The following is a 457,055-nucleotide window of genomic DNA, read 5'->3' as shown; positions in this document are numbered from 1 at the left end:
ACGTCGTCGCCATCATGGGCGTCACCTTCACCGGCGCGTACGAGCCCGTGAAGGAGATCTCGGCCGCCCTCGACCGGATCCAGGCGGCGCGCGGCTTGAATATTCCCGTGCACGTCGACGGCGCGTCCGGCGGCATGATCGCGCCGTTCCTCAACCGGGACCTCGAGTGGGACTTCCGCGTCGACCGGGTCGTCTCGATCAACACCTCCGGCCACAAGTACGGGCTCGTGTACCCCGGCCTCGGCTGGGTCGTATGGCGTGACGTCGACCTCGTGCCGCCCGAGCTGATCTTCCGGGTCAGCTACCTCGGCGGCGACATCCCGACACTCACCCTCAACTTCTCGCGCCCCGGCGCGCAGGTGCTGCTGCAGTACTACCAGTTCCTGCACCTGGGCTTCTCGGGGTACGAGCGCGTGCAGCGCGCGACGATGGACGTGGCGCAGTTCCTCGCGCAGGAGATCGACTCCATGGACGAGTTCACCCTCTTCAACACGCAGCTCGACATCCCCGTCTTCGCCTGGCAGCGCACCGACGCGGGTGGCGCATGGACTCTCGCCGATGTCTCCGACCGGCTGCGCATGACCGGCTGGCTCGTGCCCTCGTATCCGCTGCCAGACAATCTCTCCGACCGACTCGTCCAACGCATCGTGGTTCGCAACGGGCTCGGACGAGACCTCGCCGACGACCTCATGGAAGATCTCCGTAGCGCGGTCCGGGCTCTCGATTCGGGCGCCGCAGGCCGTTCCGACGGAGGGGACGGCAAGCGCGGGTTCACGCATTAGGGAGGTTCTTGCAGTGCTCCCTGTCGGCCGCACGCGCGCGGCGCGCGGCACCGTCAAGGCGCCTCCCGTGAGACGGGAATGGGCGGTTCGCTGCGTCGGATGAACATCACAAGGCGAGCACGATCTGCGGATCGCGTCATCCAGCAGACTCCCAGGCAGGTAGCGTTGCGCACACAATTCGGCTGAGGCGATCTGCGTCAGCCGACAGACCGGCAGACGCGGGGGCAGCCGGGTTCCGACAGGTTCCAACGCTGCTCCACGTTCTGCCCCGGCCGAGGAGCACGATGCGAACTTCGCTCACCTCACTCCTGCAACGAGTCGCAGACTCACGAAACCAAGTCCTGTCCGTCATCGCGGTCGCACTGCTGCTGCTGCTGACCGGCGGAGCCATCGCGGGAACCGCCCAAGCGGCCACGATCGGCAAGAGCTCGGTCGAGGGACAGACCTTCACGATCGCCACCGACACCACGTGGGCGCCGTTCGAGTTCGAGATCGACGGCGAGCTCCGCGGCATCGACATGGACCTCATCAACGCCATCGCGGATGATCAGGGCTTCACGGTCGACATCAAGTCGCTCGGGTTCGATGGCGCGTTGCAGGCAGTGCAGACCAATGCCGTCGACGGCATGATCGCCGGCATGTCGATCACCGATGAGCGGAAGGGCACGTTCGACTTCTCGAACCCCTACTTCGACTCAGGCATCCAGATGGCCGTCGCCAAGGACAACGGTGACGTCACCACGTACGAGGACCTCGCGGGAAAGACCGTCGCCGCCAAGAACGGCACCGAGGGGTTCACGTTCGCAGAGACCCTGGGCAAGGAGATCGGCTTCACCGTCACCGGCTTCCAGGATGCGTCCGACGCGTTCAACGACGTCACGAGCGGCAACTCCGTCGCGGTCTTCGACGACTTCCCGATCCTCCAGTACGGCATCGAGACCGGCGAGATCAACCTCAAGACGGTCACCGAGCCGGAGCGCGCATCCTCGTACGGCTTCGCGGTCAACAAGGGCCAGAACACGGAGCTCCGCGAGGCCTTCAACGAAGGCCTGAAGAACGTCGTCGAGAACGGCACCTACCAGGGCATCCTCGACGAGTACCTCGGCGACGGCGCGCCAGACGCGACCAAGATCTCCGGCGGAGTCGTCACGCTCGGCAACGAGGTCATCGAGGACGACGGTCCCGGCACACTGCCCAAGAACCCGCTCTTCCCGGTCGACACCCCGCAGGACAAGGGCTCGTTCGTCATCGCGACGGACAACACCTACGCGCCGTTCGAGTTCGAGCAGAACGGCGAGACGATCGGCATCGACATGGACCTGATGCGCGCGATCGCCGCGAACCAGGGCTTCACGGTCGACATCAAGCCGCTCGGCTTCGATGCCGCACTCCAGGCGGTCCAGTCCGGCCAGGCCGACGGCATCATCGCCGGCATGACCATCACGGATGAGCGCAAGGAGGTCTTCGACTTCTCGGAGCCGTACTTCACCTCCGGTGTGCAGATGGCCGTCGCCGATGGCGACACGAGCATCGCCGGCTACGAGGACCTGGCCGGCAAGAACGTCGCCGTCAAGACCGGAACCGTGGGCGCCACGACCGCCGAGGAGCTGTCGACCGAGTACGGCTTCACGATCCGCACGTTCTCCGACACCGCCGACATGATCGCGGAGGTGCAGACGGGCAACTCCGTCGCACTGTTCGAGGACTTCCCTGTGCTGCAGTACGGCATCCAGCAGGGCAACGGCCTCATGACCGTCGGAGACCCCATCGAGGGCGGCGAGTACGGCTTCGCGGTGCTCAAGGGACAGAACGCCGACCTGCTCGAGATGTTCGACGCCGGCCTCGCCAACGCCGAAGACACGGGGGTGCTCGACACGATCAACGACCGCTACCTGGGCAGCGAAGAGGAATCGGGTCAGCTGGGCTTCTTCGAGCTCGTCGTGGCGGCCTTCCCGTCGCTCATGGTCGGCCTCGGCTACACGCTGCTGGCCACCGCGCTGTCGCTCGTCTTCGCCATGATCCTCGGCCTCGCGTTCGGCTTCCTGAAGATCTCGAAGAACCTGCTGCTCCGTGGCATCGCGTCGACGTACGTGAACATCTTCCGAGGCACCCCGGTGCTGGTGCAGGCGTTCTTCTTCTACTTCGGTGTGCCAGCAGTGACGGGCATCTCGCTCGACGCGCTGACGGCCGGTGTGATCACGCTGAGCCTCAACGCCGGTGCGTACATCACAGAGACCGTGCGCTCGGGCATCCAGTCCGTCGACCCCGGCCAGATGGAAGCGGCTCGCTCGCTCGGCCTGACGCGTGGCAAGTCCATGCGCCGAGTCGTGCTGCCTCAGGCGTTCAAGATCATGACGCCCTCGCTCATCAACCAGTTCATCATCACGCTGAAGGACACCTCGCTGCTGTCCGTCCTCGGCTTCGCTGAGCTCACCTACCAGGGCCGCATCGTCATCGCCTCGACCTTCCGGTCGTTCGAGATCTGGCTCGTCGTCGGTGTGCTCTACTTCATCGTCATCTACCTGCTGACGGTCCTCTCCAACTACGTCGACAAGAGGTTCAACAAATGAGTGACGTGAACAACTCAGCGTCGGATGCGTCAGCCGTGGAGCAGACGCCATTCACTGGACGCTTCGACGCGGTCAACTCGGGCCAGCCGCGCGTGCGCGTCGTCGAGATGCACAAGTCGTTCGGCCCCGTCGAGGTGCTCAAGGGCATCGACCTCGAGATCGCCAACGGTGAGGTCATCGCCATCATCGGCCCGTCCGGTTCGGGCAAGTCGACGCTGCTGCGGTGCCTCAACCGCCTCGAAGAAGTCACCAAGGGCCACGTCTACATCGACGACGACGACATCACGGCGCCGAAGACGAACCTCGACAAGGTGCGCCAGCGCATCGGCATGGTGTTCCAGCACTTCAACCTCTTCCCGCACATGACCGTGCTGGAGAACGTGACGCTGGCACCCCGCGAGATCAAGGGCACGAGCAAGGAGGCGGCCAACACGCGCGGCGAGGAGCTGCTGCGCCGAGTCGGCCTCGACCACCTCATGGACCGCCGCCCCTCGCAGCTCTCCGGCGGACAGAAGCAGCGCGTGGCGATCGCCCGCGCGCTCGCCATGGACCCGGAGATCATGCTCTTCGACGAGGCCACCAGCGCCCTCGACCCCGAGATGGTGGGGGAGGTGCTGCAGGTCATCCGCGACCTCGCGAAGTCGGGCATGACGATGGCCCTGGTCACGCACGAGATGGGCTTCGCACGCGAAGTCGCCGACCGTGTCGTGTTCATGGCCGAAGGCAAGATCGTCGAGATGGGAACTCCGGACGAGCTGTTCGGCAACCCGAAGGAGTCGCGCACGCAGGACTTCCTCGGCAAGGTGCTCTAGCCGGTTCGCGAACCCGGGACCCAAGAACGCGGCACCCCTTGTCCGGTGGACAGGGGGTGCCGCGTTTCCACTAGCCTGTCGACGTGACGCTCAACGATGCACCCACCTCAGCCCAGTTCGCGAAGGACACCACCCCCGGATCCGAATGGTGGCGTTCGGCCGTCATCTATCAGGTCTACCCGCGTTCATTCGCGGATGGCACCGGCGACGGCATCGGCGATCTCGCCGGCGTGACCGCGCATATCCCGGACCTCGCCGACCTCGGCATCGACGCCATCTGGCTCTCCCCGTTCTACCCGTCGCCGCTCAACGACGCCGGCTACGACGTCGCCGACTACTGCGACGTCGACCCCGTCTTCGGCACGCTCGACGAGTTCGACCGGATGCTCGAAGCCGCTCACGAGCGGGGCATCCGCATCATCGTCGACATTGTCCCCAACCACTCCTCCTCGGAGCACGCCTGGTTCAAGGCGGCCGTGGCGGCTGGACCCGGCAGCCCGGAACGCGCCCGCTACCTGTTCCGCGAGGGCAAGGGCGAGCACGGCGAGCTGCCGCCGAACAACTGGCAGTCGCTGTTCGGCGGACCGGCCTGGACGCGCCTCACGGAGGCCGACGGGACGCCCGGCCAGTGGTACCTGCACCTCTTCGACTCCACGCAGCCCGACTTCGACTGGTCGAACCCGGTGGTGCACCAGGACTTCGAGGACATCCTCCGCTTCTGGCTCGACCGCGGCGTCGACGGCTTCCGCATCGACGTCGCCCACGGCCTCGCGAAGGAAGACGGGCTGCCCGACTACATCCCCGTCGAGAGCAACCTGCCCATCGTCGGCGACCCCCGCACCCCGTACCTCGGGCAGGAAGCCGTGCACGACATCTTCCGCGCCTGGCACCTCGTGGCGGCCGAGTACGACGGCGACCGCGTGCTCTGCGGTGAGGCGTGGCTCCCCAGCGTCGAGGAGATGGCCGAGTGGGTCCGCCCCGGCCAGCTGCACCAGACGTTCAACTTCGCGTACCTGCGCGCCCCGTGGGACGCGGACGGCCAGAAGGAGGTCGTGACGCGCTCGCTCGCCGCGTTCGCCGCATCCGGTGCCCCCAGTACGTGGGTGCTGTCGAACCACGACACGGTGCGCCACGCGACCCGCCTCGCGCTGACCGAGCCGAACGCGCACGGTGCCGGCGTCGGACCGAAGACCCCCGGCCAGCCCGACCCCACCGTGGGGGAGCGCCGCGCCCGCGCCGCGACCGCCCTCATGCTCGGCCTCCCTGGCTCCAGCTACCTGTACCAGGGCGAGGAGCTCGGCCTGCCCGACGTCATCGACCTCGCCGACGAGGCCAGGCAGGATCCGATCTTCATCCGCTCCGAGGGCGAGCTCTACGGCCGCGACGGCTGCCGCGTGCCCATCCCGTGGGAGGCCGAGGGCGACAGCTACGGCTTCAGCCCGACGGGGGAGTCGTGGCTTCCGCAGCCTGAGCTGTGGGCGAAGCTCGCCCGCAGCGAGCAGGTGCACGACCCCGCGTCGACGCTCAACCTCTACCGCTCGCTGCTCGCGCTCCGACGCGAGCACGACCTCGGGCTGGGGGATGCGCGCTTCGAATGGGTCGACGGCTTCGGCGACGAGGTGCTCGCCTACCGGAACGGCGAGGTCACCGTCATCACGAACTTCGGCCTCGAGCCGGTTGCGCTGCCGGACGGGCGTCGAGTGCTCGCCCGCAGCGAGGTGGTGCACGTGGACGCCGCCGGGCAGCTGGCGACCGACACCACGGTCTGGCTTGCCGCCGCCGAGTAGCACCGGCGGGCCTGGCGTGCCCGGCGTGCCTCGCGAGCCTGACGTGCCTCGCGTGGCTGACGTGCCCGGCGTGCCCGGCGAGCCTCGCGTGGCTGGCGCCTCCGGCGTGGAAGCACGCGGCAGCATCGGGGCGGCGGAGCTCATCACCGAGCTCTCCACCCCGGCGCTCCCGGTCGTCGTCATCTCCCTGCTCAGCGGCCTGTCGAGCGCAGCGGGCTGGCCGGGTCTCCTCTGGGGTGCGATTCCGGCATTGCTCTGCGGCGTCGTGCCGTACGCGGTGCTCGAGATCGCGTCGCGGCGCGGGCTGCTCACCGATCGCCACGTCACCCAGAAGCGGCAGCGGCCGTGGGCATACGGCGTCTGCCTCCTCTCGGTCGCCGTGAGCGTGCTGCTGCTGGTCCTGCTCGGAGCGCCGTCGATGATGCTCTGGGCGCTCGGGACGATGTTCGTGGGGCTCATCGCGGCGGGCGGCATCACGGTGGTCGGGCCGAAGGTGTCCGTGCACGCCTTCTGCTGGAGCGCGCTGTGCGTGTTCCTCGCCCTGCTGTTCTCCCCGTGGTGGCTGCTGCTCTTCGCTGCCCTGCCCGTGATCGTGTGGAGTCGGCTCCGTCTCGGGCACCACTCGTCGACCGAGGTTGCGCTCGGCTCGGGGCTCGGGGCGCTGATCACCGCAGTGGCCTGGTTCTTCCTGCCCGTGTGATCGGGCGGGCGGAGCTCGCATCCGGGAGCCGCATGCTGTTGCTGTTGCTGTTGCTGTTGCTGTTGCTGTTGCAGTTGCTGCTCCTGCGTTGCCGTTGCTCCTGCGTTGCCGTTGTCGCTGCGACGCCGGTCGCCCCGCGCCCCGGACACATCCGTCCGTTCGACGTGCGGACTTTCCCTGGACGATGGTGGGTTTTTTCCCATCACACTCGCAAAAACCCCGCACGGCCGTCTGCGAAACCCATCAGCGTCGACGGAACCCATCACGGCTGTGTGCAGCAGGCCCGGATAGCACGCCCGGAAACAGCGCCCGGAAAGCTCTCGCAGATACAGCTCACTCGGATCGTACGCCTCTTCGCTGACCCGGGACCCAGCCACTGGACGATGCTCGGGAGGACACTCGAAGCGACGGCCGGAGCCTACCGGCCCAGTTTCGGAAGGACTCAGCAGATGGCATTTCAGGAGAAGGTCGCGATCGTAACGGGCGGCGGGTCCGGGATCGGGGAGGCGATCGCCAAGGACCTCGCCGCGAACGGCGTCAAGGTCGTCGTCTCCGACATCAACCTCGAGGGCGCGAAGCGCGTCGTCGCCGAGATCGAGGCAGCCGGCGGCACGGCGTCGCCCTTCGAAGCGAACACGGCCGTCGCCGAGGACAGCGTCCGCACCGTCGAGCACGCCGTCGCGACCTACGGCAAGCTCAACTACGCCGTGAACAACGCGGGCATCGGCGGCAAGGCCGCGCCGGCGGCCGAGGTGGACGTCGACGACTGGGACCGCGTCATCAACATCAACCTCAACGGCGTGCTCTATGGTCTGCGCGCGCAGATCCCCGCCATTCTCGAGGCCGGTGCCGACGAGGGCTCGATCGTCAACATGGCATCGATCCATGGCACGGTCGCCGCGATCGGCAGCGGCGCGTACACGGCGGCCAAGCACGGCGTCGTCGGCCTCACCAAGAACGCGGCGGCAGAGTACGGACCCCAGGGGCTGCGCATCAACGCAGTCGGGCCTGCCTACATTCGCACCCCGCTGCTCGAGCAGCACCTCGACGCGGCCGGGTTCGCGGCCCTCGAGGCGAAGCACCCGCTCGGACGCCTCGGCCAGCCGCAGGAGGTCGCGAACCTCGCGACGTTCCTGCTCTCCGACAAGGCCAGCTTCATGACGGGCTCCTACGTGCTCGTCGACGGCGGCTACACGGCGGTCTAGCGGTCAGGAGCGTCAGCGCTGCCTGAGAAGCCACCCTCTCGTTCGCCTCGAGGGGTCGGGTTCTCAGGCAGCGATCCGCGGTAGCGATCCGTTGCGGCGCGCTACTTCTCGGCGAGGGCCTGGCGGATGCGCTTGAGCGAGACCGTCTCGGCAGTGCCGAGCTGCTGGGCGAAGAGGCTCACGCGGAACTCCTCGAGCATCCACCTCGCCTGCACGATGGACGCGGGCGCAGTGCGTGCGACGGGGAAGGGGCCCCCGGCCTCCGTGTACAGAGCCGTGGCCTGCTCGACCTGCATGAGCCCGGCGCGCTCGATGCTCGAGTGGCTGAGCACCCGTTCGAGGCGGTAGGTGAGCGCGCGCAGGTAGCGGGGCAGGTGCGCGAGCCGCGCGACGCCGGTCTTCGACACGAACCCCGGGTACACGAGGGCCTGCAGCTGCGACCTGGCGTCGGCGAGCGACGGCAGCACGGACATGTGGTTCGCCGACTTGAGCGCCTTGTTCGCCTCGCGGAAGCGGTCGAGTACCTCGGAGACGAGCTTGGTCTGCGCGAACATGCGGTCGACGAGGGTCGCGTTGAAGGCCTCCCGCAGCTCGTCGAAGGCTGCACGCGTGCGCACGGGCCCGCCGTGATCCGCGGAGTACGCGGCAACCGCGTCCTGGGCGAGCGCGGCCACGATGTCGTTGAAGAGCGCCGGCGTCGAGTGGTACGGGCTCGTGGCGAGGGCGAGCTTCTCCTTCGCCGTCAGGTGCTCCTGCACGTAGCTCGCGGGTGAGGGCACCGAGGCGGCGAGCAGGGCGGCGACGCCGACGGGATGCTCGCGCGCCTGGTCCTCTGGGGTCGTCACGAGGCGGAGGTCGATGCTGCCCTTCACGAGGGCCAGCGACGGGTAGGCGCGGATGACGCCGTGCTTGCGCTTGATGTCGATGAGCTCCGGGATCTCGTCGAGCGGCCATTCGGTGAGCCCGTGCTGGTCGTAGCGCAGCTCCGCCGTGGACGCGCTCTGCGCGGGCACCGAGCCGGCTTCGCGCACGCCGTTCCCTGGCCGGGCAGGTGCGGCGACCTGCTGGGTGGCGCGCAGGACCGAGGCCTCCGACGCTTTCTTGAGCTTCTCCTGCAGCGTCGTGAGGTCTTCGCCGGTGCCGAGCTCGCGCCCGCGGTCGTCGAGCACTCGGAAGCGCACCCGCAGGTGGGACGGAACGCGGGTCCAGTCGAACTCGGAGACGTCGAAGCGGATGCCCGCCTGCCGCTGCATGATCTGCCGCAGCGCGTCGTCGAAGTCGCCGGGAACCTCCTGCCCGAGGTCGGGCCTCGCCTCGCCGAGCTCGCCGAGCAGCTTGTCGGCCCAGTCGGCGGACGGCACGAAGTTGCGGCGGGTCGCCTTCGGCAGCGACTTGAGGAGCGCGATGACGAGTTCGCGGCGCATGCCGGGAACCTGCCAGTCGAAGCCGCGGTCGTCGAGGCGCGACAGCAGGGGGAGCGGGATGTTGACGGTCACGCCGTCGTCTGGCGCCCCCGGGTCGAAGCGGTACCTGAGGCGCAGGCGCTGATCGCCCTGCTTCCACTCGGTCGGGAACCCGGCACCCTGCTCGTCTGGGTCGGCGTGCTCCTCGCCGAGCACATCCGCCCGCGTCATCGTGAGCAGCTGTGGGGTCTGCTTCTGCGCGCCCTGCCACCACTTCTCGAATGTCGACTGCGAGACGACGTCGCGGGGGAGTCGCTCGTCGTAGAACTCGAAGACGGCGTCTTCGTCGTCGGAGTACGCGCCGCGCGACCTGGTGCGCTCCTCGAGGTCGGCGAGGCTCTTGCGCAGCGCCCGGTTCTTCGAGTCGAAGCTGTGGCGTCCGTTCCAGTCGCCTTCGACGAGGGCGTGACGGATGAACAGGTCGCGCGACCAGGCCGGGTCGATCTTCGAGAACTGCACCGTGCGCCCGCGGACGATGGGCACGCCGTAGAGGGTCACGCGTTCGATCGCGACGGCGGAGCCCTGCTTCTTCTCCCAGTGCGGGTCGGAGTGGTTGCGCTTCGCGAGGTCGCCGGCGAGCACCTCGGCCCAGGCCGGATCGATCTTGGCGACGGTGCGTGCGAAGAGGCGGCTCGTCTCGACGAGCTCGGCCGCCATGACGACGTCCGGCTGCTTCTTCGCCTTCGCGAGGCCCGAGCCGGGGAAGATCTGGAAGCGGGTGCCTCGGGCTCCCGCGTAGTCGCGCTTCAGCTCATCGCGGATGCCGATGTGGCTGAGGAGGCCGGCGAGCATGGAGCGGTGGATGGCGTCGGCGAGCGCGCCGGGCTCCTGCACCTGGCCAGCGGCGGGCCGCTGCACCTTGAGGCCGATGGGGCCGGCGAGCTGACGCAGCTGCCTGAACACGTCCTGCCATTCGCGGAAGCGGACGAAGTTGATGAACTCGTCGCGGCACTTGCGGCGGAACGCGCTCGAGCCGAGCTCGTGGCTCTGCTCCTCGAGGTAGTTCCAGAGGTTCACGAGGGTGAGGAAGTCGCTGGACGGGTCGCGGAATCTGGCGTGCAGCTCGTCGGCCTTCTGCCGGTGGTCGAGCGGCCGCTCGCGGATGTCCTGCACCGTCATGCCCGCCACGATGATGAGCACCTCGCGGCTCACGTCGTGCTGCTTCGACTCGATGACCATGCGCCCGAAGCGGGGGTCGATGGGCAGGCGTGCGAGGCTGCGGCCGATCTTCGTGAGCCGCAGCTGGCTGCTCTTGCCTTGGCTGGCCTTGCCGGGCTCGACGGCGCCGAGCTCGCTGAGCAGGTCGGTGCCGTCCTTGATGCCGCGCGCGTCCGGCGGCTGCAGGAACGGGAACTCGGAGAGCGCGCCGAGGCCGAGCTCGAGCATCTGCAGGAGCACGCTGGCGAGGTTCGTGCGGAGGATCTCGGGCTCGGTGAACTCGGGGCGGCGGTCGAAGTCGGCCTCCGAGTAGAGGCGGATGGCGACACCCGCCGAGGTGCGGCCGGCGCGGCCGGAGCGCTGCTTCGCGGAGGCCTGCGAGATGGCCTCAATGGGGAGTCGCTGCACCTTCGCGCGCGTCGAGTAGCGGGAGATGCGGGCGGTGCCCGTGTCGATGACGGCCACGATGCCCGGCACCGTGAGGCTCGTCTCGGCGACGTTCGTCGCGAGCACGACGCGGCGGCGCACGCCCGGCGGACGCTTCGACTCGAACACGCGGTGCTGCTCGGCCGAGGAGAGGCGCCCGAAGAGCGGGAGCACCTCGGTGGACTCGGGGCGGCGGTCGCGCGCGAGGTGCGCGCGGATCGCGTCCTGCGCATCCCGGATCTCCTGCTCGCCGGACAGGAACACGAGCACGTCGCCCGGCAGGTCGCGGTCGAGCTCGTCGAGCGCATCCACGATGCCCTCGAACATGTCGCGCTCCGGCGTCTGCGGTGCGGCGTCCTCGTCCTGTTCACCAGGGAGCGGTGCGTCGGCGACGAGCGGCCGGTAGCGCACGTCGACGGGGAAGGTGCGGCCGGAGACCTCGATCATCGGGGCGTCGTTGAAGTGCTTCGAGAACGACTCGGGGTCGATCGTCGCCGACGTGATGATGACCTTCAGGTCGGGGCGCTTCGGCAGGAGCGTCTTCAGGTAGCCGAGGAGGAAGTCGATGTTGAGGCTGCGCTCGTGCGCTTCGTCGATGATGATCGTGTCGTACTTGCGCAGCAGCCGGTCGCGGTGGATCTCGTTGAGGAGGATGCCGTCGGTCATGAGCTTCACGCGCGTCTCTGCGGACACCTCGTCGGTGAATCGCACCTGGTAGCCGACGAGGCCGCCGATGTCGCCGCCCAGCTCATCGGCGATGCGCTCCGCGATCGTGCGTGCGGCGATGCGTCGCGGCTGCGTGTGCCCGATCATGGTGCGGCCGAGCTCGAGGCAGATCTTCGGCAGCTGCGTCGTCTTGCCCGAGCCGGTCTCGCCCGCGACGATGACCACCTGGTTGGCGGCGATGGCGTCGCGGATCTCGTCCCGCATCTGGCTGACGGGCAGCTCCGGCGGGTAGGAGATCTCGAGGGGCGTCGTAGTCATGAGCAGTTCAGTCTATTGCCAGGTGGCTTGCGAATGTGCCCCGCACCGGCCACTCAGCGGTCGTGATCCGCGCTCGTTCGCTTCCAGCGTCGCTCGCCAACTCGCTTTAGTTGCACACGCTTGGTAAAACTGTGGGATGACCGCATTGCAGATCCCAAACGTATCCCTCAACGACGGCACCAGCATCCCCCAGCTCGGCTTCGGCGTCTTCAAGGTCGACCCGGCGGAGACCGAGCGCATCGTCTCCGATGCCCTCGAGGTCGGGTACCGCCACATCGACACCGCGAAGATCTACGGCAACGAGGAGGGCGTGGGCCGCGCCATCGCGAAGTCGGGCATCCCGCGCGAGGAGCTCTACATCACCACGAAGCTGTGGAACGACGAGCAGGGTCGCGACACGCCGCGAGCCGCGATCGACGCGAGCCTCGAGCGCCTCGGCCTCGAGAAGGCCGACCTGTACCTCATCCACTGGCCAACGCCCAAGCAGAACACGTACGTCGAGAGCTGGGAAGCCCTCGTCGAGCTGCAGCAGGCCGGCCTCACCACGTCGATCGGCGTGTGCAACTTCTTCGAGTCGCACCTGCGCGACATCATCTCCGCAACCGGCGTGAAGCCGGTCGTCAACCAGATCGAGCAGCACCCGATCTTCCAGCAGCCGGAGCTCGACGCGTACCTGCAGGCCGAGGACATCAAGACCGAAGCGTGGGGCCCGCTCGGCCAGGCCAAGTACCCCCTCTTCGAGCTCGAGCCCGTCACGGCCGCGGCGGATGCACACGGCAAGACGCCAGCACAGGTCGTCATCCGCTGGCACATCCAGAAGGGCAACATCGTCTTCCCGAAGACCACGTCGCGTGAGCGCATGGTCGAGAACGCCCAGGTCTTCGACTTCGAGCTGTCTGGTGCCGAGTACGACGCCATCACGGCGCTCGAGCGCGGCGAGGAGGGTCGCGTCGCGGCGCACCCCAACGAGGTGAACTAGCCTCCAGCAGGCAAGGCGACGGCCGGTGCTCCCTCAGGGGACGCCGGCCGTCTCGCGTGCGCCGCATCCACACGGTTCATGCGCGTCGGATCCACGCGGAGAATGCAGGCTCCTGGCGTCAGGAAGCGGCATCTCTCGTGTGGTTCCAGCGAGTCTGGGCGGCACGAAGCAGGGGGCCTGTCAAGCGACGTCGCCACCGAGTTCGTCGGCGATACCGTCGGGGCATGAGTTCCCCCGCACCTGCTCACGACACCATCGCACGCATCGAGCGCATCGCGCGGGAGCGGTTTGGGTGGGGGTCGCTCCTCCCCGGTCAGGGCGACGCGATCCGCTCGTCGGCCGCGGGGCGCGACACGCTGCTCGTGCTCGCGACCGGTGGTGGGAAGTCCGCGGTCTACCAGGTCGCGGGCGCTGCGCGCGGCGGCATCGTCCTCGTCGTCTCGCCGCTCATCGCCCTGCAGGCCGACCAGCGTGCGTCGATCGAGGCCGCGCCGGACGCCCCCGACGTCGTCGCGATCAACTCCTCGCGCGGTGCCGCAGCGGTCGCGCGTGCGTGGGAGCGGATCGACGAGGGCGGATCCCTGTACGTGCTGCTCGCGCCCGAGCAGCTCGCGGACGAGGACAACGTCGCCCGTCTCGCAGCGCAGGGCGTGTCACTGCTCGTCGTCGACGAGGCGCACTGCGTCTCCTCCTGGGGGCACGACTTCCGGCCCGACTACCTGAGGCTCGGCGACGTGCGCTCAGCACTTGGCGACCCGCCGGTGCTGGCGATGACCGCGACGGCGTCGAAGCCGGTGAGAGCGGACATCATCGAGCGGCTGCGGATGCAGGACCCGGACGTGCAGGTGCACGGCGTCGACCGCCCGGAGATCCGGCTCGTGGTGCAGCGCCACGAGAGCGAGGAAGAGAAGCGAGCCGCCATCATCCAGGAAGCCCGCAGCTGGACCGCACCCGGCCTCATCTACGTGGCCTCGCGCCGGGAGACGGAGGCATACGCGGCCGAGCTCGCCGCGGAAGACCGCCACGTTGCCGCGTACCACGCAGGGCTCAAGGTCTCGGAGCGTCGTGCTGTCCAGGACCGGTGGCGCGACGGCGACCTCGACGTGGTCGTCGCGACCTCCGCGTTCGGCATGGGCATCGACCGGGGTGACGTGCGCTTCGTGTTGCACGCCGCGACGACGGAGTCTCTCGACGCGTACTACCAGGAGGTGGGCCGTGCTGGCCGTGACGGCGAGCCGGCGACGGCCGTGCTGCACTACCGCGTCGAGGACCTCGCGTTGCGACGCTTCTTCGCGAAGCGCTCGGTCGACAGCGCCGGGTTGCGCAGCGTGTGGCACGCCATCAAGCGCAAGCCCGGTGCCAGCGTGCGGGAGCTCGCCGAGGCCGTCGACCGGCCCGCCAGGTCCGTCTCAAGGCTCCTCAACCAGTTGGTGGATGCGGGCCTCGTCGACACAGCCGGGGGAGTGCATCCACTGCGCAGGACCCGGGTGGATGTCGTCGTGCGGGCAGTCAAGGAAGCGTCCGCCGCTCGGGAACGCATCGCCGAGTCGCGGCTGGCCATGATGCGTGCCTACGCCGAGGAGTCGTTGTGTCGCCGCCGGGTGCTGCTCGACTACTTCGGGGTCGACGGGCCGGAGTGGTGCGGCAACTGTGACGGCTGCGAGCGACACGAGGCCGACGGAGACTCTCCAGAGGCTGCCGGCGCCGCAAGCGCCCGCGATTCGGGCACGGGCATCGACAGCGCCGCGGACGCTCCGCTTGCCGTCGATGAACCCGTCGAGCACCGCGAGTGGGGAGCTGGCACGGTCGTGAGCCTGCAGGAGGACCGGGCGACGATCTTCTTCGAGTCGGAGGGCTACAAGGTCGTCGCGCTCGCGGCACTCGACTCCGGCGTGCTGCGGCAGGTGGAGACCGCCTGAGGGACGCCACGGCGACGCATCGTCGAGGAGCGCTGCGTCTCGTTCCGCGAGTCTCCGGAAGCGGCGACCGTGGCGGTGTGCGGGCTGGGAGGCGCCTTGCGGTGGCTCGGGCTGTCTAGGGGAGCCGGCGAGCGATCGCCGCGAGCTCGGCGACCGATCCATCGGAGATGGCGCGCAGGTGCTCGGTGATCGCCTCGACCGGCCAGTCCCACCAGGCGGCGTCGAGGAGGGTTGCGACGTCGGCGTCATCGAATCGGCGTCGGATGAGCGTGGCCGGGTTGCCGCCGACGACGCCGTAGTCGGGCACATCCTTGGTGACGACCGAAGCCGTGGAGATGATCGCCCCGTGCCCGATGCGCACCCCTGGCATGATCGTGACGTCGCCGCCGATCCAGACATCGTTGCCGACGACGGTGTCGCCCCGGTTCGGCAGCTCGGTGACGAGGTCGCGGTGCTGCGCCCACGAACCGCCCATGATCGGGAACGGGTAGGTCGACGGTCCCGACATGCGGTGGTTGGCGCCGTTCATGATGAACCGGGCACCAGCCGCGAGCGCGCAGAATTTGCCGATGATGAGACGCTCCGGCCCGTAGTGGTGCAGCACGTTGCGCGTCTCGAACGCCGTCGGGTCGTCGGGGTCGTCGGAGTAGGTGAAGTCTCCGACGCTGATGAGCGGGCTCGTGATGAGCGGCTTGAGCAGGACAACGCGGTCCTGACCGTCGATGGGATGCAGCGTGTCGGGGTCGGGAGGAAGCGCGGGATCGGTCACGGGCCCAGCCTAGGTCTCCGCCTGTCTCGGCCGGGTGGTCCTGGAATATCGTCCCTCGCCGCCTCGTTGCACCCCTGATGACCTCGAACTCGAACGACACCATCGAAACGCAGCGGACGGCGCTCGTCGTCGGAGCCTCCGGGATCACCGGCTCGGCCCTCGTGGATCGCCTGACCGAGGACGGGTGGGAGGTGCTCGCGCTCTCTCGCAGCGCCGCGAGCACCGACAGGGTGCGCGGCATCGCCGCCGACCTGCGCGACCCTGAGAGCCTCAAGGCTGCGCTGGCTTCCGAGAACCCGACGCATGTCTTCTTCACCGCGTGGCAGCGCCAGGCGACGGAGGCGGAGAACATCGCCGTCAACGGCGCCATGGTCCGCGACCTCCTGGCCGGGCTGGCGCACGCGCCCGTGCAGCACGCGGCCCTGGTCACCGGACTCAAGCACTACCTTGGGCCATTCGAGGCGTACGCGGCTGGCGAGATGCCGGACACCCCGTTCCGTGAGGAGTCCGAGCGGCTCGACACCCCGAACTTCTACTACGCGCAGGAGGACGAGCTGTTCGCCGCGGCCGCCCGCCAGCGCTTCACCTGGTCGGTGCACCGCTCGCACACCGTCATCGGGCACGCCGTCGGCAACGCCATGAACATGGGCCTGACGATCGCCGTGCAGGCCGCGCTCACGACGCACCTCGGCGTGCCGTTCGCGTTCCCCGGCAGCGAGGCGCAGTGGAACGGCCTCACCGACATGACGGATGCGGGAGTCCTGGCCGAGCAGATGGTGTGGGCGTCGACCGCTCCCGCTGGCCGAAACGAGGCGTTCAACATCGTCAACGGCGATATCTTCCGCTGGCGGTGGATGTGGCCGCGCCTCGCCGAGAGGCTCGGAGTCCCCGTCGAGCAGGTCGTCGGGTTCGAGGGCGAGGCTCGCCCGCTGGAGGTGCAGATGAAGCAGCTCGAGCAGCACTGGCCGGCCGTCGTCGCCGAGCACGACCTCGTCGAGTCGGACATCTCACGGCTCGCCTCCTGGTGGCACACCGATGCCGATCTCGGCCGCGAGATGGAGGTCGTCACCGACATGGGCAAGAGCCGCGACGCGGGCTTCCTCAGCTTCCGCCGAACCGACCAGGCCTTCGCCGAGCTCTTCGAGCGGTACCGCGCCGACCGCCTCATCCCCTGATCTCATCCCGCTGCGCGCGTCCGCTGCTCACTTGAATAGGCCACCTTCGCCCCTTCAGCGGGCGCACACCGGGTCGAAAGTGACCCATGCTCGGCCAGGAGTCACCGCGCGAGCGCCGCACGCAACCGGTCGAGGAACGTCGCGGGGCTCGGGAACAGGTCGGCGTGCGTGATGCGGATGACACGCCACCCGGCGGCGATCAATGACTCGGTGCGCGTGATGTCACGTCGGAACTGCGCAGGGCTCAGATGCCCTTCGCCCTCGTACTCGACGACGACGCGCTGGTCTCGAAAGACCAGGTCGCCGCGCTCCAGGAAGCGTCCGCCTTCGTAGATGTCCGCGTTGACTGCGGGCTCCTCCATGCCGGCATCCACGATGATGCAGCGGAGCCAGCTCTCGGGCGGTGAGGCGACATGTTCCCGAAGGCGAGGCAGCGCCCTGTGCAGCACAGCTCCGCCCCGGAGCCTGCCCCAGCGCTCACCCATGTCGAACAGGCTCGACAGCCGCACAAGCGGACCGGGGGACATGCGCCCCGGGTAGCGGTCGAAGCTGCTGATCATCGCGTCGCCGACCGTGATCAGCTCTGTCTCGCTGGACGAACCCGCGAGGAGGGCGAAGAGCAGCGGGAGGGTGACCACCTGGACCCCCTCGATTCGGTCCGCCGCCCAGAGGTCATCTCGGATGCGCCGCGCGAGAACACCCTCCGCCCGTGGTCGTGACGCCGACTGCCTGACCAGCACATCCACGATCGCGGAGCGATGGCGTCTGGGAAGCGGTAGCCCGTAGACGAGCAGTGCAGAGCGGGCACTCAGTGCCTGGCCATCCCGAAGTCGCGGCCCGAAGCGGAGGACCTGCTCCCTGCTGTCATGCGCCGGCTCTGTCGCTCGCACACCGCGATACGGCCGAACGAGGCTCTGCCGCGCGAGCGCTTTCGTGCTGAGTCCGGCTGCGTTCCCCTCAGCGATCCCGAACGCTCGTCCCCGCAGCTCGTCTGGAATCGGTCTGCGATCGGCCATGCCGGGAACCTACGCACGTCGTGGACGTCGCGCTGAAGTTCTCCACAGCTTGACGCATCCACTCGCTTTCCCGGACGCAGCTGCACCGCGTGAAGAGGTCAGTTCGAGCCCAAGTCGGACGTCGTGGCGGGGCGGAAGTGACCTATCTGGGGGGCGAGGAGTGCAAGTGGGTGACGGATGCGGGGCACGCGCGGCAGCAGGGCCTGATCCGCGGCTAGCGCCAGCTGGGCAGCCAGTGCGTGAGCGACCAGTAGGAGGTCGAGATCATCTGGCCGGTCCACACGGGCCAGAACAGCACTGAGACGAGCGCCATGATCACGAGCAGCACCCCGACCGCGGAGACGCCGATCGTCCGAGACGTGCGCGGCGTGTCCCGGTCGCCGGCGATCGTCTGGATCACCACGAGCGACGCGAGGATCATGAACGGGAGGAACGCGATCGCGTAGAAGTGGAAGACGGCCTGGCGCTCGAGGTAGGCGAGCCACGGGAAGTAGCCGGCGCCGTACCCGACGAGGATCGCGAAGTACTGCCACTTGGGTCGCAGGAAGCACATGATGATCAGGAACAGGATCGACACGGTGCCGAACCAGAAGATGATCGGGTTCGAGATCGACGTGATCGCCTCGACGCACTGGTCGACGTCGCAGCCTGAGCCGTCGCCCTTGCCGCTGTAGATGTAGCTGAACGCGGTCGGGCGGATGAGGAACGGCCACTCCTGCGGCCCCGACTGGTATGGGTGCTCGGCGCTCAGCCCGCGATGGAAGTTGTACGCCTCCACCTGGTAGTGCCAGAGGCTCTGCAGAGGCAGCGGCACCCAGGACAGGAGCCCCGTCCAGGCGTTGCCCGCCTGCTCGGCCCAGTCACGGTAGAAGCCGCCGGTCGTCGTGAGCCAGCGGGTCCACGTGGCGAGGTAGGTGAGCACGGCAAGGGGCACGGTCAGGATGAACGAAACGGGGCCCTGCAGGAGGATCGCGGCCGACCCCCAGAACGTCACGCCGAGTCGCTTGCGCTCGATCATGTCGACGACGAGCGTGTAGACGCAGAACGCGGCGAGGAAGTAGAGGCCGGACCACTTCACGGCGGATGCGGCGCCGAGGGTGACGGCGGCGGCCATGAGCCAGGGGCGCCACCACAGGCGCGGCCCCCAGTCGGGGCCGACGGGCTTCACATCCGGGGCCCTCGAGGTGGTCGTGGCCTTCGTCGGAACGGGCTCGCCCTCGAGCCCCTCCTCGGCGCGCCACGCCATGATCTTGGTCCGCAGCTTGCGCCGCTGGTCGTCGCGGTCGAGCAGCACGAACAGGAAGGCCAGCAGGACGAAGAACATGAGGATGCCGTCGAGGATCCCCACCCGCGACATGACGATCGCGTGCCCGTCGATGGCCAGCATGCCGGCGCCGATGGTGGCGAGCACGGGCGAGCGGAACAGCTTCTTCGCGATGACCCACAGGAGCGGCACGGCGAGGGTGCCGACGAGGGCCACGCCGAAGCGCCAGCCGAAGGGGTTGTCGGCACCGAAGACGAGCATCCCGAGCCCGATGATGTACTTGCCGAGCGGCGGATGCACGACGTACGACGGGTCGGTCGTGTACCCGTTCGGGTCGCCCGCGTTGAACGCGTCGTTCGGGTTGTCAGGCCACTCGGCCTCGTAGCCCAGGTTGAGGAGCGTCCACGCGTCCTTCACGTAGAACGTCTCGTCGAAGATCAGGTAGTGCGCGCCGCCCAGGTTCCAGAACCGCAGGACGGCGGCGAGCAGCGTGACGACGCCGAGGAGGATCCACTCGGTGCGCACGCGCAGTCGGGGCGTGCTCGTGACGCGTGCCCACAGGTCGTCGAAGACCGAGCCGCGCTCGACCTGGGTCCGCGGGGCCGGCGCAGGTGCGGGCGGAGCGGAGTCGGCGGTCGCCGGAGCATCGACCTGAGCCGTCGCGGGGGCAGCCGACGCGGGTGACGTGGCCGCCTCGTCAGGGGTTCCGGTCTCTGCTTGCTCGCTCACGCAAGCAATCGTAGGGGGCCATGCACCCAGCGCGTGGGAGGATCGCAGCCATGATCATCCTCGCGGGCACCCCCATCGGGAACCTCGGCGACGCTTCGGCGCGTCTCATCGACACGTTCAAGAACGCGTCTCTCGTGGCGTGCGAGGACACCAGGTCGACGGCGAAGCTGCTCGGGATGCTCGGGGTCGAGAACCGTCCGAGGCTCGTGGCCCTGCACGAGCACAACGAGGACGAGCTGGCGAAGACGATCGTCGAGCAGGCCCGCGACTCGGACGTCGTGCTCGTGAGCGACGCCGGGATGCCCGGCATCTCCGACCCCGGGTACCCGATCGTCGCGCTCGCGGCGAAGGAGGGGGTGACCGTCACGAGCGTGCCCGGCCCGAGCGCCGTCATCACGGCGCTCGCGATCTCGGGGCTGCCGACCGACCGCTTCACCTTCGACGGCTTCCTGCCACGCAAGGCGGGGGAGCGGGAGACGTTCCTCAGATCCCTCGCGAACGAGCCGCGCACGGTCGTGCTGTTCGAGTCGCCGCACCGCCTGGCCAGGACGCTCGCAGACATGGCCGCGGTCTGGCCCGCGGACCGCCGCCTCGCCGTCTGCCGCGAGCTGACCAAGCTCTACGAGGAGGTCAAGCGCGGCACGGCGGCCGAGCTCCTGCCCTGGGCCGAGGAAGGCGTGCGCGGGGAGATCGTGATCGTCGTAGAGGGAGCAGCACCCGCGGTCGTCGACGCCGCCGGCGCGCAGGCGATGGTCGCCGACCTCGTGGCGGGCGGGATGCGCCTCAAGGAGGCGGCCGCGCAGGTCGCCACGGAGACGGGCATGAGCAAGCGCGATCTGTACCAAGGCCACCTCGCGTCGTAACAGTGCCCAGCCGACAATAGGATGATCCCCATGGCTTCCGGCGAATCGTTCTACATCACGACACCGATCTTCTACGTCAACGACGTTCCGCACATCGGTCACGCGTACACGGAGGTCGCCGTCGACGCGCTCGCCAGGTGGCACCGCCAGCGCGGCGACACGACGTGGCTGCTCACGGGAACCGACGAGCACGGCCAGAAGATCATGCGCTCGGCGCTCGCGAACAACGTCACGCCGCAGGCGTGGGCCGACAAGCTCGTCAGCGAGGCGTGGAAGCCCATGCTCGAGACCCTGAACATCTCGAACGACGACTTCATCCGCACCACCGACGAGCGTCACGAGACGCGCGTGCAGCGCTTCCTGCAGAAGCTCAACGACGCCGGCTTCATCTACGACGCCGAGTTCGAGGCGCTCTACTGCGTCGGCTGCGAGGAGTTCAAGCCCGAGTCGGAGATCGTCGCCGGCACGGGCCAGTACGAGGGCGAGAAGGTCTGCGCCATCCACTCGAAGCCCCTCGAGCTGCTGCAGGAGCAGAACTACTTCTTCAAGCTCAGCGACTTCCAGGAGCGCCTGCTCGCGCTCTACGAGGAGAACCCCGAGTTCATCCAGCCATCGTCGGCGCGCAACGAGGTCATCTCGTTCGTGCGCTCGGGCCTCCGCGACCTCTCCATCTCCCGGACGACGTTCGACTGGGGCGTGAAGGTGCCGTGGGACGAATCACACGTCGTCTACGTGTGGTTCGACGCGCTGCTCAACTACATCACCGCCATCGGCTACGGCGACGACGACTCTGAGCTCGAGAAGCGCTGGCCGGCGCACCACGTCGTGGGCAAGGACATCCTCCGCTTCCACGCCGTCATCTGGCCGGCCATGCTCATGGCCGCCGGACTCCAGGTTCCTGCCGGCATCTTCGCGCACGGCTGGCTGCTCGTCGGCGGCGAGAAGATGTCGAAGTCGAAGCTCACGGGCATCGCGCCGACCGAGATCACCGACGTCTTCGGCTCAGACGCGTTCCGCTACTACTTCCTGCGCGCCATCCACTTTGGCCAGGACGGCTCGTTCTCGTGGGAGGACCTCTCGGCCCGCTACCAGTCCGAGCTCGCGAACGGCTTCGGCAACCTGGCCTCGCGCGTCATCGCCATGGTCAACAAGTACTTCGACGGGGTCGTGCCGGAGCAGTCGACGCTGCTCGACTCCGAGCAGGTCATCATCGACCTCGCGACCGACGTGGCGGCGCAGGCTGACGAGGCGATGCTCGCCTTCGACATCGACGGTGCGCTCGCGCACATCTGGCGGCTCGTGGATGCGCTCAACGGCTACATCACGGAGCAGGAGCCGTGGGCGCTCTCGAAGCAGGGCGACGAGGGGCGCGCTCGCCTCGCCGCGGTGCTCGAGGTGACGACCCGCTGCCTCGGCCACCTCGCCGTGCTGCTCAACCCGTTCATCCCGATCGCCGCCGAGAAGCTGTGGTTCGCGATCGGCGGCGAAGGCGAGCTCGCCTCGACCCGCATCGCCAACGCCTACGCGCTGGTCGGCTCGCGACCGCTGAGCGAGCTGCCGCCGCTCTTCCCGCGCATCGAGCAGGAAGTCCAGCGCTGACGGTGCCCGAGTCGCAGCAGGGCCAGCGGGGTGAAGCTCAGCAGGGCGAGGCGGTGGGGTCGGCCGAGAAGCTGCGCCGTCGCTCGGCGACGAGCGAGTCGGGGCACACGCGCATCCTCGCCTACCCGCCGTACCCCGACGCGCTGGATGTGCCCTGCTACGACAACCACACGCACCTCGAGATCGAGGACGGCGAGGAGGATGAGCGCCTGTCGCTCGACGAGCACCTCGACGCCGCGGCCGCCGCAGGCGTAAAGGGTGTCGTGCAGGTCGGCAACGACGTGCCCTCGAGTCGCTGGTCGGCGCGCATCGCCGCGACGAACGAGCGAGTGCTCGCGGCGGTTGCCCTGCACCCGAACGTCGTGCCGGAGCTCGCCGCCGCCGGCACCCTCGACGAGGCGGTCGCCGAGATCGACCGCCTCGCCGCCGAACCGCGTGTGCGCGCCATCGGCGAGACGGGGCTCGACTACTTCCGCACGCCGGAGAAGGCCGACCAGCTGCTGCAGGTCGGCGCGTTCGAGCGGCACATCGAGCTCGCGAAGCGGCACGGCATCGCCATGCAGATCCACGACAGGGACGCGCACGACGACGTCATCTCGACGCTCAAGCGTGTCGCCGCCCCCGAGCGCACGGTCTTCCATTGCTTCTCCGGTGACGCCGACATGGCCCGCATCGCGGCCGACGAGGGCTGGTACCTCTCGTTTGCCGGGACGGTGACGTTCAAGAACGCCGCCTCGCTGCGGGAGGCGCTCTCGGTGACGCCGCTCGACCGCATCCTCGTGGAGACCGACGCGCCGTTCCTCACCCCTGTCCCGTTCCGTGGCCGCCCGAACGCGCCCTACCTCATTCCCGTGACGCTGCGCGCGATGGCCGAGCATCTCGACGTGCCGGTCGACGAGCTCAGCGCGAAGGTCGCCGCGAACACCGAGGCTGTCTACGGCAGCTGGGACCTGTCGGGCGCCGAGCCCGCCGCCGCATCCACTCAGAGAGATTCCGCATGAGCGTGAGCCTGCTTGGCGCCAACGAGATCCGCGAGCTCGCGGCCGAGCTCGACGTGACGCCCACGAAGAAGCTCGGTCAGAACTTCGTGCACGACCCCGGCACGGTGCGGCGCATCGTGCAGACCGCGAAGGTCCGCGCCGGCGAGCACATCCTCGAGGTCGGGCCCGGGCTTGGATCGCTGACGCTCGGCCTGCTCGAGGCGGTCGCGAGCGTCACAGCCATCGAGATCGACGAGCGCCTCGCCGCTCGCCTGCCGCAGACGGTCGCCGAGCACGCGCCCGGCGCGCAGCTCGACGTGATCGTCTCCGACGCTCTCCAGGTGCAGGATGTGCCCGGCGAGCCGGTCGCGCTCGTCGCGAACCTGCCGTACAACGTGTCCGTGCCCGTGCTGCTGCACCTCCTCGAGCGGCTGCCGTCGCTCGAACGCGGGGTGGTCATGGTGCAGGCCGAGGTGGGGGAGCGCATCGTCGCGGGCCCCGGCTCGAAGGTGTACGGATCGCCGAGCGTGAAGGCCGCCTGGTATGGCTCCTGGTCGAGCGCCGGGCTGGTAGGTCGCAAGGTGTTCTGGCCGGTGCCGAACGTCGACTCCATCCTCATCTCGTACACGGAGCGCGACGCGCCACGGGGCTCCGAGGAGCTGCGTCGCAAGGTGTTCCGCATCGTGGACGCCGCCTTCGGGCAGCGCCGCAAGATGCTGCGCCAGGCGCTCTCCCCGCTGCTCGGCGAGAACGCAGCGGCGACGTCGCTTGTGCTCGAGGCATCCGGCATCGACCCGACGGCCCGCGGCGAGACGGTCGGCATCGACGACTACGTGCGCCTCGCGGAGGCCTGGCAGCCTGAGGCCTGAGGCGTCACAGCTGCTGCGTGGGAACGCACCCGTTGCGTCACTCTGAACTCTGCTGCTGCCAGCTGATCTCCCGGCGACGCGTCGCATCGTGGAGCGGACTCGGGCAGACTACGCACCAGGCACCACAACGAGGTCGGTGCCCCGGAGCTTGGCGAGGGGATGGGCATGGGCGAGTCTGCCGCGGCCGACGCAGACGTTCCGCTGCCGTCCCGCCGCGCGCGCATGCTGACGATCGGCGCGATCGTCGTCGTGTTGGCGCTCGCCGCGGGCTGGGTTGTCCTCGCCTTCACCGGTGACGGTGACACCTCTTCCACGGACGTGGTCGGCGAGTCGACGCTCCCCGGCTACCCGACCCGTGGTGCAGAGGCGAAGCTCGACGAGCAGCGGCCACTGGTTGCTGCGGCAGCTGTCTGGCGGGAACACGCCGACAGCGACGCCCTCCGACTCCCGGAGGGCCAGGCCATCGAGCTCCTCTGGGCCGGGGACGTCGACTCGACGAAGGTCGGGACATCCGCCGTGCGCGCCTCGTTCTCCGCACGGCTCGTCATCCTCCGCTCCGACAATGCGGTCGCCGCGCTCGTCCGCCCGCTCGACGGCGCGGGCAGCGGCGACGACACGGCCTATTCGGTGCTCGGCACCTCCTCGATCGCGACGGCCCGCTACGAGCGCGGCTTCACCGTCGCGACCGGCGTGCTGCTCTTCAACGAGCGGATGCAGCGGGGCACGTCGCTCGAGACCGTCACCTTCGCTTCCGAGGCCGCTCCCGCGCTCGGCGAGACGTCCACCTCGGACGGGCTGCTTCTGCTCGCGACCCGGTCGCTGCTGCGCATCCCGGATGCGGGCGGTTCGGGGATCGACGTGGTCGAGGGCTTCGCCTACGTGCATCCCAGCTCGGGCCTCACGCTCCTGCAGACGGAGGACGCCGACGGGGACTGGGCCGCCGTCACGGACGCAGAGCGGGGGAACGCGAGGTTCGCTGCGCTCTCGCGGGGCATCATCACCGCTCGGGAGGAAGAGAAGGGCCGCCGCCTGCGCGCCTCGATCCTCGACGACCAGAGCATGCCGTCCGGCGCCCCGCTCTCGCTTGTTGAGGTGGCGCACCTCGAGAGCCAGGGGAGCGGGTCGGGTGTCCTCTGGGCGGTCGTCGTCGCGACGCGCGGCGACGACGATGCGACACTGCTCGGCGCGGGCCCAGTCGCGAGTCCCGTGAACGGGGCGCCGCAGCTGCCCGTCATCGCGGCGAGGTGGCTGCGTGATGACGGCGTCGACGTGCTTGTCGTCGCCGGGTCCAAGGGGATCAGCTCGTTCGAGGTGGTGGCGTCTGGTGGGACGACGAGCCGGAACGGGTCGAGCGGCATCGTCGAGCGGGCTGACCTCGCGCTCACCTGGGAAGACGATGCCCGGAACGACGTGACCCGCCCGGCCCTTGTGGTCGTCGGCAGGTCCGGGGCCGGTCCCGTCCAGCCGCTTGAGCCGGTCAGCTGAGCGCGCGCGGTTTGACTGGACGTGCCAGGCTGGCGTGCCCGACGAGGTCTGCTTGGATGGGAGCCATGAGCACACGCGACACGTCGGAGGTTCCCTGGAGCGATGGGCGTTGGACCACCGAGCCGGTTTCGACTGAGGTCGTCGACGGCGACCTCCTCGTCACGGCCGTCGAGGGCAGCGACGCCTGGCGCACAACCTCCTACGGGTTCGTCCACGACACGGAGCACGCCCTGCTGCGTGACTTCGAGCAGGATTCCGCCGTCGAGGTCGAGTTCCTCGTCGACTTCAGCGAGCAGTTCGACCAGGCTGGTCTCTTCCTGCGGAGCGACGAGACGACGTGGATGAAGGCTGGCGTCGAGCTCAGTGACGGCCAGGAGCAGCTGGGTGCGGTCGTGACCAGGGGTGAGTCGGACTGGTCGCTCGCACCGGTTCCGGACTGGGGTGACCGCCGCGTCACGGTGCGGGTAAGCCGCACCGGCAACGCGGTCACAATCCGGGCGCGAGTCGACGCGGAGCCGTGGCGGCTCGTTCGGGTGGCACCGCTGGCTGAGGATGCGCGAGTGCAGGCCGGGCCGTTCTGCTGCGCGCCGTCCCGCAGCGGATTGGTCGTCCGGTTCCTGGCCTGGCGGACGACGCCCGCCGACGCGTCGCTGCACCCGTGAGGGTTCGCCGCGATGGCGGCAGCGGCAGCTAGGGCCGGCTCCGGCCGGACCGCCGCTGGCCGCCCAACGTTTGACCCCGAGACGGGAGACCTGAGCTCTGAGCACCTAGCCCGCGAGCTCGAGGGACAGCGCGAAGATCTGCGTCCAGGCCTCTTCGCCGTGCTCGAGTTCTGGGCGGCGCTCGAAGCCGAGTTGCTCGAGGAGGCGCTGCATGGCGACGTTCTGCTCGGCGACGTACGTGTCGATGCCCGTCGCGAGGTGCAGGTCGGCCCAGGTGATGGCGGCCCGCGTCACTCGCGTGCCGATGCCGTTGCCGCGCAATTCTGGCGTGACCCAGAGCTCGTCGAACACTAGCTCGGCGCCGACTCCGTCGAGGTCGCCGGAGAGGACGGCGGTGGCGACGACTCGTGTGCCGTCGAAGGGAATGGCGTGGAACTCCACTCGGTTGGCGCTGGCTCGGGTGGTGGTCACACGGACGGCGTTGCCGATCGACGTGTGCAGCCCGAGGCTCATTGCGGCGCCAGCCTGCCCGTCTCGACGCGCTGCTGGCACATGAAGTTCAGGCCTGTCGTCGTGTGTGTCATCTTCATGCTCCTTCCACGGTCGGGGTCGTGCGGTCCGCTGCCCGGTGGGGCGGGCTTGTGCTCGTGGTGGGTACCGTACGCCTCACTTCGCGGGGCGCGCATCCAGTGTTGCGTCAGAAGTCCTCCGGGGGCGGCAGGTGAAGCGCCGGCCGTCACACAGTGATGCGCGGTTCCTAGTCTGCGAGGCATGACTCACGAGAACCCGCCGTTTGCCATCGCCGTCGAAGCGGGCAGCGAAGGCGTCAGCCCGATCCGCATCCGCGCGGCGATCGCCGCCCTCGAGCGCTTCGGCGTGACGATCGCGACGTTCGAGGACGCAGGCTTCCCTGAGCTCGGCGAGAGGGGTCCGCGACTGGATGCGGTGACGCAGGCCGCGTTCGCCGCCCCGCTCTCCGGCGCGACCGGGCTCGTCCCGCTCGTGCGCGTCACGGCGGTCGAGCCGTTCCACCTCGCGACGCAGCTCGCGACCCTCGACTACGCCTCGCAGGGCCGAGCCGGCTGGATCGGCGAGGTCGACGGCGGCGCGCTCGAGGCCGCGGCGTTCGACCGGGCGCCGCTCGACGGACCGGAATCGCGCCGCGCCGAACTCGACGACACCATCGAGGTGCTCGGTCGCCTGTGGGACTCGTGGGAGGACGACGCCGTCATCCGCGACACGGCGACGGGCCGGTACCTCGACCGCGACAAGCTGCACTATGCCGATTTCGAGGGCGCTCGCTTCAGCGTGAAGGGGCCGTCGATCATCCCGCGCCCGCACCAGGGGCTCCTGCCGACGTTCGCGGTCTCCGGCTCGGCCGCGCCTGAGCTCATCGACGTCGCGCTGATCCGCGAGCGCACGGTCCTCGAGGCGAGTGCCGCCGCCGGGCAGGCGGACACGCAGGGCATCAAGCGCGCGGTCGTCGAGGTCTCGTTCGCGCTCGATGCGCGGGGGAGCGCTGCGGTCGACCGTGCCGGGAGCCGGGCGTCTGAGACCGAAGCGGCGGGGCGCCTCCACTACTCGGGCGACTCCGCTGGCCTCGCTGAGCTCATCACCGAGGTGGCCTCGTTCGCGAACGGCGTGCGCCTGCTGCCGGCAGACTTCGGCGTCGACGTGCAGGAGCTGGGCCGTGCCGTGCTCCCGAGCCTGCGCCGCGCTGGTGTCTTCGCCTCGCCGCGGTCCGGCGAGCATCTGCGGGACGCGCTCGGGCTCGCGCACCCCGTCAACCGCTACGCCGCCACGGCACTCTGAACGCGAAGGATCACGACGATGACACAGCACAGCACCGGCGCGACTCGGCCATCGGTGAGCGCCGAGGGTGCCGGCCAGATCCAGTTCGGCGTCTTCTTCCAGGGCGTGAACTCGACGACCATCTGGTCGAGCGAGCAGAGCGGCTCACAGACCGATTTCGAGTCGTTCCGCCGCATCGCGCAGACGGCTGAGCGCGGCCTCTTCTCGGCGTTCTTCCTCGGCGAGGGTCTTCGCTTGCGCGAGCACCTCGGCAGGATCCACGACAACGACGTGGCCGGGCGACCGGATGGCATCACGCAGCTCGCCGCGCTCGCAGCCATCACCGAGAAGATCGGCCTCGTCGCGACGCAGAACACGACCTACAACGAGCCGGCCGATCTCGCGTACCGCCTCGCGAGCCTCGACCTCCTCAGCGAGGGGCGGGCGGCGTGGAACATCGTCACGACCGACAACGCGTGGACGGGCGCCAACTTCCGCCGCGGCGGGCACCTCGCGCACGAGCACCGGTACGACCGCGCTGCTGAGTTCGTTCGGGCGGCCAAGCAGCTCTGGGCGAACCGGGGCGGAGTCGACGTCGACGGCGAGTTCATCCGCTTCGTCTCGGAGCGTGTCCTCCCGCGGAGCCCGCAGTCGAGGCCCGTGCTGTTCCAGGCTGGCGACTCGAGCAAGGGGCGTGACTTCGGCGCCGAGCACGCCGACGTCATCTTCTCCGCCCACCCGGAGCTGGAAGGCGCCACGGCGTTTGCCGCCGACCTGCGCGAGCGGCTCACGAAGTTCGGCCGGGCCCGCAACGAGCTCGCGTTCTTCCCGGGCGCGACCATCGTCATCGGCGCGACACCGAAGGAGGCCGAGGAGAAGGCGCGCTGGGTGCGCGAGCATCAGATCTCACCCGCGACGTCGCTGCGCTACCTCGAGCAGTTCTGGGGCAAGGACCTCTCGCACCTCGACCCGAACGGTCCGCTGCCGTCCGAGGACCCGGTGGTCGCCGTCACCGACGGCACGCGCGGCAGCGCGTTCCAGAACGCGAAGGCGCTTGAGCTCGCCCAGCAGTGGCGGGAGAAGTCCGAGGCGCTCGGCCTGTCGATCCGCGACTTCGTCATCCACCTGTCCTCGCAGCGGGGCTTCGTCGGCAGTGTCGACGAAGTCGCCGACACGCTCACCGAGCTGGCGCGGAGCGGGGCGGTGACGGGGATCAACCTCACCCCGTACCTCGTGCCCTCCGGTCTCGACGACATCGTCGACGACCTCATCCCGGCGCTCCAGGAGCGCGGCTCGTATCGAACGGAGTACCCGGGAACCACGTTGCGCGAGAACCTCGGACTTCCTGTGGTCGTCGAGGACCTGGTGCCAGCCGGATCCTGAGCATCGCGCTCCCGCCGTCGCCGTCGCGCCACCACTCGGTCGAGTTCGGTGCGAAGCGCGCTCGGCGCAGTGCGCCGAGCGGCGCCGAACCTCCGACAGCGCGGTGCGTCGCGGGCGGCCCGTCCACGTGACCCCCTGCAACGCATGTGCACGCGGACCCGCCGCCTTTCGCCCAGGATGAGGGCATGACTTCGCTTCGCGACGAGACCGTGACCCTCCTGCAGCAGCTCATCCGCGCCGAGACCGTCAACGACGGTGCGCTCGCCTCCGGCGACGAATGGCGCGCGGCTGCGGTGCTCGAGGCGTTCTTCGCCGGCAGCGGCGTCGAGCTGACGCGCGTCGAGCCGTTCCCGGGACGCGTCTCGGTGGTCGCGCGTCTCGCGGGCGCCGACCCCGCGGCGGAGTCGCTGGCGCTCGTCGGCCACACCGACGTCGTGCCCGTGAAGGCGGCAGACTGGGTGCATCCGCCGCACTCGGGTGAGCTCATCGACGGCGAGGTGTGGGGCCGCGGCGCCGTGGACATGCTGTTCCTCAGCGCCTCCTACGCCGTCATCTTCAGGCGGCTCGCGACGAGCGGCTTCGCGCCGACGGGCGATCTGGTCTTCGCGGCCGTCGCCGACGAGGAGCAGGGCAGCAGGGCAGGCGTCGGCTGGTTTTCGGAGAATGACTGGGCGACGATCGCCGCAGACAACGTGCTCACCGAGTGGGGAGGTGCGCGCCTGGGAGGAGTCGGCAGCACCGCCATCACGGTGGGCGTCGGCGAGAAGGGCGCAGCCCCGCGGCGCATCGTCGTGCGCGGCGACGCGGCGCACGCGTCTGCTCCCTGGGGGCGCTCGAACGCCGCCGTGACGCTCGCCAAGGTCGTCGATCGCCTGCAGGCCGTGGCCCCTGCGCCGCGCATCAGCGAGCAGTGGCTTGAGACGCTCGCGGCGCTCGAGCTGCCCGCCGAGCTGAGCCGTCGCCTCGCGGACCAGGCCACGATCGACGACGCCATCGAGGAGCTGAGCGCGCATCCCGAGCTGGGTGAGCTCGCCCCGTTCGTGCACGCCTGGACCCACACGACCGTTGCGGTGACGATCCTCGAAGCGGGCTCGAAGGTCAACGTCATTCCGGACAGCGGGTCGATCTCCCTCGACATCCGCGTGCTGCCCGGCGTCACGGAGGAGGACGTCGCGGCGCACCTCGCGGCGGTCGCAGCCGAGTTCCCCGGCCTCGTGAGCGTGGAGGGGGAGTGGTTCTCGCCGGCCAACGAATCGGCGACCACCACGCGCCTCTACGCGCAGATCGAGCAGACCCTCGCCGAGTTCGTGCCAGGAGCGAAGCCCGCGCCGATACTCGGCGTCGGTGGCTCCGACGCGCGCTTCTACCGGCTGCACGGCGCCAACGCGTTCGGCTTCGGGATCCTCAGCCCAGAGCTGACCTTCTCCGTTGCGCGCAACCGCTTCCACTCCGCCAACGAGCGCCTCGATCTCGAGTCGATCGACCTCACGGTGCGCGGACTCGATCACGTCGTCAGGAACTTCCTCTCGGCGTGACGCTTGACCTTGACGCAACGTCAACTTCTAGGGTCGTTCTCGAGCGGTTCGCTTCCCCCGAAGAGCGGGGGAGCCGCTCGCACGATCTGGGAGAGGAAGCGGTCATGGAGTGGTCGATCGGCGAGGTCGCGAAGCGCTCCGGTGTGACGTCCCGCACGCTGCGCCACTACGAGAGCATCGGCCTGCTGCTGCCGAGCAGCACGGGCACGAACGGCTATCGCTACTACGACGACGCCGCGCTGGTGCGGTTGCAGCGCATCCTGCTGCTTCGCGAGCTTGGCGTCGGCCTCGCGGCCATCGCGGATGCGCTTGCCGGGCGGGGCGATGACGTCGCTGCGCTCGAGACGCACCTCGGCTGGCTGAACGACGAACGCAGCCGCCTCACGACGCAGATCGGATCGGTGCGCGCGACTCTCGCCGCACTCGGAGAGAAGGAGACGCTCATGCCTGAGCAGATGTTCGAAGGATTCGACCACACGCAGTACAAGGACGAGGTTGAGGAGCGCTGGGGCGCCAAGGCGTACGCCGACGGCGACACCTGGTGGCGTGGTCTCGGCGAGGAGGGCAAGCAGAGGTTCCTGGAGGAGCAGACGCGGATCCAGGATGCGTTCAGCGCGGCCCAGTCGGCCGGCCTCGGCCCAGACAGCGACGAGGCGCAGGCCGCGACGGCCCGACAGTTCGACTGGGTCAAGGCCGGTTGGAACGGGGAGGCCCCGAGCGCGGAGGCGTTCGCGGGTCTCGGCGAGCTGTATGTCGCAGACGAGCGGTTCGGCAAGAACTACACGCGCGTGCACGCCACGGGCGCCGAGTTCGTGCGCGACGCGATGCGCGTCTATTCCGAGCGCAATCTGGGGTAGCGCGGCGGCGCTCAGGCGAGCGTCGCCGCGTCCACCTGCGGGCCGCCCTCGTAGGTGACGGTGATGGCGAGCGGGCGCCCGCTCGCCACCGCTGGCAGTGCGAACTCGAACGACACGGGCGCGAGCATCAGGATGCAGATGGCGTTCGGGTCGACGATCGGGAAGCGGATGCGCAGCTCGGTCGGCGATTCGACGACCAGTTCGGGGTCTCCCGCGCCGCACAGGGGTCGGTTGTTGAGCAGGTCCATCCGAAACCGGGAGTCGCCGACCCAGGCGAAGCTCGGTGCGACGTCGTCGTTGGCGCCTGCGGAGAGGGGATCGTAGTCCTCGGGCGACGTGACGGACACTCCGATGATGGGGCGCATGCGGCCAGGCTACGCCTCGAGCACCTCGGACAGCTCGAGCCAGCGCTCCTCGAGGGCGTCGACCTCGGCCGCGAGCGCCTGGCGCTTCGCGGTTATGACGCCGAGCCCTTCGTAGTCGCCCTGGTCGTGGGCGGCGAGCTCCGCGTCGACCTTCTTCATCGACTGCTCGATCTTCTGGATCTTCCTCGTGATGCCCTGCACCTCCTTCTCTGCCGAGCGGCGGTCGGCGCCTCCCAGCGAGAGTCCGGACGAGGCGGACGCGGAGGACGACGACGAGCCGTTGGCAGCCGCATCCGTCGTGCTGGAGAGCGTCGCGGGCGCGGAGCCCTTGAGGCTGTTGGAGCGCAGCTCGAGGTACTGGTCGACGCCGCCGGGGAGGTGGCGGAGGCCGCCGTCCCACACCGCGTACTGCTGGTCGGTGACGCGCTCGAGCAGGTACCGGTCGTGCGAGACGACGAGGAGGGTGCCAGGCCACGTGTCGAGGAGGTCCTCCATGGCGGCGAGCATGTCGGTGTCGAGGTCGTTGGTGGGCTCGTCGAGGATGAGCACGTTCGGCTCGTCGAGGAGGATGAGGAGCAGCTGCAGGCGGCGGCGCTGGCCACCCGAGAGATCCTTGACGGGGGTCTGCAGCTGCGTGGTGGTGAAGCCGAGGCGTTCGAGCAGCTGCGACGGCGTCATCTCCTTGCCGCCGGACACGTAGCTCGACTTCTGCCGGGCGACGACCTCGCGGACGCGGTCGTTCTGGTGCTCGTCGAGCTCGGCGAGGCGCTGCGAGAGGGTCGCGATCTTGACGGTCTTGCCGCGCTTGACCTTGCCGCTCGTCGGCTCGAGGCTGCCGGCGACGAGGTTGAGCAGGGTCGACTTGCCGGCGCCGTTGACGCCGAGGATGCCGGTGCGCTCGCCCGGCGCGATGCGCCATTCGATGTCGCGCAGCACTTCCTTGTCGCCGAAGGTCACGCCCACGTCGAGGAGGTCGACGACGTCCTTGCCGAGGCGGGCCGTGGCGAGCTGGGACAGCTCGACGGGGTTGCGCGCGGGCGGCTCGTCCTCGATGAGCTGCGTGGCCGCCTCGATGCGGAACTTGGGCTTCGCCGTGCGGGCGGGGGCGCCGCGGCGCAGCCAGGCGAGCTCCTTGCGCATGAGGTTCTGGCGCTTCGACTCGATGGCGGCAGACTGGCGGTCGCGTTCGACGCGCTGCAGGATGTACGCCGCGTAGCCGCCCTCGAACGGGTCGAGCACGCGGTCGTGCACCTCCCACGTCGTCTGGCACACCGCATCCAGGAACCACCGGTCGTGGGTGACGACCACAAGCCCGCCCTGGTTCTTCGACCAGCGGGAGTTGAGGTGCCCCGCGAGCCACGCGATGCCCTCCACATCGAGGTGGTTGGTGGGCTCGTCGAGCATGATGATGTCGTCGTCGCCGATGAGCAGGGCGGCGAGGGCGACGCGCCGCTGCTGTCCGCCGGAGAGATCGCCGATCTTGTCGGTCCATTCGAGGTCGCCGGCGAGGCCGTTGACGACGTCGCGGATCTTCGCGTCTGAGGCCCAGTCGTGGTCGTCCATGTCGCCGACGATGGCCTGCTTGACGGTCAGCTCCGGGTCGAGGGTGTCGGCCTGGTCGAGCATCCCGACGCGCACGCCGCGGCGCCGCGTGACCTTGCCGCCGTCTGGCTGGATGCGGTCGGCGAGCAGCTTGAGGAGGGTCGACTTGCCGTCGCCGTTGCGTCCGACGATGCCGATGCGGTCGCCCTCTTGGATGCCGACGGAGACGCTGTCGAAGACGACTCGAGTCGGGAACTCGAGGTGGAGCGCTTCCGCGCCGAGAAGATGGGCCATCAGACCAGCTTAAGGCCGGGGCGACCCGGTGCCCTCCGAGGAAGGGCGGTCGGAGCTCAGTGCGCCGGGTCGTCCATCCGGAGGGAGAGGGTGCGGAGGGCTGTGGCCAGGTCGTCGCGGGTCTCGAGGTCGAGCTCGGCGAGCAGCTCGCGCTCGGCGGCGACGAGGCGAGTGAGGGCCTCGTCGACGAGGTCGCGCCCGTCGACGGTCATGGTGACGAGGATGCCGCGCCCGTCGTTGGGGTCGACCTCGCGGGTTACGAGGCCGCGGCCCACGAGGCGGTCGATGCGGTTCGTCATGGTGCCGCTCGAGACGAGGTTGGAGGCGAGCAGGTGCTTGGGGCTGAGGCGGTGCGGGGATCCGGCGCGGCGCAAGGCGGAGAGGACGTCGAACTCCCACAGCTCGAGGCCCGTCTCCGCGAAGGCCGCCTTGCGGAGGGCGTCGAGCTGCTTCGCGATGCGCTTCACTCGGGAGAAGATGCGCAGCGGGTCGACGTCCAGGTCGGGGCGCTCCCGGGACCAGTCGCGGACGATCGTGTCGACGGTGTCGACCGGATGCGCGGGGTGCACGGAGCGGCCGCCCGCGCTCAGCTCAACTGCATCGCGAGAGAAGTCGCGCTGCTGAGCTGCACGTCCGGGGGCATCCATACCCCCATTATGGCGAGTCCCGCGATCCCGGGGCGACGCGCCGACGGGAGCGCGGCCGCCACGGCGCGCTCGCGGGGTCTCGCGGCTACGAATTCGGGTGGTGGGCGTCCACTTCGCGTTTCGTCACGACGAGCCCGGTCTCGGCGTTGACGGGCGCCGATGTGTGCTCATGCGCGATGACCCACTCGCCCTTGTGCTGCACGAGCCCCCACGTGAGTCGGTTGTCCATCCATTCGAGCTCACCCTCCGGGCTGTGCCAGGAGTAGCGCACGAAGCTCTCCGCGACGATGACGTCGTGGTCGCCGTAAGCGCGGAGGTCGGTGAACGTCGCGGAGTGCGTGCCCGACTCGATGGAGTCGAACCACTCGCCGATAGAGTCTCCCCAGGTGTCGGCCCCCTCGTGGGACCAGGTGCTCCAGAGGTCGAAGACGCGAACGTCCGGTGCGTAGAGCGACATGATGGCGGTCTTGTCGCGCCCCGTGACGGCGGCCGAGTAGGTGTCGGTGAATCGCCTCGCGACGACGAGGGCTTCGGACATGACGCCTCCTTGGGTCTGGTGTCTCGCCAGTCTCGCGCACTCGCCTCCACGGCACCACCGTGGCAAGCGCGCGACCCTCCCGGTTCTGGCACAATTGGCGAGTGCGCGCGTGAGCGGGCACGTTCCTCCTTGGTGTAACGGCAGCACGACAGCCTTTGGAGCTGTTAGGTCCAGGTTCGAATCCTGGGGGAGGAGCGGCGCGGGGGTGCTGCATGCCACCGTGGACCGTGATGGCGTTCGCATCGCGGCGCCCACAACGAGGAGGATCTGTGACCGATCGAGAACTCGCAATCGTTATCCTGGCGGCTGGCCAGGGAACACGGATGCGCTCGAGCACCCCGAAGGTGCTGCACCGACTCGGAGGCATTCCCCTCGTCGGGCACGTGCTGCACACCGCCGCCGAGCTCGGTCCCGCGCATACCGTCACCGTGGTCCGCCACGATCGTGACCGCGTCGTCTCAGCCATCCAGGACCTGGCTCCGGACACGCAGTTCGCGGACCAGGACGACGTTCCCGGCACTGGTCGGGCACTCGAGGTGGGTCTCGAATCGCTGCCCGCGGACTTCGACGGGGTCGTCGTTGTCCTCTCCGGCGACGTGCCCCTCCTCGACTCCGGCACGATCGCGCGCATGGTCGAGCAGCACCGCCACGCGAAGAACCAGCTCACCCTCCTGAGCGCGTTCGTGAAGGAGCCAGCAGGCTTCGGGCGCATCGTCCGCTCGTCCGGCGGTGACTTCGACGAGATCGTCGAGCACAAGGACGCGAGTGAGGAGCTGCTGCGCATCTCGGAGATCAACGCCGGCGTGTACGCGTTCGACGCCCGCACGGTCCGACAGGTGCTGAGCCGTATCGACGACTCGAACTCGCAGCGAGAGAAGTACCTCACCGATGCCGCGAAGCTCATCAAGGCGGATGCGGGGCGCATCGAGGCGATCGCCGTCACCGACCCGGAGATCGTGCAGGGCATCAACGACCGCGTGCAGCTCGCGGAGGCGCAGCGCTACTACAACGCCCGCCAGATCCGCCACTGGCAGCTGGAGGGCGTCACCGTGCACGACCCGGCGACGACCGTCATCGAGGGCAACGTGTCGCTCGGACGCGACGTGGAGCTGCTCCCTGGCACGCAGCTGCGCGGCGCGACCTCGGTCGCCGACGGCGCCATCATCGGACCGGATACGACGCTCGTCGACTGCGAGGTCGGCGAGGGCGCCGTCGTGAAGCGCACCGACGCGACGCTCAGCGTCATCGGGGCCGGCGCATCCGTGGGGCCGTGGGCCTACCTGCGCCCCAACACGATCCTCGGTGCCGGTGGGAAGATCGGCACGTTCGTCGAGACGAAGAACGCGCAGATCGGCGACGGCTCGAAGGTGCCGCACCTCTCGTACGTCGGCGACGCTGAGGTGGGCGTCAACTCGAACGTCGGAGCCGGCACGATCACCGCGAACTACGACGGCGTGAGCAAGCATCGGACGACCGTCGGCGACAACGTGCGCTCCGGCTCGCACAACGTCTTCGTCGCCCCGGTTAGGATTGGCGACGGCGCTTACACCGGGGCTGGAACGGTGGTCCGCAAGGACGTTCCAGCGGGTGCACTCGCCATCAACGTCGCACCTCAGCGAAACGCCGAGGGGTGGGTGCTCAAGAACCGAGCAGGCACCGCCGCGGCCGAGGCCGCTGAGGCTGCCTCGTCGCGCGAATCAGAACCGAACGCGTAACAACAGAGCAAGCACAGGAAACGGGCGGTACAGCGTGTCTGGCATCATCACCTCCACTGAGAAACGACTTGTTCTCGTCTCCGGCAGGGCTCATCCCGAGCTGGCCGAAGCAGTCGCGGCAGAACTCGGCATCGAGCTCGGGGAGACCGAGTCGCGCACCTTCGCGAACGGCGAGATCTACGCTCGCTACGGGGAGAGCATGCGAGGGGCCGACGTGTTCGTGCTCCAGTCGCACTGCCCGCCGATCAACGAGTGGCTCATGGAGCAGCTCATCATGCTCGACGCGCTCAAGCGTGCGTCGGCGAAGCGCATCACCGTCGTGGCTCCCTTCTACCCGTACGCGCGCCAGGACAAGAAGGGTCGCGGCCGTGAGCCGATCTCGGCTCGCCTCGTCGCCGACCTCTTCAAGGCCGCCGGCGCTGACCGGATCATGTCGGTCGACCTGCACGCGCCGCAGGTTCAGGGCTTCTTCGACGGTCCCGTCGACCACCTGTTCGCGATGCCGGTGCTGCTCGAGCACTTCCGCAAGAAGCTCGACCCGGCCACGCTCACCGTCGTCTCGCCCGACATGGGGCGCGTCCGCGTCGCCGACGTCTGGAGCGACCAGCTGGATGCGCCGCTCGCGATCATCCACAAGCGTCGCGACCCGAAGGTCGCGAACCAGGTGAGCGTGCACGAGATCGTCGGTGACGTCGAGGGCCGCGTGTGCCTGCTGGTCGACGACCTCATCGACACGGGTGGAACGATCGTCAAGGCCGCGGAGGCGCTCAAGGCCGCCGGCGCGATCGGCGTCGTGGTCGCTGCGACGCACGCTGTCTTCTCGCACCCGGCCGTCGAGCGGCTCAGCTCCGACGCCATCGACGAGGTCGTCGTCACCGACACGCTGCCGTTGCCGCCCGAGAAGCGCTTCGACAAGCTCACGATCCTGCCCATCGCTCCCACGCTCGCTCGCGCGATCACCGAGGTCTTCACCGACGGTTCGGTCACGTCGATGTTCGACGGCGCCGCGTAAGCGGACGAGCCTCCAGAACGCAGAGACGCCCCGGCGGAACCACTCGGTTCGGCCGGGGCGTCTGGCGTTTGTGTGAACCGACGCTGCGGTCTGACTATCGGAGGCGTTCGAGCGGGTTCGCCGCGAGCTTGCGGAGCAGCCCGCCGTCGACGAGCCTGCGAGCTGAGGTCGTCGGCTTTCGCGACGCCTGGTCGGTGACGCACGCGCCGAACTCGGCGGCGAGGGTTCCGCGCGGATGCGCCGCGAGCACTTCCCGCAGGAACGCCTCGGGCAGCGCATCGGGCCTGCTGCCCGAGATGTCGAGCCCGGTGGCGCGCTCGAGCAGGTACCCTTCGAGGTCGAGTTCGGGGTCCACGCTCGGCCAGTTGTGCCGCACGATGACGTCGAGGACCCGGTGGCGGCGCTCGGCAGGCCAGCCGGCGCCGGCTGTCAGGGCGACGGCGACGTGCCCGCCGGCATGCTCGTACGAGACGGTGTGGTTGTCGTACTCGGTCACCGTTCCGAGGTCGTGCAGGACGGCGGCCACGTAGAGGAGTTCGTGGTCGACGCCGGTGCGGCCCTCGGCCGCCGCGATGCCCTCGGCCCACAGCCACGACCGCAGGGCATGCGCGGTGATGGCGGCGGATTGGTATTCGGTGGCCAGCTCAAGGGCACCGCGAGCGGCGACGGTGTCCGGCACGGGGAAGTCGACGATGAGCATGGCCAACTGTCGCACAGTGCGCGCGGTCGGAACAGGCGGGGCCCACCGAAGCGGTGTCGCTTCAGCGGGCCCCGCCGGCGGTGCTGGGTCCGAACAGCTCAGTCGTGCTGCAGGATGTGCGCTCCGCTCAGTGGTGCAGTGGGGAACACCTGCTCGGTCACGGTCTGCGCCCCCTCGCCGAGGAACACCTCGATGACGGTCGCATCGACGACGACCCTGATGTCGAGCGGCCGCGGGAGGTGCGGGGCAATCGGCACTCGATTCAGCGTCGCGAACTCTGTATTGAAGTCGGTGAAACCGCTCTCGCTGCGGTCGAAGAGCAGCTGGGGCGCGTCGCCACCTTCGAAGTGGATCTGGACCCGTTCGTCGTTCTTGCCCTCCGTGTCGAGCACGAGGGTGGTGCGCCGGCCGATTTCAAGGTCGATCACGTGCTCGCTCACGGTCATCTGGCTGGTCTGCTCGCCCAAGATAGGTGCCTGTCGCAGACGTCGGCGTCCTGCCGCGTCCTGGGTCAAGCTGATCTCGCGGACGAGTGACATCGTGGATCGCCACGGAGCGGTGGGTGTCTGGTTGGCGTAGTCCCAGTTGCTCGCCCACCCGATCATGAGGCGACGGCCGTCAGGGGTGTTGTTGAAGGAGACCGCTGCGTAGTAGTCGCGCCCATAGTCGAGCCAGTCGTACGAGTCGGGATCCTCGGATGTGCTGAGCCGTTCGGCGACGAACGTGGTGCCGTCGAAGTCGCCGACGAAGTACTGCGTGCCGGAGCCGCCCGCTCGTGCGCCCGGGTTCATGCTGACGACGAGCACCCAGCGTGTCTCGCCTGTGGACTCGACCTGGAGGGGGAACAGGTCGGGGCATTCCCAGACGCCGCCTGTCGCGTGCGCTGGGCCGAAGTCCGAGCTGAAGGTCCAGTCGATGAGGTTGGGCGAGGTGTAGAAGAGCACCTTGCGTGCGACCGCTTCGACGACCACCATGACCCAGTGGCCGTCGTCTCCTCCATGCCAGAAGACCTTCGGGTCGCGGAACTCGGAGGAGTCGATGTCGAGCACGGGGTTGCCGGAGTACCGAGTCCACGTTGTGCCCGCATCGACGCTGTAGGCGAGCGACTGAGCCTGCAGCCCAGGCACCTCGCCAACGGGCGGGCGGGCGCTCGTGTAGATCGCCACGAGCGCGGTCTCTCCGTCGGCTGCGAAGCCGGCGGTGTTCCGGCTGTCGACGACGGCGCTGCCGGAGAAGGCCATCTCCTGCTCGTTCGCCGGGATGGCGATGGGTTTCTCTTCCCACGAGATGAGGTCCGTGGAGGTGGCGTGACCCCACGAGATGTTGCCCCATGTGCTGCCGAAGGGATTCGTCTGGAAGAAGAGGTGGTAGAGCCCGTCGTGGTGGACGAGCCCGTTCGGGTCGTTGAGCCAGGACGTCTCGGCAGTGAAGTGAGCCGAGGGCCGGAGCGGGGTCACGGCCGTTGTCGTCTGGTGAGTCGTGGTCATTGAGCGTGGTCCTTTGCAGGGGTGAAAGCGGTTGACGGGTGCGTTCGTGTGGCGGGCCCGCGCGGGCCCGCCACACGGTGGCTACTCGCCGCCCTGTTGGAAGCGGTCGTAGGCCTGCTGGTAGATGTCGGTCACCTCGGCGACGCCGAGGCCGTCGAGCTGGCTCGTGTAGCTCTCCCATTCGGCGTCGATGTTGCCGTTCACCACCCAGCTGGCGAACTTCTCCTTCACGAGACTGTTGATATCCGTGAGGGCGAAGGCGGTCTGGTCGAGTTCCTCGTTCGAGAGGAGCACGGGCGGATAGGCCTCATTGGCGGCGTAGGGCGCGTAGTTCTCGGTGACGAGTTCCTGGCGCTCCTTCGCGCGGGGTTCGGGCGCGACGACGGTCTCGAAGTCCTGGGCTGTGGTGATTTTCGGGCCGCCAGGGGCGACCTTCTGGCGACGCTCTCCCTCGGATTCACCCTCGGGGGCCGGGATCTGCACGAGGAGACCTGAAGGATCCTCTTCCAACGTCACACCGATAGGGCCCCAGTTCGATTGCGCGGACATGAGGGGGTCGAAGAGTCGGTCGGCCCAGCGGATGGTCGCAGCGGGGTACTGGTTGGCGCGCGTGAGTGCCATCGCGCCGCGGTTGATCTCCTGGTTGTTGGAGACGCTGGCGAGGCGCTCGCCGTTGGCGCCCTCGAGAATGCCGACCAGCTCGTAGTCGGAGCTCTTCTCCTCGCCGACCATCTCCTCGAGCTCCCACCAGAAGAACGAGCCGAGGATGGGCGTCTCGGACTTGCCCTTTGAGAGGTAGGCGACGTCGTCTTGCGAGAACGACTCGGGGTCGATGATCCCATCCGCGTACCACTCGCCGAGCGCTTCGACGCCAGCGCGGTACTCGGGGGTGTTCGCAGTGAACTCGACGACGCCATCGCGGACGATGCGGTGGTCGTTGTTCTCCGGCTGGCCGCCGAGGGCGGTGACGAGGTCTGATGGGTTGGCTGCGAAGGAGTCGGTGCGGAATGAGAGTGGAATCTCGTCCGCCTTGCCGTTGCCGTTGGGGTCACCGGTCTTGAACGCCTCGAGCGCGGCCCGGTATTCGTCGATCGTGCTCGGCATCGGGAGCCCGAGTGTGTCGAGCCAGCTCTTGTTGATGTAGAGGAAGTTGGGGTGCTGCAGGATCCCCAGCTCTTCTACGGACGGCAGTGTGTAGATGTGCCCGTCGGACGCGGTCAGGGCGGCCTTGATGTCGGGCCGAGCGTCGAGGATGCCGGAGAGTGTCGGGGCGTGCTCGGCAATGAGGTCTTCCAAGGGCAGCAGCGTTCCGTTCGAGCCGTTCTGAACGATCTCGGAGTCGCTGAGGCCGGTGTTGAACAGGACATCGGGGAGCTCGTCGCCCGCCAGCATGAGGTTCTTCTTCTCTGCGTAGACCTGCTCCGGCAAATTGCGCCAGTCGATCAGGATGTTCGTGTCCGTGGCCCACTGCTGGACGAGCTCCATGGTGGCGTAGTCGGGCGCGAGTGGTGACTTGGTCCCGCCGAATGTGAGCGTCAGGGGCTCGGTGACGATGGGAAGGCCTTCGGCGTTGAAGCCGTAGTCGGCGGACAGGTCGGTGAGCTCTGCACTGCCGCCACCGCCAGAGCACCCTGTCAGCAGGAGGCCGCTGACGGTGACGAGGGCGATCGAGGTCGCGAAACGTCGCTGTTTCATAGTCGTTTACTTTCTGTCGTGGTGGAGATGAGACGGATATGCCGGTGGGAATGACAGGTAAGGGATCAGCTCTTGACGGCGCCGATCATTGCTCCCTTGGTGAAGTGCTTCTGCATGAACGGCAGAACGATAAGGAGGGGGAGGCTCGAGATGACGATCATGCCGTATTTCATGAGCTCACCGAGTCGCTGCGCCGCGGCATAGGAGTCGAGGGCGCCTGTGCCTCCCGCGGAATTCACCTCCGACTGGATCAGCACGTTCCTGAGCACAAGCTGCAGCGGATACTTGCTCTCGTCGTCGAGGTAGATGAGCGCATCGAAGAAGGCGTTCCAGTTCGCCACGAGGTGGATCATGATCATGAGGAAGATCAGAGGCTTCGAGAGAGGGAGCACGATCTGGAAGAAGAAGCGGAAGTCGTTGGCACCATCGAGCTGAGCGGCTTCCCGAAGTTCGCTTGGCACATTGTTCTCGAAGAACGCTCGCGCGATGATGAGGTTCCAGACGCCGACCGCACCCGGGAGGACGACGGCCCAGATGGTGTCGAGCATCCCGAGGTCTCGGACGACGAGGTACCTGGCGATCAGGCCTCCGTCGATGAACATCGTGAGGATGAAGATCAACATGAGGAATTTCCGGCCGTAGAGGTCCTTCCTCGACAGGGCGTAGGCGCCGCAGAGAATCGACACGACGCTGATGAGCGTGGCGACGCTCGTGTACAGAACCGAGTTCCCGAACCCCTGCCAGATCGCAGCGTCCGCGAAGATGCGTGCGTACCCTTCGAGCGTGAACCCCTGCGGCCAGAGCCAGACGTTGCCGTTCAGGATCTCGGACGGCTCGCTGACCGACGCGATGACGATGAAGTACAGGGGGTAGATGATGGCCGCGATGGCAAGCACCAGGGTTCCAACCGCGAATACGTTGAAGACCGGGTCGGCCATGCGTCTGCGCCAAGATTCCTTCCGGCGGCTGGCCGGGCGCCGGGATTCGGGGTGGTGCTCGGCGGGGATGTGGTGCTCGGTTGTCTTGTGCCGTGGCGCAGAAGTCGTAGAGGTCATGTTCGTCACCAGAGGGTCGACTGGCCTGCACGCTTCGCGACCCAGTTGAAGGTCAGGAGCAGCACCATGTTGATGAAGGAGTTGAAGAGGCCGATGGCGGCTGAGTAGCTGAACTGGGCCTGCTTGAGTCCGGCTTGGTAGACGTAGGTCTGAATGACCTCCGAGGTCGGCAGGTTCAGGTCTGTCTGCATGAGGAGGACCTTCTCGAAGCCGAGGTTGAACAGGTTCCCGATCGCAAGAATGAACAGGATCGTGATGACGGGCAGGATGCCCGGAATATCGATGTGACGGATTCTCTGCCACTTGTTCGCGCCGTCGACTCGGGCCGCCTCGTGCAGCGACGGATCGATGGCGGTCAGGGCGGCGAGGTAGACGATCATCGAGAATCCGGCATTTTGCCAAATGTCGGAGCCGATATACAGGGGCCTGAACCATTCCGCTGATCCCATGAAGAAGACCGGGTCGCCGCCGAACACGGTGATGGCGTTGTTGACGATTCCGGATCGCGGCGAGAAGAGCAGGTAGATCATTCCGACAACGACCACGACGGAGATGAACGAGGGTGAGTAGAGCACTGTCTGCGTGAACTTCTTGAAACGTTCGCTCTGCAGCTGGTTGACGATGAGGGCCAAAATGATAGGCACGGGGAATGCGATCAGCAGCCCGAGGGCGTTCAGTGTCAGCGTGTTGGCGATCAGGCGCTCGAACTGGAACGAGTTGACGAACCGTTCGAAGTGCTCGAGCCCAACCCACGGGCTTCCGGCGAATCCGTCAGCCGGGTTGTAGTTGCGGAAGGCGATCTGCGCGCCGTACATGGGCCAGTACTTGAAGACCAGAACAGAGACGAGGGCCGGAGTAAGTAATACGTATAACTGCCAGCTTCGCGAGGCGCGACGGAACTCCGTCTTGAGATTTCGCCGCGGGCGCCTCGTCAAGAAGGGGTGACGGGGTTGCTTCCCCGTTCGCGTGGGGGTGGTGGTCTTCATGGTCATGCCTTGGCCTTTGCTACAGACCCGCGAGTGACGACGGTGCACTCGAGTGGGATGTGAAGGGATGGGGAGGGTGTTGGGTTGAGAAGGAGATCGATGGCGGTCCTGGCCATCTGCTCGTAGGGGAGGGCGACGGTGGAGAGACCCGGGTCGAGGTGCGGCGCAAGCATCTCGTGGTTGTCGAATCCGATGATCGAGCAGTCGTCTGGCACGGTGAGGCCGCGCGCCTCGAGGGCTCGGTACGCACCCCAGGCCGTTCTGTCGTTGCCACAGAAGATCGCCGTCGGGCGGTCTTCGCCCTCCATGAGCTGTGCGGTCAGGCGCAGTCCGTCCTCGACGATTCCCGTGCCGGAGAGGATCCAGTCCGGGTATGCCGACAGCCCGGCCTCCGTCAGGGCTCTTCGGAACCCCGCGAGGCGGCCGATGCCTGCCGGCAGGTCGCTCACTTCGGGCTGAATGTTGATCATGGCGATCTTCGTGTGCCCCGCCTCGACGAGCTGACGTGTCGCGGCATATCCGCCCATCTCCTCGTCAGGGAAGACGCTTGGGACGAGGCCGGCACGGTCCTGGGCGTTGACGACGACGGTGGGTACTCCGCTCAGGGCCTCGGGTACATCGATGACGCGGTGGTACATGGAGGCGTACACGACGCCTCGCACCCGGTACGACTGCATCATCTCGACTGCTGCCTGCTCGAGGCCGGCGTCGTTGTAGGTGTCGACAGTGAGAATCACGTTGCCGTTCTCCCAGGCGAGGAGCTGGGCTCCCTTCAGGAGGCCGCCCGCGAATGGCGAGCTTGCCACTTCGTCCGAGATGAAGCCGATCATCTCCGACTCGCCGCTGCGCAGCGTCTTCGCGAACGCATTCGTTCGGTAGTCGAGGTCGCGGACGGCCTCGAGCACACGTTCCTTGGTGGCCTCGGCAACGCGCGACCCTGCGACGTTGTTCAGGACCAGCGACACCGTGGCCTGGGATACGCCTGCGTGCTCCGCCACCTGTGCCATCGTGGTTGTCTTGGGGCGCCTCGCCATTGCCCACCTCCTTGTGGATCGGTTAATCGTATAACGCATGGTAACACGGCGGGTGTGCCGCGCAAGGGCCGCAAGGGGATCGCGTCCGCGTCGCGTCCGCCTGGCACTGAATCTCAGGTGCCGGGCACGGAGTGCCGCATCGCCCGGAGGTGCGGAATGCCGCCCGCCAGAGGGTTCTGGCGGGCGGCATTCGCACTGTCTTCGCCTGGCGGGGCTACGCGGACAGTCGCGGGTAGTCGGTGTACCCGGTGGCGCCGGCCCCGTAGAAGGTCGCCGGGTTCGGCTCGTTCTCGGGGTGGCCGCCCAGCCAGCGCTCGACGAGGTCCGGGTTGGCGATGGCGAGGCGACCGACGGCGACGGCGTCCGCGTTGCCCTCCTTGACGAGGTTGACGGCTTCCTCGCGGGTCGTGACGCGACTGAAGCCGCTGTTCGCGATGAACGGCCCGCCGAAGCGCGCGCGCAGGTCCTGCACGAGCTCACCCTCTGGGTCGCTGTGCAGCACGCTCAGGTAGGCGAGGCCGAGGGGTGCGAGGCCGTCGGCGACGGCGTCGTAGGTCGCGCGCACGTCGGCGTCGTCGGTCTCGACGACGTCCTGGATGTTGTGGGCGGGCGAGAGGCGCAGGCCGACGCGGCCGGCCCCGATCGCTTCCGCGACGGCCGCGGTGACTTCGACCACGAAGCGAGCGCGTGCCTCGGGCGATCCGCCGTACTCGTCGGTGCGCTGGTTCGATACGGGAGAGAGGAACTCGTGCAGGAGGTAGCCGTTGGCGCCGTGGATCTCGACACCGTCGAGGCCCGCCTCGATGGCGCGGCGGGCCGCATCCACGAACTCCTCGCGAACATCGGCGAGCTCGGCCGTCGTGAGGGCGTGGGGGACCGGGTACGGCTGCTTGCCGTTGGGGGTGCGAACCTCACCGTCGATCGCGATGGCGCTCGGGGCGACGATGCGAGGCGTGCCCGTGATGTCGGGGTGCGAGACGCGCCCGCCGTTCATGATCTGCATGACGATGCGGCCACCCCGGGCGTGCACGGCTTCGGCGACTCGGCGCCAGCCTTCGGTCTGCTCGGGGGTGACGATGCCTGGCTGGCCGGGGTAGGAGCGAGACTCGGCGCTCGGGTACGTGCCCTCGGTGATGATGAGGCCCAGGCTGGCGCGCTGCGCGTAGTGCTCCGCCACAAGTTCACCCGGCACACCCTCCGCGCTCGCACGTGTGCGAGTCAGCGGCGCCATGACGACGCGGTTGGCGAGCTCGATGTCGCCGAGGGTCAAAGGAGAGAAGAGGTCCACTGATAGTGCCTTTCGGATCGGGGGCTGAGCGCTGGTGCGTTGCCCCACAGATCGAACAGCACGGTTGCTCGCCGCATTCCGCGTCGGTGTGTTGCCGGGCGGTGAGTATGTCGTCCTTTCACCTGGGCATGGTCAGGCTGCAGGATCCCAGGGGTGCCGGGCTACAGGTCGAGGATGCCGTCGCGCAGCGAGCGAAGCGCGTGCTGGACGGCGCCCACGGAGACGACGCCGGCTCCCAGCTCGGAGCGGACGAGCTCCGGCACCGGCAGGTGCAGGAGCGCCGGCAGTTCTTCGCGGGCCGCGGCGATGAGGCCGTCGGCTCCGGGTGCGACGCCACCGGCGATGATGACCCGTTCGGGATCGAACAGGCTGGCCACCAGTCCGACGATGCGCGCGAGGACGCCGCCGACTTCGGCGACGATGCGGAGGGCATCGATGTCGCCCTCGTTCGCAGCCTCGAGGACGAGCTTGCCGTTGATCTCGTGGCTTGGGACGCTCAGCAGGGCGCTGTTCGGCGATATCGCGTTCTGCTCGACGGCCGTCCGTGCGAGGCGTGCGGCGCGAAGGCCCAATCCGTCGACTCCCTCCGCTCCAGCGACGAGGTCGAGGCCGAGCATCTCGCCGACACCGCCGTGCGCGCCGCGCAGCAGGCGTCCGTCGACGACGATGCCCGCGCCGAACCGCTCGCCGCTGAGGAACGTCACGAAGTCGCTGCAGTCGACACCGCCTCCCACGCTGCCCTCGGCGACGGCCGCGAGCAGGGCGTCGTTCTCGACGCGGATGATCGGGACCTGGTCCTCGAAGACGGTGGCGAAGTCGGGGTTGGTGCGCTGCCAGAATCCCTCGACGTGCGCGGGGGAGGTCCCCCGGGCGTCCACGGGTGCCGGGACACCGACGCACAGGGCGGCCACCTGATCGATGGTGTGCCTGGTCGTCGACAGCTGGTCGGCGACGACCTTCCGGAGGAGCGCTCGCCGGGTCTCGGGGGAGTCAGCGCCCGGGTCGACCTCGACCTGGCCGGAGCTGATGGTGACGCCGCGGAGGTTCGACACGGTCGTGGTCAGGTGCTCGCGTCCCGCGTCGACGCCGACCACGATGCCAGCGTCGGCCGTGAACTCGAACCGCCTAGCCGGGCGCCCCTTCTGGTAGCTGCCGTCCTCGCGGGCATTTGGCAGCTCGGTGACGAGGCCGCACTCGGCGAGCTCGTCGAGCAGGTCGATGATCGTCGACCGAGTGAGACCGATGCTCAGCGCCTCGGTCGCCGTGAATGCTCCCGAATCCCACGCGTACTCGAGGAGCAGCTGCAGGTTTGCGCGCTTGAGTGGAGGTGTGGTGGCGGGGAGTCTGAACACGGTGTTGACCTTTCGCTGGCCGTCGGCTTACATTACCTCCAGCAGTAAATTTAGACACAAAATTTAGTGTTCGTTTCAATGTCTGGTGTGCCCCGAATCAGTCGATGGCGGCCAGCTCAGCCCAAGGGACAATGACGTGCCATCACCATCGAAACGCTTCCGGCCCCGCACCCTGCTCCGTGCCGTCGTGGCCGCGCTTGTGTTCGTGCTCGCCGGCTCAGGCCTCGTGGCCTGCAGCAGCACCGGCCCGACCGAGGTGCGCTTCTTCCTCAGCAAGCCAGAGGCCATCCCATACTTCCGCGAGCTCATCCAGGACTACAACGCCTCGCAGAGTGAGGTTCGCGTCGTGCTCGACACCTCCTCGAACCTGCAGGCCGGCTTCCTCCGGGGCAACCCGCCGGACCTCGGACTCCTCAACTACAACATGGAGATGGCTCGGTTCATGGAGCGCGGCGCGCTCTCCGACCTCTCCGACCTGCCGGAGGCCGAACGCATCCTGCCGGAGATCCAGGACCTCGTCGACCAGTACGCGAGCTACCCGGGGCGAACGAGCGTGCTGCCCTACTCGGTGATGGCCGCATCCGTCATCTACAACAAGGACATCTTCGAGGAGCAGGGCCTCGAGATCCCGGCGACCTACAGCGAGCTCATCGAGGTCTGCGACCAGCTCAAGGCGGCGGGCATCGACCCCTTCTACGCGACCTTCAAAGACCCGTGGACCGTGAGCCAGGGGTGGTTCGACTACACCGTCGGCGGGTCCATCGATGTCGCCGGCTTCTACGACGAGCTCAACGAGCTCGGCACCGATGTCGGCCCGGACTCACCCGTCTCGTTCGAGTCGACCATGACCGACTCCGTCACCCGCATGACGGAGCTCTCCAGCGAGTACACGAACGCGGACGCCGGCAGCCGCGGCTACGGCGACGGCAACGTGGCCTTCGCGGAAGGCAAGGCCGGCATGTACCTGCAGGGCCCGTGGGCGCTCGGCGAGATCGCCAAGACGAACCCGGATGCGAACCTCGGCATGTTCCCGCTGCCCATGACCGAGAACGCCGACGACCGCGAGGTGCGCGTCAACATCGACCTCGCCGCCTGGATCCCCGAAGCCTCGAAGCACAAGGAGGAGGCGCGCGAGTTCCTGCAGTACCTCTTCCAGCCGGACATCATCAACGCCTACAACGCCGCACAGCTCGGCTTCGGGACGACGGTCGACGCCGACCCGGTCACCGACCCGCGGCTCGTCGAGCTCCAGCCGTACTACGAGAGTGCCGCCTTCTACCAGGGCCCGTCAAAGGCGATTCCACTGACGATCCCCACCGAGAACTACATGCAGGGACTCGTCACCGGGGGAGCGAGCGTCGAGTCGACGCTCAGCACCCTCGACGCCGACTGGGCCCGCCTCGCGCTGCGCCAATAGATCCGCTCATGGCAACGGCCAGCACCACTCGATAACGAACCGGAATGGAGACAACAGTGTCGACCACCACCGAGGCGATCCGCACCGACGAAGCCCAGCGGGCAGGCAAGAAGCTCAGGCCGCGAAGCACACGTCGAGTCGACCGGGTCTTCTACCTCTTCCTCGTCCCGACGCTCGTGCTGTTCACGATCGCCATCACGATCCCCGCCGTCATCGGCATCTTCTTCAGCTTCACGAACTCCATCGGCTTCGGCGAGTGGAACTTCGTCGGCGTCACCAACTACATCGCCATGTTCGGCGACCCCGCCATCTGGCAGAGCTACGGCTTCACGATGGGCTTCGCGGCCGTCACCGTGATCCTCGTCAACGTGCTCGCGTTCCTCCTGGCGGTGGGGCTCGTGGCGCGCATCCGTCTCAAGGCCCCGCTGCGCACCGTGTTCGTGATCCCCATGGTCATCTCGGGAATCGTCATCGCGTTCGTGTTCAACTTCCTGTTCTCCAACGCGGTTCCGGCCCTGGGGCAGAGCCTCAACATCCCGTGGCTCTCGGAGAGCATCCTCGCGAACCCCAACCTCGCTTGGATCGGGATCGTCATCGTCACGGCCTGGCAGGCGATTCCCGGCACGCTGCTCATCTACATCGCGGGCCTCCTCGCGGTGCCTGGGGACGTGTACGAGGCCGCCGAGCTCGACGGTGCGTCGAAGTTGCAGCAGATGACGCAGATCACGCTGCCGCTCGTCGCGGGCTACGTCGTCATCAACGTCATCCTCGGGTTCAAGAACTTCCTCAACGCCTACGACATCATCGTCGGCCTCACCGACGGCGGCCCGGGCACGTCGACTCGAAGCATCGCTATGACGATCTTCACCGGCTTCAGCGGTGGCGACTACGCCTACCAGATGGCCAACGCGACGTTCTTCTTCGTGATCGTCGTCGTCATCTCCCTTCTCCAGCTCCGTCTCACCCAGGGAAAGAACCAACTCTGATGGCACTTCAGCAACCCATCGTCGGCCGCACCCGCGTGGCCCCGGCGAGCAAGAACTTCGGCGGGCGGAACCGATGGTCGACGACGATCATCCTGCTCCTGTGCGCCGTGACCGTGCTCATCCCGCTCTACGTGACCGTGGTGACGGCCTTCAAGACGACGTCGCAGGCCGTGAGCGGCAACGTCTTCGCGCTGCCGGCACCGTTCAGCGTCGACGGCTTCGTCGAGGCGTGGAACCTCACGAACTTCCCGCAGGCCTTCGGCGTCTCCGTGTTCATCACGGCGGGCACGGTGGCCGGCGTGATCCTGCTCGCGGCGCTCGCCTCGTACGCCATCACGCGCAACTGGAACCACCGGTTCTTCCGGGGGTCGTTCTACTACCTGCTCGCGGCGATGTTCCTGCCGTTCCCTGCTGTCGCGCTGCCGCAGATCCAGATGAGTGGACTCTTCGGCCTCGATAACCCGGTCGGCGTCATCATCCTGCACGTCATGTTCCAGCTGAGCTTCTCGATTCTGCTCTTCACCGCGTTCCTGCGGTCTATCCCGGGCGAGCTCGAAGAGAGCGCGCGCATCGACGGGGCCAGCACCTGGCAGACGTTCTGGCGGGTCATCTTCCCGCTGCTCGCCCCGATGAGCGCCACGGTCGGCATCTTCGCCTTCCTCGCGTCCTGGAACGACTTCATGATGCCGTCGCTCATCATCTCCGACCCGGCGATGCAGACGCTGCCCGTCGTGCAGAAGATCTTCCAGACCCAGTTCAGCAACAACTACAACGTCTCCTTCGCCTCCTACCTCATGGCCATGGCGCCCGCCCTGATCGCCTACCTGTTCACGCAGCGGTGGGTCATGGAGGGCGTCACGCAGGGCGCGGTCAAGGGCTGAACGCATCCCCGGCCAGCGCCTTCTCCCAAGCAACGCCTCTCTCGTCCCCAGACCACCGATAACCCCAAGGAATGCTTCCACTATGAGCTCGACCCTTTCGGCAGAGACCGACCTCCTCACCCGCGCCCACCCGCACGACGCCGACTGGTGGCGTCAGGCCGCCGTCTACCAGATCTACCCGCGCAGCTTCGCGGATGCGAACGGTGATGGACTGGGCGACCTGCCCGGCATCACCGCGAAGGTGCCGTACCTGCAGGGGCTCGGCATCGATGCCGTCTGGCTCAGCCCCTTCTATCCTTCGGAGCTCGCCGACGGCGGGTATGACGTCGCCGACTACCGGAACGTGGATGCGCGTCTCGGCACGCTGGACGACTTCGACGTCATGGTGTCGGCCCTGCACGGCGCCGGGATCCGCGTGATCGTGGACATCGTGCCGAACCACTCGTCGGACCAGCACGCGTGGTTCCAGGCTGCCCTCGCGGCGGGGCCGGGGTCGCCGGAGCGTGACCGCTACATCTTCCGTGACGGGAAGGGGCCGGATGGAGCCGAGGCGCCGACCGACTGGGAGTCGGTGTTCGGCGGACCGGCCTGGCACAGGGTCGAGGACGGCCAGTGGTACTTCCACAACTTCGCGGTCGAGCAGCCCGACTTCAACTGGGCGAACCGGGAGGTGCGCGACGACTTCCTGCACACGCTGCGCTTCTGGTCGGATCGTGGCGTCGATGGCTTCCGCATCGATGTCGCCCATATGCTGACGAAGGACCTGAGCGGGGAGCTGCCCTCGAAGGCTCAGCTCGACGCGCTGCCCTTCGATGGGAACCACCCGATCATCGATCGCGACGACGTGCACGAGGTGTACGCCGAGTGGCGCAAGGTGTTCGATTCGTATGACCCGCCGCGTACAGCGGTCGCCGAGGCGTGGGTCGAGCGTGACCGTCGGCCCCGATATGCGAGCCCGGAGGGACTCGGGCAAGCGTTCAACTTCGACCTCCTCGAGGCCGACTTCGAGGCGGCGCAGTTCTCGAGCATCGTCGCCGACAATCTCGAGCTGGCGGAGCGTTCCGGTTCGTCGACCACCTGGGTGCTGTCGAACCATGACGTGGTGCGGCACGCGACCCGGTACGGCCTCCCGCATGCGGAGCGGAACGAGAAGGGGCACCCGCTCGTGAAGCACGGCGCGGAGTGGCTGCTCTCGGGTGGTGAGCGTCCGGCGCTCGACGCTGAGGGCGGCCTGCGGCGTGCTCGCGCGGCGACGCTGTTCACACTCGGGCTGCCGGGTTCGGCGTACCTCTATCAGGGTGAGGAGCTCGGTCTTCACGAGGTCGCCGGGATCCCGGACGCTGACCGCCAGGATCCGACGTTCTTCCGCAACCCGGGGGTGGACATCGGTCGCGATGGCTGCCGTGTTCCCCTGCCCTGGGTTGCCGAGGGCCGGTCGTTCGGTTTCGGGGAAGCGGATGCGCACCTTCCTCAGCCCGCATGGTTCGGTGCGTCGGCCGTTGAAGTGCAGGATGGCGATGCGGGCTCTGTGCTCGCGCTGTACCGCCGCGCGCTTGCGCTCCGCCACGAGCTGCAGAGCGGGGAGCACCTCGAGTGGCTGTCGAGCGCGCGCGCGGATGTGCTTCGTTTCTCTCGCCCGAACGGGTGGGAAGTCGTCACGAACTTCGGCGCAGAACCCTTCGAGCTGGGTTCCGACGCCGAGGTTCTGCTGCGCAGCGACCTCGGGGATGGCGCGACGCTGGCGGGGGAGACGACCGCCTGGGTGCGCCGCCGCGGGTAGCCAGCCCAGACTGCCACTGCGATGCGCCCCCTCTCGACCAGGGAGGGGGCGCATCTCAGCGCAGTGCATCGTCGGGTCAGAACGGTGGTGTCATCGGCAGGTGTCCGGGCCTCGACGATGGGTCGTCGGATTGTCGCGGTCCTGGTTCGCGGTCCGGGTCCTTGCGAAGTCGTGGGAGCTCATCCGTCGGTCTGAAGAGCTGGTCGCTTGGTCTGAAGATCACGCCGTGTGGTTCGGGCCGGCTGATGTAGATCCTGCCGCTCGGTGTGGTCCATTCGAGGACGCCACCGCCGAGTTGTCGCACTTTCCAGGCGGTGTGGTGTTTGACGATGTGGTGGTTCTTGCAGAAGTCGCTGAGGTTCCAGACCGCGGTCGTGCCGCCGTGCTGGTAGGCCTGGGTGTGGTCGAGCTCGCAACGCACGGCGGGTTGTCGGCAGCCGATGAAGCGGCAGTGGACGTCACGGGCCTGCAGGAAGGCGCGCATCGCCGCGGTGGGCTTGTAGGAGTCGACGGCCTGCACGGCCCCGGTGATGGGGTGCGTGAGGACGCGGAGGAACGCTGGTGCGGTCGCGGCGAGGCGTTTCGCGTCCTCAATTGGCATGGGCGTCATCCCATCGAGCAGCGCCGGCGCCCGCCCCGGCTGGTCGCTGGCGGAGTCGCTGTCGGCGAGGACCGTCGTGATCGGGATCGAGAGCTGCACGTTCGCCTGAATGCCGGCCGCTGCGGAGTTGCCCATCGGATCGCTGGTCAGCAACATGTCCGCGACGACGTCCGACATGACCTCGTTCAGACTCCGCTCGTCCTGGGCATCGGGTGCGTCTGGCTCCCCGGTAACCTCGGCGCTCGCACGGGCATCGTCGACAACGGGTCCGAACGCGCTGCCAGTTCCGGGCGCGGCCGAGTTTGCTGCACCTGAAGCACCGTCGGCTGTCGCCCTCTGGCGCGCCTTGATGATCGCGAGCGCCTGCTTCCGCACCCGGTCCCGGATCGCGTGCGCGACGAACGTGTCAGTTGTGACCCGGATGATGCTCATCCCGTCGCCAAGGTCTTCGACGGTCGCTCGGCGCTGCCGCCTCGCCCGCGCGTGCCGCTGATCGATGGACTCCCCGGTCAGCTCCTCCGCGACCCGCTCGGCGGCCTTCCGCAGTGCCTGCGGCGGCAGAGGTTCCCGGCGCACCCGCTCGAGCATGACCTCAACGAAGAGCGCCCGCCGCTCCGCCTGCTCGATCGGGTCATCGTGGTTCACTGTGAACCCCACCTCGACCAGCTTGTGCACCTGCGCGGGCGTCACGACGTTCTCGTCCAACGCGACCGCCAGCGCCGGGAAATCCTGCTGGGCTTTCGACGCGAGCGCCAGCTGCCCTTGCGCCACCCCGGACGACACCTGCATGACCAGCGCGACCTCGTTCGCGATCGACCGCACGTGCATCGCCGACTCCGCGCACCCCTCAGTCATATCCAACGCGTGACCGAAGTCGTACGCGGCAGCGTGGGCCCGCAACTGCAAGGCAGCCCCTGCAGCGATCATCGCGGCCGCCTGCTCCTCCATCGCGAGGATCTCCGACCGACGCGCCGCAACAGACGCCGGATCCGAAGGGTCGAACCCCGGATCCGAAAGGTCGTGCTCGTGGTGCTGTTGCATGTCCCCAACGCTACGGACAACCACCGCCATTCTGCAGACTCGTCGATAACTTTTCTTGCGACTCGGGCTCCTAGGGAGGCGCGCCAGTGGTCGCTGCCCAGGAATCACGACGATGCGACGAGTCGACCGTCGCATCTGTAGACCCACCTCGTGCGCCACTCAGAACGCAACCGCATCCACTCCGTCTTCTTCCCCTTCGATACCCGAGCGCGTCGCGCCCTACCCGCGTGCCGGTTCCGCCAGCAGCTCCCGCAGCGCGGTCAGCATGCGCTGCGCCGCGAGGCGCCCGTTGTTCGGGTCGATCGCGTGGTGGGCGGCCATGCACGCTCCGTGCAGCCTGCCCTCGTCGACTCCCGGCGGCAGGCTGATCTCCCAGTCGACGCCGAAGGGCTGCTCGGGAACGCCCGCGTGAGCGAGGTATTCGGCGGTCATCTCATGGATGAGCGCGCGGATCTCATCCGTGGCGGGTTCCAGCGGGTGCCCGTCTCGGCTGCGGGTCGGGTACGTCGCGGGCCGCTGGAACACGTATTCGGGACCCGCCAGGTAGGCGATGAGCGCCGTCCACCCGTTCAAGTCGAGGTGCACACGCGTCCCTGCCCGTGTGCTCTCAATCGGGAAGTCGCTCCACCTTCAGGTTGGCAGCTCGGGCTCGGCGGGCCGGGACGCCTCATCGGCGAGGAGCGACTCGGAGAGCTCCCACAGTCGGTGGGCGGCAGCTTCGTCGAGCGCGTGGGGGACGACGCCGTGCACCCCGTCGACGATCTCGTCGACCACCTTCGCCGGGTGGCAGTCCTCGTAGTAAGCGGGCGTGCCGGGGCCAAGCGTCGCCCGCGTCGCGACGAACACCGACGTCGCGGCGCCCTGCTCCGGGGTCTTGGTCGGGAAGCGCCGCTTCATGTCGGCCAGCACCTCCGGATCCCAGTGCCGCTGCAGCTTCGTCCAGATCCCACCCGGCATGAGCGCCGCCGCCGCGATGCCGCGGTCTGCCCAGCGTCTGGTCGCCTCGAGCGCGAACAGCACGTTCGCGGTCTTCGACTGGCCGTAGGCGAGCCCGCGGTCGTACGCATCCTGCACGAAGAACGGGTCGTCGAAGCGGATACCGCTCGAGGCGTGGCCGCTGGAGCTCACGACCACGATGCGCGCGTCGCCAGCCTCGGTGAGCGCGGGAAGGAGGGCGTTGGCGAGCGCGAAGTGCCCGAGGTGGTTGACCGCGAACTGCATCTCCCAGCCGTCAGGGGTGCGCAGCTCCGGGGTGTGCATGATCCCCGCGTTGTTGATGAGCAGATCCAGGCGCCCCGACCATGCGGAGGCCAGCTCGCGCACCGTGGCGAGATCGGCGAGGTCGAGGTGCACCACGCGCACGTCGTCGTTGCCGGTGGATGCTCGCAGCTCGGCCGCGGTGCGCTCGCCCGCTGCCGTGTCTCGCACAGCGAGCGTCACGTGCGCTCCCGCCGCCGCGAGCGCACGCGCGGTCTCGACGCCGATGCCTGAGCTCGCTCCGGTGACGAGCGCCGTCTTGCCGCTGAGGTCCAGGCCCTCGACCACGTCGAGGGCGGTCGAGTCTGCGTCGAACGTTGGGGAGTCCGTTTCCGTCATTGTCCGTTCCTACCAGTTCAGCTTCGCCGATACCTGGCTGAGGACGTCAGGGCTGCCCATGACGAACGGCCACGACGCGGACGCCGCCCGAAGGCACTGGGTCGACGGACGCGACCGACTCGCCCGTCAGCAGGTCGTGCCCCGAGACCCCGGCCCCCGCATCATGGGCCCCGTGGTTGATCTGGAACACGTAGTCGACGCCGTCACCGCGGCGCACGACGCTCTCGACGCCGCCGAGGGGGGAGTAGCCGACCGCCGCGCCGTCGAGCACCCGGGTCACGAAGCCGTCGAGGTCGGCGCCGTCGAGCGCGGTGGCGAGGTACCAGGCCGCGCCGTCGCCGAAGCTGTGCGTGGTGACCGCGGGGCGGCCGACGCCCGGGCCATCGGCGAACTCGGCGACGGTCGTGGCGCCCCGCAGCTCGATGTCGTCGCTCCAGACGCGTCCGCGCGTGCCGTCGCTGAGCGTGACCTGCTCGCCGGCGCGCAGGGGCAGGAACTCCTCGATGCCCAGGCCGAGCACATCCCGGAGCTGACCCGGGTATGGGCCCGTCGGGACGTCGTCGTTCGTCGAGACGATGCCGGAGAAGTAGGAGAACGCCAGCGTGCCGCCATGCGCCGCGTACTCGCGCAGGTTCGCTGCCGCGTCGTCCTCGATGAGGTACAGGGCCGGGGCGAACACGACGTCGTACCCCGTGAGGTCGGCGGCGGGATGCACGAAGTCGACCGTGACCCCGCGGCGCCAGAGGGTCGCGTAGAACGCCTCGATGCGCTCCCGGTGGTCGAGGTCGACGGAGGGCCGCCAGTCGAGGTCCTGCGCCCAGAATGACTCCCAGTCCCAGGCGATCGCGACCCGCGCATCCACTCGCGAGCCGAGGACCGGGGCAAGGGCGGCGACGTCGGCGCCGAGCGCCACCGACTCCCGCCACTTGCGCGACGTCTCGCCGGCCTGCGGGATGAGCGCCGAGTGGAACTTCTCGGCCCCTTTCTGCCCTGCCCGCACCTGGAAGAAGAGCACCGCGTCGGCGCCGCGGGCGGCGTGGGCGAGGCTATTGCGTCGCATCTCGCCTGGTCGCTTCGCGATGTTGCGCGGCTGCCAGTTCACCGCCGACGTCGAGTGCTCCATGAGGATCCACGGCTTGCCCCGCGCGAGCGAGCGGGTGAGGTCGGCGGCTCGGGACAGCTGGATGTGGTTGTCCTGCTGCTCGGCGGAGAGGTAGTGGTCGTTGGCGACGATGTCGACCTCGTCGGCCCACCGCCAGAGGTCGACGCTCGGGCAGATGCCGGCCATGAAGTTCGTCGTGATCGGCTGTGAGGTGTGCTCACGGATCGCATCACGCTCGGCTTTGAAGCACTCGAGGAGTGCCGCGGAGCTGAAACGCGCGAAGTCGAGGCGGTGCGCGGGGTTGCTCGCGGAGCCAGAGGTGCGGGGCGCATCGATCTCCTCCCAGGCGCCGTAGCGCTGGCCCCAGAAGTTTGTCCCCCAGGCCGCGTTTAGGGTATCGAGCGTCGCGTAGCGCTCCTGCAGCCAGGCCTGGAACGCGGCGACGGAGGCGTCGTCATAGCTCTCCGTGATCGGGGCACCGTACTCGTTGTGCACGTGCCAGAGCACGACCGCCGGATGCTGGGCGTAGCGCTTGGCGAGTTTCGCTGCGATCGCCGTCGCGGCCCGTCGGTACTCTGGGGAGCTCGGGCTGACGATGCCGCGCGACCCGAACGCGAGGGGTATGCCGTCGCGTGTGACGGCTCTCGAGCGCGGGTACTTCCGGTAGAACCAGGCCGGCGGTGAGGCCGTCGGGGTGGCGAGGTCGACGTCGATGTCCGCGGCGTGCAGGCGGTCGATGATCTCGTCGAGCACCGCGAAGTCGTAGACGCCTTCCTCCGGCTCGAGGAGTGCCCACGAGAAGATGCCGATGCTGACGAGGTTCACGCCGGCGTCCTGCATGAGGCGGATGTCTTCATCCCACACCTCGCGGGGCCACTGCTCTGGGTTGTAGTCGCCGCCGAAGCGGACTGTCTGGCGGCCGGGCATCCACGTCGATGTCTTCACCCGAACGAGCTTACGTCATCGTAAACGAAGCACGCCATTGACTTACGAATGCGAAAGTGGCGCCCGACGTGGTTGGTGCAGGCGGGATCGTCTTCTCACCGATCGCCACCTTGACGGCGAAGTGTGGCCGTGCGCGGCCTCGAGGACCGGATGAAGGCGGAGCCTCGATCCTGAGCGTCCGCCGAGAGCCGCAAGAAGTTTGTGACGCTCCGCCGTCGGCCAACGTCTCCTCTGTAACGCCCCCGATCGGTGCACACGCACCAGGGCCCGAACCCAAGGAGACCCGCACATGTCGAACGTCACCCCCAACACGACTGCCACCCCGAGCGTCGTCGCTCCGTCCAAGGCGGGCACGGGGTCCACTGACAAGAGTGTCGTTCCCACCAGCCGCACCGGCTCGGAGGTCGCAACCGGCCACGGCACGACGACGGTCGTCGACAGCGTCGTCGCCCGCGTCGCCGGCATCGCCGCGCGCGAGGCGCACGGCGTCTACGATCTCGGCGGCGGCGCTGCCCGCGCGATCGGCGCCATCCGCAACGCCATCAACGCCACCGACCAGGGCCAGGGCGTGAGCGTCGAGGTCGGCGAGAAGCAGGTCGCCGTCGACGTGACCATCGTGGCCGAGTACCCGGTTGCGCTGCAGGATGTCGCCAACGGCGTGCGCGCCGACGTGATCCGCGCGATCGAGACGATCGTTGGCCTCGAGGTCACCGAGGTCAACGTCACGATCAACGACGTGCACCTGCCGAGCGACGAGCAGGACGAGCCGGCCGAAGCTCGCGTCCAGTAGCTCACACCGCCTCACCTCTTCAGCCGGCCTGGCCGCCGTTCGGTGGCCAGGCCGCGGCACTTAACCCCGCACGACCTCACCTCACCTCACCTCATCGAAAGCAGGCAACCATGTTCCTCCGCATCGTCACATTCGTGCTCGGAATCGTCGTCAAGAAGCAGAGCGCCAAGAAGAAGCGCGAGCAGCAGGCCGCGTCACGCGCCAAGCAGACGAAGCGCTCGAAGCACGGAACGTCCGTGCGCGCTCAGCGGGGCGGACGCTCGAAGCGCGCGTCGTCGAAGCGCAGCCGCCGCTGATCGTCGCCGAGGGGCCCTCTCGCCCGAGCGGCTACCCGTCCAAGAAGCTCTCGGGCCTGGTCGCCGCCTCGGAAGCGCGGAACTCGCATGAGAACCGGTGCGTTCCGGACGTGACCGGGATCGGGGCCGAGCCGTCCGGCAAGACGATCTCCGCTTCGGCTGACGGGGGCACGATGGCTTCGAGCGTGAAGGTTGTGCCGTCCAGTGTCCACGACACGGATGCGTACCCGTATGGCGTCTCGTGCGCCGCCCTCGCCCAGCTCAGGCGCGCATCCGGCAGCGGTGCGATCCGAAGACGTCGGTAGCCCGGGGCCGACGGGGCCAGGCCGGCCACTCGACGGTGCAGGAAGTCGGCGACCGCCCCGAAGGCGTAGTGGTTGAACGACGTCATGTCACCCGGGTTGATGGTGCCGTCCGGGAGCATCGAGTTCCACCGCTCCCAGATGGTCGTCGCCCCCATCGTCACGGCGTAGAGCCACGACGGACTCTCGGTCTGGAGCAGGAGCTCCCAGGCGGTCGCGGCGTGTCCGGTATCGGCCAGCGCGTCGCAGACGAGGGGAGTGCCGAGGAAGCCCGAGCCGATGCGGTATTCGTCGGCGGCCACCTGCGCCGCGAGCAGCTCACCCGCTCGCTGGATCTGAGACGGCAGTAGCAGGCCGAACGCGAGCCCCAGGGCGTAGGCCGTCTGCGACGGAAATGCGGCGCGACCGCTTGGGGTCACGTACTCGGTGCGGAACCGCTCGGCGGCACGGTCTGCCAATGTCGAGTACCTGTCGCGCGCATCCGGGTGGCCGAGAAGGTCGGCGGCATCGCGCGCGATCTGCGCCGAACGTGCCAGGTAGGCGGTGGATACGGCCTGCCAGGGGAGTCGTGCGGCCCACGGCTGGTCGTCGTGCGCGGCCGAGTCCAGCCAGTCGCCGAACGAGAAGCCACCGCTGGAGAAGTCGAGATGCTCACCGGCTCGCGTGGCGAACGCCTCGACCCACGCGCTCATCGAGGCCCACTGGCGTCGCAGGATGCCGAGGTCACCGGAGCGCTCGTACATCGTCCACGGCACCACCGTCGCCGCATCGCCCCAGCCGGCTTCCGCACCGAGCGGTGGCAGATTCGGGTCGACGTCGGCCCAGGGCACGTAGACGGGGACATTTCCGTTCTCGTGCTGGTCGGCAGTGAGATCAGCGAGCCACCCCGTGAGGATGCCTCCCGTGTCGTACAGGAAGCTGGCGGTGGGGGCGAAGACCTGCAGGTCTCCAGTCCAGCCCAGGCGCTCGTCACGTTGAGGGCAGTCGGTCGGGACGTCGAGGAAGTTCCCTCGCATACCCCAGACGACGTTCTCGTGCAGGCGATCGAGCTGTGGGTCGGAGCACTCGAACGTGCCGAGTCGTCGCATGTCCGTGTGCAGCACGACGGCCTCGATGCTGCTCGGCTCGAACTCGCCTGGCCACCCTTCGACCTCCGCATAGCGGAACCCGTGGAACGTGAACTCCGGCTCCCAGGTGTGAGCTCGGCCGTCGAGGATGATCTCGTCGGTCGCCTTCGCGGCGCGGAGCGGACGTGTCCCGAGCTCACCGTGCTCGAGCACCTCGGCGTGGCGGAAGCGGATGCGCTCCCCGGTGGGCCCAGCCGGAACCTGCACGCGGAGTCGCCCGACGAGGTTCTGCCCGAAGTCCAGCAGCATGTGGCCCGAGGGGGAGAGGAAGGTCTCGACGGGCTTCAACGACTCGATCCTGCGGACGGGTGGCCCGTCCGGGGCGACGAGCGTGCGCACGTCGAACTCGGAGACCGACACCGGGGTCCACTCGTGGTCGTCGAATCCGGGCTGGTCCCATCCATCGATCACGCGCCGGGCATCGAACGTCTCACCCTGGTACAGGTCCGCGCTCACGACCGGCGAGGGGGCCGACCGCCAGGAGCCGTCCGTTCCGGCCACGATGAGCGACCCGTCGGCGAGCGCCACCTCGAGCTGGACGAACGCGCCGGTGCGGTCGCCGTAGACCTCGCGCAGTCCGGCGAAGCCCAGGAATCCGCGGTACCAGCCGTCGGCGAGCTGAACGCCGATGGCGTTCGAGCCGGCACGGATGAGCGACGTGACGTCCCAGCTCCGATAGCGAAGGCGCTTGGCGTAGCTCGTCCATCCTGGGTGGAGCACGTCCTCGCCAACCGGTTCGCCGTTGACGCGGAGCGTCATGACGCCCCGGGCGGTCGCGCGGATCGTCGCACGCACCGCACCGGGCGGCACGTGCACTTCACCCCGCAGCAGCATCGCTGGGGCGCCCGCGGCTGTCGTGGGTGGAAGCTGGGGTTCGATCAGCGACGCCTCCCAGAGCTCGCCGTCCAGGAGCCCGGTCTCGAGTGCGGTCGGCTCGCTCCACGCAGAGGCTCGCTCCGCACCCTGGCCCCAGACGCGGACCCGAACGGAGCGTCGCTCACGGCTCCCCAGCGGTGCCGTCGGCCAGTCGACGAGCACCTGGTCGGTGGATGCCCGTCGGCCGGTCGCGAACGTCCGCGCGTCGGTGGGGTCTGCGGCTGGATCGCTGATCTCGATCTCGTAGCCCGCTTGTGCCCAGCCTGGCTCGGCCGCATCCGTCACCCAGGAGATCCGCGGCGATCGCTCGCCGATGCCGAACGGCTTGCGGTGGTGCTCGATGGAGACGGGGTGCACGATGACGCTCATCGGGGTCCTTCGCTTTCGAATGGGCACCCGGCGTTGGGTGCGGAGGTTTCGGATACGGCTGACATCGCCCCGGCGGAGACGAGGGGCGTTTGGGGTCGTGCTGCAGTCGGCTTGCGGGGTTGCCGGTCAGAGCGGGGTGGTGAGGATGCTGTTGATGCGTCGGCGCATGTCCTCGGCCATGTTGATGTCGAGTCCGTTGAGCCAGAGCAGCTCGAGGCCCTCGAGTGTGGCGACCAGTTCGATCGCGGCGCGGCGGGGGTCGACCCCGTCTGCGAGTCCGCCGGTCGCGCCGACTTCTTCGATGGCTGCGGCGACGGCATCCGTGATGCGGGTGAAGCGCTCGGTGAAGTAGTCGTGCGCGGGGTGGTCAGGGTCGGTGGCCTCTGCGGCGAGGATCGTGTAGAGCTGCACCGCGCCGCGCTGCGTCTCCTGGGTGCGGGAGATCTCTACCAGGCCGGCGAGGAATTCGCGGCCGTGCTGCTCGGCGAGGATGGTCTCCGCTCGTGCGTCTCGCCGCTCGAGGATCGCGCGGAGCAAGGCGACCTTGCCGCCCGCGAAGTGGTGCAGCAGGCCGGTCTGCGTCATTCCAACCGCGCGGGCGATCTCGTTCACCGAGCTCCCCGTGTATCCGCCTTTGGAGAAGATCGTGAAGGCGGCGTCGAGGATCTGCTCACGCCGCATCGCGCTCTTCTTGTATTCGCCTCTTGGTCCGGCCACAGCGTTACGGTACCAGCTATGAAACGAAAATATTGAGACCTTCATATTTTCGTGTTACGTTCCTCTCACTCTCGGCCGGAGGAACCTCGTTCACAGCAGAACCAGACGCCCCAGGCGCATCGTCAGGCAAGGAAGCCACATGACAACACCAACCACACCCCAGATCCCGACTGCATCGGCATCGGCGTCCATCGGAGCAGAACCTCTCATCGACACTGCAGTGCACGAGCCGACGCCCACGGAGGCGTTCCGAGCGCAGGCGAGCCCGCGCAGGGGCTTCGTCTTCTTCGTCGTGCTCGCCATGGTGGGGGCAGGCGCGGCCCAGATGTCGGCCGCGCTCCTCACGCTCACGCTCAAGGCGACCGAGCTCGACGCCGACGCGGCCACCACGATCATCTCGATCTCCAGCGGCATCGCTGGCCTCCTGACCCTCTTCGCGCTCCCCATCATCGGATCGCTGAGCGACCGCTCCCGCTCCCGCTTCGGGCGTCGCCGGCCGTTCCTCTTCGCGGGCGCGGCGTCGTTCACGCTCGGTGGCATCCTGCTCATCACAGCCCCCAACACGTGGATGTTCGTCGCCGCGCACCTCTTCATCACGATCGGCTTCGTCGCCACCGGCATCGTGACCATCGCGCTCATTGCCGACCAGCTGCCCCCGAACCGCCGCGGTGTCGCCTCGGCGTTCGTCAGCCTCGGCACGCCGATGGGGGCGCTCCTCGGCACGGCGATCGCCCTGCCCTTCGGAGCCGATCTCGTCCCGCTCGTCGGCATCCCGACCGCGCTCGCGGTCATCGCCCTCCTGGTCCTCGCCGTCGTCATCCGCGACCCGCAGTTCGAGGAGCGCCGCGCGAGCCGATCGCTCCGCGAGATGCTCGGCATCTTCTGGGTCAACCCGATCACGTTCCCCGACTTTGCCGCCGTCTTCACGAGCCGCATGCTCGTCTTCTCCGGCGTCGCGGCGCTCAACGGCTACCAGGCCATCTACCTGCTCATGAACATCGGCCTCCAGCCTGCCGAGCTCGGCGGCGCCATCCTCCTGACCGTCATCGTGAACACGGGCGTCTCGCTCGCCGTGGCACCCGCCATCGGCAGGCTCAGTGACCACCTCGGGGTGCGCAAGCCGTTCATCCTCGCGGCCGCCGTCATCCTCGGTGCAGGTCTCGTCTTCGCCGCCATGGCACCCGACTTCGGCGTGTACCTCATCGCATGCGGAGTGGTCGCCCTCGGACAGGGCGTGTACTTCGCGGTCGAGCTCGCCCTCGCGACCCGCGTCGTGCCGGACCCCGAGAACCCCGCCAAGGACCTCGCGATCATCAAGATCGCCGACAACCTCCCCGTCTCGATCGTCTCGGCGCTTGCCCCGGCGATCCTCGCGATCGGCGTCGGCGCCACCGGTGGGCAGAACTTCGCGGCGCTCTTCGTCATCGGCGCGGCATCGGCCGTGCTCGGCGGGTTCGCCATCCTCTTCGTCCGCTCGGCGCGCTGACTCGCCCCGCCGCCCGCTTCCCCGCACTCCCCGAAAGGCAACACATGACCACCTCATTCCCCACCGACTTCCTCTGGGGCGTGGCGCAGGCCGGCCACCAGAACGAGGGTGACAACCGCCACAGCGACATCTGGTTCCTCGAGCAGACGACGCCGTCGCTCTTCCGCGAGCGAAGCGGCGCGGCCTGCGATGGCTACGCCCGCTGGGAGTCCGACCTGGACCTGGTCGTGGGGCTCGGCTTGAACTCGTATCGCTTCTCGGTGGAGTGGGCCAGGGTCGAGCCGCAGCGCGGCGTCATCGACGAGTCGGTCCTCGACCACTACGAGGCGCTTGTCGATGGCTGCGTCGCCCGCGGGCTCGCGCCGATCGTCACGCTCAACCACTTCGCGGCGCCGCACTGGTTCTCGGCCGCGGGGTCGTGGCTGGCGGAGGACGCAGCGTCGCTCTTCGCGGCGCACAGCGCTCGGGTCCTGGCGAGATTCGGCGATCGCATCCGCGCCGTCGTCACGCTCAACGAGCCCAACCTTGAGCAGCTGCTGCAGGCGGGCGGGAAGCTGCCGCCGGAGCTCGAGGTGCTGAAGCTCGACATGCTCGCGGCGGCAGCTGAGGCTGCGGGCACGGAGCGCTATTTCGCCTCGAACGTGATCCCCGTGACGGCGCAGGTCGAGTTCCGCGATGCCTTCACTCTCGCGCACGTCGCTGCCCGGGCTGCGATCAAGGCTGTCTGCCCTGAGCTCCCGGTCGGCGTCTCGATCGCGATCAGCGACGACGTCGCCATTGCGGGCGGCGAGTCGAGCCGGGATGCGAAGCGCGCCGCGGTCTACGACCACTGGCTGCGGGTCGCTCAGGATGACGACTTCATCGGCGTGCAGAACTACGAGCGTGATCTGCACGGCCCGGACGGCAGCTTCGTCGGGGACGGGCCGAGGAACGGGATGGGCACCGTCATCGAGCCCGCCTCGCTCGCGGGTGCGGTGCGCTACGCGCACGAGGTGTCCGGCGTGCCGGTGCTCGTGACCGAGCACGGCATCCAGACGGACGACGACGCCCAGCGCGCAGAGTTCATCCCGGCAGCTCTCGAGTCGCTCGGGGAGCTGCTCGCCGAGGGCGTTCCTGTGCTCGGCTACCAGCATTGGACGCTCATGGACAACTTCGAGTGGATCTTCGGCTACGGCCCGAAGCTCGGCCTGTTCAGCGTCGACCGCACCACATTCGAGCGCACGGCGAAGCCGAGCGCGGCGGCATACGCGGCCGCGGTCGCAGCTGCGAGATCGGTGCGCGTGTAGCAGCGAGCTTCGAACCGAAGGACGGCATCTCACGCCTTCGGCCGATGCGCCTCCGTCTCGAGGACGAAAGGCTCTCCCCGTCGGCGTCCCCTGCGCCGACGGGGAGATGCACGTGAAGAAGGTCGTCAAGACGCTGGTAAGGAGCATCGCGGCCGGATTCGCGGTGGTCGCACTCGGTCTGCTGTCGACGACGGCCATGCATGCGGTCGCCTCGGTGATCGAGCGTGGTCGGATCGAGCCGTACGCCCAGAGGATCGACCTCGACGGCCGCCAGGTGAACGTCCTCGTGGCGGGCGACGCGGCCGCCGAGACGGTTGTGCTGCTCCCCGGATTCGGCACCGCAGCCCCGGTGCTGGACTTCCAGCCGCTCGTCGGCAGCAACCTCGAGAACGCGCTCGGCACGAGCTTCCCCGAGCAGCTGCCGCTCCTCCTCTTCGTGGAAGCCGACTGCGTCAACAACTCCGATTGGATCGGTTTGCACGAACGGCAGGCGGCAGAGGTCGGCGACGGCACTGTCGTCCTGATCAATGGCGCGCACTCCCTGCATCACACGCACGCCGCCGAGATAGAGGAGGACCTGCGCGAGTGGCAGCGGGTGCGTTCCCTCTGAGGGGTGCGCGCGCCCGGTGGGTCCCGAGGCGGCGGGTTCTCGACACGCGAAGAAGTAGTGTCAGTCGGCGGGGGAACACCGTGGTGGGCGCCTGAGCGCTCAGCTCCCGAGGAAGCCTCACCAACATCCGACGCGCTAGGAGGACAGCCCCATGGCCTTGATCGACAACGGGATCTACGTGAACGGGCGTCGGTGCTTCACTCCGGCGACGCTCGACGAGACGTTCGAGAAGCTCCGCGAGCATGCGGGGATGGCCTGGATCGGCCTCTTCCAGCCAAGCAACGAGGAGCTCGACGCCGTCGCCAAGGAGTTCGATCTGCATCCGCTCGCCGTCGAGGACGCGCGGGTCGGGCATCAGCGGCCGAAGATCGAACGCTACGGCAGCACCCTCTTCGTGGTGCTCCGGCCCGCTTGGTACGTCGACGCCACCGAGACGGTGCACTTCGGCGAGATCCACCTGTTCGTCGGCCCCGAGTTCGTGGTCACGGTCAGGCAGGCCGCGCGCCCGGAGCTGGGCGACGTTCGGCAGCGGATGGAGCAGAGCCCGGCGCTCCTGAGCTTTGGACCCGAGGCGGTCCTCTACTCGGTGCTCGACCAGGTCGTCGACGGATACGCGCCCGTGACGGCTGGCCTCGAGAACGACATCGACGAGATCGAGGACCAGCTGTTCGCGGGCGACGAGCGGGTCACACGCCGCATCTACGAGCTGCTCGGCGAGGTCATCAACTTCCAACGCGCGACGAGTCCGCTGCGGACCATCCTCGAAGCCCTCCTGCGGGGCGCCGAGAAGTACAACACCAGCGAGGAGATCCGCGCCCGCTACAGGGACGTCCTCGATCACGCGCTGCGCATCGCGGAGCGCGCCGACTCGTTCCGGGTGCTCCTCGAGAACGCGCTGACCGTGCACAGCACGCTGGTCACGCAGCAGCAGAATGAGGCGATGCGCGAGCTCTCGGAGGCGAGCCTCGCGCAGAGCGAGGAGACGAAGAAGCTGTCAGAGCAGAGCATCGCGCAGAACGAGGAGATCAAGAAGATCACCAGCTGGGCGGCGATCATCTTCGCCCCGAGCCTCGTCGGCACGGTCTACGGCATGAACTTCACGCACATGCCCGAGCTCGACTTCGAGTGGGGCTACCCGCTGTCGCTGTTCGCCATGCTGGGCGTCGCCGTCACGCTCTGGTCGGTCTTCAAGTGGAGGAAATGGCTGTAGTCGACGCGCCGACGCCACGGCTGCGCGGCCGCACGGCTGCGCGGCCGCATCGGACGGCCGGCGGCCGCCGCGTCGGTTCGGACTGTTCGGACCCCTACGTGGCCCTGACGCCCGCGCACGCGGCGGCCAGGCTGGTCAGACCGTCCGATTCGGTGTGGACCTGGTGCTCGAGCGTGCACCGGCAGTCCGGTCGGGAACGGCTGCGATGACGATCGCCGCGATGCCGACCACCAGGTGGAACCCGATGTCGAAGCCTGTGAAGCCTGTCGGCAGCAGCGTGAACATGGTCGGGTCGAAGAACGCCACGGCCCCCATCACGACGTACATGACGCCGACGATGGCGATGACGGTCCGCGCCGCCCGGGCGGATGCTCGCGTGAATCCGACGGCGAGGAGCGCGACGGCGAGCACGACGCGAATGAGATCGAGGGTGAGGTCCACATTCATGAGCCCCATCAGGTGCTCGCCTTCGACGAAGAATCCGACGATGGCGAGGAGCCCGACGAGAACCCCGAGGATGCGTGCGGTGAGCTTGTGCATGGGTACACCTCCGTGTGTGATCGAGAATGTTCCTTTAAGCGTGAGATCTGGCCGGATGTGCGGCAACGGGTTGCGCTTCGACCGTCGCTCGCCTAGGCGCGTGAGCGCCGGGCCCGGCCCACTCGCCCCGTTTCCCACTTCTCACACCCTCCCCGGATCCGTGTGCCAAGGAAGTTGCCTCGGGGAAACAGCAGCACGCACCCCGTGAAACATGCGGTTTCTACGCTCTGAGCATGTCAGCGACCGACCGTCGCCGTTCATCCACGGAGGAGCCAGCATGCGCACACCAACTCGAAGCGACCGGGACGAGCTGTGATGAGCACGAAACAATTGCCGCACGGTGACGAAACATCCCAGACCTACGCTCGCGACATGCTTCCCCCGGCACCGCGCTCCCGTCACGTCCTGGTGATCGGCGCGGGCATGGTCGCGCACCGCTTCGTCGAGTCGCTGCGCTCGCAGGACTCCGACGGGGTCTGGGCGATCACCGTCATCGGCGACGAGCCGTGGCGACCCTACGACCGGGTGCAGCTCACGAGCACGTTCTCCGGTGTCGCCCCGGCCGCCCTCGAGCTGGGCAGGCCCCTCATGTGGTCGCACCCGAACGTCACACTCCGCACCTCGGAGACGGTCACGAGCATCCAGCCGGAGACGCGCACGGTCGTGACGTCGCTCGGCGCGACCGAGCACTACGACGAGCTGGTCGTCGCCACCGGATCGTCCGCCGCGAAGCCGCCCATTGCCGGGGTGGATGCGCCCGGCGTGCACGTGTACCGCACCGTCCACGACGTGGTCGCGCTCAAATCTGAGGTTGCCGAGTTGTCACAGCGCCTCGGCCGCACGGTCCGCGGTGCGGTCGTCGGCGGCGGCCTGCTCGGCCTCGAAGCCGCGGGTGCCATGGTCGCCCTCGGCGCGGAGTGCACCGTCGTGCAGTCCTCCGGCCACCTCATGTCGGCCCAGCTCGACGCGGGCGGCGGCGAGTCGCTGCGCCTCCTCATCGAGCACCTCGGGGTGGATGTGCGCACCGGGTCCCGCGCCAGTGCGGTCGTGCTCGACGCCGACGGCCGCGCCGCCGGCCTCGACTTCCCGAACGGCGAGCCCGAGCTCGCCGACCTCGTCGTCTTCGCAGTCGGCATCACGCCTCGCGACGAGCTGGCTCGCGCCGCCGGGCTGGCGCTCGGCGCTCGCGGTGGCATCGAGGTCGACGAGGCGTGCCGCGCATCCGCCGCCAGCATCTGGGCGATCGGCGAGGTCGCCTCGATCGATGGCGCGTGCTTCGGCCTCGTCGCCCCCGGTTACTCGATGGCCGAGGTCGTCGCCAACCGCCTCACCGGGGGAGCGGCGACGTTCCCCGGCGTCGACCTCTCGACGAAGCTCAAGCTCACGGGGGTCGACGTCGCGAGCTTCGGGGACGCCTTCGCTGAGTCGCCGGGCGCGCTCGAGGTCACGTACGCCGACCCGGTCGGCGGCGTCTACAAGAAGCTCGTCATGTCGGACGACGGCAAGGTGCTGCTCGGCGGCATGCTCGTCGGGGACGCCTCGGCCTACACCTCGCTGCGCCCCATGGTCGGGCGCGAGCTCGGTGCCGACCCGGCCGCTTACCTGCTGCCCGCCGACGGCATGCCCGAGGTCGGCGGCGACCTGCCGGACGACGCCACGGTCTGCTCCTGCAACAACGTCTCCGTCGGCGCGGTGCGCGGCGCCGTCACCGACCACGCCTGCACCGACCTCGCCGGAGTCAAGGCCTGCACGAACGCGGGCACCGCCTGCGGCTCCTGCGTGCCGCTCGTGAAGAAGATCTTCTCGACCGAGCTCGCCAAGACGGGCGTCGAGGTCAGCAATGCGCTCTGCGAGCACTTCGCGCTCTCCCGGGCGGGGCTCTTCGACGCCGTGCGCGTCACGGGACTCTCGACCTTCACGAGCATCATCGAACGCCACGGCAACGGCGGCCGCGGCTGCGACATCTGCCGCCCCGTCGTCGCCTCGATCCTCGCCTCGCTCGGCAACGGGCACATCCTCAAGGGCGAGCAGGCGGCGCTGCAGGACACCAACGACCACGTCATGGCGAACATGCAGAAGGACGGCACCTACTCGGTCGTGCCGCGCATCCCCGGCGGCGAGGTCACCCCCGACGGGCTCATCGCGATCGGCGCCGTGGCCAAGGAGTACGGGCTCTACACGAAGATCACGGGCGGCCAGCGCATCGACCTCTTCGGCGCCCGCATCGAGCAGCTGCCCGAGATCTGGAAGAAGCTCATCGACGCGGGCTTCGAGTCGGGCCAGGCCTACGGCAAGGCCCTGCGCAACGTGAAGTCGTGCGTGGGCTCGACCTGGTGCCGGTACGGCGTGCAGGACTCCGTCGCCATGGCGATCTTCCTCGAGCTCCGCTTCCGCGGCCTCCGTTCGCCGCACAAGCTGAAGTTCGGCGTCTCCGGATGCGCGCGCGAGTGCGCCGAGGCGCGCGCCAAGGACGTCGGCGTGATTGCCACCGAGAAGGGCTGGAACCTCTACGTCGGCGGCAACGGCGGCTTCACGCCCCGCCACGCGGAACTGCTCGTGGAGGACCTCGACGACGAGCAGCTCATCACGGCCATCGACCGGTTCATCGGCTACTACATCCGCACCGCCGACCGGATGCAGCGCACCGCGCGCTGGATCGAGGACCTCGACGGCGGCATCGACACGCTTCGGGCGGTCCTGCTCGAGGACAGCCTCGGCATCGCGGCCGACCTGGACGCCATGGTCGCGAACCACGTCGACAACTACAAGGACGAATGGCAGGAGGCGCTGAACGATCCCGAGGTCATGCAGCGGTTCGTGTCGTTCGTGAACGCGCCGACCACACCGGACCCCTCGCTCGGCTACGTGCCGGAACGCGGGCAGCTCCGCCCGGCAAACGAAGCCGACCGCAGCGCCGGCACCGTAATCGCAGGAACAACCCTGGAGGTCCGACGATGACCATCGCACTCGACACCAGCAGCGGCATCCGCGAACACCCATCCGAGGATACCGACCAGCACTGGATCGCGGTCTGCCCTCTCCACGCCCTCCACCCCGAGCGTGGCGTCGCCGCAATCCTGGACGGCACCCAGATCGCGCTGTTCCGGCTTCGCGACGAGCAGGTCTTCGCCGTCCAGCAGGCCGACCCGTACTCGGGTTCGCAGGTGATGAGCCGCGGCCTCGTCGGCTCCAGGAGCGGACGCGTCACCGTCGCCTCCCCGATGTTCAAGCAGATCTTCGACCTTGCCACGGGCGAGTGCCTCGACACCGTCGGCAAGGATGCGCGCACCCTGACGACCTACCCGGTGCGCATCGACGGCGACGGCACGGTCCTCGTCGACCTGAGCCTGCGCCTCGAGGGAAGGCAGACGCGATGAGCACGCTCATGGCCCTCGACTTCACCGGCCGCGACGTCCTCATCGTCGGCGCAGGGGCCGTCTCCGCGAGACGCGCCCAAACATTCGTCACGGCTGGCGCATCCGTCACCGTCGTGGCCCCAGAACTTGGCGGCACACTCGGTGGGCTCGTCAGCGACGGGCTCGTGACGTGGCTGCAGGAGCCCGTGCAGGCACACCACCTCGACGGCGCCTGGTTCGTGCACACTGCGACGGGCGACAGGGCCACCGACCTCCTCGTCGCCGAGTGGGCGAACGAGCGCCGCGTGTGGTGCGTGAACGCGAGCGACGCCTCCGCCGGCAGCGCCAAGACCCCGGCGACCTCGGACGCCGGCGCCGTCGAGATCGGCGTCGTCTCCAAGGAGGGCGCCGACCCGCGCCGCAGCCGCCTCATCTGCGACCAGCTCGCCGAAGGACTCCGCGCCGGCCACGTCGACCTGCGCAGGCACCGACCAGGTGCCGGCAGGGTTGTGCTCGTCGGCGGGGGACCGGGGGACGCCGACCTCATGACCCTCCGCGGGCGGCGCGCACTCGCGGAAGCCGACGTCGTCGTGACGGACCGCCTCGGCCCCCGCTCCGTGCTCGCCGAGCTCCCCGCCGAGGTCGAGATCATCGACGTCGGCAAGCAGCCCAAGCACCACCCGGTGCCGCAGGAGGAGATCAACCGCATCCTCGTCGAGAAGGCCCAGCAGGGGCTCGTCGTCGTGCGGCTCAAGGGCGGCGACCCGTTCGTCTACGGGCGCGGCGGCGAGGAGGTGCTCGCGTGCAACGCGGCCGGCGTCGCCGTCGAGGTCGTGCCCGGCATCAGCAGCGCCATCTCAGTGCCCGCGGCCGCCGGCATCCCCGTCACGCACCGCGGCGTGGCCAACTCCTTCCAGGTCGTGACCGGGCATCAGTGCCTGGGCGCCGAGCTGCTGCGTTCCGTCAAAGCCGACACCTGCACGCTCGTCGTGCTCATGGGCGTCTCGGCGCTCGGCCGCATCTGCGCCGAGCTCGTGGATGCGGGAGTGCGCGACGACATGCCCGTCGCCATCGTCGAGAACGGCCACACCCCTCGCCAGCGCGTCACGAGGGGAAGCCTCCGCACGATCGACGACACAGCGCGCAGCGTCGGCGTCGCCAACCCCGCCATCATCGTCATCGGCGAGGTCGCCCAGTTCGGGCTCCTGCAGGCCACGCGGTCGCTCCAGGAACAGAACGCACTTTCAGCATGAGTCCCGAACCCGCGAGCGGGGTGCGCGGCCGCGCACCCCAGGAACAGCACCTGGCCGGCGTCGTCGTGGTCGTGACGAGCGACCGCCGCTCCGGTGAGCTCGCGACGGCACTTGAGCGACGAGGGGCGATCATCCGCCACTCCCCGTCGCTCAGCATGACCGCGGTCGAAGACGACGCCGATCTCCTCGACGCGACGAAGCGCGTCATCGCCGACCCGCCCGACATCGTCGTCGCGACCACGGGTGTCGGCTTCCGTGGCTGGATCGACGCTGCGGATGCACACGGGCTGGCCGAGGATCTGGTCGCGGTGCTCTCCCGCGCGCGGATCGTGGCGAGGGGCCCGAAGGCGCGCGGAGCGATCCAGGCAGCCGGACTCAACGCCGACTGGGTCGCCGAATCGGAGACCTCCGCGGAGCTCGCGCAGTTCCTCCTCGCAGAGGGCGTCGATGGTGCGCGCATCGCGCTTCAGCACCATGGCTCGGGAGTCGACGGCCTCGACGAGGAGTTCGCCGCAGCTGGTGCCGAGGTCGAGAGCCTCATCGTCTACAAGTGGGGCCCGCCCGCCGACCCCGCACTGCTCGCCCGCTGGGCGCTCAAGGCCGCAGACGGCGAGGTCGACGCCATCGTCTTCACCTCGGCTCCCGGGGTCTCCGCGTGGCTCGATTCCTTCTCGGACGCGTCCGGCCCTGCAGACGGCGACGACGCGTCCGGCACGGGCGCTTCCGGAGCCCTCGAGCGGCTCAAGGCGCGCTGCCGGGACGGCTCGCTCGTCACCGTCGCGGTCGGCCCCATCACAGCTGCACCCCTGCGCGCCGTCGGCATCGAGCCGATCGTCCCGAAGCGCGGCCGACTCGGTGCGCTCATCCGAGAGCTCATCGAGCACTACGCCCAGCGAGCGTCCGAGGGCATCGAGACCGATGCGGGCCGCCTCTTCCTCCGCTCGAGCTGCGCCGTCATCGGCGACGACGTCGTCGAGCTCTCACCCGGAGCGCTGCGCGTGCTGCGGCTGCTCGCCGGCAACCCGGGCGGTGTCGTGAGCCGCGAGCAGATCCTCGCCAGGCTGCCAGGCAACCCGACCACTAACCATGCGGCCGACGTCGCCGTCGCGCGCCTGCGCGAGTCGTTCGGCGACCGGGCCATCGTGCAGACCGTCGTGAAGCGCGGCTACCGGCTGCGCGTCCACGCGACGTGAGCGCGCAGCGCGATGCGCCCGCAGCCCGGACGATGTCACACCGCCGCGTGACCGCGCGCGCCGACAGGCGAGCATCAGCAACGAGCATCAGCACAGAGAGCGAGCACCGGATGAACGAGCAGCACCCTCGGCCGACGATCCTGGTGGGCGCCTCCCACGGCACCGACAACGTCGACGGTCAGGCCGTCGTCCGCGAGCTGCTGCGCCGCGCGCAGGCGATGCGGCCGAGCGTGCAGGTCGTCGAGGCGTTCGTCGACGTGCAGCAGCCGAGCCTCGTCGACGTCCTCGCGGGCCTACCCGCCGACGCCGAGGTCATCATCGTCCCCGTGCTCCTCACCGTCGGCTTCCACACGCAGGTCGACATCGCGGAAGCCGCGGCCGCTCGACCCGGCACCTCGGTCGCGGCGCCCCTCGGACCGGACCCCAGACTCTCGCAGCTGCTCTGGGACCGGTTCCTCGAAGCAGGCGGCAGCGCCGACGACGGGGTCGTCATCGCCGTCGCGGGTTCTACGGCCGCCGCAGCCGTGCCCCGCTTCCACGAGCTGCGCGAGCAGTTCAACGCCATCGGAGGTGCGGATGCGCTGCTCGGCTACGGAGCGGCCCTCGACCCGAGGGTGCCAGCGGCCGTGGAGCTCGCTCGAGGCGCGGCTGGCGCGCGCCACGCAGACGCCCAGGCGCGCCGGGTCAGCATCGCCAGCTACCTGCTCACCCCCGGCTTCTTCCACGACCGCGTCACCGAGGCGGGCGCCGACATCGTGGCCGCGCCCCTCGGCGTCGACGACCGCATCGCGCACATCATCCTCGAGCGCTTCGATGCCGTCGTCCCCGCCACGGCCCCCGTCTGATCGCACTTCTCACAGCCCCGCCGCGAGGGCGAGAGGGAAAAGAAACCAGAACGCACCGCACGAGCCACGGGGCCGAAACTGCACCCGAATAGCTTGTGGACATCGGGCCGAACATGGCCGCAGAGCATCGCCAGAGCGAAAGGGAACCCGTGTCCTACGTCAAGCCGAATGACCTCGTCACCACCATGATCGATGCCGGGGAGAGCAAGATCTTCCTGTCGACCCGCGACACCATCATCCGCTCGACCATGGGAGGCGCGTTCCTGACGATCGCGGCCGCCTTCGCCGTGACCGTCAGCGTCACGACCGGCGTCCCATTGCTCGGCGCCCTGCTCTTCCCCGTCGGCTTCATCATGCTGTACCTGCTCGGCTACGACCTGCTCACGGGGGTGTTCGTGCTCGGCCCGCTCGCCTGGCTCGACAAGCGGCCAGGCGTCACCCTCCGCGGCGTGCTCCGCAACTGGGGCCTCGTGTTCGTCGGCAACTTCCTCGGCGCCTTCACCATCGCAGTCCTCATGGCCATCGTCGTGACGAACGGCTTCGCGACACCGCCGAACGAGGTCGGCGAGGCCATCGGACACATCGGCGAGGGCCGGACCGTGGGCTACGCCGAGCATGGCGCCTCCGGCATGCTCACCCTCTTCGTCCGCGCCGTGCTCTGCAACGCCATGGTCGCGACGGGAGTGGCCCTCGCCATGATCTCCAAGAGCGTCTCCGGCAAGGTCATCGCCATGTGGATGCCCATCATGCTGTTCTTCTTCATGGGCTTCGAGCACTCCATCGTGAACATGTTCCTGTTCCCCTCCGGTCTGCTCCTCGGCGCCGACTTCACGCTCATGGACTACCTCATCTGGAACGAGATCCCCACGGTCGTCGGCAACCTCGTCGGCGGACTGCTCTTCGTCGGACTCCCGCTCTACTACACGCACGGTCGCACCCGAGCATCCCGTGCCGTCGCACCGAAGGTCGCAGCGAGCGACGCGAAGACCCCCGCCGCCGTCGTGTGACGGCCTCGCGCGGGCACGAGGCCGCGCACGACAAGGCCCCGTCCTCCCAGCTGATGCTGGGAGGACGGGGCCGTCTGCTGCTCGCCGAGCTGGCTACGCGCTGTGCTCGGTGCGGTCGCCGGACCAGTCGGTGTGGAAGACGCCGTCGCGGTCGACGCGCTTGTAGGTGTGGGCGCCGAAGAAGTCGCGCTGTCCCTGGATGAGGGCGGCGGGGAGGCGCTCGGCGCGCAGCCCGTCGTAGTACGACAGGCTGGAGGAGAACGCGGGGGCGGGGATGCCGGCCTGCGCTGCCTGCACGACGACGCGGCGCCACGCGGCCTGGGCCGTGTCGACGGCGTCGCGGAAGAAGGGCGCGGTGACGAGCGCGACGAGGTTCGGGTCCTCGGCGTACGCCTCGGTGATGCGGTTCAGGAAGCGGGCGCGGATGATGCAGCCTGCTCGCCAGATCGCGGCGATGTCGCCCTTCTTGATGTCCCAGCCGTACTGCTCGGCGCCCGCGATGATGGCGTCGAAACCCTGTGAGTAGGCGATGATCTTGGACGCGTAGAGCGCGAGGCGCACGTCCTCGACGAAGCCGTCGGCGTCCTCGACCTGGAAGCCGTCGGGGCCGGGGAGGGTGCGGGATGCGGCGCGCTGCTCGAGCTTGGAGGACACGGAGCGCGCGAACACGGCTTCGGCGATGCCGGAGACGGGCACGCCGAGGTCGAGGGCGGTCTGCACCGTCCACGCGCCGGTGCCCTTGGCGCCGGCGGCGTCGAGGATGACATCCACGAGCGGCAGCTGCGTGTCGGCGTCGACCTGGCGGAGCACCTCTGCGGTGATCTCGATGAGGTACGACTCGAGCTCGCCCTTGTTCCACTCGGCGAAGATCTCGGCGATCTCGGCGGGGGACTTGCCGGTGCCGCGGCGGATGAGGTCGTAGGCCTCGGCGATGAGCTGCATGTCGGCGTACTCGATGCCGTTGTGGATCATCTTCACGAAGTGGCCGGCGCCGTCGGTACCGACGTGGGTGACGCAGGGCTCGCCTTCAGCGACCGCGGCGATGCTGCGCAGGATGGGGCCGAGGGTCTCGTACGACTCGGCGGTGCCGCCCGGCATGAGGGAGGGGCCGTTGAGGGCGCCCTCTTCGCCGCCGGAGATGCCGCAGCCCACGAAGTGGATGCCCGTCTCGCGCACGGCTGCCTCGCGGCGGCGGGTGTCGGTGAAGAGGGCGTTGCCGCCATCCACGATGATGTCGCCCGGCTCGAACGCGTCGACGAGCTGGTTGATGACCGCGTCGGTGCCGGCGCCTGCCTGGACCATGATGATCGCGGTGCGGGGCTTCTGGAGTGACGCTGCGAAGCCGGCGATCGACTCGGACGGCACGAAGCCTGCTTCGGGGTGCTCGGCGACGAGCGTGCGGGTGCGCTCGGGGGAGCGGTTGTAGACCGCGACGGTGTTGCCCTCGCGGCTCGCGAGGTTCCTGGCGAGGTTGGAGCCCATGACGGCCATGCCGACAACGCCGATGTTCGCGCTGGGGGACGAGCCGGTTTCCGAGGAGATCGAGGGGGCAGCGTCAGTGGTCATAGATGCGTCTCTTTCAGAGTGGATGCTTGTCTCCCGTCAGGGCGATGCACGGGACACTCCACGGTATTGCACGACGGGCAGTCGTACGCTGACTTGTGGCACGAGCACGGCAACGATTTCCGAACATGACGAGACGTCGCCGAACTCGGCGCACGGCCAGGACCAGATCTGGCGGTGCGCGCGACCGCGAGCACCTAGACAGGGAGACACTCAGTGGCTGATCACGACGCCCGCACGAGAGCCTACGATTTCGGGCGCCCAGACGATGATGGCGACGCCATCACCGACGAGCAGCCGACGACGGCGATGCCGAGGACGCGTGCGACGCCGAGCGCTCCATCCGCTCGCTCGTCGTCGAGTCTCTACGCGGGCAGCGAGGAATCGACCCGCGTCATACCGCAGCAGGCACCACCGCCCGCGGCGGCACCCGTCGCTCCCACCCGCACGCCCAAGGAGGGCAGGCAGCAGCCACCCGCCGCGCAGCAGCCGGGGCAGACGGATGCGCGGGGGCAGGCGAACAAGTACGGCCGCGCCCGCGAGTCGGCCAGCCCCAGCGTCTGGGCGCGCATCGGCTCCGTCTTCCTCGCCGTACCCCTCTACGCCATCTGCGTGGTCGCCTTCAGCGCCATCCCCCTGCTCATCATCATCTCCGGCGTCTCGTCGTCAGCAGGCAGCTTCATCGGGGACGGTGGGGGAGTCTCACCCGTCTGGACGATGCTCGTCACCATGCTGGCGGCCGTCGGCTTCTTCCTCATGGCGCTCACGATGCGACTGTCCGGAACCGGGTCGGTCGTCGCGGGGGCGCTGTCCGTCCTGGCGGGGCTCGCCTCGTTCCTCTTCCACGCCCAGCTCACATCCGCCATCGCGGCCGCGCCGCTCTGGCAGGATCAGCTCGCCACGTTCGCACTGTTCGCTGGCCCTGCATCCGGAATGGCTGTCTCGCTGCTCGCCGCAGAGCTGGTGGTCTTCGGGTTCGCGATGCTGGGTGCCGGCGCCGCCGTGAGCAGCGCTCGCCGCCACGGCTGGCGCAAGGCCGTCGGCTTCTGACGGGGAGCTCAGGAGAGCTTTGCAAGAACGTGCCCACCCGCGCGCTCTATGACGTAAAGTGGGGGGCTGAACTTCGGCGAGGGGCCGTGAGGCCCGTGATCGACGCGGTGATGTGTCCTTGAATGGGCCTCCACACGCTTCCTCAGTCTGTCGAGAACCACCACCAAGGAGACAACATGGCAGAGACCAACAAGCTCAGCGTCGAACTGCGCAACCAGTTCGGCAAGGGTGCGGCACGCAAGATCCGCGCCGCAGGCAAGATCCCCGCGGTCCTCTACGGCCACGGCACCGAGCCCCGCCACCTGACCCTCCCGGGTCACGAGACGATGCTGCTCATCCGCAAGGCGAACGCGCTCATCGAGCTCGACATCGAAGGCGACAAGCAGCTTGCGCTCGTCCGCGACGTCCAGCGCGACCCGGTGCGCCAGATCATCGAGCACCTCGACCTCGCGGTCATCCGCAAGGGCGAGCGCGTCGAGGTCGACGTGCCGCTGCACCTCGTCGGCGACCCGTTCCCCGGCACGATCGCCGTGCAGGACGCGACGACGATCCTCGTCTCGGCCGACGCGACCACGATCCCGAGCTTCATCGAGGTCTCGGTCGAGGGCCTCGAGGATGGCACGCTCATCCACCGCGAAGACCTCAAGCTGCCCGAGGGCACCGAGCTCGTCGACCTCGCGGAAGACGCAGAAGAGGTTGCCCTCGTCTCGATCCAGACGCCTCGCGGCGAGGACGAGGATGAGGACGAAGAGTCCGAAGAAGCAGCCGCCGAGTAGTCTCGCGTCTGGCGTCGTCGATTCGACGCATCTTCGTCGAAAGGCGGGCGGCTCCGGCCGTCCGCCTTTCGCGTCCCAGAGATCCGACGGGTCGTCACCCAGCGCATCCCGTCACATGAAAGGCTTTGCAGCATGGCAGCAGACACCTGGCTCGTGGTCGGACTCGGCAATCCCGGCGAGAAGTACGCGAAGAACCGGCACAACGTCGGGCAGTTCGTCGTGGACGAGCTCGCGAAACGGCTCGGGGCCAGCTTCTCCAGGCACACCAAGGCCAACGCGCGTGTCGCAGAGGGGCGCACGGCCCCTGGTGGGCCGAAGCTCGTGCTCGCGAAGTCGAACGGCTACATGAACACCTCGGGCGGACCGGTCTCGCAGCTCGTCGACTACTACGGAGTCGACGTCGACCACGTGATCGTCGTGCACGACGAGCTCGATCTCCCGTTCGACACCCTCAAGCTGAAGGTCGGTGGCGGCCACGGCGGTCACAACGGCCTCCGCGACATCAGCGCGGCTCTCGGCGACCCGGGCTACCTGCGCGTGCGTGTCGGCATCGGGCGTCCTCCCGGCCGGCAGGACGCGGCCGACTTCGTCCTCAAGGACTTCGCGGGCAGCGAGCGCGAGGTCCTCCCCGTGCTCGTCGGTGACGCGGCGGACGCCGTCGAGCTGATCGCGAGCGACGGCATCCAGGCCGCTCAGCTACGCGTGCACACGGCAGCGGGCGCGTGAAGCTCGTCATCCAGCGCGTCACCGAGGCGAGCGTCACGGTCGAGGAGCGGACCGTCGGCCGCATCGACGAGCCGGGACTCCTGATCCTCGTCGGCGTCACGCACACCGATACCGACGCGGATGCGGCGAAGCTCGCCCGCAAAGTGCTCGGGCTGCGCATCCTGAACGACGAGAAGAGCGTGCTCGACACCGGCGCCCCGGTGCTGGTCGTCAGTCAGTTCACGCTCTACGGGGATGCGCGCAAGGGGCGACGGCCGTCGTGGTCGCTCGCGAGCGGGAGGGCCCACTCGGAGCCGCTTGTCGACGCCTTCGTCACGGCCCTCCGGGAGGGTGGAGCGCACGTCGAGACCGGCGAGTTCGGCGCCATGATGAAGGTCGCGAGCGTCAACGACGGTCCCTTCACCGTGCTCCTCGAGTCGGCGGACCTGGCGTAGATCGCTGGCAGCGAGGCAGCGAGCCGCCGCTGTAGGAAGTATCTTCGCCTCGGCGCGTACAATTCCCCGAGTGACTCTGCACGGCTTCGTACGCTCCATCCAGTCCACCCCTTCCTTCGAGCGCGCCATGGGGCGGGCCGGTCGTGACACCGACTTCTCGCTCGTCGACGGGGCGAGGGCCCCGCTCATCGCGAACCTCCTCGCTGCGCGCCAGGCCGAGCTCGGCGCGGCACCCATGCTCTTCGTGCTCACGGCGACGAGCCGCGAGACCGAGCAGTTCGGCACAGACCTGCAGACGTTCGTCCCGGACGCGCACATCGCCGAGTTCCCCGCCTGGGAGACGCTCCCGCACGAGCGCCTGAGCCCATCGGTCGAGACGACGGGCAAGCGACTGCGCGCGATGCGCGAGCTCACCGAGTGGAAGGCCAGCGAGCGGACGTCTCCGTTCGTGCTGCTCGCCTCCGTGCGCGCCGCCCTGCAGCCGCTCCTCCCCGGTCTCGACGCGGCCACGACCATCCGCCTCGAGCGCGGCTCCCGCGGCAACGACCTCTCGAGCCTCGCCCTGCAGCTCGTCGACCTCGCCTACTCTCGCGTCGACATGGTCACCCGCCGCGGCGAGTTCGCCGTGCGCGGCGGCATCCTGGACGTGTTCCCGCCAGACGCCTCGCACGCGCTGCGCATCGACTTCTTCGGCGACGAGGTCGACGAGATCCGAGTGTTCTCGGTCGCCGACCAGCGCTCGCTCGAGTCAGAGGTCACGGAGGCGCTCATCACGCCGGCGCGCGAGCTGCTGCTGACGGAGAGCGTTCGCCAGCGGGCTCGCGAGATGCAGCACGAGTTCCCGAACCTGCAGCAGATGCTCGCCAAGATCGCCGAGGGCATCCCGTCTGAGGGCATGGAGTCGCTCGCGCCGGCGCTCGTGAGCGAGCTGGTGCCCATCACCAGCTACCTACCGGAGGACGCCGCCATGGCGGTGCTCTCGCCCGAGCGAGTCGCAACGCGCGCCGTGCACCTCTCCGAGACCAACCATGAGTTCCTCGAGGCCGCCTGGAGCGCGGCGACGGCCGGCGCCGACGCGCCCATCGATCTCAGCTCCGGCGACTTCCTCACCGTCTCGGGGCTGCGGGATGCGCGCGGCGGCCGGCCGTGGTGGTCGCTGTCGCCGTTCCAGTCGCTGGAGATCCCGGAGGAGCAGCTCGACGCCAGCGAGATCCTCGCCGTCAAGATCGAGGGCGACGCGGTGCCGAGCTTCGCCGGGAACGCCGACGGCGCCATCGAGCACGTGTCGGCTCTCCTCAAGGACGGCTGGCGGGTCGTCGTCACGAGCCAGGGGCCCGGTCTCGTCGAACGCGCGAGCCAGCTGCTCTCCGAGCACGGCGACGGGGCGAGGCTCGTCGACGAGCTGCCGGACGAGCTCGAGACCGGCGTCGCCTACCTGACCCAGTCGCCGGTCTCCACCGGCGTGCAGGTCCCCGGGCAGAAACTCGCGCTGGTCACCGAGACCGACTTCTTCGGTCGCTCCGTCGGCTACGACTCCAGGCAGCCGAAAAAGCTCGCCAGGCGCCGCACGAACTCGGTCGTCGACCCGCTGCAGCTCAAGGCGGGCGACTTCGTCGTGCACGAGACGCACGGCATCGGCAAGTTCATCGAACTGCGTCAGCGCGAGGTGCAGGCAGGTGGCCGGAACGCCCCGAAGACCGTGCGCGAATACCTCCTCATCGAGTACGCGCCCTCAAAGCGGGGGCAGCCCGGAGACAAGCTCTACATCCCCACCGAGCAGCTTGACCAGCTCACGAAGTACGTCGGCGGCGAGGCACCAGCCCTGTCGAAGATGGGCGGCTCCGACTGGTCCGCCGCGAAGGGCAAGGCGCGCAAGGCGGTCCGCGACATCGCCGTGGAGCTCGTGAAGCTCTACAGCACGCGCATGGCGTCGAAGGGCCACGCCTTCGGTCCGGACACGCCATGGCAGCACGAGCTCGAGGAGGCGTTCCCGTTCGTGGAGACGCCCGACCAGCTGCAGACCGTCGACGAGATCAAGCGCGACATGGAGCGGCCCATCCCCATGGACCGCCTCGTCTCGGGAGACGTCGGCTTCGGCAAGACCGAGGTCGCCGTGCGCGCGGCGTTCAAGGCGGTGCAGGACGGCAAGCAGGTGGTCATCCTCGTGCCGACGACGCTGCTCGTGCGCCAGCACCACGAGACGTTCTCGGAGCGCATGGCCGGCTTCCCCGTCACCATCAAGCCGCTGAGCCGCTTCCAGTCGAAGAAGGAGTCCGAGGAGACCATCCGCGGGCTGGCCGACGGCTCCGTCGACATCGTCATCGGCACGCATCGCCTCCTCACCGACTCGATCGCGTACAAGGACGTCGGGCTCATCGTCATCGACGAGGAGCAGCGCTTCGGCGTCGAGCACAAGGACGCCCTCAAGAAGCTCAAGGCCAACGTCGACATCCTCGCGATGAGCGCGACGCCCATCCCGAGAACCCTCGAGATGGCCGTCACCGGCATCCGCGAGATGTCGACCCTCGCGACGCCGCCGGAAGACCGGCACCCGATCCTCACGTTCGTCGGCGCCAAGTCCGACCGCCAGGTAGCAGCCGCGATCCGCCGCGAGCTGCTGCGTGAGGGCCAGGTCTTCTACGTGCACAACCGCACCGCATCCATCAACCGCGTCGCGGCCGAGATCGCCGAGCTCGTGCCGGAGGCGCGTGTCGCGGTCGCCCACGGCAAGCTCAGCGAGGCACGCCTCGAGCAGATCATCGTCGACTTCTGGGAGCGCAAGTTCGACGTGCTCGTGTCGACGACGATCGTCGAGACGGGCCTCGACATCGCCAACGCGAACACGCTCATCATCGACGACGCGGAGCGGTACGGCCTCAGCCAGCTGCACCAGCTGCGCGGGCGCGTCGGCCGCGGCCGCGAGCGCGCCTACGCGTACCTGCTGTACGACGGAACGCGTCCGCTCACGGAGACCGCCACCGACCGCCTCGAGACGATCGCCGCGAACAACGAGCTCGGCTCCGGCATGCAGGTGGCGCTCAAGGACCTCGAGATCCGTGGCGCCGGAAACCTGCTCGGCGGCGAGCAGTCCGGACACATCGCAGGCGTCGGCTTCGACCTCTACCTGCGCATGATCGGCGAAGCCGTCAACACGTTCCGCGGCGAGGTCGCGGAAGGCCAGACCGAGCTGCGCCTCGAGATCCCCGTGGATGCCCGCGTGCCAGAGGACTACGTCGCGAGCGAGCGACTGCGCCTCGAGGCGTACCAGAAGCTGTCGAGCGCCTCGAGCCCGAACGCGAAGCCCGGCCAGATCGGGCTCGTCCTCGAGGAGCTCCAGGACCGCTACGGCGAACCGCCCATCGAGGTCCAGCGCCTCATCGAGGTCTCGAAGCTGCGTCGCCTCGCCGTGAAGGCCGGTCTCGGCGAGCTCGTCGTGTTCGGCAAGACGCTGCGCATCGGACCTGCCGAGCTGAGCGACTCGAAGCAGATGCGCCTGCGCCGCATGTACCCCGGGTCGAAGGTCGTCGACGCGACGCACTCGCTCGCCATCCCCGTGCTCGAAGGTCGGGACGGCAACCAGCCCAGCGACGAGGAGATGCTGATCTGGGTGCGCGGCATCCTCAAGGCGATCTTCGAGGTCGAGGATGAAGTCGCCGAGGTGCCGAGCGACACGGAGGCGAAGTAGCCGTGGCCGACGCGGGCGAGCGCTCGGGGCGCCGCGAGCATCCGGAGCTGCTCCGCCTGCTCGAAGTCGTCGAGGCCTTTCGCGGTGAGGGCGGATGCGCCTGGTATGAGGCGCAGACGCACGCGACGCTCGTGAAGTACCTCACGGAGGAGACCGCGGAGCTCGTCGAGGCGCTCGAGGACGACGACCCGACCGACATCCGCGAGGAGCTCGGCGACGTGCTCTTCCAGGTGCTCTTCCACTCCGACATCGCCTCCACGCGGGGGAGCGGCGCGTTCACGCTCGAGGACGTCGCCCGAGAGCAGGCGGACAAGCTCGTGCGCCGCAACCCGCACGTCTTCGGGCCGACGCCCACGCGCGACATCGACGAGATCATCCGCCTGTGGCAGGAGGCGAAAGCCGTCGAGAAGCGCGACCGTACGAGCGTCCTCGATGGCGTGCCGCGCGACATGTCGGCGCTTGCGCTCGCCCAGAAGCTCCTCGGCAAGGAGCGTCAGGTCGCCGCGGCGGTGTCGCCGGCCGTCGCCGCTGACACCGCGTCCGTCTCCACCACTCTCGATTCGGGATGGGGAAATCACTTCGGGATGGGAAACAAACCATCCGGAAGCGAGAAAGCCATCCCGAAACCTGGGGTGGAGGAGGCCGCCATCGATTCGGGGGTGACCTCGACCGCGCGCGACTCCGCCGACCTTGCGACCTCGACTCTCGATTCGGGATGGGGAAATCACCTCGGGATGGGAAACAAACCATCCGGAAGCGAGAAAGCCATCCCGAAACCTGGGGTGGAGTTCGGTGCGGCCGGAGCCGACTCGGTCAACGCGGTCAACGCGGTCGACTCGGTCAGCGAGGAACTGGAACTTGGGCGGACGCTGCTGGCGCTCGTGCGAGACGCGGATGCGCGGGGCCTCGACGCCGAACGCGCGATGCGGCTCGCGAACCGCGAGCTCGAGCAACGCATTCGCGCGGCCGAAACCCGACGCGGCTGATTCCCGTCACCGACGCCGCCTCACGAGGCCCCGTCCGGCCAGCCCTCCTCCCGGTGCTGCGGCCGCGCATCGCTGCCAGGCAACTGGCCGTTTCTGCCGGCCTCCCGCGAACTGCTGCCAGTCAAGTGGCCGCTTCGGCGCGGCCTAACGGGCTCATCGGCTGGCAGCGTTGGCTCGCGGCGCAGTTGGGCCAACGCAACGTCAGCGCGTCGTCGTCAGCGCGCCACGTCAGCGAGTCAGATCAGGTCGCGAGCGCGCTCGCCAGGTCGCGGGCGAGGGTGCCGCGGTCGGCCACGACGATGTCGTCGAGGTTCTGCCACGCCGCCGCCTCGCGCAGCAGCAGTGCCGTGCGTTCGGCGATGTCTGCGGGCGCATCCGCTTCGCTCCACGCCGATTGCACGCGCAGGACGCGCGACTGTCGGTCGTTCTTCAGGTCGACGCGGCCGACGACGGCGTCACCGAGGAGGATGGGCAATGAGTAGTAGCCGAACACGCGCTTGTGGGCGGGGGTGTAGATCTCGATGCGGTAGTGGAAGTCGTGCATCCGCTCCGCTCTCGGCCGGTACCAGACGACGGGGTCGAACGGTGAGAGGAGCGCGGCCGCGTCCATCGCGCGTGGGCGGCGGGCGTCCCGGTGCAGCCACGCGACGCCGGGCTGGCCGTCCTTGCCCCACTCGGCGACTCGCACGGGGAGGACCTCGCCAGAGTCGGAGAGCTCTTCGAGCGCGGTCTTCGTGAGCGCCATCGGCACGCGGAAGTAGTCGGCCAGGTCAGCCGTGGTGCCGATGCCGTGGGCGGCGGCGGCCATGGCGGTCAACTCGCGGACGGCGTCGCGCGCGCTCACCTCGGCGTCGAGCACCTCGGAAGGAAGCACCTGAGCGGGCAGGGCGTAACGACGCTCGAAGCCCTTGCGCGGGGCGGATGCGAGTTCGCCCCACCGGAAGAGGTACTCGAGCACGATCTTGACGTCGGACCACTCCCACCACGATCCGCGCCGCTTGTTCGCCTCGTGCTCGAACTCGCTGGCCGCGAGCGGTCCGCGCTCGAGGAGCTCGGCGCGCAGCCAGGCGATCGTCGCCGCGTGGCCCTCGAGGAACGCCGCGTTCTTGCGGCGGTCTCGTTCCGCTTTGTCGCGCATCCGCCACGCGAACAGCGGGAGTGACGAGACGGGAAGCAGCGCAGCTTCGTGGGCCCAGTATTCGGTGAGCCGCGGGGTGCGGCCCGACGCGAGCCGGTCGAGTACGGCTTTGTCGTAGCGGCCGAGGCGCGAGAAGACGGGCATGTAGTGGCTCCGCTCCCACACGTTGACGGAGTCGATCTGCAGCAGGTGGATGCGCGAGAGCAGCGAGCCGAGCTGCCTGGTGCCGACTTCGGTCGCGGCACTGCGGGTACCGAAGCCCTGGGCTGCGAGTGCGATGCGCCGGGCCTGGCCTGCACTGATGAGGGGGAGCTGGGCGGTCATGCCTCGTCGCGCCGTTCGAGCGTGATCTCGACGCGGCCGGTCACAGCGCGCCCCCGAATCCGTCGCGTGCGATCATCCTGCGAGAATAGTGCAATGGCTTCTCAGATCACTCCGCCTCGTGGCATGCGCGATTTCCTCCCGGCAGACAAGCGCAGGCGCGAGCGCATCCTCGGCACGATCCGCGAGGTGTACACGAGGCACGGCTTCGATGAGATCGAGACGCCCGTCGTGGAGGACACCGCCCGGTTGCACTCGGGGCTCGGTGGTGACAACGAGAAGCTCTCGTTCGCCGTCATGAAGCGGGCCCTCGACGCGGACGCGCTTGCGGCGGCCGCGGCGGCGGGGGACCCGCTCGCGCTCAGCGACCTCGGCCTGCGCTTCGACCTGACGGTGCCGCTCGCCCGATTCGTGGCGACGCACCGTGGAACGCTGCCCGGCGTCTTCCGCAGCCTGCAGATGGCGCCCGTCTGGCGCGCCGAGCGCCCGCAGAAGGGCCGATACCGGCAGTTCGTGCAGTGCGACATCGACATCGTCGGCGAGCCGGGGGCGCTCGCGGAGGTCGAGCTGCTCGTGGCCTCGTCGGCTGCGCTGGTGGCGCTCGGCCTGGACGACTGCACCATGCGAGTCAACGACCGACGCCTGCTGACCGCGCTGCTCGTGCACTGCGGGTTCGCGGATGCCGAGCACAGCGCCGCGCTCATCACCATCGACAAGCTCGACAAGATCGGACCGGAGGGGGTCGCCGCGGAGCTCGCGACGATCAACGCGACGGCGGCCCTGCAGCTCGCGGCGGCGCTCGCCACCTGGGCTCCGCTGCTCGAGTCGGGCATCCGCTTCGACCGCGAGACAATTCTCACGAGCCTGCCCGGCGCGCTCCGCGAGGACCCGGCCGTCGTGGAGGTCGTCGAGAGCATGGTCGAGATCGCGGATGCTGCTGCCGCTGCTGGCGCGTCGACGAGGCTCGTGTTCGACCCGAGCCTCGTGCGCGGGATGGGCTACTACACGGGCACGATCTTCGAGGCCGCCCACCCGGAGTCCGGTTCGTCGGTCGGTGGCGGTGGTCGGTACGACGGCATGATCGGCCGCTTCCTCGGCCAGGATGTTCCGGCTTGCGGCTTCTCGATCGGCTTCGAGCGCATCGTCGATCTGGCGCAGCTGCCGGAGACGGGGGAGGAACGGGCCATCGCTCTGCTCTTCGACAAGCGCGCATCCGTCGCCGACATCGCGAAGGTCAAGGGTGCGGTCGTGCGCTCGGGGGCCTCGCGAGTGCGGGTCGCGAAGAAGCCCAAGAACGTCCGCGGCCTCCTCGCCTCACTGGCCGAGCAGGGGTTCACGCACGTCGCCCACGTGCGGGATGAGCACGTCGAGGCGCCGGAGACGCTCAGCTTCGAAGCGCTCCAGGACTCGTAGTCTGGCACCTCCGAACGAGGGGGAGCTTTGGAATCGAGCGCCCGACGGGTGAAACCAGTCAGCAGAGTCCGAGGGCGTTGGCTCGCGTCCGCCGGCCTCGCGGTGGCAGCCGCAACGTCACTGAGCGGGTGCTCGCTGCTCGGCGAGTGGGACGACCCCTTCACCTACCAAGAGGTCGTCATCCCTGGATCCGTTGCCGAGCCCGGCAGCCGATTCGACTACCAGGAGACCGCGCTGCTCCCGCTCGAGGACGGTCGCGAGGTCGCCGTCACCTTCTCGGTGCTGTCGATCGGTGGTCCGGAGAACGCGGGCCTCGCGGAGATCGGCGACGAGTGGACGCACCCGGAATCGGTGAACGTCGAAGTCGGAATGCAGGGTGACGCGCACGATGGGACGTCGGCGCTCCCACCGGATCTGGTCGGCATCCTCGACGACGGTTCCGTGGCGTCGCGCGCCACCGTCGACGAAGCGCCCGAGGCGATCGTCTGCGAAGAAGCCCTGGGTGTCCCGAAGCAGGACGAAGCCGACTCGCAGCAGCTTCGCTGCGCTCTCTATCTCGTACCCTCCGGCAGGGCGCTCGTCGAATTGCAGTGGGGCCCTCCGGGCGCAGCTGCCGGATACGCGGAGGACCCGGTCGTGTGGCGAGTCCCGAGCATGGCAGAGCTGATGGCGGGGGAGACTGCCGGGTTGCCGTCACCCACCTCGTGAGCTCGTCGAGCCCCTCCTTCCTCCCGTTCCACCGACCCCGATACACTGACGAAGGACCGCGTCTCTGGCGGTCCGTACGCTACTGATTCGCAAGGAGCATCCTGTGGCCCTTATTGACGTCGTCCACGCCCGCGAGATCCTCGATTCCCGAGGCAACCCAACCGTCGAGGTCGAGGTTCTGCTCGATGACGGATCCACCGGCCGCGCGGCCGTGCCGTCCGGTGCATCCACCGGTGCCTTCGAAGCCTTCGAGCTGCGCGACGGCGACGCCGACCGCTACCTCGGCAAGGGCGTCCAGAAAGCCGTCGAGGCGGTCATCGACGAGATCGACCCCGCCATCGAGTTCTTCGACGCCAGCGACCAGCGTCTCGTCGACGAGGAGCTCAAGGAGCTCGACGGCACCCCGAACAAGAAGCGTCTCGGCGCGAACGCCATCCTCGGCGTGAGCCTCGCAGTGGCCAAGGCCGCAGCCGACTCGGCTGGCCTCCCGCTCTTCCGCTACGTCGGCGGCCCGAACGCCCACGTGCTGCCCGTGCCGATGATGAACATCATCAACGGCGGCGCGCACGCTGACAACGGCATCGACGTGCAGGAGTTCATGATCCTCCCCATCGGTGCAGAGACCTTCAGCGAGGCGCTTCGCTGGGGCACCGAGGTGTACCACCAGCTCAAGAAGACGCTGCACTCGAAGGGCTACGCGACGGGCCTTGGCGACGAGGGTGGCTTCGCTCCCGACCTGCCCAACACGCGTGCCGCTCTCGACCTCATCGTCGAGGCCATCGGCGCGACGAAGTACGAGCTGGGCACCGACATCGTGCTCGGCATGGACGTCGCCTCGAGCGAGTTCTTCAAGGACGGCAAGTACCACTTCGAGGGTGCTGAGGTCTCGGCCGAGGAGATGACGTCCTTCTACGAGAAGCTCGTCGCCGACTACCCGATCGTGACGATCGAGGACCCGCTGGACGAGGACGACTGGTCGGGCTACCAGGCCCTCACCGCCGCCATCGGCGACAAGGTGCAGATCGTCGGCGACGACCTGTTCGTCACCAACCCGGAGCGCCTCCAGCGCGGCATCACCGAGGGCGCAGCCAACTCGCTCCTCGTGAAGGTCAACCAGATCGGCACGCTCACGGAGACGCTCGACGCTGTCTCGCTCGCGCAGCGCGCCGGCTACACGGCGATCCTCTCGCACCGTTCGGGCGAGACCGAGGACGCGACGATCGCGCACCTCGCGGTCGCGACGAACTCGGGCCAGATCAAGACGGGTGCGCCTGCTCGCACCGACCGCGTCGCGAAGTACAACGAGCTCCTCCGCATCGAGGAAGAGCTCGGCGACGCCGCCGTCTACGCGGGACGCAGCGCCTTCCCCCGCCACAAGGCGTAGAGGCCTCGCCGCAAGGCGTGGGTACTGCGCCGCGCTGATCAGCGCGACACACGAACGGGTCGGGGCAAGTCCCCGGCCCGTTCGGCATGATGGAGGATCGACACGGAGAGGGGGATGAGCATGCCCAACTCAACAGGCAAGTCCGGCGCAGGCAGGAAGACGGGCGCAGCTGGGAAGCCGACCACGAGCGCGGCTTCGCGAGCTGGCTCGAAGTCCACTCCGAAGACGACGTCGAAAGTGCGGCCAGCTGCCGCCACGCCGCTCACATCGAGTGCGTCGTCCCAGTCGAACGCGAAGCCCAAGTCGAACGCCAAGCCCAAGTCGAACGCGAAGCCGAAGTCCAAGCCTCGCGCGAAGACGGCGTCCACCTCGCCCCGCACATCCCGGCAGGGCGCTTCCGGCTCGCGCAGCCGCATCCCGACTGTGCGCCCGAACGGCGCGACCGTGCTCGTCGCCCTCGTGGTGATCCTCGGCATCGCCGTGCTGGCGCCCACGGCCCAGCGCTACATCGCGCAGCGGCAGTACGTGGCGCAGCTGCAGGCCGAGCTCACCCAGACGCAGCAGAGCGTGGACGAGATCGCCACGGAACGCGACAGGTGGAGCGATCCCGCGTACATCCAGTCGCAGGCCCGCGGCCGGCTCCTCTTCGTCATGCCGGGGGACACGAGCTACCTCGTGCTCGACCCACCGGCGACCACCAAGCAGCAGCAGAGCAACATCAGCACCGACCTCCACGAGACGCAGTCGAGCTGGCTCGACAGTTTCGCCGAGTCGCTGGTGACCGCGGGCACGGCCCCGGCGCCCACGCCGACCGACTAGCAGCAGACGCACCACCACGATCAGTGGATGCGCGCGAACGCGCATCCGCCCGCACAGCCGAAAGCGACCAATGCTCGAGTACTCAGAAGCCACCGAACGCGACCTCGACGTCATGCGCGAGCAGCTCGGCCGCCCCATGCGGGGGGTCGTCGGCATCGGCGCGCGCTGCGTGTGCGGCAACCCGACCGTCGTCGTCACCCGCCCGCGCCTTCCCGACGGCACGCCGTTCCCCACGCTCTACTACCTCTCCCACCCGGCCGCGACCATCGCCATGTCGCAGATCGAGGCGGACCAGATCATGCCCGAGATGCAGCAGCGCCTCAGCGACCACGACGAGTTCCGGGACGCCTACCTCGCGGCGCACGAGCGCTACCTGGCGGAGCGCGAATCCCTCGAGGTCGTTGAGGAGATCGCGGGCGTCACCGCGGGGGGCATGCCGACACGCGTCAAGTGCCTGCACGCGCTCGCCGCCCATTCCCTCGTCGCGGGGCCCGGTGTGAACCCGGTCGGCGACTGGGCCCTCGAGCTGTCCACGTGGTCACCGCAGCGCTGCGTGTGCGCCAACCCCGGTGATGCACTCACCGGTGACGCGCAGGAGTAGACTTGACAAGGTTTTCCTCGCCCAACCATCGCATGCAGGGAGTACAAGTACGTGACTAAGATTCTCATCGTTGGCGGAGGTTACGCCGGCTTCTACACGGCATGGCAGCTCGAGAAGCAGCTGAACCCGGGCGAAGCCCAGGTCACGGTTGTCGACCCACTGCCGTACATGACGTACCAGCCGTTCCTTCCCGAGGTCATCAGCGGAAACATCGAGCCGCGTCACGCGGTCGTCTCGCTGCGACGTCACCTCAAGCGCTCGCGTGTCATCACGGCTGAGGTCACGAACATCGACCACGCCACGAAGACGGCGACCATCACGCCTGAGATCGGCGAGCCCTACACGGTCAACTACGACATCATCGTGGTCACCGCGGGCGCTGTATCGCGCACGTTCCCGATCCCGGGCATCGCCGACAACGCCATCGGCGTGAAGACGGTCGAAGAGGCCACGTGGATCCGCGACACGATGATCGACAACTTCAACAAGGCGTCGACGATGGCCCCCGGCCCGGAGCGCACGCGCCTCCTGACCTTCGTGGTCGTCGGCGGTGGCTTCGCCGGCATCGAGTCGTTCGCGGAGATGCGTTCGCTCGCGACCGCGCTGCTCGAGGACTACCCGTCGCTGCAGTTCGACGACGTGCACTTCCACCTCATCGAAGCCGCCGGGCGCATCATGCCCGAGGTCTCCGAGGACACGGCTCTCTGGGTCATCAAGAACCTCGCCGAGCGCGGCGCGACCGTGCACCTCAACACGCAGGTCACCTCTGCGCTTGACGGTGTCGTCGAGACGTCGGCTGGCGACAAGTTCCCCACGGACGTCATCGTCTGGACGGCTGGCGTCATGGCCGCTCCGATCATCAAGAGCAACAGCGACCTCCCCGTCGACGAGCGCGGACGCCTCCGCGCGCGCGCCGACCTCCGGGTCGAGGGCGACAACGGCATCGTGCAGGACGCCTGGGCAGCCGGCGACGTGTCCGCCGTTCCCGACCTCTCCGGTGGCGGAGTCGGCGGCTTCTGCGTGCCGAACGCGCAGCACGCCGTTCGCCAGGGCAAGCTCATGGCCTCGAACCTCGTCGCGACGCTTCGCGGCGGAACGCCGAAGGACTACTACCACGAGAACATGGGCGCGGTTGCCGGCCTTGGTATCGGCGTCGGCGCCTTCCAGTCGGGCACCTTCGCCCTGACCGGCGTGCTCGCCTGGCTCGCGCACCGCGGCTACCACGACCTCGCGATCCCGACCGTCGAGCGCAAGATCCGCGTGCTCACGGGCTGGATCAACAACTTCGTGCTCGGCCGCGACTTCGTGTCGCTCAGTGCCCGCGAGACGCCTCGCGCCGGCTTCGAGCGGTTCGCTTCGCGTCCCCGCCCGGCCGTCGCAGAGACGAAGAAGGACGCGCCTGAGAAGCTCCCCGCGTCGAGCGAGCACGGCGGCGGCAAGCCCGCAGCGCCGTCGGACAAGCCCGCCGCCGACACGAGCGGCAAGAGCACCGCCGAGAAGGTCACGGCTGAGGCAGGTGCGGCAGCTCCCAAGTCCGCCGCCCGCTCGGCGAAGGCTCCCGCTGGCGACAGCAAGTAGCAACGCTTGTCGGGGCCGCCTCATCTCCGGATGGGGCGGCCCCGACGTGTACGCCCCACTAGCCCAATTGGCAGAGGCAGAAGACTTAAAATCTTTCCAGGTCAGGGTTCGAGTCCCTGGTGGGGCACTTCGCTCGTTCACCGCGTGCTTCGAGGTCCGCGTGGCAAGGCGGGCTTGTTGCGCGCCATACTGGCGTCATGCCGATTCTGAACAAGGACATGACCCTCTGCATCTCGCTCGCCGCCCGGCCGTCAAATCTTGGGACGCGCTTCCACAATTTCCTCTATGACGAGCTCGGCCTGAACTTCATCTACAAGGCGTTCACCACGGAGGACATCGAGGGCGCCGTTCGCGGAGTTCGTGCACTCGGTATCCGCGGCTGCTCGGTGTCCATGCCGTTCAAGGAAGCCGTCATCCCGCTCGTCGATGAGCTCGACCCCTCGGCGCTGGCTATCGAGTCGGTCAACACGATCGTCAACGAGGGCGGAAAGCTGATCGCATCCAACACCGATTACGAGGCCATCGCCGAGCTCATCGAGGAGCACAAGATCAGGCCCTCACTCCCGGTCGTGGTGCGTGGGGCAGGCGGAATGGCCAAGGCGGTCGTGGCCGCGTTCCGAGATGCCGGCTTCGCGGACGTCACGGTCGTCGCGCGCAATCAGGCTGCGGGTTCGGCGCTCGCTGGGAAGTACGGGTACCGCTGGCAGGCAACAGATCCGGCGCCTGGCGCGTTTGCGCTTGTCAACGTGACCCCGCTCGGAATGACCGGGGCGGATGAGGACTCGCTGTCGTTCAGCGAGGAGCAGGTGGCCGCCGCCGAGCTCGTGTTCGACGTCGTCGCGTTCCCCGCCGAGACCCCGCTCATCCGTCTCGCACGTGCTCGTGGAGTCCCCGTGATCACGGGCGCGGCCGTGGCTGCGCTGCAGGCGGCGCGTCAGTTCGAGAAGTACACGGGCACGAGGATTACGCCGGATCAGGTGAACCGGGCAGCTGCATTCTCTCGAGAGGGCTCGCCGAGCTGAGTCTCAAGGCTGCTGCTCGGTGTTCGCCGGGCAGCAGCCTGCAGAACTCTGATCGTCTACGGGGTGATGGCGGCGCGGCGTCCCAGGCGTTCGGGACGCTGCGCGCCGAGCATGGCGTGCACGATCATGTCCTCATCGAGCAGATCGGACCGTCCTTCAAGAGCAGTGCGGCCGTTGGCGATCACAACAACTCGGTGGCTCCACTGCAGGAGCTCGGTCATGTCGGTGCCGAGGAACACCACCGAGGTGCCGGTTTCGGCGAGGCTGTGGAGGAACGCGAACACGGAACGTCGTGCGCCCACGTCGACGCCCTGCGTCGGGTGTGCAAGTACGAGGACGTTGCCGCCCCGCTCCACGGCGCGAATGAATTCGGCCTTCTGCTGGTCACCGCCGGACAGCTCGTCGAGCGCTGCGTTGATGTTGGTGGTGTTGATGCGCAGTCGGTGCACGAGATCGATCATCTTGCGTGCCCGTGAGATCTCAGCGCTGAGCGAGCTGTCGCTCTTGTCCACGCCCTGGATGAGGCTCCGATCTGCGTCGAATGACGGGACTGCGTCGGGCAGGAAGCTCACGCCGTGCGACTCAGCCGCGCCCTCTTCTGCGAGGTCGATGGGTTCTCCGAAGAGCTCGACGTGGCCTTCACGCGGGCGCTGCGCACCACCGAGGATCTCGATGAGCTGACGAACACCCGAGTCGTGCGTTCCGGTGATGCCGACTACCTCGCCGGGCCGGACGTGCAGGTCGACACCGTGCAGGTGGTCGCCGTCTCCGACGCCGAACGCTGCGAGTGCGGCGCGATGCGCGTCGTCCGCGGCGATAGCGAGCGTCGCGTCAGCTTCCGGGAGTTCTCCGATGAGCATGATCGTGAGCTCTTCCGAGCTGAGGCCCGAGATGGGCGTGTCGATGGCAATCTTGCCCTCGCGGAGGACGAGCACGCGGTCGACGATCGACTGAACCTCGTCCATGCGGTGTGTGATGTAGAGAATGCCGCGTCCCTGCGCTGCCAGTTGGCGCAGAACGCGGTGGAGGAGTGCGATCTCGTGATCCGCCAGAGTGACGGCCACTTCGTCGATGACGACGAGTTGCGCCTCCTCCGCGAGCATGCGCACGACCTCGACGAGCGCGCGGCGCCCGCGGTCGAGCTCGTTGACCATGGCCTCGAGATCGAGCTCTGCGCCGGTGAGCTCCAGAAGCTCTTGGGCACGCTCGAGCACGGCTTCGTGCGCCTCTCCCGCACGGTAGGTGTTTCGGAACAGGGCCTGCGCGACGGTCAGCCCGTTCGGGGGCTCGGCGTTCTGCGCGATCACACCGACTCCGCAGGCCTGCGCTTCTTCGAGTGAGGTTGGTGCGTACGGTTCGTCATCAAGAATCATGATTCCGGATTCCAGTTGGTGGCGCCCGACGAGGGTGCTGACGAGGGTGCTCTTTCCGGCTCCGTTGATGCCGATGAGGCCAACGATCTGGCCTCTGAACAAGGTGAGGTCTACCTCTCGCAGCACCTGCCGGTTGCCGTACGAAGCTGTTGCGCCGGTGATCTGCACAAGAGTGTCCATCGTTCCCCCTCGATAGCTCTGCGACGCGTGATTCTGGGATCGACGACGCGTCGTTTGTCCGCCCCCTCGCGACGAACCGCGAACTCGGACGAGCTAAATCTATACGACTCGCGCCGAGATCCGCGTCCTGATAGGCATCCGCTGTGAGTTATGGTCGAGTCGGCTGCCGTCGGCAGCCGACACCGACACGATCTTCGACGCGGCTGAGGTTGACGTGCAGACACCCGATTCACTGCCCAGGTGGCGGCGTCTCTTCGGGCTGGCTGGTGCGGAGGCTCGAGCGTCCGATGCGGTGCTGCAAGTTTCCGGCCTTGAATTTGGGGCCGTTCGCGGCAGCGACGTATCGGTTGGCGATCTGGTCGGCAAGGGGGAGTCGGGCGACGAATCGATTTCAGAATGGACGATAACTCAGGACGATCTTCTGGGGTACGTTCCGGTGGTCGATTCGCTGCCTACTCGACACGCAAAGGGGAAACATCAAATGAGTTCACTGGATGAAGCCATCAAGCAACTGCTGAGCATCGAGGGCGCGACTGGCGCCGCGATCGTCGACTACGCGAGCGGCATGGCGCTCGCTCAGGGCGGCAATCCGTCCTTCGACCTCGGGATCGCGGCTGCCGGCAACTCGAACGTCGTGCGGGCGAAGCTCAGCACGATGTCCGAGCTCGGCGTCACGGACGAGATCGACGACATCCTGATCACGCTCAGCTCCCAGTACCACCTGATCAATGTCCTCAACACTCCGGGCTCGAACGGCCTCTTCATCTACCTCGTGCTCAGTCGTACGAGCGCGAACCTGGCCCTGGCTCGGCACAAGCTGAAGACGGTCGCATCGCAGATCGCAGTCTGACGCGCGGCAGTCGTCACCGAGGGGGTGGTCGAAAGACCACCCTCTTCTCGGTCAGTAGCATTGTTGCACTGCGTACAACATATGCCAGACTGTGGCCATGATGGATGTACTCACACCGGGATTCGGCCCCGCCGCGGTCGACTACGCCGAGGCTCTCGCCCTCCAGCGAACGCTGCACTCCGAGCGGGTGTGCGGTGAGCGCGGCGACGCGCTTGTGCTGCTCGAGCACCAGAGCGTCTACACCGCGGGTCGTCTCACGCGGGCGAGTGATCGGCCCGTTGACGGCACTCCGGTGGTTGATGCAGATAGGGGCGGACGGTTGACCTGGCACGGGCCGGGTCAGCTCGTCGGCTACCCGATCGTGAGGTTGCCTGAACCCATCGACGTGGTCGCTCACGTGCGCCGGCTCGAGACCGCGCTCATTCAGCTTGTCTCGGAGTACGGGGTTGAAGGCAGGCAGGTGGCGGGGAGGTCGGGCGTCTGGGTGGGGCACGAGGATGCGCCGCGAAAGATCGCGGCGATCGGCGTCCGGGTGGTCCAGGGGTGCACGATGCACGGCTTCGCCTTGAACTGCTCGAATGCACTCGAGCCGTTCGCGCGCATCGTGCCGTGCGGCATCACCGACGCAGGCGTGACGTCGCTGAACGCTGAGCTGCAGCGAGTAGTCGTGACTCCCTCTCAGATCGCTCCGCGAGCGGCCCAGGTGCTCATCGAGCACTTGGATGTCAGCAGGGCGGTCGCAGCATGACGATCAAGCCGGAAGGGCGGAAGCTGCTCCGTGTCGAGGCGCGCAACGCGCAGACGCCGATCGAGCGCAAGCCGGAGTGGATCAAGACGAGAGCCAAGATGGGGCCCGAGTTCACGAGGGTCTCCGAGCTCGTGAAGGAGGGTGGTCTGCACACGGTCTGCCAGGAGGCAGGGTGCCCCAACATCTACGAGTGCTGGGAAGACAGGGAGGCCACGTTCCTCATCGGGGGATCGCAGTGCACGCGCCGGTGCGACTTCTGCCAGATCGACACGGGCAAGCCAGCGGAGTACGACACCGACGAACCGCGGAGGGTCGCCGAGTCGGTGACCTCGATGGGGCTCCGCTACGCGACGGTGACGGGTGTCGCTCGAGACGACCTGCCGGACGAGGGCGCATGGCTGCACGCGGAGACGGTGCGACGCATCCACGCCGACAACCCCGCAACAGGGGTTGAGATCCTTGCGACCGACTTCTCCGGAAACCCGGAGCTGCTCGCAGAGGTCTTCTCGTCCCGGCCGGAGGTGTTCGCACACAACGTCGAGACCGTGCCTCGCATCTTCAAGCGCATCCGCCCCGCGTTCCGGTATGAGCGGTCCCTCGGCGTCATCACCCAGGCGAGGAACGCGGGCCTCGTCACGAAGTCCAATCTGATCCTCGGAATGGGGGAGGAGCGGCGCGAGATCGAGCAGGCGCTCACCGACCTTCACGAGGCAGGCTGCGACATCATCACGCTCACGCAGTACCTGCGTCCCAGTCCACGGCACCTACCGGTCGACCGTTGGGTGAAGCCGCAGGAGTTCGTCGAGCTGAAGTCGGTCGCCGAGGAGATCGGCTTCCTCGCCGTCCTGGCCGGCCCGCTCGTCCGATCGTCGTACCGAGCGGGGCGCCTGTGGGCGCAGGCAGCTCGCCGCCGCGGGATGCCCATCCCAGACCACCTCCGGCACCTCGCGGAGTCCGCGTCCAGTGAATTCGCTCAAGCGGTGAGCTGACCCCGCCGCCTCGCAGTCGATGCGGGTTACCATTCCGGCATGCTCGAAGTCTGGATCGCCGTCGGAGCCGTGCTCCTCATCGTCATTGCCATCGCCGTGTACGCGGTCGCCACGAGCCGCTCGTTGAAGCGGCTGCAGGCACGCGTGGATGCAGCCTGGACTGACATCACCGCGCAGCTCGTCGCGCGCGAGGAACTCCTTCCGCAGCTCGAGAGCAGCGTGCGAACCTTCGCAACACACGAGGACAAGGCCTTCGCCGCATTCGACCAGGCGCGCCAGGCCAGCTCCCAGGCGGAGACACCTGAAGAGGTGAGCGCTGCCGAGAACCGCGTGCAGGGCGCGCTCCGCGGTCTCTTCGCCGCCGCAGAGGCCTACCCGCAGCTGCAGGCGAGTCGGGAGTTCCTGCAGCTGCAGTCCGACCTCGTCGACGTGGAGAACCGCATCCAGGCATCGCGCCGCTTCTACAACGGAGGCGTGCGCGAGTACAACACCAAGGTCAAGGTGTTCCCGAACAATCTCGTCGCGGGCCCGCTCCACTACGAGCAGCGGTCGTTCTTCGAAGTGGCCGACCGGGCCGCCATATCGCAGCCCCCGCGGGTGCAGTTCTAGTGGCACCGACGCGCCCGCGGGCGCTCCTAGTATTGAGCCTATGACCGAACGAGACCTCGACGAGACGACCGCCACGGCGGCTTCGACGAGAACCGGCTCCACACTGGCGCAGAATCCCTCGCCGGCGCTGCGCAATGAGAGCGAAGACGAGCTCGTCCCACGAGGCCTTCGCATCGGCGCTGCCTGGGCCTGGCGCAGCGTGGCGATCCTGCTCGCCCTCATCCCGCTCGGCTGGCTCGTCACCCAGGCGTCGCTCCTCGTGATCCCCCTGCTCGTGGCCGCACTGCTCGCATCGCTGCTGGCCCCGCTCATGAAGTGGCTGGTGGGGAGCGGGCTGCCGCGCTGGGCCGCGCTCATCCTGTCGCTCATCGTGCTGCTGGTCGCCATAGGCACCCTCATCACGCTCGTGATCAGCCAGTTCGCGCAGGGGTTCAACCTCGACCTCGGGAAGCTCGAGGCGCAGTACCAGCTGGCCCTGCAGTTCCTCAGGGACTCCCCGCTGCACGTCACCGAGGAACAGGTCGACGCCGGTCTGAGCGAGATCGTCGACTGGGTGCAGTCGAACGTCAACTCCATCGCATCGCAGGCTGTCTCGGTCGGGTCCAACGTCGCCGCGTTCCTCGCCGGGACGCTCGTCACCGCGTTCGCGCTGATCTTCTACCTGCTCGACGGCCGCAGCATCTGGCTCTTCATCGTGTCGATCTTCCCCAAGAAGGCGCGCGCCGCCATCGACGGAGCCGGGCAGCGCGGGTGGATCTCCGTGGGCCACTACGTGCGGGTGCAGGTGCTGGTCGCCCTCATCGATGCTGTCGGCATCTACCTCGGTGCCGTCATCCTCCAGGTGCCGTTCGCGCTGCCGATCGGCGTCATCGTGTTCCTCGCCTCGTTCGTGCCCTACATCGGAGCGATCTCGGCCGGCACGATCGCCGTCGCCGTCGCACTGGCGTACAACGGCTTCCTCAACGCCCTCATCATGCTCATCGTCGTCGTGGCCGTCATGCAGATCGAGTCGCACATCCTCCAGCCGCTGATCATGGGCAGCGCCGTCAAGCTGCATCCGCTCGCCGTGCTGCTGTCGGTGAGTGCCGGAACCATCTTCGGCGGCATCGCCGGAGCCGTCTTCGCGGTCCCGCTCGTCGCCGCGGGCAAGGTCATGGTCCAGTACATCTCACGGGGCTCCTGGCGGGACGAACCCGACCCGACCAAGATCACGAAGCCCCCGACACCCCAGCGCGAGAAGTCGCAGCGCGAACAGAAGGCAAGCACGGTATGACCGCTCCCACCATCACGCTGGACCAGATCGTCGCGGCACGCGAAATCGTGCGGCAGGTCATCTCGCAGACGCCCATCGACTCGGCGCGGTTCCTCTCGGAGAAGCTCGGCTCGCCCGTGCTGCTCAAGTGCGAGAACATGCAGCGCACCGGGTCGTACAAGATTCGCGGCGCGACGTACCGCCTCTCGCAGCTGAGCGAAGAGCAGCGGTCTCGCGGCGTCGTCGCCGCCTCGGCAGGAAACCATGCGCAGGGCGTCGCGTTCGCTGCGCGAGAGCTCGGCATCAAGGCGACGATCTTCATGCCCGTCGGCGTTCCGCTTCCCAAGCTGCAGGCCACGCGTGGCTACGGCGCCGACGTGGTCCTCACCGGTGTCAACGTCGCCGACGCTCTGGTCGCGGCGAAGCAGTTCGCGGTCGACACGGGGGCGGAGTTCATCCACCCGTACGACCACGCCGACATCATCACGGGGCAGGCCACGCTCGCGCTCGACATCCTCGAGCAGGCACCCGACGTCGACACGATCATCGTGCCCATCGGCGGCGGCGGCCTCATCTCGGGCGTCAGCGTCGCGGCGTCGCTCCTCGGAGAGCAGCGTGGCCGACCGATCCGCATCATCGGAGTACAGGCCGCGAACTCCGCGCCCTTCCCGGTCTCACTCGAGGCGGGCTACCCGGTGAAGATCCAGGCGCGGCCGACGATCGCCGACGGCATCGCCGTCGACGTGCCAGGGGACATCACGTTCGAGGTCGTGCGCAACCTCGTTGATGAGGTGGTCACGGTCTCCGAGGACGACATCTCGCGGGCGATCCTGCTGCTCGTCGAGCGCGCCAAGCTCGTCGCCGAACCAGCCGGGGCGACTGCCGTCGCGGCGATCCTCGCCGGCAAGATCAAGGACGCGGGCACGACCGTTGCGATCCTCTCCGGCGGCAACATCGACCCGCTCATGCTCGAGAAGGTGCTGAGCCGCGGGCTCGCCGCATCCGATCGCTACCTGAAGCTCGTCATCGAGCTGCAGGACGTGCCGGGACAGCTCGCGCTCATCGCGAAGACCATCAGCGAGGTCAACGCGAACGTGGTCGAAGTCCTGCACACGCGCCACAACAAGGGCCTGCAGGTGAGCCACGTCGAGCTCGAGGTCTCGGTCGAGACGCGCGGCACCGAGCACTCGCATCAGGTGATGGATGCGCTTCGCGCGCTCGGCTACCAGCCGCGCACCAGCCGCGACGCGGCCCCGATGCCATGACCCGAGCATCCGGCCAGCCCTGACACAGAAGAGGACCTCCAGCGGGAGGTCCTCTTCTGCTGCACCGCGTGAGCGCTGCGGCGGATGTCTACGGGTGGAAGGTCTCGACCTCGACGATCTCGACGTCGATGGAGTTGCCGTTCGGCGCCTCGTAGCTGGTGGATGCGCCGACCGCGAGGCCCAGGATCGAAGCCCCGAGCGGGCTCTCGCCCGAGTACACACGCAACTGCGTCTGCGAGGCCATCTCGCGGCTGCCGAGGAGGAACTTCTGCTCCTTGCCGCCGATCTTGGCCGTCACGACCGTCCCCGTCTCGACGATGCCGGACGCCTCTGGCGCCTCGCGGACCTCGGAGTTCTTCAGCATCGTCTCGAGCTGATTGATGCGGGCCTCGATCTTGCCCTGCTCGTCCTTCGCCGCGTGATAGCCGGCGTTCTCCTTGAGGTCGCCGTCTTCGCGCGCCTCTTCGATGCGCTTGGCGATCTCTTCACGACCGTTCACGGCGAGCTCGTCGAGCTCCGCCTTGAGGCGGTCATACGTCTCCTGGGTGAGCCAGGTCACCGATGGGTTAGCCATGCTGGAACTCCTTGTGCAGCCGGATACGACCAAAGCCCTGACGCGAGTCAGGGCCTCAAGCGCCATTCTACGGCAACCAGCATTCCTTCACCAAAGCTGTCGTGCCCGCCTTCGTCGTCCGGACCTGGGCATTCAGCACCTGGGACGCCTCATCGGTGGGCGGGACGTCCACGACATCCCAGCCGACGACTGCCTGCTGCTCGTCGCGGATCTCGATAGCGCACGTCACCTCGGTGCCCGCCGGGGCCGTGATGCGGTAGTCGAAGCTCACGTTCGCGTCGTCCAGGATCGAGAACCGGACGGTGTCGGCACGGATCGCCGACGAGGAGACCGGGCCGACGGTCGTCGTCGCCCAGAACGCGACGACCGCGATGACGAAGATCCCGACCACCATCCAGATCCAGCGCTCCGGCTTCTTCTCGGAGCGGGGGGCGCGCGCGCCATATCGATCGACGAGATCAGCCCGATCGACGAGATCAGCGCGGTCGGCGAGGTCAGCTGCGGGGGTGCTCGCGGCGACGGTTTCGCGTTCAGCTGACACTGGGGGTTCCTCTCGGCGGGAGGGTGTGCACGGCCAGAAACTGGCGGCCGCGCGAGATAGGCTCTGTACCTAGGTTAACGTTCCACGAGGAGACCAGTGACACTTCGACTGATGGCGGTCCATGCCCATCCCGATGACGAGTCCAGCAAGGGCGCGGCGACCTACGCTGCGTACCGTGCGAGGGGTGCCGAGGTCATGGTGGTCAGCTGCACCGGTGGCGAGGCTGGCGACATCCTCAACCCGGGGCTCGAGTCCGTCTTCCACGCGCAGCGTGACCTCGCGGGCCTCCGCCGCGTCGAGATGGCCGCAGCGCAGGAGTTCCTCGGCGTCGAGCACCGGTGGCTCGGGTACGTCGACTCCGGTATGGCGTCGGAAGACGGCTCGCTGCCCGTCAACTCGTTCGCGAGCATCCCACTCGACATCTCCGCGCGGCCGCTGCTGCGCCTCGTGCGCGAGTTCCGCCCGCACGTGCTCGTCACGTACGACGAGAATGGCGGCTACCCGCACCCGGACCACATCCGCACGCACGACGTCTCCATGCGCGTCTGGCGCGAGTCCGGACTCGCGTCGCACCCCGAGCTCGGCGCGCCCTGGCGCATCTCGAAGCTTTACTACGACCGCACGATGAACGGGAAGCGGGCGGACAGCCTCCTGCAGCACATCAAGGGGCTCGACCCGGAGTCCCCGCTCCTCGAGCGCCTCGAGCAGATGCTCGCCTGGATGCGCGACAAGCCGAGCAACGTCACGACCCAGATCCAGATCGACCAGTTCTTCGACGCCCGCGACTCGGCCCTCCGTTCGCACGCGAGCCAGGTGGCGCCCGACAGCGGCTTCTTCGCGATTCCGCGCGACATCGAGGCGGCGGCCTACCCCTACGACGACTTCGAGCTGGTGGACTCACGCGTTGATGCGCCGACGCCGGAGACCGACCTGTTCAGCGGTGTGGACGAGCGCAACGACGACAAGCAGCGCGCCCAGGGGGCTTCCGAGTGATGATCGTCGCACAGGCCCAGACCTGGCTGCTTGCACTCGCCGCGACCGCGCCGACGCCGGGGGAGGAGCTGCCCTTCAACCCGGATGACGTGACTCCGGGCCCGCTCGGCTTCTTCGTCTTCATCTTCGTCGCGGTCGCGACCGGACTGCTCGTGATGGACCTGATCCGCCGGACGAGCCGCGTCCAGGCGCGAGCGCGCATCCGCGAGCAGCTGCAGGCCGAGATCGCTGCGGGAAAGGCGGCGGACACCGCCGCCGTAGAAGGGTCGGAAGACTCGATCGCCGTGGTGCCGGCAGACGCCCACCCGGACGGCCAGGCCGCACCGGAGGCGCAGCCAGCCGCAGACGAGAAGAAGAAGATCGCCGACTAGGTGTACTGCTCAGGCAGGTTGGTCAATCTGCTGATGGGTGTGGTCTTCCCGATTCCGGTGTGGAGTCTGTGGTGATTGTAGGTGTGGAGCCAGGCCGGGAGTGCTGAGCGGCGTGTGGTTTCGTTCGGGTAGTGGCGGGCGTAGTCCCAGCCCTCGGCGAGCGTGCGGTGGAAACGCTCGATCTTGCCGTTCGTCTGCGGCCGGTAGGGGCGGGTCTTCTTCGGCGTGATCTGGAGGTCTCGGCAGGCGTCTCGCCAGGCGTGGGACTTGTAGGCGGACCCGTTGTCGGACAGGACCCGTTCGACGGTCACGCCGCGATCGCGGAACCAGGAGGCGGCTCGGCGCAGCACCCCGATCGCGGTGACGGCTTTCTCATCGTCATGGATCTCGGCGTACGCGACTCTGGAGTGGTCATCGATGACGGTGTGGACGAACGCGGTCCCGATCCGTCGTTCGTGGTTCGCGGTGCGGGGCTTGCCCGGAGTCGCTGCGCGGTTGCGGTCGCCTTGTCGTCTCCCCACGAAGCGCCAGCCGCCGCCGTCGGGGATGTTGCCGAGCTTCTTCACGTCGACGTGGATCATCGCGCCGGGGTGGTCGTGCTCGTAGCGGCGGACGGGCTCCCCGGTTCGGACATCGACATGCGAGAGCCGGTTCAGACGGGCCCGGACGAGGACCGCGTGCACGGTCGAGGCCGGAACGTTCAACTGCCCGGCGATCTCGACCGCGCCCATCCGCTTGCGCCAGCGCAACGCGATGATGCGCTTCACGAGCGACCGCGGGGTCCTCGTCGGTGAGTGGTGCGGGCGCGACGACCGGTCTTGCATGCCCGCCTCGCCCATCGCGGCATAGCGGGAAGCCCAACGATCGGCAGTGGGCCAGGAGACTCGGAAGAAGCGGGCGGCGGCAGCGACCGTCCAACCGTCATCGGCGACAAGACGCGCGAGGCGCAGACGGTGACGCGGGGTCAGCGCGGCGTTAGCGTGGGACATGAGGACCTCTCTGGTGAAGCGTGCAGTGGTAGCAGCTCCACAATGCACCGAGAGGTCCTCACCCCATTTCCTCGCCTACAGCGAGTCGTCACACATCAACCAACGTCCCTGAGCAGTACAACTAGGCCGGTCCGCCTATCCGGCGAAGACCGGTGGGTCGATGCACAAGAGCAGGATGCCCGTCCACTGGCTCAGGAACGCCAGCACCGTGAAGACGTGGAACAGCTCATGGAAGCCGAAGTGACCTGGCCAGAAGTTCGGACGCTTGAGCGCGTAGAAGACCGCGCCCACAGTGTAGAAGAGACCTCCGACGACGATGAGCACCACCGTCGCCACGTTGACCGCCGCGATATCGCCGAGGTACGCGACGGCCGCCCACCCGAGAGCGATGTACAGGGCCACGTAGAGCCAGCGCGGCGCGCCGATCCAGAACACGCGGAAGCAGATGCCGAGCAGCGCGGCGCCCCAGACGACGGTGAACAGCGGCCACCCCTTCTCCGGCGGCAACGCGACCAGCGCGATGGGGGCGTACGTCCCCGAGATGAGCAGGAAGATGTTGGCGTGGTCGAAGCGCTTGAGTGCGACACGCGTCTTCTCGCTCCAGTTGAAGCGGTGGTAGAGCGCTGAGATGCCGAACAGCAGCCACGAGCAGAGGGCGTACAGCGCGCAGGCGAGCTTCGCGGTGGTGCCCTCAGCGAGCACGATGAGCACGATGCCAGCCACGACCGATACGGGAAGCGTGCCGGCATGCACCCAGCCGCGCCAGGACGGCTTCGCCTCCATGACCGGCGCCCCTGACTCCGCCTCGAGCACGGGCAGGTGCACCGCGGGCTCGGGCCCCGGGTCGAGTTCATCGTCTGCGTGATGTTCAGAAGCCACCCTCGAACTCTACGCGGCCCCGTGCGCGTGCATCCGACCCATGGTCCGGTACGTTGGCTGAACCATGTCGATGATTCCCACCAGCTTGCGGAGCTTCCTGTACGGGTTGTACACGAGGCGGCTGCGTCGATCTCTGCACGGACGTCCCAAGCCGAAGCACGTCGCGATGATCATCGACGGCAACCGGCGCTGGGCCAAGCAGCTCGGCCTGCGCGACGCCGCGCAGGGGCACGCGGCGGGCGCGGCCAAGATGATGGAGTTCCTCGCCTGGTGCGACCGGGAGGGAGTGCAGGTCGTCACGCTCTACCTGCTCTCGAACGACAACCTCAGGAACCGCAGCAGCGAGGAGCTCGACGCCCTCATCGACATCATCGAGAAGCTCGCGATGCAGATCGCCGACAACGCGCGCTGGCGCGTGCACCACGCAGGGTCTTCGGAGCATCTCCCGGCCGGACTCGGGGCGACGCTCGAGCGCCTGCAGCGTGACACGGCTCAGCGTCGCGGCATGCACGTGAACCTCGCCGTGGGGTATGGCGGGCGCAGCGAGATCGTCGACGCGATGCGTCGGATCGTTCGCGCGCACGCCGCAGACGGAGGCGATGTCGCCGCACTCGCGGACATCCTCACCCCCGACCTCATCGCGGAGCACCTCTACACGGGCGGGCAGCCGGACCCCGACCTCGTGATCCGAACCTCGGGTGAGCAGCGGCTCAGCGACTTCATGCTGTGGCAGTCGGCCCACTCGGAGTTCTACTTCGTCGAGGCGCTCGGACCCGACCTGCGGGAGGTCGATTTCCTGCGCGCCCTGCGCGATTTCGCATCGCGCCAACGCCGGTACGGGCAGTAGCGGCCGCGCTCCCAGACACGAGCCAAGATTTAACGTTCGCCTGCGCGTGGCGTGCTCAGCATCGTCGTACGTTAATGCCATCAGGTACGGTGCCTGATCGAAACGGCCACAGGTTCCCGAAGTTCGTTTCACCCTACCGAGTGCCCCTGTGGTCGGAACGTAACCCAACGACGAGCGAGAGCTTGGCGAAGGAGCGGAACTGCCGTGACACCCGCACAGCGCAACACCGACCACCTCGAGAACGAGGAAGGGAGCGCCGTGCACGTCGCGGTTCCCGACACCGCGACCTCGACCCGCACCTACGTGCTCGACACGTCGGTGCTCCTCAGCGACCCGAGGGCCCTGTTCCGCTTCGCGGAGCATGCCGTCGTCATTCCCGTCGTCGTCATCACGGAGCTCGAGAAGAAGCGGCACGACCCGGAGATCGGGTACTTCGCACGCCAGGCGCTCCGGTTCCTCGATGAGCTGCGCATGAAGCACGAGCGCCTCGACTTCCCGATCGCCATCGGCGAGGCGGGTGGCACGTTGCGTGTGGAGCTCAACCATTCGAACATGAGCGTGCTGCCCAGCGGGATGCAGCTCGGAGACAACGACACGCGCATCCTGGCCGTCGCGCAGAACCTGGCAGGTGAGGGGCTCGCGGTCACCGTCGTCTCCAAGGACCTTCCGATGCGCGTCAAGGCGTCGGCGATCGGCCTCGCCGCCGAGGAGTACCGGGCCGAGCTGGCTCGAGACACCGGCTATACGGGGGTGGCGGAGATCTCGCTCGGGGCGGACGAGCTCGACACGCTGTACACCGACGAGACGGTCGCCACCGGGGCTGTCGACGAGCTGCCCGTCAACACGAGCCTCGTGATCCACTCGGATCGAGGCTCCGCGCTCGGACGCGTGTCGGGGAAGGGCGCCGTCCGACTCGTGCGGGGCGATCTGGATGTGTTCGGCGTGCACGGGCGTTCGGCGGAGCAGCGCCTCGCGATCGACCTGCTCCTCGATCAGTCGATCGGCATCGTGTCGCTCGGAGGTCGCGCGGGTACTGGGAAGAGTGCCCTCGCCCTGGCCGCGGGACTCGAGTCGGTTCTCGAACGCGGGCTGCACCGCAAGATCATGGTCTTCCGCCCGCTCTTCGCGGTGGGCGGGCAGGAGCTCGGCTTCCTGCCCGGTGACCAGGGCGAGAAGATGAACCCTTGGGGGCAGGCGGTCTACGACGCCCTGTCGGCGATCGTCTCCGAGAACGTCATCGACGAGGTCATGGATCGCGGCATGCTCGAGATCCTTCCGCTCACGCACATCCGCGGGCGGTCGCTCCACGACGCCTTCGTGATCGTGGATGAGGCGCAATCGCTCGAACGGAACGTGCTGCTCACGATGCTTTCCCGCATCGGCAAGAACTCGCGCGTGGTGCTCACACACGACGTCGCCCAGCGCGACAACCTGCGTGTCGGCCGGCATGACGGCGTCGCCTCGGTGATCGAGACGCTCAAGGGGCACAAGCTCTTCGCCCACATGACGCTGACGAGGTCAGAGCGCAGCGACATCGCCGCACTGGTCACCGAGCTGCTGGGGGATTACGAGGTGTGAGGCTGAGCATGTCCGTGCGTTCTGCCCGGAACGCACTCCGGGCGGTCACCGCGCTCTCGGGCTGTGGATAACTTCTGCGGTGCACGAGTGAGGTGACTAGCGTTCTGGCATGGCAGAGAGAGCGAGGGGGAGCTCTTCTGCTGTGACGCGGCTGGGCTCCGCGCGCGAACACGGGGGAGTGCGGGGTCCAGACTCTTCGTCATGGCGGTGGAGCTTCGGGGAGGTGCTGTGCGTTGGTGCCCTGGTCGGCCTGGCGGTCGCCGCGGCGGTTGCGGGGCAGCTCCGCGAGCTCCCGGTGATGGTCGCGATCGCGATCGTCACGCCCAGTCTTGTCGTCACTGACGTGAGGGAGCACCGACTGCCGAATCCGCTCGTGGCGTTCGCCGCGCTCGGCCTGCTGCTCGCATCCTGCCTCGACTGGCTCCTCACCGGGAGCCTCGACCTGGCGGCGATCATCATCGGCATGCTGGTCGGAGCGGCGCTCCTGCTCTGCTCGGTGCTCGGCGGGCTCGGCATGGGCGACGTGAAGCTCGGGGCCGTCCTCGCGTCCGCGGCGGCTCTCGTGCATCCCTCCCTGGCAGTTGTCCTGGTGTTCCTCGCCATCCTGTTCGGGGGACTGCAGAGCATCATCGTGCTCGTGTGGACCCGGGATCGGCGGCGGAGCATCGCGCTCGGGCCGGCGCTGCTCGCCGGGTACTGGCTCCCCGTGGCGTGGCTGGCCGCGTCCCGCTGGGTGTGAGCCAGTCGCTTGCGACGCTGCCCGCCCGTTCGAGGACGACGCTGGGGGATGACAGCAATGACCCGCCGTGTCTCCACGGCGGGTCATTGCTGTGCAGACGCGCCTACAGGTTCGGCGAGGTCATGCTGAGCACGTCGAGCTTCTCGTCGAGCTGCTCTTCCGTGATGTCGCCGCGCTCGACGTAGCCGAGGTCGATGACGGCCTGGCGCACGGTGACCTTGTTGGCAACCGAGTACTTCGCGATCTTCGCGGCAGCCTCGTACCCGATGATGCGGTTGAGCGGAGTGACGATGGACGGGGACGACTCGGCGAGGGCGCGAGCACGTTCTTCGTTGGCGACGAGGCCATCGACGGTCTTGTCGGCGAGCACGCGCACGCTGTTCGCGAGGAGACGGATGGACTCGAGCAGCGCGGTTCCCATGACGGGGATCTGCACGTTCAGCTCGAACGAACCGGAGGCTCCGCCGAAGACGATGGCTGCGTCGTTGCCGATGACGCGTGAGGCCACCATGAGGACCGCCTCCGGCACGACCGGGTTGACCTTGCCCGGCATGATCGAGGAGCCCGGCTGCAGGTCGGGGATCAGGATCTCGCCGAGGCCGGTGTTCGGCCCGGATCCCATCCAGCGCAGGTCGTTGTTGATCTTGATGAGGCTCACCGCGATGGTCCGCAGCGCGCCCGAGGCTTCGACGAGGCCGTCGCGTGCACCCTGTGCCTCGAAGTGGTCGAGCGCTTCGGTGAGCGGCAGCTTCGAGTTGTCGGCCAGCTCGGCGATGACCTGCTGCGAGAATCCGGCCGGGGTGTTGATGCCGGTGCCCGTCGCGGTGCCGCCGAGGGGCACCTCGGCGACGCGTGAGATCGTCGACTGCACGCGCTCGATCCCGAGGCGGATCTGCCTGGCGTACCCGGCGAACTCCTGGCCGAGCGTGACCGGGGTCGCATCCATGAGGTGCGTGCGGCCGGCCTTCACGGTGGTCGCCCACTGCTGGGCTTTGCGCTCAAGAGCCTCAGCGAGGTGCTCGAGACCGGGGACGAGGTTGTTGAGCAGCGCGTCCGTGACGGCGACGTGCACCGATGTCGGGAACACGTCGTTCGACGACTGCGACGCGTTGACGTGGTCGTTCGGGTGAACGGTCTCGCCGAGGCCTCGTGTCGCGAGTGTCGCGAGGACCTCGTTGATGTTCATGTTCGACGAGGTGCCGGAGCCGGTCTGGTAGACGTCGATCGGGAACTGATCGAGGTGCTCTCCGTCGATGATCTGCTGTGCGGCAGTCACGATGGCGTCGGCCACGGGCTGCTCGATGATGCCGAGCTTGGCGTTCACGATCGCGGCGGCGCGCTTGATGCGCGCGAGGGCGATGATCTGGCCCGGTTCGAGGCCCGCACCGGAGATGGGGAAGTTCTCGACGGCGCGCTGGGTCTGCGCAGCGTAGAGGGCGTTCTTGGGAACGCGGACCTCGCCCATCGTGTCGTGCTCGATGCGGTACTCGTCTTGATTTTCCACCACGTTGTGTGACCTTTCCAGGTAGCCGATCTCTGTAGAAGCCAGCCTACCGAGTGCTGGCCTCAGCCGAGGTCGGCGGCGACGAGCTCCGCCAGTTTCGTGACGGTCTCCGGCTTGTTGTTGCCGTAGACGAGGTACGCCTGGTCGCCCTGCTCGTGAACGAGCATGTACGCACGGTTGCCGGCGTCTTCCGGGCTCAGGTTCGTTGCGTCGTACTCGACCCAGTCGAGACCTCCGACCTGCACGGTGCCCGTCGGCGTGCGCTCGCGCGTCGCGTCCAGCAGCCAGGTCGGGTTGATGCCGATGCCCTGGCTCACACCCACGTACTCCGTCGGGGCCTCCTTCGGGCCGACGAGGAAGCCGATGTACCACTCGCTCACGCCGTCGGCGCTGGTGCGGATCTCCGCCTCGTTCGCTGTCCAGTCGGCGGGAACCTGCGGCACGACGAGCGGCTCGGCGAAGTCGCCCTGCGCGCTCTGCGCTTCCGAGGCGAAGTCGACGTCGAAGGACACCGGCGTCTCGTTGCGGGGCACGATGGCGACGATGAAGATCACGAGGCCGAGCGAGACGAGGAGCGAGTAGACGAGATTGTTGATCGTCTTGCGCTTGCGGTACAGGCGCGAGGACTCAGCTTTGCGGGCGAAGGTCTCTTCCGGAGTCTCCGGTCGGCCGAGCTCCGCGACGATCGGGGGTTGCTTCTGCTTGGCCATCAGGACTCGTCGGTGTCGTCGGTGCGCCGGCGTGCCGCCTCGAGGCGTTTGCGTGCGCCGAGCAGCCACGACTCGCAGTGCGCCGCCAGCTGCTCGCCGCGTTCCCAGAGCTTGAGCGAGGCCTCAAGGGAGGCGCTGCCCTGTTCGAGCTGGCTCACGACGGAGATGAGCTCGTCGCGTGCCTGCTCGTAGCTGAGCTCTGTGATGTCGGACTGTTCCTGCATGGTGGTCATTCTACGTTCGCCTCCGTCGCGCCGTTCGAGACGCCGGTCGTGATGATGGGCTCGCCGCCGAGGGACGAGGCCGTGATGCGGCCGTCGGCCGTGCGGATGCGGAGCTCGGCGGATGCCGGGGCGTCCTGCCACGCCGTGACGAGCGTCCGAGTGGCGCCGTCGACGCGCTCGACGATCGAGTATCCACGCTCGAGCGTGCCCTGCGGGGAGAGGCCGCGCAGGTGTCGGGCAAGCGACTCGAGCTTGTCCTGTTCTCGGTCGATGCGTCGGGTGATGAGCTCTTCGCCGCGCTGCGAGGCGCGCATGAGCTCCTCTCCGCGCTGGTCGATGATCCAGGACGGGTTGGCGAGCGCCGGGCGGGACACGAGGGACTCGAGCGCGTTCGACTCGCTGCGAACGCGGTCGACGATGCGCTGCAGGATTCGGGACCTCGCCTGCTGGACGCCAGCGAGCTCCTCCGCCACGTCTGGCACGACGCGCTTGGCGGCGTCCGTCGGCGTGGAGGCGCGAAGGTCGGCGACGTCGTCGAGGATCGGGCGATCGGCTTCGTGGCCGATGGCGCTGACGACGGGTGTCGAGAGCTCGGAGACGAGCCGAACGAGGCTCTCGTCGCTGAAGGGGAGGAGGTGCTGGAAGTCGCCGCCGCCTCGCGCGACGATGATGACGTCGACCTCGGGGTCTGAGTCGAGCGCCAGCAATGCGGCCGAGACCTCGGCGACCGTGCGCTCGCCCTGCACGGAGGTGTGGATCGTGCGGAACTGCACTGCTGGCCAGCGGAGCTCCGAATTGCGTCGCACGTCCTTCTCAGCATCGGACTCGCGCCCGGTGATGAGTCCGATCGTGCCTGGCAGGAAGGGGAGCGCCTTCTTTCGGCCATCGGCGAAGAGGCCCTCGGAGGCCAGCTGCTTGCGGAGCCGTTCGAGTCGTTCGAGGAGGTCGCCGAGGCCGACGTGCCGCAGGTCGGAGACCTGCATGGAGAGCGTGCCTCCCTTGACCCAGAAGTCGGGTTTGACGCTCGCGATGACCCGGTCGCCTTGCTTGAACTCGCCGTCGAGACGCTGGACGACGCTGCGCCAGGCGGTGACCGAGAGCGTGGCGTCCGCGTCGAGGTCCTTGATCTTGCCGTAGGCGTGCCCGCCTCGGATGCTCCAGCCGGTGAGCTCGCCCTCGATCCAGACGGAGCCGAGGCGCGCGATCCAGTCTCGGACGAGTTCGGAGACGACGCTGACCGGCCAGGGTGCATCCGGTGTCGACTTCGGGGGCTGGATGACGACCACGTGCCTCTTTCGCAGATCTGGGCTGCCCCGCGCGGACGCGATCGGGACTGCGCGTCAGGACCGAAAAATTCGGCCCTGCCTCGCGATATCGAGGATATCGCGAGCCAGGGCCGAGTTCTCGTCCCTGTGGAGAGCGCGAGGCGCTCGTCGGCGCCGCCGCGCGTGTCCCGTCAGGTGGACGTCGGCGTCGCGGTCGGCAGTGCGCCGCTCGAGAGCGCCTGGAGCAGTTCCCCGTGCAGCAGGATCGCGGTCAACGTGAGGCCGAAGATCGTGACGAGGGTGGCGGCGGCACCGATGATGGGGATCCACATGGCGCGCTTGCCTGCTTTCCAGCGGATGAGCGTGAGGTACAGCGTGAGCGCGTAGATCGCGGGAAGCACGAGGATCGCCGTCGTTGACAGCACGCCGAGCCCTTCAGGCCGGACGTAGTCGCTGATCCCGAAGTCCTCGTAGAGCAGAGCCATCTGGCCTGCCAGCGAGTTCTCCGTGAACGTCGTCATGTTCAGGATCGTGGCGACGAGGCCGAGCACCAGGAACCCGATGCCGAGGAAGCGGTCGTTCTTGCGTTTCGCTTCCTGCAACGAGTCCTGCTGCTCGGCTCCCGGCGTCACGCTCACGCGGCTGAGTTACCGAACGAGCCGAGCTGCTTGGTGGCTTCGACGACTCGAGCCGCCATCGCGGTCTCGGCCTTCTTGCCCCACGAGCGGGGGTCATAGACCTTCTTGTTGCCGACTTCCCCGTCGATCTTGAGGAAGCCGTCGTAGTTCTTGAGGACCGTGTCGGCAACCGAACGGCTGAACGCGTACTGCGTGTCCGTGTCGATGTTCATCTTGATGACGCCGTTGCGGACTGCTTCGGCGATCTCTTCGTCGGTGGAACCCGAGCCGCCGTGGAAGACCAGGTCGAGCGGCTTGGCCGCGGTGCCGTACTTCTCGGCCAGGCCCGCCTGGATCTCCGCGAGGAGTTCGGGACGGAGCTTGACATTGCCGGGCTTGTAGACGCCGTGGACGTTGCCGAACGTGAGCGCGGCCATGTAGCGGCCGCGGTCGCCGAGACCGAGGGCTTCGACGGTCGCGATCGCGTCATCGAGCGTCGTGTAGAGGTGCTCGTTGATCTCGTGGGCGACGCCGTCCTCTTCGCCGCCGACGACGCCGATCTCGACCTCGAGGATCTGGTTGTTGGCCTGGGTGAGCTTGAGGATCTTCGACGCGATCTCGAGGTTCTCGGCGAGCGGCACAGCGGAGCCGTCCCACATGTGCGACTGGAAGATCGGCTCGCCGCCGCGCTTGATCTGCTCGGCCGATGCCTCGAGGAGTGGGTAGACGAATCCGTCGAGCGCGTCCTTGGGGCAGTGGTCGGTGTGCAGCGCGACCGTGATGGGGTAGTTCTTCGCGACCTCGTGTGCGAATGCGGCCATGGCAAGCGCGCCGGAGGCGCGTGCCTTCACGGACTGGCCGGCGAAGTAGTCGGCGCCGCCCGTCGTGACCTGGAGGATGCCGTCAGAGCCGGCTTCGGTGAGACCCTGGAGGACGGAGTTGATGGTCGACGAGCTGGAGACGTTGATCGCGGGGTACGCGAAGCCGCCTTCCTTGGCTCGGTTCAGCATCTCGGCGTACTGGTCCGGTGTTGCGATGGGCATGTGTGCTCCTTCAGCGCTTGGAACTTACGCGTGAAGTCTAGCCAGGGCCGCCGACTTTCTCCGAGCGTGCGTACTAGGGTTGGGAACTGGATAGCGCGGAGCAATGGTGTCGTGTGATTGCTCGGCGAGAACGTCCACAACGCCAGCGAAAGGGACCCCTGTGACCTCAACTTCCGCCACTCCGACTCCTGAGCACGGGCAGCTCTTTGCGAACCCGGACCGCAACCTCGCTATGGAGTTGGTGCGCGCAACCGAGGCCGCTGCCATCCGAGCGACGCCGTTCATCGGGCGAGGCGACAAGAACGCGGCCGATGGTGCCGCGGTCGACGCCATGCGCAAATTCCTCTCTACCGTCGACTTCGCCGGCGTCGTCGTGATCGGCGAGGGTGAGAAGGATGAAGCCCCGATGCTGTTCAACGGCGAGCAGGTCGGCAACGGGCAGGGCCCTGACTGCGACATCGCGGTCGATCCGATCGACGGGACGAGCTTGACCGCCGCTGGGCGCCAGAACGCCCTGAGCGTCATCGCTGTGGCTGATCGCGGTTCGATGTACAACCCGAAGGATCTCTTCTACATGGAGAAGATCGTGACCGGCCCCGAGGGGGTCGGGGTCATCGATCTCGCTCGCCCGATAGGCGAGAACATCCGTGCGCTGTCGAAGGCGAAGAACAAGCCGATCGAGGACATGGTCGTCGCCGTCCTTGATCGACCGCGCCATGAGGAGCTCATCAACGAGATCCGCGAGGCCGGTGCGGGCACGCAGCTCATGCTTGACGGCGATGTCGCCGGCGGCATCAACGCGGCGCGTGGAACCGGGCGCATCGACATGTGCGTCGGCATCGGCGGAACGCCGGAGGGCATCATCACGGCCTGCGCGATCAAGGCCCTCGGCGGCGTGCTCCAGGGCCGCTGGTACCCGCGCAATGCGGAGGAGCGCGAGCGGGCGATCGCCAGCGGGCACGACCTGGAGGCAGTGCTCACGCAGGACGATCTGGTGCGCACCGAGAACACCTACTTCGTGGCCACCGGCGTGACCGACGGCGGTCTGTGCGCGGGTGTGCGCCGCGTCGGCAACCGCATCCTGACCGACTCCGTCGTGCTTCGCTCCCGTTCGGGCACCGTGCGTCGCGTGACGGCCGAGCACATGGCCGACAAGTGGCTCTGATCTCGGGAGCACGCTGACACAGCGCTCTCGCTGTCCATCGGATACGACGCCCGCCTCTGGCCGGTGGCGCATCCGGTGGGCAGCGTTTCGTCGTCGACGTGAAGGGGGATCGAGTGTCAGCGCTGGCTGAGTTCGGGTTCCGTCGGTGTGAGGTGACCCTGCTCTGTCAGCTCGGGGGCGGTGATTCCACGCAGCTGCTCCTCGACGGGGCGTGGCGTGTGGATGGGGGAGCCGATGTTGAGCGCGTCGAGCTTGCGAGCCGTCGGCAGGACGCGCGTCTCGAGCGAGCCGAGGAAGGCGTTGTAGCTGGTCGTGGCGCCGGATAGTGATCGGCCGAGCTTGTCGATGTGGGTGGCGAGCGTCCCGAGGCGGGTGTGGAGCTGGGTGCTGAGCTCGAAGATCTCGTGCGCCTGGTCTTGAAGGACGTCCTGTTGCCAGGCGTACGCGATCGCGCGGAGCGTCGCCCAGAGCGAGACCGGGGAGGTCACTGCGACTCCGCGGTGAATGGCGTCCTCAAGCAGCGACGGGTCGGAGGCGACTGCGGCTGAGAGCGCCGACTCGCTCGGCACGAAGGCGATGACCAGCTCAGGCGAGCCCGAGACCGCGCTCGGGTAGCCGCGGGCGGCGAGTGCCACGACGTGCGCCCGCAGCGTCTTCGCGTGCTCGCCCATGAGCGTGCGACGCCTGGCGGTCTCCTCCTCGTCGCCGAGCTCGCTGAGCTGGCTCGCCGCGAGGTACTTCGCCATCGGTGCTTTGGCGTCGATGACGAGATGCTTGTCGCCCGGGAGATGCACGATCATGTCGGGGCGACCGGGGCCTGTCTCCCCGGTGACGCTGACCTGCGTGTCGAAGTCGACCCGCTCGATCATGCCGGAGGCCTCGACGATGTTGCGCAGCTGCGCCTCGCCCCAGACACCGCGCGCCTGATTGGACTGGAGCGCTGAGGCGAGCGAATCGGTCGTCGCTCGAAGTCGCTCGTCGGCCTCGTGCTGGTTGCGGAGCTGCTCGCTCAGCTCGCCGTGCTGCTGGAGCCGCTGCTCCTCGATCGAGGCGACAGCTCGACGCATGAGCTCGAGCTGCTTGTTGACCGGGGCGAGCGCCGTGAGCACCTGCTGCTCGCCGACCTCCTTGGAGCGCCTCGCATCCAGTTGTACGCGTTCTCGAGCGCGGACCTCCTCGAGATGCTGCTCTGCTGTCGCGCGCGCCTCTCCGGCAGCCACCGCGCGAGCGCTCGCTCCCGCGAGTTCGGCGGCCAGCTGCTGACGCTGACTCGCGCCCCGCATCGTCGAAATGGCGAAGCCGACGACGAGGCCGAGGAGGAGCCCGATGACGAGGGGAATGATGTCCATGCATCCACCCTCGCAGGTGCCTCCGACATTTCAGGCGAAGGTGGCCGCCGCGGTGAGTGTTGCGGCCAGTTCCCGCTCTCGCTCGAGTTCGATCCGTTCGATCGGAACGCCCTGCAGTGCGGCGAGGGATGCGAGGTCCGTGGCGCCGAATCGTCTCGCAGTGTCGCTCACGACGGCGGCGCTTGCCTCCGCGTCGGACACGGGATCGTGGTGCACGAGCGTGGTGAAGCCCGCCGCTGCTGCGGCGACGGGGAGCCGGTAGGAGTGGAGCTCGTAGCTGCGTCGAGCGAGCCGCAGGGAGCAGAAGTACGTGAGGGGCGGGAGCGCCGCGCGTGTCGCCAGGGAGCTCGCGAGCAGAACTCCGATGTCGAAGCGAGCGTTGTGGGCGACGAGGACATCGTTGCCGCAGAAGTCGAGCAGCGCGGGCAGCTGCGCCTCCCAGGTCTGGGCCGAGCGCGTCAGCTCTCGGCTGATCCCATGGAGCTGCACGTTGAACGGCAGGAAGACGTCGTGGGCCAGCGGGGGTCGGATGAGCCACGTCGCTCTCTCGACCACGGTGCCGCCACGGACCCGCACGAGGCCGACAGCGCAGGCCGAGGCGGGGGAGCCGTTGGCGGTCTCGAAGTCGATCGCCGTGAAGTCTATGGTCACGTCATTCATGGTGGCACGAAGTCGGGCCCGCAACTCGCGGCGGGCAAGTACGATAGACCCTCGTGGCTCTTACTCTTGGCATCGTCGGCCTGCCCAACGTCGGCAAATCGACCCTTTTCAACGCACTCACGAAGAACCAGGTTCTCGCGGCGAACTACCCGTTCGCGACGATCGAGCCGAACGTGGGGGTCGTCGAGCTGCCGGACGCTCGCCTGAAGGTGCTCGCGGAGATCTTCGGCTCGGAGCGCATCCTCCCGGCCGCGGTGTCGTTCGTTGACATCGCCGGTATCGTGCGCGGTGCGAGCGAGGGGGAGGGGCTGGGCAACCAGTTCCTCGCGAACATCCGTGAAGCGGATGCGATCGTGCAGGTCGTGCGCGGCTTCGAAGACGGCGACGTGGTGCACGTCGACGGCAAGGTCGAGCCGGCCAGCGACATGGAGACGATCAACACCGAGCTGATCCTCGCCGATCTGCAGACCATCGAGAAGGCGCTCCCGCGGTTCGAGAAGGAAGTCAAGCAGAAGCGTCTTGACTCGTCCGTGCTCGAGGCGGCGAACGAGGCCAAGGCGGCGCTCGACGAGGGAACGCTGCTCTCGGCGACGAAGATCGATCTCGAGCCCATCAAGGAGCTCGGCCTGCTGACGGCCAAGCCCATGATCTTCGTCTTCAACATCGACGAGGCCGCGCTGAGCAGCGAGGAGAAGCTGGCCGAGCTGGCCGCGCTCGTCGCACCCGCGAAGGCGATCTTCCTCGACGCGCAGACCGAGTCGGAGCTCATCGACCTGGACCCGGAGGAGGCGGCAGAGCTGCTCGCGTCGCTCGGTCAGGACGAGTCGGGCCTCAGCCAGCTCGCGCGCATCGGCTTCGACACGCTCGGGCTGCAGACGTACCTCACCGCCGGCCCCAAGGAGTCGCGCGCGTGGACGATCCGCAAGGGCTGGAAGGCGCCTGCCGCTGCGGGCGTCATCCACACCGACTTTGAGCGCGGCTTCATCAAGGCCGAGGTCATCTCGTTCGACGACCTCGTCGAGACCGGCTCCACCGCCGAGGCTCGCGCCAAGGGCAAGGCCCGCATGGAGGGCAAGGACTACGTCATGCAGGACGGCGACGTGGTCGAGTTCCGCTTCAACGTCTAGCGGCGCCCACGGTCACCGTCTGCTGCGAGCAGGGAGCCTCGGACCGTCGATGTAAAGGACCTGCGTTGAGTGATTCGCCCGCATCTGCGCCGATTCCTGCCAAGGCGCGTCGGGAGTCGCCGCTTGGTGGTCGGAAACCTCTGACCGTCGAGCTCGCCGCGTTCCGGGGCAGCGACGCCGATGCCGTGGACGACGTTCTCCCCGTCGATCTCGCAACGGTCCGTCTCCTCATCGTGGGCGTCAACCCGGGGCTGTGGACTGCGGCGGTCAACGCCCCGTTCGCTCGGCCGGGCAACCGCTTCTGGCCCTCGTTGCACCGAGCCGGGTTCACGGACCACGTCGTCGACGCCTCGCGCGGGCTTCTGGACGACGATGAGCAGTCGCTGCTGCGCCACGGCATCGCGATCACGAACCTGGTCGGTCGCGCCACGGTGCGAGCCGACGAACTCTCCCGCTCAGAGTTGCAGACCGGTGGGCGGCGACTCGTCGGGCGGGTGCGGGAGATGCGCCCGGACGCGGTGGCCGTTGCCGGTATCACCGCCTTCCGGACCGCATTCGCGCTGCCCAAGGCGGTGCTCGGACGGCAGGATGTGCTCGCGATCGACGGTTGGCCTGACGGCGTGGACCTCTGGGTCGTTCCTCAGCCGAGCGGGCTGAACGCGCATGAGACGATCGACACGCTCGCGGCCAAGTGGCGAGAGGTCTGGGATTCGCTGCCACCCGGGTGACACTCCGTACCTGGACTGAACAGGTCAGGTCCCGGACCGAGCAGAGGGGCCAAGCCGCGGGTGCCGTTGAGACTGGGACTCAGCGGTCGCGGTGCGGCAGCCAGAGGTGGACGTTGATACCTTCCGGCGGTTCAAGGCTCACCGCGATGGTCGTGACGTGCACGCCGTCGCGTGCGTGCACGTGGATCCAGCCTTGCTCGAAGTCGCGCAGATCGTCGTGCTCGCCGATGTACGTCGGCACTCCGAATGGGAGCTCCTTGCGGGTTGGGCGCGCGGGCGTTCCGTCGACGAACGCGGCGAAGCGCTCGGCGTGAGAGCCAGTGCCGCCGACCTCGACGCGAGCAAGACGACCAGTTAGGAACGTGAGGTCGACCCCATCGAGCCGACCGACGGCCAGCACAAGCGGATGCTGTTCATCCCGGCCGAGGGCGTCGAGGAACATCGTGAACTCGCCCGAGCGCCACCGGTGGATGCGATGCGACACGCTGACCCCGACGGGGACCGCCGTCAGCTCGGTCACCGCCGCGTCGGCTTCGTGCGAGCTGTACTCCGTCAACAGATCGCAGGCCCCGAACCGTCGGAGTTCCATCCGGCCGGTCGTTGCGAGCGGCGCACCGAACCCTCGACGAATCTCCTCACGCGTCCCTGGCCAGTGCGGCCTGCGCACTTGCGGCGTCGCAGTCGCCCGGAGCACAACGTCCGACGCAGGTGAGGGCCGGAGACGAACGCTCAGCACCTGCGCATCCTGAACCTGCACCTCCGCGCCGCTGTCCAACTCGAGAAGGCGCCTCGGGAACCCCGATGACACGGCCCAGCGCCGACGGACCTCCCCGAGAAGCTCGACCCCGCGCGTCCAGGCGCAGCCGCCCTGCGGCTCGCCGAGCATCTCGAGGACCAGCCGCATCGGCCCGTCCGGCAAGGGCTGCGCGGCGGGACGCTCGAGGAGTACCTCGGTGAGCCCCACAGCGTCGTAGCGGAGGCGCACACGATCACCTTCGAGGACGTGCACGTCCGAGTGCCCGCCGACGTGAGCGCCGAGCACCGCCGCCACCTCAGCTCGACTCGCCCCGGCACCGAGCCCTGCGATGAGACCAGCCGGTCGCGGATACGCGCCGTCCCCGTTCAGCGTGAAGCGGATGCTCGTGACGCGCCCGGCATCCACGGCCATGTCCTCCGTTCCGCCCGCGAGCGCGCGCGAGACCGTCGCGCGTTGCGAATCCAGGGGCTCGCCCAGGGCGTCCACGTGGTGCCAGATCTCCCCGTCGATCTTCGGGGGGAACATGCGGCTCCTCGCGGGAACCCATTGCTCCGGATACCAGGACCCACCGCGAGGGTCGAAGAGCCTGAGGTCGTCGTGCTTGCCTGACCAGCACTCGCCGACGAACCCTGGCTTGACCGAGTCCCAGAGCAACTCCCCGACGTACTGCTCGGTGGTGAGCTCGAAGAGTGCATCCGCGGAGCCGTGCCCGACCTGCTGGTCGACGCCGACCCAGGTGATTCCAGTCGTCGTCTCGACGCCGAGGCTCGGCTGGCTCCTCACCTGCACGAAGCAGCGCGAGTCCCGCTCCGGCACCTTCGATCTGCTTCTGCGCTTCGACACTCGGGGTCCGCCAATCCGGTCTGCCATGGCAGGGGCAGCGCCCTCACAGCAGCAACCGTACCCGGATGCTGGACGATGACGACCTCAAGTACCGCCAGTGCCGGGCGCAGAACCAGCACGGCGCGCTGCTCGCGCACAGGCGTGCCGCCTCGCATACTGTTGGTCTCGGTTGAGCCTCGAGGGAGTGGTGATCATGGGTGGAGACGTGAACATGCCGAGCATCGATGTCTCAAGAGACGGGGTCCGAGTCGACGGTGTCCTGGTGGACGCTCAGAGCGTCCGCGCCCTGACGGAGGTCTTCGGCTCGCCGCGCACCCTCTCTCCCAACGGGAGCACCACCTGGGTCGTCTGGGACGACGTCGGCGTGCGGGTGTCCACGAAGGACGGTGAGGTGGCGACTGGCGTGTACGTGACCGTCGCGACCGATGCGCGCAGCGAGTCCAAGCGAGACGAAGCGGCGCGTCTGTATCGCCCGTCGGGTGTCTACACGGGGGCGTTCACCATCGAGGGGCAGCCGCCGATCGCAGCGGCCCCGGATGCGGAGCTCCGGAAGGCGTACCTCATGCTCCGGTTCAGGGTCGGGGATTGGGAGTTCGTCCTGCTCCTGAACACCACCGAGCTGCAGGAGCTCCACGCCATGGAGGCACGGGAGCGCTTCGCCAGAGCGCAGACCGACGAGCTCGCCGACATGGTCCGGTCAGCGCAGGCACCGGTCACGGAGATCATCGCCTCGCACAAGCCCGTGCTGCCGGTGAAGAAGCCGTCCGGGAAGTGGAAGCTTCCGGTGCCCGACGAGCAGACACTCTCGCTGAAGTCGTTCCCGTTCCGGCTCGCGATCCTCAACGAGCTCATGTTCGTCCAGCGGGTACTTGGTCCGCGCTTCAACGTGTACGACTTCGCACAGGATCGAGGAGCGAAGAACTTCGATCCGGACGAGTACTACGACACCATGATCCCTTCCGTGCGCGCCTGGCTGCGCGGCTACCCGATCCCGGCCCGCGTGGCAGGGAAGGTCGAGCAGCTCGTCCTCGACGGCGGCAACGAGATCTACGCGCAGCTGATTCCGCGGTGGGACGGGGAGGACAACAGCTTCGACATCACGACGATCACGGACCACGACCTCGAGCCGTTCACGAACCTCCGGCGAGTGGAGGACATCGGCGGCTTCCTCGGCGTCCGCGCGCGCAGGGCGCTCGAACGGCGCGGCGTGCACGTCGACGGTGCCGACTGAACCGTTTCCTGCGAACAACACCACTTGGCATTGGAGACCCACGATGATCGCCTACTCAGAGGTCAGCTCGCTCGACGACGAGCAGCAGGAACGCATTCAGAGTCTCTTCGAGCGCAGCTCCGCCATCTGGGACCTGCCAGAGGACGAGGGGAAGCTCGAGGTCTGGGACGAGTTCATCGACGACTGCGAACGCGCCGAGTTCCCGCACCTCATGGCGAGTGCCCGCTTCGGGCAGTACACAACCCTCGTCAAGGCAGGGCTGGCCGTCCGCGCGCTCGACGCGTACGTGCGCCTCATGCAGGTCATCCACCGCCACGGCGACCTCATCGCCCCCGCGAACGTGAACCGCATGCTCAACTCCATCGCGACGGCGAGCATGACGCTTGTCGACGACCCGGTCGTGCCCCTCGAGCAGATCACCCGCGCCATCGATCTCGTCGAGCAGCAGATCCGACAGCGAGGGGCCGACATCGTCGGCGTCTACGTCGCCCGAGCCGCCGTCGCGGCAGCTCGGGGCGATGGCGTGGCGACGCTCGACTGGGTCCAGCGCTGGCGCTCTGAGAACAGCGTTGAATGGCGGCCGGATGACTCCGGCGTCATCCAGATGGAGCTGCCGCTCGTCGCGCGCTTCGACCTGCCACGCGCGACGCAGGCACTCGAGCAGCGGTTGCGGATGCTGGAGATCGACCCAGGCGCCTTCGATGAGGCGCGTTCCGAGGCGGCGAACGCCGTGCCGCTGCTCATCCTCCTCGCGTTCTTCTACGTTCGCGCCGGTCGGCGAGCGGACGCGAACCTCATCGCCGACCAGCTCCTCGAATGGGTCGGATCCGCCCGGCTCGCTCGAGACGGGGTCGCCGAGTTCCTCCTCCCCGTCCTGGAAGAGCGACCGCGTGCAGCGCTCGCCGCCGTCGACGAGACCCTCCGCAACCTGCACTTCGACGGAAGCGACTGGGAAGCGACAGCCGCCGTCGCTCGCAGCCGAACCCTTGCAGACCCGAGTGGTGAGGAGGGGCAGCTGCTGAGGGTCCTCGTCGAGCAGTCCGCCGCGGAGCTGGATCGGCGCGGCGACACGGACGTGCACGCTCGCGAACTCGAGACGTTCTGGTGGGCGGGACTCCCGACGCATCCACGGCCCGCCGTCGTCGATGACCCGAAGGTCTGGGGCGATGTGGAAGAACGAGCCGAGACGATCCTCGCCGCCGGCTGGCTGCCTCGCACGGGGTCCGTGAGCTCCGAGGACCCGCCCATCTCGATCAAGCACCGCTACGTCGCGCACCTCGGCGCGACGATGGAGCTGCTCTCCGCAGAGACCCCAGAAGACGCCGACGCCCTCGCGGCCTCCCTCGCGGCGCGCTCGGAGCAGCTCAAGTGCGCGTCGACCCGCTACTGCGTGCCGCTGCTCCACGGTCTCCGGGCGGGGCAGCAGGGCAGGATCGCCACCCTCGTTCGAGACTTCCGAAGGTCGCAGACCGAGCTCCTGAGCGCGCCCGATGCCATCGAGGATGCCTTCCAGGCGATCGGCGAGCGGTTCTTCACGGTGACCGTCGAGCAGGCCGTCGCGGCGCCCGAGGTCTCGTGGTCGGAGATCGAGGAGCTCATCGGGGCAGAAGCGCGCCTCCGCGAGGTGACCGGGGGACCCGCCTCGCACCTCACGCTTGCTCGAGCGGAGATCGCCACCCACCGCGATGATGTCGCATCACTGCGCGCCGCGGTGGAGCAGCTCGCAGCAGAGCTCGAGGCAGACGAGAAGCTCCTCGACCGCGTCACCGTCGACCTCGAGGTCGTTCGCCTGACCGCGTTCGTCGCGCCTGCCTTCGCGGCTGCGACGGCCAAGCGCGTCCTCGCGACCGGCGACGCTGAGCAGGTGCGCGCGGCAACCGCCTGGCTGTGCTGGCTGGACGCCAGGTCAGGGGACAGGGACGCCTCCGCCGAACTCGCCCGCGTCCTCGAGAGCGTCGAGGGGGACGTGGAGGCGTTCGGTCCGCTGCCCGGATGGGTGCTGCTCGAGGGCGTGGCGGCACCCGGTGCGGAACTCGGGCCGCTCATCGACGCGCTGCTCGCGGACCTCGACGACGCGCCGAGCGACCTGATGATCTTCGCCGCCTGCGGCAGTGCGCTGCTCGCCACGTCCCCGGACGACCCGCGCGGTCCGGAACTCCGTGCGCGCGCCGCCGACATCACCCGCCGTCTGGACGCCCGAAACGGCGACGACCGGTGGAGCCCCCGGGTGCGAGACCGATGGTTCCCGGGCGACACCTCCTTCGGGGCGTCCGCGTGAGCGGGGAGAGCTTCCGCGTCGACTTGCGCGGCATCGTCGATATCCTGTCCCACCACCTGTACTCCAGCCCGCGCGTGTACCTCCGCGAGCTCATCCAGAACGCCAGGGACGCAGTCGTGGCCAGGAGCGAAGTCGACTCCGATGCACCGCGGGAGATCACGATCGAGGTCGAAGACGGCGGGGCCGTGGTGGTCCGCGACTCCGGCATCGGGCTGACCGAGGAGGAGATGCGGTCGGTGCTCGCGACCATCGGTGCCTCGAGCAAGCGGAGCGACTTCACGCGAGTGCGTCGTCAGTACCTGGGCCAGTTCGGCATCGGGCTGCTGTCGTGCTTCCTCATCGCCGACCGCATCGAGGTGCGGTCGCGCAGCGCGCGTTCGGCCGACGCGCCGACGCTGAGCTGGGTCGGGAGCTCCGACGGGACCTTCTCGATCACGACCGCTCAGACGCCTCTGGCGGGGGCCGGCACCGAGGTGCGAGTGCAGGCGCGTGCCGACGACCGGGAGTGGGTGGAACCCGCGCGGGTGCGCCTGCTCGCTGAGCGGTTCGCGAGCTTGCTCGAGCTCCCGATCTCGCTGCAGACGGGCGCGCAGCCGCAGCCCGAGATCGTCAGCACCCGGACGCCGCCCTGGAGAGGCTCCGACCTCGAGGCGACCGCCTGGTGTCATCGCGAGTTCGGCTTCGCGCCGCTGGCCGTGCTCCCCATCGACGTTCCCACCGCCGGTGTGGTCGGGGTGGCCTTCATCTCGGACAGCCCGGGGCGGGTCGGGAACCGGCACGGCGACACCGTCTACTCTCACGGCATGTTCGTTGCCGACGACAACGTGCAGCTGGCTCCGAACTGGGCCTACTTCGTGCGACTCGCCGTCGAGGGCGGCGACCTCGCTCTGACCGCATCCCGAGAGTCCCTGCAGGATTCGCCGGCGATCAGCGATGTGAAGGGGCAGATCGGCATGCAGCTCAGGCAGGGGATCGAGCACTTCGCGCTGAGCGACCCGGTCGGCTTCGACCGGTTCATGGACGTCCATGCGAAAGGCATCCTCGCCATGGCGGCGAGCGATGACGACATGCTCGACCTCGTGATCGGCCATGTGCCCTGGGAGACCAGCGAGGGCACGATGACGCTCGCGCAGATCCTGCGGCTCTCTGACGACGTGCAGTACACCTCGTCGATGACCGACTTCACCGCGTTCGCCCCGCTGCTGCGTGCGAAGCGGTCGCTGCTCGTGAACGGCTCCTACGTCTACGGGAGCGAGATCCTGCGCAAGGTGCGCGAACGTCGCGGGCATGCCGCGCGCGTGCGGGCGTTCGACCCGCACGCGTTCCTTGACTCCCTCCCTGAACCGCGCCAGGGTGGCGCGGAGGCCCGCGGGTTGGAGGTGCACGCCCGTGCAGTCCTCGAACGGCTCGGAGTCGATCTCGATCTGCGGGCGTTTGCGCCCGCGTCAACGCCGTCCCTGTTCGTCGCCGCCCCCGGCGTGGACCACCGGAGCCGGCTGGCGGACGATGCCGCTGAGGCGGACCCGTGGGCGGGCTTGCTCAGCGAGCCTGAGGCGTCGCGTGCGCGACCGCGGCTCGTCATGAACGTCACGAGCGACGCGGTGCGCTCCCTCGTGCGCGTGCGCGACGAGCGGGTGCGGGCGGAAGCCATCAGCGGGCTCTACGTCATCGGTCTCCTCCGGGCCGGCGAGACGCTCGACGAACGGCACGGTGAACTGCTCAGCAGCACGCTGCACACGCTCATCACGGCGGCGGGTGGCGGGGAGTGATGCCCGGGCGGAATCGGGAGTAGGGTCGCGGTCAGGATCTGATCTCGCGTCCAACGGAGGGCCCCGAATGTCCGACACCACGTGTCACATGTCCATCTCCCTGGATGGCTTCGTCGCCGGTCCCGAGCAGAGTCGCGAGCATCCTCTCGGCAGGCGAGGGCACGACGTCCACTCGTGGCACATGGGGGATCCGCGCGCGACCGACGCGGACGAGGCGGCGGCCGACTGGCTCATGCGGTCCCGAGGCGCCTACGTCATGGGCCGGAACATGTTCGGACCGATTCGCGGCGACTGGGACGGGGACTGGCGCGGCTGGTGGGGCGAGGAGCCCCCGTACCACGCGCCGGTATTCGTGCTGACGCATCACGCCCGCGAACCCGTCGAGCTGGAAGGCGGCACGACCTTCCACTTCGTGACCGAGGGGTTCGACGCGGCGTACGCCCAGGCCCTTGCCGTCGCTGACGGCAAAGGTGTTGACATCGCGGGCGGCGCCTCCACGGTCAGGCAGGCGCTGCAGGCAGGCGTCATCGACGAGCTCGCCCTCGACATCGCGCCCGTCCTCCTGCATTCCGGCGAGCGGATGTTCGATGGCGTCGAGACGTTCGGGTACGAACCGGTCGAGGTGCTGCACTCGCCGCTCGCCACGCACATCCGCTACCGCAGGGTCGCACAGGGCTGAGCGTGCGGGCCGGACGGGAGGACCCTGCCTGGCGTGCGACACCGCTGCGCTTACGAGCCCGCGGCCTTGCGCACGTAGTCGGCGATGGTCTTCTCGGTCTCCGGCGTGAGGTCGATGAGTGCGAACGAGGTCACCCAGAGGTCGCCGTCGTCGAGCTTCGCCGCTTCCTCGAAGCCGAGGGTCGCGTACCGGGTCGTGAACTTCGACGCCGCCTTGAAGAACACGACGACCTTGCCGTCGGCGTCGGTGTACGCGGGGAAGCCGTACCAGGTCTTCGGCATCAGCTGCGGGGCGACGTCCTTCACGATGCGGTCGACGCCCTCGGCGAGCGCCTTGTCCGCGTCGGTCATCTCCGCGATCGCCTTCTGGATGGCCGCGTCCCCCGCGGCCCTGTTCTTGCCAGCCTTCTGCTCGGCGCGCAGCTCCGCGGCACGTTGCTTGACCGCCTCGCGCTCGTCCTTCGAGAGTCCGGTCGTCTTCTCCGCCATGGCAGCTTCCTTCGTTCAGTCGGGCAGGTGAATCACGACTACGGTACGACCCCTGGAGCGCGGATGCTTCTCCGAACCTGCTCGGTCTCCTCGAGCTCGAGAGGTCGAGGTCTTCTCGGGCCGGGCGGCGCGAATCCCCAGCTCGGTCGCCGAGGATGGGCGAGTCTGAGGAGGCGCACATGGGACTTCGCTGGTATTCGACCGTCATCGATTCGAGAGATCATCGTGCTCTTGCGGCCTGGTGGGCAGAGACGCTCGACTGGCAGGTCTCCTTCCAGGACGGAGATGAGGCGGTCATCATCCCGAAGTGGCTCGATGAGGACAACCCGGGTGTGCCATTCGAGCGGGTCGGACCCGGGCTCGTCTTCGTCCCGGTCGGCGAGGACAAGACCGTGAAGAACCGTCTGCACATCGACCTCGCTGCTCCGCTGCACGAGAGCCAGGTGGCTCATGTCGATGCCTTGATCGCACGGGGCGCAACGCGCGCGGATGTCGGCCAGGGCGACGACGTCACGTGGGTTGTCCTGTGCGATCCGGAGGGCAACGAGTTCTGCGTGCTCTCGTCTCGCGAGAGCTGAATCGCGTCGCCCTGCGGGGCCGCGGATGCCGCCGTAGAGATTGTCGGTGGTCCGGTCCAAGATCGGGTCATGACAGATCAACGAATCGACCAAGAAGCCGAGACCCTCGTCCAGGCGATAGCGAACGACCTGCTCGAACCCGGGCCGCGCGAGTGCCTGCTGTGCTACGTCGCGGCGCAGCTGGACGAGTTCGGCTGCGACGGCGCCCACCGCTTCTCGCAGTGGTACCAGGAACGCACGGCCCCGCGAGCGACCGCACTCCTCGAGCGCCTCGATCGTCTGGGCGCCTACTGCGATTGCGAGATCTTCCTCAACGCCTACGACGCGTGCGGGGGTGAGCCGGAGACGCTGCCGCCCTGCCTCGGCGTTCGGCGAGGTTCAACTCAGCCGTGCAGGCTGTGGTGGAGGGACAGGCGATCCGCCTACTGACGGCCGGGGCGTCGCCGCTGCTCTGCGCAGGAGACGCACTGCTCCGCGAAGGGACGAACCCGCAGCCTGATGTTCGGGATGCGCTGGCCGCACGTCGAGCAGACGCCGTAGCGGCCCTCGTCCAGGCGGAGCAGTGCCGCCTCGATCTGCTGGAGCTCCGACTGCGCCGCATCCACCTGCCCGGCGAGGCGGGACCACTCGGCTGACAGCGGAGCGCCATCTGGGTCGTGCTCGTCGTCGTCGTTGAGCGAGGATCGGTCCTGCACAAGCGCCCGCAGGGCCGCGGAGGTAGCGGTGACGCGGTCGACGGCCTCCGCGCGGAGCGAGGCCAGTCGCGCCGCGTGCGTGGCGGCGCCATCGGGCTCCCCCATCTCGTGAATGACGTGCATGCTGGCCATTCTGCGCCACCAGTACTCCGGTCTGTCGAGGATCGCGCCTGGCAGGATCACGCGCCCGCGCTCAGGGACGGCCCGGGTTGCTCCCGCAGACTGACGGACCAGTCGAGAGCAGCTCATCGAACGGAGCCACATGGACACGGACGTCGTCGTCATCGGAGCAGGGCTCGCCGGCCTCAGGGCCGCGCGGAGCCTCGAGGAGCGCGGGCGCAGCGTCGTGGTCCTCGAGTCGGAGGACGAGGTCGGCGGCAGAGTCGGCACGGACGCCATCGATGGCTTCCTCTGCGACCGCGGCTTCCAGGTCCTCAACCCCGCCTACCCGGCGTTGCGCGCCTCCGTGGACCTCGCTGCGCTCGACCTCAAGCGCTTCGGGGTCGGGGCCATCGTCCGTTCGGGGGAGCGGACGTCGACGCTCGCGCACCCGCTCCGCCATCCGCAGTTCGCGTTGCAGACGCTGCTCAGCGGGCACGTGCCGGTCTCCGACGTCCTGGCCCTCGCACGCTGGCTCGGCCCGACGCTTGCACACCCAGACCCGCAGGCTGCTGGGCCGGATATGACGCTCAGCGCCTCATTCGAGGATGCGGGCCTCACCGGGCGGCTCCGACTCGACCTGCTCGACACGTTCCTCGCCGGAGTCCTGGCCGACAGCAGCGGAGGCAGCTCGGCGAACCACGTCAAGCAGCTCGTCCGCTCCTTCGCGCTCGGCGCGCCAGGGCTCCCCGCCGACGGCATGCGCGCACTGCCCGCCCAGATCGCCGCCTCGCTGCACGAGCCCGTCCGGCTCGGCACCCCCGCGCGGGAGGTGACCGAGACCGCAGGTGGAGTGCGAGTCGTCACCGACCGGGGGACGATCCTCGCCCGAGCCGCGATCGTCGCGGTTGCCCCGAACGACCTCCCTGCACTGACCGGCCAGGCGGCTCCGGAGACGCACGGCCTGACAACATGGTGGTTCCGAGCGACGGGGACGCCGCGAACCGGGCCGTTCCTCCTCCTGGATGCCTCGAACGTCGGCGGCGGGCCGGCGGGGCCCATCTGGAACACCGCCGTCATCTCGGAGGTGGCCCCCTCCTACGCCCCGGACGGACAGCACCTCGTGCAGGCGACCACCCTCCTCGACCGCCTGGACGGACTCGCGAGCGAAGCGGACGTCAGACGCGACCTCGCCCGTCTATACGGCACGCCCACCGACGGCTGGGAGGTGCTCGCGCACCACGTCATCCCGCACACCCTCCCCGCCCAGCCACCGCCCCTCGTCGACCGCGGGCCGGAGCGAGTCGGCGAGCGGCTCATCGTGACGGGCGACCACCGCGAGACAGGGTCCATCCAAGGTGCGCTGGTCGCCGGAAGACGGGCCGCAGACGCCACCGTCGAGCTCCTTGGCTGAAACGAGAGCGGCAGGGCGGGAGCTGCGCCTCGTCCTGCCCCACCAGCTCTTCGAGGCGCACCTCGCCGAGCCGAACGGAACCGTGTTCGTGCTCATCGAACACGACCTCCTCTTCCGCCAGTGCGCCTTCCACTCGCACAAGCTGGTCCTGCACCGAGCATCCATGACCCGGTTCGCGCAGCGCCTCCGCGCTGCAGGGCACGTCGTCGAATACCTGGAGAGCGACCCGACTGCTCCCTCCGGACAGCAGTTGGCCGCCCTCGTCCGCCGACATTCGCCAACCCGGGTGACGTGGTTCGATGTCGTCGACGACTGGCTTGAACGCGACCTGGCCCGGGCACTGGCGGCAGGGGGCTACGCGGCGGCGGCGGACGACGAGCTCGAGACGCCGAACTTCCTCACGGACCGGGCGCAGCTGGACTCCTGGTTCGCGCACAACGAATCACGCATGCACGAGTTCTACATCTGGCAGCGTCGCAGACTCGGCATCCTCCTCGACGGCGACGGCCCAAGCGGCGGCAGCTGGTCGTTCGATGCGGACAACCGCAAGCGCCTGCCGAGGGGACACGTGCCGCCGACCGTTTCGCGCTTCCGCGGACACCCGAGCGTGCATCCCCAGGGCGCCTTCGACCTGGACGCACTCATGTCTGCCACCCCGCCATCAGATGACCGTGACGAAGGGACGAAGCAGGTCGAACTCGCCATCGCCTGGGTTCGCGAGGAATTCCCCCAAGCGCCGGGGGACCCGACGACGTTCGCCTGGCCCACAACCGCCCACGAGGCGCGCGAGCACCTCCACGAGTTCGTCCGGACACGCCTCGACGACTTCGGCCCGTACGAGGACGCGATCTCCGCGGAGCATCCCTTCCTCAACCACAGCCTGCTCACGCCGGCGCTCAACATCGGTCTGCTCGACCCGCGCGAGGTGCTGCGGACCACGCTCGCGAGCGCCGGCGCGGGCACACCGCTCGCCTCCCTCGAAGGCTTCGTGCGTCAGCTGATCGGGTGGAGGGAGTACATGCGGGCCACCTACCGACTCCGGGGCCGGGAGCTCCGCACATCCAACGTTCTCGGACACACGAACCGCCTGGGGCGCGGATGGTGGACCGCCAGCACCGGACTCGACCCCGTCGACCTCGTCATCCGTCGCGTGCTCGCGACCGGGTACGCCCACCACATCGAACGCCTCATGGTGCTCGGCAACGCGATGTCGCTGCTCCACATCCACCCGGACGACGCCTACCGGTGGTTCATGGAGCAGTTCGTGGACGCATACGACTGGGTCATGGTGCCGAACGTCTACGCCATGAGCCAGTTCGCGGCCGGCGAGGCGGTGACCACGAAGCCGTACGTCTCCGGCAGCAACTACCTGCGGAAAATGTCCGACCTTCCTTCGGGGGCGTGGACTGAAACTTGGGATGCCCTGTACTGGGACTTCGTCGCCCACCACCGGGCGGTCTTCGCCCGCAACCCGCGCACCCAGATGACGATCGCGCTCCTCCAGAACATGGAGCCGGAGACGCTCGCACGACACCGTGCTCGAGCGCAGGGACTCCTGCAGGACCCCGACGCAACCCCACTCGTTATCGGGACGACCCCCGACGCCACGTGACGCGCTTCCGGTGGACTGCTCGGACTCCTATGATCGTGCTACGGCGCGTAATCCGTCGTCACATGTCTCGAGTGCAAAGGAGCCCATCATGGGCGTGTCCATGGTCTTCCCGAACCTGCCCGTCGCCGACGTCAAGGCGGCCACCGACTTCTACGTCGGGCTTGGCTTCACCATCAACCCGATGTTCTCCGATGACAGCACCAGCTGCGTCGTCGTCAACGAGCAGGTCGCGATCATGCTGCTGCAGACCGAGCGCTTCCAGGGATTCCTGCCGGAGGGCGCGGAGACCATCGTGGGTGGAAACCGCCACGAGAGCACGACCGCCCTCCTCCTCGGCAGCACCGAGGAAGTCGACGAGATCACGGCCAAGGCAGAGGCTGGCGGGGGCAGAATCCACCGTCCGGCTGAGGCGAACGAGTTCGGGATGTACGGTTCAGCGTTCGACGACCTCGACGGCCACCTGTGGGAGGTCTTCTACATGGCGGCCCCCGAGGCCTGAGGCGCGCAGGGCACGGCGCCGCCGGCCTCCGTTGCGCAATGCGGCACGGGGGCTGGTGGAGCCGTTTCCTGTCTGGCACGGTTAGTCGTCCCCTCCACCCCGCACCCTTGGATACGCACATGACCGAGCGCACTCCGGCTGACCGCCCCGCCGCAGCGACAGAGCAGGCGGCTCCGACGCGAAATCAGCGCCTCGACCGCCTCCCGTTCACCGGCAGGCACCGCAAGCTCCTGTTCGGGTCCGGCATCGGCTGGGCACTCGACGCCATGGACGTCAGCCTCATCTCGTTCGTGATGGCCGCGCTCGCGGTGCAGTGGAGCCTCGACGCGACGACGCTGTCGTACATCGCCTCGATCGGCTTCGTCGGCATGGCGATCGGCGCGAGCGTCGGCGGTCTGCTCGCCGACAGGATCGGGCGACGCCAGGTGTTCGCCGCGACCCTCCTCATCTACGGCCTCGCCACGGGAGCCTCGGCGCTCGCGGCGTCCGTGGGCGCGCTCATGGTGCTGCGCTTCATCGTCGGTCTGGGGCTCGGTGCCGAGCTTCCCGTCGCCTCGACGCTCGTGAGCGAGTACGCGCCGAAGCGCATCCGCGGACGCGTCGTCGTGCTGCTCGAGGCGTTCTGGGCCGTCGGCTGGATCGGCGCGGCCCTCATAGGGGCCTTCATCATCCCGCTGTCGGCGGACGGCTGGCGCTGGGCTCTCCTGACGGGCCTCCTGCCTGCCGTGTACGCGGTGGTCGTGCGGTTCGGGCTCCCCGAATCCGTCCGCTTCCTGGAGAGCAAGGGCAGGTACGCGGAGGCCGAGCGCGCGGTCCGGCAGTTCGAGGAGTCGGCTGGCGTGGATGCGCCCCCGGCGGCGGGTATCGACGCGTCCGACCGCGGGCACTCCGAGGCGCGTGCCTCCGCGGCACCAGACTCCCAGCGGGCACGATGGCGCGACCTCTGGGCGCCGTCGCTGCGCCGACGGACGGCCGCCCTGTGGGCCGTGTGGTTCTGCATCAACCTCAGCTACTACGGTGCGTTCATCTGGATCCCGAGCCTCCTCGTGGGGCAGGGCTTCACCCTCGTGAAGTCGTTCGAGTTCACGCTCATCATCACGCTGGCGCAGCTGCCCGGATACTTCGTCGCGGCCTTCCTCATCGAGCGGATCGGGCGGCGCGCGACGCTCGCCATCTTCCTGCTCGGCTCCGCGTGTGCCGCGTTCTGGTTCGGCTTCGCGACGACCGAGGGCGCGATCCTCGCCGCGGGCATGTGCCTGTCCTTCTTCAACCTGGGCGCGTGGGGAGCGCTGTACGCGATCGGCCCCGAGCTGTATCCGACGAGGCTGCGCGCGTCGGGGACCGGGGCGGCCGCCGGCTTCGGCCGCATAGCGTCGATCATCGCGCCCCTGCTGGTGCCCGTCATGCTCGCGGGTGGCGGCAGCGTGCTCGTCTTCGGCGTGTTCGCCGCCGCGTTCCTGCTCGCCGCCGGTGCTGCGTTCACCCTGCCGGAGCTCATGGGGCGCGAACTCGAGGAGTAGTCGTCGCGGGGAGCGGCTCGCGCGCCGCCGCCCGCTCAGCCGCACGCCGACTAGCCTTGAAGCGTGAGCGAACGACGAGATCCTTCACGACGCGGGGTCATACGGGGAAGCGCTGCTGTCGGCGGCGGAATCGCGACGGCGGCGCTGCTTGCCGCGTGCGGGGGCGACGATGCCGGCGGACAGGGCACGGATGCCGCGTCGACGGTGAGCGGCGCCGTGGCCGTCGGTGATGTGCCGGTCGGAGGCGGGGTCGTGATCGCGGACACCGAGACGGTCATCACCCAGCCCGCCGCGGGTGAGTACTTCGGCTTCAGCTCGATCTGCACGCACCAGGGGTGCCCTGTCGCCACGGTGACCGCCGAGCACATCATCTGCCCCTGCCACTCGAGCCACTACGACACGAGGACCGGAGAGCCGGTCGCCGGACCGGCCGACCAGCCGCTCACCCCTCGCTCCATCACCGTCACCGAAACTGAGGTCGAATACTCGTGAGCATCACCAACCTGACCGCGATCCGCGATCTCGCGACGAACGCAGGTCTCGAAGTCGAGTACTGGGGCTGGCGGGGCGAGAAGGAGCAGGTCGCGCCCGAGACGCTCGCGGCGGTCCTCGGCGCCCTCGGTCTTCCGGCATCAACCGACGAAGAAGTCGCCACTTCGGCTCGCGAGTTCGAGAACCGGCCGTGGCGCCGAGTGGTGCCTTCCTGCACGACGGTGCGGGAGGGCAGCGACGCCACGATCTTCGTCCACGTTCCCCACGGGAGCGACGTCCAGGTCGACGCGCTCCTCGAAGACGGGTCGACTCGCCGCCTGCAGCAGGTGGAGAACTGGGTCGATCCGAAGGACCTCGACGGGGTGCTGATCGGCCGCGCGACGTTCGCGCTGCCCGGGGACCTGCCGACGGGCTGGCACGAGGTCGTCGCGAATGTCGGTGACGACCTCTCGGAGCATGCGCCTGCTGGCACGCTGATCGTCGTGCCGACGAGCACTCCCTGGCCGGCCGAGCGCTCGTGGGGGCTGTTCACCCAGCTCTATCAGCTCCGCTCCACCACCTCATGGGGGATCGGCGATCTCCGAGACCTCGCCGCGTTGACGACCTGGGGTGCGGAGCGCGACGCGGACTTCGTGCTCGTCAACCCCCTCAACGCGAACCCTCCGGTGTCGCCCATCGAGCCGTCTCCGTACCTGCCGACCTCACGGCAGTTCGGCGACCCCCTGATCCTCACCGTCGACTGGGCGGCCGCCTTCGTCGCGCAGCGCACCGAGGTACCGGTGCACACTGTGGAGCTGCTTTCGCGTCTTGCGGGCGAAGCGATCCTCGGCAACCGCGTCGACAGCATCGATCGTGACGCCGCCTGGTCGCTGAAGGAACCAGCGCTCCGCACCCTCTTCGATCTCTGGCAGTCGGCGAACGTCATCGACGACGACTTCACGGAGTTCCGCAAGGAGGCCGGGGAGCCGCTCGAGCGGTTCGGTGTCTTCTGCGCCATCTCGCGCGTGCATGGGCGAGACGCCCGCGACTGGCCGGCTGAGCTGGCAACGGCGAACGGAGCCGACGTGCTCGAGTTCGCGGCTGCCCACGCCGAGGACGCCGAGTTCTACGTCTGGCTGCAGTGTCTCCTGGAAGCGCAGGCGAAGCAGGTGCAGTCCGAGGCGAGGTCGGCCGGTATGTCGATCGGCATCGTGCACGATCTGCCCGTCGGTGTGCACGCCGGTGGAGCGGACGCGTGGTCGTTCGGGTCGGCGATGGCCCGCGGTGTGACGGTCGGCGTGCCGGCTGATCAGTACAACCAGTTCGGGCAGAACTGGTCGCAGCCTCCGTGGCGCCCCGACATGCTCGCCGAGCTCGGCTACGCGCCGTATCGGGACATGCTGCGCGCCGTCTTCCGCAACGCCGGCGCTGTGCGCATCGACCACATTCTCGGCTTCTTCCGCCTGTGGTGGATTCCGGAGGGCAACACGGCCAAGGACGGCTGCTTCGTGCGCACCGACGCCGAGGCCATGCTCGGCATCCTCGCCCTCGAGGCGGAGCGAGCGGGCGCCGTGGTGATCGGCGAGGACCTCGGAACGGTTCCGCCGGAGGCCAGGGACGCGCTGGCCGAGCGCGGCATGCTCGGCGCCTCCGTGCTGTGGTTCGAATGGTCGGACGATGGGGTCCCGCTGGCCCCTGAGGAGTACCGTCGCGCCTGTCTCGCGACGGTGACGACGCACGACCTCCCGCCGACCGCTGGCTTCCTCGCGCTCGAGCACCTCGACGTTCGAGAGCGTCTCGGACTGCTGGAAGGATCCGTCGACCAGGCGCGGGCCGAGGAGACCGAGACGATCTCGAAGGTCGTCGAGCGCCTTCGTCGAGCGGGCCTGGTGGGGGAGGAGCCGAGCAACGAGGACGTCGTCGTGGCGCTGCACGAGTACCTCTCCGGTTCGGCTGCCCAGCTGTTCGGCGTCGGCGTGTCTGACCTCGCCGGCGACCGCCGCGGCGTGAACCAGCCAGGCACCGCCGACGAGTATCCGAACTGGCGGGTGCCCATGACGGATGCCGAAGGCAGGCTGGTCTCGCTCGAAGAGCTTCTCGGCTCGCCGCTCGCCGCCCGGATCGCGGCGGCGTCGGGGAGAACCGAGTAGCGCGGTGATGCCCTCCGGCGGGTGGCGGGCACGGGGTGTCCGCGACCTCCTCGTGGCGTCGGCGCTCGGCGCGTCGCTGCTGCTCGCGGCGTGCGTTCCGCCGGTGGCGGCGACGCGCGAGTCCGCTGACGCGGTGGCCGTCATCGCCACCCCGGGCGTCACCCAGACGCCGACGCCGACGGTCACGCCGATCAACGTGCAGGTCGTGGCCGCGCCCCGCGTCGCGGAGAACGAGAACCCCAAGCCTGTCGACGGCGAGCTCAGGTTCACGAGGGGCCAGTGGGCGACGGTGCTCGGCGCGAGTGGTGAACCCGTCGGCCGCTTCACCGTCGCGGGCGTGGCCTTCGACGTGCGGTGCCTCGAAGAGGATGCTCCGAAGGCCGGCGGCAGCTACGTCGCGATCCAGCTGCAGGTCGAGGGATACGGGGCGCTCAGCGCGGAGGACGAGGAGGGTGCGTTCGCGCCTGTGTTCGCCTTCGACAGCCTTCGCCTGTTCGAGAAGAACGGCGACTCGAAGCTCGGGGCCTCGCTCGCGGACGACTGCATCGGGAGCTCCGTGCAGCAGCGCGAGTACGGAGTCGGCTCCGAGTCAGGGTACGTCGTGTTCGACGTTCCGAAGGAGCGCTTCGACGTGGTCTGGGAGTACGGCGACCAGACGTTCCGGTTCGTGAATCTCACGCTCTGAGGGGCACGCGCCGGGCCTGGTTCAGGTGAAGAGCTGAGGCAGGAGGGCCGCGGCGAGGGGATAGCCGAGGAACGAGACGGCGTCGAGGACGAAGTGCGCCACGACGAGCCCGCCCACGCGCCCCTTCCGCAGGAACCACCAGGAGAGCAGCACGCCCATGGCGACATTGCCGAGCGCCATCCCGGGCCCCTGATACAGGTGGTAGGAGCCGCGCAGGAGCGAGGACGCGACGATGATCTGCCAGGTCGCCCACCCCAGCTCGCGCAGGCGGGTCGAGAGGTACCCCACGACGACGACCTCCTCCAGGAGCGCGGCACGCAACGCCGCGAGCAGGAGCAGGATCACGGTCCACCACGTGATCTCCTGCGCGCTCGCCTCGACGGAGATCGTGAGCCCGAGCGCCCTGGTCGCAAGGTAGAACACGATGCCGGGCACGCCGACGCAGGCTGCCAGCAGCAGGCCCTGTCCGAGGTCGCCGAGGGGGTGCCTCGTGTCCAAGCCCAGCTTCCGGAAGCCGGAGACGGCGGGCGTCCAGAGCAGCCAGATCACCAGAGCGACGGGCACGAGGTCGGTGAGGATGCTCGAGAGCTGCAGGAGGGCGTCGAACAGCGGCCGCGCGTCGCGGGAAGCGTTCAGCGTCGTCGTCTGGTCGGCGAGCGCGGTGTCGCGCGTCGCGCGATCCGCGAGGGAGATGATCGCGTACAGGCTGGACGGGATGATGGCGAGCGCGAGGACGATCCAGATCTCCCAGCGCAGCCGCACGCGCGCGGAGCGGTCCAGGTCCACCGTGCCCTGGCTGACCGTAACGTCAATGCGCGAATGTGACATGTCCGCAGTCTACGAACGGCGACGGGCTTGTGAGAGATGAACAAGAGCCGTTTCGTGTGAGTAACGATCCCCTGAATTGGTGAAACCCCTCGCGCGAGGGGGCGTAGGTTCAACGGGTATTTGTCGAGAATTCACAGAGTTCGTGGATCTTCGACGTTCACAGCCCCTGTTTTCCCCAAGGAGGTCCTATGAGGACATCACGAGTTATCGCCGTGGGAGCCGTCGTCGCCACAAGCGCGTTGGTTCTCGCCGGCTGCTCTGCCCCGAACCGCGATCCAGAGATCGTCGGTGGCTCCGCCATCACGGTTGCCTGGAACGACCCGTTCTTCGCGTTCAACGTCAACACCTCGGCCAACAACGCCGCGGCGAACGCCAACATCGTCCACGTCACGTCTGATGGCTTCATCGACTACGACCCGACCCCCGAGCTCGTGGAGAACACCGAGTTCGGCACGGTCGAAGAGGTCTCGACCGACCCGCTGACCATCAAGTACACGGTCAACGACGCGGTCACCTGGAGCGACGGGACGCCGTTCGACGGCGCCGACCTGCTCCTCACCTGGGCCGCCAACACCACGCACCGCGAAGCGGGCGAGGTGCCAGAGGCCGAGTACGACGATGAGGGCAACGTCACGAACCAGGACGCGATCGACGCGGCCGCGGACGCCGGTGTCTACTGGGGAACCGACCCGGCACCCGGACTGCAGCTCGACCTGGCCTCGCAGGCTCCGACGCTCGCCGACGACAACAAGTCGTTCACAGTCGTCTACGACCAGCCGTACGCCGACTGGAAGACCATGTTCGCGCCGGACACGACGGCGATCTCCGCACACGGCACCGTCCAGCTCGCCTACCCGGGTGAGTACGACGACGCGCAGGCCGCGAAGGACGCGTTCATCACCGCGGTCAACGACAACGACAGCGAGTTCCTGAGCAAGGTCGCCTCTGCCTACCGCACCGGCTACGACTACACGTCGATGCCGGAGGAGCCGCAGAAGACCCTCTCCAACGGCCCGTACACGATCACGGATCTCGTCGAGAACCAGTACGTGACGCTCACGGCCCGCGAGGACTACACGTGGGGCCCGCTGCCGCACTACGAGACCATCACGATCCGCTTCATCCCGGACCCGCAGGCACAGGTGCAGGCGCTCCAGAACGGTGAAGTCCAGATCGTCTCCGGACAGCCGACGACCGACCTGCTGCAGCAGCTCGAGGCCACCGAGGGCATCGAGTGGGAGTCCTCGCTCGAGGGCACCTACGAGCACGTCGACCTCCAGGTCGCGAATGGCGGCGTCTTCGACCCAGCCACGTACGGCGGCGACGAGGCCAAGGCCCAGCAGATCCGCGAGGCCTTCCTCCTCACGATCCCGCGTCAGGAGATCGTCGAGAAGCTCATCACCCCGATCGCCCCGGATGCGACCACGCGCGACTCGCTCGTGTTCCTCCCCGGCGCCGAGGGCTACGAGGAGTCGGTCGCCGACAGCGGCGTCTCGCGCTACTCGGGCGACGACGCCGCCATCGAAGAGGCCAAGGGCCTCCTCGCGCAGGCTGGCGTGGCCAACCCCTCTGTCCGCTTCATGACGGCATCCACCAACCCGCGTCGTCAGCAGGAGCTGCAGCTCATCAAGGCCTCGGCCGAGAAGGCCGGCTTCACGATCGTCGACGCGAGCGCCGAGGACTGGTCCACCGTGCTCACGACGCAGACCGACGCCTACGACGCGGCCCTCTTCGGATGGCAGTCCGAGGGTCTCGGTGTCGGCGAGCCGTCCCCGAACTACATCACGGGCGGCATCAACAACTACTACGGCTGGAGCGACCCCGAGCTCGACCAGATCCTCAAGGACGTCGACGTCACGATCGACCCCGCCGAGGCTCAGGGCAAGCTCGTCGAGGCCGAGAAGATCATCATGGAGAACTCGTGGTCCGTGCCGATCTTCCAGTTCCCCGGCGTCGTCGCCTGGAGCGACGAGGTCGCGAACGTGAAGCCCGGATTCCTCTCGCCCCAGTACTTCTGGAACGCCTGGGAGTGGGCGCCCGTGGAAGCCGCTGAATAGTCACACCAGCGTCGATCTCTCGACGCGCTGACCGCCGCGCGGTCAGACCTTAGCGACGGCGGGAGTACCGTAGTCTTCTCGACTGCGGGACTCCCGCCTCGTCTGTTCGCGGCCACACCCCGGCCGAATGCCCCCTCCAGAACAGGACACCTCTGTGCTGAGATTCACCCTCCGACGCCTCTTCGTGTCGATCTTCATCCTGCTGGGCGCGCTCTTCATCGTGTACAACCTCGTCGCGATCTCGAAGGACCCGCTCGCAGACATCCTGGAGTCCACAGCTCCCAACAAGGAGCAGCTCATCGCCGCGCGCGTGGAGCTCCTGCAACTGGATGTGCCAGCCCCCGCCCGCTTCTTCCTCTGGCTCGGCGGCATCCTCGGGTTCTTCATCCCGACCTTCGACGACCCGAACGGCCTGTTCGGCTTCCTCGGCAACAACTTCTCCATGGGCGTCAACATCGCCAACCAGGACGTCGGCCCGCTCATCGCCTCGGCGGTCGGCCAGACCCTGCAGCTCGTCACCGCCGCGACGCTCATCGCCGTCGTCATCGGCGTCGCCGTCGGTGTCACGACCGCCCTCCGCCAGTACTCGGGCTACGACTACACGGTCACGTTCCTGTCGTTCCTCACGTACTCGCTGCCCATCTTCTTCGTGGCCGTGCTGCTCAAGCAGTACATGGCCATCGGCTTCAACGACTTCCTGCAGGACCCGGAGATACCGATACCGCTGCTCCTGCTCATCGGCGTGATCATGGGCTTCATCTTCATGTCGATCATCGGAGGGCCCGCAAAGACGCGCGCCACCGTGTTCGGTGCGGGCGCCGTCGGCACGATCGCGATCCTGTTCGGGATGGAGCTGCTCGACTGGTTCCGCAACCCAGGGCTCGGCACGGTGCTCATCATCGTGCTCGGCCTGGCCACGGTGCTGCTCACGGCAGCGCTCACGGTGGGCCTCTCGCACCGACGCAACCTCATCGTCACGGGTGCGGTCGCCGTCGTCGGGGGAGCGCTCTGGTACCCGCTGCAGTTCGCGATGACCAACGAGATCGGCGCCTGGTTCCCCATCGCCCTCATCGTGGCCTTCACGGTCGTCGCCTGGTTCGTCGGCAAGTACTTCGGCGGCCTCGACAAGCGCAACGTCGCGAGCAACGCCGCCATCGTCGGCTTCGTCGTGTCGCTGCTGCTCGTCATCGACCGCGTCATGCAGACCTGGTCCGGCTACTACGACCAGACCGGCGGCCGCCCCATCGCGACCGTCGGAGCATCCAGCCCGCAACTCGGCTCCGACCCGTCGATCTGGCTGCAGATGCTGGACGGCTTCACGCACCTGCTGCTGCCGACGATCGCCATCATGGTCATCTCCATCGCGAGCTACAGCCGCTACTCGCGCTCCAGCCTGCTCGAGATCATGAACCAGGACTACGTCCGCACGGCACGAGCGAAGGGCCTCCCCGAGCGCACCGTGGTCATGCGTCACGCGCTGCGCAACTCGCTCATCCCGATCACCACGATCGTGGCCGCCGACGTCGGCGCCATCATCTCGGGAGCGATCGTCACCGAGCAGATCTTCGGCTGGCGGGCGATGGGGTCGATCTTCTCCGAGTCGCTGCGCAACGTCGACCTGAACCCGCTCATGGGCTACATCCTCGTGACCGCGGCGCTCACCGTGATCTTCAACCTGATCGCCGACATCCTGTACTCCGTCCTCGACCCGCGAATCCGCCTGAGCTGAGAGAGGGCTGAGCTATGACGACTCCGAACTTCACCGAGATCACCGCCCCGCAGCCTCACGGCCCCGGCGACGAGCTGACCATCGAGCAGCGTGAGACCATCGGTCTCAGCCAGGGCCAGATCGTGTGGCGGCGCTTCGTGCGCCACACGGGCGCCATGGTGTCCACCGCCGTCCTCCTGGTCATCGTGCTGCTCGTCTTCACGTCCGTCGGCATCGTCGTGCCGTGGTGGGACTTCTCCGAGGGCACGTTCACGCAGATCCAGGTCCCGGGCTGGTGGGCGTACGACTGGAACTCGATCGCGCCGATCGTGAACGGCGGCAATCCGACGTTCGTGAGCCTCTTCGACTGGGGCTCGCACCCGTTCGGCCAGGACGAGATCGGCCGCGACATCTTCGCCCGCGTCATGCGCGGCACGCAGCAGTCGCTGACGGTCATGTTCATCTACGGCATCCTCGCGGCGGTCATCGGCATCATCGTCGGCGGCATCGCGGGCTACTACCGGGGTTGGGTCGACAACGTGCTCATGCGCGTCACCGACCTCTTCCTCGTCATCCCGACGCTCGTCTTCGCGGCCGTCCTCGGACAGCTCGCCGGCCAGAACGAGGTGCTCCGGGCCTACGGCGCCGTCTCGCTCGCCGTGGTCCTCGGCCTCGTCGGCTGGATGTCCCTCGCGCGCCTCGTGCGTGGAGAGTTCCTGACCCTGCGCGAGCGCGAGTTCGTGGATGCGGCGCGTGTCGCCGGCGCGTCCGGCCGGCGCATCATCTTCCGCCACATCCTGCCGAACGCGCTCGGCGTCGTGATCGTGTCGACGACCCTGCTGATGAGCGCCGCCATCATCCTCGAGGCGAACCTCTCGTTCCTCGGCTTCGGCATCCAGCCGCCCGACGTGTCGCTCGGCCAGATCGTGCAGGAGTACCAGGGCGCGTTCGCCACCCGCCCGTGGCTGTTCTGGTTCCCCGGCGCCTTCATCGTGGCGATCGCCCTGTGCATCAACTTCATCGGCGACGGCCTGCGTGACGCCTTCGACCCGCGTCAGCGCAAGATCCCGGGCAACGGCACCTGGTCGCGCATGTGGCGCACGCTCACCTCGCGCGACGGGCGTCCCACCAAGGGTGACGCGGCTGACCGCGACTCGAGCAAGGCGGATGCGTGACGGTCCTCGTCGCAGAGCGCGCCGGCTCGCTGGCCCCGGCGGGGCTAGATCGCGAAGAGCGCGCCGACGACCAGCAGGGTGGCGATCAGCACCACCGTGTTCGCCACGTTCTGGGTGCGCACGACCGGGCCGAGCGGGGCTCCGGCCTCACGCTGCTGCTGGGCCCTGCGGTGCGTGAGGTTCACGGCCGCGTCTCCCGAGTACGTGCCGGGAGCGGCGCTCGTGCGGATGCTCTGCGACTCGTCGGTGAGCCGGCGAGGATCCTTCCACAGGAGCGGGTCGCGCGGGTCCATTCGCTCGGCGCTGAGCCGGTCGGGCGGGGGAGCGGCCCACGCGCTGACCTTGCCCTCCGGCGTCGTGACGGTGAAGCCGCGCGTCGTCTCGACCAGCTCGATGTGCCCGTAGGGCACCACCGTCTTCTTGAGGGGGTTGTTCACCTCGAGCGCATCGTCGGTGAACACGACGCTCGGGCTCACGAGGGTGATCCAGCCGACGCCGAGCGCCAGGATGGGCAGCGGCAGCACCGAGAGCAGGTGGCGGCCGGCGCCGGGCGTCACCGCCACGGAGATGACGGCCACCAGCGCCATGGCGGCGATGACGCCGTAGACGACAAGACCCATGCGGGGGCGGAGAACTGTTCGCTCGGACACGAGCCAAGTGTCGCAGACGAATCCCGTCCCACCGCGGTGAGCGGACCGGCAGTCAGCCCGCTCGCACCTCAGACACCACGCACTTCGACCGCAGCCCACCGGGAGGCACGCTCATGAGCACGACTTCACGCAAAGACGACACGACGCCCATCCTCGAGGTGCAGGACCTGAGCGTCGAGTTCTGGGTCGGCGGAGACTGGGTCCCCGCCGCGAAGGACATCAACTACGTGGTCCGGCCGGGCGAGGTGCTCGCCATCGTGGGCGAGTCCGGCTCCGGCAAGTCGGTGTCGTCGATGACGCTGCTTGACCTGCTCCCCAAGAACGGGCGCACGTCCGGGAGTGCGAAGCTCAACGGCACCGAGCTCATCGGCGCTCCGCAGTCGACGCTTCGTCGCGCGCGCGGCAACGACATCGCGGTCATCTTCCAGGAGCCGATGACCGCGCTCAACCCCGTGCTCACCATCGGCTTCCAGATCTCTGAGGCCCTGCGCATCCACAACCCCACGATGACGCCGAACGACGCGCGCGAGCGGGCGCTCGAGCTGCTTCGCCTCGTGGAGATGCCGAACCCGGCCAAGGCGTTCGATTCGTACCCGCACCAGCTCTCGGGCGGTCAGCGGCAGCGTGCCATGATCGCGCAGTCGCTGAGCTGCGACCCCGACCTGCTCATCGCGGACGAGCCGACGACGGCGCTCGACGTGACGATCCAAGCGGAGATCCTGGAGCTCATGCGCTCGCTGCACGAGCGCCTCAACTCGGCCATCGTCATCATCACCCACGACATGGGCGTCGTCGCCGACATCGCGGACAACGTGATCGTGATGAAGGGCGGAGAGATCGTCGAGCGCGGCACGGTGCGCGAGATCTTCAAGAACCCGCAGCACGCCTACACGAAGACCCTGCTCGACGCGGTGCCGCACCTCGGCACGGGGGAGGCGAGCGGGCTGGATGCGCGCGAGTTCACGGGCGAGCCGGCTCTCGTCGTGCAGAGCGCCGACATCGAGTACCCGAAGCAGGGGCGCGTCCCGGCGTTCAAGGCGGTCGAGGACGCGACGTTCGAGATCTACCCTGGCGAGATCGTCAGCGTCGTCGGCGAGTCCGGCTCTGGCAAGACCACGGTCGCCCGCGCCGTCGTCGGCCTGCTGCCGGTCGCGGCTGGCTCCATGAAGCTCAACGGCGTCGAGCTGAACGGCGTCTCGCGGCAGGACCTCGCGAAGGTGCGCCGCGACATCGGCATCGTCTTCCAGGACCCGGGCTCGTCGCTGAACCCCCGCTGGCCCGTCGGGCAGTCGATCGCCGAGCCGCTCATCCTCGAGAAGAAGCTCACGAAGGCCGAGATCGAGGCCCGCGTCGGCGAGCTGCTCGACCAGGTGGAGCTGCCCCGTTCCTTCCGCAACCGCTACCCGAACGAGCTCTCCGGCGGCCAGCGTCAGCGCATCGGCATCGCCAGGGCGCTCGCCCTCGAGCCGAAGCTCCTCGTCGCAGACGAGCCGACGTCGGCGCTGGACGTCTCGGTGCAGAAGCGCGTGCTGGAGCTGCTCGTCGAGATCCAGCAGCGCCTGCAGTTCGCAGTGCTCTTCGTGACCCACGACCTCGCCGTCGTGGACCAGCTCGCCAACCGCGTGATCGTCATGAACCACGGCAAGATCGTGGAGCAGGGGCCGACGGACCAGATCCTGCGCGCACCTCAGGACCCGTACACCCAGCGCCTCGTCGCTGCCGTGCCGGTTCCCGACCCGGACGAGCAGGCGATCCGTCGCGAGGAGCGCGCCGCGCTCAAGCGGGGGACAGCAGGCGCGGTCACGGATGAGGTGCTCGGCGACGACATCGTGGTCTCCGACGTGCCGACCGAGCAGCAGGAGATCGTGCTGCGGGCTGAGGCCGAGGAGCGCGAATCCGGCCAGTGACCCGGTAGAAACTTCGACCGGCGTGAGGCCCACCTCACGCTGGTCGGGAGGCGTGCCCTCCGTGACGTAGGATGAACTGCCCTTTTCTCAAATGAAAGCACCCCTGAATGACTGCTGTGCCTGTCGCCCACCGTTCTGAACTCCGTAACGTCGCCATCGTGGCGCACGTCGACCACGGCAAGACGACCCTCGTCGACGCCATGCTGAAGCAGACGGGCTCGTTTGGCGAGCACGACAGCAACTCGACCGAGGCCCGAGTCATGGACTCGAACGACCTCGAACGTGAAAAGGGCATCACCATCCTCGCCAAGAACACGGCGATCTCGTACAAGGGGAAGCACGCCACGGATGGCCCGATCACGATCAACGTGATCGACACCCCCGGCCACGCCGACTTCGGCGGTGAGGTCGAGCGAGGCCTCTCGATGGTCGACGGCGTCGTCCTGCTTGTCGACGCGTCCGAGGGTCCCCTCCCGCAGACCCGCTTCGTGCTCCGCAAGGCGCTCGCCGCGAACCTGCCCGTCATCCTCTGCGTCAACAAGACCGACCGTCCCGACGCCCGCATCGACGAGGTCGTCGCCGAGAGCCAGGACCTGCTCCTCGGCCTCGCCTCCGACATGGCCGACGAGGCACCGGATCTCGACATCGACGCGCTGCTCGACCTGCCCGTACTCTACGCCTCCGGCCGTGCTGGCGCCGCCTCGCACAACCAGCCCGCCGACGGCGAGCTGCCGGACAACGATGACCTCGAGCCGCTCTTCGAGACCATCCTCAAGCACATCCAGCCGCCCGCGTTCGACCCCGAGGCCCCGCTTCAGGCGCACGTCACGAACCTCGACGCCTCGCCGTTCCTCGGCCGTCTCGCACTGCTCCGCGTGTTCAACGGAACCCTCAAGAAGGGCCAGAACGTGGCCTGGGTCAAGAACGACGGCTCGGTGCACAACGTGCGCATCACGGAGCTGCTGGAGACCAAGGCGCTCGACCGCGTCCCGACCGAGTCGGCTGGCCCCGGCGACATCGTCGCCGTCGCCGGTATCCCTGAGATCATGATCGGCGAGACCATCGCCGACCCTGAAGACGTGCGTCCACTGCCCGCCATCACGGTCGACGAGCCCGCCATCTCGATGACCATCGGCACGAACACCTCGCCCATCATGGGCAAGGTCAAGGGGCACAAGCTCACGGCCCGCATGGTCAAGGACCGCCTCGACCGCGAGCTCATCGGAAACGTGTCGATCCGCGTGCTCGACATCGGACGTCCGGACGCCTGGGAAGTCCAGGGCCGTGGGGAGCTCGCGCTCTCCGTCCTCATCGAGAACATGCGTCGCGAGGGCTTCGAGCTGACGGCCGGCAAGCCGCAGGTCGTCACGAGGATCGTCGACGGCAAGACCCACGAGCCGTACGAGCACCTCACGATCGACTCGCCTGAGGAGCACCTCGGTGCCATAACGCAGCTCCTCGCCGCCCGCAAGGGACGCATGGAGTCCATGTCGAACCACGGCACCGGCTGGGTGCGCATGGAGTTCATCATCCCGTCGCGCGGCCTCATCGGCTTCCGCAGCGAGTTCATGACGAGCACCCGAGGCACGGGCATCGCCAACGCGATCGCGCACGGGTACGAGCCGTGGGCCGGCCCGATCACGACCCGCACGTCGGGTTCGATCGTCGCCGACCGCGCCGGAGTGGCGACGCCGTTCGCGATGATCGCCCTCCAGGAGCGCATGTCGTTCTTCGTGCAGCCGACCGAAGAGGTCTACGAGGGCATGGTCATCGGCGAGAACTCGCGCGCCGACGACATGGACGTCAACGTGACCAAGGAGAAGAAGCTCACGAACATGCGTTCCGCCAACGCGGACACGTTCGAGTCGATGACCCCGTCGCGTCAGCTCACGCTCGAGGAGTGCCTCGAGTTCGCTCGTGAGGACGAGTGCGTCGAGGTCACGCCGGAGAAGATCCGCATCCGCAAGCTGCTCCTCGACGGCAACGCACGTGCACGTGCCACGTCGCGCGCCAAGAAGCAGTAGTCGAACGTGCGAACTCGCGTGGTTCGCAGTGAACATGAAGGTCGTATGGCGGAAGTCATCGAACAGCCTGCCGTAGAGCAGCGAACCGGGGAGCGAATCCTCGGTGCGCTGCTCTACGCGCTCTTCGGCCTCATCGTCGGCACGGTCACGACGTTCCTGCACCGCGGCCGCGTCGAGCTCTTCGACACCACGCTGTGGGTGGGCATCGTGCTCGGACTCGCCTGCATCCTGTGCCTCGGCATCGGTCTCCGCCTGTATCTCGTCGACCGGTGGATGACGACCGGCTTCGCGGCCGGTGTCGTCGCGGCTGTCGGTGTCCTCGGACTCTGGAACCCCGGGTCCAGCGTCGTCGTCGTCGGAGACGCGTTCGGCCTCGCCTGGCTGGCGCTCGCATCGCTCATCGCGGCGGCCTGCGCGTTCTGGCCGCAGCTCCCAAGCCGTCGGGCGCGAACGACGCCCGTCCGCGACGAGTACGATGGGAGATCGCCCACGAACTTGGAGGAGTCACCCAAGTGACCTACGTCATCGCCCTTCCCTGTGTCGACGTGAAAGACCGGGCCTGCATCGATGAGTGCCCCGTCGACTGCATCTACGAGGGCGACCGGATGCTCTACATCCATCCAGACGAATGCGTCGACTGCGGGGCCTGCGAGCCCGTGTGCCCCGTCGAGGCCATCTACTACGAGGATGACCTGCCCGACGAGTGGAGCGAGTACTACACGGCGAACGTCGACTTCTTCAGCGAGATCGGCTCCCCGGGAGGCGCGGCCAAGGTCGGCGTCATCCATCACGACCACCCCCTCATCGCGGCGCTCGACCCGCAGGGGGACGGCGCGTGACACTGGGCGAGCTTCCCGACTACCCGTGGGACAACCTCGCGCCGTACGTCGAGCGCGCGAAGTCGCATCCTGACGGCGCCGTGGACCTGTCGATCGGCTCGCCGGTCGACCCGACTCCCGAGATCGTTCGGACGGCGCTGCGCGAGCACGCCGACGCCCACTCCTACCCGACGACCATCGGCACCCCTGAGGCTCGGGACGCCGTGGTCGAGTGGTTCGCCAGGAGCCGGGGCGTCACGGGCCTCGGGCGAGAGAACACGATGCTCACGGTGGGCTCGAAGGAATTCGTCGCCACTGCGGCCTTCTTCCTGCGCCTCGGCGCGGGCGACACCGTCGTCTACCCGGCACGGGCCTACCCGACGTACGAGATCGGCGCCGTCTTCGCGGGCGCGGCGGGGTTCTCAGGCGACGACCCGGCTACCTGGCCTGCATCGACGAAGCTCATCTGGCTGAACAGCCCTGGGAATCCGGACGGGCGCGTCCTCGGCGTCGCCGAGCTCAGGGCCGCGGTCGCTCGTGCACGGGAGCTTGGCGCCATCATCGTCAACGACGAGTGCTACGCCGAGCTCGGCTGGGGTGAATGGTCGGGGGAGCGCATCCCGAGCATCCTCGACGAGCGGGTCACGGGTGGCGACCTGACGAACATCCTCGCCTGCTCGTCGCTCTCGAAGCGCTCGAACCTCGCCGGGTACCGTGCGGCGTACATCGCAGGTGACTCCTCGCTCATCGAGAGACTCCTCGTCGCGCGCAAACACGCTGGCCTCATCGTGCCAGCCCCGGTCCAGGCGGCAGTCGCGACGGCGCTCGGCGACGACGAGCACGCCAGGGAGCAGTACCACCGCTACCGCCGTCGCCGCGAGGTGCTGCTGCCCGCCCTCCAGGCCTGGGGGATGCGCATCGAGCACAGCGAGGCCGGACTCTACCTCTGGGGCACGACGGGACACGACTCGTGGACCACGATCGGCGCACTCGCCGATCTGGGGATCATCGGTGGGCCCGGCGTCTTCTACGGCGAGGCCGGAGGCCAGTACGTCCGCATCTCCCTGACGGCCACCGATGAGCAGATCGACGAGGCCGCCCGGCGTCTGACCGCGGCCAGCGCTGACCATTCCGCGAAAGCACAGTAGACAACAGACAGCACATCGCGGGTTTCATTGTGGATTCGCATAGTCACCTTGTCGACCGATTAGGCTATGAGGACACTGCGCGTTCTGCGTGCTCGCCGGGGAGCATCCCCCACCCGCTCGAGGAGGATCTGTGACTGAACAGCACAAGCAGGCTGAGGCCCACCAGCACGAGGCGGACTCGGCCACCTTCAGGATCGGCGACAGGACCGCGGAGTTCCCAGTCCTGCGCGCCACCGAGGGCGCTGACGCGGTCGACATCTCGACGTTCATGAAGCAGACGGGGTACACCACGCTCGACCAGGGCTTCGTCAACACGTCGTCGACCAAGTCCGCCATCACGTACATCGATGGAGCGAACGGCATCCTGCGCTATCGCGGCTATCCGATCGAGGAGCTCGCCTCCAAGTCGAGCTTCCTCGAGGTCGCCTACCTCCTCATCTACGGCCAGCTGCCGACCGAGTCCGAGTACCAGGACTTCACCGACCGCATCCGCCACCACACGCTGCTCCACGAGGACCTCAAGCGCTTCTTCACGGCACTGCCGCCGCACGCGCACCCCATGTCGGTCCTCTCGAGTGCCGTCAACGCGCTGTCCACGTACTACGAGGACTCGCTCGACGTGCACAACCCGGAGATGGTCGAGCAGTCGACCATCCGCCTCCTGGCCAAGATCCCGGTCATCGCCGCCTACGCGCACAAGAAGAGCATCGGACAGGCGTTCCTGTACCCGGACAACTCGCTCGACTTCGTCGACAACTTCCTCAAGCTCAACTTCGGCAACCTCGCCGAGCCGTACGAGGCGAACCCGGTTCTCTCGAAGGCACTCGAGCGGCTCCTGATCCTGCACGCCGACCATGAGCAGAACGCGTCGACGTCGACGGTCCGCCTCGTGGGCTCGACCGAGGCGAACATGTACTCGTCGATCTCAGCCGGCATCAGCGCGCTCAACGGCCCGCTGCACGGTGGCGCCAACGAGGCTGTCCTGAAGATGCTCGCGCAGATCCAGGAATCGGGCGAGGGCGTCGACCGCTTCGTCGAGCGCGTGAAGAACAAGGAAGACGGCGTCCGCCTCATGGGCTTCGGGCACCGCGTCTACAAGAGCTACGACCCGCGCGCGAAGCTCGTCAAGGAGTCCGCCGACGAGGTGCTCGCAGCCCTCGGGGTCAACGACCCGCTCCTCGAGCTCGCGACGCAGCTCGAGCAGGTCGCGCTCAACGACGACTACTTCAAAGAGCGCAGCCTGTACCCGAACGTCGACTTCTACACCGGCATCATCTACAAGGCGATGGGATTCCCCACCCGCATGTTCACGGTGCTCTTCGCCATCGGCCGCCTCCCCGGCTGGCTCGCGCACTGGCGCGAGGCGAACGGCGACGCCAAGACGAAGATCGGTCGCCCGCAGCAGCTGTACACGGGAGAGGCCGAGCGCCACTACCCCGAAGACCGCGGATTCCAGCTGCTCTGACGCTGGCCCGCGCAAAGACAAGAGAGAGCCGCCGGAACCTGGAAACCCCTGAGAGGGCTTCCGCTCCGGCGGCTCTCGCTCTACGCTGAACGAACAAGACACTCCCCGCTCGAGCCGCACGACAGGTGGCCAGCGGGGAGTGTTGTTCGGTCTCCAGGTTGCGGAGGCTGCTGCTAGGCGTGCAGCGCGTCGTTGAGCTGGATGCCAGCCCCCGTCCGGGCCAGGGCCTCGACGGCGCCGTTGAGCGAATTGCGACGGAACAGAAGGTTCGGCACGCCGGAGAGTTCGGCGGCCTTCACCGAGCGGGGCTCGCCGATCTGACCGTCGGGGTCGCTCACGCCGATGAGGGAGACCTTGGTGCCAGCCGTGACGTACAGGCCCGCCTCGACGATGGAGTCGTCGCCAAGGGAGATGCCGATGCCGGAGTTCGCGCCCAGCAGTGCGCGCTCGCCGATGCGGATGCGCTCCTTGCCCCCGCCCGAGAGCGTGCCCATGATGGATGCGCCCCCGCCGATGTCGCTGCCGGCGCCGAGGACGACGCCCTGGGAGACGCGGCCCTCGACCATGGAACGGCCGAGCGTGCCCGCGTTGAAGTTGACGAAGCCCTCGTGCATGACGACCGTCCCCGGCGCGAGGTGCGCACCGAGCCGGACGCGTCCGCCGTCCGCGATGCGCACATCCGCCGGCATCACGTAGTCGAGGAGGCGTGGGAACTTGTCGACGGCGTAGACCTGGATGCCCTCGCGCTGGAGGCCCGCGCGCGAGCTCGCCGCGAGCTCCGGTCGCATGGGCCCGAGGTTGGTCCACGCGTTGGTCGGCAGGTGGCCGAAGATGCCGTCGAGGTTGATGCTGTTGGGCTCGACGATGAGGTGGCTCAGGAGGTGCAGGCGCAGGTAGGCGTCGACGACGCTCTCAACGGGACCGTCGAGCTCCACGGTCACGGTGACGGGGCTGACCTGGACCTGGCGACGCTCGTCATCGTAGGCGAGGGCGGCGAAGCTCGCAGGCGAGATGTGCGGGTCCCGGCCCTCTGGCAGGGCGCCGAGCGAGGGCGTCGGGAACCAGGCGTCGAGCACCTGTCCGTCGTTCGTGATCGTGGCGAGGCCGTCGCCCCACGCGGTCCGCGGGTCGTTGGAGGTTGCTGCGTCGTTGGTCATGGCTCCAGGCTACCCAGCGATGCGGTCGCGCGGGACGAGCGAGCCGGTTCCGGTGAGGACTTAGGCTTGAGCGCATGTCTTCTCTCGCGAGCGCCGACGCCCTCGATCTCACGCGACCTTCGACCGAACTCACGAGGCTGCTGTGTGACATCCCGTCGGTCTCCGGTGACGAGGCGCTCATCGCCGACACGATCGAGGCCGCGCTCGCTCCGTACCCGCATCTCGAGGTGCTCCGGCTGGGCAACACGATCGTCGCGCGCACATCGCTCGGTCGCGCCCAACGGGTCGCGATCGCGGGGCACATCGACACGGTTCCGATTAACGAGAACGTCCCGACCCGCCCTGAGGTGCTGACGCCCGAGCAGGCGGCCGCGGACGTGCCGGGCACGCAGGCCGGCGAGTACCTGTGGGGGCGCGGCACCGTCGACATGAAGGCCGGCGTCGCCGTGCAGCTGCGGCTCGCGGCGGAGCTCACAGAACCCGCCGTCGACGTCACCTGGATCTGGTACGACAACGAAGAGGTTGCCTCAGACCTCAACGGCCTCGGGCGGCTGGCCGACGCGCGACCCGACCTGCTCGCCGCGGACTTCGCGATCCTCGGTGAACCCACGAAGGGAGAGGTCGAGGGCGGCTGCAACGGCACGATCCGCGTCGACATCCGCACGCGCGGCAAGCGCGCGCACTCCGCGCGCGCCTGGGTGGGCGAGAACGCCATCCACAGGGCGGCGCCGATCCTCGCGAGGCTCGCAGCCTTCGACCCGGCCACCGTTCCCGTCGAGGGGCTCGACTACCGGGAGGGGCTCAACGCCGTCCGCATCTCAGGGGGAGTCGCCGGCAATGTCATCCCAGACGAGTGCGTCGTGCACGTCAACTACCGCTTCGCTCCGGACAAGTCGCTCGGTGAGGCCGAGGCGAAGCTCCGAGAGTGGTTCGGCGACTTCGAGCTCGACTTCGTGGATCGCTCTCCCGCCGCGCGTCCCGGGCTGGACGCGCCGCTCGCCCGCGGCTTCCTGGAGGCCGTCGGCGCGGAAGCCAAGCCGAAGTACGGGTGGACGGACGTGGCGCGCTTCTCGGCCCTGGGCATCCCGGCCGTCAACTACGGACCAGGCGACCCGCTGAAGGCGCACGCGGACGACGAGCGGGTGCTGCTGACCGAGATCACGCGCGTCGAGGAGGGGCTCCGCACGTGGCTGACCTCACGCTAGCCAGGACGGGGCGCGACGATTTCACCGTCGCCGCTGACACGCGGCCCACCTACTTCTCCTACTACTGGAATCGTCTGCCGCCGCTGGCGCAGGTCGCCATCATCTTCGCCGTCTCCCGGATCGTGACGACCACGTTCCTGCTGGCGTTCGCATCGCAGCAGCAGGAGACCTGGCAGTCGCCCGCCAAGCCCGACCTGTGGACCTTCTCGAATCTCTGGGACTCCGCCTGGTACCAGCGCATCGCGACGGGGCCGTACGGCTACTCCAGTGACCTGCCGAGGAACGATGAGGGGCAGGTGACCGAGAACGCGTGGGCGTTCATGCCCGTGTACCCCGTGCTCGTCCGCGCGCTGATGCTCGTGACGATGCTCCCATGGGAGATCGCGTCTGTGCTGGTCGCGACGGCCTTCGGGTTCGCCGCAGCGTGGGTCTTCAACCGGACGCTGGCCCTGGTCGTCGACAAGAGCACGACGTCGTTCGCGACGCTGCTCTTCTGCATCGGGCCGACGAGCCCCCTGCTGCAGCTCGGCTACGCGGAGAGCGCGCAGAACTTCTTCGTCGCGCTGCTGCTCTACCTGCTCATCAGGCGGCAGTGGCTCGTCATGCTCCCGGTCATCGTCATCGCGTCCTTCACTCGCCCGACCGGGCTCGCGTGGGCCATGACGCTTGGCCTGTACTTCCTCGCTCGCTGGTGGATGCACGCCAAGGGGCGGGAGGACTTCCCGAAGCCGGAGGTCATCAAGGTCATGGCGGCCGGTCTGCTCTCGGCGCTCGCCGGCTTCGGCTGGCTCCTCATCGCCTGGGCCGTCACCGGCGTTCCGTCGGCCTACATCGACACGGAGCTGGCCTGGCGCATCCACTACACCGGCCCCATCGAGCTCGTGCCGTTCACCGGCTGGTTCCACGGCGCGACATTCTGGTTCGGGCAGCCGATCGGTGCCATCATCGTCGTCCTGTTCGTCGTCGTCGTGCTCGGTGTCATCGCGCTCCCGGTCATGCGAAGGCTCGGCATCGAGATCAGGATCTGGCTGCTCAGCTACTTCACGTATCTGTTCGCCGTGTTCTTCCCGCAGTCGAGCACCTTCCGGCTGCTCATGCCGATGTTCCCCGTCCTCGGTGCGGTCGCCATCCCCAAGTCGCCGCTCTACCGGGTCGGCGTGGTCGTCGTCATGCTCGTCGGCCAGCTGGTCTGGCTGTACCTCTGCTGGTACACCGTGGAGGGTGACTGGACCCCTGCTTAGTCCGAGCAGGCCGTCATGGGCAGTGCGTCGCGGCCCTCGAGCAGGCCGTCGCCGTCGCGAAGGGCCGCCCGGCTCGCCTCGGCCCCAGAGACAACGATCGCCGCATCCGGCAGGGATGCGGCGATCGTCGTCTGCGGGTCGCCCCGCGCGGTTGAGCTAGGAGCGTGCGGCGTCGAGACGCTCGCCGACGTTCTTCCAGTTCACGATGTTCCAGAATGCCTTGATGTAGTCGGCACGGACGTTCTGGTAGTCGAGGTAGTAGGCGTGCTCCCACACGTCGAGCTGGAGGAGTGGCGTGACCCCGAACGGGATGTTGCCCTGCTGGTCGAACAGCTGGAACGTCGTCAGGTTGCCGCCGGTCTGGTCGTAGCCGAGCACCGCCCAGCCGGAGCCCTGAACGCCGAGCGCCACCGCGGTGAACTGCGCCTGGAACTTCTCGAGCCCGCCGAACTGCTCGTCGATGGCGTCCTTGATGCCACCCTCAGGCTCGCCGCCCTCTGGGGAGAGGTTGGTCCAGAACACGCTGTGGTTGACGTGCCCGCCGAGGTTGAAGGCGAGGTCCTTCTCGAGCTTGTTGATGTTCGCGAGGTTGCCGCTGTCTCGCGCCTCAGCGATCTGCTCGAGGGCCGTGTTCGCACCCTTGACGTACGTTGCGTGGTGCTTGTCGTGGTGCAGCTCCATGATGCGAGCCGAGATGTGCGGCTCGAGAGCCGCGTAGTCGTATGGAAGGTCGGGAAGCGTGTATTCAGCCACGGAAAGTCCTTTCGATCATCTGGCAAGAGCGGGAGGCGTCGTCGACGCCAACGCCTTCCGACGCTACACCTCGCTTCTGGTCGTTCCCCCGTCGTTTCGCCGCACGTCGGCGGCCTTGCAGAACACGACTTTTCACATTCCGGAGGGCCGAATGCACACTCCGTCCACGAATTTGGGATACTAGGAAGACACTGCACAAATCTTGGAGGCGCAATTATGGCCGCGATGAAACCGCGTACTGGTGACGGACCTATGGAAGCCATCCGCGAAACACGGCTGATCATCGTCCGTGTACCCCTCGAGGGTGGCGGGCGCCTCGTGGTGTCCGTCAACGACGACGAAGCACGCGAGCTTCGCGATGCGTTGAGCTCGGTCGTCGGCGAATAGCCGTTCCGCACGAAGCAGAAGGGCGTCGACCATTCGGTCGGCGCCCTTCTGCTGTGCCGACTCTTCTGCTGTGCCGACTCGGGGCCGTCTTGCTCAGCGCAGCTTCGTGAGCTGCAGGATCCCGCCGTCGAGGGGCAGGAGGGAGAGCCGCAGGTCGTCTTGCAGGTCGAACTCGGCGTAGAGCGCGCGAAGTCCGCTCGTCAGCGCATCGCGACGTGCCGGGGATGCCACCTTGCCGCCGTTGAGCGCGCCGAGGGCCACGATCGTGCCGCCCGGGCGGATGAGCCGGAGTCCGTGCTGCAGGTGCGCGCCGATGTGTGCCACGTCGCCGCCGATGACGACGAGGTCATACCCGCCCTCCGTCATGCGGGGGAGCACATCCTGCGGGTGGCCCGTGATGAATCGGAGGCTCGCCCCCCGCGCGCCCGCAGAGATGAGCAGACGACGAGCGTGGCCGAGGTACTCGGGCTCAGCGTCGATGCAGGTGATCGTCGAGCCCGGCGCGCCTCGCCAGGCCGCGTGGGTCAGGACCCCCGCACCGGTGCCGATCTCAATGATCGTGGAGGCGCCGGTGGCGGCGGCGAGGAATGTCAGGTGGGCGGCGGTTGCCGCCGAAGGAAGAGGGAGCCCGAGTTCGAGCGTCAGCTGACGAGCATCCCGGACGAGGGTATCGTCCACGATCCGCTCGTTGATGTAGCGCGAGCTGAGCTCCAGTTCAGACATTCTTCAAGACTAGCGTCGGCCTGGACCGCGGGCCCTCCATAGCGGGGCCCCAGCTGGCGTGCCTCGAGTGCCGTCCTGGCGCAGACCAGAGCCTATGATGGGACGGTGTTTGGGCTGACGTTTGAGAAATTGCTGTTGATCGGCATTATCGCGGCCTTCATCATCGGTCCCGACAAGCTCCCGAAAGCTGCCGAGCGACTCGCTGATGCGGTCAAGTGGCTTCGTGGCGCGTCCACGAACGCCAAGTCGCGCATGAAAGAGGAGATGGGCGACGACTTCGCGGACGTCGACTGGCGCAAGCTCGACCCCAGACAATACGACCCTCGCCGCATCATCCGCGATGCGCTCCTCGCTGAAGACGAGCCCGTCGCCCCTGAGGCAGCTGCCGCGAAGGCGACCTCCACAGGAGCGGCTGCGACCACCGCGGCGCTGGCCGCCGGCGGAGCGGCCGCCGCTGTCGGCGGTGCGTCGCGGCCGAGCTGGGCAGCGGGCGCCGCTCCCGCTCCCGCCGTGGTCGGGCCAGTGCCCTTCGACGTCGAGGCCACCTGATCCTGACGCCCACCGACGCTCCCCGAGGTCGGCGCGCCGGATGTCGGCCGGCTGGCCGCTCTAGACCAGCGACACGGGCAGCCTGCGGCCGCTGAGCCCTCTCGGCTGCGCGAGCAGCGCATCCGCCGCCCGCTGCAGGGCGATGCCCGCCGCAGTGGTCGGAGACTGCCACAGCAGAGGCGTGCCCGCATCGCCGGACTCGCGCAGTGACTGGCTGACGGGGACCTCGGCGAGCAGCTCGACGGGGGAGCCGTCTTCACTCAGACGATCAGCGACGGCTCTTCCACCGCCCTCTCCGAAGAGGGCGACACGCTCGCCGTCGGCCGTAGCGAACGGCGACATCGTCTCGATGACGCCGACGACGCGCTGGCCGGTCTTCCTGGCAAGCGCTCCCGAGCGCCAGGCGACTTCGGCCGCTGCGGCCTGGGGCGTCGTGACGACGACGACCTCGGCGCCCGGCAGCAACTGCCCGAGGGAGATGGCGATGTCACCGGTTCCCGGCGGCAGGTCGAGCAGCAGGACGTCGAGGTCGCCGAAGTACACGTCGGTGAGGAACTGCTCGATCGTGCGATGCAGCATCGGCCCGCGCCAGGCGACCACCTGCGCGTCGTCGCCGAGGAACATGCCGATGGAGATGAGCCTCACCCCGTGCGCCTCAGGCGGCACGATCATGTCGCCGACCCGAGTGGGCGAGACATCGTCCCCCAAACCGAAGAGGCCCGGAATCGAGTATCCGTGCACGTCCGCGTCGATGAGACCCACGCTGAGCCCTCGTCGAGCGAATGCCGCGGCGAGGTTCGCCGTCACCGTCGACTTCCCGACGCCGCCCTTGCCGCTCGTCACGGCGATGACGCGCGTCAGCGAGTCCTTGCCGAACGGATGCACGCGTCCGGCCCGCGAGCCGCGCAGTCGTTCGGTGAGAGCGGTCCGCTGCTCCCGCGTCATGACGCCCACCAGGAGCTCGTATGGCGCACCGTCGATCGCCGACTCGATCGCAGTCCGGACGTCCCGTTCGATCTGGCGGGCAGCCGGGCAGCCCACGATCGTGAGGCGGAGCTCGACCTCGAACGACCCGTCCTCGCGCTCGTCGACACGCTCGATCATGCCGAGCTCGGTCAGCGGTCGACGCAGCTCAGGGTCGCTGACCGCGCCGAGCGCGCCCCAGATAGCGTCAGCGACGGTCACGCCGCTCACACCTGCTCTTCTGCCGACTTGGCAGCGCGCTTCCTGTCCCGGATGGCTTCCGCACGTCGCCTCGCGGAGTCACTGACTCGCTGCTCCTCGCGCGAGATGGTCTCGGAGCCTTCCTCATCGGGATCGTCGAGGTCCTCGATGTCCTCGAGCAGAGCGCGCAGCTCGGCCCGGATGAAGTCCTTGGAGGCCAGATCCTTGGTCAGGACGCGCAGCGCCACGATCTCGCGCGCGAGGTACTCGAGGTCGGCCGAGTTTCGCTCGGCACGCTGGCGGTCCTGCGCGATCTGCACGCGGTCGCGGTCATCCTGCCGGTTCTGGGCGAGCAGCAGCATGGGGGCCGCGTAGGACGCCTGGAGCGAGAGCATGAGCGTCAGGGCGATGAAGCCGAGGTCGGCCGAGTCGAAGCGCAGCTCGACGGGCGCCATCGAGTTCCACACGACCCAGAAGATGACGAACAGCGATAGCCCGACGAGGAAGGCGGGGGTGCCCATGGCTCGGGCGAAGGCCTCCATGCCGCGGCCGAACGCATCGCTGCGCTCGTGGTCGCGGTTCTCAGAGTCATCTCCACGAGAGTCGCGCCTCGGCTTCGGGCGCGGCCGACGCAGGTGGAGCCCCTTGACCTTCGGGCGCTCGAGATCGTCTTCACGACGTGCCATGAGTCCTCCGGACCACTGGAGAGTTCGCGGGGGCGGTGACCGCACGCTTCGTGCCGACGCGCTGCGAGACGCGGCTGGGCACGACCTCGCCCTCCGCGTCGACCTGTCGCCAGTCCTCTGGCAGGAGGTGATCGAGGACGTCGTCGATCGTCACGACGCCGACGAGGCGGTGCGCCTCGTCGATGACGGGCAGCGCGACGAGGTCGTAGCTGGCGAGCACGCGAGCAACCTCGGCGTCGCGCATCGTCGTCGGCGCCGGCTCCATCTCGCGGTCGAGGATGGTGTCGAGGCGCTCGTGCGGCGGATATCTGAGGAGCCGTTGGAAGTGCACGAGGCCCAGGTACCTGCCAGTCGGCGGCTCGTAGGGGGAGAGCGTCACGAAGACACTGGTCGCGAGGGCCGCAGGGAGGTCCTTCCGACGGATCAGCACGAGCGCTTCTGCCACCGTGGCATCCCCGGGGAGGATGACGGGATCGGTGGTCATGAGACCACCAGCGGTGTCCGGTGCGAACTCGAGGAGCATGCGAACCTCTTCCGCCTCCTCCGGGTCCATGCGCTGCAGGAGCGCCTCGCTCTTGACCGCGTCCAGCTTGGCCACGAGATCGGCGGCGTCATCCGGCTGCATCTTGTCGAGCACGTCGGCGGCGTGCTCTTCATCGAGCCACTCGATGATCGTCACCTGGTCGGACTCCCGCATCTCCTCGAGCACATCCGCGAGCCGCTCGTCCGGCAGCATGCTCACGACCTCCTTGAGGCGTGCATCCGGCAGATCGAGGAGCGCGGTCGCGAAGTCGCTCGGCTTCATGTCGGAGTGAGCCGTGAGGAACTGGGTCGCCGCCTGCTGCTCGCCGATCGTCACCTCCGGAGTGACCTCGTCCCAGGTCGCGAAGCGGGTCGGGCCGGTGCCGAAGAGCTGCTTGCTCTTGCGAGGGAGACGCACGAACAGCTGGCCGACGTTCCAGTACCCCTGCGCGTCCTCCTCGATCTGGACGTCCTCGATCGTGCCAGTCGCCGTCCCGTCGTTGAAGGTCACGGAGCGGTCGGCGAGGTCCGCGAGCACGCGCACCTCCTGTCCGTGCTGCACGAACGGGCGCGAGTCGATCTCACCGCTCACGACGATCTGCCCAGAGCCGATCGACTCGACCTGGCGGATCGGGATGAAGATGAGGCGCTTGCTCTTCGTCTCGACGACGAGCCCGTTGACGCGCGGGGAGTGCGCTGCGCGGTACTCGACGATGACGTCGCGCACCTTGCCGATACGGTCGCCGTCCTCATCGAAGACGGGGCACGCGGAAAGTCGCGCTGTAAAGACCTTGGAGACGCTCACGGACCAATGGTAGTCGCCCGCGACCGCTCGCCAGCCGATAGCGAACATGTGACTGGGCGGCCACGTTTCCGAAGGGCGTGCTGAGAGAATGGCGGCATGACAACCCCAGGCACGACGACACGTGGCGCGCGCAGTCGGTTCCCGAAGGTCCCAGATGGCGACGTGATCGCGAGCCTCGAGAGCTACGAGGAAGCACGCGCAGTCGTGGACGGCCTCGCGAAGCAGGACTTCCCGGTCTCGACGGTCTCGATCCTCGGCAGCCACCTGCGCACCGTCGAGCGCGTCACCGGTCGGATGTCGTTCGGCAAGGCGGCACTCGGTGCAGTCGGCACGGGCGTCATGCTCGGTCTCTTCGTCGGGCTGCTCGTGCTCATCGTGACGCCGGGGGTCGGATTCGAGACCCTCATCGCGATCCTGCCCGTCGCGATCGGCTTCTCCGTCATCTGGAGCGTCATCGGATACGCGGCGAACCCGCAGCGTCGGCAGTTCACCTCGGTCATGCAGGTCGTCGCGACCCACTTCGATGTGGTCGTGCCCCGAGAGCACGCCGGAAAGGCGCGCGGGCTGCTCGGCACACAGCAGGCACCTGCCGGCGCGATGCCGGCTCAGCAGGCGCCGCTGCAGGCTCCGACGGCCGCACCTGCCGTGCAGCAGCCCGGGCTCGACTCGCCGGCGCCAGCGGCTGACGCGGCGAGCACAGACACCGAAGCTGCCCCCGCAGCGCCCCGCCGCACCTACTCAGAAGCGCAGGCCGAGCTGCGGCGGCTCGAGCGCGAGAAGCGCGCCAAGCAGGTGGACCAGGGACGTGCGGGGCCCAACGGCACGTCTTGAGCCAGCGGCCCCGCCGCTACTCGCCATGGAGCCTCGCGAACCACGACTCCACATCCGCGACCGTCCGCGGAATGGCTGACGACAGGTTCTCGGCGCCGTCGGCCGTCACGAGGATGTCGTCCTCGATGCGCACACCGATGCCCCTGAGCTGCTCCGGCACCGTCAGATCGTCCGGCTGCAGGTACAGGCCGGGCTCGATCGTGAACACCATGCCCGCCTCGAGCACGCCGTCGAGGTAGAGCTCGCGGCGCGCCTTCGCGCAATCGTGCACATCGATGCCGAGGTGATGGCTCGTGCCGTGCACCATGTAGCGGCGGTAGAGCTGCTCGGCGGGGTCCGTCTCGCCGACCCCCAGGGGCATGCCGAGCTCCTGCGTGCGCTTGGCGATGACCTCCATCGCCGTGTCGTGGATCGTGCGGAACGTGATCCCTGGGCGGACGATCGCGAACGCGGCATCCGCAGCCTCGAGGACGATCTCGTACACCAGGCGCTGCTCCTCGCTGAACCGTCCCGTGACCGGGATCGTCCGCGTGATGTCGGCCGTGAACAGCGAGTCGACCTCCACCCCCGCATCCACGAGGATCAGCTCGCCCGCGCGCACCGCACCGGTGTTCTTCGTCCAGTGCAGGATGCAGGCGTGGCTCCCGGAGGCGGCGATGGTGTCGTAGCCGACGTCGTTGCCCTCGAGGCGCGCCCTCTGCTGGAACACGCCCTCGACGATCCGCTCCCCGCGCGGGTGGGCTGACGCCTGCGTCAGTGCCGCGACGATGTCGTCGAAACCCGCGGCCGTGGCCGCGACGGCCTCGCGCATCTGGCCGATCTCGTAGGCATCCTTCACGAGCCTGAGCTCGCTGAGGTCCTGGGCGAGGAGCGCGTCGTCGGCGAGGAGCTCGTCGAACTCGGCATCGGGGAGCGACATCGTGCGCCGAGCCTCGTCGACTCGCGCCGTGAGCGCTGCATCGGCCTCGCGAAGCACGAGCGTGCGTGCGTCCGTCACCAGACCGAGCTCGGAGAACTCGGCGAGATCCCGAGCCGCGACGTCGAGGTCGGCGGCCGTCTGCGCGAGCGATGGACGTGGGCCGATCCAGAACTCACCGATCTCGGAGTTCGCGTAGAACTCGTCGCTGTCGCGGCCGGCGCGTTCGCGGAAGTACACCGTCGCGTCGTGGCCATCGTCGACGGGGTCGAGAACCAGGACGGCCCCCGGCTCGGCGTCGGAGCCCCACCCCGTCAGCTGCGAGAACGCGGAGTGCGCTCGGAAACGGTAGTCGGTGTCGTTCGAGCGCTGCTTCAGACTCCCCGCTGGGATGACGAGTCGCGCGCCCCGGTGACGTGCGGAGATCGCATCCCGGTGGGCAGCGGCCGTGGGCACCGACACTCGGGCCTCCGGCAGCGGCTCGTCCCGCTCCGCCCAGCCGCGCATGATCTGCGACCGGAACGCGTCGCTCCTGGGCGTCGTGCTGCGGTTCTCGTTGGCAGGTGCGTCGACGGCCTGCGCGCCTTCTTCCACGGCCGACGCCGCCTCCGTGGCGGATGCTGTGGCAGGTGCTGTGGCGGACAGGGTGCGGGAGCGGTCGGAGGTAGTCACCCCACCATTGTCGCGCGGAAAACTGGACGACGCGGTCACTCGCCGTGGCGCGCTCGGGGCGAGACCGCGTCAGCTCAGCGACGACGGGGACAGCTGCGCGAACACCGGGCGGTGGTCGCTGCCCGCCTCGTCGCGCGACACGATCACCTCGAAGCCCGTGACACTCCACTCCGGCGTCGCCATGACGCGGTCGATGTTCGCGCCGAGCAGCGGAGGGACTCCCGCGGTCCAGGTGCCCACCGCGCCGTTGTTCGTCGCCAGCGCCGCGTCCGCGCACGAGCCGAGCTGGCCCGACCCTCCGTCTCCGAGCCCCGAGAGGTGGTCGAGCGTCGAGTTGAAGTCCCCGGCGACGATCGTGTTGCTCGTGCATTGCGTCGCCAGCCAGTCGAGGTCGGCCTTCCACGCGTCCATGTTGCCCGGCGTCGGCGAGACGGGGTGTGCCGCGATGATCGTGGGGCCGCTGCCGTCGACCGGGACCGCGATGACCGTGGGAAGCGTGCTCGTGTCACCGCGATCGGTGACGACCTCGTAGTCGCCGAGGTCCGGGGAGATGAGGAGCGTCGTCGACGTGGCCTTGTAGTCCTCGTCGATCGTCTGGGTGTGCACCCACATGGGTGAGCCCGCCTCGGACATCTGAGCGGCGATCTCCACGCCCAGCTCCTCGGTCGTCTCCGGCAGCACGACGACATCCGCGCCGACTTCCACGGCGAGCTCTGCGATCGAGGGGGAGCCGGGAGCGTCGCCGCGCGTGTTCCAGCTCAGGATGTTGATGCTGCCCGGCGAGTCGCTCGCGGCGAGGGGCGCACCCAGGCCCCGGTCGAAGAGCACGCCGACCGTCGATGCGACGAACAGGGCGATGACCAGAGCGGTCATCCCGAGGACCGCGCGCGCCTTCCGGGAGGCGAGGACCGGGATGAGCAGGAGCAGCAGGATCGCCGTCGCCCCGATCGCCACTGGCAGCCGGAACGAGATCGCCTGGGCCACCAACGGCGCGCGCTGCAGGTCGAGCAGCTGCGGCCAGCCGAGCACGATCGCCGCGGCGAGCGCGACGAGCCCGAGGAGGATCCCCGCTGCACGGTGGCCGGCGAGAGAGGAACGTCTGGGGTGTGAAGAGCTGCGCGGCATGACCGCCTCAGCGTAGCCCCAGAGCCGAAGAGAGGCTGGGAGGCGCGTGGCATTCACTTCCGCACCCCCTGTGATTTGATCGGAGCATGACGCCCTCTGACACTCCAGGCATCGATCTCCACACCCACTCGGTGGTCTCAGACGGGACCGAGTCGCCTGGTGACGTCGTGCGACAGGCGGCGAGGGCCGGTCTCGACGTCATCGCCCTCACCGACCACGACACGACGGCGGGCTGGGCGGACGCCAGCGTCGCGGCGCGGGAGACCGGCGTGACGCTCATCCCCGGCATCGAGTTCTCGTCCCAGCTGAACCACGCGAGCATTCACGTGCTCGGCTACCTCATCGACCCCGCGAACGAGGTCATGCTGGCCGAGATGCAGCAGGTGCGAGAGTCCAGAGTCTCGCGCGCCGAGCGGATGGTGCAGATGATCGGCGGCGACCACGACCTCAACTGGGATGACGTGCTCGCCGTCACCGAGCCCGGCGCCACGGTCGGCCGTCCGCATATCGCGGACGCGCTGGTGTCCAAGGGCATCGTCGAGAGCCGTGTCGCCGCGTTCGAGACCATCCTGCACTGGCGGGGCGGCTACTACGTCGCGCACTACGCGCCGAGCCCGTTCGACGCCGTCAGGCTCATCCGGAGGGCCGGTGGGGTGCCCGTGCTCGCGCATCCGGGGTCGAGGGGGAAGCGGGGAATGGCGAACGATGTCCTCGAGCAGCTGGTGCAGGCGGGCCTCGGCGGGCTCGAGGTGGGCCACAGGGAGAACGACGCGGAGAGCCGGCGACTCCTGCTCGACATCGCGGCTCAGCACGACCTCATCGTGACGGGGTCGAGCGACTACCACGGCGCGGGAAAACCGAACCGACTCGGCGAGAACATGACCGCGCCCGAGCAGCTGCAGCGGATCCTGGACCAGGCGACGGGCAGCGAGCCCGTGATCGGCGGGGCGAGCTCGCTCTGACCATCCCGACACCGTCGACGGGCGGCCGAATCTCCGGGAACGCGAACGGCGCCGAGCTGATGCTCGGCGCCGTCTGCACTCGTGCAGCGATCGATTCGTCTCGCTCCGGGTGCTCGCTGTCCTGCGACTACTCGCTGGGCTGCGACTCCTGGCGGGAAGCGCCCGACTCGCTGCCCGCTCCACCGCCGCGACGGCGGCGACGACGGCGAGCTGGGCGCTCTGCTCCCGCCTCGGCGGCAGGCTGCTCGCCCGAGGCAGTCTCGGCGGCGGGCGCCTGGCCCTCTGGAGCGGCAGTCGAGTCGTCGCTGCGGCGACGCGAGCGTGAACGAGCTGGCCGCTCCGACGAGCCTCGCGTCGACGAGCCGCCGCGCTCGCCGCGCTCAGTCGAGCTGTGGCGGCTGCCTGGCGACTGCACCTCACGCTTCGGCGCCGCGATGCGGCCCTTCGTGCCTTCCGGGATGCGCATGTCGGCGTAGAAGTGCGGGGACGAGGAGTACGTCTCGACGGGCTCCTCCGCTCCGAGCTCGAGCGCCTTCGAGATGAGCGCCCACTTGTGCAGGTCGTCCCAGTCGATGAAGGTCACGGCGATGCCGGTGTTGCCGGCGCGCCCCGTGCGGCCCACACGGTGGAGGTAGGCCTTCTCATCCTCCGGGATCGTGTGGTTGATGACGTGCGACACGTCGTCGACGTCGATGCCGCGAGCCGCGACGTCGGTCGCGATGAGCACGTCCTTCTTGCCGGCCTTGAACGCCGCCATGGCACGCTCGCGCTGCTCCTGGTTGAGGTCGCCGTGGACGGCTGCGGCCTTGAAGCCACGGTCGGTGAGCTCCTCCATGAGCTTCGCCGCCGCACGCTTGGTGCGCGTGAAGATGACGGTCTTCCCGCGGCCCTCGGCCTGCAGGATGCGGGCGATCATCTCGTCCTTGTCGAGCGGGTGGGCCCGGTAGATGACGTGCTCGATGTTCGCCTGCGTGATGCCCTCATCCGGATCGGTCGCGCGGATGTGGATCGGCTTCGTCATGAAGCGACGGGCGAGGGCGACGATCGGCCCCGGCATGGTCGCGGAGAAGAGCATGGTGTGGCGCGTCGCCGGCGTCTGCGCGAAGAGGCGCTCGATGTCGGAGAGGAAGCCGAGGTCGAGCATCTTGTCGGCCTCGTCGAGCACCATCTCGCGCACGTTCGAGAGGTTGAGCATGCGCTGCTGCGCGAGGTCGAGGAGACGGCCCGGGGTGCCGACGACGATCTGGGCGCCGGCCTTGAGCTGCTCGATCTGGCCCTCGTACGCCTTGCCGCCGTAGATCGGGACGACGGTCGTGGTGCGGCCGGAGACGGCGATCTCGAGGTCTTCGTAGACCTGGACCGCGAGCTCGCGGGTGGGCACGACGACCAGCGCCTGCACGCCGTGGGCCGGGTCGAGGCCGAGCCGCTGGATGAGGGGGAGGCCGAAGCCGAAGGTCTTGCCAGTACCGGTCTTGGCCTGGCCGATGATGTCCTGCCCGCTCAGCGCGAGAGGAATCGTCTGCTCCTGGATGGGGAACGGCTCGGTGATGCCGTGTCCCTCGAGCGCCGAGACGATGTCGGCATCGATGGAAAGGTCGGAGAACTTCACGAGTGAAACGCCCTGTCTGCAGTTGTGGGATGCGCCCGGGAAGTCGAAGGGCGCCGAACGGCCGCGGTCGCGGCATCGCCACAGTCTAGCGAATAGCTGCTTTCCGCTCCTCTCGGCATCGGCGGGGGCTGAGATCGGCTGACGAGGACCGACCGGGAGCTGCACCTGGGCGGACTCGTGTGGCACATAGGATGTGCGTGTGAAGCCAGTATTCGGAAGGCGCAGCGGAGACCGATCCCAGGATGACGCCACCCCGGCATCCGCGCCGAAGCCAGCGACGTCGCTGGGAGACCTGCTGGTTCCCGTCGACGCGCTCGTCGCGCGCGCCGCGTACCTCGAGCTGCTGCTGTTCCAGGAGCTGTCGGCCATCGTCAACGAAGCGCCCGCGCTTGCCAACAAGCAGCACATCGGAGCGGCCGCCAACGCCGCGCTCGAGCGGCACAGGGCCCTGCTCGGCGGTGCAGAGGCGGCTGCGGAGCAGAGCTCGATCACGCGCATCGGCGAGGCTGCCGAGCATTTCTCTGGCTACCCGGAACGAGTCCTCGGGCACGACTGGGCGCAGCGTCTGCTGAGCTGCCACCTCTCGTCCGGCTTCTTCCGCGACTTCTTCGGGGAAGTGGCCGAACAGGGCGGCGATCGCTACCGGACGGCCCTCGCGCCCGTCTTCATCACGGACGCGGAGCGGGACCAGCTGCTGCCGGTGATCGAGGCGGCCATCCACTACGAAGACGGCCTCGGCGACCGACTCGCGATGTGGGGGCGGCGCATCGTCGGCGACACCGTGCTTGCGATCAGACTGGCCCTCGACGTGCCGCTCGGAACGAGTGGAGACGACCTCGTCCCCGACGGGGAAGCGCAGCTCGAGAAGCTCGCGTCGGTGCTGTATGCCGGCCACTCCCGCCGGATGAACACGCTTGGGCTCGCTGCCTGACGGACTCGGACGACCGTGGCCCGGTAGCCGGGCACGACGAAGGCCCCCGGTTCTCGCCACTCCAGTCGGAGTGTCGGAGGACACGGGGGCCTGATCGTCTGCTGCGAGCGGAGCCCGACGGGCCTACGTGGTCGTCTGCGCGCGACCGAGGTGGCTGAGACGGTGCAGGAGGTCGTCGTCATCGTGCTGGCGGCGAGCGCTCAGCGACCAGCCCACGGCGATGGTCACGACCGCGGCGACGACGAGGGTGATCACCCAGATCCAGCCGCCGTCGTAAGCAAGCCATGGCGCTGGGCCCTGGAGCCACGTGAGCGCCTGCCAGGTCACGAGCGCGACGATGCCGCCGAGCGCCGGCAGGAGCACGGGGCCCCGCGTGGCCCGGTGGGGCGCCGCGAACTGCACGGCCACACCGAGCAGGATTCCCGCGAGGCCCGCGAACATGAGTTCCATGGTGGTGGGCTAGGCGATGAAGCCGACGCGGCGAGCCTGGTCGCCGGAGAGCTCCACGTAGAGGATGTTCTCTGTCGCGACGAGGTAGGAGCGAGACTTCGAGTCGTGCAGCTTCACGATGGCCGCTTCCTTCGCGACTGCCTCCTCGATGATGCGCTCGAAGTCGTCCTTGGTGAGATCGGTCTCGAACGAGAGCTCTCGTGGGGCGTGCTTGATGCCGATGCGAACTTCCACTTGGCGCCTTTCGGATGCGAACGGGTGTCTGGCAAGGCTACCGGCAGGCCGCTGGGCTCGCGCGCATTCGCCGGGTCTTTCGCCGTGGGCGCAACGCGTGCTGCGCACGCCGGACTGCGGCCATGGCTGCGCGTCGAATGTCGGTGCCCCGGGATACCGTGACTGCATGACTTCCGGACCAGTGCTCGATGCGGTGCTCCTCGATGCCACGCAGATGGCCGTCCTCGAGGCCGACGATGCGTCGCATCTCAGTGTCGTGGGTGCCCCGGGCTCCGGGAAGACGACGACGCTCATCGAGATGCTCGCGCGGCGTGTCCTCGTGGACGGCCTCCGGACCACCGAGGTGCTCGCCCTGACCCCCGACCGTCGGAGTGCCGCACGCCTGCGCGAGAGCATCGCCAAGCGGCTCGCGGTCAGCACGCCAGGTGCCATGGCGCGCACGCCGGAGTCGCTCGCCTTCGAGATCGTGCGTGCCGACCGCGCACGGCGCGGCCTGCAGGCTCCACAGCTGCTCACCGGCGCCGACGAGGACACGATCCTGGCCGAGCTCATCCAGAGCGACCTCGAGGCACGCGCCGCGACGGTCCCGGAGCGGCTGCACGCCGCACCCATCGAGTGGGCTTCGCCCGTGACACCCGAGACGATCGGGCTGCGAGGGTTCAGGGCCGAGCTGCGCGACCTCCTGACCGCGATGTCGGAGTACGACGTCACTCCGGAGCGCCTCGAGGAGCTCGCCCACCTCAGGCCCGTGTGGTCGGGTGCCGCCGTGGTCGCCCGACAGTTCCGCGAGAGCATCGAGCAGGCGAAGCCGAACGCCTTCGACACCCCTGGCATCGTGCTCGAGGCGGCGAGTCTCGTTCACTCCGCGGCAAGCCTCGATGCCTTCGCGGAGCTCAAGCTGCTCCTGGTCGATGACGTCCAGGAGTTCACCGAGTCAGGGCGAAGGCTCCTCGCGGCCTTCGCCTTGCGGGGAGTGCGCATCGTCTCGTTCGGCGACCCCGACATCACCACGGGGGGCTTCCGCGGCTCGAGACCGGAACTGGCGGCAGACTGGCGGGGAGAGACGCGCGGCGCGCTCGAGGCGCCGATTCGCCTGGTCCTCGGCACCGTGCATCGAGGGAGTGCGGAACTCAGAGCGTTCGTTCGACGCGTCACCGAGGGCATCGGCGTGCAGCGTGAATCCGGACACCGCGCGGCGGCGGCCCTGGCAGGTTCCCCACCGCCAGCCGCCCCGCCCACGGTGGCCCGTTTCTCCGCCATGTCGGCTGCGGCCGAGTGCCGCGGGATCGCCGACTACCTCCGCGAGCTGCACCTTCTCCACGACGTGCCATGGGATGACATGGCCGTCATCACGCGCCGCGGCGGCAGCATCGAGTCGCTGCGACGGCAGCTCGCGAAGCTCGAGGTGCCGACGAGTTCCTCACAGGCTCTTCCCGCGGCGAGAGACAAGGCGGTGCAGGCAGTGGTTCGTCTTGCGGCCATCGCGAGCGGGGCTGATGAACTCACCCCGGAAGCCATCGAGGAGCTCGCCGCCTCACCCGTCTTCGCTATCGATCCCGTGCAACTGCGGCGAGTCCGGCGAGCCCTGCGACTGGACGAGATCGCGGCAGGGGGGAACCGTGCCGCCGACGAGCTGCTCGTCGAGGCCGTCTCCCGCGTTGCCGGGCTCCGCCTCCTGACCGACCCGGACGCGCCAGCTTCGGCGACGTTCGAGCGCCTGCTCGCGACAGGCGGCTCCGCAAGCGGGCGCAGCGCTACGAGGGCCCTCCAGCAATTGGGTTCGGTGATCCGCGCCGTTGCGGCCGAGATCGAAGCCGCGAGTGGCCAGCAGCGCAGCATCGCGGCCGACGAGGTCCTGTTCGCCGTGTGGGAGCGGCTCGGCCTCGCGAGACCGTGGCGCGAGGCGGCGCTGGGGTCGGGGCCGCGAGCGGAGCAGATCGGTGCTCACCTCGACGCCCTGGTCACGCTCTTCGACGTGGGCAAGCGCTTCGTCGAGCGGCAGCCAGACGCGGGCATCCACGACTTCATCCTGCAGTGGACTGGGAGCGAGGTCACCGCCGACTCCCTCGCGAGTCGCACGCACGGCGGCACGGTCACCGTCACGACTCCGGCCGCTGTGCTCGGGCGTGAGTTCCGAGTCGTCGTCGTCGCGGGGCTCTCAGACGGTGTCTGGCCGAACCTTCGTCTCCGCGATTCGCTGCTCGGGGCAGGTCAGCTCGCGGAGCTCGAACGAGGCATCGACACCACGCGCGATCTCGTGGACAGACGACTCGAGGTGCTGCACGACGAGCGACGCATGTTCGCCCAGGCCGCCTCCCGGTCCTCAGAATGGCTGCTCCTGACCGCTGAGGAGAGTGAGGACAGCGCGCTGTCGCCGTTCTTCCTGCTGTCGTCGACCTCGTGGAACGACTCGGCCGCAGCGCCAGGGCAGGCCGCGCTCGCATCCCTGACCTTGCGCGGCCTTGTCGGCGAGCTGCGTCGCGCCGCGATCGTCGACGGGGTCGATACCTCCGGCGCAGCTGGTCTCGCGAAGCTCGCGGCCGAGGGCGTGCCCGGCGCGGACCCGGCCGACTGGTACGGACTCCTGCAGCCGACCACCGGCAGGCCACTGCACGACCCGTCCGACCCCGACGCGAGCATCCCGGTCTCGCCGTCCAGCATCGAGAGCTTCGAGGACTGCGGCGTGAACTGGTTCGTGACTTCCCACGGAGGCGGGAGCACCAGCGACAGCATGAACGTCGGCAACATCGTGCACGCGGCCGCCGAGTTCGACTTCCCCAGCTTGGAGGCTCGAACGGCCTTCGCGCAGGCACGCCTGCGCTCGAGTGATTTCGACGCGCCCTGGCAGGAGAAGGCGGTTCGAGCGAAGGTGGACGAGCTCGTTCGCAACCTCTCCGCCTACCTGCACCGCGTCAGTCTCAGCGGCGGCGCCCTGCTCGGGGCCGAGCGTGGATTCAGCATCGAGGTGCGCGTCGAAGGCGATGACAGCGCCCAGATCGTCCTGCGCGGCAAGATCGACCGCATCGAGAGCACCGCTGCCGGTTCCGTCGATGTCGTCGACTTCAAGACCGGCAAGTCGATGCCGTCCAACGACTCCATGGCCAGAAACGCGCAGCTTGCCGCCTACCAGCTCGCCCTCTCGACGGGAGCGGTGAGCGACCCCGTGGAGCGTCCGCCCCAGTCCGTCGAGCTCCCCCCGCGAAGCGATCAGGGAGGAGAGATCCCCGCCGCGGACGTGCACGAGGCGAAGCTCGTCTTCCTCGCGAAGCCGACCTCGAAACTCGAGTGGAGCGAGCGCACCCAGCAGCCGTTCGACGAGGCGGCGACCGCGGAGTTCTTCGACCGCGTCCGCACCGTCGCCCTCGGCATGGTCGGGATCCCCGAGCCCTCCCATGAGACGGGAGGCAGCGACCACGTCGCCGACGCCCACTATCTCGCCCACCTCGAGTCGCACTGCCTCGGCTCGTTCGGTGGCGGACGAGCGTGCGCGCTGCACGCCGCACCGGAGGTCACCGAATGACGCACACCTGGCCCGCAGGAGCCGTCACGCACGGCGACATCGCGCTGGCACTCGCCGACAACGACCCGTCGCGAATGCTCGAACCGACCCCGGAACAGCGTCGCGTCATTGAAGCGCCCCCCGTGCCGAGTCTCGTGATGGCCGGAGCCGGCAGCGGCAAGACCCAGACCATGGTGCAGCGCATCGTCTGGCTCGTGGCCGCTCAGGGCGTGCATCCCACCGAGATCCTCGGTCTGACCTTCACCAGGAAGGCGGCGGGGGAGCTCCGTGAACGGGTGCAGCTGGCCCTCGCCCGGCTCCGCAGCGAAGGGCTGGTCGGCGGCGACGAGTTCGCTACCCCCGAGGTCTCGACCTACAACTCGTTCGCGAACCGCGTTTTCTCGGAGAACGCCCTCCTCATCGGACAGGAGCCGGACGCCCGTATCGTCGACGAGATGACCGCATTCGCGCTCATGCGCAGCGTCGTGCTCGCGAGCGACGACGAACGCCTGAGCTCGCTCGATCTGCAGCTCGCCGCCATCACAGCCCTCGCGCTCAACGTCGCGAGGGCGATGAGAGACAACCAGCTCACCGCCGACGCGTGCGACGCGTTCGTCGCCGAATTCCGGCGCGTCGGTCAGCTGCCGGGTCGAGGTAAGGGCAATACGCCGAGCAAGCCGGTCACCGACGCCGTCGCCATCCTGGAGGAGCTGCCGATCTTCGTAGCGCTCGCCGAGCGCTACCAGCTCGAGAAGCGCAAGCGAGGGCTCATCGAGTTCTCCGACCAGGTGACGTTCGCGGCAGAGATCTGCGCGGGCACGCCAGCCGTCGTCGCGGAGCTGCGCAGCAGGCACCGGTTCGTCATCCTCGACGAATACCAGGACACGAGCGTCGGCCAGACTCGCCTCCTCGGAACGATCTTCGGCGATCACCCGGTCCTCGCGGTCGGTGACCCGAAGCAGTCCATCTACGGGTGGAGAGGCGCGAGCCCCGGCAACATGCGGCGATTCCACCGCGACTTCCGGACGCGGATCGCACCGCCAGCCGAAGAGCCCACCTTCCAGCTGTCGATCTCCTGGCGAAACGACGCACGCATCCTCGACGCAGCGAACCAGGTCGCCTCCAGGCTCCCTGAGGCCGATGACCCCGGTGTCACCCAGCTCGGTACGCGTCCGGGAGCGGCTGCAGGCACCGTCTCGCTGGCGTTCCCCGAGACACTCGACGATGAGGCGGATGCCGTCGCCACCTGGATGCGCGACCGCATTGTCGGCAGTGGCAGTGGCAGTGGCAGTGGCAGCGGCCGCGGCGAGACGAGACCGCCCTCGGGTGCCGTGCTGCTCCGCGCACGCAAGCTCCTGCCACTCTTCTCGGCGGCCCTGACCCGTGCTGGGGTCCCCAACAGGGTCATCGGCTTGGGCGGGCTCCTCTCGTCACCCGAGGTCGTCGACCTCCGCTGTGCCATGCGCGTCGCGCACGACTCCACCGCCGGCAACGAACTCCTCCGGCTGCTCGTCGGCGCGAAGTACCGGTTCGGCCTCGCCGACGTGAAGGTCATCCACGACATCTCGCGGCGCCTCGCCAACCGGGACGTCACCATGGCGGCCCTCGCAGACGACGTCCGCGCCAGCCGGCGAGAACTCGCGACCGGTGACGACGAGGTGCCGTTGCAGGAGGCCCTCGACTTCCTCGCCACTCGAATCCGCGGCGCCGCCAGGCGTGACGAGCCGGACACCTGGTTGACCGGGCTCAGCGACGAGGCGCTTCGCCGCATCCCGAGGGTGAACGACCTCATCTCCGAGCTCCGACGAAACTCAGGACTTCCGATCACCAGCTTCGTCGACGCCACCATCTCGATCATGGGTCTCGACCTCGAGGTGACCGCGAACCCGGACAACATCGCCAGAGTGGGCAACCTCGACGCGTTCGTCGAGGCGGCCGCGTCATTCGCGTCCGCCGAGCCGGATGCCGACCTGGGCACGTTCCTCGACTGGGTCGAGATCGCCGCGGGCGAGGACACGCTCGCCCCCGTCCAAGAGCAGGCCGAACCAGGAGTTGTGCAGCTGCTCAGCATCCACGGCTCCAAAGGACTCGAGTGGGACTTCGTCGCCGTGCCACGCAGCGTCGAGGGGGAGATGCCGAGCTCATCACGCGAAGGCCTCGGTTGGATCCGGAGGGGCGCCATCCCTTACGAGCTCCTGCTCGACGCCCACGACCGGCCAGCGCTGCCCTGGCGGGAAGCTGAGTCGCAGAAGGAACTCGCGGACCTCATGGTCGACCTCAAGGAGCGCATCAGGGAGCGCAACGACGACGAGGAACGTCGACTCGCCTACGTCGCCTACACGCGTGCGCGCCACGAGCTGCTCATCACGGGTTCCTACTGGAGCGCCATCCACAAGGCGCCACGGAAGGTCTCGGTCTTCGTCAGCGAGCTCGCCGACGCGGGCATCATCGAGGCCCCTCCGGAGAACACGCTCGAGGATGCGCCCACGTCACTCGCCGCCGACAGCGTGGCGTGGCCGCACCAGCCCTTCACGGAGGCCCGTCGTCGACGAGTCGACGAGCTCTCGGGGGCCGTCGCCAGAGCGCAGCACGACGCGACGATCCCAGACGAAGTGCTCGATCGGCGCATCGACCTCCTCCTCCGGGAACGCGCCGATCGGAACACGGTGACGAACATCCAGCTCCCGGCACGTTTCGCGGCCTCGAAGTTCAAGGACCTCGTCACCGATCCCGCCGAGATCGCGGCGCAATTGCGACGTCCGATGCCGCAGAAGCCGTTCAGGCAGACCCGCATCGGGACGATGTTCCACGCCTGGGTGGAAGCGCACTACGCCGCGCCCAACGTCGGCGGAGACCTCCTCGGCATGGCCGAGATCTTCGGCACGGAAGACGCGGCACTGGGCAGCCTCGCGGACGCCTCAGGTGCCGACTTCGCCGAACTCGAACGCCTGCAGGACGCGTTCCTCGAGACGCCGTGGCCGCACAGGACCCCGATACTCGTGGAGCAGACCATCGAGTTCCGCCTCGGCGACCGCACCGTCGTCTGCAAGATCGACGCCGTCTTCGAGCACGACGGCCGAATCGAGGTCGTCGACTGGAAGACCGGTCGCGTGCCAAGCGGCGAGAGCGCCCGTTGGGAGCGTCAGCTGCAGCTCGCGCTCTACACGCTCGCCTACTCGGAGCACACCGGCATCGCCCCCGAGCTCATCGATGCCGTGCTCGTCTACGTCCGAGAGGGCGACGAGGTCCGGGTCCCGGAGGTCACGGGGCGCCGCGAGCTCGAGCGGCTGCTCGCAGAAGCGGAAGCCGCGCTCAGCGCCGCGAATCCGTCCGCATGAAGTCGTTCGGGGGAGTGTCGTCGTCGAGGTCATCCTCGGCTGCGTGATCGACGTCGACCTCCGGGCTGTCGTCAGGATGCACGTCGGCGGGCACGCCAGAGTCGGCCCTGTGCACCAGACCGGTGAGCACGGCGCTCCCAGTGTCCTGCGCGGCAGACTGGTGCGTCGGGCGGCGACCCGCAGCCTCCTTCAAGAGCTCCTGCACCTCGGCGATATCGAGCACCGGAAGCGTCTCGTGGACCAGCGGCTGAGCCGGCGCACGGTGGATGCGGTCGACCAGCGAGTCGAGCATCCCCTCCGCGTCGGAGATGATCTCCGCGTCGCTCGCATCCACGCCGTGGAGCAGCCAGCGGGCGAGCTCGAGCTCCGCGTAGAGCAGTGCGCGCTGGCGGAGCTGCCGGTCCACGGTCCCAGGGGCCTCATCCGTGTACTCATCGAGAATCCCGCGAGCGATGGCGCCATCGAGGGACGAGATCCAGTGGAGGTCTCGCGCCGGATCGCCGACGCGCAGGTCGCTCCAGCCGAGGACACCGCGCACCTGGTTGCCGTCGGTGATGATCGAAGAGAGCCCGAGCGCTCCGTGGATGACCGTGGGCTGGAACTGCCAGAGCGAGTCGTCGTCGACGGCTGCCGACCACCGGCGATCGAGCGTCACCGGGAGACGGCCGGTCTCCTTCGCTCGGGCGATCGTCTGCGCCGCCGCCTGCCGCGCCTCCGGCGCGGTGAGCGTCGGCATGCCAGCGGCCTCGACCGGCCCCTTCGGGAGGGAGTGGATGGCGGCGATGGCACGACCGAGGCTCACGAGGAAGAGCGTGCCGGGCTCGAGCGTATCCTGGTCGGCGGGGATCCCGCGCAGGTACGTGTACACGGCCACCCGCTCGCGCTGATCGGCCAGGCTGCCGAGCACCTCGGACACCTGGAACGGGAGCCTGCTGCGCATCCCTGGCGTCAGCACGGCCAGCGCGCGCACGTCGGCCAGCTGCTCCTGCGCAGCAGCCGACGAGGTCGGGCGCCGGGCGATGATCGTCTCGCCGTCCGTGAGGGTCAGCAGGGCGGCGTCGAAGTCGCCGTGCGCCCCGTACGTGTGCTCGAGGGCCGCAGCCACATCGAGGTCGGGGACAGCGGCCACGGCAAGTGCCGCGAGTTCCAGCGAGAGCTCAGCCATGGGTCCAGGTTAGGAGGCCGGGTCCAGGCTGAGCGAGTGCCACGCCCGCACAGCGCCGAGGCGACCTAGGATGAGTCCGCCTATGAATCACTTCATGTCTCGTCTCCCCCTCGCCCAGCAGCAGACCGATCGCGACCACGAACGTCGGAGCCAGCCCGGTCTCGTTCAGGCGCTCTACGCCGACGACGCCACCCGCGTGCTCGTCCTGAGCGGAGGCAAGGCGCTCATGCGCTCCGATGGCGACGGGCCGAAGCTCGAGCTGCTGGTCGCGACGAGCGAACGCGCGTCCGCGCTCGAGCCTGTCATCGGCGAGGCCATCTACCTCGGTCGCACACTGGCTGACGACGACGGACTGCCCAGGGGCACCTCCGTCGTCTCCATCAGCGTCGGCGAGCATCTCGCGGCCGCCCTCGAACCGGATGCGCGACTCTGGGCGGGGCTCATGGAGACCGCCGCGCACCTGGGCGCCCTGCACTGCGGGCTCTTCACAGAGGCGCTCGCCATCACGAACTGGCACGACACCCACGGGTTCTCGCCGCGAACGGGCTCCGCGACCAGCTCCGGCCTGGCCGGCTGGGTGCGCCAGGCGGAGGGCGAGTCGCATGTCAGCTTCCCTCGAACCGACGCCGCCATCATCGCGGCCGTCCTCGACCGGGACGATCGCATCCTGCTCGGCGCGAACGTGCGGTGGAACCCGCGACGGTTCTCGCTCCTGGCGGGCTTCGTCGAGCCGGGGGAGTCGTTCGAGGCCGCCGTCGCCCGCGAGATCTACGAGGAAGCGAGAGCGCACGTCGTCGAACCGAGGTACCTGGGTTCGCAGCCGTGGCCGTTCCCCGCGAGCATCATGGTCGGCTTCACCGCCAAGCTCCACCCGGACCAGGACCCGGCGAGCGTCGAGCCGGACAACGACGAGATCGTCGAGCTCGGCTGGTTCACTCGAGACGAGGTGCGCGCCATCGAGGATCGACTCCCCGGGCCCACCTCGATCGCTCGCGCGATCATCGATGCGTGGCTCAGTGGTCACCTCGACTGATTCGGAGACACCCGCGCAGGCCTCGACGGCAGACGTCAGCCTGCTCGCCTCCCTCAACGACGCGCAACGTGAGGCCGCGCTGGCGCTGGTCGGACCTGTCTGCATCCTCGCCGGCGCCGGGACGGGCAAGACCCGCACCATCACGCACCGCATCGCCTACGGCATCCGCGCAGGCGTGTACGACCCGTCCCGTGTGCTCGCCCTGACCTTCACCTCGAAGGCGGCGGGTGAGCTGCGCGGACGCCTCCGCGACCTCGGAGCCTCCGGCGTCGCCGCTCGAACATTCCACGCCGCCGCGCTGAGCCAGCTCGGCTTCTTCTGGCCGCACACCGTCGGCGGACCCGCGCCGGCGATCGTGAAGGGCAAGGGGAGGCTCATCGCCGAGGCCGCCGAGCGCATCCGCCTCCGCCTCGACCCGGCCGGGGTGCGGGACATGGCGACGGAGATCGAATGGCGCAAGGTGCGCGAGCTCTCGCTCGAGGAGTACGCGATCCAGCTGCGAACGACGCGATCGCTGCCGAAGGGGGTCGGCGATGACGCGGCGCTCGCGCTGCTGCAGGCCTACGAGGACATCAAGGACGAGCGTCGGCAGATGGACTTCGAGGACGTCCTCCTCGCCACCGTCGGCATGCTCGAGCTCGAACCGTGGGTGACCCAGCGTGTTCGCGAGCAGTACCGGTTCTTCGTCGTCGACGAGTACCAGGACGTCTCGCCGCTGCAGCAGCGGCTGCTGCAGCTGTGGCTCGGCGAGCGACGCGAGCTGTGCGTCGTCGGCGATGCGGCGCAGACGATCTACTCGTTCGCCGGGGCGTCCAGCTCGTTCTTGACGGGGTTCCCCGAACGCTATCCAGACGCGCGAGTCGTGCGCCTCGAGGACAACTACCGCTCGACGTCCGCGATCATCGGCGTCGCCAACGAGGTCGCGCGTCACGTGCCATACGCGCTCACGCTCGAGCCGGCCGCCGAGACACCGAGGCGTGAGCCGCTGCCAGAGGTGCTGCAGTTCCACGATGACGATGATGAGGCGCGCGGGGTCGTGCACCGCATCGGCGAGGATCTCCGCGGCGGCATCCCGATCGAGAGCATCGCCGTGCTGTACCGGACCAACGTGCAGGCCGCCGCTGTGGAACGGGCCCTGCAGGACGCGGGGATCGCGTACTCGGCTATTGGGCAGCGCCGCTTCTTCGAGCAGCCGGAGGTGCGCCAGGCGCTCAGCGCACTGCGCGCCGCCGTCATGCAGGAGACCGAGGGGCCCCTGTTCCAGGCGGTCAGCGACGTGCTCCGCGACCTCGGATGGACGCACGAACCGCCCGCCGACTCCGGCGCGCTCCGCGACCGGTGGAACTCGTGGGACGCGCTTCTGCGGCTGGCCGACGCACAGCCGCACGGCACGAGGCTCGCCGAGTTCTCGGCCGAGCTGCAGCAGCGGGCCAAGATGCAGTACGAGCCGGAGCTGCGAGCCGTGACGCTGTCGAGCATCCACGCAGCGAAGGGGCTCGAGTGGGACAGCGTCACGATCATCGGGGCGAGCGAGGGCCTGCTGCCGATCTGGTACGCCGAGTCGCAGGCGGAGCTCGACGAGGAACGGCGCCTGCTGTACGTGGCCGTCACGCGCGCACGGAAGCGGCTTCGCCTGACACATGCGCAGTTCGGGGGGAGACGCGACGCGGAGCGCCCTGCGTCCCGCTTCCTGGCAGAGCTCGGCACCCGCATTCGGCGTGGAACAAACGGCGCGTTCGGTGGACCTCGCCGCTGACGGCGTCGACCTTCCAGGACTCAGCGCCGCAGTCGGCTGACGCGGCTCCGTCGGCGAGCCAGGATGCGACCGATCTCGTCACGAGACTGCGCACGATCTCTCGAGTGGACCGTTGCAGTGGGACCCGGTCGGTGACGGCGAGCTGGGTGGCGATGGCCGCCCAGGCGAGATCCGCGTCGAGTCGGTGCAGGTCGTCGCAGCGCACGCACGGTGTGCGACCGGGCACGACGAACGGTCCGATGGTCGCCCCGAGGTCCTCGGCGATGACGGCGAGGTGCGGGACGTCGTCGGCCATGAGCGGCGCGTATCGCCGTGGCGGCAGGACGTAGTCGGCGCAGTCGACGACGACCCCGACCTCCGCGGGTCTCGGAGGCCGGTAGTCGGCTCCGGCACGCCTCACGGTGCATCCGAGCGTCGCGATGTGCTCGGCGAGGTCATCGCCCGCGACCGTGCCCCGAACCAGGACGACCGGAGGGCGCCGAGCTGCACCCCGCGCGGAACTCGTGGTGCGTCTGCGCGGCGAGGCCGGCGCCACCTCGAACAGCGGGCTGACGGCGTCCAGCAGGTCGCGCACTTCGGCACCGCTCAGCCCGAGTCGGGAGCCACGCGCGTGGAACTGCTCGAGCGTGCCCTGCTGCCGCAGCGATTCGAGGAAGCGCTCGGCTCCCGTGGTCGGTGCGTCGATGACCGCGCGAGCGGTGACCCCGCCGAGCTGGAGCGCCGTGGGGGAGCGCCACACGATCGGTACGCCGGGAGGCAGTCGCAGGTCCATGCCGAGATCATGCTGGAACTGGCGGGACCACGCAGGAGTTCTCCACAGGGAGGCTGCGGCGCGGCCGGGGGATCAAGCCCGGCCCCGGCCGCGGCCAGCTAGCTGGCGGGCTTGTCGCCGCCCTCGGGCGCATCGCCGAAGGCTGTGGGGTCGTCGAGGAACTTCGCGAGCGCCTCGTCGTACTCGTCAGCCGGGAGCTCACCGAAGCCGAGCCTCGTCACCAGGGCCTCCGGGTGGTCGATGTCCTCACTGGTGGGGAGGGCGTCGAAGTGCGCCCACAGCTCGTCGCGAACCTGAGCGCCATGGGCTTCTGAGACAGCCCTCCACATCGCGGCCGCTTCGCGGAGTCGACGGGGACGGAGCTCAAGACCGACGAGCGAGGCGAACGCGCGCTCCGCCGGCCCACCCACGGCTCGCCGACGGCGGACCGTCTCCGCCAGCGCAACGGACTTCGGGAGCCGCGCGGTCGCATCCTCCGTCACGACGTCGACCCAGCCCTCGATGAGCGCGAGCATCGTCTCGAGTCGTGCCAGCGCCGCCTCCTGCTGCTCGGTTCGCGGCGGGATGAACGCGCCCTCCGAGAGCGCGGACCTGATGCCATCCGGGTCGCTCGGGTCGAGGGTCTGCGCGAGCTCCTCCATGCGGGACACGTCGATGCTCACCCCTCTGGCGAACTCGGTGATCGACGAGATGAGATGCAGGCGGAGCCATTTGGCGTGCTGGAAGAGACGCGCGTGGGCGGTCTCGCGCACCGCGAGATACAGCTCCACCTGCTCGCGGTCGACGTCGAGGCCCTCGGCGAAGTCATCGATGTTCTGCGGCAGCAGCGAGGGCCTGCTGTGGTCGAGGACCGGCACGCCGATGTCACCTCCGGCGACGACCTCCTCTGCGAGGTTCCCGACGACCTGACCGAGCTGCACCGCGAACATGGCGCCGCCGATGCCGCGCATCATCGAAGAGGACTGGCCGAGCAGCTGCGCCATCTCGGGCGGGGTCTGCTCGGTGAGGACGTTCATGAGCGCATCCGCGATGCTCGTGGCGACGGGCTCGGACAGCGAGGTCCAGAACTGGATCGACCCCGTGATCCACTCGAGCCTGGTCAGCGTCGCGGGGGATTCGTTGAGCTCGCCGAGTTCGGTCGCCTCGCTCAGCCACAGCTGCGCCACACGGAACGCCTGGTCGAAGCGGGCGGCCTCTTCCGAGCTGATCTCGCGGTTCTTGGGCTGCGCCACCCGGCGCGCCTGGTCCCGCGCGACCTGCCAGTCGAGCCCGTTCCCGGGGTTCGCCACGGCCGCCTGCAGCTGCGAGAGCAGCGCCTGCACTGCGGCAGGGTCGTTCGGGAGCCCCGCGACACCGGCCAGCTTCGCAGGGTCGAAGCCGCCCTGGCCGCTCAGCAGCTCGCGAAGCAGCTTGCGCAGCTCGTCCTCGGATCCGTCGTCGGGAATCGGTCCCTGTGCATCACTCATTCCGCACCTCCCAGCGCTTGGATCTACGCTAGCTCGTGGCCCCTCGAAGGAAGGGTCGCCGTGACTGCGTATGCGCCGAGTGCCTTGCGCCACGGGCGAACAATGGCCGCAGGACATCGAAACGAGCGCAGTGACCTTCTTCTCCGAGCCCTCATCAGAGGGTGAAGCGCGTGTGCGCGAGCAGTCCGAGGCGTTTGCGAGAGCGCACGAGGCGAACCGTCGTCGAAGCGAGGAGGGGACCCGCAGGGCGCGCATCGGCCTCGTGTTCCTGTCGATCGGCATGCTGCTGCTCGTCGCGCTCGGGTTCAGCCCGGCCCCGTACGTCGTGCGCTCGCCCGGGCCCGTCTTCGACGCCCTCGGCACCGTGCAGGCGTCGCAGGAGGACCCCACGCAGGTGGAGGTCATCACGATCGGCGGAGCGGACACGTTCGAGCCTTCTGGCGGGCAGCTGGATGTCATGACCGTCAACGTGGGCGGGAGGCCGGAGAACCTACCCAACTGGTTCGAGGTGTTCCTCGCCTTCGTCACACCGTCCAACGACGTGCTTCCCGTCGAGGCGTACTACGTAGATGCCGAGACCGGCGAGCAGCGCGACGCGCAGAACGCTGCGCTGATGCAGGGTTCGGAAGCGGACGCGATCGCCGCCGCGCTCCTCAACGAGGGGTACGACGTGGGGACGGCGCTCGCGATCGTCTCGGTGGGTGAGGACGGGGCAGCGGCAGGGATGCTCGAGCCGGGCGACCTCGTCACCTCCGTCAGCGGCATCCCGGTCGACTCGACCGAGGGGCTCCCAGCGGCTGTCGCCGAGGCCTCTGGCGGCAATCTGGAGGACCTGCAGCCGGTGGACGTGGCCGTCGACCGGGGCGGCGAATCCAAGACCTTCTCGATCACGCCACGCGCGGGTGTCGTCGAAGGGGAGGAGCGAGCGCTGCTGGGCGTCACCGTCTCCACGCAGCACGACTTCCCCATCGATGTCAGCATCGAGCTCGGCAACGTCGGGGGACCGAGCGCGGGCCTCATCTTCGCGCTGGCCGTGTCGGACAAGCTCGTCGATGGGGACCTCACCCAGGGGCTCCACGTCGCCGGCACCGGCACCATGTCCCCGGACGGCACCGTCGGCAGCATCGGCGGCATCACGCAGAAGCTGTACGCGGCCGTCGAGGTCGGGGCGGACCTCTTCCTCGCCCCGGCCGACAACTGCCAGGACGTCATCGACGGTGGTGTCCCCGGCGGTATCCCCGTGTACGCGGTCTCGTCGCTCACGGAGGCCGAGCAGGTCATCCAGACCGTCGGCGAAGGCGCCGACACGACCTCGCTGCGCACCTGCGAGTCCGTGCTCGGCTCGTGAGGCGGCGGTGTCTCAGTTTTGCCAGGCACTTGCCAGATAAACTCTCCTAGTTCCCCTTTCTCGGAAAACAAACGGCCCTTCCAGGCAATGACAGGTACGACGTGACAAGCACTGCAGCTCAACAGCCCCAGAGTCCGAAACCCGCCAGCCGACGTCGGATGGGACCGCTCACGATCACACTGCTGATCGTCGTGGCGCTTCTCGTCGTCTTCTTCTGGTTCGCCGGCCGATACGCGGACGTGCTCTGGTACGACCAGCTCGGCTTCCTCCAGGTCCTCCTCACCGAATGGGGAGCTGGCGCGATCATGTTCGCGATCGGACTCGTCGCCATGGCGGTACCCCTGTATGTGAACCTGCAGATCGCCTACCGCGCGCGTCCCGTCTACGCGAAGCTCAACGAGCAGCTCGACCGATATCAGCAGGTCATCGAGCCCATCCGTCGTGGGGCCATGGTGTTCGTGCCCGCCATCTTCGGCCTCTTCGCCGGTGTGGCGCTCATCGCCTCCTGGCAGACCGTGCTCATGTGGATGAACTCGACCCCGTTCGGCGAGACCGACCCGGTCTTCAACCTCGACGTCTCGTTCTACGTCTTCCAGCTTCCGCTGTACCGCGGTGTGGTCGCCTTCGTGAGCGCCGTCGTGCTGCTCTCCCTCATCCTCACCGCCGCGACGCTGTACCTGTACGGCGGCATCCGCGTGACCGGTCGCGAGGTCGTCATCTCGAAGAGCGCCCGAACGCACATCGCGATCCTCGCCGGCCTCTACATGCTCGTCCAGGCAGTGAGCTTCTGGCTCGACCGCTACGCGGCACTCAACACGCTCTCCGGCCGCTGGACCGGTGTGCTCTACACCGAGGCGAACGCGACGATCCCCGGCCAGGGCATCCTCGCCGGAGCCGCGATCGTCGTCGCTGTGCTCTTCTTCATCGCAGCGGCCATCGGCCGCTGGCGCCTGCCGCTCGTCGGGACCGCGCTGCTCGTCATCGTCGGACTCGTCGTCGGCATGGTCTACCCGTGGATCGTGCAGCAGTTCCAGGTTGGACCGAGCGAGCAGGCGCTCGAGACCCCGTACATCCAGAACAACATCGACGCGACCCGCGCCGCCTACGGCCTCGACAAGATCGAAGAGGTCAACTACGCCGCCGAGACGACGGTCAGCCAGGGGCAGCTGCGTGACGACGCCGACACCACCGCGAACATCCGCATCCTCGACCCGTCGCTCGTCTCGCCGACGTTCGCGCAGTTCGAGCAGGAGCGCGCCTACTACCAGTTCCCGGAGAGGCTCGACGTCGACCGCTACGAGATCGACGGCCAGGTTCAGGACGCGGTCGGCTCCGTCCGAGACATCAACATCGCGGGCCTCGGCGCCGACGCCCAGTCATGGGTCAACAACACCATCGTCTACACGCACGGCTACGGGCTCGTCACGGCCTTCGGCAACCAGCGCGGCCCGGACGGGCAGCCCCTCTTCATCGAGGGCGGCATGCCGAGCGAGGGCGCGCTGGGCGAGTTCGAGCCCCGCGTGTACTTCGGCGAGACCTCGCCCGAGTACTCCATCGTCGGTGCCCCAGAGGGGTCCGAGCCAGCTGAGTTCGACCACGTGTCGGGCGCGGACGGCGCAACCCAGACGTACAACACGTTCACGGGAGACGGCGGCCCCGATCTCGGCAACCTCTTCAACCGTCTCGTCTACGCGATCAAGTTCCAGTCGGAGCAGATCCTGCTGTCGGAGTACGTCAACGACGAGTCGCAGATCCTCTACGACCGCGACCCTGCCGAGCGAGTGCAGGCAGCTGCCCCGTACCTGACGATCGACTCCGACCCGTACCCCTCGGTCGTGGACGGACGCCTCACCTGGATCGTCGACGGCTACACCACGAGCAACAAGTACCCGTACTCCGAGCTCGCCGGCCTGCAGAACCTGCTCGAGGACGCCGACACGCCGGCTTCCTCGCTGCCACCCGAGGTCATCAACTACATGCGCAACTCGGTGAAGGCGACCGTCGACGCATACGACGGCAGCGTGACGCTCTACGCCTTCGACGAGACGGACCCGATCCTGCAGACGTGGCAGAAGGTCTTCCCATCGACGCTCAAGAACGTGTCGGAGATGTCGGGCGACCTGCTGAGCCACATCCGCTACCCCACGGACATGTTCAAGGTGCAGCGCGAGATGTTCGCCCGCTACCACGTGACCGACGCGAGCACGTTCTACAACCAGACGAACGCGTGGCAGCTGCCGCAGAACCCGACCGGGGGCGAAGCATCGCAGCCGCCGTACTACCTGACGATGCAGCTCCCCGGGCAGGAATCGGCCTTCTCGATCTACTCCACGTACATTCCGCTGACGAACGCGAACGCGCAGTCGAGGAACGTGCTGAGGGGGTACCTGGCGGCGAACTCCAACGCGGGCTCGACAGACGGCACGGTCGCTGACACCTACGGACGCATCACGTTGCTCCGGGTCGAGAACGACAACGTCAACGGTCCGGGTCAGGTGCAGAACATCTTCAACTCGAACGAGACGGTCGCCAACCAGCTGAACCTGCTCGAGCGAGGCGGCCAGACGCAGGTGCTGCGAGGCAACCTGCTGACCGTGCCCGTCGGCGAGGGCTTCCTGTACGTGCAGCCGGTCTACGTCGAGTCGACCGGTGAGACCAGCTACCCGCTGCTCAGGCGCGTGCTCGTCGCGTTCGGCGACAAGATCGCGTTCCAGCCGACGCTCGACGAGGCGCTCGACGAGCTCTTCGGCGGTGACGCGGGTGCGGATGCGGGCGACGGAGGCGTGGAGGTCTCCGACGACGATCTGCCCGTCGACTCCGTCCCGGACGACACCGCTGGGACGCCGGCTCCGACGGCCACGACTCCGCCGGCTGGCGGGGGAACGGGCACTCCGCAGGAGCAGCTCTCGACGGCCCTGGCCGACGCTGAGCAGGCGCTCCAGGACCGCACGGCAGCGTACGCGAACAACGACCTCGTTGCCGCGGCTGAGGCTGACAAGCGACTCACGGACGCGCTGAACCGCGCCCGCGAGGCCGACGGTCAGATCTCGGGCACCTCGGGTGCGCCGAGCGATTCGCCGGAGCCGACGCCGACCACGTAGGCAGTCGAGCTCCACACGCCGACGGGCGTCGTCCTCACTGAGGACGGCGCCCGTCGGCGTCTGTGCGCGCATCTCATCCGCGCGGCGCGCCCACGCCTGCCCCGGCTCAGGATTCGGCAGCCGAGGTGGGGCGTGTGCACCTGCTGAGCGGGTGGCGGCTGCACGAGGCCCAGGTCTGCGGGTGCACACGCGATTGTCACGGAGGCGCGACGCGCCCGGGATGCGGTGCGCACCGGGTCGGACAAAGCCATTTTCGACGATTTCGCATCCTTCGGGCGGCTTCTCGGCCCGTTCTGGGCCGTGGCACTGGCCCCGTCGCACCTCCGACACGCCGTGTTTTCCGGGGGAGGAGCACTCCGAGTTGCACGACGTGAGGACCGCGTGTAATGTTTTCTCTTGTGCCGCGGGGTGGAGCAGTTCGGTAGCTCGCCGGGCTCATAACCCGGAGGTCGTAGGTTCAAATCCTGCCCCCGCAACCAAAGCCGCACAAGTTGGGTTGCTCGAAAGAGCAAGTATGAACTGCGGCACAAGGCCCGTTTCCTCTCGAGGAAGCGGGCCTTTCGCGTTCCCGCTTGCCTCCGGCGCGCCCTCATCCGTCTCCAGGGCGCTGGGCGGACCTGGAAGTGCGCGGGTGTCGTGGCCCGCCTCAGCAGGTTCGCGGCCTGATGCCGCTAGTCTCGGCCATTCGACGTGCGCCGATCGTTGGCGCGGTAGGAAAGCGGCGGTGCCAGGTGGCCAGATTCACGAGCCTCGAGCGGCGCATCGACGACGTCGCCGGGCGGCTTCTCGAGAACGCCCCGTCACACGGCTTCAGAGCCGCCCTGGTGGAGTTCCTGGTGTTCGGCCTGAAGCAGGCGTGGGCGTGCATCTTCGGCGCGCTCATGCTCGTCATGATCCTCGCGGCGAGGCTCTGGTACCCGGACGACGCGCTGCTCGCTCGGAACGACGCGCTCGTCATCGGCGCCGTCGTCATCCAGGTCGTCATGATCGCCGCGCGGCTCGAGACGGGGCGCGAGCTGCTCGTGATCCTGGCATTCCACATCGTCGGCACCGGCATGGAACTCTTCAAGACGAGCGTCGGATCGTGGAGCTACGCGTCGGGGGGAGTGCTGCACATCGGTCCCGTGCCGCTCTACACGGGCTTCATGTACGCCGCCGTCGGCTCGTACATGTGCCGCGTCCATCGCCTCTTCGACCTGCGCTTCTCGAGGTACCCGCGCATCTGGCTGACCGTCATCGCCGCCGTCTTGATCTACGTGAACTTCTTCACGCATCACTACGCCTACGACTTCCGCTACGTGCTGCTGCTCTTCGTGGCGGTGCTGTGGGGTCGCACGTGGATGCACTTCCGCGTGTTCCGCAGGACGCTCCGCATGCCGCTGCTCGTCGCGTTCCTGCTCGTCGCGCTCTTCATCTGGTTCGCAGAGAACATCGGCACGCTCGCGGGGGCGTGGGTGTATCCGAACCAGGAGCACGGCTGGGAGCTGGTGTCGATCACGAAGCTGCTCTCGTGGTTCCTGCTCATGATCATCTCGGTGGTCATGGTGACGCTCGCCTACCCACCGAAGCCTCCCCTAGCCGACGCGGAGGCGCCGACGCGGAGGCGCCGGGGCAGGAGGCGCGCGGCGCGCTAGTCCCAGGCCTTGGCGGCGGGGATGCGCACGATGAAGGCCGCGCCGTCATCTGACTCGACGGCGATGTGCCCGCCGTGCGCCTCGACGATGGACTTCACGATCGCGAGCCCGAGCCCGGTGCTGCCAGAGGCACGCGTCCTGGCCGAGTCGCCGCGTGCGAACCGCGAGAAGAGGTCCTGACGCAGGGTCGCTGGGATGCCGGGGCCGTCGTCGCGAACCACCAGGACGGCTTCGCGCCCGGTCGCTGATGCCGTGGCGAGCTCGTAGCGGACGGAGACGTTGACGTGGGTGCCCTGCGGGGTGTGCTGGCTGGCATTGGAGAGGAGGTTCACGACGATCTGATGCAGGCGCTCCCAGTCGCCGAGCACAGAGACCTCGCTCGGGGGCACGGTGGCGCTCCAATGGCGGTCGGCGTCGCTCGCCTGCGCGTCGCTGACGGCGTTGATGACGAGTTCCGAGAGGTCGACCGTGTCGAACTGGAGGTCCTGGCCCTCGTCGAGGCGCGCGAGCAGGAGGAGGTCGTTGACCAGAGAGCTCATTCGGGTCGCCTCCGACTCGATGCGCGCGAGGGAGCGTTCCGTGGTGTCCGGCAGTGACGCGGAGTCCTGCCTGGTGAGCTCTGCGTAGCCCTGGATCGCGGCGAGCGGGGTGCGCAGCTCGTGGCTGGCGTCGGTGACGAAGCGGCGCATCCGCTGGTCCGCCGCAGAGCGAACCGCGAAGGCCTCGTCGACGTGCGCGAGGAGCTTGTCGAGTGCCTCGCTGACCTTGCCCACTTCGGTCCTCGGGTCGATGTCGTTGAGCTTCACGGCTTGGCGGAGTCCCACCTCGCCTGAGGCGAGGGGCATCTGCGCCACGTTCTCGGCGGCGTTGACGACCCTGGAGAGGGGACGCATGGCGACGCGCATGACCAGGGCGACGAGGAGCACGATGAGGCCGATGCCCAGCGAGGAGAGCACGAGGGTGAGCACGGTCTGGTTGAGGGTCGCCTCTCGGGCGGTGTCGAGCGAGACCGCCGAGATGAGGGCGTAGCTGGGGTCCCCCTCCCACTCGTGGATCATGACGCGGAAGTCGCCGGCGACGTCATCGAGCTTGATGGTCTCCAGCAGCGAGTGCTGGGCCGCGAAGCCGTCCGACTGCGCGAGGGCTGCGAGCTCGTTCTTGATGGTCTGGTCGCACTCGACCGCCGACGTCTCGCTGAAGGACGCCGAGTCGATGATCTCGCCGTTGTGCGCGAGAGCAATGATCGTGCCAGGCGCGTGTCCGACGAAGTTGATGAGCGGCTTGACCTTCGGTGCGCTCGTCTCGCCGTTCTTCGGCGGGTGCGGGTGGGTGCCGGGGATGTCGTCCCGGTACTTGTCGACGGAGTTCTCGAGCACCGACATGGAGGCGGCGAGCTGCGTGTTCACGACGCTCGTGATCGCCGAGTTGAGGGTGACGACGTTCATGATGCCGATGACGCTCATGACGAAGGCGACCACGAGGGTGACGCCGACGATGATGCGCGCCCGGAGCGTCCATGGTCTCATTCGGCTGGCCTGATCACGTAGCCGACCCCGCGGACCGTGTGGATCATCGGCGTGCGCCCGGCGTCGATCTTCTTACGCAGGTAGGAGACGTAGAGGTCGACGATGCTGGCCTTGCCGGCGAAGTCGTAGTTCCAGACGCGGTCGAGGATCTGGGCGCGACTCAGCACGCGCTTGGGGTTGCGCATGAAGTAGCGCAGCAGCTCGAACTCGGTTGTGGTGAGGGCGATCGGGTCGCTGCCGCGACGCACCTCGTAGCTGCTCTCGTCGAGGAACAGGTCGCCGACCCGGAGCTGCGAGGCGTCGTCCGCGACCGCCTCGCCCGCTCGTTGGATGAGTCCGCGGAGCCTGGCGACAAGCTCCTCCAGGCTGAAGGGCTTGGTCATGTAGTCGTCGCCGCCCGCGGTGAGCCCGATGATGCGGTCGTCGATCGAGTCCTTCGCGGTGAGGAAGAGGACGGGCGTGGCGTGTCCCTGACCTCGGAGGTTCCTGAGAATGCTGAGGCCGTCGATGTCGGGAAGCATGATGTCGAGCACGACGACGTCGGGCCGTTCCGCCGTGAACTTCGCGAGCGCGTCGCGACCGTTGCTGGCCACGTCGACCTGCCATCCCTCGTAGGAGAGGGCCAGGCTGACGAGGTTCGTGAGCGTCTCTTCGTCGTCGACAAGCAGGACGCGGATGGGGGTGCCGTCCGGCCGGTGGAGACGGGGGAGCTGGGCGAGGACCGCCCGACGGCGCCCGGGCTCGATGATCGGGTCAGCTGAAGCAGAATCGGGCATTGGATCATCGTGTCACGAGCGGGCCCCGCGGGTGGTATGCGGGCCCGTCCTCATAGGAAGCTCAAATCTTCTCTTACCGAGGGCATGGAGGGAGTTCGTAACCTGCGACGCATGACACTCCAGCGAATCCAGCAGCCCGACCTCGGGAGCCGCACGCCGGGGGTCAAGAAGGACCTGCAGGGTGGGCTCTTCCACCGTCCCCGGTTCCTGCGCGGCCCCCGCACCGAGCGTCCGTTCGACGCGCCCCAGCTCTTCACGGAACGCCTCGTGCTCCGTCCCCACACCGTCCGCGACGCCACGGCCTGGCACGAGATCGTGTCGAACGCCGACGTGGTCCGCTACCTGCATTGGAAGCAGCGCGATCTCGCGGAGGCGACGGAGCATCTGAGTCGGCGCACCACGCAGACGCGGCTGTGGCAGTCGGGTGACTTCATGGCACTCGCAGTCGAGCATGACGGTCAGCTCGTCGGCGACGTGTCCGTGCACCTGCGGGAGGTCGAGCCTGAGCACCGGTCCGCTGAGCTCGGGTGGATCATGCATCCGGGATTCGCCGGTCATGGCTTCGCCACGGAGGCTGCAGATGCGCTCGTCGAGTACCTGCGCGACTATGTCGGGGTGAAGCGGGTGCTCGCGGTGATGGACCTCGAGAACGAGGCGTCCTACGCGCTCGCGAGGCGCCTCGGCCTCACGGAGGTCTCCCGCACCGACGACTCGAGGACCACGGCGCTCGATCTGGTCTGAGCGGAGTCGCCGCCGCGGGTCCGCTGTGCACCGCTTGTGCTCGCGGGTTGCGACGCCGCCATGAGCTGCGCGACCTCCAGGAGGTCCCATGCCATGTCGCCGGTGATGGAGATCCCCCTTGCCCCTGATCTGCGTGTCGTGCCTCGCACGAGCATGTAGTGCGTGCGGAACACGCGATTGCCAGCCCGCTCCTGTGCGTCGTGGAAGAACACGGTCTGCGAGAGGCCGGTGCTGTCGTCGAGGGAGACGAACACCGTGCGGCGGCCCCCGCGCATCGGCGGCGTGTTCGTCGCACGGCGAACCCCGGCGATGAGCACCTCCGTGCCGCCAGGCAGGTCGATGAGCGTGCTCGCCGGTACGACACCGAGCTGTCGGAACAGCGGGAAGAAGCGCTCCATCTGGTGACGGCTCACGCCGAGGCCGAGCTCCTGCAGCTCGAGATCGGTCTGCGTCTTGCCGTGCAGGTCCATGGCGCTCACTCCCCGCAGCTGGGGGACAGGCAGCGCGAACGCGAACGCCTGCTGGTGCTCCGGCACGCGTGTCGGGCTGCTGGTGAGCGAGCGGATGAACGCGAGCAGCTCGTGCCGCCTGCGCGGCTCGTAGTCGATGAAGGCGTCGAGTGCTCCGACCCTGGCGAGGGAGTCCAACGTGCTGCGCCGTGGCCGCACCCGTGCCCGGAAGTCGGCGAGTGAGTCGAACGGCTGGTGTTCGGCGACCCTGTCGCGTTCCGCCGAGGACATGCCGCGCACATCCGCGAGGGACATGCGCACCCCGTCACGCCCATCCGGGAGCGGCTCGACCGTGTACTCGAGGCCGGATCGCTGCACGTCGATCGGCAGCAGCGGGATGCCGAGGTGCCTTGCTTCGGCGATGATCAGGTCCTTGCCCCACATGCCGGGGTCGTGAGTGAGGAGGCCCGCCCAGAAATGCGCGGCGCGGTGGGTCTTGAGCCACGCGCTCTGGAAGGTGGGCAGAGCGAACGCGGCGCCGTGGGCCTTCGCGAAGCCGAAGCTGCCGAAGCCGGCGAGGACCTTCCACGACCGTTCGATGATCTCGGGCGGGAACCCGCGCTCGGCGGCTTTGCCGCGCACCAGCTGCTCGATGCGCGGGACGAGGTCTGGCTTCGCGAGCCAGCGTCGGTACACGTCGGCCAGTTCGAGCCCGCAGCCGGTGAGCTCGTCGAAAATGCGCATCACCTGCTCGTGGAAGATGACGACGCCCTTCGTCTCAAGCAGGATGGGCTTGAGCCTCGGGTGGATGTAGTCGGGCATCACCTCGCCGTGGCGTGCCCTGAGGAAGTTGAGGGGCATGTTGTTCTGCATGGGGCCGGGGCGGAACAGGGAGATGTCGATGACGAGGTCGTTGAACACCTCGGGCTGCAGCTTCCCGACGAGTTCCATCTGGCCCGGGCTCTCGACCTGGAAGATGCCGAGCGTCTTGGTCGAGCGGATGTTCTCGTAGGTCGCTTCGTCGTCGAGGGGCAGCGCGTCGAGGTCGAGCTCCTCACCGCGGGTGCGCTTGAGCTCCTTCACGGCGTGGGCCATGGCGCTCTGCATGCGCACGCCGAGGATGTCGAGCTTGATGAGGCCCATCGGGTCCATGTCGTGCTTGTCGAACTGGCTCATGGGCAGGCCGATGCCTGACATCTGCACTGGCGTGCGGTCGAGGAGGGAGATGTCGGAGAGGATGACGCCGCACGGGTGCACGGAGATGTGCCTCGGCAGGGAGTCGAGTCGCTCCGTCGCCTCGACGAGCACGTCGAGCTGGCGTGAGCGGCGCACCTCTTCGGCGAACTCCCGAAGCTCCGGCTTCTCGGCGAGTGCCTGCCGGAAGCGCTTCGCGGAGAAGCGCCACAGCTCCTTGGCGATGCGGTCGACCTCCCCGTCGGCGAGCCCGAGCGCGAGTCCGGCGTCGCGCACGGCTCCCCTCGAGCCGTACGTGTTCACCATCGACATGAGCGTGACCCGCTCGCCGCCGAACTCGTCGAAGATGCGGTGGTACACGCGGTGGCGTTCTGCGCTCTCCACGTCGAGGTCGATGTCTGGCAGCGTGCGTCGCTCGTCGGAGAGGAAGCGCTCCCAGATGAGCCCCAGGGAGACGGGTTCGACGTGGCTCGTGTACAGGAGGTAGTTGAGGAGCGAGCCGACCCCTGACCCCCTGGCCTGTACACGGACCCCCATCTCCTTGATGAGCTCGACGACGTGCGAGACGGTGAGGAAGTAGGGGGCGAAGCCCAGCTTCCGCACGGTCTTCAGCTCATGGGCGAGGCGATCGTGCAGCTCGCGCTCGTGGGCACTGGATGCGCCGGGGTAGCGGGCGGGGATCGCGGCTTCGGCCTTCGCCCGCAGCACCTCGAACGGGTCGCCGTCGATGCCGAAGCGCGTGACCTCCGGCATGCGCGGGGTGCCGATCCCCGCATCCCGCTCGAGATCGATGATGCAGGCTTCGGCGAGCGCTCTCGTCTGCGCGATGAGGTCGTCGGCGGCGGAGGCGTCGTGCCCGCCCGCATCCGCGACCATGCGCGCGACCTGCCGCATGAGGCTCGCTGGCTTGAGCCACGCCTGCGCGGTGGGGGCGAGCTCGATCTCGTCGAGCGCTCGCCGAGCACGGACGGCGTCTGCGATATCGACCGTTGCCGCTTCCTCGGGGGAGGCGTAGCGGACAGCGTTCGTGAGCACCGCCCGCAGCCTGGACTCCGTGGCGAGACCGAGCATCCGCGTCGCCGCTGTGACCGAACCGGGAGTGCCTGGTTCGGCGAGGTGGCACACGACCTCAACGACCAGCGAGGAGTGGGGGAGCGCGTGCACCCAGGTTCGCAGTCGCTCCCGCGCCAGACCCAGCTGTGCCACGGAAGCCGCCGTGCCGACGTTGCTGCTCGGGCCGAGCAGCACCGTCAGGCGAGTGGCCCCCTCCTCGTCCTCGGCGAGCTTGGCCAGGCGGGCGAGCGGGATGCTCGGCTCATGCACTCCCGTTGGGGCGCTCGCGGTGGTCTCGTGCGCTGCGGACACGGCCCGGCACAGTGCCGCATAGCCGGAGCCGCCGTCTCCACCCGTCGCGAGCACGACAACCCGCCCGAGGGGCTCGCCCCGTTCGTCGTGCACGGCGAGCTCGCTGCCGAGCACGGCCCGCAGCTTCGCGTCTCTGCAGGCGAGGAGGTGCTTGACCGCGCCGGAGATGCCGTCGCGGTCGGTGAGGGCGATCGTGTCGAGGCCCCGCTCGACGGCGGCCTGCGCGAGCACCTCGGGAGGGGAGACCGCATAGTGCGCGCTGAAGCCGGACGAGACGTGCAGGTGGGGGAAGCTCATCGCGTGCTCATTCCCAGCTCAGCGCCAGGAGCCAGCCGCCGGAGCCGCGGCAGAGGTCGTAGAGGTGTCCGTCGTGCTGGGCGTGCTGCTCGTGTGCGCTGTCGCGGACCGCGGTGACGCGCCACAGCTCCTGGTCGATGCGCTCGGGGGATGAGCCTCCGTGCCACCATGGCGGGAGCCTGCGGAAGTAGGCCTGGGGTTGGCCTGTGACGGTGTAGAGGAAGCGCTGCCACACGAAGGAGACCGGCTGCCCGTCTGGGCTGACGGCGACGTCGATGGTGTCGTCGATGACGGTTGGCATGGTTCCCTCCTTCGCTGATTCGAATCTGTATTCGAACGTGGATCAAGCGTAAATCGGACCACCGACAGTGGCAACCGCAAGTCTCAGTCAGAGGGTGAGGGTGTGCTGCAGCTAGACAGGTTCAAAATCTGTCTGATAGCTTTTCTGCAGAACGGCACCCTCAAGGACGAAGGCACATGACTCACACCCCAGACTCGATCCGCTCGGCAGACTCGATCCGCTCGATAGGGCTCTCCACGCTCCGCCTCCCGCTCGCCACCCCCATCTCCGACGCGAAGGTCTTCACGGGCAGGCAGAAGCCCATGACCGAGGTCGTCTTCCTCATCGCCGAGATCCACACAGAGCAGGGCTTCTCCGGCCACGGGTTCAGCTACTCGAAGCGTGCAGGCGGCGCCGCCCAGTACGCCCATGCGCGGGAGGTCGCCGAAGTCGCGCTCGGCGAAGACCCGAACGACATCCAGAAGCTGTACACCAAGATGCTCTGGGCTGGCGCCTCCGTCGGACGCTCTGGCGTCGCCACCCAGGCGCTCGCGGCGTTGGACATCGCGCTCTACGACCTGAAGGCCAAGCGCGCCGGCCTGCCGCTCTCGAAGCTGCTCGGCGCGCACCGCGACTCGGTGCGCACCTACAACACGTCAGGCGGGTTCCTCCACGCGTCGCTCGACGAGGTGCGCGAGCGCGCGACGCAGTCACTCGCAGCGGGCATCGGCGGCATCAAGATCAAGGTCGGCCTCCCGGAAACGGCCGAGGACCTGCGCCGCGTCCGCGCGGTGCGCGAGCACATCGGTGCGAGCGTTCCGCTCATGGTGGATGCGAACCAGCAGTGGGACCGGGCGACTGCCCTGCGCATGGGCCGCCGCCTCGAGGACCTCGACCTCACCTGGATCGAGGAGCCGCTCGACGCCTACGACGCGGAGGGGCATGCGGAACTGGCGCGTGCGCTCGACACCCCGATCGCGACGGGCGAGATGCTCGCCTCCGTCGCCGAGCACCGAGCGCTCATCACCGCCCGCGCGTGCGACATCATCCAGCCGGACGCGCCCCGCATCGGCGGGATCACGAACTTCCTCCGGCTCATGACTCTCGCCGACGAGGCGGGCCTCGACCTCGCCCCGCACTTCGCGATGGAGATCCACCTGCACCTGGCCGCCTGCTACCCCCGCGAGCCGTGGGTCGAGCACTTCGACTGGCTCGACCCGCTCTTCGACGAACGACTCGAGACGCGAGACGGCCGGATGATCGTGCCGAACCGTCCGGGGCTCGGGTTCACGTTCAGCGAGCAGGCCCGGGCCTGGACGACAGACAGCGTCACGCTGTCCGTCTGAGCGCAACCAGCCTCCTCCGCAGATGCCGCGGAGGCGAAGAGTTCGACTGCGCGGCGTGAGCCGTGCGCTCGCCGACGATGCCGTCGGCGATACTGACAGAGAGGTCCTCGAACATGTCCACAAAGCCAATGTCCACCCGCAAGATGTGGTGGATCGCACTGATCTCGGGAATGGCGTCCTACATCGACGCAGCCGCCATGACCTCGAGTGGAACGGCGCTTGTCCTGCTGAAGGACACGCTGGCGCTCACCCCGGAGATGATCGGCGTGCTGTCCTCGGCGCTCACCTTCTCTGTCGCCATCGGCGCGCTCTTCGGCGGGCGGCTCGGCGATCTGCTCGGGCGCAAATCGGTCTTCATCGCGACCATGGTGATGATCGCGGCAGGCTCAGCCATGCTGGTGTTCGTCGAGGTCTTCCCCGAGCTCCTCGCCGGCATGATCCTGGTGGGGCTCGGCGCAGGTGCCGACCTGCCGGTGTCCCTCGCCACGATCTCGGAGATGGCCAAAGCCGGGCTGCGCAGCAGCATGATCGGCTTCACCCACTTCCTCTGGAAGATCGGCAGCATGGTCGCGCTCGGAATCGCGACCATCGTCGGCAGCATGGGGCAGCTTGGCGCCCAGATCCTGTTCGGGCACATCCTCGTCATCACGCTCCTGACGCTCGTCGCACGCTTCGCGGTGCCTGAGTCGACGCTCTGGCTCGAGCAGCGTGAGGCTGAGAAGGCCGGCGCCACGAGTCGTTCGGATGCTGCGCTCGGCTGGACGACGCTCAAGACGCTCCTCAAGGCGCCATTCGCCAAGTACTTCATCGTGCTCGCCATCTTCTACACGCTCATGAATCTCGGCTCGAACACGGTGGGGCAGTACGGCGCGTACATGTACACCGAGGTCGCGGGCTCCTCTGTCCAGGTCTACTCGACGGTCAAGCTCATCACGATGTTCCTCGGGGCGATCCTCGTCCTCCTCTTCATGCGAGTCGTGGGAACGCGCTGGCGCATGACGTGGTTCGTGGGTGGTGCCATCTGCACGATCACGGCGATGTGCGTCCCGCTGTTCTTCGGCGTGACCGAGGGAACACTGAACGTCATGATGTTCCTGTGGCTCATCGGCACGGTGTTCGCGGGTGAGGGAATCATGAAGATCTGGACCCAGGAGTCCTTCCCGACCCTGCTGCGGTCGTCGGCTCAGGGCGCGATCATCGCGATCGCACGGTTCGGCTCGTCTGCACTCGTGCTGGTCACCCCGGTCGTGCTCGCCACCGGTCCCGGTGCGCTGTTCGGCTTCCTGGCTGGCTCCTGCCTCGTCGCCGTCGTGCTGGCCTTCGTCGTCTTCTCCCGTCAGCGGACGACGGTCATCGACCAGGAGGAAGCGGACGCCGCGGCTGCGCAGGACGCCGCTGTGGATGCCGCGCCTCTGCGGGTGCAGGGATGAGCGACACCATGCGAGAGGTCGTCCGAGCGCTGCAGGGGGACAGCGCTCACGCGGCGCCGCTCATGCGCTGGTGGTGGTTCTCGACGCACGTGAGCCAAGCGGCCATCGACGCCGACCTCGACGCCATGCGGGCCGCCGGGATCGGCGGAGTGGAGGTCGCCTTCGTCTACCCGGTCGACGAGGGCGGCCCGAGCTTCGGCTCCCCGGAGTTCCTGTCGCTGGTCGGCTATGCGGCGCGCGGGGCTGAACGGCGTGGCCTGCGCTTCGATCTCACGCTTGGTGCGGGGTGGCCGTTCGGTGGGCCGCACATCGACACGACGACGGCAGCTCGGGGCCTGCGCTGGGAGCGCGTCGAGCTTGCTCCCGGGGCGATCGAGGTCGCATTCACCCCACCGCTCGACGGCGACCGCGTCGTCGTCGCGTATGTCGGCGCCGGTTCGATCCAAGAGCGCCCCGACGCGTGGCATCGCGCGGAGCTCGGGGAGCGCATCCACGTGCCGGCGCTGGGCAACGGCCCTCGGGTGCTCCTGGTGGCGGTGTCGCGCCTCACCGGGCAGAACGTGAAGCGCGCACCGCGCGGCGGCGAGGGGCTGGTGCTCGACCACTACTCCGCCCACGCAGCGAAGGTGCACCTCGACGCGGTGGCGACGCCCCTGCTGACCGCGGTCGGCGCGTCCCGCGTGCATGCCGGCTTCTGCGACAGCTTCGAGGTGTACGAAGCCGACTGGACCGAGGACCTGCCTGAGCAGTTCCTCGCCCGTCGGGGCTATGAGCTGCTGGCTTCGATGTGGATGCTCGAGGTCGAGGTCGAGGGCACTGCTCGTCTGCGCACCGATTTCATGACGACGCTCAGGGAGCTGTTCGAAGAGCGCTTCCTGGCGATGTTCCGGGACTGGTCGCACGATCACGGCATCCTGTTCCGCGCGCAGGCCTACGGGGAGCCGCCGATGCTCCCCAGCAGCTTCCGCCTGGTCGACCTCATCGAGGGCGAGGGCTGGGGGTGGCGACGCTGGACGAAGAACTCCTGGGCGGTGTCCGCGGCCGGGGCCTTCGGCCAGTCGCTGGTCTCGTCAGAGACGTGGACCTGGGTGCATTCGCCGTCGTTCCGCGCCGGGCCAGCGGACCTCCTCGGCGAGGCGTACGAGCACCTGCTCAGCGGCGTCAACCTGCTTGTCGGTCACGGGTGGCCGCTCGGGGCGGCGCTTGGGGACGGGCAGCCCGTCTTCTACGCATCCGGAGCGCTGGATGCGAGGAACCCGTGGTGGTCGGTCGCAGGCGAGCTCTTCTCGGGGTTGGCCCGGGCCAGCGCGGTCCTCCAGCTGGGGACAAGGATCGCTCAGGTCGCCATCTACCACCCGGTCGCAGAGCTCCTGGCGAGCGCCGATGGTGAGCGACCGTTCGACCTCTGGCGACAGACGCGTCGGTTCGTGGATGACGAGTTCGTCTCTGCTGTGCGCACAACGGGTCTGGACTACGACCTCGTCGACGACGCGCTGCTCGCGGCCGGTGGTACGGAGCGCTTCGAGGTGCTGCTTGTGCCAGCTGGGTGCACGCTCTCCGCGGTCGCTGGTGCACAGCTTGCGGCGGCGGGCCTGCGGGTCGTGCGGTTGTCGGCATCCGCCGGTGAGGCGCGTGAGGCGGAGATTCGCGCCGCGTTGGCCGACCTGGTCCGGCCCCTCGCCACGAGCGAACGAGCGACGGTCGGCGTGACGACTCGGCAGCTTGACGGGGCGCGGGTCTCGCTGGTCGTCAATACCGGGGAGGCTTCTGCCGAGGTTGCACTCGAGGCGCACGGCTGCAGCACGCTCACGGTGTGGGACAGCATGTCGGGAAAGATGCGCCTGGCAGCTCAGGACGGTCGTGCCGTGGTCCGCCTCGGCTCGTATGAGGGAGTCCTGGTCGCCCAGACGCCGGGCTGGGCCGGTGAGCAAGGGCTGGGGCAAGATCTCGACAGCGGAGTGGATGGGCAGAGCCGACCGCTTGGAGAGGGCTGGTCGGTGAGCGCGGAGGGCGGCCAGCGTCCCGTCTCCGTCCCTCACGTCTGGGAGGACGATCCAGGCATCGCCCCGCAGGCTGAACTGCTCGTGTACACGACGCAGGTCGAGATCGAAGCGAGCGCCCACGCCGCCCTCGACTTCGGGGAGGCCATCGTCCCCGAGGACAGCCCCGAACGTCGAGAGAACTCCTTTGCACTGCCGGCCACCCCGCCCGTCGGCGCCGCAGCGCGGGTCGAGGTCGATGGCGTCCTCGCAGGGGACGTCTGGCGTGCCCCGTACTCTGTCCAGCTCGGGAGGCTGTCCGCGGGTCGCCACGAGATAACGGTGACGGTGTCAGCCCTCGGCGTCCGGAGCACGGCCGCGAAGGCGGTCGACGGGACCAGCCCTGCTGCGATCGCCGCGAACGGAGTGCGATTCCGGGTGCAGGACGCGAGCCGCAGGCAAGACGGAGCGCGGGCGGGCCTCTTCGCCATTCCCGTCCTGCGCCTGTCACCAGAGGAAGCCGAGTCGACAGGGGACTCGCTCGGGAGGACATGACGCACGATGCCACCCTCACCGCGGACGCCATGTCGCGGCTCGGACCCTCGGGGATGGCACGATGGCTCCATGAGCATGACGCGCGCCGAGGAGATCGCCAGGGTCCTGGCCGACCGCATCGTCGAAGGAATCATCGCCCCCGGTGACCGCCTGCCGAGCGAGGGCGGCCTCGTCGAGGAGTTCGGGGCGAGCAGGACGGTCGTGCGTGAGGCGCTGCACCGCCTGCAGTCGCGCGGCCTCGTCCGCACGCGCGTCGGCTCCGGAAGCTACGCGCTCACCCCTCCCGTGCCCACGGCGGGTGACGACTGGCTCGGGGCGCACACCGCGGCTGAGCGCGCCGAACTGCACGCGTTCCGCATCGCCGTCGAGGTGGAGGCCGCCGCGCTCGCGGCGCGTTCCCCGTCACCCCAGGAGATCGCCGAGATCGACGCAGCCCTCGACTCCCTCGCGCAGGCCACCCTGCCGAGCGAGACGGTCGATGCAGACTTCGCGTTCCACCGCGCGATCGCCGCAGCATCCGGCAACCGCTACTTCCTCACGGCCCTCGACCGCATGGGCGCTCGCGCCATCATCCTGCCGCCCGCGCGCATCTCCGACAGAGAGCGCAACGCCGCGGACTCGGCCGCCGTGCTGGCCGAGCATCGGGCCGTCGCCGACGCCATCCGCCTCAAGGACCCCGTCGCCGCCGCGGCCGCAGTGCGCACGCACCTCTCGGCATCGACGGCCCGACGAGCGGCGCGCGAGTCGAGGGCGTGACCCGCGCGCGGCTCCCCGCGAAAGCGCAGCGGCCCGCAGACCCGTGAAGCCGCGGGTCCGACTAGCCCTGGAACGACACCGGGGCCATGAGCTGCGGCCCCGAGCTCGCGACCCGGCCCACCTCCGGGCCCACCTCGTGCATCACGAGTGTCGAGGCCAGCTCCACACCCGCCTGGCTCGCCTCGTCGAGCAGCCCCTGCGAGCCGACCACCGACTGGTCCAGCCACTGGTCCCACAGCACCCGCGGCAGCATGAGGGGCATGCGGTCGTGGATGCTCGCCAGCTCGCCCGTCGACCCTCGCGTCAGGATCGTCGTCGAGAGCACCCAGCGGGACGGGTCGTCGCCAGGTTTCATCGGGTCAGCCCACCACGAGTACAGGCCAGCAAACGCGATCAGGTCATCGCTCCGCTCCGGGTGGATGAAGAACGGCGTCTTCGAACCGGCCTTCGTGCCATCCGCCGTCTTCCGCCACTCGTAGTAGCCGACCGCCGGCACGATCGCACGCCGCTGCTTCACCGGGCCGCGGAACGTCGGCTTCTCCAGCACCGTCTCGATCCGCGCGTTGAACGCCTTCGACGAGAAGCTCGGATCCTTCGCGAACGGAGGGAGCAACCCCCACCTGGCGCGCTCGAGGCGGCGCACCGCATCCCCGCCGCCCCTCGGCTCCGGCTCGACGACAACAGGCACCGGATCCGTCGGAGGAGTGTTATACGACGGCTCCGGCAGGTCAGCGCCGAGCGCCTCGATGTCGAAGAGCGCCTCGACGTGCTCAACTGCTGGGGTGACGTAGCGACCGCACATGACTCAACGCTACGACGCGGGGACCCACGACGCGCGCTCCGAGCTTCGGATTCTCTGTACGCTCGGAGCATGGTCAAGCAGCGCAGCGCCCTCGAGCGCATCCCCGCGTACAAGCAGGGCGCCATGCCCAGCACCAGCGACGTCGTGAAGCTCTCCTCCAACGAGAACCCCTTCCCGCCCCTCGCCTCAGTCCGCGACGCGGTCGCCGCCGAACTCGAGCGCATCCACCTCTACCCCTCGATGGCCGCTCCAGAGCTGACCGCGCGCATCGCGAAGCTGCAGGGCGTCGAGCCAGAGAACATCGCCTTCGGAGCCGGGTCCGTCGAAGTGGCGACGCAGCTCGTGCAAGCCAGCGCAGGAGAGGGCGACGAGGTGATGTTCGCCTGGCGCAGCTTCGAGGCATACCCCATCATCGCGATCGGAGCAGGCGCGACGCCCGTGCAGGTGCCGCTCACGCACGACGAACGCCACGACCTCGACGCCATGGCAGACGCCATCACCGAGCGCACCGCCATCATCTTCGTCTGCAACCCCAACAACCCGACCGGGGCGAGCCTCACCCACGCCGAGGTGCGGGCCTTCCTCGACCGCGTCCCGAGCGACGTGCTCGTGGTCATCGACGAGGCCTACGAGCACTTCAACAGGGACGCCGAGACCGCCATCGGCATCGACCTCTACCGCGAGTACCCCAACGTCGCCGTGCTCCACACCTTCTCCAAGGCCTACGGCCTCGCCGGCCTCCGCATCGGCTACGCCGTCGCCCAAGCCGACGTCGCAGCCAACCTCCGCAAGGTCGCCGTCCCCTTCGCCGTCTCCGCCCTCGCCCAGACCGCCGCCTCCGCGTCGCTCGACGCCGAAGCCGAGCTCGCCATCCGCATCGACGACATCGTCGCCGAACGCGACCGCGTCACCTCGGAGCTCAGAGCCCAGGGGTGGAACATCGGAGACTCCCAGGCCAACTTCGTCTGGCTCAGACTCGGCGACGACACCACACGCATCGACGCCGCCCTCACCGAAGCCGGCGTCCTCGCCAGGGCATTCGCAGGCGAAGGCATCCGCATCACCATCGGCTCACCGGACGCCAACAGCCGCGCGCTCACCGCGCTCGCGGGAGTGCATGCGGGGGCACGAGGATGAGCACCTGGCGTATTCGCGACTTCCAGCCGACCGACATGGACGCGCTGCTCCGGCTCTGGGAGCAGCATCGAAGCTCGGGGACCGAGCCGGTGTACGGGCTCAGCGAGGTCATCGCGTCGACCCGAAAGGACACCGCCGTCGTCGCGGTTGCAGGGGAGAAGATCGTCGGCGTCGCCGTGGCGCGGGCAGCCCACGACCAGGGCTGGATCGTGTTCTTCGCGACCGACGACGAGTGGCGCAGGCGCGGCATCGGCGGCGCGCTGCTCGCATCCCTCGAGCAGCGGATGGCCCAGCACGGCCTGCAGAAGCTCACGATCCTCGTTCCGGACGAGCAGACCCAGGTCGGCGCGCTCACGAAGGCCGGCTTCGCCGACAAGCGGCACCTGCGCTACTTCGAGCGGGAGATCCGAGTCAAGCAGCAGGAGATGGTCGCGCTTCGCGAGCTCGGCGGACGCATCCTGCCACCCGACCGCTGGGATGCGATCGGCGGAATGCAGCACGAGAAGGACGTGCTCGAGCGGCGCCTCGTATTGCCCCTCAGCGACCCTGACCTCGCCGAGGAGTACGGGGTCGTGCCACCGCGGGCCATCGTGCTCTTCGGCCCTCCCGGCACGGGCAAGACGACCTTCGCGAAGGGCATCGCCTCCCGCCTGGGGTGGCCGTTCGTCGAGGTCTTCCCGTCCAGACTCTCCGCGTCCCCCCGGGGCCTCGCCGGCGAGCTGCGCGAGACGTTCGAGCAGGTCGAGTCGCTCGAGCACGCCGTCGTCTTCATCGACGAGGTCGAGGAGATCGCCTCGCACCGAGGAGGAGAGCCGCCGTCGCCGACGCAGGGCGTCACGAACGAGCTCCTCAAGATCATCCCCGCGTTCCGTGAGAAGCCGGGTCGTCTCCTCATCTGCGCGACGAACTTCATCCGAGCCCTCGACCAGGCCTTCCTGCGCCACGGGCGCTTCGACTACGTCATCCCCATCGGGCTGCCGGACGCCGCAGCGCGTCGGGCGATCTGGGAACGGTACGTGCCCGAGTCGGTGAGCGACTCCGTCGACGTGCCGGCGCTGGTCGAGCAGACGAGCGGGTACTCGCCGGCTGACATCGAGTTCGCCGCTCGCCGCGCCTCGCAGGTCGCTCTCGAACGCGCCGTCGCGGCCCGCAACTCGGGCGATGTCGTGCCCCTCGGGCCGACCACGGACGACTTCCTCGCCTCCATCGCGTCGACGCGCACCACCGTCTCCTCCGATGTCGAGCGCGAGTTCGAGGAGGACATCCAGACGATCGCACGCGTGTAGCGCAGGATCGCTGTCCAACTTCAGTGCGATATCGCGGCGGACGCCGCGTTTTCGGGCCAATCGGCCGGATATCGCACTGATGTTGGACACAGGCGCGACGTCCGGGAGGCCAGCAGGACCTTCGGGGACAGAAGAGGGGCCGGATGCGATGCATCCGGCCCCTCTTCTGTGCAGCTGAGGCTAGGCCTTCTTCGCTGCGGAGTCCTCGTCGTCCGTGGTGATGTCGAAATCGTCGACCTCGTCGTCACCTTCAGGGTCGAGTTCTGCCTCGACCTCGTCGAGGTCGTCTTCGTCGTCTTCGAGTTCGCTCTCGATCTCGTCGATCCACTCGTCGAGCAGGTCTTCAGCGGCCTCGTCGTCTGCGGCGGTCTGCACCTCGAGGGTGCCGTCGCCCCACAGGCGCGAGGAGACGCGGACGTCGTCGGTGTCCTCGACGGCGTCGTGAGCCTCGGATTCGTACTCGTTGGCGATCTTCGCGGCTTCGTCTTCGGATTCGGCTTCGATGACGAGCGCCGAGACGACCTCGTATTTCAAGAGCACGGCGTAGGTAGGCATGGGGCGACTCCTCGTGACAGCGAGCACACCGCTCGCAGAATGAAGGTACTCGTGACGGTGCGCGCAGACAAGCCGGGGCCGGTGCGTCGCGGGTGACACGTTGGTGAAGACTTCCCGACCGGTGCAGCTCACCGTAGGCTCGCGTCATGTCTTCCGACGCTCGCACCCCCCTCGAAGCACCCCTCGGATCCCCTGACGGTGGGCAGCAGCGTCCGATGCTCGGCGTTGCCGTCGCGCAGTATGCGCCAGGCGCGGACCCTGCCGAGAACGAGCGGCTGCTGCGCGAGCACGTCGCCATCGCGGCGGGCCGGGGCGCGCGGCTCGTCGTGGTGCCCGAGTACGCGAGCTTTTTCCTCCCGGACCTCGGGGAGGAGCTCGTGCGCCAGGCCCAGAGTCTGGACGGGGCGTTCGTCTCTCGCATGCGAGCGCTCGCAGTGCAGCATGGCGTCGCCATCGTCGCCGGTCTCGTCGCCGAGTCCGAGGATCCGGGCCGGTTCGCCAACACGCTCGTCGCGGTCGATTCGAGCGGCGAGGTCGCAGCCCAGTACCGCAAGGTGCACCTGTACGACGCGTTCGGCGCGAAGGAGAGCGACTGGGTGGTCCCAGGTGAGCTCTCGGCGCCGCAGACGTTTGTCGTCGGAGGCGTTCGGGTCGGCCTGCAGACCTGCTATGACCTGCGCTTCCCCGAGGTGACGAGGACGCTCGTGGATGCGGGCGCGCAGCTCATCGCCATCCCCGCCGAATGGGTGCGTGGCCCGCTGAAGGAGCACCACTGGAAGACGCTGCTCGCTGCCCGGGCGATCGAGAACACCGTGTACTTCGCGGCGGCCGACCACCCCGCGCCGATCGGCGTGGGGCACAGTGCCGTCGTCGATCCGCGCGGAGCGACCCTCGCCGGTGCGGGTGTCGACCCGGGCGTCTCCATCGGGTGGGTCTCGCTGGACGTGATCGATGCGGTGCGGGAGCAGAACCCGGCGCTCGAGCTGCGGCGATACCGAGTGCTGCCGATCGACTGAGCTTCTACCGGCTGAGTTCGCCGAGCCGGTCGAGGCGGCGCATGCCCTCCTCGAGGACTGCGTCGCTCTTGCAGAACGCGAAGCGCACCAGTGAGCGGTAGTCTCCCTGCCGCTCGGGTGTGCACAGGGCGGCCACAGGGATGCCGACGACCCCGATCTCGCGGGGGAGTCGACGGCACAGCTCCGTGGCATCCGTGTAGCCGATGCTCGCCGCATCGGCGATGGCGAAGTAGCCAGCCGAAGGGGTTGCCGTCTCCAGGCCCCGCCTGCGCAGGGCGGTGACGAGCAGGTCGCGCTTGGCTCGCAAGCGGTCGCGATCCTGGTCGAAGCGCGCGGCCGGAAGCCGAAGGCCGACGGCGATCGCGGGCTGGAATGGCCCGCTGCCCACGTAGCTGAGGTACTGCTTGACGGCGAGGACCGCCTCGATGAGCGTCGCGGGGCCCGTCACCCAGCCCACCTTCCACCCGGTCACGCTGAAGGTCTTGCCTCCGGACCCGATGCTCAGCGTCCGCGAGGCGGCGCCGGGCAGGCTCGCGATGGCGACGTGCTCGCCATCGAAGACGAGGTGCTCGTACACCTCGTCGGTGACGATGATCGCGTCGTGGCGAGCCGCGAGCTCGACGATGAGCTGCAGCGTCTCGCGGCGGAGGACCGCGCCCGTGGGGTTGTGCGGGGTGTTGACGACGATCAGTCTGGTGCGGTCGCTGACGGCTCGCCTGAGCTCGTCGTGGTCTGGCTGGAACTCGGGCCACCGGAGGGGCACGGTCACCAGTCGCGCGTCGGCGAGGTGCGCGAGGGCCCCGTAGGCGTCGTAATGCGGCTCGAGGACGACGATGTCCTCACCGGGCTCGACGAGGCCGAGCACTGTCGCCGCCAGCGCTTCGGTGGCGCCGACGGTGACCAGCACTTCCCGGTCAGGGTCGAGCGAGACCCCTCGGAAGCCGAGCTGGTGCTCGGCGATGGCGGCGCGCAGATCTGCGGTGCCCCTGGGCGGCGGATACTGGTTCTCACCGCGGGTGACCGCGTCGATCGCCTCGTCCAGCAGCTCCTGCGGACCGGAGTAGTCGGGGAACCCCTGGCCGAGGTTCACGGACCCGGTGGTCCGCGCGAGTTCGCTCATCTCCCCGAAGACGGTGCCCTGCAGCTCTCCGCTCGGTGAGAGGAGGCCAGCACCCTGGGCTGCCCGAAGCCACGGTCCATCTCTGCGCATGCATCCAGTCTGTCATCGGCTGAGTCACGATCGAATCTCGAACTGCGACGTGCCGCGGAAACCAGAGCGTCCACTCCGCCTGCTCCCTAGACTGGCGCCACCGATGCGCCCCGACGCATGGAGCGAACGTCAGGATTCACATGCTCGACACACCTTCCCCTGCCGGCGCCGACGCGACGAGCGCCGACGCGCCCACGAAGGCTGCGCAGCAGGATGAGCATGGGCGGCACCGCGCGGGTGCCCACCTGCACTCCATCCACGACGATGCGCCCGTCGTGACGCGCCGCATCGGGCTGCTGCTCGCGGCAGGCGTCGCCGTCGTGGCTGCGGTCGTCGGGGGTGTGAGCGGTGCGCTCATCACGGCGAATGTCATCGGCCAGCCCAACCAGGACGCGCAGCGTCTCACGCAGCCGCTCGGGTCCCCGAGCGAGCCCACGGCTCCGCTGCCGGGGGAGGCAAGCGGCGCGATCGCGTTCGCCGCTCCGAGTGTCGTCACGCTGACGGTGTCGACGCCGACCAGGACCGAGACCGGGTCCGCGGTCGTGTACTCGGGCGACGGCCTCGTCATCACGAACGCCCACGTCGTGACGCTCGACGGCACGGTCTCTGATGCGCAGATCACGGCGACGACCAGCGACGGTCGGGTCTTCACCACGAGCCGCGTCGGACTGGACGTGCTCGCCGATGTGGCCGTGCTGCGCTTGACCGGGGCAAGCGGTCTCCAGTCGGCCAGGTTCGCGGACTCCGACCAGCTGGTCGTCGGGCAGTCCACGATCGTGCTCGGCGCGCCGCTCGGCCTCACTGGCACGGCGACGACCGGTGTCGTCTCTGCGGTCAACCGCAGCATCGAGATCGCGTCGGCGGCGGTCCCGCCGACGGTTGACGAGAACGCCGCGACCGATTCTCCGCTCAGCTCGACGGCCGATCCGGGCAAGAGCATCGTCCAGTTGCCCGTCATCCAGACCGATGCCGCCATCAATCCGGGAAACTCGGGTGGTGCGATGCTCAACGCGGAGGGCGAGGTGATCGGCATCAACGTCGCGATCGCCGGCACGAAGCCTGGCGGTCAGGGGCAGGCGGCCTCGAGCGGCAGCATCGGCCTGGGGTTCGCGCTGCCGGCGAACTATGCGGTGCAGATCGCGGCGCAGCTCGCGGAAGGCCAGACGCCGTCGCACGGTGCCCTCGGTGCGACGGTCCGCAACGCGGCAACCGTGGCGACGAGCGGGCAGAGCATCGTGGGCGCCTACGTGGACAGTGTCGTGGAGAACGGTGCGGCTTCGATCGCCGGTCTACGTCGGGGCGACATCGTCACGTACATCGGCACGATCCCCGTGTCGAACGCCAACGACCTGATCGCGCACGTGCGCGTGTACGAGGCGGGCGAGGAGGCGACGCTGACGGTGGTTCGCCAGGGAGAGGTCATCGAGATCGAGGTGTCCCTCGACGCCGCCGCGTAGGCACCCCGGGGTTTCTCTCACCCGTTAGACCGAGGTGTCGTCGTGCTTGTCCTTCCCGCGGGTGAGGGCGAGCGGGACCCGGAAGAAGGAGAACGGCCCGCGCGTCAGCGCCTTGTGGTCGTCTCCCGCGTCGCCCTTGGGTGGAGCGTAGGTCGGGTGCAGCTCGATGGGGAAGCTGGCCGGTGCGACGCCGAACGCCTCGCGGGCTGTGCGCACGACCTCGTTGCTGAGCATCCGGTTGCCGGCTCCGCCGATGACGGCGCCGATCCCGAACGGGACGAGTCGCCCGACGGTGCTGGCCGACTGCCGCACGACGAACCTCTTGAGGAACATCGATTGGATGCGTCCGGAGAGTTCGCCGACCATGGCGCGCGGGAGGCTCTTGGTCACCATCTCGCCCCAGAAGACCTGCTTGGTGGGGCCCTTCCCGAAGACCTGGTCTGCGAACTGCTGGATGAGGTTCTTGCTCGCCTTGCCGAGCATGAGCGACTGGATGAGGGTGCGTGCGCGGACGGGATCCGAGATGGGGAGGCCGTGGATCTCGGCGACGGCCTGCCCGAAGAGGGAGGTCATCTCGAGGAAGCCTGCGGTCTCGACCCCGGTGACGGCGAGTGAGGCCGCGGTTCCGACGCCGGGAACCATGGCCGCGGCGCCTGCGGCTCCACCGCTGACCGTGGTCGCGTTGAGGTACTGCTGCTCGATCTTCTTGATGAGCTCGCTCGGCGTCGCGTCCGGGTACTTGCCCCGGAGGATGCGGATCTGCCGGACCACGATCGGGCGCTGGATGGCCATGAGGCGGTCGAGCCAGATCTTGTCCTGTTCGCCGGGCGCCGCGCCGGTCTGCTCGTCGCGAGGCGGCAGGGGCGCGTAGGTGGTCGCGTCTGCGGCGTCGTCGAAGCGCTGCGTGCTGGAATCGGACACTTGACCTCCTTGTGGTGGCACCGCCCCGGGTCTTGCAGGGGGCGACGCGAGCAGTGTATGAGGGGCCGCCTGGGGAGAGCTTGGAGCTGGCGGGGCGGCGCGCCACGCCGGATCGTTGGTACGGTTGAGCGATGTCTTCGAAGAGCTCAGACGTCGGCGATGGCACCGCCGACGATGTGAACGAGAGTGCTGCCAGCCCCGACGTGCCGGAGGGCGACGCGAGTCGACCCCAGCCGATCATGGTCGAGGCGATCGTCGTCGACGACACCGTGACCGTCTCCTCGCTGGCTGAGGAGGCGGCTGCGGAGCAGGAGACCGGCCTCCCGGCCGCCGTCAGGAACCCGGTGCTGGGTGCCGCGACTGCCGAGGGGCTCTCGACGATGACGCCGGTCACCCGCGTCACGGAGGCTCCGGATCGTGAACTCGGCGACACCGTCCTGTCGGTCAACGGGCTCACGAAGCGATTCGGTCCCGATGTCGCGGTGAACGATGTCACGTTCGAGGTCCGTCGCGGCTCCTTCACTGGCATCGTCGGGCCGAACGGCGCGGGGAAGACGACGACCCTGTCGATGGCGACGGGACTGCTGAAGCCCACGAGCGGCAACGTGGAGGTCCTCGGCCTCGACGTGTGGAAGAACCCGAAGGCCGCGCATCCGCACATCGGCATCCTGCCTGACCGTCTGCGCCTCTTCGACCAGCTCACGGGCGGGCAGCTCCTCTACTACTCCGGGCTCCTTCGGGGATTGTCGCCGGCTGACTCGCGTGCGCGCACCGAGTCGCTCGTGCACGCGTTCGAGCTCGAATCGGCGGCGAACCGGCTGGTCGTGGACTACTCGGCTGGCATGTCGAAGAAGATCTCGCTCGCCGCGGCGCTGATCCACTCGCCTGAGCTCCTGGTGCTCGATGAGCCGTTCGACACGATCGATCCGGTGTCGGCGGGCCAGCTCATCGACATCCTCCTCGAGTACGTGCAGCGCGGCGGCACCGTGCTGCTCTCGAGCCACAGCATGGACCTCGTGCAGCGCGTGTGCGACCACGTCGCCGTCATCGTGCGGGGCGAGCTGCTCGCTTCCGGCACCGTCAGCGACGTGCGCGGCAACATCACGCTCGAAGAACGCTTCCGCGACCTCGTCCGAGGCACGCCGCAGATGGAGGGGCTGGATTGGCTGGACATCTCCTTCAACTGAAGCTGCAGTCGATCCGCAACGGCGCTCGACGCGATTCGCAGCATCGGGGGGCGTGGATCGGCACGCTGCTGCTCTCGATCGCCTTCGCGGTCTTCGCGGTGCTCATGGTCGTGTCGATGTTGGATTCGGACATCGAGGCGAAGCGCGAGAGCGCGATCATCGTCGGCTCGCTCGTCACGATCGCGACCGGCCTCGTGAGCGTCTTCGTGACGCCGGTCGCGGCCATCGACCCTCGGTCGCTGACCGTCATGGGCTTCTCGCCGCGGCGTTCCGCGTGGCTCGCTCTCGGGACCGCCTTCGTGAGCGTGCCGTCGTTCGCGATCACCGTCGTGCTTCTCGCCGGGCTGCTGCTCTGGGCGAGTGCTGGCACGGCGCTCCTCGTCGGTGTGGTCGGGGCCGCGGTGGTGCTCGCGACGCTGGTCGTGCTCTCTCGCCTGGCTGGGCTCGTGGGTGAGGACCTGCGAGCCAGGCGACTTGTGAGTGATGCTCGAGCCGCGCTTGTTCTCGTGCTGCTCCTGCTGGCCTCGCCGCTCGTCTTCGTCGCCGTGTCCGTCGACTGGCAGCTCGGCCAGCACGACGCGATCAGTGCCGCGCTCGAGGTGCTCTCGATGTCCCCGATCGCAGCGCCGTGGGCCGCCGCAGCGAGCGCCGCCGGGGGAGACCTGCAGCTCGCGTTCGCGCAGCTCGGCATCGGCGCCGCGACCCTCCTGGTCCTCCTGGTCCTGTGGCAGGTCATCGCGGGTCGGGTCGCGTCTGCGGCGCTCGGCGGTGACGAGACCGAGCTGGTCGACCTCGGCGTGTTCGGTGCGTTCGGTCGGTCGCCGGCCCTCGTGGTCGCCGCCCGCACGGTCACGTACTGGATGCGCGACCCGCGGTACGTCGTCGTCAACGTCTCGATCATCCTCATCCCGCTGCTTGCGCTCATCCCGCTCGCTGTCGTCGGCGTCGAGCCGAGGCATCTCGCGCTCCTGCCGCTGCCGTTGCTGGCGTTCTTCATCGGGTGGACGCTCCACAACGACCTCGCCTTCGACGGCTCGGCGGTGTGGATGCACGTGACGAGCGGCATGTCGGGGCTGTCGGACCGGTTCGGTCGCGCCCTGCCGACCCTGGTGTTCGGCTCGGTGGTCGTTCTGCTCGGTGCGGTCATCACGTGGCTGATCGTCGGTGATTGGGGCACGATCCTTGCGCTCGTCGGGCTCTCGCTCGGTCTGCTCTTCTCGGCGACCGGGTTCTCGAGCATCGGCAGCGTGCTGCACCCGTACCCGGTGGCGCGCCCCGGTGACTCGCCGTTCAGCCAGCCGGTCCGCTCCTGGGGGTCCGGAGTGTTCTGGCATCCGACGACCGGCTTCATCGCGATCCTGCTCATGGGCCCCGCCGTCTACGCGGGCCTGGTCGCGCTCAACGGCGGCGAGTCGTGGTGGAACTTCGTGGCTCTCGGCTGGGGGCTTGTCGTCGGGCTCATCGTGCTGCTCGTCGGCCTGCTGGCGGGAGCTCGCCAGTTCGAGCGCCGCTCGAGCGAGATCATGGCCTTCGCGCAGAGCGCGTAGACCTCGGCTGTTCTTCGAGAGGCGTCACCGGGTCGTGCATCCGGTGGCGCCTCCGGTTTGCGCTCTAAGATGTTCGGCATGACGTTCTCCAGCACCCCAACGGGCCCGGGCGGGCCAGACGAGACCGGCGGCGGCACGGCGATCCTCGACCGAGAGCTCGAGAAGCTCCTCAATGAGGAGCAGACCGACGACCCGGGCGACCACGACAAGTTCTCCCACTACGTGCGCAAGGAGAAGATTCTCGAGTCGGCCGTGACGGGCAAGCCGGTGCGCGCGCTGTGCGGGAAGAAGTGGCTTCCGAACAGCAACCCTGACCGCTTCCCGGTCTGTCCGAACTGCAAGGCCGTGTACGACAAGATGAAGGGCTGAGCCCCCTCACCGGTGATCGGGCTTCTGCCGGATGCACGACGGCCGCGAACCCGGAGACGGGTCGCGGCCGTTGTGCGTGGCGGCGTGGCTGGAGTCAGACCCAGACTGTCTCGCGGCCGTCTTGCTCGACGAACACGGTCGGCAGCGCCGCTTCGCCGGCGTGCAGGCGGAGGGCTCCGATCGGCAGCTCGTCGATGGCCGTGCGGTGGTGCTCGCGAGCGCGCTGCACCCCGGCCTCGCCCGTGAACTCCTCGTTGATGACTCCGTCGACGACGAGGTCCACGAGCAGGGACCGGTCGCTCTTGTCGGAGACGGGCGGTGCGCCGATGCCGACGACCTCGGCTTCCGCCACGCCGTGCTCGTCGCGGCGGCGAACGGGGAACTTCTCGCCGCCGACGCTCGCCTTGCCGGCGGAGCGCTTCGCGACGGACACCCAGTTGCCGTCTTCGCCGCGGCGGGCGACGAGCTTGTAGACCATGCCTGAGGCGACGGCGCCGGAGCCGGTGACGACGCTCGTGCCGACCCCGAAGGAGTCGACCGGGCTCGCGCCGAGGCCGGCGATGGCGAACTCGTCGAGGTCGTTGGTGACTGTGATGCTCGTCTCGGTGTTGCCGAGCTCGTCGAGCTGCGCGCGCACCTCCGCGACGAGTGTGGGGAGGTCGCCGGAGTCGAGGCGGACGCCGCCGAGCTGTCGGCCCGCGACCTCAACGGCGAGCCTGACTCCTTCGCGAACGTCGTACGTGTCGACGAGGAGCGTCGTGCCGGCTCCGAGCGTCGCGACCTGGGAGGCGAACGCCTCGCGCTCGGAGTCGTGGAGGAGCGTGAACGAGTGCGCCGCCGTGCCCATCGTCGGCACGCCCCAGCTGCGGCCCGCTTCGAGGTTGCTCGTCGCCTTGAAGCCGGCGATGTAGGCGGCGCGCGCCGCGGCGACCGCGGAGCGCTCGCCCGTGCGGCGTGATCCCATCTCGGCGAGCGGGCGGCCTCGGGCGACAGAGACCATGCGTGCTGCGGCGGAGGCGACGGCGCAGTCGTAGTTGTAGATGCTGAGCAGGAGCGTCTCGAGGATGACGCCTTCTGCGAAGGTCGACCGGACTTCGAGGATGGGGGAGCCGGGGAAGTAGATCTCGCCTTCGCGGTAGCCGCGGATCGTGCCGGAGAACCGGTAGTTCGCGAGCCAGTCGAGGGTCTCGGGGGAGACGATGGAGTGCGCACGCAGGTGCTCGAGCTCTGCGTCACCGAAGCGGAAGTCGCGCAGCAGCTCGAGCGCGCGGCCCACCCCCGCCACGACCCCGTACCGGCGTCCGCTCGGCAGTCGCCTCCCGAAGAGCTCGAAGACGCTGTCACGATCGGCGGTGCCCGCGTGGATCGCGGCATCGATCATCGTGAACTCGTACTGGTCGGTGAGGAAGCCGGTGGACGGGCGTTCGGAAGTCACCGCCCCAGCCTAGGCCCCACCACGGGGAGCGCACGGGATCTCGGCGCGCGCATCCACTCTCGAAGGTGCCTGGGAGTAGACTCGGCACCCATGAGCGAGGCACCGATCGGCGTATTTGACTCTGGTGTCGGCGGGCTGACGGTCGCGAGGGAGATCCGGGCGCAGCTGCCGGGGGAGTCGCTCCTCTACGTCGGTGACACCGAGCACACACCGTACGGGCCGAAGCCGATCGCCGACGTCCGGCGCCTGTCGCTCGCGATCCTCGACGAGCTTGTCGAGCAGGACGTGAAGATGCTCGTGATCGCCTGCAACACGGCCTCCGCCGCCGTGCTGCGGGATGCCCGTGAGCGATACGACGTGCCCGTCGTCGAGGTCATCGCCCCCGCCGTGCGCGCCGCCGTCAGCGCCACCCACAACAACCGCATCGGCGTGCTCGGCACCGAGGCGACCGTGTCGTCTCGCGCCTACGACGACGCCTTCGCGGCGGCCCCGCACCTCGAGATCTTCTCGCAGGCCTGCCCGATGTTCGTCGAGTACGTCGAGCGGGGCGACACGACGAGTCCCGAGCTCGTCCGCTACGCCGAGGAGTACCTCGCCCCCATCAAGGCGGCTGGCGTAGACACGGTGGTGCTCGGCTGCACGCACTACCCGTTCCTGAAGGGCGTGCTCGGCTACGTGCTCGGCCCGGGCGTCCGACTCGTGTCGAGCGACGTCGAGACGGCCCAGGACGTGTACCGCGTCCTCGCGTCCAACGGGCTGCTCAACTCGAGCGGGCGCGCTCCCCAGTACTCGTACCGCGCGACGGGCGAGAACACGGAGGCGTTCGTGAACCTCGCTGGCCGCTTCCTCGGGCCCGATGTGCGCCACGTCGAGCGCCTCATGACGGAGGCCATCAACCTGCCGCCGTCGATGCGCCGCGCCTGACGCATCCGCCCGCCAGCCCCCACCGCTTTCCCGTACCCATCAGACTCCTTGGAGGACCAATGACCGAAGCACGCGCAGACGGCCGCACCCACGACCAGCTCCGCCCCGTGACGATCGAGAAGGGCTGGAGCGAGCAGGCAGAGGGCTCCGCTCTCATCTCGTTCGGGAAGACCAAGGTGCTCTGCACGGCGTCGTTCACCCCCGGCGTGCCGCGCTGGCTGAAGGGCCAGGGCAAGGGCTGGGTCACGGCCGAGTACGCGATGCTCCCGCGCGCCACGAACGACCGCAACAGCCGCGAGTCGGTGAAGGGCAAGATCGGTGGGCGCACGCACGAGATCTCGCGCCTCGTCGGACGCTCCCTCCGCGCCGCGGTCGACATGTCCGCGCTCGGGGAGAACACGATCGTGATCGACTGCGACGTTCTGCAGGCCGACGGCGGCACCCGCACGGCCGCGATCACGGGCGCCTACGTCGCGCTCGCGCAGTCCATCGAGTGGGCGAAGGCGAACAAGCACGTCCCGGCGAAGGCCAACGTGCTCACGCGCTCCATCGCGGCGATCTCGGTCGGCATCGTCGACGGCGTCCCGCTGCTCGACCTCGCCTACGTGGAAGACGTGCGTGCGGGCACCGACATGAACGTCGTCGCGACTGGCGACGGCAAGCTCATCGAGGTGCAGGGCACCGCCGAGGGGGCGCCCTTCGACCGGGAGGAGCTCGACCGTCTCCTCGACATCGCCCTCGCGGGCACCGCGACGCTCACCGAGCTGCAGAACGAGGCGCTCAAGGCATGAGCGAGCCCGTCCGGGTTGTCCTCGCCTCCCACAACGCGCACAAGCTGGTCGAGCTGCGGCGCATCCTCGGCGCCCAGCTCGACGGCATCGAGCTCGTCTCCTACGACGGGCCAGAGCCGCGCGAGACCGGTCTGAGCTTCGAGGCCAACGCGCTCCTCAAGGCGCGCGCAGCTGCTGAGCACACCGGGCTTCCGGCGCTCGCCGACGATTCCGGCATCTCGGTGGATGTGCTCGGCGGATCGCCCGGCATCTTCTCCGCCCGCTGGTCGGGGCCCGCGAAGGACGCCACCGAGAACCTCGAGCTGCTGCTCTGGCAGCTGAGCGACGTCTCGCATCCGCACCGCACAGCGGAGTTCGTCGCCGCGGCGGCGCTGGTCGTGCCGGCCACCGCGTCGCCGACCGGTGAGGAACAGAGCGAGACCGTGCTCGGTGTGTGGCCAGGCCGCATCCTGGAGCAGCGAAGCGGCGACCACGGCTTCGGCTACGACCCGATCTTCCAGCCAGATGGTGCGGAAGGGTCCGCGGCTGACCTCACCGACGCGGAGAAGGACGCCTCGAGCCACCGCCGCCGCGCCTTCGACGCGCTCGCACCCAAGCTGCGCACCGCCCTCGGGCTCAACTAGCGACTCGGGATGGGAAACTCGCTTCGTGCTGGAGAACGTTCCAGCACGAAGCGAGTTTGCCATCCCGAGCTTCTCGGATTGCCGTCGGTGACGACGAGCCCGTGTCAGAGGAGCGAGCTCGCCTCGGTCAGCACGCCGCGAAGCGTCTGCTCGATCTCGTCGAACTCGGCTTGGCCGATCGTGAGGGGCGGGGCGAGCTGGATGACGGGGTCGCCACGGTCGTCGGCGCGGCAGTACAGGCCGGCGTCGAAGAGCGCCTTCGACAGGAAGCCGCGCAGCAGGCGCTCCGATTCCTCGTCGTTGAAGGTCTCGCGCGTGTCCTTGTCCTTGACGAGCTCGATGCCGAAGAAGTAGCCGTCGCCGCGCACGTCGCCGACGATCGGGATGTCGAGGAGCTTGTCGAGGGCCGCACGGAAGTGCGGCGAGTTCTCCTTGACGTTCTGCGTGAGGCGCTCCTCCTCGAAGATCTTGAGGTTCTCGAGCGCAACTGCCGCCGAGACCGGGTGGCCGCCGAACGTGTAGCCGTGCGAGAACGACGTCTGGCCGTGCTTGAACGGCTCGTAGATGCGGTCGCTGACGATGGTGGCGCCGATGGGCGAGTAGCCGCTTGTCATGCCCTTGGCGCACGTGATCATGTCCGGCTGGATGTCGTAGGTCGTCGACGCGAACATGTCGCCGATGCGGCCGAAGCCCGTGATGACCTCGTCGGCGACGAGCAGCACGTCGTACTTCGTGCAGATCTCGCGCACGCGCTGGAAGTACCCCGGGGGAGGCGTGAAGCATCCGCCCGAGTTCTGGACTGGCTCGAGGAACACTGCGGCGACCGTCTCAGGGCCTTCGAAGAGGATCATCTCCTCGATGCGGTTCGCGGCCCACTGGCCGAACTCGATGAGGTTGTCACCGTGCTCGGTGGCGCGGTAGAAGTTCGTGTTCGGCACACGGAAGCCGCCGGGTGTGAGGGGTTCGAACATCGCCTTCATGGCGGGGATGCCCGTGATCGCGAGTGCACCCTGGGGCGTGCCGTGGTAAGCCACCGACCGAGAGATGACCTTGTGCTTGGTGGGCTGGCCCTGCAGCTTCCAGTAGTACTTGGCGAGCTTGAAGGCCGTCTCGACGGCCTCGCCGCCGCCCGTCGAGAAGAAGACCCGGTTGAGGTCGCCCGGCGCGTAGTCGGCGATGCGATCGGCGAGCTCGATGGCATTCGGGTGCGCGTACGACCAGATGGGGAAGAACGCGAGCTCAGCGGCCTGCTTGGCGGCGGTCTCGGCGAGACGCGTGCGGCCGTGTCCCGCGTTGACGACGAAGAGGCCGGAGAGGCCATCGAAGTACTTCTTGCCCTTCGAGTCCCAGATGTGGTGACCGTCGCCCTTGACGATGATGGGCACACCGGCGCCGTCTTCCATCACGGACTGGCGCGAGAAGTGCATCCAGAGGTGGTCTTTGGCCTTCTGTTGCAGGTCGGCTTCGTTGAACTCGGTCATCGTCGATGCTCCTTCGCAGTGCTGGTACTGGAACCGTACCCGTTGGTCGGGGAGACGGACCAGACAGTCTGTCGAGTCGGAGGAGCCTGACACTCCAGTGCGGAAGGCGGGACTTGAACCCGCACGCTCGAAAGCACAGGAACCTAAATCCTGCGTGTCTGCCAATTTCACCACTCCCGCGGGCACGGGCGAACCCGTGTGCGGGAACCAGTCTAGGGCGGGAGCGGCAGCCCACGAAGTCGGGGCGCGACTGCAAGCCGACCTGGGTCACGAGTCGCTCGGCAGTGTGCTTCCAGGTGGTGCTCCGTGACAGTCCACATCCCGAGAGCGCGCTCATTGAGCCGAACGTTGCGGGTGATGCTGTCGAGAACGCATCGCTACGCGTGGCCTGTTGGTATGCGATCTCCGGGGGAGCGGACACCTGATCCTCATGTGGCCTGGATGCGCGCCGGTTCGCGGGACGCGCGGTCCGCCGTGCCCTGAGATCGCCGGCCTGTGGATAACTTCTGCAGCGTTGGCGAGTCTTCGGCATGCTGTCCCCGTGAGCATCGCGGTAAGCACCATCACCGATCGAATCCGTCGTCGTGTCCTGCTCGAGGGCATCGACCTCGGCGGCGACCGCGCGCGTGCCGCGGACATCGCACGGGAAGAGGTGCGCGGCTACGCCGAGGAGGCCCTTGGATCCTCGCTGCCGCTCGTGCACGACGAGGAGTCGACGACGCGCGAGGTGCTCGCGCGGGTCACTGGCTTCGGCGTGCTTCAGCCGTACCTCGATGATCCGGAGATCGAGGAGATCTGGATCAACGCACCGTCGCGCGTGTTCGTCGCGCGCGGCGGCGTCCCCGAGCTCACGCCGACGGTCGTACCCGAGGGCGATCTGCGCGACCTCATCGAGCGGATGCTCCAGTCGAGCGGCAGGCGCGTCGACCTGTCCTCCCCGTTCGTCGACGCTTCCCTCCCCAACGGCGAACGCCTGCACGTGGCGGTCCCGGAGGTGACCCGCCGGTACCCGTCGGTGAACATCAGGAAGTTCACCCGCCGAATCCGCGACCTCTCGCACCTCGTCGAGCGAGAGGCACTCACCGCCCAGGCGGCGGAGTTCCTACAGCTCGCGGTCCTGGCCGGATGCAACATCCTCGTCTCCGGCGCCACGCACACGGGCAAGACGACCATGATCAATGCGCTCCTCTCCTCCGTGCGCAGCGAAGAGCGCATCGTCACCGTCGAGGAGACATTCGAACTCGATCTCGTCGCGCGCGATGTGGTCGCGTTGCAGTGCAGGCAGGCGAATCTCGAGGGCACCGGGGAGATCACACTCCGCCGGCTCATCAAAGAGGCGCTTCGGATGAGACCCGACTGGCTCGTGGTCGGCGAGGTGCGGGAAGCCGAGAGCCTCGACCTGCTGATCGCTCTGAACAGCGGCATGCCTGGCATGTGCAGCATCCACGCCAACTCGGCTCGGGACGCGCTCATCAAGCTGTCGACGCTGCCGCTCCTGGCTGGGCGCAACATCGACAGCGCGTTCGTCGTGCCGACGGTCGCCGGCTGCATCGACCTCGTGGTGCACCTGGAGATGACCGCTTCAGGGGCTCGACACGTGGGCGAGATCCTTGCACCGACGGGTGTCGCCACGGGCCAGGTCATCGAGGCGGCGACGCTCTTTCGCCGCGGTCGCGGGCAGCTCGAATCCACGGGGTCCCCGCCGCCACGCATCGCGAAGTACGAGGCGCACGGGTTCGACCCTGCCCGAATTCTTCGGAGGTCCCTGTGAACGTGCTGCTCGCGCTCGTCATGGGCGCGGGTGTCTCCAGCATCGTGAGTGCGTGGCTCTGGCCTCGGAGCGTCGAGCGCGTCGAGCGCCGTGGCTCCCGCGTCGACGACTTCCGCGCCGACCTGCGGCGCGCAGGCTTCGAGCGTGTTCCTGTGGCCGTCTTCGCGGGCGCCGCGGGTGTCCTGGGTCTCACGCTCGGCGCCGCAGGACTCGCACTCACCGGTGTGATCGCCGTCGCCGCGCTGGCCTTCCTCGCGGGCTGCGCCGGCCCGTTCGCGATCGTCCGTATGCGTTCCGTGCAGCGGCGCAGCCGCAACCGCCTCGTCTGGCCGGACGTCATCGACCATCTCGTCGCTTCCGTCCGGTCCGGCGTCGCTCTGCCGGAAGGAGTCGCGAGCCTCGCCGAGTCTGGCCCGACCGTGCTGCGCGACGACTTCGCCGCCTTCACGAAGCAGTACCGCCTCACGGGTAGCTTCCGTGTCGCGCTGGACGACCTCAAGGAACGGCTCGCAGACCCAACCGCCGACCGCATCCTCGAAACACTCAACACGCGCACTTAGCGGAGGTTACCGAGACACGAAAAAGCCCCCTCGAGGTGAGGGGGCTTTCGGTCAGTGTCCGAACGCGAGAGCGATCGTGTCGCGCTGCTGCTGGGACAGTGGAGGCGCGTCGTCGACGAGCGCCCGAATGTAGTCCGCGAGGTCGTTGCTCATGGTGTTCCTTCCGAGGGGTTCGGAAGGAGAGCGGGCCAACAACGAGACCGACGCACGGTAGGGTCGGCGCATGTCTAAGCATCTGCTCCTGGAATCCACCGACCAGAACTGGAAGCTGCACGTCAACGAGGACGCCGACTCTCTTGGGCTTCGTTTGCGCGCTGCGGCCAAGCAAGGCAACTTGATCGAAGTGCAGGCGCTCCTGCCCTCATCGCTCGAGCCGACCATCGTCTACGTCAACCCAGCGCAGCTCGGATGGTGGGCGGTGGTAGACCTACCGGATCCCGACGAGCAAATCGGGTAGACCCGCGGGCGCCCGAAAGTCCGCCCCGCGGGAGTCAGAATGGGCCTCCATGGTCAATGCTGCGCGGCGACCGATACGTACTCGACGGCCTCGTCGATGCGCTCGTCGATGTGCGCTGGGCGCCGCTTCGATCCGCGGACAGTGACGGCGCCGGTCCACGCGTCGCGTCGAATGGTCCAGCTGCGTTGCCGCCAAACACGGGCGACGAGCTGCGCCGTCTCGATGTAGACGAGCGAGCCGTGTGTGACCTCGACGACGTCATCGTGCCAGGTGGTCGCGTGGCTCATGCTGTAGCCACGCGGGTGCGGATCCCGCCGTCGGCCAGTGCGACGAGCTGCCGTGCTTCCTCGAGGGCGTTGATGAGCCGCTCGAGCTTCTCGAGATCGTAGTCGATCCCGCCGCAGTCGACCGCCCAGGTGGGTGCGTCTGGGCGCTGCAGGACTTCGAGGCCGAACTCGAGCATCGCGTCGGTGGGGCGGAGGATGCAGACGTCATGCGCGTCGACGTGACTGCCGCACTGCGCGGTCTGGCACTCATAGCCTGAATGGCGTCGCTTCGGCGCGATGCGGGTCGGGTTGCTGCCTACAGGGCGGGGGTGCGGCTGGGTCATGTTGTTCTCCTCGGTCAGGCGGCGTCCGCGACGACGGCGCTCGGGGTGGTTGCGGACGCCGAGGCGAGGAGGAAGAGATCCTCGAGAGTCAGCTCTTGCTCGTTGATTCGGCGATGGGACTGTGTAGCCATATGGCTACAGTACGCATCAGGCCGGGTTCTTGCAAGCCATATGGCTACACTTTGTAGCCGAAGTCATGTACGCTCAAGGTGTGAACAAGGATGAAGCGACGAGGTTCGGGCAGGTAGTGGCGGCGCAGGTACGCGCTGAGATCGCCGCGAACGGCCAGAGTGTCGCCGGCTTGGCGCGCGAACTTGACATGAACCGCGAGACCCTCGACAGGTGGGTGAAAGGCACGCGCTCAATGACAGTCGCTACGTTGCGACAGATCGCATCGGTGCTCGGTGTCGAAGCACATGAGATCCTGCGGAGGGCCGAGGAGCGCTTCGCGGCTGAAGTCTAGGTCGAAATTCGAATCGGGGCGGAGCGCGGAAAGCTCACCCTCGGCTCAGTGGTCCTGACAGGCTTCGAACGTGTGCGGGCTAGGGTGCGGTCTGTCCGAATAGCTTGAAGTATCGCTCATAGGCTGCCTCGTCAAGCGCCAGGTCCGCCATTCGGGTCTCGCGACGAATGTGCAGGGCTGCGATTTCTTCCTTGGCGCTTCCTTCGGGAGCGGCCCGCGCTAATACGGCTCGCCGAGTCAACTCTGTGAGTGGGCGTCCAATCGCCTCACGGAAATTGAACCCGAGCAACTGAGCGACTTTGATCATCTCAGGACTCAGGAGTTCCTCGAGCTTGTCCAGCATCTCGCCCTGGGGTGATGTCCCCACTTCGCTCTCGTCGACTCCCTCGCCGAGCGCAGATGGCTCGCCGATCAGCCTGCGCAGGGCAGGAATCAGAGTGTCGGTTATGTAGCCGATGTCGCCTGATGTGAGGTTCTGCGATACAAGCTCAGTTTTGTAGGCGTTGGCGACGCCGATGAGCCGAGTTCGATCCTCAAGAAGGTCGTTGATGATCTCCTCGAGGTTGGCGAAAGTGCCGTCGTCCCGTTTTCCTTTGCGAAGGGTCTTGACCTTGTCAAGAATCGTCGGCACCGCATTCTGCGCCCCGAGCTTTGCCAGTTCTGTTCCAAGTTGCTGAAGCTCTGGTGAGATGTCCATGGGTGCACATTAGTCGGGCGTACGCCGAAAGACCCCGACCGCACACAACGTAGAAGTGTGAAGTCGGGGTCTTGTCGTGTCAGGCTGCGGCCGGCTCGCCCGCCCAGGCGCTGTAGGTCGCCTCGAGCTCGGCGGTGTTCGCCTGGACGGCCTCGGCGAAGCGCTCTAGGTTGCCTTCTGCTCGCAGCACCGCAGCCCGCAGACGGAGGCGGCGAGGGTCGAGCGCGGTGTTGGCCGTCGGGTCGCTGCGCACGCCCTGGCTCCGCTCGGTGGTGTCGTCGCGCGGCGAGGGGACGCTCGAGCGGCGCCACTGCGCGTCTCGTGCCTGCTCGAGCTGACGGAGCAGGTTCGGCAGCTCGCTGGCGATGGTCTGGACGCTCGGGTCAGACGGCAAGGGGCTCCTGTGGGGCTGTGGTCTCGGTCGCTTCGATGACGACGTAGGAGACGTTCGCCTTCCGTGAGACCTTGGCCTCCTGGTTGAGCAGGCGGTAGAAGGTGTTCCGACCGATGTCCGCCGCGGCCTCGAGGTGCTTCTCTTCGAGGCGCGCGCTGGACTGGGCGCAGGTGGCCGCGAAGGACGCGTAGACGTCACCGAAGCGGTGGCTGCCGGGCGTGAGCGTCGGCAGCCAGACGCGAAGAACCTCCAGGGCGCACGCTGCCGGCGTCTGAACGCTCGAGTACTTCGGCTTCTCAGCCCGTGGGAGCCGCGCGATTTCCGCCCTGCGATGCTTGGCACGCTCGAGGGCTGCTTCGGCTTCGCTGGCCGAGGCTCGGGGTAGGAGGCGGCGAAGAGCGTCGGTGATCCGCGCCGCGTACGCGTCACTACGAGTCAGCGCTGCGAGGGTGCGCTCGGCGTCGGTCCGACCGACGCCGCTCTGCCCGAGGTGATCGACAACAACGACCGCTGTCTCCTGAACGGCTGCGACGAGCGCGGCCCGCGTGACGTTCGAGGGCGTGCCGCTGACATCGATGATCAGCTGCCCGCCGTACATCGGGCCGCGGCGCAGGTGACTGAACCCGGGGAAGATCGCGCGGGCGAACGCACCGGGGTCAGCGAGTCCGTGAGCGCTGGCGGAGTAAGCCAGTCGCTTCAGGGTGTCGGCGCTGAGCGAAATGCTCTGGGCCGCGAATCCCTGAGTGGAGAAGGTGGGCGATGTCATGTGAGCTCGTCTCATGCGGGCGCCGGAGCGCGTGGAAGGGTGCATGAAAAGAGCGGGCCAGGAGTTCTTCATCTGCACCGTCACGGCTGAGTCGTCGTTCCCCGGGGAAGCGCCGAGTCAGCGCGCCTGGCAAGCTCGAGACATGGACATCATGGACAAGAAGCGCATCGTCGCGTGGTCTCAGGAAGCGGCCTCGGCCAAGTTCGCAGCAGCTGCGTCGCAGGTCGGCTTCGCGGTTCTTGCCGGCGTGCTCGCGATCGTGCTCGGCGCATACAGCGCGAGCGCCTACGACACGACGCCCATGATCATCGCGGCCGTGGCAGCGATCGCGAGCGCGATCTTCATCGTGCTCGCGACGCGAAACGTGCTGACCGGGTTCAAGGTCTGGGCCGCGAGAAGCGACGTGCAGGCGTTGAGTTTGGTCGACATCGAAACGGATCGCTAGCGCTTCTCAGCCTCGGCGATGCTGCACCCGGCGAGGCGTTTGCCGCCCCGCGTTGCCAAGCTGCTACTCACTGCTCGGTCGTGTTGCGGAGTCATCGAGGACTTGCCTGCGCCGCTCGCGGTCCGTTGAGGAACCGTGCCTCTGCATGCGCAGGAGGGATACGACAACGATGATCGTGACGACTGGACTGATGATGATCGCGGCAAGCCATGGTGGCGGATCCAGGGTTTGCTACAGGAGGTATCCGGCGCCCACGCATGCGACCGACACGACGACACAGACGGCGACAACCTTGAGTGATGGGCGGCTGGACCGGGGGCGGCTGCGGCTGCTGGGCGAATTCATGCGGCTCCCTCGTCGGTGGTCCCTCAAACCGCAGCCCCCTCTCGCTGAAGCGATCCCGGACACCGGGAAGACGCTTCGCGGGAGGGGGCGGTTTCGTGGCTGTAGAGTCAGCTACCACGTGACTCGAGGAGTAAGGGTTTACAGTTGACTAAAGTTTCGCGTACGCTACTTAAGTCTGGGTCGTACTGTGATGTCGAGTACGCGGTGCGTAGCGATCTATCTTGCCCGGCGGAAGAGGTGTTGGAGTCGATGAAGTGTGGGACGTGGGAACACGATCCGGACTTCAGCGGGGAACCCCCGGATGACGCACAGATGACGTCAGGGCAGAAGCTGGTGGCTGGGATTGAGTGGTTTGCTGATAAAGGCACGCCGCGGCCGAGTTACTGCACTGTGAATTATCTGGTCGATGGGGTCTGGGAGTTCAAGTTGGGTGCCGTTCGGGTTTCTTTCTACGACACAGACGGCTCTGGCGGCTACGAGCCGAAGGCTCGCATCGACGATATCTCAACTGTCGAGAAACCCGACGACTACTGGCAAATTCCGGTTTTCGACGAGCAGATCCGGCTGGGACATTGCTTTCCGAAGAACAGCCAGAAGACCCCTGAGGCAGATCTGGTAGGTGTCGTGATGGTTCGACGAGAGGATTTGGAACATGACCGAGAGTCGTGAGGCCCGGACGCAGATGGCCGGACCAAGGCTAGCCATCCGCGTAGCAGCCATGATTGAGGACGCGTTCGCATCCCGAAGCGACCTGACTCAGCGGGATGTTGCTAAGCGATTGGGGGTTGGAGAAGCGCGTGTCTCCCAACTCCTGCACGGCGACGGTAATTTGCACATCGCTTCCGTCGCACGATTGTTCGCAGCACTAGATATGAGCCTTGATTTCTCGATTACCTCAGCCGACGGTACGCCGATCGAGCCAACGTCGAGGCGAGGCGGACGGCGGTCCAAGCGAGATAGCTCTATTGACGAGGAAGGCAGCGCCCTTGGTGACTCACGGCCGACCGATGCCTACAAGAAGATTCGCGTCTACACGCACCAAGTTCGCCTGGAGCCCGACGGGGACATCGATCGTGTGGTGTCCGTGGCCTTTAACCAGCCTGAGGGTGTCCCGATTGACTTTCCCATGCTGACGGAAGCGAGTGAGTTTGAGAGCCTCGTTTCGGAAATGCCACACAAGTTCCGCACGTCAGAATTTAGAGCAGAAAAAGTTCAATCATGACCGACAAGATGCCGGCTGCAATTTCGAGTATCCGTCTGGCAGACGTCGCGATTACCACCCCGAATCAGTACGATCAAGGCGAGACCGATTCGCTTTCTGTGCCTGATCGTATTTCAAGCGAATATGGCGTGCAGATACCCGCGGAGGCCGTGCAGGAGTTCACGGCTATGTGCGCTCTCCGAGTCACTCACTTCATAGGCCGGCACAAAGTCGCTTCACCTTCCGCTGACTCTGGTTCGAGTGAAGCCGAGGCGGATGAAGTCGAGACGGTCGAGTGCGTGCTGCGCTATGAGGTCGGCATCAAGTTGACTGAGATGCTTGCTGAAGACGATGAAGAAACGCGGAGGCGCCTGGCCCTCTGGGTGTCGCAGGTGAGTCACCCATATTTCCGCCAGACGTTGCTGTTGTTGGCCGCACAAATGGACTATCCGCATCTCAAGCTACGGATTCTTCCTCCTGCGTTGTTGGAGGCTGTGGATCCCGTCTGAGCCGAACGAAACCGCCCCACCTCCTTCGGGAGGTGGGGCGGTTCTTGGTTGCTACGCGCGTGCTCGCGAAGGTCTAGATTGCGCGCTTGAACCAGCAGCTGTAGACAGGATTGTCGGATGTGACGCTCGCTCCGGTTCCGACTTCGAGGGTGAGTGGTGCACCCGGCCGTGACACCTCGTAACCCGCTTTTCGGTAGAGCACGGCTGCGGACGGTTCGCATCCACCGTATGCAAGTCGGGTGGCGCCATTGGTTGCGCGGACGCCGTAGCCGTCGAGAACTTGCGGCAGCATGTTCAGGGTCACCGTTGCAACGCCTCGGCGCTCATGTGTCGGTTCCACTACGAGCGCGCGGACATGGACCGACACGCTCCCTTCTGGGAAGTTCGCGGCCATGAAGACGAGGCCGCCTGCGATCTTTCCCGAGGAGTCGACGCATACGATGCCGCCGTCATGGTCGGCGATGGTGAACGATGCCGAGCCGGCTAGGCGTGCTCGGCATCGGACCTGGAGGTGACTTCGGTCCCCGGCTTCCATCTGCTGCCAGGTGTACCCCTTCTGAACAAGGCTCTGGGCGAGCCTCATGTGGTTGTCTCTGACCTGCTTGTCCGTCGCTGTTCTGCCCACGCTTACCCCCTGAATTAAGTCGGTCCGAAGAACTTAGCGGGTCTGAAGCCAGGCATGTCGTGTTGCACTGCAAGCACCGCATCCAGTTGCTCACGTCGAGCAGCACGAGGCACCGCGGGCATTTCGGCCGGCCGATCAGGTCGTCGTCGATGCTCGGAGCGTAACCGCACGAGAGAGCCAGTGGCCGGGCTGTGGACAACTCACCAGGACTTCTTCCTCGTCGCCCGCTGCGCCATGTAGAGCAGCGCGATCGAGAGCTCGGACGCGAGGCGCTCGGCGGCGAGGGTGTCGCCTTCGAGCGTGACGGTGCCGCGGATCTGCGCGTTGCCGTGCGAGATCGCCCACTCCTTCTGACTCATGGACCTGGCCTCGAGTGCCTGACGTATCTCGGTGCGCGCGTCGCCCTCGGTCACCCACAGGAGCAGCTCGAGCCACACGTCGAACACGTCGAGCGGTTCGAGGAGGATCGGCTCGTACGTGGCGCCGTCGACAGTCACAGGCACCGGCACGAGCTCGCCGTCGACCTCGCGCAGCGGAGGAGTCTCGCCCCAGATAAGCCAGGACATCCCCTCGGCGGGTCGGGTGGCGACGGGCCGCCAGCAGACGATGCGCTTCGTCCACTTCGAGTCGACCCGCTCGGCGACCGTCTCGCATCGCAGGGCAAGCAATTCAAGGGCGCGCTCGGCGGTGACCTTCTCGACTGGTTCGTTCATGCCGCGGAGCCTGACATGTGCCACCGACAGTCCGAAGTGTCTACGCGCGAATTGCCGGAGCGCTTCTTGCCGATGAGGCCGAGGAGTTGGGTAGGCATGAGCCGTCCTTTCGTAGTTGAAAGGAGAGCGGGCCAGCCAGGGCCGTCTGTGTATAACCGCCGAAGAAGGTGGGAAAACGCCGGGAACTGGGCCATTTTTCTGTGGAGGACTTGTGGAGAACTACACGGTTGTAACTCTAGATCTAGTGGTCGTATCCTTGACGCGCACAACATCTTGTGCTCGGAGTCCGTGAGGCGCGGACCCGGAGGGCCGAGGAGGCTGCATGTTTGAAATCCGGCACCGGTACGCGAGCAAGGATCGCGCGAGCGATCTTCACATTCGCGTGACTGCGCCAGAGACGAGCTGGCTGGACATTTTCAGCCGGTTTGTGTCCTGGTTCCCTGCCGCACCATTCGGGCTGGCATTCGCCTAGCTCGCCCCGGTGAGTCGGACGACGACCTGCACGCGAGGCTCTCGCGGAGAAATGCGTAAGGCACAGGTCATCCGAGCCGGCCCAACGACGAAAAGCCCCTCCCTTGCCAGCGCGGCAGGGGAGGGGCTTCGGTCACTTCGGCGTGTTCGCCACGGCCAGCGCCGGGACGGCGAGGCCGAACACAGCGCCGGCGATCGTCAGCACGTGGCCGGCGACATCGGGCGTCACAGCGCCGAGCGTGACGAGCAGCGGCACGACCGCCACGGCCACGGCGTACAGCCAGCGGCGAGTTGTCGGGGACGGGATGAAGCGGCCGGGCACCTCGAGGGTGCCGTCGGCCTGCTCAGCTGCGAGCTTCGCGGTGCGCTCGTTGTGCTCGCCGTGGGTTTCGAGAAGAGTCATGCGGGCTCCTAGGTCGGTGCGTTGCCGCGCCAGGCGGCAGGGATGAGATCGCCCACGCCGGCCGCGTCGAGGACACGGATGAGGCGGGCGTCGAGGATCGGGTGCGGGGCGCCGTCGGGCCACTGCTGCGCGATCTGCCAGAACAGCTGCGAGACGGCGCTCATGACGACGCGCCACCGCTCGTTGAACTGGTCGAGGGTCGACTTGACGCTGTCGAGCTCCTCGCGCAGCTGCCGCACTTCCTCGCCGCGGGTCTTGTCCTTCTCCTCGACGGCGGCGAGGCGCTGCAGCCAGGCGTTCGCCGTGGTCGTCTCCTGACTGATCGCGCGATCGCCGCGCTTGCCGAGCCAGATGCCGAGCACGCCGAAGCCGCCCGCGAGGAACGGGGTCGCGATCGCCGCAACGATCGCGACGACTGCCGGGTCAAGCATCGGCGTCGATCGTCGTGAGCTCCTCGGTGGCGGGGTAGCCGACTCGGTGTCGCCAGATGCGGACGATGAGCCGCACCACGCGGCGGAACGGGATGAGCACGAGCAGCGCGAGGCCGATGCCGGCGACCCAGCGCTGATTGTCGCCACCGGCCGCGGTCAGGAGCAGCACGGCGGGGTAGACGGCGAGGGCCGCGATGAGGAAGAACTTCGCGCAGAGCTCGAGCCGCTCGAGGCGAGGGAACGAGACGCCGACGAGGGCGAGTGCGCCCGCGAGCGAGAGGCTGTAGGCGAGGGCATCGACGAGCGGCTCAGGGTAGTGCTGGTCGAGCGCCGGGATATGGTTCATCGCCCCGAAGATGCCGAGGATGATGATGCCGACGTCGAACAGCGGCAGGAAGAAGCGGGCGTCGAGCTGGTCGTCGCGCTCGTGGGCGGGAACCGCGCCGCGCGCCCACACCGATGCGCGGAACAGGCGCGCGAACACGGCTACTTCCCGAGTGCCTTGATGACCGAGTCGAGCTTCCCGATGAGGGTGTCGAACTTGTTGCTCAGCTCCTGGTCGATCGTCCACTTCTTGTGCGGCTGAAGCTGTCCGTCGCGGATCGCGTTGACCTTGTTGGCGACGTCGGCGAGCAGTGCGGCTTGTTCAGGGGTCATCTTCTTCACTCCGTTGTTCTTCTGGTATCCGACTGCCAGGGCGACGAGCCGGTCGAGGTTGATGCCGCCGGGGCAGGCGGTCGCGTACGAGACGCCGAAGCGCGAGTAGAGCTCGCGGTGACCGACGACGTGATCGCGGTCGATGGGGAAGCCGTAGCGCGTCGCGCAGTCCGCGATGAGGCGGGCGAGCGACTGGTAGGAGGCTTCCGAGATAGGCCAGCCAGCTGCGTCACCCGCGACGGAGTTGCACGTCTCGACGGTGATCGAACGGCCGTCGTAGCTGGCCGTGCTCGACGTCCAGGCGCGGTGCGTCTCGGGGACGACGCCGACGACCTGGTCGTCCTTGATGACGTAGTTCGCCGACACCTGCCGGGAGCCAGTGCGCATCATCGAGAGCACGCCGGAGAGCGAGGTCGTCGCGGCGTGATGGACGATGAACATATCGACCGAGCGGCCTCGGGAGCTGTACTGCCCGCCGTTGCCGCTTGTCGACGTAGTGAGATTGGAGAAGGTCAAGCGTGCCTCCTTGGGGCATGAGAAAAGCTCCGCTGGTGAGCGAGGCTTGAGAGGTGGAACGAGGTCAGAGCACGTCGGGCACTGAGTCCGCGACCGGCAGCGTGTCGGTGAGCGCGGCCCGGATCTCCTCAGGGTCGCCACCGTCCTCCACGAACCGCTTCGCCGACGCCGCGATGTCGAGCGGCACCTGACGCATACGGGTTCGGCGCTCCTGTTCGGTGACAACGTCGACGTACAGCTGCTCGAGAGCCTTGTCCTCGAGCTGACGGAGTTCCTCTGTGGTCATGGTGTCCTTCCGAGTCATGAAGCGGCGGGAGCGCCAGGGAGCGACGAGGGCCAGTCGAGAATCGCCGGCAGGGTGATGTAGCCCTTCTCACCCGCCGCGGCCGTGCCCTGGTTGCGGAACACGGTCGCGCCTCCCGCAGCGCCGAAGCGGCCGATGACTTCGACGACGGTGCTGTTGATGCGCGCGATGGAGTTGCTGGGACCGTCGTACTGGAAGCCAGTCGGCGGCGTGTAGAAGGTGCCCGTCCCGCCGTTCGTCGCGCGGAACGAGTCGAGCTGCACGAGAAGCTCGCTATTGCGTCTGCGGATGAGAAGCCGACCGGAGCCGAGGTTCGTGTCGGCGGTGATGTTCCGCCACCCGCTATCGCCGTCGATGACGACCCATCCCGTAGGCCGCTTGCGCCACGCCCACGCGTTCACGGACGCGCCATCCGTCGACGTGTAGACCGTGCCGACTGGAGCTGCGGCGATCTCCGACGCGAGGCCGGTCCCGGCAGGCACGTCCGGTCGTCCTGGACCGACGAGCCCCGCGGGCGGAAGGTTCTGCCAGGCGGTTGCGTAGTTGGCGGCACCCGTCTTCGTGAGCACCTGACCCGCCGCGCCCCCGGTCGGTACGCCAGGGCCAACGGGACCAGGAACCGTCGACGCGGCGCCGGGGGGTCCGGGAGGGCCAACGGGGCCGGGCACGGCGGAGTCGGCGCCGTCACGACCGTCGATCCCGTCGCGCCCAGGCGCTCCCTGCGGGCCTGGCACGACCGAGTCGGCACCGTCCCGCCCGGGAGCTCCGTCGATGCCGTCACGGCCCGCAGGGCCAGGAGGACCGACCGGTCCCGGAGGGCCAGGCTCGCCGTCCTTCCCGCCGACGAAGATCGGAGGCTCGGCGAATGCCTCGAACACCGGCTCGGGCTCGAGCTCGGCGACGTACTCGATCGTCGTCATGCGGGCTCCTTCGTGACGTCGTTGCTGAGCAGGAGGTCGCCTTCGACCCATGTGACCGGGCCGCGGTCGCCGATGAACGCCTCAGCGTCGAACCGGCCCTCCGCGGTGTCGTGCCGGCCGACGAGGGTGCGCGTCTGCTCGCCCGTGAGGGAAAGCAGGAGTACGCCCTCGCCGAGCCGGGACGTGTCGACGGCGCACTCGACGTGCACGGTGGACTCGTCACGCCGCGCCCAGGAGCGCCAGCGCGACCAGGCCGACAGATCGAAGTTCGCCGACGAGCCGACCGGGCGGATGCGGATCGGGTGCGGACCCCAGACGTCGCCGGCCTTGACCGGGATCGGGGTGGTTACCTTGGCGGGCTGCATGTTGCCTCCTGGCTATGCGTTCAGCGCCGCGCGCAATGCGTTGCGCTGCGCGGTGGTTGCCGCGTACGGCAGCAGTCCCACGCGCGAGACGTCCATCTGCGCGTAGACGATTGGGGAAGCCGCGTTGGCCGCGATGCGGAAGCCGTTCTGCGTTGCGACGCCCACGGCGCCCGAGGTCGTGCTGCCGTCGACGTCGAGCACGCTCGTCGCTCCGTTGAACACGGCGATGACCGTGTGCCACCCCGTGCCCGGCGCGATCGATGGACCGGCGAGGCGCTGGCTGGCGAGCATCGACACGCGATCCCCGTCCGCGACGATGCGCTGCCCGCCCTCGACGGAGTTGCCAAGCAGCACCTTCTCAGCGGTCAGCGTCTCCCGCATCCGGAACCGCATGAACCGCGTCTGCACCTGCGTGTTCACGCGAGAGGAGACGTTGGCCGCGGCCGGCGAGCCCGGGAAGCGCAGGAACTGCCGGTTCGCTTCCGACATGGCGACGACGGTGGAGGTCAGGACGAGGCCCGTCCCGCCCTCGATGAGGTTCGGGAGCGTGCCACCGGCTGAGCCCAGCGTCATGGCCTCAGCGGAGAAATCCAGCACTGCACCCTCGATCGGCGCGGGAAGCATGAGATCAGTCGGCAAGTCGGTTGCCGTGCAGGTGAACGGGAAGACCATTGCCTTCGCGAAACTTGCCATGTCAGGCCTTCCAATCTCGACGCTCGAGCGCCGTGTTCATGAGGGCCGCGACACCAGGCGCCGTCGACTTGAGCGGGTGAATGGTGTCGGCCATGACCGAGGGCGGGGGCGCATCGCCGTTCATGGCGGTTGTGTCCGCCGCGGTCGGCGAGATTCCGAGCGCGTAGATCGCCTCACGCACCAGCCAGCCGCGGACGTCGACGAAGTAGCTCGGGTACAACGCCGCCAGGCTGTCGTTGATGGTCTTGACGGTCAGATAGTTCGCCGACCCTGACAGCTCGTTGCTCGCGTTCGTCGTGCCCCAGAGGATGACGCGCTTGCGCTGCGCCTGCATCCAGTCGACGATCCGCTGCGTCCCGGCGACAACGTGCGCTGCGACGGAACCATGCGTGCCCGTAAGACCAAGCGACACGTCGTTTCGGCCGGCGCCGAGGATGAGCGTCGAGAAGCCGTGCACCTGATCGGCGCGGAAGCCCGAACCAGCCGGGACCGTGACGCCTCCCCGGCCCGCGTCCGCGACGAACGTCATCGACGTCGCCTGGTTCGCCGGGCGAGTGAGCGTACCGGGGACCGTACCGAGCGTTCCGTGTATGACCCACTGCGTTGTCGGGCGCCAGCCGATGCCGGCTTGCACAGTGACCGCGACCGAGCCGGATGCAGGCACGCTCACAGCGGCCTGCGCGACGAGCTCGAGCGCGCCCACGTTGAGGCCGATCTCGTCGACCGTCGACCCGGACATGCCGAGGTTGTGGACTGTGGCGCGCGAGTCGAGGGTGCCGAGGATGCCCGGCCAAGACTCAGAGACCGGCCAGTCCCCGCCGCCCGAGTACCCGCGCGTGAGCGAGTCACCGAGGCAGGCCTTCACGAAGCGAGACGACACGGTGGCGCCTTCATCGACCGTGCCTGACGCGCCCTTGAGCTTGAGGAACTCGACCGTGCCGTCTGGATAGATTCCGCCGAAGAGGATGCCGTTCTCCGAGCGGAACGGGACAGCGTAGGGGGTGCCAGTCGATAGCTTCCACCGCAGCAGCTCCTCGACCGCGGCAGGAATACGCGGGTCGCCGCCTGCGATGAGATCGCGTTCCGCGACCTCTGTCGAGACAGCCGCGCCGGCCGCGGCGGCGAGGGCCGGCCCCGTGGCAGGATCAGCGGCCAGTGCCGCGCCCACCGCTGGAATCACGCGCTCGTCGACGGCGGCGGTTGCTTCGGTGTTGCCGCGCACCGCAGCGGCCATGGTCGCCGGGGTCGCCACCTGCAGGCGCCCGACGGGGATCATTGTGCTCATCTAGACGCTGCTTTCTGGCGCGTACACGAGCACGCCGTCGCTCGTAACGTTGGCCCAGTCGATGTAGACGACGCCGGTCACCTTCGGCGGGCCGGCGTCGACGATGATCGCGCCGGGCTGGGGCTCGGTCGGGAAGTTGGAGATCGAGCCGCCGCCCGCTGGAACGCGGATCTTCCGCCTGAGCTCGTCGACGTGGGTGAGATTCCCGCCCGCCGAGAAGTAGTGGATCTCGGGGAGGTAGTGGACGTCTTCGGGGAAGTCGTAGGTCTCCTCGAGGGTCACCGTCCAGCTCGTGCCGGTGAGGGTGGCCTTTCGGGGCTCCGAAGCGAACAGGAAAGCGCCCTTGCTCGCGACCTCGGAGGGGCGGAACCAGAGCTCAGGTGCGCGCGACGAAGGGATCGCCTCGCGGCCGAAGAAGCCGAGCGAGCCGGTGACGGTGACAGCTGCCACTAGGCATCACCGCCGTTCAGCTCTGTCTCGAACTTCGCGAGGCTCGCGGGGAGCTTCTCGGCGAGGAACGCGTCGATCTCGTCGGCGTCGACCTCGACCGGGTCGATGCGCTTGCGCGTCAGCTTGTCGCCGTCGTCGACGACGAAGTGCGCCTGCACGACGTAGTGCGTGAGGCGGGCTCGTTTGGGGGTAGCGTCAGTCACTGGTTGCCTCCAAGGCTCGGTCGCGCATGAAGGTGCGCGGATTGAATGCGACGCCGTAGAAGAGCGTCATGAAGCAGAGATGCGGGCCGGAGGCGTTGCCCGTCTGGCCGACCGTGCCGATCGGCTGGCCGAGCTCGACGACGTCGCCCTGCTCGACGAGGAGCTCGTCGAGGTGCAGGTAGCGGGTCTGCAGCCGGTCGTCGTGGCGCAACCAGACCGAGTTACCCTCGCCCTCGTCATCCGCGCCGTCGCGGCGGGTCACCGTGACGGTGCCAGCTGCGGCGGCACGGACGAGCGAGCCCGCGGGCGCGTTCAGGTCCATGCCGAAGTGATCGGCCAGTTCAGGGCCGCTCGGACGTGGACCGAACTCGCCGCCCTGCGGGATGACGACGTCGTCGGGGTGGAAGGGCCATTCGAACTGCACTACGCGCTCCAAGGTTTCGTGATCACCGTGCGCGGGTTCACCGGCACGCCGTCGATGTGCGTCTCGAAGTGCAGGTGCGGGCCGGTCGAGTTGCCGGTGTTGCCGATCTGGCCGACGATCTGCTTCTTGACGACGCCGTCGCCGACGTTCAGCGGGGACGGCGCGTTCATGTGCGCGTAGAGCGTCCGCTTGTTGCCGGTGTGCTGGATGACGATGTAGTTGCCGAAGCCACCAGCGCCGCCCTTCTCGATGACCGTGCCGCTACCCGCCGCGGGGATCGGCGTGCCTTCGCTGAGGCCGATGCCGAAGTCCATGCCCTTGTGATCCGTCGAGCCGATGCCGCCCGGCGAGACGCGCGGACCGAACTCATCGGTGTTGATCTCAGGGTCGAACGGCCACTCGAGGTCGCCGGACGTCGGCCCGCCGAGCGCCTTCGCGACCGTCTTGACCTGACCGCCAGCGGCGACGCCGAGCCAGTGCCCGATCTCGTCGAGGCTGCCCGCGGCGCCGAGGCCGTCGACGGTGACCGTCATGCCGCCCGCGACGATGAGCTGCGTCTGCGCGCGGAAGAAGTTCGCGTTGATGCCGCCCGACGAGATCGAGATGCCCGAGCCACCGCCGATCGAGATCTGCCCGCCCGACATCGTGATCGGGCCGTTCGTGATCGAGCCGAGCACGTTGAGCGTGTCGTAGAGCAGCGCCGGCCCGCCGACGACAAGCTGCCCGTTCGTGGTCAGCTGCGCGTTGACGGTCGTCGTGCCGGCGATCTCGACGGTGCCGCCGATCTTCGTGTCGCCGGTCGTCTCGAAGGAGCTCTGGACCTTCGTCGCGCCGGTCACGGTCAGCTGCCCGGTGATGAACGAGTTCCCGTTCAGGCGGGTCGTGCCGTTCAGCATCACGTCACCGGTTGAGGTGAACACGCCTGAGATGCCGACAGCGCCCGTGATGGTCGTGTCGCCTTCGATGTCGAACTTGCCTGTCACGCGGGTCGGGCCGCTCAGCAGGTTCGTCCCCGAGAGGGTGTTCATGCCCTCGGCCGTGAAAACACCGCCTGCGCCGTCGACACCGCGGACCGTCAGGACGCCGGTGACGTCGATGACACCGTCCGCGTCCATGCGGCCGCTCAGGCGGATGCCGCCCTCGCCCTCGACGATCAACCCCTCAGGAGAGGCGATGCGGATCGAGCCGTGCTCGACGCTCGAGTAGCCGAGCGGGGCGGAGGTCTGCAGCTCCTGCACGTAGGTCTGCATGACCTTGACTTCAGAGACCGGCTCGTTGAGGTCGTCGATCTTCACTGGACCTCCTGGAAGTCGACGGACAGGTCCATCGACATGTCGCCGGAGACCGAGATGACGTAGCCGCTCAGCCAGTCGTCGGCGAGGATCAGCGAGCTGGGGAGCACGCGCAGCGCCGTGCCGGGGATGATGTCGGCCGCAGTCGGGCCGGACGTGCCGTCGGAGGGCGCACCGTCCGCGCGGACCGACATCGTGAACTGGCGCGTCGGGTACTTCTGCGCCCGCTCGAGCGCCTTGCCGTGCGCTGTGAGGCTCGGCACGCTGTCGATGTGCTTCAGAGGCAGCACGACGTCGCGCAGCCAGCCGTCGCCGACCGGAGCGGACTCAGCCGCCCAGCCGCGGCGCATGTCGACCTCGGAGCCCTTGCCGGCGACGTGTACGCCCGTGATCTGCTTCTTCGTGTCCTCGAGCGTGACGAGGTTCGTCGCGCCGTCGTTGTCGGCGCCGATCACGAAGTCGAAGATGCCGCCCGAGAGGCGGGGCGCGCCGAGGCGTGGATCCCATTCGAGGCCCGCGTCGATCGCATTCCAGACCGGCCGGAAGTGGACGTCAGGTCCGCCGTCGGTGTTCTGGAACTCCGTGAGGATCTGCTCGGCGGTCTGCTGCTCGAAGTTCCAGATCGTGCGCTGCACGGATCCCGGCGTGATCGACTTGCCGCGGAGACGCACGTCCCAGCGGAATCCGCGGCCCGCCATGGCCCTGAGGATCGTCAGGTAGGCCGCGCTTCGCAGGTCGACGCCCGAGATCTCCCAGGTGCCCGTACCGAAGCCACCGACGGGATGCGTCAGGCGGTCAGCGAGGAGGCTGCGGATCTCGTCGTGATGCACCGTGACGACGCCGTTCGCGTCGTCGATCGAACGTCGCTTGATCAGGCCGGCGTAGACCGGTGTGTCGTCCCAGCAGACGACGATCGCCATTTTGGCGCCGTCGGGGTTCGTCAGCGAGCCCCAGGTGCTGCGCACTTCGGCCTCCGCTACGGCCTTCGTGAAGCCGGCGCGCTCGAGGAGCCACACCTCGTGAAACAGCGAGAAGCTATGCGAGCCCGTGCCGACGCCGTTCGCGATCGTCTTCCACGAACCGTCAAGCGGGAAGACCTCGCGAATGCGGGCGCCCGTGAGGGAATTGCAGATCCAGAAACGCCACATGCGACCCCCGAGAACGACGAAAGCCGCCCCGGAGGACGGCAGAAGATGGAATGAGGGGCGTCAGATGAACGTGTCCGGCACTGTGACCTCGAGCCGGCCCTGGCCGATCTCGCCGTCCTTCTCAAGCATCACGCGGTAGACGCCGCCAGGCGGGATCCGCCAAACGTTCCCCGAGTAGACGAGCTGCCCCGTCGGCGCGCCGTTGAGCGTCACCCGGCCGGATGCCATGTCGACGGCGACCGTGTGCCCGTTGGCGATCGCGTGCATGCGGAGGTTCCCGAGCTGCGTGCCGTTCGGGTGGAAGATCTTCAGCTGGTAGCCAGCCATGGCCGCGGTCGCCGTCATCTTGACGACCGGACGTGCCGGCTGGTTGCCGCGCTGGAATACCTCGAGCACGCCTGGCGAGGCCTGCGTGAACACTCGCCGTTCGCCGTAGCTGTAGACGTCCGGGCACCAGATCTGCACCTGGAAGCGCGCCGACCGGCCGTCGGGGTTCTCGACCCAGTCGGGAGACGTCGCGAGCCCGCCCACGTAGGAGCGAGTCGTGCCGTCCTCGAGATCCGCCTCGATCGTCTCGTCCAAGCCGTCGGCCATGAGTCCGCCGAGCTGGTCAGCGAGCTTCGCCCGGCCCGTCGGCGACTCGGCCACGGCCTCTCCCGAGAGCGTGATCGTTCGACCGTCGCGCCAACCGCGAGCCGCGAACGTTCCGTGCGCGCCGGAGCGAGCCGCCTTCGAGCGACTCACCCCGACGCCGCCACCCGTCAGACCCTTGGCGCCGCCCGGCTCGATGATGAAGCCCAGCTCGCGCCGGGGACCGGGCTGGCCTCGGAAGGTCAGCCCGCCCGTGCGAACGATCAGGTCACCAATAGCTGCCACGCGGCACCGCCTAACGGAGTCGGAAGTTCTGCGCCTCAGCCGCGACGCGGCCGATGGTCTCCTCGGACATGCCCGGAGCGGGCTGCACGATGATGTCGCCGCCCGACGGACGGGGAGCCGCCGCCTGAGCCGCGGCGAGCGCGTTCAGCGCGCCCACGACCGACGTCGACGAGCGCGACGACGGAAGCGCCGAAGCGACGGGCGGGGGAGCCGGGACGCTGCCGTCGACCCCGATCGACGCCTGCGCGGCGCCGTTGAAGTCAGCGAACTCGTCCTGGATCCCGCCGAGCGCCGAGGAGATCCCCGACTTGCCCGACGTGAGCGCGTCAGCGACCGAGCCGGCGAACGTCTCGCCGACCGAAAGGCCCGACCACTTCACCCAGCCACGACCCGAGAACGGGCCTTCCTTGGCGGGGGAGAAGGGGAACAGGTCACGGATCGCGCCGAGCCCGTCCTCGACGAAGCCCTTCGCACCCTCGAAGCCGGCCGTGATGCCGTCGAGGAAGCCCTGGATCAGCGCCTTGCCGGACTCGATGAGCGTCTCGCCGATGCCGGAGAAGAAGCCGAGCACCTTGCCGGGGATTGCTGCGAGGAAGTTCTGCACCTGCTCGAAGCGACCCTGGACCATCGAGACGAAGCCGAGCACGGCCTGGACGATCCCGTCGATGACCTGCAGGAAGAAGACACGGATGCCGCCCCATACGGACTGCCACACACCGGAGATCGCGTTCACGACGCCGGTGATGATCGACAGCACGAGGTTGATCGCGCCCGTGATGAGTGCGACAACCGTGTTCCAGAGCCCGGCCACGATCTGGCCCATACCGTCCCAGAACATCTGCCAGTTGCCGGTTAGGAGACCGGTGACGGCGGTGATGATGCCCTGGACGATCCCCATCGCTGCGCTGATGACCTCGGCGATGACCGTGAAGACCGTCGTGACGATGGGAAGCAGCGCCTGGATGACCGGCACGAGGATCCCGACGAGGACAGCAACCAGCGATGAGACCACTTCGACGATCGGCGCGATGGCCTGAAGCACAGGCCCCAGCAGCGCGGCGAGAAGCGGAGATAGGGCGAGGAGAACGGGCGAGATCGCTTGGACGAGCGCGCCGAACACCTCAACCAGTGGCGGGAGCACGGCGCTGATCAGCGACACGAAGACTGGAAGCAGGCTCGTCAGCAGGATTCCCGCGAGCGGCAGGACTGCCCCCAGAACATCGCCAATGGCCTGTGCCACGGTGACAAGGACGGGAGCAATCGCTCCGAGCGCCGTCCCGAGGACAGGCCCGAGGGAAGCGAGTGCCGTCGCGAGAACTGGACCGAGTGTGCTCAGAGCATCCCCGACCGTCGTCAGCACCGGAAGCAGCGAGCTCCCGATCGTCGTGACCAATCCACCCAGCTCGCCTTGAAGTTCGGGCGAGCTCGCGACGAGCAATCCGATTGCGGCGGCGATGAGGCCGACAGGGCCGAGCAGCATCCGCGCGAGTGGCGCGAGCTTCTGCGCCGTTGCGAGAACCGGCATGAACGCGGCGACGAACCGACCACCGATGTTTAGGAGCGGCAGGAAGTTCAGCACGAGTCCACCCAGCACAGCCGCGATCGGGCCGAAGTTCTCCGCAATCGCCGCGCCAATCGGCGCGAGGAAGGAGATCATCGCCTGGGCCGCATCACGGACGTTGAAGAGGAAGTCGACGAATGCCGAGTCCTCCTCGAGGCCGAAGATGCCGCCCGAGAAATCGCCCTGCGAGAGGATCGACCAGATGCCCTGCGCGGCGTCGCCGACGGCAGTCATGTTGGTCACGGTCCACTCAAGCGCCGGCACGAGTGCGCCCGTCAGGAGCCCGACGAACGCCGTCGCGGCCGGCAGGAGGAGCGTGCCGATCTGCGTCTTCGCGTCGCCCCACAGGGCGTTGAGGATCGCCTGCTTACCGGCGTAGGTGTCGACCTCGCGGCCGAACTGCCCGTGAGCGTCGGCCGTCTGCTCCATGATGAGCGCGAGCGTCGCCGCCTGGTTCGCCTCCGCAGAGAGCGAGCCGCCCATCTTCGTGAAGCCGAGCTCAGCGGCCTTCGCGTCGATCGCAGCCTGGTTCAGACTGACACCGAACTGCTCGATCGGGTCTCGCTCGCCCTTGAGAGCCGAGGAGAGAGCGCCGACGGCGTCGGCCGCCGTGCCGCCGAACATCGCCGACAGGTCCGCGCCGAGCTTGATCAGGTCGTTGGTCTTCGGCCCGAGCTCCTCCATGGCGGTGCCGCCGTTTTTGAGCTGCGTGCCGATGAGCGTGCCGAGCTCGTTGTACTCGTGCGCGGTCAGGCCGAGCGTCGTCGCGGCGTCGTCCGCCCACGCGTGCATCTGCGCTGCGGAGTCCTTGAAGACGATGTCGACGGCGCCGAACGACTGCTCGAACTGACCCGCCGCGTCGATGGAGCCCTTGACGAAGCCTGCGACGGCATCGGCACCGATGACCGCCATGGCCGTGCCGATGATGCCCTTCAGGCCACCGACCAGCGAGTTCCCCATGCCCTGACCCGCGGCGGTGCCGGCCGATCGGCTGTCGGGGAGGATCTCGCCCTGCAGGGCAGAAGCGAAACCCTTCGCCGAAGGGATGATCGTCAGCGTGCCGTACCCGGCATTGGACATAGGCGTGCCTCCTAGGGCGCGGAGACGCCCAGGCGCTCACGCTGAGCGCGCAGGCGCGCGACGCGGTCGGAGTGCTTGGTCTTGGCGTCGTTGACAGTGGGGCGCGCGGGATGCGGTTGACCGCTGAAGGCTTGGTAGACGTCGGCGAGCAGGTACTCGGCCACGCCCCAGCCCTCCGAAGAGGCGGGCATGCCGATGCGCTTCGTCGCTGCGTCAGGCGGAAGATGCTTGAGCAGGACGGACAGCCGACGGACGGAGAGCTCACCGCGGTACAGCGCAGACAGCTCGACGCCGTAGAAGCGAGCCAGGTCGGCTTCTACGGCGTCGGCGTGCTGCTGCAGGGTCGCGGCGAGCTGCGTCAGTTTCCCTCGATACCGAGCGAGCCCTGCATCGCGGAGATGAACTCGCGGATCTCGCCGACCTTGAGCTTCGCCTCGAGGAGCTTCTCGTGGTCGCCGTCGACCAGGATCAGCCGGAGCAGGGATGCAATGCGGCCGTCCTCGAACGCGACGAGCGCGTCGTAGGGCCATTCGGTGGTCGGGAGGACGTGGTAGACGTGGCCGCGGAACGGGACCGGACGAGCGTCCGGGGTCTTCGATGCTTCAGCGGCGACGGGTGCAGTCTTGCGGGCGGTTGCCATGGGATCTCCTAGCGCGGATCGGAAAGGGTGCGCGGGAATGAGAAAGGGCCAGAGCACCCCGCGCGAGTGCTCTGGCCCTGCTTGTGATCGAGACCTACGGAGCGGTGTACTCGGGGTCGGTCTCGATGGTCGTGTAGAGCGTTCCGTCGGACTCGGGGAACACGACGACCGTGATCTCGTAGACGGTGGGCTCCGTCTCGGACTCCTTGATCTCGCCGACCTCGACGACCTCGGCGGTCTTCGCGATGCGTCGCTTGACCTTCGTGCCGTCGACGAGGTTGTGGCCGATTGCGAACTGGACGCCGGCGAGCGGGTTCTTCACCTTCGAGGTGCGAACGCCCGCGGTCGACGTGCGCGTCGAGCCGGGGTTCACCAGGCCGAACGTGACGGCGTTGTCCTCGAGCGCGATGAACTTGAACGTTCGCTTGTGCTTGGACGAGGTGCGGCGGTACAGCACGCCGCCCCAGGCGTAGTGTTCGCCGGTCTCGGCCTCGCGGGCCTCGGTCATGCCCTCCTCGCCGTCGAGGAGACCGACGGCCTTCCACGCCGCAGCCCAGGAGGCCGTGAGATCGGACGGCCCTGCCGTGCCGAGAGGTGCGATGTAGACGTCTGCGCCCTGCCAGAGCTGCGTCGCCTTGGGGTTTCCTGCCATGGGTGGCCTCCTAGCCGCCGAGCGCGACAGGCCGAGTGCGGACCGTCACGGTGAAGAAAGAGAAAGGGATGTGCAGGTCCGGGTCGGTGCTCGGCATAGCGCTGAGACCGGGGGAGACGCTGCGGATGAGGGCGTCGCTCGTGTCGAGCAGACGCGCCTCGAGCTCGCTCGCGAGCTGCTGGCTGTCGAAGTCGTCGCGGGCGTAGACGAGGACGCGGATCGTCGCCTCGAAGTTCAGGCGCGAGTCGCGACCGTTGCCGTTGAGGCGGACCTGCACGTAGGGCAGCCGCCGCGTGCGGTCGTCGCCGGGAACGTCCCGCAGCGACACCGTCGCCGAGCGGCCTGTCAGGAACCGCTCGAGTGCCGCCTTCGTCGCCGCGCGGGGATCCGTCGTGGTGATCGCGGTCATGTCCTCGCCTTCGGCTTCAGGCCGGCCGAAGCAGCCGCCGTCAGCAGCAGGCCGTACTTCGACTCGATCGCGCGGCCAGCGGCATGCGCGATCGACACCTGAGCGCTCGCACGCGGGCCGTACTTGTCGCGGCGGAGGACTGCGTCGTGTCGGGCGTAGACCTCGACCTCGATCGGCTCGCCGCTGCTGGACGTCAGCGGCGGCATGTTGCCGGCGACCTCGTCAGCGACTTCCTCGACCAGCCCGCGCACCTCGGCACTGCGGAGGATCTCCGCCATGCCCTTGCTATCGAGCTTGATCTTCACGGCGCTCCCTCACGATTGCCGCCGACGTGAACGACTGGCCGGCGAGGCTCTTGTAGTGGACGACCTCGCCGTCGACGCGGTAGATCTTCGTGCCGACGCGGATGCGATCCGACTCGGCGAGATCCGCGCGGCCAGGGACATGCAGGACGCGGTCGGTCGACAGGGCCGCGCCGAGAGCGTCGTCGTCTTCCGACCGTGCGCGCGTCTGCAGCGAGGCACCGCGGAGGCGCTTCTCGACCGGGTTCGTCCAGTCGTCGGCCACGGTCTCGCCGTAGCCGTCCGTCCTCTCACCGGCGCGCTGCCGGTAGACGGCGCCCTCGTTAGGTCTCCCGAGAAGCATCGAGATCCTCCTCGTCGAGAAGCGGGAACCAGTCCGCGAGGCCGTCGTCAGGGACGTCGACCCGCGTGACCGGGACGTAGAGAGTCGCGTCGACGATCGTCACGAGCCGTCGCCGTAGGCGCTCGGAGTGCGGACCGTGCCGACCCAGCCGCCACGGCGACCAGAGACGACGCGACGGATCGTCGCGATCTCTCGCGCCGTCAGGTAGACGCCGCTCGTGTCCATGCCGCCGACCGAGTGCTCGCCCAGCTGCTCCGTCGAGAAACCACGAGGGTTCTCGAACTCGCGCCGAGCCGCCTTCAGGACGATCAGGTGGACGACGTCGGGCGCATTGGTAGACCAATGCGTCGCGACGCGCTCGGGCGCTTCAGCGAGCACCAGGACCGTCGCGTCCTCGAGGTTCGTCTTCGCGCGCTCGGTGTCGAGCTCGTCGAGCTCATCCACGCCGAGGCGCTTCGTCAGCTCCGAGAGATCGGGCGGAAGAGTCTTCGCCATGTGTCCTCCGTCCAGAGGGTCGAGGCCGCGGCAGATGATGTCCGCCGCGGCCTCAGCCCGCTACTCGCCAGCGACCGGCTCAGGAGCCGTTTCGGTGTTGACGCGGATCGCAGCGCCACCGGGCACCTCGACGACCTCGGCGGTCTTCGTGGTGTAGTTGCGCTCGATGCGGTAGAGCGGCATCGGAGCGACGCCCGCGAACGTCGACACGAGCGAACGGTCGAGCGTGTGCATGACGTCGTAGTCGCGCAGGTAGCGCAGGCTGTAGCCGTCGCTCGAGACGGTCTGGCCGAAGCTCGCACCGTCCGGCACCTTGGGCGCGCGCACCGCGAGGGTGAACGCGTCGCGGTGGAAGGCGATGATGTCGCCGTCCGCGACGCGCGTCGACTCGACGACCGTGAGGCCGCGGAGCTTGCCGACCGAGCCCTCGCGGAGCGCCTCCGTCGAGCCCGACTCGCTCGCGTCGGTGAGTGCCTTCGCGTCGAGCAGCGCCGCGTAGACGTCGACGCCGACAGCGACGTTCAGGTTCGCCGACGGCACGCCGCGCTTGCGCAGCTCCCGACGGATCTGCGTGAACGTCGCGACGGGGTCCGCAGGATCCCAGGTGATCGTCGCGTTCGCGGTGATGCCGCGGAGCGCCTCGGCGACCTCCTCCTCGACCTGGTCCACGACCGCAGCGACCTGCGGGGCGAGCACCTGCGTCGAGAAGTTCTCGAGGTCCAGCGACAGGTCACCCTCGGAGAGACCGACCGCGCTGTAGATGTGCTCGCCGAGCGAGACCGGGATGGTCGACTCGGTCAGCGAGTCGAGGACGATCGCGGCGGTCGTCTCGTCGATGCCGCGCGAGCGGGCGATGAGCGCCGACGGAATGCGGACGTTGACCGTCCGGCCCTTGCCGCCACCGCCGAGGAGGTCATCCTCGAAGTTGCGGGAGATGAGCGCGCCGAGGTAGCTGTCCTCGGTGGCGAGCGCGACGCCGACCTTGGCGACCTGCTCTGCGTTGTAGAACTCGTTAGCCAAAGTGGCCTCCTATGTTGATGTTGGGTTGGTCAGCGACGGGCACGCTTGGCGATCGCCGCCGCGTCGAACGCAGCGGCAGGTTCGCCGCCATGTCCCGGCTTGAGCGCGGGCTTGGGGCGCGACGACTTGCCGGCGTCGCTGGGCTTGGTGAGGTCGGCGAGCTTCTTGGCCTTGGCCTTGATCTCCGCCTCCGTGCCGGTTAGGAACTCGGCAAGGTCGTCGGGGAGCGAGTGCTCGCGGATCGCGCGCTCGACGTGCAGGGCCGTCTCGGCCTTCGCCGACTTCTCCTCGAGCTCCTGAAGCCGCTCAGCGGTCTTCTGTGCCTCGGACTTGTCCGCGTCGTCGCGCTCCTGCTTCTCCTTGCGGAGCTGCGCGAGTTCGGCGAGGTCCGCCTCGCTCACCTTCGGGGCGTCGTCAGCGGGCTTCTCAGCGGCTTTCTCAGGCGCCTTGTCTGCAGGCTTCGCCTCGGGTGCAGGCGGCGTCTCAGCGGGCTTCTGTGCCTCGTCGGCGGGCTTCGGGTCGATGGGCTCTGGCATGTCGTCTCCTTGCGCGGGCATGAAAAATGCCGCCCTGAGGGACGGCATGAGAGGTGAAGGGGGTTAGGCGGCGAGCGCGAGGTTCGCGGCCTGCACGGAGCGGACCGTCGCGCGGAACTCGCCGAGGTCCGGGAGCTCATCCCAGAGCTCGCGGTACTGGCGGGCCTCCGCGTCCCAGCCGCGAGACGGATCGTCTCGAGGGACCATGCGGACGCCGCAGCCGCAGCGGTTGTGAGCGCGGAAGCGGACCGTCGCACCCGAATAGACCGGGCCGCGACTGACGAGCATCGCGCAGAAGCCGCACGGGTTGCCGTCGCTCACGCGCGCCCAGCCGAGGATCGCCGGATCCTTGTTCGACAGCGACGTGAGCCGCTGCCGGCCAGCGCCGAGAATGCGACGCTTCGCCGCGCCCAGCGCCTGCGACTTCGCAGCCTCGAGGATCGCGGCCGGGTCATCGCCGCGCGCGATCTTCCACGCGCCGTAGCGGTAGCTCGTCGCAGCGCCGAGAGCGCGACGCGTGGTCTCGGTCTCGAGCGGCTGCGCGGCCTGCTGCAGCAGCGCGCCGTCGACGCCGGCCAGGGCGCGGGTCGCGGCGTAGTACTGCTGCGCGGTCAGCTCCGAGCGGCGTCGACCGCCAGCGATGAGGACCACCGCGCGCTCGCGCCAGATGTTGAACGTCGTCGTGTAGTCAGCGGGGTCGACGATGTCGTCCCAGAGCTTCCCGAGGGCGTCCTCGATTTGTGCCGACTGGTCGACCTGCCGAAGCATCTGCTGACGCGCGAGCGCCTCGTACTCCTCGGCGTCAGCCACTACTCAGCCTCGGGCTCTGCGGCCGTCAGCGTCTCCGCCGATTCGGCCGTCGCACCTGTCAGCTCGTTCGCGAGCTGCGCGAACGGGTCAGACGCCTTCATCGACTTCCAACGCTCGACGTCCTGGTCGGTCACGCCGGGGATCTGCTCCCAGAGCGCCTCGACCGGAACTTGCAGCATCTGCGCCTGCTTGCCGAGCGCGTCCACCGTGGCCGCGAGCGAGCGGGCCTCCGAGTCGCGCCAACGGACCTGCGCGTCGTCGCTAATCTCCTCGAGGTTGCCGACGCGCGCCGCGGTCCGGAACACGAGCTCCCAGGACTCGCCGAACAGGGTCTCGAGGGAATCGAGCTTGCGCTGAGTCGAGGCTTCGAGACGGGCGAGGGCATCACCGGATACGTTGACCATGTCGCCCATGAGCACGCTCGGTGAGATCTGGGCGATCGCTGCCATCGTCCGAACAGCCGCCTCGGTCAGGTTGATGTGACCAGAGATGTCCGTCTGCGCGAAGTCGCCGAACTTGGCATCCGAGTCCTCAGAGACCCAGAGCCGATCGACCGCCGCTTGGAACGGCTCGACGGGGTTGCCGTCGTCGTCCAGCGGGATCGCCAGGCCGGTCGCCCAGCGCTGTCGGAAGCTCGCGTACTGCAGAGCGATGAGCGTCGCGAAGACGATCTCGTTGACGCGGTCCTGCAGTGTGATCAGCGGCGAGATGACGCCGACCGCTTCGCCGTCGAGGCGATCGCGGAAGCGCACGAACGGCGTGTAGCCGATGCCGTGGTCGGTGCGCTCGATCTCGGTCCACTTCGCGCCGTCGCCCGCGGCGAGCTCGAAGCGCACGCGCTCCGTCGCCGAGTAGACCGACAGGAGCCGCTTCTTGTCGCGGGTCGTGCCGTCGAGCGAGATCGCGACCTCGGGGTACTCGTCGTCGTCCTCGGCGTACCAGGCGGCGGACTTCAGCGGCGACAGCGGACGGATCACCGGCGCGGTGTCGCCGGGCAGGACGAGCACGTAGCTCGTGCCGTACTCGAGGGCGCCGCGGTGCGCGATCGTCTGTCGGGCGTCCATGCCGTTGCGCTGCCAGAAGGCCCACGCCTCAGCGTTCGAGGTGGCCTTCGGAAGACGGAGGCCGTCGACGAACAGCCCCTTGGCGAACGTCTCGGACACCAGCGGAAGCCAGTTCGTCACCGCGCGATCGGCGAGGTGCTCGTACTCCTTCTTCGCGCCCCTCGGCATGTACGGCTTGTCGTGGTTGCCGCGGAGGTAGCGGGCGATCTTGCCGAGGCGACCCGCTTCCGCGAGGTCCGCGTCGAGCTCGCCGACGAGCTCCGTCGCGAGGGCCGGTGTGATGTCTGTCATGGCCCTCCTCGGGCGAAGCTAGAAGCCGGCCACGCGGCCAGTCGAACGGCTGCGCTTCTTGAGCGCGCCGGATGCGAGAACCGCAGAACGGGCCATGCGAGCGATGACGAGGGCGGCGAGAACGTCGACCTTCTTCGGCGACTCGCGCGACTCCTTGCCGAAGCTCACGCCCCAGCGGTTCGGGCGACGGCGAGCGTTCAGGACGTGGCGCGTCATGATCTCCTCGGCGTTCGCGCCCGTCGCCGGGCCGTACTCGAGGAGATGCGAGCGCCAGGGGAGCGTCTTGTCGACGATCGCGCGCCAGACAGCCTCGACACCGCGGACGGTGTCCATCTGGTGCCCGCGCATGTCCCAGCCGACGGCGTGCCGCGTCGTGGCCTTGACGACCAGACGCTCGCCATACTCGTCGCGCCAGGCGTCGATGTCGGTCTCCCAGTAGGCGACGTCGGAGAAGAACGCGACGACGTCGAGCGTCGCGAATGCGTTGTCGACCGCGTCGCGGACCTGGTCCTTCGGGACTTCCCAGCCGGCGCCTTGCGGGCCTTCGGGCTTCTCCCACACGCCGAGCAGGAACGGGGCGCCGTCGTCAACGCGGACCGCCACGAGGGCCGTCGAGTCGTCCGTGAGCGAGCCGTCAAAGCCGAGCGTGACCGTGTCGCCGGAGTGGCGCTGCCGCTTGCCAGAGCCCAGCACGTCGCCAGTGGCGAGGAGCGAGATCTGCTCGCTTCGGGTGTCGTGCCATTCGGCGGGAGACACCCAGGAGTCAGCGGCGGCGACGATCTGGTTCAGGTAGAAGCGTCGAGCTTCCTCGGGCGGCGTGTCTGGGTCGAGCACTTCCGCGAGGATGCGGTCGATGTCGATCCAGGTCGCGTCGCCGTAGGCGTCGATGAGGCCGGCGCGCAGCTGCACGTCGTCGGCGAGGTCGATGTCGCCAGCGGCTTCGCGGCTGTCGTAGAGGATGCCGGACGCCTTCGAGCGGCCCTCGGCGACAGCGCGCCAGGCCAGGTAGCTGGACTCGGCCACCGATTCCTCGCCAGGTGCATGCGCGTTCGTGGTTTCGATTGCTCGGGCGGAGCCGTCGCGCGACTTGGCGAGGTTTCGGCGCACGGTGCGCGCCAGCTTGGCGCCGCCGTTGGCCTTCGTCCAGTGGTGCGTCTCGTCCAGGATCGCGAACGACGGACGTGCACCTTCCTGCGTGCTCGCGCTCGCAGTGATCGGGATGATCTTGCCACCCGAGGGAAGCAGGATGCGGGTCTTGCCGACGTCCACGCCGAGGTCGTCGACGATCTCGGTGCCCTCGAGCATCGAGCGGATCGCCGCCATGGTGTTCTCGGTCTGCGTCTCTGAGACGCCGGCCACGACGATCCACGGCATTGGGTGGACCTCGCCGAACGGGTCGCCGTCGGCGTCAAGCCCTGCGAAGCGAACGGGGCCGAGGAGCTCGGCAATCCCGATCGCCGCCAGAAAGGGCGACTTGCCCCAGCCCTTCGCGCGGCGCAGCGTAGCGCGGCGGTAGACGAAGCGGCCAGCGGGGTCGACGGCGTAGAACCAGAGGAGGAAGCGCTTCTGCTCGGGCGTGAGCCGAAACGGCTCGCCGGCCTCGTCGCCGTCAGGCTGGACGAGGTTCGATTCGACGAACTCGATGACGCCCCAGCCGATCGTCGGCTGGGATGCGGGGAAGACGGGGACGGATACGACAGCGGCCAAGAGGACTCCTTCGAGCCCTCAGCGCCTAGATGTCGGCTCGAGGAGCTTTCTTCTTGGCGGGGGCGTTGCTCGCGCCGGGATCGCGTTCGGTGATTGCGATGCGAGCGCGCATGCGGTCGACGACGGTCGCGCCGAGGCGCTCCTCGTTGAGCCGGATCTCCGACAGGCCAGCGGCCGACGGCTTGATGAAGTTCGCTTCGACGAGCGGGGCTAGGAGGCGCAGGCGCTGCCAGTCCGTCGCCTCGAAGAGCTGCGACTGCGGCGACTTGCGCCAGGTCTCGTACCAGGTCTTCGTCTCCGAGGACCATTCGCCCTCGAGACGCGGGCCGCGCGTGCGGTTGTCGCGGACGATGACCTTCTCGCCGTGCGCGGGACGCGCGTGACGGTGGCGTGTCGCTTCAGACTTCGGCGCGTGGGTGGTGCCTCGAGTCATCTTCGGCACCTCCAAAGTGCATTTCAGGATTCCGGCCCGGCGAATCCGAGGTCAGAACGGAGAAAACGCAGGTCAAGAGGGCTTTCAAGTGAGTGTCAAGAGGTCGACCTGGGGGCCTGGTGAAACCTGTATGCCCGTACGCACAGCGAGACGCTATGCGCTTCCGGAAGGGGATCCGTTCCGGCTTCGAGTCAGGGGGCAGGTCATTCCACACGAAAGCGAGCCTCAGACAGAACGCGCTGCACTCGGCGACGCAGTGTCGGAGCGAAGTGAGGCTCAGCGAGGTCCAGTAGCGCCGCGGTGCGATGTCCGCTCGCGCGAACACGGTAGATCGGCTGGCGCCACTCGATGCAGTGCGTCGGCGTCGCGGCGATGGGCCGAGAGACGCGTCCGCCGATCGACCGCGCAAAGCTCTCGGCGTGTTCGCGGTTGGTCGTCTGCATCTCGATCACTACCGAGCCGGCAGGCTGAGACGCTGACTTCTGGAAGTAGATTCCACCGCTCGAGGACAGTGCACCCACGATCCATCCAAGATCGAAAGGCGACAACTTTGTCTCAAGCACAGCGCGTGCTTCACGCAGTCCGCGCACACGCAAGCACTGGACTGAACAGACACTGGGGTCGAGCGCGGTGCGGCGTCGCACGAACCAGAGCTCGCACTCTTCGCACTGGCCGGTTTCGATGGTCATGAGCGGCCGGCGTCGGGTAGCGAGCTCGAAGCTGGAGCGGCTCGGATAGTGACCGAGGCCGATGATCGTGACGGTGTGACACCAAGTCGAGCAGGTGGTCTTGCGGCCAGCCTCGCGCTGAACCTTGATGACCGGCGTCGAGCAGACCCAGCAACGCTGCTCGATCTTGCGCGCACCGCTCGAGGTGCGGCAGCACGGGCCGCTCTTCGGCCGTTGGCCGCGGACAGGCACGCGGGTCCAGTCAGCGCCGCACGCCTCGCAGGTCCAGACCTCGCGAAGCGAGGCGGAGCTGCAGCCGTTCAGGCAGCCAAGCTGGGACGATCCACGGCGGCGAAGGCGCGTCCACGTCGAGTCGCAGGTGGTGCAGGTGTAGTTGATTTCCATACCTGCACAGCGGGCCGGTCGCGAGGTCAGTGCACGAGGCCAGGATGACGCTCAGCCGCACGTGCCTGCGTCAGCCGTGGACGCCGAGCAGCCGCGCCCTCGGCACTCGACTTGCGAGCGTGGTGCCAACGACACAGCGATTGCAGGTTGTCATGCGAGTGGTCACTGCCGCGCTCGATGTGATCGACCTGGTTCGCAGGTGCGCCGCAGACAGCGCCAGTGCTGTCCGCGGCGCGGCACCTGTACCCATCTCGGCGCAGTACGCGCACCCTGCGGGACTGCCAGTCAGCGGGCAGCTCATCGCGTCGGGTGCTGGTGTGCCAGCCGTGGGATGGGGAATGCAAAGCTCGGCCCCTTTGTACGATCAAGGCATGGAGATCTTCAGCGCGGCGCTCGCCGCCCTGTCCGTGTGCGCCGCTATCTGGTCAGTCGTTGTCGCGCGCGCCGCCAATGCGCGTGCAGATGTCGCGAACGAGCGTGCCAAGGAGGCCCTCGACCTGCAACACCTGCAGGACGATCGAGCGCGGGAGTTCCGCGATGTGGTCTGGGAAGCAAGCAGTAACCGGGTGTCGGACGTGGGCGAGGTCTTCACGTTGCGCAACGCCGGTCTGACAACTGCGCGACAGGTCTCGCTCGTCGTCAAGCTGGCAGGGGGTGAGCGACTCTTCGAATTCGAACGCGTCGGCCCGGGTGAGAGCAAGGGGGTAGTGACAGGTCCGGAAGCGCGCCGAGACGAGGAGGCAGACCCGCTCTGGACGCTCACGCCTGCGTACCGTGTTCACTGGTCGAGTCCGAAGGGGCTCGCGGCTGAGATCGCGGTCGACGCGCACCGCCTGTTCGAAGCGCGTCAGGCCGACTGAGTCAGTCGCTCGAGCGGCCGATGTTCGGCTCGTCGGTCTCGTCCATCAGCAGGGAGGCCGCACGCCGCGGAGCGGATGGTTCGCTGGGATGCGGAAGCGCTGTCGTCGCAGGACGAGGGACACGCCGTCGTCGGCCACGAGCGCCTCGCCCGTCGGCCCGCGAACGATGACGTGGGCGATGATGTGTTTGCCACTCACCCATCGCACCGCGGGGTCGAGCGCGATGAGGTGCTTCCCGACGATCGGCAGCACGTACGCGACGTGCTGCGGGTCTCGGTGGTCCAGGTCCATGTCGCCTCGCTTCGTCTCGTTGGCACCGCGCCCAGGACTCGAACCCAGATCTTCGCGACCAGAGCGCGACGGGATGCCGTTACCCCAGAGCGGTGAGTGTGCGTCACGCGGGAGTTGAACCCGCGAGGCCCGAGGGCGTCCGGTTTACAGCCGGGTGAGCCTGCCAATGCTCAAGCAACGCGTGTGACCGTTCGCCACGCGGGTGGTCAGCCTCGATAGCACCCGAAGGTGTCGCGTTGTGCCGAAGAATCGAACTCCGCTGGCGGGGGTTGGAAGCCCGCCTGATCCCAGATCGCCCAACAGGGCACGCAAAAAGCCCGGAAGCGTCACTGGCCTCGTGGGCTGGTGACACTTCCGGGCTTGCGCGTCGCCGAGTCCCGACGCCGCTGTGTGATCGGCGAGTCCGGGGTCGACTTCCTCGTCCCCGTCGGGGCGAGGCGTAGGTGTTCTTCTCTCATATAGAGAGCGGGCCAGTGTGCACGGCTGTGGATTAGCTGTCGTCAGAGGGCATCTTCGGTTCGATCTCGTTGAGTGGCTCTGTCGGAGTGGGTGGTAGCTCGAGCGCAGTGAGTTTCTCGGTTTCCGACGCTGCGTTCTCGCCAGTGACCATCTCTGTGATCGTCTCTAGCTCGGAGCCGGGGGCGAGAAAAGCGGTCTCAACGGCGGAGAACAGCGCTCCGAGCTCGACCGGAGCGTCCGCGATGAGGAGAGACTCCCCGAAGTTGACTGATACCTGCCGGAGCACGGGCGCCTCCTCCGTGAGCTTTGCTTCCGGCAGGAGCAAGTCGAGTGCTCGAACGAAGTAGGTGTCGCTTACGGACTCGGTCATCTTGTCCACATCCCCGAGGAAGTCCGCACTTGCAGGTGCCTCAAGGGTGATGGCTCGTTCAAGACCCTGAAGAGTCACCGAGTGCAACTTCGAGTTTTCGATCTTCGGGCGTAAAGCCTCCCAGGATGGGCCGTGACTGCTCGGCCGGCCTTTGAGCTTGTTTCCGCTGTGGCTTACCCGTATAGCGCTGTTGCCGGCATAGGCTTCTAGCACGCCGCCCTTGAATCGGATTCCACTCCGAGTCACGGCATCGGGCTCGGCGTCCACATGCAGCCCTAGGTAAGCCCGCTTCGCCTCCCATGTTCGGGCATTCGCTCGCACCAGGCTCCCCAGGTCTAGTCCTTCAACGTCAGAAGCAAGGCTCTCAAGTTGCTCAAACGTGAACAAGGCGCCGAACTTAGACCAGAACTTGACGTTACCCGGGTCGGCGTTCTGAAGTACCCACGGCAAGATTGCGCGTAGTTCGCTTGGGCTAAGGCGCCCATCGAGTTCAAGCCAGCTCTGCTCCGCCGTCGGCGCGCCTTGCGCGAGCTCGACAATGCTGGCCATGCGCTCCATGCGCGTCACCGCGGCTTCGGAGAACTTCGCGCGGAGCAAGGACGTCAGACCGTCCTTGTTCGGAACGTCACCGGTGAGCTTTTCCGCGGTGGGCTCGTCCACGAGGCCGCGTGCGGACGAGATAAAGTTGGTCTTGACTACTGAAGCCAGAGGCGTTTCCGCCTCACTGGTCGAGGCAATCTCGTCAAGGGCGGATGTGTCGGTAACGAGTGTGTACTTATGATGCTGAGCTGCGCGAGCGACTTTCGCGGGTGTCAGCCTGAATCGTTCCTCCCGAACGTCCTGACGCGCGTCGAGTGCGAGGAAGATGGGGTCGTTCTCCGCTAGGTCCTTCGCATCTCGGCTCGCCACCAGTGATGCATAGCTGGACCTGATGTAGAAGTTCCTGGTGTGGGTGCCCCATCTCAGCACGAAGTCTGGAATCGCGCTGTGGTTGAAGTACTGCGTGTCTTCGACTTTCGCCGCAGGCTCCAGTGCGCACAGGTAGTCGAAGATGGTGCTCTTCACGCGTCCTACGTAGTCTTCCCGTACGTACTGGTTACGTATGCCTTGAAGAGTCTCAGTCAGGTCGACGGCGCTCATAGTGTTCGCCCTTTTCTGTCTAGTTTGTGTCGAATGAGTTCCAACTCGGTGCGGGTCAGTGACCACTTCTTCTGCCGCTTGTTGAAGACCAAGATTGAGATGCGCTTGGCGACACTCGCCGCGATTTCGTCATCTATCGGCCGCTCGGCCAGGAAATCCGGATACGACGCAAGAGAGTCTTTGAGGTGCGAAACCGACTCCAAGCTATTCCATTTCGTGACCGCGAAAGGGTGGAATGTGACCCAGAGAAAGATAGGCTTACGGCTCTTCTTGAAGGTCTCGATTTCGTGTACGGCGTGGGAGTAAGCGATTGCTTGAAACTTGCGGAATTCCTCGTACTGACGCCCAGCCGATGAGTAGTTCTTCGCCTCGACGATGACCGGTGATTTAGTCTTCTCGAGCATATAACCAGCCAAGTCGAACTGCTTTGGTGTTGCCATCGTTTGCACTGTGCAATCGATGCTGTGGTTGTACGCGTCGAACGGGAGCTCCATGTACGTAGTGGCCTCGAGCCACCTCTTCAAGTCGGCAACTCCGCGCCGGCCCAGCTCCTGCACATCTTCTGGCATACGGCAAACCTAGCGGATCGAGGGCCAGCTGCTTGTGCTCGGACACTGCTTATCTCTAACAGGAGAGCGGGCCTGTGTGCACGGCACCTGGGGGCAAGGCTGCCGAGGTCTTGACCAGCCGTCAAGTGGCGCCGCTCCTCAGCATCCGACAGACTCGCTCCGTGATCAGTATTTGGGAAGCGCCTCGTCGTGCTCTTCGAAATCTCGTCGAGGTGCCCAAAGAGACAGAATGGCCTGTGGGGATCGTGTACGGCTGGCGGTGCGCGACGATGCTGGTGCTGGTGATCTTCGCCGGCACGCTCCTCGTCTGGGCAGTGCCGTTCGTGCTGCTTCACGGGCCGATGTTGATCGTCGATGGGATATCTACGGGCAATTCATGCGCCGGCCGCGTCGCAGCGGATTGTGAGCGTGCGGTAGCTGACGCGCGACAGGGCATCCTTTTCACGCTCGGCGGCGTGATCGCTATCGTCGGCCTCATCGTCACGGTCAGGCGATGGCGACTGGAGGAGCGAGAGGATGTGCGAAAGGAAGCAGAAGCCCGACGTGCTGTGGGCGCACACGTCCGGACGTCCATACTCAGCGCCATCGAGATGTTGGAATCAACCGATCCCTCGCGGCGCGTCGCGGGCGTGCACCTTCTTTCGCAAGCGGCGGGCTCCGATTCCACAGTTTCAGACCGAGAACTTATACTCGAGGCTTTGTGCGCGCACGTGCGTGCCGCTCGGACTCGCGCGGAGAACGAGGGGCCTAAGGCGACTTCGGCGAACCTGGCGCTCAGGTCCGTGCTTAAAGTCCTCGCTGAGCATGGTGATGGTCTCGTCGCTGACCTTCGCGGGGCGTACATCGAAGGACTCGAAGCGCGGGACACGAACTGGTCCTCGGTCAATCTCACCGGAGCCACCTTCGTGGACTGCAACTTATGGGGCGCAGTTATGTCGGAGCGACCTGAGCCAGGCAGCGACGACGGCGCGGACTCGGAGGGAGGAGTGCGGAAAGACCTGACCTTCCTGAACTGTTCGCTGGGTAGATCAAACTTCCGTCGAGTCGGGCTGGTGGCCTGTCGTTTCGTGTGGGAACCTCGGACTGACAAAATCGGTGAGGCGCTCTCCGAGGCAGACTTCACGGGATCCCTATTCATGAGCACTGACTTCGCGCTGATCATGTTGACGGGAGTTAGGTTCGACAACGCCGTGTTCTTCGACTCTCGCATTCAAGCCACCGTTGCCGCGGACGTGACCGCGCGGGGGGCATCGCTGAACGGACTCGCATCCACCGAAGACCTCGTGAGTTCCTGGGCGAAGGATGAGAAGACGGCACTGCCCGACGAGTACTTCTTGAAGTCCGATCTCGAACCCAGATTCGACCTCGAGATCTCCTAGACCAGTCGCTCGCTCAGACGTTCCTAAGCGCTCGCCTCTTGCCGGGCTCACTTAGATGAGCGTCTCGTACACGAGACGTTCCGGGTGCTTGCCCTTCCTTGGTACGCCGTGAGCCAGGGACGCCAGTCCTATACGGGCATAGGCTTTCGCGAGTAAGTCCCTACGCGACTCGAAAGACGGCTCGGCGAACCAGCGCTCGGCGTATGTCTCTTCGGTCAGCACGACTTCCAAGACGCCTGTCTGCCGCGAAGTCAGCGTGTCCGCGCGCCGGGCTTTCAGTCCTGCCAAACGGGGGAGTAGAACCTCCAGATCGGCACCGGTGAGCCCGAGCTCGTCTGTCGTACGGGCGATTGCCTGCTCTATGTCCGCGAGCCGAGCTCGGTCTGCGCGAGCCGCGTCCGGCTCGCGCAGTGTCGTGATGCGACAGGCGCCGAAGTCACTGAGGAATCGCTCCGTGACCATCTCGTCGACGAGCTCGAGCGACATCGTCGGTTTCGGACACTTCGGGTCACTGCGCCGCGAGCAGGTGTAGACCGACGTGCGCTGCCCGCGTGACGCTCTGTTGCTGTAGACGATCGAGCCGCACTCGCCGCAGAAGAGAAGACCGCTGAGCAGCTGCGAGCGTCGGCGGTTCGCCTGCGTCGTCGTGCCAGCCGCCAGCCGCGGGTCACGCACAGCGGCTCGCAGCGCCTCGTACGTGTCGCGGTCGATGAGCGGGGGCCAGACGGTCTTCGGGATGCCTGCGTCGTCGCGCACGAGCTCACCGCGGTGCACCTGCCGGCCGATGAGATGCGACGCCGTCCACAGCTGCATCACCGTGCCAGGGCGCCAGGTGCCGCGGTCGAGCCCGTCGGGGTTGCGGCCGCGGTTGCGGGCGGTGCGGTACGGCGAGCGGCCCGTCGGCACCTGCCGCTGGTTCAACACGTCGGCGACGCGGTTCGGCGTCCAGAGCTTCGTGATCAGCGCGTCGGCGACCTCCTCGATGACTGCGACCTCGGCGGCGTTCGGGATGAGCGTCCGGGTGTTCGGCTCCTTGCCTTCTGCGGCCTGGTAGCCGAACGGGATCTGTCCGCCCCGCCAGAGGCCAGCGTCGACGCGCCACTGGATGCTCGAGCGCACGCGCGTCGCGGTGTTCTCCGATTCCATGCGGGCGACCTCGGCGAGCACCGACGCGACGATGCGCCATGCCGGCTGCGCCGAGCGGAGGCCATCCTGCAGCGCGACGAACTCGGCGGACGGAATTTCGTCGAGGGTGTCGATGAGATCGGCCAGCGAGCGCATGCCCTGACGCGACCAGCGGTCGAACTTCCAGACGACGAGTACGTCGGCGCGGCGTTCGCGGAGAAACTGCAGCGCCTCGGTCGCGTTCGCGCGAGACGTGCGGCCCGAGACGCCATCGTCGACCAGCTCGGCGACGATCTCGAGATCCTCGCGCTCGGCGAGGGCTCGCAGGTCGCGGAGCTGCCGAGCGATCGACGTAGACGTGTCGTCGGAGACGCTCAGCCGCGAGTAGAGGACCGCGCGGCGCCGGGGAGGGAACGTTGCTCCATCGGTGCGCGCGGTGCGCGTCAGTCCCTGTCCAGCGCCGACGACATCCATGTCCGACCTCCGAGGGTGAAACTCTGTACTTAGTGCAGTTCCTTCTACACTCTCCTATTCCTTGCTAGAGAAGAAGAACACTTAAGGAGAGAATAGGAGAATGTAGTAGAAACTGCATTCGCTACATAGTTTCACCCAGCGGCGTTCACCTCCTCGGCGCTGGTCCGCGAATCACCCGGCGCGGACCCACTCGATCCCGACGGTCGCAGGGTCGAAACGACGGGCTCCCTGACCGGCTGACTTGATCCTGACCGTGGCGAGCGCGGCGATGACAGCGCGCTGTCGGTCCTGGCTCAGTGCTTCCCAGGCCGCCGTGACGTCGTCCGCGCCGAGGAGATCCGAGAGCATATCGCCTCCGATCGCCGCAGCGAGGGGCCTCTCGACTTCCTCGAGCCTCGAGCGGATCCGCGCGGTAGCCGTTCGCAGTTGGCTCGATGTCAGCGCACCGTCGGCGAAGTCGACTGCGAGCGAGTCGAGCCGCGACCGCAGCCCCGCGGCCTCGCTGCGCAGTGCGTCGAGATCGGGGGAGTCGTCGGGACGGAGCAGGGCTGCAGCGTCGGGGCGTGAGAGCCGCTCGATGATCGTCGCGACGACGAACTGCTCGATGGGCTCCGCCTTGCGGGAGATGTGGCCGCTCGAGGTGCTGCAGCGGTAGGCGCGTTGACCGGGGCGGCGTGTGGCACCACCGTGCACCGTCGAGCCGCAGATGCCGCACAGAGCGAGGCCGCTGAGCAGATGCCGGGTGTTCTGCCGGGGCGTTCGACGGTTCGGGTCCGCGAGGACCAGGTTTACGGCCTCCCAAGTCTCTGCGTCCACGAGTGCAGGCCACAGGGCCGCGCCGACGACTTCGCTCTTGTAGGTTGCTTCGCCCTTGTAGCGAGGGTTGCGGAGCACGGCGCCAACGGTGCTTCCGATCCATGGCGACGGCTCGCCAGCGCGCCCCGTGCGGGCCTGTCGAGGCTGCCCGGTGTGGAAGCCCTGCGCGTTCCAATCGCGTGCCACCTGGCGCAGCGAATCGCCGGCGAGGATCGAGCGGTAGCCGGCACGGACCGCTTCGGCTTCGTCCTCGCGGACGGTCATCCCGTCCGCCTCGAAACCGAACGGGCGCCGTCCTCCCGCGGGGCGACCCTGGGACGCGCGGTAGGCGTTGGCGCGTCGCTGGCGCTCGCCCTTGCGCCGGGTCTCGAACTGCGCAATCGCGGCCAGCATGAGCGCTCGGAACTCGCCGTCAGCGGAGGTCAGGTCGATCTCACCGTCGACGGTGAGAACCCGGACGCCCGCCTTCGTGAGCGTGAGGAGGTCGTGGACCGAGCGAAGCAGTCGGTCCATGTCGACCGCGACGACGACGTCGAAGGTGTCTGTGGCCGCGTCCGCGAGCATTCGCGACCAGCCGGTGCCAGGCCCGCGGGCCTTGGTGGCGCTCGTGTCGTTGTCGGCGTAGCGCGCGGCCTCGGTCCAGCCACGTGCAGAGATCAGGGAGCTGCAGCGCTCAAGCTGTCGATCGACGCCTTCCTGCACGTCGAGGCTCTGACGGACGTAGATCGCGGCTCGCATGTGCCCAACCTACGCGAAGTCGTCGTGTTGAGCACACTCCGCATGTCCAGGGACGTCGGTGGCGCCGAGCTCCCCACGGTGCTCAAGAGCCTCGGCAGCTACCTCCGCGAAGAGCAAGCGGTGCGCCACGAAGTCGAGGCGAAGCAGTCCTGGGTCATGAACGCCGCAAAGCTCGGATCCGCCGCACCCTGGATCGTCCTGCTCATGCTGGCCACGCGGCCGGAGGCCGCCACCGCCTTCAACAGCTACGAAGGCGCCGCCGTCATCCTCATCGGCCTCGCCACGACAGTCCTCGCCTACCTCGTGATGCTCCGGATCGCGAAGCTGAAAGACGACCGCAGGTGGTTCGCATGAACGAGACCCTCGGCTGGGCCGTCCTCTGCGGCCTCGGTCTCGGCATCGGCCTCTGGACGATCCTCGCCGCCGTGCCCCGTCTCTCCAGACCGAATCTCGCCGAACGCCTCGCACCGCACCTCCTCGACGTGTCGGCAGCCGCTCGCGCCGACGTGCAGAAGACCGCGACCGACCCGCTCCCTGTCCTCGGCACCCTCGCCGCCCCGCTCATGGCGAAGGGGCGTGCACTCCTCGGCGAAGTCCTCGGTGGCAACGACCGCATCATCGGTCAGCTTCGCCAAAGCGGCTCCACAGCCACCGTCGAACGTTTCCGAGCCGAACAGCTCACCTGGGGGCTGATCGCGGCAGGAGTCGGACTCGCCACCGCACTGATGCTCGGTGTGACCCGAGGGATGCCGATCATCGCTCAGATCCTGCTTCCGCTCCTGCTCGGCGGCGTCGGAATCTTCGCCCGCGACCAGGCACTCGGGCGCGCGGCGCACCGCCGACATCGACAAGTGGCCAGCGAGTTCCCGACAGTGATCGAGTTCCTCTCCCTCAGCATCTCGGCCGGCGAGGGAGTCTTCGACAGCCTCAGGCGCGTCGCGAACGTCAGCACCGGCGAACTGGCCCAGGAATTCGCACGCGTCGTCCACCACGTGAACACGGGCGTCTCGCTTGCCGACGCGCTCCACGAGATGACCAGGGGCGTCAAGTACCTGCCACTCGACCGCTGCGTCGAGCACATGATCTCCGCTCTGGAGCGCGGCGCGCCCCTCGTCGAAGTGCTCCGCGCTCAAGCAAGCGACGCCCGAGAGCTCGGGAAGCGTGAGCTCCTCGAAGCGGCGGGGCGCAAAGAAGTGCAGATGCTCGTCCCGCTGATCTTCCTCATCCTGCCCACCACCATCCTGTTCGCGCTCTACCCAGCCGTCTTCGTGCTCCGCACGAGCTTCTAGAGCCCACCCGAAAGGCACGACCATGCAATTCCTCCACGCACTCCGAACCAGAGCAGCCTCCGAACGCGGAGACGTCCCCGGTTGGGTTCTGATCACGATCATGTCCGCCGGAATCGTCATCCTCCTCTGGACCGTCGCCGGCGACCTCCTCGTCAACGTGTTCGAGAACGCCATCACCCGAGTCAGTGACTTCAGCTGACAAGCCGGCCCGCTCACGCCGGCCCGTGATCCGCGACGATCTGGGATCGGCGGTCGCCGAGTGGGTCATGGTCACGGTGATGCTCGTGCTCCTCACCGTCACGGTCCTGCAGATCGGCTTCGCGCTCTACGTACGCACGACGCTCCTCGACGCCGCGGGCGAAGGCGCGAGGCACGCCGGGCTGTTCGGAGCCGACCTCGACGCGGGCGAAGCGCGAGCAGCAGAGCTCATCTCCGTCAGCCTCGGCGCCGGCTACGCCGAGAACGTCACAGCAACCACAACGCAACTCAACGGAGCGCCTGTCGTCGCCGTCACCGTGCGCTCGCCACTTCCGCTCATCGGCCTCATCGGACTGCCAGAAGCACTGGAGGTGACCGGGCATGCGCCACAGGAGACGCTGGATGCTGCGTGACGATCGGGGGTCAGCCTCGCTCGAGTTCCTGACCCTCGGCACACTCCTGATCGTGCCGCTCGCCTACCTCATGCTGACGCTCTCGGCGCTGCAGGGAGCGAGCATTGCCGGGGAGTCAGCGGCGAGAAGCGCAGCACGCCTGCTGGCATCCGACCCCGAGTCCGAGGAGACGCAGGCTCTCGCGGCGGCGGCGATCGACCTGGCCGCAGCCGACCACGGCTTCGAAGCCGGGGCCGTTGAACAGCTCGTCGCGTGCGACAGTCCCGCCGACACCTGCCAGGATGCAGGAGCCGTCGTCACCGTCAGCGTCACGATCGACGTGCCCCTGCCATTCGCGCCGAACCTCACCGGGGGAGCGGCCCCGCTCTCCATCCCGACAAGCGCCACATCCTCGTTTGCCGTCACACGCTTCGGACTCTCCACATGAGCGAGCACCCAACCCGAATCCCGGACGGGTTGCAGCGGATGCGCGACGAACGAGGCAGCGTGCTCCCGCTCATCCTCGTCTTCCTCATGATCGGACTCACGACCGTCTACGTGCTCGCCGCCGCCACGTCGCTGTCCATCGAACGAAAGCGACTCCTCACGATCGCGGACGCGGTGGCGCTCTCCGCCTCCGAGAGCTTCTCCGCAGCCGACGTCGCCCTCAGCGGAGACGAGCTCACACCCGTCCTCGACCCCGCGGCAGTTTCCGAGCGAGCCGTCATGACCCTCGAAGACCTCGCGGGTGGTGCCCCGGATGGCCTCACGCTCGACTCGGCAACCACCCCGGACGGCGTGACCGCCCACGTCGTCATCACCGGCCACTGGACGCCACCCCTCGCCCATGCGCTGCTCCCATCCGGTCTCGACATCACCGTCTCCAGCGACGCCAGAGTCGTGCTGTCCTGACCTCACGCGAGCCGAACCGCGCCGCCCAGCCCTGGCGGCTAGTCTTGGGAGATCATGATCAACCTTGACCTCGCTTCGGAAATCGCCGCCCTGCGCAGCACCTTCGGAGACATCAGCGCCGTGCTCAACCCCGACAAGCTCCGCGCGAAGGTGGTGGAGCTCGAAGCCGCAGCATCCGTCCCCGACCTCTGGAACGACACCGAGAACGCGCAGAAGGTCACCTCCGCACTCAGCCACGCGCAGTCAGACCTCAAGCGCCTCGACGAGATCGAACGACGCCTCGACGACCTCGAAGTGCTCGCGCAGATGGCCGTCGAGATGGAAGACGAGGACACGGCGGAGGAAGCCCGCGCCGAGCTCAAGTCGATCACCAAGGTCATCGGCAACCTCGAGGTCCAGACCCTCCTCGACGGCGAATTCGACCCACGCCCCGCGGTCATCACGATCCGCGCCGGCGCCGGAGGCGTCGACGCCTCCGACTTCGCCGAGATGCTCCTCCGCATGTACCTCCGCTGGGCCGAGCAGCACAGCTACAAGGTCTCCGTCCTCGACACCAGCTACGCCGAGCAGGCCGGCATCAAGTCGGCCACCATCGAGATCGACAGCCCATACGCCTTCGGCACCCTCTCCGTCGAAGCCGGCACCCACCGCCTCGTGCGCATGAGCCCATTCAACTCCGCAGGCAGCCGCGAGACGAGCTTCGCCGCCGTCGAGGTCGTGCCGCTCATCGAGCAGACCGAATCCATCGAGATTCCAGACAACGACATGCGCGTGGACGTCTTCCGCTCGTCCGGCCCGGGCGGCCAGTCCGTCAACACGACCGACTCCGCAGTCCGCATCACGCACCTCCCAACCGGGATCGTCGTGAGCTGCCAGAACGAGAAGAGCCAGATCCAGAACCGTGCCGCCGCGCTCCGCGTGCTGCAGTCCCGGCTCCTCCTTCTCCGCCGCGAGGAAGAGAACGCGCAGAAGAAAGAGCTCGCAGGCAACATCACCGCGAGCTGGGGCGACCAGATGCGCTCCTACGTCCTCGCGCCATACAAGATGGTCAAGGACCTCCGCAGCCAGCACGAGACCGGCAACACCGACAAGGTCTTCGACGGCGACATCGACGCGTTCATCGCCGCCGGCATCCGCTGGCGCAAGCGAGGCGAAGCCGACGCCGCCTAGGAACACGGAGAAGGCGACCGGAAGCAACGAGCCGCGCCCCCACGTCTGACGTGTTCTGCATGTCGCGCCGGGCTGCGGCCACTCCGGTGCCTACCCTGTTAGCGCCATGATCAGATTCGATAACGTCGCCAAGGTCTACCCTGGCACCGCCGCCCCCGCACTCGACGACATCACCTTCGAGGTGCTGCGCGGCGAGTTCGTGTTCCTCGTCGGCCCCTCCGGGTCCGGCAAATCCAGCGTCCTCCGCCTCATCCTCCGCGAGGACGCCCCGAGCCGCGGACAGGTGCACGTCCTCGGCCAGGACCTGCGCCGCATCTCCAACCGCAAGGTGCCCTACTACCGACGCAGCATCGGCATGGTGTTCCAGGACTTCCGCCTCCTCGCAGGCAAGACCGTGTTCGAGAACGTCGCATACGCGCTCGAAGCGCTCGGCAAGTCGCGCGGCCACGTCGCGAAAGCCGTCCCCGACGTCCTCGAGACCGTGGGCCTCGGCGACAAGGCGAACCGCTTCCCCCACGAGCTCTCCGGCGGCGAGCAGCAGCGCGTCGCCATCGCGCGCGCCGTCGTCAACAAGCCGGACATCCTCCTCGCGGACGAGCCGACCGGAAACCTCGACCCCGTCACGAGCCGCGGCATCATGCGCCTCCTCACACGCATCAACGCAAACGGCACCACCGTCGTCATGGCCACGCACGACGTCTCGATCGTCGACGAGGAGCGCAGGCGCGTCATCGAGCTCGACGGCGGCGTCATCATGCGCGACGAGTCCGACGGCGTCTACCAGCCGGGGATCGTGCCGCTCACCGAAGCGGAGACGGCAACCGCGAACCAGCTCGAGCAGAACGACGACGCCGACGCGCAGGTCCAGGCGCAAGCCCCCACATCCATCGCCGACTCGATCGCCTCCCGCGTCGCCGGCGAGAAGACCACGAAGAACACTGGAGACGTCAAATGATCGGCCGCGTATTCGCCGAGATGTGGCAGGGACTGCGCCGCAACTCGAGCATGGTCATCTCCGTCGTGCTCGTGACCTTCGTCTCCCTGACGTTCGTCGGCGCCGGAATCCTCATGCAGCAGCAGATCAGCAGCATGAAGGCGTTCTGGTACGACCGGGCCCAGGTGTCCGTCGACCTCTGCTCGTCCGTCTCGACCGCCCCGAACTGCGCAGGCGGTCAAGCGAGCGACACCCAGCGCGATGCCGTCGAGGCAGCCCTGCAGGGCGCCGTCCTCACCCCGTACGTCAGCGAGTACGAATTCGAAGACCAGGACCAGGCCTACGAGAACTTCCAGCAGCAGTTCGCCGGCGACCCCATCGTGTCCTTCGTCGAGCCCGAGTACCTCTCGGAGAGCTTCCTCATCACGCTCACCGACCCCGACCAGGCCGACATCATCATCGAGCAGCTCTCGAGCTACGACGGCGTCGAGGCGGTCACCGACCAGCGCCAGTACCTCGAGAGCATCTTCGAGCTGCTCAACGTCGCCAGCCTCTCCGCGATCGGCGTCGCGGTCGTCATGCTCGTCGCAGCCGCGCTGCTCATCGCGACCACGATCCGCCTCTCCGCGATCAGCAGGCGCCGTGAGATCGGCATCATGCGCCTCGTCGGCGCCTCCAACCGCTACATCCAGGCGCCCTTCATCCTCGAAGGCGTCGTCGCGGCCCTCATCGGTGCGGTGCTCGCCTCGGCGGCAACCGTCGCGATCGCGCACTTCTTCGTGCAGGGCTACCTCGGCAGGCAGCTGCCATTCGTCTCCCTGATCGGAGTCCCGGAGGCGCTCCTCGCGATCCCCGTCCTCCTGGTGGTCAGCGTGCTGCTCGCCTGGGTCTCCGCGCGCATTGCGATCAACAAGTACCTCAAGGTCTGACCCGCACGCAACAGCTAGGTAGACCGATGGACAGCCCGTGTCGTAAGATAGCGGGCTGTCCATCGTCTGCAGTCGAGAGAGGAAGAGGCCATGCCAAAGGAGCAAGGGACGAAGCCTGTCGCGACGAACCGTCGGGCCAAGCACGACTACCTGATCGAGGACACCCTCGAAGCAGGCATCGTGCTGAACGGAACCGAGGTGAAGTCGCTCCGACAGGGGCGCGCCTCCCTCGTCGACGGATACGCGTACATCGACCGCGGTGAGGCGTGGCTCGACGCCGTGCACATCCCCGAGTACCTCGAGGGCACGTGGAACAACCACGCACCACGCCGCAAGCGGAAGCTGCTGCTGCACAAGGAGCAGATCCGCAAGCTCGCCATGAAGACCAAAGAGGGCGGCTACACGCTCGTCCCGCTGACGCTGTACTTCCTCAACGGCCGGGCAAAGGTCGAGCTGGCCGTCGCGAAGGGCAAGCGCGAGTTCGACAAGCGCCACGCGTTGCGTGAGCGCCAGGACAAGCGCGAGGCCGACCGCGCCGTCGCGTCTCGCAAGTACATGGGGGAGTAGGCCGCGCCCCGCGCGCCGGTGCGCTGCACGTCCCGGACAGCGATGCGGCCCCCGATCCACTGGATCGGGGGCCGCATCGCTGTCTGTCGCCTGGAGCCGCTAGCGCACGCTCTCGACGAGCGTCGCGATGGAGCTCTCGTGTGCGGAGAGCAGCGTCTTCAGGCTTCGCGACTGCCAACCGCGGTCCGTCTGGCCGTCTGACGAGGGGTCGGCGCTCCACCAGGCCGTCTGAACGGCCGCGTCAGCTGCGTCGAACGAGTCGAACATCGCGGTGAACAGCGGTGCCGAGTTGGCGAACGGAACGGCCCCGACGGTGAGGCTCAGCGTCTCGGAACGGTACGAGTCGGAGGCGGCCTGCGCAGCATCCGCGGCCTTGCCGAACTCGGTGCTGTAGCTCGTGCAGACATCAGCGAGCTCGTCGAGGAAGCACTCGGATGCAGCCAGGTCCGCGATGCCACGGTAGAAGTCGACGTAGGTCGACTTGATGGCGTCTGCGATCGTCGTGCCGATGTTCGGGTCGCTGTAGTTCGGGCATCCCGTCGACACGTTGCACGGGTAGTACAGGTTGTTGCCGAGGTCGATGTTCTGACCGTCCGGGATAGTGAAGACCGTCGACGAGAACGACGCGAGCTGCGTGCCGAACGTGTTGTAGATCGAGTTGTACTTCGGGAACGCCTCGCAGAACTGCTGCAGCGCCGCGACGTCCGCGCTGGCCGTGTCGGCGAAGTTCGCGACGATGTCGCGTCGCTCGCTGAGGCCGTCGCTCTCGGTCTGGGCAGCCTTGTACGCCTCGGAGGCGTCGGCGCCGTCCTCGACGGCGAGCGAGGGCACGGTGGAGCCGGCGAGGTCGTTGATCGTCGTCTCCGCCGTCGCGACGTTCCCGCAGCGAGTCGAGAAGTCGGTCATCTGGGCCGCCGACTGCGAGAAGAAGTCGGTGTTCTCGCCCAGCGCGGCCGAGATGGTGACGTTGGCGGCCAGATCGAGGTTCTCGGTCGTCCAGTCCGCGTAGTGCGCGTCGAGGTCTGTCTGGAACGCCGCCGCGAGCTCGTCGCCGCGGTTCACGTTGTTGTTGTGGATGGTGACGGGGATCGCTACGGCCGCTCCCACCAGGACCACCACGCCGATGATCGCGGGGATGAGGATCGCTGGCTTCCGGAACCAGGGCTTCTTGGCAGGGGCTCCGTTGCCGAAGTCGTTGGGGCCGGACGGTCCGCCGCCCTGGTAGCCGCCGCCCCCGTTGCCGCCGAACGCCGGTGCTCCGAACTCCTGGCCTGGTGCTTGGCCGGGGGCGAAGGGGGCTGGGGTCTGGTTCTCCGGGGCGCCGTTCCACGCGCCTGCCTGCTGCTGCGCGCCGTAGCCTGCGCCGAAGGGAGCGGCACCTGCCTCGGGGGCGGTCGAGCCGAACGCGGGCGACTCGTTCTGGCCGCCGTAGCTCGGCGCGCTGTTCACCTCGCCGTACGCTGGCGCCTCGAGGGCGCCGTTCGCCTGACTCGCGTCAGCCTGGCCAGCATTCGGCGCGTTCCACTCCGGAGTCTGCGTCGTCTGGGCGTCCTGCGCGTCCGGAGCCGACTGGCCCCACGCCGGAGCGGAGGGCTGCTGGTCCCAGGCAGCGGGAGCCTGGGCCGGTGCGCTCTGGTCGCTCCAGGCGTTGGGGTCGTGCTGGGCCGTCTGGTCCCAGCCAGTTGGAGCCGGGGCGGATGCGCCTTGGTCGTTCCAGGCGTTCGATTCCTGCGGGGGAGTCTGCTCCCAACTCGGGGCGGCCGGCGCACCGGAGTCGAGGATCTCCGTCTGGTTGTGGTCTCCGCGACCGAGCACAGCGGTCTCGTTCCCCTCGCCGAAGCCGAGGACCTCGGTGCTGTTCTCGTCGGCGTGAGACTGGTCGCCGCTGGCCGGTTCCGCGCCTTCGCTGACTGCATCGGCTGCTGGGGCTGACTCGGCATCACGCGGCCAGGTGGGCGCCGCGGGCGCCTCGTACTGGATCGGCGCGGGTACCTCGCCGTCGCTCACCCCTGGCTGGCCTGGCCCATCCTCGGAGGGCGCGGGAGCGTCCGGCTCCTCAGCCGGCCTGCCGAAGTGCGCACCGAAGCCTTCGTGCCCAGAGGCCTGGTCTTCCGCAACGGAGTCCCCGGATTCGTGGGCGTGCTCGTCGCCGTTCTCGGGCTTCTGCCAATTCGGGCGCCCGAATCCTTCAAAGTCATTGCCGCTCATGGGGTTCAGGTTACTGGTCCTGCCGGGAATCGCCTCCAGGCTTGCCCTGAGCACGCCAGGACGTGGATTTTCTGGCCGTCTTGACGTATGTTTAGGAGCTGCCAGTTCTTCTGGCAGCTGCAACTCAACAGAGCTCATGACGTGGAACGCCGCCGAGGAGACTCGGCTCACGGGGATGATCGGTTTCGACATGACTGGTGAATCGGCGTGAAGCGGGTCGAGGATGCGGGGTTATCTCGTAAACGCCCCTCGCAAAACATAGGTGCTAACGCTAAGCGCACCGACTTCGCCCTCGCTGCTTAAGCGAGTCCGATAGTCCGTCAGCCCGGGGGTGTTCCCGCTCCGGTAGCTGGCGTCATTAAGGGAACTTGCTGTGGTGTTGTGTTTCAGGGCACCACGGGACTTGCACTGGAACTGGGCTCGTCGATCAAGGTGTCTGTCCCCATGATCGGAGCCAAGTAGAACAGTAGACAGACTGCACCCGGAGAAGCCGCGGTTTCGTAGTTGTGGACGGGGGTTCGATTCCCCCCATCTCCACGAAACCCACGTCATGAGCGAAGGCCCCGACCTGCCAGTCAAAGACTGGGGAGTTGGGGCCTTTTCTGTCTGTTCAGCGCCCTCAGGAAACGGCGTCTGCCCACATTTTGCCCACAACTGCATTCATCGCGACCCCGACAGCGTCGAGATCTTCGTCGAAGAGGTCTGCGTCGTCGTCCAGTGTCATGGCCGCAGAAGCGTGCCCGACCGTGCGTTGGATGGCCTTCACGTTGGCGCCCTCCGAGATCGCCAAGCTGACGGCCGTGTGCCGCAGGTCGTGCGGGCTGATCCTCGGGAAGTGCTTGTCCGCCTTCATGCAGCGAGCGACGGCCTGATCGAACCACCCCGATTCAGGTGACGGCCGCGGGATCGGAGCGTCCTTGCCCTTGAGCGCCCAGACGTGCGCACCGGGCACGACGAGACTCATGCGCTCGAGCACCAGAGCCGGCACCGGCACCGACCGCATCTCGTGGGACTTGGGACTGCCGAGCTCGTAGCGAGACCCCAGCTGCGCGTAGGCGCGCTCCACGGTCACGCGATTGCGCTTCCGATCGACGTGCTTCCCGAGTAGTCCGACGGCTTCACCCCGACGGAGGCCCGTGGTCGCGAGGAACAGCACGAAGCTGCCGTGCGGGCCGCACTCGTCGACGACTGCACGCAACTGCTCCTTGGTCAGATAGTCGTGCATGCCCTTCACCCTGCGTGGGACGACGACGCCGCGTGCGAGGTTCGCGTTGACCAGCCTCTCGCGCACAGCAACATCGAAGATCCCAGCGAGCACGCCGTACGCGCGGATCACCACCGTGGGTGACTTTCCCTTGAAATCTGAGTTGATCCACGCCTGCACCCTTGCGTGCGTGACCTTCCCGACTGGCTCCTTCTCCCATCTCGGTTTTACGTGGATGCGCCAGGACGCCTCGAGGCTTCGCGTTGACGAAGGCTTCAAGGCTTGCTTCTGCGCGAGCCAGTCCATGGCAACCTGCCCGACTGTCTTGAGGCCGGCGCTAGGCGCCACGTACTCGCCGCGGAGTTTCTGCACCTCTACGGTGTTCGCGAAGATCTCGGCTTCCTTCTTGGTCCTGAATCCTCACGCGTCGGTCTGCTTGCCCTCAGCGGTGCGGAACCCGTCAAGCGAACGGGTTCTGGGCGACGCGGTCAACGCTCGGGTCGTCGCTCGCCGGAAGCTCGACAGCGTTGCGGATCATCAACCCGTTGGCGACGAACTACACGTTGCAGATGAGAAACGTGGGCGACCCCGTGGTGACGTTCATGATCACGTCACCGGTCACGGTGCCGCGCATCATCAACGGCTCCAGTCGGGTGCGTCGTCGGGGCAGATCATCGTCGCATACACCACGTTGCAGTCATCCGGCCCGATCCGCTTTCAGACCTCGGCTAGCCACGTGGCTCTTCCAGCGCAGTTGGATATCGCGCCAGGAGTGTCGGCGCGGTTCGCGTGGGACGGGACGTCGTCGAGATGGTTTAGCGCCTAGCAGGCGCAACGGCAGCCGGACGTTTCCCGTACCAGCGTTTCGGGACATGCCTACGGAGGTTGTTGGCGGGCTTCTCGACCCACAGCCATGACGCCCACGCGAGTGGGACCGTGACAGCGAAGGACAGAAGCCCGGTGCCCCACGGGCCGAGGAACCCAAGCCCGAGCAGAATCACGAACTGCTGGACGGGGAACGCCCAAATGTAGATGCCGTAGGAAATGTCGTTGTTCATTCCAGCGCGGACGGGGAGTATCGCGCCGAGGGTGAGCAATAGAACTGCAAGGGGAAGCTGACCGAGCATCTCCGCGACGTCGAACACGAACAACGCGGCGAGTACGAGCGCAGCCGTCGCGGCGAGACGCTTGCCTGGGCGGATCTTGTCGGCGAGGAAATACACCACCATGCCGCCAGCGAAGAACCCAGCGAAACGCACCATGTGGACGAGGCGACTCTCCTCGACGTCGAGCACGCCGTGTGCAAGCAACTGACCGATCATGAGCACGGCGAGTAGAGCGCAAACGATCGGGAGCGCGTGCTTCCTTGCCCAGGCGAAGCTCAGCAGGACTCCGGCCCCGATGTACGCGGCGAACTCGTAGAACAGGGTCCACAGTGACCCGTTCCACACGTCGGGGTACGGCGCTGCGGCCAGGGTGTCGCTGATCCCGTGTTGCGTGATGAGTAGCGCAGCGTTGTTCGTGACGTAGGTGATCGCGCTACCGAGTTGCCATGTCTCGCCGGATATCCAGGCAGCGATCGGTGACACGACGAATGCGGTGAGGATGAGCACTGTCCAGAAGGCGGGCAGGATCCGGAACGCCCTGTTCGTCATGAACTCTCGGAACCCGAGGCGCATTCCTGACCCTGCGATGAGGTATCCGCTGATTGCGAAGAATCCGTTGACTGCCCAGGTGGCAACCGGAGCCTGTGCTTCTTCCGCGTATCCACCGATGATCCAGGTGTGGTCGAAGATCACAACCGACGCCAGTATCAGGCGAATGAAATTGAGTGCGTTGCTCTGCGTCGATAGGTGTTCGCGGAGGGTCGCTTTCATTGATTCAGGCTAACAGTCAATTCACAGGTAGGGGAGAACTCCCCGTCCGATCGACCTTGGTGGTCGTCTCAGCTAGGAGGACTCATGGCACGCGCCGTCGTCGCTGAAACTGTCGAGCTCCTCGCAAGTGACCGCGTGGAGCCGATCAGCATCCCCGTCTCGCCGAAGGGGGCACTGCTGTTGACCCCTCGGAGTGGAAGGACTGGCGGTGCTGGTGGAAGGCGGGGGAGAAGGTCATCGCCGCTCAGATCGGCATCGAGCGCCTGGGGATGGGGTGCTCGAGATCACCTTGACGGCCGCGCAGACACGCGAGCTCCTCGGTGCGGCCCAGAGCGTCACGGGCTCCTACCATGCCGAAGCGCTTCGCGCCGACGACACGGAGCCCACGACCTGGATCGCAGGCAACTTCCGGGTCCGGGCCGACGTCACGAAGGAAGGATCGCTGTGACTGAGTACAACGCGACCGTCGAGCCGCGGCCGTCGTTCGCCGCGATGCTCGAACCCGGTGCGGTGATTCCAGCCCCGCAGCCGGGATGGTCGCTCGAACTGCAGCGCACACCCACGCACCTGCAGGTCCGTGGGGTCCGTGAGGGTGAGACGAGGCCGTGGGGCGACGTCGTAGCGCTCATCGACCTCGCCGGCGCTGCTGGCGCGGTGCCGGTGTTCGCGGTCGTGGACGGCGCTCTCGCGTACCGGTTCGGTGATTCCGGGCCGTGGGGTCAGCTGCTCACAATCGCGTCGTTCAAGGGCGAGTCGCGCGAGCTCCCGTCGTTCGTCGCGTCGTCGACGGTGGGTGTGGTCGGCTCGGTGCCGACCGTCGCGACTGAAGAGGTCGACGGGGAGGTGCGGTTCAAGATCGTGCTGCCGCCGCCTCGTGACGGCGTCTCGCCGCCGCCGCTGAGCCTGTCCGTGACCTCGTCCGAGGTCGGGCAGGGGCAGCCGATGACGGCGAGCCTGTCGGGCTCGTACCCGAACTTGACGCTCGCCCTTGGTCTGCGCGCTGGGTCGCCCGGCACGCAGGGCGGTGTCGGCCCGCAGGGGCGCATCCGGCATGCCGAACGTGGACCTCGTCGGCACGGGCATGCCGAACGGGGTCGTCACCGGCAACCCCGGAAGCACTTACCGGGACACTTCGGGCACGAACGGGGCGTGGCTTTGGATCAAGAAGACCGGCACCGGCAACACCGGTTGGCACGTCGTGAACGGGAACACCGGCGTTCGGCGGCTAGATCTCCCGACCGGATGGAATGGGCGCTAGGAGATCCAGCGCGCGAATGACGTCGTCACTCTCTCGGCGACTGACTTGTGGTTGCAGACGGGCGTCGCGACGAGCACCGGCCCCGCTCGTCCGATCGGCTTCCGCCCAGCTGCCGACCGCGGCGCGTTGGAGATCTAAGCTCGCCGCCGAGCAATCCGACTCCACGATCTGGACGGCCCCGTTCTGGCGAGGAGCCGCCGAGCGCGCCGTGAAGACCGCAGCTCAGGTGTTCGTCGCCGCGATCACCGTGTCCACCGGCGCCGACCTCATCCCCGCCGTCGGCGTGGAAGGCATCAACTGGCTCGCCGTCGCCTCGGTCACGGGGGTCTCCACGATCCTGTCCGTCGCCACGTCGATCGGCAACGCCAGCTTCACCGCCGGCCGCTGACTCACGCACCACCGACTTCGCCCCCTCTCGCTGAAGCGATCCCGAACACCCGGGACGACGCTTCGCGGGAGGGGGCGGTTTCGTGCGTTCGTGCGGTCACCGCACTGGCCTGGTCACTGCTACTCTCCGTTCGGTCATCATTTCAACGGAGAGACGGCACATGGATCAGCGAGGGCGACTCCTCTGGGCGGACGCAACACGGGGCGTCGGCATTCTGGCCGTGGTCCTGTTCCACGTCCTGATCTGGCACCACGACCGAGACTTCGGCGAGGCGACCGGAGCCGCAATCATCTGGGGTCCGATCGATTCCCTTCTAGGGAGCGCCCGCATGCCCGTGCTGCTTGCTGTCGCCGGAATCTTCGCGGCGCGAGGTCTCCTCGGAGGGTGGCGGACGCGAAAGACCCAAGCGCGGTTCGTCTCGAACTACTACCTGTATGTGGTGTGGTTAGTCATCTACTTCGCTGTCGACGCCGCGCTGCGCTTCCCGGACTTCCCGCACGTCGTCCCGTCCCTCGAAGACTTCGCGCTCCAACTAATCGTGCCCGGAACCTCTCTCTGGTTCCTTATGGCGCTCGGGGCCTACGCCGTGGTCGTGGGAGCAGCGGTAGCGCTGCGTGCCCCGGTCTGGGTGATGCTGTCCACTGGTGTCGTCCTCTGGGGTGTGGGCACCTTCGTGGAGATGCCCGAGATGGCGTCGAAGATGCCGGCCAACCTCATTTTCTTCATGGTTGGGGTTTACTTCGCGGATCGGCTGCGGTCGGTCGCAGAGCAGTCGGTTCGCGTGCGTCTGGCGTGGGCGATCCCGTTCGTCGTGGCCTCTGTCGTGAAGTTGGCGCCCGTCACCGGTGCCGCGGATGCAACGGCTGGTCTCGTCGCCTCGCTCGCGTCGGTGCCTGCCGCGATCGCGCTTGTGTCGATCGCTTGCGCGTGGGAGCCCTTCGCGCGAGCGGCGCGGTACTTGGGTTCGCGGACGCTCGTGATCTACGTCCTGCACCCCATCGTGATCATGCTGTGGGCGACACTGCTTGACGTTGCGCCGTGGTCGTCGGTGATGAGGAACCCGATCCTGGACCTGGCATACCCGGTTCTGCTGACGGGAGCTGTGGTTGTGGCGTGTCTCGCGGTTCAGCGGGCGCTCTCGCTGATTCCGAGCGATCCGTTGTTCGTCCCTCCTCGAAGGCTCGTGCCCTCAACGCAAGAGAACCCCACCCGAAGGTGAGGCACTTGCGGGTGGGCGGTTATGCGCTGAGACCCCAGATGACGCCGAAGATCGCGAAACCGAGCACAACGAAGACCGGGAGGTTGACCAGCACCGTCCCGAGAATCTCACGGCGACGAACTCCGGCATTGTCCTTGATCGCGCGCCGGGCGTGCTCGGATGCTGGTGTGTCCATGAGTCAGCGAACTTGGTAGCAACCGCGGTCGCCGATGTGGGGGAGCGCATCGATGACGCTTCCGCCGGCGGTTGGCGCGACGGTGAGTGCGCGGACGCGGGCGTGCTCGCCGAGGATCTCGATGGTTTCGACCCGGTAGTCGGGGCCGGTCTTCTCGAACCTGATGGTGTCTCCAGTGTTGAGAGAGAGGGGGTCGACGCGTTCGATGCTGGGTGTGTTCGTCATGCGGTTCCTTGTTTCGCGTCGCGACGTTGCGATCCTGGTCAGCGTACTGATACGCCCGGACGCGCACTTGCCCGGGTATTTCGGTGCCTATGCCGGACCGCGTGGGTGGATCCGCGCCGCGGGGGTCACCAACCCTTCTTCCTCGTCGCTCGCTGCGCCATGTAGAGCAGCGCGATCAAGAGCTCGGACGCGAGGCGCTCGGCGGCGAGGGCGTCACCTTCGAGGGTGACGGTGCCGGATCTGCGCGTTGCCGTTCGAGATCGCCCACTTCTTCTGACTCATGGCCCGGCCTCGAGTGCCTGACGTATCTCGGTGCGCACGTCGCCCTCGGTCACCCACAGCAGCAGCTCGAGCCACACGTCGAACACATCGAGCGGTTCGAGGAGGATCGGCTCGTACGTGGCGCCGTCGACAGTCACAGGCACCGGCACGAGCTCGCCGTCGACCTCGCGCAGCGGAGGAGTCTCGCCCCAGATAAGCCAGGACATCCCCTCGGCGGGTCGGGTGTCGACGGGCCGCCAGCAGATGATGCGCTTCGTCCACTTCGAGTCGACCTGCTCGGCGACGGTCTCGCACCGCAGCGCCAACGACTCGAGGGCGACGTCGGCGGTGACCTCTCGACTGGTTCTTTCATGCCGTGGATGGTCGCACAGGCGCCGACATTCGGGACATGCGGCAGGATCGGGGCATGACTCGATTGGCCGATGACGAGCTCCTGACGACTGAGCAAGCAGCAGCGCTCCTCAACATGCAGACGAGCACTCTCCGCAACTGGAAGTACTTCGACGGTAAAGACGACGGGCACCGCGGCCCGAAGGCGACGAAGGTCGGCCGACTCGTCCGCTACCGGCTGAGCGACATCGAGGAATGGATTGCCGAGCACAACGCATGACCGCACCCGAGTTCCTGTCCCCGCAACAACTGTGCGAACGGATCCCCGGCCTCACCGTCGCCGCACTCGCGACGCAGCGCTCCCGCGAGGGCGGGCTGCCTTTTCGCAAGGCCAACGCCCGAGTGGTGTTATACGTGTGGGAGGAATACCTTTCGTGGCTCGAGGCCACGAAAGCCACACGGACGGATCGCTACGACGAGAGGCCTTGAGGGTGAGGATTTGTGCCCACATTTTGCCCACACTTGTCCTGATTTCGACTGGTTTCGATTGTCGAGCATTGCGACGCCAGGCCCGGAATGTCTGGGGAGTGGCAGACCGGCCACGTCGTTGTGCGGGTCTCTCACGAGTTCGATTCCCCCCATCTCCACGAAACCCACGTCATGAGCGAAGGCCCCGACCTGCCAGTTCAACACCGGCGAGTCGGGGCTTTGTTGTCCGCGGTCGGCGGTGCCTGAGTCAGTCCGTCGGCCACACGCCGGATGTGCCTCGCCGGTGGCTGCCGACGAGGTGCGTGTCGACGATGCCGATCGCCTCCATGAGGGCGAAGAGGTTGGTTGGGCCGACGAAGCTGAAGCCGCGCGCTTTGAGGCTCTTGGTGAGCTGTCGCGACTCATCGCTCGAACTCGGCACGTCTGCGGCTGAAGCTGGTCTCGGCGTCGTCGCCGGCTTGGCACTCCAGACGAGTTCGTTGAGTGGCTCACTCTCGCGCAGCGCGACCGTGGCGCGAGCGTTCTTCATGACCGAGGAGATCTTGAGTCGGTTCCGGATCACGCCTGGGTCACCCATCAGACGCTCGAAGTCGTCGTCGCCGAACTCGGCCACCGCGTCGACGTCGAAACCGGCGAACGCCTCGCGCAGCAGCGGCCTTCGCTGCAGGATGAGGCGCCAGGACAGCCCTGACTGGAAGATCTCGAGGCACAGGCGCTCGAACACGCCCCGTTCGTCGGTGATCGGCATGCCCCATTCCGTGTCGTAGTACTGCATGAGCAGCTCGTCCCGGCTCGCCCACAGGGGCCGCGCGAGGCCGTCCTCGCCGACGACGAGGTCAGGTGTGATGGCGGTAGCTGGCAAGGGCATTCCTCTCCGGACGCGGAATTCTGCGATCTCCGCGAACCGGACGGGACGCGGACGGCGCTGATCGAGAACCTGCTGTGTTGAGGACGCTACTCGGAGCCGCCGACACGCGCCGCCGATGTCCACAGGCAGGCAGCCCGCGGTGAAGGCTGGGCTAGCCGTTGGGCGGCAGACGTGAGCCGCTCAGCTCGGCGCCGTCGCTGCTCGCGATGAGGCACACGACGTCGCGGTCACCGTCACTCCAGGTCTGCTCGCTCGGGACAAGGTGCAGCGCGGTGAGGCCTGCGACCGCGTCCCGGCCGAGCTCCGCGAACTCCGCTGAGCACCGTGCGTCCGCTTCGGAGGACAGAGCGTCGTCGCCTGGGAACGCGGCACCGAGTTCGCTCGGTGCCGCCGAGAGCACCTCGTAGAGGTGTGGGTCCGCGCACGAGGATGCAAGCGTCGCGACGGTGAGGTCGGCGTCCGATGAGAAGCAATCGCCGATGTTCACCTCGGTGATCGGAACCGCGCGGGGTGCCTCAGGATTGGCGGTGCAGGCCGTCAGCGCTCCGCTGACGACGAGCACGGCCAAGAGCGTTGCGGAGATTCGGGAGGACACCCCACCAGGCTAACTGGCGGAACCCGCAGCCGTTCCCGCAGTGGCTTGGCCGTCGACGGGCGTCACGATGCACAGCACTTCCCGGTCGCCGCTGGCCCACGACTCGGCACTCGGCACGATGCCCGTGTAGTTCCACTCGGTCAGGAACGGCTCCGCCCCGATGAAGCCGGTGAACGCCGCGGAGCAGATGTCCTCGAGGGCGGTATCGATCGCCGAGTCGCCGGGGAACGTGTCTCCGCCCGACATGTTCTCGGAGTGGTAGGCCTCGTACGTGTGCAGCGAGTCGCAGTTCGGGAAGAGCTCCGCATCGTCGGAATCCGATTCGAGGTCGAAGCAGTCGCCGACCGCGAGGTCCTCGATGCCGGTCATCGTGCCGGACACCGCGGTTGGTGTCGGTGTTGCCGTCTCGGATGCGGTCGGCGTGGCCGACTCCGTCTCCTCGGCAGTGGACGTCGATGTCGTCGTCACCACGGGATCGGTGCCCCCGCCGGCGAGTGTCGTCACGAGGGTGCATCCACTGAGGAGCAGGAGGGCGGCGAGCCCCAGGGACGCGCCTGCGGCGCTTCGTACGGCGGCGGTTCGCATCGTTGCTCCTCTTGGGGGTGAACAGCGGTTCAGAGCTCCTGTGCCGCTCCTGCAGACGCGACGCGACCAGTGTATTGCGGCCTTCCCGAAGATCACCACTGAGGCAAGTGGAATCGGTGCGTCGCGTCTGCGGCGTAGCATGTCCTCCATATGTCAGCAGATGCGACTTCCCCCACGCAGCAGTCGACTCCCGACCGCAGCCAGCCAATGCCGGCCTCGAGCGGGACCGGGGATTCCTCCAGGTGGCCCGCCTTCGCGGTGTGCGCGGCCGTCGCCGTGCTCACGATCCTCGATCTCGCCAAGGTCAACGTCACGCTCGGCCCGATCGAGCACACGCTCGGTGCGGCATCCTCCGACGTGCAGCTCATCGTCGCCGGCTACGTGCTGGCGTTCGGGATCCTGCTCGTCCCGTCGGGGCGACTCGGCGACCTGTGGAATCGCAAGCGCCTGTTCCTGATCGGCCTGGTCGCCTTCGGGCTGGCGTCACTCGTGTGCGCGCTCAGCGTGAGCACCGAGATGCTGATCGGCGGTCGAATCCTGCAGGGCTTCGCCGCAGGCATCCTGATGCCTCAGGTGCTCGGCCTCATCCAGCAGCTCTTCACGGGCCAGGAGCGCGGGAGGGCCTTCGGGATGTTCGGCGCCATCGTCGGGCTCGGCACGGCGTTCGGCCCGACGATCGGCGGATTGCTCATCGGCCTGCTGGGGGAGGAAGCCGGCTGGCGCTGGACGTTCGCCATGAACGTGCCGCTCGCCCTGGTCGTGCTCCCGTTCGCCTGGCGGCTCCTCCCGTCGAAGCAGGAAGTGGCGAAGGGGCAGACGCTCGACCTCTTCGGCGTCGCCCTCCTCGGGCTTGCCGTGCTGACCACGATGCTCCCCTTCGTGCTGACCTCGGGGCGGAACACGGACGACCCGGCCCGGTGGTGGCTGCTCGCTCCAGCGCTCGGCTTCTTCGTCGCGTTCATCCTCTGGGAGCGGCGCTACCTCCGCATCGGGAAGACGCCCGTCGTCGACTTCGCGCTGTTCCGCACGCCCTCGTATCGCTACGGGGTGCTCATCACGACGCTGTTCTTCGCCGCGATGCCAGTCGGCTTCCTCCTCGTCACGCTCTTCCTGCAGCAGGGGCTCGGCCACCCGGCCGTGCTGGTCGGCGCCGTCTCGGTCCCGTACGCGCTCACCTCGGCGGTCGTCGCGGCCGTCTCGGGCAAGTGGACGTTCCAGCACGGGGCGACGCTCGTCGCCATCGGCGTGGCGCTCTTCGCGGTTGGGTACACCGTGGTGCTCGTCGTGACCCAGTTGGCGGAGCCGGCGCTGTCGCCCTACCTGGTCAGCGCGTCGCTCATCATCTCGGGTGCGGGCGCGGGAATGGTGATGGGGGCGAACCAGATGCGGATGCTCCTGCACGTTCCCGTCGAGCAGGCCGGCATCGCGGGTTCGTTCGCCCAGGTCGGCCAGCGCCTCGGCAACGCCATGGGCTTGGCGATCGGCAGCTCCGTCTTCTTCGCGGGGGTCGCCGCGCTGCAGGTCACGGGAGCCGTGCAGGGCACGAGCGCTCCCGTCGTGCAGGCGGCCTACAGGACGTCCGTCGCCGGCGGTCTGCTCGTGGTCATCTGCCTGGCCTGTCTCACGCTCGTGGTCGCCGTCGTCGACCTGGTCGGGCATCGGCGGCGACTGCGCGAGCAACCAGTGGGGGAGTGACGTCCGGTCCCTCGCCGAGTCGCGAACCGGATCAGCGGGCCGCGAGAGCTTTGAGGGCCTGCTCGTGCAGAAGGCCGTTCGTGGCGAGCGCGCTGCCGTGCCACGGCCCCTCTTCCCCGTCCATGCTCGTGAACGTGCCGCCTGCCTCCACGACGATCGGCACGATCGCGGCCATGTCGTACGGCTGCAGATCGAACTCTCCCGCGATCTCGAGCGCGCCCTCCGCGACGAGCATGTAGGACCAGACCTCGCCGACGGCCCGTGTTCGCCAGATGGCTCGGCTGAACTCCAGCAACTGCGCAGAGCGGCCCGCGTCATCCCAGCCCTTGAGACTGTTGTAGCTCAGCGATGCCCGTTCGAGCTCATCGACGGCGCTCACCTGGATGCGCCTGTCGGTGGCGACATCGCTGTCGCTGAGGTCGTCGTCGAGGTACGCACCCTGGCCGGTTGCGCCCCACCAGCGCCTGTTGAGGCCGGGCGCGGACACGACCCCCACCTCGGGGACGCCGTCGATGACCAGCGAGATCAGGGTCGCCCAGATCGGGATGCCGCGCATGAAGTTGGCCGTGCCGTCGATGGGGTCGATGATCCACTGCCGGCGGGAAGTGCCCTGCGAGCCGTACTCCTCGCCGAGGATGGAGTCGCTCGGGCGGGTCTCCGCGAGGCGCGCGCGCAGGGCCTGCTCCACGGCCCGGTCCGCGTCGGTCACCGGCGTGCGGTCCTCTTTCTCGTACACCCCGAGCGAGCGCGAGTTGAAGTGCTGCATCGAGACCGCATCGGCGATGTCGGCGAGCTCTCGTGCGAGGCGGAGGTCGGAGGAGAGCGGGTGCAGGAGTTCGGTGGCCACACGCTCAGCCTAGGCCAGGGGGCCAGCTAGTAGCTCGCGTCTGCCGCCTGGTCGAGCGACATGAACAGTCGTCGCAGCGAGTCGAGCCTGGCGATGCCAGCCTCGTCGAGCTCTCCGTCACGCGCAGCGTCGTCGAGGGCGCAGTCCGGGGCGTCGGCCCGGTGCGTGCATCCGCGCGGGCAGTCCTCGGCGATGTCGGCGAGTTCGGTGAAGCCGCGCAGCACGTTGTCGCGGTCGACGTGCCCGAGTCCGAATGACCGGACTCCCGGGGTGTCGATGATCCAGCCGGTGTGCCCCTCGGCGTCCTCGATGCGAACGGCGAGGGTGGATGAGGAGGTGTGCCTGCCGCGACCGGTGACGGCGTTGACGACTCCCGTCTCGCGAAGCGTGCCGGGCACTAGCGCGTTCACGAGCGTCGACTTCCCGACGCCGGAATGGCCGACGGCGACCGTCGTGTGCCCCGTGAGCGCGGCTCGGAGCTCGTCGATGGGCTCGCCTCCCGGGCGAGACTCGAATACCTTCACGCCGAGGGGCTCGACGAGCGCGCGCAGCTCGTCAGCGGGCGCCACGTCGGTCTTCGTGAGAACGAGCAGCGGCTGGATGCCCGCATCCAGGGCCGCCACGAGGTAGCGGTCGATGAGTCGTGGTCGCGGCTCCGGCTGAGCTGTGGCCGCGACGATGAGCATCTGGTCGGCGTTGGCGACGATGACGCGCTCGACCTGATCGGTGTCGTCCGCGCTGCGTCGGAGCAGCGTCTTGCGTTCGACGATGCGCACGATGCGGGAGAGGCTGCCGGCGTCGCCGGTCGTGTCGCCGACGATGTCGACGAGGTCTCCCGTGACGATCGCCGTCCGGCCGATCTCTCGCGCCTTGGCGGCGGTGACGGTTCGCTCCTCCGGCGTGCCCTCGTCGAGCAGCACCGTGTAGCGTCCGCGGTCGACGGTCACGACGCGTCCGGTCACGGCGTCAGAGTGCTTCGGGCGCTGCTTCGAGCGGGGCCTGTTCGCCTTGGGGTTCGGGCGCCCCCGGAAGTCGTCCTCGTCCCAGTCGCCGTAGGCGTCGAACGCGTCGCCGAGTGAGCGCGCCACGGTCAGATGCTGAAGGCGGTGAGGTCGACGCTGCCGTCGTCCTCGCCCTCGTCCGGGTCGCCGACCGTGCCCTGGTCCAGCATGTCCTGCCAGAGCTGGGTGAACTGGGGGAGCGTCTTGCTCGTGGCGTGGATGTCGTCGACGGTCACGCCCTCGATCGCGAGGCCGACGATGGCGCCGGAGGTGGCCATACGGTGGTCCTCATAGCTGCGCCATTCGTGGGCCCTGCGCGGTCCGGGAACGATCTCGAGCCCGTCGTCGAGCTCGGTGACCTCGCAGCCGATGCCGCGCAGCTCGGCGGCGATAGCCGCCACGCGGTCGGTCTCGTGACCCCGGAGGTGGGCGATGCCCGTGATGCGGCTCGTGGTGGTGCAGAGCCCGCAGAGCGCCGCGAGGTTGGGGGCGAGCTCTCCCGCCTCGGAGAGATCGAGGTCGACTCCCGGCAGGTCGGCTCCCTCGGCGATGCCGCGTTCGACCTTGCACGTGAGCACGCCGTCCGCGACCGAGATCTGCGCGCCGAAGAGCGGGAGCAGGTGCTCGAGGTGAGATCCGACCTGCGTCGTCGTCGCCGGCCAGTCTTCGATGGACACGCTGCCGCCCGCGACGATCGCCGCGATGAGGAAGGGCTCCGCATTGGAGAGGTCAGGCTCGATCGTGAGCTCGCGCCCGTCGATGCTGCCCGGCGAGACACGCCACGTGCCCATCTCCGAGTCGTCGATCTCGACCCCGCGGTCACGCAGGGCGGCGAGTGTCATGTCGATATGCGGCTGGCTCGGGACCCGATCGCCCGAGTGGATGAGCGTGAGCCCGTCCTCGAAGCGCGCGCCGGCCATGAGGAGCCCAGAGACGAACTGGCTGGAGGCTCCAGCATCGATCGTGACCTCGCCTCCCGTCACCTTGCCTGTGCCGTAGAGCGAGAAGGGCAGCCCGCCCCTCCCGTCGTCGCGGACCTCGACACCGAGCGCCTTGAGCGCATCCACCGTGCCCTTCATCGGGCGTCGGCGGGCCGCCTCGTCGCCGTCGAAGGCGACGGGACCGAGGGCGAGGGATGCGAGGGGCGGGACGAAGCGCATGACGGTGCCCGCGAGGCCGCAGTCGATGGAGACGCCGCCCTCGAGCTCGCCTGGCGTGATCTCGAGATCGTTCCCGAACCGACCGTCGCCGGGGACTTCGACGATCTTCGTGCCGAGCTGCCTGAGCGCCTCGATCATGAGCTCGGTGTCGCGAGCCCACAGCGGGTGCCGAAGCAGCGACGGTGCGTCGGCCAGTGCGGACAGCACCAGTTCGCGGTTCGTGAGGCTCTTCGACCCAGGGATCTGAAGGCGCGCGTCGATCGGCGCAGTCGCCGTCGGGGCCTCCCACGGGCCGTCGCCGAGGGTCAGGGGCTCGCTGCCCTCGTCGTCTCGGTACAGGTCGAAGCGTGGTCCGGAATAGCCAAAGATCTCCATTGGTTGACAACGATACCGCCAGTGGCGCTCGTATCACCCGGAAAGACGATTCCGCCAGACAACGAAGAGGAGGGCAGCCCTTGCAGACAACCCTCGCGCCGCCGAGGCGTCAAGCCGCCGAGAGGCGCACGGCAGTACACTCACGCGTAATGAGTGAGCAGAAGTCGCCGAAGGCGACCCCAGATCAGGACGAACTCCGGCAGCTGTTCGAGGAGCAGGCGCTGCAGTACATCGACCAGTTGTACGCGGCAGCCATGCGCATGACTCGAAACCCCGCAGACGCGCAGGACCTCGTGCAGGAGACCTTCGTCAAGGCCTTCGTGGCCTTCGCGCGCTTCGAGCAGGGCACGAACCTCAAAGCGTGGCTGTATCGCATCCTCACGAACCTCTTCATCAACTCGTACCGGAAGAAGCAGCGGGAGCCGTACGCGAACGCGCTCGAGGACCTCGAGGACTGGCAGCTCGGCGGCGCCGAGTCGGCGACGGCCCAGACCTCGTCGCGCTCGGCCGAGGCCGAGGCCATCGACCACCTTCCCGACTCGACGGTGAAAGACGCCCTCCAGGCGATTCCGGAGGACTTCCGCCTGGCGGTGTTCCTCGCCGACGTGGAGGGATTCTCCTACAAGGAGATCGCAGACATCATGAAGACCCCCGTCGGCACCGTCATGTCGCGGCTTCACCGCGGCAGGCGACTGCTTCGCGAGCGCCTCACCGGCTACGCGCGAGAGAACGGCATCATTCCGGCCCTGGACGGGGACGAGCAGGAAACAGGGAGCAAGAAATGACCGATTGCGGCTGCGAGAAAGCCAAGGACGCCCTCGAGGAGTACCTGCGCAACGAACTCGCGAGTACGGATGCGAGCGATATTCGCGAGCACCTCGAGCACTGCAAGGACTGCGAGAGCGAGCTGCACGTGAACCGCTCGCTCATGGAAGTCGTCCAGCGCGCCTGCAAGGAGCGCGCCCCCGAAGAGCTGCGCCTGCACGTCCTCGACCAGCTGCGCAACATCCAGCGTTCGCACGGCACGCCGGTCGCCAACTGACCCCGGACGCGCGCCGAACCCGTGCCCTGCCGATGACTCCGGATCCCCACGAGGACGCCTGGCGTCTGCTCTCTGCCCGCGTCGACAAGGCCATCTCCGAGCTGCGGGAACGGGATGCCAGGCGGGAGACGCTCGCCGAGCTGGTCGAGCGTCGCCCCGTCCTCGGCGTCCGTCGGGGCCCCGTCCTGCGGCGCGTCTCGAACGTGTGGCGGTTGCGAGAGCTGCTGCTCGACGAGAGCGGCGGGCTGTTCCGCGTCGGCTCCGTCATCCGGGTCGCGAAGCAGCCAGACCACTACAGCGAGCAGTCGGCGCTTGCGGCCGAGCGACGTCGCGTGCAGCTCGCCGCGCTGAAGTCCGGGTTCGCCCTCGGCGAGGTCGTCAACTACGGTGCGGCGGGTATCCAGCTCTCGGACAGCGGGGGTGCCGACGCGCACCCTGGCCTGGAGGTCGTTGGCGGAGAGGTGGTCCTGCATTGGGGAGCTGTCCCCGGCGCGCAGGCCGGTCTTGGCGCGAGCAGCTCGACGCCGCTCGCCGCGTACCTCGACGACGCCGTCGCTCTCATGACCGGGCGCTAGCAGGCCGTTCAGACAGCACACGAAGGCGCCCGCCCCGATTGCTCGGGACGGGCGCCTTCTGCGTTCGCGGAGGAGACCGGCCTAGTCGGCCAGCACTCCCTCGATGAGCTCAGCCTGCTGGCGCTGGTGCGCCTTCATCGTGCCGACCGAGGGCGCCGACGACTCCGGGCGGGTGACCGCGCGGATCGTGCGACCCTCGAGCATCGGCGCGAGGTGCGTGCGGATGAACGGCCAAGCGCCCTGGTTCTCCGGCTCGTCCTGCGCGTAGATGATCTCTGCGTTCGGGTACTCGGCCAGGATGCGGTTGATCTCCTCGCCCGGCATCGGGTAGAACTGCTCGAGCCGCACGAGGGCGACCGTCGAGTCCTCGCGCTTGTCGAGCTCCGCACGGAGGTCGTAGTGCAGCTTGCCGGCGTGCAGCACGACGCGGCGAACAGCGGACTTGTCGGTGATGCGCTCGTCGTCCAGGACGGGCCGGAACGCGCCGTTCGTGAAGTCCTCGACCGGCGAGACGGCGCTGCGCAGGCGCAGCATCGACTTCGGCGTGAAGATCACGAGCGGCTTGCGCGGACGCGCGTAGGCCTGGCGGCGCAGCAGGTGGAAGTGCGACGCGGGCGTCGACGGCATCGCGACCGTCATGTTCTCTTCGGCGGCGAGCGTGAGGAAGCGCTCGATGCGCGCCGAGGAGTGGTCGGGACCCTGACCCTCGTAGCCGTGGGGGAGCAGCAGCACGACGCTCGAGCGCTGGTTCCACTTCTGCTCTGACGCCGAGATGAACTCGTCGATGATCGTCTGCGCGCCGTTCACGAAGTCACCGAACTGCGCCTCCCAGAGGACGAGCGCGTCGGGACGCTCCACCGAGTAGCCGTACTCGAAGCCGAGCACCGCGTACTCGCTCAGGAAGGAGTCGTAGATCGAGATGGGCGCCTGGTTGTCGCTCAGGTTGGACAGCGGCAGCCAGTTCTGGCCGTTGAGGCGGTCGTGGAAGAGCGCGTGGCGCTGCACGAACGTCCCGCGGCGCGAGTCCTGGCCGGACATGCGCACGGGCGTGCCCTCCATGAGCAGCGAGCCGAGGGCGAGGAGCTCGCCGAAGGCCCAGTCGATGCCGCCTTCACGGCTCATCTGCTCGCGCTTCGACAACACGGCCTTGAGCTTCGTGTGCACCGAGAAGCCCTCTGGCGGGTTGCCGTGCGCGTCGCCGATGGTCTCGACGACCTCGCGTGCGACCGCGGTCGACTCGGGCTCGGAGCGGTGGTTCTCCTCGCGGGAGCCCACTGCTGAGAGCTCGGCGGCCGAGATCGGAGTCGACTGCGTCTGGGCCTGGTGCGTCTCCGCGAAGGCGCGCTCGAGGCGGTCGTGGAAGTCCTTCTGCGCCGCGTCGAACTCGTCCTGGGTGATGTCGCCACGTCCGACGAGCGCCTCGGCGTACAGCTTGCGCACGGAGCGCTTCGCCTCGATGAGGTTGTACATGAGGGGCTGCGTCATCGAGGGGTCGTCGCCCTCGTTGTGGCCGCGGCGGCGGTAGGAGATGAGGTCGATGACCACGTCGCGCTTGAAGCGCTGGCGGTAGGCGAAGGCGAGCTCGGCGACCCGGGCGACGGACTCGGGGTCGTCGCCGTTCACGTGGAAGACCGGCGCCGAGATGGCCTTGGCCACATCGGTCGAGTACATCGACGAGCGAGCATCCCTCGGCGTCGTCGTGAAGCCGACCTGGTTGTTGATGTTCACGTGGATCGTGCCGCCCGTGCGGTACGCGCGGAGCTGCGACATCTGCATCGTCTCGTAGACGACACCCTGACCCGCCATGGCGGCGTCACCGTGGATGAGGATCGGCAGGACCGCGTCCCGGCCGTCGGCCTTGCGGTCGAGCTTGCCGCGCACGATGCCCTCGAGCACGCCGTTGACGGCCTCGAGGTGCGAGGGGTTGGCGGCGAGGTAGACCGGGATCGTCGCGCCGGAGGCGGCCGTGAAGGTTCCCTCGATGCCGAGGTGGTACTTCACGTCACCCGAGTTGCCGCGGCCCGAGCTTGACTGCACACCCTCGAACTCGCGGAAGATCTGGCCGTACGTCTTACCAGCGATGTTGGTGAGCACGTTGAGGCGGCCGCGGTGGGCCATGCCGATCGCGACCTCGTCGAGGTCTTCTTCTGCGGCACCCTGGATGATCGTGTCGAGCAGGGAGATGACCGACTCGGAACCCTCGAGCGAGAAGCGCTTCTGCCCGACGTACTTCGTCTGCAGGAAGGTCTCGAACGCCTCAGCCTCGTTCAGCTTGTTGAGGATGCGCATCTGCTCTTCGTGCGTGGGCTTCGTGTACGGGTGCTCCAGCTCGTCCTGGAACCAGGCGCGCTGCTCCGGGTCCTGGATGTGCATGTACTCGATGCCGATGGTGCGGCAGTAGGAGTCGCGCAGGATGCCGAGGATGTCTCGGAGCTTGAGCATCCGCTGGCTCCCGCCGAACCCGTCTGCGACGAACTCGCGCTCGAGGTCCCAGAACGTGAGCCCGTGGTTCTCGATCTCGAGGTCGGGGTGCGTGCGCTGCACGTACTGCAGCGGGTCGATGTCGGCCATCATGTGGCCGCGCACGCGGTACATGTTGATGAGCTGCTGCACGCGAGCAGTCTTGTTGATGGCGGCGGCGAGGTCGACGTGGACGTCCTGCGACCACACGACGGGCTTGTACGGGATGCGCAGCGACGCGAAGATCTCTTCGTAGAAGTTGTGCTGGCCCGTGAGGTGCTCGTGCACGATCTTCAGGAACTCGCCGGAGCCAGCGCCCTGGATGACGCGGTGGTCGTACGTGCTCGAGATCGTGAGGCGCTTGGAGATGGCGAGGTCGTCGAGGACGTGCTGCGCCATTCCCTGGTACGGGGCCGGGTAGTCGAGGGCGCCGGCGCCGATGATCGCACCTTGGCCCTTCATGAGCCGTGGGACGGACTGCAGGGTACCCATGCCGCCAGGGTTGGTGAGCGAGATCGTCGTGCCTGCGTAGTCGTCGCCGCTGAGCTTGTTCTGGCGGCCGCGCTTGATGAGCTCCTCGTAGGCGCCGAGGAATTCGCGGAAGTTGAGCGTCTCGGCCTGCTTGATGCTCGGAACGACGAGGGCGCGGGTGCCGTCTGGCTTCGGCACGTCGATCGCGATGCCCAGGTTGACGTGAGCCGGCTCGATGGCGGAGGGCTTGCCGTCGACCTCGTCGTAGTAGACGTTCATGCTCGGGAACTTGATGAGCGCCTTCACGAGGGCCCAGCCGATGAGATGCGTGAACGACACCTTGCCGCCGCGCGTGCGGCGCAGGTGGTTGTTGATGACGATTCGGTTGTCGATCATGAGCTTCGCGGGGATCTCGCGGTAGCTCGTCGCCGTCGGCACCTGCAGTGAGATGTCCATGTTCTTGGCGATGGCCTTCGCCATGCCCTTCAGCGGCGACACGATGTTCTCGCGTGACGGCGCCTTCTCCTTATCAGCTGCCGGCGCATCCGCGGGGATGAGCTTCTCCTGCGGGGCTGCAGCAGTGGTCTTCGCCTGCTTTCGCGCCTCGCCCTCGGCGGTGGGCTTCTTCGCCTCTGCCTGAGCGGCTGGAGCTGCCTGCGCCTTCGCGGGCTGGGCTGCTTGCGCCGTCTTCGCCGGAGCAGCGGTCTGCTGCTTGGCGTACTGCTCGAGTGTTGGCCACCAGGCCTCGTCGACACTCTTCGGGTCCTTGACGTACTTCTCGTACATCTCTTCGACGAGCCAATCGTTGGCCCCGAAATCGGACTTTGCTTCGTCTGTACCCGCACTGGTCAAATGACTCGCCACCTGAGTTCGTCTCGCGTTCGTCTGTTGATGCGGGACACGCCGAATCTGGGCGGCGGCCCCATCGAGCAACCAGCCTAACGCCCCTGGCGAGCGCTCTGCGCGAAAGTGGCCGGTTCGGCGCCTGGGCAACGTATTCTGGAGGCCATGCACTTCTCTGGTCCCGCCCCACACCACGAGCTCACGTACTCGGACGTCTTCCTGATTCCGAGCCGGTCAGATGTGGGGTCGAGGCTGAATGTCTCGCTCGCCCCCGATGACGGCACCGGCATGACGATTCCTCTGGTCGCCTCGAACATGAACGCGGTGACCGGTCCCCGCATGGCGGCGGCGATCGCACGGCGAGGCGGTCTCGGCGTGCTGCCGCAGGACATGTCCCTCGAGGCTCTGCAGGCGGCGATCGCCTGGGTGAAGTCGCAGGACCCGGTCCTCGACACGCCCTTCACCGCGTCGGGTGACGCGACGGTCGGCTCGGTGCTCGAGCTCGTCCCGCCCGTCGCCGGGTTCGGAGTCTCCGTGCTGGCTCCCGACGGGGAGGTGCTCGGTGTGCTGCAGGCGTCGACGCTCGCGCGTGTCCCGAGCGACGCCGTGCTGGCCGACCTGAGCCACCACTTCGTCGAGGCGGTGCCGCTGGCCCTCGCTCGCGACTCCCGGGCGGTCTTCAACTCCTTCGCCGAGGCGGGCGAGAGCTTCGCTCCGGTGCGGACCGAGCGAGGCGAGATCGCGACGGTCACGGCGAGCGGCGCGCTGCGCAGCACGATCTACCAGCCGGCGCTCGACGCTCAAGGACGCCTTCGAGTCGCGGTCGCCGTCGGCGTGTCGCGCAACGCGCTGGAGCGCGCACGCGCGCTCGTCGAGGCCGGCGCCGATGTGCTGGTCCTGGACACCGCGCACGGACATCAGGGCAGCATGCTGCGAGCGATCGAGGCGGTGCGTGGGGCGGAGCTCGGGGTTCCGATCGTCGCCGGGAACGTCGTCAGCGGGAGCGGCGTGCACGACCTCGTCTCGGCGGGTGCGAGCATCATCAAGGTCGGCGTGGGCCCGGGTGCCATGTGCACCACGCGCATGATGACCGCGGTCGGCCGCCCGCAGTTCTCCGCGGTGCTGGAGACGTCGGAGACCGCGCACGCGCTCGGCGCGCGCGTCTGGGCGGACGGGGGAGTGCGCTACCCGCGTGACGTCGCCCTCGCGCTCGCCGCCGGCGGGTCCGCCGTCATGATCGGCTCGTGGTTCGCCGGCACGGTCGAGGCCCCTGGGACGGTGCGCACCGACGACGCCGGCAACTGGTTCAAGGAGTCGTTCGGCATGGCGTCCACGAAGGCGGTCGAAGCGCGTTTCGGGGACCTCGAGCCCTACGAGCGCGCGCGCAAGCTCCTCTTCGCGGAGGGCATCTCGTCGTCGAAGATCATGCTCGATCCCAAGCGGCCCGGGCTCGACGACCTGATCGACATGATCACGACCGGCGTCCGCTCGTCGTTCACCTACGCGGGGGCCGACTCGCTTCCCGAATTCCGCCAGCGCGCCAAGGTCGGCATCCAGTCGGCGGCCGGCTACGAAGAGGGCAAGGCCCTCCCGGTGTCCTGGTAGACGCGGCCGGTTGACGGGGTCTCGGATATGTGTGCTCGACAGGGTGGTGACGGCGCGTGAACGAGTGGGTCATGCTCGGGATCGGCGTCCTGCTCACCCTGGGCACCGGCGTCTTCGTCGGCTCGGAGTTCTCGCTCGTCAACCTCGACCGCAACGATCTCGAGAAGCGGCGGGAGCGGGGGGAGAAACGACTCACCCCGACGATCAACGCGCTCAAGCACACGTCCACGCACCTGTCGAGCGCGCAGCTCGGCATCACGCTCACGACGCTCCTCACCGGCTACACGATGGAGCCCGCGATCTCGTCGCTGCTCGCGACGCCGCTCGGCGCGGTCGGACTGCCGGAGGATGCCGTGCGCCCCGTCGGAGCCGTGCTGGCCATCGTCATCGCGACGGCCCTGTCGATGGTCGTCGGCGAGCTCATCCCGAAGAACTTCGCGCTCGCCGTGCCCCGGACGACAGCGAAGTTCCTCATCCCGCTGCAGGTCGCCTTCACGACGGTGTTCAGGCCAGCGGTCGCGGTGCTCAACGGCAGCGCGAACGGTCTCATCCGCTCCGTCGGCATCGAGCCGAAGGAGGAGCTTTCCGGCGCGCGCACCGCGGAGGAGCTGTCGAGCCTCGTTCGGCGCTCCGCGCTCGTCGGCATCCTCGAAGGCGAGCGGGCCGTGCTGCTGAGTCGCACGCTGCGCTTCGCCGACCACATCGCGGCGGATGTCATGACGCCGAGACCTCGAGTGCAGTCCATCGCCGTCGACGCGCCGGTGCAGGAGCTCATCGATCTCGCGAAGTCGACGGGTCACTCGCGCTTCCCGGTGACCGGTGAGGACATCGACGAGATCGTCGGCGTCGCGCACCTCAAGAACGCCGTCTCGCTCCCGCTCGACCGGAGGCGCTCCGTGCCGGTCGGGGCCATCAAGACGGACGCGCTGCTGGTCCCCGAGACGCTCGGCCTGGACGCGCTGCTCGCCGAGCTGCGCTCCGGCGGCTTCCAGCTGGCGGTTGTGCTCGACGAGTACGGCGGCACGAATGGCGTCGTGACGCTCGAGGACCTCGTCGAGGAGATCGTCGGCGAGCTCGTCGACGAGCATGACCGCGCGCACCTCGACGTGGTCCGCGCCAAGGGGCGAACGACGTTCGACGGCATGCTCCGACCAGACGAGGTGCGTGACCGGCTCAACATCGAGCTCGACGACGACGGACCTTACGAGACGGTGGCGGGCTTCATCATGAACGCCCTCGAGCGCATCCCCGCCGTGGGTGACGAGGTCCAGGTCCCCGTCGGAACGTTCCGGGTCGAGCGGATGGACGGCCGCCGCGTGGACCGTGTCGCGTTCACCCCCAACGAGTCCTACGAGTCGAGGGAGGCGCTCATGCAGCGCCTCGCCGACCAGCACGCCGAGAAGGAGAACCGTGGCTGAGTACTGGTCTGGCCTCGCCTGGCTCGTCGTCCTCCTCGCGGCGAACGCCTTCTTCGTCGGTGCGGAGTTCGCTGTCATCTCCGCGAAGCGATCGCAGATCGAACCGAGGGCGGAGCGGGGCAGCAAGGCCGCCCAGCAGACCCTCTACGCGATGGAGCACGCGACCGGCATGCTCGCGACGAGCCAGCTCGGCATCACGGTCTGCTCGCTCCTCATCCTCAACGTGTCCGAGCCCGCGCTCCACCACCTCCTCGAGATCCCGCTGTCGGCAACGGGCCTCAGCGAGGAGATGATCTCGACCATCGCGTTTGTCATCGCGCTCGTCGTCGTCTCCTACCTGCACGTCGTGCTCGGCGAGATGGTGCCGAAGAACATCTCGTTCTCGGTCCCCGACCGCGCGGCCCTGCTGCTCGCGCCGCCGCTCGTGTTCTTCTCTCGCCTGTTCGCGCCCGTCATCTGGGCGCTGAACGGCATCGCGAACACGACCCTGCGTCTCTTCGGCGTCGAGCCGAAGGCCGAGACGACCAGTGCCTTCACCTTCGACGAGGTCGCCGGCATCGTCGAGCAGTCGAAGCGAGAGGGGGTCCTCATGGACCGTGCGGGCACCCTCTCGAACACCTTCGAGTTCACGGCCAAGAAGGTCGCCTCCGTCGCGATCGCCGGAGACCAGCTTGTGGTGCTCCCACCGGACGCGACGCCGGAGATGCTGCAGCGCGCCGTCTCCGAGCACGGCTACTCGCGCTACATCATCCTTGACAGCGAGGGCGAGTACTCGGGCTACGTGCACCTGAAGGACGTGCTCGACCTCGATGAGCCGGGCGAGTTCGACCAGCCGATCCCAGCCAAGCGCATCCGCTCGCTCGACGGGGTCCACGATGAGGCCGACCTCGAGGACGCCCTCGCCATGATGCGCCGCACGGGCAACCACCTGGCTCGGGTGCTCGACCGGGAAGGCAACACGCGAGGTGTGCTGTTCCTCGAGGACATCATCGAGGAGCTCGTCGGCGAGATCCGGGATGCGACAGCCCGTCACTGAAGTCCGGACCTCTTGAGCCTCCGGCGTCGACTTGGCGTGTCGCCGAAGAGCGACCAGGATGGCCGGGTGAGGGAATTCGAAGCTCAGGATGCCGCGGCCAGCGTGTTCGCGCCGCGCGAGGACGACCACAAGTACCGGAGGGGCGTCGCCGCGTTCGTCACGGGCTCGACGCACTACCCTGGCGCTGCCGTGCTCGGGACGAGAGCCGCCCTCGCGACCGGCATCGGCATGGTCCGATACTCGGGCGGCGAGTCCGAGACGAAGGCCGTGCTGTGGCAGAGCCCTGAGGTCGTGGCCGACCTCGCATCGTTCGATGCTCTCGTCGTGGGCTCCGGCGTGGACCCGAAGGATGTGCGCCGCACCAGCGAGGCGCGCGAGGCCCTCGACCGTGCGCGTGAGCTCGACGCGACGGTCATCGCCGACTCGGGGGCTCTCGGGCAGATCGCCAAGCGCGTCCTGGGCGGACACCATGTGCGCCGGTGCATCCTCACGCCGCACGCGGCCGAGCTCGCGGCGCTCATCACGAAGCTCGAGGACACCGAGGTGCGAGCGAGCGACGTCATCAAGGAGCCGGAGCAGGCTGTCCGCCTCGTCACCGACCGCCTCGGGTGCACGCTCGTGCTCAAGGGGCACCGCACCTACATCGCCGGTGACGGTCCCACGATCATCGTGGATGCGCCCGGCGCCTGGCTCGCGACTGCCGGCACCGGGGACGTGCTCGCGGGCGCCATGGGGGCGCTGAGCGCCGTTGCGTCCAAGCGCGAGGTCGCCGAGCAGCCGGAGCCCCAGCAGCTCGCGGCCGCCGCCGTCTGGCTGCACGCGCGCGCCGGCTGGTTCGCCTCGCAGGTCAACGCAGGCAACACCGCCGCCGCGGCCGACCTCCTGGCCCCCATCGAGCAGCTCCAGCGGCACGGGCCCGGCTCTCCCATCAGGGCGAGTGACGCGACCGCGGTCCTGCCTCGCCTGGTCGGCGCACTCGTGGCGTCCAAGATCCCCGCCTGAGCTGGGGTAGCTTGTCCCGCATGACTACGTCGTGGATCGCCCGTCACTGGCGAGGCCCTCTCTCGATCGTGACGCTCTGGCTGGCCTTCGCCGGCGTGCACTACGTGCTGATCCTGGTGAACCTGTACTCGCTCTCGAACCCGATGGGCGACGTCTTCCAGGTGTACCGCGGGTGGGTGGATCAGGCGCAGCAGGGGCAGGTGCCCGGCATCGACGCGACGTTCGTGTATCCGCTGCCCTCGCTGCTTCCGATGCTGCTCGCGGACGTGGTGGGCGGGCAGGCGAACTACGGTCTCGGCTGGCTGCTCGTGGTCACGGCGGGCAATGCGGTGGCGTTCGCGGCCCTGACGCTCTGGCGGCCGTCGTCGCGCGACGCGCGCCTGCGGCAGGTTGCCGCCTGGTGGTGGCTCGTTCTGATGGCACTGCTCGGTCCCGTCGCCCTCGGGCGGATCGACGCCATCAGCGTCCCCATCGCGCTGCTCGCCCTCCTGTCGCTCCGACGGAGGCCCGAGATCGCCGGCGCGCTCCTCACCTTCGGGGCATGGCTCAAGATCTGGCCGGCCGCCGTGTTCGCGGCCGCTTTCATCGTGCTGCGGCACCGCCTCTGGCTCGTGGCGGGTGCCCTCGTCGTCTGCGCCGCCGTGCTCATCCCGGCGTTTGCACTCGGAGGGGGATCGAACGTGCTCTCCTTCGTGACCGAGCAGACCGGCCGGGGGCTCCAGGTCGAGGCGGTCGCGGCGACCGTGCCCATGTGGCTCGCCTCGATGCAGGTGCCCGGCTACAGTGCCGCCTACTCCATGGAGATCCTGACCTTCCAGGTCTCCGGGCCCGGCACCGAATTCGTCAGCGCGCTGCTCACTCCGGTGCTTGCCGTCGCCGTGCTCGGCGTGGTCCTGCTCGCGCTCGTCTCCAAGCGGCGGGGGATGCCCTTCACCCGGTTGTTCCCGGCGCTCTCGCTCGCGCTCGTGCTCTCGTTCATCGTCTTCAACAAGGTCGGGTCACCGCAGTTCATCACCTGGCTGGCGCCGGTCATCGTGTTCGGCCTCATCGTGGACGTCAGGCGCTTCGCGCTGCCTGCAGGGATCGCGCTGTGCATCGCCTGGCTGACGCAGGTCATCTACCCAGGCAACTACAACTTCGTCACCGACGCCCACGCCGCGGGCGTGGCCCTGCTCGCGGGCCGAAACGGCCTCCTGGTGGTGCTGCTCGTCTGGGCGCTGTGGGCGATGTGGCCGCGCAGCAGGCGAGCCGCTCCCGCCCCCTCGAGGTCAGCCGTTCGCGAGCATCGAGCGGATCGCGTCGCCGACGTGATGGATCTCCAGCAGGAACCCGTCGTGGCCGAAGTTCGATCGGATCGTGACGGCACGGTCACCTGAGTAGCTGTTCGGCACGCCGGCCGCGATGCGGTGCTGCGTCTCCGGTGGGAACAGCACATCGGTGGAGATGCCGATGACCATCGTCGATGCTGTGACGCGTCCGAGAGCCGCATCGACCCCGCCACGGTCTCGGCCGACGTTGTGGGAGCTCATCGCCGTCAGCAGCGTGATGTAGCTGTTGGCGTCGAATCGTCGCGTGAACCGGTTGCCGTGGAAGTCGAGGTAGGACTCGACGGCGTAGCGGCCCTCGTCCTGCTCCGGGCTGAGGTTCGACTGCCAGCTGCGGCCGAAACGGTCGTCGAGCTCAGTGCCCGAGCGGTAGTTCAGCATGGCCAGCCGCCGCGCCAGCGCGAGTCCCCGGTGCGGCCCGAAGCCGGCGGGCTCGTCGGCGTAGTCGCCGTCGTTGAAGTTCGGGTCGAGCCTGATGGCATCGATCTGCAGGGTGTTCTGCGCGATCGTCTGCGCGTCCGAGGCCGCTGGGGCGCTCATCACGATGAGCCGCTGCGTCCGGTCGGGGTACATGATGCCCCATTCGAGCGCGTGCATCCCGCCCATGGAGCCGCCGATGACGGCCGCGAACGTCGAGATGCCGAGCTGGTCGGCGAGGAGCGCCTGAGCCCGAACCTGGTCGCGGATGGTCAGGACGGGGAAGGAGGCCCCGTACGCATTGCCGCGCGCGTCGAGGCTCGCTGGACCCGTCGAGCCCTGGCAGCCGCCGAGCATGTTGGGGGCGATGACGAAGTAGCGGTCCGTGTCGAGGGGCGCCCCTGGGCCGATGATGCCGGGCCACCAGCCGGCGGTCGGGTGACCCGGGCCGAGCTGCCCTTCGACGTGGGAGTCGCCGGTGAGCGCGTGCAGGACGAGGATCGCGTTCGACCTGTCGGCGTTCAGCGTGCCCCAGGTCTCGTACGCGAGTCGGATAAGCGGCAGCTCGCCCCCGTGCTCGGGGCCGAAGGCCCCGAGCCACGCGAATTGGCGGTCGCCGACGTCGTCGCCGTCGCGCCAGGCGCCGGAGGCGGGCGGCCTCAGTGAGGCCGCCCGCAGCTCGTCGTTCGGGATCCTGCCGCTCGGGGGCGATATCCCGTGATCTGTCCAGTCCATCAGCGCCAGGCTAGCGGCAACTCCGCGCTTACGCGCGGAGGGAGTCGAGTGCCTGCGCGAGGTCCGCGATCAGGTCGTCGACGTTCTCGAGACCGACCGAGAGCCGCACGAGTCCCGGGTTGATGCCCGAGGCGAGCAGCTGCTCTGGCGTGAGCTGCGAGTGGGTCGTCGACGGCGGGTGCACGATGAGGCTGCGCACGTCACCGATGTTGGCGAGGTGGCTGAAGAGCTGGACGCGCTCCACGAGCTTGCGCCCTGCCTCGACGCCGCCGCGCAGCTCGAACGAGAGGATGGCGCCGGCGCCGTTGGGCGCGTAGCGCTGGGCGAGCGCGTTCCATGGGCTCGAGTCGAGGCCCGCGTAGTTCACGTTCTGCACCTCCGCGTGGCCCTGCAGCCAGCTCGCGATGGCGGTCGCGTTGGACACGTGGCGCTCCATGCGGAGGCTGAGCGTCTCCACGCCCTGGAGGATCTGCCAGGAGGACGCGGGGGCGATGGATGCGCCGATGTCGCGCAGGAGCTGCACGCGGGCCTTCGTGTGGAAGGCGTTCGCGTTGCCGAGCGCGCCCGTGTAGCTCAGGCCGTCGTAGCTCGGGTCGGGCTCGGAGAGTCCGGGGAAGCGGGCCTTGTGCTCATCCCACGGGAAGCTGCCTCCGTCGACGATGATGCCGCCGATGACGGCACCATGACCGCCGAGGAACTTCGTGGCGGAGTGGACGACGATGTCGGCTCCGTGCTCGAACGGGCGGATGAGGTACGGCGTCGCGATGGTGTTGTCGACGATGAGGGGCACGCCGACCTCGTGTGCGACGTTCGCGACGGTCTCGATGTCGAGGATGTTCACGGCGGGGTTGCCGATCGTCTCGCCGAAGAACAGCTTCGTGTTGTCCTTGGCGGCGGCGCGCCAGGCATCCGGGTTGTTCTGGTCTTCGACGAACGTGACGTCGATGCCGAGCTTGGCGAACGTGTACTTGAAGAGGTTGAACGTGCCGCCGTAGATGGAGGTCGAGGACACGATGTGGTCGCCAGCTCCGGCGATGTTGAGGATCGCGAAGGTCTCGGCGGCCTGACCGGAAGCGAGGGCGAGGGCGCCGCTGCCGCCTTCGAGGTCGGCGATTCGGGCCTCGAGCACGGCCGTTGTCGGGTTGGTGATGCGCGTGTAGATGTTGCCCGCGCGGGAGAGGGAGAACAGGTCGGCCGCGTGCTGTGCGTCGTCGAACACGTACGAGGTCGTCTGGTAGATGGGGGTGACCACCGCGTTGGTCGTCGGGTCTGGGGCGGAACCGGCATGGATCTGCCTGGTCTCGAAGCTCTGGGTCATAGGTAGCCTCCGGGTCGGCTGCGACCCGACTGGACTGTCGGGTGGCACCGAGTGTGGCAGTGGGTGTCCAGGGTGGCAACGGATCGGGACACAAATCGTCACGCGTTGAGTGTTCGCGACATGCGCGCATGCCACGATGGAGGCATGCCTGAACAACAGAGAACGCGTGTGGTCGTGGTCACGGGAGCGAGCAGCGGGATTGGCCGTTCGACGGTCAGAGCCCTGCGCGCCGGTGGGCGAGAGGTGCTCGCGACGGCTCGCCGTGCGGATCGACTGGACGAGCTCGCCGCTGAGACCGGGGCGCAGGTGCTCGCCGGCGACATCACGAGCGATGCGTTCGTCGCTGAGCTGCGGGATCGCGCGGCCGAGCTCGGCGAGGTCGAGGCGCTCGTGAACGTCGCGGGCGGGGCGTTCGGCACGGAGAGCGTCGAAGAGAGCCGCATCGATGACTGGCAGCGGATGTTCGACCTGAACGTGCTCGGCACGAAGCGCGTCATCACCGCGTTGCTGCCGCTTCTGCGTGCCTCTGCTGCGAGCAGCCAGGACGAGTTCCCGCACGCCGACATCGTCACCGTCACCTCGACGGCCGGGCGAGTCATCTACCAGGGCGGCGGAGGGTACGTCGCGGTCAAGGCGGCCGAGGCGGCCATGATCGGCGTGCTCCGGCTCGAGCTCGGCGGCGAGCCCATCCGCGTCATCGACATCGCCCCCGGCATGGTGCACACCGACGAGTTCACGCTCAAGCGGATGCGAGGTGACGAGGCGTCGGCCGCGAAGCTCTACGAGGGTGTCGATCATCCGCTGACGGCCGACGACATCGCTGCGACCATCCAGCTCGCACTGCAGCTGCCCGGGCACGTCAACGTCGATGAGCTCATCGTCCGGCCGGTGGCCCAGCGTGAGCAGTTCCAGCTGCATCGCGGTCGTCTTGCGATGAAGGGCACGGCGAAGGAGTCGAGCGAATGAGCATCTTCCTGGTCGGCGGCGGCGACGGGCCCGGGGTCGAGCTCGCGCTCTCCCAGCTCGCGAGTGACGCCCGCCTGCGGGCCGGCGGCGAGACTCCGGTCATCGCGATCATCGCGGTCGGGGAAGCACCCCGGTCCATCGCGGACTGGTTCGCCGACCGACTGCGGTCGCTGGACCCCGGCGTCCTCGCCACGCCGGTGCTCGCGCGCAGCACGGAGGCTGGCGAACCGCTTGACGAGATCGATCTCGCGAGCTTCTCGACGGCGCACGCCATCCTCGTCGCCGGCGGGCACACGCCCGCCTACCTGGCGGCACTGGCTCCACTCGCGACGGACGTGCGTCGCCTCGTCAGCGAGGGGGTGTCGTACCTCGGCTACTCCGCAGGGGCGGCGATCGCGGCCGACGAGGCCATCATCGGGGGATGGCGCATCGGCGGCGTGCCCGTGGCTCCTGAGGAGTCCGGTGAGGGGCTTGACGAGGTGACGCTCGAGGCGGGACTCGGGCTGGTCGATCTGACCATCGAGGCGCACGCCGCGCAGTGGGGTCTCGTCGCGCTGTGCGCAGCGAGCATCGAGGCGGGGCTCGCCGAGCGCATCCTCGCCATCGACGAGGACACGGTTCTGAAGGTGGGGGAGGGTGCACTCGAGATCCTCGGCTCCGGCAGCGTCTGGCAGCTCACTGCAGCGGAGGGCGGCGTCACGGTCTCGTCGAGTCGCGCGTCCGGATGACCGGGCCCGCGGGGCTCGCGGACCTGGCGCGACTCGACCAGGGCTGGGCCAGCGCGCTCGAATCGGAGGCTGCGACACTCGCTCAGATCGACCTCCGCCTCGAGGCGGAGGTCGAGGCAGGACGCGGATTCCTCCCCGCCGCACAGCACGTCCTGCGGGCCTTCACGCAGCCCCTGGATCAGGTGCGCGTGCTGATCGTCGGTCAGGATCCGTACCCGACGCCCGGACACCCCATCGGCCTCTCGTTCGCGACCGACACGCACGTGCGGCCTCTCCCGCGCAGTCTCGCCAACATCTACCGGGAGCTGCACGACGACCTCGGCATCGAGCCGGCGGTGAGCGGCGACCTCTCACGCTGGAGCGAGCAGGGCGTCCTCCTGCTGAACCGGGTGCTCACGGTGTCCCCTGGGGCGGCGGGGTCGCATCGCGGCCTCGGGTGGCAGGCGGTCACCGATGCCGCGATCGCGGCGCTCGTCGCCAGGCAGACGCCGCTCGTCGCGATCCTGTGGGGCAAGGACGCGCAGGCCCTGGCCCCGATGCTGGGCGAGACCCCGCGCATCGAGAGTCCGCACCCGAGCCCGCTGTCCGCATCCAGGGGGTTCTTCGGCTCACGACCCTTCTCCAGGGCCAACGAGCTTCTGCGTGACCAGGGAGCTGCCCCGGTCGACTGGCGCGTCGAGACGACGGACAGCGTCGTCTCGAGGCCGTCCCTCTTCTGACTCTTCCCGTCCGGGCGTGACGTGCCCGCTCCTCGAAAGGCACACCATGAGCGAACCGCTGCACGAACTCGGCGCCATGAGGCAACGGGAGCTGATCGCCACCGGCGAGCTCTCGCCCCTCGACCTCGCAAGCGCCTATCTCAGAAGGATCGACGCCGACGCGGGCAGGTCGGGCGCGTTCATCACCGTGACGCACGAACGCGCACTTGACCGGGCGCTCCGGCTCGAGCAGGACCCACAGGCCCGCTCGTGGCGCGTTGACAGACGCTCGGCCCCGCTCTGGGGCATGCCGTTTGCGGACAAGGACCTCGAGCCCCGTGCCGGCGTGCCCACGACGTTCGGCTCCCGAGCCTTCGCCGGCCATGTGCCCGAGGTGAGCTCGCCGCTGGTCGAGACGATGGACGCCGCTGGCGGTGTCAGCCTGGGCAAGACGAACACCCCGGAGTTCGGGCTACCCGCGTACACCGAGAACGCGGTCGCCGCCCCAGCCGTCACCCCCTGGGGTTCCGGGCTCGGTGCTGGCGGCTCCTCAGGTGGAGCCGCCGCCGCCGTCGCCGCCGGACTGCTGCCCTTCGCGCCGGGCTCGGACGGCGGAGGCTCCATCCGCATCCCCGCCGCGGCCTGCGGGCTCGTCGGCCTCAAGCCGAGCCGAGGTCGCGTGCCAGACGGTTCGGGCGTCGGGGCGCTGGCCGGGCTGCCGGTCGCCGGGCCGCTCGCGAGGACGACAGCGGATGCGGCGCTGCTGCTCGACGGCATGATCGCCCGCCGCGCCGACGGAGGTCAGGCCGACCGGAGCGCGCTGACGGCTCCGGCGGGGGAGCGTTCCTACGTCGACGCGCTGGAGACGCCCGTCCGAAGACTCCGCATCGGCTTCAGCACCTGGTCGCCGTGGTCGACTCACTACGCGATCGACCTCGACGATGAGGTCGCCGAGGTCTTCGAGGCGACCAAAGAGCACCTCGCCAGGCTCGGGCACGAGCTCCTGCCGTCGACGCCGGTGGATGCGCCGGAGTACGTCGACGCGTTCCGCACGGTCTGGCAAGCGGGAGCATCCACCATTCCGCTCGAAGGGGAAGCACTCGAGGCGCTCGAGCCGTTGACGCGCTGGCTGGTCGGCGTCGGAAGGACGAAGTCGGCGGCGGAGCTGGCCGCCGCGCTCGCGTCGCTGGGTGCGTTCGAGGGCAGCATCATCGCCCAGTACTCGGAGTTCGACGTCGTGCTGACCCCGACCCTGGCGATGACGCCGAGGCCGCTGGGATGGTTCGACGCAGAGGACGGGGAGCGGAACTTCGAGCAGCAGTGCCAGTTCACGCCGTACACCTCGTACGTGAACGTGACAGGCCTGCCCGCGATCACGATGCCGGCGGGTTCAGCGCGCGGTCTGCCGGTCGGCGTGCAGGCCATCGGGCGCCCGGGGGATGACGCGACGCTGCTTCGACTCTCGATGGAGCTCGAGCGGGCGCTGGACTGGCCGAGGCGGTATCCGCCCACGTGGTGAGCGGCGACGTGCTCTCGTACAGTCAGCCGCGAGCGGCTGGGCGCCGACGCGGGGGCAGGTAGTTGCCGTCTTCCAGACCGGCTTCGATCTCGAAGCGGTTCTTGAGCGGGTCGAATCCGGCGAGCCAGTACAGGGGCGGGAACAGGAAGCCGTAGCGCTTCCACTGCTCGACGTGCACTCGCTCGTGGCGGAACACCCGCTCGCCGACGACGTCGCGCGTCAGGTAGACACGGCCGACGCAGGTCCCTCCTCGGCGGAAGGCCCACTTCGGGAGACCGCGACAGACGATGAGCCCTTCGTGCACCTCCACCCGGCCCGTCGAGAGCGGAACTCCGACGACGAGACCGACGACCGTCGCCGCGTGGTACCCGAGTCGCGAGATCGGCGAGTCGAGGAACAGGCTCTTGAGGGGGTTCATGGTGACGGCCTTCCGACGCTGACTGTGGTGCCTCGAAAGGCTGGGGGAGAGAAGGACGCCGCTGAGACCCGACCGTGTGCGACGGGTCTCAGCGGCGAACACTGCCGGCTTCGATGCCTAGAAGCTCTGCTCCGGGGCATCGATGGCGGCGGGGGCACGCTGCCCCTGCTTGAGCGCGGCGAGGCGCGCCTCGACCTCGGTCAGCTTGCCGAGGTCCTCCAGCTGGTTGAACTGCGAGTCGAGGCTCGACGTCTGCAGCTCCTGCTGGCCACGGACGAGCGCCTCCTGGCGACGCACCTTCTCCTCGAAGCGGCCGAGGTCGCTGGTCGGGTCCATGACGTTGATGCTGCCGAGGGCCTCGTTGACCTTCTGCTGCGCCTCAGCCGTCTTGGCGCGGGCGGCGAGCTGGTCGCGCTTGGCGCCGAGCTGGCGCAGCTTCTCGCGCATGCCCTCGAGGCCGCCCTTGAGCTGGTCGACGACCTGCGTCTGAGCGCGGATCTGCGGTTCGGCGGTGCGGGCCTCGGTCTCGGACTCGATCTGGCGTGAGAGCGCGACCTTCGCGAGGTTGTCGAACTTCTGCGCGTCGACCTCGTCGTTCGCGGCACGGAGCTCGTCGGCCTTCCGGCTCGCGGCGAGCGCCTTGTTGCCCCACTCCGACGCGGCCTGCACGTCCTCGCGGTAGTCATCCTCCAGCATGCGCAGCTGGCCGATGGTCTGCGCGATGGCCGACTCGGCTTCCTTGATGTTGGCCGTGAAGTCGCGAATGAGCTGGTCGATCATGAGCTGCGGGTCTTCCGCGTTGTCGATGAGCGAGTTGATGTTCGCGCGGACGAGCTGGCTGATTCGTCCGAAGATGGACTGCTTGTTGGACATCGAGTGCTTCCTTCTTGCTGGTCGGTTCCTGATGGTCCCTGGTGGATGGCCGTGCTGTGGGGTGGTGTGCGTGTGGGCTGTGTGCTTCCGGGAGCTGCGTCAGCGCCGCCGGCCGCCGCCCGAGGAACGGAAGCCGCCGCCTGACGAGCGGAAGCCTCCGGACGATCTGAACCCGGAGGAGCCGCCAGAGCGTCGGCTGGAGCCGCCTCCCCAGGAGCTTCCGCCTCCCCAGGAGCTACGGCTCGAGGAGCCGCTGTTGCTGATGAGGCCGCCGAGGATCCCGCCGAGGAGCCCCGAGTTGAAGTTGCTGTTCGAGCTGCCGCCAGACGACATGCCCCAGCTCTGCTCGTAGCCGCTGCGCTGCATCTGCACCTGGCTCCTCGCCTGCTCGGTCGCCCGTTCGGCGAGGCTGATCGCGCTCTTGGCTCGCTGCATCGCCTCTTCCGGCTGCGTCGCGGCGAGCTGCTCTGCCGTTCGGAGCTCCGTCTCTGCCTGCTGGATGCGGGCGCGCGGTTCGCTCTCGACGGCGCCGCGTCGTCCGTCGATGAACTGGAGCCCTCCCGTGACTGCGGAGCGCGCTTGTGCCAGCGCCACATCGAGCTGACGGCGCAGACCGGCGAGGCGCTCGTGCTCGTCCAGCAGCGATGCGATGGCGGTGTCGAGCGCCTCGTCTGCCTCGCGCAGAGCCCCGAGGGTTCGGAGGGGGTCAGCCGCTGCCGCTCCGCCGGAGCGGGCCCGGCCCATGGCCTCTTGCGCAGCTGTCTGCGCTGCGGCGGCCGCGGCGGCGACGTCTGGTTGCAGTGACGCCTGCTGGACGAGCTGGGAGCTGCGCGCGAGGCCCGATTCCAGCTCCCCGATCTCCTGGCGGATGAGCTGCTCCGCGTTCTCCAGGTCGCTCGCTGCCGCTCCGATCGAGCCGAGCACCGAGCTCACCCGTGCGAGCGCGAGCTGTGCGTCACTGATGTCGACTGCTGCGGGCCCGGTCCGGCCCTCCCGCAGACCGCCGTCCGCGTTCTCCGTCTCCGAGCGAGCCAGCGCCAGCAGCTCCCTCGCGTGCTGTGTGGAATCGTCGACGGTCGAGAGCGCCTGTGCGCTGTAGCGCGCGCGGAGGGCCGTCAGCTGCGACTCCGCACCCTGCATCTGGCCTTCCAGTCGGTCGAGCTCGCCCCGCACCTGCCTGAGCAGCTCCGGCGCGTTGCGTTCCATGTCCCGAAGCTTCTCGAAGCGCGCGGCCTGCTCGGCGACGCGCTGCTCGGCCTGGTTCGCGAAGCCGAGGATGGCCTCGTTCATCTGGATCTTGGCGGGCTCCGGCTCCGGGGTCGCGTCGAGGTACTGCCCCTGGACGTCGAACGCTCGTCGCAGCTGCTCGCGCGCGTCCGCGACGGCCGCCCGGTACTCGGCAACCGGTTCCTGGCCGAACTGCGCCTCGGCGAAGCTCACCTCCTGGTCTGCGGCGGTCACGAGGTTGTCGACCCTGACGAGCTCGCCGGCGGCGCGCTGCGCCAGCTGCTCGAGCTGCGCCTGGCGCTGGGCTTGGGTTGCCCGCTCGCCCTGCTTCTTCTTGCGTCGCGCCAGGAGAACGACGACCAGGATGATGACGGCCACGACGACGATGAATCCGCCCACGAAGAGGAAGATCGGCCCCGCGTCGATGCTCGGTGCGGTTCCGGCCGGCCCGCTTCCTGCGCCCGTCAGCTCCTGGCGGAGGGAGTCGGCGGCAGAGACAGCGGCTTGGCCGTAGTCGCCGGCATCGAGGTTCGGCGCGATGGACTGCGTCTCGATGTCGCGGAGCGCCCCGTCTCCGAGAGGGAACGTGCTGTCGGTGTTGAGCCCGAAGTCGAGCTGATCGACGCCGACGTAGAGGATGACCGCTTCCGAGCCGAGGTCGTTGACGGACGCGAACTCGCTCGCCCAGTCGAACCCCGCGCTCGGGTTCGAGAATCGATCGACGATCGCGAAGTACATGGTGAAGTCCGTGTCCGCCTCCAGGGCGGAGATCGCCTGCTCGATGTCGGCGGTCTCGCCGGTGACGAGCCCATCTGGGTCGAAGATGTGCCCGTCGGGGGAACCCGGGCTCGCAGCCGGCGCTACGGCAGAGGAAGTGATCGGAGAGACCTCGGCGGATGCTGGCGCACTCGTCCCGAGGAGTGCAGCGGCAACGATGCCGAGCAGAGAGAGCACGCGACGCACGGAGACCCCTTTCTGGCCGGTCAGCGGCCTTGGTCGTAACGCTAGCGGGACCAAGCCGTGAAGAACGTGATTGTTGTGCGCGTCGTCGCCGCGCGGGTGAACACGTTGGGAACACCGGGCGTCGTGGGGGTGGCCAAGGTGAGCACTCGGTGACAATCGGGCGTCGATGTGTGATTCCGCATGGAGTTCCGTAGAATTGTCGTGCACCGGACAAGCGCTCCTTGTCCGGTTTTCACATGAGACACAGGAGGTCCAACGTGCGAAGTGAAGACGTACGCACCAAGCGGTTCAACGCGCTGAAGTTCGACGGCTGCTACGACGTGCAGGAGGTCGACCAGTTCCTCGACCAGGCGGCGGCAACGCTGGAGGCGTTCGAGAGCGGCCGCCCGGAGGAGGCTCAGATCGCCGGAGCCCACGAGGTCGAGGCAGTGAAGTTCACCTCGCGGGTCTACGAGCGCGGCTACTCGGCGCAGGAGGTCGACGTGTTCCTGGAGGAACTTGCCGACGCAATCGCGCAGTACAGGCGCTCGGAACCCGCCACCGACGCCCAGGGGGCGTGAACCGGGGCCCATCATCCGCTCCTCGTGGGCCTTGTTAGGCTTTCCTAACTCGTACCGCCACCGTCAGGAGCCCCCACGTGACCGATGCCGTCATCCAGAAGCCGCGCAAGCGCGGACCCACTGTCCGCCTGACGGTCGTGCGAACCGAGCGCCTCAGCCGTTCGCTCGTCCGCGTTCATTTCTCCGGCGCCAACCTCGACGACTTCGATCTCGAGCACGCCGACACCTACCTGAAGCTGCACTTCGGCGCAGGCGTCGGTGAGCTCGAGCTCCCCTTCGACCTGCAGGAGCTGCGGGCCACGCTCCCGATCGACCAGGTGCCGGTCCGCCGCACCTACACGGTCCGCGGCATCGACCGCGCGAGCGGAACCGTCTCGGTCGACTTCGTCGTGCACGGCGACGCCGGGGTGGCCGGGCCCTGGGCCAGAGACGCGAAGCCTGGCGACGTCATCGTCGCCAGCACTCCACACGGGGCATACTCCCCGCTGCCCGACAGCGACTGGCATCTCATCTGCGGCGACGAATCCGCGCTCCCCGCCATCGCCCGCACGCTCGAGGCGATGCCGGCGGACGCCAAGGGCGCAGTGCTCCTCGAGGTCGCCGGCGACGAGGACCACATCCCTCTTGGAGCGCCGACGGGCGTCGCCGTGACCTGGATCCACCGGGGCGAGCACGGCGGCTACGACCGCCAGCTGCTCGCAGCTGCGGTCGAGGAGCTCGATCTCCCGGACGGAAGAGTCCAGGTCTTCGCGCACGGCGAGCGCGAGCAGATGAAGCGGCTGCGGAAGAACTTCTCCGCGCGCGGCATCGATCGCTCGCAGCTCTCCCTCTCCGGCTACTGGGCGGCGGGACGGACCGAGGATGCCTTCCAGAGCGAGAAGCGCGAGCCGGTCGGCCAGATCTTCTAGTCGGGACGGGGCTCGTCTCGCTCGGCGGGGCGGCGTCCGGTCGTCGGCGGTGCTGGCGGGGTGAACGCCAGCCCCGCCGACTACCAGGAGCCTGGCCTGTAGTCCTTCAGGAAGACGCCGAACAGGTCCTCGCCGGTCTCGCCCCGAACGATCGGGTCGTAGACGCGCGCGGCTCCGTCGACCAGATCGAGCGGAGCGTGGAAGCCCTCCTCGGCGAGCCGGACCTTGGTGAAGTGCGGCCGCTCGTCCGTGATCCAGCCCGTGTCCACGGCGGTCATGAGGATGCGGTCGCTCTCGAACATCTCCCGCGCGCTTGTGCGCGTGAGCATGTTGAGTGCGGCCTTCGCCATGTTCGTGTGCGGATGACCTGGGCCCTTGTAGCCGCGACCGAACACGCCCTCCATCGCGGAGACGTTGACGATGTAGGTCCGCCTGGCCGACGATGCCCTGAGCGCGCCGCGCAGCTTGCTGACCAGCAGGAACGGGGCGGTCATGTTGGCGAGCTGGACCTCGAGCATCTCGATGGGCTCGACCTGGTCGACGTGCTGGGTCCAGGAGTTGATGTGCAGCTCGTCCGGCACGAGTCCGCCGGCGTCGATCGCGGTGCCGGCCGCGAGGCGCTCGAGCGATGAGGAACCAGCGGCCATCGCGTCGGCGCTGAGCTCCTCGGCGGTGCGACCGGCAGCCGACGAGAGAATCGGGTGCGCCGCAACCGACTCCGCGAGGGCGAGCGGATGCGCGTCGTTGGTGTGCCCGAACGTCACGAGTTCCGGGAGCGGGCCGTCCGGCAGCGGTGCCAGCTCAGCCTCCACGAGCGGTGCGTAGGCGCCGGGGGAGCGGCGCACGGTCTGTGCCGCGTTGTTGATGAGGATGTCGAGCGGCCCCGCTGCGGTGACCGAATCTGCGAGTCCCATGACCTGAGCGGGGTCGCGGAGATCGATGCCGACGATCTTCAGCCGGTCGATCCACTCGGCGGAATCGGGCAGCGCCGAGAAGCGGCGCACGGCGTCGCGCGGGAAGCGCGTCGTGATCGTCGTGTGCGCACCGTCGCGCAGGAGGCGCAGCGCGATGTACATGCCGATCTTCGCGCGACCGCCCGTGAGCAGCGCGCGCTTGCCCGTGAGGTCGGCTCGTGCATCCCGCTTCGAGTGGCTGAACGCGGCGCACTCGGGGCAGAGCTGGTGGTAGAACGCATCGACGACCGTGTACGGCTGCTTGCAGATGTAGCAGGCGCGTGGCTTGAGGAGCTCGCCCGCGGTCGGGGTCGTCGTCGAGGTGGAGATCGGGATACCGCGCGTCTCGTCGTCGATGCGATCGGGCGCGCCGGTCGCGGTCGCCGCGACGACCGCCTTGTCGGCGTCTGCGATGCGCTGCCGCTTCGCGGCACGTCCCACGCGCTTCACGTCCTTGAAGAACTGGGCTGTCGCTCGGCGCACGGTGATGAAGTCCGGGTCCTCGCGGTCGTACGCGGACAGCTGCTCGAGCACCCGCAGGGTCGTCGCGAGGTCGGCTTCGCCGATGCGCTCCGGAGCGCTGCTCGCGATGGTCGCATCGTCGGGCGTCGCCGTTGGCGTCTCGTCTGGGGTCTCTGAAGGCACACGAGATTGTAGAGGCCAGCGGGCAGGCGCGCCACACGCGTCCACCCGCGGCCCCAGGTGATGCAGCAGGTCTCTCAGGAGGCGACGGCCCTCGGCGCCCCCATGCCCGGGTCGATCTGGTGCGGCCCGCTTGCGGAGGGGCGAACGTCGAAGTCGAAGATCGCGGTCGGCAGGTACACCGTTGAACAGGAGTTGGGAATGTCGACGACGCCGGACAACCGGCCCTCGATGGGTGCCGAGCCGAGCAGCAGGTAGGCCTGCTCGGGGGCGTAGCCGAACTTCGTGAGGTAGTCGATGGCGTGCAGGCACGCGCGCTGGTAGGAGAGATGCGAGTCCAGGTAGCGCTGCTCGCCGTCGAGCGTCACGGACGTGCCGCTGAACGCGATCCACTCGCTGTAGTTCGGCTCGACGTTGCCTGGCATGAAGATCGCGTTCTCGGAGACGCCGTAGGTGTCCATGCCGTCCTTGATGACATCGACCCGCACATCCATGAACCCGCCCATCTCGATGGCTCCGCAGAAGGTGATCTCACCGTCGCCCTGTGAGAAGTGCAGGTCGCCCATCGAGAGGTTCGCCCCGTCCACGAAGACGGGGTAGAAGATGCGGGTGCCCTTCGAGAGGTTCTTGATGTCCTGGTTGCCGCCGTTCTCGCGAGGGGGCGCGGTCCTGGCGGCTTCGCCCGCGACGCGGTCGAACTCCGAGTCGGGCAGCGAGCCGAGCACCGCGAACTGCGGCTCGGGCGGCAGTGCGAGCGGGGGCACGCGAGTCGGGTCGGTCGCGATGAGCTTCCCCTCCCGGGCGTTCCACCTCGAGAGCAGCTCCGCCGACGGCGCCGTCCCCATGAGCCCCGGGTGGATGAGCCCCGTGAAGGACACTCCCGGCACGTGGCGGGACGTCGCGGTCTGTCCGCTGAAGTCCCAGATCGCCTTGTACGCGTCCGGGAACTGGTCGGTGAGGAAGCCGCCGCCGTTCTGCTTGGCGAAGATGCCGGTGTAGCCCCAGCCCTGCCCTGCGAGCGGGCCCTTCTCCTGCGGGATGGGACCGACGTCGAGGATGTCGACGATGAGCAGGTCACCCGGCTTCGCGCCCTCGACGCGGAATGGGCCACTGAGCTTGTGCACCGTGAGGAGTGGTGCGTTCAGGATGTCCTCGGCAGAATCGTCGTTGACGATCGCGCCGTCGAACCACTCGCGGCAGTCGACCCGGAACTCGTCTCCTGGCTTCACGGTGGCAACCGGCGGGATCTCCGGGTGCCATCGGTTGTGGCCGATCTTCTCCTGGTCCTCGAACTTCTTCGACGAGTCGAGGGGAAACAGCACGTCTGGCATGGGGCGGTCCTTTCGTTGGTGCGAGCCCCACGACGTCAGTGTCGTGGCAGCTTCGCGTGGAGCGGATTGCGGGTGACGCCGGCACCAGGTCGACGGGGTGTCCCCGGAAGCGAGCTCACGACCTGCGGCTCGTGTGCGGACTTCGTGGCGGCATCGATGAGGCCGTAGGTGGACGAGCCGGCGGCAGAGAGGTGCGGGGCGGCGGGGCGACGTCGGGCCGGGCCGCCGCAATCGGGGCAGGCGGATGCATCGGGCACAGAGCTCATCGTGTGCACCTCGTCAAATCGATGCGAGTTGTCGCATCCGTACGTGTAGGTGGGCATCCTTGCCTCCCCTCGTCGAGGTAGTGCTGACCGTAGCCCCGCGTCGCGACGGCTGTCAACGGTGGCGAGTCGCGCCCGGCTGGGCGCGCCGTCGTGGCCGAGCCAGGCGGAGCGCCGCGGAAGGGAGGCCCTCGCGACCGACACTGTCAATTCGAGGGCGAATCGACGCCGGTCACTTGGTCGACGCAGCTGGGAAACCCAGAAACTCGGCGTTCAGCGCAGGCGCTCGTCCGGACTTCGCCCTCAAATTGACGACCTGCGGCGCAGACATTCGCGCTTCCGGAGGTGAGCCCATGCAGAAGGGTCCGGCTCTGCGATGCAGAACCGGACCCTTCGTGATGCCTCGCGACATCGAGACGTGCCCCCGACAGGAGTCGAACCTGCGACCTACGGTACCGGAAACCGGCGCTCTATCCACTGAGCTACGGAGGCGAACGCGATGCCGAAGTTCGCAACGCGGAGCCCATACTAACAGGGAGCGAGAGGACCCAGGTGCCACCCTGCGAGGCCGCACACACTTGTGCTCGAAGGCTACGCGAGCGTGACACAATCCGCTGGTGATGCGAAAGATCGAATCTGCCATTGACCTCGAACTCGACGGGGAAGCCGACCTCGTGTTCTCGATCGCGGCCCACACGCTGGCGAACCTCGAGAACGAGTCGTTCACGATCACCGGCGACGGGCAACCGCTCGACGTCATCGAATCCGTTGATCGCTCCGAGTGCAGGTTGCACCGCGTGACGACCTCCGCGAAGCACATCGAGATGCGGTACAGCGCGACCGTGCTCGACCGGGCGCAGCCGAACGAGCCGGAAGAGCTCGATCTCATCCAGTTCCGTCGCCCGTCTCGCTACGCCGAATCCGACCTGCTCGGACCGACGGCACGGTCCATGTTCCGCGGCAAGCAGGGCTTCGAGCTCGTGGATGCAGTCGTCGACTGGGTCTCGAGGAACATCAGCTACGTGCCTGGCTCCAGCGCGCCGACCGACGGTGCGCGAGACACGTTCCTGAAGCGCCAGGGAGTCTGCCGTGACTTCGCGCACCTGACGATCGCGTTCCTGCGCGCCAACGACCTGCCGGCACGCCTCGTGTCCGTCTACGCTCCCGGCCTGGTGCCCATGGACTTCCACGCCGTCGTCGAGGTGCTCGTCGACGGAGCCTGGTACGTCGTGGATGCCACCCACCTGGCGCCGCGCCGCCTCATGCAGCGCATCGCGAGCGGACGGGATGCCGCCGACACCGCGTTCCTGAGCAACACGATCGCGAACCTGCGCCTCTCGAAGCTCCACGTCAACGCGACCTCGAGCGAGGTCATCTTGGAGGACTGGACCGAGCGGGTCCAACTGGGCTGACGCGGGCGCGCTCGCGCGCCGACGGGGCGGCCCGCGCGGCTCTAGGATGGGTGGTCTATGACTTCTCCAGCTCTCGTCACGGCTCTCACCACCGCTGTCAACGCCGCGCTCGCACCTCTCGAGGGTGCGGCGGGCATCACCGTCCCCGAGACGGACATCGTGCTCGAGCGACCGCGGAACCGCGACCACGGTGACTGGGCCTCGAACGTCGCGATGCGCCTCGCGAAGCGTGTCGGAACGAACCCGCGTGAGCTGGCCGCGAGCATCGTCGAGCAGCTTGTCCTCGATGCGCAGGTGGCGAGCGCCGAGGTCGCCGGCCCCGGCTTCATCAACATCACGCTCGACACGGCCACGGCTGGTTCGCTGGCGAAGCTCATCGTCGACGCCGGTCCGGCGTACGGCGACGGCGACTCGCTCGCCGGTGTCAAGATCAACCTGGAGTTCGTGTCCGCCAACCCGACCGGCCCCATCCACATGGGCGGCGTCCGCTGGGCTGCGGTCGGCGACTCCCTGGCCCGCGTGCTCATCGCTGCCGGCGCTGATGTGACGCGCGAGTACTACTTCAACGATCACGGCGCGCAGATCGACCGCTTCGCCCGCTCGCTGCTCGCTGCGTACCTCGGCGAGGACACGCCGGAGGACGGCTACGGCGGCGCGTACATCTCCGACATCGCGGGACAGGTGGCGGCCGCCTACGGCGACGGGCTCGCCGAGCTCGACCGCGACGCGCAGCAGGAAGTCTTCCGTTCGAAGGGCGTCGAGCAGATGTTCGGCGAGATCAAGCAGAAGCTCCACGACTTCGGTGTCGACTTCGACGTCTTCTTCCATGAGGACTCGGTGCACGAGTCCGGCGCCGTGGGACGCGCCATCGAGCGTCTGCGCCAGCAGGGCCAGATCTTCGAGCAGGACGGCGCGCAGTGGCTGCGCACGACGGAGTACGGCGACGACAAGGACCGCGTCGTCGTGCGCTCGAACGGCAGCCCGACCTACATGGCCGGTGACATCGGCTACTACCTCGACAAGCGCGAGCGGGGCTTCGATCAGTGCATCATCATGCTCGGTGCCGACCACCACGGGTACGTCGCCCGCATGATGGCGATGGTCGCGGCGTTCGGCGACCAGCCAGGCGTCAACCTGCAGATCCTCATCGGACAGATGGTGAACCTCGTGAAGGACGGCGAGCCCGTGCGCATGTCGAAGCGCGCAGGCACGATCGTCACGCTCGACGACCTCGTCGACGCCGTGGGGGTGGATGCGGGCCGGTACGCGCTTGTGCGTTCATCCGCCAACTCGACCCTCGACATCGACCTCGATGTGCTCGCGCAGCGCACGAACGACAACCCCGTCTACTACGTGCAGTACGCGCATGCTCGCACGTGCGCCGTCGGGCGCAACGCGGCGGAGTCCGGTGTCGACCGCTCGGTCTTCGAGCCGTCCCTCCTCGACCACGAGTCCGAGTCCGCGCTGCTCGGCGCGCTCCAGGACTTCCCGCGCGTCGTGGCAGCAGCCGCCGAGCTGCGTGAGCCGCACCGTGTCGCACGATACGCGGAGGAGCTCGCCGGGCTGTACCACCGTTGGTACGACAACTGTCGCGTCATTCCGCGCGGCGACGACGAGATCACCGACCTTCACCGCACACGCCTCTGGCTGAACGACGCCACGAGCACGGTCCTGCGCTCTGCGCTCACGATGCTCGGGGTCTCCGCGCCAGAGCGAATGTGAGTTCCGCGTGACGCCGGTCATCTCCGCTGAGCCGCCGCTCGGCCCCGGACAGGTTCCGCGGCCGCAGCGGAGGCGGAGGATGCGCCGCTGGGTGAAGACCGGGTTGTGGGCGCTCGGCGCCCTGCTGCTCCTGGTCGGGCTCGATGTCGGCGTGCGCCTCGTCGCGCAGGACCGGATCGCGCAGCATGTGCAGGACTCGCTTCCTCCCGGGGTCGACGGTGACGTCGAAGCCCGCGTGCACGGCTTCTCGACGCTCTGGCAGCTCGCCTCCGGTCGAGCGAGTCACGTCACGGTGTCGGCCGGTGAGCTGACAGCGTTCGGACTGAACCTGGCGGCGAGCGTCGACGCGTACGGCGTCCACATCTTCGACGGCATGCGGACGGAGATGCTCACGGGCACCCTCGACGTTCCCGAGGCGACGCTCGAAGGTGTTGCGGTCCTGCCGGGAACGGACGCATCGCTCACGCTCGGTGACGACGAGCTGTCGTATGCATCCACGGTGTCCTTCCTGGGGCTCAGCGGCATGCTCACGGTGGACGCCGAGCTGCGGCTCGTCGACGGTGAGGTGATCATCGACCCGACGAACGTCGAGGTCTCCGGCAGCGCGTTCGGGCAGGCGCTCACGCAGGCGCTGCCGGACATCGACGAGTTCGCCGTGCCGATCTGCACGGCCGACTACCTGCCTGCTGGCCTGCACGTGTCCGAACTGCGTATCGCCGAGGGAATGCTCACCGTCGGCGTTGAGGCCAGAAACATCGCGCTCACGGCCGAGATCCCGGATTCCGGGGAGTTCTCCACCTGTCGCGACTAGTTTCGAGCTGAGACGATGGGGTCCGTGCCGACGAGGCCACCCTGGGCTCGACGGCTCAACGGCTCGCCCTCAGCGCGTCGCCGGCCCAGCCGCCGAGGAACTGGAGAACTGTGATGAGCATGCCGCCGAACGGACAGGGCTTCGGGCAGGAGCCCGGTCGGGGCCAGCAGCAGCCGGGGTACGGTCAGCAGCCTCAGCAGCCCGGTTTCGGTCAGCCGCAGCCGGGCCAGGGCCAGCAGCAGCCCGGCTACGGTCAGCCTTCCCAGCCGGGCTTCGGTCAGCAGCGCCCGGGGGACGGTCAGCAGCCCCAGCAGCCCCAGCAGCCTCAGCAGCCTCAGCAGCCTCAGCAGCCCGGCTACGGTCAACCACCCAACGGCCCCGCCTACGGGCAGCCTCCACAGCGTCCGTTCGGCCAGCCGCAGGGGAGTGGATACGGCCAGCAGGTCGCCGTGGCGGGCGGACAGCCACCGCACGGCCAGCAGCCGGGTGCATGGCAAGGCGGACAGCCTCCGCAGGGCAAGAGGTCCCGGCCCTGGTACGCGCAGTGGTGGCTGTGGACGGGCGTCGGAGTCGTGGTGATCGCGGGCGGCCTGGTCATCGGCGAGTTCGCGGCCCGGGCGAACGTCACGAGCGCGCTCGAAGAGCAGGCGAGCAAGATCGTCATCGACAACTACGCGGAGGCGTCAGCCCCGACCGAGTACACGGTCGCGGTGGACGGCTTCAGCGTGCTCGCTCAGGTGCTCACCGGGAAGATCGAGCACGCCACCCTGACATCGGTGGGCGACGGAGGGATCACGGTCGGCATCGACCTCAGGGGCATCGACGCCTCGCTGGAGGGCCAGGTCGATGCCACGGCCGTCGATCTCTCGGTGGCGACCGACGTCCTCGATGGCGTCCCGGCCGCACTGCAGGGCGAGGAGAGCGAGATCGACACCGAGTCCTACGAGACGACGATCAGCTATGGCGACGATGTCATCAACATCGAGGCCGTGAGCGGCACCGGTGAGTTCCAGGTCAAGGTCGAGTCGGAGCTCGGGTACGAGACCGCCGACGGCAAGCTGTTCGTGACGAACGACAGCAGCATGACCCTCTTCGGCACGAGCATTCCCTTCGGATCGAACGACAAGGTCGAGGTGCCGACGTGCGCGGACTCGCAGCTCGAGGCCACGGTCACCGACGCGGGCGTCTCCAGTGATGCGATCACGTTCTCCTGGCAGGTCGACGGTGCAAGGCTCGACGAGCTCCCCGCAGTGGCCGACTGCCTGTAGCCCTGCGTGTCGGCACCGACGACCTGTTCCGTCGAGAGGGCAGCGGATAGCATGCTCTGGTGCCTGAAGCTCTCCGCGAACCCCAAACCGTCCACCCGACCGGAGCGAATCCGCTTGCCCCGGCTGACCTCGAAGTGCCGAGCGATCTGAACGCGCTCGAGGCCCACGTCTGGTCGAGGAACGCGAACCGTGCGGAAGACGGTGCGGTGTCGATCGCGGGTGCGGATGTCCGTGCGCTCGCCGAGCAGTTCGGCACGCCGCTCTACGTCGTGGACGAGGCGGACGCGCGAGCGAGGGCCAGTGAGACCGTCGCGGCATTCGCCGACGCCTTCTCGCCACTCGGGGTCTCGGCGAAGGTCTATTACGCGGGCAAGGCGTTCCTGAGTGCCGACGTCGTGAGGTGGATGCTCGAGGCCGGCTGCGCGATCGACGTGTGCAGCGAGGGCGAGCTGGCGCTGGCACTGGCGGCCGGCGCGCCGCCCGCGCTGATCGGCTTCCACGGGAACAACAAGTCGACCAGAGAGATCGGCCTCGCCGTCGCTGCCGGCATCGGCGGGATCGTGCTGGACAGCACGCAGGAGCTCGATCGTGTCGCCGCCGCCGCTGCCGCTGCGGGGGTGAGCCAGCCCGTGCGCGTTCGCGTCAACTCCGGCGTGCACGCCTCGACGCACGAGTTCCTCGCCACGAGTCGCGAAGACCAGAAGTTCGGCATCCCACTCGACGAGGTGGACGCATTCGTCGCGCGCATCCGGGAGCACGACTCGCTCGAGTTCCTCGGGCTGCACTCGCACATCGGCTCGCAGATCTTCGACGCCGACGGGTTCGGGGAGGCGGCAGACCGCCTCGTCGCGGTGCACGCGCGCCTGCTCGACGGCGGGCCGGTGCCCGAACTGAACCTCGGCGGCGGGTACGGGATCGCCTACCTGCCCCGCGAGACGCCGACCGACATCCGCACGATGGCCTCCCACATCGCCTCCCATGTCGCGGACGCCTGCTCGCGGCTGGGCATCGCCGTCCCGAACATGGCGTTCGAACCGGGCCGCACCATCATCGGACCGGCCGGCACGGCGCTCTACGAGGTGGGCACGACGAAGAACGTCCGCGTCCCACTCGACGCCGGAGGCACCGCCGACCGCCTCTACGTCTCCGTGGACGGCGGTATGAGCGACAACGTCAGGGCGGCGCTCTACGAGGCCGAGTACAGCGTTCGCCTCGCGTCGCGGGCGTCCGCTGCGGGGCCAGCGCTCGTTCGTGTCGTTGGAAAACACTGCGAATCCGGCGACATCGTCGTTCTGGCAGACTATCTCCCGAGCGATGTCGCCCCCGGCGACCTCGTCGCCGTGCCAGCGACCGGCGCCTACTGCTGGTCGCTCTCGAGCAACTACAACATGATCGGCCGACCGGCCGTCGTCGCAGTTCGCGACGGCGAGACGCGCACGCTGATCCGTGCCGAGTCCGTGACCGACCTGCTTGCCAGGGACGCGGGACTCGCAGCTGCCGTGACCGATGAGCGCCCGTAACCGAGGAGAACCGATGAACCAGAACCGACCCATCCGTGTCGCCCTGCTTGGCGCGGGATCCGTCGGCTCGCAGGTCGCCCGCATCCTGCTCGAGAACGCCGAGGAACTCGCGGCCAGGGTGGGGGCCCCGCTCCTGCTCACCGGCATCGCAGTGCGCAACGTCGACGCGAAACGCGACGTCGACCTGCCCAAGGAGCTGTTCACCGACGACGCCGAGCGCCTCATCCTTGGCTCGGACATCGTCATCGAGCTCATGGGCGGCATCGACCCGGCGAAGCACCTCATCTCGCTTGCGCTGTCCACGGGCGCCGACGTCGTCACGGCCAACAAGGCGCTCGTCGCGGCGCATGGGCCCGAGCTGTTCGACCAGGCCCGCCGGGTCGGCGCGCAGCTCACGTACGAGGCCGCCGTGGCTGGCGCCATCCCGATCATCCGCCCGCTCCGCGACAGCCTCGCCGGGGACAGGGTCGAGCGCATCCTGGGCATCGTGAACGGCACGACCAACTTCATCCTCGACCGGATGCACACCAGGGGCGACTCCCTGGAGGAGGCTCTGCGCATCGCGACGGAGCTCGGCTACGCGGAAGCGGACCCGACGGCCGACATCGGGGGCTACGACGCGCAGCAGAAGGCGGCCATCCTGGCGTCCATCGCCTTCCACACCGAAGTCCCCGTCGAGCTCGTGCACCGCGAGGGCATCACGGAGATCACCATCGAGCAGATCGAGCGAGCGAAGGCGGCTGGCTTCGTGGTCAAGCTCCTCGCCATCTGCGAGCGCGTGACGGGCTCCGACGGCGTCGACGGCATCTCGGCACGTGTGTACCCTGCGCTCGTCGACGAGCAGCACCCGCTTGCCTCGGTGCACGGCGGGAACAACGCCGTCTTCGTGCAGGCGCAGGCAGCCGGCGACCTCATGTTCTACGGTGCTGGCGCCGGGGGAGTGGAGACCGCCTCGGCCGTCCTCGGCGACCTCGTCTCCTCCGCCAGACGCCGCGTCAACGGCGGCCCCGGCCTGGGAGAGTCGACGCACGCGGACCTGCCGGTGCTCGAAGTCGGCGAGATCACGACCCGGTACCAGATCATCCTCGAAGTGCACGACCGTCCTGGCGTGCTCGCGGAGATCGCGAAGGTCTTCAGCGACTTCGGCGTCTCGGTCTCGACACTCGAGCAGCGCAGTGCCGGCACCCAGGATGGTGCGCCCGCCGGCCCCTCCGCCGAATCGGCCGAAGGCGGGGCAACCCTCGTCATCGGCACGCACGCCGCGACCGAGCGAGCCCTCTCGGCGTTGGCCGAGGCCCTGGCCGCCCACGAAGCCTCGCGTCGCGTCACGGGAGTCCTCCGTGTCGAGGGCGCGCTCTAGCCAACGGCCCACCGACGCCACCGATCGCCACGCAGTGGCCTCGGTGCCCGCCGATATCACTCACATCGCAACAGTCCTCTGCCTAGGAGTCGCAGCATGAAGCAGGTCGAACAGGCGCGTCGCGTCGAAGTCAAGGTCCCCGCGACGAGCGCCAACCTCGGACCGGGCTTCGACACGCTCGGGCTCGCGCTTGCCGTCTACGACACGCTCGTCGTCGAGAGCGCGCCGGCTGGCGTCCTCGAGATCGACGTGGAAGGCGTCGGCGCTGAGAGCGTGCCCCGCGACGCCTCGCACCTCGTGGTCCAGTCGATCGAGCACACGCTCACCGGCCTCGGCTACGAGCTGCCCGGTCTGCGCATCCGCGCCGTCAACACGATCCCGCACGGACGGGGCATGGGGTCGTCTGGCGCCGCGATCGTCTCCGGCGTCATGGCCGCTGCCGCGCTCGTGTCCAACGAGGTGGAGCTCGACGCGGACACGCTCCTGCGATTCGCAACCGAGCTCGAGGGCCACCCTGACAACGTCGCGCCGTGCCTCTTCGGTGGTCTGACGATCGCCTGGGTCGGTGAGAACGGGCCCCGTTCGAAGCAGCTGCTCGTGCATCGCGGTGTGTCGCCGACCGTCCTGATCCCGACCGAGACGATGTCCACCAAGCTCGCCCGCAGCCTCCAGCCCGAGAGCGTCCCGCACGCCGACGCGATCTTCAACCTCTCTCGCTCCGCCCTGCTCGTCGCCGCACTCGTCCAGAGCCCAGAGCTGCTCTTCGAGGCGACGGAAGACCGCCTCCACCAGAGCTACCGCGCATCCGCCATGCCCTTCACGAGCGGCCTCGTCGCCGAGCTGCGGGCCGCAGGCCTGCCCGCAGTGGTCTCCGGCGCGGGCCCGAGCGTGCTCGTGCTGTGCGAGAGCCCCGAGCAGCGGCTCCGCGCGGCGGCGGTCGCGGAGGCCAACACGCAGACCGAGTGGAGCGCCATCATGCCTGCCGTTGATTTCCTCGGTGCTACAGTGGAGGTGCTGTCGGGCGACGCGGCCACACTCTCGGTGTAGGCACAGCGCGACAGCTTCAACTCTCCGAGCAGCGGAGTACGCACCCCCCTCGATTTCTGTCGATGTGGTTCAGAGTGTGTGAGAAGTCCCGCTCGCTCGATCTGAACACCGCAGAACGCGGTAGAGGTAAGGACTCACAGCAGATGACTGACACAACACCCACCGCGGAGCAGGAAGCTCCGCTCACTTCCATGAAGGTCGCGGACCTCCAGGCGCTTGCCGCCGGTCTGCAGATCCGTGGCGCTCGGAGCCTGCGCAAGGGCGCGCTCATCGACGCCATCGAGACCGCCCGAGCAAGCGCGGCTCCCGGGGCACCGGCCGTCGAGGCCGACGCCGCCCAGGCGGATGCCGCGCCGGTCGAGGCTGACGTCGCCGAAGCGGTCGCCGCACCGGTCGAAGCCGCTGCCGCGCCCGAGGCTGACACCCAGGTCGAGTCGGCTCCGCTCACCGACGAGGAAACGCCCGTCGCCATCGATGACTCCGCGGCCCAGGAAGCGACCGCACCGGTCGCCCCCGCGGCTCCCGAGCTGTCGCTCGACGACCTCGTCCTCCCGCCCGCACGCGGCGAGGCCTCCGAGCAGGACGAGGCTCGCGACGAGGATCAGGGACGCGCGGGCCAGCGGAAGCGCGGCCGTGGCCGTGGCCGTCGTGGTCGCACCAACGACACCGAGCAGAGCACCGACACTGCGGAGCCCGCCGCCAAGCAGGACGAGCTGCCCGCTGAGTCCAACGGCGACACTCAGGATGACGAGCAGCAGGGCGGGCGCCGTCAGCGCGGTCGCTCACGCGGACGCGGCGGGGACCAGGCGCAGGGCCGCGCCGAGGGCCAGCAGGCACAGGACACGCCCGCTGACGACGAGACGGACGAGCAGCGTCGTGGCCGCGGAGGTCGCTACCGCGATCGCAAGCGCGGACGCGGCGGGGCGGAAGACACCGAGCCCGAGATCGCAGCGGACGACGTGCTCCTGCCCATCGCCGGCATCCTCGACGTGCTCGACAACTACGCGTTCGTGCGCACGAGCGGCTACCTGCCGGGCCCGAACGACGTCTACGTCTCGCTCGCGCAGGTCAAGAAGTACCAGCTGCGCAAGGGCGACGCCGTCGTCGGCGCAATCCGCCAGCCGCGCGAGGGCGAGAACCAGCACGGCCGGCAGAAGTTCAACGCCATCGTGCGCTTCGACGCCATCAACGGCCAGTCGCCGGAAGAGCCGCGCCAGCGTCCAGACTTCGACTCGCTGACCGCCCTGTACCCGCAGGAGCGGCTGCGCCTCGAGACGAGCGAGGACCGCGTCGCCACTCGCCTCATGGACCTCTTCGCCCCCATCGGCAAGGGGACCCGCGGCCTCATCGTCGCACCGCCGAAGTCTGGCAAGTCCATCGTGCTGGAGCAGGTCGCCGCCGCAGTCGCGAAGAACAGCCCTGACGTGCACCTCATGGTCGTCCTCATCGACGAGCGTCCGGAAGAGGTGACGCACATGCAGCGCACCATCCAGGGCGAGGTCGTCGCGGCCACATTCGACCTCCCAGCCGACGACCAGACCACCGTCGCGGAGCTCGCCATCGAGCGGGCGAAGCGCCTCGTCGAGCTTGGCCACGACGTGGTCGTGCTGCTCGACGGCGTGACCCAGCTGTGCCGGGCCTACAACCTCGCGGCTCCCGCATCCGGTCGCATCCTGCCTGGCGGCGTGGACGCCTCGGCGCTGACCCCGGTTCGCCGCTTCTTCGGCTCCGCCAAGAACGTCGAGAACGGCGGCTCGCTCACGATCCTCGCGACGGCGATGATCGGCACCGGCTCCAAGACGGAAGACACGATCCTCGAGTCCTTCGCCGGCACGGGCAACATGGAGCTGCGCCTGTCCCGCGACATCGCCGACAAGCGCGTGTTCCCCGCCATCGACATCTCGCACTCCCAGACGCTCCGCGAGGAGCAGCTGCTCACGCAGCAGGAAGTCGAGGCGACCTGGAGCATCCGGCGCGCCCTCACCGGCGGCGACCCGCTCCTGCTGCTCGAGGCAGTGCTCGCCCGCGTGGCAGGCACGAGCACCAACGCGGAGTTCCTCGCCTCTGTCGCGAAGCAGCCCATCCGCGCCGCCAAGGCATAGTCATGGCCAGACACGAGATGGCCGACTCCGTTCGGCAGCTTCGAGCGGAGCACGAGGACTTGCAAGAGCAGCTGGCCGACCCGGAGCTGCACGCCAACCCGGCGCGCGCGAAGAAGGTCAACCGCCGGTACGCCCAGCTCGCGCAGATCCTCGCAGCTGACGCCTCCCGAGCCGAGCTCGAGGATGACCTCGAGGCCGCCAGGGAACTCGCCAAGGAGGACCAGTCGTTCGCCGACGAAGTCCCCGTGCTTGAAGAGAACCTGCGTGTCGCGCAGGAGAAGCTGCGGCGACTCCTCATTCCGCGCGACCCCGACGACGGACGTGACGTCATCATGGAGATCAAGGGCGGTGAAGGCGGCGAGGAATCGGCGCTCTTCGCGGCCGACCTCCTCCGCATGTACTCGCACTACGCGGAGCAGCGCGGCTGGAAGACCGAGATGATCTCCTCGACGGAGAGCGACCTCGGGGGCTTCAAGGACGTGCAGGTCGCGATCAAGGGCAACGCCAACGACCCGGCGCTCGGAGTCTGGGCGAGTCTCAAGTACGAGGGTGGCGTGCACCGCGTGCAGCGCGTCCCCGCGACCGAGTCGCAGGGGCGCATCCACACCTCGACAACGGGCGTGCTCGTGTTCCCGGAGGTCGACGAGCCGGAAGAGATCGAGGTCAGCCCCAACGACCTCAAGATCGACGTCTTCCGTTCGTCCGGCCCAGGAGGCCAGTCGGTCAACACGACCGACTCCGCCGTGCGCATCACCCACATCCCCACGGGAATCGTCGTGTCGATGCAGAACGAGAAGAGTCAGATCCAGAACCGCGCAGCCGGTATGCGCGTGCTGCTCGCGAGGCTCCTCGCCCACCAGCAGGAGCAGATCGCGGCAGCTGAGTCCGAGGCGCGATCCGGGCAGATCCGCACGATGGACCGTTCGGAGCGCATCCGCACGTACAACTTCCCGGAGAACCGCATCGCCGACCACCGCACCGGCTACAAGGCGTACAACCTCGACCATGTGATGAACGGGGCCCTCGGGCCCGTCATCCAGTCTGCGATCGCCGCCGACGAGGAGGCTCGTCTCGCTGCCCTCTCCGGCAGCGACGACTGAGGCCGACGCCCACGACGCACTGAAACGGCGGCCAGCACTGCTGGCCGCCGTTTCGCTGTCTGTGGCCCAGGCCTTGAGATCTTTTAGATCTCGTAGTATCCGACGAGGTCCTGCTCGGCGGGAGTGCGCTGACGGACGCGCGCTGGCACGCCCGTGAGCACCGAGTTGGCTGGCGCGTCCCGCGTCACCACGGCGTTCGCGCCGATCCGCGAGTCGTCACCGATCGTGATGTTGCCGAGGAGCTTCGCGCCGGCGCCGATGAGTACCCGGCTGCCCACGGTGGGGTGCCGCTTCACACGGTGGCCGGACGTGCCGCCGAGCGTGACGCCGTGGTAGATGAGCACGTCGTCTCCGACGACTGCGGTCTCGCCGATGACGATCCCCATGCCGTGGTCGATGACGACGCGGCGTCCGATCTGCGCGCCCGGGTGGATCTCGACACCGGTTGCGAAGCGATTGAACTGCGAGAGCGTGCGCGCGAGCAGCTTCGTGTCAGCGCGCATCCACAGGCGGTGGGCGATGCGGTGCAGCCAGAGCGCGTGCATCCCCGAGTAGTTGATCACGATCTCGGCCTTGGAGCGGGCCGCCGGGTCGTTCCTGCGCGTCGCGGCGATGTCCTCCCGGACCCGACGCCAAACGCCGACACCTTGCGGTGCCGGCGTTCGACGTGGTGTTGCCAGTGCCACTCGCTAGTCGCGGAGGTCGTCGAAGAGCACGGTCGAGAGGTAGCGCTCGCCGGTGTCGCAGATGATCACCACGATGTTCTTCCCGGCATTCTCGGGACGCTTCGCGATCTCGAGAGCTGCCCAGAGGTTCGCTCCGCTCGAGATGCCGCTGAAGATGCCCTCGGTCGAGGTCAGCGCTCGGGAGACGCGGATGCTGTCCTCGAGGGTCGCGTCGAGGACCTCGTCGATGACATCGCGGTCGAGGACGTCGGGCACGAAGTTCGCGCCGAGGCCCTGGATCTTGTGGGGGCCGGCCTTGCCCTCCGTGAGCAGGGGTGAGTCCTTCGGCTCGACGGCGACGATCTTGACCTCGGGCTTGCGCTCCTTGAGCACCTGGCCGACGCCGGAGATCGTTCCGCCCGTGCCGACACCGGCGACGAAGATGTCGATCTCGCCGTCCGTGTCTGCCCAGATCTCCTCGGCAGTGGTCTCGCGGTGGATCTGGACGTTCGCCTCGTTCTCGAACTGCCGAGCGAGGATCGCGCCTGGCGTCTCGTCGACGATCTGCTTCGCGCGTGCGACGGCGCCACGCATGCCCTCGGGGCCCGGCGTGAGGACGAGCTCGGCGCCGAACGCCTTGAGCAGCTGGCGGCGTTCGATGGACATGGTCTCGGGCATGGCGAGGATGACACGGTAGCCGCGCGACGCGCCGAGCATCGCGAGCGCGATGCCGGTGTTCCCCGAGGTGCCCTCGACGATGGTGCCACCCGGCTGCAGCTCGCCACTCTGCTCAGCTGCGCGGATGATGCCGAGACCGAGGCGGTCCTTCACCGACGACCCGGGTCCGAAGAACTCGAGCTTCGCGAAGATGTTCGCGCCGGTCTCATTGATACGACCGAGCTTGACGAGCGGGGTGCGGCCGACGACCTCGGTGATGTCGTTGTAGATCTTTCCAGTCACTTCGTGCCCTTCTGGGATGCTGTGTGAACTTCGTGGGTGTCGCTGGCAGCGTTCGCCCGCGTCAATCGTCCCAATCATCTCGCGCGCGAGTGCTGTGCATGACGCTGCGAGTCAATGTGCGGGAGACTCTCTCCATGATCTTGCACGTAGACGCGCAGAGAAAGCTGGTTCGCGAACAGCTGAAGGCCGCTGGCATAGCCGACAGCGGCGTCGAGGCCGACCTGCTGCTCGCCGGTGTGCTCGGCATCTCGCGCGGCGAGGTGCAGATGCGCTCGCTGCTGGGCAGAGAGCTGTCGGTCATGGAAGCACGGGAGGTGGGGGCGGCGACGGCGAGACGAGCGCGTCGGGAGCCCCTCCAGCACGTTCTCGGCGTGGCGCCCTTCCTCGACATGGAGCTTGCCGTCGGCCCAGGGGTCTTCGTCCCGCGGCCCGAGACGGAATCGCTCGTGACCGCCGCCGTCGCCCTGCTCGGGCAGGATCCGAGCTCCAGTATCGGCCAGCTGACGGGCATCGACGTCGGCTCCGGCAGCGGGGCGGTGGCGCTCGGCGTTGCTCGCGCACACGGTCGCATCCGCATGACGGCGATCGAGCGTTCGAGTGCAGCCTGGCCCTGGCTTCGGGCGAACGTCAAAGCGTTCGGGGACGGGCACGTCGACGTGTTCTTCGGAGACGCCGAGCGCGCCTTCTCGGTCGTGCCGCCCGGCTCGCTCGATCTCGTCGTCTCCAACCCGCCGTACGTGCCCGCCGCGAACCGGCCGGAGAGTCGCGAGGTCTGGCGGCACGACCCCGAAGAGGCGCTCTACTCCGGAGCCGACGGCCTCGACTTCATCCGAGAGCTCGCCACGTGGTCGTCCGCCGCGCTCGCACGAGGCGGCGTGCTCGTCGTCGAGCACGAGGACTCCCAGGGGGCCGAGATCAGGCAGATCTTCGCCGACGCCGGCTTCGTCGATGCCGCCACCCGTCAGGACCTCACCGGCAGGGATCGCCTCACATCCGCCGTGCGCTCCGCGTCTGGCGAGGGTGGATGCGACCAGCCGACTATCATGTGACGAAGAATGGGACAGATCTACGCCACCACAGACTCACTCGACCTCCTGGCAGCGGTCCGCGCGGCACGCACGGCCATCGCGAGCGGCGAGGTCATCGTCATGCCGACCGACACGGTGTACGGCATCGCAGCCGACGCCTTCTCGGCATCGGCCGTCCAGCGTCTGCTGGACGCCAAGGGGCGCACGCGCGCGACTCCGCCGCCGGTGCTCGTGGCGAACCACGAGACGCTCGACGCGCTCGCCGAGAACGTGCACCCGCTCGCGCGGCAGCTCTTCGAGCGCTTCGCACCCGGCCCGCTCACGGTCATCCTTCAGGCGAGGGGCTCGTTGCAGTGGGACCTCGGCGAGACGAACGGGACGGTCGCCCTGCGCATCCCCGACAGCCGTCTCGCACGCGAGCTGCTCAAGGAGACGGGCCCACTCGCGGTCTCGAGCGCCAACAAGCACGGCAAGGCGGCGGCGACGACGGTGCAGGAGGCCCTCGACGCCCTCGGCGAGGTCGTCGGAGTGTTCCTCGACGGCGGCCCGGCCGGAGGCGAGGCCTCCACGATCGTGGACGCGACCCCGTTGACCCGGGGTGAGCCCGCGCGCATCGTCCGACAGGGTGCGCTCTCCCGCGAGCTCATCGAAGAGGTGCTCGGCGACAAGCTCGCGCCGGTCGATGCCCCGGATCCGGAGCCAGCAGGCGAAGCAGAGCCGAAGTCGTCGACGGGGCACGAGTCCTAGCGTGCGGATCTACCTCGCCCTCGTGGTCGGCACGGCGCTTGTCACGCTCGTGCTCGTCTACGTGGTCTGGCGACTCGCGATGCGCTACAAGTGGTACCCGCCTGTCCGCGACAGGGACGTCCACACGACGCCCAAGCCGAGGCTCGGCGGCGTCGCGATGTTCGTCGGCATGCTGCTCGCGCTCGCCGCGGCCTCGCAGATACCGTTCTTCTCGCTCGTCTTCGAACAGCCGGGGCGAGTCTGGGCCCTCGTCGGCGCAGCGTCCCTCATCGTCCTGATCGGCGTGATCGACGACTTCATCGACCTCGACTGGATGACGAAGCTCGCCGGCCAGATCCTCGCCGCCATCCTCCTCGCCTGGCAGGGCGTCGCGATCACCTCGCTCCCGATCGGAGGCATCACGGTCGGCTCCCAGTGGATGTCGATCGCCATCACGGTGCTCGCCGTCGTCCTGGTGATGAACGCCGTCAACTTCATCGACGGACTCGACGGGCTCGTCGCCGGAGTCGCGATCATCGCGAACGGCGTCTTCCTGGTCTACAGCTACGTGCTCAGCGAATTCGCGGGTCAGACGGGGCGCTTCACGATGGGCGCGCTGCTCTCGGCGATCGTCATCGGCATCTGCCTCGGCTTCCTGGTTCTGAACTGGTACCCGTCGAAGATGTTCATGGGCGACGGGGGAGCGCTCCTCGTGGGCCTGCTGATGGCGGCCAGCGCCGTGGCGGTCACCGGCGAGGTCGACCCGCAGACGATCAGCCGCACCGAGCTCTGGCCCGCGTTCCTGCCCATGATCATCCCGTTCGCCGTGCTCATCGTGCCGCTTCTCGATTTCTCCCTCGCCGTGTTCCGACGGATGAGGGCCGGCAAGTCGCCCTTCACCGCCGACCGCAAGCACCTCCACCACCGCCTGCTCGACATGGGCCACTCCCAGAGGTGGGCGGTCGTCGTCTTCTACTCCTGGACGGCTGTCGTGTCCGTGGGCGCGCTCATGGCGTTCGCAGCCGACCTCATCTCGATCCCAATCGGACTCGTCATCGGCTTCGTCGTCATCGGCTTCGTCCTCTGCACGCTGGTGACCATCGCGCCGCTCAGCAGGCGCAAGTCGCGGGAGCGCCACGCGCAGAAGGCTCCGGGCGAGAACGCCCACGACGAGCTCGCCGATGCACACGCCTCGCTGCTCAAGGCAGCACCCGAATCCGGAATGGACGCATGAACTCCTCTACGACCCCCACCTCCGTGCCCATCTTCAAGAGCATCCTGAAGTGGTCCGTCGTGGTCGCCATCGCGGTCGCCGTCGTCGGCGGTGCCGCTGGCTTCTTCGCCGTCGGGATCAACGGCCTGTGGAGCGCGCTCTTCGCCGCTGCCATCACGCTGCTCTTCACGGGCATCACGGTCGTCTCCGTCATCCTGGCGTCGCACCTCGACCAGATCTTCTTCATGGCGACCATCCTCGGCGCCTGGATCCTCAAGTTCATCGTGTTCCTCGGGGCCCTGTTCCTCATCAGGGACCTGCCGATCGTGCACCTCTTCACACTCTGGCTATGCCTCGTCGTGGCTGTCATCGCGACAGTCGTCGTCGACGTCGTCTGCGTTGTGCGCGGGCGGATGGGCAACGTCAGCGACGTGCGACTGCCCGGCGACGACAAATAGTAGAAAAGTTGGCTCAGGAGGCCCGAAGTGCACTCCTGCCTGGGGATTTCTTGATAGGCTGATCCAGGTGCGCCGAGAAGGGGTCCTTCTCGTGTGCTCACCCGCCCGAACTCATCGAAGCGCAGCAAAGACAGCTGCGCCCCGAGACAGGAGAGTGCTCTGTTCGCCTCAGCCCTGAATCTGCCAGTTTTCATCGCTGCCGCGGAGGACAACAGCATCTTCCACCCGCCGTCGCTCGACCACGAGTTCTTCCTCGAGGCAGTGGCGTTCGCTGGCACGCCGTTCGAACTGAACCGCATCATCCTCGTGAGGCTCCTCGCCATCGCGGTCCTGCTCCTCCTCTTCTGGCTTGCTCTCCGCAGCCCGAAGGTCATCCCCGGCAAGGGGCAGTCGCTCGCCGAGATCGCCATCGGCTTCGTCAAGTCGCAGATCGCTGACGGCATCTTGGGTGAGAAGCTCGGACACAAGTACCTGCCGCTGCTCGCCGCGATGTTCTTCGGCATCTTCGCCATGAACATCACGGGCATCATCCCAGGCCTGAACATCGCCGGAACCTCGCTGATCGGCATGCCGCTCGTGCTGGCCGTCGTGTCGTACATCGCCTTCATCTACGCGGGCTTCCGCGAGGCGGGCCCCGGGACGTTCTTCAAGAACGCATTGTTCCCGAGCGGTGTGCCGTGGCCGATGTACATCCTGCTGACGCCGATCGAGTTCATCAACATCTTCATCGTGCGCCCCGTCTCGCTCGCGCTGCGACTCTTCCTCAACATGATGGTCGGCCACCTGCTGCTCGTCCTCACGTTCAGCGCGACGAACTTCTTTGTCATCCAGTACTCGCTGCAGGGCCCTGGCGGTCCGCTCGACATGCTGTTCGGCATCCCCACACTGCTCGGCGGCTTCGTCATGACGCTCGTCGAGATCCTCGCGGCGGTCCTCCAGGCCTTCGTGTTCACGCTCCTGACCGCGGTCTTCATCCAGCAGGCCGCTGCCAAGAGCCACTAAGACCCACCTGACTCACGCGAAGCAACCTGCTTCACCACCCATACGGAAGGAAACCCCTGTGGAAACCACCACGCTCGCCGAGATCTCCGGCAACATCGCTACCGTCGGCTACGGCCTCTCTGCAATCGGCCCCGGCATCGGCATCGGTATCGTCGCCGGCAAGACCGTCGAGGCCATGGCACGTCAGCCCGAGATGGCTGGCCGCCTCCAGGTCACCATGTTCCTCGGTATCGCCTTCACCGAGCTGCTCGCCTTCATCGGCGTCGCAACGTTCTTCATCTTCCAGTAAGCGGGTCCGCACATGAGCACTTTCGCACTGTCGGCGGCTACGTCGACGCTCGCAGCGGAGGAAGGCGGCAACGTCCTTCTTCCCGCTACGTATGACATCGTCTGGTCGGCGGTCGTCTTCGTTGTGCTCGGATTCTTCTTCTGGAAATTCGCCATCCCGGCGCTGCGCAAGGTGCTCGACGAGCGCGAGGCGCAGATCGAGGGCGGCATCCGCAAGGCGGAGATCGCCCAGGCCGAGGCCGCTGCCAAGCGCGACGAGAACGAGAAGCTTCTCGCCGCCGCGCGAACCGAAGCCGCGGAGATCCGCGAGCAGGCTCGCGTCGACGCAGATCAGATCAAGGTCCAGAAGAAGGCCGAGACGCAGGCTGAGCTCGACCGCATGACCGCTTCCGCAAAGGCCCAGATCGAGGCGGAGCGCCAGACGGCGATCGTCTCGCTCCGCGCCGAGGTGGGCACGCTTGCACTCGACCTCGCCTCCGGCGTCGTCGGAGAGAGCCTGCGCGAGGACAGCCGCTCGACGGCTTACGTCGACCGGTTCCTGAGCGAGCTCGACAACGACCAGAAGGCAGGAACGCACAGCTGATGGGAAGCGCGACCAGACACGCACTGGCAGCCCTCAAGAACAGCGTCGACGGCTGGGGCCAGGCAGAGCTTGGAGATGCTGAGCAGGTGTTCGCCGCGGTCAACGCAGCGGGTGCCAACCAGCACCTCCTCGCAGCACTGTCCAACCCCGCCGCCGACGTCAGCGCCAGGCGCGAGCTCGCAGGGACGGTCTTCGGATCGCACCTCGGCCCGCGTGCGCTGCAGCTCCTCCAGGACGCTGTCAGCCAGACCTGGTCGAGCAACCATGAGTTCGCGCTCGGCCTGCAGGAACTCGCAGTCCGTGCCACGGCCCAGACCGCAGGAGCGCAGTCGGTCATCGCGGCCGAGCTCACCACGGTCGCTGACACGATCAGCGCAAACCCGGAGCTCGAGCTCACGCTCGGGTCGCGCCTCGGGGACTCGGCTGTCAAGTCGCAGCTCATCGAGCGCCTCTTCGCGGGCAAGATCAGCGCGCCCAGCCTGCTGATCCTTCGCGAGCTCGTGGGCAACCCGCTCGGTCGCCGCACGCGCCGCCTCCTCACCTGGGCTGGCGAAGTTGTCGCCGACCAGGCAGGCCGCTCGGTCGCAACCGTCACGGTGGCGAGTCCGCTCGCGCCCGAGCAGCTCGCGAAGCTCGAGGCGGGACTGACCCGTCGGTTCAACCGGCGCGTCTCCGTCACCACGGTCATCGACCCGAAGATCATCGGCGGCCTGCGCGTGCAGCTTGGCGATGACGTGATCGACGACAGCGTGGCCGCTCGACTCAACAACCTCCGCCTGCAGCTCGCCTGAGCCTCACGCACTGAAACTCTCGGGGCGAGGCCCCGGACGACAAGGGAAGAACATGTCAGAACTCACAATCAATCCGGATGAGATCCGCGACGCGCTTCAGCAGTTCGCTTCCTCATACCGTCCGGAAGGCGCCACGGCGACCGAGGTCGGCACCGTGGTTGACGCCTCGGACGGCATCGCGCACGTCGAGGGTCTCCCTGGCGTCATGGCCAACGAGCTCATCACCTTCGCCGACGGAACGCTCGGCCTCGCCCAGAACCTCGACGAGAGCAGCATCGGCGTCATCGTCCTCGGCGAGTTCCAGGGCATCGTCGAGGGCATGGAAGTCCGCCGCACCGGCGAAGTGCTCTCCGTCCCAGTCGGCGACGGCTACCTCGGCCGCGTCGTCGACCCGCTCGGGAACGCGATCGACGGACTCGGCGAGATCGCCACCTCGGGTCGCCGCGCCCTCGAGCTCCAGGCACCGGGCGTCATGGACCGCAAGTCGGTGCACGAGCCGCTCGAAACCGGCATCAAGGCCATCGACGCGATGATCCCCGTCGGCCGTGGCCAGCGCCAGCTGATCATCGGCGACCGCCAGACCGGCAAGACGGCCATCGCGATCGACGCCATCATCAACCAGAAGGCCAACTGGGAGTCGGGCGACGTCAACAAGCAGGTTCGCTGCATCTACGTCGCCGTCGGCCAGAAGGGCTCGACCATCGCCTCCGTCAAGGGCGCGCTGGAAGACGCCGGAGCAATGGAGTACACGACGATCGTCGCGTCTCCCGCGTCCGACCCCGCAGGCTTCAAGTACCTCGCCCCGTACACCGGTTCGGCCATCGGCCAGCAGTGGATGTACGAGGGCAAGCACGTCCTCATCGTGTTCGACGACCTGTCGAAGCAGGCTGAGGCCTACCGCGCCGTCTCGCTCCTCCTGCGCCGCCCGCCGGGCCGCGAGGCCTACCCGGGTGACGTGTTCTACCTGCACTCCCGTCTGCTCGAGCGTTGCGCGAAGCTCTCCGACGCGATGGGTGCAGGCTCGATGACCGGTCTTCCGATCATCGAGACGAAGGCCAACGACGTCTCCGCGTACATCCCGACCAACGTGATCTCGATCACCGACGGCCAGATCTTCCTGCAGTCCGACCTCTTCAACGCCAACCAGCGTCCCGCGGTCGACGTCGGAATCTCCGTCTCACGAGTCGGCGGCGACGCGCAGCAGAAGCACATCAAGAAGGTCTCGGGAACGCTCAAGCTCGAGCTCGCCCAGTACCGCTCGCAGCAGGCATTCGCGATGTTCGCGTCCGACCTCGATGCGACGACGCGCAAGCAGCTCGAGCGTGGCGCACGCCTCACCGAGCTCCTCAAGCAGCCGCAGTACTCGCCGTACCCCGTCGAGCAGCAGGTCGTCGCGATCTGGGCCGGCACCAACGGCAAGCTTGACCTCGTCCCGGTCGACGAGGTGCTGCGCTTCGAGCGCGAGCTCCTCGAGTACCTCGAGCGCAACACCGACGTCCTCGGCCTCCTCCGCGACAGCGGAAAGCTCGAAGACGACACGCTGAAGGCCATGGCCGACGGTGTCGACGCCTTCGTGAAGACGTACCTCAAGAACGACGGAACTCCGCTCGTCGCAAGCGCCGAACAGGTCGCCGCTGACGAGATCGAGCAGGAGAAGATCGTCAAGAAGCGCCGCTAGGCGCCCTCGACGACTTCGACGACGAGCACAGGAGAAGCATGGGAGCACAACTTCGGGTCTACCGGCAGAAGATCAAGTCTGCCCAGACGATGAAGAAGGTCACCCGCGCCATGGAGCTGATCGCCACTTCGCGCATCACCAAGGCGCGGAAACGCATGGCCGAGTCGAACCCGTACGCGCAGGCGATTACCGAGGCAGTCTCGGCAGTGGCCAGCTACACGGACATCGATCACATCCTCGTCACCGAGCGTGAAGAGGTCCGCCGCGTCGCGGTCGTCGTCTTCACGAGCGACCGAGGCCTCAACGGAGCCTTCTCGTCGAGCGTGCTTCGCGAGGCCGAGGGCCTCACGAACCAGCTCGAGTCAGAAGGCAAGGAAGTCGTCCACTACCTCATCGGGCGCAAGGCGGTGGGCTACTTCGCCTTCCGCAAGCGCGCGAGCGAGAAGCAGTGGACAGGCTCGACGGACCTCCCGGTCTTCCAGACCGCGAAGGAGCTCGGCGAGGCACTGGTCGAACGGTTCACGATTCCCTTCGAGGACGGCGGCGTGGAAGAGATCCACTACGTCTACAACCGGTTCCAGTCGATGGTCACGCAGACGCCGACCGTCGTGCGGCTCCTGCCGCTCGAGGTCGTCGAAAGCGACGACGTCGCAGAAGACGCCCCGCTGCTCCCGCTGTACGAGTTCGAGCCGGATGCGGAGACGGTGCTCCACGCACTGCTTCCCGACTACATCCAGGCGCGCCTCTTCAACGCCATGCTGCACTCCGCCGCATCCGAGCACGCTGCCCGCCAGCGCGCGATGAGCGCGGCTTCCGACAACGCAGACACCCTGGTGCGCGACTACACCAGGCTCGCGAACAACGCGCGCCAGGCAGAGATCACGCAGCAGATTTCCGAGATCGTGGGCGGCGCGGACGCGCTCGCAACCGCATAACCGCGCGAACACGCAAGAAAAGGACAAGACATGACGACGCACATCGTCTCCGACAGGGAAGACACGACGGCTCCGGCCGGTGTCGGCCGGATCGCCCGTGTCACGGGTCCCGTTGTCGACATCGAGTTCCCGCATGACGCCATCCCCGGCATCTACCACGCGCTCGAGACCGAGGTCAGCCTCGGCGACCAGTCGCTCAAGCTCACGCTCGAGGTCGCACAGCACCTCGGCGACGACCTCGTCCGCGCCATCGCGCTCAAGCCCACCGACGGCCTCGTCCGCGGCCAGGAAGTCCGCGACACAGGCGCCCCCATCTCGGTGCCCGTCGGCGACGTCACCAAGGGCAAGGTCTTCAGCGTCACCGGTGAAGTGCTCAACGAGACCATGATCTCGGAGCCCTACGAGATCACCGAACGCTGGCCCATCCACCGCGAGCCCCCGGCCTTCGACCAGCTCGAGTCGAAGACCGAGCTCTTCGAGACCGGCATCAAGAGCATCGACCTGCTCACCCCGTACGTCCAGGGTGGAAAGATCGGCCTCTTCGGTGGAGCCGGCGTCGGCAAGACCGTCCTCATCCAGGAGATGATCCAGCGCGTCGCGCAGGACCACGGCGGCGTCTCGGTGTTCGCCGGTGTCGGCGAGCGCACGCGTGAGGGCAACGACCTCATCTACGAGATGGAAGAAGCAGGCGTCTTCGACAAGACTGCGCTTGTATTCGGCCAGATGGACGAGCCGCCGGGAACGCGACTGCGCGTCGCCCTCTCGGCCCTCACCATGGCTGAGTACTTCCGTGACGTGCAGAAGCAGGACGTGCTCCTCTTTATCGACAACATCTTCCGCTTCACGCAGGCCGGTTCCGAGGTCTCCACGCTGCTCGGCCGCATGCCGTCCGCCGTCGGATACCAGCCGAACCTCGCCGACGAGATGGGTGTGCTCCAGGAGCGCATCACGTCGACGCGTGGCCACTCGATCACGTCGCTCCAGGCCATCTACGTGCCTGCTGACGACTACACCGACCCGGCCCCTGCGACGACGTTCGCCCACCTCGACGCCACGACGGAGCTCTCGCGTGAGATCGCGTCGAAGGGCCTCTACCCGGCCATCGACCCGCTCACGTCGACGAGCCGCATCCTCGACCCCCGTTACCTGGGCGCCGACCACTACCGCGTCGCGACCGAGGTCAAGCAGATCCTTCAGAAGAACAAGGAACTGCAGGAGATCATCGCGATCCTCGGTGTCGACGAGCTCTCCGAGGAAGACAAGATCACCGTCTCCCGCGCTCGCCGTATCCAGCAGTTCCTCTCGCAGAACACCTACATGGCGAAGAAGTTCACTGGTGTCGAGGGTTCGACGGTTCCGCTCAAGGAGACCATCGAGTCGTTCGACGCCATCGCCAAGGGCGACTTCGACCACGTCGCCGAGCAGGCCTTCTTCAACGTCGGTGGAATCAACGACGTCGAAGAGAAGTGGGCGCAGATGCAGAAGGACAACGCATAGTCATGGCAGGCAAAGGCGAACTGACCGTCAAGGTCGTCGAAGCAACCAAGCTCGTCTGGGAGGGGAGTGCGACCATGGTCGTCGCCCGCACCTCTGAGGGCGAGATCGGAATCCTCTCCGGCCACGAGCCTGTGCTCGCAGCCCTGGGTGCCGGACAGGTTCGCATCACGGCTTCCGATGGATCGAAGATCGTCGCCAACGCCGAGGGCGGCTTCCTCTCGGTGAACAGCGACGTCGTCACGGTCGTCGCCGGCGAGGCTGAACTCGTCTCCGGGGAGTGACCGAAGGTCTCCTGCTGCTGTTGCCGCCGTCCGAAACAAAACGGGACGGCGGCAACGCTGCGTTCACGGGGGAGTTGGTCGAGAGCCCGGAAGCAGGCGGGCTCAGCTGGCCGGAGACATTCGCGACGACGCGGGAGCTCGTCGCCAGCGAGCTGCACAGTCTCTCGCACGACCGCGAGACCGCCCGCAAGGTGCTCAAGATCTCCGAGAAGCAGGCAGAGGTCGAGCTCAACAGGAACCGCACCCTGCGCTCAGCCCCTCGCATGCCGGCGCTGCTCCGGTACACGGGTGTGCTGTACGACGCCCTCGACGCCCCGACCCTGACTGCGCCCCAGCTGAGCTGGGCGGCGCACCATGTGGCGGTCCACTCCGCTCTGTTCGGGCTCGTCGGCGGGGGAGAAGGCATTCCCGCCTATCGGCTCTCCGCGGCGTCACGGCTCGGCGGTGTCGCTGCAGCTCGCCGCTGGGCTCCAGCGGCGAGCCAGGCGCTGTCGGCGCACAGGGGGCTCGTGGTCGACCTCCGATCAAAGGCGTACGCTGCGCTCGGACCGGTCGAGGTTGCTGAGCGGCATGCGTCCATCGATGTCGTCTCGAGGTCGGCAGACGGCACCGTGCGCTCGCTCAACCACTTCAACAAACGAGGCAAGGGCCTCTTCACCCGCGGTCTCATCACGCGCGCCTCGTCGCAGCCTGACCGGGCGGCGGCGCTGCGGGATGCGGAAGAGCTGGCGGACTTCTGCCGCGAGGCCGGTTGGGAACTCGAACCAACTGGACCGGGCGCCGCGCGGCTGATCGTGCCTGAAGGCCTCTGAGCCGCCCGTCGCAGGCAGCAGCGCTCCCGACGCCAGGCGCGCAGGGGAGCGCTCCCCATCGACAAAGTCGTTGAAACGCCGCTACTTTGTACCATGTCTGCGATTTCTGGCTCATGCGCACTCCCCGCGCTCGACGCAGACGTCGACTGAATATCAGAAAGTGACTCCTCCATGGAAATCATCGCTTACGGCGATCAGGCCGCTGCCGGTATCGGCGCCCTCGGGATCCTCCTGTGGCTCGTCCTCGTGCTGGGCGCCTACGCGCTCACCTCGTGGATCATGTCGAAGGTGTTCACGAAGATGGGCATCGAGGCCTGGAAGGCCTGGGTTCCGGTCTACAACTCGTGGACGTTCGTCGAAGCCGCGGGCTTCCCCGGCTGGTGGGTCCTCGTCGGTTTCATCCCCGGCGTCAACATCGCCCTCGTCGTGCTCATGGCTATCGCCGCCTACCGCATCGGTCTCGGCTTCGGCAAGAGCGGCGTCTGGGTGCTGCTCTACATCTTCCTCCCCATCGTGTGGCTCGCCATCATCGGCTTCGACAGCTCGCGTTGGAACCCGGCACTCATGAACCTGGGTGGCCAGTACGGGCAGCCCCAGGGCGCAGTCGGCTATGGGCCGGGGGCACAGGGACAGGCCTACGGACAGGCACCGGTGCAGTCCGGCTACGGACAGGCCCCCGCGCAGCCGTATGGACAGAACCCGGCCCAGCCCAACGGCCAGCAGCCCTACGGTCAGGCTCCGACCCAGCCCAACGGCCAGCAGCCCTACGGTCAGGCTCCGACCCAGCCCAACGGCCAGCAGCCCTACGGTCAGGCTCCGGCGCAGCCGTACGGTCAGCAGCCGTACGGACAGGCACCAACGCAGCAGCCGTACGGGCAGCCGCCCGTTCAGCAGCCGCCGCTTGGTCGCGCCCCCGAGAACCAGCAGCCGTACGGCCAGCAGCCCCCTTCTCAGCACTGACGGGGCTGGACACTCGTCCGGTCTCCGAGCACGGCACGCGGATCGTCTTCCGCGTGCCGTGCTCTGTTCACTTCGTCGTCACAGGTGTGTGAAACGCTCGCTGTCCACAACCGCGGACACCACGGAACCGCACGGCTGACGTGGGGCCTAGCTTCTGGGCATGCAACAGATTCGCCTCAGCACACCGAAGCAGATTCTCGACGCCGTGCCTCGTCTCCTCGGCTACTCACCCGTCGGCTCACTTGTCGCCATACCGCTCAGCGGGAAACGGGGAGGAGTGGTCCTCCGCTTCGATTTGCCTGAGGTACCGGAACCGTCAGCAGCGGGTGCGGCCGCCTACGCGAATGCCGTGATCGGTCACCTGTCGCACCTGAGGAGCATCGAGCGAGTCGTCTTCGTCCTGTGCCCGGACCTGCCCTTCGGGTCTGGTCCGCGGCCACCCTTCTGGGTGCTTGCCGAGGAGCTTGTCGCAGCGGCGGACCGCGCAGGAATCGAGCTTGTCGCCTGCATATGCCGAGCCGCCGACGCCTGGGGCGTCTACGGGTGCGACGACGCCGACTGCTGCGACATCGGCCCGCGCCCGCTCGGCGCACAGGAGGAGTGGGTGCGGGCGACGGCGAAGCCGGGCGACGAGTCGCTCATCACGCCCGCGTCCGTGACCACAAGGCTGCGCTTCGCGGACGAGGATGAGCGACACTGGCAGCACCACGAGGGTGAGGACGACCTGCCGTCGATGCGGCAACGGTGGCTCATGGCATTCGCTCCTGACACGCTCCGGGCTGCACCGACAGACGCGGAACTCGCACATCTGCTCTGCATGCTCCGGGGCCGCCACACCTCTGAACTGCTCCTCGTGACGATCGGGTTCGGCGCGCACGCCGACCTGCTCTCGCTGGCGCCGGTCTGGAGCACGGTGATGGGAGAGGAGGACGTGCACCGACCCCTGCCCGAGTTCTCCCGCAGGCGTGTTCGCCAGGCCGCCGCGGTCCTGCGACGTCTCGCGGAGCTCGTCGACCTCGACGATGAACCCGTGCTCCTTGCCAGCATGAGCTGGCTCGAATGGGCCTCGGGGAGGTCGAGCGCAGCGGCGGCCTTCGCGAAGAGAGCGCTCGAGGTCAGAGCGGACGATCCGCTTGCCTCGAGCGTCGCCTGGCTCGTCGAGCGGTGTGTGGTTCCGCCCTGGCTCGCTGTCGTCGAACAGTGGTCCGATGAGCCGGAAACAGCCGCTGCAGGACGTGACGACTGAGGGGCCTCACGGGCGATCGGACGAACGGGCAGGGCCCCGGCTGATCGAGCCGGTCCTGTCCTTGCCCGCGCCCGTCCCCGAGCTGAGGGGAGTGGCGTTTCCCATCATCATGGCCTCGGCTCCGGTCGTCGCCTCGATCCTGCTCTGGCTGCTTCTGGGCTCACCCGCCATGCTTGCATTCGCCCTGCTCGGTCCCATCATGGCGACAGCAAGCTACGCGGAGTCGAGACGTCAGGCGAGCGCCGAGCACAGGCGGGCGCAAGCCGTGTTCGATCACGAACTCGACGCATGCATCCAGCAGGCTCGGGCGCTCGCCTCGGACGAGCTGCGGAGGCTGGAGGCCGTCGCTGCAGAGCCCTGCACCGCTCGTGGCGCACCCCCTCTGGAGCTGCAGGAGCGCTTCTGCCTCGGATCAGGATCGGTGCGTGTGCGTGTCCCCATGTCCGGTGAGCTGCGGCACCTCCCAGAAGACGTACGTGCGCGTCTCGATCACGTCCTCACGCTCGACGACGCTCCCGTCTTCGGTGCCGGTGCGACGTTCGAGATCACCGGGAGCAGCAGGCTGGTTCTTGCGGCGGCACGCGCGCTGCTCGTCCAGCAGCCGGCGTGCGCGGGCGAGGTGCGCATCTGCGCCGACGCCTCCGAGCGGGCCTTGGCCGAGGAGCTCTCCGCACTTGGTCGCCCGTGGAGATGGGCTGATGCGCAGGTGCCTGTCGGCGGGCTGCTCCTCGACCTCTCCGGAGCTCGAGACGGCGAGTCGTCGAACGCGGCCCAGGTTCGCGTCCATGTGCAGAACGCCTCAGCCGCGAGCGTCGTGCTCGAGAACGGTCGTCGCATCACGCTGCGGCCCAGGTTCGTGACGGCGGAGCAGCTTCGCGCCTCCGGTCCGAGCCGTCCCGACGGGGCTGGTCAGGCGGGCATCGACGGGCAGGACTCCGGAGAACCGAGACGTCCAGCGTCGATCACGAGCCCAGCCGCTGCCGGGCCGACGAGGGCGAGCGGCGCCGGCCTGTACGCCGACCTCGGCACACTCGGCGCAAACGGCACCAGGCTGTTCGGCGTCGACCTCGTCGCCGACGGCCCGCACGCGGTGATCGGGGGCACGACCGGGTCCGGCAAGAGCGAGCTGCTCGTGACCTGGGTGCTGGCCCTGACCGAGACGAGATCCACTCGCGAGGTGCAGGTGCTGTGCTTCGACTTCAAGGGCGGCGCGACGTTCGACCCTCTGGCCGAGCTCCCGCACTGCGTCGGCATCGTCACCGATCTGGACGCTGCCGAGGCGCAGCGGGCGGCGGTCAGCCTGCGTGCCGAGCTCCGCGAGCGTGAACGCGCGCTCCGCGCCGCCGGTGCGACTCACATCGGCCAGCTGCCCGGCCTCGCCCGTTTAGTCGTCATCGTCGACGAGTACCAGGCGCTTGTGGACGCCGGTGCCGAGTTGCACTCCGTGTTCGCGGACATCTCAGCGAGGGGGAGGAGCCTCGGGATGCACCTCGTGTTGTGCGCCCAGCAGCCGGCGGTCGCCGTCCGAGCGACGACGCTTGCCAACTGCAGCATCCGCATCTGCCTCCGCGTGGTCGCGGACGCGGACAGCACCGCGCTGATCGGCACCGCCTCCGCCGCGCGCCTGCCCGTCGACTCACCCGGGCTCGCCCTGGTCGCGCGCGACAACCGGATCGCAGAAGTCCAGGTGCGGCATCGAGACCGCACGGCTGTCGCAGGCTTCGTCGAAGCGGCCGCCCAGCGGGAAGCTCACCTCGGCCATCCACCTCCGCAGCGGCCGTGGCTGCCCGCTCTTCCCACGCGGATCACGCTCGAAGCACTCGTGGGGCACGGCCCGGGTCTCGCATTCGGGCTGAGCGACGACACCGAGGCTCGCGAGCAGCGCCCCGCACGCTTCGACCCGCATCTCGGCGCGGTGGCGGTCATCGGAGGGCCTCGAACCGGGAAGACCGGCTGCCTCACGGCGCTCATGGAGTCGGCCCGCTCGGAGCCCGACTCCGTCGTCGGGTGGGTCACCGTCCTGGCGGGGGATCCAGAGCCGGCCTGGGACCAGCTGATTGCCGCAGACCACGCTGCGGGCCCGGGCCTGCTGCTCGTCGACGATATCGATGCGCTCCTCACCGGGGTGGAGGAGCCGCACCGCACCGCCATGACCGAGCGCCTCGTGCGCCTCATCAAAGCCTCCGCATCCTGCTCACCGGCCGTCGCGTTCTCGCTGAGTCGGGTGACGGGCGGGACGGCGGCGATTGTCGCCTCCGCTGCCCAGACGCTCCGCCTGGTCGGCGGCGATCGCAGCGCATACGTCATGGCGGGCGGGCAGTCGTCGGAGCACGACGCGGATGCCCCCGCCGGACGGGCGGTCTGGCGCGGGAGAGCCTGCCAGGTCGCACAGGCGTCCCAGCCGATCGGCAACCGTGCTCGTGACGCCGAAGACGCGACGGATCCACTCGACCTGATCCACGGCGAGAGCGACCGAGAGCTGCTCGTGGTGGCTCGCCATCCTGCCACGATGCGGCGCATCCTCGAAGCAAGGGGGTTCGTCTGCACGGATCTCGCGGACTGGAGTGCGGTGACGAGCGCAACTCGAGGACACCCCGAGCGAAGCGGCTCGGAGCCGGGAAGCGTTCAGCGAGCTGTCATCGCCGACCTCGAGGCGTGGCAGGGTCGATTCGGGATCCTGTCGAGGCTCTCTGCCGAGCACCGCGTCCTGCTGTCAGGCGTGACCCCCGCCGAGCACCGGTCACTCCTCAGAGGCGATCCTCTGCCGCCGCTGATCGTCGACGCGTCGCGCAGCGCGGTCCTGCGCCACAGTCGAGGCGTACTGGAACGCATCCGCTGGTCGGACCAGGAGAGGTCCCTCAGTGGCCCCTAGAGGCTCGTCGGAACTCCGCTGCCGACCATGATCTCGCCGACGAGGACGCCACCGCCCATGACCTCGAGCCCGAGCCGCGGCAGCAGCTGCTGCACTCGACCCACATCGACGGCACCGGCCGCGACGAGCAGCTGCAGACCCACGAGCGTCGTTCCACGGCTGGAGCCGTCGAGCATCTTCATCGCGACCGCGGTGCCGTCCGCCGCTGCGAGGATGAGGATCCCCTCAGCGCCGGACTTCGCGAGCACACCGAGCTCGGAGACGACCAGGGAATTCGGGCGCCCGTGACCCTCGAGAAGCCAGCCGTTGGAGAGCACCGAGCGCCACACGGCGGCTGCCGCCTTGAAGAGCGGGAACGGGGAGGACGGACTGGCCGTGGCGAGCCGGCTCGCCGCCGCCGCGAGACCGACGAGGCTGACGGCGAAGACCGGCGCGCCGCATCCGTCGACACCGACCGCGCTCGGGCGTTCCCTGGTCATGCGCTCGACCGTGTCCTTGACAGCCACCTGGAGCGGATGATCTGCCGTCAGGTACCCCTCCGTCGGCCACCCCTGGGCGACGCAGGCCGCCAGCATCGCAGCGTGCTTGCCGCTGCACTCCATGTACACCGGGGAGGATGCCTCGCCGGCGCGAACGAGCGCGTCTCTGGAGGCACGGTCCCGGGGCCAGGAAGCAGGGCAGGCGAGCGCCCGGTCGTCGAGCCCGCTGGCGTGCAGGATCTCCCGCACGTGCGCGACGTGGGCTGGGGAACCGGAGTGGCTGCCGCAGGCGATCGCCGTCTGCTCGTCAGTCAGCCGCGCGCCGAGCGCCAGCGCGGTCTGCGCCTGGAAGAGCTTGAGGGTCGAGCGTGGGAACACCGGCTGATGCCCGTCTCCGAGCTCGGCACGGATCGTCGCGTCCGGGTTGGTCAGGACCGCAGCGCCGACGTGCCTGGATTCGATGAACCCAGAACGGACGACAACGGCGAGTTCGACGGCGGCTGCAGCGTGCAGCGTTGATGCTTCGCTCATGATCGGGCAAGCCTACGCGGTGGGCGACTCGCAGCACCGGTGCGCGCGCGGCCCGGCGGGCAGGGCAGATCGACAGCATGCGAGCGACAAGGCGGGTCTACGCTTGACCCCCGTGGAATCAGTCTTGCTCTTCATCGTCGGCGTCCTGGCCGCAGTCATCGGCCTCGCCGCGTCTATCGCGCTCCACGAGGTCGGCCACCTCGTCCCCGCCAAGCGCTTCGGGGTGCGCGTCACGCAGTACATGGTGGGGTTCGGGCCGACGCTCTTCTCGCGCAAACGGGGCGAGACGGAATACGGCGTGAAGGCCATCCCGCTCGGCGGGTACGTCGCCATGATCGGCATGTACCCGCCCGCCAAGGCGGGACAGGCCGCGCGCACGGGCGGGACCGGGTTCATGTCGAGCATGATCGACGACGCCAGGCTCGCGTCCGCGGAAGGGGTGCTGCCGGGGGAGGAGTCGCGGACGTACGCGGCGCTCCCCGTCTGGAAGCGCATCGTCATCATGGTCGGTGGACCAGCCATGAACTTCGTCATCGCGATCCTCGGCTTCATGATCGTCTGCTCCGGATTCGGGCTCTACCAGCCGTCGACGACGGTCGGCACGGTCTACGAGTGCGTCGTCCCGGCTGGCTCGGTGGCGCCTGAGCCAGGTGAGGCGTGCGAGACGCCGGCACCCGCCTTCGAGGCCGGACTCCTCCCCGGTGACAGGATCACGAGCGTCGACGGCACCGCCACCGACAGCTGGGACCTCCTCCAGGAGACCATCCGCGTGAGCCCGGGCGAGCCGATCTCCGTCGGGGTCGACCGTGCGGGTGAGCAGCTGCAGGTGGAGCTCACGCCAAGCGTCAACACCGTCTACGAGCTCGACGAGCTGACGGGAGCACGCGTCGAAGCCGCGGACGGCTCGTTCGTGACGCAGGAAGTCGGGTTCGTCGGCATCACGCCGACGCAGGAGCGCATCAGGCAGTCGCCGCTCTACGCGTTCACGATGGCCGAGGCTAACGTGCGCGCCGTCGGCAACTTCCTGATCACGATCCCCGAGCGCATCGTCGAGATGTGGAACGCCGGCTTCGGGGGCGCCGAGCGTGACCCGAACGGCCCGATGAGCGTTGTCGGGGTCGGACGGATCACAGGCGAGGTGGCAGCTGAGAGCAGCATCCCCGTCGTCGATCGGGTGGCGACCATCGTGCAGCTGGTCGCATCCGTCAACATCGCGCTCGGCGTCATCAACCTCGTCCCGCTGCCGCCCCTCGACGGCGGACACGTGCTCGCCGCGCTCATCGACGGTGTCCGTCGACGGCTCGCCAAGCTGTTCGGTCGCCCCGACCCTGGTCCGTTCGACACGGCCAAGCTGCTCCCCGTCACCCTGGTGATCGCGGGATGCCTCATGGCGATGAGCGCCCTCTTCATCTATGTCGACATCGTCAACCCGATCCGACTCTTCGAGTAGCCGTTCGAGAAAGACGCGCGGGAGGCTGAACGTGAGTGCCGCACGGTGTCACTACGCTTTCCCTTGCGAATCACTGAAGTGCCCGAGACGAGATCAGTAGAGGCGGCAGGCGTGTCCAGCCGCAGGAAGAAGGATCCGTGACGATTGTCGGCGGTCAGCAGCTCAAGCTCAGCCAGCAGGAGCTCCAGGAAGCGGGGCGTGCCATCGGGGCCGTCTCGCAGGCCTTCGCACACAAGGTCGTCGGCCAGACGCAGCTGCGCGAGACGCTGCTCGTCGGGCTCATGTCCGGGGGGCACGTCCTCCTCGAGTCGGTTCCCGGCCTCGCGAAGACGACGGCAGCCCAGACGCTCGCGCAATCGGTCCGTGGGTCGTTCAGTCGCATCCAGTGCACGCCGGACCTCCTGCCGTCAGACATCGTCGGCACGCAGATCTACGATGCCGCGGAACACCGTTTCTCGACCCAGCTCGGGCCCGTCCACGCGAACTTCGTGCTGCTCGACGAGATCAACCGCTCGAGCGCGAAGACGCAGTCCGCGATGCTCGAGGCGATGCAGGAGCGCCAGACCACGATCGGCGGCACGCTGTACCCGCTGCCCGATCCGTTCCTCGTGATCGCCACGCAGAACCCCATCGAGCAGGAAGGCACGTACGTGCTGCCTGAGGCGCAGCTCGACCGCTTCATGCTCAAGGACGTGCTCGAGTACCCGAACCCAGCTGAGGAGGCCGAGATCCTGCGTCGCATCGACGAGGGTGTCTTCGAGCATGGGGAACCAGCCGCGGTGGGGCTGCAAGACGTGACGCGGCTGCAGGAGCTGACGTCACGCGTGTACGTCGACAAGGCGATCACGGAGTACATCGTCGGGCTCGTCTACGTGACGCGTCACGCCGGTGAGTACATCGGCCCGGAGCTGGCGAGGCTCGTCGAGGTCGGCGCGTCGCCGCGCGCCTCGATCAACTTCGCCAAGGGCGCCAGGGCAGTCGCGCTCCTGCAGGGCCGCGACCATGTCGTGCCCGAGGACGTTCGCCGATTGGCGCACCGCATCCTCCGCCACCGCATCATCCTCGGCTTCGAGGCGGACGCCACGGGTGTGCGCGTCGAGCAGATCATCGACGCGGTGCTCGGGGCTGTCCGAACTCCGTGACCATGTCGAGCGAACGCCCCCTTCTCGTGAAGGTGAAGTCGAAGATGTTCCTGCACGCGCGAAGGCGCGTGCTGCACCTGCTGGACGGCCAGTACGCCTCGCATCTGCGGGGTCGCAGCATGGATTTCGACGATCTCCGCGAGTACGTGGCGGGAGATGAGATCAAGGACATCGACTGGAAAGCGAGCGCGCGAGCGGGGCACCCCCTCGTGAAGCGCTACGTCGCCGAGCGTCGCCACCGTGTGCTGTTCGCCGTCGATGGCGGCCGCAACATGGCGGCGATCTCGGCGAGCGGCGAGCCGAAGAGGGAGGTGCTGGTCACGGCGCTGGGCGTTCTCGGCTATCTCGCCATCCGGCATGGTGACGACGTGGGTCTCGTGACGGGCAGTTCCGACGGCATCAGCCAGCTCCCGTTCCGCAGCACGTCGTCCGCGCTCGAGCGGATGCTGCACGCTGTCTATGACACGGTTGGACTCGAGACAGCGACCAGCGATATGAACGCGGTCCTCGACCGAGTCCGTCTCACGGTCAGGCACCGCGCGCTGCTCGTCGTGATCGCGGACGAGTTCGACTGGGACGAGGAACGTGCTGCGCTCGTGCGTCGGCTGGCGGCGCAGCATGAGATCGTCTGGCTCCAGATCACGGACGCAGAACCGCATCAGCGCGGCACCCGTGGCGAGCTGGCTTTCGACGTGGAAGGGAACTGGGCCATGCCGAGCCTTTTCGGCGGGGACCGGCTCCTCGAGCGCGAGTTCGAGTACGCCGAGCAGAAGCGGGCGCTCGATATGGAGCGCACGTTCGAGGCGAACGCGGTGTCGTACGCGGAGATCGCGAGCGAGCAGCAGGTCGCGCCGACACTCCTTGCGCTCTTGAAAGCGAGGGCGAATGTTCGTCGCTGATGTCCAACCGCCGGAGGGGACCGTCGTACCCGTCATCGACTACGCGCAGTTCTGGCTGGTTCTCGGGTTCCTGATCTTGGCGTCCATCGTCGCCTTCTACTTCCTTGTGGTCTTCCTGACTCGACCGCGCCCGCCGAAGGCAGCCCCGGTGCTCCCTCCTGCGAGGCCGCCGGTCCATGCGCTGCAGCAGGAGTATCTCGAGCGCGTGGACGAGGTCGCGCGCCGTGCTGCGGCTGGCGAGCTGACGCCGCGACGGGCTCACGCGGAGCTGAGCGTGCTCGTCCGTGGTTTCGTCGCTGCCGTCTCGACCGTTCCGGCCGACAAGATGACGCTCACCGACCTGAGGCGCACCGAGCTGCGCGGGGTCTCGCACACGGTCGGCCAGTACTACCCGATGGTCTTCGGGGCGCACGATCCGAGCGGCACGGAGGCCGGGATCGCAGCTGCGCGGGAGGTGATCGCGACATGGCGATAGCGATGTGGTGGGTCAGCCTGTCGCTGATCGCACTAGCGGCAGCCGTCGCGGCCATCGCCTGGTGGCGTGCTCGCAAGCGTGGGCGGTCTGGCGCGATCCCCGTCGCCAACTCCAGGCGGCTCACGAGGCTTCCGGCGTACCGACGGGCGCTGCTCAGGTACTCGAGTCTCATGACTGCGGTCGGGGTCGTCCTCGCCATCCTCCTCGCGGTCACGAGCGTCGCGGCCGGCCGCTGGGTGTACCAGCGCGTCGAATCACCGGAGAAGTTCAACCGCGACATCGTGCTCTGTCTCGACATCTCCGGCTCCATGGTCGACTACGACGTCGAGGTGCTCGACAGGTACCTCGAGATGCTTCCGGGATTCGACGGGGAGCGCATGTCGCTCATGCTGTGGGATGCGACGGCGGTCCAGCTCTTCCCGCTGACCGACGATTACGCGTTCGTCGAGACCCAGCTGCAGCAGGTGCGGGATGAGATGGAGTCAGCCTCGGGCGGATCCAACATCGAGTACTCGTTCGCCCAGGGCACGCAGGGCGCTGCAGGCGCTTCCCTCGTCGGCGATGGGCTTGCCTCCTGCGCGATGACGTTCGGCGAATACGATCCGGCCGCCGATGACGGAAGGTCCCGTTCCATCATCTTCGCGACGGACAACGCGGTGAACGGCGACCCGCTCGTCTCGTTCCCGGAGGCCGCCGAATACACGGAGGAGCGCGGGATCACCATCTACGCGCTCGATGCCAACCAGTTCGAGGATGCGTTCGCCGACCAGTTCAGGACGACGATCCTGCAGGCGGATGGCAGCTACTTCAAGCTCACCGACCCGGCCAGCGTGTCCGGCATCGTCGATCAGATCACGAGCGAGCAGACCTCGCTCATGGTCGGCCAGCCCCAGCTGCTCGTCACCGACCGGCCGAACGTGTGGCTCGTGCTGATGCTCGTCTTCGCATCCATCTACGTCGTGCTGGCCTGGAGGCTTCGACTATGACCTGGAATCCCATACTTCCCCCGGTGCTCCTGGCACTCGTCGGCATGGTCCTTCTCGGCTTCTGCGTCTTCGCGCTCGTCAGGGCATCGGATCGACGTCGCCGCGTCAACTGGGCCCTGCGCCTCGCCGCCTGTGCCCTGATCGCGGTCGCCGCGTTCCGCCCTGGCGTCGGCAGCGCTCCGGCCCCGAACCTCCAGAGCGAGGTCGACGTGCTCTTCGTGGTCGACACGACCGCGAGCATGGTCGCAGAGGACTGGGACGGCGCTCCGCGCCTCGACGGCGTGAAGGCGGACATCTCAGCCCTGACGGCCGCGCACGAGGGGGCAAGGTTCGGCCTCGTGACCTTCGATGCCGCCGCCGTCCAGCGGCTGCCGTTCACCGCCGACACGACGGCGCTCGACGCCCTGCTGCAGACGCTGCGTCCGGAGGTCACCCAGTACTCCCGCGGCAGCTCCATCTCCATCGCAGAGCCGCTGGTCCAGGACGTGCTGGAAGCGGCCGCCGAGGCCGAGCCGGAGCGGGCGAGGCTCGTGTACTACCTGGGCGACGGTGAGCAGACCGCCGAGACGGAACCGGATTCGTTCAGCGCCGTCGCAGGCTATCTGGCCGGGGGAGCCGTGCTCGGCTACGGCACCGAGGAGGGCGGGCCCATGAAGGAGACTGCTGGCACGCTCACGACGGACGAGTCGGGCTACATCCTCGATGGACAGGGCCAGCAGGCCCGCTCCGTCATCGACACCGCCGCCCTGCAGACCATCGCAGACGACCTCGCGCTGCCCCTCGAGGTGCGCGAGCCCGGCACGGATGTGGTTCCCGCGGAGGTCGACGGCACCAGGGTGACGCAGACCGGCGGCAGTGCGGAGACAGCGTTCGAGGTGTACTGGATCCTCGCCGCGGCCGCGTTCCTCCTGCTGCTCCGAGACGTCTGGGAGTCCGTGAAGCACTCCATCGAACTCAGCAGGGCCAGGGGAGGAACAGCATGAGTCCTCGTCGGAGAAAAGCCGGCGGGGCGGTGCCCATGGCCGGTGCCGCCGCGAAGCGCAGGCGGAGGTTCATCCTCGTCAGCATCCCGTTCGCGCTCCTGGCAGCCGCGTTCGCGACCAAGCTGATCAGCATGTCGGTCATCGCCGACCGCACGGTGTCGCTCTATGCCGACTCCGAGTACGAGGGGAGCATGAACTCCGCGCAGCAGCAGAAGTTCGTGAACATCCTCGAGAGCTGGAAGGCCCCGTACAACACGGGCACGTCGATGCTCCAGCTTGGACTGCTCGACGAAGCCCGCACCGAGCTCGAGGCGGCACTGCCGCTGGCCGAGCCTCCGCAGCAGTGCCCGATCCGCGCGAATCTGGCCATCACGATCGAGCGGCAGGGCGATGCGCGCCTCGCCGAGGACGACACCGCAGGGGCGGTCGCGCTGTGGCAGGAGGCCCTCGCAGTCCTGGATGCCCGCGACCCGAGTTGCGCGTCCACAGAATTCGAACCCCCGACGGTCGAGTCGAGCGAACGCATCCAGCAGAAGCTGCAGCAGCAGTCGGAGGCGCAGGAGCCGACCGAGGGGGAGGAGCCTCCGGAATCGACGCAGTCGCCGGAGATGACCGAGCTCGAAGAGCAGCTGCAGGAGAATCAGCAGGACCGCCAGGACGAGCTCGACCAGGAACGCGGTGAGACCGAGGGCGATTCCCTGTACGACAAGCCCTGGTGACGCAGATCGGTGCCCTCGGTCGGCCAGGCGTCTGCCAGGTCCGACCGAGGCCAGCGCATGGGCCCCGGCAGGACTAGCATTGGCCGGGTGACTACTCGCCTCTCCAAGCTCTTTGTCCGCACGCTCCGCGAAGACCCCGTCGACGCTGAGGTGGCCAGCCACAGGCTCCTCGTGCGCGCCGGCTACATCCGTCGCCAGGCGCCAGGCGTCTTCGCGTGGCTGCCGCTTGGTCTCAAGGTGAAGCGTCGCATCGAGCAGATCGTGCGCGAGGAGATGGAAGCGGCAGGCGCTCAGGAGGTGCATTTCCCCGGCATCCTGCCCGCAGACTTCTACGAGGCCACGGGCCGCCTCGACGACTTCGGCGACGGGATCTTCCGCCTCGAGGACCGCAAGGGCGCGCCCCTCGTGCTCGCCCCCACACACGAGGAGGCCTTCACGCTCGCCGTCAAGGATCTCTACTCCTCGTACAAGGATCTGCCGCTCTCGATCTACCAGATCCAGGACAAGTACCGCGACGAGGCGCGTCCCCGCGCTGGGCTGCTGCGCGGCCGCGAGTTCACGATGAAGGACGCGTACTCGTTCGACATCGACGACGCTGGACTGGACGCGAGCTACCAGGCTCAGCGCGACGCCTACGAGCGCATCTTCGACCGCCTCGGGCTCGAGTACGTCATCGTCGCTGCCAATGCCGGCGCGATGGGCGGGTCACGGAGCGAGGAGTTCCTGCACCCGACGCCCGTCGGCGAGGACACCTTCGTGCGCTCGCCCGGCGGCTACGCGGCGAACGTCGAGGCCTACGCCGCGCCGGCTCCCGCCGCCGTGGACCCGAGCTCGACCGGTGCCGCGACCGTCTTCGATTCACCCGACACGCCCACCATCGCGACGCTCGTGGCGCACGCCAACGCGGTCGTCCCGAAGGTCGAGAGCCGCGACTGGACAGCAGCGGACACGCTCAAGAACGTGGTCGTGGCGCGTCTCCACACAGACGGCACCCGCGACCTGGTCGTCGTCGGCATCCCCGGCGACCGCGAGGTCGACATGAAGCGCCTCGAGACGGCCCTTCAGCCGGCTGAGGTCGAGGCCGCGACTGCAGAGGACTTCGCGAAGCACCCTGGTCTCGTTCGCGGGTACATCGGACCGTGGTCTGTCGAGGGCCAGGCGCTGGGCGAGGACTCCACCACCGGTGTCGCGTACTTCCTCGACGAGACCGTCGCGGACGGCTCCAGCTGGATCACCGGCGCCAACATCGCGGGCAAGCACGTCCACTCGCTGGTCGTCGGACGAGACTTCACGGCGGACGCGCGCATCGGCGCCGCCGAGGTCCGCGACGGTGACCCTGCCCCCGACGGCAGCGGCGCCATCACGACGGCTCGAGGCACGGAGATCGGGCACGTCTTCCAGCTCGGCCGCAAGTACGCGGAAGCTCTCGGGCTGAAGGTCCTCAACGAGCAGGGCAAGCTCACCACTGTGACGATGGGGTCGTACGGCATCGGCGTGACCCGGAACCTCGCGCTCATCGCCGAGGCCAACCACGACGACCGTGGTCTCATCTGGCCCGAGCAGGTGGCCCCATTCGACGTGCAGATCATCGCCACCGGCCGCAACGAAGAGCCGTTCGCCGTTGCAGAGGAGCTCTCCGCCGCGTTCGACGCCGCCGGCCTCGACGTGCTCTACGACGACCGGAAGAAGGTCTCGCCCGGCGTCAAGTTCGGAGACGCGGAACTTCTGGGCGTTCCGTGGATCGTCATCGCGGGCAAGGGCGCCGCCGACGGCCAGGTCGAGCTGTGGAACCGCCGGACGAACGAGCGCGACTCGGTCGCCAAGGACGAGGTGCTGGCGCTCCTGCAGTCCAAGCGCGCCAGCTGAGGGCGGCGCGGGACGAGGCGGAGCGTCGCCTCGTCCTGCGTGCCTGGCATCAGGACGAGACTGCCCGCATGGGGTAAACTCGTCCTTTCATCTGAATAGAGGGAGCGCCATGAAGATCGACCTTGCTGTCCTGAGGATTCTCGAGCGAGAGCGTGAGATCCCGTTTGAGGAACTTGCCAGCATTCTCGAGCAGGCGATCCTGACCGCGTACGAGAAGCACGTCTCGCAGGAACTGGGCCAGGACGTGCCGCCGGCCTCGACCCGGGTGCACCTCGACCGCAAGAGCGGTGAGGTCAACGTCTTCGTCCCCGAGCTCGACGAAGACGGAGAGATCATCGGCGAAGCCCAGCTCCCCGCTGACGACTTCGGTCGAGTGGCCGCGTTCGCAGCCAAGCAGGTCATCAACCAGCGCATCCGCGACATCGGCGACGACAAGGTGCTCGGCGAGTTCCGCGGACGCGAAGGCGACATCATCGCCGGCGTCATCCAGCAGGGCCCGAACCCCCGCATGATCCACGTCGACCTCGGAACCGTCGAGGCGATCCTGCCCCCTGAGGAGCAGGTGCCAGGTGAGGACTACTCGCACGGCCGCCGACTGCGCGTCTTCGTGACGAAGGTCGAGCGGGGCAGCAAAGGCCCCCAGATCACCGTCTCCCGCACCCACCCGTCTCTCGTCCGCAAGCTCTTCGCCCTCGAGGTCCCCGAGATCGCGAGCGGCGTCGTCGAGATCGTGTCGCTGGCCCGTGAAGCCGGTCACCGTTCGAAGATCGCGGTGCGAGCCACGCAGGAGGGCATCAACCCCAAGGGTGCCTGCATCGGTGAGCTCGGGGCACGCGTCCGCGCCGTCACCAACGAGCTCGGCGACGAGAAGATCGACATCGTCGACTACTCGGATGACCTGCCGACGTTCGTGGCCAGCGCACTGAGTCCCGCGAAGGTCTCGAGCGCGTTTGTCATCGACCGGGCGACCAAAGCCGTCCGAGCACTCGTCCCGGACTTCCAGCTGTCGCTCGCGATCGGCAAAGAGGGACAGAACGCACGGCTTGCGGCCAAGCTCACGGGGGCGAGAATCGACATCCAGCCCGACTCGATCCTCGAAGACGGAGACGAAGCGCGCGCAGAGGGGTAGTATGTCGTCTGTACGAACGTGCGTTGGATGCCGTTCGCGCTCCGCACGGAGTCAGCTCCTCAGGGTTGTGCTCCGTCAGGGAAGCCTCGAAGTCGATATCTCGGCGAGTCTTCCAGGGCGTGGAGCCTGGATCCATCCGACCGCGGAGTGCACCAGGCTAGCGATCGAGCGGCGCGCATTCTTGCGGGCCTTCAAGACCGGCATGGTGGACACCGAGGCGCTCAGCAGGCACGCGAGCACACTGGAGCAGGGCGAACGCACTGCTCCTACCACGAGAAAAGGCTGATCGGACCATGGACTAATCATGAGTGACTCACGATGAGGCACATCCGACTTTAATGGTCCGCTCCTGTTTGGGCGGGCCCCAGACAGGAGAAAAGTGGCAAAACCACGCGTACACGAAATCGCCAGCGAGATGGGCGTCGACTCGAAGACCGCCCTCAAGACTCTGCAGGACATGGGCGAGTTCGTTAAGAGCGCATCGTCGAGCGTCGAGCCCCCCGTGGCCCGTCGCCTTCGCGAGGCGCTGAAGACCAACGCAGCCGGCGGCGCGCAGCCGCAGGCAGCGGCTCCCGCCGCATCGAAGCCAGGCGCCCCGCGTCCCGGTGGCGCGACGCCATCGAGCGTGCGCCCCGGCACGAAGCCCGGACCTTCCGCACCCTCGGCCCCGGCCGCCCCCGCTGCCCCCGCTGCGGCGCAGAAGTCCTCCGGCTCCTCGGCGCCGACTCCCGGACCGAAGCGCAAGCCTGAGCCAGCACCCGCTCCGGCCGCGACAGAAGCTCCGGCTGCGACCCCCGCACCCGCCGCTCCTGCAGCTCCCGCAGCTGAGGCCGGCGCACCGAAGCCGAACGCGCAGCGTCCCGCTGCACCCGGCGACCCCAAGCCTGCCCAGGCTGAGGGCGGCGCAAGCCCCTCGATCCCGCGCCCCCGCGGCCCGCGTCCCGGACCCCGTCCGGGGAACAACCCCTTCGCTTCCAGCCAGGGAATGGGGCGTTCGCGACCCGGCAACAACCCATTCGCCTCGAACCAGGGCATGCGTCCGGGTGGCGGAGCCGGCGGCGGCCCCCGTCCGGGCGGCGCAGGTGGACCCCGTCCTGCAGGTGCAGGCGGACCCCGTCCGGCAGCTCCGCGTCCCGGTCAGCCCCGCGTCCTGCCGGGTGCTCGTCCCGCGGGTGCGGGCCGGCCAGGCGGTCGTCCGGGCGCTGGTGGCGCTGGTGGCGGACGCCCAGGTGGCGCTCCAGGCGCCGGTGGCGGTTTCGCGCCGCGTCCAGGTGGCGGCGGAGGTCGCCCGGGCGGCGGCGGCCGCGGTCGCGGTTCGACGGCCGGAGCGTTCGGTCGTGGCGGCGGCAAGTCGAAGGCGCGCAAGTCCAAGCGGACGAAGCGGGCAGAATTCGAGATGAGGGAAGCCCCGAGCGTCGGCGGCGTCAAGGTTCGTCGCGGAGACGGCTCGACGCCGATCCGCCTGCGCCGCGGTGCCTCCATCTCGGACTTCGCTGAGAAGATCGACGCCAGCCCAGGCGACCTCGTGACGGTGCTGTTCCACCTCGGTGAGATGGCGACCGCAACGGAGTCGCTCGACGAGGCCACGTTCGAGGTCCTCGGCGAGGAGCTCGGCTACCGCATCCAGATCGTCAGCCCCGAAGACGAAGACCGCGAGCTCCTCGAAGGCTTCTCGATCGACCTCGACCAGGAAGCAGAGGACGAAGGAGACGACGTCCTCGAGATCCGCCCGCCCGTCGTCACGGTCATGGGCCACGTGGACCACGGAAAGACGCGCCTCCTCGACGCGATTCGCAACGCGAACGTCGTCGAAGGCGAAGCCGGTGGCATCACGCAGCACATCGGTGCGTACCAGGTCTGGCACGAGCACGAGGGCATCGAGCGCGCCATCACGTTCATCGACACGCCAGGTCACGAGGCCTTCACGGCCATGCGTGCCCGTGGTGCGCAGGTCACCGACATCGCGATCCTCGTGGTCGCGGCGGATGACGGCATCATGCCGCAGACGGTCGAGGCGCTCAACCACGCCCAGGCTGCCAACGTGCCGATCGTCGTCGCGGTAAACAAGGTCGACAAGGAAGACGCGAACCCGTCGAAGGTCCGCGCGCAGCTGACCGAGTACGGGCTCGTCGCCGAGGAGTTCGGCGGCGACACGATGTTCGTCGACGTCTCCGCTCGCAACAACCTCAACATCGACAGCCTCATCGAGGCCGTCCTCCTCACGGCTGACGCAGGTCTCGACCTTCGCGCCAACCCCAACAAGGAGGCGCGCGGTATCGCCATCGAGGCGAAGCTCGACAAGGGACGCGGTGCGGTTGCGACCGTCCTCATCCAGTCGGGAACGCTGCGCGTTGGTGACCCGATCGTCGCCGGAACGGCGTACGGCCGCGTCAGGGCCATGCTCGACGAGAACGGTCAGGTCGTCACCGAGGCTGAGCCATCGCGCCCAGTCCAGGTGCAGGGCCTCTCGAGCGTTCCTCGCGCAGGCGACACCTTCATCGTCACGGAAGAGGACCGCACCGCGCGTCAGATCGCCGAGAAGCGTGAAGCCGTCGAGCGCAACGCGAGCCTCGCGAAGTCCCGCAAGCGCATCAGCCTCGAGGACTTCACCCGTGCACTCGAAGAGGGCAAGGTCGAGTCGCTCAACCTCATCATCAAGGGTGACGTCTCCGGTGCCGTCGAGGCACTCGAGGAGTCGCTGCTCAAGATCGATGTGGATGACTCGGTGCAGCTGCGCATCATCCACCGCGGTGTCGGCGCCATCACGGAGTCCGACGTCAACCTCGCCACGGTCGACAACGCCATCATCATCGGCTTCAACGTGCGCCCCGACACGAAGGCGCGCGAGCGCGCCGCTCGTGAAGGCGTGGATGTCCGGTTCTACTCGGTCATCTACGGGGCGCTCGAGGACATCGAGAACTCGCTCAAGGGCATGCTCAAGCCCGAGTTCGAAGAGGTCCAGTCGGGTGTGGCCGAGATCCGCGAGGTGTTCCGTTCCTCCAAGTTCGGAAACATCGCCGGATGTATCGTGCGCAGCGGAACGATCACGAGGAACGCGACTGCTCGCGTCATCCGCGACGGCATCGTCATCGCGGACAACCTCGCGATCGACTCGCTCCGCCGGTTCAAGGACGACGTCACCGAGGTCCGCACGGACTTCGAGTGCGGTATCGGCCTCGGCAAGTACAACGACATCCAGATCGGCGACGAGATCGAGACGACTGAGCTCGTCGAGAAGCCGCGCGTCTAGCTGTCGACCGAGCTGCCGCGCTGACTGAAGCGCGGTGCGTGCTCGGGGCGGGGTCCTGGCCAACCGGCCGGGGCCCCGCCTTCAGGTTCTCCGCAGTTTGAGACACCGCAGACACATTTGACTGTCTGCATCAGCACACGAGAAAGTAGCCATCATGGTCGATCATTCACGGGCACTGCGACTCGCAGACCGCATCAAGGTCATCGTCGCGAAGACCCTCGAGCGAGGCGTCAAGGACCCGCGGCTCGGGTTCGTCACGATCACGGACGTGCGCGTCACGGGTGACCTGCAGCACGCCACGATCTTCTACACGGTCTACGGCGACCAGAAGGAGCGCCGGGACACCGCGGCTGCACTCAGGAGCGCGACCGGGATGCTCCGCACGGAAGTGGGCAAGAACATCACGTCGCGCCTCACCCCGAGCCTCGAATTCGTGCCGGATGCGATTCCGGAGAACGCGGACGCCATCGCAGCGCTGCTGCGGGAAGCGCACGAGCGCGACAGCGCATCCGCTGAGCAGGCCAAGGGTGCGAGCTACGCGGGCGACGCCGACCCGTACGAGAAGAAGGACGAGCCCGAGGGGGTCTGACGCTCCTCTGCTCGATGCCCCAGCGCTCGCCGGCGACTGCTCAGTCGCCGGCGAGCGCTATCTCCGCCGCTTCGCGTTCCACGATGAGTCCGTCGCTCTTCAGCGAGGCGATCGCACGCGTGAAGCGGTCTGCATCCGCACCGGAGGGGTCGAGGTGCTGCTGCAGGAACGCGATCTCCACGCCGCCTGGGATCGACCGGAGCTCTCGGAGCACCAGGCCGCGCATCTCTCGGTCGGAGCCGGCGAACGTCGCCTGACGCTTCCTCCCGACGGTGCTGGACGCCGGCCGACCAGCTCGGAACCACGCGCACAGGCCCATGACGGGGCACTCCTCGCACCTCGGCCGCTTCGCCGTGCAGACGACGGCGCCCAGCTCCATGGCGGCGGCGTTCCAGGCGTTCGCGGCGTCGGGATCCGCGGGGGAGGCTGCTCGCATCTCTGCGGCATCGCGCACGGCAGACGGCCCCCACGGAGCCTCTACGCCCCCGAACACGCGGGCGAGTACCCGACGAACGTTGGTGTCGACGACCGGTTCGGGCACGCGATAGGCGAACGACAGCACGGCTGACGCCGTGTAGGGGCCAACGCCTGGCAGCGCGAGCAGCTCCTCTCGTGTGCGAGGGACAGTGCCCGCGTGGTCTGCCACGATGGAGCGGGCGCACGCGAGGAGCCAGAGGGCTCGCCGCGGGTAGCCGAGCCGATCCCAGAACCGGAGCACTTCGGCCTCCGATGCGCTTGCCATCGCGGCGGGCGTGGGCCAGCGGTCGATGAACTCGAGCCATTTCGGCTCCACTCGGGCCGCCTGCGTCTGCTGCAGCATCGTCTCGCTCACGAGAACCCCCCACGGCGTGGTCGTGGGCAGGCGCCACGCGAGCGCTCGGTGGCCGCGGTCGAACCAGGCGTTGACGGCGGCCGTCACCGTTGAGCTGTGGACCGCGGAGGGGGAGAAGTTCGGGTGCCCTCGCTCGATCTCGTGGACGAGCCCCGCGAGGGCAGCGTTCACCGGGGCGGGCAGGCCGAGCGTGCGACCGTGGGCGACCACGGCTCCGTTGAGTGCGTCGATCTCTGTCGCCTCGCCGCGGCGGATGCTCTGCAGCGTCGAGGCGTAGTTCGGCGTCGGTCCGAACGCGGCGGACAGCTCGCGCGCCAATCGCTCGTTCCGGGCATTGGCGTCGCCGGGCTCGCGAGGCTGGGTGTTCGCGAGGGATACGAGCGCCTCGTCGAGCGGACCGACCTCGACGTGGTGTGCACCACTGGCCGCCGCGACGGCCAGCAGCTCGCCTATGCTCGCAGCCAGGACCCTCAGGAGGGTTGGGTCTCGACCCGCTTCCTGCACGCTGAGACCGGTGATGGCCGGGAGTGCGTTGACCTGATTGATGAGGAGCTTGCTCCACAGTGCTGAGGCCAGGTCATCGGTGGCCCGGGTCTCGATCGTGGATGCCAGATCCGATGCGAGCTGCGAGAGGCGTGCAGCATCGGCCTTGGATGCCGTTCCGAGCGTCAGCGATCCAGTCGCCGTCGCTCGGACTTCGTCGGACGAGGGCCTGTTCACGGCGAACGTGGCGAGCCCTCCCGCGACGAATCCCGTCGTGAGCGCCTGGGGGAGCGAGGTGAGCATCCGCTCGACGGTCGACGCGCCCTCGAGGCCGTTCTGCACGACGACCGTCACGGAGCGGGCCACCGCTTCGAGGTGCGGCTCGAGGGCGCGCACGGTGTCCTGAGCCTTGACGGCGACCAGGATGAGGTCGAACGCTTCGGACAGTGCTCGACGCGTCGCGAGCTCTGCGCTGTGCGTGCCGAATGCGCCGGTGAGCGTGAGTCGTCGCCGGTCGGCGGGGGCTGCCGTCGCGTCCTGTCGCTCGACGAGCACGATCTCGTGCCCGGCTCGGTCCAGGAGGAGCGCCAGCGCGCCCCCGACCGCACCCGCGCCGATGACCGCAACCCGCATCTGTTCTCCTTCACGCGTGTGGAAGGGCGGCTGCCGGGGATGTCCCGGCTCCGTCCGGTGGCCGGAAACGAGCCTACGGGCACCGTAGGATATTGGGGACATGACGACTCCATCTCCCGGCCCAAGCGGTGTCCTCCTCCTTGACAAGCCCCAGGGGCCGACGAGTCACACGCTCGTCGCGATGACGAGACGGGCGCTCGGGACGCGGAAGGTCGGCCATGCTGGCACGCTCGACCCGATGGCGACCGGACTCATGATCTTGGGCGTGGGCGGCGCCACGCGTCTCCTCACCTACTTCGTCGGTGACGACAAGGAGTACTTCGCGACGGTGCGACTGGGGGTGTCGACCAACACCGAGGACGCGGAGGGCGAGGTCACGGACACTGCCGCTGCGTCCGCTGTCGCGGCGGTCACACCTGAGCGTGTCGAGGCGGCGATGTCCGCGCTTCGTGGGCCGATCAGCCAGATCCCCTCCGCGGTGAGTGCGATCAAGGTCGACGGGGTGCGTGCATACAAGCGCGTTCGCGACGGCGAGGCCGTGCAGCTCGCGGCCCGCGACGTCACGATCTCCGAGCTCGAGCTCCTCGCCTCGCGGTCGACGATCGCAGGAGAGCAGCCCGTCATCGACCTCGACATCCGAGTCTCCTGCTCGTCAGGCACCTACATCAGGGCCCTGGCGCGAGACCTCGGCGCAGCACTCTCGACGGGCGCGCATCTGACGGCGCTCAGGCGCACGCGCGTCGGCGACTTCGGCATCGAGGATGCTGTCGCGCCTGACGCAGACGACCTGGGCGCGCGCCTTCTGGCGCCGGCGCAAGCTGCGCTGCGACGCTTCCGCGGGTTCGAGGCGACCGCCGAACAGGCTGCCGACCTCAGAAACGGCAAGAAGCTGCGCCTCGAAACGGGCGCCGACGACGGGTTGCTCGCCGCGATCGATCCAGACGGCGACCTCATCGGCATCGCCAGAGCCAAGGCCTGCGTGCTCAAGTCGGAGTTCAACATGCCGACGGAGGCCAAGGCGTGATCGACTGGTTCACCTGGATCCTCTGCCTTGTGAGCGCCGCCGCCGGTGTCTTCTGCCTCATCGCGGGCGCCGCTGGCCGCAAGCCCGGTGACGTGACGGTCGGCGCCGTCGCGCTCGTCGAGCTCCTGCTCGTGGTGCAGCTCGTCATCGCGCTCATCGCGCCCGCCACGGGGAACGCGCCGGTCGGGGACGCCCTCGAGTTCTGGATGTACTGGGTGGTGGCGGTCATCATCCCGCCTGCCGCGGTCTTCTGGGGTCTCGTCGAGCGCACGAGGTGGTCGACCGTGATCCTCGGCATCGCCGCCCTCACCGTCGGCGTGATGGTCTTCAGAATGCACCAGATCTGGATCGGCGCGAGCCCGTTCATCGGGGCACCGGCGTGAGCCGAGCGGAGCGCGAGCCCGGCGGCGACGGCGGGTACCAGGGTGCGAGGGGTGCAGGTCGCGTGCTGGTCGTGGTCTACGCAGTCCTCGCGCTGGCGTCGATCGGCAGAAGCTCATACCAGCTGCTGTCCAAGTTCGGGGAGGCGCCTCTCGCCTACTCGCTGTCCGCTGCAGCCGCGCTGGTGTACCTGCTCGCCACGATCGCGCTCGTCAGGCGGGGGCGCGTGTGGAACCGAATCGCCTGGTGCACGATCGTCTTCGAGCTCGTCGGCGTTCTCGTGGTCGGGTCGCTGACGGAGTTCCACCCGGAACTGTTCCCCTCCGACACCGTCTGGTCGGACTTCGGGGTGGGCTACGCGTATATTCCTCTTGTGCTCCCGATCCTCGGCATCGCGTGGCTCGAGACGGGACGATCGAGACGAAAGAGGGAACGTGCGGCTGTTCACTGACCTGGCTGAGCTGCCAGCCGATCTGGCGCCGAGTGCCATCACCGTCGGCAAGTTCGACGGCGTGCACCGCGGCCACCGCTGGCTGCTCTCGCGTCTCGTCGACGAGGCCTCCGCACACGGCCTGGAGCCGGTTGCGGTCACCTTCGATCGCCATCCGCTCTCGCTCATCACGCCGGGAGTCGAACCAGAGCCGATCACGTCGCTCGGCCAGAAGATCGACCTGCTCGCCGAGACCGGCTTGGGTTCGACGATCGTGCTGCCGTTCGACGACACCCTCGCTGGCATGAGTCCGGAGGCGTTCGTCCGTGATCTGCTCGTGGGCACACTCCGGATGCGGCTCATCGTCGTCGGACAGGACTTCCGTTTCGGTGCGAAGGGTGCCGGTGACGTAGCACTGCTGCGAGAGCTCGCCGCCAGCTGCGGATTCGAGATCGTCATCGCCGACGACGAGATGGCGGAGGACGAGCGCTCGCACGCCGAACGCCGCGCATCCTCGACCTGGGTTCGTGAGCTCCTCGCCGCCGGTGAGGTCCGTGCGGCCGCCGAAGTGCTCGGGCACAACCACACCGTGACCGGAGAGGTCGTGCACGGCGCGAAGCGCGGGCGGGAGCTCGGCTTCCCGACGGCGAACCTGTCGCCGGAACTCGAGGGCCTCATTCCAGCGGACGGGGTGTACGCGGGGTGGTTCAGGGGCGGGGATCTCAGTGCTCCGGCGGCCATCTCCATCGGCAACAACCCCACTTTCGACGGGGTGCCCCGCAAGCAGGTCGAGGCGCACCTCATCGGCGAGACCGTCGACCTGTACGGGCTGATCGCCCGCGTGGAGTTCGTCGAGCGGATACGCGGCATGGAGAAATTCGACAGCATCGAGGCGCTCAAGGAGCGCATGAGCCTCGATGTCGTCGAGGCGGCGGAGACGCTCGGCGGCAGCTACGCCGTCTGAACCGCGCGGGCGGTGGTTGTCGTCCGATCATCGGTCCCCGCGGCAGACCAGACTCACGGTCTCAGCGCGGGCACCGTCGGACGTGCCTAGTCGTCGAGCTGCACGCTGCGCCCGAAGAGCTTGAGCACGAGCTGCGCAGCGGTCCCCTCGACCACAGGTCCCTTGTCGCCGATCTGCCACCGCGCATCCGTCGCCCTGAGCCGGTTGCGCTTCGCGAGGGAGGCAGCCGAGCTGAGCGGCACCCGCGTGCGCACGAGGGCGACCGCGCTTGTCGACCGTGGGCTGAGGCGGATGCGCAGACCGAGCGCCTCGGTCATGTCGTAGGTGTGCACGACTGCTTCGGTGAGCTCGGAGATTCCGGCTCGTGTCTGGGAGACGACCTTCGTGGCGGCGATGGAGCGGATGCGGGCCACGAGTTCCTCGGTCGGAGCCGCACCCTCGCGCTTCGCGATGTCGTCCAGGTAGGCATCGACCCGCAGCCCCTTGCGCAGGACGCCCTTGGACGCTTCACGCACGAGTGAGGACGTGGGGGAGCCGAGTCTCCAGGCGAGGTGCCCGGCAACGTCGCGGACGCTCCAGCCGTCGCACTTGCTCGGAGACTCCCACTGTTCGGGCGTCAACCCTGCGAGGAGCGTGGCGGTGCGGTCGAGCGTCGTCGCGATGTGAGCGCTCCAGTCGCCTGCGACCCGCTTCGACGGCGTGAAGTACGGCCGGTCGGGATCTGGGAAAGGGCGTTGTGGCACCTGACGATTATCGCACCCGTCCAGAGTCTCTGCGGGGCAACGACACGTCGTTCCCGAGTCGAAACCTGCGGGTCGCCTGGCGTACACTGTCAACGCTGGTGTCTGAGGGAATCTGAACTCTCCTCGAGACCTGCATGACATCCGGGAGCTCGTCACTCGAGTGGGCCGACGCCCGCCTCACTGCCGGTCGCCGCGTTCGGCGCCGATGCTGCGACCTCCGCCCGGCTCAACTTCCCGATCCCTGCCACGTTGCATAAGGAGGGGCATGTCTCGTAGGACACGCGCCCAAGCCGGCGGTCGCGCCGGCGTTCACACGGCGCCACGCCACCGTAAGCCCGTCGACAACACCGGAGTCATCCCTCAGCTCGCCAAGGCGGCGAGGGAGGTCGAGGCCTCCGCTCAGCGAGGCAAGGTCTCGCCGTCGAACCGCACGAAGTTCCAGGTCATCGCATTGCTGATGCGCGAAGAGCGCGCGAAGGCGAAGGAGTCGACGGAGCTCAGCGAGCACGACCGGTCCGAGGCGCTCAAGCGTCTCGACGGTCTCGCCTCGATCCTGGCGAAAACCGCTGCTCGTGACACGTCGCTCATCAGCCTGCTCGAACCGGGTGCTCCTGTCAGCGAGGCCGCGAAGGCGCTTCGCAAGCAGATGCTCTTCGCCGGCGGCATCGAGATGGTCGTCGACGAGCAGCCGGAACCCGAGGCCCAGGCGGAGAAGCTGCCGCCGGAGATCGCGCAACGTCAGGTCCTCCCCGGGTCCGTCAAGGCTCGGACGCGCTCCAACCCGTTCCTCGCTCCCGTGCTCACCAGTGTGAACACGACGACGCCGCACTACTCCCGCCTCTCCAACTGGGAGCTGCTCGGACCGCTGCTCCGTGCCTTCGAGACCGGTGCGGGCGGCAACGCGGCTTCGATGGAGTTGCCTCCCGCTCCCCGATGGGACCGCATCTCCCCGCCAGGGCAGGAGCTCATGGATCACCAGGCGAGGCTCCTCGCGAGTGTCGCGGAGGGGCACAGGGCGTACCTGCTCGCGGACGAGCCAGGACTGGGCAAGACCGCGCAGGCGCTGCTCGCTGCGTCGGTCGCCGACGCGTATCCGCTGCTGTGCGTCGTCCCGAACGTCGTGAAGACGAACTGGGCACGCGAGGTCCAGCGCTGGACCCCGAACCGCCGCGTCACCGTCATCTCCGGTGACGGCCAGGGCATCGACGCCTTCGCGGACGTGTTCGTCGTGAACTACGAGATCCTCGACCGCCACCTGGGTTGGCTCACCTCCCTCGGGTTCAAGGGCATGGTGCTCGACGAGGCGCACTTCATCAAGAACCTGCAGTCACAGCGATCGCGGCTGGTCATGCAGCTTGCGACGAGCATCCGCTCGCGCGTTCCAGGCGCAGACCCGCTGCTCATGGCGCTGACGGGCACGCCGCTCATCAACGACGTGGACGACTTCAAGGCCATCTGGCAGTTCCTCGGCTGGCTCGAAGGGGATCGTCCCTCGCAGCTGCTCCTTGATCGCCTGGACGAGACGGGACTCGTGCCGAGCGACCCCGGCTTCCTCGCCGCCGCGCGGCAGACGGTCATCGACCTCGGCATCGTGCGCAGGAGGAAGATCGACGTCGCAGCGGACCTTCCCGCGAAGCGAGTCGTCGACATGCCCGTCGAGCTCGACTCCGACGAAGGCCGGAGCATCCGCGCCGCGGAGGCAGCGCTCGTCGCCCGTCTTCTGGAGCGCTACCGCCGGATGGCGTCAGCGGCGGGTCTCGAACCCGGCGTCGTCGACCTCGATCGGGTGCGGATGATCGCGCGACAGGAAGTCGAGGAGTCCAAGGCCTCCTCGACCGGAGCGAGCATCTTCACCATGCTCCGCACCATCGGTGCCGCGAAGGCCCGCCTCGCGGCGGAGTACGCGGGGCAGATCGCGCGTTCGGCCGGCAAGGTCGTGTTCTTCGCGAAGCACATCGAGGTCATGGATGCGGCCGAGCGCACCTTCGCCGAGAACGAGATCTCATCCGTCTCCATCCGCGGCGACCAGTCGCCGGCGGCGCGGCAGGCTGCGATCGATGCCTTCCAGAACGACCCGAGCGTGCAGGTCGTCGTCTGCTCGCTCCTCGCAGCCGGTGTCGGCCTCAACCTGCAGGCCGCGTCTGACGTCGTGCTCGCCGAGCTGAGCTGGACCGCTGCCGAGCAGACCCAGGCCATCGACCGCGTGCACCGCATCGGTCAGGAAGAGCCGGTCACGGCGTGGCGCATCGTCGCCGCCCAGACCATCGATGCCCGCATCGCCGAGCTGATCGACGACAAGCAGGGCCTCGCGCTGCGGGCGCTCGAGGGCATCGACACCGGTGAGCAGTCCGCCGACAGCATCCAGGTGGATGCGCTGGCGAGTCTCCTCGAAGCGGCGATCCGGGGAGCGCGCCGGCAGTAGGCTGAGGTCAGCGCGGAAACCCAGACGACGAAGTTGGAGGACCATCAGGTCATGTCAGAAACGCAGGAATTCCGTGTCGAACGCGACTCGCTCGGCGAGATGCGGATCCCCGCAGGTGCCTACTGGGGCGTGAACACCGCGCGTGCCCTCGAGAACTTCTCGATCAGCCGACGACAGATCAGCGTGTACCCGGACTTCATCGTGGCCTACGCGCAGGTCAAGCAGGCGGCCGCGCGCGCGAACCTCGAGATCGGCGTGCTCGACCAGGAGCGCTCGTGGCTCATCGACCGCGCCTGCCAGGACATCATCGACGGGAAGCTCCATGAGGAGTTCGTCGTCGGCGTCATCCAGGGCGGCGCGGGCACGAGCACCAACATGAACGTGAACGAGGTCATCGCCAACCGAGCGCTCGAGCTCGCCGGGCGGCCGTTCGGGGACTACGAGTTCCTCTCGCCGAACGACCACGTCAACCGCTCGCAGTCGACCAACGACACGTACCCGAGCGCCGTGAAGGTCGCGCTCGTGCACGCCACGGAGCGGCTCATCGACGAGTTCACGCTTCTGCAGAACGCGTTCCGCGTCAAGGGAAGCGAGTTCAAGCACATCCTGAAGATCGGTCGCACGCAGCTGCAGGATGCGGTTCCGATGACGCTCGGCCAGGAGTTCAGCGGCTTCTCGACGACGATCGGCGAGGACATCGAGCGCCTGCGCGACGTGCTGCCGCTGCTCCTCGAGCTCAACCTCGGTGCGACGGCGATCGGCACGGGCATCACGGCGGAGGCGAGCTACGCGTCCGCGGTCATGCGACAGCTCCGCAAGATCACGGGCTACAACGACCTGCAGACGGCGCACGACCTCATCGAGGCCACGAGCGACACGGGCGTCTTCATGTCGCTCTCGAGCGTCATCAAGCGCACGGCGATGAAGCTCTCCAAGATCTGCAACGACCTGCGACTGCTGTCGTCCGGCCCGCAGGCGGGTCTCGGCGAGATCAACCTGCCGGCCCGCCAGGCCGGTTCGTCGATCATGCCTGGAAAGGTCAATCCGGTCATTCCCGAGGCGGTCAACCAGGTCGCCTTCGTCATCGCTGGCGCCGACGTGACGATCTCCATGGCCTCCGAGGCCGGCCAGCTGCAGCTCAACGCGTTCGAGCCCGTCATGCTGCACACTCTCATGCAGAACTCGGCGTGGCTGCGCCGCGCCGCTCGCACCCTCCGGGTGAACTGCATCGACGGCATCACCGCCAACGAGGAGCTCCTCGAGTCACGTGTCTCGAGCTCCGTCGGCGTCGTCACGGCCCTGACGCCGTACATCGGCTACTCGGAGGCCTCGAAGCTCGCGAAGGAGGCCCTCAACACGAAGGCCACCATCGCGGATCTCGTCGTCGAGCGGGGGCTCCTCAGCCGCGAAGAGGTCACGAGCATCCTCTCGCCTGAGCGCCTCTCCGGCATCCAGGCGGTGACCAGCGCGATCCCGATCATCACGCAGGCGCAGGCCATGGCGCTCGAGGACAGCCTCGACCGAGCTGACCTGCGCGACTTCTCGTAGCGTCAGCCCGTCGTTCGCGAGACGAGCGTCTCGCAAGCAGTTCGGCCCCGCCGGTGCACGTGCACCGGCGGGGCCGAACTGGTCAGGCTTGGACGGGTCAGGTGGACGGCTTCTCGTCCGATGCCGCAGGCGCATCGTCGACGCGAGCCGCGTGGCGGGGCGACGCGGTCTCAGTGGGGGAGACCATGGCGTCCGCGTCATCGTCCTCGAAGGTCTCGAGCACGTCCTCGCGGGCCTGGCCGGCACGCACGAGTGTCTGCACCTGGGACTCGATGCTCTTCTCGACTTCCTCCTCGACCCGACGCTTCACGTCGTCGAATCCATCGTCGACTCGCTTGCGCATGTCCTCGAGCTGCTCGTCCACGCGCCGGCGCATGTCCTCGAGCTGGGTGTCGCTGCGTCGCCGCAGATCCTCGGCCGAGACCGTCATGCGCTCGGCGAACGCCTTGGACTTGCCGCCGATGTCCTTCGCTACCTCTTCCGCATGCACTCGACTCGTGCTGATACCAGCGATGAAGCCGACAGTGGCACCGAGAAGGAATCCGAGACGCATCATGTGTCCCAATCTACCGTGCGACTGCGACCGCCGACTGGTCGTTCGCTCGACGCACCCCGCCTTGGCTAAGCTGACCGCAGCGTGCGGGCGAGACGGGGCGACCCGCGCGCCCTGCGATCCCGGCAGCCCCCCGATCCAGACACCCACCCAACGCACGGAGGACCATCGATGAGCAGTGCCACGTCCGTCGCGCCGAAGAAGCGTCGGAGGCTGACGCGGGGCAGGCTCACCTGGCTGCTGCTGCTCGGCTTCGCCGTCCTGCTCTCCGTCGGCGTCGTCGCCTGGCTCTTCAGCGAGCTGCGCTTCGCGGCCCTCACCATGGCCATCCCAGCCCTCGTGCCGCTCGGCCTCGTGCTCGCCGCGGTCTGGTGGCTCGACCGGTGGGAGCCGGAGCCCCGCATCCTGCTCGCCTTCGGGCTCTTCTGGGGAGCAGGCGCATCCGTCGTCGGCACCCTCGTGACGGGCGGGATGATGCTCGACGTCGCGAGGTCCTACCTGTCGACCGAAGGCGACGTCAGCAAGTTCTCCGTGCTGATCCAGGCGCCCATCTCCGAGGAGGCCATCAAGGCCGTCGGGCTGTTCCTCATCCTGGTGTTCGCGAGGCGACACTTCGACAGCCCGCTCGACGGCTTCAGCTACGCAGCCGTCATCGGGGCGGGCTTCGCCTTCACCGAGAACATCATCTACTTCTCGCAGGCAGCCGACTCCGCCGCGGGCTTCGCGTCCACGTTCATCGTGCGCGGCATCCTCTCGCCGTTCGCGCACGCCCTCTTCACGGGCATCACCGGGATGGCGATCGGCTGGGGAGCGCGCCGCGGCGGATGGATGCGCCCCGTCCTCATGGGGCTCGGCGGCCTGGTCATCGCGATTCTCGCGCATGCCTTCTGGAACGGCGGCAGCCTTCTCATCCTGCCGCTCCTCGGCGTCGACCCCACGAACCAGTTCGGATGGCTCATCTTCTACCTTGTCGTCCAGCTGCCCATCTTCCTGCTGCTGGCCTGGCTTCTCGTGAAGCTGCACGACCGCGACCGTCTCATCATCGTCGATCGGCTCGGCGAGTACGCAGACGCCGGGTGGTTCACGACCTCGGAGGTCGCCATGATCGGTGACTGGAGCGCACGGGAGCAGGCGTTCGCGTGGGCCAAGTCGGTGAGCCCCGAAGCGGACCGCGCGATGCGTGGCTTCGTGCAGGACTCGTCACGCCTGGCCTTCGCTCGCGAGCACGCGCGTGTCAACAAGCGTGATCCGAACCGACGCGTCGTGGAGAAGCGGATGCTCGACCGCGTCAAGGAGCACCGCTCGCAGCTCGCTGCGTTCGGCGTCGCCGGAACCAGGTCGGCCGCCTCGTGACCGCGCCTCAGCCACAGCAGGGCGCCTGGTCTGCACCCGGCGCGCCGCGTCAGCTCGACCCGCAGTTCGCGCTGCCACAGCCCCCGACCAGGGGCGAGCTCGCGATGCGCATCACCACGATCGTCGTGATGAGCCTGGCGGCGCTCATCATCGCCGTCGTCCTCTTCCTCGCCTACCTCGGCAGCAGCGACGTCGTGCTCCTCGGCAGCGTCCTCGCGGCCCTCATCCCGCTCTTCGTCGTGTGGATGGTCGTCTGGCTCATCGACCGCTGGGAGCCGGAGCCGCGCATCCTGCTCATCGGAGCGGTGTTCTGGGGCGGCGGCATCGCGGTCGGCGGTGCGCTGCTCACCGGTCTGGTGCGCGAAGCCCTCCTGCCCGGCGCGCTCCCGGCCTGGTGGGGGCCATCCGTCGAGGCTCCCGTCGGCGAGGAGATCTGGAAGGGCCTCGGCCTCATCGTCATCTATGCGGTGGCTCGGCGCCACTTCAACGGCCCGACCGACGGCCTTGTCTACGGTGCGCTGCTCGGCGCCGGGTTCGCCTTCACCGAGAACATCCTCTACTTCTCCTCGATGTGGCAGGAGGCAGGCGTCGGCGGGTTCGTCGCCCAGTACTTCATCCGCGGCATAGCCCTTCCGCTTCTGCACCCGATGTGCGTCTCCCTCACGGGGATCGGCATGGGCATCGGCGCGCGCCGCGGTGGCTGGGGATCCGCGCTCGGCGGCTTCGCGCTCGGCCTGATTCCCGCCATGGGTCTCCACGCGCTGTGGAACGTGGGCTCCGGCCTCGTGCAGCAGTCCGCGGGCATCCTCGGCCTCATCCTGTTCTTCGCCGTCGTGATGGTGCCCATCTTCATCGCCTGGATCGTGACGATCTTCCTGCTGCGGAAGAGAGACGCGCGCATCATCGTCGAGCGTCTCTCCGAGTACGCGGCCGTCGGCTGGTACTCGCCCGCGGAGATCAGGATGCTCTCGACCATGCGGGGCAGGTCGAGCGCACGCGCCTGGGCGCGACGATCAGGGAAGCGCGCGGACAAGGCCATGCGGGACTTCATCACGGAGTCCACGCGTCTTGCCAGCGTGCGCCACCAGGTTGTCCTCGACCCGAGTCGGACCAGCAAGCTCTTGGACGAGCGCCTCCTGCTGCGCCGTCTGGGCGAGCTGCGGGGCGAGCTCATCCAGGCGCAGGCGCGGCCTCACGGCGCGTCATCCGGGACTCGTCCAGGCTCCGGCGCTTGGATGTAGGACATGACAAACACTGATCGCACCAAGCCAGAAGTCGACTTCCCAGGTGGAGAGGCACCAGCAGAGCTGGTCATCGAAGACATCATCGTGGGCGACGGGGCTGTCGCGGAACCGTCCTCGACGGTCGACGTGCACTACCTCGGCGTCGAATTCGAGTCGGGGGAGGAGTTCGACTCCTCGTGGAACCGTGGCGAGTCGGTCAACTTCCCGCTCAAGGCGCTCGTTCGCGGCTGGCAGGAGGGCATCCCCGGCATGCAGGTCGGCGGACGCCGCAAGCTCGTGCTCCCACCCCACCTCGCCTACGGCGCGGCAGGCGGAGGCCACCCGCTGTCAGGCAAGACGCTTGTCTTCATCATCGACCTGCTCGGTGTGAGCTGAGCCGTCGAACCTGATATGCTCTTTCGGTTGCCGTGAAACGGCCGCGGATCAAGAGAGCTCGCACGCTGTGTGCTGAGCGCCGCGCAACGAAAGAGAAGGGGGTCTGTCAATGGCACTAAGCGCTGAGGGCAAGAAGGCCATCATCGAAGAGTACGCAACGCACCCGGGTGATACTGGCTCCCCTGAAGTTCAGGTTGCCATCCTCTCCACGCGAATCAAGGAGCTCACCGAGCACCTCAAGGAGCACAAGCACGACCACCACTCGCGTCGTGGTCTCCTGCTGCTTGTGGGTCAGCGTCGTCGTCTGCTCGGCTACCTCGCCGACGTCGACATCGCGCGTTACCGTTCGCTCATCGGACGACTCGGCCTCCGCCGCTAAGCACTTGCTGCGAAGAGCCCCTGCCATCGGCAGGGGCTCTTTTCGCGTTCGCAGCGCGGGACGAGTGCGACGCAGATCGACCGCTGTCACGGTGACCGCGCGCCGAGGCGCGACTAGGCTGTCGTCATGGCAGCCTCTCGCACCCCAGCTCAGCATCAGGCAGGTTCAAAGGGCCAGGCAAAGACCGCATCCGACGGCGACGGAGCCCTCGACGATGCACGCAAGTCTGCCGCCGGCTCGAACGGTCGCTCTCGCAGGGTCACCCAAGGGACTCAGGCCGCGTACCGCCTGAAGCGGGCGGGTATCCCGGACACGACGCCCGAGATCGACGAGCTCGCCGAGCTGCGAGACGAGGACCCGCTTGGCGAGGCCTGGCGGCACGGCTACCCGTACGACACGAAGCTCCCGCGCAAGGAGTACGAGAAGCAGAAGCGCGCACTGCAGATCGAGCTGCTCAAGCTCCAGACCTGGGTCAAGGAGACCGGCCAGAAGGTCGTCATCATCTTCGAGGGTCGCGATGCCGCCGGGAAAGGCGGGGCGATCAAGCGCTTCATGGAGCACCTGAATCCCCGAGGCGCCCGAACCGTTGCGCTCGAGAAGCCGACGGAGAAGGAGCAGTCGCAGTGGTACTTCCAGCGGTACGTCGAGCACCTGCCCTCCGGTGGTGAGATCGTGCTGCTCGACCGATCCTGGTACAACCGTGCTGGCGTCGAGCGCGTCATGGGCTACTGCACGCCGACGGAGTACCTCGAGTTCACCCGCTCGGCTCCTGAGTTCGAGCGGATGCTCGTCAACTCCGGCACGACCATCATCAAGTTCTGGTTCTCCGTCGGTCGGGCCGAGCAGCTCGCGCGCTTCGCCGCCCGCAGGGACGACCCGGTGCGACAGTGGAAGCTGAGCCCGACCGACCTCGCCTCCCTCGACAAGTGGGACGAGTACAGCGAGGCCAAGGAGGCGATGTTCTTCTACACCGACACCGCGGAGTCTCCGTGGACGGTCGTCAAGTCGAACGACAAGAAGCGCGCGAGGCTCGAGGCCATGCGCTATGTCCTCTCGCAGTTCGACTACCCGTCGAAGGACGAGGGCGTCGCGCACGCCGCCGACAAGAAGATCGTCGGATCCCCGAGCAAGCTCTACGACGAGGGGGAGAAGCCGACCGGCGAGTTCCCGCTCGTGACGGAGCTGCCTCGAGCGTCGCGCAAGAAGTAAGAGGGCCAGGTCCACAGCGTTTTGGGGCCCGTCGGCAATCGCCGCACGGGTTCCAGCTGCTCGGCGCCCTCCGCTGGTAGAGTCGATGTCGCAAACACTCAAGATACGCGGGGCGGCGAGTAGCTGGTCCTCGGTGGTGGGTTCCTGTCGTGGCTTCGCGTCGAAGCGCGAACAAGACAGAGGTCTTCTACTGACGATCAGCCCGGGATGACCCGGTCGCGCTTTCCCTTCGCGTGCACACGCAAAAGGAGGAGACCTCTTGGAAGGTCCCGAAATCAAGTTCTCTGAAGTCGTTCTCGACAACGGCAAGCACGGCCAGCGCAAGATCCGCTTCGAAGCGGGGCGCCTCGCCCAGCAGGCGCAGGGCTCCGCCGTCGCCTACCTCGACGACGAGACCATGCTGCTCTCGGCCACGAGCATCTCGAAGAACCCGAAGGAGAACTTCGACTTCTTCCCGCTCACGATCGATGTCGAGGAGCGCAGCTACGCCGCCGGAAAGATCCCCGGATCGTTCTTCCGCCGTGAGGGTCGCCCCTCGACCGAGGCCATCCTCGTCTGCCGCCTGATCGACCGCCCCCTGCGCCCGTCCTTCGTCAAGGGCCTGCGCAATGAGGTCCAGGTCGTCGTCACCGTGCTCTCCATCGCACCGGGCGAGTTCTACGATGCCCTCGCCATCAACGCCGCGTCGCTCTCGTCGCAGCTGAGTGGCGTGCCCTTCTCGGGCCCGATCGCCGGTGTGCGTCTCGCGCTCATCGACGGTCAGTGGGTCGCGTTCCCGAAGTTCGAGCAGCTCGCTGACGCGGTCTTCGACCTCACCGTCGCCGGCCGCCTCGTCACCAAGGCTGACGGCACCGAAGACATCGCCATCATGATGGTCGAGGCCGAGGCGACCGAGCACGCGTGGGGCCTCATCCAGGCCGGCGCGCAGAAGCCGGACGAAGCGGTCGTCGCACAGGGCCTCGAGGCCGCGAAGCCGTTCCTCACGCAGCTCGTGAAGGCACAGCAGGAGCTCGCAGACCAGGCCGCGAAGCCCGTCGTCGAGTACCCCGTCTTCCTCCCGTACACGCAGGAGGCGCTCGACGCCGTCACCGCGCTCTCGCACGACGGCCTCGTCGACGTGTACCAGATCGCCGGCAAGGTCGAGCGACAGGACGCGGACGACGCCCTCAAGGCGAGCGTCAAGGAGCAGATCGCTGCGAAGATCGAACGCGGAGAGCTTGACGCCTCCGTCGCCGGTCAGGTGTCCGCCGCGTACAAGACCGTCACGAAGGACGTCGTCCGCGGACGCATCCTCCGTGAGGGCAAGCGCATGGACGGACGCGGCGTCGCCGACATCCGCCAGCTCGACGCAGAGGTCGACGTCGTGCCTCGCGTGCACGGCTCGGCTATCTTCCAGCGCGGCGAGACGCAGATCCTCGGCGTCACCACGCTGAACATGCTCAAGCTCGAGCAGCAGATCGACTCGCTCTCGCCGATCACGTCGAAGCGCTACCTGCACCACTACAACTTCCCGCCGTACTCGACGGGTGAGACCGGACGCGTCGGCTCGCCGAAGCGTCGCGAGATCGGGCACGGCTTCCTCGCCGAGCGCGCCATCGTGCCGGTGCTCCCCAGCCGCGAGGAGTTCCCCTACGCGATCCGCCAGGTCTCCGAGGCGCTCAGCTCGAACGGCTCGACGTCCATGGGCTCGGTCTGCGCCTCCACGCTGTCGCTCCTCAACGCCGGCGTGCCGCTCCGTGCGCCCGTTGCCGGCATCGCCATGGGCCTCGTCTCCGACGAGGTCGACGGAGAGACCCGCTACGCCGCCCTCACCGACATCCTCGGCGCTGAAGACGCACTCGGCGACATGGACTTCAAGGTCGCCGGTACGGCCGAGTTCGTGACGGCCATCCAGCTCGACACGAAGCTCGACGGCATCCCGACGTCGGTCCTCGACGGCGCGCTGACGCAGGCTCGGGATGCTCGCATCCAGATCCTCGACAAGGCGATCAACGCAGTCATCGACACGCCGGATGAGCTGGCAGCCACGGCTCCGCGCATCATCTCGGTCCGCGTGCCGATCGACAAGATCGGCGAGGTGATCGGGCCAAAGGGCAAGGTCATCAACCAGATCCAGGACGACACCGGCGCCGACATCTCGATCGAGGACGACGGCACCGTGTACATCGGCGCTGTCGATGGTCCGTCCGCCGAGGCCGCTCGCGCAGCGGTGAACGCGATCGCGAACCCGACCAACCCCGAGGTCGGCGAGCAGTACCTGGGCACGGTCGTCAAGATCGCGTCGTTCGGTGCCTTCGTCTCGCTCCTCCCGGGCAAGGACGGCCTCCTGCACATCTCCGAGGTGCGCAAGCTCGCCGGTGGCAAGCGCGTCGAGAACGTCGAGGACGTGCTCGGAGTCGGCCAGAAGATCCTCGTCGAGATCACCAAGGTCGACGACCGCGGAAAGCTCTCGCTCGCCCCAGTGGTCGAGGAAGCAGCAGCTGAAGAGGGCGTCGCCCTCGAGGCAGGCGCCGAGTAACTCCGGCTCCGCATCAGCAAGACGGCCCCGCGCATCTTTGCGCGGGGCCGTCTTGCTGTCCGTCGGCTGCCCTTCCGCGTCGCTGCTGGGAGTTCCCACGTCGCTGACGCTCGTACCGCTGGGACGCTCTAGGCTTGACTGGTTATGCGCGATGCCATTGAACTGCCACTTGACCTTCCCGAGATCGAAGCACGTGTGTCGAACGGCGGTCTCTTCCGCCGGTCCGTCCTGCCCAGCGGCGTGCGCCTGCTGACCGAGGCGGTCGTGGGGGCAGCGAGTTCCAGCATCGGGCTGTGGGTGCCGGTTGGCTCGCGCGACGAGCAGCCCCACGAGTACGGTTCCACGCACTTCCTGGAGCACCTGCTCTTCAAGGGGACACCTTCTCGCACTGCCTTCGAGGTCTCGGCCGCGTTCGAGCGGGTGGGCGGCGAGGTCAACGCGCAGACGGCGAAGGAGCACACGCTGTACCACGCGAAGGTCCGTGACGCGGACCTGCCGATGGCCGTCGAGGTGCTCAGCGACATGATCACCTCGAGCGTGATCGACGCGGCTGAGTTCGAGATCGAGCGCGGTGTCATCATCGAAGAGCTGGCGATGGCCGACGACGACCCGAACGACGTCGTGTGGGAGCGCTTCTACGAGACGCTGCTCGGAACGCATCCGCTCGCGCGACCCATCGGCGGAACCCCAGCCTCGATCAGGGCTGCCGACCGCGACGCCGTCTGGAGCTCCTATCGCCAGCACTACCGTCCCGAGGAGCTCGTCGTGACGATCGCGGGCGCCGTCGACCACGACGAGGTCCGGGCACAGCTCGAGCGGAACCTGAAAGCCGGAGGGTGGGACCTCGACGTGCCGTCCGCCCCCGTAGCGCGTCGAGAGACGGCCCTCCAGCACGGGTCAGCCGCGCCCACCCATCCTCTGTCCGCCATCGACCGCCCGCTCGAGCAGCTGGCGCTGGTCATCGGCGGACAGGGCATCACCCAGCTCGACCCGCGCCGGGAGGCCTTCGGCCTCATGCATCGGATCTTCGGTGGCGGCATGTCATCGCGTCTGTTTCAGGAGATCAGGGAGAAGCGCGGGCTCGCGTACTCGGTGTACTCCTTCGGGGGAAGCCACTCAGACCTGGGCGTCACGGGCATGTATGCCGGATGCGCCCCTGACAACGCGCTCGAGACCGTCCGAGTGCTGCGTCAGGAAGCCGAGAAGCTCGTCCAGGACGGCGTGACGGCCACGGAACTGGCGGATGCGAAGAGTGCGAGCGCCGGCGGATCCGCGCTGGCGATCGAGGACGCGGACACCCGCATGTCGCGCCTCGGCCGCGCGGAGATCCATACGGGCCGGTTCTACGATCTCGAGGCCGCACTGTCACGCGTCGAGGCCGTGACGCTCGACGAGGTGCAGTCGGTCGCCGCCGACATGTTCAGCGGCGAGCTCGTCGCATCCGCGGTCGGTAAGCTGTCGTCCGAAGCAAGGACCGAACTGGAGCGCCGCTGATGTCGCACTACCTCTACCTCGTCAGGCACGGCGAGCAGGAGAACGCAGAGCACGGTATCAACGACGGACCGCTCTCCGAACGCGGCCGGGCGCAGGCTCACCTGATCGGCCGTCGTCTCGCCGCTGTCCCGCTCAGCGAGACCTACACCTCGCCGCTCGATCGTGCCGTGCAGACGAGCGCGGTCATCGACCAGTACACGAGCGGGCCGGCGGCTCTCGAGTCGACGCTGCTGTTCGACTGCATCCCCACCGGACAGGACGGTGCCCCCTCCATCTACGACGGCTTCTTCGGCGGCATCGGCGACGAGGTCATCGAGGCGGGGGTGGCGCAGATGAGCGACGCGTATGACACGTTCTTCAGCAAGAGCCGTGATGATCGGCACACGCTCCTCGTGACGCACAACTTCGTGATCGGCGAGTTCGTGCGCAGGGTCGTCGACGCCCCGGAGTGGCGCTGGCTCGGGCTCAACTCGGTGAACACGGGGCTGACCGTCGTGCGCGTCCGTACCCGTAAGCCAGCGGAGCTGCTGCTGTTCAACGACCAGTCGCACCTGACTCCGGAGCTGCGCACGGGCGTCAGCGCCTCGATCGCCATCTGACTCCTCGCGGCGTTCGGGCTCGCCGCGCGCGCAGACGCTCTCGCCGCAGCGCCCTGGATCGTCGGCGGTTGCCCGTACCCTTGGAGACATGGAAACTCAGGTCGCCGTGCTCGGCGCATCCGGTCGCATGGGAAGCCTTGTGGAGCGCATCATCGACTCGACGGAGGGGCTTGTGCTCCACGCGGGGCTGACGAGCGCGACCCCGCTTGAGGAGATGCTCGGCGCAGACGTGCTCGTGGACGTGTCGCATCTTGATGCCTCCGAGATCGCGGTACCGTTCGCGCTCGAGCATGGGCTCGATGTGGTCGTCGGCACGAGCGGCTGGGATGAGCGGCGGATCGCGAGCGTCGCAGCGGCCGTGCCAGCTGGGCGAGCAGCTGTGTTCGTCCCCAACTTCTCGCTCGGCTCCGTGCTCGGCACGGCGCTGGCGAGCGTCGCCGGCAGGTTCTTCGACTCGATCGAGATCCTCGAAGCCCACCATGACAAGAAGGTCGACTCGCCGTCCGGAACGGCGGTCCGCACGGCGGAGCGCATCGCCGCAGCGCGGGAGCACCCTCTGCGCCCACCGCATGCTGATCAGGAGGCGCGAGGACAGCTGGTCGCTGGCGTGCCGATCCACAGCATGCGCCTGCGGGGCATCGTCGCCGACCAGCAGGTCGTGCTCGGAGGAGCGGGTGAGGTGCTCACGATTCGGCACGAGACGATGTCGCAGGAGGCCTACGTGCGGGGCATCACGCTGGCAATCGGGCATGCGAGGTCCTCACAGGGCACGACGGTCGGCCTCGACGGTGTGCTCGGCCTCGGCGAGCTGCTGGGCCGAGCGTGAAGCGCAACCTCGCCACGAAGCTCGGCGTCGCGGCTGTCACGCTGCTGTTGCTGCTCTACGTCGTGTTCGTCGCGGGCATGGCGGTTTCGCTCTTCGCGGGAGACATCGTCGCGAAGATCATGGGCGCGGCACTCATCGTCTTCCCGATCCTCGCGGTCGTCTTCATCGCACGCGAGCTGCTGTTCGGGATGCAGACGGAGCGCCTGCTCCGGCGCCTCGCTGATGCGGGGGAGCTGCCGGAGGACGACCTGCCGAAGCGTCCGAGCGGACGAGTCGTGCGGGAGGCCGCCGACGAGGACTTCCCCAGGTGGAAGGCCGAGGTCGAAGCCGCCCCGGACGACTGGCGAGCCTGGATGCGCCTGGGGCTCGCCTACTCGGCGTCCGGGGACCGCAAACGTGCGAGGACAGCGCTTCGCCAGGGCATCCGCCTGGAGAAGGTGCGCCCCGAGGCGGCCTGAACCGGGAGCCGATCGACGTCAGACACCGGCTCCTGGCTCTGGTTCGAACTCGGGAGACTTGAGCGCGAGCTCGACCGCTTGCGCGGCCGTCCGGTCCTTGAACGAGAATCCGGCGTCGAGGAGGCGCTTCGGCCGGATCTGCTGGTCGGCGAGGAACAGCTCACGGCCGGCCTTCTGCAGGGTGAGGTCGATGAGGGTCGACGGCGCCTTCAGCTTGTAGGGGCGACCGAGCTCGGTCGCGAGCTGCTGCTGGATCTCGTCGGCCGTCGCGGGAGCGGGACCGACCAGGTTGTAGGCGCCGTGCGCGTCATCGGATTCGAGCAGGAACCTGAGGGCGCGCACCTCGTCGCGGAGGCTGACCCACGGCCAGTGCTGCGTGCCGTCGCCGAGCTGCGAGAGGAGCCCGACGCTCGCCAGCGTCTTGAGGACGGTGAGGACTCCGCCTCGGCCCAGCACGAGCCCCGTGCGCGCGAGCACCACGCGGGTGCCCTCCGGCGCCGTCTGCGCCGCGCGCTCCCACCGGTCCACGACGCGGGGCAGGAACTCGTCGGTCTCGGGGAGCGCGGAGTCCTCGTCGAGGACCTGGCCGGGCCGGTCGCCGTAGGCACCCGAGGCGGAGCCGTTGATGAGCAGCGTGGGCGGGTTCGCCGACGCTGCCATCGCGGCAGTGATCGTGAGCGTCGCGTTCACGCGCGACCGGAGGATCTCCTTCTTCACGTTGTAGGTCCACGGGAGCTTGCTGAGCGGCGACCCCGAGAGGTTCACCACCGCGTCCACTCCGTCGAGCACCCTCGCGTCGAGGGTGCGCTGCGCGGGGTTCCAACGGAACTCGGTGCTGTCCTTCGGTTCGCGCCTCACGAGCCGCGTGACGCGGTGGCCGTGCGCGTGGAGCTCCTCGATCAGGCTGTGGCCGATCATGCCGGATGCCCCGGAGACGAGAACGTGCTTGTGGGAGGTCGCCTGGGTGCTCATGACTCAGACGGTAGTCCCTTCAGTTGGGCGGGAGCGCAACGCACGGTGGGGGTCCGGGTGCTGTGGCGACGGATACCGCCTAGGCTGTCCTGGTGCATCACGAGACTCTCGCCCCGAGCTGGGCCAAGCTGAACGGCCGTCTTGACGCCTAGCGCCCTGCCTCTTGGCGAGCCGGTCCCGCCGAGCGGCGAGCTCCCCGCTCAGGCTCTCATCGGCGCCGAAGCGCGAGACTTCGGCGTGTACATTCACGTGCCCTTCTGCCGAGTCAGGTGTGGGTACTGCGACTTCAACACGTATACGGCCGAGGAGCTGGGAGGGGTATCCCGCTCGAGCTACGCAGGCGAGGTCGAGAAGGAGATGGCGATCGCAGAGCGCGTTCTCAGCGGCTCGCCCCGCCAGGTGTCGACGGTCTTCTTCGGCGGTGGGACGCCGACCCTCCTCCCGGTCAGCGACCTCGCGGCGATGCTCGATGGCGTTCGCAGCCGCTGGGGCCTTGCGCCCGACGCCGAGGTGACCGTGGAGGCGAACCCGGACTCGGTCGGCGAACGTGAGCTCGCGCAGCTGCGGGAGGCCGGCGTGACCCGCGTGAGCTTCGGAATGCAGTCGGCGGTCCCACATGTGCTGGCCGTGCTCGAGCGCACACACGACCCGGATCGCATCCCGATCGTCGTCGCGGCTGCCAAGAAGGTCGGGCTCGAACCGAGTCTCGACCTCATCTACGGCACGCCGGGGGAGTCGCTCGACGACTGGCGCCGATCGCTGGACATGGCCCTCGCCCAGGAGCCGCTCCACGTGAGCGCGTACGCCCTCATCATCGAGGACGGCACGAAGCTCGCCAGGCAGATTCGCCGCGGCGAGGTGCCCGCCGTCGACGATGACCTGCAGGCGGACATGTACGAGCTCGCGGAGGAGCGCTTGGCGTCGGCCGGCTTCGAGTGGTACGAGGTCAGCAACTGGTCGCTGCGGGGCGAGCACCCGTCGCGCCACAACCTGTCCTATTGGCGGGACGCTGACTGGTGGGGCTTCGGACCGGGCGCCCACAGCCACGTCGGCGGAGTGCGCTGGTGGAACGCGAAGCACCCGAGCGCGTACGCGTCGAGGCTCGCCGACGGCATCACCCCTGCCATGGGGCGTGAGGTGCTCGACGAGGACACGAAGCGGTTCGAGCGCATCATGCTCGGCTCGAGACTGCGCGAAGGGCTCGCGATCTCCGAGCTCGAGGATTCCAGCGTGGTTGCCGAGCTCATCGCGGAGTCGCTCGTCGATGGCAGGGCCGCGTTGCAGGGGAGGCTCGTGCCCACACTGCGGGGCCGCCTCATGGCGGATGCGATCGTCAGGCGCATCGCCGTCTGAGACGTGCGCTCGTCAGCTGACGAACCGGAAGGTCACCGGGTAGCGGTACGGTCGTCCCTGGTTGGCCTGGACTGCAGCGAGGATCGCGTATACGACGACGGCGACCCAGAGCAGCGGGTACAGCAGGGGTACGAGCAGCGCCAACGGTCCGCCGAACATGGACAGCAGCGAGAGGACCCCGATGCCCACGTAGACGATCGAGACGGTGATGCCGAAGTTGAGGGCTTCGCGGCCCTCGCTGTTGGCGAGTGAGCCTCGCCGCCGCGTCACGAGCCAGAGGATCAGCGGGCCGACCGCGGGCGCGACGATGTTGAGCAGGTGATCGAACGTTGCGACGAGGCGGTCCCCGTCGGCCGTCAGCGGCGGTTCGGAGGTCGTGGCACCGCTCGAGTGCGGCCCGGCCTGCTGCTGGCCGTACTGCGGCTGACTGTACCGGGGCTGCTGCCCGTATGGCGCCTGCTGGCCATACGGTGCCTGCTGGCCGTACGGTGGTTGCTGCCCGTACGGGCCGGGCTGGCTGTACGGCTGTTGCTGAGCAGGATCCTCGTGCCCAGGCTGCGGGTTCGGTGCGTTGTGATCGGACATGGGATTCCTCTCGACGGTTTCTACCCAGGCTATTTCGGTTGCTCGGTGACGGCCTGGGCGTTCTGCCCCTGCGGGCGAGCGAACGCGGTAGGATTGGCAGTCTCTGACTGGGAGTGCCAGATGGGCGCCCCGTCGAGGGCCAGCGGTCGGCAGCGGAAGGAGCATCGTGGTTTCGGACAGAAGCATGCAGGTGCTCCGAGTCATCGTCACCGACTACGTGACGAGCCGTGAGCCCGTCGGCTCGAAGTCGATCGCCGACCGTCACGACTTCGGCGTCTCGGCCGCCACCATCCGCAACGACATGGCGCAGCTCGAGGACGCCGAGCTGATCGTCGCGCCGCACACGTCCTCCGGGCGCATCCCGACGGACAAGGGCTACCGGCTGTTCGTCGACCGGCTCGCCGAGTTCCGTCCGCTCTCGGGAGCGCAGCGACGCGCGATCGAGACGTTCATCGAGGGCAGCGAGGATGTCGACGAGGTGCTCGGGCGCTCGGTGCGCCTGCTCGCCCAGCTGACGAACTCCGTCGCGATCGCGCAGTACCCGTCGCTCGCGAACGCGTCGATCCAGCACGTCGAATTCGTGCTGCTGTCGAGCCGGCGGGTGCTCACCGTCCTCATCACCGACTCCGGCCGCGTCGAGCAGCGCATCGGGCACCTCGGGGCCGAGGTGAGTGTCGAGCAGCTTCACGTGCTCCGCGATCGCCTCGCGGGGCGCCTGGTCGGCCGGACCGTCGCGCACGCATCCACCGAGCTGAGAGACGTGAGCGGCATCATGGGGGAGCAGGACGCGGAGCTCTTCGCGCCCGTCGTGGCCAACCTGCTCGAGCTCGTGCTCGCGCACCGCCAGGAGCGCCTCGTCATGGCAGGGACCGCCAACCTCGCTCGAACGGAACGCGACTTCCCATCGAGCATCCTCCCGGTGCTCGAGGCCATCGAGGAGCAGGTCGTGCTGCTGCGGCTCCTCGACGAGCTGCACTCCAGCACCGAGGCCTACTCGGTGAGCATCGGCCAGGAGAACGTCGACCTGGGCCTCGGCGAGACGGCCATCCTGACTAGCGGATATCGCAGCTCCGGCAGCGACGCGCGCCTCGGAGTCGTCGGACCGACGAGAATGGACTACCCGCGGAATATCCAGGCCGTGAGGGTCGTTGCGAGTTACCTGTCACGGGTGCTCGACGAACGACACCTGGACGCCTGACCGACACCGCCCGGTTCGCCGGCGGTTGCACCCAGTGCCTGACAACGCAGGCACACATTCACAGATGCAAAGAAGGAGTCGCCACTCTTGGCAGACCACTACGACGTGCTCGGCGTGAGCCGCGAGGCGTCCCAGGACGAGATCAAGAAGGCCTACCGCAAGCTGGCCCGCCAGTTGCACCCGGACGTCAACCCGTCCGCGGACGCCGCGGAGCAATTCAAGTCCGTCACGCACGCCTACGACACGCTCAGCGACACCGAGCGACGCAGACAGTACGACCAGGGCGGGCCTGACGGGCAGTCCTTCGGGGGCTTCGGGGACATCTTCGAGACCTTCTTCGGGCAGCAGGGTTCCCGGGGTCCGCGGTCGCGGGCAGAGCGTGGTCAGGATGCGCTGGTTCGCGTCGAGCTCGACCTCGACGAGGTCATGTTCGGCACGCACCGCGACCTCGAAGTCACCACCGCGGTCGCCTGCGACAACTGCCAGGGCACGTGCTGCGCTCCTGGCACCTCGCCCACGACGTGCTCGGCATGCGGGGGAGCCGGTTCGGTCCAGCGCCAGGTGCGCTCCATCCTCGGCATGGTCGTCACGAACCAGCCGTGTGCGCAGTGCCGCGGCTACGGAACCGTCATCGAGCACCCGTGCGAGACGTGCCACGGCCAGGGCCGTGTTCGCGCCAACGTGAGCATCCCGGTCGACATCCCATCCGGAGTCGATTCCGGGCTTCGCATCCACCTTCCCGGCCGGGGCGAAGCCGGTCCGGCTGGTGGAGCGAACGGCGACCTGTACCTCGAGATCCGGGTCCGACCTCACGAGGTCTTCTCTCGCGACGGCGACGACCTGCAGTGCGTCATCGAGGTGTCGATGGCCGATGCGATCCTCGGCACCTCGACCACGGTCGGGGCCCTTGACGGCGATGTCGACCTGCAGATCCCGGCCGGCGTCCAGTCCGGCGAGGTCCTCACCGTTCGCGGGCGCGGCATCACCCGTCTGCGCTCGACGCACCGAGGCGACCTCGACATCGCGGTGCAGGTCCTGACTCCCGCGAAGCTCGACGGCAAGTCGCGCAAGCTGATCGAGGAGTTCGCGACACGGCACCGTCACGAGGCCCCGCGTCTCGCGCGAGAGAAGCAGGGGATGTTCTCGAAGCTCCGCGACCGATTCGGCCGCTGACGTGGCCTGGCTCTACCTCGCTGAGGACCTCGACGAGGCGCTTCGTGCGGGCGACGTCACCCAGGTCCGCGGGGCGGAGGCCAAGCACATGGGCGTCGCGCGCATGCGCGTGGGCGAGCGCGTGCAGCTCGGCAACGGACGCGGCCTCGTCGTCGACGGTGAGCTCGCCGCCCTGGAACGCGACCTTGCGGTCGTGAACGTCGTCGGGGTGAGGCGCGTCCCCGAGCCGAAGCCCCTCGTCACGGTCGTCCAGGCGCTCGCGAAGGGCGGTCGAGACGAGCTGGCCGTGCAAGTCGCGACCGAGCTGGGGGCTGCCGCCTTCGTCCCGTGGCAGGCGAAGCGCAGCGTCAGCCGTTGGGATCAGAAAGCCGAGAAGGGCAGAGAGCGCTGGGCCGCCGTTGCCAGGGAGGCGAGCAAGCAGAGTCTCTCCGCCTGGGTGCCGGAGGTCGCTCCGCTGCACACCACTGCCAGCGTCGCCGGGCTCGCAGCGCACGGCCCGCTGCTCGTGCTGGACCCACTCGGCGACGTCTCGCTGCGGGACGCGCTCGGCGACGATCCCGCCTCCGGCGGCGTCGGCCTCACCCTCGTCGTCGGACCAGAGGGCGGCATCGACGAGAGCGAGTTCGCGGTCTTCGAGGCGGCAGGCGCCCGGCGCGTTCATCTTGGCGCCGCCGTCCTCCGCACGTCGAGTGCCGCACCGGCGGCCATCGCAGCGATCCTCGCGCTGAGCGGCTCGTGGGACTCGCGGCTCCGCTCGGGCACCGAGTCGTAGGCTGGTCGCATGTCGAGTTCAGAGCCGTCCATCTTCACGCGCATCGTCAATCGCGAGATCCCAGCCGACATCGTCTTCGAGTCGGACCGGGTCATCGCGTTCAAGGACATCAGTCCGAAGGCACCCGTGCACCTCCTCGTCGTGCCCAAGACCCAGGAGTACGCGAACGTCGCACAGCTGGCGGCCGGCGATCCCGAGCTCCTCGCCGAGCTCGTCGCGGTCGCCCAGGGGCTTGCCGACCAGCACACAGACAGCGAGTTCCGCCTCGTCTTCAACTCGGGAGCGGCCGCGGGCCAGACCGTCTTCCACGTTCACGCTCATGTCCTCGGAGGAGGACTCTCGGAAGGATCCCTTGCCTAGTCAAGACAGTGCATCGCCCCAGGGCCCGCAGCAGCCGGAGGCCCCTAGCGATTTCGTCGAGCAGACCACGACGGTCGAGGGGGTCGCCATGGTGCGTCTCCTCGGACCGGGTGACCGTCTGCTCAAGTCAGTCGAGCGCGAGCATCCGCGCGTTCGTGTTCTCGCCCGCGGCAACGAGATCACCTTCAGCGGGCAGCGTGACGACGTCGCGGCGGCCGAAGCGCTGCTGCGAGAGATCACCGCGATGGCTCGGAACGGGGTCGACCTCGAGCCCGCACAGGTCGAGCGCTCGCAGCGTCTCATCGATCGTGGCGAGGAGACCCCGACCGACGTCCTCGGACAGGCGATCGTGCAGTCACGCGGCAAGATCATCCGCCCCAAGACGCTCGGGCAGAAGCAGTACGTCGACGCGATCGACGACAACACGATCGTCTTCGGCATCGGCCCCGCCGGCACCGGGAAGACGTATCTCGCGATGGCGAAGGCCGTGCAGGCCCTCCAGCGCAAGGAAGTCACGCGCCTCATCCTGACTCGTCCCGCCGTCGAGGCCGGCGAGCGGCTCGGCTACCTGCCCGGCACGCTCAACGACAAGATCGACCCGTACCTGAGACCGCTCTTCGACGCGCTGAACGAGATGCTCGACCCCGAGGTCGTCGTGAAGCTCATGGCGAGCGGCACGATCGAGGTCGCGCCTCTCGCATACATGCGCGGGCGCACACTCAACGACGCGTTCGTGGTGCTCGATGAAGCGCAGAACACGACCCCCGAGCAGATGAAGATGTTCCTCACGAGGCTCGGCTTCGGCTCGAAGATGGTGGTCACCGGCGATATCACGCAGCTCGACCTCCCCATGGGAGCCTCCGGGCTGAAGCTCGTCACACACGTGCTCGGCGGCATCGACGAGGTGCACTTCTCGCACCTGACGAGCGACGACGTCGTCAGGCACACGCTGGTCGCGCGCATCGTCGACGCCTACACCGAGTACGACCAGAAGAAACAGGCCGACGATCACCGTCGCCGGGACAGGAACGAGGGCCGATGAGCATCGAGGTCAACAACGAGGCCAGCTACGAGGTCGACGAGGGTGCCCTGCAGCGTGTCGCGGCGTACGCGCTCGACCAGCTGCACGTCCATGCGGAATCGGAGCTCGCCATCGTCCTCGTCGAGGTCGGCCCCATGGAGGAGCTGCATGTGCAGTGGATGGGCGAGCCCGGCCCGACCGACGTGCTGAGCTTCCCCATGGACGAGCTCCGGCCAGGCAACGTCGACAGGCAGACTCCTCCGGGACTGCTCGGCGACATCGTCCTGTGCCCGCAGGTCGCCACGGATCAGGCCAAGGCGGCGGGGCACTCCATGATGGACGAGCTGCTGCTGCTGACGACGCACGGCGTGCTCCACCTCCTGGGCTTCGACCACGCCGAGCCCGAGGAGGAGAAGCAGATGTTCGGGCTCCAGCGCGACATCCTCGTCGGCTTCCACCTCCAGGAGAGGAAGCGCGCCAGATGACCGCGGTTCTGCTCGTCGCCGCCATCGTCCTGATGGTGGCGCTGAGCGGACTGCTCGCCGCGACTGAAGCGGTCATCGCTCGCCTCTCCAAGCCCGAGCTCGAGCAGGTAGCGGCTGGGAGCCGCGCTCGGCGCTCCATCGAGGCCATCGCCGCCGATCCTGGGGCGCACAGCAACGCGCTGACCTTCGCGCGCGTCCTGTTCGAGAGCATGTCCGCGGTGCTCGTGACGCTCATCCTGACCGATCTCTTCGACGTCAGGTGGCAGGCGTTCCTCGTCTCCGTGGCCATCATGATCCTGGTGTCGTTCATCATCGCGGGGACCAGCCCGAGAAGCGTCGCCCGCGCGCATCCGCAGCAGGTCATGAGCTTCGCCGCGCCGATCGCGCGCGCCGTCCGGGTGGTCATCGGACCCGTCGCAGACCTTCTCGTCGTGCTCGGCGACCGGGTGACACCGGGACGACCGCAGCGCATAGGCTCGGTCTCCAGTGAAGAGGAACTCCTCAACATGGTCGACGAGGCTGCCGACCTCAAGGTGCTCGAGCACGGCGACCGCGAACTCATCCACTCCGTCTTCGAGTTCTCAGACAGACTCGTCCGCGAGGTCATGGTCGCCCGCACCGACATGGTCACGATCGACGGTGACGAGGGCGTCAGAGACGCACTCGAGCAGTTCCTCGAAACCGGCATCTCCCGTGCCCCCGTCGTGGGGCGAGACAGCGACGACATTCTCGGCGTGCTCTACCTGAAGGACCTCGTGCGGCAGTCGCTGCAGGAGGAGAGCCGGTCGAAGCCCGCCGTGGAGCTGGCGCGTCAGGCCGACTTCGTCCCTGAGTCGCTCCGCGCCGATCTGCTGCTGCGGCGCATGCAGGCATCCGCGACGCACCTCGCCATGGTCGTCGACGAGTACGGCGGAATCGCGGGACTCGTCACTCTCGAGGACCTCATCGAAGAGCTCGTCGGCGAGATCAGCGACGAGTACGATCGACCGGGCGACGAACCACGCAAGCTGCTCGACGGCGGGTACCGGGTCTCCTCCCGGCTCGCGACCGGCGAGCTCGGAGACCTCTTCGACATCGACCTCGAGTTCGATGACGTCGACTCCGTCGGCGGCCTGCTCGCGAAGTCGCTGTCGAAGATCCCCGAACGCGGGGACAGGGCGGTCGTCGACGGCATCGAGCTCGTGGCCGAGCGAGTCGGCCCCCGCAAGCGCATCCTCACCGTCCTGGCGCGTCGCCTGGAACCACTTCAAGAGTCAGGAATCGAAGCATGACGAACTACCGAGCAGGATTCGTGACCTTCGTGGGTCGCCCGAACGTGGGAAAGTCGACTCTGACGAATGCACTGGTCGGCGAGAAGATCGCCATCATCTCGGACAAGCCCCAGACGACCCGCCGGGCCGTTCGAGGCATCGTCCACCGCGAGGACGGCCAGATCATCATCGTCGACACGCCGGGAATGCATCGCCCGCGCACGCTGCTCGGCGAGCGTCTCAACGACGTCGTCCACGCGACGCTCGCGGAGGTCGACGTCATCGGATTCTGCGTGCCGGCGAACGAGCCGGTCGGCCCGGGGGACCGCTTCATCAACGAGCAGCTCGAAGAGGCGCCGAAAGCGCGCAAGATCGCCATCGTCACGAAGGCCGAGACCGTCAGCCGTGACGTCCTGGCGGCGCGCCTCGTCGACGTGCAGGGTCTTCGCGAATGGGACGACATCGTGCCGGTCTCGGCAGCCGAGGACATCCAGCTCGACACGCTCACCGGCATCATCCTCGCGCTCCTCCCGGACTCGGAACCGCTCTATCCGAGCGACATGAAGACCGAGGAGTCGTTCGAGCAGCGCGCGGCCGAGCTCGTTCGCGAGGCCGCCCTCGAAGGCGTGCACGACGAGCTCCCGCACTCGATCGCCGTCACGGTCGAGGAGATCGTCACCCGCGACGATGGCGTGACGCGTGAGCTCTACGTCAACATCGTCGTGGAGCGCGACAGCCAGAAGGGCATCATCATCGGACGCGGCGGCGAACGGCTCAAGCGCATCCGCGAACAGGCGCAGCGGGAGATCTCGCAGATCACCGAGGGACGCGTTATCGTCTCGATCCGCGTGAAGGTGGCGAAGGAGTGGCAGCGTGACCCGAAGCAGCTCGGACGCCTCGGGTTCTGAGACGGCGAGCCCTGCCACTCGGGCGGTGGAGCCGAAGAGGCGGGAATCGCTCCTCGCCACAGTGACGCGTCTGTGGACGCAGCACACCCACCGCCTGACCTGGCTCCAGTGGGTGACCGACATCATCCTCGGCGTGCTCTTCGCCATCAGCCTGGGGCTGCCCTTCGACTACGACGCCCCGAACAGCGCAACCCTGACCTGGCTGCTGCTGCCCTCCTGGGTGCTCTTCACGGTCGCGATCATCCTCCGCCGCTACGCGCCGTGGCCGAGCTTCCTCATCGTCGTCCTGGCGGCCCTGCTGAAGTCGATCTTCGCGTTCGGGCCTCATCCGCAGGATGTCGCGATCTACCTCAGCATCTACGCCGCCGTCGCGTACGGCAGCCGGGCGCTGCTCGTCACCTCCGGCGCCTACGGGATTGTCGCGCCAACCATCATCGTCGCCTTGATCCCGCACTGGAACCCCAGCACCTTCACCTGGGATTCGATCGCGTCGAACCTCGACGGCAGCAGAGACGAGTTCCTCCTCGCGGCGGCACTCATCTGGCTTCTCTTCGTCGGGGCTGGTGTCGTGTCCTGGCTGGCCGGGCTGCTGCGCCGCATGCACCTGAGGGCGCAGGAGGTCAAGAACCGCGCGGCCATCACCGAGCTGGAGCGTCTGCGCGCCAAGGAGCAGCTGACGGCCGAGCAGGAGCGCACGCAGATCGCTCGCGACATGCACGACGTGGTCGCGCATTCGCTCGCCGTCGTCGTCGCCCAGGCCGATGGCGCCAGGTACGCGATGAAGAGCAGCCCGGACGCCGCAGAAGCCGCCCTCGTGACGATCTCGTCGACGGCCAGGAGTGCCCTCGTCGACGTTCGAGGGCTCCTCGGACAACTGCGGCACAGCCAGGAGGCGGGACCCGAGCCCGGGCTCGAGGAGCTTCAGGCCCTCTACTCGCGGATGCGCGCGGCTGGCCTCGATCTGCAGCTCGAGACCCGTGGGCAGCCCGGTGCGCTCTCGACGCAGGCTCAGGGCGCGGTCTTCCGCCTGCTGCAGGAGTCGCTCACGAACGTCCTCAAGCACGGTGACGCGACGCAGCAGGTCGTCGTCCGACTGAGTTGGGGACAGGTCTTCGAGGTCACCATCGTGAACGCCATCGCCGACCCGCCCCGGCCGCGAAGCGACACGGGGCACGGTCTCATCGGCATGGCCGAGCGCATCGGCATCGCAGGCGGTAACGTGCAGGCAGAGCGACTGGGTGGGCAGTTCCGCGTCCACGCCTGGCTGCCGCTCGCTTCAGCTCAGCCGAGCGGCACGGGAGGGCTCGAGGGCGACCGTGCTCGCACGACAACCGAGAGGCAGGACCCGTGACCAGCAGTCAGATCACCGTCGCACTCGTCGACGACCAGCCTCTGTTCCGCAGCGGCATCAGGATGCTCATCGAGAGCCAGGACGACATGCGCTTCATCGGGGAGGCGAGCGATGGGGCCGCAGGGGTGGCGCTTGCGAAGGCGCTGAAGCCGGACGTGATGCTCATGGATGTGCGCATGCCGGGTCAAGACGGTCTCGAGTCCACGAAGCAGATCGTCGCGAGCGGCTCGGCGACGCGCATCCTCGTCCTCACGACGTTCGACCTCGACGAGGCCGTCGCGAGGGCCGTCGGTGCGGGTGCCAGCGGCTTCCTGCTGAAGGACGCCGACCCCGAGTTCCTTCTCGCGGCGGTTCGCACGGTCAACACCGGCGCGGAGGTCTTCGCGGCCCAGGCTACTGCGGACCTCATCCGGCGCTACTCGGCCGCTGTGCCCGCAACCGCGGCCGTCCCGGAGTGCTACCTGACGCTCACGGAACGTGAGCGGGAGATGTTCGCGCTCGCGTCGCGGGGGCTCTCGAACGGAGAGATCGCGCGGCAGGAGTTCCTCAGCGAGGCGACGGTGAAGACCCACATCTCGCGCGTGCTCGCGAAGCTCGGGCTGAGGGATCGGGTGCAGCTCGTCGTCTTCGCCTACGAGCACGGACTCAACTGAGCGAGCAAGTGAACGAGCGCCTCGGTGTTACGCTGTGACCATGCTGTTCGGCACCCTCCTTCTTCGCTGCCGCGGCGAGGCTTCGCTCTAAGCCCCCCTCGCCGCGGAGTCTGCTGTCGGCTTAGCACGTCTCGAAGCGAATCTGGGAGCTAGAAATGAAGAACCTGCAGCAGCCGTCGTCGATGCCAGCGCATCGCTACATCCCGCACCACGAGCAGATCGCCGTCGATCTGCCCGACCGCACCTGGCCGTCGAAGCGCATCGAGCGCGCACCCCGCTGGTGCGCCGTCGACCTGCGCGACGGGAACCAGGCCCTCATCGACCCGATGTCGCCAGAGCGCAAGCGCGCGCTGTTCGACCTGCTGGTCCGCATGGGCTACAAGGAGATCGAGGTCGGCTTCCCGTCGGCCAGCCAGACGGACTTCGACTTCGTGCGCTCGCTCATCGAAGAGAACGTCATCCCCGACGACGTCACGATCCAGGTGCTCACGCAGGCCCGCGGGCACCTGATCACCCGGACCTTCGAGTCGCTGAAGGGCGCCAAGCAGGCGATCGTCCACCTCTACAACTCCACGAGCGTCCTGCAGCGTGAGGTCGTCTTCCGCAAGGACCGCCAGGGCATCATCGACATCGCGCTCGAGGGTGTGCGCCTGTGCCGTGAGGCCGAGGCGATCGTGCCCGACACGAAGATCTACTACGAGTACTCGCCGGAGAGCTACACCGGCACCGAACTCGACTTCGCCGTCGACATCTGCAACCAGGTCATCGAGGGCTTCGACGCGAGCCCCGAACGTCCGGTCATCATCAACCTGCCTGCGACGGTCGAGATGTCGACCCCGAACGTCTACGCGGACTCGATCGAGTGGATGCACCGCAACCTGGCACGGCGCGAGAGCGTCGTGCTGTCCCTCCACCCCCACAACGACCGGGGCACCGGCGTCGCGGCGGCCGAGCTCGGCTATCTGGCCGGTGCCGACCGCATCGAAGGATGCCTCTTCGGCAACGGCGAGCGCACGGGCAACGTCGACCTGGTGACGCTTGGTGTCAACATGTTCACGCAGGGCGTCGACCCGCAGATCGACTTCTCGGACATCGACGGCATCCGTCGCACGGTCGAGTACTGCACGCAGCTCCCAGTGGGCGAGCGCGCGCCGTGGGGTGGGGACCTGGTCTACACGGCCTTCTCCGGTTCGCACCAGGACGCCATCAAGAAGGGCTTCGAGGCGATGGCCGCGAAAGCCGAAGCCCTCGGGGTCTCCGTCGACGAGCTGACCTGGGAGGTCCCGTACCTGCCCGTCGACCCCCGCGACCTCGGACGCAGCTACGAGGCCGTGATCCGCGTCAACTCGCAGTCAGGCAAGGGCGGTGTCGCGTACCTGCTCAAGGAGCACCACAACCTGGACCTGCCGCGTCGCCTGCAGATCGAGTTCTCGGGCGTCGTGCAGAACAAGACCGACTCCGAAGGTGGCGAGGTCTCGACCGACGCCATCTGGCGCATCTTCAACGACGAGTACCTGCCCGCCGAGAGCGAGCAGCACAAGTGGGGCCGCTTCGAGCTGTTCCGCACCGCGACGAGCTCAGCGCTCGACGGAGCGGTCGACCTCAGCGTCTCGCTGCGAGACGGGACCTCGGTCGCGGACCATGCATCCAAGGGCAACGGGCCGCTCGACGCCTTCATGAAGCTGCTCGGTGAGCAGGGCCTGCAGGTCGAGTTGCTCGACTACGTCGAGCATGCGCTCTCGGTCGGCGGCGACGCGCGTGCCGCTGCCTACATCGAGCTCGACGTCGCCGGCGTGCGCCTGTGGGGTGTCGGCATCGACAGCGACATCTCGACCGCTTCGCTCAAAGCCATCGTGTCGGGCGTCAACCGTGCGCTGCGCGGGCAGACGGAGGCCGAGCTCGACGCGCAGCTGACGACCGTCGCGTAGCCGCGACCGCCTCGGAGGGCGGGCGCCCCGACCGGAGTTCACTCCGAGTTCGGGCCGCTCGCCCTCTGCTGCTCCTGGCTGGCCCGCTTCTCCTCGAGGACGGCGATGGGGCGAGTGTCGAGAGCATGGAAGCCAGACGCCTCGAGGATCTCCCGGTCGGTGAACGGCCGCTCCCGCTCTGTCTTCCCCGTGCGCGGAGATCGTCGGAACCGTGGCATCCGCAGCGCTATCTGCTCGGGAAGGCTGAGCCCGAACCAGACACTCGCCATGCGCACCGCGAACGTCACCGCGACGCAGATCACGATCCCGATGATCTGGGAGACGCCGAGGTAGTCGGCGAGCACGAACGCCGCGCTTCCCGCCGTCGCCGCGATCGCGTACAGCGAGCCGACGAAGAGGATGCCGACCGGCATTCCGAGCAGCATGTCCCTCACCACGCCGCCGCCAGCTGCGGTGACGGTGCCCACGAGCAGGGTCGGGAGGATGGGGAGCTCGAAGTTCATCGCCTTCAAGGTGCCCACCGCGCAGAAGAACCCGAGCGCGGCGGCATCGAGTACCGACACGAGTCCGTCCATCCGTCGCAGCACGCGTTGCAGGAGCATTCCCCCGAGCGCGGCCGCCCCGGCCGTGAACAGGAACCACTCGGTCTCCATGCTCACCGGGCGGATGCCGAGCAGGAGGTCGCGGATGATCCCCCCGCCGAGACCGACCGTGATGCCGATGATCACGACGCCGAGCCAGTCGAGCTTCTTGTCCCGGAACTGCTCCGCGACCATGGCCGCCGTGATGGCGCCGATGGCGATGGCGGTGAGGTCCAGCCAGAGGGGGAGCGTCGTGGCGGGCGAGTCCATGGAGTCAATGCTCGCACAGCGCCGTCATCGGCTCGGTCACGCGTGGTTCCTGCCTCTGGGTGGGAGGAGGTTCATACTGGATGGATGCCCACCTATCGCGACGAGGCGGTCGTCCTTCGCACCCAGCGCCTCGGTGAAGCCGACCGCATCGTGACGCTGCTCGGCAAGGAGCGGGGGAAGGTGCGCGCCGTCGCGCGCGGCGTGAGACGAACCTCTTCGAAGTTCGGGGCACGACTCGAGCCGTTCATGGTCGTGGACGTGCAGTGCTACGCGGGCCGCAATCTCGACACGGTCACGCAGGCGGTCACGCTGGCCGCGTACGGTCGCGACCTGGTCGATGACTACTCGCGATACTCAGCGGCGTCCGTCATCGTCGAGGCTGCCGAGCGGATCGCTGAGGCTGAGCCGTCGCCGCAGCAGTACACGCTCGTCATCGGGGCTCTGCGCGCACTGACCATCGGCGCGAGGGCATCCCAGGACATCCTCGACTCGTACCTGCTTCGTGCACTCTCCCTGGCGGGCTGGGCCCCGGCGCTGGACGACTGCGCGAGATGTGGGGCCCCAGGCCCGCACGAACGGTTCAGCGTGCAGCTCGGCGGCGTGGTCTGCGCGCGGTGCACTCCGGCCGGCGTCATGCGCGTGGATGCTGCGACCGTGGACGCGCTCCGAGCTCTGCTCTCGGGCGACTGGGCGACGCTGGATACGCTCGAGGCGCCGCCGAGGGCTCGCGCAAGCGGTATCGTCTCGGCGTACTCGCAGCAGTACCTCGAGAAGAGGCTCCGGTCCATGCAGGTGCTCGAGCACGATCGACTGCTCGGCAGGCTGGAGCCGCCCAGCGCAGCAGCATCCGTTCGCGAAGAGGCCGTGGAGCCCAGCATTGAGGAGAAGGCATGAGCCGCAGCAAGCAGGCGCGGGAGTTCAAGCCCGTCGACTGGACCGGCGTGTATCCGCCGCAGTTCGACGCGTCCGAGGTGCCGTCTCACGTTGCCGTCGTCATGGACGGCAACGGAAGATGGGCGAACCAGCGTGGCCTGCCGCGGATCGAGGGGCATCGAGCCGGCGAGGCCGCGCTGCTCGACGTCGTTGCGGGGGCCCTGCAGGTCGGTGTGAAGCACCTGAGCGCCTATGCCTTCTCGACGGAGAACTGGAAGCGTTCGCCTGAGGAGGTGCGCTTCCTCATGGGGTTCAACCGCGACGTCCTGCACCGCCAGCGCGACCAGCTCAACGAGTGGGGTGTGCGCATCCGCTGGGCGGGTCGCGAACCGCGTCTGTGGAAGTCGGTCATCAAGGACCTCCAGCTTGCTGAGCGCTTGACGAAGGACAACACTCGGATGACGCTCACGATGTGCGTCAACTACGGCGGTCGCCTCGAGATCGCGGACGCGGTGAGGAGCATCGCTGAGGAGGTTCGCGCGGGACGGCTGCGCCCAGAGCGCGTCACCGAGCAGACGATCGCCAAGCACCTCTACGACCCGGAGATGCCGGACGTCGATCTGTTCGTGCGCTCGAGCGGTGAGCAGCGGACCAGCAACTTCCTCCTCTGGCAGGCGGCCTACGCGGAGATGTGCTTTCTGGACACGCTGTGGCCGGACTTCTCGCGGACCGACCTCTGGGAGGCCATCGAGCGCTACGCCGGTCGTGATCGGCGGTTCGGGGGAGCGGTCGACGCGCCGACGTCGCCGACCGGCTCGCCACCAAGCGTCGTCAGCTGAACTCGATCGCGACCGTGTCTCCGACGATCGTGAAGGTCCCCGTCGTCCGGATGGGGCTGGAGCCTGCGCTCGTCCGACCGCTGCTTCCCGTGTACGAATAGCTCACGAGGCCGTCCTCGACCTCGAACCGGTCCGATGTCTCGCTGACCGACACGGTCGGAGCACTGGTGACCTGCCAGCTCAGCGCCGTGTTCGCGCCGGAGACATAGGTGCTGAACGGGCAGCCGTCCGGCGACGCGTCGGTCGAGAGCACGCACTGGTCGATCTTGGCCGTGACGGCAGCGTCCACAGCTTCGGTGAGAGCGTCGGTGGGGGTGTAGATCAGGTTGCGCTCAGGGACGTGCTCGTCCTGGACTGGGCCGACCCGGACGGGCTCGCTGGCAACCGAGTAGAACGTCGATTCGGTCCCGGTCACGGGGTAGATGGCCGGGTACGCGCTGAACGGCACCCAGCTCACCGGCTGGCTACCCTCCCAGGTCAGCGTCTCCACCCGGCCCGGCGTTGCGGCCACGGAGCCGATGGTGAAGTCCATGGCGTGGCTGGTGCCGGCGACGGACTCGAAGACGAGTGGGGTGACGACCCTCCAGGTCTCGAGGAGGAGGAACTCGTTCTCGGTGCGCTCGGCGACGAGAACGGTGCTCTCTGTCGTCCCGCCGAGACGGTACGTGACCTGCACGTTCCGCCTCTCCCGGCCGGAGCCTTGCTCCTCCTGGGCGGGGTCCTCGAACCAGCTCGTGCTCGGGGCCGCGGGGCTGAGCTCCGTCTCGACCACGTCGAGGACGGTGATCCGCTCGCTGGCGGACGCGAGCATCGCATCACTCACGTAGTCGCGTTGCGACGTCTCCACGTTGGGGTCGACGAGTTCACCAGCGTGCGTCGCGTCGCCCGCGGCGATCGCCTCCACGTATGCACGGACCTTCGCGACCGCCCCGCGCTGCGTGTTGACCGAGGTGATCGCGATGGCGGAACCCGTGACGACGAGCACTGCGATCGTGATGCAGACGCCCGCGATGCGCAGTCGGCGCTTGGCCCTCGCGGTCATGGGCAGGCTCGGGAGTCCTGCTGCGTCACGCGCCGGTTCCAGGAGCGGGGACGCCTGGTGCGCCGACGGCGACGGCACAGCGGCGGGCGCGGTGCCCGCCCACGCCGCGCTGGCCGGTGATTCGAAGCCCCCGAGTCGCGTGCGGATCCGCGTCGCGAGGGCGTGGACCCTCGGCGTGAGGGCACTGGCTCGGTCTGGGAGCGCCCATGCGCCGAGCTCGACGGCCAGGGCCCAGACGGCGAAGAGCGCAGGGGTCCAGAACGCAGGCCGGGCGGCGAGCTCGAGTTCCCCGAGCGTGAAGCCGAGCACCGTCGCCGAACCGGAGACCGTCACCGGGAGGAACACCAGCGAGCCCAGCATCCACACGACGAAGACCGCGGCCGGTAGGCGCCAGATTCTCGCCAGCTCCGGGGTGCGCGTCCGGGCGCGCCCGACGCCGATGACCAGCGCCGAACCGAGTGAGGCCAGGACGACGGGAAGGACCGAGAACCAGGCGAATGGGAGTTCCGGCGAGAGGACGGAGATGCCTTCGGCAGCGGTGTACGGGGCAGCGACCGTGACCGCTCCGAGATGCGCGAGGATGAGCGCCCAGAAGGCGGCGTGTGGGGCGCCGGCGAGCAGCATGGGAAGCTGTGCGCTCATGGCCCCGGCCTGAAGGAAGACAAGCACGAGGGTGATGGTGCCCAGCACCGCGCCGGTGAGGGCGAGCGCTCCTGCGTAGATGCCGAGGTCGGCGGCGAGGCTCGCAAGCTCGCGGGCCAGCGGGCCTCGTGGTCTTCCTGTTGGCGCGATTTCGGGCGGCTTGCGGGTTGCAAGGTACCTGCCGAGCCAGCCGCTCGCGAAGACGGACGTGAACGAGATCGGCACGAGCGCCGGCCCGAGAGCCGAGACTGTTGCGGCCGCGCCCGACGCATCGAAGCGGACGCCCGGCGCAGCGACGAGGAGCATGAGCACGGCGAAGGCGCCCCCAGCGGCAGCGGCGGCTCCCGCGCGCATCCCGCCGCTGCGCTGAGGGTGACGGCGTTCGAGCAGGTACGCGCCGAGGACGCTCACGAGGCACACGAAGGCCAGGGAGGCGAGCGGCCACACGCCAATGGTGAACCCCTCGTCGCCCGTGCTGACGAAACCGCCGATGGTCTCGAGCCCCGCCCGGAGCTGCCCGCTGAATGGCAGCGAGGTGAGCAGGAGGAACACGCGCCAGAGCTGCTCGGCGAACTGCGTCCCGGAACCGCTGGGACCAGATGCGCCGGACCCAGCGTTCAGGGCCTCGTTCAAGAAGAGGGCCGTCGCACCGCACAGTGCGGCCCCGGCGAAGGCTGCGGCGCCTGCGGCGATGCCGACGTGCGCGGCCGCCGTGGTGAGGAATTGCTTGTCGACGGCGATTCTGCGCGCTGAGTGGAGGGTCACTGGTGTCCTTCGGATGACAGACGCCCTGGGGGACCGCGTCATTCGAGTGTTCGGGTGGTCCGCGACATGGTTGCAGGAGAGAGGAGTGCACCGGTGGCTCGCACTGGCTTCTGTGGATAACTTCCAGGCCATCGCGTCGGCTGGGGCCGCCGCGAGTTCGGCGGCTGACTAGACTGGCGACTTGCGGCGAGCACGACCCTGGGTTCGCCTTCGACACCCCAGCAGGAGTTTTTCTCAATGGCGCAATCCACGCTCGATAAGGTCATCGCCCTCGCGAAGCGACGCGGCTTCGTCTTCCAGGCCGGCGAGATCTACGGAGGCACCCGCGCCTCGTGGGACTACGGCCCCCTCGGCGTCGAGCTCAAGGAGAACATCAAGAAGCAGTGGTGGCAGACGTTCGTCCGCGGACGCGCGGACATGGTGGGTCTCGACTCCTCGATCATCCTCCCGAAGGCCGTCTGGGAGGCCTCCGGCCACGTCGCCACGTTCACCGACCCTCTGGTCGAGTGCCTCAGCTGCCACAAGCGACACCGCCAGGACCACCTCGTCGAGGCGTTCGAGGCGAAGAAGAAGCGCGCGCCTGAAGGCATGTCGGAGATCGTCTGCCCCGACTGCGGCACCAAGGGGCAGTGGACGGAGCCGCAGCTGTTCTCCGGACTCGTCAAGACCTACCTGGGTCCGGTCGACAACGAGGCCGGCCTCCACTACATGCGCCCCGAGACCGCCCAGGGCATCTTCGTGAACTTCAACAACGTGCTCACCACGTCGCGCAAGAAGCCGCCGTTCGGCATCGGGCAGGTCGGCAAGGCGTTCCGCAACGAGATCACGCCGGGCAACTTCATCTTCCGGACGCGCGAGTTCGAGCAGATGGAGATCGAGTTCTTCGTGCACCCCGACGACGCGCAGAAGTGGTTCGAGGACTGGGTGGAGGCCTGCTGGAACTGGTTCACCGACCTCGGCCTGAACCCAGACAACATGCGTCGGTTCGACGTTCCCAAGGAAGAGCGCGCGCACTACTCCGCCGGCACGATCGACTTCGAGTACCAGTTCGGGTTCAAGGGCTCCGGGTGGGGCGAGCTGATGGGCGTCGCGAACCGCACCGACTACGACCTCACGTCGCATTCGACCGCGTCCGGCACGGGGCTCAACTACTTCGACCAGGCAACCGGCGAGCGCTACACGCCGTTCGTGATCGAGCCGAGCTTCGGCCTGACGCGGTCCATGATGGCGTTCCTCGTCGACTCCTACGTCGAGGAAGAGGCGCCGAACGCCAAGGGTGGCGTCGACATCCGCACCGTGCTGCGCCTCGACCCGCGCCTCGCGCCCATCAAGGTCGCCGTGCTGCCGCTGAGCCGCGATGAGCGTCTCAGCCCGGTGGCCCGTGAGCTCGGCGACAAGCTCCGCAAGCACTGGAGCATCGATGTGGATGACGCGGGCCAGATCGGACGCCGCTACCGCCGCCAGGACGAGATCGGCACGCCGTTCTGCGTCACCGTCGACTTCGACACCCTCGAGGACAACGCCGTGACGGTTCGCGAGCGCGACTCGATGGCGCAGGAGCGGGTCGCCCTCGACCAGCTCGAGGCCTACCTCGCGGCTCGCCTCCTCGCGGCCTGACCCAGTCGGCGTGAGCCCGAGCAACACCGACGGTGCCGAGCGCCCGCCTGCGACTTCGCGGGCGGGCCGCTCGTGGCGCGTCACCCTGCTGGCGCTCGCTTCGGTGCTCGTCCTCCTCGCCGTGGTCGGCTACGTCCACGTGTCGAACCGAGCGACGGACCGTGGCGAGGCTGAGCTCACAGCGGGCGAGGCCACGCCAGCCTGGCGCGGTGAGGGATCCGAGCTCCTGAGCCGCGGCTCGGTCGAGGCCAGTGGGGTGCGGATGACGGCGAGCGAGGTCCAGTGCGGTCTGCCACGGCATGACGGGCAGGGTGGCAGTGCACAGGCGTCCGGTCAGTTCTGCGTCGTCGACATCGAGCTCCGCAACGACGGGGACGCGGCGCTGGTGATCGCCCCGGCTGTCTTCGCGCTCATCGACGGGGAGGGTGCGGAGTTCGTCGCCGACGAGCGCGTCACCGCGTACGGCACCTACCTCCCACCGAGCCTGCAGAGCTCTCGCGAGCTCCCGCTCGGGGCAGCTACGCGCATCCATCTGGTGTTCGACGTTCCCGCCGATGCCTCGGGGCCGATGGAGCTGCGCTTCACCCCCTCTGAGCAGCTGTCGATCACCATCTGACATGGTTCGGGGCGCCCGTCGTAGCGTTGAGGCAGCGGGCGTGCGAAAGTCGACGCGACCTGCGAGAATTGATCGGTTATGACCTTGACTGCACTCGACGCGAAGCCGCTGCGCATCGGACCACTGGTTCTCGACGTACCGGTGGTCCTGGCGCCCATGGCTGGCATCACCAACTCCGCCTTCCGACGCCTGTGCCGTGAGTACGGCGCCGGCCTCTATGTCTCCGAGATGATCACGTCCCGTGCGCTCGTCGAGCGCACGCCCGTGACCATGCGGCTCATCGAGCATCACGAGTCAGAGGACACGAGGAGCATCCAGCTCTACGGCGTCGATCCCAAGACGGTGCGCGAGGCCGTCACGATGCTCGTCGCGGAGGACCGCGCCGACCACATCGACCTCAACTTCGGCTGCCCGGTGCCGAAGGTCACCAAGCGAGGCGGCGGGGCTGCGCTTCCCTGGAAGACGTCACTGTTCCGCGCCATCGTTGAGGGTGCCGCCGAGGCGGCGGGCGATATCCCCCTGACCATCAAGATGCGCAAGGGCATCGACGATGAGCATCTGACGTACCTCGAGGCCGGTCGCATCGCCGAAGGCGCCGGCGTCGCCGCCGTCGCGCTCCACGGGCGAACCGCCTCGCAGTTCTACTCTGGTCAGGCCGACTGGGACGCCATCGGGAAGCTCAAGGAGACCGTCACGAGCATCCCGGTCCTCGGCAACGGCGACATCTGGGCGGGCGAGGACGCGCTGCGCATGATGGAGCAGACCGGATGCGACGGGGTCGTGGTCGGACGCGGCTGCCTCGGCAGGCCGTGGCTCTTCGGCGACCTGGCGGCTGCCTTCCGGGGTGAGACGACCCGCATCCAGCCGACACTCGGGGGTGTTGGGGACGCCATCCGTCGGCACACCGAGCTGCTCGCGGAGTTCCATCAGGAAGAAGCCAGGGCGTGCCGGGAGATGCGCAAGCACATGGCGTGGTACCTGAAGGGCTACCCGGTGGGTTCCGACATCCGGTCCGGGCTGGCACTCATGTCGACGCTCGAGGAGCTCGACGGGCTTCTCGCGCAGCTGGACCGCGATCAGCCGTACCCGGGTCGGGACGCGGAAGGCCCGCGGGGTCGAGCGGGAACACCGAAGCGTCCGTCCTTACCCGACCGCTGGCTCGAGTCGCGCGAGCTGAACGACGACCAGAAGGCGAACATCTCCGCGGCCGAGCTCTCCCATTCGGGAGGCTGAGGGTGTCGCTTCCTCCAGAGCCGATCGACCGCAGCCCGTACGGTGACCATGATCGTGAGCGGTTCCTGCCCGAGCATCACGAGAACCGTCGGCGGTCGACGTTCGCCCGCGACCGGGCGCGCCTCGTCCACTCGAGCGCGTTGCGGCGGCTCGCCGCGAAGACCCAGGTGCTGTCGCCGACCGCTGGCATCGATGCCGCCCGGAACCGACTGACCCACTCGCTCGAGGTCGCGCAGGTGGGGCGGGAGATCGCTGGCACGCTCGAGCTCGATCCGGACATCGTCGACACGGCCTGCCTCGCGCACGACCTGGGGCATCCGCCCTTCGGACACAACGGGGAGAAGGCGCTCAACGAGTGGGCGCGGGACATCGGGGGCTTCGAGGGCAACGCGCAGACGCTGCGCATCGTCGCGCGGCTCGAGCCCAAGGTGTTCGGCCCAGACGGGCGGCACTATGGGTTGAACCTGACGCGGGCGAGCCTCGACGCGAGCTGCAAGTACCCGTGGACGCGCGAGGTCGGCGCGGAACGCGGCACGGGCAAGTTCGGCGTGTACGCGGATGACCGTGCGGTCTTCGACTGGGTGCGGCAAGGCGCTCCGGAGTCGCAGACGAGCATCGAGGCGCAGGTCATGGATCTGAGTGACGACATCGCGTACTCGGTCCACGACCTCGAGGATGCGATCGTCGAGTCGTTCGTGTCGCTCCCGGAGCTCGATGACCCCGAGAACAGGCCGGCGATTCTCTTCGCCGCTTCCGACTGGTCCGGATCGAAGTTCACGGAAGAGGAGCTCGATGAGGCGTTCGCGCGACTGCAGCTGCAGCCGTACTGGATGCGCGAGTACGACGCCTCGAGGGAGGCCCAGGCCGGACTCAAGAACCTGACATCGCAGCTCATCGGTCGGTTCGCGAAGGCCGCGACGTCGGCGACGTGGGCGGCGCAACCGGGGGAGTCGCTCATCCGATACCGCGCCTCGTTGGTCGTGCCGCGCGAGATCCGCGCTGAGATCGCGCTGCTGAAGGGCATCGTCGCGGGCTTCGTCATGTCGTTGGATGCGCGTCGCCCCATCTACGAGCATCAGCGGAAGATCCTGGTCGAGCTCGCCGAGATGTTCTGGCAGACGGGTGACCAGCATCTCGATGCGGCCTTCGCCGCTGATTTCCGGGCCGCGGACGACGACACGGCGCGCAAGCGGGTCGTCGTCGACCAGGTCGCCAACCTGACCGACAAGGGCGCCCTCGTCTGGCACGACCGGCTCGCTGCGGCGTCGGAGGTGCCGTCTAGGGTGGCTTCATGGCACTGATCCGCAAGAGCGATATCGAGGAGGTTCGCTCTCGCACGGACATCTCCGAGATCGTGGGTGACCACGTCACGCTCAAGAACGCGGGTATCGGTTCCAAGAAGGGGCTCTGCCCGTTCCACGACGAACGCACGCCGAGCTTCCATGTGCGCCCGCAGCTGGGCTACTACCACTGCTTCGGCTGTGGCGAGTCGGGGGACGTCTTCACGTTCCTCCAGAAGATCGACCACGTCACGTTCTCCGAGGCGGTCGAGCGGCTGGCGGGCCGGCTCGGCTACGCGCTCACGTACGAAGACGGCGGGCACGCCCCAGACCACTCGAAGCGGCTCCGTCTCCTGCAGGCCCACACGGCCGCCGAGGCCTACTACCGCGAGCAGCTGCAGGCGCCCGGCGCGGATGCGGCGCGCGAGTTCCTGGGCGGACGCGGGTTCGACCCGAGCGCGGCCGCGATGTTCGGGGTCGGCTACGCACCGCAGGGCTGGGATTCGCTGTCGAAGCATCTGACGGGGCTCGGTTTCACGCTGCCGGAGCTCAAGGAGTCCGGTCTGCTCTCCACCAACGAGCGCGGGTCCAGCTACGACCGCTTCCGCGGGCGCGTCATGTGGCCCATCCGCGACACGTCGGGACAGACCGTCGGGTTCGGTGCGCGCAAGCTCTACGACGATGACAAGGGGCCGAAGTACCTCAATACGCCGGAGTCGCCGATCTACCACAAGGCGCAGGTGCTGTACGGACTCGATGTCGCGAAGCGCGAGATCGCGAAGCAGCACAAGGTCGTCGTCGTCGAGGGCTACACGGATGTCATGGCCGCGCATCTTGCTGGAGTGCCGACAGCGGTCGCGACCTGCGGGACGTCCTTCGGCGTCGACCACATCAAGGTGCTGCGCCGGATCATGGATGACGAGTCGGCCGGTGGGCAGGTGATCTTCACGTTCGACCCGGATGAGGCCGGGAAGAAGGCAGCGATGCGCGCGTTCGCGGAGGAGCAGCGCTTCGTGGCCCAGACGTTCGTCGCCGTCGCGCGCGATGGGCTCGACCCCTGCGACCTGCGTCTCGCGCGCGGTGACGCCGCTGTGCGGGACCTCGTCGATCATCCGACGCCGATGTACGAGTTCGTCATCGCGCAGCAGCTGCTCGGCCACGACCTCGACACGGTCGAGGGCCGGGTCGCGGCGTTGCGTCAGGCTGCGCCGGTCGTGGCGGGGATCCGCGACCCCGCGATGCGCCCTGGGTACTCACGACGACTCGCGAAGATGCTCGGTATCGATCTGGTGCAGGTCGAACAGGCTGTGCGTGCGGCGCGGGGGACAAGCAAGACCGCGCCCCGGCGGCAGCCGGAGACCCGTGCGCCGGTTCGAGCGGCCGACCAGCGGCCCCGAGTGCCGGCGCAGCGTGGGCCAGCCCCCGGTCATTTCGAGGAGGAGCCGCCGTTCCCCGACGGCGAGGGATACGACTTCCCGCCGGACGCCGGCGACTTCGGTGGCGGTGCGGTGCGCGCGGTACGGATGAGCGATCTGCCGAACGACCCTGTGACGCGTCTGGAGCGTGACACGCTCATGGCGGTGCTGCAGCACCCGAGGCGGCTGTCCGACGAGCGCTTCCAGCAGGTCATGGCAGCTGGCTTCACCAATGCGTCGCTCTCGACGGTGCGCGACGGGATCGTCGCCACTCGCGACTCGCTCGGATCGATGGAATGGATCACCCGCATCGGCGAGGAGGTACCGCAGGCGTTCACGACCCTCGTCACCGAGTTGGCGATGGCCTCGATCCCGGCGGGGAGCAAGGACGAGCAGATCGACCTCTACGTCCGCTCGCTGAGCGCCTCCCTGGTCGAGCGTGACCTGCTGCGCAGGAAGGCAGAGCTGCTCGGGGCGCTGCAGCGAACGGACGGCAGGGCTGAGCCTGACCGGTTCCGCTCCCTGAACGAGCAGCTCGTGTCGATCGAGAATCAGAAGCGCGAGCTGCGCGAAGGCTAGGCTCGCACGGTGAGCTCGGATCGGCGGAGGACGCGCTTCGCCAGCGTTCCGGTGGGCTCGGAGAACAAAAGGGGAGACCAGGAATGGCAACCAGTGCAGATCATCAGCGGGCCGTCGTCGCCGACGACCTGTCGATCTCGTACATCGAGCACGGCTCGAATCGGAAGCACGAGGCGGTCAGTGGCATCTCGTTCGAGCTCGAGCCTGGCGAGATCCTCGGCGTCGTCGGCACGGCCGGGTCGGGCAAGTCGGCGTTGGGTCGCATCCTCTCCGGCCGCCGTAGGCCGGGCAAGGGCGAGTGGCCGTTCATCACGGGCGGCACACTCGAGGTGGTCGGCATGGACCTGCGGCACCCGTCGCGGCTCGACCGCCGTCGCATCGATCTCGACATCGGCTACCTGGCCCAGGACTCCGGCGACCAGCTCCGGAACGATCTGACGGTCGCCGAGAACATCGCCGAGCCGATCCTGTCGCGGGACCGGACGTTCGATCGGAAGCGTCTCGGGCGCGCGGCGGCGATGCTCATCGACGCGGTCGACCTCGAGCTGGGCATGCTTGGGAAGTTCCCGTTCGAGTTGTCACGGGGTCAGCGGCAGCGCGTGGCGTTCGCCCAGGCGCTCATCGTGGAACCGAGTGTGCTCGTGGTCGACGAACCGGCGCAGGGGGTCGACATCATCGCGAGGCCAGCGCTCTTCAGCCTGCTGGAGCGCATCAACGTCGCGCGCAACTGCACGATGATCCTCCTGAGCCATGACCTTCGCGCGATTGAGCGACTCACGAAGAACGTTCTTGTCCTCGACCGCGGCTTCGTGCTGGCCCGCGGCACGATCGACGAGGTCCTCACCGACCCGCATCATGCGTATCTGAAGCGGATGCGGGAGGCGCGCGAGTACGCGCTCACGCCGCTGCCTGGCCTCGTCGAGCGCGAGACGCTCGCCGCCATGGATCTGGTCGCGGACGGCCTGTTCGGCGACCCAGACCCCGAGCAGCTGGGCGCGGATGCTGAGCGTTCCGCCCGCGAGCAGCTCGTCTCCCAGCGCGCCGAGTTCGCGCGTTTCCACACCGACGACGCCGACGAGAAGGAGTAGCAGCGGATGAGCGCAGGCAGCGGGCAGGTTCAGCACCAAGCGAGACTGGCGGAGGAATCGACGCTGCTTGACGGCGATGAGCGACCGGAGTCCGGCGCCATCACGCTGCTTCCTGTGAGCCATGCGGAGCCGTTCACGGACGCCGTCGTCTCGAGCGGAGGGCGGCTTGCCGAGCTCGGTCCCGAGACGCGCGGAATCGTGTACCTGTCGGCATCCAAGGTCCAGGGGCTCATCGACGCTCTCGAGGCCAACCCGCAGGTGACCTGGGTGCAGCTTCCCTTCGCCGGCATCGACAACTTCGCTGCGAAGCTGAAGCCCCACGCCGAGCGCGGCGTGCTCTTCACTTCCGCGAAGGGCGCGTACGCGGAGCCCGTCGCCGAGCACGCGCTCGCGCTGACGCTGGCGCTGCTGCGCGAGTTCCCACGGCGGCTCGCTGCGCGCACGTGGGAGAAGAAGACGGGAACCTCGCTCTACGGCAAGCACGTGGTGATCGTCGGGGCTGGCGGCATCGCGCTCGAGCTCCTCGACCTGCTGAAGCCGTTCCGCGTGACGACGACGATCGTCCGAGCTCGCGACCTGCCGGTCGACGGTGCGACGCGCACGGTCACGGCGGATCGCTTCGACGAGGTCCTGCCAGAGGCCGACGCGGTCATCCTTGCCGCGGCGGCCACGGACGGCACGCGGGGGCTCATCAACGAAGCGCGCCTGCGCGCCATGAAGGAGTCGGCGGTGCTCGTCAACATCGCTCGTGGGCCGCTCGTCGACCTGGCGGCTCTGCAGCTGGCGCTCGAGGAATCCTGGATTGCGGGGGCTGGTGTCGACGTGACGTCGCCGGAGCCGCTGCCGGACGGGCACCCGCTGTGGACCGCGCCGCGCCTCATCATCACGCCGCACTCGGCAGACACCCCGGAGATGGTGCGGCCCCTGCTGCAGGAGCGCGTGCGGCAGAACGTCGATGCCTTTGTGTCGACGGGTCGTTTCGTGGGCGTCGCGGACCCCGTGCGAGGCTACTGAGTCCTGCCTCGAGACAGGGCCGGAGAGACTCCCGCGACACGCCAGCCGCTCGATTTCGCTTTCGGTCGAAGGTGTTGCTATTCTCTTCGAGTTGCCAATCCCTGATAGCTCAATTGGCAGAGCAGCCGGCTGTTAACCGGCAGGTTGATGGTTCGAGTCCATCTCAGGGAGCAAACGGAAAAGCCGCGGGTCCTTCCTTCAGGGAGGGCACGCGGCTTTTCGCTTCGCTCAGGCTGCCAGGGCGCCGAGGGGAGCCGTCGCTGGAGCCCCCGGGCCCGCCGTTCATGAGGCCCGGTTCCCTCGCCCCGGTGCATCCGCATCGCTGCCAGCCGAATGGCCCTTCTAAACTCGCCAGAGGGGCCATTCGACTGGCAGTGACGACGGCTGAGCGACGCGGGAGGGCCATTTGACTGGCAGTGACGACGGCTAAGCGACGCTGGGTGTATCGACATGGCTGACGCCGGCGTGAGTCCGCGCCGCTCCGCGCTGCTCCTCCGCGCCACTTCGACGCTGTCCTTGGGGTCGCTATGCGCCTAGTGTGAGACCTGCTCGTTTCGTTGGACTTCGCTGGACTTCGCTGTCTTCTGGAGGGCTCGATGTCTGTCAGATCGGTATCCGCGTCGGCGTCGGCGTCCGCGTGGGCGCCTATGGCGATCACGGCGTTTCGCGTGCTGTGGTTCGCGCAGCTCGGCAGCAATATCGGCACATGGATGCAGACGGTCGGGGCGCAGTGGTACCTCGTCGAGGCTGCCGCAGGTGCAACGGTCATCGCGCTCGTGCAGACCGCGAGCCTCGCACCGGCGATGCTGTTCTCGCTCCCTGCGGGTGTGCTCGCCGATTCTCTCGACCGCCGCAAGCTGCTCATCTGGGGCTCTGCCGCCAGCGCGCTGATCGCCACAGGACTGACGGTGATCGCCCTCTACGACGGGCTCACGCCGTGGACGATACTGGGCTTCACCTTCCTCCTCGGCATCACCTCGACCCTGACGTCTCCCGCATGGCAGGCGATTCAGCCCGAACTCGTGCCGCGGGAGCTGATCGGCGCGTCCTCAGCGCTCGGCGGTGTCACGGTCAACGGGGCCCGCGCGGTTGGGCCTGCCCTCGCGGGCGTCGTGCTCTCCATCGCGGGAGCACCGGTGGTGTTCGGCATCAACGCACTGAGTTTCGTCGCCGCCATCGTGGCCCTCTGGTGGTGGAAGAGGCCGCCCCAGGAGGGGCTTGAGGATCGCGAAGCATTCGGACCGGCCCTGCGCGCCGGCGTGCGCTACGTCGCATCCGCTGGCCTCGTGCGGCGCATCCTTCTGCGGTCGGCACTGTTCGCGCTTCCCGCCAGCGCATTGTGGGCGCTCCTGCCAGTGACCGCCACACGCCTCGGGCTCGACTCCAGCGGGTACGGATTCCTGCTCGGAGCCCTGGGCCTCGGGGCGGTCCTCGGGATCTTCGTCCTCCCGTTCGCCCGAGCGCACCTGTCGGACAATGCCGTCATCGCAGCCAGCGCCATCCTGTTCGCGGCCGGTGCAGTCGCCGCCGCGGTGCTGCCGTTCGGCGTGATGCTGGTGCTGCTCGTGCTGGCCGGCCTTGCCTGGATCGGCACCTTGACGGTGCTGAACGCCGCCCTGCAGCTCACACTCCCGCAGTGGGTGCGCTCGCGTGGCGCGTCGGTCTACATCCTCGTCTTCATGGGAACGATGGCGATCGGGTCGTTCGTCTGGGGCATCGTGGCGCAGCTGATCGGGACGGCAGCCGCACTTGGCGCTTCGGCCGTGTTGCTGCTGCTCGTGGCAGCCAGTGTCCGACTGCTTCCGCTGCTGCCAGGTACGGGCACGGTCGACCGGACCATCTCCCTGACCTGGGCGACCCCCATGCTCGTGTTCGAGCCCGACCCGGCAGACGGGCCCGTGCTGGTGCAGATCTCCTACACGGTCCGTCCGGGGGCACTTCGGGAGTTCCGCGCCGCCATGCGCCTCGTCGAGCGCTCGCGCCGCCGCACGGGCGGTTCTCGCTGGGGCCTCTACCGCAGCGGCGAGGATGAGGATGTGCAGCTCGAGTCGTTCGTCGTCCCGTCCTGGGGTGAGCATCGACGGCAGGAGACGCAGCGCCTCACGGGTCGCGATCGCGAGATCCGGGCTGCGGCCCTCGCTGTCTGCGATGGCATGCCGGTCGAGCGGCATTACTTCGCGAATGGGGATCCGCGGTCGCACGGGTCCCCGTGAGAGCATCCACCATGGAAGCCACGAGGGCGTGCAGTCGATGACGACGTTCAGTGCTGAGCAGCGTTGGACGAACTGGGCCGGGTCGCTGACCTACACGGCACGCGAGATCGTGGCACCAGCGTCGATCGCGGAGATGGCGAGCGTCGTGGCGGAGGCGGACCAGGTGCATGCCCTCGGCACGCGGCACTCCTTCAGCGATGTCGCTGACGCGGCCGGCGTGCTCATCGATCTCAGCCGCATCCCGCTGGATCTCGTCATAGACGAGCGAGAGGGAAGCGCGTCGATGAGTGCAGCAGCTTCCTACGGTCAGGTCGCTCCGGACATCGACCGCGCAGGCTTCGCGCTGCACAACGAGGGGTCGTTGCCGCATATCTCGGTCGGCGGGGCGACCGCGACCGGGACCCACGGTTCGGGGACGGCACTTGGGTCGCTGAGCACCGCGGTCCGGGCTCTCGAGTTGCTCGGCCAGGATGGCTCGCTGCAGGTGCTGACGAGAGATTCGCCCGCCTTCCGCGGGTCCGTGCTGCACCTCGGTCTGCTTGGGGTCGTCACCCGTGTGACGCTCGACCTCGAGCCGAGCTACCGCATGCGCCAGGATGCCTACGGGGCGATGCCCTGGGATACGTACCTCGAATGGCTCCCTGAGATTCATGACTCCGCATACTCGGTCAGCACGTTCACGACATTCGACGGAACCGTGAGCGAGATGCTCGTGAAGACGCGAATTCCGGATGGGGCCGAGAATGCGGAGGTTGCTGGCACCCTCTATGGCGCTCCGCTGCTCGCCGCTGATCCGAGCAGGACGTCGCACACTGCCCGTGACGGAACTGCGGGACCGTGGTGGGATCGCCTTCCGCACTTCCCGATCCACGCGGCACCCAGCGTCGGGTCCGAGCTGCAGAGCGAGCACTTCGTCCCCATGCGACACGCGGCCGCGGCCCTCGAGGTCGTCCGGGCAGCTGCGCCGCGCCTCCAGCCGCTGCTGCACGTGTGCGAGCTGCGGACCATGGCCGGTGACGACCTCTGGCTCAGCCCGAGCCAGGGCGAGGCGGTGCTCTGCATCGCCTTCACCTGGAAGAAGCTCGCTGAGCCTGTCGCCGCTCTGCTGTCCGAACTCGAGAGGAAGCTCCTACCGTTCGATGCGCGGCCGCACTGGGGCAAGCTCAGTCTGCTCGATAGCACTGAGACCGCGGCGCTCTACCCGCTGCTCCCGGAGTTTCGCGAGCTGGCATCCGGTATCGACCCGAACCGCAAGTTCTCCTCGTCCTTTGGCACGCGAGTACTCGATATCTGAATCGATCGTGGAAAGGCTTTCTCGGATTCGGCGAATACGGTCTGAATGCTCATTCGCGCGAGAGATCCGGAAATTCCCCCTTCCGTATTCATAGAAGGCTCCTTAGACTCGGACACGTTGCCCCGAAGCACCAATCGCAGGAGACTCCCTTGCCGAAGTCGTCCAACGCTCCGTCAGAACCTCACCTCGTCGTTCCTGGCCGCCGCGCCCGTCGTGCGCGCGAGCGCCGTCGCGCCAGGCTCCTCGCCGTGCCGGTCGTCGCCGCGACGCTGGGGCTGATCGCTGCCGCTTCCATCGGCGCCGCCGCCGTGACGGGTGCGGTGGACGACGGACAGTCGACCGTTCCGGTCGTGAGCTCCGAGAAGACGGACGGGGTCACCTACACGGTCTCCGGAAGCGTGCCAGGGCAGCTCATCGGAACGCGTGATCTGCCCGTGGTCGAGAACGCGGCAGCAGGTTCGACTGACGGCACCGCAGCGCCCGGAGTCCAGTGGCCGGTCGACATGAGCGTCGTGAGCATCTCCGACGGGTTCGGCCCACGCAATTCCCCGTGCTCCGGATGCTCCTCGAATCACCGGGGCCTCGACCTCGCTGGCCCGCAGGGGACACGGGTTGGCAGCATCGCGAACGGGATCGTCATCGAGTCAGTTCCGACGGACAGCGGCGGACTCGGCGCCCACGTCGTCGTCGAGCACCGGATCGACGGCCTGCAGGTGCGGTCCGTCTACGCGCACTTCGTGGCAGGGTCCCCGGCGGTGAAGGTGGGCGACCAGGTCAAGACGGGGCAGCTGGTCGGTCTCCTCGGCAACACTGGCGCCTCCACCGGACCCCACCTGCACCTGGAGACCATCGTCGACGGTGCGCACGTCGACCCCCAGAAGTTCCTCAACAAGTACGCGGACGGCGTCGCCGTCGACATCTTCGGCGAGGTTCCGTCGTGGAATCCGCCGACGGGCGATCCGGACGAGAAGGACTACTGGGAGCAGAACGAGGACACCTTCGTGCCGCCAGTGACGTCGATCCCGGAGACGACACCGTCACCCGCGATTCCTCCGGCGTCGACGCCGCCGAAGGGCACCAGCACCCCGACGGCACCGCCGACGCAGAGCAGCTCTCCTACGCTTCCGCCGCCTTCGACGACGCCGAGCGGAGAGCCCGAGGCGCCGAGCCCCGCACCCTCGCAGTCTGCGAACCCGACACCGCCGAGCTCCTCGACAGAGACGAAGAACGAGACCACCTCCGAGACCACGAGCGCACCGAAGTCCTGAGCCAGCGCCCAGCCCAGGCAGCGCCCAACCGTCCTCGCGCGGTGTTCTCCGAAGATTCCCGATGCGCGGCCCTAATGTAGTTCGAGGGGATCCGCCCGTGGGCTCCCTGGCTGAGCCGAGAGAAACAGGGATGGGCCGACTTTGATCCGCACGTACAGTGCTCCGCGAGCCGAGTGGCGAACGCGGTTCGACTCCATCGGCTTCACCTTCTACGACATGGAGTCGGAGGGCGGGCGACCGTACTGGCAGGAAGAGGCCGCCTACGGCTTCTCGAACGCTGAGATCGACGAGTTCGAGCGCGCCACTGCCGAGCTCTTCCGTCTCTGCATGGAGGCCTGCGAGCGCATCGTGCGCGACCGCCGCTTCGCGGAGTTCGGCATCCCGGTTGAGCTCTGGGATCTGGTCGAGAAGTCCTGGGATGAGGACGACCCGACGGTCTACGGACGCTTCGATCTCGCCTACGACGGAGCGGGCACGATCAAGCTGCTCGAGTTCAACGCGGATACGCCCACATCGCTTGTGGAGTCTGCGGCCGCGCAGTGGCAGTGGCTTGTCGAGACTCGAGGCGAGCGCGCAGACCAGTTCAACCTGCTCCACGAGCTGCTCGTCGAGCAGTGGGTGCACATCCGCGTGCAACGCTGGTTCCTGCCGCAGGGCGCGCGTCTGCACCTGGCCTCGCTGCACGATGACGGTGACGGGCAGCTCATCGTTGAGGATGCCGACACGGTGGGGTACATGGCGGAGACGGCGCGCCTCGCCGGCTTCGAGGTGAAGCAGATCTTCATGGAGGACGTGCAGTTCGATGAGGTCACGCATGGCTTCGTCGACGGGGACGGAGAGCGGATCGACCGCATCTTCAAGCTGTACCCGTGGGAGTGGATGGTGCGGGAGGAGTTCGCGACGTACTTCCCGACGACACGCGCGACGACGGCATGGATCGAGCCGATCTGGAAGATGCTGCTCTCCAACAAGCAGCTGCTGGTCGTGCTCTGGGAGCTCTTTCCCGAGCATCCGCTGCTGCTTGCCGCGTACGCGACACCAGAGCGGCTCCGCGGGAAGGCCTACGTCGAGAAGCCGAAGCTGGGGCGCGAAGGCGCCAACGTGACGATCTACGACCTCGTAGGCCGCAAGACGGCAGAGAATGGCGGCGACTACGGGGCAGAGGGTTTCGTCTACCAGGAGCGGGCGCGGCTGGCGAACATCGACGGGAAGACCGTCATCGTCGGCTCCTGGGTCGTGGGCGAGACGCCTGCGGGCATCGACGTGCGCGAGACGAGCGGCCCGATCACGGGCGACCTCGCCGAATTCGTCCCGCACTACATCACCGATCGCGAGGAGCGGCCATGACCTACGAACCGAAGCTCCGTCGAAGCTCAGGGGTGACCCTCTCAGGTATCGCTCGCCCGTCGACCACCAAGACGGTGGGCGCGATGGGGGTCGCGACCGCCATGATGTTCCTCGCGGGCTGCAGCACGGTCCCCGACGAGGGAATCGTCGTGGAGGGCGCCGACGGGGAGAACTACGTGCTTCCGGAAGGTGCTGAGCGGCCGACGTACGCGTCGAAGGAGGACTGCCTCGCGGACGTGAACGAGCAGATCCAGCTTCTCGAGCAAGAGGGTGAGCAGGTGGAGGGCGATGCTGAATCGCTGTGCGAGTCGTCCAGCAGCTATGGGACGCACTACAGCTCTGCGCTCTGGCTCGGCCCGGTGCTGTTCGCCTCATCTCGGTGGAACAGCACGCGCGTGAGCTCCTGGGCGCCGGTCACCTCCGGAGGCTTCGCGGCGCCCGGCTCGGCCGCCCACTCCGATGTGGCGCAGCGTGCTCCGGCGGGGGCGACCGTCGGGTCGCGGGCCCCGTTGAAGAACGGGTTCGGCTCGACCGGGAAGTCGGGTTTCGGTTCGACGGTCAAAGGCAAGGCCGGGGGAGGCAGCTCGACCGGGGGCTGACCCACGGCCCGTCCCGGCCGGGCGCAGCAGAATGGATGCATGACCGCTGCGCGTGTACTTCGTTACGACGACCTCGAGCCGTTGCCCTGGCGCAACGGACAAGGCGTGACGCGGACGCTGCGGGCCATGACGGATGGCGGTGACTGGGCACTGAGCATTGCGACGATCGAGGGCCCGGCTGAGTTCTCGGTCATCCCGCGCACGCAGCGGGTGCAGCTCGCCATCGAGGCGGTGCGCCTCGAGATCGACGGTGTCGAGGTGCGGTTGGACAGCGGAGAGCAGGTGCGGTTCACGGGCGAGCAGCGCGTGACCGGAGCGTCCGCCGGCGAGTCGTCGCGGGTGCTCAACCTCATGTACGCCGACGGTGCGCCGGAGCTGCGGCTCGTCGTCGCACCGACCGCGGCGCAGATTCCCCGACCCGCCGAGGCCGTCGTCGTGCTGGCAGGGTCGCTCGAAACGGGAGACGAGGCCCTCGGCCCGCTCGACGCGGTCCTCTTGTCGGGGTTGCCAGATCACGTGTGCGACCTAGCTGGCCGCGGTCTGTTCGGAGTGGTTCTCCGGCGCGACTGAGCACGGTCGGGGCGGAACGTCGCCCCGGGTCACCCGAATCCACCTCCGCTCTTGCCGTGCAGTGACATCTCCGTTTTACTGAGTGCAACACGGTCGACGGTCATGAGTACCGTCGGCCACCGCGCTCACCTGCGACGAGGGAGTCACGTTGGCCGAACCATCGACGCGCACCGTCGAACGAGCACTCACGCTCCTCGCGTCTGTCTGCGAACGGGATGGTCTGAGCCTGGCGGAGAGCGCTCGCCTCGCCGACCTCTCGCCGAGCACCTCCCTTCGACTCCTTCGAACGCTGGAGTCGGCCGGATTCGTGCGCCGCGACGACCAGGGCGAGTTCCGCGCGGGGAGTCGCATGGTCCAGCTCGGAGCGCGCGCTCTCTCGAACGACAACCTCGCTCAGCTCTCCGCGCCCGCGATGCGGCACGTCGCGGAGAGGACGGGCGAGTCGGTCTACCTGTGCGTCGAGGGCCATGCGGATCAGGCGCTCTACATCGCCATCCACGAAGGCACTCACTCCGTGCGACACACGAACTGGGTCGGGCGAACCATCCCGCTCGACGGATCCGCGTCGGGGCGCGTGCTCCGCGGAGAGACCCCGTCGATCGGATACGTGACCGTCGAGCGCGGCATCGAGCAAGACGTCACCGCCATCGCGGCGCCGATCGAGTTTCAGCAGCGCGTCCTCGGGTCGCTGAGCTTGCTGGTACCGAGCTACCGCGTCACGAAGACGAAGGCGGCGCGCTACGGGGAGCTGCTCACCGACGCCGCGGCAAGCATCGAGCGAAGCCTCGGCACACCACCGCAGGAAGGGATCCGGAAGTGAACACGCACAAGAACATCAGGGCAGCACGGGGCACGAAGCTGACCGCGAAGAGCTGGCAGACCGAGGCGCCGCTTCGCATGCTCATGAACAACCTCGACCCGGAGGTGGCCGAGCACCCAGAAAGCCTCGTCGTCTACGGCGGCACCGGCAAGGCCGCACGCAATTGGGAAGCGTACGACGCCATCGTCCGCACCCTCACGACACTCGAAGACGACGAGACGCTGCTCGTCCAATCAGGCAAACCTGTCGGCGTCTTCCGTACGCACGAGTGGGCTCCTCGCGTGCTGATCGCCAACTCGAACCTCGTCGGCGACTGGGCCAACTGGCCCGAGTTCCGGCGCCTCGAAGCGGCCGGCCTCACCATGTACGGCCAGATGACGGCGGGCTCCTGGATCTACATCGGCACACAGGGGATCCTCCAGGGCACGTACGAGACGTTCGCGGCCGCCGCAGAGAAGCGCTTCGGCGGCACACTCGCCGGGACGCTCACGCTCACCGGCGGCGCAGGAGGCATGGGAGGCGCGCAGCCGCTCGCCGTCACGATGAACGAGGGTGTCGTCCTCATCGTCGACGTGGACGCGAGCCGCCTCGAGCGGCGCGTCGAGCACGGCTATCTCGATGAGATGACGCACGACCTCGACGACGCCATCACGCGAGTGCTCGCCGCGAAGGAAGCCCGCGAGCCTCGCTCCGTGGGCGTGGTCGGGAACGCGGCGACGATCTTCCCGCTGCTCCTCGAGCGCGGCGTCGCGATCGATATGGTCACCGACCAGACCAGCGCGCACGACCCGCTTGCCTACCTCCCAGAGGGAGTGAGCGTCGACGAATGGACGGCTGAGGCCGAGCGCGACCCGGTCGGCTTCACCGAGCGGGCCCGTGCATCGATGGCGAAGCAGGTCAAGGCGATGGTCGAGTTCCAGGACGCGGGGGCCGAGGTCTTCGACTACGGCAACTCGATTCGCGCTGAGGCGAGACTCGGCGGATACGAGCGAGCCTTCGACTTCCCCGGATTCGTGCCAGCGCACATCCGCCCCCAGTTCGAGGAGGGACGTGGCCCGTTCCGGTGGGCTGCGCTTTCGGGTGACCCCGCCGATATCGCCGCCACGGACCGCGCCATCCTCGAGCTGTTCCCTGACGACGAGCGTCTGCACCGCTGGGTGACGGCCGCGGGAGAGAAGGTGCACTTCGAGGGCCTTCCCGCGCGCATCTGCTGGCTCGGCTACAAGGAACGGCACCTTGCGGGCCGCAGATTCAACGAGATGGTCGCGTCTGGCGAGCTCTCCGCGCCCGTCGTGATCGGCCGAGACCACCTTGACTCTGGCTCCGTCGCCTCGCCGTACCGGGAGACCGAGTCGATGAAGGACGGCTCTGACGCGATCGCCGACTGGCCGCTGCTCAACGCGCTCCTCAACACCGCATCCGGTGCCACGTGGGTCTCGTTGCACCACGGAGGCGGCGTCGGAATCGGGAGGTCCATCCATTCCGGTCAGGTCATCGTGGCCGACGGAACCCAACTCGCGGCCCAGAAGATCGAGCGGGTGCTCACCAATGATCCAGGCACGGGAGTCATGCGCCACGTGGATGCCGGCTACGAGCACGCCGCCGACATCGCACGGGAGCGCGGACTGCGCGTCCCGATGTGGGAGGGCGAGTGACCGATCGTCGCACCACGCTCCGGCTGCACGAGGGAGGCTGGATCTGGGCCGACGCACTCGTGCGCGGTGCGGACACGGTGCGGTCCGTGCGGCTCAGGAACGAAGCGGGCGTGCTGGTCGACGAGCAGGCGGGCGTGCCCGCGCAGGACGGTGACCTCGTGCTCGCCACCGTCTTTCCCGCCTTCGGCGACGCGCACTCGCACGCGTTCCACCGCCTGCTGCGGGGACGCACTCATGCGGACGGCGGCACCTTCTGGTCGTGGCGAGACAAGATGTACGCCGTCGCGGGTGCGCTCACACCCGACGCCTTCGAGCGCATCGCCACCGCCGTCTTCACTGAGATGGTCGCCAACGGATGGGGAGCCGTCGGGGAGTTCCACTACGTGCACCACCGCGCGCATGGCGGGCCGTACCCTGACCACGACATGGAGGTTGCGCTCGCCAACGGCGCACGCGCGTCGGGCATCCGCCTCACGCTGCTCGACACCTGCTACCTCACGGGGGCCATCGGAGCGGACCTCTCGCCCGAGCAGCGGAGGTTCGGAGACGCGGATGCAGAGCGCTGGCTCGAGCGGTGGTTCCGTCTGCGAAACCGCCTCGCGGCCACACACCCCGAGGTCCTCCTGGGAGCCGCGATCCACTCGGTTCGGGCTGTCCCGGCCGACGCGATCGCCAGCATCATCCGCGGGCTGCCGACCGATGTGCCGCTCCACATCCACCTCTCAGAGCAGGCCGCGGAGAACGAGCAGAGCCTGGCAGCCTACGGTCGGACGCCGACGAAGGTGCTTGCGGATGCCGGCGCCCTCTCCAGCCGCCTGAGCGTCGTGCACGCGACGCATCTGACCGACGACGACATCACGGTGCTCGGGGATGCAGGTGTACACGCCGTGTTCTGTCCGACGACCGAAGCGGACCTCGGCGACGGCATCGGCCCGGCCACCGAACTCGTCGCGGCCGGCGCACGTCTGGCCGTCGGGTCCGACCAGAACGCGGTGGTCGACCCGCTGCTCGAGCTGCGCGGCCTCGAAGCGGGGGAGCGACTCCGCTCCCAGACCCGAGGCAGATTCTCACCGCAGGAGCTGCTGACGATCGGCACGCAAGGCGGGTACTCCTCACTCGGCGTCCCAGCGCACGGCGCGGTCGGCGGTCCATTCGACTTCGTCGAGGTGGACTCGGCCTCGGTCCGCACGGCAGGCTCGATGCCGCCTCAGCTGCTGCTCACCAGCACCGGGAGCGACGTGATCCGGACGATCGTGGCCGGACGTGTCGTCTACGACCGCGGAAGGGACGGAGCACGGCTTGCACACGCAGCCGCCGAGCTCGCGCGCTTCGCCGCCGATCCGGCGTCACGATCCGAAGGAGACTCATGACCTCGACCGTGTTCACGAACATCGGCGAACTCACGACCAACGGCGACGATGGCGCGCTGAGCGATGCCGCGCTCATCATCGACGGTGACCGGGTCGCGTGGATCGGTCCGACCGTCCGGGCGTCCGCGGCAGACCGTGGTGTCGACGTCGGCGGCCGCGCCGTGCTTCCAGGCTGGGTCGATTCGCACACGCACCTCGCGTTCGCCGGCGACCGCTCGACCGAGTTCGCGGCACGGATGGCTGGGGAGGCGTACGCGGCCGGCGGCATCCAGGTGTCGGTCGAGCGGACTCGTGCGGCCAGCACCGAGGAGCTGCGGGGGCTGATGGCCGAGCGCGTCCGCGCAGCCAACCTCGGAGGCACGACCTGGCTCGAGACGAAGACCGGGTACGGGCTCGACGTCGAGACCGAGGAGCGTTCCGCCCGCCTCGCGGCCGAGATCTCCGACGACGTCACCTACCTCGGCGCTCACGTCGTCCCTGAGGGTTGGCATGCGGACGACTACGTGGGGCTCGTCACGGGCCACATGCTCGACGCCGTCCGGCCGTATGTGAACTGGATGGACGTGTTCTGCGAGCGCGGGGCGTTCGATGAGGAGCAATCGCGGGTCGTGCTGCAGGCGGGCCGCGACGCTGGTCTGGGCCTGCGTGTCCACGGCAACCAGCTCGGCCCGGGCCCCGGAGTGAAGCTTGCCGTGGAGCTGGGGGCCGCGAGCGTCGATCACTGCAACTTCCTCGACGATGAAGACATCGACCTGCTCGCGGCATCGGCCACTGTCGCCACGCTGCTGCCGGCCTGCGATCTCTCGACACGGCAGCCGTTCCCACCAGCAAGGGCTTTGCTCGACGCGGGCTCGACGGTGGCCCTGGCGAGCAACTGCAACCCGGGAACCTCGTACACGACGTCGATGGCGTTCTGTGTCGCGACAGCCGTGCTGCAGATGCGGATGACCGTGGAGGAGGCGGTCTGGTCCGCCACGATGGGCGGGGCGATCGCGCTGCGCAGGCACGAGGGTGAACTGCCCATCGGCGCCCTGGCGCCCGGCTCGCGCGCAGATCTGCAGGTGCTGGATGCGCCCTCGGTCACGCACCTCGCCTACCGCCCGGGCATGCAGCTCACCCACTCCGTCTGGCAGGCCGGGCAGCGCATCGTGTGAGAGCGCGGCGCCTCGCCGCAGCCGAGGGCTGGTCACTCCCACCGCAGCACCAGCCGCCAGCCGTCCTGGTCCCGTCGCAGGTCGAAGAGGGAGGCCTCGCCGTCGGAGCCATCACGCTTCGCGCTGACGCGCCAGAACTCGGTGTCGAGGCGAGACGGGTCACCCTCACCCGTCCACCACCGCTGCTGCACGCGGCGGTAGAAGGCCTGCGGCAGGCCGTGCACGACGTAGGCGAAACGCTCCCACCAGAAGACGGAGGGGAGCTCGTCGACGAGTTCGACCTCGATGGGGTCGTTCAGCGCTGTGGTCATATCGGAACCCTCGCAGGAGCCACCGACATTGACCGGCCGGGTCAGCCTTCGAGGTCGTCGACCCCGGGGAGCCAGCTCTTGCCGGGCCCGCCCCAGCTGCGCTTGCGCATGACCTTGAACGCATCCTTGTACCAGGGATGCTCCAGGCGATCCGCGTAGATGATGCCGTTGAGGTGGTCGAACTCGTGCTGCAGGATCCGCGCGAACCAGCCTTCTGCCTCGATCTCGTACTGGTCGCCCTCGAGATCGGACGCACGCAGGAGCGCACGCTCCGACCGCCGTAGCGGGTAGCGCTCGCCGGGGAACGAGAGGCACCCCTCGGATTCGAGCTCGTCGTCCAGCTCGAGCAGCGACTCCGGTTCGGCGGGAGTCACGTACAGCTCCGGGTTGATGGCGACGCCGCGGTGCACGGCTCCGTCTGCGTCCTCGTACGAATACACGAAGAGGCGCTTGCCGACGCCGACCTGCGGGCCCGCGAGGCCGACACCCGGCGCTGCATCCATCGTCTCGAACATGTCCGAGACGAGTTCACGGATCTCGTCGGTGATGTCGCCCACCGGGGCAGCGGGCTCGTGGAGGACGGGCTCGCCGTAGATGCGAATTGGGAGAGTTGTCATCCCATCAGCGTATCTTCGCGCCAACCTCCCTCTCTGACTCGCGCCGCCCAATAGGATTGCCCATCATGACCATCGCACCCCTCAGTGATCTGGCAGTGCTCCCGGGGCTCAGTCCGGTCCAGATGATCGGCATCCCGCTCGCTCTCATAGGCGCGGTGTTCCTGTCGCTCGGCGCCATGTACCAGCACCGAGGAGTGAGCAAGGTCGAGGCAGCGAGCGGCACGAGCGGCGCCGCGGGGCTGAACCTGAAACACCTGCTCGCCCTCCTGAGCCGACCCTCCTGGGTGATCGGCACGGTCATGCTCGGGCTGGCAGTCGTGATGCAGCTGTCCTCGTTCGTGTTCTCGCCGATCATCGTGGTGCAGCCGCTCGGCGTCGTCTCGCTGCTCCTGACGACACTGCTCACAGCTCGCGCCATCAGGCAGCGACTGCCGAACGTGAAGATCTTCGCGGTGGCGCTCTGCATCATCGGCGTCGGCGCCTTCGTCACGGTCGCGGCGCTCTTCGCGAAGGAGCGCGCGATCTCAGACGAGCAGGTCGCCACCGTGCTCGTGCTGCTCGCCGTGGTCGTCGTGGTCTTCGGCACCGCCTTCTTCTTCCTGCGCAAGCGGTTCAAGGCGCTCATCTACGTCCTTGGCGCCGGAGTGATCTACGGCTTCGTCGCAACGCTCGCGAAGATCACCATCAACCGCATCCAGCACGACAACTTCGAGTGGCTCACGCTCATCTGCCTCGTCGCGCTGCTCGTCGCCACGGGGGTGGGTGGCTACTTCGTCCAGAACGCCTACGCCTCGGGACCGCCGGACATGGTCATCGCCGGGCTCACCGTCATCGACCCGATCATCGCTGTCGGCATCGCCATCGCCGTGCTCGGCGAGGCGAACGCGGCGCCCTGGTACGCCTTCCTCATGTTCGTCGTCTCGGGCGCCATCGCCGTCACGGGCGTGTTCGTGCTCGAGCGCGGGCAGACGGATGCCGAGGTCGAGGCCGTGCGCCGAAACGCCGTCGAAGGTCGAGGCACGCAGGACGCCCAAGGGCACCGCCACGACTCGGAGGCCCGAGTCATCGAGCAATAGCAGCGTCCCAGCGTGTGCTGAAGCCCCCTCGCGGAGCGTGGCCAGTAGCATGACGTGAGATTCCGCGAGTGACGGCCACACCCTGTCGCGAGCCCCCCAGACGAGATCGAGGTCACCACCCCGTGCCGAATGAAGGTCACTCAAGCAGCACCCCCGCCGTCGCAGCTGACGGCGAGCGGCCGCTCAAGATCCTGATCGCGGGGGACACCTTCACGCCGAACGTCAACGGCGCCGCGAAGTTCACCGAGCACCTCGCTTCCGGCATGGCGGCCAGGGGACACGACGTGCACGTCATGGTGCCAGCCGCCAGCCGCCGCCACGGAACCTGGACCGAGCAGTACGACGGGCAGAACATCACTGCTCACCGTCTCCGCTCGCACCGCTGGTGGGCGCACGACTGGCTGCGTTACGCGCCGCCGTGGCGCATCCGCTCCGAGTCGCAGCGGGTCGTCGACGAGGTGCGTCCCGACGTCGTTCACTTCCAGTCGGCGGTCATCATCGGCCGCGGAGTGGCGATCGAGGCGGAGAAGCGTGGCATCCGCATCATCGGCACGAACCACCTCATGATCGAGAATCTCGTCGACCATTCCCTGCTGCCACAGGCTCTGCGTGGCCTCGCGGCCAGGATCTGGTGGAACGACGCCCGCTCGACGCTCGGGCGCGCGACGGCGATCACGACCCCGACTCGCCGTGCCGCCGACTTCCTGGAGGCAAACGGGGGGATCTCCGACGTGCTCGCGATCTCGTGCGGCATCCGGACCTCCGACTACGCGTTCGACTTCTCGAGCCGAGAAGCCAAGCGCATCCTCTTCGTCGGCCGTGTGACGGGAGAGAAGAAGATCGACGTTCTGCTGCGCGCGATGACGCTGCTGCCAAGGGACGTGCAGCTCGACATCGTCGGGGGTGGAGACCAGAAGAAGAATCTGCAGTCGCTCGCCAAGCAGCTCGGTCTCGCCGATCGGGTCACGTTCCACGGCTACCTGAGCGACCAGGAGCTTCGTCGCATGTACACGCGTGCCTCGGTGTTCGCGATGCCGTCGATCGCGGAATTGCAGTCGATCGCGACCATGGAGGCGATGGCCTCCGGCCAGCCTGTCGTCGCGGCCGACGCCATGGCGCTTCCGCATCTCGTGCACGATGGCGAGAACGGCTTCCTCTTCGAGCCGAACAACGAGCGAGACCTCGCGGACAAGCTCGCGAAGGCGCTGTCGCTGTCGGATGCCGAGCGCGAGGAGATGGGCCGGACGGGTCTCGATCTCGTCCGCATGCACGACATCGACCGCACGCTCGAGCTCTTCGAGCGCCTCTACCGGGGCGCATCCGTGAAAGACGTCGCCCGCGATTCGGTGAACGAGCAGGACCACTCGCTCGACTGACCGCTCGCGCGTTCGTCAGCCCACCGGCCCGGCGGGGATGGTCAGGATGCGTGCCCCGTCTTCGAGGATCGCGATCGTGTGCTCGGAGTGGGCGGTTCGGCATCCCGTCGCGCTGCGAAGCGTCCAGCCGTCGTCGTCCGTGACGAGCTCGCCGGTGTCGGCCATGACCCATGGTTCGATGGCGAGCAGCATGCCAGGTCGGAGACGCATTCCGCGGCCCGGTCGGCCGTCGTTCGCGACGTGCGGATCCTGATGCATGGTGGAGCCGATGCCGTGTCCACCGAACTCCATGTTGATCTCGTAGCCCGCGGACGCGAGGACCGTGCCGATCGCGTGTGAGATGTCGCCGATTCGAGCACCGGGGCGCGCAACGTCGATGGCGGCCGCGAGGGCCTGCTCCGTGACGGCGATGAGGGCGTCGTCACCGGCCTCCCGCGCCGCGCCCACGATGAAGCTGATCGCGGCGTCAGCCGCTACCCCGTCCTTGACGATGGCCAGGTCAAGCGTGAGAAGGTCCCCGTCAGCGAGGCGGTAGTCGCGAGGCTTCGCGTGCAGCACGGCGTCGTTCACCCCCGTGCAGATGTAGTGCCCGAACGGCCCGCGCCCGAAGGATGGCTCGTAGTCGACGTAGCAGGAGCTCGCCCCCGCTTCGAGGATCATCGACCTGGCCCACCGGTCGATCTCGAGCAGGTTGGTCCCAGTTCTGACCCTCGATCTGAGCTCCTGCAGGATCGACCCGACCAGCCGCCCGGTGACTGCCGCCCGCGCCAGCTCTTCGTCGTTGAGGACCTCGATCATGCGATGCCTTCCGTCTTTTGGCGCACGAGCACCCCAATAAGTATCCCGGTAAAGATATACCGGATTAGTATCGGGTCATGGTCAGACTGCCGCTCAGCCCCGAGGAGATCGAGCGCGGGGAGCGCCTCGGCGAGTTCCTCCGACGAGCCCGGGGCGACAGAGCGATGCTGCGGGTGGCGCTTGACGCCGGCGTCTCGCCCGAGACGCTTCGCAAGATCGAATCGGGCCGAGTCGCGACGCCGGCATTCACGACGATCGCCGCGATCGCGGGGGTGCTGTCCGTTTCGCTGGATGAGATCTGGGCGCAGATCAACGGGCCAGACGACCGCGCGGAGTCCGCGACCGGCGCCGGCATCCGCGCCGTGAGCTGACGCCGGCTAGTTCGAGCGTGCCTCGAGCGCGGCTTCCAGGCGCTCGACCTTTCCGTCGAGCTCGCCCGTGTGCCCGGGCCGGATGTCCGCCTTCAGCACCAGGGAGACGCGGCTTCCGAACTGGCCGACGGCCTCGGTGGCCGCTTTGACGACGGCGAAGACCTCGTCCCACTCACCCTCGATCGTCGTGAACATCGAATCGGTGCGGTTGGGGAGCCCGGACTCCCGCACGACGGCGACGGCTGCTGCCACCGCGTTGTGCAGCGAGGCGTCACCCTCACCCGGGGAGGGGGCGTTGGGGTTCGGAGTTCCGCTGGGGGCGACAGAGAAGGCAACGATCATGCCACCATCGTGCCACGCGGGCGCTCTGACAGGGAGTGCCGAACAGGGGAGAGTAGGGCGGGTGGGACTCGAACCCACGCATCGTCCAGTTATGAGCCGGATGCCTTAACCAGCTTGGCTACCGCCCCAAGCGCTGTCGATTCTAGCCAGAATTCGCTCCCGCGTGCGGCAGGCCGATTGCAGGGGTGCGCGCAGGTCTAGACTGGTGCCTCACAAGCGGGGTCGACGTCGATCCCGCATGCACGAAAAGCAGGGGATGATGAAGCGAGCTGAACAGCGAGCGCAGACGAGGCAGGCGCTTCTCGAAGCGGCCTCGCTCGAGTTCGAGGCAAACGGCTACGCCGCGACGGTGCTCAGCGATATCTCCGATCGTCTGGGCATGACGAAGGGAACCGTGTACTTCCACTTCCCGACGAAGGCGCTGCTCGCGCAGGCGGTCACGGTGAGCTGGACGGTCATGTGGGATGAGGAGATCGCGGCGTCCCGTGCCCGCGGCCTGTCGCTCGACGAGCTCGAGTCCCTGATGATCCGCATCGCTGAGCGCTTTCAGTCCGATGCGCTCATCCGCGCGACGATCAGGCTGGTCCGTGAGCGGGAGCTCATCGAGGAAGAGCTGCCCCGCCCGTTCGACCGGTGGCTCGAGGTCACCAAGGAAGCCCTCCAGGCTTCGCGTGAGTCGGGTGCGCTTCGCGACGACATCGACGTGGATGCGGCCGCGTGGCAGATCCTCGCGAACCTGGTCGGCATCCAGCTGCTGATCGACGACCTGAACGACGGCAGGAGCATCGTCGACCGCGTCCGCGAGATGTGTGCGGTCCACCGGGTGACCCTCGCAAACCCGGGACGTGGCGCCACGCAGTCCTGATCCGGCGGTCGGCCCACTACCAGAGCCGCGCTGTTCCCGCCGCGCCGGGGTGGCCTTTCGGTCAAAGATCAGCCTCAAGTAGGGCATAGGGCAGACGGAACCCGTCCTTTCGGGCGATTCCGAGGAATCACCCCGACGACAGGATTGATGAGCGCCAGGTCACCGCTCGGCGTCGTATCGCGTCGAAAGGGCCCTCTGTGTCTGTGCTCACCCGTCTGAGTCTCAAGTATCGAATTCTGATCGGGCTGCTCACCGCGGCGATCGCGGCCGCGGGGATCATCTCGACGGCGCAGCTCAAGCAGGAGCTCATGCCGTCAATGGAGATCCCTCAGGGCTTCGTGACGGCGACACTCGACGGCGCTTCTCCCGATGTGATGGTGTCGGAGGTCACCGAGCCGATCGAGAACGCCTTGCGCGCGGTCTCGGAGGTGCAGTCGGTCACTTCGACGACCTCGGAGGGCTTTGCCCAGATCGTCGTCGCGTGGAGCTTCGACGCGGACAAGACGCAGGTCGAGGCCGAGCTGCGCTCCGCCGTCGAGTCGACGGAGTCCCAGCGTCCTGAGTCATCGACGGCTGAGCTCATGACGTTCTCGCTCGACGCCCTGCCGGTGCTCACGCTCGGTGTGTCGTCGGATGCGGACACGGCCACCCTGTCGAAGACGATGACCGACACCGTGGTGCCTGCCCTCTCGCAGGTCGACGGGGTCCAGAACGTCGAGGTCTCCGGGGCGCGCGAAGAGCGCGTGGAGATCAACCTCCGCCAAGCTGACGTGGACGCTCTCGAGATCGACACGGCGACGATCGAGCCGACGTTGACGGCGGCGGGTCTTGTGCTCCCGGCGGGCGACGTGACGGGCGGCAGCGGCGAGATCTCCGTGCAGGTCGGCTCGCAGCTCGACACGCTCGATGCCATCCGGGCCCTGCCGTTCACCACAGAGGACTCGACGGTCCTGCTCTCGCAGTTCGCGGATGTCGACGTCAAGGAGATCCCCGCGACGTCGATCTCCCGCGTCAACGGTGCAGAGACCTTGACGCTCAGCGTCACCAAGGCCGCCGACGCGAGCACCGTCTCCGTGGCGCACGGCGTGACCGAGAAGCTCGCCGAGCTCACGCCGACGCTTCCGTCCAACGTCGTCTTCACGGAGATCGAGAACCAGGCGCCGTACATCGAGCAGTCGATCCACGATCTCTCGGTGGAGGGAGGGCTGGGCCTGATCTTCGCCGTCCTCGTCATCTTCCTGTTCCTCGCCTCGTTCCGTTCGACCATCGTCGCGGCGATCTCCATCCCGATGTCGCTGCTCATCACGATGGTCGGCCTCAACGTGGGTGAGTACTCGCTGAACATCCTGACGCTCGGAGCGCTCACGATCGCCGTGGGTCGGGTGGTCGACGACTCGATCGTCGTGATCGAGAACATCAAGCGAAGGCAGGGGACAGGTCCCCTCACGATCGAGGGCATCGTCGGCTCCGTCGGCCAGGTGGCAGGCGCCATCACGGCGTCGACGCTCGCGACGGTCGCCGTGTTCCTGCCCATCGCGTTCGTCGGGGATATCGTCGGCCAGCTGTTCCAGCCGTTCGCCTTGACGGTCTCGATCGCCCTCGTCGCATCCCTGGTCGTCGCGCTCACCATCGTGCCGGTCTTCGCCTACTGGATGCTCCGTCGCCCGTCGAAACCCATGAAGCGCGAGCGGTTCATCCGGGCCCGAGCAGCGCACGCGGCGTGGACGGAACGCCAGGAGGAGTCAGCCGAGCGCCGCCGGGTACGCCAGGTGGCGAAGCTCGACGCGAAGAACGCACAACGTGAAGCGCGTGGGAAGACGCTCCTGCCGGTTCCCGCCACCGCCGTCGGTGTGGTCCAGGCGCGAGGTGACGGCGAGGAGGGGTCGCCGTACGACGGCCTGCAGCGCGCTTTCGTCCCGATCCTCGACGCCACGCTGCGCCACCCTCGCCGCACGGTCGCGGCCGCGCTCGCGCTCCTGCTCCTCACCGGTGTCGGGGCGACCGCCCTTCGCAGCGATTTCCTCGGCAGCATGGGCGACGAGACCATCGTGGTCGAGCAGAAGCTCGCCCAGGGGACGACCATCGAGCAGAGCCTCGCGGGCGCGGAGAAGCTCGAGGCCGTCATCGCCACGAAGGACAGCGTCGAGACATTCGTCAGCTCGATCGGGGCCGGCGGGGCGAGCGCGTTCGGCGGGGGCGGGGGAGACACCTCGATCACCGTCATCCCTGTCGAGGGGCAGGATGCGGAAACCGTCGCGAACAGCCTCAGGGCCGACTTCGGTGGACTGAGCGATGTCGGTGAAGTGACCGTGACGACCGCGGCGTCGTCGGCGCTGGCGAGCGACGTGCAACTCGCGATCCAGGGCAACGATGCGGAGGCCCTCAGCCAGGCCGCGACGCAGCTCGGAGACGCGGTCAAGGATCTGCCTGGCGTGACCGCAGTCACGAACGACCTCAGCACTGGGGGGAACGTCGTCGTCGTCGACGTCGACCGCAGCAAGGCCGCCGGCTTCGGCTACACGCAGGCCACGGTCGGCCAGGCGGTCTCCGCGGCCCTCAACGGCACCCCACTCGGATCCGTGCGCCTCGAGGGCGTCGACCGGGACATCGTGATCGCTCCGACCCAGGGTGCCGTCGCGCTTGACCAGCTTGCGCTCATGCAGCTTCCGGTGACCGCGGTCCAGCAGCAGCGCGCCATCCAGGATGCGACGGATGCCTTCGCGGACGAGCAGGAGGCGAAGGCCGAAGAGCAGCAGGCTGAGGCGGTCGAGCAGATGCAGCAGACGGTCGACGACGCCGTCGAGGCGCGAGACACGGTCTCGTCGCAGCTCGCAGAGCTGCAGACGCAGCTCGCGACCCTGCAGACAGCCCCGCTGACGCCGATGACCCCCGAAGTCGGTTCTGCGATGACGCCGGAGCAGGCAGCGCAGGCCGAGCGCGATGCGCAGATCGCGGCGCTCACCGAGGCGATCGCGCAGGCGGAGTCGGGCATCGAGCAGGCGAACGCCGGTGTCGACGCGGCCGTCAAGGCGCAGGAGGACATGGCGGCCCAGACGCTCGAGGCGGAGGAGACGCAGGCCAGGCAGGAGGGGCTTGCCGATACGAAAGCGACGCCCATCCGCCTCGGCGACATCGCCGCCGTGCGCGAGGAGGCGACGCCGAGTGCGATCACCCGGAACGACGGAGCGCGCCAGGTGACGGTCTCGATCACGCCGGCGGAGGGGCAGCTGGGAACCGTCACGCAGTCCGTGTACGCGGCGACCGACGGCCTCGCACTGCCAGCTGGTGTCACGTTCGTGGTCGGTGGCGCATCGGCCGACCAGAGCGAGTCGTTCGAGCAGCTCGGCATGGCGATGCTGCTTGCGATCGTCCTCGTGTTCCTCATCATGGTGGCGACGTTCCGCAGCCTCATGCAACCGCTGATCCTGCTCGTCTCGGTGCCGTTCGCCGCCACGGGAGCTGTCGCGCTCCTGCTGCTCACGGACACGCCGCTCGGGCTCCCGTCGCTCATCGGCCTGCTGATGCTGATCGGCATCGTGGTGACCAACGCGATCGTGCTGATCGACCTCATCAACCACATCAGGGAGCGAGGAGCGAGCGTGCATGACGCGATCGTGCACGGCACCAGGCTTCGCCTCAGGCCGATCCTCATGACGGCCGCCGCGACGATCTTCGCGCTCATCCCGATGTCGCTGGGGCTCACCGGTGGCGGGGTCTTCATCTCGAAGCCGCTCGCCATCGTCGTCATCGGCGGTCTGATCAGCTCCACACTGCTGACGCTGGTGCTCGTCCCCGTGCTCTACTCGAGCGTGGAGCGGCGCGCCGATCGCCGAGCCGCGAAGCGGGCGGCGCGAGCGGACCGGAGGGCCGAGGCTGCGGCGCGGAAGAAGGAGCTGGGCGCCGCCCCCGCGGCCAGCTGAGTCAAGACGGCGCCGCGCTCCCGCGCGGCGCCGTCTCGCTGCCGTGCCCGCGACGTTTCGCGACGCAATTCGGCACGCGCCGAGGATCAGGGGAGAATAGGCGGATGCATCCGATCGCCGCCCGTGCTCAGCTCTCGACCGCCCACCGCATCGTGGTCAAGATCGGGTCCTCATCGCTGACCGGCGCCGACGGACACCTCAACCTCGATGCGCTCCGCACGCTCGTGCAGGTGATCGCCGACCGGCACGAGAGCGGCCTGCAGACCCTGCTCGTGACCTCTGGCGCAGTTGCCGCGGGTATCGGCCCACTCGGGCTGCCCTCGCGACCGCGTGACGTCGCGACGGCTCAGGCGGCCGCATCCGTTGGACAGGGGATGCTCGTAGCCAGGTACGCGGAGGCCTTCGCCGACCGGGCGATCACGGTTGGGCAGATCCTGCTCACCGCGGAGGACACGGTGCGCCGAACGCGCTACAAGAACGCGCAGCGATCGCTCGAGCGGCTCTTCCGACTCGGCGTCGTCCCTATCGTGAACGAGAACGATGCCGTCGTGACCGATGAGCTGCGCTTCGGCGACAACGACCGTCTCGCGGCGCTGGTCGCGCAGCTCGTCGGCGCCGACGCGCTCGTGCTGCTCACCGACGTCGACGGCCTCTACGACGGACCGCCCACGAGGGAGGGCACGCGGCGCATCTCGGAGGTGCTCGGACCGAGCGACCTCGAGGGCATTGAGGTGTCCGGGAGGGGAAGCGACGTCGGAACGGGCGGCATGCTCACGAAGCTCGAATCGGTGTCGATCGCCACGGGCTCGGGCATCCCCGTCGTCCTGACGAAAGCCGACAATGCACGACCGGCGATCGCGGGGGAGCGCGTCGGGACCTGGTTCGCGCCTACCGGGAAGCGCGCCTCGCGGAAACGCCTGTGGATCGCGCACGCGGCACGCGTCCAGGGGAAGATCATTCTCGACGACGGGGCCGTGGATGCCGTCCTCGGAGGCCACGCCTCCCTCCTCGCTGCAGGCATCGTCGGCGTCGAAGGCGAGTTCGTCGCGGGCGACCCAGTCGAGCTCGTTTCGAAGAGCGGTTCAGTGATCGCCCGCGGCCTCACGGGCTTCGATGCGGTCGAGATCCCGGACATGCTCGGGCAGTCCTCGAGCGCGCTCCGCGCATCGCTGGGCTCAGGGTACGACCGTGAGGTCATCCACCGTGACGACCTCGTGCTGGTGCGCCCGAAGGGGCTCCGCGTCAGCTGAGTCGGGCGCAGCGGGCTGAGTGGCTCCCGCGCCGCATAGAATGCACTGTCATGACGATCTTGCAGGGTGAGCGCGCGGAAACGACCGACCAGGGTGATGCGGACGAGGCGGCAACAGTCGCGATCGTCGAGCTCGCCGGACGCGCACGAGCATCGTCCCGAGTCCTGGCGCGGGCGACGCGCGCGCAGAAGGACGGTGCGCTCCTCGCGCTTGCCGACGCGCTCGTGGCCGCCAGTCCGGAGATCCTCGCCGGCAACGCCCTCGACCTTCAACGAGGGCGTGCCTCCGGCATGTCCGGGGGACTTCTCGACCGGCTCGCGCTCGACGACGCACGCATCCGCGCGATCGCAGACTCGCTCCGCGAGGTCGCGGCGCTTCCGGACCCGGTTGGGGCGGTCGTCCGTGGGTCGACCCTCGCGAACGGCCTCCGACTCCGTCAGCTGCGCGTGCCCATGGGCGTCATCGGCGTCATCTACGAGGCGCGTCCGAACGTGACCGTCGATGTCGCCGGCCTCGCCCTGAAGAGCGGCAACGCGGTGATGCTGCGTGGCGGATCTGCGGCCGAGTCCTCGAACGAAGCCATCATCGGCACGATGCGCGCCGCACTCGAGGCCTACGGGCTGCCCGCCGACCTGGTGCAGTCCATCGACGAGTACGGGCGAGCCGGAGCGCGCGCGCTCATGCGTGCCCGCGGCCATGTTGACCTGGTCGTGCCCCGCGGCGGGGCTGGGCTCATCCAGACCGTGGTGCGCGAGTCACGTGTCCCCGTCATCGAGACAGGGGTCGGCAACTGCCACGTGTTCGTCGACAGCTCGGCCGAGCTCGACATGGCGCTCGACATCATCATCAACTCCAAGACGCATCGGGTCGGGGTCTGCAACGCTGCAGAGACGTTGCTCGTGCACGCGGACGCGGTGGCCGCGTTCCTTCCCGGCGCGCTCTCCGAGCTGAGCCAGCGCGGGGTTCGCCTGCACGGCGACGAGCGCACGCGGTCTGCAGCCCCGGGCGGCATCGAAGTCCACGAGGCAACGCACGAGGACTGGGCGACGGAGTACCTCGACTACGAGATCGCAGTGCGAGTCGTCGACGACTTCGACCAGGCTCTCGAGCACATCCGCGAGTTCAGCACCGGACACACGGAAGCGATCGTCACGAGCTCGCTGCAGGCGGCGGAGCGGTTCACCGCCGAGGTGGATGCGGCCGCCGTGATCGTCAACGCGTCGACTCGGTTCACCGATGGCGGCCAGTTCGGTCTCGGTGCAGAACTCGGCATCTCGACGCAGAAGCTCCACGCTCGCGGGCCCATGGGGCTCGAAGAGCTCACGACCACGAAGTGGGTCGTCACGGGCGACGGTCAGATCCGTTCCTGACCACCGCCGGGCGTGGGCGCACGAAAGATCAGACCAGGTGATGACGCGCGCGGTCAGGTGCGCCACGTAGCCTTCTGGAAGTCGAGGAAGGGACGATCATGACCAGCACCCCACTGCCCATCGAGAACCAGCAGCAGATTCTCGACCGAGTGTTCCTCGGCGAACTCGAGGTGTCTCGCGATCGCATCGCCGGTCCCTATGGCTCGTTGCCGACCGCGGGCTCAACGGTCTTCGTCACGAACATGTCGCGAGTCGAGCGGGCGATCCCCACCTGGGCGATCATCGTCGCCATCGCGGGGTTCTTCGTCCTGACGATCTTCAGCCTGCTCTTCCTGCTCGTCAAGGAGGACAAGGTCGTCGGCGGCTACGAGGTGCGCATCTCGAATCCCACCGGCACGCTGACGAGCTTCGTGCCGGTCGATGCGCGGTCCGCCGCATGGATCTGGCAGGACCTCCAGGGGCGCGCAGCCGCCGCACGAGAGATCATCGCGTCGGTCACTTCTTCCGTTCACTGACGTTCACTCGCGCGACGCTGCGAGCGCGCGTTGTGGGGCTACGCTGTACCGCGTGAAGGCCTACGACTCGCTGCCCGTATCCACTGTCCTCCCCGATGAGCTCGCCGCGCTGCGGCTGCTTGCGAAGAACCTCCGCTGGTCGTGGCGCCCGAGCGCCGAGCGACTGTTCGCGGGCATCGACGAGCGGTTGTGGCGCGACTGCGGCCGCAATCCGGTCGTGATGCTGCGCTCACTTCCAGCGTCGCGGGTCGCCGAGCTCGCCGCTGACGACGCGTTCCTCGCCCGTCTGGGACAGGAGGCCGAGAACCTGGCCGCCTACCTCCAGAGCGACCGCTGGTTCCACGAGCGCACCCGCGCGACCGAAGACGAGGCCACGAGCGTCGCCTACTTCTCCATGGAGTTCGGCATCACCGAATCGCTGCCCGTCTACTCCGGGGGCCTCGGCGTGCTCGCCGGCGACCATCTCAAGAGTGCGAGCGATCTCGGTGCGCCCGTCATCGGCATCGGGCTCCTCTACACCTACGGGTACTTCTCGCAGACGCTCTCCCGGGAAGGGTGGCAGCAGGAGGCGTACACGGAGCATCCTCCGACGGATCTCGCGGTCGACCCCGTGCTCGACGCCGAGGGTCAGCAGGTACATGTAGCGCTCGGCTTCCCCGACGGGAGATCCCTCGACATCGCCCTCTGGGAGGCGCAGGTCGGGAGCGTGCCTCTGCTGCTGCTCGACACGAACCTGCCGACGAACCCCGAGGACTTCCGCGCGATCACTGACCGTCTCTACGGTGGTGACGCGGAGCACCGCATCCGCCAGGAGATCGTGCTTGGCGTCGGTGGTGTTCGCGCTGTTCAGGCCTACGCGGAACTTCGCGGGCGTCGGCAGCCGACGGTCTTCCACCTCAACGAGGGCCACGCCGGCTTCTCAGGGATCGAGCGGATCGGGCAGCTCATGGCTGACGGCGAGACGTTCGACACGGCCCTGGCGATCGTCCGCTCGAGCACCGTCTTCACGACCCACACGCCGGTTCCCGCAGGCATCGACCGATTCGATGCGCACCTCGTTCAGCGCTACCTGGGCTCGTCGGGCGGCCACACCCTTGTGCCCGAGGTCCCCGCTGCGCGCATCATGGACCTGGGAGCGGAAGACGATCCGGGCCGCTTCAACATGGCGCACCTCGGCCTCCGGCTCGCCCAGTACGCCAACGGCGTCGCCAAGCTCCACGGCGTCGTCTCACGAGGCATGTTCGCGAAGCTCTACCCGGGTGTGGAACCCGAGGAGGTGCCGATCGGCTCCATCACCAACGGCGTGCACATCCCGAGCTGGACCCGACCGGCGATGATGCCAGTCATCGAGGCGATGAACGGCGGTCGGGACCTGGCCACCTCCAACACCTGGGACAACCCCGGCGCGGTCGGCGCTGAAGAGCTGTGGCGCATCCGCGGCGAGCTGCGTGCCGAGCTGGTGGGTCGCGCGCGCGACTCCGTGCGAGCGTCGTGGAAGGCACGCGGCGCGCAGGACGCGGAGCTCGGCTGGGTCAGGGACGTCCTCGATCCCAGCCGGCTCACCGTCGGCTTCGCGCGCCGGGTCTCGACGTACAAGCGTCTGACGCTGATGCTCCAGGACCGTGAGCGGCTGGCGCGAATCCTGAACAATCCCGAGCGGCCCGTGCAGTTCGTGATCGCCGGGAAGGCGCATCCGGCGGACATGGGCGGCAAGCAGCTCCTGCAGCAGCTCGTCGCGTTCGCCGACGAGGCTGGTGTGCGGGATCGCATCGTGTTCCTGCCCGACTACAACGTCACGATCGCCAAGCACCTCGTAGCCGGGAGCGACGTCTGGCTCAACAATCCCGTGCGTCCGCAGGAGGCCTCGGGGACCTCAGGCATGAAAGCCGTCATGAACGGCTGCCTGACCTTCTCGATCTCCGACGGCTGGTGGGACGAGATGGCGGATGACAGCGTCGGCTGGACCATCCCCGACACGAGCGGTGTCGACGAGCACACCAGGGACGCGCTCGAGGCTGGGGCCCTCTACGACATCCTCGAGCATGAGATCGCCCCGCTCTTCTACGACCGTGACGAGCGCGGTCTGCCCGTCGAATGGGTCGAGAAGGTGCGCCGCTCGATCGCGATCGTCGGGCCGAAAGTCGCTGCCGAACGCATGGTCCGCGACTACGTGAACGACTTGTACCTGCCAGCGGGGCGTTCGGCGCGGGTCGCCGCTGATCGGGGCGAGACTCGTGCATTCGCCAGCTGGCTGGGTGACGTGCGCGCGGCTTGGCCGAGTGTTCGGGTCGACTCCGTGGCAGCAGCTGACCCAGCTCCGAGGACTGGGGAGAGCCTCCGACTGTCCGCTCGCGTGGAGCTCGGGCAGCTCCGCACGGACGACGTGCTCGTCGAGGCGATCGTCGGGGTGCCTGGTGAGCATGGGGAGCTGCTGGGCGCTCGAATCGTGCAGATGAGTCCGGCCAGCGGGCGGCCGTCCGAGTTCCTGGCCGATGTGCCGCTGGACGCTCCGGGTCGCCTCGGCTACACGGTTCGCGTGCAGCCCAAGCACGCCTACCTGCAGGCGCCGGCCGAGCTCGGCCTGGTCCGCTACCCGGTCTAGCTGCGAACTTCCGGGCGGCGGCGTCGAAAGTAATGACAGGCTTGTCATTCGGCGTCGCCGTCGGGCATAATTCAAGAGACGACAGAAATGTCGACGTCTGGTAAACGATGCAGTTCGCATCCATTCATCACGTGATCGTTGGGGAAGACGAATCACCAAACGAATGGAGGAGAACTCATGGTTGCACCAAACGCAGGAGGGGTGCTCTACGTGCACTCCTCTCCTAAGGCGCTTTGCCAGCACGTCGAATGGGGTGTCGGTCGCGCCCTCGGGTACGCCGTCAACCTGCCTTGGATCGACCAGCCGGTCATTCCAGGTCAGTTGCGCGCGGAATTCACGTGGGAAGGCGAGCCTGGCGCAGGGGCGGCGATTGCGTCGCATCTGCGCGGATGGGCTCACCTTCGCTTCGAAGTCACCGAGGACGCGCGTCCTGGCGTCGATGGCGGCCGTTGGATGCACACGCCTGAGCTTGGTATCTACTATGCCCAGACGGATGCCTCTGGCGGCGTCGTGGTTCCGGAAGAACGCGTTCGGTATGCGATGGAGATCGCGGGCGGCAACGCCTCAGAGCTCCACCGTGAGCTGCGCCTCGCGCTTGGGCAGGCTTGGGATGACGAGTTGGAGCCCTTCCGCATCGCCGGAGACGAGAGTCCCGTCGTCTGGATGCACCACCGCGTCGGCTAGGTCAGCCACGCCGCAGGTCCGCCGAGAGGTGAGTCTGCAGCTGTTCTCGACACTCCAAGGACTGTGGCCCCTCAGGTTTCCACCTGAGGGGCCACAGTTCTGTCTGCGCGCGAGGAGCCGCGTGCGAGATCTTCTAGATGCCGCGGAACGCGACCACGGCGTTGTGCCCGCCGAAGCCGAACGACGTTGAGATCGCGACCTTGCCGGACGCTTCGAAGGGGCGCGGTTCGGTCACCACGTCGAGGTGGATGGCCGGGTCCTGCTCGTTGAGGTTGATCGTCGGAGGCAGCGTGCCCTCGGACAGCGCGAGCACCGTGAACATGGCCTCGATGGCCCCGGCCCCGCCGAGGAGGTGCCCGGTGGAGGCCTTCGTCGCCGACACGGGGATCGACGCGAGGTGGTCTCCGAAGACGGACTTGAGGGCCGTGAACTCGGCGATGTCACCGACGGGTGTCGAGGTCGCGTGCGCGTTGATGTGGGTGACGTCCTCGACGGCGACCCCGGCTCGCTCGAGTGCAGCCCTGATGGCGCGGGCAGCTCCCGTACCTTCCGGGTCCGGCGCGGTGATGTGGTGCGCGTCTGCGGTCACTCCGCCACCGATGAGCTCGGCGTAGATGCGGGCACCGCGTGCGAGGGCGTGCTCTTCGGTTTCGAGCACGAGCGCTGCCGCGCCTTCTCCGAGGACGAAGCCGTCGCGGCTCACGTCGTAGGGGCGCGACGCGTGCGACGGGTCGTCGTTGCGCTTGGAGAGCGCCTGCATGGCCGCGAAGGACGCGACGGGAAGGGGATGGATGGCGGCTTCGGATCCTCCCGCGACCACGACGTCCGCGAGGCCCTGCTGGAGGTGCTCGTACGCATCCGCGATCGCTTCGGTGCTCGAGGCGCACGCGGAGACGACGGTGCGGACGCCGGCGCGGGCCTGGATGTCCATGCCGATCGCAGCTCCGGGGCCGTTCGGCATGAGCATGGGAACCGTCAGTGGCATGACGCGGCGCGGCCCCTTCTCGCGGAGCGTGTCCCAGGCGTCGAGCAGGGTCCACACGCCGCCGATGCCGGTGGCCCAGTCGACGAGCAGCCGCTCGGCGGGGATGTCGCCAACCGTGAGGCCGGCGTCCGCGAAGGCTTCGCGGCCGGCGATGAGCGCGAACTGGCTTGACGGGTCGAGGCGCTTCGCCTCGTGGCGGGGGAGCACCTCGCCTGCCGGGACCTTCGCGGTCGCGGCGAATTCGACGGGGATCTCGTACTTCGCGACCCATTCGGCCTCGAGCGTCCGGGCTCCGGACTCACCGGCGAGGAGCGCTTCCCACGTGCTGCGGGCGTCTCCGCCGAGCGGGGAAGTCGCTCCGATTCCGGTGACGACGATTTTCTTGGTCATGACAATTGCTCCTGAATGAACTGGGGCGAAGGTGAAACAGTCACCAAGAGTGGGCGGCAGATGCCGCCCACTCGAAGTGGAGGACCGTCCTTAGGACGCTGCGACGATGAAGTTGACGGCGTCGCCCACGGTCTTGAGGTTTGCGACCTCGTCGTCCGGGATCTTGACGTCGAACTTCTCTTCGGCGTTGACGACGATCGTCATCATGGAGATCGAGTCGATGTCGAGGTCGTCGGTGAAAGACTTCTCAACGGTGACCGTGTCAGCCGCGATTCCGGTCTCGTCGTTTACGAGCTCAGCGAGTCCCGCGAGAACTTCGTCGTTGGTAAGTGCCATGGTGTTTCTCCTTGATTGTCAATGACCGAGCCAAGTGTATTGGTCGGCGGCGGTGCGTGGTGGAGGCGTGCGGGGAGTTCTTGGCCGCGTCAGGGGAGCACGACGACCTGGGCGCCGTACACGAGGCCGGCGCCGAAGCCGATCTGCAGCGCGAGGCCTCCCGAGAGCTCGGGGTTCTCTTCGAGCAGTCGGTGCGTTGCGAGCGGTACCGAGGCGGCCGAGGTGTTGCCGGTCGTCGCGATGTCCCGGGCGATGACGACGTGGTCTGGCAGGGCGAGCTGCTTCGCGAACTCGTCGACGATGCGCATGTTCGCCTGGTGAGGGATGAACGCGGCGAGCTGGTCGGGGGTGACGCCCGCCTCTTCGAGTGCGCGGCGCGCGACCTTCGCCATGTCCCAGACCGCCCAGCGGAAGACGCTCGGCCCGTCCTGGCGCAGCGTCGGCCATTCGGAGCCGCCTTGGCGGTACTCCTGCAGGCTCGCGTTCATGGAGACTGCTTCCCAGCGTGAGCCGTCGGATCCGAGGATCGACTTGGAGATGCCGGGACTGTCGCTCGGCCCGATGATCGCCGCTCCGGCGCCGTCACCGAGGAGGAACGAGATGGTGCGGTCCGTCGGGTCGATGAGGTCGGAGAGCTTCTCCGTACCGACGACGAGGACGTGCTCGGCGACGCCGGTGCGCACGAGCGCGTCGGCCTGGGCGACGGCGTAGCAGTAGCCGGCACAGGCCGCGTTGAGGTCGTAGGCTGCCGCGGGCGTCGTGCCGACGAGGTCGGCCAGGCGGGCGGCGAGCGACGGCGTCTGCATCCCGTTGCTGATCGTGGCGACGATCACGGCACCGATTCTGCTCGGGTCGATGCCGGAACGCTCGATCGCCTCGCGGGAGGCGTCGACGGCGAGGTCGAGTGCGCTCGTGTCCTCGTTTGCGCGGACTCGGGTGATGACGCCGGTGCGCTGACGGATCCACTCGTCTGACGAGTTGATCGGCTCGATGATCTCCGAGTTCGGCACGACGCGCTCACCGCGGGCTGCGCCCATTGCGAGGATGCGCGTGTACTGCGCGCCAGTCGACTGCACGAGGGTGGGTGTTGCTGTGGTCATGCGAGTCCTCTCGAGGATGCTCTTGGCGGGTCAGGCGTCGGCGGCTATGCGCTCGCGCGCGACGTCGAGGTCTGCGGGAGTGGAGAGCGCGAGCGTCGGCGTCCCCTTGAGGGCGCGCTTGGCGAGCCCGCTGAGGGTGCCGGCGGGCGCGAGTTCGATGAGCGAGGTGACACCGGCGGCGGCGAAGGAGCGCATGCAGGCGTCCCAGCGCACGGGCTGGGCGAGCTGTCGGATGAGTGCTGCTCGGAACTCGGTGCCGTCCGTCACGGTCTCGCCGGACTCGTTGGACCAGATGGTGCGCACTGGATCGCGAACGTCGAAGAGCTCGGCGTCCGCGCCGAGCTCGGAACGAGCCTGCTCCATGTACCGCGTGTGGAACGCGCCGGCGACTTTGAGGGGGATGACGCGCGTTCCGGCGGCCGGTTCGCTGCGGAGCGCGTCGAGGGCCTCCGGGGCGCCTGCGGCGACGATCTGGCCGCCACCGTTGAAGTTGGCCGGAGTGAGGTCGAGCTCGGCGAGGCGCGCGAGAACGGCTTCTTCGTCACCGCCAAGCACTGCGCTCATGCTGGTCGGCGTCGCGGCCGCATCCTGCGCCATGAGCTGCGAGCGGCGGGCGACGAAGCGCATGGCGGTGTCGGCGTCGAAGATGCCAGCAGCGTAGGCGGCTGTGATCTCGCCGACGGAGTGTCCCGCGACGCCGCGAACAGCGGACGCTGCTCCGGGGAGTTCCATGAGGGAGTTCCACGCGAGGATGCCAGCGGCCACGATGAGGGGCTGGGCGATCGCGGTGTCGCGGATCGTGTCGGCGTCTGACTCGGTTCCGTGCTTGACGAGGTCGATGCCGGAGGATGCGGACAGCTGCTCGAGCGTGTCTCGGTTCCTCGCGTCTTCGATCCAGGGGAGCAGGAAGCCTGGAGTCTGAGAACCCTGGCCTGGGCAGGTGACGACAATCATGGATTCCATCATGACAGCACTTGGGCTTTCAGCCCTGTAGCAACAGTCCCAAGAAGTCGAGAATTCATTAGAGGATCTCTAGTGGGAGGTGCGCCGGCCGCGTCGCGGCACGTGGGCTGCGCCGTTCGTGCCCGCTTGGCGTCGCGGTTCCGGCTGCTTGGGCTCGGCGATGTTGCCGAGGATGAGCGCGCACTGCAGGATGAGGGCCTCGCGCGGGCCGGTCGCGTCCCAGCCGATGACTTCGCTGACCCGCTTGAGGCGGTAGCGGACCGTGTTCGGGTGCACGAACAGTTCGCGCGCGGTCGCTTCGAGGGAGCGGCCGTTGTCGAGGTAGCACCAGAGCGTCGTGAGGAGGTCGCTCTGGTGGTCGGCGAGGGGTCTGAACACACGGGCGACGAGCGTCTGTCTCGCGAGCGGGTCGCCCGCGAGAGCTCGCTCAGGCAGTAGTTCGTCGGCGAGCATGGGCCGCTGCGCCTTGCGCCAGGCGCCGGCGACCGCGAAGCCGGCGAGTGCGGCGCGAGCGCTTCTGGAAGCCTCGACGACGCTCGGCACGGGTGGGCCGAGCACCAGGCGTCCGTCACCGAAGCTCGGTTCGAGGCGCTCGGCGATCTCCATGAACGGAACCTGCTCGGTCTCGTCACCCTCGCCGTTGGGGTGCGCGCGCCCGATGACGAGCACGAGGCGCCCGCCCTGGACGCCGACGAGCAGGTCGACCTTGTTGTGTCTCGCGGTTCGGCGGATCTGGTCGACCTCGAGGATCCTCGGGGTGGTCCCGACGAGCACGCTCACCTCGCCGTGGCCGTGCCAGCCGAGTGCCGCGATGCGGCTCGGGAGCTCGTCGTCGTGCTCACCCGTGAGGATCGAGTCGACGACCAGCGCCTCGAGGCGCGCATCCCACAATCCGCGAGCCTCCGCGGCGCGGGCGTAGACGTCCGCAGCCGCGAAGGCGATGTCACGCGAGTACTTCAGCACGGCTTCACGCACGTCGCCGTCGGTGGACTTCGTCCGTTCCTCGACGACCTCCACGACCACTCGGATGAGCTGCAGCGTCTGCTGCAGGCTCACCGAGCGGAGGAGCTCGCGCGGGGCGGAGTCGAAGACGTCCGCCGCCACCCAGGGGGTGGCGGTCGGGTCCTCGAACCAGGCGATGAAGGAGGAGATGCCCGACTGGGCGACGAGGCCGACGGCGCTTCGTCGCCCAGGGGGCATGTCCCCGAACCAGGGAAGGGTGTCTTCCAAGCGCTTCACTGTCGCGGTCGAGAGCTCTCCCGAGATCGACCGAAGCCAGTTGAGTGTCTGGTCCTTTGTGCGTGGAGCGGGCATGATTCCGAACTGTGAGGTGGCGAGCAGGGGAGGAGGGCCGTTAGGCGTCTCCGCCCGCGCTGCCGCTCGTGCCGGCCTTCGGGTTGTGCAGGTCGTACTTGTCGATGGCCTCCTGCACGACCGAGCGGTCGAGCTTGCCCTGCGTCGCGAGGCGCTCGAGGGCGCGGACGACGACGGAGTGGCTGTCGATGAGGTAGTAGCGACGAGCTGCTGGACGAGTGTCGGAGATGCCGAAGTCGTCGGCGCCGAGCGTCGTGAAGTCGTTCTTCACGAACGGACGGATCTGGTCCTGCACGGCGTGCGAGAAGTCGCTCACCGCGATGACCGGGCCCTCAGACGCCTGGAGCTTGTCCGTGACGAAGGGAACCTTCGGCTCCTCGTTCGGGTGCGTCCAGTTGTACTCCTCGGCTCGGAGGCCGTCGCGACGGAGCTCGTTCCAGGACGTGACCGACCAGACCTCGGCGGCAACGCCCCAGTCCTTCTCGAGTAGCTCCTGCGCCTCGAGAACCCACGGCACACCCACGCCAGACGCGAGCAGCTGCACGCGCGGCCCGGAGGCCTCGGTTCCCTTGAGGTAGTAGATGCCCTTGAGGATGCCCTCGACGTCGACGTTCTCCGGCTCAGCTGGCTGCGCCATCGGCTCGTTGTACACCGTGAGGTAGTACATGACGTTCGGGTCCTGCTTCGGGTTCTCCGACTGGGAGTCCGGGCCGTACATCCGCTCGATGCCTGCCTGCATGATGTGTGCGAGCTCGTAGGCGTAGGCGGGGTCGTAGGTGATGACTGCCGGGTTGGTTGCGGCGATGATCGGAGAGTGGCCGTCCATGTGCTGCAGGCCTTCGCCGGCGAGGGTCGTGCGTCCGGCGGTGGCTCCGATGAGGAAGCCGCGCGAGAGCTGGTCGGCTGCCGCCCACATGGCGTCCGCCGTGCGCTGGAACCCGAACATCGAGTAGTACATGTAGATCGGGATCATGGCTTCGCCGTGCGTCGAGTACGACGAACCGGCTGCCGTGAACGCACCCATGGCGCCGGCCTCGTTGATGCCGACGTGGTTGATCTGACCCTGTTCGCTCTCGCGGTAGGCGAGGAGCAGTTCGCGGTCGACCGACATGTAGTGCTGGCCGTTGGGGTTGTAGATCTTCGCTGTCGGGAAGAACGCGTCGACGCCGAACGTGCGGGCCTCGTCCGGGATGATCGGGACGATGCGCGCGCCGAAGTCCTTGACGCGCATGAGGTCCTTGAGGAGGCGGACGAACGCCATCGTCGAGGCGATCTCCTGCGTGCCTGAGCCCTTCTTGACCGACGCGTACGTCTTGTCTTCCGGCACTGCGATCTGCGTGAACTTCGAGCGACGCTCCGGCACGAAGCCGCCGAGCTCGCGGCGACGCTCCTGCATGTACTGGATGGCCTCGTTGTCCGCACCGGGGTGGTAGTACGGCGGCTGGTAGACGTCGGCTTCGAGCGCTGCGTCCGAGATGGGGATGTGCAGCTGGTCGCGGAACGCCTTCAGGTCGGGAAGCGTGAGCTTCTTCATCTGGTGCGTCGCGTTGCGGCCCTCGAAGTGCGGTCCGAGGCCGTAGCCCTTGATCGTGTGGGCGAGGATGACGGTCGGCTGGCCCTTGTGCTCGGTGGCCGCCTTGTAGGCCGCGTAGACCTTGCGGTAGTCGTGGCCGCCTCGCTTGAGGCCCCAGATCTCGTCGTCGCTGTAGTTCTCGACGAGCTTGAGCGCCTCTGGGTCGCGTCCGAAGAAGTTGTCGCGGACGAATCCACCCGACTCCGTCTTGTACGTCTGGAAGTCGCCGTCCGGCGTCTCGTTCATGAGCGTGCGGAGCGCGCCCTTGTCGTCGCGCTCGAGCAGCGAGTCCCACTCGCGGCCCCAGACGACCTTGATGACGTGCCAGCCGGCGCCGCGGAAGAAGCTCTCGAGCTCCTGGATGATCTTGCCGTTTCCGCGGACGGGGCCGTCGAGGCGCTGCAGGTTGCAGTTGACGACGAAGGTGAGGTTGTCGAGGTTCTGGTTGGCTGCGACCTGCAGCTGACCACGCGACTCGACCTCATCCATCTCGCCGTCGCCCAGGTACGCCCACACGTGCGAACCGGAGGCGTCCTTGATGCCGCGGTTGGTGAGGTACTTGTTGAACTGCGCCTGCCAGATCGCGTTGAGCGGCCCGATACCCATCGAGACGGTCGGGAACTGCCAGAAGTCCTTCATGAGGCGCGGGTGCGGGTACGACGGCATGCCGAACGGAGCAGCGGACTGCTCCTGGCGGAAGCCGTCGAGCTGCTCAGAGGAGATCTGCCCCTGCAGGAAGGCACGCGAGTAGTTGCCGGGGGAGGCGTGGCCCTGGAAGAAGACCTGGTCGGGTCCGTCCGCGTGGTCGTAGCCCTTGAAGAAGTGGTTCAGGCCCACTTCGTAGAGCGTCGCCTGCGACGCGTAGGAGGAGATGTGGCCGCCGACTGCGACCCCTTCGCGCTGCGCGCGCTGCACCGTCATGGCCGCGTTCCAGCGGATCCACGAACGGTACGTGCGCTCCAGCGACTCGTCACCGGGGAACTCTGGCTCATCCTCGGGCGCAATCGAGTTCACGTAGTCGGTGGTTGGAACCATGGGAACGCCGAGGTGGCGCTCCCGAGACCGCTCAAGAAGGCTGAGCATGATGTCTCGTCCGCGCTGGTGTCCCTGCGCGTCTACGACCGCATCGAGCGATTCGCGCCATTCGGCGGTCTCCTCGGGGTCGCTGTCAACGTAATGCTCTGAGTACGGATCCTGGTTGTTAACAGCCACCGTCGACCTCATTTCGTTCCGGGTTCGTCACGTCAATGGCGCACGCCAGGTTATGACGCGCAGTCCACCCGCTAGCCTATCTATGGTTTGTGCGATGCACACGCAGGTTGAGGGGAATCCTTGTCGAAGCGCGCACAACCGAACATCGTGAGTGGAGAGGGCCTGATCGTGAGCGAATTCGCGCCGCCACTCGAATCCATCTCCCTGGTCGATCATCGCGGCGGGATGCGCGTCGTCGCGGGCCCGGCAGCGTCGGCTCGGCTGCTCGTGTTCGTGCCAGGGGCGTTCACACCCGTGTGCGCCGATGAGGTTCGAGAGCTCGTCGAGCTGGTCGACTCGGCTCGGAATACGGGGAGATCCAGCGCCCTCGCTCCAGGCTTCGAGGTCTTCGTCGTCGCTACCGACAGTGCGGCGACGCTGAGAGCCTGGCTGCAGGACCTCGGCGCTGACGGAGTGCTCACCGGGTGCAGCGACTTCTGGCCGCACGGGCGGGCCGCGCGCGCCTACGGCGCATTCGACGAGGGTTCTGGCGCAGCCACGCGCCGCACCTTCCTGCTGCGAGCGGATGGCAGCTACCGTCTCGTCGCGTCCGCTCACCCGGGGGAGGCGCGTGTTCGAGCGGACCACGCTGCCGCGCTACACTTGCTCGCCGAGGGCCTTTAGCTCAGCTGGTAGAGCGCCACGTTTACACCGTGGATGTCGTCGGTTCGATCCCGGCAGGGCCCACCACTCTGTATTCCTGGTCAGAGCGCGTTGGCGCCGAGGTTGTCGCTCCCAGGCTCTCGACCGACCAGCGGCGAGGCGGCCGGGTGACGCGGTGCGCCTTGCGGTGGTGCTGCGTGTGTCCCGCCGCCGAAATCGAATCCGGGTGCGCGGACGGGTGGGGAGTCGCTCGCCGGCATGTGCGGGGCCGCGGAAGACATCACCGAGAACGTTCACGTCGAACGTGACCAACCTTGACAGCAAGGACTTCGTGATCAAGTAGCCGAGACCGCGGTAGGCACTTGCACCCGCAGGCCCATGGCGGCTCGGGTGCGAGTTTGCCAGGCTCCGTTCGTGCGCAAACCGACGCCGGGCCACCGGCATGCCGTTGCCGGGGAATGCGCGCCAAGGTCCAGGCCAATTCGCGCGACTGATAGCGCATAGCGACCCTTCTCCGTCTGTATCGCGCCAAAGAGCGTCTTCGTCTCGTCGGGTTCCAAGCTCGTAGCTAGGCTCGCGCAGTCGAACTCCGGACGGTCGTCTCGACCAGCCGCGGTGAGAATCCGGTGACCCGGTGGGCGCCCCGTTCCGCCGATGCAGGTCAGGCGCACCATGCCGACGCGGCGCCGGTGACGAAACGAACGGAAACTGATGCGAATCCCCGCCACACGCTTGCTCTCTGCCCTGGTGCTGAGCGCAGCCCTCATCGGCACGACGTTGACACCCGCTGTCGCTGCCACGCTGGACTCGGCAACGATACCCAAGGTAGTAACTTGCACGCCAGCGAGCACAGGTGCGCCGACGCCCCGCGCAGCGGCGACTCCGACCGGGAACGGTTGTTCATCACATACGGCGCCGACGAACGCGACGGCACGGCAAGCTGCAGTAACCACCACCGGGACAACGACCGCGAACCCCGTTCCGACTCCACTGGACGTGACCACGGCAACCGCGACGCCAACAACGTCGAGCCCTGTCCAGACGCCTCCCGATGTGCCCACGCCATCCGCGACGCCGAAGCCCCTGCCATCACCCACCATGACGCTGAACGATCCTCCAAAGACGACTCCCGATCCGGTTGAATCGCTCCCGCCGGACAGCGCCCAAGAAGGTGACCCCTCAGTGCCGGAGCAGCTGCGCGCAGCGAGCCCAGAGAGCGCCCAGTGCTACGGATCGTCCAGCCTGAACTGGATCTGCAGCGGACCTTTCCAGAACGCCGTCCCCGGCTGGAACATCATCAACAACGCCGAAGGAGGCATGACCTCAGCCGGCATCGCGACCGCGGGCGGCGTGCACCAGCTGTACCTGAGCCGTAGCGTCACGATCCCCGCATCCGGATCGGTGCAGCTCGCCTCTCCCGTAGGTAAGCCCTACCCGGACGCAAAGCTCGGCCGCCTCGTCATGGACGCGCAGATCGGCGGCATTGACGGCAAGCTCACCCAGCGCCCCGACCTGACCGACCCACGTCAGCTCTGGGTCTTCACCCGGGACGCGGCCGGCGCGGCCAAGACTGTCGCCCAGAACGCCCCCATCGTGTCGCTCGACAAGCCCCGCCCGGGCGCGACATCGATCTTCTGGCTCGGTTCGAACAACCTCGACGACATGGCCCGCGTCAAGGACGACACCGCCCGCATGATTGAGCTGCACCAGGCGACTTCCAACGCGCCGTTCTACGTCGTCGAGCTGCCGCCGGCCTGGGGCGGTAACGAGCACCCTGTGACCGCCAACCGGAAGAGCCTCAACGCTTGGATCAAGCAGAACTACGGAGAGCGCGTCATTCCTCTCGCCGACTACCTTTCGAACGGGGCCCTCTACGACGCTGGAATCACACGCACCCAGGCTGACCTCGATGCCATCGCTCGAGGCGTCAATCCTCGCTCGTTCTGGATGTCGGCCACCGACCTCACGCACATGAACAGCACTGGTCAAAATGTCGCGGCCCGTTACTTCGCCAGGTTCGTCCGTGACGACGAGACTTACAGCAAGGCGTACTCCCGCTTCAACGCGCAGTCGACTATGAACGTCAGCGTCAATGGGGGACAGGTGACCGTCTCCGGCCACGCCTTCGACTACTCGGACCTGTTCCAGTCGATACCGGTCGGGATCACCGTCAACGGCGCGTGGAACGCGACGATGGCCTCCGGCGCATCGACCAACCTGTTCGCGTACGGCATCCCCGGTCGCCACTCCTACTCGATGACGTTCAACCTGAACCCGGGCAAGCACTTCATCTGCTCCGTGGGCGTCAACTTCGGTGCCGGAAACGACTATTTCCCGGCGTGCCAGACGGTCACCGTCCAGAAGGCTGCTGCGCCCATCGGGCAGGTGATGGATGCACCCGCGTCGAACCGAATGCACCAGTTCGCCGGGTGGACGTACACGCCGGGCAACCCGGCCCGCTCGATCCCCGTAGCGATCCTCGTCGACGGGAAATGGCACCACGCCATCACAGCCAACCGGGACTCGCCCTACCTCAAAGGCGTCCCCGGTAAGCACGCCTTCTGGACAGCGGCTGCCTTCGCTCCCGGTAAGCACTCCATGTGCGCCGTCGCGATCGAGTCCGACACCAACATGACCAACCTCGGTTGCAAGGACTTCGTCATCAAGTAGCGCTGAGCAGTCTCGTCGCTTCGGCCCTGCATAGATGGGCATGAACCCATCCAGTCCCGTCGCCTCCGCTCCGCACGCCGGCGGCATCCTCCTGTTGCGGCGCACGTTCGATGCGGTCTTCATCTGGCTCGGGGCTCTCCTGCTCGCCTTCGCGGCCGGTTCCGCCCTCAACCTGCCCACCAGCGACACCGTCATGTTCACCATCACGGCGACGAACACGGGGACGAAGACCATCGGCAACGGGCGCATCGACGACACCGCAGGCGACGAGCTCGGCGGGACCCTCTCCTGCCCCGGCGCGCCCCTCGAACTGAGGAAGAAGCTGTCCTGCAACACAGACATCGCTGGGAAAGCCGACTCGGCTCAGGCAACTCGAATCATCTCCGGCGTTCTCGTCGGTGCTGCATCCCTGACCGCGGGAATCCTTGTGCTCCGGTTCCCCAGGCGGCCCAGCGTCACAGAGACGGGGCCCGAGGCATGAAGGACCGTTTTGCGCCGAAACCCCTCCATCTCCCGTCATTCCATCCCAGCGATCGTGTCGCTCGTCCGCACCGGTCCAAGCCATCCCTACGTTGAGGCCCGCTCATGAAACGAACCACCGCCATCACCTCAGCCGCAGCGATCACCGTCACGCTCCTCGCGACGGCCGCGCTCACCGTCAACGCCCGCCAGCAGCTTCCCGTCAGCGACGCCGTCACGTGCACCATCACCGCTAAGGGAGCCGAAGACGGCGCAGAAGAGATCAAGCATCTGCGCATCGACACCGTGGACTGCGGCAGCTTCCGAGTCGCCGACCCGATCCTCATCGACGCCGGGACCCGCGCTGACCTCTACCGTTCGATCGAGACCGGGCAGACATACACGTTCGACACTCGCGGTGACCGGATCGAGTTCCTCGGGCTAGTCCCCGGCATCGTCGCCGCGACTCCCGCCGGGTAGCGTCCGCGTGAGCGCGTGGCAGGACGTGCCCACCGCCGTCTGGTTGCTGGTCATGGTGCACTTCGTCCGCGCCGGCGACGACAGGTGGATCGTCGTCGACTCCGAAGCGCGAACGTGACGAGGAACGAGGCACCGTCTACCCGCGCGAGCTGGCGAACATGCGCGCTGGCATCGCGGACGTCCTGGATGCCGTGTCCCGCGTCGATGACGGCCCCGGGGCACGCGAGCGATGATCGACTGGTCGAAGTTCAGCGAGCAGCAGGAGCAGGACTGCAAGCGCCTCGTTGAGTACTCCGGCGAGGCCTAGCCGCACTCGTGCTCGGCGGACTAGAGGTGACATGGTCCTCCTTCACGCCGGGCACGTGTGTGCCGGTACTGGCCGTCGTGACACCAGGCGGTCTTCGTTCGGCGGGTGTGCCGGTGACTGACCTGAAGCCCCTCCGGCCGTGGCCGCACCGGTCACTGCAGACCCCCGCTGACATCACCCATCTTCATGTAGTGAATGCTCAGTCCGCGCGACAGTTTGCGACGATCTTCTGCCTTCTTGCGCCCGAACGGCGGCAACGCCGTAGCACGGGATCCAGCTATGCCTACGGTGAACGCTGCTTCTGTGTTCCAGGGGCTTCACCGAGCTGGGTCGCAGGGCGCGAGCAGTGCGCCCGCGTTCACCAGAGGGTCCCGATGACACCACCAGGCCATGTCCACAATCCTGCAGGAGACACTGGCACACCCAGCCGTCGAGCGCTGCTGAAACGCGGCGCCTGGGCGGCACCCGTCGTTGCTCTCACCGTTGCGGCACCCCAAGCTGCGGCGTCAGTAGGGCAAGCGACGACACGCTTCAACACGACACCGCAGATGTTCATCCAGGGCTCCGCGTGGAGCCCGGCACTGAACGGCAGCGTTGTCCTTAGCTACCGGTTCGAGACCAAGTTCGAGAACATCTACCAGCCCCACGCCGTCACGATCCTCACCACCGACCTCGTGATTTCCTACCCATCCGCGTACATCGCTGACCTACCCCTCACCAATCTCAGCAACGGACTCGTCGAGGTTGGACGGGCCGTGAGCGGCGAAACGATCACCTTCAGATTGCGGCTCACGGAGACGATTGCGAACGCTGCGTCATCGTCCGACATGAGCTGGGTCGCCACTGCCGTCCCCGGCGTCTCAACCTCCCAGGCCGTCCCGTTCTCCGTCACGCTGACTTCGCCCCAGTCGTCCACGACACTCGAGCACTCCGGCACCAACCCGGCCTGGTAGCCGCTCGCTCCACCCCTGCAAGGTCACGCGTTCAGCGCGCGAATCGCCCTTCTTGGCAACCGGTGGGACCGACCGCCGCGCACAGTCCCCATGACCCACGAGGAGACTTGCCCTTGACCACATCTCTGACGCCTGCCGCGAGTTTGCCCGCAGCAACGGAGTCGCCCACGCGGGTACCGTCATCCCCATCGATTCGCTCCGGGAAGGCGACCGCGTAAACATGCGCCAGGTGATCGAGGCCCACATCGACCGCGCGGACTAAGACCTGAATAGCGCGGTCCGCGAGTTCATGCGCTTCTCGCCCCGTTCCCGACCGCCGTTCGCGCGGATGTGACGTTCACCGATCGCATCGGTCGCTTCGACGAGCCCGTGGAAGACTCGGACGTCGTGCGGGTCCGGGACTCCGCGATCTTCGAGAAGGACCACGTTGACCTGTCGGAGAGGCTCGACGACGACCTCGAGCAGATCAAGGACACCGCGGCCGAAGAGCGTAGCAAGCTCACGTAGGCCGAACAGAACAAGCTCACTACCCTCGGGCCGACGGTACCGGTTGCGGGAGCATGCGGAGATCGCGTTCGCCGCTAAGGAGTACCAGGTGATGTCGACCGACTTCAACCGCGAGTACCAGCTGACCATCTTGACGGTGGACCTCTCCGTCGACGAAGCGAAGGACATCCACTTCGAGGCGATGGACCGAGCCCGCGCCGCAGCCCACGCCACCATCGACCTGTGCCGGCAGGACCTCGCCGCCTACGCCGAGGACTACCGGCTCGACAAGGTCGACCACGTCGAGGTCCACACTCGCGCCGCGGACGCGTTTGAGGAAGAGCACGAGAACAGATACATCAACCGGATTTTCGACCGCGACGGCGAGGTCATCTACGGCTACGCGACCGGCAGGAGAGCGACGACGTGTACGAGCTCGCGGAGTTCGCCGAGCAGGGCATCTACTACCCGAACGCGAAGACGAACGATGCGAACCTGCTTCAGATGTCGAAGCTCGCCCGCGACGCCGCCACCTTTGGCATCGACCCGCAGTACACTTCCAAGGCACTGCAGGCATCGACCGGGACGTCCGGGAAGCTGCCGCTGTGGGACCCGAGTTCCGACCCGACCAGCGTCTTTCTCTTCGATGCCTGAGCTGATCGCCAGCCTGGACTAAACATCGTTCTGGATCGGTGTCGCGGCCGCCGTGCTCGTGCCGGCTCTGATCTTCGCGACCTGGTTCGCCGCCATATGCGTCTACGTCCTCGCCACCAACCGGCGCTTCGGGCTCGGCGGATGCATGGTCTGCGATCGGGCGCCCGTGTGCGAGATGAAGGAGAAGACGGAACTGCAGGTGCTGTTCCCGAAGCTCTGGAACAACCAGGTGCTGGCGCGGATGCCCGGGCATGGGAAGGCGTGGCGAGCGCACCGCTGGCGCCCCGACAACTGCGCCGCCCGAACCCGCTGAACCCGCCGACCGAAGTTTCACGCATACAAAAGGATTGGCTCGCTATGACGACTGCAGCAAGTTCAGGACGTGAAGCCGCCCGCGGCAACGGCACCACGGGAGGCCAGTTTGGCATCCAGGACCACAGACTGCCCGCGGCCGCTCCCCAGTCGACTTGAACGAGCTCGAGGCAACCCGCATCCAGGTGTTCAAGCCGCAGGCGACGTGCGTGAGGAACATGGCGGTGACGACCGCCGCGATCCACCGCGACGTCGGTTTCGAGGACCTGTCGCGGTCCGAACGGCGTGCGCACCAGCACGTGGACAAGGACCGCGGCTGGATCCTCGACGAGCTCCCGCGGGATGACCGAGGCGAGATGAACGGTCTGGAAGCCCTGTGGCAGGTTGCAATAGCTTCGAATACCCCTGACCAGACTGGAGGATCCGGGCCGGGGCCTCCCTGACCGCGATCGCAGCACAGCAGCGCATCAACGTCCTAGCCGCCAGTCACGGGCTCGACTTCGACCCCCGCGACGGCGGAACGCTCACCCCCGCACCTTCGGGGACGGACGCGCCCCGCTGAGCAACCGTCACGCGCGTTTGGAGCGCGCGCGGGGATCCGGAGCGCGCCCATCCGCAGACGTGACCGGATTAGCTGTCAGTTCGTCAAGGGTCTAGTTGCAACTGGTGTCGTGTGTATCGACCCGTTGAGAAAGACTGGTCGAAATTTGAGAAGAACTGGTCGGGTACCGCGGGATCAGCCATTTCGCGACAGTGCCGACGTGTACGTGACGCAAAATGAACGCTTGCATGTCGGGAGACGTGTCAGCGCTCGCATCGGGACCGGATGCATGTCTTTGCACGCGCATACGCTTGCCGGAACTTCTCACTGGAGGTGGAATGTGCATGAAGCGAGCGCTTATGGAGCGGCAGCGGGTGCTGTCACGCGTGAAGTCGTCCTCGATGACGACGCCGCGATCGAGTGGGTCGCCGCACTCGGCTGGGTGGCTGAGCCCATCAACTCGCGCTTCCAGGTTGTCGCTGACCTGATCCGAACCGACAGCTTCGCGATCGGCCGCATCTGGCACACGCCAGCTCACCTCTCGTTCGTCGTCGACGACGAGGCCCCGCCGGACCTGTTCCACTCGGTGTACGGCATCGAAGGCACCCAGATACTGACGTCCGACACCGAACGAGTCGATCTGCACCCCGGACAGATGCACGTGCAATCCTTCGGGGAACCACTCACGATCACCTCCCACGAGCCAGTCGCACGCCTGTTCTTCGTCTCCAGCTGGGCCCGCTTGCGAGACTTCGAAGGAAACGTCCCTGAACCGCACACAGGGCTGTTCGGCGCATCCAACGCACACCGGGAAATCTTCACCAGCGCAGCACACGCAGCACTGAACTCCATGACCACCGTCGAAGGCGCAGGATTCAACCGCGTCAGAACCGGGCTCGACCAGCTCTTCGCCGGCGTACTCGCCGATGACGCGCCGGCACGACCCAGGCGAACGCGCGGGGTCGGAACCTCGGGAGAGAGGAGAGATGGCCTCCGAGTCACGCCATCGCTGCTTCGGCGCGCGTCGCAGCGGATCGAAGCCTCCGCCAGCGACGTCACCTTCGACGCTGGCAAGCTCGCGCGGGACCTCGGAGTCTCCACGGCGAGTCTGTATCGGGCGTACGAAGACACAAACCTGACGCCGGCCTCACAGCTTCGACGGGTTCGAGCTCGGCTCGCGCGAGACCTGTTGGAGGCACCGGGAGAATTCGGTGACGTCGACACCCAAGATTTGAAGCGCATCGCTGCGGCTGCCGGTTTCGGCTCGGTGCGTGCCATGCGTCGTGCGCTGGACGGGAAGCAGGATAGCGAGCACGAGGGGCAGTCCGGCGCTGACGGCGACATGCCTGGTCTGACTACGGGCCTCATCGGCGACGCCAACATTCCCGTTGCCTGAGAAAGACCGACCGGAAAGTCGGTCGTTATCAGAAAGCGAAACGCGCATGTGGTCAGTGCTTCTCAATCTGAGTGCTGATTCTTCTCCGAGATTGAACCCGAGTGGGGCGTCAGATAGCTTGCAGGAGGGGTTCCGGTTTCGTCCGAAAGGGCCGTGCGCTTGGTGGTAGCGAACTTGCGTTCGGGCTGACATGCAATGCCGTAATGACCTGGGATCTCCGACCGATGGCAGCTTGCCAATAATCCCTCACGGTCTCGTTCAAGTGGACCGCTGTGGTCTATTCGCGATCCAAATTCAGCGACAGAGAAAGAGCACACATTGACAAAGAACACTTCTGAGAACCACGGCGCGGCCGGGGACACGACGCGTCGTCGGGTCCTGCAGACGGCGGCCTGGACGGTGCCGGTGATCGCGATGACCACCGCAGCTCCAGCATTCGCGGCATCGCCGCCGCGAACGTTCGAGATCCAGTCCGGCTTCGGCGTGGGCTGGTATCCAGCGACGCAAGGGTCGTCGACCAACGGCGCGCTCCAGTACGACGCGAAGAGCCCGGGGCAGTATCTGCGCGTGGCAGGAACACAGCCCGGAGACGTGCTCTCGAACATCTACTACGAGGTGCTCATCTCCACCGGGTGGCCAGCCCCGACCTTCGCGCCGATCCCTGGCTCGAACACCGCGTGGTCAACACTCGCCAACACGGGCACGACGACCGTCGTCGCTGGCGTCACCTACCGCGTCTATCGCTCGAGCTACACCGGCACCGTGACCGCGACAGGGGCGACGACCAACATCCCGGTCGACTTCTTCTTCCGCTCACCAAGCCCGTACTACAGCGGTCAGACCGTGATCACGCGCCGCTACGTGACGGTCAACAGCACCCCAGTCCAGGTATTCAGGAACCCAACCCCGATCAACAACACGAACACCACCACGTACCCCACGCCGTAACTCCTGGCGTCAACAGCCAGAGCGCTCGAGCAGATCCCGGACCTGTGAGACCAGAGAGGGGGCCAAGACTGCAGCAGTCTTGGCCCCCTTTCTCGGTTCCCGAGATGCCCGTTGCGAGGCTACGAGCGGCAGCCGGCCGCGGAGATGCGGGGGAGTCCGATCCGGATGTCGTCGTTCGTGCGGTTGGGGTTGTTGGTCACCCCTGGCACGAGGAAGACGATCGCGAACGTCACGGCGGCGTTGCTGGGGGCCGTCCAGGTGAACGAGTGGGTCTGCCCGCCGCTGAGGTTGTTCGTCGGGCCGCCGGCGGTCGGCTTCGTGATGCCCGCCCAGTGGGTGGTCCCGTTGATGCGCATGTTCAGGGTCTGCGAGTCAGTCAGCGTGGTGTTCGTGTTGGTGACGAACGTGAAGGTGTAGGCCGTCCCGCTGACCGGGACGAACACCGTCGACCACTGCACGGTCGTGGTGCCGCCCTGCAGGTTCCTGTCCTGCACGGACAGGAACGAGTTCGCGTTGTTCTCGGGCAGCGCGAGGTATGTCCCGCCAACTCGGTTGTTGTAGGTCGGATCGGGGTGCACTCGCAACTGACCGGTTGTGATCGCCGTCCAGCTCGCCGCCGACGCGAACTGCGGGCACGGTGGAGACGCCGCTGCCATCGGGGCTGCGGCCGCGACGGCGATCACGGGGATGGACCAGGCAGCGCCGGCCACGATCGTGCGTCGCTTCATCGATCCTGGCGCGTCGGCCTGGCTCGAGCTGTCGAGAGAATCCGACATGAGTTTCCTTTCGTTGGTGAGCCCCGGCATTCCAACGGGAACTTCCGGCGGATACCGATCACGATGCACGCGAGGTGGCTCTATGAATTGCACGCCGAGAATCAAACGCCAATCCGAACGGTATCCACTTCACGCGCTCCGCGGGCGCTCAGAGAAAGAACGGCGGAAGAAATGGCACGCGAGCATTCGCGACGGCTCCGCTCGAATTGCCCGGGGGGTTTGGAGAGGTGCGGGTGCGAGAAATCTCGCGCGATCCTTTTGCGGCGAATTGCGCTCATTTTGCGTCAATCGGGCCTTTGTGGAATGGAAGCAACAATTCCTGCGGCATTCTGACTACCGCCGGTCGGTGGTGTGCTCTGGGGAGCCGCATCCGCGCGGGGATCTCGGGGGAGATCCGCGCACCACCCACCCGTGCTGGACTCCTGCGGGTCGACGGACCCCTTCGCTGGCCTGCGGGAGTCCCTCTCTCCGACGCAGCCGAGACGCAGCTCAGCACAAGCCGCGCATCGCGCCTGAGTCCTGTCGCCATCATTCCCACCTGAAGGCGGGACCAGTGTCACTGACGCCGCTGGGACACATCGTTCGAATCGATTTGGAGGACCCATGGAGCGCGTCGCTCGTGCCCACTACAACGAAGCCACCGGCTGGAGTCCCTTTCCTGGATACCGCACGCAGCAGTTCAGAATCCGCGGCCCGCTGCCCCCGGGCGTCGACAAGGTGCTCAGGGCCGGCGTGGACCTGCGTGCGCCCTCGGGTACCGCGACGATCGAGGCCTCGTTGCTGCGCTTCGACCGGTACCTGATCGTGCGGGGCGAGAGCTCGCCGATCGACCTTGTCTGGAAGCGCGAGCGCGCCTCAGCTCAGGGACGGACACTAGCGCTGTTCTTGGAGCGAGGATCGCTCGAAGTGGCTTCCAACCAGCGGAAGCTCCGTCTTGAAGCGGCGCAGATCGCGATCGTGCCACCCGGGGCCGGCCCAGTCGTCCTCCACGCCGGAGAGAAGATCGCCGGCGTCATCTTCTCCTTCGCGGCCAGCGAGCTCGCGCCGCTGCAGGCCAGGTGGTCTCACTCCGACGGTGGCGTGGTCCGCGAGGGCGTGCTCGCGCTTCTGGATGCAGTCACGAAAGCGCCGGCGGTGGCAGACCTTCAATCCGCGACCTCATTGCGGTCGTTGCTGCGCGCTGCCGCTCACTCATTGCTGGTCGAATCCACGCATGTCGCCAACCTGCGCGACACCGACACGCTCGCTCTGGTCAGGCTCATCGTCGAGAACCGATTCCAGGTCCCGGGCTTCTCCGTCGACGGCATCGCCCGAGAAGCGGGCCTCAGCCGGAGAGTCCTCGAGCGTCGCCTCCAGGTGGGTGGGTCTAGTGCAGCAGCGATCCTGCGCGAGCGACGCGTCCAGAACGCCGAAGCCCTGATGCGAGAACAGCCGGGACTACCTGCTCGAGAGGTCGCATCACAAAGCGGGTTCTCCTCACCCGTCACGTTGCGGCGAGCGCTCGCCTCGCAGCGCACCGGCCTCGAGTCCTGACCGTTGCTCACCGTCCCGGCGGGCCGTTGGGACAGCTGTTCTCAGATGTCGTGCCAACTGCACGAGCATGCGGTTCATCGCGCTCTCCAACATCGAGACCTGCTTCCGAGGCACCGAACCAGTAGCCCAGCACGCAACGCAGAACCGCCCCGATGAGTTACCTCGTCGGGGCGGTTCTGCGTTGGGGTGCGCCAACACCCAGGAAGACAACCGGGGGAGGCGCTCCGGGTGAACGGGTCTTAGCAGGCGATCTGCGCGGTGAACCTGATCGAGCTGACGGCGATGAAATGCCATCCCTGGTTCCCGTTGAACGACGTGTAGTCCATGGTGCTGCCGTTTGGGAACGAGTCGAAGCGGAACTCGTCCTGGTACTGCGCCTGCTCCATTGGGTTGGTGGGGAAGAGTCCACCGCTTCTACGGAACGGGTCGGCGAGCGTACCGGTTCCTGCTCCCTGATCGAGCGTCGGCTCCGAAACGATCGACGCAGGCGTGACGCTGAAGCCAACTGCGTCCCAGTAGGAGGCACGCCAGGCGGGCACCTCGACGGAGGTGATGTCGAAGATGTCGATCGCGACGTTCGTGGCGGAGATTGGCGCACCGGCTGCGTCGAAGAACTCGAAGGTCAGCGTCTGGCTATCGGTGCCCGGGCCGATGGGCGCGGTGGTGCCTTCCTTGCGCTGGTTCAGCACGATCGCGCCGGCCGGACCGAACCCGGAGTAGGTGTAGTCGCCGCTGCCATCGTCCGCGAAGTCGCCGTTCCAGCCGGAGCCGTTCTGGCTGAAGTTGTAGGACTGGCCATTTTGCGTGGTCGTCGTTCCGGGGGCCAGTGTTGACGTGATCCGCACGGTGTACGTGTCAGCTGTGTCGGGGCTCGTCGCGTTCAGCACCTTCACCGACCCCGAGTCCGAGTTCGTCGCGAACGCAGCGTCGAACTCGGCCGTCGGGCAGGCTGAGGCAGCTGCGAGCGGCACGGCGGTGGCCACGGCCATTACGGGGATTGACCAGGCGGCTCCCGCGACGAGTGTGCGCCTGCCGACGATGGCCGGAGCGGTGCGTGGTGTCGGGTCCTGCGTGGGGTCTGACATCCGAGGTCCTTTCGAGGACGAGAACGAGCTCCGCGCCGGGGGCACTCGCGTGGGGTGGGGGAGGGGTGATGCGGTGATGCCCGTGTCAGCATTGGGCGCTGCACGTCACAATTTGGCTTCCCAGTGAATCGTAGGGAGCCAGCAACGTGCGAATGGGTTCTGAGAAGAACTGTCGAGAAGGAAAAGCAGCGCGACTGAATGAGGCCGTGGGAAGTGGACTGGATCAGTTGTGGCGCCTGACCAGGGAAGATGAGCGCGAGCCATCGAGGGTACTCAGTACTCTCGACGCCGACTCGCCCCGCCCGCGGTCGGAGGCCGGTCCGCGCCTGGCTCATATTTGTGCAACTCTTCGATTGAGGAGCCGCGAACATTGCCCGCCAAGCGGGGGCGCGAGCCTGCTCAGGTGTTGAGGTGTCGCCGTGCGCGGGATTCGATTGTGCGAGGAGGGTCAATGGAGCAGAACGCGAACGTCAAGTACGACGAAGACCGAGGTTGGGGCTCGTTCCCGGGCTATCAGGCACACTCCTTCCGGCACAAAGGACCACTGCCTCCCTCCATCGACACGGTGCTCAGAGCGGGCGTTGACCTGTTCGCTCCGACCGGATCCGTCACAACGGAGGTGACCATCCTCCGCTTCGACCAGTACGTTGTCGCGCATTGGAGGTGCTCGCCTGTCGACTTGATTTGGAAGCGTGAGCGTTCCTGGTCCCACGGGCGTGGGTTGGCCGTCTTCCTCGAGCGTGGATCGCTGCTGATCACCTCCGGAGACCGCAGCATTGAGCTTGAGGCGAAGCAGCTGGCGATCGTGCCGCCCGGCACCGAGCGCGTCGTCATGCACGCGGATCGGGGATTCGAAGTCACGCTCTTCTCGTTCGACGTGAGCGAAGTGGACTCCACGCGCTTGAGCTGGCACCACTCCGCTGGCGGCATCGTGCGGCAGAGTGTTCTCGGCCTTCTGGAAGCTGCCGCGAAGAGACCACAACCATCGAATCCGCAGTCATCGAGTTCTCTACGCGCCCTCCTCAGGACCGCAGCCACTGCCTTGGTCGTCGAGTCGAGAGACTTTTCCAACCAGGAAGACACAGACACATTCGCTCTCGTTCACCTGATCGTCGAGAACCGGTTCCATGACCCGAGCTTCTCCGTCGACGGAATCGCACGTGAGGCCGGTCTCTCTCGCAGGGCCCTCGAGCGTCGACTGCGCGGTTCCGGGGCGACTCCTGGCCGAATGCTTCGTACCCGACGCGTGCAGAAGGCGCTGGAGTTGAAGCGCGAGATGCCTGGTCTGCCCTTGAGCGAAGTCGCACTGCGCAGCGGTTTCGCAAGCCCCGTCACCATGAGGCGCGCCATCGCGGCCGAGACCGCCGACTAGGAGACGAACCAGGACGCCACACCATGACAGGGCGTTGACGCCAGCTGTCTCCTCCGCACGCAGTTGTCACGATGACCGTCAGAATGCGTCGGGCCTTGGCGCCGACGCCAGTCCTTCCACGTCCCGTCGTCTAGAGAACGGCACTCACAACGACTCGCCAGTGTGCGACTCGAGGTACGCGGCGGCATGCTTCCACTTCGTCGATGAAGAGCGTCGCCTGGCCGACCTCGCGGCTGAGGCCGCTCTCGGCGTGCATGTCCGTGACGTACTCGTTCATGCGGCCGCGCCGCGGGGAGACCGGGAAGATGGACGACGCCCGCGCGTGCTGGGCGACGACGAGTGAGATCCCGTCGTCGACGGGGGAAGGGTCGTTCGTGACGATTTTGGCGGCGACCTCGAGGACGAGACCTGACTGCTCGTCGAGACCGGTGGTCTCCAGGTCGATGCAGGCGAGGAGGGACGGGTGCGGATCGTGAGTGCTCATGCCCGTCTATGCGGGGGAGGCCGTAGAACGGGTTGGCAGGTCTTGGCAAGGCACTGAAAATCGCAGGCCGGTGACAGGCCGGTGGAGGTTGGCCGGTGGTGGCCACGCGTCCCGAGCTGCTTCCACGTTTACACCGTGGATGTCGTCGGTTCGATCCCGGCAGGGCCCACCACTCTGTAGTCCTGGTCAGAGCGCGTTGGCGCTGAGGTTGTCGGTCCCAGGCTCTCGATCAGGCGGTCAAATTCCGGTGAGATTCCGGTCGCCTTGTGTTCGACCCTCGGTCTTGCAACGATGGTGCTCACCGCGCCGCCGAGGCCTCCATAAGACCCGTGCGGTCGCGGAGGTTCTGTGCGTCTGGTGAACCGCTTGGCCTGGATTCGTGGCAATGAAGCTGTCCATTCGAGACCTTAATGGATACAGGTGTTGCCATACCCGTGTGGCGGAACCCGATCCTGCGCGACCACAGCGCCGCAGTCGCGAAGAGCGCGCGCTTGCCGCGCTCGGAGATTCCCTGCGTCGCTGGCGGAAGCTGCGCGGCATCACCGCCGAGCAGGTCGCGGAGCGCGCGCGCACCACACGGGTCACCCTCCGCAAGATCGAGAGCGGCGGCAGCGTCTCCAGTGAGATTCTCATGCGCGTCATCGTGGTTCTTGGTATCGAGCAAGGCATCCTCGACGCTGCCGAACCCCTCAACTCAGATGTCGGCCGCCTCCGCGCGGACGAGCTCCTCGGCGAACGAATGAGACCCCGACGATGAACGTCGACGTCTTCGCCACGCTCGCCGACGGCAGGGAAGTGCTTGCCGGCATCGCGCAATCCACGGCCTATCCGCACCGGCGCGCTGCCGTTCACCACGACCCCCGCAGACGGAAACCCCCGCCGAACAGCCTTCAGACGCGTGAGGTGCGAGTGCGGGGTTCCGCATCCTCGCGACCCGCTGATGTGACCCCGGCGAAGCCTGCTGTCTCTTCCGAACCCGATAGTCACGATGGCGGATCGTTCACCGCGATCGCCCTCCATACGGCCACACGTGTACCCGGGAGGCGTCCAGGATCGATTGGGAGCGTGGTCGCGTCACCCGTGCACGGAGAACAGGCGAACGAAGCGAGGTACAGATGACCGCAAACCCCAACTCAGAGCTAGCAGCACCTCCCGAATTGGACGCCGTGATCGGGCGCGGGTGGATCGTGGAAGTACGCCGCTACATCCTCTGGATCCTCGCGATCGCCCTGTTCCACACCATCGCGAGCGGTGGTTCGCGCAGCTACTGCGCGGGTGGTGTGACCGGGGCTGGGGACTCTCTCGACGCGAATGGGGAGATCACGGACCAGGTCCCCAACTGCCTCGCGATGACGCTGCAGCCCAGTCCGTTCGCATACCTGGCGCTGGCGCTCGGATGCGTGAGCATCCTCACCGTGCTCATTCGGCGGGGAACGATCCTCGCAGACGCTCGAGGCCAGTTCACTCGTTCAGCGATCCTATTCACAATCGTGATCGTGCTCTGGACCGGAGTGTCGCTCTCCTCCCTCTTCACGTTCCCGATCGAGCTCTATGACGGTGGCCTCGCTCGTCCTGACGGATTCATCTTCGGCAATGTCGAAGTCGACATCTCTCCTATGCAGGTCCAGTTGCCGAACCCGAGCTGACCGGCGGCGTTCGGCGGTGCGTATCCGCAACCTGCGGACGCAGCAAAGATGCCCACCCCGCCTCGCCAGCCGGCCACAGGAAGACCGCGCTCGCCGCATTCCGTGCCGTCATGGATCGCCATCGTGGGCCCGCGTCCACTCAGCAACTGTTCACACGCCTTAAACGTGAACAATCCCCGTCGTCGTGTTGAACAACATAGGGTCGATTGATACCCGAGTGTTCGCAACGGCGATCTTGATCCCTGAGTGCGACCCGCGGTGTACCCATCCCTCTGCCGACGGCGCCGGAGCACCATGAGTCCGACGCCCCACACCTAGGACACGAGACCATGACACGCGTCACCAGACGACTCCTCGCCGCACTCGGCGCCGGGGCGATCCTCGCCACCGTTCTCGCGTCGCCGGCGCAGGCGGCACCCGACCCCCGCCTCGAGAGCACCGAACTGGACGCGGAGGAACTGCGTCTCAGCGCCACGCTCCCCGGCGAGACCGTTCCCTTCTCCACTCAGATGATCGCCTCCACCGGGCTTGAGGCCGCGCTCGACAACTTCTCCGCCACGCTCGCCGGGACCGCACCCGACAACGCCGACACGCTCATCGTGGAGACGGGTCGTGAGATCTGGGACATCGCGGTCCAGAACGCTCAAGACGTCGGAGCAGCCACCCGTTATGAGGACCGCGGCCTCTACTGGGCGCGGCTCGCGATGCGCGCCGAGGTCAAGGACTGGGCCGTCTCCGCCGCCGTTTCGCCTGAGCAGCTCACGGACCTGCTGCACAGCCTGGAGGAGGCGACTCGCGGCCTGCTCGAGCTCGGCTTCGACGAGGACCCTGGCGTCACCAAGGTGATGATCAGCGGATTCGACCCGTTCCAGCTTCCCGCCCTGCTCGAGCGCTCGAACCCCTCCGGTGCCGTTGCCCTCTCCCTCTCCGGCCGTGTCATCGAGACGGCTTCCGGTCCGGTGCAGATCCAGGCCGTCGTGCTGCCCGTGACGTGGTCGCGGTTCGACGGCGGAATCGTCGAGGACGCCTACGGTCCGCAGTTCCTTGCGGGTGCCGCGTCACCCCAGATGGCGATGACGATCAGCCAGGGCCGCACCGGCTACGACATCGAGCGCTGGGCGAGCAGCTGGCGCGGCGGCGGCGTCGACAACCTCGACGAGCGTGCTCTCGAAGAGGCACCGGATGCGGCGGCGTGGCCGCAGACCGTCGACGGTGCGCAGTTCATCGAGACGACGCTGCCGTTCGAAGAGATGGTTGCCGCAGAGACGGGCCCGTTCCCGGTGCAGCTCAACAACGCCTTCTGCTACTCCTTCAGCGAAGCTCGGGATGACGAGGCGCAGTGTGTCGGCACGAACGACCCGACGGCGCCGCCCGAGGGATCCTTCGCAGTGAGCGGTGGGGGCGGCGACTACCTCTCGAACGAGAGCATGTACCGCGCGAACCGTCTCCGCGTCGGCCTGGACCGTCAGGACGTCGCCGGCGGCCACCTGCACGTTCCCGTGCTCGACTACGCCAACCTCGCCGCCAACCGGGCGACGAACGTCGAGCAGACGCAGCAGCTCATCCTGGCGGCCGCCGCAGCGCTGCCGACACCCGCAAGCCCGGAGCCCACGCCTACGGCAACTCCGTCGACAACACCGACCGTCGCGCCCGAGCCGACGCAGGAACCGGAACCCACCGTTGCGCCTGAACCGTCGACGACTCCGAGCCCCGTCGAGACTGCGACGCCCGCGCCAGCGGCTCCCGTCGACGGTGAATCGAGCGAGTCACTCGCCACGACAGGGAGCACAGGGCTGCCGTTCCTGACGATCGCCGCGGTCGCGATCGCTGGGCTCGGCGGGCTTGTCCTGCTGCTGCGTCGCCGACACAGCTAGCGCTGGCGTGACGGGGGAGGCCGCGGGTCTGTCTTCCCCGGCACAACCACCACGATCTCCTCGGCCAGCCGAACGTCCCGACTCCGAGAGCCTCGACGTCCGGCCGGCCGGGGAGGACCCCACCCGGTGCGGATGAGTCGTGACGATCGCCCTGTGTGCGGGTCGGTCCGCCCCCTCGCCCGCGCACCGTCGACGAAGCCAGTACGGGCAACGGGCTGCCAGATCCCGCTCTCCCGTCTTCGCTAGGCTCGCACCCAACAACAGCAGGGCTCGACCGTCGTGGAGGCGATCATGCCGAACCGAGCACATCGCGCCGAGGAGGATTCGCTCGAGGCCTTCCTCGCCGACTACACGCCCGACGAAGCGACGTTCTCGCTGTCCACCGGCGACACGCCGCTGCTGCGGGTGATGTTGAATCCAGATCTCGCGGCCCGCCTGCGCATCGCCGAGCGGCTGCTCGACGATGGCGCTGACGCATCCGTCACGCTCTCGTCCGGTCTCAACGCCCTGCACCTCCTGTTCTCGAACCGCGAGCACGACCTCGACGGTGAGGCTGCGCTTGTCGCGCGGCTCGTCGCGGGCGGGGCGGATGCGAACGCGGTCTCGAAGCGGCAGGGTCCGCCGCTGCTCGCCATGATCGACTCGGGCATGGGGTCGCTGCCCGGCGTCGGCGTCGTCATCGATGCGATCACCGAGTCGACGACGATCGACCTCGAGGTCCTCGTCAACCGCAGAGGAAGACCTCGGAAGACGCTGCGCGAGGAGATCGCGACCACCGACTGGCGCGTTCCCGAGGTGAGGGCGCGACTGGGGGTCCCGCAACAGGCCTGACGACCATCGACGAAGCCCAGGGCCGCTCCACACGTGTGCGTCACCGACGTCGGACCTGCTGCTCCGCGACAGGATGAGAGTCTGCGACCTCCCGAGGGGGCTCCCGTCAGGTCCCTCGTTCCGCGTCCACGGCCAACGCCGCCAGGTACCGGCGCGTCATCCGCGTCTGAACGGAGCGTGCGAGTGGGCCGCCGAGGCGCGTGAACCAGCGCCCCGGCCTGGAGAAGGCGACGATGCTGAAGACCACCTCGCCGGAGTCGGCGAGCACGAGCTGGAAGCGTTCTTCGCCTCGCTCCGGATGCCCCGGCAGGGTTCCGTAGGCGAACCCGCACGTGGTGGGCGTGCGTTCCGACCACACGACGAGGCACGGGATTCTGAACCTGAGTGGGCCGACGCGCATCCGCATGACGACGAGCGAGCCCTCACGGAGCGGAACGTCGGACAGGTCGACGGAGGCGCCGGCGCGGCTCTGCGCGCGGCCCGCGAGCAGGTCGTCTGCTGCTCGCTCGAACGCCTCCCGCCCGTGACCGATCACGAGCGACTCGCGCACGTGATGGTAGCCGTCAGGCAGTTCCCCTGCCGTCGCCCCGACCTCCGTATAGGTGAGCTTCGTCATACGCTGCTGGCGAGGACGCACTCGTCGCTCCCTGCGCTGACCGCCACCGAGAAGGACCGGTTGCGGCCGCTCGTGAACCGGGACGCCATCGAGACCTCAGCGCCAGCATCCCGGAACGCGCTCATGGACTCCGCGAGCGAAAGGGCGCCGGAGCCACCGGTCTGCGGGCGGAGGTCGGCGGCGTCGAAACGCAGCGTCGACTCGGCTGACCAGTCGCGTTCGGCGCCGCACCAGCGATAGCGGGTCTCGCCGAAGCCGAAGCCGAGGCCGAGGCCGAGGCCGTGGCGAGCGAGCCCGAGCATCAAGCGTGATCGACCTGCGGTGGAGATGGTCGCCATCGGGTCAGTACCTGTCCTGGCCATCGACCGCTTCGTGCGAGACGACGGCGGCGATCTGCAGGCCCTCTTCCGCGCTGGTGAACAGGGCCACGACGATGTCGTCGGTGACCGGCCAGAGGTCGACGTGCTGGATCCAGGTCACCTCCATCTTGTTCGCGGCCCACGAGCCGGCCGCGGGTGCCTCGGCTCGAGGGGGTCCCCACCGCGTCGCGAAGGCGGCACGCACATCGCTCATGAGCCGCGCAAGCGTCGCGACGTCGGCTGAGTTTCCGGGTTCCTTCGTCTCGATCACCAGAAGCTCGTGCCCCCACGCGGCCGTGGTCCGCCGAAAGCCCCTGAGTCGCCCGAACTGGATTCCCTCGATGCGCGCTTCCTCGAACAGGTCAAGGCACGCCGCGATCACCTCGCTGGTGTTCACCTCTGGGGCGACGAACGGAGTGGCGGCGCGGAAAGGCTCAGGTTCCTCGTTCTTGACCTCAGCAACCCACGCGTCGAAGGGGTCCGGCTCGTGAGTCTCCCAGCGCGCGTGCGCGTCGACACCGAACTCGGTCTCGACCCACGCCCTGAACGGGGCGAGCGCTGCAACGGACTCCTCATCCTCCTCCGACGGTTCCTCCGCCAGCGCGTAGTCGTTCAGCTCCAGGTAGCCGACTGCGAGCAGTCGAAGGAAGTCGACGGCATCGTCGGCAAGAGAGAGTCGCTCGCCTTCGGAGCCGAGCATGACGAAGCGGATCGTGTCCGACGGATCCAGCCACAGCGCGGCGAAGCTGCCGGTCCCGTCTGTCTGCCCGAGCGGGAAGAGGCGGTCGTGGCCGGGTTCGCCCGGCTCGAACCAGCCGGTTAGCGACTCGGTGGGGGAGAAGACGATGCCGAGCTGTGCGGTCCCGGCATACGGGGTGAGGAAGTAGCCGTGTTTGTTCTCGAAGCCCCAGCCCCGTTTCTCCATCCACGTCCACGCGCGCTCGAGCGGCTCTGGGATGGTCATGCCGGCGGGGAGCTTCGGCGCCAGGAGGTCTGCGAGATGTGACATGCGTTCAGGATGGCCGCCGAGCTTGAGCAGATCCAGGGAGCGCCGTGCAGAACGCCCCGTCCTGTAAGGACGGGGCGTTCGAGAAGCTGATGCTCGAGCTGCTACGGGCGGAGCAGGACCTTGCCGACTCGGCCGGAGGCGAGGCTCGCCTCGACCGCGTCCGTGATCTGCTCGAAGGGGAACACGTCGGCCACGGGGAGTGTCAGCTGGCCCGAGCCGAGGTGCTGGAGCAGCTCGCCGAAGAGGCGCTGCTTGAGGCCGGCGTCGATGGACTGGCTGACCTTGCTGCCCCAGAAACCACGGACGGTCGCCTGCTTGAAGATGACGTCGCCAGACGACAGCTCGAGCGTGGGTGAGGCCATCGCGCCGAACACGACGAGCTCGCCGTTCTCCGCGAGGAGCGACAGCACCTCCCCGGCCGACTTGCCGCCGACGGATTCGATGCCGACCTTGATGGGCGCGCCCCCGGTGATCGCCTCGACCTCATCGCGCCAGCCATCGACGTTCGTCGCGACGATGCGCTCGATGCCCTGCTCGCGAAGCTCGTCGACGCCCTCGGACCGACGCACGAGGCCGACCACGTTGATGCCGCGGGCCGCTGCGATCTGGGCGACCATGCGGCC

424 protein-coding genes, 10 tRNA genes, 1 other RNA gene and 1 pseudogene (2 of these 436 running past the window's edge) are annotated in these 457,055 nt (G+C 68.0%); 273 read left to right on the top strand and 163 right to left on the bottom strand.

What is annotated here, in order from left to right:
• The 6 genes and pseudogenes from C5C17_RS12890 to C5C17_RS12865 all read left to right on the top strand — a co-directional run.
• Positions 1-782: pseudogene (locus tag C5C17_RS12890) on the top strand (glutamate decarboxylase) (it extends 604 nt beyond the left edge of the window).
• Positions 783-1,066: 284 nt separating this feature from the next.
• On the top strand, positions 1,067-3,352 hold the full coding sequence (locus tag C5C17_RS12885) for an ABC transporter substrate-binding protein/permease (protein WP_104253746.1): 2,286 nt from the start codon (positions 1,067-1,069) through the stop codon (positions 3,350-3,352).
• A 107-nt stretch (positions 3,353-3,459) separates the two neighbouring features.
• A complete protein-coding gene (locus C5C17_RS12880; RefSeq protein WP_181028603.1) occupies positions 3,460-4,164 on the top strand; it encodes an amino acid ABC transporter ATP-binding protein in 705 nt (234 codons plus the stop codon).
• A gap of 83 nt (positions 4,165-4,247) precedes the next feature.
• Complete coding sequence (locus tag C5C17_RS12875) at positions 4,248-5,951, top strand: glycoside hydrolase family 13 protein (protein WP_104253744.1); 1,704 nt, start codon at positions 4,248-4,250, stop codon at positions 5,949-5,951.
• A 52-nt stretch (positions 5,952-6,003) separates the two neighbouring features.
• Positions 6,004-6,651, top strand: a complete 648-nt coding sequence (locus C5C17_RS18645; RefSeq protein WP_181028586.1) for a hypothetical protein — start codon at positions 6,004-6,006, stop codon at positions 6,649-6,651.
• 449 nt (positions 6,652-7,100) lie between these two features.
• Entirely contained in the window at positions 7,101-7,856 is a 756-nt protein-coding gene (locus C5C17_RS12865) for an SDR family NAD(P)-dependent oxidoreductase (RefSeq protein WP_104253743.1), read from the top strand.
• A gap of 101 nt (positions 7,857-7,957) precedes the next feature.
• On the opposite strand, the gene hrpA is transcribed toward C5C17_RS12865, so the two are convergent.
• The gene (gene hrpA, locus C5C17_RS12860) at positions 7,958-11,887 is read right to left on the bottom strand and encodes an ATP-dependent RNA helicase HrpA (RefSeq protein WP_104253742.1); all 3,930 of its coding nucleotides are present in this window, start codon (positions 11,885-11,887) and stop codon (positions 7,958-7,960) included.
• 145 nt (positions 11,888-12,032) lie between these two features.
• Between hrpA and C5C17_RS12855 the strand changes: the two genes are divergently transcribed.
• Both C5C17_RS12855 and C5C17_RS12850 read left to right on the top strand, forming a co-directional pair.
• Positions 12,033-12,866, top strand: coding sequence for an aldo/keto reductase (locus C5C17_RS12855; RefSeq protein WP_208851809.1), 834 nt, complete (start codon positions 12,033-12,035; stop codon positions 12,864-12,866).
• A gap of 224 nt (positions 12,867-13,090) precedes the next feature.
• Positions 13,091-14,785: a RecQ family ATP-dependent DNA helicase gene (locus C5C17_RS12850; RefSeq protein WP_258066196.1), complete on the top strand. Its 1,695-nt coding sequence runs from the start codon at positions 13,091-13,093 to the stop codon at positions 14,783-14,785.
• Positions 14,786-14,900: 115 nt separating this feature from the next.
• On the opposite strand, the gene C5C17_RS12845 is transcribed toward C5C17_RS12850, so the two are convergent.
• The gene (locus C5C17_RS12845) at positions 14,901-15,554 is read right to left on the bottom strand and encodes a CatB-related O-acetyltransferase (RefSeq protein WP_104253740.1); all 654 of its coding nucleotides are present in this window, start codon (positions 15,552-15,554) and stop codon (positions 14,901-14,903) included.
• Positions 15,555-15,631: 77 nt separating this feature from the next.
• Here C5C17_RS12845 and C5C17_RS12840 point away from each other — a divergent pair, with 77 nt between their 5' ends.
• Positions 15,632-16,729 (top strand): SDR family oxidoreductase, encoded by a 1,098-nt coding sequence (locus tag C5C17_RS12840; RefSeq protein WP_104253739.1) that lies wholly within the window; start codon positions 15,632-15,634, stop codon positions 16,727-16,729.
• Between the two features lie 101 nt (positions 16,730-16,830).
• On the opposite strand, the gene C5C17_RS12835 is transcribed toward C5C17_RS12840, so the two are convergent.
• Both C5C17_RS12835 and C5C17_RS12830 read right to left on the bottom strand, forming a co-directional pair.
• Positions 16,831-17,745: an endonuclease domain-containing protein gene (locus C5C17_RS12835; RefSeq protein WP_104253738.1), complete on the bottom strand. Its 915-nt coding sequence runs from the start codon at positions 17,743-17,745 to the stop codon at positions 16,831-16,833.
• 214 nt (positions 17,746-17,959) lie between these two features.
• Positions 17,960-19,738: a dolichyl-phosphate-mannose--protein mannosyltransferase gene (locus tag C5C17_RS12830; RefSeq protein WP_104253737.1), complete on the bottom strand. Its 1,779-nt coding sequence runs from the start codon at positions 19,736-19,738 to the stop codon at positions 17,960-17,962.
• Positions 19,739-19,788: 50 nt separating this feature from the next.
• On the opposite strand from C5C17_RS12830, the gene rsmI reads away from it, so the two are divergent.
• The 6 genes from rsmI (at position 19,789) to C5C17_RS12800 (ending at position 26,196) form a co-directional block, all read left to right on the top strand.
• A complete protein-coding gene (gene rsmI / locus C5C17_RS12825) occupies positions 19,789-20,601 on the top strand; it encodes a 16S rRNA (cytidine(1402)-2'-O)-methyltransferase (protein WP_104253736.1) in 813 nt (270 codons plus the stop codon).
• Positions 20,602-20,631: 30 nt separating this feature from the next.
• Positions 20,632-22,200 (top strand): methionine--tRNA ligase, encoded by a 1,569-nt coding sequence (gene metG, locus C5C17_RS12820; RefSeq protein ID WP_104253735.1) that lies wholly within the window; start codon positions 20,632-20,634, stop codon positions 22,198-22,200.
• 53 nt (positions 22,201-22,253) lie between these two features.
• Positions 22,254-23,201, top strand: coding sequence for a TatD family hydrolase (locus C5C17_RS12815; RefSeq protein WP_374953920.1), 948 nt, complete (start codon positions 22,254-22,256; stop codon positions 23,199-23,201).
• Complete coding sequence (gene rsmA / locus C5C17_RS12810) at positions 23,198-24,049, top strand: 16S rRNA (adenine(1518)-N(6)/adenine(1519)-N(6))-dimethyltransferase RsmA (protein ID WP_104253734.1); 852 nt, start codon at positions 23,198-23,200, stop codon at positions 24,047-24,049. Before C5C17_RS12815 ends, rsmA begins: the two co-directional genes overlap by 4 nt.
• Positions 24,050-24,214: 165 nt before the next feature.
• Complete coding sequence (locus C5C17_RS12805) at positions 24,215-25,534, top strand: hypothetical protein (protein ID WP_146079174.1); 1,320 nt, start codon at positions 24,215-24,217, stop codon at positions 25,532-25,534.
• Between the two features lie 65 nt (positions 25,535-25,599).
• Complete coding sequence (locus C5C17_RS12800; RefSeq protein WP_104253887.1) at positions 25,600-26,196, top strand: DUF1349 domain-containing protein; 597 nt, start codon at positions 25,600-25,602, stop codon at positions 26,194-26,196.
• Between the two features lie 105 nt (positions 26,197-26,301).
• On the opposite strand, the gene C5C17_RS12795 is transcribed toward C5C17_RS12800, so the two are convergent.
• Entirely contained in the window at positions 26,302-26,709 is a 408-nt protein-coding gene (locus C5C17_RS12795) for an N-acetyltransferase (RefSeq protein ID WP_104253732.1), read from the bottom strand.
• A 258-nt stretch (positions 26,710-26,967) separates the two neighbouring features.
• Between C5C17_RS12795 and C5C17_RS12790 the strand changes: the two genes are divergently transcribed.
• The 4 genes from C5C17_RS12790 to C5C17_RS12775 all read left to right on the top strand — a co-directional run bounded on the left by C5C17_RS12790 (position 26,968) and on the right by C5C17_RS12775 (position 31,762).
• Positions 26,968-28,008: an LLM class flavin-dependent oxidoreductase gene (locus tag C5C17_RS12790; RefSeq protein WP_104253731.1), complete on the top strand. Its 1,041-nt coding sequence runs from the start codon at positions 26,968-26,970 to the stop codon at positions 28,006-28,008.
• A gap of 18 nt (positions 28,009-28,026) precedes the next feature.
• A complete protein-coding gene (locus C5C17_RS12785; RefSeq protein WP_104253730.1) occupies positions 28,027-29,370 on the top strand; it encodes an LLM class flavin-dependent oxidoreductase in 1,344 nt (447 codons plus the stop codon).
• 185 nt (positions 29,371-29,555) lie between these two features.
• On the top strand, positions 29,556-30,905 hold the full coding sequence (locus C5C17_RS12780) for a M20/M25/M40 family metallo-hydrolase (protein WP_104253729.1): 1,350 nt from the start codon (positions 29,556-29,558) through the stop codon (positions 30,903-30,905).
• A 104-nt stretch (positions 30,906-31,009) separates the two neighbouring features.
• Positions 31,010-31,762 (top strand): MerR family transcriptional regulator, encoded by a 753-nt coding sequence (locus C5C17_RS12775; RefSeq protein WP_104253728.1) that lies wholly within the window; start codon positions 31,010-31,012, stop codon positions 31,760-31,762.
• A gap of 11 nt (positions 31,763-31,773) precedes the next feature.
• Here C5C17_RS12775 and C5C17_RS12770 read toward each other — a convergent pair whose 3' ends face one another.
• The 4 genes from C5C17_RS12770 to C5C17_RS12755 form a co-directional block, all read right to left on the bottom strand.
• Positions 31,774-32,127, bottom strand: coding sequence for a hypothetical protein (locus C5C17_RS12770; protein WP_104253727.1), 354 nt, complete (start codon positions 32,125-32,127; stop codon positions 31,774-31,776).
• Between the two features lie 9 nt (positions 32,128-32,136).
• Positions 32,137-33,963, bottom strand: coding sequence for an ABC-F family ATP-binding cassette domain-containing protein (locus C5C17_RS12765; protein WP_104253726.1), 1,827 nt, complete (start codon positions 33,961-33,963; stop codon positions 32,137-32,139).
• A 56-nt stretch (positions 33,964-34,019) separates the two neighbouring features.
• Positions 34,020-34,532, bottom strand: coding sequence for a MarR family winged helix-turn-helix transcriptional regulator (locus C5C17_RS12760; RefSeq protein ID WP_374953919.1), 513 nt, complete (start codon positions 34,530-34,532; stop codon positions 34,020-34,022).
• A gap of 163 nt (positions 34,533-34,695) precedes the next feature.
• Positions 34,696-35,148 carry a nuclear transport factor 2 family protein gene (locus C5C17_RS12755; protein ID WP_104253724.1) on the bottom strand — a complete coding sequence of 151 codons (453 nt, stop codon included), beginning with the start codon at positions 35,146-35,148 and terminating at the stop codon, positions 34,696-34,698.
• A 123-nt stretch (positions 35,149-35,271) separates the two neighbouring features.
• Here C5C17_RS12755 and C5C17_RS12750 point away from each other — a divergent pair.
• From C5C17_RS12750 to C5C17_RS12740, 3 genes are all read left to right on the top strand, one after another.
• Positions 35,272-35,343 (top strand) — tRNA-Gln (locus C5C17_RS12750).
• A gap of 74 nt (positions 35,344-35,417) precedes the next feature.
• Positions 35,418-36,863 (top strand): bifunctional UDP-N-acetylglucosamine diphosphorylase/glucosamine-1-phosphate N-acetyltransferase GlmU, encoded by a 1,446-nt coding sequence (gene glmU / locus C5C17_RS12745; protein WP_104253723.1) that lies wholly within the window; start codon positions 35,418-35,420, stop codon positions 36,861-36,863.
• A 34-nt stretch (positions 36,864-36,897) separates the two neighbouring features.
• Positions 36,898-37,875 (top strand): ribose-phosphate diphosphokinase, encoded by a 978-nt coding sequence (locus C5C17_RS12740; RefSeq protein ID WP_104253722.1) that lies wholly within the window; start codon positions 36,898-36,900, stop codon positions 37,873-37,875.
• Between the two features lie 94 nt (positions 37,876-37,969).
• On the opposite strand, the gene C5C17_RS12735 is transcribed toward C5C17_RS12740, so the two are convergent.
• From C5C17_RS12735 to C5C17_RS12700, 8 genes are all read right to left on the bottom strand, one after another.
• The gene (locus C5C17_RS12735; RefSeq protein ID WP_104253721.1) at positions 37,970-38,575 is read right to left on the bottom strand and encodes an HD domain-containing protein; all 606 of its coding nucleotides are present in this window, start codon (positions 38,573-38,575) and stop codon (positions 37,970-37,972) included.
• A gap of 98 nt (positions 38,576-38,673) precedes the next feature.
• Entirely contained in the window at positions 38,674-40,062 is a 1,389-nt protein-coding gene (locus tag C5C17_RS12730) for a glycoside hydrolase family 32 protein (RefSeq protein ID WP_104253720.1), read from the bottom strand.
• A gap of 81 nt (positions 40,063-40,143) precedes the next feature.
• Positions 40,144-41,757, bottom strand: a complete 1,614-nt coding sequence (locus tag C5C17_RS12725; protein ID WP_104253719.1) for an ABC transporter substrate-binding protein — start codon at positions 41,755-41,757, stop codon at positions 40,144-40,146.
• Positions 41,758-41,822: 65 nt separating this feature from the next.
• On the bottom strand, positions 41,823-42,812 hold the full coding sequence (locus C5C17_RS12720; protein ID WP_104253886.1) for a carbohydrate ABC transporter permease: 990 nt from the start codon (positions 42,810-42,812) through the stop codon (positions 41,823-41,825).
• A gap of 5 nt (positions 42,813-42,817) precedes the next feature.
• The gene (locus C5C17_RS12715; protein ID WP_258066195.1) at positions 42,818-43,627 is read right to left on the bottom strand and encodes a sugar ABC transporter permease; all 810 of its coding nucleotides are present in this window, start codon (positions 43,625-43,627) and stop codon (positions 42,818-42,820) included.
• A 173-nt stretch (positions 43,628-43,800) separates the two neighbouring features.
• Positions 43,801-44,832 carry a LacI family DNA-binding transcriptional regulator gene (locus tag C5C17_RS12710; protein WP_104253717.1) on the bottom strand — a complete coding sequence of 344 codons (1,032 nt, stop codon included), beginning with the start codon at positions 44,830-44,832 and terminating at the stop codon, positions 43,801-43,803.
• Between the two features lie 214 nt (positions 44,833-45,046).
• Positions 45,047-46,120: an alkene reductase gene (locus C5C17_RS12705; protein ID WP_104253716.1), complete on the bottom strand. Its 1,074-nt coding sequence runs from the start codon at positions 46,118-46,120 to the stop codon at positions 45,047-45,049.
• A gap of 161 nt (positions 46,121-46,281) precedes the next feature.
• Positions 46,282-47,472 (bottom strand): ROK family protein, encoded by a 1,191-nt coding sequence (locus C5C17_RS12700; RefSeq protein ID WP_104253715.1) that lies wholly within the window; start codon positions 47,470-47,472, stop codon positions 46,282-46,284.
• 136 nt (positions 47,473-47,608) lie between these two features.
• On the opposite strand from C5C17_RS12700, the gene C5C17_RS12695 reads away from it, so the two are divergent.
• From C5C17_RS12695 to C5C17_RS12680, 4 genes are all read left to right on the top strand, one after another.
• Entirely contained in the window at positions 47,609-48,889 is a 1,281-nt protein-coding gene (locus tag C5C17_RS12695) for an extracellular solute-binding protein (protein WP_308471314.1), read from the top strand.
• Positions 48,890-48,945: 56 nt separating this feature from the next.
• The gene (locus C5C17_RS12690; protein ID WP_374953916.1) at positions 48,946-49,875 is read left to right on the top strand and encodes a carbohydrate ABC transporter permease; all 930 of its coding nucleotides are present in this window, start codon (positions 48,946-48,948) and stop codon (positions 49,873-49,875) included.
• Positions 49,875-50,756, top strand: coding sequence for a carbohydrate ABC transporter permease (locus C5C17_RS12685; protein WP_104253713.1), 882 nt, complete (start codon positions 49,875-49,877; stop codon positions 50,754-50,756). The genes C5C17_RS12690 and C5C17_RS12685 overlap by 1 nt, the downstream gene beginning before the upstream one ends.
• A gap of 82 nt (positions 50,757-50,838) precedes the next feature.
• Positions 50,839-52,536, top strand: a complete 1,698-nt coding sequence (locus tag C5C17_RS12680; protein ID WP_104253712.1) for an alpha-amylase family glycosyl hydrolase — start codon at positions 50,839-50,841, stop codon at positions 52,534-52,536.
• A gap of 76 nt (positions 52,537-52,612) precedes the next feature.
• Here the strand turns inward: C5C17_RS12680 and C5C17_RS12675 are convergent, their stop codons facing one another.
• The 4 genes from C5C17_RS12675 to C5C17_RS12660 form a co-directional block, all read right to left on the bottom strand.
• On the bottom strand, positions 52,613-54,178 hold the full coding sequence (locus tag C5C17_RS12675) for an HNH endonuclease signature motif containing protein (RefSeq protein ID WP_146079173.1): 1,566 nt from the start codon (positions 54,176-54,178) through the stop codon (positions 52,613-52,615).
• Between the two features lie 219 nt (positions 54,179-54,397).
• Positions 54,398-54,763 carry a DUF5956 family protein gene (locus C5C17_RS12670; RefSeq protein WP_104253710.1) on the bottom strand — a complete coding sequence of 122 codons (366 nt, stop codon included), beginning with the start codon at positions 54,761-54,763 and terminating at the stop codon, positions 54,398-54,400.
• A 45-nt stretch (positions 54,764-54,808) separates the two neighbouring features.
• Complete coding sequence (locus tag C5C17_RS12665) at positions 54,809-55,774, bottom strand: SDR family NAD(P)-dependent oxidoreductase (RefSeq protein WP_104253709.1); 966 nt, start codon at positions 55,772-55,774, stop codon at positions 54,809-54,811.
• A gap of 46 nt (positions 55,775-55,820) precedes the next feature.
• Positions 55,821-57,803 (bottom strand): beta-galactosidase, encoded by a 1,983-nt coding sequence (locus C5C17_RS12660; RefSeq protein ID WP_104253884.1) that lies wholly within the window; start codon positions 57,801-57,803, stop codon positions 55,821-55,823.
• A 307-nt stretch (positions 57,804-58,110) separates the two neighbouring features.
• Here C5C17_RS12660 and C5C17_RS12655 point away from each other — a divergent pair, with 307 nt between their 5' ends.
• Positions 58,111-58,611, top strand: a complete 501-nt coding sequence (locus C5C17_RS12655) for an Asp23/Gls24 family envelope stress response protein (protein WP_104253708.1) — start codon at positions 58,111-58,113, stop codon at positions 58,609-58,611.
• Between the two features lie 110 nt (positions 58,612-58,721).
• The gene (locus tag C5C17_RS12650; RefSeq protein ID WP_104253707.1) at positions 58,722-58,907 is read left to right on the top strand and encodes a hypothetical protein; all 186 of its coding nucleotides are present in this window, start codon (positions 58,722-58,724) and stop codon (positions 58,905-58,907) included.
• A gap of 31 nt (positions 58,908-58,938) precedes the next feature.
• On the opposite strand, the gene C5C17_RS12645 is transcribed toward C5C17_RS12650, so the two are convergent.
• Together C5C17_RS12645 and C5C17_RS12640 are read right to left on the bottom strand one after the other, a co-directional pair.
• Entirely contained in the window at positions 58,939-61,581 is a 2,643-nt protein-coding gene (locus tag C5C17_RS12645) for an alpha-L-rhamnosidase (protein WP_104253706.1), read from the bottom strand.
• A gap of 126 nt (positions 61,582-61,707) precedes the next feature.
• Positions 61,708-62,298, bottom strand: coding sequence for a TetR/AcrR family transcriptional regulator (locus C5C17_RS12640; protein WP_181028585.1), 591 nt, complete (start codon positions 62,296-62,298; stop codon positions 61,708-61,710).
• Between the two features lie 139 nt (positions 62,299-62,437).
• Between C5C17_RS12640 and C5C17_RS12635 the strand changes: the two genes are divergently transcribed.
• From C5C17_RS12635 to C5C17_RS12620, 4 genes are all read left to right on the top strand, one after another.
• Positions 62,438-63,784, top strand: a complete 1,347-nt coding sequence (locus C5C17_RS12635; protein WP_104253704.1) for an MFS transporter — start codon at positions 62,438-62,440, stop codon at positions 63,782-63,784.
• 44 nt (positions 63,785-63,828) lie between these two features.
• Entirely contained in the window at positions 63,829-65,070 is a 1,242-nt protein-coding gene (locus tag C5C17_RS12630; protein ID WP_104253703.1) for a glycoside hydrolase family 1 protein, read from the top strand.
• Between the two features lie 112 nt (positions 65,071-65,182).
• Positions 65,183-65,680: a hypothetical protein gene (locus C5C17_RS12625; RefSeq protein ID WP_104253883.1), complete on the top strand. Its 498-nt coding sequence runs from the start codon at positions 65,183-65,185 to the stop codon at positions 65,678-65,680.
• 151 nt (positions 65,681-65,831) lie between these two features.
• Positions 65,832-66,890, top strand: a complete 1,059-nt coding sequence (locus tag C5C17_RS12620) for a magnesium and cobalt transport protein CorA (RefSeq protein ID WP_104253702.1) — start codon at positions 65,832-65,834, stop codon at positions 66,888-66,890.
• A 135-nt stretch (positions 66,891-67,025) separates the two neighbouring features.
• Here C5C17_RS12620 and C5C17_RS12615 read toward each other — a convergent pair whose 3' ends face one another.
• A complete protein-coding gene (locus C5C17_RS12615; RefSeq protein WP_104253701.1) occupies positions 67,026-67,430 on the bottom strand; it encodes a DUF4383 domain-containing protein in 405 nt (134 codons plus the stop codon).
• 372 nt (positions 67,431-67,802) lie between these two features.
• On the opposite strand from C5C17_RS12615, the gene nirB reads away from it, so the two are divergent.
• The 6 genes from nirB to C5C17_RS12585 all read left to right on the top strand — a co-directional run bounded on the left by nirB (position 67,803) and on the right by C5C17_RS12585 (position 75,084).
• Positions 67,803-70,388 (top strand): nitrite reductase large subunit NirB, encoded by a 2,586-nt coding sequence (nirB, locus tag C5C17_RS12610; RefSeq protein WP_104253700.1) that lies wholly within the window; start codon positions 67,803-67,805, stop codon positions 70,386-70,388.
• Positions 70,385-70,807, top strand: coding sequence for a nitrite reductase small subunit NirD (nirD, locus tag C5C17_RS12605; RefSeq protein WP_104253699.1), 423 nt, complete (start codon positions 70,385-70,387; stop codon positions 70,805-70,807). Before nirB ends, nirD begins: the two co-directional genes overlap by 4 nt.
• Positions 70,804-72,039 carry a uroporphyrinogen-III C-methyltransferase gene (cobA, locus tag C5C17_RS12600; RefSeq protein WP_104253698.1) on the top strand — a complete coding sequence of 412 codons (1,236 nt, stop codon included), beginning with the start codon at positions 70,804-70,806 and terminating at the stop codon, positions 72,037-72,039. The genes nirD and cobA overlap by 4 nt, the downstream gene beginning before the upstream one ends.
• Positions 72,036-73,232, top strand: coding sequence for a uroporphyrinogen-III synthase (locus C5C17_RS12595; RefSeq protein ID WP_104253697.1), 1,197 nt, complete (start codon positions 72,036-72,038; stop codon positions 73,230-73,232). Before cobA ends, C5C17_RS12595 begins: the two co-directional genes overlap by 4 nt.
• 110 nt (positions 73,233-73,342) lie before the next feature.
• Positions 73,343-74,077, top strand: a complete 735-nt coding sequence (locus C5C17_RS12590; RefSeq protein WP_104253882.1) for a sirohydrochlorin chelatase — start codon at positions 73,343-73,345, stop codon at positions 74,075-74,077.
• Between the two features lie 149 nt (positions 74,078-74,226).
• Positions 74,227-75,084, top strand: a complete 858-nt coding sequence (locus C5C17_RS12585) for a formate/nitrite transporter family protein (protein WP_104253881.1) — start codon at positions 74,227-74,229, stop codon at positions 75,082-75,084.
• A 93-nt stretch (positions 75,085-75,177) separates the two neighbouring features.
• Here the strand turns inward: C5C17_RS12585 and gndA are convergent, their stop codons facing one another.
• Positions 75,178-76,650 (bottom strand): NADP-dependent phosphogluconate dehydrogenase, encoded by a 1,473-nt coding sequence (gene gndA, locus C5C17_RS12580; protein WP_104253696.1) that lies wholly within the window; start codon positions 76,648-76,650, stop codon positions 75,178-75,180.
• A gap of 213 nt (positions 76,651-76,863) precedes the next feature.
• Here gndA and C5C17_RS12575 point away from each other — a divergent pair, with 213 nt between their 5' ends.
• The 6 genes from C5C17_RS12575 to C5C17_RS12550 all read left to right on the top strand — a co-directional run bounded on the left by C5C17_RS12575 (position 76,864) and on the right by C5C17_RS12550 (position 84,304).
• Positions 76,864-77,697, top strand: coding sequence for a hypothetical protein (locus tag C5C17_RS12575; protein WP_104253695.1), 834 nt, complete (start codon positions 76,864-76,866; stop codon positions 77,695-77,697).
• A 176-nt stretch (positions 77,698-77,873) separates the two neighbouring features.
• Positions 77,874-78,473, top strand: a complete 600-nt coding sequence (locus C5C17_RS12570; protein WP_104253694.1) for a 50S ribosomal protein L25/general stress protein Ctc — start codon at positions 77,874-77,876, stop codon at positions 78,471-78,473.
• Positions 78,474-78,605: 132 nt separating this feature from the next.
• A complete protein-coding gene (gene pth, locus C5C17_RS12565; protein ID WP_104253693.1) occupies positions 78,606-79,199 on the top strand; it encodes an aminoacyl-tRNA hydrolase in 594 nt (197 codons plus the stop codon).
• Positions 79,196-79,633 carry a D-aminoacyl-tRNA deacylase gene (dtd, locus tag C5C17_RS12560; RefSeq protein WP_104253692.1) on the top strand — a complete coding sequence of 146 codons (438 nt, stop codon included), beginning with the start codon at positions 79,196-79,198 and terminating at the stop codon, positions 79,631-79,633. The genes pth and dtd overlap by 4 nt, the downstream gene beginning before the upstream one ends.
• A gap of 70 nt (positions 79,634-79,703) precedes the next feature.
• Positions 79,704-83,318: a transcription-repair coupling factor gene (mfd, locus tag C5C17_RS12555; RefSeq protein ID WP_374953915.1), complete on the top strand. Its 3,615-nt coding sequence runs from the start codon at positions 79,704-79,706 to the stop codon at positions 83,316-83,318.
• Positions 83,319-83,320: 2 nt separating this feature from the next.
• Complete coding sequence (locus tag C5C17_RS12550; RefSeq protein WP_104253691.1) at positions 83,321-84,304, top strand: MazG nucleotide pyrophosphohydrolase domain-containing protein; 984 nt, start codon at positions 83,321-83,323, stop codon at positions 84,302-84,304.
• A gap of 241 nt (positions 84,305-84,545) precedes the next feature.
• Here the strand turns inward: C5C17_RS12550 and C5C17_RS12545 are convergent, their stop codons facing one another.
• On the bottom strand, positions 84,546-85,766 hold the full coding sequence (locus C5C17_RS12545; RefSeq protein ID WP_104253690.1) for a winged helix-turn-helix domain-containing protein: 1,221 nt from the start codon (positions 85,764-85,766) through the stop codon (positions 84,546-84,548).
• Between the two features lie 93 nt (positions 85,767-85,859).
• Between C5C17_RS12545 and hisS the strand changes: the two genes are divergently transcribed.
• From hisS to C5C17_RS12505, 8 genes are all read left to right on the top strand, one after another.
• Positions 85,860-87,176, top strand: a complete 1,317-nt coding sequence (gene hisS, locus C5C17_RS12540; protein ID WP_104253689.1) for a histidine--tRNA ligase — start codon at positions 85,860-85,862, stop codon at positions 87,174-87,176.
• A 102-nt stretch (positions 87,177-87,278) separates the two neighbouring features.
• Entirely contained in the window at positions 87,279-87,884 is a 606-nt protein-coding gene (locus C5C17_RS12535) for a hypothetical protein (RefSeq protein ID WP_104253688.1), read from the top strand.
• A 103-nt stretch (positions 87,885-87,987) separates the two neighbouring features.
• Complete coding sequence (gene eno / locus C5C17_RS12530; RefSeq protein WP_104253687.1) at positions 87,988-89,268, top strand: phosphopyruvate hydratase; 1,281 nt, start codon at positions 87,988-87,990, stop codon at positions 89,266-89,268.
• Positions 89,269-89,388: 120 nt separating this feature from the next.
• The gene (locus C5C17_RS12525) at positions 89,389-90,087 is read left to right on the top strand and encodes a septum formation initiator family protein (RefSeq protein WP_181028584.1); all 699 of its coding nucleotides are present in this window, start codon (positions 89,389-89,391) and stop codon (positions 90,085-90,087) included.
• A gap of 70 nt (positions 90,088-90,157) precedes the next feature.
• The gene (locus C5C17_RS12520; protein ID WP_258066194.1) at positions 90,158-90,688 is read left to right on the top strand and encodes a DUF501 domain-containing protein; all 531 of its coding nucleotides are present in this window, start codon (positions 90,158-90,160) and stop codon (positions 90,686-90,688) included.
• A 51-nt stretch (positions 90,689-90,739) separates the two neighbouring features.
• Positions 90,740-92,266 carry an NAD(P)/FAD-dependent oxidoreductase gene (locus C5C17_RS12515; RefSeq protein WP_104253685.1) on the top strand — a complete coding sequence of 509 codons (1,527 nt, stop codon included), beginning with the start codon at positions 90,740-90,742 and terminating at the stop codon, positions 92,264-92,266.
• 52 nt (positions 92,267-92,318) lie between these two features.
• A tRNA-Leu gene (locus C5C17_RS12510) sits at positions 92,319-92,393 on the top strand.
• A gap of 70 nt (positions 92,394-92,463) precedes the next feature.
• Positions 92,464-93,288, top strand: a complete 825-nt coding sequence (locus C5C17_RS12505; protein WP_104253684.1) for a shikimate 5-dehydrogenase — start codon at positions 92,464-92,466, stop codon at positions 93,286-93,288.
• A 56-nt stretch (positions 93,289-93,344) separates the two neighbouring features.
• Here C5C17_RS12505 and C5C17_RS12500 read toward each other — a convergent pair whose 3' ends face one another.
• Positions 93,345-94,841 (bottom strand): ATP-binding cassette domain-containing protein, encoded by a 1,497-nt coding sequence (locus C5C17_RS12500; RefSeq protein WP_104253683.1) that lies wholly within the window; start codon positions 94,839-94,841, stop codon positions 93,345-93,347.
• 214 nt (positions 94,842-95,055) lie between these two features.
• On the opposite strand from C5C17_RS12500, the gene C5C17_RS18965 reads away from it, so the two are divergent.
• From C5C17_RS18965 to ilvA, 6 genes are all read left to right on the top strand, one after another.
• Positions 95,056-95,691, top strand: coding sequence for a hypothetical protein (locus C5C17_RS18965; RefSeq protein ID WP_258066193.1), 636 nt, complete (start codon positions 95,056-95,058; stop codon positions 95,689-95,691).
• Between the two features lie 97 nt (positions 95,692-95,788).
• Positions 95,789-96,439 (top strand): lipoyl(octanoyl) transferase LipB, encoded by a 651-nt coding sequence (gene lipB / locus C5C17_RS12490; protein WP_104253681.1) that lies wholly within the window; start codon positions 95,789-95,791, stop codon positions 96,437-96,439.
• The gene (gene lipA, locus C5C17_RS12485) at positions 96,436-97,428 is read left to right on the top strand and encodes a lipoyl synthase (protein ID WP_104253680.1); all 993 of its coding nucleotides are present in this window, start codon (positions 96,436-96,438) and stop codon (positions 97,426-97,428) included. The genes lipB and lipA overlap by 4 nt, the downstream gene beginning before the upstream one ends.
• A gap of 39 nt (positions 97,429-97,467) precedes the next feature.
• A complete protein-coding gene (locus tag C5C17_RS12480; protein ID WP_104253679.1) occupies positions 97,468-98,037 on the top strand; it encodes a LemA family protein in 570 nt (189 codons plus the stop codon).
• Between the two features lie 40 nt (positions 98,038-98,077).
• Complete coding sequence (locus C5C17_RS12475; RefSeq protein WP_104253678.1) at positions 98,078-99,310, top strand: AI-2E family transporter; 1,233 nt, start codon at positions 98,078-98,080, stop codon at positions 99,308-99,310.
• Positions 99,307-100,554, top strand: a complete 1,248-nt coding sequence (ilvA, locus tag C5C17_RS12470; protein WP_104253677.1) for a threonine ammonia-lyase — start codon at positions 99,307-99,309, stop codon at positions 100,552-100,554. Before C5C17_RS12475 ends, ilvA begins: the two co-directional genes overlap by 4 nt.
• An 88-nt stretch (positions 100,555-100,642) precedes the next feature.
• Here the strand turns inward: ilvA and greA are convergent, their stop codons facing one another.
• Positions 100,643-101,128, bottom strand: a complete 486-nt coding sequence (gene greA / locus C5C17_RS12465) for a transcription elongation factor GreA (RefSeq protein ID WP_104253676.1) — start codon at positions 101,126-101,128, stop codon at positions 100,643-100,645.
• A gap of 67 nt (positions 101,129-101,195) precedes the next feature.
• Positions 101,196-101,669: a DUF4307 domain-containing protein gene (locus tag C5C17_RS12460; RefSeq protein WP_104253675.1), complete on the bottom strand. Its 474-nt coding sequence runs from the start codon at positions 101,667-101,669 to the stop codon at positions 101,196-101,198.
• Positions 101,670-101,765: 96 nt separating this feature from the next.
• Between C5C17_RS12460 and mca the strand changes: the two genes are divergently transcribed.
• A complete protein-coding gene (gene mca / locus C5C17_RS12455) occupies positions 101,766-102,662 on the top strand; it encodes a mycothiol conjugate amidase Mca (protein ID WP_258066192.1) in 897 nt (298 codons plus the stop codon).
• Positions 102,659-103,033: a hypothetical protein gene (locus C5C17_RS12450; protein WP_146079172.1), complete on the top strand. Its 375-nt coding sequence runs from the start codon at positions 102,659-102,661 to the stop codon at positions 103,031-103,033. Before mca ends, C5C17_RS12450 begins: the two co-directional genes overlap by 4 nt.
• Here the strand turns inward: C5C17_RS12450 and C5C17_RS12445 are convergent.
• Together C5C17_RS12445 and C5C17_RS12440 are read right to left on the bottom strand one after the other, a co-directional pair.
• A complete protein-coding gene (locus C5C17_RS12445) occupies positions 103,030-104,022 on the bottom strand; it encodes an IS481 family transposase (protein WP_104253672.1) in 993 nt (330 codons plus the stop codon). The genes C5C17_RS12450 and C5C17_RS12445 overlap by 4 nt on opposite strands.
• Positions 104,023-104,157: 135 nt before the next feature.
• Positions 104,158-104,805, bottom strand: a complete 648-nt coding sequence (locus C5C17_RS12440; protein ID WP_104253878.1) for a hemolysin III family protein — start codon at positions 104,803-104,805, stop codon at positions 104,158-104,160.
• Between the two features lie 166 nt (positions 104,806-104,971).
• Between C5C17_RS12440 and C5C17_RS12435 the strand changes: the two genes are divergently transcribed.
• The 3 genes from C5C17_RS12435 to C5C17_RS12425 all read left to right on the top strand — a co-directional run bounded on the left by C5C17_RS12435 (position 104,972) and on the right by C5C17_RS12425 (position 108,065).
• Positions 104,972-105,748, top strand: coding sequence for an isoprenyl transferase (locus C5C17_RS12435; RefSeq protein WP_374953918.1), 777 nt, complete (start codon positions 104,972-104,974; stop codon positions 105,746-105,748).
• A gap of 258 nt (positions 105,749-106,006) precedes the next feature.
• The gene (locus tag C5C17_RS12430) at positions 106,007-107,326 is read left to right on the top strand and encodes a PhoH family protein (RefSeq protein ID WP_244295968.1); all 1,320 of its coding nucleotides are present in this window, start codon (positions 106,007-106,009) and stop codon (positions 107,324-107,326) included.
• A gap of 223 nt (positions 107,327-107,549) precedes the next feature.
• Positions 107,550-108,065 (top strand): prepilin peptidase, encoded by a 516-nt coding sequence (locus C5C17_RS12425; protein ID WP_181028583.1) that lies wholly within the window; start codon positions 107,550-107,552, stop codon positions 108,063-108,065.
• Between the two features lie 103 nt (positions 108,066-108,168).
• Here C5C17_RS12425 and C5C17_RS12420 read toward each other — a convergent pair whose 3' ends face one another.
• The 6 genes from C5C17_RS12420 to fbaA form a co-directional block, all read right to left on the bottom strand.
• The gene (locus C5C17_RS12420; RefSeq protein WP_374953914.1) at positions 108,169-109,572 is read right to left on the bottom strand and encodes a class II fumarate hydratase; all 1,404 of its coding nucleotides are present in this window, start codon (positions 109,570-109,572) and stop codon (positions 108,169-108,171) included.
• 59 nt (positions 109,573-109,631) lie between these two features.
• The gene (locus C5C17_RS12415) at positions 109,632-110,279 is read right to left on the bottom strand and encodes a DUF4245 domain-containing protein (RefSeq protein ID WP_104253667.1); all 648 of its coding nucleotides are present in this window, start codon (positions 110,277-110,279) and stop codon (positions 109,632-109,634) included.
• The gene (locus tag C5C17_RS12410; RefSeq protein WP_374953913.1) at positions 110,279-110,503 is read right to left on the bottom strand and encodes an exodeoxyribonuclease VII small subunit; all 225 of its coding nucleotides are present in this window, start codon (positions 110,501-110,503) and stop codon (positions 110,279-110,281) included. Before C5C17_RS12410 ends, C5C17_RS12415 begins: the two co-directional genes overlap by 1 nt.
• A 5-nt stretch (positions 110,504-110,508) precedes the next feature.
• Complete coding sequence (gene xseA / locus C5C17_RS12405) at positions 110,509-111,789, bottom strand: exodeoxyribonuclease VII large subunit (RefSeq protein WP_258066191.1); 1,281 nt, start codon at positions 111,787-111,789, stop codon at positions 110,509-110,511.
• Positions 111,790-111,959: 170 nt separating this feature from the next.
• Positions 111,960-112,406 carry a DUF6264 family protein gene (locus C5C17_RS12400; RefSeq protein WP_104253665.1) on the bottom strand — a complete coding sequence of 149 codons (447 nt, stop codon included), beginning with the start codon at positions 112,404-112,406 and terminating at the stop codon, positions 111,960-111,962.
• Positions 112,403-113,428 (bottom strand): class II fructose-bisphosphate aldolase, encoded by a 1,026-nt coding sequence (gene fbaA, locus C5C17_RS12395; RefSeq protein WP_104253664.1) that lies wholly within the window; start codon positions 113,426-113,428, stop codon positions 112,403-112,405. The genes C5C17_RS12400 and fbaA overlap by 4 nt, the downstream gene beginning before the upstream one ends.
• A 232-nt stretch (positions 113,429-113,660) precedes the next feature.
• On the opposite strand from fbaA, the gene glpX reads away from it, so the two are divergent.
• Complete coding sequence (gene glpX, locus C5C17_RS12390; protein WP_258066204.1) at positions 113,661-114,593, top strand: class II fructose-bisphosphatase; 933 nt, start codon at positions 113,661-113,663, stop codon at positions 114,591-114,593.
• 116 nt (positions 114,594-114,709) lie between these two features.
• Here the strand turns inward: glpX and C5C17_RS12385 are convergent, their stop codons facing one another.
• A complete protein-coding gene (locus C5C17_RS12385; protein ID WP_104253662.1) occupies positions 114,710-115,942 on the bottom strand; it encodes a DNA recombination protein RmuC in 1,233 nt (410 codons plus the stop codon).
• A 30-nt stretch (positions 115,943-115,972) separates the two neighbouring features.
• Complete coding sequence (locus C5C17_RS12380; protein WP_374953912.1) at positions 115,973-116,602, bottom strand: exonuclease domain-containing protein; 630 nt, start codon at positions 116,600-116,602, stop codon at positions 115,973-115,975.
• Between the two features lie 53 nt (positions 116,603-116,655).
• Between C5C17_RS12380 and ychF the strand changes: the two genes are divergently transcribed.
• Both ychF and C5C17_RS12370 read left to right on the top strand, forming a co-directional pair.
• Positions 116,656-117,729 (top strand): redox-regulated ATPase YchF, encoded by a 1,074-nt coding sequence (gene ychF, locus C5C17_RS12375; protein ID WP_104253660.1) that lies wholly within the window; start codon positions 116,656-116,658, stop codon positions 117,727-117,729.
• Positions 117,730-117,794: 65 nt separating this feature from the next.
• A complete protein-coding gene (locus tag C5C17_RS12370; protein WP_258066189.1) occupies positions 117,795-118,457 on the top strand; it encodes a mismatch-specific DNA-glycosylase in 663 nt (220 codons plus the stop codon).
• A 79-nt stretch (positions 118,458-118,536) separates the two neighbouring features.
• Here the strand turns inward: C5C17_RS12370 and C5C17_RS12365 are convergent, their stop codons facing one another.
• On the bottom strand, positions 118,537-120,057 hold the full coding sequence (locus C5C17_RS12365; protein ID WP_219820508.1) for a hypothetical protein: 1,521 nt from the start codon (positions 120,055-120,057) through the stop codon (positions 118,537-118,539).
• A gap of 211 nt (positions 120,058-120,268) precedes the next feature.
• On the opposite strand from C5C17_RS12365, the gene C5C17_RS12360 reads away from it, so the two are divergent.
• The 4 genes from C5C17_RS12360 to C5C17_RS12345 all read left to right on the top strand — a co-directional run bounded on the left by C5C17_RS12360 (position 120,269) and on the right by C5C17_RS12345 (position 126,014).
• A complete protein-coding gene (locus C5C17_RS12360; protein WP_146079171.1) occupies positions 120,269-121,288 on the top strand; it encodes a DUF6892 domain-containing protein in 1,020 nt (339 codons plus the stop codon).
• Positions 121,289-121,331: 43 nt separating this feature from the next.
• Positions 121,332-123,566 (top strand): hypothetical protein, encoded by a 2,235-nt coding sequence (locus C5C17_RS18640; protein WP_181028582.1) that lies wholly within the window; start codon positions 121,332-121,334, stop codon positions 123,564-123,566.
• A complete protein-coding gene (locus tag C5C17_RS12350) occupies positions 123,563-125,335 on the top strand; it encodes an HSP90 family protein (protein WP_181028581.1) in 1,773 nt (590 codons plus the stop codon). The genes C5C17_RS18640 and C5C17_RS12350 overlap by 4 nt, the downstream gene beginning before the upstream one ends.
• Before the next feature lie 88 nt (positions 125,336-125,423).
• Positions 125,424-126,014 (top strand): dihydrofolate reductase family protein, encoded by a 591-nt coding sequence (locus C5C17_RS12345; protein WP_258066188.1) that lies wholly within the window; start codon positions 125,424-125,426, stop codon positions 126,012-126,014.
• A 50-nt stretch (positions 126,015-126,064) separates the two neighbouring features.
• On the opposite strand, the gene C5C17_RS12340 is transcribed toward C5C17_RS12345, so the two are convergent.
• Complete coding sequence (locus tag C5C17_RS12340; RefSeq protein ID WP_104253655.1) at positions 126,065-126,502, bottom strand: hypothetical protein; 438 nt, start codon at positions 126,500-126,502, stop codon at positions 126,065-126,067.
• 179 nt (positions 126,503-126,681) lie between these two features.
• On the opposite strand from C5C17_RS12340, the gene C5C17_RS12335 reads away from it, so the two are divergent.
• Both C5C17_RS12335 and C5C17_RS12330 read left to right on the top strand, forming a co-directional pair.
• Positions 126,682-127,080, top strand: a complete 399-nt coding sequence (locus tag C5C17_RS12335) for a VOC family protein (protein ID WP_104253654.1) — start codon at positions 126,682-126,684, stop codon at positions 127,078-127,080.
• A 69-nt stretch (positions 127,081-127,149) separates the two neighbouring features.
• Positions 127,150-127,509 carry a DUF2695 domain-containing protein gene (locus C5C17_RS12330; RefSeq protein WP_104253653.1) on the top strand — a complete coding sequence of 120 codons (360 nt, stop codon included), beginning with the start codon at positions 127,150-127,152 and terminating at the stop codon, positions 127,507-127,509.
• Here the strand turns inward: C5C17_RS12330 and C5C17_RS12325 are convergent.
• On the bottom strand, positions 127,503-127,898 hold the full coding sequence (locus tag C5C17_RS12325; RefSeq protein ID WP_258066187.1) for a TraR/DksA C4-type zinc finger protein: 396 nt from the start codon (positions 127,896-127,898) through the stop codon (positions 127,503-127,505). The genes C5C17_RS12330 and C5C17_RS12325 overlap by 7 nt on opposite strands.
• A gap of 139 nt (positions 127,899-128,037) precedes the next feature.
• On the opposite strand from C5C17_RS12325, the gene C5C17_RS12320 reads away from it, so the two are divergent.
• From C5C17_RS12320 to C5C17_RS12290, 7 genes are all read left to right on the top strand, one after another.
• Positions 128,038-129,288, top strand: a complete 1,251-nt coding sequence (locus C5C17_RS12320; protein WP_104253652.1) for an NAD(P)/FAD-dependent oxidoreductase — start codon at positions 128,038-128,040, stop codon at positions 129,286-129,288.
• Positions 129,281-130,900 (top strand): cryptochrome/photolyase family protein, encoded by a 1,620-nt coding sequence (locus C5C17_RS12315; RefSeq protein ID WP_104253651.1) that lies wholly within the window; start codon positions 129,281-129,283, stop codon positions 130,898-130,900. The genes C5C17_RS12320 and C5C17_RS12315 overlap by 8 nt, the downstream gene beginning before the upstream one ends.
• An 88-nt stretch (positions 130,901-130,988) precedes the next feature.
• Positions 130,989-131,399, top strand: coding sequence for a VOC family protein (locus C5C17_RS12310; RefSeq protein WP_104253650.1), 411 nt, complete (start codon positions 130,989-130,991; stop codon positions 131,397-131,399).
• A gap of 119 nt (positions 131,400-131,518) precedes the next feature.
• Positions 131,519-132,919, top strand: coding sequence for an MFS transporter (locus C5C17_RS12305; protein ID WP_104253649.1), 1,401 nt, complete (start codon positions 131,519-131,521; stop codon positions 132,917-132,919).
• Positions 132,920-132,982: 63 nt separating this feature from the next.
• A complete protein-coding gene (locus tag C5C17_RS12300) occupies positions 132,983-133,411 on the top strand; it encodes a Rieske (2Fe-2S) protein (protein WP_104253648.1) in 429 nt (142 codons plus the stop codon).
• Complete coding sequence (gene malQ, locus C5C17_RS12295) at positions 133,408-135,540, top strand: 4-alpha-glucanotransferase (RefSeq protein ID WP_104253647.1); 2,133 nt, start codon at positions 133,408-133,410, stop codon at positions 135,538-135,540. Before C5C17_RS12300 ends, malQ begins: the two co-directional genes overlap by 4 nt.
• A gap of 7 nt (positions 135,541-135,547) precedes the next feature.
• Entirely contained in the window at positions 135,548-136,225 is a 678-nt protein-coding gene (locus tag C5C17_RS12290) for a hypothetical protein (RefSeq protein WP_104253646.1), read from the top strand.
• A 21-nt stretch (positions 136,226-136,246) separates the two neighbouring features.
• Here the strand turns inward: C5C17_RS12290 and C5C17_RS12285 are convergent, their stop codons facing one another.
• Positions 136,247-137,053 carry a CPBP family intramembrane glutamic endopeptidase gene (locus C5C17_RS12285; RefSeq protein ID WP_104253645.1) on the bottom strand — a complete coding sequence of 269 codons (807 nt, stop codon included), beginning with the start codon at positions 137,051-137,053 and terminating at the stop codon, positions 136,247-136,249.
• Positions 137,054-137,241: 188 nt separating this feature from the next.
• On the opposite strand from C5C17_RS12285, the gene C5C17_RS12280 reads away from it, so the two are divergent.
• From C5C17_RS12280 to C5C17_RS12270, 3 genes are all read left to right on the top strand, one after another.
• Positions 137,242-139,110, top strand: coding sequence for an ABC transporter family substrate-binding protein (locus C5C17_RS12280; RefSeq protein ID WP_104253644.1), 1,869 nt, complete (start codon positions 137,242-137,244; stop codon positions 139,108-139,110).
• A gap of 154 nt (positions 139,111-139,264) precedes the next feature.
• The gene (locus tag C5C17_RS12275; protein WP_104253643.1) at positions 139,265-140,839 is read left to right on the top strand and encodes an ABC transporter permease; all 1,575 of its coding nucleotides are present in this window, start codon (positions 139,265-139,267) and stop codon (positions 140,837-140,839) included.
• 14 nt (positions 140,840-140,853) lie between these two features.
• The gene (locus C5C17_RS12270; RefSeq protein ID WP_104253642.1) at positions 140,854-141,993 is read left to right on the top strand and encodes an ABC transporter permease; all 1,140 of its coding nucleotides are present in this window, start codon (positions 140,854-140,856) and stop codon (positions 141,991-141,993) included.
• Positions 141,994-142,037: 44 nt separating this feature from the next.
• Here the strand turns inward: C5C17_RS12270 and C5C17_RS12265 are convergent, their stop codons facing one another.
• Positions 142,038-142,643 carry a hypothetical protein gene (locus tag C5C17_RS12265; protein WP_146079170.1) on the bottom strand — a complete coding sequence of 202 codons (606 nt, stop codon included), beginning with the start codon at positions 142,641-142,643 and terminating at the stop codon, positions 142,038-142,040.
• A 113-nt stretch (positions 142,644-142,756) separates the two neighbouring features.
• Here C5C17_RS12265 and C5C17_RS12260 point away from each other — a divergent pair, with 113 nt between their 5' ends.
• The 6 genes from C5C17_RS12260 (at position 142,757) to C5C17_RS12235 (ending at position 150,005) form a co-directional block, all read left to right on the top strand.
• On the top strand, positions 142,757-144,550 hold the full coding sequence (locus C5C17_RS12260; protein ID WP_104253640.1) for an ABC transporter ATP-binding protein: 1,794 nt from the start codon (positions 142,757-142,759) through the stop codon (positions 144,548-144,550).
• 107 nt (positions 144,551-144,657) lie between these two features.
• Positions 144,658-146,574: a translational GTPase TypA gene (gene typA / locus C5C17_RS12255; protein ID WP_104253639.1), complete on the top strand. Its 1,917-nt coding sequence runs from the start codon at positions 144,658-144,660 to the stop codon at positions 146,572-146,574.
• Between the two features lie 45 nt (positions 146,575-146,619).
• Entirely contained in the window at positions 146,620-147,090 is a 471-nt protein-coding gene (locus tag C5C17_RS12250) for a hypothetical protein (protein WP_104253638.1), read from the top strand.
• Positions 147,087-147,413: a ferredoxin gene (fdxA, locus tag C5C17_RS12245; protein WP_104253637.1), complete on the top strand. Its 327-nt coding sequence runs from the start codon at positions 147,087-147,089 to the stop codon at positions 147,411-147,413. Before C5C17_RS12250 ends, fdxA begins: the two co-directional genes overlap by 4 nt.
• Complete coding sequence (gene dapC / locus C5C17_RS12240) at positions 147,410-148,540, top strand: succinyldiaminopimelate transaminase (protein WP_104253636.1); 1,131 nt, start codon at positions 147,410-147,412, stop codon at positions 148,538-148,540. The genes fdxA and dapC overlap by 4 nt, the downstream gene beginning before the upstream one ends.
• Positions 148,541-148,670: 130 nt before the next feature.
• Positions 148,671-150,005: a citrate synthase gene (locus C5C17_RS12235; RefSeq protein ID WP_104253635.1), complete on the top strand. Its 1,335-nt coding sequence runs from the start codon at positions 148,671-148,673 to the stop codon at positions 150,003-150,005.
• Positions 150,006-150,178: 173 nt separating this feature from the next.
• Here the strand turns inward: C5C17_RS12235 and dapD are convergent, their stop codons facing one another.
• On the bottom strand, positions 150,179-151,162 hold the full coding sequence (dapD, locus tag C5C17_RS12230) for a 2,3,4,5-tetrahydropyridine-2,6-dicarboxylate N-succinyltransferase (protein ID WP_104253634.1): 984 nt from the start codon (positions 151,160-151,162) through the stop codon (positions 150,179-150,181).
• Positions 151,163-151,236: 74 nt separating this feature from the next.
• Between dapD and dapE the strand changes: the two genes are divergently transcribed.
• Both dapE and C5C17_RS12220 read left to right on the top strand, forming a co-directional pair.
• Entirely contained in the window at positions 151,237-152,367 is a 1,131-nt protein-coding gene (dapE, locus tag C5C17_RS12225) for a succinyl-diaminopimelate desuccinylase (RefSeq protein WP_104253633.1), read from the top strand.
• The gene (locus tag C5C17_RS12220) at positions 152,349-153,608 is read left to right on the top strand and encodes a hypothetical protein (protein WP_104253632.1); all 1,260 of its coding nucleotides are present in this window, start codon (positions 152,349-152,351) and stop codon (positions 153,606-153,608) included. Before dapE ends, C5C17_RS12220 begins: the two co-directional genes overlap by 19 nt.
• Before the next feature lie 156 nt (positions 153,609-153,764).
• Here the strand turns inward: C5C17_RS12220 and C5C17_RS12215 are convergent, their stop codons facing one another.
• Complete coding sequence (locus tag C5C17_RS12215) at positions 153,765-154,361, bottom strand: superoxide dismutase (protein ID WP_104253631.1); 597 nt, start codon at positions 154,359-154,361, stop codon at positions 153,765-153,767.
• Between the two features lie 216 nt (positions 154,362-154,577).
• On the opposite strand from C5C17_RS12215, the gene C5C17_RS12210 reads away from it, so the two are divergent.
• Positions 154,578-154,748: a DUF3117 domain-containing protein gene (locus tag C5C17_RS12210; protein WP_104253630.1), complete on the top strand. Its 171-nt coding sequence runs from the start codon at positions 154,578-154,580 to the stop codon at positions 154,746-154,748.
• Positions 154,749-154,841: 93 nt separating this feature from the next.
• On the opposite strand, the gene C5C17_RS12205 is transcribed toward C5C17_RS12210, so the two are convergent.
• Positions 154,842-155,471 (bottom strand): O-methyltransferase, encoded by a 630-nt coding sequence (locus tag C5C17_RS12205; protein WP_104253629.1) that lies wholly within the window; start codon positions 155,469-155,471, stop codon positions 154,842-154,844.
• A gap of 135 nt (positions 155,472-155,606) precedes the next feature.
• Between C5C17_RS12205 and C5C17_RS12200 the strand changes: the two genes are divergently transcribed.
• Positions 155,607-156,020 (top strand): Sec-independent protein translocase TatB, encoded by a 414-nt coding sequence (locus C5C17_RS12200; RefSeq protein WP_374953911.1) that lies wholly within the window; start codon positions 155,607-155,609, stop codon positions 156,018-156,020.
• 60 nt (positions 156,021-156,080) lie between these two features.
• Here C5C17_RS12200 and C5C17_RS12195 read toward each other — a convergent pair whose 3' ends face one another.
• From C5C17_RS12195 to C5C17_RS12185, 3 genes are read right to left on the bottom strand one after another with little or no spacing between them, the layout of a single operon-like run.
• A complete protein-coding gene (locus C5C17_RS12195; protein ID WP_104253874.1) occupies positions 156,081-157,205 on the bottom strand; it encodes an Mrp/NBP35 family ATP-binding protein in 1,125 nt (374 codons plus the stop codon).
• Between the two features lie 5 nt (positions 157,206-157,210).
• Positions 157,211-157,870, bottom strand: a complete 660-nt coding sequence (locus C5C17_RS12190) for a DUF1003 domain-containing protein (protein ID WP_104253627.1) — start codon at positions 157,868-157,870, stop codon at positions 157,211-157,213.
• Positions 157,857-159,197 carry a magnesium transporter MgtE N-terminal domain-containing protein gene (locus C5C17_RS12185; protein WP_104253873.1) on the bottom strand — a complete coding sequence of 447 codons (1,341 nt, stop codon included), beginning with the start codon at positions 159,195-159,197 and terminating at the stop codon, positions 157,857-157,859. Before C5C17_RS12185 ends, C5C17_RS12190 begins: the two co-directional genes overlap by 14 nt.
• A gap of 96 nt (positions 159,198-159,293) precedes the next feature.
• On the opposite strand from C5C17_RS12185, the gene C5C17_RS12180 reads away from it, so the two are divergent.
• The gene (locus tag C5C17_RS12180) at positions 159,294-160,028 is read left to right on the top strand and encodes a general stress protein (protein WP_104253626.1); all 735 of its coding nucleotides are present in this window, start codon (positions 159,294-159,296) and stop codon (positions 160,026-160,028) included.
• 16 nt (positions 160,029-160,044) lie between these two features.
• Here the strand turns inward: C5C17_RS12180 and C5C17_RS12175 are convergent, their stop codons facing one another.
• Entirely contained in the window at positions 160,045-161,616 is a 1,572-nt protein-coding gene (locus C5C17_RS12175) for an aminopeptidase P family protein (RefSeq protein WP_258066186.1), read from the bottom strand.
• A gap of 69 nt (positions 161,617-161,685) precedes the next feature.
• Positions 161,686-162,741 (bottom strand): endonuclease/exonuclease/phosphatase family protein, encoded by a 1,056-nt coding sequence (locus tag C5C17_RS12170; protein ID WP_104253872.1) that lies wholly within the window; start codon positions 162,739-162,741, stop codon positions 161,686-161,688.
• An 86-nt stretch (positions 162,742-162,827) separates the two neighbouring features.
• Here C5C17_RS12170 and C5C17_RS12165 point away from each other — a divergent pair, with 86 nt between their 5' ends.
• The gene (locus C5C17_RS12165) at positions 162,828-163,703 is read left to right on the top strand and encodes a PHP domain-containing protein (protein ID WP_104253624.1); all 876 of its coding nucleotides are present in this window, start codon (positions 162,828-162,830) and stop codon (positions 163,701-163,703) included.
• A gap of 127 nt (positions 163,704-163,830) precedes the next feature.
• Here the strand turns inward: C5C17_RS12165 and C5C17_RS12160 are convergent, their stop codons facing one another.
• The gene (locus C5C17_RS12160) at positions 163,831-165,312 is read right to left on the bottom strand and encodes a DEAD/DEAH box helicase (RefSeq protein WP_104253623.1); all 1,482 of its coding nucleotides are present in this window, start codon (positions 165,310-165,312) and stop codon (positions 163,831-163,833) included.
• A gap of 199 nt (positions 165,313-165,511) precedes the next feature.
• Here C5C17_RS12160 and C5C17_RS12155 point away from each other — a divergent pair, with 199 nt between their 5' ends.
• Positions 165,512-166,243: a ferritin-like fold-containing protein gene (locus C5C17_RS12155; protein ID WP_181028580.1), complete on the top strand. Its 732-nt coding sequence runs from the start codon at positions 165,512-165,514 to the stop codon at positions 166,241-166,243.
• A 123-nt stretch (positions 166,244-166,366) separates the two neighbouring features.
• Here the strand turns inward: C5C17_RS12155 and C5C17_RS12150 are convergent, their stop codons facing one another.
• Both C5C17_RS12150 and C5C17_RS12145 read right to left on the bottom strand, forming a co-directional pair.
• The gene (locus C5C17_RS12150; RefSeq protein ID WP_146079169.1) at positions 166,367-166,693 is read right to left on the bottom strand and encodes a hypothetical protein; all 327 of its coding nucleotides are present in this window, start codon (positions 166,691-166,693) and stop codon (positions 166,367-166,369) included.
• Positions 166,694-166,702: 9 nt separating this feature from the next.
• Positions 166,703-166,927 (bottom strand): DUF3107 domain-containing protein, encoded by a 225-nt coding sequence (locus tag C5C17_RS12145; protein ID WP_104253871.1) that lies wholly within the window; start codon positions 166,925-166,927, stop codon positions 166,703-166,705.
• A gap of 166 nt (positions 166,928-167,093) precedes the next feature.
• Here C5C17_RS12145 and C5C17_RS12140 point away from each other — a divergent pair, with 166 nt between their 5' ends.
• Both C5C17_RS12140 and C5C17_RS12135 read left to right on the top strand, forming a co-directional pair.
• Entirely contained in the window at positions 167,094-170,447 is a 3,354-nt protein-coding gene (locus C5C17_RS12140; RefSeq protein ID WP_181028579.1) for a UrvD/REP family ATP-dependent DNA helicase, read from the top strand.
• On the top strand, positions 170,444-173,764 hold the full coding sequence (locus tag C5C17_RS12135; protein WP_104253619.1) for an ATP-dependent DNA helicase: 3,321 nt from the start codon (positions 170,444-170,446) through the stop codon (positions 173,762-173,764). The genes C5C17_RS12140 and C5C17_RS12135 overlap by 4 nt, the downstream gene beginning before the upstream one ends.
• Here the strand turns inward: C5C17_RS12135 and C5C17_RS12130 are convergent.
• Entirely contained in the window at positions 173,739-174,929 is a 1,191-nt protein-coding gene (locus C5C17_RS12130; RefSeq protein ID WP_104253618.1) for a phosphotransferase, read from the bottom strand. The genes C5C17_RS12135 and C5C17_RS12130 overlap by 26 nt on opposite strands.
• A 94-nt stretch (positions 174,930-175,023) precedes the next feature.
• Here C5C17_RS12130 and nudC point away from each other — a divergent pair, with 94 nt between their 5' ends.
• Both nudC and C5C17_RS12120 read left to right on the top strand, forming a co-directional pair.
• Positions 175,024-175,962: an NAD(+) diphosphatase gene (gene nudC / locus C5C17_RS12125; protein WP_258066185.1), complete on the top strand. Its 939-nt coding sequence runs from the start codon at positions 175,024-175,026 to the stop codon at positions 175,960-175,962.
• Entirely contained in the window at positions 175,946-177,718 is a 1,773-nt protein-coding gene (locus C5C17_RS12120) for an ATP-dependent helicase (protein WP_258066184.1), read from the top strand. The genes nudC and C5C17_RS12120 overlap by 17 nt, the downstream gene beginning before the upstream one ends.
• 870 nt (positions 177,719-178,588) lie before the next feature.
• Here the strand turns inward: C5C17_RS12120 and C5C17_RS12115 are convergent.
• On the bottom strand, positions 178,589-179,956 hold the full coding sequence (locus C5C17_RS12115) for a zinc-dependent metalloprotease (protein WP_104253615.1): 1,368 nt from the start codon (positions 179,954-179,956) through the stop codon (positions 178,589-178,591).
• Between the two features lie 130 nt (positions 179,957-180,086).
• On the opposite strand from C5C17_RS12115, the gene C5C17_RS12110 reads away from it, so the two are divergent.
• The 4 genes from C5C17_RS12110 to C5C17_RS12095 all read left to right on the top strand — a co-directional run bounded on the left by C5C17_RS12110 (position 180,087) and on the right by C5C17_RS12095 (position 186,039).
• A complete protein-coding gene (locus tag C5C17_RS12110) occupies positions 180,087-181,304 on the top strand; it encodes a PDZ domain-containing protein (protein WP_181028577.1) in 1,218 nt (405 codons plus the stop codon).
• Between the two features lie 158 nt (positions 181,305-181,462).
• The gene (locus C5C17_RS12105) at positions 181,463-184,405 is read left to right on the top strand and encodes a UPF0182 family protein (RefSeq protein ID WP_181028576.1); all 2,943 of its coding nucleotides are present in this window, start codon (positions 181,463-181,465) and stop codon (positions 184,403-184,405) included.
• Positions 184,406-184,807: 402 nt separating this feature from the next.
• Positions 184,808-184,884: transfer RNA gene (locus tag C5C17_RS12100), tRNA-Met, on the top strand.
• 252 nt (positions 184,885-185,136) lie between these two features.
• Positions 185,137-186,039 carry a DUF817 domain-containing protein gene (locus tag C5C17_RS12095; RefSeq protein ID WP_104253613.1) on the top strand — a complete coding sequence of 301 codons (903 nt, stop codon included), beginning with the start codon at positions 185,137-185,139 and terminating at the stop codon, positions 186,037-186,039.
• Here C5C17_RS12095 and C5C17_RS12090 read toward each other — a convergent pair.
• Both C5C17_RS12090 and C5C17_RS12085 read right to left on the bottom strand, forming a co-directional pair.
• Complete coding sequence (locus tag C5C17_RS12090; protein ID WP_104253612.1) at positions 186,036-187,565, bottom strand: cell wall metabolism sensor histidine kinase WalK; 1,530 nt, start codon at positions 187,563-187,565, stop codon at positions 186,036-186,038. The two genes, C5C17_RS12095 and C5C17_RS12090, sit on opposite strands and share 4 nt — an antisense overlap.
• A complete protein-coding gene (locus C5C17_RS12085) occupies positions 187,562-188,341 on the bottom strand; it encodes a response regulator transcription factor (RefSeq protein WP_104253611.1) in 780 nt (259 codons plus the stop codon). The genes C5C17_RS12090 and C5C17_RS12085 overlap by 4 nt, the downstream gene beginning before the upstream one ends.
• Before the next feature lie 111 nt (positions 188,342-188,452).
• On the opposite strand from C5C17_RS12085, the gene C5C17_RS12080 reads away from it, so the two are divergent.
• On the top strand, positions 188,453-189,082 hold the full coding sequence (locus C5C17_RS12080; protein WP_181028575.1) for a GNAT family N-acetyltransferase: 630 nt from the start codon (positions 188,453-188,455) through the stop codon (positions 189,080-189,082).
• On the opposite strand, the gene dnaE is transcribed toward C5C17_RS12080, so the two are convergent.
• Complete coding sequence (gene dnaE, locus C5C17_RS12075) at positions 189,001-192,387, bottom strand: DNA polymerase III subunit alpha (protein WP_104253609.1); 3,387 nt, start codon at positions 192,385-192,387, stop codon at positions 189,001-189,003. The two genes, C5C17_RS12080 and dnaE, sit on opposite strands and share 82 nt — an antisense overlap.
• 7 nt (positions 192,388-192,394) lie before the next feature.
• Positions 192,395-192,688: a hypothetical protein gene (locus tag C5C17_RS12070; protein WP_104253608.1), complete on the bottom strand. Its 294-nt coding sequence runs from the start codon at positions 192,686-192,688 to the stop codon at positions 192,395-192,397.
• Between the two features lie 176 nt (positions 192,689-192,864).
• Here C5C17_RS12070 and C5C17_RS12065 point away from each other — a divergent pair, with 176 nt between their 5' ends.
• From C5C17_RS12065 to C5C17_RS12050, 4 genes are all read left to right on the top strand, one after another.
• Positions 192,865-194,013, top strand: coding sequence for a mandelate racemase/muconate lactonizing enzyme family protein (locus C5C17_RS12065; RefSeq protein WP_181028574.1), 1,149 nt, complete (start codon positions 192,865-192,867; stop codon positions 194,011-194,013).
• 113 nt (positions 194,014-194,126) lie between these two features.
• Positions 194,127-195,443: an MFS transporter gene (locus C5C17_RS12060; RefSeq protein ID WP_181028573.1), complete on the top strand. Its 1,317-nt coding sequence runs from the start codon at positions 194,127-194,129 to the stop codon at positions 195,441-195,443.
• On the top strand, positions 195,440-197,977 hold the full coding sequence (locus C5C17_RS12055) for a glycosyl hydrolase (protein WP_104253606.1): 2,538 nt from the start codon (positions 195,440-195,442) through the stop codon (positions 197,975-197,977). Before C5C17_RS12060 ends, C5C17_RS12055 begins: the two co-directional genes overlap by 4 nt.
• A 69-nt stretch (positions 197,978-198,046) precedes the next feature.
• Positions 198,047-198,733 (top strand): FadR/GntR family transcriptional regulator, encoded by a 687-nt coding sequence (locus C5C17_RS12050; protein WP_104253605.1) that lies wholly within the window; start codon positions 198,047-198,049, stop codon positions 198,731-198,733.
• A gap of 61 nt (positions 198,734-198,794) precedes the next feature.
• On the opposite strand, the gene C5C17_RS12045 is transcribed toward C5C17_RS12050, so the two are convergent.
• The gene (locus tag C5C17_RS12045) at positions 198,795-199,535 is read right to left on the bottom strand and encodes an SOS response-associated peptidase (RefSeq protein ID WP_104253604.1); all 741 of its coding nucleotides are present in this window, start codon (positions 199,533-199,535) and stop codon (positions 198,795-198,797) included.
• A gap of 69 nt (positions 199,536-199,604) precedes the next feature.
• Here C5C17_RS12045 and hisC point away from each other — a divergent pair, with 69 nt between their 5' ends.
• Positions 199,605-200,672, top strand: coding sequence for a histidinol-phosphate transaminase (gene hisC, locus C5C17_RS12040; RefSeq protein WP_104253603.1), 1,068 nt, complete (start codon positions 199,605-199,607; stop codon positions 200,670-200,672).
• A complete protein-coding gene (locus C5C17_RS12035) occupies positions 200,669-201,958 on the top strand; it encodes an ATP-binding protein (RefSeq protein ID WP_104253602.1) in 1,290 nt (429 codons plus the stop codon). The genes hisC and C5C17_RS12035 overlap by 4 nt, the downstream gene beginning before the upstream one ends.
• A 180-nt stretch (positions 201,959-202,138) precedes the next feature.
• Here C5C17_RS12035 and C5C17_RS18635 read toward each other — a convergent pair whose 3' ends face one another.
• Positions 202,139-202,513, bottom strand: a complete 375-nt coding sequence (locus C5C17_RS18635; protein WP_181028572.1) for a hypothetical protein — start codon at positions 202,511-202,513, stop codon at positions 202,139-202,141.
• A gap of 215 nt (positions 202,514-202,728) precedes the next feature.
• Here C5C17_RS18635 and C5C17_RS12025 point away from each other — a divergent pair, with 215 nt between their 5' ends.
• A complete protein-coding gene (locus tag C5C17_RS12025; protein WP_104253867.1) occupies positions 202,729-203,529 on the top strand; it encodes a carbon-nitrogen hydrolase family protein in 801 nt (266 codons plus the stop codon).
• Positions 203,530-203,533: 4 nt separating this feature from the next.
• Here C5C17_RS12025 and C5C17_RS12020 read toward each other — a convergent pair whose 3' ends face one another.
• A complete protein-coding gene (locus C5C17_RS12020) occupies positions 203,534-204,739 on the bottom strand; it encodes an aminotransferase class I/II-fold pyridoxal phosphate-dependent enzyme (protein ID WP_104253601.1) in 1,206 nt (401 codons plus the stop codon).
• A 140-nt stretch (positions 204,740-204,879) separates the two neighbouring features.
• Between C5C17_RS12020 and C5C17_RS12015 the strand changes: the two genes are divergently transcribed.
• A complete protein-coding gene (locus C5C17_RS12015; RefSeq protein ID WP_104253600.1) occupies positions 204,880-206,196 on the top strand; it encodes a S1C family serine protease in 1,317 nt (438 codons plus the stop codon).
• 24 nt (positions 206,197-206,220) lie between these two features.
• Here the strand turns inward: C5C17_RS12015 and C5C17_RS12010 are convergent, their stop codons facing one another.
• Positions 206,221-207,117, bottom strand: a complete 897-nt coding sequence (locus C5C17_RS12010; RefSeq protein WP_104253599.1) for a hypothetical protein — start codon at positions 207,115-207,117, stop codon at positions 206,221-206,223.
• A gap of 131 nt (positions 207,118-207,248) precedes the next feature.
• Here C5C17_RS12010 and C5C17_RS12005 point away from each other — a divergent pair, with 131 nt between their 5' ends.
• The 3 genes from C5C17_RS12005 (at position 207,249) to C5C17_RS11995 (ending at position 210,220) form a co-directional block, all read left to right on the top strand.
• Positions 207,249-208,304 carry an ABC transporter ATP-binding protein gene (locus tag C5C17_RS12005; RefSeq protein ID WP_308471313.1) on the top strand — a complete coding sequence of 352 codons (1,056 nt, stop codon included), beginning with the start codon at positions 207,249-207,251 and terminating at the stop codon, positions 208,302-208,304.
• Positions 208,280-209,851: a hypothetical protein gene (locus C5C17_RS12000; protein ID WP_104253598.1), complete on the top strand. Its 1,572-nt coding sequence runs from the start codon at positions 208,280-208,282 to the stop codon at positions 209,849-209,851. The genes C5C17_RS12005 and C5C17_RS12000 overlap by 25 nt, the downstream gene beginning before the upstream one ends.
• Before the next feature lie 78 nt (positions 209,852-209,929).
• Positions 209,930-210,220, top strand: coding sequence for a DUF3039 domain-containing protein (locus C5C17_RS11995; protein WP_104253865.1), 291 nt, complete (start codon positions 209,930-209,932; stop codon positions 210,218-210,220).
• A 94-nt stretch (positions 210,221-210,314) separates the two neighbouring features.
• On the opposite strand, the gene C5C17_RS11990 is transcribed toward C5C17_RS11995, so the two are convergent.
• Entirely contained in the window at positions 210,315-211,655 is a 1,341-nt protein-coding gene (locus tag C5C17_RS11990; RefSeq protein ID WP_104253597.1) for a nicotinate phosphoribosyltransferase, read from the bottom strand.
• Positions 211,656-211,745: 90 nt separating this feature from the next.
• On the opposite strand from C5C17_RS11990, the gene murI reads away from it, so the two are divergent.
• From murI to rdgB, 3 genes are read left to right on the top strand one after another with little or no spacing between them, the layout of a single operon-like run.
• On the top strand, positions 211,746-212,579 hold the full coding sequence (gene murI, locus C5C17_RS11985) for a glutamate racemase (protein ID WP_104253596.1): 834 nt from the start codon (positions 211,746-211,748) through the stop codon (positions 212,577-212,579).
• A gap of 59 nt (positions 212,580-212,638) precedes the next feature.
• Positions 212,639-213,370, top strand: coding sequence for a ribonuclease PH (rph, locus tag C5C17_RS11980; RefSeq protein WP_104253595.1), 732 nt, complete (start codon positions 212,639-212,641; stop codon positions 213,368-213,370).
• Complete coding sequence (gene rdgB, locus C5C17_RS11975) at positions 213,367-213,993, top strand: RdgB/HAM1 family non-canonical purine NTP pyrophosphatase (RefSeq protein WP_104253594.1); 627 nt, start codon at positions 213,367-213,369, stop codon at positions 213,991-213,993. The genes rph and rdgB overlap by 4 nt, the downstream gene beginning before the upstream one ends.
• A gap of 104 nt (positions 213,994-214,097) precedes the next feature.
• On the opposite strand, the gene C5C17_RS11970 is transcribed toward rdgB, so the two are convergent.
• Together C5C17_RS11970 and C5C17_RS11965 are read right to left on the bottom strand one after the other, a co-directional pair.
• A complete protein-coding gene (locus tag C5C17_RS11970; protein WP_104253593.1) occupies positions 214,098-215,474 on the bottom strand; it encodes an aspartate aminotransferase family protein in 1,377 nt (458 codons plus the stop codon).
• 98 nt (positions 215,475-215,572) lie between these two features.
• Positions 215,573-215,654 (bottom strand) — tRNA-Leu (locus C5C17_RS11965).
• Positions 215,655-216,015: 361 nt separating this feature from the next.
• On the opposite strand from C5C17_RS11965, the gene C5C17_RS11960 reads away from it, so the two are divergent.
• The 3 genes from C5C17_RS11960 (at position 216,016) to C5C17_RS11950 (ending at position 218,262) form a co-directional block, all read left to right on the top strand.
• Positions 216,016-217,245 (top strand): CpaF family protein, encoded by a 1,230-nt coding sequence (locus C5C17_RS11960; RefSeq protein ID WP_258066182.1) that lies wholly within the window; start codon positions 216,016-216,018, stop codon positions 217,243-217,245.
• Positions 217,242-217,805 (top strand): type II secretion system F family protein, encoded by a 564-nt coding sequence (locus C5C17_RS11955; RefSeq protein WP_104253591.1) that lies wholly within the window; start codon positions 217,242-217,244, stop codon positions 217,803-217,805. The genes C5C17_RS11960 and C5C17_RS11955 overlap by 4 nt, the downstream gene beginning before the upstream one ends.
• Before the next feature lie 223 nt (positions 217,806-218,028).
• The gene (locus C5C17_RS11950) at positions 218,029-218,262 is read left to right on the top strand and encodes a hypothetical protein (protein WP_104253590.1); all 234 of its coding nucleotides are present in this window, start codon (positions 218,029-218,031) and stop codon (positions 218,260-218,262) included.
• A gap of 53 nt (positions 218,263-218,315) precedes the next feature.
• On the opposite strand, the gene C5C17_RS11945 is transcribed toward C5C17_RS11950, so the two are convergent.
• Both C5C17_RS11945 and C5C17_RS11940 read right to left on the bottom strand, forming a co-directional pair.
• Positions 218,316-218,549 (bottom strand): hypothetical protein, encoded by a 234-nt coding sequence (locus C5C17_RS11945; protein ID WP_104253589.1) that lies wholly within the window; start codon positions 218,547-218,549, stop codon positions 218,316-218,318.
• Positions 218,546-218,872, bottom strand: a complete 327-nt coding sequence (locus C5C17_RS11940) for a hypothetical protein (RefSeq protein ID WP_104253588.1) — start codon at positions 218,870-218,872, stop codon at positions 218,546-218,548. Before C5C17_RS11940 ends, C5C17_RS11945 begins: the two co-directional genes overlap by 4 nt.
• Positions 218,873-219,083: 211 nt before the next feature.
• Here C5C17_RS11940 and C5C17_RS11935 point away from each other — a divergent pair, with 211 nt between their 5' ends.
• Positions 219,084-219,335 (top strand): helix-turn-helix domain-containing protein, encoded by a 252-nt coding sequence (locus tag C5C17_RS11935; RefSeq protein WP_219820507.1) that lies wholly within the window; start codon positions 219,084-219,086, stop codon positions 219,333-219,335.
• A 79-nt stretch (positions 219,336-219,414) separates the two neighbouring features.
• Here C5C17_RS11935 and C5C17_RS11930 read toward each other — a convergent pair whose 3' ends face one another.
• From C5C17_RS11930 to C5C17_RS11920, 3 genes are all read right to left on the bottom strand, one after another.
• The gene (locus C5C17_RS11930; RefSeq protein ID WP_146079167.1) at positions 219,415-220,032 is read right to left on the bottom strand and encodes a hypothetical protein; all 618 of its coding nucleotides are present in this window, start codon (positions 220,030-220,032) and stop codon (positions 219,415-219,417) included.
• A gap of 79 nt (positions 220,033-220,111) precedes the next feature.
• A complete protein-coding gene (locus C5C17_RS11925) occupies positions 220,112-220,426 on the bottom strand; it encodes a hypothetical protein (protein WP_104253585.1) in 315 nt (104 codons plus the stop codon).
• On the bottom strand, positions 220,416-221,192 hold the full coding sequence (locus C5C17_RS11920; protein ID WP_104253584.1) for a hypothetical protein: 777 nt from the start codon (positions 221,190-221,192) through the stop codon (positions 220,416-220,418). The genes C5C17_RS11925 and C5C17_RS11920 overlap by 11 nt, the downstream gene beginning before the upstream one ends.
• A 43-nt stretch (positions 221,193-221,235) precedes the next feature.
• On the opposite strand from C5C17_RS11920, the gene C5C17_RS11915 reads away from it, so the two are divergent.
• The 4 genes from C5C17_RS11915 (at position 221,236) to C5C17_RS11900 (ending at position 223,692) form a co-directional block, all read left to right on the top strand.
• Entirely contained in the window at positions 221,236-221,637 is a 402-nt protein-coding gene (locus tag C5C17_RS11915; protein WP_104253583.1) for a hypothetical protein, read from the top strand.
• 657 nt (positions 221,638-222,294) lie between these two features.
• Positions 222,295-222,651 carry a hypothetical protein gene (locus C5C17_RS11910; protein WP_146079166.1) on the top strand — a complete coding sequence of 119 codons (357 nt, stop codon included), beginning with the start codon at positions 222,295-222,297 and terminating at the stop codon, positions 222,649-222,651.
• Positions 222,635-223,204: a helix-turn-helix domain-containing protein gene (locus C5C17_RS11905; RefSeq protein ID WP_104253581.1), complete on the top strand. Its 570-nt coding sequence runs from the start codon at positions 222,635-222,637 to the stop codon at positions 223,202-223,204. Before C5C17_RS11910 ends, C5C17_RS11905 begins: the two co-directional genes overlap by 17 nt.
• A complete protein-coding gene (locus C5C17_RS11900; RefSeq protein WP_104253580.1) occupies positions 223,201-223,692 on the top strand; it encodes a hypothetical protein in 492 nt (163 codons plus the stop codon). The genes C5C17_RS11905 and C5C17_RS11900 overlap by 4 nt, the downstream gene beginning before the upstream one ends.
• Positions 223,693-223,765: 73 nt before the next feature.
• On the opposite strand, the gene C5C17_RS11895 is transcribed toward C5C17_RS11900, so the two are convergent.
• The 33 genes from C5C17_RS11895 to C5C17_RS18380 form a co-directional block, all read right to left on the bottom strand.
• The gene (locus C5C17_RS11895; RefSeq protein WP_104253579.1) at positions 223,766-224,275 is read right to left on the bottom strand and encodes a GNAT family N-acetyltransferase; all 510 of its coding nucleotides are present in this window, start codon (positions 224,273-224,275) and stop codon (positions 223,766-223,768) included.
• Positions 224,276-224,517: 242 nt separating this feature from the next.
• A complete protein-coding gene (locus C5C17_RS11890) occupies positions 224,518-225,030 on the bottom strand; it encodes a hypothetical protein (RefSeq protein ID WP_104253578.1) in 513 nt (170 codons plus the stop codon).
• 604 nt (positions 225,031-225,634) lie between these two features.
• Positions 225,635-225,904: a hypothetical protein gene (locus C5C17_RS11885; RefSeq protein WP_104253577.1), complete on the bottom strand. Its 270-nt coding sequence runs from the start codon at positions 225,902-225,904 to the stop codon at positions 225,635-225,637.
• Between the two features lie 8 nt (positions 225,905-225,912).
• Complete coding sequence (locus C5C17_RS11880; RefSeq protein WP_104253576.1) at positions 225,913-226,335, bottom strand: hypothetical protein; 423 nt, start codon at positions 226,333-226,335, stop codon at positions 225,913-225,915.
• Positions 226,328-226,819 carry a hypothetical protein gene (locus C5C17_RS11875; protein ID WP_104253575.1) on the bottom strand — a complete coding sequence of 164 codons (492 nt, stop codon included), beginning with the start codon at positions 226,817-226,819 and terminating at the stop codon, positions 226,328-226,330. Before C5C17_RS11875 ends, C5C17_RS11880 begins: the two co-directional genes overlap by 8 nt.
• Positions 226,820-226,821: 2 nt before the next feature.
• A complete protein-coding gene (locus C5C17_RS11870) occupies positions 226,822-227,508 on the bottom strand; it encodes an N-acetylmuramoyl-L-alanine amidase (protein WP_146079165.1) in 687 nt (228 codons plus the stop codon).
• Positions 227,509-227,572: 64 nt separating this feature from the next.
• Positions 227,573-227,794: a hypothetical protein gene (locus tag C5C17_RS11865; RefSeq protein WP_104253573.1), complete on the bottom strand. Its 222-nt coding sequence runs from the start codon at positions 227,792-227,794 to the stop codon at positions 227,573-227,575.
• Positions 227,795-227,808: 14 nt separating this feature from the next.
• Complete coding sequence (locus C5C17_RS11860) at positions 227,809-228,732, bottom strand: hypothetical protein (protein ID WP_104253572.1); 924 nt, start codon at positions 228,730-228,732, stop codon at positions 227,809-227,811.
• A complete protein-coding gene (locus C5C17_RS11855) occupies positions 228,729-229,097 on the bottom strand; it encodes a hypothetical protein (RefSeq protein WP_104253571.1) in 369 nt (122 codons plus the stop codon). The genes C5C17_RS11860 and C5C17_RS11855 overlap by 4 nt, the downstream gene beginning before the upstream one ends.
• A gap of 12 nt (positions 229,098-229,109) precedes the next feature.
• The gene (locus C5C17_RS11850; protein WP_146079164.1) at positions 229,110-229,790 is read right to left on the bottom strand and encodes a hypothetical protein; all 681 of its coding nucleotides are present in this window, start codon (positions 229,788-229,790) and stop codon (positions 229,110-229,112) included.
• A 1-nt stretch (position 229,791) separates the two neighbouring features.
• The gene (locus C5C17_RS11845) at positions 229,792-231,075 is read right to left on the bottom strand and encodes an SGNH/GDSL hydrolase family protein (RefSeq protein WP_104253569.1); all 1,284 of its coding nucleotides are present in this window, start codon (positions 231,073-231,075) and stop codon (positions 229,792-229,794) included.
• Positions 231,076-231,525, bottom strand: a complete 450-nt coding sequence (locus C5C17_RS11840; RefSeq protein WP_104253568.1) for a hypothetical protein — start codon at positions 231,523-231,525, stop codon at positions 231,076-231,078. It abuts the gene before it with no gap.
• On the bottom strand, positions 231,525-231,728 hold the full coding sequence (locus tag C5C17_RS11835; protein WP_104253567.1) for a hypothetical protein: 204 nt from the start codon (positions 231,726-231,728) through the stop codon (positions 231,525-231,527). The genes C5C17_RS11840 and C5C17_RS11835 overlap by 1 nt, the downstream gene beginning before the upstream one ends.
• Entirely contained in the window at positions 231,721-232,152 is a 432-nt protein-coding gene (locus tag C5C17_RS11830; RefSeq protein WP_104253566.1) for a M23 family metallopeptidase, read from the bottom strand. Before C5C17_RS11830 ends, C5C17_RS11835 begins: the two co-directional genes overlap by 8 nt.
• Positions 232,152-233,447 (bottom strand): M23 family metallopeptidase, encoded by a 1,296-nt coding sequence (locus tag C5C17_RS11825; RefSeq protein WP_104253565.1) that lies wholly within the window; start codon positions 233,445-233,447, stop codon positions 232,152-232,154. Before C5C17_RS11825 ends, C5C17_RS11830 begins: the two co-directional genes overlap by 1 nt.
• The gene (locus C5C17_RS11820; RefSeq protein ID WP_104253564.1) at positions 233,444-234,592 is read right to left on the bottom strand and encodes a hypothetical protein; all 1,149 of its coding nucleotides are present in this window, start codon (positions 234,590-234,592) and stop codon (positions 233,444-233,446) included. Before C5C17_RS11820 ends, C5C17_RS11825 begins: the two co-directional genes overlap by 4 nt.
• A gap of 60 nt (positions 234,593-234,652) precedes the next feature.
• On the bottom strand, positions 234,653-235,468 hold the full coding sequence (locus C5C17_RS11815) for a hypothetical protein (RefSeq protein ID WP_104253563.1): 816 nt from the start codon (positions 235,466-235,468) through the stop codon (positions 234,653-234,655).
• Between the two features lie 10 nt (positions 235,469-235,478).
• Positions 235,479-238,109 carry a hypothetical protein gene (locus C5C17_RS11810; RefSeq protein ID WP_104253562.1) on the bottom strand — a complete coding sequence of 877 codons (2,631 nt, stop codon included), beginning with the start codon at positions 238,107-238,109 and terminating at the stop codon, positions 235,479-235,481.
• An 11-nt stretch (positions 238,110-238,120) separates the two neighbouring features.
• On the bottom strand, positions 238,121-238,300 hold the full coding sequence (locus C5C17_RS18775; RefSeq protein ID WP_219820506.1) for a hypothetical protein: 180 nt from the start codon (positions 238,298-238,300) through the stop codon (positions 238,121-238,123).
• Positions 238,301-238,467: 167 nt separating this feature from the next.
• The gene (locus tag C5C17_RS18385) at positions 238,468-238,749 is read right to left on the bottom strand and encodes a hypothetical protein (RefSeq protein ID WP_146079163.1); all 282 of its coding nucleotides are present in this window, start codon (positions 238,747-238,749) and stop codon (positions 238,468-238,470) included.
• Between the two features lie 94 nt (positions 238,750-238,843).
• Positions 238,844-239,401 carry a hypothetical protein gene (locus C5C17_RS11800; RefSeq protein ID WP_104253561.1) on the bottom strand — a complete coding sequence of 186 codons (558 nt, stop codon included), beginning with the start codon at positions 239,399-239,401 and terminating at the stop codon, positions 238,844-238,846.
• A 10-nt stretch (positions 239,402-239,411) separates the two neighbouring features.
• A complete protein-coding gene (locus C5C17_RS11795; protein WP_104253560.1) occupies positions 239,412-239,810 on the bottom strand; it encodes a hypothetical protein in 399 nt (132 codons plus the stop codon).
• Entirely contained in the window at positions 239,807-240,115 is a 309-nt protein-coding gene (locus C5C17_RS11790) for a hypothetical protein (protein ID WP_146079162.1), read from the bottom strand. Before C5C17_RS11790 ends, C5C17_RS11795 begins: the two co-directional genes overlap by 4 nt.
• On the bottom strand, positions 240,096-240,455 hold the full coding sequence (locus tag C5C17_RS11785; RefSeq protein ID WP_104253558.1) for a hypothetical protein: 360 nt from the start codon (positions 240,453-240,455) through the stop codon (positions 240,096-240,098). The genes C5C17_RS11790 and C5C17_RS11785 overlap by 20 nt, the downstream gene beginning before the upstream one ends.
• Positions 240,436-240,558, bottom strand: a complete 123-nt coding sequence (locus C5C17_RS18960) for a hypothetical protein (RefSeq protein WP_258066181.1) — start codon at positions 240,556-240,558, stop codon at positions 240,436-240,438. The genes C5C17_RS11785 and C5C17_RS18960 overlap by 20 nt, the downstream gene beginning before the upstream one ends.
• Positions 240,555-240,950 (bottom strand): hypothetical protein, encoded by a 396-nt coding sequence (locus C5C17_RS11780; RefSeq protein ID WP_104253557.1) that lies wholly within the window; start codon positions 240,948-240,950, stop codon positions 240,555-240,557. The genes C5C17_RS18960 and C5C17_RS11780 overlap by 4 nt, the downstream gene beginning before the upstream one ends.
• A 60-nt stretch (positions 240,951-241,010) precedes the next feature.
• Positions 241,011-241,970, bottom strand: a complete 960-nt coding sequence (locus C5C17_RS11775) for a P22 phage major capsid protein family protein (RefSeq protein WP_104253556.1) — start codon at positions 241,968-241,970, stop codon at positions 241,011-241,013.
• Between the two features lie 29 nt (positions 241,971-241,999).
• Complete coding sequence (locus tag C5C17_RS11770; protein WP_104253555.1) at positions 242,000-242,506, bottom strand: hypothetical protein; 507 nt, start codon at positions 242,504-242,506, stop codon at positions 242,000-242,002.
• 63 nt (positions 242,507-242,569) lie between these two features.
• The gene (locus C5C17_RS11765) at positions 242,570-243,316 is read right to left on the bottom strand and encodes a hypothetical protein (RefSeq protein WP_104253554.1); all 747 of its coding nucleotides are present in this window, start codon (positions 243,314-243,316) and stop codon (positions 242,570-242,572) included.
• Entirely contained in the window at positions 243,316-244,671 is a 1,356-nt protein-coding gene (locus C5C17_RS11760; RefSeq protein ID WP_104253553.1) for a phage portal protein, read from the bottom strand. Before C5C17_RS11760 ends, C5C17_RS11765 begins: the two co-directional genes overlap by 1 nt.
• An 18-nt stretch (positions 244,672-244,689) precedes the next feature.
• The gene (locus C5C17_RS11755; RefSeq protein ID WP_104253552.1) at positions 244,690-246,378 is read right to left on the bottom strand and encodes a terminase; all 1,689 of its coding nucleotides are present in this window, start codon (positions 246,376-246,378) and stop codon (positions 244,690-244,692) included.
• A 25-nt stretch (positions 246,379-246,403) separates the two neighbouring features.
• The gene (locus tag C5C17_RS11750; protein ID WP_104253551.1) at positions 246,404-246,811 is read right to left on the bottom strand and encodes a hypothetical protein; all 408 of its coding nucleotides are present in this window, start codon (positions 246,809-246,811) and stop codon (positions 246,404-246,406) included.
• A 203-nt stretch (positions 246,812-247,014) separates the two neighbouring features.
• The gene (locus C5C17_RS18380) at positions 247,015-247,884 is read right to left on the bottom strand and encodes a hypothetical protein (RefSeq protein WP_146079161.1); all 870 of its coding nucleotides are present in this window, start codon (positions 247,882-247,884) and stop codon (positions 247,015-247,017) included.
• A 338-nt stretch (positions 247,885-248,222) separates the two neighbouring features.
• On the opposite strand from C5C17_RS18380, the gene C5C17_RS11730 reads away from it, so the two are divergent.
• Positions 248,223-248,744 (top strand): hypothetical protein, encoded by a 522-nt coding sequence (locus C5C17_RS11730; RefSeq protein ID WP_146079160.1) that lies wholly within the window; start codon positions 248,223-248,225, stop codon positions 248,742-248,744.
• A gap of 45 nt (positions 248,745-248,789) precedes the next feature.
• Here the strand turns inward: C5C17_RS11730 and C5C17_RS11725 are convergent, their stop codons facing one another.
• From C5C17_RS11725 to C5C17_RS11705, 5 genes are all read right to left on the bottom strand, one after another.
• The gene (locus C5C17_RS11725; protein ID WP_104253546.1) at positions 248,790-249,035 is read right to left on the bottom strand and encodes a hypothetical protein; all 246 of its coding nucleotides are present in this window, start codon (positions 249,033-249,035) and stop codon (positions 248,790-248,792) included.
• 20 nt (positions 249,036-249,055) lie between these two features.
• Positions 249,056-249,129 (bottom strand) — tRNA-Gln (locus tag C5C17_RS11720).
• A 5-nt stretch (positions 249,130-249,134) separates the two neighbouring features.
• Positions 249,135-249,216, bottom strand: a tRNA-Tyr gene (locus C5C17_RS11715).
• Between the two features lie 309 nt (positions 249,217-249,525).
• On the bottom strand, positions 249,526-251,004 hold the full coding sequence (locus C5C17_RS11710; protein ID WP_104253545.1) for a hypothetical protein: 1,479 nt from the start codon (positions 251,002-251,004) through the stop codon (positions 249,526-249,528).
• Positions 251,001-251,573, bottom strand: a complete 573-nt coding sequence (locus C5C17_RS11705; RefSeq protein ID WP_146079159.1) for a hypothetical protein — start codon at positions 251,571-251,573, stop codon at positions 251,001-251,003. Before C5C17_RS11705 ends, C5C17_RS11710 begins: the two co-directional genes overlap by 4 nt.
• A gap of 161 nt (positions 251,574-251,734) precedes the next feature.
• Between C5C17_RS11705 and C5C17_RS11700 the strand changes: the two genes are divergently transcribed.
• Positions 251,735-252,952, top strand: a complete 1,218-nt coding sequence (locus tag C5C17_RS11700; protein ID WP_146079158.1) for a pentapeptide repeat-containing protein — start codon at positions 251,735-251,737, stop codon at positions 252,950-252,952.
• Between the two features lie 51 nt (positions 252,953-253,003).
• Here C5C17_RS11700 and C5C17_RS11695 read toward each other — a convergent pair whose 3' ends face one another.
• Together C5C17_RS11695 and C5C17_RS11690 are read right to left on the bottom strand one after the other, a co-directional pair.
• A complete protein-coding gene (locus tag C5C17_RS11695; protein WP_104253542.1) occupies positions 253,004-254,551 on the bottom strand; it encodes a recombinase family protein in 1,548 nt (515 codons plus the stop codon).
• A 171-nt stretch (positions 254,552-254,722) separates the two neighbouring features.
• A complete protein-coding gene (locus C5C17_RS11690) occupies positions 254,723-256,105 on the bottom strand; it encodes a recombinase family protein (RefSeq protein WP_104253541.1) in 1,383 nt (460 codons plus the stop codon).
• Between the two features lie 42 nt (positions 256,106-256,147).
• Here C5C17_RS11690 and C5C17_RS11685 point away from each other — a divergent pair, with 42 nt between their 5' ends.
• From C5C17_RS11685 to smpB, 10 genes are all read left to right on the top strand, one after another.
• Positions 256,148-256,459 carry a type II secretion system F family protein gene (locus tag C5C17_RS11685; RefSeq protein ID WP_146079157.1) on the top strand — a complete coding sequence of 104 codons (312 nt, stop codon included), beginning with the start codon at positions 256,148-256,150 and terminating at the stop codon, positions 256,457-256,459.
• The gene (locus C5C17_RS11680) at positions 256,456-257,394 is read left to right on the top strand and encodes a type II secretion system F family protein (protein ID WP_104253539.1); all 939 of its coding nucleotides are present in this window, start codon (positions 256,456-256,458) and stop codon (positions 257,392-257,394) included. The genes C5C17_RS11685 and C5C17_RS11680 overlap by 4 nt, the downstream gene beginning before the upstream one ends.
• A gap of 22 nt (positions 257,395-257,416) precedes the next feature.
• The gene (locus C5C17_RS18630) at positions 257,417-257,593 is read left to right on the top strand and encodes a hypothetical protein (RefSeq protein WP_167516480.1); all 177 of its coding nucleotides are present in this window, start codon (positions 257,417-257,419) and stop codon (positions 257,591-257,593) included.
• Positions 257,580-258,005 carry a TadE/TadG family type IV pilus assembly protein gene (locus C5C17_RS11675; RefSeq protein WP_258066180.1) on the top strand — a complete coding sequence of 142 codons (426 nt, stop codon included), beginning with the start codon at positions 257,580-257,582 and terminating at the stop codon, positions 258,003-258,005. The genes C5C17_RS18630 and C5C17_RS11675 overlap by 14 nt, the downstream gene beginning before the upstream one ends.
• Entirely contained in the window at positions 257,995-258,432 is a 438-nt protein-coding gene (locus C5C17_RS11670; RefSeq protein ID WP_104253538.1) for a hypothetical protein, read from the top strand. The genes C5C17_RS11675 and C5C17_RS11670 overlap by 11 nt, the downstream gene beginning before the upstream one ends.
• Positions 258,429-258,896, top strand: a complete 468-nt coding sequence (locus tag C5C17_RS11665) for a hypothetical protein (RefSeq protein WP_146079156.1) — start codon at positions 258,429-258,431, stop codon at positions 258,894-258,896. The genes C5C17_RS11670 and C5C17_RS11665 overlap by 4 nt, the downstream gene beginning before the upstream one ends.
• 54 nt (positions 258,897-258,950) lie before the next feature.
• Complete coding sequence (gene prfB / locus C5C17_RS11660) at positions 258,951-260,066, top strand: peptide chain release factor 2 (protein ID WP_104253536.1); 1,116 nt, start codon at positions 258,951-258,953, stop codon at positions 260,064-260,066.
• 106 nt (positions 260,067-260,172) lie between these two features.
• Positions 260,173-261,021 carry a cell division ATP-binding protein FtsE gene (gene ftsE / locus C5C17_RS11655; RefSeq protein WP_104253535.1) on the top strand — a complete coding sequence of 283 codons (849 nt, stop codon included), beginning with the start codon at positions 260,173-260,175 and terminating at the stop codon, positions 261,019-261,021.
• Positions 261,018-261,929, top strand: coding sequence for a permease-like cell division protein FtsX (gene ftsX, locus C5C17_RS11650; RefSeq protein ID WP_104253534.1), 912 nt, complete (start codon positions 261,018-261,020; stop codon positions 261,927-261,929). Before ftsE ends, ftsX begins: the two co-directional genes overlap by 4 nt.
• A gap of 90 nt (positions 261,930-262,019) precedes the next feature.
• On the top strand, positions 262,020-262,496 hold the full coding sequence (gene smpB / locus C5C17_RS11645; protein WP_104253533.1) for an SsrA-binding protein SmpB: 477 nt from the start codon (positions 262,020-262,022) through the stop codon (positions 262,494-262,496).
• A gap of 99 nt (positions 262,497-262,595) precedes the next feature.
• Here the strand turns inward: smpB and C5C17_RS11640 are convergent, their stop codons facing one another.
• Positions 262,596-264,704: a hypothetical protein gene (locus C5C17_RS11640; RefSeq protein ID WP_104253532.1), complete on the bottom strand. Its 2,109-nt coding sequence runs from the start codon at positions 264,702-264,704 to the stop codon at positions 262,596-262,598.
• Positions 264,705-264,875: 171 nt separating this feature from the next.
• Here C5C17_RS11640 and ssrA point away from each other — a divergent pair.
• Positions 264,876-265,244, top strand: a transfer-messenger RNA (tmRNA) gene (ssrA, locus tag C5C17_RS11635).
• Positions 265,245-265,323: 79 nt separating this feature from the next.
• Here the strand turns inward: ssrA and C5C17_RS11630 are convergent.
• Both C5C17_RS11630 and C5C17_RS11625 read right to left on the bottom strand, forming a co-directional pair.
• Positions 265,324-266,187, bottom strand: a complete 864-nt coding sequence (locus tag C5C17_RS11630; RefSeq protein WP_181028570.1) for a site-specific integrase — start codon at positions 266,185-266,187, stop codon at positions 265,324-265,326.
• 536 nt (positions 266,188-266,723) lie between these two features.
• A complete protein-coding gene (locus tag C5C17_RS11625; RefSeq protein WP_104253530.1) occupies positions 266,724-267,785 on the bottom strand; it encodes an acyltransferase in 1,062 nt (353 codons plus the stop codon).
• A 274-nt stretch (positions 267,786-268,059) separates the two neighbouring features.
• Between C5C17_RS11625 and C5C17_RS18625 the strand changes: the two genes are divergently transcribed.
• The 4 genes from C5C17_RS18625 to C5C17_RS11605 all read left to right on the top strand — a co-directional run bounded on the left by C5C17_RS18625 (position 268,060) and on the right by C5C17_RS11605 (position 270,650).
• Entirely contained in the window at positions 268,060-268,233 is a 174-nt protein-coding gene (locus C5C17_RS18625; RefSeq protein ID WP_181028569.1) for a hypothetical protein, read from the top strand.
• Complete coding sequence (locus C5C17_RS18375; protein ID WP_146079154.1) at positions 268,230-269,063, top strand: hypothetical protein; 834 nt, start codon at positions 268,230-268,232, stop codon at positions 269,061-269,063. Before C5C17_RS18625 ends, C5C17_RS18375 begins: the two co-directional genes overlap by 4 nt.
• On the top strand, positions 269,033-269,431 hold the full coding sequence (locus tag C5C17_RS18955) for a holin (protein ID WP_104253527.1): 399 nt from the start codon (positions 269,033-269,035) through the stop codon (positions 269,429-269,431). The genes C5C17_RS18375 and C5C17_RS18955 overlap by 31 nt, the downstream gene beginning before the upstream one ends.
• A gap of 160 nt (positions 269,432-269,591) precedes the next feature.
• A complete protein-coding gene (locus C5C17_RS11605) occupies positions 269,592-270,650 on the top strand; it encodes an acyltransferase (RefSeq protein ID WP_104253526.1) in 1,059 nt (352 codons plus the stop codon).
• A gap of 19 nt (positions 270,651-270,669) precedes the next feature.
• Here the strand turns inward: C5C17_RS11605 and C5C17_RS18615 are convergent, their stop codons facing one another.
• From C5C17_RS18615 to C5C17_RS11595, 3 genes are all read right to left on the bottom strand, one after another.
• Entirely contained in the window at positions 270,670-270,825 is a 156-nt protein-coding gene (locus C5C17_RS18615) for a hypothetical protein (RefSeq protein WP_181028567.1), read from the bottom strand.
• A gap of 3 nt (positions 270,826-270,828) precedes the next feature.
• The gene (locus C5C17_RS11600; protein ID WP_104253525.1) at positions 270,829-271,050 is read right to left on the bottom strand and encodes a hypothetical protein; all 222 of its coding nucleotides are present in this window, start codon (positions 271,048-271,050) and stop codon (positions 270,829-270,831) included.
• Between the two features lie 278 nt (positions 271,051-271,328).
• Positions 271,329-271,637 (bottom strand): hypothetical protein, encoded by a 309-nt coding sequence (locus C5C17_RS11595; protein WP_104253524.1) that lies wholly within the window; start codon positions 271,635-271,637, stop codon positions 271,329-271,331.
• A gap of 101 nt (positions 271,638-271,738) precedes the next feature.
• Between C5C17_RS11595 and C5C17_RS11590 the strand changes: the two genes are divergently transcribed.
• Positions 271,739-271,942 carry an AlpA family transcriptional regulator gene (locus C5C17_RS11590; protein ID WP_104253523.1) on the top strand — a complete coding sequence of 68 codons (204 nt, stop codon included), beginning with the start codon at positions 271,739-271,741 and terminating at the stop codon, positions 271,940-271,942.
• A complete protein-coding gene (locus C5C17_RS11585) occupies positions 271,939-272,151 on the top strand; it encodes a hypothetical protein (protein WP_104253522.1) in 213 nt (70 codons plus the stop codon). The genes C5C17_RS11590 and C5C17_RS11585 overlap by 4 nt, the downstream gene beginning before the upstream one ends.
• A gap of 247 nt (positions 272,152-272,398) precedes the next feature.
• Here C5C17_RS11585 and C5C17_RS11580 read toward each other — a convergent pair whose 3' ends face one another.
• From C5C17_RS11580 to C5C17_RS11570, 3 genes are all read right to left on the bottom strand, one after another.
• Positions 272,399-273,019 (bottom strand): DNA-3-methyladenine glycosylase I, encoded by a 621-nt coding sequence (locus tag C5C17_RS11580; RefSeq protein WP_104253521.1) that lies wholly within the window; start codon positions 273,017-273,019, stop codon positions 272,399-272,401.
• A gap of 151 nt (positions 273,020-273,170) precedes the next feature.
• Positions 273,171-273,614 carry a septum formation family protein gene (locus C5C17_RS11575; protein ID WP_104253520.1) on the bottom strand — a complete coding sequence of 148 codons (444 nt, stop codon included), beginning with the start codon at positions 273,612-273,614 and terminating at the stop codon, positions 273,171-273,173.
• Between the two features lie 9 nt (positions 273,615-273,623).
• Complete coding sequence (locus tag C5C17_RS11570; RefSeq protein ID WP_181028566.1) at positions 273,624-274,199, bottom strand: septum formation family protein; 576 nt, start codon at positions 274,197-274,199, stop codon at positions 273,624-273,626.
• Positions 274,200-274,349: 150 nt separating this feature from the next.
• Between C5C17_RS11570 and C5C17_RS11565 the strand changes: the two genes are divergently transcribed.
• Positions 274,350-275,894: an MFS transporter gene (locus tag C5C17_RS11565; RefSeq protein WP_258066178.1), complete on the top strand. Its 1,545-nt coding sequence runs from the start codon at positions 274,350-274,352 to the stop codon at positions 275,892-275,894.
• 31 nt (positions 275,895-275,925) lie between these two features.
• On the opposite strand, the gene C5C17_RS11560 is transcribed toward C5C17_RS11565, so the two are convergent.
• Genes C5C17_RS11560 through aroA form a run of 3 tightly spaced genes read right to left on the bottom strand, consistent with a single transcriptional unit; the run spans position 275,926 to position 279,277 of the window.
• Positions 275,926-276,741 (bottom strand): inositol monophosphatase family protein, encoded by an 816-nt coding sequence (locus C5C17_RS11560; protein ID WP_104253517.1) that lies wholly within the window; start codon positions 276,739-276,741, stop codon positions 275,926-275,928.
• A 26-nt stretch (positions 276,742-276,767) separates the two neighbouring features.
• Positions 276,768-277,829, bottom strand: a complete 1,062-nt coding sequence (gene rsgA / locus C5C17_RS11555; RefSeq protein WP_104253516.1) for a ribosome small subunit-dependent GTPase A — start codon at positions 277,827-277,829, stop codon at positions 276,768-276,770.
• 2 nt (positions 277,830-277,831) lie between these two features.
• Complete coding sequence (gene aroA / locus C5C17_RS11550) at positions 277,832-279,277, bottom strand: 3-phosphoshikimate 1-carboxyvinyltransferase (protein WP_104253515.1); 1,446 nt, start codon at positions 279,275-279,277, stop codon at positions 277,832-277,834.
• 149 nt (positions 279,278-279,426) lie between these two features.
• Here aroA and C5C17_RS11545 point away from each other — a divergent pair, with 149 nt between their 5' ends.
• The 3 genes from C5C17_RS11545 to C5C17_RS11535 are packed head-to-tail and all read left to right on the top strand — an operon-like array spanning position 279,427 to position 280,894.
• Positions 279,427-280,062: a sigma-70 family RNA polymerase sigma factor gene (locus C5C17_RS11545; protein ID WP_104253514.1), complete on the top strand. Its 636-nt coding sequence runs from the start codon at positions 279,427-279,429 to the stop codon at positions 280,060-280,062.
• Positions 280,059-280,319, top strand: a complete 261-nt coding sequence (locus tag C5C17_RS11540; RefSeq protein WP_104253513.1) for a zf-HC2 domain-containing protein — start codon at positions 280,059-280,061, stop codon at positions 280,317-280,319. Before C5C17_RS11545 ends, C5C17_RS11540 begins: the two co-directional genes overlap by 4 nt.
• A gap of 32 nt (positions 280,320-280,351) precedes the next feature.
• Positions 280,352-280,894 carry a hypothetical protein gene (locus C5C17_RS11535; RefSeq protein ID WP_104253512.1) on the top strand — a complete coding sequence of 181 codons (543 nt, stop codon included), beginning with the start codon at positions 280,352-280,354 and terminating at the stop codon, positions 280,892-280,894.
• Positions 280,895-280,975: 81 nt separating this feature from the next.
• Here the strand turns inward: C5C17_RS11535 and C5C17_RS11530 are convergent, their stop codons facing one another.
• Positions 280,976-284,689 (bottom strand): multifunctional oxoglutarate decarboxylase/oxoglutarate dehydrogenase thiamine pyrophosphate-binding subunit/dihydrolipoyllysine-residue succinyltransferase subunit, encoded by a 3,714-nt coding sequence (locus C5C17_RS11530; RefSeq protein WP_104253511.1) that lies wholly within the window; start codon positions 284,687-284,689, stop codon positions 280,976-280,978.
• A 144-nt stretch (positions 284,690-284,833) separates the two neighbouring features.
• On the opposite strand from C5C17_RS11530, the gene C5C17_RS11525 reads away from it, so the two are divergent.
• From C5C17_RS11525 to C5C17_RS11505, 5 genes are all read left to right on the top strand, one after another.
• Positions 284,834-286,273, top strand: coding sequence for a GuaB1 family IMP dehydrogenase-related protein (locus tag C5C17_RS11525; protein ID WP_104253510.1), 1,440 nt, complete (start codon positions 284,834-284,836; stop codon positions 286,271-286,273).
• Between the two features lie 71 nt (positions 286,274-286,344).
• A complete protein-coding gene (locus C5C17_RS11520; protein WP_104253862.1) occupies positions 286,345-287,691 on the top strand; it encodes a hemolysin family protein in 1,347 nt (448 codons plus the stop codon).
• Positions 287,684-288,727 (top strand): hemolysin family protein, encoded by a 1,044-nt coding sequence (locus C5C17_RS11515; protein ID WP_104253509.1) that lies wholly within the window; start codon positions 287,684-287,686, stop codon positions 288,725-288,727. The genes C5C17_RS11520 and C5C17_RS11515 overlap by 8 nt, the downstream gene beginning before the upstream one ends.
• A 66-nt stretch (positions 288,728-288,793) precedes the next feature.
• Positions 288,794-289,729, top strand: coding sequence for an ADP/ATP-dependent (S)-NAD(P)H-hydrate dehydratase (locus tag C5C17_RS11510; protein WP_181028565.1), 936 nt, complete (start codon positions 288,794-288,796; stop codon positions 289,727-289,729).
• 20 nt (positions 289,730-289,749) lie between these two features.
• Positions 289,750-291,105, top strand: coding sequence for a glycosyltransferase 87 family protein (locus C5C17_RS11505; protein ID WP_104253507.1), 1,356 nt, complete (start codon positions 289,750-289,752; stop codon positions 291,103-291,105).
• Here the strand turns inward: C5C17_RS11505 and C5C17_RS11500 are convergent.
• Positions 290,998-292,206: a homoserine O-acetyltransferase gene (locus C5C17_RS11500; protein ID WP_104253506.1), complete on the bottom strand. Its 1,209-nt coding sequence runs from the start codon at positions 292,204-292,206 to the stop codon at positions 290,998-291,000. The two genes, C5C17_RS11505 and C5C17_RS11500, sit on opposite strands and share 108 nt — an antisense overlap.
• Before the next feature lie 28 nt (positions 292,207-292,234).
• Positions 292,235-293,524 carry a bifunctional o-acetylhomoserine/o-acetylserine sulfhydrylase gene (locus tag C5C17_RS11495; protein WP_104253505.1) on the bottom strand — a complete coding sequence of 430 codons (1,290 nt, stop codon included), beginning with the start codon at positions 293,522-293,524 and terminating at the stop codon, positions 292,235-292,237.
• A gap of 144 nt (positions 293,525-293,668) precedes the next feature.
• Here C5C17_RS11495 and C5C17_RS11490 point away from each other — a divergent pair, with 144 nt between their 5' ends.
• From C5C17_RS11490 to C5C17_RS11475, 4 genes are read left to right on the top strand one after another with little or no spacing between them, the layout of a single operon-like run.
• The gene (locus C5C17_RS11490; protein ID WP_104253504.1) at positions 293,669-294,490 is read left to right on the top strand and encodes an SDR family oxidoreductase; all 822 of its coding nucleotides are present in this window, start codon (positions 293,669-293,671) and stop codon (positions 294,488-294,490) included.
• Positions 294,487-295,218, top strand: coding sequence for a Type 1 glutamine amidotransferase-like domain-containing protein (locus tag C5C17_RS11485; protein ID WP_104253503.1), 732 nt, complete (start codon positions 294,487-294,489; stop codon positions 295,216-295,218). The genes C5C17_RS11490 and C5C17_RS11485 overlap by 4 nt, the downstream gene beginning before the upstream one ends.
• Positions 295,215-295,937 carry a uracil-DNA glycosylase gene (locus C5C17_RS11480; protein ID WP_104253502.1) on the top strand — a complete coding sequence of 241 codons (723 nt, stop codon included), beginning with the start codon at positions 295,215-295,217 and terminating at the stop codon, positions 295,935-295,937. Before C5C17_RS11485 ends, C5C17_RS11480 begins: the two co-directional genes overlap by 4 nt.
• 46 nt (positions 295,938-295,983) lie before the next feature.
• Positions 295,984-297,435: an amidase gene (locus C5C17_RS11475; protein ID WP_104253501.1), complete on the top strand. Its 1,452-nt coding sequence runs from the start codon at positions 295,984-295,986 to the stop codon at positions 297,433-297,435.
• Positions 297,436-297,457: 22 nt separating this feature from the next.
• Here C5C17_RS11475 and C5C17_RS11470 read toward each other — a convergent pair whose 3' ends face one another.
• From C5C17_RS11470 to C5C17_RS11460, 3 genes are all read right to left on the bottom strand, one after another.
• Positions 297,458-297,853 carry a Fe-S oxidoreductase gene (locus C5C17_RS11470; RefSeq protein WP_104253500.1) on the bottom strand — a complete coding sequence of 132 codons (396 nt, stop codon included), beginning with the start codon at positions 297,851-297,853 and terminating at the stop codon, positions 297,458-297,460.
• 117 nt (positions 297,854-297,970) lie between these two features.
• Positions 297,971-298,726: a PspA/IM30 family protein gene (locus C5C17_RS11465; RefSeq protein ID WP_104253499.1), complete on the bottom strand. Its 756-nt coding sequence runs from the start codon at positions 298,724-298,726 to the stop codon at positions 297,971-297,973.
• 99 nt (positions 298,727-298,825) lie between these two features.
• Positions 298,826-300,916: a TPM domain-containing protein gene (locus C5C17_RS11460; RefSeq protein WP_181028564.1), complete on the bottom strand. Its 2,091-nt coding sequence runs from the start codon at positions 300,914-300,916 to the stop codon at positions 298,826-298,828.
• A gap of 257 nt (positions 300,917-301,173) precedes the next feature.
• Here C5C17_RS11460 and C5C17_RS11455 point away from each other — a divergent pair, with 257 nt between their 5' ends.
• Both C5C17_RS11455 and C5C17_RS11450 read left to right on the top strand, forming a co-directional pair.
• Complete coding sequence (locus tag C5C17_RS11455) at positions 301,174-301,476, top strand: DivIVA domain-containing protein (RefSeq protein ID WP_181028600.1); 303 nt, start codon at positions 301,174-301,176, stop codon at positions 301,474-301,476.
• Between the two features lie 77 nt (positions 301,477-301,553).
• On the top strand, positions 301,554-302,384 hold the full coding sequence (locus tag C5C17_RS11450; protein ID WP_104253496.1) for a siderophore-interacting protein: 831 nt from the start codon (positions 301,554-301,556) through the stop codon (positions 302,382-302,384).
• A gap of 80 nt (positions 302,385-302,464) precedes the next feature.
• On the opposite strand, the gene C5C17_RS11445 is transcribed toward C5C17_RS11450, so the two are convergent.
• The 4 genes from C5C17_RS11445 to C5C17_RS11430 all read right to left on the bottom strand — a co-directional run bounded on the left by C5C17_RS11445 (position 302,465) and on the right by C5C17_RS11430 (position 306,065).
• Positions 302,465-303,982: an SDR family NAD(P)-dependent oxidoreductase gene (locus tag C5C17_RS11445; protein ID WP_374953910.1), complete on the bottom strand. Its 1,518-nt coding sequence runs from the start codon at positions 303,980-303,982 to the stop codon at positions 302,465-302,467.
• Between the two features lie 74 nt (positions 303,983-304,056).
• The gene (fmdA, locus tag C5C17_RS11440) at positions 304,057-305,310 is read right to left on the bottom strand and encodes a formamidase (RefSeq protein ID WP_104253495.1); all 1,254 of its coding nucleotides are present in this window, start codon (positions 305,308-305,310) and stop codon (positions 304,057-304,059) included.
• 35 nt (positions 305,311-305,345) lie between these two features.
• Positions 305,346-305,633: an FmdB family zinc ribbon protein gene (locus C5C17_RS11435; RefSeq protein WP_104253494.1), complete on the bottom strand. Its 288-nt coding sequence runs from the start codon at positions 305,631-305,633 to the stop codon at positions 305,346-305,348.
• Positions 305,634-305,992: 359 nt separating this feature from the next.
• Positions 305,993-306,065: transfer RNA gene (locus C5C17_RS11430), tRNA-Arg, on the bottom strand.
• 128 nt (positions 306,066-306,193) lie between these two features.
• Here C5C17_RS11430 and C5C17_RS11425 point away from each other — a divergent pair.
• The 9 genes from C5C17_RS11425 (at position 306,194) to prfA (ending at position 317,915) form a co-directional block, all read left to right on the top strand.
• Entirely contained in the window at positions 306,194-306,985 is a 792-nt protein-coding gene (locus tag C5C17_RS11425; protein WP_181028563.1) for a transglutaminase family protein, read from the top strand.
• Between the two features lie 57 nt (positions 306,986-307,042).
• Complete coding sequence (gene argS / locus C5C17_RS11420; RefSeq protein WP_104253492.1) at positions 307,043-308,707, top strand: arginine--tRNA ligase; 1,665 nt, start codon at positions 307,043-307,045, stop codon at positions 308,705-308,707.
• 7 nt (positions 308,708-308,714) lie between these two features.
• Positions 308,715-309,518, top strand: coding sequence for a DUF2993 domain-containing protein (locus tag C5C17_RS11415; RefSeq protein ID WP_146079153.1), 804 nt, complete (start codon positions 308,715-308,717; stop codon positions 309,516-309,518).
• Between the two features lie 119 nt (positions 309,519-309,637).
• Positions 309,638-310,786: a hypothetical protein gene (locus C5C17_RS18610; protein WP_181028562.1), complete on the top strand. Its 1,149-nt coding sequence runs from the start codon at positions 309,638-309,640 to the stop codon at positions 310,784-310,786.
• 59 nt (positions 310,787-310,845) lie between these two features.
• Complete coding sequence (lysA, locus tag C5C17_RS11405) at positions 310,846-312,306, top strand: diaminopimelate decarboxylase (RefSeq protein WP_104253490.1); 1,461 nt, start codon at positions 310,846-310,848, stop codon at positions 312,304-312,306.
• Positions 312,307-312,319: 13 nt separating this feature from the next.
• Positions 312,320-313,666, top strand: coding sequence for a homoserine dehydrogenase (locus tag C5C17_RS11400; protein WP_104253489.1), 1,347 nt, complete (start codon positions 312,320-312,322; stop codon positions 313,664-313,666).
• A 96-nt stretch (positions 313,667-313,762) separates the two neighbouring features.
• Positions 313,763-314,713, top strand: a complete 951-nt coding sequence (gene thrB / locus C5C17_RS11395) for a homoserine kinase (RefSeq protein ID WP_104253488.1) — start codon at positions 313,763-313,765, stop codon at positions 314,711-314,713.
• A gap of 143 nt (positions 314,714-314,856) precedes the next feature.
• Positions 314,857-316,815, top strand: coding sequence for a transcription termination factor Rho (gene rho, locus C5C17_RS11390; RefSeq protein WP_104253487.1), 1,959 nt, complete (start codon positions 314,857-314,859; stop codon positions 316,813-316,815).
• Positions 316,816-316,832: 17 nt separating this feature from the next.
• A complete protein-coding gene (gene prfA, locus C5C17_RS11385; RefSeq protein ID WP_104253860.1) occupies positions 316,833-317,915 on the top strand; it encodes a peptide chain release factor 1 in 1,083 nt (360 codons plus the stop codon).
• A gap of 83 nt (positions 317,916-317,998) precedes the next feature.
• Here the strand turns inward: prfA and cysE are convergent, their stop codons facing one another.
• Together cysE and cysK are read right to left on the bottom strand one after the other, a co-directional pair.
• Positions 317,999-318,595, bottom strand: coding sequence for a serine O-acetyltransferase (gene cysE, locus C5C17_RS11380; RefSeq protein WP_104253859.1), 597 nt, complete (start codon positions 318,593-318,595; stop codon positions 317,999-318,001).
• Positions 318,596-318,604: 9 nt separating this feature from the next.
• Positions 318,605-319,540, bottom strand: a complete 936-nt coding sequence (cysK, locus tag C5C17_RS11375) for a cysteine synthase A (protein ID WP_244295926.1) — start codon at positions 319,538-319,540, stop codon at positions 318,605-318,607.
• A gap of 134 nt (positions 319,541-319,674) precedes the next feature.
• Between cysK and prmC the strand changes: the two genes are divergently transcribed.
• The 16 genes from prmC (at position 319,675) to C5C17_RS11295 (ending at position 335,910) form a co-directional block, all read left to right on the top strand.
• Positions 319,675-320,589: a peptide chain release factor N(5)-glutamine methyltransferase gene (prmC, locus tag C5C17_RS11370; protein WP_181028561.1), complete on the top strand. Its 915-nt coding sequence runs from the start codon at positions 319,675-319,677 to the stop codon at positions 320,587-320,589.
• A gap of 6 nt (positions 320,590-320,595) precedes the next feature.
• Positions 320,596-321,315: an L-threonylcarbamoyladenylate synthase gene (locus C5C17_RS11365; RefSeq protein WP_104253484.1), complete on the top strand. Its 720-nt coding sequence runs from the start codon at positions 320,596-320,598 to the stop codon at positions 321,313-321,315.
• A gap of 1 nt (position 321,316) precedes the next feature.
• A complete protein-coding gene (locus C5C17_RS11360) occupies positions 321,317-322,528 on the top strand; it encodes an MraY family glycosyltransferase (protein ID WP_104253483.1) in 1,212 nt (403 codons plus the stop codon).
• Positions 322,525-322,965: a hypothetical protein gene (locus tag C5C17_RS11355; protein ID WP_104253482.1), complete on the top strand. Its 441-nt coding sequence runs from the start codon at positions 322,525-322,527 to the stop codon at positions 322,963-322,965. The genes C5C17_RS11360 and C5C17_RS11355 overlap by 4 nt, the downstream gene beginning before the upstream one ends.
• A gap of 174 nt (positions 322,966-323,139) precedes the next feature.
• Entirely contained in the window at positions 323,140-323,967 is an 828-nt protein-coding gene (atpB, locus tag C5C17_RS11350) for a F0F1 ATP synthase subunit A (RefSeq protein ID WP_104253858.1), read from the top strand.
• A 58-nt stretch (positions 323,968-324,025) separates the two neighbouring features.
• Positions 324,026-324,256, top strand: coding sequence for an ATP synthase F0 subunit C (atpE, locus tag C5C17_RS11345; protein WP_104241494.1), 231 nt, complete (start codon positions 324,026-324,028; stop codon positions 324,254-324,256).
• A gap of 12 nt (positions 324,257-324,268) precedes the next feature.
• Entirely contained in the window at positions 324,269-324,838 is a 570-nt protein-coding gene (locus C5C17_RS11340; RefSeq protein WP_104253481.1) for a F0F1 ATP synthase subunit B, read from the top strand.
• Positions 324,838-325,629: a F0F1 ATP synthase subunit delta gene (locus tag C5C17_RS11335; protein WP_104253480.1), complete on the top strand. Its 792-nt coding sequence runs from the start codon at positions 324,838-324,840 to the stop codon at positions 325,627-325,629. The genes C5C17_RS11340 and C5C17_RS11335 overlap by 1 nt, the downstream gene beginning before the upstream one ends.
• 52 nt (positions 325,630-325,681) lie before the next feature.
• Complete coding sequence (gene atpA / locus C5C17_RS11330) at positions 325,682-327,307, top strand: F0F1 ATP synthase subunit alpha (RefSeq protein ID WP_104253479.1); 1,626 nt, start codon at positions 325,682-325,684, stop codon at positions 327,305-327,307.
• A 38-nt stretch (positions 327,308-327,345) separates the two neighbouring features.
• On the top strand, positions 327,346-328,242 hold the full coding sequence (locus C5C17_RS11325; protein WP_104253478.1) for a F0F1 ATP synthase subunit gamma: 897 nt from the start codon (positions 327,346-327,348) through the stop codon (positions 328,240-328,242).
• A 30-nt stretch (positions 328,243-328,272) separates the two neighbouring features.
• Entirely contained in the window at positions 328,273-329,739 is a 1,467-nt protein-coding gene (gene atpD, locus C5C17_RS11320; RefSeq protein WP_104253477.1) for a F0F1 ATP synthase subunit beta, read from the top strand.
• A 2-nt stretch (positions 329,740-329,741) separates the two neighbouring features.
• On the top strand, positions 329,742-330,020 hold the full coding sequence (locus C5C17_RS11315; protein WP_104253476.1) for a F0F1 ATP synthase subunit epsilon: 279 nt from the start codon (positions 329,742-329,744) through the stop codon (positions 330,018-330,020).
• Positions 330,017-330,832, top strand: a complete 816-nt coding sequence (locus C5C17_RS11310) for a YaaA family protein (protein WP_104253475.1) — start codon at positions 330,017-330,019, stop codon at positions 330,830-330,832. Before C5C17_RS11315 ends, C5C17_RS11310 begins: the two co-directional genes overlap by 4 nt.
• Before the next feature lie 171 nt (positions 330,833-331,003).
• Positions 331,004-331,792, top strand: coding sequence for a DUF5684 domain-containing protein (locus C5C17_RS19085; protein ID WP_104253474.1), 789 nt, complete (start codon positions 331,004-331,006; stop codon positions 331,790-331,792).
• 160 nt (positions 331,793-331,952) lie between these two features.
• Positions 331,953-333,038 (top strand): DUF4192 family protein, encoded by a 1,086-nt coding sequence (locus tag C5C17_RS11300; RefSeq protein ID WP_104253473.1) that lies wholly within the window; start codon positions 331,953-331,955, stop codon positions 333,036-333,038.
• A 91-nt stretch (positions 333,039-333,129) separates the two neighbouring features.
• Positions 333,130-335,910: an FtsK/SpoIIIE domain-containing protein gene (locus tag C5C17_RS11295; protein ID WP_146079152.1), complete on the top strand. Its 2,781-nt coding sequence runs from the start codon at positions 333,130-333,132 to the stop codon at positions 335,908-335,910.
• Here C5C17_RS11295 and C5C17_RS11290 read toward each other — a convergent pair.
• A complete protein-coding gene (locus C5C17_RS11290) occupies positions 335,907-336,920 on the bottom strand; it encodes an asparaginase (RefSeq protein ID WP_104253471.1) in 1,014 nt (337 codons plus the stop codon). The two genes, C5C17_RS11295 and C5C17_RS11290, sit on opposite strands and share 4 nt — an antisense overlap.
• A gap of 112 nt (positions 336,921-337,032) precedes the next feature.
• Here C5C17_RS11290 and C5C17_RS11285 point away from each other — a divergent pair, with 112 nt between their 5' ends.
• The 12 genes from C5C17_RS11285 (at position 337,033) to rbfA (ending at position 350,408) form a co-directional block, all read left to right on the top strand.
• Positions 337,033-338,370, top strand: a complete 1,338-nt coding sequence (locus C5C17_RS11285) for an RIP metalloprotease (RefSeq protein WP_258066173.1) — start codon at positions 337,033-337,035, stop codon at positions 338,368-338,370.
• A 137-nt stretch (positions 338,371-338,507) separates the two neighbouring features.
• Entirely contained in the window at positions 338,508-339,512 is a 1,005-nt protein-coding gene (locus tag C5C17_RS11280) for an AAA family ATPase (RefSeq protein WP_371029531.1), read from the top strand.
• A gap of 2 nt (positions 339,513-339,514) precedes the next feature.
• Positions 339,515-340,411: a DUF58 domain-containing protein gene (locus tag C5C17_RS11275; RefSeq protein ID WP_104253469.1), complete on the top strand. Its 897-nt coding sequence runs from the start codon at positions 339,515-339,517 to the stop codon at positions 340,409-340,411.
• Entirely contained in the window at positions 340,398-340,886 is a 489-nt protein-coding gene (locus C5C17_RS11270; protein ID WP_104253468.1) for a hypothetical protein, read from the top strand. Before C5C17_RS11275 ends, C5C17_RS11270 begins: the two co-directional genes overlap by 14 nt.
• Positions 340,877-341,872 (top strand): VWA domain-containing protein, encoded by a 996-nt coding sequence (locus C5C17_RS11265; RefSeq protein WP_146079151.1) that lies wholly within the window; start codon positions 340,877-340,879, stop codon positions 341,870-341,872. Before C5C17_RS11270 ends, C5C17_RS11265 begins: the two co-directional genes overlap by 10 nt.
• Positions 341,869-342,855, top strand: a complete 987-nt coding sequence (locus tag C5C17_RS11260) for a VWA domain-containing protein (protein WP_104253466.1) — start codon at positions 341,869-341,871, stop codon at positions 342,853-342,855. Before C5C17_RS11265 ends, C5C17_RS11260 begins: the two co-directional genes overlap by 4 nt.
• Positions 342,852-343,574: a hypothetical protein gene (locus C5C17_RS11255; RefSeq protein WP_146079150.1), complete on the top strand. Its 723-nt coding sequence runs from the start codon at positions 342,852-342,854 to the stop codon at positions 343,572-343,574. The genes C5C17_RS11260 and C5C17_RS11255 overlap by 4 nt, the downstream gene beginning before the upstream one ends.
• A gap of 87 nt (positions 343,575-343,661) precedes the next feature.
• Positions 343,662-345,440 (top strand): proline--tRNA ligase, encoded by a 1,779-nt coding sequence (locus C5C17_RS11250; RefSeq protein ID WP_104253464.1) that lies wholly within the window; start codon positions 343,662-343,664, stop codon positions 345,438-345,440.
• 109 nt (positions 345,441-345,549) lie between these two features.
• The gene (gene nusA, locus C5C17_RS11245) at positions 345,550-346,569 is read left to right on the top strand and encodes a transcription termination factor NusA (protein ID WP_104253463.1); all 1,020 of its coding nucleotides are present in this window, start codon (positions 345,550-345,552) and stop codon (positions 346,567-346,569) included.
• Position 346,570: 1 nt separating this feature from the next.
• A complete protein-coding gene (locus C5C17_RS11240) occupies positions 346,571-346,855 on the top strand; it encodes a YlxR family protein (protein ID WP_104253462.1) in 285 nt (94 codons plus the stop codon).
• A 93-nt stretch (positions 346,856-346,948) separates the two neighbouring features.
• Positions 346,949-349,819 (top strand): translation initiation factor IF-2, encoded by a 2,871-nt coding sequence (gene infB / locus C5C17_RS11235; RefSeq protein ID WP_104253461.1) that lies wholly within the window; start codon positions 346,949-346,951, stop codon positions 349,817-349,819.
• Positions 349,820-349,973: 154 nt separating this feature from the next.
• The gene (gene rbfA / locus C5C17_RS11230) at positions 349,974-350,408 is read left to right on the top strand and encodes a 30S ribosome-binding factor RbfA (protein WP_104253460.1); all 435 of its coding nucleotides are present in this window, start codon (positions 349,974-349,976) and stop codon (positions 350,406-350,408) included.
• A gap of 40 nt (positions 350,409-350,448) precedes the next feature.
• Here rbfA and C5C17_RS11225 read toward each other — a convergent pair whose 3' ends face one another.
• Positions 350,449-352,356, bottom strand: a complete 1,908-nt coding sequence (locus tag C5C17_RS11225; protein WP_181028560.1) for a 2-dehydropantoate 2-reductase — start codon at positions 352,354-352,356, stop codon at positions 350,449-350,451.
• A gap of 100 nt (positions 352,357-352,456) precedes the next feature.
• On the opposite strand from C5C17_RS11225, the gene truB reads away from it, so the two are divergent.
• Genes truB through C5C17_RS11205 form a run of 4 tightly spaced genes read left to right on the top strand, consistent with a single transcriptional unit; the run spans position 352,457 to position 355,155 of the window.
• Complete coding sequence (gene truB, locus C5C17_RS11220) at positions 352,457-353,380, top strand: tRNA pseudouridine(55) synthase TruB (RefSeq protein WP_104253458.1); 924 nt, start codon at positions 352,457-352,459, stop codon at positions 353,378-353,380.
• Positions 353,377-353,763, top strand: coding sequence for a hypothetical protein (locus C5C17_RS11215; RefSeq protein ID WP_104253457.1), 387 nt, complete (start codon positions 353,377-353,379; stop codon positions 353,761-353,763). Before truB ends, C5C17_RS11215 begins: the two co-directional genes overlap by 4 nt.
• Entirely contained in the window at positions 353,760-354,212 is a 453-nt protein-coding gene (locus C5C17_RS11210; RefSeq protein WP_104253456.1) for a hypothetical protein, read from the top strand. Before C5C17_RS11215 ends, C5C17_RS11210 begins: the two co-directional genes overlap by 4 nt.
• Positions 354,196-355,155: a bifunctional riboflavin kinase/FAD synthetase gene (locus tag C5C17_RS11205; RefSeq protein ID WP_104253455.1), complete on the top strand. Its 960-nt coding sequence runs from the start codon at positions 354,196-354,198 to the stop codon at positions 355,153-355,155. Before C5C17_RS11210 ends, C5C17_RS11205 begins: the two co-directional genes overlap by 17 nt.
• Before the next feature lie 86 nt (positions 355,156-355,241).
• Here C5C17_RS11205 and C5C17_RS11200 read toward each other — a convergent pair whose 3' ends face one another.
• On the bottom strand, positions 355,242-355,898 hold the full coding sequence (locus tag C5C17_RS11200; protein ID WP_181028559.1) for a maleylpyruvate isomerase family mycothiol-dependent enzyme: 657 nt from the start codon (positions 355,896-355,898) through the stop codon (positions 355,242-355,244).
• 265 nt (positions 355,899-356,163) lie between these two features.
• On the opposite strand from C5C17_RS11200, the gene C5C17_RS11195 reads away from it, so the two are divergent.
• Both C5C17_RS11195 and C5C17_RS11190 read left to right on the top strand, forming a co-directional pair.
• Positions 356,164-358,320: a DEAD/DEAH box helicase gene (locus tag C5C17_RS11195; RefSeq protein ID WP_104253453.1), complete on the top strand. Its 2,157-nt coding sequence runs from the start codon at positions 356,164-356,166 to the stop codon at positions 358,318-358,320.
• A 51-nt stretch (positions 358,321-358,371) separates the two neighbouring features.
• Positions 358,372-359,868 carry an aspartate ammonia-lyase gene (locus C5C17_RS11190; RefSeq protein ID WP_104253452.1) on the top strand — a complete coding sequence of 499 codons (1,497 nt, stop codon included), beginning with the start codon at positions 358,372-358,374 and terminating at the stop codon, positions 359,866-359,868.
• A gap of 97 nt (positions 359,869-359,965) precedes the next feature.
• On the opposite strand, the gene C5C17_RS11185 is transcribed toward C5C17_RS11190, so the two are convergent.
• Positions 359,966-360,424 (bottom strand): hypothetical protein, encoded by a 459-nt coding sequence (locus C5C17_RS11185; RefSeq protein WP_104253451.1) that lies wholly within the window; start codon positions 360,422-360,424, stop codon positions 359,966-359,968.
• A gap of 168 nt (positions 360,425-360,592) precedes the next feature.
• Between C5C17_RS11185 and C5C17_RS11180 the strand changes: the two genes are divergently transcribed.
• From C5C17_RS11180 to C5C17_RS11135, 10 genes are all read left to right on the top strand, one after another.
• Positions 360,593-361,774, top strand: a complete 1,182-nt coding sequence (locus C5C17_RS11180; protein ID WP_104253450.1) for a PrsW family intramembrane metalloprotease — start codon at positions 360,593-360,595, stop codon at positions 361,772-361,774.
• Positions 361,771-363,015, top strand: coding sequence for a PrsW family intramembrane metalloprotease (locus C5C17_RS11175; RefSeq protein WP_104253449.1), 1,245 nt, complete (start codon positions 361,771-361,773; stop codon positions 363,013-363,015). Before C5C17_RS11180 ends, C5C17_RS11175 begins: the two co-directional genes overlap by 4 nt.
• 3 nt (positions 363,016-363,018) lie before the next feature.
• Positions 363,019-363,393, top strand: coding sequence for an FKBP-type peptidyl-prolyl cis-trans isomerase (locus tag C5C17_RS11170; protein WP_068480291.1), 375 nt, complete (start codon positions 363,019-363,021; stop codon positions 363,391-363,393).
• Between the two features lie 109 nt (positions 363,394-363,502).
• Positions 363,503-363,772 carry a 30S ribosomal protein S15 gene (gene rpsO / locus C5C17_RS11165; protein WP_104253448.1) on the top strand — a complete coding sequence of 90 codons (270 nt, stop codon included), beginning with the start codon at positions 363,503-363,505 and terminating at the stop codon, positions 363,770-363,772.
• Positions 363,773-363,898: 126 nt separating this feature from the next.
• Positions 363,899-364,981, top strand: a complete 1,083-nt coding sequence (ppk2, locus tag C5C17_RS11160; RefSeq protein WP_104253447.1) for a polyphosphate kinase 2 — start codon at positions 363,899-363,901, stop codon at positions 364,979-364,981.
• A gap of 259 nt (positions 364,982-365,240) precedes the next feature.
• Positions 365,241-367,499 carry a polyribonucleotide nucleotidyltransferase gene (locus C5C17_RS11155; protein WP_104253446.1) on the top strand — a complete coding sequence of 753 codons (2,259 nt, stop codon included), beginning with the start codon at positions 365,241-365,243 and terminating at the stop codon, positions 367,497-367,499.
• 144 nt (positions 367,500-367,643) lie between these two features.
• Positions 367,644-368,993: a pitrilysin family protein gene (locus tag C5C17_RS11150; RefSeq protein ID WP_104253445.1), complete on the top strand. Its 1,350-nt coding sequence runs from the start codon at positions 367,644-367,646 to the stop codon at positions 368,991-368,993.
• On the top strand, positions 368,993-369,592 hold the full coding sequence (locus C5C17_RS11145; protein WP_104253444.1) for a histidine phosphatase family protein: 600 nt from the start codon (positions 368,993-368,995) through the stop codon (positions 369,590-369,592). Before C5C17_RS11150 ends, C5C17_RS11145 begins: the two co-directional genes overlap by 1 nt.
• An 88-nt stretch (positions 369,593-369,680) precedes the next feature.
• Positions 369,681-370,418, top strand: a complete 738-nt coding sequence (gene dapB, locus C5C17_RS11140; RefSeq protein WP_104253443.1) for a 4-hydroxy-tetrahydrodipicolinate reductase — start codon at positions 369,681-369,683, stop codon at positions 370,416-370,418.
• Positions 370,415-370,876: a hypothetical protein gene (locus C5C17_RS11135; protein ID WP_181028558.1), complete on the top strand. Its 462-nt coding sequence runs from the start codon at positions 370,415-370,417 to the stop codon at positions 370,874-370,876. Before dapB ends, C5C17_RS11135 begins: the two co-directional genes overlap by 4 nt.
• Positions 370,877-370,894: 18 nt before the next feature.
• Here C5C17_RS11135 and C5C17_RS11130 read toward each other — a convergent pair whose 3' ends face one another.
• Positions 370,895-371,848, bottom strand: coding sequence for a TIGR01777 family oxidoreductase (locus C5C17_RS11130; protein ID WP_104253442.1), 954 nt, complete (start codon positions 371,846-371,848; stop codon positions 370,895-370,897).
• A 141-nt stretch (positions 371,849-371,989) separates the two neighbouring features.
• On the opposite strand from C5C17_RS11130, the gene hemW reads away from it, so the two are divergent.
• The gene (gene hemW, locus C5C17_RS11125) at positions 371,990-373,201 is read left to right on the top strand and encodes a radical SAM family heme chaperone HemW (protein ID WP_104253441.1); all 1,212 of its coding nucleotides are present in this window, start codon (positions 371,990-371,992) and stop codon (positions 373,199-373,201) included.
• 12 nt (positions 373,202-373,213) lie between these two features.
• On the opposite strand, the gene C5C17_RS11120 is transcribed toward hemW, so the two are convergent.
• Positions 373,214-373,786 (bottom strand): DUF4870 domain-containing protein, encoded by a 573-nt coding sequence (locus C5C17_RS11120; protein WP_181028557.1) that lies wholly within the window; start codon positions 373,784-373,786, stop codon positions 373,214-373,216.
• A 166-nt stretch (positions 373,787-373,952) separates the two neighbouring features.
• Between C5C17_RS11120 and hrcA the strand changes: the two genes are divergently transcribed.
• The 11 genes from hrcA (at position 373,953) to leuA (ending at position 384,885) form a co-directional block, all read left to right on the top strand.
• Positions 373,953-374,984 (top strand): heat-inducible transcriptional repressor HrcA, encoded by a 1,032-nt coding sequence (gene hrcA / locus C5C17_RS11115; protein WP_104253439.1) that lies wholly within the window; start codon positions 373,953-373,955, stop codon positions 374,982-374,984.
• 87 nt (positions 374,985-375,071) lie between these two features.
• Positions 375,072-376,157 (top strand): molecular chaperone DnaJ, encoded by a 1,086-nt coding sequence (dnaJ, locus tag C5C17_RS11110; RefSeq protein WP_104253438.1) that lies wholly within the window; start codon positions 375,072-375,074, stop codon positions 376,155-376,157.
• A gap of 1 nt (position 376,158) precedes the next feature.
• Entirely contained in the window at positions 376,159-376,929 is a 771-nt protein-coding gene (locus C5C17_RS11105) for a 16S rRNA (uracil(1498)-N(3))-methyltransferase (protein ID WP_104253437.1), read from the top strand.
• Between the two features lie 9 nt (positions 376,930-376,938).
• The gene (locus tag C5C17_RS11100; RefSeq protein WP_104253436.1) at positions 376,939-377,289 is read left to right on the top strand and encodes a histidine triad nucleotide-binding protein; all 351 of its coding nucleotides are present in this window, start codon (positions 376,939-376,941) and stop codon (positions 377,287-377,289) included.
• A gap of 88 nt (positions 377,290-377,377) precedes the next feature.
• The gene (locus C5C17_RS11095) at positions 377,378-378,331 is read left to right on the top strand and encodes a PhoH family protein (protein ID WP_244295982.1); all 954 of its coding nucleotides are present in this window, start codon (positions 377,378-377,380) and stop codon (positions 378,329-378,331) included.
• On the top strand, positions 378,328-378,795 hold the full coding sequence (ybeY, locus tag C5C17_RS11090) for an rRNA maturation RNase YbeY (protein ID WP_068480328.1): 468 nt from the start codon (positions 378,328-378,330) through the stop codon (positions 378,793-378,795). Before C5C17_RS11095 ends, ybeY begins: the two co-directional genes overlap by 4 nt.
• Positions 378,792-380,066: a hemolysin family protein gene (locus tag C5C17_RS11085; protein WP_104253434.1), complete on the top strand. Its 1,275-nt coding sequence runs from the start codon at positions 378,792-378,794 to the stop codon at positions 380,064-380,066. The genes ybeY and C5C17_RS11085 overlap by 4 nt, the downstream gene beginning before the upstream one ends.
• Complete coding sequence (gene era, locus C5C17_RS11080) at positions 380,063-380,953, top strand: GTPase Era (protein WP_104253433.1); 891 nt, start codon at positions 380,063-380,065, stop codon at positions 380,951-380,953. Before C5C17_RS11085 ends, era begins: the two co-directional genes overlap by 4 nt.
• Complete coding sequence (locus C5C17_RS11075; RefSeq protein ID WP_146079148.1) at positions 380,919-382,304, top strand: sensor histidine kinase; 1,386 nt, start codon at positions 380,919-380,921, stop codon at positions 382,302-382,304. Before era ends, C5C17_RS11075 begins: the two co-directional genes overlap by 35 nt.
• Positions 382,301-382,957: a response regulator transcription factor gene (locus C5C17_RS11070; RefSeq protein ID WP_104253431.1), complete on the top strand. Its 657-nt coding sequence runs from the start codon at positions 382,301-382,303 to the stop codon at positions 382,955-382,957. Before C5C17_RS11075 ends, C5C17_RS11070 begins: the two co-directional genes overlap by 4 nt.
• 155 nt (positions 382,958-383,112) lie before the next feature.
• Positions 383,113-384,885 carry a 2-isopropylmalate synthase gene (leuA, locus tag C5C17_RS11065; protein ID WP_104253430.1) on the top strand — a complete coding sequence of 591 codons (1,773 nt, stop codon included), beginning with the start codon at positions 383,113-383,115 and terminating at the stop codon, positions 384,883-384,885.
• 38 nt (positions 384,886-384,923) lie between these two features.
• On the opposite strand, the gene C5C17_RS11060 is transcribed toward leuA, so the two are convergent.
• Entirely contained in the window at positions 384,924-385,736 is an 813-nt protein-coding gene (locus C5C17_RS11060) for a trimeric intracellular cation channel family protein (RefSeq protein ID WP_104253429.1), read from the bottom strand.
• Between the two features lie 84 nt (positions 385,737-385,820).
• Here C5C17_RS11060 and recO point away from each other — a divergent pair, with 84 nt between their 5' ends.
• Together recO and C5C17_RS11050 are read left to right on the top strand one after the other, a co-directional pair.
• A complete protein-coding gene (gene recO, locus C5C17_RS11055; RefSeq protein WP_104253428.1) occupies positions 385,821-386,630 on the top strand; it encodes a DNA repair protein RecO in 810 nt (269 codons plus the stop codon).
• Positions 386,627-387,448 carry an isoprenyl transferase gene (locus C5C17_RS11050; RefSeq protein ID WP_104253427.1) on the top strand — a complete coding sequence of 274 codons (822 nt, stop codon included), beginning with the start codon at positions 386,627-386,629 and terminating at the stop codon, positions 387,446-387,448. Before recO ends, C5C17_RS11050 begins: the two co-directional genes overlap by 4 nt.
• Here the strand turns inward: C5C17_RS11050 and C5C17_RS11045 are convergent.
• On the bottom strand, positions 387,441-389,897 hold the full coding sequence (locus C5C17_RS11045; RefSeq protein ID WP_104253426.1) for a hypothetical protein: 2,457 nt from the start codon (positions 389,895-389,897) through the stop codon (positions 387,441-387,443). The two genes, C5C17_RS11050 and C5C17_RS11045, sit on opposite strands and share 8 nt — an antisense overlap.
• A gap of 237 nt (positions 389,898-390,134) precedes the next feature.
• Here C5C17_RS11045 and C5C17_RS11040 point away from each other — a divergent pair, with 237 nt between their 5' ends.
• The 18 genes from C5C17_RS11040 to hutI all read left to right on the top strand — a co-directional run bounded on the left by C5C17_RS11040 (position 390,135) and on the right by hutI (position 411,029).
• Positions 390,135-391,514 carry a glycine--tRNA ligase gene (locus C5C17_RS11040; RefSeq protein WP_104253425.1) on the top strand — a complete coding sequence of 460 codons (1,380 nt, stop codon included), beginning with the start codon at positions 390,135-390,137 and terminating at the stop codon, positions 391,512-391,514.
• A 10-nt stretch (positions 391,515-391,524) separates the two neighbouring features.
• Positions 391,525-392,130, top strand: coding sequence for a DUF4352 domain-containing protein (locus C5C17_RS11035; RefSeq protein WP_104253424.1), 606 nt, complete (start codon positions 391,525-391,527; stop codon positions 392,128-392,130).
• Positions 392,131-392,208: 78 nt separating this feature from the next.
• Complete coding sequence (gene dusB, locus C5C17_RS11030; RefSeq protein ID WP_104253423.1) at positions 392,209-393,363, top strand: tRNA dihydrouridine synthase DusB; 1,155 nt, start codon at positions 392,209-392,211, stop codon at positions 393,361-393,363.
• Positions 393,364-393,365: 2 nt separating this feature from the next.
• Positions 393,366-394,664: a deoxyguanosinetriphosphate triphosphohydrolase gene (locus C5C17_RS11025; RefSeq protein WP_244295930.1), complete on the top strand. Its 1,299-nt coding sequence runs from the start codon at positions 393,366-393,368 to the stop codon at positions 394,662-394,664.
• Complete coding sequence (dnaG, locus tag C5C17_RS11020) at positions 394,655-396,637, top strand: DNA primase (protein WP_104253422.1); 1,983 nt, start codon at positions 394,655-394,657, stop codon at positions 396,635-396,637. Before C5C17_RS11025 ends, dnaG begins: the two co-directional genes overlap by 10 nt.
• An 83-nt stretch (positions 396,638-396,720) precedes the next feature.
• Complete coding sequence (locus tag C5C17_RS11015) at positions 396,721-397,725, top strand: ATP-binding cassette domain-containing protein (protein ID WP_104253421.1); 1,005 nt, start codon at positions 396,721-396,723, stop codon at positions 397,723-397,725.
• Between the two features lie 6 nt (positions 397,726-397,731).
• Entirely contained in the window at positions 397,732-398,739 is a 1,008-nt protein-coding gene (locus C5C17_RS11010; protein WP_104253420.1) for an NAD(P)-dependent oxidoreductase, read from the top strand.
• A gap of 98 nt (positions 398,740-398,837) precedes the next feature.
• Positions 398,838-398,910 (top strand) — tRNA-Asn (locus C5C17_RS11005).
• A 425-nt stretch (positions 398,911-399,335) separates the two neighbouring features.
• Positions 399,336-400,952, top strand: coding sequence for an MFS transporter (locus C5C17_RS11000; protein ID WP_104253419.1), 1,617 nt, complete (start codon positions 399,336-399,338; stop codon positions 400,950-400,952).
• Positions 400,953-400,989: 37 nt separating this feature from the next.
• A complete protein-coding gene (locus C5C17_RS10995; RefSeq protein ID WP_181028556.1) occupies positions 400,990-402,246 on the top strand; it encodes an FAD-binding protein in 1,257 nt (418 codons plus the stop codon).
• Positions 402,247-402,395: 149 nt separating this feature from the next.
• A complete protein-coding gene (locus C5C17_RS10990; RefSeq protein ID WP_104253417.1) occupies positions 402,396-403,514 on the top strand; it encodes a M23 family metallopeptidase in 1,119 nt (372 codons plus the stop codon).
• 141 nt (positions 403,515-403,655) lie between these two features.
• Positions 403,656-404,861, top strand: coding sequence for a glutathionylspermidine synthase family protein (locus tag C5C17_RS10985; RefSeq protein WP_219820504.1), 1,206 nt, complete (start codon positions 403,656-403,658; stop codon positions 404,859-404,861).
• On the top strand, positions 404,858-405,460 hold the full coding sequence (locus C5C17_RS10980; protein ID WP_104253416.1) for a hypothetical protein: 603 nt from the start codon (positions 404,858-404,860) through the stop codon (positions 405,458-405,460). The genes C5C17_RS10985 and C5C17_RS10980 overlap by 4 nt, the downstream gene beginning before the upstream one ends.
• Positions 405,461-405,499: 39 nt before the next feature.
• Positions 405,500-406,030 carry a HutD family protein gene (locus tag C5C17_RS10975; RefSeq protein WP_104253415.1) on the top strand — a complete coding sequence of 177 codons (531 nt, stop codon included), beginning with the start codon at positions 405,500-405,502 and terminating at the stop codon, positions 406,028-406,030.
• A 148-nt stretch (positions 406,031-406,178) separates the two neighbouring features.
• Positions 406,179-406,850 (top strand): IclR family transcriptional regulator, encoded by a 672-nt coding sequence (locus C5C17_RS10970; protein WP_104253414.1) that lies wholly within the window; start codon positions 406,179-406,181, stop codon positions 406,848-406,850.
• Entirely contained in the window at positions 406,847-408,505 is a 1,659-nt protein-coding gene (gene hutU / locus C5C17_RS10965) for a urocanate hydratase (RefSeq protein ID WP_104253413.1), read from the top strand. The genes C5C17_RS10970 and hutU overlap by 4 nt, the downstream gene beginning before the upstream one ends.
• The gene (locus C5C17_RS10960; protein ID WP_258066172.1) at positions 408,502-409,875 is read left to right on the top strand and encodes a formimidoylglutamate deiminase; all 1,374 of its coding nucleotides are present in this window, start codon (positions 408,502-408,504) and stop codon (positions 409,873-409,875) included. Before hutU ends, C5C17_RS10960 begins: the two co-directional genes overlap by 4 nt.
• Positions 409,872-411,029, top strand: a complete 1,158-nt coding sequence (hutI, locus tag C5C17_RS10955; RefSeq protein WP_104253412.1) for an imidazolonepropionase — start codon at positions 409,872-409,874, stop codon at positions 411,027-411,029. The genes C5C17_RS10960 and hutI overlap by 4 nt, the downstream gene beginning before the upstream one ends.
• 32 nt (positions 411,030-411,061) lie before the next feature.
• Here hutI and C5C17_RS10950 read toward each other — a convergent pair whose 3' ends face one another.
• Together C5C17_RS10950 and def are read right to left on the bottom strand one after the other, a co-directional pair.
• Positions 411,062-411,340, bottom strand: coding sequence for a hypothetical protein (locus tag C5C17_RS10950; RefSeq protein ID WP_104253411.1), 279 nt, complete (start codon positions 411,338-411,340; stop codon positions 411,062-411,064).
• Between the two features lie 41 nt (positions 411,341-411,381).
• Positions 411,382-411,957, bottom strand: a complete 576-nt coding sequence (gene def / locus C5C17_RS10945; protein ID WP_104253410.1) for a peptide deformylase — start codon at positions 411,955-411,957, stop codon at positions 411,382-411,384.
• A gap of 65 nt (positions 411,958-412,022) precedes the next feature.
• On the opposite strand from def, the gene C5C17_RS10940 reads away from it, so the two are divergent.
• Both C5C17_RS10940 and C5C17_RS10935 read left to right on the top strand, forming a co-directional pair.
• The gene (locus C5C17_RS10940) at positions 412,023-413,033 is read left to right on the top strand and encodes a DMT family transporter (protein WP_104253409.1); all 1,011 of its coding nucleotides are present in this window, start codon (positions 412,023-412,025) and stop codon (positions 413,031-413,033) included.
• Between the two features lie 122 nt (positions 413,034-413,155).
• The gene (locus C5C17_RS10935; RefSeq protein ID WP_258066170.1) at positions 413,156-414,409 is read left to right on the top strand and encodes a glycosyltransferase; all 1,254 of its coding nucleotides are present in this window, start codon (positions 413,156-413,158) and stop codon (positions 414,407-414,409) included.
• Between the two features lie 15 nt (positions 414,410-414,424).
• On the opposite strand, the gene map is transcribed toward C5C17_RS10935, so the two are convergent.
• Positions 414,425-415,207 (bottom strand): type I methionyl aminopeptidase, encoded by a 783-nt coding sequence (gene map / locus C5C17_RS10930; protein ID WP_104253408.1) that lies wholly within the window; start codon positions 415,205-415,207, stop codon positions 414,425-414,427.
• Between the two features lie 77 nt (positions 415,208-415,284).
• Here map and C5C17_RS10925 point away from each other — a divergent pair, with 77 nt between their 5' ends.
• Positions 415,285-415,578, top strand: coding sequence for a helix-turn-helix domain-containing protein (locus tag C5C17_RS10925; protein ID WP_104253407.1), 294 nt, complete (start codon positions 415,285-415,287; stop codon positions 415,576-415,578).
• Positions 415,579-415,584: 6 nt separating this feature from the next.
• Here C5C17_RS10925 and C5C17_RS10920 read toward each other — a convergent pair whose 3' ends face one another.
• Together C5C17_RS10920 and C5C17_RS10915 are read right to left on the bottom strand one after the other, a co-directional pair.
• On the bottom strand, positions 415,585-415,920 hold the full coding sequence (locus C5C17_RS10920) for a thiamine-binding protein (RefSeq protein ID WP_104253406.1): 336 nt from the start codon (positions 415,918-415,920) through the stop codon (positions 415,585-415,587).
• A gap of 53 nt (positions 415,921-415,973) precedes the next feature.
• Positions 415,974-416,048: transfer RNA gene (locus tag C5C17_RS10915), tRNA-Ile, on the bottom strand.
• A gap of 110 nt (positions 416,049-416,158) precedes the next feature.
• Here C5C17_RS10915 and C5C17_RS10910 point away from each other — a divergent pair.
• The 7 genes from C5C17_RS10910 (at position 416,159) to C5C17_RS10880 (ending at position 427,126) form a co-directional block, all read left to right on the top strand.
• Positions 416,159-416,785 (top strand): TetR/AcrR family transcriptional regulator, encoded by a 627-nt coding sequence (locus C5C17_RS10910; protein ID WP_104253405.1) that lies wholly within the window; start codon positions 416,159-416,161, stop codon positions 416,783-416,785.
• A 197-nt stretch (positions 416,786-416,982) separates the two neighbouring features.
• The gene (locus tag C5C17_RS10905; protein ID WP_104253404.1) at positions 416,983-420,705 is read left to right on the top strand and encodes an efflux RND transporter permease subunit; all 3,723 of its coding nucleotides are present in this window, start codon (positions 416,983-416,985) and stop codon (positions 420,703-420,705) included.
• 104 nt (positions 420,706-420,809) lie between these two features.
• Entirely contained in the window at positions 420,810-421,955 is a 1,146-nt protein-coding gene (gene proB / locus C5C17_RS10900) for a glutamate 5-kinase (RefSeq protein WP_104253403.1), read from the top strand.
• Between the two features lie 50 nt (positions 421,956-422,005).
• Entirely contained in the window at positions 422,006-423,325 is a 1,320-nt protein-coding gene (locus tag C5C17_RS10895) for a glutamate-5-semialdehyde dehydrogenase (protein ID WP_104253402.1), read from the top strand.
• 98 nt (positions 423,326-423,423) lie between these two features.
• A complete protein-coding gene (locus C5C17_RS10890) occupies positions 423,424-423,840 on the top strand; it encodes a hypothetical protein (protein WP_104253401.1) in 417 nt (138 codons plus the stop codon).
• Between the two features lie 52 nt (positions 423,841-423,892).
• Positions 423,893-426,442, top strand: coding sequence for an alpha-glucan family phosphorylase (glgP, locus tag C5C17_RS10885; protein WP_219820503.1), 2,550 nt, complete (start codon positions 423,893-423,895; stop codon positions 426,440-426,442).
• Positions 426,443-426,619: 177 nt separating this feature from the next.
• Positions 426,620-427,126, top strand: a complete 507-nt coding sequence (locus tag C5C17_RS10880) for a DUF3145 domain-containing protein (RefSeq protein ID WP_104253399.1) — start codon at positions 426,620-426,622, stop codon at positions 427,124-427,126.
• Positions 427,127-427,259: 133 nt separating this feature from the next.
• On the opposite strand, the gene fabF is transcribed toward C5C17_RS10880, so the two are convergent.
• From fabF to aceE, 6 genes are all read right to left on the bottom strand, one after another.
• Complete coding sequence (gene fabF / locus C5C17_RS10875; protein ID WP_104253398.1) at positions 427,260-428,501, bottom strand: beta-ketoacyl-ACP synthase II; 1,242 nt, start codon at positions 428,499-428,501, stop codon at positions 427,260-427,262.
• A gap of 90 nt (positions 428,502-428,591) precedes the next feature.
• Positions 428,592-428,837, bottom strand: a complete 246-nt coding sequence (locus C5C17_RS10870) for an acyl carrier protein (RefSeq protein WP_068479114.1) — start codon at positions 428,835-428,837, stop codon at positions 428,592-428,594.
• 89 nt (positions 428,838-428,926) lie between these two features.
• Complete coding sequence (locus tag C5C17_RS10865) at positions 428,927-429,937, bottom strand: beta-ketoacyl-ACP synthase III (RefSeq protein ID WP_104253397.1); 1,011 nt, start codon at positions 429,935-429,937, stop codon at positions 428,927-428,929.
• Between the two features lie 30 nt (positions 429,938-429,967).
• On the bottom strand, positions 429,968-430,891 hold the full coding sequence (locus tag C5C17_RS10860; RefSeq protein ID WP_104253851.1) for an ACP S-malonyltransferase: 924 nt from the start codon (positions 430,889-430,891) through the stop codon (positions 429,968-429,970).
• A gap of 78 nt (positions 430,892-430,969) precedes the next feature.
• Positions 430,970-432,214 carry a CdaR family transcriptional regulator gene (locus C5C17_RS10855; RefSeq protein ID WP_104253396.1) on the bottom strand — a complete coding sequence of 415 codons (1,245 nt, stop codon included), beginning with the start codon at positions 432,212-432,214 and terminating at the stop codon, positions 430,970-430,972.
• A gap of 40 nt (positions 432,215-432,254) precedes the next feature.
• Positions 432,255-434,999 carry a pyruvate dehydrogenase (acetyl-transferring), homodimeric type gene (gene aceE, locus C5C17_RS10850; RefSeq protein ID WP_104253850.1) on the bottom strand — a complete coding sequence of 915 codons (2,745 nt, stop codon included), beginning with the start codon at positions 434,997-434,999 and terminating at the stop codon, positions 432,255-432,257.
• A 168-nt stretch (positions 435,000-435,167) separates the two neighbouring features.
• On the opposite strand from aceE, the gene C5C17_RS10845 reads away from it, so the two are divergent.
• The 12 genes from C5C17_RS10845 to C5C17_RS10790 all read left to right on the top strand — a co-directional run bounded on the left by C5C17_RS10845 (position 435,168) and on the right by C5C17_RS10790 (position 444,847).
• Positions 435,168-435,662: a redoxin domain-containing protein gene (locus tag C5C17_RS10845; RefSeq protein WP_146079147.1), complete on the top strand. Its 495-nt coding sequence runs from the start codon at positions 435,168-435,170 to the stop codon at positions 435,660-435,662.
• Positions 435,653-435,728: transfer RNA gene (locus C5C17_RS10840), tRNA-Val, on the top strand. Before C5C17_RS10845 ends, C5C17_RS10840 begins: the two co-directional genes overlap by 10 nt.
• A 1,095-nt stretch (positions 435,729-436,823) precedes the next feature.
• Positions 436,824-438,311, top strand: coding sequence for a hypothetical protein (locus C5C17_RS10835; RefSeq protein WP_104253394.1), 1,488 nt, complete (start codon positions 436,824-436,826; stop codon positions 438,309-438,311).
• A gap of 40 nt (positions 438,312-438,351) precedes the next feature.
• A complete protein-coding gene (locus C5C17_RS10830) occupies positions 438,352-438,792 on the top strand; it encodes a hypothetical protein (RefSeq protein WP_146079146.1) in 441 nt (146 codons plus the stop codon).
• A gap of 104 nt (positions 438,793-438,896) precedes the next feature.
• A complete protein-coding gene (locus tag C5C17_RS10825) occupies positions 438,897-439,250 on the top strand; it encodes a hypothetical protein (RefSeq protein ID WP_104253392.1) in 354 nt (117 codons plus the stop codon).
• An 855-nt stretch (positions 439,251-440,105) separates the two neighbouring features.
• Entirely contained in the window at positions 440,106-440,510 is a 405-nt protein-coding gene (locus tag C5C17_RS10820) for a hypothetical protein (protein WP_104253391.1), read from the top strand.
• 330 nt (positions 440,511-440,840) lie between these two features.
• Positions 440,841-441,017 carry a hypothetical protein gene (locus C5C17_RS18605; protein WP_181028555.1) on the top strand — a complete coding sequence of 59 codons (177 nt, stop codon included), beginning with the start codon at positions 440,841-440,843 and terminating at the stop codon, positions 441,015-441,017.
• A 405-nt stretch (positions 441,018-441,422) separates the two neighbouring features.
• Positions 441,423-441,650 (top strand): hypothetical protein, encoded by a 228-nt coding sequence (locus C5C17_RS10810; protein ID WP_104253389.1) that lies wholly within the window; start codon positions 441,423-441,425, stop codon positions 441,648-441,650.
• 52 nt (positions 441,651-441,702) lie between these two features.
• Positions 441,703-441,963, top strand: coding sequence for a hypothetical protein (locus C5C17_RS10805; RefSeq protein ID WP_104253388.1), 261 nt, complete (start codon positions 441,703-441,705; stop codon positions 441,961-441,963).
• A 154-nt stretch (positions 441,964-442,117) separates the two neighbouring features.
• Entirely contained in the window at positions 442,118-442,405 is a 288-nt protein-coding gene (locus C5C17_RS10800) for a hypothetical protein (RefSeq protein WP_104253387.1), read from the top strand.
• A gap of 228 nt (positions 442,406-442,633) precedes the next feature.
• Positions 442,634-443,899: a helix-turn-helix domain-containing protein gene (locus C5C17_RS10795; protein ID WP_146079145.1), complete on the top strand. Its 1,266-nt coding sequence runs from the start codon at positions 442,634-442,636 to the stop codon at positions 443,897-443,899.
• Between the two features lie 318 nt (positions 443,900-444,217).
• Positions 444,218-444,847: a hypothetical protein gene (locus C5C17_RS10790; protein WP_104253385.1), complete on the top strand. Its 630-nt coding sequence runs from the start codon at positions 444,218-444,220 to the stop codon at positions 444,845-444,847.
• Positions 444,848-444,966: 119 nt separating this feature from the next.
• On the opposite strand, the gene C5C17_RS10785 is transcribed toward C5C17_RS10790, so the two are convergent.
• The gene (locus C5C17_RS10785) at positions 444,967-445,623 is read right to left on the bottom strand and encodes a hypothetical protein (protein WP_104253384.1); all 657 of its coding nucleotides are present in this window, start codon (positions 445,621-445,623) and stop codon (positions 444,967-444,969) included.
• A 603-nt stretch (positions 445,624-446,226) separates the two neighbouring features.
• On the opposite strand from C5C17_RS10785, the gene C5C17_RS10780 reads away from it, so the two are divergent.
• On the top strand, positions 446,227-447,156 hold the full coding sequence (locus tag C5C17_RS10780; protein WP_104253383.1) for a helix-turn-helix domain-containing protein: 930 nt from the start codon (positions 446,227-446,229) through the stop codon (positions 447,154-447,156).
• Between the two features lie 239 nt (positions 447,157-447,395).
• On the opposite strand, the gene C5C17_RS10775 is transcribed toward C5C17_RS10780, so the two are convergent.
• Positions 447,396-448,241, bottom strand: coding sequence for a hypothetical protein (locus tag C5C17_RS10775; protein WP_146079144.1), 846 nt, complete (start codon positions 448,239-448,241; stop codon positions 447,396-447,398).
• Positions 448,242-448,611: 370 nt separating this feature from the next.
• Here C5C17_RS10775 and C5C17_RS10770 point away from each other — a divergent pair, with 370 nt between their 5' ends.
• Complete coding sequence (locus tag C5C17_RS10770) at positions 448,612-449,613, top strand: helix-turn-helix domain-containing protein (protein WP_146079143.1); 1,002 nt, start codon at positions 448,612-448,614, stop codon at positions 449,611-449,613.
• Between the two features lie 130 nt (positions 449,614-449,743).
• On the opposite strand, the gene C5C17_RS10765 is transcribed toward C5C17_RS10770, so the two are convergent.
• A complete protein-coding gene (locus C5C17_RS10765; RefSeq protein WP_104253380.1) occupies positions 449,744-450,097 on the bottom strand; it encodes a hypothetical protein in 354 nt (117 codons plus the stop codon).
• A 436-nt stretch (positions 450,098-450,533) separates the two neighbouring features.
• Here C5C17_RS10765 and C5C17_RS10760 point away from each other — a divergent pair, with 436 nt between their 5' ends.
• From C5C17_RS10760 to C5C17_RS10745, 4 genes are all read left to right on the top strand, one after another.
• Positions 450,534-450,854 carry a helix-turn-helix domain-containing protein gene (locus C5C17_RS10760; RefSeq protein ID WP_258066167.1) on the top strand — a complete coding sequence of 107 codons (321 nt, stop codon included), beginning with the start codon at positions 450,534-450,536 and terminating at the stop codon, positions 450,852-450,854.
• A 358-nt stretch (positions 450,855-451,212) separates the two neighbouring features.
• Entirely contained in the window at positions 451,213-451,743 is a 531-nt protein-coding gene (locus C5C17_RS10755; RefSeq protein ID WP_146079142.1) for a hypothetical protein, read from the top strand.
• Between the two features lie 329 nt (positions 451,744-452,072).
• Positions 452,073-453,617 (top strand): LPXTG cell wall anchor domain-containing protein, encoded by a 1,545-nt coding sequence (locus C5C17_RS10750; RefSeq protein ID WP_104253377.1) that lies wholly within the window; start codon positions 452,073-452,075, stop codon positions 453,615-453,617.
• A gap of 291 nt (positions 453,618-453,908) precedes the next feature.
• On the top strand, positions 453,909-454,448 hold the full coding sequence (locus tag C5C17_RS10745; protein WP_104253376.1) for a hypothetical protein: 540 nt from the start codon (positions 453,909-453,911) through the stop codon (positions 454,446-454,448).
• A gap of 106 nt (positions 454,449-454,554) precedes the next feature.
• On the opposite strand, the gene C5C17_RS10740 is transcribed toward C5C17_RS10745, so the two are convergent.
• The 4 genes from C5C17_RS10740 to C5C17_RS10725 form a co-directional block, all read right to left on the bottom strand.
• Positions 454,555-455,064, bottom strand: coding sequence for a DUF1990 family protein (locus tag C5C17_RS10740; protein WP_104253375.1), 510 nt, complete (start codon positions 455,062-455,064; stop codon positions 454,555-454,557).
• Positions 455,061-455,402, bottom strand: coding sequence for a hypothetical protein (locus C5C17_RS10735; RefSeq protein ID WP_104253374.1), 342 nt, complete (start codon positions 455,400-455,402; stop codon positions 455,061-455,063). Before C5C17_RS10735 ends, C5C17_RS10740 begins: the two co-directional genes overlap by 4 nt.
• Positions 455,403-455,406: 4 nt before the next feature.
• A complete protein-coding gene (locus C5C17_RS18600) occupies positions 455,407-456,432 on the bottom strand; it encodes a hypothetical protein (protein WP_181028554.1) in 1,026 nt (341 codons plus the stop codon).
• 101 nt (positions 456,433-456,533) lie between these two features.
• Positions 456,534-457,055: the 3' portion of a zinc-binding dehydrogenase gene (locus C5C17_RS10725; RefSeq protein WP_104253373.1), read on the bottom strand. 456 nt of this gene lie beyond the right edge of the window; only the last 522 of its 978 coding nucleotides appear in the window; its start codon lies off the right edge, out of view; its stop codon occupies positions 456,534-456,536.

Source organism: Pseudoclavibacter sp. RFBA6, from assembly GCF_002931575.1.
Taxonomy (GTDB): Bacteria; Actinomycetota; Actinomycetes; order Actinomycetales; family Microbacteriaceae; genus Pseudoclavibacter; species Pseudoclavibacter terrae.
Note: the sequence above shows the minus strand (reverse complement) of the source record. Positions and strands in the feature narration are given on the sequence as shown.

Bases quoted from the DNA above. Each gene is read 5' to 3' on its own strand.
- C5C17_RS12885 (WP_104253746.1), top strand. From the start codon at position 1,067: ATGCGAACTTCGCTCACCTCACTCCTGCAACGAGTCGCAGACTCACGA.
- C5C17_RS12880 (WP_181028603.1), top strand. From the start codon at position 3,460: ATGCACAAGTCGTTCGGCCCCGTCGAGGTGCTCAAGGGCATCGACCTC.
- C5C17_RS12865 (WP_104253743.1), top strand. From the start codon at position 7,101: ATGGCATTTCAGGAGAAGGTCGCGATCGTAACGGGCGGCGGGTCCGGG.
- hrpA (WP_104253742.1), bottom strand. From the start codon at position 11,887: ATGACTACGACGCCCCTCGAGATCTCCTACCCGCCGGAGCTGCCCGTC.
- C5C17_RS12850 (WP_258066196.1), top strand. From the start codon at position 13,091: ATGAGTTCCCCCGCACCTGCTCACGACACCATCGCACGCATCGAGCGC.
- C5C17_RS12840 (WP_104253739.1), top strand. From the start codon at position 15,632: ATGACCTCGAACTCGAACGACACCATCGAAACGCAGCGGACGGCGCTC.
- C5C17_RS12835 (WP_104253738.1), bottom strand. From the start codon at position 17,745: ATGGCCGATCGCAGACCGATTCCAGACGAGCTGCGGGGACGAGCGTTC.
- rsmI (WP_104253736.1), top strand. From the start codon at position 19,789: ATGATCATCCTCGCGGGCACCCCCATCGGGAACCTCGGCGACGCTTCG.
- metG (WP_104253735.1), top strand. From the start codon at position 20,632: ATGGCTTCCGGCGAATCGTTCTACATCACGACACCGATCTTCTACGTC.
- rsmA (WP_104253734.1), top strand. From the start codon at position 23,198: ATGAGCGTGAGCCTGCTTGGCGCCAACGAGATCCGCGAGCTCGCGGCC.
- C5C17_RS12805 (WP_146079174.1), top strand. From the start codon at position 24,215: ATGGGCGAGTCTGCCGCGGCCGACGCAGACGTTCCGCTGCCGTCCCGC.
- C5C17_RS12800 (WP_104253887.1), top strand. From the start codon at position 25,600: ATGAGCACACGCGACACGTCGGAGGTTCCCTGGAGCGATGGGCGTTGG.
- C5C17_RS12795 (WP_104253732.1), bottom strand. From the start codon at position 26,709: ATGAGCCTCGGGCTGCACACGTCGATCGGCAACGCCGTCCGTGTGACC.
- C5C17_RS12790 (WP_104253731.1), top strand. From the start codon at position 26,968: ATGACTCACGAGAACCCGCCGTTTGCCATCGCCGTCGAAGCGGGCAGC.
- C5C17_RS12785 (WP_104253730.1), top strand. From the start codon at position 28,027: ATGACACAGCACAGCACCGGCGCGACTCGGCCATCGGTGAGCGCCGAG.
- C5C17_RS12780 (WP_104253729.1), top strand. From the start codon at position 29,556: ATGACTTCGCTTCGCGACGAGACCGTGACCCTCCTGCAGCAGCTCATC.
- C5C17_RS12775 (WP_104253728.1), top strand. From the start codon at position 31,010: ATGGAGTGGTCGATCGGCGAGGTCGCGAAGCGCTCCGGTGTGACGTCC.
- C5C17_RS12770 (WP_104253727.1), bottom strand. From the start codon at position 32,127: ATGCGCCCCATCATCGGAGTGTCCGTCACGTCGCCCGAGGACTACGAT.
- C5C17_RS12765 (WP_104253726.1), bottom strand. From the start codon at position 33,963: ATGGCCCATCTTCTCGGCGCGGAAGCGCTCCACCTCGAGTTCCCGACT.
- C5C17_RS12755 (WP_104253724.1), bottom strand. From the start codon at position 35,148: ATGTCCGAAGCCCTCGTCGTCGCGAGGCGATTCACCGACACCTACTCG.
- C5C17_RS12735 (WP_104253721.1), bottom strand. From the start codon at position 38,575: ATGCTCATCGTCGACTTCCCCGTGCCGGACACCGTCGCCGCTCGCGGT.
- C5C17_RS12730 (WP_104253720.1), bottom strand. From the start codon at position 40,062: ATGACCACGACTCACCAGACGACAACGGCCGTGACCCCGCTCCGGCCC.
- C5C17_RS12725 (WP_104253719.1), bottom strand. From the start codon at position 41,757: ATGAAACAGCGACGTTTCGCGACCTCGATCGCCCTCGTCACCGTCAGC.
- C5C17_RS12720 (WP_104253886.1), bottom strand. From the start codon at position 42,812: ATGACCTCTACGACTTCTGCGCCACGGCACAAGACAACCGAGCACCAC.
- C5C17_RS12715 (WP_258066195.1), bottom strand. From the start codon at position 43,627: ATGTACGGCGCGCAGATCGCCTTCCGCAACTACAACCCGGCTGACGGA.
- C5C17_RS12710 (WP_104253717.1), bottom strand. From the start codon at position 44,832: ATGGCGAGGCGCCCCAAGACAACCACGATGGCACAGGTGGCGGAGCAC.
- C5C17_RS12685 (WP_104253713.1), top strand. From the start codon at position 49,875: ATGGCACTTCAGCAACCCATCGTCGGCCGCACCCGCGTGGCCCCGGCG.
- C5C17_RS12680 (WP_104253712.1), top strand. From the start codon at position 50,839: ATGAGCTCGACCCTTTCGGCAGAGACCGACCTCCTCACCCGCGCCCAC.
- C5C17_RS12675 (WP_146079173.1), bottom strand. From the start codon at position 54,178: ATGCAACAGCACCACGAGCACGACCTTTCGGATCCGGGGTTCGACCCT.
- C5C17_RS12665 (WP_104253709.1), bottom strand. From the start codon at position 55,774: ATGACGGAAACGGACTCCCCAACGTTCGACGCAGACTCGACCGCCCTC.
- C5C17_RS12660 (WP_104253884.1), bottom strand. From the start codon at position 57,803: ATGCCCGGCCGCCAGACAGTCCGCTTCGGCGGCGACTACAACCCAGAG.
- C5C17_RS12655 (WP_104253708.1), top strand. From the start codon at position 58,111: ATGTCGAACGTCACCCCCAACACGACTGCCACCCCGAGCGTCGTCGCT.
- C5C17_RS12650 (WP_104253707.1), top strand. From the start codon at position 58,722: ATGTTCCTCCGCATCGTCACATTCGTGCTCGGAATCGTCGTCAAGAAG.
- C5C17_RS12645 (WP_104253706.1), bottom strand. From the start codon at position 61,581: ATGAGCGTCATCGTGCACCCCGTCTCCATCGAGCACCACCGCAAGCCG.
- C5C17_RS12635 (WP_104253704.1), top strand. From the start codon at position 62,438: ATGACAACACCAACCACACCCCAGATCCCGACTGCATCGGCATCGGCG.
- C5C17_RS12630 (WP_104253703.1), top strand. From the start codon at position 63,829: ATGACCACCTCATTCCCCACCGACTTCCTCTGGGGCGTGGCGCAGGCC.
- C5C17_RS12620 (WP_104253702.1), top strand. From the start codon at position 65,832: ATGGCCTTGATCGACAACGGGATCTACGTGAACGGGCGTCGGTGCTTC.
- C5C17_RS12615 (WP_104253701.1), bottom strand. From the start codon at position 67,430: ATGCACAAGCTCACCGCACGCATCCTCGGGGTTCTCGTCGGGCTCCTC.
- nirB (WP_104253700.1), top strand. From the start codon at position 67,803: ATGCTTCCCCCGGCACCGCGCTCCCGTCACGTCCTGGTGATCGGCGCG.
- nirD (WP_104253699.1), top strand. From the start codon at position 70,385: ATGACCATCGCACTCGACACCAGCAGCGGCATCCGCGAACACCCATCC.
- cobA (WP_104253698.1), top strand. From the start codon at position 70,804: ATGAGCACGCTCATGGCCCTCGACTTCACCGGCCGCGACGTCCTCATC.
- C5C17_RS12595 (WP_104253697.1), top strand. From the start codon at position 72,036: ATGAGTCCCGAACCCGCGAGCGGGGTGCGCGGCCGCGCACCCCAGGAA.
- C5C17_RS12590 (WP_104253882.1), top strand. From the start codon at position 73,343: ATGAACGAGCAGCACCCTCGGCCGACGATCCTGGTGGGCGCCTCCCAC.
- gndA (WP_104253696.1), bottom strand. From the start codon at position 76,650: ATGACCACTGACGCTGCCCCCTCGATCTCCTCGGAAACCGGCTCGTCC.
- C5C17_RS12570 (WP_104253694.1), top strand. From the start codon at position 77,874: ATGGCAGAGACCAACAAGCTCAGCGTCGAACTGCGCAACCAGTTCGGC.
- pth (WP_104253693.1), top strand. From the start codon at position 78,606: ATGGCAGCAGACACCTGGCTCGTGGTCGGACTCGGCAATCCCGGCGAG.
- C5C17_RS12545 (WP_104253690.1), bottom strand. From the start codon at position 85,766: ATGACCGCCCAGCTCCCCCTCATCAGTGCAGGCCAGGCCCGGCGCATC.
- hisS (WP_104253689.1), top strand. From the start codon at position 85,860: ATGGCTTCTCAGATCACTCCGCCTCGTGGCATGCGCGATTTCCTCCCG.
- C5C17_RS12525 (WP_181028584.1), top strand. From the start codon at position 89,389: ATGCCCAACTCAACAGGCAAGTCCGGCGCAGGCAGGAAGACGGGCGCA.
- C5C17_RS12520 (WP_258066194.1), top strand. From the start codon at position 90,158: ATGCTCGAGTACTCAGAAGCCACCGAACGCGACCTCGACGTCATGCGC.
- C5C17_RS12505 (WP_104253684.1), top strand. From the start codon at position 92,464: ATGCCGATTCTGAACAAGGACATGACCCTCTGCATCTCGCTCGCCGCC.
- C5C17_RS12500 (WP_104253683.1), bottom strand. From the start codon at position 94,841: ATGGACACTCTTGTGCAGATCACCGGCGCAACAGCTTCGTACGGCAAC.
- lipB (WP_104253681.1), top strand. From the start codon at position 95,789: ATGATGGATGTACTCACACCGGGATTCGGCCCCGCCGCGGTCGACTAC.
- lipA (WP_104253680.1), top strand. From the start codon at position 96,436: ATGACGATCAAGCCGGAAGGGCGGAAGCTGCTCCGTGTCGAGGCGCGC.
- C5C17_RS12480 (WP_104253679.1), top strand. From the start codon at position 97,468: ATGCTCGAAGTCTGGATCGCCGTCGGAGCCGTGCTCCTCATCGTCATT.
- C5C17_RS12475 (WP_104253678.1), top strand. From the start codon at position 98,078: ATGACCGAACGAGACCTCGACGAGACGACCGCCACGGCGGCTTCGACG.
- ilvA (WP_104253677.1), top strand. From the start codon at position 99,307: ATGACCGCTCCCACCATCACGCTGGACCAGATCGTCGCGGCACGCGAA.
- greA (WP_104253676.1), bottom strand. From the start codon at position 101,128: ATGGCTAACCCATCGGTGACCTGGCTCACCCAGGAGACGTATGACCGC.
- C5C17_RS12445 (WP_104253672.1), bottom strand. From the start codon at position 104,022: ATGTCCCACGCTAACGCCGCGCTGACCCCGCGTCACCGTCTGCGCCTC.
- C5C17_RS12440 (WP_104253878.1), bottom strand. From the start codon at position 104,805: ATGGAGGCGAAGCCGTCCTGGCGCGGCTGGGTGCATGCCGGCACGCTT.
- C5C17_RS12435 (WP_374953918.1), top strand. From the start codon at position 104,972: ATGATTCCCACCAGCTTGCGGAGCTTCCTGTACGGGTTGTACACGAGG.
- C5C17_RS12415 (WP_104253667.1), bottom strand. From the start codon at position 110,279: ATGGCCAAGCAGAAGCAACCCCCGATCGTCGCGGAGCTCGGCCGACCG.
- C5C17_RS12410 (WP_374953913.1), bottom strand. From the start codon at position 110,503: ATGCAGGAACAGTCCGACATCACAGAGCTCAGCTACGAGCAGGCACGC.
- fbaA (WP_104253664.1), bottom strand. From the start codon at position 113,428: ATGCCCATCGCAACACCGGACCAGTACGCCGAGATGCTGAACCGAGCC.
- glpX (WP_258066204.1), top strand. From the start codon at position 113,661: ATGGAGTTGGTGCGCGCAACCGAGGCCGCTGCCATCCGAGCGACGCCG.
- C5C17_RS12385 (WP_104253662.1), bottom strand. From the start codon at position 115,942: ATGGACATCATTCCCCTCGTCATCGGGCTCCTCCTCGGCCTCGTCGTC.
- C5C17_RS12380 (WP_374953912.1), bottom strand. From the start codon at position 116,602: ATGAATGACGTGACCATAGACTTCACGGCGATCGACTTCGAGACCGCC.
- C5C17_RS12360 (WP_146079171.1), top strand. From the start codon at position 120,269: ATGCCGAGCATCGATGTCTCAAGAGACGGGGTCCGAGTCGACGGTGTC.
- C5C17_RS18640 (WP_181028582.1), top strand. From the start codon at position 121,332: ATGATCGCCTACTCAGAGGTCAGCTCGCTCGACGACGAGCAGCAGGAA.
- C5C17_RS12345 (WP_258066188.1), top strand. From the start codon at position 125,424: ATGTCCATCTCCCTGGATGGCTTCGTCGCCGGTCCCGAGCAGAGTCGC.
- C5C17_RS12340 (WP_104253655.1), bottom strand. From the start codon at position 126,502: ATGGCGGAGAAGACGACCGGACTCTCGAAGGACGAGCGCGAGGCGGTC.
- C5C17_RS12335 (WP_104253654.1), top strand. From the start codon at position 126,682: ATGGGACTTCGCTGGTATTCGACCGTCATCGATTCGAGAGATCATCGT.
- C5C17_RS12330 (WP_104253653.1), top strand. From the start codon at position 127,150: ATGACAGATCAACGAATCGACCAAGAAGCCGAGACCCTCGTCCAGGCG.
- C5C17_RS12325 (WP_258066187.1), bottom strand. From the start codon at position 127,898: ATGCACGTCATTCACGAGATGGGGGAGCCCGATGGCGCCGCCACGCAC.
- C5C17_RS12320 (WP_104253652.1), top strand. From the start codon at position 128,038: ATGGACACGGACGTCGTCGTCATCGGAGCAGGGCTCGCCGGCCTCAGG.
- C5C17_RS12310 (WP_104253650.1), top strand. From the start codon at position 130,989: ATGGGCGTGTCCATGGTCTTCCCGAACCTGCCCGTCGCCGACGTCAAG.
- C5C17_RS12305 (WP_104253649.1), top strand. From the start codon at position 131,519: ATGACCGAGCGCACTCCGGCTGACCGCCCCGCCGCAGCGACAGAGCAG.
- C5C17_RS12290 (WP_104253646.1), top strand. From the start codon at position 135,548: ATGCCCTCCGGCGGGTGGCGGGCACGGGGTGTCCGCGACCTCCTCGTG.
- C5C17_RS12285 (WP_104253645.1), bottom strand. From the start codon at position 137,053: ATGTCACATTCGCGCATTGACGTTACGGTCAGCCAGGGCACGGTGGAC.
- C5C17_RS12280 (WP_104253644.1), top strand. From the start codon at position 137,242: ATGAGGACATCACGAGTTATCGCCGTGGGAGCCGTCGTCGCCACAAGC.
- C5C17_RS12270 (WP_104253642.1), top strand. From the start codon at position 140,854: ATGACGACTCCGAACTTCACCGAGATCACCGCCCCGCAGCCTCACGGC.
- C5C17_RS12260 (WP_104253640.1), top strand. From the start codon at position 142,757: ATGAGCACGACTTCACGCAAAGACGACACGACGCCCATCCTCGAGGTG.
- typA (WP_104253639.1), top strand. From the start codon at position 144,658: ATGACTGCTGTGCCTGTCGCCCACCGTTCTGAACTCCGTAACGTCGCC.
- C5C17_RS12250 (WP_104253638.1), top strand. From the start codon at position 146,620: ATGGCGGAAGTCATCGAACAGCCTGCCGTAGAGCAGCGAACCGGGGAG.
- dapD (WP_104253634.1), bottom strand. From the start codon at position 151,162: ATGACCAACGACGCAGCAACCTCCAACGACCCGCGGACCGCGTGGGGC.
- dapE (WP_104253633.1), top strand. From the start codon at position 151,237: ATGTCTTCTCTCGCGAGCGCCGACGCCCTCGATCTCACGCGACCTTCG.
- C5C17_RS12210 (WP_104253630.1), top strand. From the start codon at position 154,578: ATGGCCGCGATGAAACCGCGTACTGGTGACGGACCTATGGAAGCCATC.
- C5C17_RS12205 (WP_104253629.1), bottom strand. From the start codon at position 155,471: ATGTCTGAACTGGAGCTCAGCTCGCGCTACATCAACGAGCGGATCGTG.
- C5C17_RS12190 (WP_104253627.1), bottom strand. From the start codon at position 157,870: ATGGCACGTCGTGAAGACGATCTCGAGCGCCCGAAGGTCAAGGGGCTC.
- C5C17_RS12180 (WP_104253626.1), top strand. From the start codon at position 159,294: ATGACAACCCCAGGCACGACGACACGTGGCGCGCGCAGTCGGTTCCCG.
- C5C17_RS12170 (WP_104253872.1), bottom strand. From the start codon at position 162,741: ATGCCGCGCAGCTCTTCACACCCCAGACGTTCCTCTCTCGCCGGCCAC.
- C5C17_RS12165 (WP_104253624.1), top strand. From the start codon at position 162,828: ATGACGCCCTCTGACACTCCAGGCATCGATCTCCACACCCACTCGGTG.
- C5C17_RS12150 (WP_146079169.1), bottom strand. From the start codon at position 166,693: ATGGAACTCATGTTCGCGGGCCTCGCGGGAATCCTGCTCGGTGTGGCC.
- C5C17_RS12140 (WP_181028579.1), top strand. From the start codon at position 167,094: ATGACTTCCGGACCAGTGCTCGATGCGGTGCTCCTCGATGCCACGCAG.
- C5C17_RS12135 (WP_104253619.1), top strand. From the start codon at position 170,444: ATGACGCACACCTGGCCCGCAGGAGCCGTCACGCACGGCGACATCGCG.
- C5C17_RS12130 (WP_104253618.1), bottom strand. From the start codon at position 174,929: ATGGCTGAGCTCTCGCTGGAACTCGCGGCACTTGCCGTGGCCGCTGTC.
- nudC (WP_258066185.1), top strand. From the start codon at position 175,024: ATGTCTCGTCTCCCCCTCGCCCAGCAGCAGACCGATCGCGACCACGAA.
- C5C17_RS12115 (WP_104253615.1), bottom strand. From the start codon at position 179,956: ATGAGTGATGCACAGGGACCGATTCCCGACGACGGATCCGAGGACGAG.
- C5C17_RS12105 (WP_181028576.1), top strand. From the start codon at position 181,463: ATGGGACCGCTCACGATCACACTGCTGATCGTCGTGGCGCTTCTCGTC.
- C5C17_RS12090 (WP_104253612.1), bottom strand. From the start codon at position 187,565: ATGAGACCATGGACGCTCCGGGCGCGCATCATCGTCGGCGTCACCCTC.
- C5C17_RS12085 (WP_104253611.1), bottom strand. From the start codon at position 188,341: ATGCCCGATTCTGCTTCAGCTGACCCGATCATCGAGCCCGGGCGCCGT.
- C5C17_RS12080 (WP_181028575.1), top strand. From the start codon at position 188,453: ATGACACTCCAGCGAATCCAGCAGCCCGACCTCGGGAGCCGCACGCCG.
- dnaE (WP_104253609.1), bottom strand. From the start codon at position 192,387: ATGAGCTTCCCCCACCTGCACGTCTCGTCCGGCTTCAGCGCGCACTAT.
- C5C17_RS12070 (WP_104253608.1), bottom strand. From the start codon at position 192,688: ATGCCAACCGTCATCGACGACACCATCGACGTCGCCGTCAGCCCAGAC.
- C5C17_RS12065 (WP_181028574.1), top strand. From the start codon at position 192,865: ATGACTCACACCCCAGACTCGATCCGCTCGGCAGACTCGATCCGCTCG.
- C5C17_RS12060 (WP_181028573.1), top strand. From the start codon at position 194,127: ATGTCCACAAAGCCAATGTCCACCCGCAAGATGTGGTGGATCGCACTG.
- C5C17_RS12055 (WP_104253606.1), top strand. From the start codon at position 195,440: ATGAGCGACACCATGCGAGAGGTCGTCCGAGCGCTGCAGGGGGACAGC.
- C5C17_RS12050 (WP_104253605.1), top strand. From the start codon at position 198,047: ATGAGCATGACGCGCGCCGAGGAGATCGCCAGGGTCCTGGCCGACCGC.
- C5C17_RS12045 (WP_104253604.1), bottom strand. From the start codon at position 199,535: ATGTGCGGTCGCTACGTCACCCCAGCAGTTGAGCACGTCGAGGCGCTC.
- hisC (WP_104253603.1), top strand. From the start codon at position 199,605: ATGGTCAAGCAGCGCAGCGCCCTCGAGCGCATCCCCGCGTACAAGCAG.
- C5C17_RS12035 (WP_104253602.1), top strand. From the start codon at position 200,669: ATGAGCACCTGGCGTATTCGCGACTTCCAGCCGACCGACATGGACGCG.
- C5C17_RS18635 (WP_181028572.1), bottom strand. From the start codon at position 202,513: ATGCCTACCTACGCCGTGCTCTTGAAATACGAGGTCGTCTCGGCGCTC.
- C5C17_RS12025 (WP_104253867.1), top strand. From the start codon at position 202,729: ATGCTCGGCGTTGCCGTCGCGCAGTATGCGCCAGGCGCGGACCCTGCC.
- C5C17_RS12020 (WP_104253601.1), bottom strand. From the start codon at position 204,739: ATGCGCAGAGATGGACCGTGGCTTCGGGCAGCCCAGGGTGCTGGCCTC.
- C5C17_RS12015 (WP_104253600.1), top strand. From the start codon at position 204,880: ATGCTCGACACACCTTCCCCTGCCGGCGCCGACGCGACGAGCGCCGAC.
- C5C17_RS12005 (WP_308471313.1), top strand. From the start codon at position 207,249: ATGTCTTCGAAGAGCTCAGACGTCGGCGATGGCACCGCCGACGATGTG.
- C5C17_RS11995 (WP_104253865.1), top strand. From the start codon at position 209,930: ATGACGTTCTCCAGCACCCCAACGGGCCCGGGCGGGCCAGACGAGACC.
- murI (WP_104253596.1), top strand. From the start codon at position 211,746: ATGAGCGAGGCACCGATCGGCGTATTTGACTCTGGTGTCGGCGGGCTG.
- rph (WP_104253595.1), top strand. From the start codon at position 212,639: ATGACCGAAGCACGCGCAGACGGCCGCACCCACGACCAGCTCCGCCCC.
- rdgB (WP_104253594.1), top strand. From the start codon at position 213,367: ATGAGCGAGCCCGTCCGGGTTGTCCTCGCCTCCCACAACGCGCACAAG.
- C5C17_RS11970 (WP_104253593.1), bottom strand. From the start codon at position 215,474: ATGACCGAGTTCAACGAAGCCGACCTGCAACAGAAGGCCAAAGACCAC.
- C5C17_RS11950 (WP_104253590.1), top strand. From the start codon at position 218,029: ATGTCTAAGCATCTGCTCCTGGAATCCACCGACCAGAACTGGAAGCTG.
- C5C17_RS11945 (WP_104253589.1), bottom strand. From the start codon at position 218,549: ATGAGCCACGCGACCACCTGGCACGATGACGTCGTCGAGGTCACACAC.
- C5C17_RS11940 (WP_104253588.1), bottom strand. From the start codon at position 218,872: ATGACCCAGCCGCACCCCCGCCCTGTAGGCAGCAACCCGACCCGCATC.
- C5C17_RS11930 (WP_146079167.1), bottom strand. From the start codon at position 220,032: ATGGACATCTCACCAGAGCTTCAGCAACTTGGAACAGAACTGGCAAAG.
- C5C17_RS11920 (WP_104253584.1), bottom strand. From the start codon at position 221,192: ATGACATCGCCCACCTTCTCCACTCAGGGATTCGCGGCCCAGAGCATT.
- C5C17_RS11915 (WP_104253583.1), top strand. From the start codon at position 221,236: ATGAAAAGAGCGGGCCAGGAGTTCTTCATCTGCACCGTCACGGCTGAG.
- C5C17_RS11910 (WP_146079166.1), top strand. From the start codon at position 222,295: ATGACGTCAGGGCAGAAGCTGGTGGCTGGGATTGAGTGGTTTGCTGAT.
- C5C17_RS11905 (WP_104253581.1), top strand. From the start codon at position 222,635: ATGACCGAGAGTCGTGAGGCCCGGACGCAGATGGCCGGACCAAGGCTA.
- C5C17_RS11900 (WP_104253580.1), top strand. From the start codon at position 223,201: ATGACCGACAAGATGCCGGCTGCAATTTCGAGTATCCGTCTGGCAGAC.
- C5C17_RS11895 (WP_104253579.1), bottom strand. From the start codon at position 224,275: ATGAGGCTCGCCCAGAGCCTTGTTCAGAAGGGGTACACCTGGCAGCAG.
- C5C17_RS11890 (WP_104253578.1), bottom strand. From the start codon at position 225,030: ATGAACGAACCAGTCGAGAAGGTCACCGCCGAGCGCGCCCTTGAATTG.
- C5C17_RS11885 (WP_104253577.1), bottom strand. From the start codon at position 225,904: ATGACTCTTCTCGAAACCCACGGCGAGCACAACGAGCGCACCGCGAAG.
- C5C17_RS11880 (WP_104253576.1), bottom strand. From the start codon at position 226,335: ATGCTTGACCCGGCAGTCGTCGCGATCGTTGCGGCGATCGCGACCCCG.
- C5C17_RS11865 (WP_104253573.1), bottom strand. From the start codon at position 227,794: ATGACCACAGAGGAACTCCGTCAGCTCGAGGACAAGGCTCTCGAGCAG.
- C5C17_RS11860 (WP_104253572.1), bottom strand. From the start codon at position 228,732: ATGACGACGATCGAGTACGTCGCCGAGCTCGAGCCCGAGCCGGTGTTC.
- C5C17_RS11855 (WP_104253571.1), bottom strand. From the start codon at position 229,097: ATGCAGCCCGCCAAGGTAACCACCCCGATCCCGGTCAAGGCCGGCGAC.
- C5C17_RS11850 (WP_146079164.1), bottom strand. From the start codon at position 229,790: ATGGCAAGTTTCGCGAAGGCAATGGTCTTCCCGTTCACCTGCACGGCA.
- C5C17_RS11845 (WP_104253569.1), bottom strand. From the start codon at position 231,075: ATGAGCACAATGATCCCCGTCGGGCGCCTGCAGGTGGCGACCCCGGCG.
- C5C17_RS11820 (WP_104253564.1), bottom strand. From the start codon at position 234,592: ATGTGGCGTTTCTGGATCTGCAATTCCCTCACGGGCGCCCGCATTCGC.
- C5C17_RS11810 (WP_104253562.1), bottom strand. From the start codon at position 238,109: ATGTCCAATGCCGGGTACGGCACGCTGACGATCATCCCTTCGGCGAAG.
- C5C17_RS18775 (WP_219820506.1), bottom strand. From the start codon at position 238,300: ATGCCCGCCTCTTCGGAGGGCTGGGGCGTGGCCGAGTACCTGCTCGCC.
- C5C17_RS18385 (WP_146079163.1), bottom strand. From the start codon at position 238,749: ATGGCAACCGCCCGCAAGACTGCACCCGTCGCCGCTGAAGCATCGAAG.
- C5C17_RS11800 (WP_104253561.1), bottom strand. From the start codon at position 239,401: ATGGCAGGAAACCCCAAGGCGACGCAGCTCTGGCAGGGCGCAGACGTC.
- C5C17_RS11795 (WP_104253560.1), bottom strand. From the start codon at position 239,810: ATGACCGCGATCACCACGACGGATCCCCGCGCGGCGACGAAGGCGGCA.
- C5C17_RS11785 (WP_104253558.1), bottom strand. From the start codon at position 240,455: ATGCTTCTCGGGAGACCTAACGAGGGCGCCGTCTACCGGCAGCGCGCC.
- C5C17_RS11780 (WP_104253557.1), bottom strand. From the start codon at position 240,950: ATGGCGAAGACTCTTCCGCCCGATCTCTCGGAGCTGACGAAGCGCCTC.
- C5C17_RS11770 (WP_104253555.1), bottom strand. From the start codon at position 242,506: ATGCCAGAGCCCATCGACCCGAAGCCCGCCGACGAGGCACAGAAGCCC.
- C5C17_RS11760 (WP_104253553.1), bottom strand. From the start codon at position 244,671: ATGACAGACATCACACCGGCCCTCGCGACGGAGCTCGTCGGCGAGCTC.
- C5C17_RS11750 (WP_104253551.1), bottom strand. From the start codon at position 246,811: ATGACTCGAGGCACCACCCACGCGCCGAAGTCTGAAGCGACACGCCAC.
- C5C17_RS18380 (WP_146079161.1), bottom strand. From the start codon at position 247,884: ATGGAAATCAACTACACCTGCACCACCTGCGACTCGACGTGGACGCGC.
- C5C17_RS11730 (WP_146079160.1), top strand. From the start codon at position 248,223: ATGCAAAGCTCGGCCCCTTTGTACGATCAAGGCATGGAGATCTTCAGC.
- C5C17_RS11725 (WP_104253546.1), bottom strand. From the start codon at position 249,035: ATGGACCTGGACCACCGAGACCCGCAGCACGTCGCGTACGTGCTGCCG.
- C5C17_RS11710 (WP_104253545.1), bottom strand. From the start codon at position 251,004: ATGAGCGCCGTCGACCTGACTGAGACTCTTCAAGGCATACGTAACCAG.
- C5C17_RS11705 (WP_146079159.1), bottom strand. From the start codon at position 251,573: ATGCCAGAAGATGTGCAGGAGCTGGGCCGGCGCGGAGTTGCCGACTTG.
- C5C17_RS11695 (WP_104253542.1), bottom strand. From the start codon at position 254,551: ATGGATGTCGTCGGCGCTGGACAGGGACTGACGCGCACCGCGCGCACC.
- C5C17_RS11690 (WP_104253541.1), bottom strand. From the start codon at position 256,105: ATGCGAGCCGCGATCTACGTCCGTCAGAGCCTCGACGTGCAGGAAGGC.
- C5C17_RS11685 (WP_146079157.1), top strand. From the start codon at position 256,148: ATGTCCAGGGACGTCGGTGGCGCCGAGCTCCCCACGGTGCTCAAGAGC.
- C5C17_RS11680 (WP_104253539.1), top strand. From the start codon at position 256,456: ATGAACGAGACCCTCGGCTGGGCCGTCCTCTGCGGCCTCGGTCTCGGC.
- C5C17_RS18630 (WP_167516480.1), top strand. From the start codon at position 257,417: ATGCAATTCCTCCACGCACTCCGAACCAGAGCAGCCTCCGAACGCGGA.
- C5C17_RS11670 (WP_104253538.1), top strand. From the start codon at position 257,995: ATGCTGCGTGACGATCGGGGGTCAGCCTCGCTCGAGTTCCTGACCCTC.
- C5C17_RS11665 (WP_146079156.1), top strand. From the start codon at position 258,429: ATGAGCGAGCACCCAACCCGAATCCCGGACGGGTTGCAGCGGATGCGC.
- prfB (WP_104253536.1), top strand. From the start codon at position 258,951: ATGATCAACCTTGACCTCGCTTCGGAAATCGCCGCCCTGCGCAGCACC.
- ftsE (WP_104253535.1), top strand. From the start codon at position 260,173: ATGATCAGATTCGATAACGTCGCCAAGGTCTACCCTGGCACCGCCGCC.
- ftsX (WP_104253534.1), top strand. From the start codon at position 261,018: ATGATCGGCCGCGTATTCGCCGAGATGTGGCAGGGACTGCGCCGCAAC.
- smpB (WP_104253533.1), top strand. From the start codon at position 262,020: ATGCCAAAGGAGCAAGGGACGAAGCCTGTCGCGACGAACCGTCGGGCC.
- C5C17_RS11640 (WP_104253532.1), bottom strand. From the start codon at position 264,704: ATGAGCGGCAATGACTTTGAAGGATTCGGGCGCCCGAATTGGCAGAAG.
- C5C17_RS11625 (WP_104253530.1), bottom strand. From the start codon at position 267,785: ATGAAAGCGACCCTCCGCGAACACCTATCGACGCAGAGCAACGCACTC.
- C5C17_RS18955 (WP_104253527.1), top strand. From the start codon at position 269,033: ATGGGCGCTAGGAGATCCAGCGCGCGAATGACGTCGTCACTCTCTCGG.
- C5C17_RS11605 (WP_104253526.1), top strand. From the start codon at position 269,592: ATGGATCAGCGAGGGCGACTCCTCTGGGCGGACGCAACACGGGGCGTC.
- C5C17_RS18615 (WP_181028567.1), bottom strand. From the start codon at position 270,825: ATGGACACACCAGCATCCGAGCACGCCCGGCGCGCGATCAAGGACAAT.
- C5C17_RS11600 (WP_104253525.1), bottom strand. From the start codon at position 271,050: ATGACGAACACACCCAGCATCGAACGCGTCGACCCCCTCTCTCTCAAC.
- C5C17_RS11590 (WP_104253523.1), top strand. From the start codon at position 271,739: ATGACTCGATTGGCCGATGACGAGCTCCTGACGACTGAGCAAGCAGCA.
- C5C17_RS11585 (WP_104253522.1), top strand. From the start codon at position 271,939: ATGACCGCACCCGAGTTCCTGTCCCCGCAACAACTGTGCGAACGGATC.
- C5C17_RS11580 (WP_104253521.1), bottom strand. From the start codon at position 273,019: ATGCCCTTGCCAGCTACCGCCATCACACCTGACCTCGTCGTCGGCGAG.
- C5C17_RS11570 (WP_181028566.1), bottom strand. From the start codon at position 274,199: ATGCGAACCGCCGCCGTACGAAGCGCCGCAGGCGCGTCCCTGGGGCTC.
- C5C17_RS11565 (WP_258066178.1), top strand. From the start codon at position 274,350: ATGTCAGCAGATGCGACTTCCCCCACGCAGCAGTCGACTCCCGACCGC.
- aroA (WP_104253515.1), bottom strand. From the start codon at position 279,277: ATGGAGATCTTTGGCTATTCCGGACCACGCTTCGACCTGTACCGAGAC.
- C5C17_RS11545 (WP_104253514.1), top strand. From the start codon at position 279,427: ATGAGTGAGCAGAAGTCGCCGAAGGCGACCCCAGATCAGGACGAACTC.
- C5C17_RS11540 (WP_104253513.1), top strand. From the start codon at position 280,059: ATGACCGATTGCGGCTGCGAGAAAGCCAAGGACGCCCTCGAGGAGTAC.
- C5C17_RS11535 (WP_104253512.1), top strand. From the start codon at position 280,352: ATGACTCCGGATCCCCACGAGGACGCCTGGCGTCTGCTCTCTGCCCGC.
- C5C17_RS11525 (WP_104253510.1), top strand. From the start codon at position 284,834: ATGCACTTCTCTGGTCCCGCCCCACACCACGAGCTCACGTACTCGGAC.
- C5C17_RS11520 (WP_104253862.1), top strand. From the start codon at position 286,345: ATGCTCGGGATCGGCGTCCTGCTCACCCTGGGCACCGGCGTCTTCGTC.
- C5C17_RS11505 (WP_104253507.1), top strand. From the start codon at position 289,750: ATGACTACGTCGTGGATCGCCCGTCACTGGCGAGGCCCTCTCTCGATC.
- C5C17_RS11500 (WP_104253506.1), bottom strand. From the start codon at position 292,206: ATGGACTGGACAGATCACGGGATATCGCCCCCGAGCGGCAGGATCCCG.
- C5C17_RS11495 (WP_104253505.1), bottom strand. From the start codon at position 293,524: ATGACCCAGAGCTTCGAGACCAGGCAGATCCATGCCGGTTCCGCCCCA.
- C5C17_RS11490 (WP_104253504.1), top strand. From the start codon at position 293,669: ATGCCTGAACAACAGAGAACGCGTGTGGTCGTGGTCACGGGAGCGAGC.
- C5C17_RS11485 (WP_104253503.1), top strand. From the start codon at position 294,487: ATGAGCATCTTCCTGGTCGGCGGCGGCGACGGGCCCGGGGTCGAGCTC.
- C5C17_RS11480 (WP_104253502.1), top strand. From the start codon at position 295,215: ATGACCGGGCCCGCGGGGCTCGCGGACCTGGCGCGACTCGACCAGGGC.
- C5C17_RS11475 (WP_104253501.1), top strand. From the start codon at position 295,984: ATGAGCGAACCGCTGCACGAACTCGGCGCCATGAGGCAACGGGAGCTG.
- C5C17_RS11470 (WP_104253500.1), bottom strand. From the start codon at position 297,853: ATGAACCCCCTCAAGAGCCTGTTCCTCGACTCGCCGATCTCGCGACTC.
- C5C17_RS11465 (WP_104253499.1), bottom strand. From the start codon at position 298,726: ATGTCCAACAAGCAGTCCATCTTCGGACGAATCAGCCAGCTCGTCCGC.
- fmdA (WP_104253495.1), bottom strand. From the start codon at position 305,310: ATGCCAGACGTGCTGTTTCCCCTCGACTCGTCGAAGAAGTTCGAGGAC.
- C5C17_RS11435 (WP_104253494.1), bottom strand. From the start codon at position 305,633: ATGCCCACCTACACGTACGGATGCGACAACTCGCATCGATTTGACGAG.
- C5C17_RS11425 (WP_181028563.1), top strand. From the start codon at position 306,194: ATGCGAAAGATCGAATCTGCCATTGACCTCGAACTCGACGGGGAAGCC.
- argS (WP_104253492.1), top strand. From the start codon at position 307,043: ATGACTTCTCCAGCTCTCGTCACGGCTCTCACCACCGCTGTCAACGCC.
- C5C17_RS18610 (WP_181028562.1), top strand. From the start codon at position 309,638: ATGCCGCCGAACGGACAGGGCTTCGGGCAGGAGCCCGGTCGGGGCCAG.
- C5C17_RS11400 (WP_104253489.1), top strand. From the start codon at position 312,320: ATGAACCAGAACCGACCCATCCGTGTCGCCCTGCTTGGCGCGGGATCC.
- thrB (WP_104253488.1), top strand. From the start codon at position 313,763: ATGAAGCAGGTCGAACAGGCGCGTCGCGTCGAAGTCAAGGTCCCCGCG.
- rho (WP_104253487.1), top strand. From the start codon at position 314,857: ATGACTGACACAACACCCACCGCGGAGCAGGAAGCTCCGCTCACTTCC.
- prfA (WP_104253860.1), top strand. From the start codon at position 316,833: ATGGCCGACTCCGTTCGGCAGCTTCGAGCGGAGCACGAGGACTTGCAA.
- prmC (WP_181028561.1), top strand. From the start codon at position 319,675: ATGATCTTGCACGTAGACGCGCAGAGAAAGCTGGTTCGCGAACAGCTG.
- C5C17_RS11365 (WP_104253484.1), top strand. From the start codon at position 320,596: ATGGGACAGATCTACGCCACCACAGACTCACTCGACCTCCTGGCAGCG.
- C5C17_RS11355 (WP_104253482.1), top strand. From the start codon at position 322,525: ATGAACTCCTCTACGACCCCCACCTCCGTGCCCATCTTCAAGAGCATC.
- C5C17_RS11340 (WP_104253481.1), top strand. From the start codon at position 324,269: ATGAGCACTTTCGCACTGTCGGCGGCTACGTCGACGCTCGCAGCGGAG.
- C5C17_RS11335 (WP_104253480.1), top strand. From the start codon at position 324,838: ATGGGAAGCGCGACCAGACACGCACTGGCAGCCCTCAAGAACAGCGTC.
- atpA (WP_104253479.1), top strand. From the start codon at position 325,682: ATGTCAGAACTCACAATCAATCCGGATGAGATCCGCGACGCGCTTCAG.
- C5C17_RS11325 (WP_104253478.1), top strand. From the start codon at position 327,346: ATGGGAGCACAACTTCGGGTCTACCGGCAGAAGATCAAGTCTGCCCAG.
- atpD (WP_104253477.1), top strand. From the start codon at position 328,273: ATGACGACGCACATCGTCTCCGACAGGGAAGACACGACGGCTCCGGCC.
- C5C17_RS11315 (WP_104253476.1), top strand. From the start codon at position 329,742: ATGGCAGGCAAAGGCGAACTGACCGTCAAGGTCGTCGAAGCAACCAAG.
- C5C17_RS19085 (WP_104253474.1), top strand. From the start codon at position 331,004: ATGGAAATCATCGCTTACGGCGATCAGGCCGCTGCCGGTATCGGCGCC.
- C5C17_RS11300 (WP_104253473.1), top strand. From the start codon at position 331,953: ATGCAACAGATTCGCCTCAGCACACCGAAGCAGATTCTCGACGCCGTG.
- C5C17_RS11290 (WP_104253471.1), bottom strand. From the start codon at position 336,920: ATGAGCGAAGCATCAACGCTGCACGCTGCAGCCGCCGTCGAACTCGCC.
- C5C17_RS11275 (WP_104253469.1), top strand. From the start codon at position 339,515: ATGTCGAGCGAACGCCCCCTTCTCGTGAAGGTGAAGTCGAAGATGTTC.
- C5C17_RS11270 (WP_104253468.1), top strand. From the start codon at position 340,398: ATGTTCGTCGCTGATGTCCAACCGCCGGAGGGGACCGTCGTACCCGTC.
- C5C17_RS11265 (WP_146079151.1), top strand. From the start codon at position 340,877: ATGGCGATAGCGATGTGGTGGGTCAGCCTGTCGCTGATCGCACTAGCG.
- C5C17_RS11260 (WP_104253466.1), top strand. From the start codon at position 341,869: ATGACCTGGAATCCCATACTTCCCCCGGTGCTCCTGGCACTCGTCGGC.
- C5C17_RS11255 (WP_146079150.1), top strand. From the start codon at position 342,852: ATGAGTCCTCGTCGGAGAAAAGCCGGCGGGGCGGTGCCCATGGCCGGT.
- nusA (WP_104253463.1), top strand. From the start codon at position 345,550: ATGAAGATCGACCTTGCTGTCCTGAGGATTCTCGAGCGAGAGCGTGAG.
- C5C17_RS11240 (WP_104253462.1), top strand. From the start codon at position 346,571: ATGTCGTCTGTACGAACGTGCGTTGGATGCCGTTCGCGCTCCGCACGG.
- rbfA (WP_104253460.1), top strand. From the start codon at position 349,974: ATGGTCGATCATTCACGGGCACTGCGACTCGCAGACCGCATCAAGGTC.
- C5C17_RS11225 (WP_181028560.1), bottom strand. From the start codon at position 352,356: ATGCGGGTTGCGGTCATCGGCGCGGGTGCGGTCGGGGGCGCGCTGGCG.
- truB (WP_104253458.1), top strand. From the start codon at position 352,457: ATGACGACTCCATCTCCCGGCCCAAGCGGTGTCCTCCTCCTTGACAAG.
- C5C17_RS11195 (WP_104253453.1), top strand. From the start codon at position 356,164: ATGTCTCGTAGGACACGCGCCCAAGCCGGCGGTCGCGCCGGCGTTCAC.
- C5C17_RS11190 (WP_104253452.1), top strand. From the start codon at position 358,372: ATGTCAGAAACGCAGGAATTCCGTGTCGAACGCGACTCGCTCGGCGAG.
- C5C17_RS11185 (WP_104253451.1), bottom strand. From the start codon at position 360,424: ATGATGCGTCTCGGATTCCTTCTCGGTGCCACTGTCGGCTTCATCGCT.
- C5C17_RS11180 (WP_104253450.1), top strand. From the start codon at position 360,593: ATGAGCAGTGCCACGTCCGTCGCGCCGAAGAAGCGTCGGAGGCTGACG.
- C5C17_RS11170 (WP_068480291.1), top strand. From the start codon at position 363,019: ATGACAAACACTGATCGCACCAAGCCAGAAGTCGACTTCCCAGGTGGA.
- rpsO (WP_104253448.1), top strand. From the start codon at position 363,503: ATGGCACTAAGCGCTGAGGGCAAGAAGGCCATCATCGAAGAGTACGCA.
- ppk2 (WP_104253447.1), top strand. From the start codon at position 363,899: ATGGCAGCCTCTCGCACCCCAGCTCAGCATCAGGCAGGTTCAAAGGGC.
- C5C17_RS11150 (WP_104253445.1), top strand. From the start codon at position 367,644: ATGCGCGATGCCATTGAACTGCCACTTGACCTTCCCGAGATCGAAGCA.
- C5C17_RS11145 (WP_104253444.1), top strand. From the start codon at position 368,993: ATGTCGCACTACCTCTACCTCGTCAGGCACGGCGAGCAGGAGAACGCA.
- dapB (WP_104253443.1), top strand. From the start codon at position 369,681: ATGGAAACTCAGGTCGCCGTGCTCGGCGCATCCGGTCGCATGGGAAGC.
- C5C17_RS11130 (WP_104253442.1), bottom strand. From the start codon at position 371,848: ATGAGCACCCAGGCGACCTCCCACAAGCACGTTCTCGTCTCCGGGGCA.
- C5C17_RS11120 (WP_181028557.1), bottom strand. From the start codon at position 373,786: ATGTCCGATCACAACGCACCGAACCCGCAGCCTGGGCACGAGGATCCT.
- C5C17_RS11100 (WP_104253436.1), top strand. From the start codon at position 376,939: ATGTCGAGTTCAGAGCCGTCCATCTTCACGCGCATCGTCAATCGCGAG.
- C5C17_RS11095 (WP_244295982.1), top strand. From the start codon at position 377,378: ATGGTGCGTCTCCTCGGACCGGGTGACCGTCTGCTCAAGTCAGTCGAG.
- ybeY (WP_068480328.1), top strand. From the start codon at position 378,328: ATGAGCATCGAGGTCAACAACGAGGCCAGCTACGAGGTCGACGAGGGT.
- C5C17_RS11085 (WP_104253434.1), top strand. From the start codon at position 378,792: ATGACCGCGGTTCTGCTCGTCGCCGCCATCGTCCTGATGGTGGCGCTG.
- era (WP_104253433.1), top strand. From the start codon at position 380,063: ATGACGAACTACCGAGCAGGATTCGTGACCTTCGTGGGTCGCCCGAAC.
- leuA (WP_104253430.1), top strand. From the start codon at position 383,113: ATGAAGAACCTGCAGCAGCCGTCGTCGATGCCAGCGCATCGCTACATC.
- C5C17_RS11060 (WP_104253429.1), bottom strand. From the start codon at position 385,736: ATGGACTCGCCCGCCACGACGCTCCCCCTCTGGCTGGACCTCACCGCC.
- recO (WP_104253428.1), top strand. From the start codon at position 385,821: ATGCCCACCTATCGCGACGAGGCGGTCGTCCTTCGCACCCAGCGCCTC.
- C5C17_RS11050 (WP_104253427.1), top strand. From the start codon at position 386,627: ATGAGCCGCAGCAAGCAGGCGCGGGAGTTCAAGCCCGTCGACTGGACC.
- C5C17_RS11040 (WP_104253425.1), top strand. From the start codon at position 390,135: ATGGCGCAATCCACGCTCGATAAGGTCATCGCCCTCGCGAAGCGACGC.
- dusB (WP_104253423.1), top strand. From the start codon at position 392,209: ATGACCTTGACTGCACTCGACGCGAAGCCGCTGCGCATCGGACCACTG.
- dnaG (WP_104253422.1), top strand. From the start codon at position 394,655: ATGGCACTGATCCGCAAGAGCGATATCGAGGAGGTTCGCTCTCGCACG.
- C5C17_RS11015 (WP_104253421.1), top strand. From the start codon at position 396,721: ATGGCAACCAGTGCAGATCATCAGCGGGCCGTCGTCGCCGACGACCTG.
- C5C17_RS11010 (WP_104253420.1), top strand. From the start codon at position 397,732: ATGAGCGCAGGCAGCGGGCAGGTTCAGCACCAAGCGAGACTGGCGGAG.
- C5C17_RS11000 (WP_104253419.1), top strand. From the start codon at position 399,336: ATGTCTGTCAGATCGGTATCCGCGTCGGCGTCGGCGTCCGCGTGGGCG.
- C5C17_RS10995 (WP_181028556.1), top strand. From the start codon at position 400,990: ATGACGACGTTCAGTGCTGAGCAGCGTTGGACGAACTGGGCCGGGTCG.
- C5C17_RS10980 (WP_104253416.1), top strand. From the start codon at position 404,858: ATGACCTACGAACCGAAGCTCCGTCGAAGCTCAGGGGTGACCCTCTCA.
- C5C17_RS10975 (WP_104253415.1), top strand. From the start codon at position 405,500: ATGACCGCTGCGCGTGTACTTCGTTACGACGACCTCGAGCCGTTGCCC.
- hutI (WP_104253412.1), top strand. From the start codon at position 409,872: ATGACCTCGACCGTGTTCACGAACATCGGCGAACTCACGACCAACGGC.
- C5C17_RS10950 (WP_104253411.1), bottom strand. From the start codon at position 411,340: ATGACCACAGCGCTGAACGACCCCATCGAGGTCGAACTCGTCGACGAG.
- def (WP_104253410.1), bottom strand. From the start codon at position 411,957: ATGACAACTCTCCCAATTCGCATCTACGGCGAGCCCGTCCTCCACGAG.
- C5C17_RS10940 (WP_104253409.1), top strand. From the start codon at position 412,023: ATGACCATCGCACCCCTCAGTGATCTGGCAGTGCTCCCGGGGCTCAGT.
- map (WP_104253408.1), bottom strand. From the start codon at position 415,207: ATGATCGAGGTCCTCAACGACGAAGAGCTGGCGCGGGCGGCAGTCACC.
- C5C17_RS10925 (WP_104253407.1), top strand. From the start codon at position 415,285: ATGGTCAGACTGCCGCTCAGCCCCGAGGAGATCGAGCGCGGGGAGCGC.
- C5C17_RS10920 (WP_104253406.1), bottom strand. From the start codon at position 415,920: ATGATCGTTGCCTTCTCTGTCGCCCCCAGCGGAACTCCGAACCCCAAC.
- C5C17_RS10910 (WP_104253405.1), top strand. From the start codon at position 416,159: ATGCACGAAAAGCAGGGGATGATGAAGCGAGCTGAACAGCGAGCGCAG.
- proB (WP_104253403.1), top strand. From the start codon at position 420,810: ATGCATCCGATCGCCGCCCGTGCTCAGCTCTCGACCGCCCACCGCATC.
- C5C17_RS10895 (WP_104253402.1), top strand. From the start codon at position 422,006: ATGACGATCTTGCAGGGTGAGCGCGCGGAAACGACCGACCAGGGTGAT.
- C5C17_RS10890 (WP_104253401.1), top strand. From the start codon at position 423,424: ATGACCAGCACCCCACTGCCCATCGAGAACCAGCAGCAGATTCTCGAC.
- C5C17_RS10880 (WP_104253399.1), top strand. From the start codon at position 426,620: ATGGTTGCACCAAACGCAGGAGGGGTGCTCTACGTGCACTCCTCTCCT.
- fabF (WP_104253398.1), bottom strand. From the start codon at position 428,501: ATGACCAAGAAAATCGTCGTCACCGGAATCGGAGCGACTTCCCCGCTC.
- C5C17_RS10870 (WP_068479114.1), bottom strand. From the start codon at position 428,837: ATGGCACTTACCAACGACGAAGTTCTCGCGGGACTCGCTGAGCTCGTA.
- C5C17_RS10865 (WP_104253397.1), bottom strand. From the start codon at position 429,937: ATGACCACAGCAACACCCACCCTCGTGCAGTCGACTGGCGCGCAGTAC.
- C5C17_RS10860 (WP_104253851.1), bottom strand. From the start codon at position 430,891: ATGATTGTCGTCACCTGCCCAGGCCAGGGTTCTCAGACTCCAGGCTTC.
- C5C17_RS10855 (WP_104253396.1), bottom strand. From the start codon at position 432,214: ATGCCCGCTCCACGCACAAAGGACCAGACACTCAACTGGCTTCGGTCG.
- C5C17_RS10830 (WP_146079146.1), top strand. From the start codon at position 438,352: ATGAACCCATCCAGTCCCGTCGCCTCCGCTCCGCACGCCGGCGGCATC.
- C5C17_RS10825 (WP_104253392.1), top strand. From the start codon at position 438,897: ATGAAACGAACCACCGCCATCACCTCAGCCGCAGCGATCACCGTCACG.
- C5C17_RS10820 (WP_104253391.1), top strand. From the start codon at position 440,106: ATGTTCATCCAGGGCTCCGCGTGGAGCCCGGCACTGAACGGCAGCGTT.
- C5C17_RS10785 (WP_104253384.1), bottom strand. From the start codon at position 445,623: ATGTCGGATTCTCTCGACAGCTCGAGCCAGGCCGACGCGCCAGGATCG.
- C5C17_RS10780 (WP_104253383.1), top strand. From the start codon at position 446,227: ATGGAGCGCGTCGCTCGTGCCCACTACAACGAAGCCACCGGCTGGAGT.
- C5C17_RS10775 (WP_146079144.1), bottom strand. From the start codon at position 448,241: ATGTCAGACCCCACGCAGGACCCGACACCACGCACCGCTCCGGCCATC.
- C5C17_RS10765 (WP_104253380.1), bottom strand. From the start codon at position 450,097: ATGAGCACTCACGATCCGCACCCGTCCCTCCTCGCCTGCATCGACCTG.
- C5C17_RS10755 (WP_146079142.1), top strand. From the start codon at position 451,213: ATGACCGCAAACCCCAACTCAGAGCTAGCAGCACCTCCCGAATTGGAC.
- C5C17_RS10750 (WP_104253377.1), top strand. From the start codon at position 452,073: ATGACACGCGTCACCAGACGACTCCTCGCCGCACTCGGCGCCGGGGCG.
- C5C17_RS10745 (WP_104253376.1), top strand. From the start codon at position 453,909: ATGCCGAACCGAGCACATCGCGCCGAGGAGGATTCGCTCGAGGCCTTC.
- C5C17_RS10740 (WP_104253375.1), bottom strand. From the start codon at position 455,064: ATGACGAAGCTCACCTATACGGAGGTCGGGGCGACGGCAGGGGAACTG.
- C5C17_RS10735 (WP_104253374.1), bottom strand. From the start codon at position 455,402: ATGGCGACCATCTCCACCGCAGGTCGATCACGCTTGATGCTCGGGCTC.
- C5C17_RS18600 (WP_181028554.1), bottom strand. From the start codon at position 456,432: ATGTCACATCTCGCAGACCTCCTGGCGCCGAAGCTCCCCGCCGGCATG.